The sequence below is a fragment of the Verrucomicrobiota bacterium genome (genome assembly GCA_021294815.2).
Taxonomy (GTDB): Bacteria; Verrucomicrobiota; Verrucomicrobiia; order Opitutales; family LL51; genus LL51.
In genome coordinates this window covers 342,972-804,344 of record CP095464.1, presented here as the reverse complement: position 1 = coordinate 804,344, position 461,373 = coordinate 342,972, and the positions used below count along the sequence as shown (strand labels likewise).

The 461,373-nt window shown below is 47.6% G+C and carries 410 protein-coding genes, 21 tRNA genes, 3 rRNA genes, 1 other RNA gene and 1 pseudogene (2 of these 436 running past the window's edge); 173 read left to right on the top strand and 263 right to left on the bottom strand.

The window, feature by feature from the left end:
* Positions 1–227, top strand: the 3' portion of a protein-coding gene (locus tag LW808_003810; protein UPA28395.1) for a 3'-5' exonuclease domain-containing protein 2. 412 nt of this gene lie to the left of the window's left edge; 227 of the gene's 639 nt are visible here — the last part of the coding sequence; the start codon falls outside the window, past its left edge; its stop codon occupies positions 225–227.
* A 12-nt stretch (positions 228–239) separates the two neighbouring features.
* On the opposite strand, the gene dapB is transcribed toward LW808_003810, so the two are convergent.
* The 3 genes from dapB to LW808_003795 are packed head-to-tail and all read right to left on the bottom strand — an operon-like array spanning position 240 to position 4,140.
* Positions 240–959: a 4-hydroxy-tetrahydrodipicolinate reductase gene (dapB, locus tag LW808_003805; protein UPA28394.1), complete on the bottom strand. Its 720-nt coding sequence runs from the start codon at positions 957–959 to the stop codon at positions 240–242.
* Positions 956–2,413 (bottom strand): acetyl-CoA hydrolase, encoded by a 1,458-nt coding sequence (locus LW808_003800; protein UPA28393.1) that lies wholly within the window; start codon positions 2,411–2,413, stop codon positions 956–958. Before LW808_003800 ends, dapB begins: the two co-directional genes overlap by 4 nt.
* Before the next feature lie 38 nt (positions 2,414–2,451).
* Positions 2,452–4,140: a hypothetical protein gene (locus LW808_003795; GenBank protein ID UPA28392.1), complete on the bottom strand. Its 1,689-nt coding sequence runs from the start codon at positions 4,138–4,140 to the stop codon at positions 2,452–2,454.
* 222 nt (positions 4,141–4,362) lie between these two features.
* On the opposite strand from LW808_003795, the gene LW808_003790 reads away from it, so the two are divergent.
* Both LW808_003790 and LW808_003785 read left to right on the top strand, forming a co-directional pair.
* Positions 4,363–4,611 (top strand): DUF167 domain-containing protein, encoded by a 249-nt coding sequence (locus LW808_003790; protein ID UPA28391.1) that lies wholly within the window; start codon positions 4,363–4,365, stop codon positions 4,609–4,611.
* 4 nt (positions 4,612–4,615) lie between these two features.
* Complete coding sequence (locus tag LW808_003785; GenBank protein ID UPA28390.1) at positions 4,616–5,329, top strand: rRNA pseudouridine synthase; 714 nt, start codon at positions 4,616–4,618, stop codon at positions 5,327–5,329.
* A gap of 3 nt (positions 5,330–5,332) precedes the next feature.
* On the opposite strand, the gene LW808_003780 is transcribed toward LW808_003785, so the two are convergent.
* The 4 genes from LW808_003780 to dnaG form a co-directional block, all read right to left on the bottom strand.
* A complete protein-coding gene (locus LW808_003780) occupies positions 5,333–6,115 on the bottom strand; it encodes a ParA family protein (GenBank protein ID UPA28389.1) in 783 nt (260 codons plus the stop codon).
* 5 nt (positions 6,116–6,120) lie between these two features.
* On the bottom strand, positions 6,121–8,505 hold the full coding sequence (pheT, locus tag LW808_003775) for a phenylalanine--tRNA ligase subunit beta (protein UPA28388.1): 2,385 nt from the start codon (positions 8,503–8,505) through the stop codon (positions 6,121–6,123).
* A 79-nt stretch (positions 8,506–8,584) separates the two neighbouring features.
* A complete protein-coding gene (gene rpoD / locus LW808_003770) occupies positions 8,585–10,276 on the bottom strand; it encodes an RNA polymerase sigma factor RpoD (protein UPA28387.1) in 1,692 nt (563 codons plus the stop codon).
* A gap of 25 nt (positions 10,277–10,301) precedes the next feature.
* A complete protein-coding gene (gene dnaG, locus LW808_003765; GenBank protein ID UPA28386.1) occupies positions 10,302–12,116 on the bottom strand; it encodes a DNA primase in 1,815 nt (604 codons plus the stop codon).
* A gap of 89 nt (positions 12,117–12,205) precedes the next feature.
* On the opposite strand from dnaG, the gene LW808_003760 reads away from it, so the two are divergent.
* The gene (locus tag LW808_003760) at positions 12,206–14,656 is read left to right on the top strand and encodes a DEAD/DEAH box helicase (protein ID UPA28385.1); all 2,451 of its coding nucleotides are present in this window, start codon (positions 12,206–12,208) and stop codon (positions 14,654–14,656) included.
* Between the two features lie 132 nt (positions 14,657–14,788).
* Here the strand turns inward: LW808_003760 and LW808_003755 are convergent, their stop codons facing one another.
* Positions 14,789–15,535, bottom strand: a complete 747-nt coding sequence (locus tag LW808_003755) for a hypothetical protein (GenBank protein UPA28384.1) — start codon at positions 15,533–15,535, stop codon at positions 14,789–14,791.
* 152 nt (positions 15,536–15,687) lie between these two features.
* Here LW808_003755 and LW808_003750 point away from each other — a divergent pair, with 152 nt between their 5' ends.
* The 3 genes from LW808_003750 to LW808_003740 all read left to right on the top strand — a co-directional run bounded on the left by LW808_003750 (position 15,688) and on the right by LW808_003740 (position 18,367).
* A complete protein-coding gene (locus LW808_003750) occupies positions 15,688–17,262 on the top strand; it encodes an NTP/NDP exchange transporter (GenBank protein UPA28383.1) in 1,575 nt (524 codons plus the stop codon).
* Positions 17,263–17,473: 211 nt separating this feature from the next.
* Entirely contained in the window at positions 17,474–18,271 is a 798-nt protein-coding gene (kdsB, locus tag LW808_003745; protein UPA28382.1) for a 3-deoxy-manno-octulosonate cytidylyltransferase, read from the top strand.
* 9 nt (positions 18,272–18,280) lie between these two features.
* Positions 18,281–18,367, top strand: a tRNA-Ser gene (locus tag LW808_003740).
* 10 nt (positions 18,368–18,377) lie between these two features.
* On the opposite strand, the gene LW808_003735 is transcribed toward LW808_003740, so the two are convergent.
* The 8 genes from LW808_003735 to LW808_003700 all read right to left on the bottom strand — a co-directional run bounded on the left by LW808_003735 (position 18,378) and on the right by LW808_003700 (position 23,117).
* A complete protein-coding gene (locus tag LW808_003735) occupies positions 18,378–19,976 on the bottom strand; it encodes an AAA family ATPase (GenBank protein ID UPA28381.1) in 1,599 nt (532 codons plus the stop codon).
* A gap of 48 nt (positions 19,977–20,024) precedes the next feature.
* Positions 20,025–20,564 (bottom strand): biotin--[acetyl-CoA-carboxylase] ligase, encoded by a 540-nt coding sequence (locus LW808_003730; protein ID UPA28380.1) that lies wholly within the window; start codon positions 20,562–20,564, stop codon positions 20,025–20,027.
* A 28-nt stretch (positions 20,565–20,592) separates the two neighbouring features.
* Positions 20,593–21,423 carry a uracil-DNA glycosylase gene (locus LW808_003725; GenBank protein ID UPA28379.1) on the bottom strand — a complete coding sequence of 277 codons (831 nt, stop codon included), beginning with the start codon at positions 21,421–21,423 and terminating at the stop codon, positions 20,593–20,595.
* A 45-nt stretch (positions 21,424–21,468) separates the two neighbouring features.
* A complete protein-coding gene (locus LW808_003720; GenBank protein ID UPA28378.1) occupies positions 21,469–21,828 on the bottom strand; it encodes a YraN family protein in 360 nt (119 codons plus the stop codon).
* A gap of 25 nt (positions 21,829–21,853) precedes the next feature.
* Positions 21,854–21,929 (bottom strand) — tRNA-Thr (locus LW808_003715).
* 205 nt (positions 21,930–22,134) lie between these two features.
* Positions 22,135–22,207 (bottom strand) — tRNA-Thr (locus LW808_003710).
* A 1-nt stretch (position 22,208) separates the two neighbouring features.
* Positions 22,209–22,283: transfer RNA gene (locus tag LW808_003705), tRNA-Lys, on the bottom strand.
* A gap of 63 nt (positions 22,284–22,346) precedes the next feature.
* Positions 22,347–23,117 (bottom strand): ABC transporter permease, encoded by a 771-nt coding sequence (locus LW808_003700; protein ID UPA28377.1) that lies wholly within the window; start codon positions 23,115–23,117, stop codon positions 22,347–22,349.
* A 255-nt stretch (positions 23,118–23,372) separates the two neighbouring features.
* Here LW808_003700 and def point away from each other — a divergent pair, with 255 nt between their 5' ends.
* Entirely contained in the window at positions 23,373–23,960 is a 588-nt protein-coding gene (def, locus tag LW808_003695; GenBank protein UPA28376.1) for a peptide deformylase, read from the top strand.
* Here the strand turns inward: def and sucD are convergent.
* Together sucD and sucC are read right to left on the bottom strand one after the other, a co-directional pair.
* Complete coding sequence (gene sucD, locus LW808_003690) at positions 23,941–24,825, bottom strand: succinate--CoA ligase subunit alpha (GenBank protein UPA28375.1); 885 nt, start codon at positions 24,823–24,825, stop codon at positions 23,941–23,943. The two genes, def and sucD, sit on opposite strands and share 20 nt — an antisense overlap.
* On the bottom strand, positions 24,822–25,985 hold the full coding sequence (gene sucC / locus LW808_003685; GenBank protein ID UPA28374.1) for an ADP-forming succinate--CoA ligase subunit beta: 1,164 nt from the start codon (positions 25,983–25,985) through the stop codon (positions 24,822–24,824). The genes sucD and sucC overlap by 4 nt, the downstream gene beginning before the upstream one ends.
* A gap of 131 nt (positions 25,986–26,116) precedes the next feature.
* Here sucC and LW808_003680 point away from each other — a divergent pair.
* Positions 26,117–26,192 (top strand) — tRNA-Gly (locus LW808_003680).
* Between the two features lie 12 nt (positions 26,193–26,204).
* On the opposite strand, the gene LW808_003675 is transcribed toward LW808_003680, so the two are convergent.
* The 7 genes from LW808_003675 to LW808_003645 all read right to left on the bottom strand — a co-directional run bounded on the left by LW808_003675 (position 26,205) and on the right by LW808_003645 (position 32,718).
* Positions 26,205–26,453, bottom strand: a complete 249-nt coding sequence (locus LW808_003675) for a hypothetical protein (GenBank protein UPA28373.1) — start codon at positions 26,451–26,453, stop codon at positions 26,205–26,207.
* A gap of 71 nt (positions 26,454–26,524) precedes the next feature.
* Positions 26,525–27,205 carry a thiamine diphosphokinase gene (locus LW808_003670; protein UPA28372.1) on the bottom strand — a complete coding sequence of 227 codons (681 nt, stop codon included), beginning with the start codon at positions 27,203–27,205 and terminating at the stop codon, positions 26,525–26,527.
* Between the two features lie 4 nt (positions 27,206–27,209).
* Positions 27,210–28,319 (bottom strand): hypothetical protein, encoded by a 1,110-nt coding sequence (locus tag LW808_003665; GenBank protein ID UPA28371.1) that lies wholly within the window; start codon positions 28,317–28,319, stop codon positions 27,210–27,212.
* The gene (locus LW808_003660; protein UPA28370.1) at positions 28,306–28,812 is read right to left on the bottom strand and encodes a hypothetical protein; all 507 of its coding nucleotides are present in this window, start codon (positions 28,810–28,812) and stop codon (positions 28,306–28,308) included. Before LW808_003660 ends, LW808_003665 begins: the two co-directional genes overlap by 14 nt.
* 1 nt (position 28,813) lies before the next feature.
* Positions 28,814–29,554: a 3-oxoacyl-[acyl-carrier-protein] reductase gene (gene fabG / locus LW808_003655; GenBank protein UPA28369.1), complete on the bottom strand. Its 741-nt coding sequence runs from the start codon at positions 29,552–29,554 to the stop codon at positions 28,814–28,816.
* A gap of 62 nt (positions 29,555–29,616) precedes the next feature.
* The gene (locus tag LW808_003650; GenBank protein ID UPA28368.1) at positions 29,617–32,298 is read right to left on the bottom strand and encodes a hypothetical protein; all 2,682 of its coding nucleotides are present in this window, start codon (positions 32,296–32,298) and stop codon (positions 29,617–29,619) included.
* Positions 32,299–32,301: 3 nt separating this feature from the next.
* Positions 32,302–32,718, bottom strand: coding sequence for a hypothetical protein (locus tag LW808_003645; protein ID UPA28367.1), 417 nt, complete (start codon positions 32,716–32,718; stop codon positions 32,302–32,304).
* A gap of 99 nt (positions 32,719–32,817) precedes the next feature.
* On the opposite strand from LW808_003645, the gene LW808_003640 reads away from it, so the two are divergent.
* The 5 genes from LW808_003640 (at position 32,818) to rsmI (ending at position 37,457) form a co-directional block, all read left to right on the top strand.
* A complete protein-coding gene (locus LW808_003640) occupies positions 32,818–33,621 on the top strand; it encodes an RNA methyltransferase (protein ID UPA28366.1) in 804 nt (267 codons plus the stop codon).
* Positions 33,622–33,654: 33 nt separating this feature from the next.
* Positions 33,655–34,977 carry a signal recognition particle protein gene (gene ffh, locus LW808_003635; protein UPA28365.1) on the top strand — a complete coding sequence of 441 codons (1,323 nt, stop codon included), beginning with the start codon at positions 33,655–33,657 and terminating at the stop codon, positions 34,975–34,977.
* A 252-nt stretch (positions 34,978–35,229) separates the two neighbouring features.
* Positions 35,230–35,928 carry a polyprenyl diphosphate synthase gene (uppS, locus tag LW808_003630; GenBank protein UPA28364.1) on the top strand — a complete coding sequence of 233 codons (699 nt, stop codon included), beginning with the start codon at positions 35,230–35,232 and terminating at the stop codon, positions 35,926–35,928.
* A complete protein-coding gene (locus tag LW808_003625; protein UPA28363.1) occupies positions 35,925–36,773 on the top strand; it encodes a phosphatidate cytidylyltransferase in 849 nt (282 codons plus the stop codon). Before uppS ends, LW808_003625 begins: the two co-directional genes overlap by 4 nt.
* On the top strand, positions 36,774–37,457 hold the full coding sequence (rsmI, locus tag LW808_003620; GenBank protein UPA28362.1) for a 16S rRNA (cytidine(1402)-2'-O)-methyltransferase: 684 nt from the start codon (positions 36,774–36,776) through the stop codon (positions 37,455–37,457).
* Here rsmI and LW808_003615 read toward each other — a convergent pair.
* Positions 37,452–38,225 carry an ABC transporter ATP-binding protein gene (locus tag LW808_003615; protein UPA28361.1) on the bottom strand — a complete coding sequence of 258 codons (774 nt, stop codon included), beginning with the start codon at positions 38,223–38,225 and terminating at the stop codon, positions 37,452–37,454. The two genes, rsmI and LW808_003615, sit on opposite strands and share 6 nt — an antisense overlap.
* A 70-nt stretch (positions 38,226–38,295) precedes the next feature.
* Here LW808_003615 and raiA point away from each other — a divergent pair, with 70 nt between their 5' ends.
* Positions 38,296–38,592, top strand: coding sequence for a ribosome-associated translation inhibitor RaiA (raiA, locus tag LW808_003610; GenBank protein UPA28360.1), 297 nt, complete (start codon positions 38,296–38,298; stop codon positions 38,590–38,592).
* Between the two features lie 57 nt (positions 38,593–38,649).
* Here raiA and leuS read toward each other — a convergent pair whose 3' ends face one another.
* Genes leuS through dapA form a run of 3 tightly spaced genes read right to left on the bottom strand, consistent with a single transcriptional unit; the run spans position 38,650 to position 42,948 of the window.
* On the bottom strand, positions 38,650–41,211 hold the full coding sequence (gene leuS / locus LW808_003605; GenBank protein ID UPA28359.1) for a leucine--tRNA ligase: 2,562 nt from the start codon (positions 41,209–41,211) through the stop codon (positions 38,650–38,652).
* Positions 41,212–41,250: 39 nt separating this feature from the next.
* A complete protein-coding gene (gene lgt, locus LW808_003600) occupies positions 41,251–42,081 on the bottom strand; it encodes a prolipoprotein diacylglyceryl transferase (protein ID UPA28358.1) in 831 nt (276 codons plus the stop codon).
* The gene (dapA, locus tag LW808_003595; GenBank protein UPA28357.1) at positions 42,082–42,948 is read right to left on the bottom strand and encodes a 4-hydroxy-tetrahydrodipicolinate synthase; all 867 of its coding nucleotides are present in this window, start codon (positions 42,946–42,948) and stop codon (positions 42,082–42,084) included.
* 126 nt (positions 42,949–43,074) lie between these two features.
* Here dapA and metG point away from each other — a divergent pair, with 126 nt between their 5' ends.
* The 4 genes from metG (at position 43,075) to LW808_003575 (ending at position 46,530) form a co-directional block, all read left to right on the top strand.
* Positions 43,075–44,607: a methionine--tRNA ligase gene (gene metG, locus LW808_003590; GenBank protein UPA28356.1), complete on the top strand. Its 1,533-nt coding sequence runs from the start codon at positions 43,075–43,077 to the stop codon at positions 44,605–44,607.
* Between the two features lie 37 nt (positions 44,608–44,644).
* Positions 44,645–44,956, top strand: coding sequence for a thioredoxin (trxA, locus tag LW808_003585; GenBank protein UPA28355.1), 312 nt, complete (start codon positions 44,645–44,647; stop codon positions 44,954–44,956).
* 39 nt (positions 44,957–44,995) lie between these two features.
* Positions 44,996–45,889, top strand: coding sequence for a DMT family transporter (locus LW808_003580; GenBank protein ID UPA28354.1), 894 nt, complete (start codon positions 44,996–44,998; stop codon positions 45,887–45,889).
* 65 nt (positions 45,890–45,954) lie between these two features.
* Complete coding sequence (locus LW808_003575; protein UPA28353.1) at positions 45,955–46,530, top strand: glucosaminidase domain-containing protein; 576 nt, start codon at positions 45,955–45,957, stop codon at positions 46,528–46,530.
* A 12-nt stretch (positions 46,531–46,542) separates the two neighbouring features.
* Here the strand turns inward: LW808_003575 and LW808_003570 are convergent, their stop codons facing one another.
* The gene (locus LW808_003570) at positions 46,543–46,893 is read right to left on the bottom strand and encodes a type II toxin-antitoxin system RelE/ParE family toxin (protein ID UPA28352.1); all 351 of its coding nucleotides are present in this window, start codon (positions 46,891–46,893) and stop codon (positions 46,543–46,545) included.
* A gap of 69 nt (positions 46,894–46,962) precedes the next feature.
* Between LW808_003570 and LW808_003565 the strand changes: the two genes are divergently transcribed.
* Positions 46,963–49,425 (top strand): PD-(D/E)XK nuclease family protein, encoded by a 2,463-nt coding sequence (locus LW808_003565; GenBank protein UPA28351.1) that lies wholly within the window; start codon positions 46,963–46,965, stop codon positions 49,423–49,425.
* A gap of 47 nt (positions 49,426–49,472) precedes the next feature.
* Complete coding sequence (locus LW808_003560; protein UPA28350.1) at positions 49,473–51,167, top strand: iron ABC transporter permease; 1,695 nt, start codon at positions 49,473–49,475, stop codon at positions 51,165–51,167.
* A 12-nt stretch (positions 51,168–51,179) separates the two neighbouring features.
* On the opposite strand, the gene LW808_003555 is transcribed toward LW808_003560, so the two are convergent.
* The 20 genes from LW808_003555 to LW808_003460 form a co-directional block, all read right to left on the bottom strand.
* Positions 51,180–51,731, bottom strand: a complete 552-nt coding sequence (locus tag LW808_003555; GenBank protein ID UPA28349.1) for a hypothetical protein — start codon at positions 51,729–51,731, stop codon at positions 51,180–51,182.
* Positions 51,732–51,864: 133 nt separating this feature from the next.
* On the bottom strand, positions 51,865–54,996 hold the full coding sequence (locus LW808_003550; protein ID UPA28348.1) for an efflux RND transporter permease subunit: 3,132 nt from the start codon (positions 54,994–54,996) through the stop codon (positions 51,865–51,867).
* A 12-nt stretch (positions 54,997–55,008) separates the two neighbouring features.
* Positions 55,009–56,136, bottom strand: a complete 1,128-nt coding sequence (locus tag LW808_003545; GenBank protein ID UPA28347.1) for an efflux RND transporter periplasmic adaptor subunit — start codon at positions 56,134–56,136, stop codon at positions 55,009–55,011.
* Positions 56,123–57,598 (bottom strand): TolC family protein, encoded by a 1,476-nt coding sequence (locus LW808_003540; GenBank protein ID UPA28346.1) that lies wholly within the window; start codon positions 57,596–57,598, stop codon positions 56,123–56,125. The genes LW808_003545 and LW808_003540 overlap by 14 nt, the downstream gene beginning before the upstream one ends.
* 63 nt (positions 57,599–57,661) lie before the next feature.
* Positions 57,662–58,099: a signal peptidase II gene (lspA, locus tag LW808_003535; protein ID UPA28345.1), complete on the bottom strand. Its 438-nt coding sequence runs from the start codon at positions 58,097–58,099 to the stop codon at positions 57,662–57,664.
* Positions 58,083–58,751 (bottom strand): TraR/DksA C4-type zinc finger protein, encoded by a 669-nt coding sequence (locus tag LW808_003530; GenBank protein ID UPA28344.1) that lies wholly within the window; start codon positions 58,749–58,751, stop codon positions 58,083–58,085. The genes lspA and LW808_003530 overlap by 17 nt, the downstream gene beginning before the upstream one ends.
* A 2-nt stretch (positions 58,752–58,753) precedes the next feature.
* Positions 58,754–61,534, bottom strand: a complete 2,781-nt coding sequence (gene ileS / locus LW808_003525; GenBank protein ID UPA28343.1) for an isoleucine--tRNA ligase — start codon at positions 61,532–61,534, stop codon at positions 58,754–58,756.
* A 54-nt stretch (positions 61,535–61,588) separates the two neighbouring features.
* Positions 61,589–63,775 (bottom strand): 1,4-alpha-glucan branching protein GlgB, encoded by a 2,187-nt coding sequence (gene glgB / locus LW808_003520; protein UPA28342.1) that lies wholly within the window; start codon positions 63,773–63,775, stop codon positions 61,589–61,591.
* Positions 63,776–63,829: 54 nt separating this feature from the next.
* Entirely contained in the window at positions 63,830–64,978 is a 1,149-nt protein-coding gene (locus tag LW808_003515; GenBank protein UPA28341.1) for a hypothetical protein, read from the bottom strand.
* Positions 64,979–65,176: 198 nt separating this feature from the next.
* Complete coding sequence (locus tag LW808_003510; protein UPA28340.1) at positions 65,177–66,067, bottom strand: hypothetical protein; 891 nt, start codon at positions 66,065–66,067, stop codon at positions 65,177–65,179.
* A 281-nt stretch (positions 66,068–66,348) separates the two neighbouring features.
* Positions 66,349–66,424: transfer RNA gene (locus tag LW808_003505), tRNA-Arg, on the bottom strand.
* Between the two features lie 56 nt (positions 66,425–66,480).
* On the bottom strand, positions 66,481–67,194 hold the full coding sequence (locus LW808_003500) for a hypothetical protein (protein UPA28339.1): 714 nt from the start codon (positions 67,192–67,194) through the stop codon (positions 66,481–66,483).
* A 61-nt stretch (positions 67,195–67,255) separates the two neighbouring features.
* A tRNA-Gln gene (locus LW808_003495) sits at positions 67,256–67,329 on the bottom strand.
* Between the two features lie 45 nt (positions 67,330–67,374).
* Positions 67,375–68,448 carry a hypothetical protein gene (locus tag LW808_003490; protein UPA28338.1) on the bottom strand — a complete coding sequence of 358 codons (1,074 nt, stop codon included), beginning with the start codon at positions 68,446–68,448 and terminating at the stop codon, positions 67,375–67,377.
* 33 nt (positions 68,449–68,481) lie between these two features.
* Positions 68,482–69,468: a hypothetical protein gene (locus LW808_003485; protein ID UPA28337.1), complete on the bottom strand. Its 987-nt coding sequence runs from the start codon at positions 69,466–69,468 to the stop codon at positions 68,482–68,484.
* A 109-nt stretch (positions 69,469–69,577) separates the two neighbouring features.
* Positions 69,578–70,390 (bottom strand): hypothetical protein, encoded by an 813-nt coding sequence (locus LW808_003480; protein UPA28336.1) that lies wholly within the window; start codon positions 70,388–70,390, stop codon positions 69,578–69,580.
* 37 nt (positions 70,391–70,427) lie between these two features.
* Positions 70,428–71,729 carry a tRNA (N(6)-L-threonylcarbamoyladenosine(37)-C(2))-methylthiotransferase MtaB gene (gene mtaB / locus LW808_003475; protein UPA28335.1) on the bottom strand — a complete coding sequence of 434 codons (1,302 nt, stop codon included), beginning with the start codon at positions 71,727–71,729 and terminating at the stop codon, positions 70,428–70,430.
* A complete protein-coding gene (locus tag LW808_003470) occupies positions 71,726–73,138 on the bottom strand; it encodes a UDP-N-acetylmuramoyl-L-alanyl-D-glutamate--2,6-diaminopimelate ligase (GenBank protein ID UPA28334.1) in 1,413 nt (470 codons plus the stop codon). Before LW808_003470 ends, mtaB begins: the two co-directional genes overlap by 4 nt.
* Positions 73,139–73,200: 62 nt before the next feature.
* Complete coding sequence (locus LW808_003465) at positions 73,201–75,366, bottom strand: hypothetical protein (protein UPA28333.1); 2,166 nt, start codon at positions 75,364–75,366, stop codon at positions 73,201–73,203.
* A 69-nt stretch (positions 75,367–75,435) separates the two neighbouring features.
* Complete coding sequence (locus LW808_003460) at positions 75,436–76,146, bottom strand: RNA pseudouridine synthase (GenBank protein ID UPA28332.1); 711 nt, start codon at positions 76,144–76,146, stop codon at positions 75,436–75,438.
* A gap of 85 nt (positions 76,147–76,231) precedes the next feature.
* Between LW808_003460 and LW808_003455 the strand changes: the two genes are divergently transcribed.
* A tRNA-Ile gene (locus LW808_003455) sits at positions 76,232–76,304 on the top strand.
* A gap of 5 nt (positions 76,305–76,309) precedes the next feature.
* Here LW808_003455 and LW808_003450 read toward each other — a convergent pair.
* Both LW808_003450 and LW808_003445 read right to left on the bottom strand, forming a co-directional pair.
* The gene (locus LW808_003450) at positions 76,310–77,239 is read right to left on the bottom strand and encodes a class I SAM-dependent methyltransferase (GenBank protein UPA28331.1); all 930 of its coding nucleotides are present in this window, start codon (positions 77,237–77,239) and stop codon (positions 76,310–76,312) included.
* A 92-nt stretch (positions 77,240–77,331) separates the two neighbouring features.
* Positions 77,332–77,404 (bottom strand) — tRNA-Phe (locus LW808_003445).
* A gap of 141 nt (positions 77,405–77,545) precedes the next feature.
* On the opposite strand from LW808_003445, the gene LW808_003440 reads away from it, so the two are divergent.
* From LW808_003440 to LW808_003430, 3 genes are all read left to right on the top strand, one after another.
* The gene (locus LW808_003440; protein UPA28330.1) at positions 77,546–78,940 is read left to right on the top strand and encodes a putative Na+/H+ antiporter; all 1,395 of its coding nucleotides are present in this window, start codon (positions 77,546–77,548) and stop codon (positions 78,938–78,940) included.
* Between the two features lie 99 nt (positions 78,941–79,039).
* Positions 79,040–80,632 carry a peptide ABC transporter substrate-binding protein gene (locus tag LW808_003435; protein ID UPA28329.1) on the top strand — a complete coding sequence of 531 codons (1,593 nt, stop codon included), beginning with the start codon at positions 79,040–79,042 and terminating at the stop codon, positions 80,630–80,632.
* Positions 80,633–80,680: 48 nt separating this feature from the next.
* Entirely contained in the window at positions 80,681–81,673 is a 993-nt protein-coding gene (locus LW808_003430) for an acetyl-CoA carboxylase carboxyltransferase subunit alpha (GenBank protein UPA28328.1), read from the top strand.
* A gap of 50 nt (positions 81,674–81,723) precedes the next feature.
* Here the strand turns inward: LW808_003430 and LW808_003425 are convergent, their stop codons facing one another.
* From LW808_003425 to LW808_003410, 4 genes are all read right to left on the bottom strand, one after another.
* Positions 81,724–83,835, bottom strand: a complete 2,112-nt coding sequence (locus tag LW808_003425) for a ribonucleoside triphosphate reductase (GenBank protein UPA28327.1) — start codon at positions 83,833–83,835, stop codon at positions 81,724–81,726.
* Between the two features lie 245 nt (positions 83,836–84,080).
* Positions 84,081–85,448 (bottom strand): MBL fold metallo-hydrolase, encoded by a 1,368-nt coding sequence (locus tag LW808_003420; protein UPA28326.1) that lies wholly within the window; start codon positions 85,446–85,448, stop codon positions 84,081–84,083.
* A 39-nt stretch (positions 85,449–85,487) separates the two neighbouring features.
* Positions 85,488–86,390: an alpha/beta fold hydrolase gene (locus tag LW808_003415; GenBank protein UPA28325.1), complete on the bottom strand. Its 903-nt coding sequence runs from the start codon at positions 86,388–86,390 to the stop codon at positions 85,488–85,490.
* A 3-nt stretch (positions 86,391–86,393) separates the two neighbouring features.
* A complete protein-coding gene (locus LW808_003410) occupies positions 86,394–88,811 on the bottom strand; it encodes a carboxy terminal-processing peptidase (protein UPA28324.1) in 2,418 nt (805 codons plus the stop codon).
* A 150-nt stretch (positions 88,812–88,961) separates the two neighbouring features.
* Here LW808_003410 and LW808_003405 point away from each other — a divergent pair.
* From LW808_003405 to LW808_003385, 5 genes are all read left to right on the top strand, one after another.
* Positions 88,962–89,032 (top strand) — tRNA-Gly (locus tag LW808_003405).
* Positions 89,033–89,161: 129 nt separating this feature from the next.
* On the top strand, positions 89,162–89,803 hold the full coding sequence (locus tag LW808_003400) for a hypothetical protein (protein UPA28323.1): 642 nt from the start codon (positions 89,162–89,164) through the stop codon (positions 89,801–89,803).
* The gene (locus LW808_003395; protein UPA28322.1) at positions 89,800–90,981 is read left to right on the top strand and encodes a sigma-54 dependent transcriptional regulator; all 1,182 of its coding nucleotides are present in this window, start codon (positions 89,800–89,802) and stop codon (positions 90,979–90,981) included. Before LW808_003400 ends, LW808_003395 begins: the two co-directional genes overlap by 4 nt.
* Before the next feature lie 113 nt (positions 90,982–91,094).
* Complete coding sequence (locus LW808_003390) at positions 91,095–91,676, top strand: MotA/TolQ/ExbB proton channel family protein (protein UPA28321.1); 582 nt, start codon at positions 91,095–91,097, stop codon at positions 91,674–91,676.
* Positions 91,676–92,110 carry a biopolymer transporter ExbD gene (locus tag LW808_003385; GenBank protein UPA28320.1) on the top strand — a complete coding sequence of 145 codons (435 nt, stop codon included), beginning with the start codon at positions 91,676–91,678 and terminating at the stop codon, positions 92,108–92,110. Before LW808_003390 ends, LW808_003385 begins: the two co-directional genes overlap by 1 nt.
* On the opposite strand, the gene xerD is transcribed toward LW808_003385, so the two are convergent.
* The 5 genes from xerD to LW808_003360 are packed head-to-tail and all read right to left on the bottom strand — an operon-like array spanning position 92,107 to position 98,275.
* Positions 92,107–93,009 (bottom strand): site-specific tyrosine recombinase XerD, encoded by a 903-nt coding sequence (gene xerD / locus LW808_003380; GenBank protein ID UPA28319.1) that lies wholly within the window; start codon positions 93,007–93,009, stop codon positions 92,107–92,109. The two genes, LW808_003385 and xerD, sit on opposite strands and share 4 nt — an antisense overlap.
* A complete protein-coding gene (argS, locus tag LW808_003375; GenBank protein ID UPA28318.1) occupies positions 93,009–94,751 on the bottom strand; it encodes an arginine--tRNA ligase in 1,743 nt (580 codons plus the stop codon). Before argS ends, xerD begins: the two co-directional genes overlap by 1 nt.
* A gap of 4 nt (positions 94,752–94,755) precedes the next feature.
* Entirely contained in the window at positions 94,756–95,289 is a 534-nt protein-coding gene (locus tag LW808_003370; protein ID UPA28317.1) for a hypothetical protein, read from the bottom strand.
* Positions 95,286–96,218, bottom strand: a complete 933-nt coding sequence (gene miaA, locus LW808_003365) for a tRNA (adenosine(37)-N6)-dimethylallyltransferase MiaA (protein UPA28316.1) — start codon at positions 96,216–96,218, stop codon at positions 95,286–95,288. Before miaA ends, LW808_003370 begins: the two co-directional genes overlap by 4 nt.
* Complete coding sequence (locus LW808_003360; GenBank protein UPA28315.1) at positions 96,218–98,275, bottom strand: hypothetical protein; 2,058 nt, start codon at positions 98,273–98,275, stop codon at positions 96,218–96,220. The genes miaA and LW808_003360 overlap by 1 nt, the downstream gene beginning before the upstream one ends.
* A 104-nt stretch (positions 98,276–98,379) precedes the next feature.
* On the opposite strand from LW808_003360, the gene LW808_003355 reads away from it, so the two are divergent.
* Positions 98,380–98,456, top strand: a tRNA-Val gene (locus LW808_003355).
* 19 nt (positions 98,457–98,475) lie between these two features.
* Here LW808_003355 and LW808_003350 read toward each other — a convergent pair.
* Genes LW808_003350 through LW808_003330 form a run of 5 tightly spaced genes read right to left on the bottom strand, consistent with a single transcriptional unit; the run spans position 98,476 to position 103,594 of the window.
* A complete protein-coding gene (locus LW808_003350; GenBank protein UPA28314.1) occupies positions 98,476–99,087 on the bottom strand; it encodes a non-canonical purine NTP pyrophosphatase in 612 nt (203 codons plus the stop codon).
* Positions 99,088–99,102: 15 nt separating this feature from the next.
* Positions 99,103–99,657 carry a hypothetical protein gene (locus tag LW808_003345; protein UPA28313.1) on the bottom strand — a complete coding sequence of 185 codons (555 nt, stop codon included), beginning with the start codon at positions 99,655–99,657 and terminating at the stop codon, positions 99,103–99,105.
* Between the two features lie 20 nt (positions 99,658–99,677).
* Positions 99,678–100,979 (bottom strand): phosphoglucosamine mutase, encoded by a 1,302-nt coding sequence (locus LW808_003340; GenBank protein UPA28312.1) that lies wholly within the window; start codon positions 100,977–100,979, stop codon positions 99,678–99,680.
* A gap of 39 nt (positions 100,980–101,018) precedes the next feature.
* The gene (gene murJ, locus LW808_003335) at positions 101,019–102,590 is read right to left on the bottom strand and encodes a murein biosynthesis integral membrane protein MurJ (protein UPA28311.1); all 1,572 of its coding nucleotides are present in this window, start codon (positions 102,588–102,590) and stop codon (positions 101,019–101,021) included.
* On the bottom strand, positions 102,587–103,594 hold the full coding sequence (locus tag LW808_003330; protein UPA28310.1) for an NAD-dependent epimerase/dehydratase family protein: 1,008 nt from the start codon (positions 103,592–103,594) through the stop codon (positions 102,587–102,589). The genes murJ and LW808_003330 overlap by 4 nt, the downstream gene beginning before the upstream one ends.
* A 106-nt stretch (positions 103,595–103,700) precedes the next feature.
* Between LW808_003330 and LW808_003325 the strand changes: the two genes are divergently transcribed.
* Positions 103,701–104,573 (top strand): CPBP family intramembrane metalloprotease, encoded by an 873-nt coding sequence (locus LW808_003325; protein UPA28309.1) that lies wholly within the window; start codon positions 103,701–103,703, stop codon positions 104,571–104,573.
* Here the strand turns inward: LW808_003325 and LW808_003320 are convergent.
* The 8 genes from LW808_003320 to LW808_003285 form a co-directional block, all read right to left on the bottom strand.
* Positions 104,566–106,767 (bottom strand): sodium-translocating pyrophosphatase, encoded by a 2,202-nt coding sequence (locus LW808_003320; protein ID UPA28308.1) that lies wholly within the window; start codon positions 106,765–106,767, stop codon positions 104,566–104,568. The two genes, LW808_003325 and LW808_003320, sit on opposite strands and share 8 nt — an antisense overlap.
* A gap of 75 nt (positions 106,768–106,842) precedes the next feature.
* Positions 106,843–107,601: a YebC/PmpR family DNA-binding transcriptional regulator gene (locus tag LW808_003315; GenBank protein UPA28307.1), complete on the bottom strand. Its 759-nt coding sequence runs from the start codon at positions 107,599–107,601 to the stop codon at positions 106,843–106,845.
* 9 nt (positions 107,602–107,610) lie between these two features.
* Positions 107,611–109,329: a membrane protein insertase YidC gene (gene yidC, locus LW808_003310; GenBank protein ID UPA28306.1), complete on the bottom strand. Its 1,719-nt coding sequence runs from the start codon at positions 109,327–109,329 to the stop codon at positions 107,611–107,613.
* Between the two features lie 51 nt (positions 109,330–109,380).
* Positions 109,381–109,929, bottom strand: coding sequence for a YqgE/AlgH family protein (locus tag LW808_003305; GenBank protein UPA28305.1), 549 nt, complete (start codon positions 109,927–109,929; stop codon positions 109,381–109,383).
* 39 nt (positions 109,930–109,968) lie between these two features.
* Positions 109,969–110,943: a KpsF/GutQ family sugar-phosphate isomerase gene (locus tag LW808_003300; GenBank protein UPA28304.1), complete on the bottom strand. Its 975-nt coding sequence runs from the start codon at positions 110,941–110,943 to the stop codon at positions 109,969–109,971.
* 39 nt (positions 110,944–110,982) lie between these two features.
* A complete protein-coding gene (locus LW808_003295; GenBank protein ID UPA28303.1) occupies positions 110,983–112,020 on the bottom strand; it encodes an L-threonylcarbamoyladenylate synthase in 1,038 nt (345 codons plus the stop codon).
* A 3-nt stretch (positions 112,021–112,023) separates the two neighbouring features.
* Complete coding sequence (gene rpsR / locus LW808_003290) at positions 112,024–112,221, bottom strand: 30S ribosomal protein S18 (protein UPA28302.1); 198 nt, start codon at positions 112,219–112,221, stop codon at positions 112,024–112,026.
* Between the two features lie 43 nt (positions 112,222–112,264).
* Entirely contained in the window at positions 112,265–113,608 is a 1,344-nt protein-coding gene (locus LW808_003285; protein ID UPA28301.1) for an MFS transporter, read from the bottom strand.
* Between the two features lie 181 nt (positions 113,609–113,789).
* On the opposite strand from LW808_003285, the gene trpS reads away from it, so the two are divergent.
* From trpS to LW808_003250, 7 genes are all read left to right on the top strand, one after another.
* A complete protein-coding gene (gene trpS, locus LW808_003280; protein UPA28300.1) occupies positions 113,790–114,791 on the top strand; it encodes a tryptophan--tRNA ligase in 1,002 nt (333 codons plus the stop codon).
* Between the two features lie 158 nt (positions 114,792–114,949).
* Positions 114,950–116,485 (top strand): hypothetical protein, encoded by a 1,536-nt coding sequence (locus LW808_003275; protein UPA28299.1) that lies wholly within the window; start codon positions 114,950–114,952, stop codon positions 116,483–116,485.
* 77 nt (positions 116,486–116,562) lie between these two features.
* Entirely contained in the window at positions 116,563–117,654 is a 1,092-nt protein-coding gene (locus tag LW808_003270; protein UPA28298.1) for a hypothetical protein, read from the top strand.
* Positions 117,626–117,829: a hypothetical protein gene (locus LW808_003265; GenBank protein ID UPA28297.1), complete on the top strand. Its 204-nt coding sequence runs from the start codon at positions 117,626–117,628 to the stop codon at positions 117,827–117,829. Before LW808_003270 ends, LW808_003265 begins: the two co-directional genes overlap by 29 nt.
* Before the next feature lie 113 nt (positions 117,830–117,942).
* Complete coding sequence (locus tag LW808_003260; protein ID UPA28296.1) at positions 117,943–119,358, top strand: protein kinase; 1,416 nt, start codon at positions 117,943–117,945, stop codon at positions 119,356–119,358.
* Between the two features lie 52 nt (positions 119,359–119,410).
* Positions 119,411–119,484: transfer RNA gene (locus tag LW808_003255), tRNA-Gln, on the top strand.
* A 7-nt stretch (positions 119,485–119,491) separates the two neighbouring features.
* Positions 119,492–120,175 (top strand): ABC transporter ATP-binding protein, encoded by a 684-nt coding sequence (locus tag LW808_003250; protein UPA28295.1) that lies wholly within the window; start codon positions 119,492–119,494, stop codon positions 120,173–120,175.
* On the opposite strand, the gene LW808_003245 is transcribed toward LW808_003250, so the two are convergent.
* Positions 120,172–121,293, bottom strand: coding sequence for an ABC transporter permease (locus LW808_003245; GenBank protein ID UPA28294.1), 1,122 nt, complete (start codon positions 121,291–121,293; stop codon positions 120,172–120,174). The two genes, LW808_003250 and LW808_003245, sit on opposite strands and share 4 nt — an antisense overlap.
* A gap of 51 nt (positions 121,294–121,344) precedes the next feature.
* Positions 121,345–121,581, bottom strand: coding sequence for a hypothetical protein (locus tag LW808_003240; protein ID UPA28293.1), 237 nt, complete (start codon positions 121,579–121,581; stop codon positions 121,345–121,347).
* Positions 121,582–121,643: 62 nt separating this feature from the next.
* Here LW808_003240 and LW808_003235 point away from each other — a divergent pair, with 62 nt between their 5' ends.
* Entirely contained in the window at positions 121,644–122,483 is an 840-nt protein-coding gene (locus LW808_003235) for a hypothetical protein (protein UPA28292.1), read from the top strand.
* 4 nt (positions 122,484–122,487) lie between these two features.
* On the opposite strand, the gene LW808_003230 is transcribed toward LW808_003235, so the two are convergent.
* From LW808_003230 to LW808_003150, 17 genes are all read right to left on the bottom strand, one after another.
* The gene (locus tag LW808_003230; GenBank protein UPA28291.1) at positions 122,488–123,096 is read right to left on the bottom strand and encodes a hypothetical protein; all 609 of its coding nucleotides are present in this window, start codon (positions 123,094–123,096) and stop codon (positions 122,488–122,490) included.
* Complete coding sequence (locus LW808_003225) at positions 123,093–124,829, bottom strand: hypothetical protein (protein ID UPA28290.1); 1,737 nt, start codon at positions 124,827–124,829, stop codon at positions 123,093–123,095. The genes LW808_003230 and LW808_003225 overlap by 4 nt, the downstream gene beginning before the upstream one ends.
* 131 nt (positions 124,830–124,960) lie before the next feature.
* Positions 124,961–126,625: a hypothetical protein gene (locus LW808_003220; GenBank protein UPA28289.1), complete on the bottom strand. Its 1,665-nt coding sequence runs from the start codon at positions 126,623–126,625 to the stop codon at positions 124,961–124,963.
* Between the two features lie 10 nt (positions 126,626–126,635).
* On the bottom strand, positions 126,636–127,049 hold the full coding sequence (locus LW808_003215; protein UPA28288.1) for a hypothetical protein: 414 nt from the start codon (positions 127,047–127,049) through the stop codon (positions 126,636–126,638).
* A gap of 11 nt (positions 127,050–127,060) precedes the next feature.
* Positions 127,061–127,513, bottom strand: coding sequence for a hypothetical protein (locus LW808_003210; GenBank protein UPA28287.1), 453 nt, complete (start codon positions 127,511–127,513; stop codon positions 127,061–127,063).
* Position 127,514: 1 nt separating this feature from the next.
* Positions 127,515–127,967 carry a hypothetical protein gene (locus LW808_003205; protein UPA28286.1) on the bottom strand — a complete coding sequence of 151 codons (453 nt, stop codon included), beginning with the start codon at positions 127,965–127,967 and terminating at the stop codon, positions 127,515–127,517.
* Positions 127,968–128,010: 43 nt separating this feature from the next.
* Positions 128,011–128,979, bottom strand: coding sequence for a hypothetical protein (locus tag LW808_003200; GenBank protein ID UPA28285.1), 969 nt, complete (start codon positions 128,977–128,979; stop codon positions 128,011–128,013).
* A gap of 19 nt (positions 128,980–128,998) precedes the next feature.
* Entirely contained in the window at positions 128,999–129,415 is a 417-nt protein-coding gene (locus LW808_003195; GenBank protein ID UPA28284.1) for a DUF2190 family protein, read from the bottom strand.
* 75 nt (positions 129,416–129,490) lie between these two features.
* Complete coding sequence (locus LW808_003190; protein UPA28283.1) at positions 129,491–130,477, bottom strand: phage protease; 987 nt, start codon at positions 130,475–130,477, stop codon at positions 129,491–129,493.
* Position 130,478: 1 nt separating this feature from the next.
* On the bottom strand, positions 130,479–131,645 hold the full coding sequence (locus LW808_003185; GenBank protein UPA28282.1) for a DUF935 domain-containing protein: 1,167 nt from the start codon (positions 131,643–131,645) through the stop codon (positions 130,479–130,481).
* Positions 131,629–133,026, bottom strand: a complete 1,398-nt coding sequence (locus tag LW808_003180) for a terminase family protein (GenBank protein UPA28281.1) — start codon at positions 133,024–133,026, stop codon at positions 131,629–131,631. Before LW808_003180 ends, LW808_003185 begins: the two co-directional genes overlap by 17 nt.
* A 2-nt stretch (positions 133,027–133,028) precedes the next feature.
* Complete coding sequence (locus LW808_003175) at positions 133,029–133,286, bottom strand: hypothetical protein (GenBank protein UPA28280.1); 258 nt, start codon at positions 133,284–133,286, stop codon at positions 133,029–133,031.
* Between the two features lie 347 nt (positions 133,287–133,633).
* Positions 133,634–135,370, bottom strand: a complete 1,737-nt coding sequence (locus LW808_003170) for a hypothetical protein (GenBank protein ID UPA28279.1) — start codon at positions 135,368–135,370, stop codon at positions 133,634–133,636.
* Between the two features lie 71 nt (positions 135,371–135,441).
* Positions 135,442–135,516 (bottom strand) — tRNA-Asn (locus LW808_003165).
* Positions 135,507–135,668 (bottom strand): hypothetical protein, encoded by a 162-nt coding sequence (locus LW808_003160; protein ID UPA28278.1) that lies wholly within the window; start codon positions 135,666–135,668, stop codon positions 135,507–135,509. Before LW808_003160 ends, LW808_003165 begins: the two co-directional genes overlap by 10 nt.
* A 333-nt stretch (positions 135,669–136,001) precedes the next feature.
* A complete protein-coding gene (locus tag LW808_003155; GenBank protein UPA28277.1) occupies positions 136,002–137,642 on the bottom strand; it encodes a hypothetical protein in 1,641 nt (546 codons plus the stop codon).
* Between the two features lie 330 nt (positions 137,643–137,972).
* On the bottom strand, positions 137,973–139,460 hold the full coding sequence (locus tag LW808_003150) for a hypothetical protein (GenBank protein UPA28276.1): 1,488 nt from the start codon (positions 139,458–139,460) through the stop codon (positions 137,973–137,975).
* Positions 139,461–139,575: 115 nt separating this feature from the next.
* Between LW808_003150 and glgA the strand changes: the two genes are divergently transcribed.
* On the top strand, positions 139,576–141,057 hold the full coding sequence (gene glgA / locus LW808_003145; GenBank protein UPA28275.1) for a glycogen synthase GlgA: 1,482 nt from the start codon (positions 139,576–139,578) through the stop codon (positions 141,055–141,057).
* 49 nt (positions 141,058–141,106) lie between these two features.
* Positions 141,107–141,832 carry a prepilin-type N-terminal cleavage/methylation domain-containing protein gene (locus tag LW808_003140; GenBank protein ID UPA28274.1) on the top strand — a complete coding sequence of 242 codons (726 nt, stop codon included), beginning with the start codon at positions 141,107–141,109 and terminating at the stop codon, positions 141,830–141,832.
* Positions 141,833–141,839: 7 nt separating this feature from the next.
* Here LW808_003140 and LW808_003135 read toward each other — a convergent pair whose 3' ends face one another.
* Complete coding sequence (locus LW808_003135; GenBank protein UPA28273.1) at positions 141,840–142,613, bottom strand: hypothetical protein; 774 nt, start codon at positions 142,611–142,613, stop codon at positions 141,840–141,842.
* Between the two features lie 312 nt (positions 142,614–142,925).
* On the opposite strand from LW808_003135, the gene LW808_003130 reads away from it, so the two are divergent.
* Complete coding sequence (locus LW808_003130) at positions 142,926–143,828, top strand: LysR family transcriptional regulator (GenBank protein ID UPA28272.1); 903 nt, start codon at positions 142,926–142,928, stop codon at positions 143,826–143,828.
* Here the strand turns inward: LW808_003130 and LW808_003125 are convergent.
* Positions 143,811–144,350: a helix-turn-helix domain-containing protein gene (locus tag LW808_003125; protein ID UPA28271.1), complete on the bottom strand. Its 540-nt coding sequence runs from the start codon at positions 144,348–144,350 to the stop codon at positions 143,811–143,813. The two genes, LW808_003130 and LW808_003125, sit on opposite strands and share 18 nt — an antisense overlap.
* Before the next feature lie 138 nt (positions 144,351–144,488).
* Here LW808_003125 and LW808_003120 point away from each other — a divergent pair, with 138 nt between their 5' ends.
* Both LW808_003120 and LW808_003115 read left to right on the top strand, forming a co-directional pair.
* Positions 144,489–144,725 (top strand): hypothetical protein, encoded by a 237-nt coding sequence (locus tag LW808_003120; GenBank protein UPA28270.1) that lies wholly within the window; start codon positions 144,489–144,491, stop codon positions 144,723–144,725.
* Between the two features lie 13 nt (positions 144,726–144,738).
* Positions 144,739–145,056 carry a hypothetical protein gene (locus LW808_003115; protein ID UPA28269.1) on the top strand — a complete coding sequence of 106 codons (318 nt, stop codon included), beginning with the start codon at positions 144,739–144,741 and terminating at the stop codon, positions 145,054–145,056.
* Between the two features lie 2 nt (positions 145,057–145,058).
* On the opposite strand, the gene radC is transcribed toward LW808_003115, so the two are convergent.
* The 5 genes from radC to LW808_003090 are packed head-to-tail and all read right to left on the bottom strand — an operon-like array spanning position 145,059 to position 152,043.
* The gene (gene radC, locus LW808_003110) at positions 145,059–145,760 is read right to left on the bottom strand and encodes a DNA repair protein RadC (GenBank protein UPA28268.1); all 702 of its coding nucleotides are present in this window, start codon (positions 145,758–145,760) and stop codon (positions 145,059–145,061) included.
* A gap of 41 nt (positions 145,761–145,801) precedes the next feature.
* Positions 145,802–147,544: a single-stranded-DNA-specific exonuclease RecJ gene (gene recJ / locus LW808_003105; protein ID UPA28267.1), complete on the bottom strand. Its 1,743-nt coding sequence runs from the start codon at positions 147,542–147,544 to the stop codon at positions 145,802–145,804.
* 51 nt (positions 147,545–147,595) lie between these two features.
* Positions 147,596–150,085 carry a protein translocase subunit SecD gene (gene secD / locus LW808_003100; GenBank protein ID UPA28266.1) on the bottom strand — a complete coding sequence of 830 codons (2,490 nt, stop codon included), beginning with the start codon at positions 150,083–150,085 and terminating at the stop codon, positions 147,596–147,598.
* A 46-nt stretch (positions 150,086–150,131) separates the two neighbouring features.
* A complete protein-coding gene (locus LW808_003095; protein UPA28265.1) occupies positions 150,132–151,049 on the bottom strand; it encodes an ABC transporter permease in 918 nt (305 codons plus the stop codon).
* A 1-nt stretch (position 151,050) separates the two neighbouring features.
* Complete coding sequence (locus tag LW808_003090) at positions 151,051–152,043, bottom strand: peptidylprolyl isomerase (GenBank protein ID UPA28264.1); 993 nt, start codon at positions 152,041–152,043, stop codon at positions 151,051–151,053.
* On the opposite strand from LW808_003090, the gene LW808_003085 reads away from it, so the two are divergent.
* Positions 152,042–152,434, top strand: coding sequence for a histidine triad nucleotide-binding protein (locus tag LW808_003085; GenBank protein ID UPA28263.1), 393 nt, complete (start codon positions 152,042–152,044; stop codon positions 152,432–152,434). The genes LW808_003090 and LW808_003085 overlap by 2 nt on opposite strands.
* 2 nt (positions 152,435–152,436) lie before the next feature.
* A complete protein-coding gene (locus LW808_003080) occupies positions 152,437–153,642 on the top strand; it encodes a class I SAM-dependent RNA methyltransferase (GenBank protein UPA28262.1) in 1,206 nt (401 codons plus the stop codon).
* Here LW808_003080 and LW808_003075 read toward each other — a convergent pair.
* The 3 genes from LW808_003075 to infC are packed head-to-tail and all read right to left on the bottom strand — an operon-like array spanning position 153,605 to position 157,197.
* On the bottom strand, positions 153,605–155,605 hold the full coding sequence (locus LW808_003075) for a transketolase (protein ID UPA28261.1): 2,001 nt from the start codon (positions 155,603–155,605) through the stop codon (positions 153,605–153,607). The genes LW808_003080 and LW808_003075 overlap by 38 nt on opposite strands.
* Positions 155,571–156,554: an N-acetylmuramoyl-L-alanine amidase gene (locus LW808_003070; GenBank protein ID UPA28260.1), complete on the bottom strand. Its 984-nt coding sequence runs from the start codon at positions 156,552–156,554 to the stop codon at positions 155,571–155,573. Before LW808_003070 ends, LW808_003075 begins: the two co-directional genes overlap by 35 nt.
* A 7-nt stretch (positions 156,555–156,561) precedes the next feature.
* Positions 156,562–157,197 (bottom strand): translation initiation factor IF-3, encoded by a 636-nt coding sequence (gene infC / locus LW808_003065; protein UPA28259.1) that lies wholly within the window; start codon positions 157,195–157,197, stop codon positions 156,562–156,564.
* An 82-nt stretch (positions 157,198–157,279) separates the two neighbouring features.
* On the opposite strand from infC, the gene LW808_003060 reads away from it, so the two are divergent.
* Positions 157,280–157,355 (top strand) — tRNA-Ala (locus LW808_003060).
* 52 nt (positions 157,356–157,407) lie between these two features.
* Here LW808_003060 and LW808_003055 read toward each other — a convergent pair.
* The gene (locus LW808_003055; GenBank protein ID UPA28258.1) at positions 157,408–157,998 is read right to left on the bottom strand and encodes a YdeI/OmpD-associated family protein; all 591 of its coding nucleotides are present in this window, start codon (positions 157,996–157,998) and stop codon (positions 157,408–157,410) included.
* Positions 157,999–158,083: 85 nt separating this feature from the next.
* On the opposite strand from LW808_003055, the gene LW808_003050 reads away from it, so the two are divergent.
* The 3 genes from LW808_003050 to LW808_003040 are packed head-to-tail and all read left to right on the top strand — an operon-like array spanning position 158,084 to position 160,358.
* Positions 158,084–158,692, top strand: coding sequence for a 1-acyl-sn-glycerol-3-phosphate acyltransferase (locus LW808_003050; protein UPA28257.1), 609 nt, complete (start codon positions 158,084–158,086; stop codon positions 158,690–158,692).
* 42 nt (positions 158,693–158,734) lie between these two features.
* Positions 158,735–159,121 carry a hypothetical protein gene (locus LW808_003045; protein ID UPA28256.1) on the top strand — a complete coding sequence of 129 codons (387 nt, stop codon included), beginning with the start codon at positions 158,735–158,737 and terminating at the stop codon, positions 159,119–159,121.
* A complete protein-coding gene (locus tag LW808_003040; GenBank protein UPA28255.1) occupies positions 159,102–160,358 on the top strand; it encodes an MFS transporter in 1,257 nt (418 codons plus the stop codon). The genes LW808_003045 and LW808_003040 overlap by 20 nt, the downstream gene beginning before the upstream one ends.
* On the opposite strand, the gene rnpA is transcribed toward LW808_003040, so the two are convergent.
* From rnpA to LW808_003020, 4 genes are all read right to left on the bottom strand, one after another.
* Complete coding sequence (gene rnpA / locus LW808_003035; protein UPA28254.1) at positions 160,317–161,300, bottom strand: ribonuclease P protein component; 984 nt, start codon at positions 161,298–161,300, stop codon at positions 160,317–160,319. The genes LW808_003040 and rnpA overlap by 42 nt on opposite strands.
* A gap of 2 nt (positions 161,301–161,302) precedes the next feature.
* Positions 161,303–161,452 (bottom strand): 50S ribosomal protein L34, encoded by a 150-nt coding sequence (gene rpmH, locus LW808_003030; GenBank protein ID UPA28253.1) that lies wholly within the window; start codon positions 161,450–161,452, stop codon positions 161,303–161,305.
* Between the two features lie 55 nt (positions 161,453–161,507).
* Positions 161,508–164,045 carry an ATP-dependent Clp protease ATP-binding subunit gene (locus tag LW808_003025; GenBank protein ID UPA28252.1) on the bottom strand — a complete coding sequence of 846 codons (2,538 nt, stop codon included), beginning with the start codon at positions 164,043–164,045 and terminating at the stop codon, positions 161,508–161,510.
* A 133-nt stretch (positions 164,046–164,178) separates the two neighbouring features.
* Positions 164,179–165,102: a hypothetical protein gene (locus LW808_003020; protein ID UPA28251.1), complete on the bottom strand. Its 924-nt coding sequence runs from the start codon at positions 165,100–165,102 to the stop codon at positions 164,179–164,181.
* A gap of 207 nt (positions 165,103–165,309) precedes the next feature.
* Here LW808_003020 and LW808_003015 point away from each other — a divergent pair, with 207 nt between their 5' ends.
* Positions 165,310–165,750, top strand: coding sequence for a hypothetical protein (locus LW808_003015; protein UPA28250.1), 441 nt, complete (start codon positions 165,310–165,312; stop codon positions 165,748–165,750).
* On the opposite strand, the gene LW808_003010 is transcribed toward LW808_003015, so the two are convergent.
* Genes LW808_003010 through LW808_003000 form a run of 3 tightly spaced genes read right to left on the bottom strand, consistent with a single transcriptional unit; the run spans position 165,747 to position 167,998 of the window.
* Positions 165,747–166,826: an NAD(P)(+) transhydrogenase (Re/Si-specific) subunit alpha gene (locus LW808_003010; GenBank protein UPA28249.1), complete on the bottom strand. Its 1,080-nt coding sequence runs from the start codon at positions 166,824–166,826 to the stop codon at positions 165,747–165,749. The genes LW808_003015 and LW808_003010 overlap by 4 nt on opposite strands.
* A gap of 17 nt (positions 166,827–166,843) precedes the next feature.
* Positions 166,844–167,287 carry an NUDIX hydrolase gene (locus LW808_003005; GenBank protein ID UPA28248.1) on the bottom strand — a complete coding sequence of 148 codons (444 nt, stop codon included), beginning with the start codon at positions 167,285–167,287 and terminating at the stop codon, positions 166,844–166,846.
* Between the two features lie 51 nt (positions 167,288–167,338).
* A complete protein-coding gene (locus LW808_003000) occupies positions 167,339–167,998 on the bottom strand; it encodes a hypothetical protein (GenBank protein ID UPA28247.1) in 660 nt (219 codons plus the stop codon).
* A 94-nt stretch (positions 167,999–168,092) separates the two neighbouring features.
* Here LW808_003000 and LW808_002995 point away from each other — a divergent pair, with 94 nt between their 5' ends.
* The 3 genes from LW808_002995 to LW808_002985 are packed head-to-tail and all read left to right on the top strand — an operon-like array spanning position 168,093 to position 172,379.
* Positions 168,093–170,606 carry a glycogen/starch/alpha-glucan phosphorylase gene (locus LW808_002995; protein ID UPA28246.1) on the top strand — a complete coding sequence of 838 codons (2,514 nt, stop codon included), beginning with the start codon at positions 168,093–168,095 and terminating at the stop codon, positions 170,604–170,606.
* Positions 170,607–170,610: 4 nt separating this feature from the next.
* Positions 170,611–171,462, top strand: coding sequence for an AAA family ATPase (locus LW808_002990; protein ID UPA28245.1), 852 nt, complete (start codon positions 170,611–170,613; stop codon positions 171,460–171,462).
* On the top strand, positions 171,459–172,379 hold the full coding sequence (locus tag LW808_002985) for a hypothetical protein (protein UPA28244.1): 921 nt from the start codon (positions 171,459–171,461) through the stop codon (positions 172,377–172,379). The genes LW808_002990 and LW808_002985 overlap by 4 nt, the downstream gene beginning before the upstream one ends.
* An 8-nt stretch (positions 172,380–172,387) precedes the next feature.
* On the opposite strand, the gene LW808_002980 is transcribed toward LW808_002985, so the two are convergent.
* The 3 genes from LW808_002980 to LW808_002970 all read right to left on the bottom strand — a co-directional run bounded on the left by LW808_002980 (position 172,388) and on the right by LW808_002970 (position 174,623).
* Positions 172,388–172,464: transfer RNA gene (locus LW808_002980), tRNA-Val, on the bottom strand.
* Between the two features lie 205 nt (positions 172,465–172,669).
* The gene (locus LW808_002975; GenBank protein ID UPA28243.1) at positions 172,670–173,293 is read right to left on the bottom strand and encodes a DUF2062 domain-containing protein; all 624 of its coding nucleotides are present in this window, start codon (positions 173,291–173,293) and stop codon (positions 172,670–172,672) included.
* Between the two features lie 4 nt (positions 173,294–173,297).
* On the bottom strand, positions 173,298–174,623 hold the full coding sequence (locus LW808_002970) for a tetratricopeptide repeat protein (GenBank protein ID UPA28242.1): 1,326 nt from the start codon (positions 174,621–174,623) through the stop codon (positions 173,298–173,300).
* A 119-nt stretch (positions 174,624–174,742) separates the two neighbouring features.
* Between LW808_002970 and dnaX the strand changes: the two genes are divergently transcribed.
* Together dnaX and LW808_002960 are read left to right on the top strand one after the other, a co-directional pair.
* Positions 174,743–176,029: a DNA polymerase III subunit gamma/tau gene (gene dnaX, locus LW808_002965; protein UPA28241.1), complete on the top strand. Its 1,287-nt coding sequence runs from the start codon at positions 174,743–174,745 to the stop codon at positions 176,027–176,029.
* 91 nt (positions 176,030–176,120) lie between these two features.
* A complete protein-coding gene (locus tag LW808_002960; protein UPA28240.1) occupies positions 176,121–176,738 on the top strand; it encodes a hypothetical protein in 618 nt (205 codons plus the stop codon).
* A gap of 6 nt (positions 176,739–176,744) precedes the next feature.
* Here the strand turns inward: LW808_002960 and dnaJ are convergent, their stop codons facing one another.
* Together dnaJ and LW808_002950 are read right to left on the bottom strand one after the other, a co-directional pair.
* Positions 176,745–177,881: a molecular chaperone DnaJ gene (dnaJ, locus tag LW808_002955; GenBank protein UPA28239.1), complete on the bottom strand. Its 1,137-nt coding sequence runs from the start codon at positions 177,879–177,881 to the stop codon at positions 176,745–176,747.
* The gene (locus tag LW808_002950; protein ID UPA28238.1) at positions 177,882–178,547 is read right to left on the bottom strand and encodes a nucleotide exchange factor GrpE; all 666 of its coding nucleotides are present in this window, start codon (positions 178,545–178,547) and stop codon (positions 177,882–177,884) included.
* A 134-nt stretch (positions 178,548–178,681) separates the two neighbouring features.
* Between LW808_002950 and LW808_002945 the strand changes: the two genes are divergently transcribed.
* Together LW808_002945 and LW808_002940 are read left to right on the top strand one after the other, a co-directional pair.
* Entirely contained in the window at positions 178,682–179,806 is a 1,125-nt protein-coding gene (locus LW808_002945; protein ID UPA28237.1) for a hypothetical protein, read from the top strand.
* 39 nt (positions 179,807–179,845) lie between these two features.
* Complete coding sequence (locus LW808_002940) at positions 179,846–181,033, top strand: phosphoglycerate kinase (GenBank protein UPA28236.1); 1,188 nt, start codon at positions 179,846–179,848, stop codon at positions 181,031–181,033.
* 78 nt (positions 181,034–181,111) lie between these two features.
* On the opposite strand, the gene LW808_002935 is transcribed toward LW808_002940, so the two are convergent.
* The 16 genes from LW808_002935 to ftsY form a co-directional block, all read right to left on the bottom strand.
* The gene (locus LW808_002935; protein UPA28235.1) at positions 181,112–181,360 is read right to left on the bottom strand and encodes a type B 50S ribosomal protein L31; all 249 of its coding nucleotides are present in this window, start codon (positions 181,358–181,360) and stop codon (positions 181,112–181,114) included.
* Positions 181,361–181,365: 5 nt separating this feature from the next.
* Positions 181,366–181,491, bottom strand: coding sequence for a type B 50S ribosomal protein L36 (gene ykgO, locus LW808_002930; protein ID UPA28234.1), 126 nt, complete (start codon positions 181,489–181,491; stop codon positions 181,366–181,368).
* Between the two features lie 45 nt (positions 181,492–181,536).
* Complete coding sequence (gene sstT, locus LW808_002925) at positions 181,537–182,772, bottom strand: serine/threonine transporter SstT (protein ID UPA28233.1); 1,236 nt, start codon at positions 182,770–182,772, stop codon at positions 181,537–181,539.
* Positions 182,773–182,836: 64 nt separating this feature from the next.
* A complete protein-coding gene (kdsA, locus tag LW808_002920) occupies positions 182,837–183,649 on the bottom strand; it encodes a 3-deoxy-8-phosphooctulonate synthase (GenBank protein UPA28232.1) in 813 nt (270 codons plus the stop codon).
* On the bottom strand, positions 183,646–185,007 hold the full coding sequence (locus LW808_002915) for a thymidine phosphorylase (protein UPA28231.1): 1,362 nt from the start codon (positions 185,005–185,007) through the stop codon (positions 183,646–183,648). The genes kdsA and LW808_002915 overlap by 4 nt, the downstream gene beginning before the upstream one ends.
* 67 nt (positions 185,008–185,074) lie before the next feature.
* Positions 185,075–186,601 carry an Amuc_1100 family pilus-like protein gene (locus LW808_002910; GenBank protein UPA28230.1) on the bottom strand — a complete coding sequence of 509 codons (1,527 nt, stop codon included), beginning with the start codon at positions 186,599–186,601 and terminating at the stop codon, positions 185,075–185,077.
* A complete protein-coding gene (locus LW808_002905; protein ID UPA28229.1) occupies positions 186,598–187,857 on the bottom strand; it encodes a hypothetical protein in 1,260 nt (419 codons plus the stop codon). The genes LW808_002910 and LW808_002905 overlap by 4 nt, the downstream gene beginning before the upstream one ends.
* Positions 187,858–187,887: 30 nt before the next feature.
* Complete coding sequence (locus tag LW808_002900; protein UPA28228.1) at positions 187,888–188,094, bottom strand: hypothetical protein; 207 nt, start codon at positions 188,092–188,094, stop codon at positions 187,888–187,890.
* 37 nt (positions 188,095–188,131) lie between these two features.
* Positions 188,132–188,485, bottom strand: coding sequence for a ribosome-binding factor A (locus LW808_002895; protein UPA28227.1), 354 nt, complete (start codon positions 188,483–188,485; stop codon positions 188,132–188,134).
* The gene (gene infB, locus LW808_002890) at positions 188,482–190,929 is read right to left on the bottom strand and encodes a translation initiation factor IF-2 (GenBank protein ID UPA28226.1); all 2,448 of its coding nucleotides are present in this window, start codon (positions 190,927–190,929) and stop codon (positions 188,482–188,484) included. The genes LW808_002895 and infB overlap by 4 nt, the downstream gene beginning before the upstream one ends.
* Before the next feature lie 8 nt (positions 190,930–190,937).
* Positions 190,938–192,191, bottom strand: a complete 1,254-nt coding sequence (gene nusA / locus LW808_002885; GenBank protein ID UPA28225.1) for a transcription termination factor NusA — start codon at positions 192,189–192,191, stop codon at positions 190,938–190,940.
* Between the two features lie 135 nt (positions 192,192–192,326).
* Positions 192,327–192,746: a Holliday junction resolvase RuvX gene (ruvX, locus tag LW808_002880; protein ID UPA28224.1), complete on the bottom strand. Its 420-nt coding sequence runs from the start codon at positions 192,744–192,746 to the stop codon at positions 192,327–192,329.
* The gene (gene ruvA, locus LW808_002875; GenBank protein ID UPA28223.1) at positions 192,743–193,309 is read right to left on the bottom strand and encodes a Holliday junction branch migration protein RuvA; all 567 of its coding nucleotides are present in this window, start codon (positions 193,307–193,309) and stop codon (positions 192,743–192,745) included. The genes ruvX and ruvA overlap by 4 nt, the downstream gene beginning before the upstream one ends.
* A gap of 29 nt (positions 193,310–193,338) precedes the next feature.
* Complete coding sequence (locus LW808_002870; GenBank protein UPA28222.1) at positions 193,339–194,946, bottom strand: ABC transporter substrate-binding protein; 1,608 nt, start codon at positions 194,944–194,946, stop codon at positions 193,339–193,341.
* Between the two features lies 1 nt (position 194,947).
* Positions 194,948–196,018, bottom strand: a complete 1,071-nt coding sequence (locus LW808_002865) for an ABC transporter ATP-binding protein (protein ID UPA28221.1) — start codon at positions 196,016–196,018, stop codon at positions 194,948–194,950.
* A gap of 56 nt (positions 196,019–196,074) precedes the next feature.
* Positions 196,075–196,959: a signal recognition particle-docking protein FtsY gene (ftsY, locus tag LW808_002860; GenBank protein ID UPA28220.1), complete on the bottom strand. Its 885-nt coding sequence runs from the start codon at positions 196,957–196,959 to the stop codon at positions 196,075–196,077.
* On the opposite strand from ftsY, the gene LW808_002855 reads away from it, so the two are divergent.
* From LW808_002855 to plsY, 7 genes are read left to right on the top strand one after another with little or no spacing between them, the layout of a single operon-like run.
* Positions 196,960–197,526, top strand: a complete 567-nt coding sequence (locus LW808_002855; protein UPA28219.1) for an HAD-IIIA family hydrolase — start codon at positions 196,960–196,962, stop codon at positions 197,524–197,526.
* Positions 197,527–197,574: 48 nt separating this feature from the next.
* On the top strand, positions 197,575–198,999 hold the full coding sequence (locus LW808_002850; GenBank protein UPA28218.1) for an APC family permease: 1,425 nt from the start codon (positions 197,575–197,577) through the stop codon (positions 198,997–198,999).
* Between the two features lie 50 nt (positions 199,000–199,049).
* Entirely contained in the window at positions 199,050–200,564 is a 1,515-nt protein-coding gene (tig, locus tag LW808_002845; protein UPA28217.1) for a trigger factor, read from the top strand.
* 4 nt (positions 200,565–200,568) lie between these two features.
* Complete coding sequence (locus LW808_002840) at positions 200,569–201,195, top strand: ATP-dependent Clp protease proteolytic subunit (protein ID UPA28216.1); 627 nt, start codon at positions 200,569–200,571, stop codon at positions 201,193–201,195.
* Positions 201,196–201,214: 19 nt separating this feature from the next.
* A complete protein-coding gene (gene nusB / locus LW808_002835; protein ID UPA28215.1) occupies positions 201,215–201,676 on the top strand; it encodes a transcription antitermination factor NusB in 462 nt (153 codons plus the stop codon).
* A 3-nt stretch (positions 201,677–201,679) separates the two neighbouring features.
* Entirely contained in the window at positions 201,680–202,165 is a 486-nt protein-coding gene (locus tag LW808_002830) for an adenylyltransferase/cytidyltransferase family protein (GenBank protein ID UPA28214.1), read from the top strand.
* Positions 202,166–202,210: 45 nt separating this feature from the next.
* Complete coding sequence (plsY, locus tag LW808_002825; protein UPA28213.1) at positions 202,211–202,819, top strand: glycerol-3-phosphate 1-O-acyltransferase PlsY; 609 nt, start codon at positions 202,211–202,213, stop codon at positions 202,817–202,819.
* A gap of 1 nt (position 202,820) precedes the next feature.
* Here the strand turns inward: plsY and LW808_002820 are convergent, their stop codons facing one another.
* From LW808_002820 to LW808_002750, 15 genes are all read right to left on the bottom strand, one after another.
* On the bottom strand, positions 202,821–203,660 hold the full coding sequence (locus LW808_002820) for a prepilin peptidase (protein UPA28212.1): 840 nt from the start codon (positions 203,658–203,660) through the stop codon (positions 202,821–202,823).
* Positions 203,660–205,228 (bottom strand): 2,3-bisphosphoglycerate-independent phosphoglycerate mutase, encoded by a 1,569-nt coding sequence (gene gpmI, locus LW808_002815; protein ID UPA28211.1) that lies wholly within the window; start codon positions 205,226–205,228, stop codon positions 203,660–203,662. The genes LW808_002820 and gpmI overlap by 1 nt, the downstream gene beginning before the upstream one ends.
* 27 nt (positions 205,229–205,255) lie before the next feature.
* Positions 205,256–206,245 (bottom strand): GTPase ObgE, encoded by a 990-nt coding sequence (gene obgE, locus LW808_002810; protein UPA28210.1) that lies wholly within the window; start codon positions 206,243–206,245, stop codon positions 205,256–205,258.
* A 54-nt stretch (positions 206,246–206,299) separates the two neighbouring features.
* Positions 206,300–206,593 carry an HPr family phosphocarrier protein gene (locus LW808_002805; GenBank protein UPA28209.1) on the bottom strand — a complete coding sequence of 98 codons (294 nt, stop codon included), beginning with the start codon at positions 206,591–206,593 and terminating at the stop codon, positions 206,300–206,302.
* A 148-nt stretch (positions 206,594–206,741) separates the two neighbouring features.
* Complete coding sequence (locus LW808_002800; protein UPA28208.1) at positions 206,742–207,887, bottom strand: hypothetical protein; 1,146 nt, start codon at positions 207,885–207,887, stop codon at positions 206,742–206,744.
* Between the two features lie 209 nt (positions 207,888–208,096).
* Positions 208,097–208,975, bottom strand: a complete 879-nt coding sequence (locus LW808_002795) for a hypothetical protein (protein ID UPA28207.1) — start codon at positions 208,973–208,975, stop codon at positions 208,097–208,099.
* Positions 208,976–209,143: 168 nt separating this feature from the next.
* Positions 209,144–209,260: ribosomal RNA gene (gene rrf, locus LW808_002790) — 5S ribosomal RNA — on the bottom strand.
* A gap of 136 nt (positions 209,261–209,396) precedes the next feature.
* Positions 209,397–212,310 (bottom strand): 23S ribosomal RNA (locus tag LW808_002785).
* A 162-nt stretch (positions 212,311–212,472) separates the two neighbouring features.
* Positions 212,473–212,549: transfer RNA gene (locus LW808_002780), tRNA-Ile, on the bottom strand.
* Between the two features lie 8 nt (positions 212,550–212,557).
* Positions 212,558–212,631, bottom strand: a tRNA-Ala gene (locus LW808_002775).
* 166 nt (positions 212,632–212,797) lie between these two features.
* A 16S ribosomal RNA gene (locus tag LW808_002770) occupies positions 212,798–214,347 on the bottom strand.
* The 16S, 23S and 5S rRNA genes sit together here with 2 tRNA genes alongside, the layout of an rRNA operon.
* Before the next feature lie 499 nt (positions 214,348–214,846).
* Positions 214,847–216,157 (bottom strand): hypothetical protein, encoded by a 1,311-nt coding sequence (locus LW808_002765; GenBank protein ID UPA28206.1) that lies wholly within the window; start codon positions 216,155–216,157, stop codon positions 214,847–214,849.
* Positions 216,158–216,385: 228 nt separating this feature from the next.
* Complete coding sequence (locus tag LW808_002760; GenBank protein UPA28205.1) at positions 216,386–217,141, bottom strand: peroxiredoxin; 756 nt, start codon at positions 217,139–217,141, stop codon at positions 216,386–216,388.
* A gap of 121 nt (positions 217,142–217,262) precedes the next feature.
* Positions 217,263–218,999, bottom strand: coding sequence for an ankyrin repeat domain-containing protein (locus tag LW808_002755; GenBank protein UPA28204.1), 1,737 nt, complete (start codon positions 218,997–218,999; stop codon positions 217,263–217,265).
* Positions 219,000–219,186: 187 nt separating this feature from the next.
* Entirely contained in the window at positions 219,187–219,492 is a 306-nt protein-coding gene (locus LW808_002750; protein UPA28203.1) for an HU family DNA-binding protein, read from the bottom strand.
* Positions 219,493–219,696: 204 nt separating this feature from the next.
* Here LW808_002750 and LW808_002745 point away from each other — a divergent pair, with 204 nt between their 5' ends.
* From LW808_002745 to LW808_002710, 8 genes are all read left to right on the top strand, one after another.
* Positions 219,697–220,281, top strand: coding sequence for a hypothetical protein (locus LW808_002745; protein UPA28202.1), 585 nt, complete (start codon positions 219,697–219,699; stop codon positions 220,279–220,281).
* The gene (murA, locus tag LW808_002740; protein ID UPA28201.1) at positions 220,211–221,563 is read left to right on the top strand and encodes a UDP-N-acetylglucosamine 1-carboxyvinyltransferase; all 1,353 of its coding nucleotides are present in this window, start codon (positions 220,211–220,213) and stop codon (positions 221,561–221,563) included. The genes LW808_002745 and murA overlap by 71 nt, the downstream gene beginning before the upstream one ends.
* A gap of 65 nt (positions 221,564–221,628) precedes the next feature.
* The gene (locus LW808_002735) at positions 221,629–222,117 is read left to right on the top strand and encodes a ferritin (GenBank protein ID UPA28200.1); all 489 of its coding nucleotides are present in this window, start codon (positions 221,629–221,631) and stop codon (positions 222,115–222,117) included.
* Positions 222,117–222,614 (top strand): NAD-binding protein, encoded by a 498-nt coding sequence (locus LW808_002730; protein ID UPA28199.1) that lies wholly within the window; start codon positions 222,117–222,119, stop codon positions 222,612–222,614. Before LW808_002735 ends, LW808_002730 begins: the two co-directional genes overlap by 1 nt.
* Complete coding sequence (locus LW808_002725; protein UPA28198.1) at positions 222,505–223,431, top strand: NAD-binding protein; 927 nt, start codon at positions 222,505–222,507, stop codon at positions 223,429–223,431. The genes LW808_002730 and LW808_002725 overlap by 110 nt, the downstream gene beginning before the upstream one ends.
* A gap of 74 nt (positions 223,432–223,505) precedes the next feature.
* A complete protein-coding gene (locus tag LW808_002720; GenBank protein UPA28197.1) occupies positions 223,506–223,991 on the top strand; it encodes a hypothetical protein in 486 nt (161 codons plus the stop codon).
* Positions 223,991–224,254 carry a hypothetical protein gene (locus LW808_002715; protein ID UPA28196.1) on the top strand — a complete coding sequence of 88 codons (264 nt, stop codon included), beginning with the start codon at positions 223,991–223,993 and terminating at the stop codon, positions 224,252–224,254. The genes LW808_002720 and LW808_002715 overlap by 1 nt, the downstream gene beginning before the upstream one ends.
* 4 nt (positions 224,255–224,258) lie before the next feature.
* Positions 224,259–225,266: a GspE/PulE family protein gene (locus LW808_002710; protein ID UPA28195.1), complete on the top strand. Its 1,008-nt coding sequence runs from the start codon at positions 224,259–224,261 to the stop codon at positions 225,264–225,266.
* On the opposite strand, the gene LW808_002705 is transcribed toward LW808_002710, so the two are convergent.
* The 4 genes from LW808_002705 to mutL are packed head-to-tail and all read right to left on the bottom strand — an operon-like array spanning position 225,267 to position 231,598.
* On the bottom strand, positions 225,267–226,487 hold the full coding sequence (locus tag LW808_002705) for an ABC transporter permease (GenBank protein ID UPA28194.1): 1,221 nt from the start codon (positions 226,485–226,487) through the stop codon (positions 225,267–225,269).
* 1 nt (position 226,488) lies between these two features.
* Positions 226,489–227,316 carry a UDP-2,3-diacylglucosamine diphosphatase LpxI gene (gene lpxI / locus LW808_002700; protein ID UPA28193.1) on the bottom strand — a complete coding sequence of 276 codons (828 nt, stop codon included), beginning with the start codon at positions 227,314–227,316 and terminating at the stop codon, positions 226,489–226,491.
* 3 nt (positions 227,317–227,319) lie between these two features.
* The gene (locus LW808_002695; GenBank protein UPA28192.1) at positions 227,320–229,731 is read right to left on the bottom strand and encodes an HDIG domain-containing protein; all 2,412 of its coding nucleotides are present in this window, start codon (positions 229,729–229,731) and stop codon (positions 227,320–227,322) included.
* Positions 229,732–229,756: 25 nt separating this feature from the next.
* The gene (gene mutL, locus LW808_002690; protein ID UPA28191.1) at positions 229,757–231,598 is read right to left on the bottom strand and encodes a DNA mismatch repair endonuclease MutL; all 1,842 of its coding nucleotides are present in this window, start codon (positions 231,596–231,598) and stop codon (positions 229,757–229,759) included.
* A gap of 42 nt (positions 231,599–231,640) precedes the next feature.
* Here mutL and rsmG point away from each other — a divergent pair.
* Positions 231,641–232,084: pseudogene (gene rsmG / locus LW808_002685) on the top strand (16S rRNA (guanine(527)-N(7))-methyltransferase RsmG).
* Positions 232,085–232,249: 165 nt separating this feature from the next.
* Here the strand turns inward: rsmG and sctR are convergent.
* The 7 genes from sctR to rsmA form a co-directional block, all read right to left on the bottom strand.
* Complete coding sequence (gene sctR / locus LW808_002680; GenBank protein UPA28190.1) at positions 232,250–232,900, bottom strand: type III secretion system export apparatus subunit SctR; 651 nt, start codon at positions 232,898–232,900, stop codon at positions 232,250–232,252.
* Positions 232,897–234,450: a FliM/FliN family flagellar motor switch protein gene (locus LW808_002675; GenBank protein ID UPA28189.1), complete on the bottom strand. Its 1,554-nt coding sequence runs from the start codon at positions 234,448–234,450 to the stop codon at positions 232,897–232,899. The genes sctR and LW808_002675 overlap by 4 nt, the downstream gene beginning before the upstream one ends.
* An 81-nt stretch (positions 234,451–234,531) precedes the next feature.
* The gene (locus LW808_002670) at positions 234,532–235,245 is read right to left on the bottom strand and encodes a hypothetical protein (GenBank protein ID UPA28188.1); all 714 of its coding nucleotides are present in this window, start codon (positions 235,243–235,245) and stop codon (positions 234,532–234,534) included.
* A 19-nt stretch (positions 235,246–235,264) separates the two neighbouring features.
* Complete coding sequence (locus LW808_002665; protein ID UPA28187.1) at positions 235,265–236,470, bottom strand: pyrophosphate--fructose-6-phosphate 1-phosphotransferase; 1,206 nt, start codon at positions 236,468–236,470, stop codon at positions 235,265–235,267.
* Positions 236,471–236,530: 60 nt separating this feature from the next.
* Positions 236,531–237,574, bottom strand: a complete 1,044-nt coding sequence (locus tag LW808_002660; protein UPA28186.1) for a hypothetical protein — start codon at positions 237,572–237,574, stop codon at positions 236,531–236,533.
* A gap of 52 nt (positions 237,575–237,626) precedes the next feature.
* Entirely contained in the window at positions 237,627–239,261 is a 1,635-nt protein-coding gene (locus tag LW808_002655; protein ID UPA28185.1) for a hypothetical protein, read from the bottom strand.
* 57 nt (positions 239,262–239,318) lie between these two features.
* The gene (rsmA, locus tag LW808_002650) at positions 239,319–240,227 is read right to left on the bottom strand and encodes a 16S rRNA (adenine(1518)-N(6)/adenine(1519)-N(6))-dimethyltransferase RsmA (GenBank protein UPA28184.1); all 909 of its coding nucleotides are present in this window, start codon (positions 240,225–240,227) and stop codon (positions 239,319–239,321) included.
* Between the two features lie 88 nt (positions 240,228–240,315).
* Between rsmA and rpmI the strand changes: the two genes are divergently transcribed.
* Entirely contained in the window at positions 240,316–240,510 is a 195-nt protein-coding gene (gene rpmI, locus LW808_002645; GenBank protein ID UPA28183.1) for a 50S ribosomal protein L35, read from the top strand.
* 82 nt (positions 240,511–240,592) lie between these two features.
* A complete protein-coding gene (rplT, locus tag LW808_002640; GenBank protein UPA28182.1) occupies positions 240,593–240,964 on the top strand; it encodes a 50S ribosomal protein L20 in 372 nt (123 codons plus the stop codon).
* A 101-nt stretch (positions 240,965–241,065) separates the two neighbouring features.
* Here the strand turns inward: rplT and LW808_002635 are convergent, their stop codons facing one another.
* Positions 241,066–241,911, bottom strand: coding sequence for a hypothetical protein (locus LW808_002635; protein ID UPA28181.1), 846 nt, complete (start codon positions 241,909–241,911; stop codon positions 241,066–241,068).
* Between the two features lie 384 nt (positions 241,912–242,295).
* On the opposite strand from LW808_002635, the gene LW808_002630 reads away from it, so the two are divergent.
* From LW808_002630 to LW808_002615, 4 genes are all read left to right on the top strand, one after another.
* Entirely contained in the window at positions 242,296–242,739 is a 444-nt protein-coding gene (locus LW808_002630; protein UPA28180.1) for an RpiB/LacA/LacB family sugar-phosphate isomerase, read from the top strand.
* A 2-nt stretch (positions 242,740–242,741) separates the two neighbouring features.
* Positions 242,742–243,431 (top strand): anaerobic ribonucleoside-triphosphate reductase activating protein, encoded by a 690-nt coding sequence (locus LW808_002625; GenBank protein UPA28179.1) that lies wholly within the window; start codon positions 242,742–242,744, stop codon positions 243,429–243,431.
* 193 nt (positions 243,432–243,624) lie between these two features.
* Positions 243,625–244,602, top strand: coding sequence for an HD domain-containing protein (locus LW808_002620; GenBank protein UPA28178.1), 978 nt, complete (start codon positions 243,625–243,627; stop codon positions 244,600–244,602).
* A gap of 59 nt (positions 244,603–244,661) precedes the next feature.
* A complete protein-coding gene (locus LW808_002615) occupies positions 244,662–245,858 on the top strand; it encodes a hypothetical protein (GenBank protein UPA28177.1) in 1,197 nt (398 codons plus the stop codon).
* Here the strand turns inward: LW808_002615 and rho (LW808_002610) are convergent.
* From rho (LW808_002610) to LW808_002585, 6 genes are all read right to left on the bottom strand, one after another.
* Positions 245,855–247,789, bottom strand: a complete 1,935-nt coding sequence (gene rho / locus LW808_002610) for a transcription termination factor Rho (GenBank protein ID UPA28176.1) — start codon at positions 247,787–247,789, stop codon at positions 245,855–245,857. The two genes, LW808_002615 and rho (LW808_002610), sit on opposite strands and share 4 nt — an antisense overlap.
* A gap of 136 nt (positions 247,790–247,925) precedes the next feature.
* Complete coding sequence (locus LW808_002605) at positions 247,926–248,657, bottom strand: hypothetical protein (protein UPA28175.1); 732 nt, start codon at positions 248,655–248,657, stop codon at positions 247,926–247,928.
* Between the two features lie 129 nt (positions 248,658–248,786).
* Complete coding sequence (gene eno, locus LW808_002600) at positions 248,787–250,103, bottom strand: phosphopyruvate hydratase (protein ID UPA28174.1); 1,317 nt, start codon at positions 250,101–250,103, stop codon at positions 248,787–248,789.
* Positions 250,104–250,148: 45 nt separating this feature from the next.
* Positions 250,149–250,772 (bottom strand): PqiC family protein, encoded by a 624-nt coding sequence (locus LW808_002595; GenBank protein UPA28173.1) that lies wholly within the window; start codon positions 250,770–250,772, stop codon positions 250,149–250,151.
* Positions 250,759–251,766 carry an MlaD family protein gene (locus LW808_002590; protein ID UPA28172.1) on the bottom strand — a complete coding sequence of 336 codons (1,008 nt, stop codon included), beginning with the start codon at positions 251,764–251,766 and terminating at the stop codon, positions 250,759–250,761. Before LW808_002590 ends, LW808_002595 begins: the two co-directional genes overlap by 14 nt.
* The gene (locus tag LW808_002585) at positions 251,750–252,445 is read right to left on the bottom strand and encodes an ATP-binding cassette domain-containing protein (GenBank protein UPA28843.1); all 696 of its coding nucleotides are present in this window, start codon (positions 252,443–252,445) and stop codon (positions 251,750–251,752) included. The genes LW808_002590 and LW808_002585 overlap by 17 nt, the downstream gene beginning before the upstream one ends.
* A 152-nt stretch (positions 252,446–252,597) precedes the next feature.
* Here LW808_002585 and LW808_002580 point away from each other — a divergent pair, with 152 nt between their 5' ends.
* From LW808_002580 to LW808_002555, 6 genes are all read left to right on the top strand, one after another.
* Positions 252,598–253,551, top strand: a complete 954-nt coding sequence (locus tag LW808_002580; protein ID UPA28171.1) for a hypothetical protein — start codon at positions 252,598–252,600, stop codon at positions 253,549–253,551.
* Between the two features lie 12 nt (positions 253,552–253,563).
* Positions 253,564–254,094 carry a prepilin-type N-terminal cleavage/methylation domain-containing protein gene (locus tag LW808_002575; GenBank protein UPA28170.1) on the top strand — a complete coding sequence of 177 codons (531 nt, stop codon included), beginning with the start codon at positions 253,564–253,566 and terminating at the stop codon, positions 254,092–254,094.
* A 58-nt stretch (positions 254,095–254,152) separates the two neighbouring features.
* A complete protein-coding gene (locus LW808_002570) occupies positions 254,153–254,800 on the top strand; it encodes a hypothetical protein (protein ID UPA28169.1) in 648 nt (215 codons plus the stop codon).
* Positions 254,801–254,975: 175 nt separating this feature from the next.
* Positions 254,976–255,821: a hypothetical protein gene (locus tag LW808_002565; protein ID UPA28168.1), complete on the top strand. Its 846-nt coding sequence runs from the start codon at positions 254,976–254,978 to the stop codon at positions 255,819–255,821.
* A 101-nt stretch (positions 255,822–255,922) separates the two neighbouring features.
* Positions 255,923–257,530 carry a CTP synthase gene (locus LW808_002560; GenBank protein ID UPA28167.1) on the top strand — a complete coding sequence of 536 codons (1,608 nt, stop codon included), beginning with the start codon at positions 255,923–255,925 and terminating at the stop codon, positions 257,528–257,530.
* The gene (locus tag LW808_002555; GenBank protein UPA28166.1) at positions 257,531–258,229 is read left to right on the top strand and encodes a 2-C-methyl-D-erythritol 4-phosphate cytidylyltransferase; all 699 of its coding nucleotides are present in this window, start codon (positions 257,531–257,533) and stop codon (positions 258,227–258,229) included.
* Here LW808_002555 and tyrS read toward each other — a convergent pair.
* The 4 genes from tyrS to LW808_002535 form a co-directional block, all read right to left on the bottom strand.
* The gene (gene tyrS / locus LW808_002550) at positions 258,219–259,385 is read right to left on the bottom strand and encodes a tyrosine--tRNA ligase (protein ID UPA28165.1); all 1,167 of its coding nucleotides are present in this window, start codon (positions 259,383–259,385) and stop codon (positions 258,219–258,221) included. The two genes, LW808_002555 and tyrS, sit on opposite strands and share 11 nt — an antisense overlap.
* A 203-nt stretch (positions 259,386–259,588) precedes the next feature.
* Complete coding sequence (locus LW808_002545; GenBank protein ID UPA28164.1) at positions 259,589–260,539, bottom strand: ParB/RepB/Spo0J family partition protein; 951 nt, start codon at positions 260,537–260,539, stop codon at positions 259,589–259,591.
* A 3-nt stretch (positions 260,540–260,542) separates the two neighbouring features.
* Entirely contained in the window at positions 260,543–261,136 is a 594-nt protein-coding gene (locus LW808_002540) for a LysM peptidoglycan-binding domain-containing protein (GenBank protein ID UPA28163.1), read from the bottom strand.
* 55 nt (positions 261,137–261,191) lie between these two features.
* Complete coding sequence (locus LW808_002535; GenBank protein ID UPA28162.1) at positions 261,192–262,607, bottom strand: MATE family efflux transporter; 1,416 nt, start codon at positions 262,605–262,607, stop codon at positions 261,192–261,194.
* Between the two features lie 138 nt (positions 262,608–262,745).
* On the opposite strand from LW808_002535, the gene LW808_002530 reads away from it, so the two are divergent.
* The 8 genes from LW808_002530 to gyrA all read left to right on the top strand — a co-directional run bounded on the left by LW808_002530 (position 262,746) and on the right by gyrA (position 273,508).
* A complete protein-coding gene (locus tag LW808_002530) occupies positions 262,746–263,303 on the top strand; it encodes an NUDIX hydrolase (GenBank protein ID UPA28161.1) in 558 nt (185 codons plus the stop codon).
* Positions 263,293–264,504 (top strand): aminotransferase class V-fold PLP-dependent enzyme, encoded by a 1,212-nt coding sequence (locus LW808_002525; GenBank protein ID UPA28160.1) that lies wholly within the window; start codon positions 263,293–263,295, stop codon positions 264,502–264,504. Before LW808_002530 ends, LW808_002525 begins: the two co-directional genes overlap by 11 nt.
* 58 nt (positions 264,505–264,562) lie before the next feature.
* Positions 264,563–264,817: an acyl carrier protein gene (gene acpP, locus LW808_002520; protein ID UPA28159.1), complete on the top strand. Its 255-nt coding sequence runs from the start codon at positions 264,563–264,565 to the stop codon at positions 264,815–264,817.
* Between the two features lie 9 nt (positions 264,818–264,826).
* Entirely contained in the window at positions 264,827–266,074 is a 1,248-nt protein-coding gene (gene fabF / locus LW808_002515) for a beta-ketoacyl-ACP synthase II (GenBank protein ID UPA28158.1), read from the top strand.
* On the top strand, positions 266,074–267,981 hold the full coding sequence (locus LW808_002510) for a hypothetical protein (GenBank protein ID UPA28157.1): 1,908 nt from the start codon (positions 266,074–266,076) through the stop codon (positions 267,979–267,981). Before fabF ends, LW808_002510 begins: the two co-directional genes overlap by 1 nt.
* A 66-nt stretch (positions 267,982–268,047) precedes the next feature.
* Positions 268,048–268,509, top strand: coding sequence for a type III secretion system chaperone (locus LW808_002505; GenBank protein UPA28156.1), 462 nt, complete (start codon positions 268,048–268,050; stop codon positions 268,507–268,509).
* Between the two features lie 70 nt (positions 268,510–268,579).
* Positions 268,580–271,066 (top strand): DNA topoisomerase (ATP-hydrolyzing) subunit B, encoded by a 2,487-nt coding sequence (gyrB, locus tag LW808_002500; protein ID UPA28155.1) that lies wholly within the window; start codon positions 268,580–268,582, stop codon positions 271,064–271,066.
* A gap of 6 nt (positions 271,067–271,072) precedes the next feature.
* On the top strand, positions 271,073–273,508 hold the full coding sequence (gyrA, locus tag LW808_002495; protein ID UPA28154.1) for a DNA gyrase subunit A: 2,436 nt from the start codon (positions 271,073–271,075) through the stop codon (positions 273,506–273,508).
* Positions 273,509–273,552: 44 nt separating this feature from the next.
* Here the strand turns inward: gyrA and LW808_002490 are convergent, their stop codons facing one another.
* From LW808_002490 to trmD, 9 genes are all read right to left on the bottom strand, one after another.
* The gene (locus LW808_002490; protein UPA28153.1) at positions 273,553–274,233 is read right to left on the bottom strand and encodes a MarC family protein; all 681 of its coding nucleotides are present in this window, start codon (positions 274,231–274,233) and stop codon (positions 273,553–273,555) included.
* Between the two features lie 59 nt (positions 274,234–274,292).
* Positions 274,293–275,024 carry a hypothetical protein gene (locus LW808_002485; protein ID UPA28152.1) on the bottom strand — a complete coding sequence of 244 codons (732 nt, stop codon included), beginning with the start codon at positions 275,022–275,024 and terminating at the stop codon, positions 274,293–274,295.
* A gap of 82 nt (positions 275,025–275,106) precedes the next feature.
* Positions 275,107–276,198 (bottom strand): type III secretion system export apparatus subunit SctU, encoded by a 1,092-nt coding sequence (gene sctU, locus LW808_002480; protein UPA28151.1) that lies wholly within the window; start codon positions 276,196–276,198, stop codon positions 275,107–275,109.
* Between the two features lie 2 nt (positions 276,199–276,200).
* Positions 276,201–276,989: a type III secretion system export apparatus subunit SctT gene (gene sctT / locus LW808_002475; protein ID UPA28150.1), complete on the bottom strand. Its 789-nt coding sequence runs from the start codon at positions 276,987–276,989 to the stop codon at positions 276,201–276,203.
* Complete coding sequence (gene sctS, locus LW808_002470; protein UPA28149.1) at positions 276,986–277,255, bottom strand: type III secretion system export apparatus subunit SctS; 270 nt, start codon at positions 277,253–277,255, stop codon at positions 276,986–276,988. Before sctS ends, sctT begins: the two co-directional genes overlap by 4 nt.
* Positions 277,256–277,307: 52 nt before the next feature.
* Positions 277,308–278,150 (bottom strand): peptide chain release factor N(5)-glutamine methyltransferase, encoded by an 843-nt coding sequence (prmC, locus tag LW808_002465; GenBank protein UPA28148.1) that lies wholly within the window; start codon positions 278,148–278,150, stop codon positions 277,308–277,310.
* A gap of 53 nt (positions 278,151–278,203) precedes the next feature.
* Positions 278,204–278,569 (bottom strand): flagellar biosynthetic protein FliO, encoded by a 366-nt coding sequence (locus LW808_002460; protein ID UPA28147.1) that lies wholly within the window; start codon positions 278,567–278,569, stop codon positions 278,204–278,206.
* A 1-nt stretch (position 278,570) separates the two neighbouring features.
* Positions 278,571–278,921: a 50S ribosomal protein L19 gene (gene rplS, locus LW808_002455; GenBank protein UPA28146.1), complete on the bottom strand. Its 351-nt coding sequence runs from the start codon at positions 278,919–278,921 to the stop codon at positions 278,571–278,573.
* A 41-nt stretch (positions 278,922–278,962) separates the two neighbouring features.
* Complete coding sequence (gene trmD / locus LW808_002450) at positions 278,963–279,661, bottom strand: tRNA (guanosine(37)-N1)-methyltransferase TrmD (GenBank protein UPA28145.1); 699 nt, start codon at positions 279,659–279,661, stop codon at positions 278,963–278,965.
* 80 nt (positions 279,662–279,741) lie between these two features.
* Here trmD and atpA point away from each other — a divergent pair, with 80 nt between their 5' ends.
* Positions 279,742–281,277: a F0F1 ATP synthase subunit alpha gene (atpA, locus tag LW808_002445; protein ID UPA28144.1), complete on the top strand. Its 1,536-nt coding sequence runs from the start codon at positions 279,742–279,744 to the stop codon at positions 281,275–281,277.
* Positions 281,278–281,346: 69 nt separating this feature from the next.
* Here atpA and LW808_002440 read toward each other — a convergent pair whose 3' ends face one another.
* Positions 281,347–281,796 (bottom strand): hypothetical protein, encoded by a 450-nt coding sequence (locus tag LW808_002440; protein ID UPA28143.1) that lies wholly within the window; start codon positions 281,794–281,796, stop codon positions 281,347–281,349.
* Between the two features lie 251 nt (positions 281,797–282,047).
* Positions 282,048–287,597 carry a hypothetical protein gene (locus LW808_002435; protein ID UPA28142.1) on the bottom strand — a complete coding sequence of 1,850 codons (5,550 nt, stop codon included), beginning with the start codon at positions 287,595–287,597 and terminating at the stop codon, positions 282,048–282,050.
* Positions 287,598–287,738: 141 nt separating this feature from the next.
* Between LW808_002435 and LW808_002430 the strand changes: the two genes are divergently transcribed.
* The 8 genes from LW808_002430 (at position 287,739) to LW808_002395 (ending at position 295,252) form a co-directional block, all read left to right on the top strand.
* On the top strand, positions 287,739–288,122 hold the full coding sequence (locus LW808_002430; GenBank protein ID UPA28141.1) for a hypothetical protein: 384 nt from the start codon (positions 287,739–287,741) through the stop codon (positions 288,120–288,122).
* Positions 288,119–289,150 carry a 3-oxoacyl-ACP synthase III gene (locus tag LW808_002425; protein ID UPA28140.1) on the top strand — a complete coding sequence of 344 codons (1,032 nt, stop codon included), beginning with the start codon at positions 288,119–288,121 and terminating at the stop codon, positions 289,148–289,150. Before LW808_002430 ends, LW808_002425 begins: the two co-directional genes overlap by 4 nt.
* An 81-nt stretch (positions 289,151–289,231) precedes the next feature.
* Entirely contained in the window at positions 289,232–290,626 is a 1,395-nt protein-coding gene (locus LW808_002420) for a Mur ligase family protein (protein UPA28139.1), read from the top strand.
* A 31-nt stretch (positions 290,627–290,657) separates the two neighbouring features.
* The gene (locus LW808_002415) at positions 290,658–291,707 is read left to right on the top strand and encodes a class I fructose-bisphosphate aldolase (protein ID UPA28138.1); all 1,050 of its coding nucleotides are present in this window, start codon (positions 290,658–290,660) and stop codon (positions 291,705–291,707) included.
* A gap of 41 nt (positions 291,708–291,748) precedes the next feature.
* Positions 291,749–292,543: an SDR family oxidoreductase gene (locus LW808_002410; protein ID UPA28137.1), complete on the top strand. Its 795-nt coding sequence runs from the start codon at positions 291,749–291,751 to the stop codon at positions 292,541–292,543.
* 52 nt (positions 292,544–292,595) lie between these two features.
* A complete protein-coding gene (locus LW808_002405; protein UPA28136.1) occupies positions 292,596–293,534 on the top strand; it encodes an L-lactate dehydrogenase in 939 nt (312 codons plus the stop codon).
* Between the two features lie 48 nt (positions 293,535–293,582).
* On the top strand, positions 293,583–294,644 hold the full coding sequence (gene recA / locus LW808_002400) for a recombinase RecA (GenBank protein UPA28135.1): 1,062 nt from the start codon (positions 293,583–293,585) through the stop codon (positions 294,642–294,644).
* Entirely contained in the window at positions 294,641–295,252 is a 612-nt protein-coding gene (locus tag LW808_002395) for a SufD family Fe-S cluster assembly protein (GenBank protein ID UPA28134.1), read from the top strand. Before recA ends, LW808_002395 begins: the two co-directional genes overlap by 4 nt.
* Here LW808_002395 and LW808_002390 read toward each other — a convergent pair.
* Positions 295,204–298,356, bottom strand: coding sequence for a hypothetical protein (locus LW808_002390; GenBank protein ID UPA28133.1), 3,153 nt, complete (start codon positions 298,354–298,356; stop codon positions 295,204–295,206). The two genes, LW808_002395 and LW808_002390, sit on opposite strands and share 49 nt — an antisense overlap.
* A 376-nt stretch (positions 298,357–298,732) precedes the next feature.
* Between LW808_002390 and LW808_002385 the strand changes: the two genes are divergently transcribed.
* The 3 genes from LW808_002385 (at position 298,733) to LW808_002375 (ending at position 303,821) form a co-directional block, all read left to right on the top strand.
* Positions 298,733–299,932 (top strand): hypothetical protein, encoded by a 1,200-nt coding sequence (locus LW808_002385; GenBank protein ID UPA28132.1) that lies wholly within the window; start codon positions 298,733–298,735, stop codon positions 299,930–299,932.
* Positions 299,933–300,699: 767 nt separating this feature from the next.
* The gene (locus tag LW808_002380; GenBank protein ID UPA28131.1) at positions 300,700–303,738 is read left to right on the top strand and encodes a hypothetical protein; all 3,039 of its coding nucleotides are present in this window, start codon (positions 300,700–300,702) and stop codon (positions 303,736–303,738) included.
* 11 nt (positions 303,739–303,749) lie between these two features.
* Positions 303,750–303,821 (top strand) — tRNA-Cys (locus LW808_002375).
* A 101-nt stretch (positions 303,822–303,922) separates the two neighbouring features.
* On the opposite strand, the gene LW808_002370 is transcribed toward LW808_002375, so the two are convergent.
* From LW808_002370 to LW808_002360, 3 genes are read right to left on the bottom strand one after another with little or no spacing between them, the layout of a single operon-like run.
* Positions 303,923–304,975 (bottom strand): S1C family serine protease, encoded by a 1,053-nt coding sequence (locus LW808_002370; GenBank protein ID UPA28130.1) that lies wholly within the window; start codon positions 304,973–304,975, stop codon positions 303,923–303,925.
* Between the two features lie 3 nt (positions 304,976–304,978).
* Positions 304,979–305,422 (bottom strand): hypothetical protein, encoded by a 444-nt coding sequence (locus LW808_002365; GenBank protein UPA28129.1) that lies wholly within the window; start codon positions 305,420–305,422, stop codon positions 304,979–304,981.
* Position 305,423: 1 nt separating this feature from the next.
* Positions 305,424–306,020 carry a sigma-70 family RNA polymerase sigma factor gene (locus LW808_002360; GenBank protein ID UPA28128.1) on the bottom strand — a complete coding sequence of 199 codons (597 nt, stop codon included), beginning with the start codon at positions 306,018–306,020 and terminating at the stop codon, positions 305,424–305,426.
* 127 nt (positions 306,021–306,147) lie between these two features.
* Between LW808_002360 and LW808_002355 the strand changes: the two genes are divergently transcribed.
* From LW808_002355 to LW808_002340, 4 genes are all read left to right on the top strand, one after another.
* Positions 306,148–306,960, top strand: a complete 813-nt coding sequence (locus LW808_002355; GenBank protein UPA28127.1) for a hypothetical protein — start codon at positions 306,148–306,150, stop codon at positions 306,958–306,960.
* Positions 306,961–307,204: 244 nt separating this feature from the next.
* Complete coding sequence (locus LW808_002350) at positions 307,205–307,960, top strand: hypothetical protein (protein ID UPA28126.1); 756 nt, start codon at positions 307,205–307,207, stop codon at positions 307,958–307,960.
* 103 nt (positions 307,961–308,063) lie between these two features.
* Entirely contained in the window at positions 308,064–308,270 is a 207-nt protein-coding gene (locus LW808_002345) for a hypothetical protein (GenBank protein UPA28125.1), read from the top strand.
* Positions 308,270–309,424, top strand: coding sequence for a GspE/PulE family protein (locus tag LW808_002340; protein UPA28124.1), 1,155 nt, complete (start codon positions 308,270–308,272; stop codon positions 309,422–309,424). The genes LW808_002345 and LW808_002340 overlap by 1 nt, the downstream gene beginning before the upstream one ends.
* A 287-nt stretch (positions 309,425–309,711) precedes the next feature.
* Here LW808_002340 and LW808_002335 read toward each other — a convergent pair whose 3' ends face one another.
* From LW808_002335 to LW808_002300, 8 genes are all read right to left on the bottom strand, one after another.
* Positions 309,712–310,980: a hypothetical protein gene (locus tag LW808_002335; GenBank protein UPA28123.1), complete on the bottom strand. Its 1,269-nt coding sequence runs from the start codon at positions 310,978–310,980 to the stop codon at positions 309,712–309,714.
* 285 nt (positions 310,981–311,265) lie between these two features.
* Positions 311,266–311,631: a hypothetical protein gene (locus LW808_002330; protein UPA28122.1), complete on the bottom strand. Its 366-nt coding sequence runs from the start codon at positions 311,629–311,631 to the stop codon at positions 311,266–311,268.
* A gap of 130 nt (positions 311,632–311,761) precedes the next feature.
* Positions 311,762–312,628, bottom strand: coding sequence for a hypothetical protein (locus LW808_002325; GenBank protein ID UPA28121.1), 867 nt, complete (start codon positions 312,626–312,628; stop codon positions 311,762–311,764).
* Between the two features lie 135 nt (positions 312,629–312,763).
* The gene (locus LW808_002320) at positions 312,764–313,543 is read right to left on the bottom strand and encodes a hypothetical protein (protein ID UPA28120.1); all 780 of its coding nucleotides are present in this window, start codon (positions 313,541–313,543) and stop codon (positions 312,764–312,766) included.
* A gap of 180 nt (positions 313,544–313,723) precedes the next feature.
* A complete protein-coding gene (locus LW808_002315) occupies positions 313,724–314,836 on the bottom strand; it encodes a hypothetical protein (GenBank protein UPA28119.1) in 1,113 nt (370 codons plus the stop codon).
* Between the two features lie 145 nt (positions 314,837–314,981).
* Complete coding sequence (locus LW808_002310) at positions 314,982–316,163, bottom strand: hypothetical protein (GenBank protein UPA28118.1); 1,182 nt, start codon at positions 316,161–316,163, stop codon at positions 314,982–314,984.
* A gap of 131 nt (positions 316,164–316,294) precedes the next feature.
* Positions 316,295–318,013, bottom strand: a complete 1,719-nt coding sequence (locus LW808_002305) for a hypothetical protein (GenBank protein UPA28117.1) — start codon at positions 318,011–318,013, stop codon at positions 316,295–316,297.
* A 111-nt stretch (positions 318,014–318,124) separates the two neighbouring features.
* Entirely contained in the window at positions 318,125–319,288 is a 1,164-nt protein-coding gene (locus tag LW808_002300; protein ID UPA28116.1) for a M20/M25/M40 family metallo-hydrolase, read from the bottom strand.
* 20 nt (positions 319,289–319,308) lie between these two features.
* Here LW808_002300 and LW808_002295 point away from each other — a divergent pair, with 20 nt between their 5' ends.
* Positions 319,309–319,962, top strand: coding sequence for an MBL fold metallo-hydrolase (locus tag LW808_002295; protein UPA28115.1), 654 nt, complete (start codon positions 319,309–319,311; stop codon positions 319,960–319,962).
* Here the strand turns inward: LW808_002295 and LW808_002290 are convergent.
* From LW808_002290 to mraY, 4 genes are all read right to left on the bottom strand, one after another.
* Complete coding sequence (locus tag LW808_002290; GenBank protein UPA28842.1) at positions 319,959–321,254, bottom strand: replication-associated recombination protein A; 1,296 nt, start codon at positions 321,252–321,254, stop codon at positions 319,959–319,961. The two genes, LW808_002295 and LW808_002290, sit on opposite strands and share 4 nt — an antisense overlap.
* A gap of 52 nt (positions 321,255–321,306) precedes the next feature.
* Positions 321,307–321,759, bottom strand: coding sequence for a bifunctional nuclease family protein (locus LW808_002285; GenBank protein ID UPA28114.1), 453 nt, complete (start codon positions 321,757–321,759; stop codon positions 321,307–321,309).
* Positions 321,760–321,828: 69 nt separating this feature from the next.
* Positions 321,829–323,670: a glutamine--fructose-6-phosphate transaminase (isomerizing) gene (glmS, locus tag LW808_002280; protein UPA28113.1), complete on the bottom strand. Its 1,842-nt coding sequence runs from the start codon at positions 323,668–323,670 to the stop codon at positions 321,829–321,831.
* Positions 323,671–323,722: 52 nt separating this feature from the next.
* The gene (gene mraY / locus LW808_002275) at positions 323,723–324,832 is read right to left on the bottom strand and encodes a phospho-N-acetylmuramoyl-pentapeptide-transferase (protein UPA28112.1); all 1,110 of its coding nucleotides are present in this window, start codon (positions 324,830–324,832) and stop codon (positions 323,723–323,725) included.
* Between the two features lie 65 nt (positions 324,833–324,897).
* Here mraY and LW808_002270 point away from each other — a divergent pair, with 65 nt between their 5' ends.
* From LW808_002270 to LW808_002260, 3 genes are all read left to right on the top strand, one after another.
* The gene (locus LW808_002270; protein ID UPA28111.1) at positions 324,898–325,521 is read left to right on the top strand and encodes an SIS domain-containing protein; all 624 of its coding nucleotides are present in this window, start codon (positions 324,898–324,900) and stop codon (positions 325,519–325,521) included.
* Positions 325,522–325,566: 45 nt separating this feature from the next.
* Complete coding sequence (gene yajC / locus LW808_002265; protein ID UPA28110.1) at positions 325,567–325,872, top strand: preprotein translocase subunit YajC; 306 nt, start codon at positions 325,567–325,569, stop codon at positions 325,870–325,872.
* Between the two features lie 348 nt (positions 325,873–326,220).
* Positions 326,221–328,488, top strand: a complete 2,268-nt coding sequence (locus LW808_002260; protein ID UPA28109.1) for a lipase family protein — start codon at positions 326,221–326,223, stop codon at positions 328,486–328,488.
* A gap of 82 nt (positions 328,489–328,570) precedes the next feature.
* On the opposite strand, the gene LW808_002255 is transcribed toward LW808_002260, so the two are convergent.
* From LW808_002255 to LW808_002235, 5 genes are all read right to left on the bottom strand, one after another.
* Positions 328,571–329,554, bottom strand: a complete 984-nt coding sequence (locus tag LW808_002255; protein ID UPA28108.1) for an FKBP-type peptidyl-prolyl cis-trans isomerase — start codon at positions 329,552–329,554, stop codon at positions 328,571–328,573.
* A 150-nt stretch (positions 329,555–329,704) separates the two neighbouring features.
* The gene (gene rpsT / locus LW808_002250; GenBank protein UPA28107.1) at positions 329,705–329,947 is read right to left on the bottom strand and encodes a 30S ribosomal protein S20; all 243 of its coding nucleotides are present in this window, start codon (positions 329,945–329,947) and stop codon (positions 329,705–329,707) included.
* A gap of 540 nt (positions 329,948–330,487) precedes the next feature.
* Positions 330,488–331,471, bottom strand: a complete 984-nt coding sequence (locus LW808_002245; GenBank protein ID UPA28106.1) for a hypothetical protein — start codon at positions 331,469–331,471, stop codon at positions 330,488–330,490.
* A gap of 827 nt (positions 331,472–332,298) precedes the next feature.
* Positions 332,299–333,954, bottom strand: a complete 1,656-nt coding sequence (locus LW808_002240) for a hypothetical protein (GenBank protein UPA28105.1) — start codon at positions 333,952–333,954, stop codon at positions 332,299–332,301.
* A 197-nt stretch (positions 333,955–334,151) separates the two neighbouring features.
* Positions 334,152–334,814, bottom strand: coding sequence for a lysophospholipid acyltransferase family protein (locus LW808_002235; GenBank protein UPA28104.1), 663 nt, complete (start codon positions 334,812–334,814; stop codon positions 334,152–334,154).
* Between the two features lie 125 nt (positions 334,815–334,939).
* Here LW808_002235 and LW808_002230 point away from each other — a divergent pair, with 125 nt between their 5' ends.
* The 6 genes from LW808_002230 to LW808_002205 all read left to right on the top strand — a co-directional run bounded on the left by LW808_002230 (position 334,940) and on the right by LW808_002205 (position 339,026).
* The gene (locus LW808_002230; protein ID UPA28103.1) at positions 334,940–335,434 is read left to right on the top strand and encodes a type III secretion system chaperone; all 495 of its coding nucleotides are present in this window, start codon (positions 334,940–334,942) and stop codon (positions 335,432–335,434) included.
* 2 nt (positions 335,435–335,436) lie between these two features.
* Positions 335,437–335,997, top strand: coding sequence for a GNAT family N-acetyltransferase (locus LW808_002225; protein ID UPA28102.1), 561 nt, complete (start codon positions 335,437–335,439; stop codon positions 335,995–335,997).
* Between the two features lie 118 nt (positions 335,998–336,115).
* Entirely contained in the window at positions 336,116–336,913 is a 798-nt protein-coding gene (locus LW808_002220; protein UPA28101.1) for a GNAT family N-acetyltransferase, read from the top strand.
* 84 nt (positions 336,914–336,997) lie between these two features.
* Positions 336,998–337,258: a hypothetical protein gene (locus LW808_002215; GenBank protein ID UPA28100.1), complete on the top strand. Its 261-nt coding sequence runs from the start codon at positions 336,998–337,000 to the stop codon at positions 337,256–337,258.
* A 505-nt stretch (positions 337,259–337,763) separates the two neighbouring features.
* Positions 337,764–338,093, top strand: a complete 330-nt coding sequence (locus tag LW808_002210) for a hypothetical protein (protein UPA28099.1) — start codon at positions 337,764–337,766, stop codon at positions 338,091–338,093.
* Positions 338,094–338,123: 30 nt separating this feature from the next.
* Positions 338,124–339,026, top strand: a complete 903-nt coding sequence (locus LW808_002205; protein ID UPA28098.1) for a hypothetical protein — start codon at positions 338,124–338,126, stop codon at positions 339,024–339,026.
* Positions 339,027–339,124: 98 nt separating this feature from the next.
* On the opposite strand, the gene LW808_002200 is transcribed toward LW808_002205, so the two are convergent.
* Entirely contained in the window at positions 339,125–340,420 is a 1,296-nt protein-coding gene (locus LW808_002200; protein ID UPA28097.1) for an aminotransferase class I/II-fold pyridoxal phosphate-dependent enzyme, read from the bottom strand.
* Between the two features lie 28 nt (positions 340,421–340,448).
* Here LW808_002200 and LW808_002195 point away from each other — a divergent pair, with 28 nt between their 5' ends.
* Positions 340,449–341,075: a hypothetical protein gene (locus LW808_002195; GenBank protein ID UPA28096.1), complete on the top strand. Its 627-nt coding sequence runs from the start codon at positions 340,449–340,451 to the stop codon at positions 341,073–341,075.
* Here the strand turns inward: LW808_002195 and thyX are convergent.
* The 3 genes from thyX to LW808_002180 are packed head-to-tail and all read right to left on the bottom strand — an operon-like array spanning position 341,072 to position 343,015.
* Positions 341,072–341,710, bottom strand: a complete 639-nt coding sequence (thyX, locus tag LW808_002190) for an FAD-dependent thymidylate synthase (protein ID UPA28095.1) — start codon at positions 341,708–341,710, stop codon at positions 341,072–341,074. The two genes, LW808_002195 and thyX, sit on opposite strands and share 4 nt — an antisense overlap.
* A 41-nt stretch (positions 341,711–341,751) precedes the next feature.
* A complete protein-coding gene (locus tag LW808_002185; GenBank protein ID UPA28094.1) occupies positions 341,752–342,210 on the bottom strand; it encodes a dCMP deaminase family protein in 459 nt (152 codons plus the stop codon).
* A gap of 13 nt (positions 342,211–342,223) precedes the next feature.
* Positions 342,224–343,015, bottom strand: a complete 792-nt coding sequence (locus LW808_002180) for an exodeoxyribonuclease III (protein UPA28093.1) — start codon at positions 343,013–343,015, stop codon at positions 342,224–342,226.
* 113 nt (positions 343,016–343,128) lie between these two features.
* Here LW808_002180 and LW808_002175 point away from each other — a divergent pair, with 113 nt between their 5' ends.
* Positions 343,129–344,079, top strand: coding sequence for a hypothetical protein (locus LW808_002175; protein UPA28092.1), 951 nt, complete (start codon positions 343,129–343,131; stop codon positions 344,077–344,079).
* 101 nt (positions 344,080–344,180) lie between these two features.
* Here LW808_002175 and prfB read toward each other — a convergent pair whose 3' ends face one another.
* On the bottom strand, positions 344,181–345,317 hold the full coding sequence (gene prfB, locus LW808_002170) for a peptide chain release factor 2 (protein ID UPA28091.1): 1,137 nt from the start codon (positions 345,315–345,317) through the stop codon (positions 344,181–344,183).
* Between the two features lie 377 nt (positions 345,318–345,694).
* Here prfB and rnhC point away from each other — a divergent pair, with 377 nt between their 5' ends.
* The 4 genes from rnhC (at position 345,695) to LW808_002150 (ending at position 350,083) form a co-directional block, all read left to right on the top strand.
* Positions 345,695–346,627, top strand: coding sequence for a ribonuclease HIII (gene rnhC, locus LW808_002165; GenBank protein ID UPA28090.1), 933 nt, complete (start codon positions 345,695–345,697; stop codon positions 346,625–346,627).
* Between the two features lie 67 nt (positions 346,628–346,694).
* Positions 346,695–347,246, top strand: a complete 552-nt coding sequence (locus LW808_002160; protein UPA28089.1) for a glycine zipper 2TM domain-containing protein — start codon at positions 346,695–346,697, stop codon at positions 347,244–347,246.
* Between the two features lie 14 nt (positions 347,247–347,260).
* On the top strand, positions 347,261–348,325 hold the full coding sequence (locus LW808_002155; protein ID UPA28088.1) for a haloacid dehalogenase-like hydrolase: 1,065 nt from the start codon (positions 347,261–347,263) through the stop codon (positions 348,323–348,325).
* A gap of 63 nt (positions 348,326–348,388) precedes the next feature.
* Positions 348,389–350,083 carry a penicillin-binding protein 2 gene (locus tag LW808_002150; protein UPA28087.1) on the top strand — a complete coding sequence of 565 codons (1,695 nt, stop codon included), beginning with the start codon at positions 348,389–348,391 and terminating at the stop codon, positions 350,081–350,083.
* 81 nt (positions 350,084–350,164) lie between these two features.
* Here the strand turns inward: LW808_002150 and LW808_002145 are convergent, their stop codons facing one another.
* The 6 genes from LW808_002145 to dnaK form a co-directional block, all read right to left on the bottom strand.
* Positions 350,165–350,779, bottom strand: coding sequence for a hypothetical protein (locus tag LW808_002145; protein ID UPA28086.1), 615 nt, complete (start codon positions 350,777–350,779; stop codon positions 350,165–350,167).
* Between the two features lie 80 nt (positions 350,780–350,859).
* The gene (gene bamA, locus LW808_002140; protein ID UPA28085.1) at positions 350,860–353,487 is read right to left on the bottom strand and encodes an outer membrane protein assembly factor BamA; all 2,628 of its coding nucleotides are present in this window, start codon (positions 353,485–353,487) and stop codon (positions 350,860–350,862) included.
* A complete protein-coding gene (dnaB, locus tag LW808_002135; GenBank protein UPA28084.1) occupies positions 353,477–354,829 on the bottom strand; it encodes a replicative DNA helicase in 1,353 nt (450 codons plus the stop codon). The genes bamA and dnaB overlap by 11 nt, the downstream gene beginning before the upstream one ends.
* A 103-nt stretch (positions 354,830–354,932) precedes the next feature.
* Entirely contained in the window at positions 354,933–356,561 is a 1,629-nt protein-coding gene (gene groL, locus LW808_002130) for a chaperonin GroEL (protein ID UPA28083.1), read from the bottom strand.
* Positions 356,562–356,585: 24 nt separating this feature from the next.
* Entirely contained in the window at positions 356,586–356,879 is a 294-nt protein-coding gene (locus LW808_002125; GenBank protein ID UPA28082.1) for a co-chaperone GroES, read from the bottom strand.
* A 251-nt stretch (positions 356,880–357,130) separates the two neighbouring features.
* Complete coding sequence (dnaK, locus tag LW808_002120; protein UPA28081.1) at positions 357,131–359,062, bottom strand: molecular chaperone DnaK; 1,932 nt, start codon at positions 359,060–359,062, stop codon at positions 357,131–357,133.
* Positions 359,063–359,480: 418 nt separating this feature from the next.
* Here dnaK and LW808_002115 point away from each other — a divergent pair, with 418 nt between their 5' ends.
* From LW808_002115 to LW808_002105, 3 genes are all read left to right on the top strand, one after another.
* Positions 359,481–360,281 carry a hypothetical protein gene (locus LW808_002115; protein ID UPA28080.1) on the top strand — a complete coding sequence of 267 codons (801 nt, stop codon included), beginning with the start codon at positions 359,481–359,483 and terminating at the stop codon, positions 360,279–360,281.
* 172 nt (positions 360,282–360,453) lie between these two features.
* Positions 360,454–361,842 (top strand): hypothetical protein, encoded by a 1,389-nt coding sequence (locus tag LW808_002110; protein ID UPA28079.1) that lies wholly within the window; start codon positions 360,454–360,456, stop codon positions 361,840–361,842.
* Between the two features lie 390 nt (positions 361,843–362,232).
* On the top strand, positions 362,233–363,675 hold the full coding sequence (locus LW808_002105) for a hypothetical protein (protein ID UPA28078.1): 1,443 nt from the start codon (positions 362,233–362,235) through the stop codon (positions 363,673–363,675).
* Between the two features lie 63 nt (positions 363,676–363,738).
* On the opposite strand, the gene sufB is transcribed toward LW808_002105, so the two are convergent.
* Both sufB and sufC read right to left on the bottom strand, forming a co-directional pair.
* Positions 363,739–365,091: a Fe-S cluster assembly protein SufB gene (gene sufB / locus LW808_002100; GenBank protein UPA28077.1), complete on the bottom strand. Its 1,353-nt coding sequence runs from the start codon at positions 365,089–365,091 to the stop codon at positions 363,739–363,741.
* A complete protein-coding gene (gene sufC / locus LW808_002095) occupies positions 365,088–365,807 on the bottom strand; it encodes a Fe-S cluster assembly ATPase SufC (protein ID UPA28835.1) in 720 nt (239 codons plus the stop codon). Before sufC ends, sufB begins: the two co-directional genes overlap by 4 nt.
* Before the next feature lie 81 nt (positions 365,808–365,888).
* Here sufC and LW808_002090 point away from each other — a divergent pair, with 81 nt between their 5' ends.
* From LW808_002090 to LW808_002020, 15 genes are all read left to right on the top strand, one after another.
* Positions 365,889–367,103 carry a type II secretion system F family protein gene (locus tag LW808_002090; protein ID UPA28834.1) on the top strand — a complete coding sequence of 405 codons (1,215 nt, stop codon included), beginning with the start codon at positions 365,889–365,891 and terminating at the stop codon, positions 367,101–367,103.
* Positions 367,104–367,291: 188 nt separating this feature from the next.
* On the top strand, positions 367,292–368,413 hold the full coding sequence (locus LW808_002085; GenBank protein UPA28833.1) for a hypothetical protein: 1,122 nt from the start codon (positions 367,292–367,294) through the stop codon (positions 368,411–368,413).
* Between the two features lie 653 nt (positions 368,414–369,066).
* A complete protein-coding gene (locus LW808_002080) occupies positions 369,067–370,878 on the top strand; it encodes a hypothetical protein (GenBank protein UPA28832.1) in 1,812 nt (603 codons plus the stop codon).
* 67 nt (positions 370,879–370,945) lie between these two features.
* Positions 370,946–371,146, top strand: a complete 201-nt coding sequence (locus LW808_002075) for a hypothetical protein (GenBank protein UPA28831.1) — start codon at positions 370,946–370,948, stop codon at positions 371,144–371,146.
* Positions 371,147–371,413: 267 nt separating this feature from the next.
* Positions 371,414–371,704, top strand: coding sequence for a hypothetical protein (locus tag LW808_002070; protein UPA28830.1), 291 nt, complete (start codon positions 371,414–371,416; stop codon positions 371,702–371,704).
* 657 nt (positions 371,705–372,361) lie between these two features.
* Positions 372,362–374,635: a hypothetical protein gene (locus LW808_002065; protein ID UPA28829.1), complete on the top strand. Its 2,274-nt coding sequence runs from the start codon at positions 372,362–372,364 to the stop codon at positions 374,633–374,635.
* Between the two features lie 324 nt (positions 374,636–374,959).
* On the top strand, positions 374,960–375,292 hold the full coding sequence (locus tag LW808_002060) for a hypothetical protein (protein UPA28828.1): 333 nt from the start codon (positions 374,960–374,962) through the stop codon (positions 375,290–375,292).
* The gene (locus LW808_002055; GenBank protein UPA28827.1) at positions 375,234–375,875 is read left to right on the top strand and encodes a hypothetical protein; all 642 of its coding nucleotides are present in this window, start codon (positions 375,234–375,236) and stop codon (positions 375,873–375,875) included. Before LW808_002060 ends, LW808_002055 begins: the two co-directional genes overlap by 59 nt.
* A 575-nt stretch (positions 375,876–376,450) precedes the next feature.
* The gene (locus tag LW808_002050) at positions 376,451–377,176 is read left to right on the top strand and encodes a hypothetical protein (protein ID UPA28826.1); all 726 of its coding nucleotides are present in this window, start codon (positions 376,451–376,453) and stop codon (positions 377,174–377,176) included.
* Between the two features lie 60 nt (positions 377,177–377,236).
* Complete coding sequence (locus tag LW808_002045; protein UPA28825.1) at positions 377,237–378,430, top strand: hypothetical protein; 1,194 nt, start codon at positions 377,237–377,239, stop codon at positions 378,428–378,430.
* Positions 378,431–378,624: 194 nt separating this feature from the next.
* The gene (locus LW808_002040) at positions 378,625–380,085 is read left to right on the top strand and encodes a hypothetical protein (protein ID UPA28824.1); all 1,461 of its coding nucleotides are present in this window, start codon (positions 378,625–378,627) and stop codon (positions 380,083–380,085) included.
* Between the two features lie 40 nt (positions 380,086–380,125).
* A complete protein-coding gene (locus LW808_002035; protein UPA28823.1) occupies positions 380,126–381,511 on the top strand; it encodes a hypothetical protein in 1,386 nt (461 codons plus the stop codon).
* A gap of 60 nt (positions 381,512–381,571) precedes the next feature.
* Entirely contained in the window at positions 381,572–382,378 is an 807-nt protein-coding gene (locus LW808_002030; protein UPA28822.1) for a hypothetical protein, read from the top strand.
* A gap of 129 nt (positions 382,379–382,507) precedes the next feature.
* A complete protein-coding gene (locus tag LW808_002025) occupies positions 382,508–383,464 on the top strand; it encodes a hypothetical protein (GenBank protein ID UPA28821.1) in 957 nt (318 codons plus the stop codon).
* 179 nt (positions 383,465–383,643) lie between these two features.
* Positions 383,644–384,183: a crossover junction endodeoxyribonuclease RuvC gene (locus LW808_002020; protein ID UPA28820.1), complete on the top strand. Its 540-nt coding sequence runs from the start codon at positions 383,644–383,646 to the stop codon at positions 384,181–384,183.
* 25 nt (positions 384,184–384,208) lie between these two features.
* Here LW808_002020 and LW808_002015 read toward each other — a convergent pair whose 3' ends face one another.
* The 5 genes from LW808_002015 to LW808_001995 all read right to left on the bottom strand — a co-directional run bounded on the left by LW808_002015 (position 384,209) and on the right by LW808_001995 (position 387,954).
* Positions 384,209–384,808 carry an alkaline shock response membrane anchor protein AmaP gene (locus LW808_002015; GenBank protein UPA28819.1) on the bottom strand — a complete coding sequence of 200 codons (600 nt, stop codon included), beginning with the start codon at positions 384,806–384,808 and terminating at the stop codon, positions 384,209–384,211.
* 87 nt (positions 384,809–384,895) lie between these two features.
* Positions 384,896–385,447, bottom strand: coding sequence for a DJ-1/PfpI family protein (locus LW808_002010; GenBank protein UPA28818.1), 552 nt, complete (start codon positions 385,445–385,447; stop codon positions 384,896–384,898).
* 114 nt (positions 385,448–385,561) lie between these two features.
* Positions 385,562–386,053 carry a hypothetical protein gene (locus tag LW808_002005; GenBank protein UPA28817.1) on the bottom strand — a complete coding sequence of 164 codons (492 nt, stop codon included), beginning with the start codon at positions 386,051–386,053 and terminating at the stop codon, positions 385,562–385,564.
* Entirely contained in the window at positions 386,050–386,946 is an 897-nt protein-coding gene (gene asd / locus LW808_002000) for an archaetidylserine decarboxylase (protein UPA28816.1), read from the bottom strand. Before asd ends, LW808_002005 begins: the two co-directional genes overlap by 4 nt.
* A gap of 144 nt (positions 386,947–387,090) precedes the next feature.
* Positions 387,091–387,954 (bottom strand): NTP transferase domain-containing protein, encoded by an 864-nt coding sequence (locus tag LW808_001995; protein ID UPA28815.1) that lies wholly within the window; start codon positions 387,952–387,954, stop codon positions 387,091–387,093.
* Positions 387,955–388,042: 88 nt separating this feature from the next.
* On the opposite strand from LW808_001995, the gene LW808_001990 reads away from it, so the two are divergent.
* Positions 388,043–388,726 carry a hypothetical protein gene (locus tag LW808_001990; protein UPA28814.1) on the top strand — a complete coding sequence of 228 codons (684 nt, stop codon included), beginning with the start codon at positions 388,043–388,045 and terminating at the stop codon, positions 388,724–388,726.
* Here LW808_001990 and nifJ read toward each other — a convergent pair.
* Positions 388,716–392,204, bottom strand: a complete 3,489-nt coding sequence (gene nifJ / locus LW808_001985; protein ID UPA28813.1) for a pyruvate:ferredoxin (flavodoxin) oxidoreductase — start codon at positions 392,202–392,204, stop codon at positions 388,716–388,718. The genes LW808_001990 and nifJ overlap by 11 nt on opposite strands.
* Before the next feature lie 142 nt (positions 392,205–392,346).
* On the opposite strand from nifJ, the gene LW808_001980 reads away from it, so the two are divergent.
* Positions 392,347–395,121, top strand: coding sequence for a hypothetical protein (locus LW808_001980; protein ID UPA28812.1), 2,775 nt, complete (start codon positions 392,347–392,349; stop codon positions 395,119–395,121).
* Positions 395,122–395,258: 137 nt separating this feature from the next.
* Here LW808_001980 and LW808_001975 read toward each other — a convergent pair whose 3' ends face one another.
* Both LW808_001975 and LW808_001970 read right to left on the bottom strand, forming a co-directional pair.
* Positions 395,259–396,326 carry a hypothetical protein gene (locus LW808_001975; protein UPA28811.1) on the bottom strand — a complete coding sequence of 356 codons (1,068 nt, stop codon included), beginning with the start codon at positions 396,324–396,326 and terminating at the stop codon, positions 395,259–395,261.
* Between the two features lie 40 nt (positions 396,327–396,366).
* Complete coding sequence (locus tag LW808_001970; GenBank protein UPA28810.1) at positions 396,367–397,617, bottom strand: serine hydroxymethyltransferase; 1,251 nt, start codon at positions 397,615–397,617, stop codon at positions 396,367–396,369.
* Positions 397,618–397,757: 140 nt separating this feature from the next.
* On the opposite strand from LW808_001970, the gene LW808_001965 reads away from it, so the two are divergent.
* Positions 397,758–398,465 carry an ankyrin repeat domain-containing protein gene (locus LW808_001965; GenBank protein UPA28809.1) on the top strand — a complete coding sequence of 236 codons (708 nt, stop codon included), beginning with the start codon at positions 397,758–397,760 and terminating at the stop codon, positions 398,463–398,465.
* 23 nt (positions 398,466–398,488) lie between these two features.
* Positions 398,489–399,799 (top strand): ankyrin repeat domain-containing protein, encoded by a 1,311-nt coding sequence (locus tag LW808_001960; protein UPA28808.1) that lies wholly within the window; start codon positions 398,489–398,491, stop codon positions 399,797–399,799.
* Between the two features lie 133 nt (positions 399,800–399,932).
* Here the strand turns inward: LW808_001960 and LW808_001955 are convergent, their stop codons facing one another.
* The 26 genes from LW808_001955 to LW808_001830 form a co-directional block, all read right to left on the bottom strand.
* The gene (locus LW808_001955) at positions 399,933–401,249 is read right to left on the bottom strand and encodes a hypothetical protein (protein UPA28807.1); all 1,317 of its coding nucleotides are present in this window, start codon (positions 401,247–401,249) and stop codon (positions 399,933–399,935) included.
* Between the two features lie 12 nt (positions 401,250–401,261).
* On the bottom strand, positions 401,262–401,729 hold the full coding sequence (locus LW808_001950; GenBank protein ID UPA28806.1) for a hypothetical protein: 468 nt from the start codon (positions 401,727–401,729) through the stop codon (positions 401,262–401,264).
* A 99-nt stretch (positions 401,730–401,828) separates the two neighbouring features.
* Positions 401,829–403,310 carry a hypothetical protein gene (locus LW808_001945; GenBank protein ID UPA28805.1) on the bottom strand — a complete coding sequence of 494 codons (1,482 nt, stop codon included), beginning with the start codon at positions 403,308–403,310 and terminating at the stop codon, positions 401,829–401,831.
* A 9-nt stretch (positions 403,311–403,319) separates the two neighbouring features.
* Positions 403,320–403,793: a hypothetical protein gene (locus LW808_001940; protein UPA28804.1), complete on the bottom strand. Its 474-nt coding sequence runs from the start codon at positions 403,791–403,793 to the stop codon at positions 403,320–403,322.
* Between the two features lie 163 nt (positions 403,794–403,956).
* Positions 403,957–404,339, bottom strand: a transfer-messenger RNA (tmRNA) gene (gene ssrA / locus LW808_001935).
* Between the two features lie 43 nt (positions 404,340–404,382).
* The gene (locus LW808_001930) at positions 404,383–404,607 is read right to left on the bottom strand and encodes a hypothetical protein (GenBank protein ID UPA28803.1); all 225 of its coding nucleotides are present in this window, start codon (positions 404,605–404,607) and stop codon (positions 404,383–404,385) included.
* 115 nt (positions 404,608–404,722) lie between these two features.
* The gene (locus tag LW808_001925; GenBank protein ID UPA28802.1) at positions 404,723–405,151 is read right to left on the bottom strand and encodes a hypothetical protein; all 429 of its coding nucleotides are present in this window, start codon (positions 405,149–405,151) and stop codon (positions 404,723–404,725) included.
* A 104-nt stretch (positions 405,152–405,255) separates the two neighbouring features.
* On the bottom strand, positions 405,256–406,023 hold the full coding sequence (locus LW808_001920) for a hypothetical protein (protein ID UPA28801.1): 768 nt from the start codon (positions 406,021–406,023) through the stop codon (positions 405,256–405,258).
* A gap of 293 nt (positions 406,024–406,316) precedes the next feature.
* Entirely contained in the window at positions 406,317–408,140 is a 1,824-nt protein-coding gene (locus tag LW808_001915) for a hypothetical protein (protein UPA28800.1), read from the bottom strand.
* Between the two features lie 47 nt (positions 408,141–408,187).
* Positions 408,188–408,373: a hypothetical protein gene (locus LW808_001910; GenBank protein UPA28799.1), complete on the bottom strand. Its 186-nt coding sequence runs from the start codon at positions 408,371–408,373 to the stop codon at positions 408,188–408,190.
* A gap of 161 nt (positions 408,374–408,534) precedes the next feature.
* Positions 408,535–408,837, bottom strand: a complete 303-nt coding sequence (locus tag LW808_001905) for a hypothetical protein (GenBank protein UPA28798.1) — start codon at positions 408,835–408,837, stop codon at positions 408,535–408,537.
* A 400-nt stretch (positions 408,838–409,237) separates the two neighbouring features.
* A complete protein-coding gene (locus tag LW808_001900) occupies positions 409,238–411,787 on the bottom strand; it encodes a hypothetical protein (GenBank protein UPA28797.1) in 2,550 nt (849 codons plus the stop codon).
* Between the two features lie 67 nt (positions 411,788–411,854).
* Positions 411,855–412,256, bottom strand: coding sequence for a hypothetical protein (locus LW808_001895; GenBank protein ID UPA28796.1), 402 nt, complete (start codon positions 412,254–412,256; stop codon positions 411,855–411,857).
* Between the two features lie 21 nt (positions 412,257–412,277).
* The gene (locus tag LW808_001890) at positions 412,278–412,526 is read right to left on the bottom strand and encodes a hypothetical protein (protein ID UPA28795.1); all 249 of its coding nucleotides are present in this window, start codon (positions 412,524–412,526) and stop codon (positions 412,278–412,280) included.
* A gap of 68 nt (positions 412,527–412,594) precedes the next feature.
* A complete protein-coding gene (locus tag LW808_001885; GenBank protein UPA28794.1) occupies positions 412,595–413,176 on the bottom strand; it encodes a hypothetical protein in 582 nt (193 codons plus the stop codon).
* Positions 413,177–413,232: 56 nt separating this feature from the next.
* Positions 413,233–413,979 carry a hypothetical protein gene (locus LW808_001880; protein ID UPA28793.1) on the bottom strand — a complete coding sequence of 249 codons (747 nt, stop codon included), beginning with the start codon at positions 413,977–413,979 and terminating at the stop codon, positions 413,233–413,235.
* A gap of 150 nt (positions 413,980–414,129) precedes the next feature.
* A complete protein-coding gene (locus tag LW808_001875; GenBank protein ID UPA28792.1) occupies positions 414,130–415,137 on the bottom strand; it encodes a hypothetical protein in 1,008 nt (335 codons plus the stop codon).
* 93 nt (positions 415,138–415,230) lie between these two features.
* Positions 415,231–415,956, bottom strand: a complete 726-nt coding sequence (locus tag LW808_001870; protein ID UPA28841.1) for a phage Gp37/Gp68 family protein — start codon at positions 415,954–415,956, stop codon at positions 415,231–415,233.
* 55 nt (positions 415,957–416,011) lie between these two features.
* Positions 416,012–416,082: transfer RNA gene (locus LW808_001865), tRNA-Gly, on the bottom strand.
* Positions 416,083–416,141: 59 nt separating this feature from the next.
* Positions 416,142–417,485: an NAD(P)(+) transhydrogenase (Re/Si-specific) subunit beta gene (locus LW808_001860; GenBank protein UPA28840.1), complete on the bottom strand. Its 1,344-nt coding sequence runs from the start codon at positions 417,483–417,485 to the stop codon at positions 416,142–416,144.
* Positions 417,486–417,538: 53 nt separating this feature from the next.
* Positions 417,539–417,814: an NAD(P) transhydrogenase subunit alpha gene (locus LW808_001855; protein UPA28791.1), complete on the bottom strand. Its 276-nt coding sequence runs from the start codon at positions 417,812–417,814 to the stop codon at positions 417,539–417,541.
* Between the two features lie 3 nt (positions 417,815–417,817).
* Positions 417,818–418,270, bottom strand: coding sequence for a 50S ribosomal protein L9 (gene rplI / locus LW808_001850; protein ID UPA28790.1), 453 nt, complete (start codon positions 418,268–418,270; stop codon positions 417,818–417,820).
* A 12-nt stretch (positions 418,271–418,282) separates the two neighbouring features.
* Entirely contained in the window at positions 418,283–418,741 is a 459-nt protein-coding gene (gene ssb / locus LW808_001845; protein ID UPA28789.1) for a single-stranded DNA-binding protein, read from the bottom strand.
* A complete protein-coding gene (locus tag LW808_001840) occupies positions 418,741–419,031 on the bottom strand; it encodes a 30S ribosomal protein S6 (protein UPA28788.1) in 291 nt (96 codons plus the stop codon). Before LW808_001840 ends, ssb begins: the two co-directional genes overlap by 1 nt.
* Entirely contained in the window at positions 419,001–419,747 is a 747-nt protein-coding gene (gene pth, locus LW808_001835) for an aminoacyl-tRNA hydrolase (GenBank protein ID UPA28787.1), read from the bottom strand. The genes LW808_001840 and pth overlap by 31 nt, the downstream gene beginning before the upstream one ends.
* 40 nt (positions 419,748–419,787) lie before the next feature.
* On the bottom strand, positions 419,788–420,384 hold the full coding sequence (locus tag LW808_001830; protein ID UPA28786.1) for a 50S ribosomal protein L25: 597 nt from the start codon (positions 420,382–420,384) through the stop codon (positions 419,788–419,790).
* A 229-nt stretch (positions 420,385–420,613) separates the two neighbouring features.
* Between LW808_001830 and LW808_001825 the strand changes: the two genes are divergently transcribed.
* From LW808_001825 to plsX, 3 genes are all read left to right on the top strand, one after another.
* A complete protein-coding gene (locus LW808_001825; GenBank protein UPA28785.1) occupies positions 420,614–421,402 on the top strand; it encodes a hypothetical protein in 789 nt (262 codons plus the stop codon).
* Between the two features lie 82 nt (positions 421,403–421,484).
* Positions 421,485–421,664: a 50S ribosomal protein L32 gene (rpmF, locus tag LW808_001820; protein UPA28784.1), complete on the top strand. Its 180-nt coding sequence runs from the start codon at positions 421,485–421,487 to the stop codon at positions 421,662–421,664.
* Positions 421,665–421,671: 7 nt separating this feature from the next.
* Positions 421,672–422,856: a phosphate acyltransferase PlsX gene (plsX, locus tag LW808_001815; protein ID UPA28783.1), complete on the top strand. Its 1,185-nt coding sequence runs from the start codon at positions 421,672–421,674 to the stop codon at positions 422,854–422,856.
* Between the two features lie 15 nt (positions 422,857–422,871).
* Here the strand turns inward: plsX and LW808_001810 are convergent, their stop codons facing one another.
* Both LW808_001810 and LW808_001805 read right to left on the bottom strand, forming a co-directional pair.
* Complete coding sequence (locus LW808_001810; protein ID UPA28782.1) at positions 422,872–423,081, bottom strand: hypothetical protein; 210 nt, start codon at positions 423,079–423,081, stop codon at positions 422,872–422,874.
* Between the two features lie 66 nt (positions 423,082–423,147).
* Complete coding sequence (locus tag LW808_001805) at positions 423,148–423,918, bottom strand: hypothetical protein (GenBank protein ID UPA28781.1); 771 nt, start codon at positions 423,916–423,918, stop codon at positions 423,148–423,150.
* Between the two features lie 110 nt (positions 423,919–424,028).
* Here LW808_001805 and LW808_001800 point away from each other — a divergent pair, with 110 nt between their 5' ends.
* Both LW808_001800 and LW808_001795 read left to right on the top strand, forming a co-directional pair.
* Positions 424,029–424,733, top strand: coding sequence for a prepilin-type N-terminal cleavage/methylation domain-containing protein (locus LW808_001800; GenBank protein UPA28780.1), 705 nt, complete (start codon positions 424,029–424,031; stop codon positions 424,731–424,733).
* Positions 424,734–424,796: 63 nt separating this feature from the next.
* The gene (locus tag LW808_001795) at positions 424,797–425,666 is read left to right on the top strand and encodes a hypothetical protein (protein ID UPA28779.1); all 870 of its coding nucleotides are present in this window, start codon (positions 424,797–424,799) and stop codon (positions 425,664–425,666) included.
* Here the strand turns inward: LW808_001795 and LW808_001790 are convergent.
* The 3 genes from LW808_001790 to LW808_001780 are packed head-to-tail and all read right to left on the bottom strand — an operon-like array spanning position 425,663 to position 427,838.
* Positions 425,663–426,067: a hypothetical protein gene (locus tag LW808_001790; protein ID UPA28778.1), complete on the bottom strand. Its 405-nt coding sequence runs from the start codon at positions 426,065–426,067 to the stop codon at positions 425,663–425,665. The genes LW808_001795 and LW808_001790 overlap by 4 nt on opposite strands.
* Positions 426,068–426,111: 44 nt before the next feature.
* Positions 426,112–426,498, bottom strand: a complete 387-nt coding sequence (locus LW808_001785) for a hypothetical protein (GenBank protein ID UPA28777.1) — start codon at positions 426,496–426,498, stop codon at positions 426,112–426,114.
* Complete coding sequence (locus LW808_001780; protein ID UPA28776.1) at positions 426,498–427,838, bottom strand: hypothetical protein; 1,341 nt, start codon at positions 427,836–427,838, stop codon at positions 426,498–426,500. Before LW808_001780 ends, LW808_001785 begins: the two co-directional genes overlap by 1 nt.
* A 126-nt stretch (positions 427,839–427,964) precedes the next feature.
* Here LW808_001780 and sctD point away from each other — a divergent pair, with 126 nt between their 5' ends.
* The 5 genes from sctD to LW808_001755 all read left to right on the top strand — a co-directional run bounded on the left by sctD (position 427,965) and on the right by LW808_001755 (position 430,951).
* The gene (sctD, locus tag LW808_001775; GenBank protein ID UPA28775.1) at positions 427,965–429,359 is read left to right on the top strand and encodes a type III secretion system inner membrane ring subunit SctD; all 1,395 of its coding nucleotides are present in this window, start codon (positions 427,965–427,967) and stop codon (positions 429,357–429,359) included.
* A 142-nt stretch (positions 429,360–429,501) separates the two neighbouring features.
* Positions 429,502–429,732, top strand: a complete 231-nt coding sequence (locus tag LW808_001770) for a hypothetical protein (protein ID UPA28774.1) — start codon at positions 429,502–429,504, stop codon at positions 429,730–429,732.
* A 65-nt stretch (positions 429,733–429,797) separates the two neighbouring features.
* Entirely contained in the window at positions 429,798–430,106 is a 309-nt protein-coding gene (locus tag LW808_001765; GenBank protein ID UPA28773.1) for a hypothetical protein, read from the top strand.
* Between the two features lie 13 nt (positions 430,107–430,119).
* Positions 430,120–430,512 carry an HrpB1 family type III secretion system apparatus protein gene (locus tag LW808_001760; protein UPA28772.1) on the top strand — a complete coding sequence of 131 codons (393 nt, stop codon included), beginning with the start codon at positions 430,120–430,122 and terminating at the stop codon, positions 430,510–430,512.
* A 4-nt stretch (positions 430,513–430,516) separates the two neighbouring features.
* A complete protein-coding gene (locus LW808_001755; protein UPA28771.1) occupies positions 430,517–430,951 on the top strand; it encodes a hypothetical protein in 435 nt (144 codons plus the stop codon).
* A gap of 260 nt (positions 430,952–431,211) precedes the next feature.
* Here LW808_001755 and LW808_001750 read toward each other — a convergent pair whose 3' ends face one another.
* Both LW808_001750 and LW808_001745 read right to left on the bottom strand, forming a co-directional pair.
* Positions 431,212–432,354: a hypothetical protein gene (locus tag LW808_001750; GenBank protein ID UPA28770.1), complete on the bottom strand. Its 1,143-nt coding sequence runs from the start codon at positions 432,352–432,354 to the stop codon at positions 431,212–431,214.
* A 484-nt stretch (positions 432,355–432,838) separates the two neighbouring features.
* Entirely contained in the window at positions 432,839–435,220 is a 2,382-nt protein-coding gene (locus tag LW808_001745) for a hypothetical protein (protein ID UPA28769.1), read from the bottom strand.
* A gap of 339 nt (positions 435,221–435,559) precedes the next feature.
* Here LW808_001745 and LW808_001740 point away from each other — a divergent pair.
* The 4 genes from LW808_001740 to LW808_001725 all read left to right on the top strand — a co-directional run bounded on the left by LW808_001740 (position 435,560) and on the right by LW808_001725 (position 437,992).
* Positions 435,560–435,636: transfer RNA gene (locus tag LW808_001740), tRNA-Arg, on the top strand.
* Positions 435,637–435,640: 4 nt separating this feature from the next.
* Positions 435,641–435,713 (top strand) — tRNA-Ala (locus LW808_001735).
* 151 nt (positions 435,714–435,864) lie between these two features.
* Positions 435,865–436,566, top strand: coding sequence for a hypothetical protein (locus tag LW808_001730; GenBank protein UPA28768.1), 702 nt, complete (start codon positions 435,865–435,867; stop codon positions 436,564–436,566).
* 208 nt (positions 436,567–436,774) lie between these two features.
* Positions 436,775–437,992 (top strand): beta-ketoacyl-[acyl-carrier-protein] synthase family protein, encoded by a 1,218-nt coding sequence (locus LW808_001725; GenBank protein ID UPA28839.1) that lies wholly within the window; start codon positions 436,775–436,777, stop codon positions 437,990–437,992.
* Here LW808_001725 and LW808_001720 read toward each other — a convergent pair.
* Positions 437,989–439,191, bottom strand: a complete 1,203-nt coding sequence (locus LW808_001720; protein ID UPA28767.1) for an MFS transporter — start codon at positions 439,189–439,191, stop codon at positions 437,989–437,991. The two genes, LW808_001725 and LW808_001720, sit on opposite strands and share 4 nt — an antisense overlap.
* Positions 439,192–439,342: 151 nt before the next feature.
* On the opposite strand from LW808_001720, the gene accB reads away from it, so the two are divergent.
* From accB to LW808_001685, 7 genes are all read left to right on the top strand, one after another.
* Complete coding sequence (gene accB, locus LW808_001715) at positions 439,343–439,792, top strand: acetyl-CoA carboxylase biotin carboxyl carrier protein (GenBank protein ID UPA28766.1); 450 nt, start codon at positions 439,343–439,345, stop codon at positions 439,790–439,792.
* Positions 439,793–441,148, top strand: coding sequence for an acetyl-CoA carboxylase biotin carboxylase subunit (gene accC / locus LW808_001710; GenBank protein ID UPA28765.1), 1,356 nt, complete (start codon positions 439,793–439,795; stop codon positions 441,146–441,148).
* Positions 441,149–441,196: 48 nt separating this feature from the next.
* Complete coding sequence (lepA, locus tag LW808_001705) at positions 441,197–442,999, top strand: translation elongation factor 4 (GenBank protein ID UPA28764.1); 1,803 nt, start codon at positions 441,197–441,199, stop codon at positions 442,997–442,999.
* A gap of 44 nt (positions 443,000–443,043) precedes the next feature.
* On the top strand, positions 443,044–443,835 hold the full coding sequence (surE, locus tag LW808_001700) for a 5'/3'-nucleotidase SurE (GenBank protein ID UPA28763.1): 792 nt from the start codon (positions 443,044–443,046) through the stop codon (positions 443,833–443,835).
* A 38-nt stretch (positions 443,836–443,873) separates the two neighbouring features.
* A complete protein-coding gene (gene rho, locus LW808_001695; GenBank protein UPA28762.1) occupies positions 443,874–445,046 on the top strand; it encodes a transcription termination factor Rho in 1,173 nt (390 codons plus the stop codon).
* 13 nt (positions 445,047–445,059) lie between these two features.
* Positions 445,060–446,805 (top strand): hypothetical protein, encoded by a 1,746-nt coding sequence (locus tag LW808_001690; protein ID UPA28761.1) that lies wholly within the window; start codon positions 445,060–445,062, stop codon positions 446,803–446,805.
* A gap of 87 nt (positions 446,806–446,892) precedes the next feature.
* A complete protein-coding gene (locus LW808_001685; GenBank protein ID UPA28760.1) occupies positions 446,893–447,390 on the top strand; it encodes a type II secretion system GspH family protein in 498 nt (165 codons plus the stop codon).
* Between the two features lie 54 nt (positions 447,391–447,444).
* On the opposite strand, the gene LW808_001680 is transcribed toward LW808_001685, so the two are convergent.
* Entirely contained in the window at positions 447,445–448,017 is a 573-nt protein-coding gene (locus LW808_001680) for a hypothetical protein (protein ID UPA28759.1), read from the bottom strand.
* 2 nt (positions 448,018–448,019) lie between these two features.
* Positions 448,020–449,426: an HD domain-containing protein gene (locus tag LW808_001675; protein ID UPA28758.1), complete on the bottom strand. Its 1,407-nt coding sequence runs from the start codon at positions 449,424–449,426 to the stop codon at positions 448,020–448,022.
* Positions 449,427–449,556: 130 nt separating this feature from the next.
* Here LW808_001675 and gmk point away from each other — a divergent pair, with 130 nt between their 5' ends.
* Both gmk and LW808_001665 read left to right on the top strand, forming a co-directional pair.
* A complete protein-coding gene (gene gmk / locus LW808_001670) occupies positions 449,557–450,192 on the top strand; it encodes a guanylate kinase (protein UPA28757.1) in 636 nt (211 codons plus the stop codon).
* Between the two features lie 13 nt (positions 450,193–450,205).
* Positions 450,206–450,769, top strand: coding sequence for an RsmD family RNA methyltransferase (locus LW808_001665; GenBank protein UPA28756.1), 564 nt, complete (start codon positions 450,206–450,208; stop codon positions 450,767–450,769).
* Here LW808_001665 and hemW read toward each other — a convergent pair.
* Positions 450,766–451,893, bottom strand: coding sequence for a radical SAM family heme chaperone HemW (gene hemW, locus LW808_001660; protein ID UPA28755.1), 1,128 nt, complete (start codon positions 451,891–451,893; stop codon positions 450,766–450,768). The genes LW808_001665 and hemW overlap by 4 nt on opposite strands.
* A 26-nt stretch (positions 451,894–451,919) precedes the next feature.
* Between hemW and LW808_001655 the strand changes: the two genes are divergently transcribed.
* Entirely contained in the window at positions 451,920–452,924 is a 1,005-nt protein-coding gene (locus tag LW808_001655; protein UPA28754.1) for a hypothetical protein, read from the top strand.
* Here the strand turns inward: LW808_001655 and acpS are convergent, their stop codons facing one another.
* The 4 genes from acpS to rpoN form a co-directional block, all read right to left on the bottom strand.
* On the bottom strand, positions 452,925–453,308 hold the full coding sequence (gene acpS, locus LW808_001650; GenBank protein UPA28753.1) for a holo-ACP synthase: 384 nt from the start codon (positions 453,306–453,308) through the stop codon (positions 452,925–452,927).
* Positions 453,309–453,439: 131 nt separating this feature from the next.
* Positions 453,440–459,070, bottom strand: a complete 5,631-nt coding sequence (locus LW808_001645) for an autotransporter outer membrane beta-barrel domain-containing protein (protein ID UPA28752.1) — start codon at positions 459,068–459,070, stop codon at positions 453,440–453,442.
* Positions 459,071–459,222: 152 nt separating this feature from the next.
* Entirely contained in the window at positions 459,223–460,566 is a 1,344-nt protein-coding gene (locus tag LW808_001640; GenBank protein UPA28751.1) for a UDP-N-acetylmuramoyl-tripeptide--D-alanyl-D-alanine ligase, read from the bottom strand.
* On the bottom strand, positions 460,563–461,373 hold the 3' portion of the coding sequence (rpoN, locus tag LW808_001635; GenBank protein UPA28750.1) for an RNA polymerase factor sigma-54. Its footprint extends 518 nt past the window's final position; 811 of the gene's 1,329 nt are visible here — the last part of the coding sequence; its start codon lies off the right edge, out of view; the stop codon is at positions 460,563–460,565. The genes LW808_001640 and rpoN overlap by 4 nt, the downstream gene beginning before the upstream one ends.

Genomic DNA, 461,373 nt, shown 5'->3' with positions numbered 1-461,373 from the left:
GCCACGCAGGATTTCGAGACATTAGTGAAACTACGCGTGCGCTTGGCGTTGAACAAACCGGCCTACGAAATCTTTGTGCGATCTTTTTAGGATGCCGCATCTCGAAGTCTTCTCAAGTCACAGATTGGTCACAAGAAAAACTTTCGGCGCGACAGCTCGTCTATGCCGCAACCGACGCGTGGATCAGCCGGGAGCTTTATCTCGAAGTACAGCGACAAAACACGTAAACCCTAAACCCATTACGCAACAACATCTTGAAAGGAAAATAATCCGTGTGTAGCGGGATTAGTGACTAACCATCGAGCAGCGGCAAGGGCACCCTGGGCAAATGCGAGGCGATCGAAAGCGCGATGCTCCAAAATGAGCTCCTCGTGGTCACCCGTCAAAAATATACAATGCTCGCCGAAAACTTCCCCGCCCCGAAGCGAATGAACCCCAATTTCATTGTCGTTGCGATCTCCCGTAGCTTGGCTATGGCGACCATAAACAACGTCACTATCCGCCCTCACTGCTTGAATATCTTCCAGGCAAGCTTTCGCAGTACCGCTCGGTGCATCCGTTTTATGTTTGTGATGGCGCTCGACGACTTCAATTTGAAAGTCCAAAGGGAGATGTTGTACCGCCATCCGAATCAATTTTCGAAACACATGAATCCCCAACGAAAAATTACGTGAGTAAAGAATCTTAATTCGCTTCGCGGCTTTGTGCATCTGTGATTGTTGCTCCGCATTTAACCCTGTTGTTCCAATAACAAGAGGGAAACAATATCGCAATGCCAACTCGAGGAGTTCCATCGTTCCGTCGGGAGTGCTGAAATCGATACCAACATCGATAGCACCTTGAAAAATTGAAAACGTTGTCGGTCCATTGCGTTCGATCACGACGATATCCCCTTGCGGCAACGCCTTAAGGACTGCCTGCCCCATTTTCCCTTGAGCTCCATTTAAAAGGATTTTCATAACATTTTGCCTTGTTCCAAAAAGTTTAAATGAAAGCGATGCGCCTGAGAGAGATCGATGGGAACATGGGCACGACTGGACGTAATACATGCTTGCAATGCCTCTCGATAATTGGGATGCGCACAATTTTCAATGATACATACTGCACGTTCTCGAGGTGTTTTCCCGCGAAGATCAGCAAGGCCATACTCTGTCACCACAATATCGACATCATGATCAATATGATCGATATGGCTGCAAAGCGGAACAATCGCACCGATTGCTCCATTTTTTGCTGTAGAAGGTGTCGCAAAAATCGTCAAATATGCGTTACGCGCGAAATCACCTGAGCCGCCAATCCCATTCATCATTTGCCGTCCACAGACGTGTGTGCTATTCACATTCCCCCAGAGATCAACCTCGAGCGCTGTATTGATCGAAATGATTCCCAAACGACGGATAATTTCAGGATGATTTGTAATTTCTTGAGGACGCAGCAAAGTCTTAGCACGTAATACCTCCCAATGCGTTCGCATCGTCTGGAAACAGCTTTCAGTAACGGCGAAAGCACCGCCACTGGCCATTCGAATCCGCCCCGATAAAACTCCTTCAATAATCGCATCTTGCAATACTTCGGAATAAACCTCGTACGAAGGGCCATCAACCTCCGTTAGACGTTGCATCAATGCGTTTGCGACATTACCAACGCCCACTTGTAGGGGGAAAAGTGCCTTTGGAAGGCGCCCTAAATGGGTCTCAATTTCAAGAAATCGTAAAATGTGTTCTCCGATACGATTACTTTCTGGTGTTGGATGGTCGAGAATGGCATGCTCCCGCGGCGAATTGCTTTGAATAACACCTGCAATTTTGTGGGGATCGACTTGGACATATCCCGTCCCAATACGCTGTGTAACTTGTGTCAGCGGTATCGGTAATGTACATGGCGGTAACTCCATCTCATAAATATCATGTATTCCCTGAAACTGTATCGCCAAATCTTTACGAAGTTCGACGATAATTTTTTTCGCGAGACGGCATAACGTCGGAGCAATTCCAACAGCCGAGGTTAAAATAATGCGCCCTTGATCATCAACCGATTCGGCTTCGATTAGGGTATAATCGATAGCTCCTAAAATACCACTGCAAAGCTTTTGTGGGAAATCTGAAAGATGATAATCCCAAAAGCGCACCGATTCGTCATTAATTTTTTGGCGTAGCAATCGATCGGCTTGGTAAGGCACACGTGAACGAATACCATCGCATGCCGCAAGTCCATCGTCAATAGAACTTAAGGTCGAAGCCCCAGTTATAATGTTAAGTGCTAAGGGTGTACCGTTTTTCTGACACTGCTGCGCATACACTAAGAGTGCTGAACCCAAAGTTGATGGTGCGCCAGCACTCGTAAATCCACCAATTCCGATGGTATCCCCCGGCTGGATTAAAGCCACGGCTTCCTCCGGCGTCAATTTTTGCATACCTGGAACACCATGGCAATCCAATGTAAAACACAATGCTATTCGACCTGCGCAGTGCACACGTCCTTAATAACATTGAAAATGCCACCCGCTAGATCACATGCGCCTTGAGCAAGATCGTCACCGATAAAGAGGCCTGCTATACCCTTCAAGCTATTGCCAATGCCCGAAAGAATTTGTTGCTTCGTTTCTTTAGAGATTTTTGGTTTATGCCAAACACCACAGCAACACGAACAAACGTCGTCACTGACATCAACTGCGAGCATAAATGCCGTCCTCGTAAGCTTTTTGGTTACCGGCTGCGCAAGATAATCTACGAGTCCTCGTACCTGTGAGGCGAGCACCTCATTGTCTTTCAATTGCGGATTATTAAAATACAAACAACGTAAAACATTATCCGCTACCCTTTGATTCACACGGTCCATAATTTCATTTACCCCGCGTTTCGCGTAGTTATAAAAACCAAGGGACTCCCGTGTCTTATGGCTACGGCAAACACTTCTGAAGTCATCAAAATCTTCATCGGTACAATCAAATGTCTCCGAAATTGTTGCCTCCTCTGCCTCCGTACAGCAATGGATAACGAGTTTACGCAGTGCTCCGGCCATATGATCGAGCTCACTCTCAATCCAATCTTCGATATTCTTTAGCAACTGTGCCGTTTGTTCCTGGAAGTCAGGCTGTTCTTCCTGAATTGCAATTGCATGAGAATGTTCAGAAAAATGCTGCTCATTATTAAAGGAATCATCCGTACGGAAACTCCTGGCAGAAAGCACCATATGAAATGCACCGCTATTGCGATTTAACTGTGCCACTTGATTTCCTGTGCCAACGTTATTATTTGTTATCCCAGCAATCGGGCTTCGAGCGTGATAACGTACCGGCTTCCCTGCAACACGACTTGGACGACGATCTCTCGGTAGAACAGGAATATTCTTCCGACCTTTCGCATTTGCTAATGCAGGTATTGGCTTAAATGTCGGGAAAGGTTCTTTAGGCCCTTGAGATGACATAAAATGCGGCTGCATTGATGAGGAACTCTGTTGATATCCCCCAAAGAAATTCGAGGTTGACCCCGCAATTCCGCGCTGTTGCCGTTGCTGCCCTAAAGAATAGGGTTCCTTTTTCGGAATCGCATCCCAGTGTCCATGTGGCCCTCTTGCCGCAGGACGATGGAGCATATCTTCAGCGATATCAAACGAATTGGTATCTCGAGGAGAACTCTCAGAGGACCGTCGATGTGCCGCATCAGGATCAGGAATGCCTCCCGCTAATGCCAGTAGATCGTCACACGAAAATGAGGGAATTGCCCCCAATTGCGATCGCGATACCGGGACCGATAGATGATCAGAATCCCTATCTTCTGCTGCTGATTTATTGACTCTCGCAAGAATGATGGGTGGACGTTTCAAAGATGACTGCCCTATTCCCGCACTTGATAAATCGCGAGGTTGTTGTGTAAATCTGACGCGTTGCCTCGCTTCTCCTGTGTCCGAACCGCCATTTGACGATACCTGTGTTGAATCCCAATAATTCGAATCAACCGCACCAACACTATCTAAACTCTCTGCTGAGATGCTTTTGGGGATCTTCAAACTCGGAATATTCTTATTCTTCTTTTGCCCCTTTTTTGTCTTTGGAGCCTTAGAAAACTCCGGCTGATCTACTTTTTTTCCCGCTCTCGTATATTTAGAAGTATGTTTTGCACTTCCATCCACCAAACCCATACTGCTAAAACACAATAAACTATAGAGCGCAGACGTTTTTAAGAACCGACTCATGGTTCAATTGTAAAAAATATAAGTAAAATTTACATATATTATTTACAATATTATTACTTATAAGTAACACTTATAAAAATTCCCTTATACTACAGTTCAAAACGTTCCTTTGATTTACGGATCTCAAAATAACATCGTCATGGGACAAATTTTGGCAATAATTGCCGTGTGCGAATTCAGGTTAAAGCAATTCCTAATGCGGCTCGATCGGAAGTTATAGTTCAAGAAGATGGGTCTCTCAAAATAAAGGTACAAAACCCACCTGAGGATGGGAAAGCGAATAAGGCCATTCTTCGGCTCATCGCAAAGCACTATCAGGTGCCGCCCAGAAATGTAAAAATCGTCAGCGGTGAAAAATCACACCAGAAAATCATCGAGGTATTTGGTTTGCAAAATTTAAGCCCTTCATCCCAATGAATGTATGCAGCTTCGGATTCAAAAATTTTTATCACAATGCGGCTACTGCTCCCGTCGGCACGCGGAAGCACTCATTCAAGAAGGACGAATTTCGGTCAACGGCCTAACAGCTACACTCGGCCAATGCGTTGACGAGGACAAAGATATTATAAAAGTCGACCAAGTACGGGTGCAAAAACGCCCTCAAACACGTACGGTACTCTTGCTCAACAAACCTAGGGGTGTTGAGTGTACACAGCCATGGGGCAATAAGAAGACGGTCTACGATTTCATTCCCAAGCCTTTTCAAAATGAGCGCTTTTTTTACTGTGGCCGCCTCGATAAAGATAGCCAAGGGATGTTGCTGCTGACCAATGATGGCGATTTCGCAAATCAGGTCACACACCCACGATCCAATATCGTAAAAATATATTACGTCACTCTGGAACATCCCCTGGCACCCGAATTTTTAGGGAAAATGCTCACCGGCATCTACGACGAAGGCGAATGCTTGAAAGCCGAAAAAGTTTTCGTGTTACCCAATCAAGGGAGATATCCAGCACTTGAAATTCACCTCAAGCAAGGGCGAAAACGCGAAATTCGCCGCATGATCCAATACGGGGAGAGTTTTGTCCATCGGCTCAAACGTACCCAAATTGGTCAGCTGAAGCTTAAAAATCTCGCCGTTGGTGCTACAAAAGTGCTTTCACCAGAGGAAATAGCGCTACTGTTTCAATAAAAATCAAATATGTAGGTTGAAGCGCTCAATCACCTCATCGCCGAGACGGTCATAGGCCTTCGCCCCACTACTCATCCGGTCATAGTCGAAAATCGACTGCCCGAAGCTGGGTGCCTCACTCAAACGGACCGAGCGAGGAATAACCGTCTTAAATGCAAGTTCTGGAAAATGCTTTTGGAGATCCGCACAGACTTGACGCGACAGATTCGTCCGGATATCGAACATCGTCATCAAAATCCCGCCAATCTCAAGCGATGGATTTAGGCCATGCGACCGGAGGTCGTCAACTACACTCATAATCTGACTCAACCCCTCGAGCGCGAGATACTCACACTGGAGCGTGATGATCAATTTATCCGCACAAACGAGGCTGTTCATCGAAATCAGGCCCAACGCCGGCGGACAATCCAAAATAATCGCCCTGAACTTATCCGACTTTTTGATCGGCGCCAAACACTGCCGCAACCGCATGAGATAGTCTCCTTTTTGGCTAAGTTCGACTTCGATCGCCGCCAAATCGACCTCCGCGGGAATAATCGAAAGGTTCTCCTGCCCCGTCGCCTTAATCCGATCGACCGCGTCAGCCTCGCCATGTAGGACATCGCATAGGCTCCCCCCTTTCTCCTTTTGTAAGCCAAGCCCGCTCGTCGTATTTCCCTGCGGATCGAGGTCAATTAACAGGGTCGAGATCCCTTTACGCGCCAATGATGCGGATAGGTTGATTGCCGTTGTCGTCTTCCCGACGCCGCCCTTTTGGTTCGCTATTGAGAAAATTGTCGCTGCCATTTTTGTTACACTCCCCGCAACGATAACACCGGATGCTGTTTGATGGAACGCACCAGTTGTTCAAATACTTCGTCAATTTCCTGTTCCGAGGGCGTTCGATCGTCGCAGCCAAAAACAAGATTTAGCCCGATACTCTTTTGCGTCTCTGAGAGATTATTCCCCATATAAATATCAAATACAGAAACATCGATTCGCGAAAAGATATTCTTGGCGGCCTCGGTAACAATTTGTTGAACATCATCGATAACTGCTTGTGCGGGATGGTCGCGGTCGACAATAATTGAAATATCGCGTTTCGCCGATGGGAAATAACTAAAGGGCGTGTAGCGATGATTTTTCAAAGAACGCTCAAACTGATCGAGAGTTATGAAAAGCTCACCACCTAAAATCGGCATTTGAAAGTCTCGCATCATGTCCGCGTTCAAATACCCGACATGGCCCTCGATTCCCTTACGAATTTCGCCAATTTGAGCGGCAAAATGCTCTTGGTAGAAATCGTCTTTTAAACCCCTCACCGGAGCTAGCGTCGCGTCCGTAACCATCCGCCAAAGGTGGCATAACAAATTCTTGGCTTCAAAAAAACTCGGCTTAATCCAATCATCCCAATGCTCTTCGTGCCCCGCTACCGGGATTAAAAACGCAACAGACAGTAATTCTTCGAGGGTATCATTAACTGTTTGAACGACGTGCCCGATTTCAAAAAACTTTCCATCCCGGTTATCGTTTTGGACATTATAGCGCAAGCTTTCGACGAGCCCTAGAATTAGCGATGTACGGAAATGTGTTTGTTCATCGAGCAACGGATTCGCCAACGGTAATGCTCCTACCGAAGGCGCGACGATGGAATAATTATAGCATTCCGAAAATCCATTATCGGCTAAGAAATGAACAATATGTCGACGTTTTGCCGTGCTTTCAACCGAAGATTGCGATACGCTATGGGCGCTAACATGCGTGACTGGCAGTTTATCGACGCTGTACACCCGGAGACATTCTTCAACGAGGTCAATTGGACGCGTGACATCCCAACGGTAAGACGGCACCGTAATAATCCATTCGTCATTTTTCCGATCGACGCGGTATTGCAGGCGCTCCAGAAGAGAGACAATCTCATCATCCGACAGCGCTAAACCTAACGAAAAACGGACGAAATCAGGGCGCAATGCAATTTTCCAGGAACGCGGCAATGAAACTGTTTCCCGATGAAGTGTTGGTAAAACCACCCTGGCACCGTAAAGTTCGCATAACATTCCCGCTGCAATCTTGAGGCAATCCTCGCTCATTGCACCATCAACATGCCGAATTGCCCGATACGCACTATCCGTCATAATCCCCAATTGACGGCTTGTTTTACGAATATTATCGGCCGAAAAACATGCGGATTCCAAAACGATTTCTTTGGTCTGCGGACCAATTTTGCTCTTTTCACCTCCAATAATACCGGCAATCGCCTGAGCTTCATGTTCATCGCTGATGACGAGTACCTCGCTGTTGAGCGTATAACGCTTTTGATCCAAGGCGTCGATCGTCTCACTCTCACGGGCCTGGCGCACGGTGATCTTTCCTAAAAATTTTTCGCGGTCAAAGGCATGTAGCGGCTGCCCGTAAGCATATAGTACCCAATTCGTGATATCGACTACGTTATTGATCGTCGCACACCCAACAGCTTCGAGGTCACGACGGACCCAACCAGCGCTTTCGGTAATCGTAATGTTCTTGAGGCTTCGTGCGTTATAGCATGTACAATGTGGTGACTGGATGTCTACTTCCAGCGAAGACACTTCTGGTGTTGCAGATTGCGATAACTCCGGTACCGGGATGGGTTGAAGTTGGCGATCATACCAAGCTGCAAGCTCGCGCGCGATCCCGTAATGGCACAACACGTCACCCCGATTTGCCGTGAGTTCGACAGTAAAAACAACATCGTTGTCATTTAAAACCTCATGGATTTTTCGCCCCAAAACACAGGTCTTATCAAGGATCATGAGGCCCTCATGGTCATTACCCAACCCGAGTTCGCGACGGCTACACATCATTCCCTCAGACGTGACCCCTCGCAATTTGGATTGTTTAATTTTTACGTTTTCCGGTAACACCGCTCCGGGAAGCGCGACGAAAACATAATCTTCTTTTTTGAAATTTTTAGCACCACAAACAATCTGGCGGATATTGCCATCACCGACATCGAGACGACATACGTTGAGGCGATCAGCATTCGGATGCGGCTCAAAATCTAAAATTTGACCAACAACAACAAAGTTACTCGGCGCACACCCTTTTCGCTCAATCGACTCGACCTCAAGCCCGATTTTCGCCAATACCTCAGCGATTTCTTCAGGGGATTCGCGTAAATCGACAAACCGCTGCAACCACTTCAAACTAACCTTCATCGCTCCGTCCGTAATCTCGTCGATACGACTCCAAACGCAAGCTTATTCGCAAAGGTGTGGCGGCTCTACCGTAGCGATTTTACGCCTGAATAAAGTCTTCAAATCCGGGACCATCGGTCGCAAACTCACCCTCGAAAAATCCGTGAAGCTGGCGGATCCGCGTCGGGTGGCGCATTTTCCGAAGGGCCTTTGCCTCAATCTGACGAATCCTTTCCCGCGTCACGTTAAACATCTGTCCGACCTCCTCAAGCGTCCGGCTGTAGCCATCCTTCAGCCCAAAACGTAACGTTAGGACCTCCTTTTCGCGTTCGCTTAAACTGACTAAAACATCATTAATTTTTTCACGAAGGAGGCTGTAGGCCGTCATATCGTAGGGGTTTTCGGCAGATTTATCCTCGATAAAGTCTCCGAAGCTTGAATCCTCATTATCGCCCACCGGGCTTTGAAGCGAAATCGGCTGCTGCGCCATCTTCATAATCGCTTTTACCCGCTCAAGCGGAAGATCCATCTCGCGCGCCACTTCCTCGGCAGTCGCTTCATGTCCGAGCTCTTGCTGTAACTGCCGCTGGACCTGCATTACCCGATTTAAAACCTCAATCATGTGAACCGGAATACGAATCGTCCGGGCCTGGTCTGCAATCGAACGCGTGATCGCCTGACGGATCCACCAGGTTGCATAGGTTGAAAACTTATATCCCCGACGGTGCTCAAATTTCTCGACCGCCTTCATAAGTCCCATATTCCCCTCTTGAATGAGATCTAAGAACGTCAATCCGCGGTTCGTATACTTTTTGGCAATACTGATGACTAGGCGAAGATTGGCTTCAACCATTTCCTGTTTAGCCTTATGCGCCTCCTTCATGTATTCACGGAAGCGTTGGACAATCTCCAACAACCGCTCAGGATCGACACCGTACTTTTCCTCAAGTTTCATCAACGCACGCCGGACGCGAGTTAATTGGTCGGTGACGTTAACGCCCCGGCGCTCAGCAGCCGATTTTGCTCGCTTGATCTCATGTAGTAACTGTTCGATCTGTTTTAAATCCGGACGCAGTCGCTGGAGGTAATCTTCAAAAATTTTCATCTTGAAGCAAAAGCGCTTCATGACGGTTTTCAATTGAGATTGAAACTGCTTTAGGCGAATCGCCATCCGCTTGTGATCCTTTTCATCGGTCGTTTTTTGGAGACAATCCCAAACTTCCTGGATTTTTTCTAATAGCAGCTTACTTTCCTGAATCGAACGCTCCAAAATACGGTAATAGACCTCTCGGCTTTCGATTTTTTTATCTAAAACAATCCGATCAAAGCGCTCCTCTCGATTTAAAAGGCTTTCCGCCAGCTCAATCTGAAATGGCGCCGTCAAATGAATTGAGAAGAGCTCGTCCTGGGCTTGTAGTTCGGCTTTCTCGATGCGCTTGGAAATCGAAATCTCTTGCTCCCGTGTCAATAACGGCACTTGCCCCATCTGCCGAAGGTACATCCGAACCGGATCTTCGCCGAGATTTTCCGAGGGATTACGTGCAGCGGCTTCCGCCACAGAACGCTTCTTTTCGGCCTCCATCTCCTCGTTATCGACAACCTCGATTTCGAGATTATCGAGGATGTTCATCACATTTTCAATATCCTCGGGATTTTCAATACTATCCGGGAGATGATCACTGATGTCGTGCAGCGTCAGATAACCCTTGTTACGGGCAAAACGGATGAGCTCCTGCATCCGTGCATTAACCTCGTTATCGCCGGCTTTTTTCGGCTTTTTAATGGTATTCATAGAGCGATTTCGCCGCTTCCGTCGTCTATGAAATCTTCGGACATGAAGACCGCATGCGACGTAGACGCAACTTCTCACTTTGAAGGGTTTTGAAAAAATCCGGATCGTCAAGCGAATTCTTTGTAAATCGCCGTCGCTGAGTCTCTTTTTGGTTGATTTCGTTCAGCTTATTCTTCACAAAGGCCTCACACAACGCCTGTAGGCAGGTATTCGCCGCACTTGTCACATCATCGACCGTATCTTCCGTCGCCAAAATTGAAAAAAGCTCATTGAGCTCCTTTTCATCAAAAACAGCGTTATCGCATGGCGGTCCTTCCCAACACCCTTTCCGGACTTCCGCTAAAACCTTTAGAAGTAAATGCCCGTAAAATGATTCCGAAATCCACGCGTCATCTAAAACGGCGCCGACTTTTTGTCTCATTACCGGATCATGAAGTATTAAAGTCAACAGGTCGTATTCTACACTTCGTAGCTTCGAGGGTATCGGGTTTGAGGTGACTACGCAACACACCTTTGTTTCTTCTGGAATAGAGCCTGTATTGAACATCCGATCGCCACAAAAATTACGAAAATCGCTGCGTACGGCATTCAAATCCAGCATCAACTGCGTTGCAAGCTCTTGTAGATAAGCATTTTTGGCCACTTCTGAAGGACAATATGCAATCATCTCGTAGGCTTTTTTTAAAAAAACCGACTTTTCAACGGCCGTCGCCTCGACATTTTGCGGTAAAAGTGTTTTAACGAGATACGGAATCATTGCCTCCCGAAGAAGCGCATCAAAACCATCCTTACCTTCGCGGAGCAAAAAGGAATCAGGATCGTCGCCCGACGCTAGGGTTACGATTTGCGCCTCTATATCCGTTTTAAAGGCAAGTTCGATCACCCGAAGCGCGCATTTTTGCCCTGCCACATCGCCATCGGTTAAACAAAGCAACTTTTCTGCATAACGCCGCAAGAGATTCATCTGTGTTTCGGTAATACCCGTCCCTTGGGGCGCTACCGCGGTGTCTAGGCCGCACTCCCAACAACGGAGCGTATCCAACTGACCTTCAACAAGAACGAAACATTCCTTAACAAACCGGCGCGCATGATGAAGCCCATATAAAATACTTCCTTTATGGAAAATCGGCGTTTCGGGAGAATTAACGTACTTTGACACCTCTTTCCCTGCACTTACCGATGGTAGAATTCGCCCAGAAAATCCAATAACGCGCCCCTGAACATCGTAGATCGGGATCATAAGACGCCCCGAAAATCGCGGTTTTAAATCGTATTGATTGCGCTCATTAACATAAAACAATCCACACTGCTGCAGCGCTTCCAAAGAATATTTTTTCTGCTTCAAAAGCGGCAATAACGAATGATCGCGCTCTGGAGCCCAGCCAATACCATATCGCGCGGCTGCCTCAAGGGTAAAATGCCGTGTCTCCGTCCAATAACGCTGTACTGCTTTTGCGGTTGCGAAGTTTTTTTGATAGTACGCCAACGCATCTTCGTGAATCGCCAAAAGCGTATTTTTCGATAAAGTAGTCTCCTTCGATCCCTCTTCATATTCTAGTGCAATCCCATAGCGCTGCGCAAGCCACTCAACGGCCTCAATAAACGAGAAATTTTCCTTTAATTCCAAAAAACGAAAAACATCGCCCGCGTAACCCGTACTGAAACACTTAAAAAACTTTTTCTCGGGAAGCACATAGAACGAAGGCGTCTTTTCGACCGTGAATGGACTCAACCCCCGCCAATGCCCCCCGGAACGCTTTAACTGTACATATCCCGAAACAACATCATACAAATCCGCCGCCTCTCGAACGCGCTCAATACACTCCCGCTTAACCTTCAATGCCCCCGACTACCAATTTTTTTGAAAAATGTACAGCTTAAAAAAACAACTTGACACATTTGACATTTTTTTGTAACCTGTCCGTTTGTATGCTTAATCGGGCTCCTGCAGTCATTTTTAAGCGCGAATCGTTCGAGAAATGGATGGAGATTTTCGCGACGCACGACTGGCCATCGGCGTTTACACGCGATGAGCTTCGTAATGGCCTCAATTTCTATGAGCGCTGCAACATCAAAGAGATCGAAATCCGTCCTGACGATATCGTTGTTCGCTATCAGAACGACAATCGTTCGCAGTTTTTTGCGCTCATTGACGTCGACGGTGAGGTACTATCGGCGCGTTCTTCGCTCCACGAAGATCCACGCCCCGCCGTTGGTGCTCTGCTGGCAATGGACGAGCTCATTTTAGATAAACAGGACTCGCTCTTTACTTCAGAAACCAACGAGAACGAAAAGACCCAAACACTCAAATCTGCTGAGGTTTTAGAGGAATCTGCTGCTAAATTGCTGCATCTTTCGTTTTTTATTTCTGGACAAAACTTGTGCTTCAAGGCCTACTGGACCTCCAACAATAAACTCGTTTTTCCCGATCACCTTTCGACAAAACATACGGTCTCCAGTAAAGCGGAACGCGACGAGGTTGTAAAACTCATTCACCTTGCCCGTAAAGCGAATTTCGTACTTTTCCAGCAGAGTAAGGAATACCGCATGACAAACGTGCCTGCTGCGGTCGATTTTTGCCGTCATACACTTCCGAAATGGAGCAGTTATTTTGAGCTTCAGATCGATCCAACCGTTCAAAAACTTCTCATGGGCGTTCAAAATGTCCATGCGCAGTTTTTAACCCAAGTACAGGGCGAAGATGCCGTTGATTTGACGTTACAACTTTCAAACGACACGCTTACAATCGCCCCTGGAGTTACGAAAAAGCTCATTAAAGGCGACGGGCAGCCAATGTTCGTTGAGGGAGTTGGCGCTGTACGGTTACCGCAACAAGAAGTCGCTGCTGTTCGCGCTCAGCAATCGGTCCTAGGGAAATTCCACGAAATCCCGCGCTACATGATTTATTCAATTTTTTCGCAAATCGGAACCGTGTACAAAGATAGCGAAGCGATTCGCGCATGGAAGGATTCTTTTGCTTCAGCCCCGACAAAGCCCTTCATTCTCCCCAAAGTTTTACGCTCATACCAACGCGAAGGTGTATTGTGGATTAACCATATTCTTTCCCATGGCTTTCACGGACTCGTTGCCGATGATATGGGCCTCGGGAAAACTCTCCAAGTGCTGACGTTTATCTCTAAAATGAACCCGGGTTCACAGGCGATCGTCGTCTGCCCCGCAAGCGTGCTCCACGTTTGGCAAAATGAAGCCGCAAAGTTTTTTCCGCGCCTCACGGTCCGCATATTTTCTGCCGATACTGATTTTGAAGAACCCAGCGTTAACTTGTGGATTGTGAGCTACACGCAACTCCGACGGCATAAAACTGCTATCACGAAAAAAGCGTTCCAACTAGCGGTACTCGACGAGGCACAGTTTATCAAAAACTCGACGACTAAAGTCTTTCACGCATGCAATGCCCTTAAAGCACAGTGGCGCCTCGCATTGAGTGGAACTCCTATCGAAAATAACCTCCTTGATCTTTGGAGTATTTTCCGCTTCCTCATGCCCGGACTTTTAGGCGAAAAAGCACAGTTTCTTGAGCTATGTAAATCCGAAGATATTGCTGACAAAATTAAAGCGCAGATCGCTCCCTTCATGTTGCGGCGCACCAAGGAAACCGTTGCGAAGGAACTTCCTCAAAAGCTCGAAGTCAATGTCCTCTGCGAAATGACGCCGGAGCAGCTAACGCTCTACAAGGACGTTGTTAACCACACGATTCAGCGCTACCGAAACAATAAAAATCAATTTGATCTCAAAAATCACCGATTTGGAATTCTTTCTGCCTTAACCCGTCTTCGTCAAATTGCTTGTGATCCGGGCATTATCCCCGGTATTGCTCACTCTTTAAAAGCAAGCGGCAAACTAACCCTTTTGAGGGAAATGCTCAGACGCGAGTTCGACATTCCCGGACGAAAAGTCGTTATTTTCAGCCAATTTGTCACGTTCTTACAGCGCATCCGACAGCTTCTGAAGGAAGAATTCCCAACCCTCGATGTTTTTGAAATTATTGGCTCTACGAAACAGCGTAACATCGTCGTCGATCGCTTCCAAAACACGCATCAAAACGCCGCTATGCTCGTTTCACTCAAAGCCGGAGGTGTTGGAATTACACTAACCGCCGCAGAGACGGTCTTCCTTATGGATCCTTGGTGGAATCCTGCTGCGGAACGCCAAGCGATGGATCGCGTGCACCGTATCGGCCAAGAAAAGAACGTAACGGTTTATCGACTCATTACACAAAATTCAATCGAATCGAGCATTCAACGGCTACAGGAGCGCAAAAGCACGCTCTTTAATGAAATCATTGACTCTCTAAAGGTAAAGCAACACGACACCGCGTACTTCTTAGAGCACGTCTCTGAACTCCTCAAATTTGAGTAATAGAAGTAAAACTTGGAATTCTGCGTTTCAAGTAGCCTGATTGAAGCTCGCCAAAATAAAGCTGCGTTTCGCCTACCTTTCGTACGCTACTGTTGCATGACGATTAACGCAACACCTCACCAGTAGGCAGCACTATTGAGTGCTCACAGATTTCGCAGCTGTCTCATTCCCGCGTTGAAACTTGTTCATATATGGGGCATCGATGTACGATTTTGTTTTGCCCCAGACTTTGGAGCCAATGTTATTCAGGTGTGACTTTGTACTCGACCAGAGACGGCTCACACGCGGTTTTGCCCACACCCAAATATCGTTGATTCCGCGTGTTATCCATTGCCGACATAAGGTTCCGACATGAGTCGAAGCATTACCATTTGCCGAACCGACCTCAATTTTTTTCGTACTCGGCACATTATCTACGCTTTCTGCCGAAGGAGCAAAAACCACAGACTCTTCAGCACTTTTTTCAAACAACGTGCTTTTGTAGATTAACATCCAAACATCCTGATCTCTACCCTCGCGCAAACGGCTTTTTAATTCCAAAATCGACGGCAATAAATCGCTCTCAAGCGCCACATCCTTAGCTTCAAGTGAAGCTTTTTTGGAAAACATTTTCTTTATACGTGTAAACTGATCTCCTGGAAGTTCGTAGTACGGTACTTCTGTATCAGGCTCAAATAGGTTTTTACCAATTAAAGCAAACGCACGTTGATGAACTTGTTCATCAATAAAAGCCGCACAGGGAATCTTCTTATTAATCACCTCAAGGAGCATCTGAAAACGTACCCAATCTGCTGTATTAAGGTTTGTTGCCTGAGCATTCAACAAACTTACCAGCAATTGAAACCCCATTACCAACGATGTAATCTTGCGCGCTCTCATCATATTCCCTTTGGAGATTAATTGTAAAAAATAAATTTAAACGTCAAATAAGCTTTACAAATCAACTCACCAGAAATGACAAAAGTATGTGATGTTTATTGATAAAATATCTTGCACCCAAGTGCGAATGGGTATAATCGGAAGCACTATTTATGTCGGACAACGTTCAAGGTAATGGCCAGGAGTTCGGGAAATTACGCAAAATTTTCTTTCCACTCTACATGTACGAGCTGAAGAAAGCGATCCCGATGGGGTTGATTTTTTTCTGCATCCTTTTCAACTATACTTGCTTGCGGAATGTAAAAGATTCGCTTGTCGTCACCGGTTCCGCGGCAGAAGTAATTCCGTTCTTAAAGAGCTTCTGTGTCGCACCCTCGGCAATCGTCTTTATGATCCTTTACGCGAAAGCGAGTAACATTTTTACGAATGAGCAGTTATTCTATGCAACACTGACGCCATTTTTGCTCTTTTTTGGATGTTTTGCGTTTCTCATTTATCCGCACATTGACATCCTTCATCCTTCAGAAGAAACGATTGCGTCTTGGCTGGCGGCCTGCCCGGAATCCATTCAGGAATCACTTAAGTTCCCGATCATGATCATCGGCAACTGGTCATACTCACTCTTCTACATTTTAGCGGAAATCTGGGGGGCGGCGTTGCTCTCGCTTTCCTTCTGGCAGTTTGCTAACCAAATCACCAAGACTTCTGAAGCCAAACGGATGTACGCGTTCTTTGCGATGATGGCGCAGTTTTCCGTTCTGTTAGAGGGCAAAGTTGGTGAATGGTGTTCCGACATTCGTCAAAACTTCCCGGCCGGGCATGAGGCCGAGGCATGGGGGCTTTCTCTTAAGTACATGATGGGAACCGTTGTTGTTTTGGGGATCTTGACAATGCTCGTCTATCACTGGATTTACCGCTACGTTTTGACCGACAAACGCTTTTACGACAAACCTGAGCTTCCGGGTAATAACAAAAAGAAGAAAAAAATGCCACTCATCCAGAGCTTCAAAATCATCTTTACTTCGCCGTACTTGGGTCTTATTGCCGCACTTGTCATCTGCTACGGAATCAGTGTCAATCTGGTTGAAGGACTTTGGAAGAAGCAAATTGGCATGCAGTATCCGAATCCAAACGATTACAATACCTTCATGAATCAGTTCACGTTCTACGGCGGTATCGTTTCGCTCGTTATGCTCATCATCGGTGGTAACATTTTGCGCCTTTGTCGGTGGTTCACCGCTGCTGTTGCGACCCCGATTGTGTTGCTGATCCTCGGCGGGCTGTTCTTTGGGTTTGTCATCTTCCGCGAGTCAATTGCCCAGATATTGCCTGATAATTTGACGCCAGTTTATTGTGCGGTCATGCTTGGCGCACTCGTCGTCATGTTCTCAAAAGCCGTCAAATACGCGTTGTTCGACCTGACAAAGGAAATGGCTTATATTCCGCTCGACGAGGAGATGAAAGTTAAAGGGAAGGCCGTTGTGGATGTCGTCGGTGGACGTCTCGGCAAGGGTGGCGGTGCCATTATTCAGTCGGGGCTATTGATGCTTCTTCCGACGATTTCCGGATGGTTCCCAGCGCTTTCATTACCGAAAAAGGGTGATCTCTTAACACTCGCGCCCTACACTTTTGCGATTTTCTTGTTTATCTGCTTGTTGTGGATTCTTTCTGTCAAGGCACTCAGCCCTCGTGTTGAAGCCGCGACTGCCGCACAAGCACAAAAATAAATTTGTTATTTTAGAATACACATTTCGAGGCCCTCTAATGGAGGGTCTTTTTATACGATTTAGCTTTACTTGACGGCGAATTCCCCTACCCCTTGAAGCGTTTTCGCTATGGGAAACCTCAAGAAAAAACGTCGACTCAAAATGAATAAACACAAACGCAGCAAGCGCTCGAAAGCCAATCGGCATAAAAAACGCGTTTGGGGAGTTTAAGATGCAGTTAACCGCGGTGATTCCGGCGCGCTTAGCGTCGTCTCGATTCCCTCAAAAAATCCTAAAAGAACTCGGCGGTATTCCGGTTTTGCAGTGGATATTGCAGCGTGTTACGCGTTCAGAAGCGTTCGATGAGGTGTTTGCGCTTGTTGATGACTCGTCTGTCTTGGAACTTGTTCATCAATGGGGATTTGAAGCAAAGTTGACGTCGCCAAATTGCAACTCGGGAACCGATCGCGCTGTTGCGGCAATTAAGGAACTTTCCGGAGATTTTGTTGTTAATGTCCAGGGAGACGAACCTTTTGTCGAAATCCAACTTCTGAAAGACCTCACAAAGCGTTTGCGTTCCAATGCTGACGATATCGAATTACTCACAGCTGTGTACTCTATCAAAAACTCGGAATTGCTGCACAACCCGAATCGCGTCAAAGTGGTCCGTGATTGTCAGGGCCGGGCGCTTTACTTTTCCCGGAGCTGCATTCCTTACGTTCGCGAAAATCCATCGAAGGGATGGACTAAAGACACGGACTGGACACAGTGCTGTGGTTTTTGGGGACACATCGGGATTTATGCCTATCGCCGTTCGCTCCTGGAACGTTACCATTCATTAAAAACCGGATTTTTGGATCAGGTCGAACAGCTCGAACAGTTGCGTTTTTTGGAAAATGGCGTTTCGATTCACTGTATCGAGGTTCATGGTCCAACGTTGAGCATCGATGTTCCAAATGACCTCGTTGAAGCCGAACGATTTTTACAGCAACATCCCGAGCTTAGGACGGAAAGCGCATTTGCGGGATAACGCAATTTGGGAGAGATGGCAGAGTGGTTGATTGCACCGGTCTTGAAAACCGGCATACCAGCGATGGTATCGAGGGTTCGAACCCCTCTCTCTCCGCCGCGTTTTGTTAGTTAGGTATGGGCTCAGCTTGTGGTCCGTCGCCGTTATCAGAGTGGTTCTGATAGAACTGGGCGATTGCTTTTGATAAAAAATCATCCGGGTTTTCGACCGCAGCAAGAGGGATTTCAAAACATTTTGCTTCGTCTGCCCCTAGCAGCAACGGTAATCCATAGCCGTAATCTTCAAATAACTGATGGCACAACGTTACAACGCTCTTTGATTGCTGCCGTGCGAGTTCTATCAGCCGACCTTCCGCTTCCGGTGTAAACGTCAAAACAATACCGTAGTCGCTTTCAAATGTCTTGGCGAAACGCTCGAGATCTCGAGAACTGTAGTCGCTAGGCGCGCATCCTCTCAAAAGCTGTTTTAGTAAAATTTCGGGATTTTTGGCCGATTCGGCTTCGATTGTCAGCTGACGGATATCAGTTGAGGGCAACTCGAATTTCAGATTCCGGAAAATACGCTCTAGAACCGTTAAAAGACCACGGGCACCGGTTTTTTCTTTCGCTGCTTCCTGCGCAATAACACGGAGCGCTTCCGGATAGAACTGAAGATCGATCCCATAGCCCGCAAAATCCTCTTTATACTGCCGTAAAATCGAACCCTCAGACGACGAAAGTATTTTTTCTAATTCCGCTTCTCGAAGTAATTGACACGCAACGCGCACCGGGAGGCGCCCAATAAATTCGGGCTCAAAGCCATATTGGATAAAATCCTCCGTTTGGACCTGTGTTAAAAACTCAAAATCTTGGGATTCAACATGCGATGAACCGAACCCGATCTGTTCCGTCCCGATGCGTTTTTTAATAATCGGACTCAGCTTATCAAACGCACCACTCACGATAAACAAAATGTTTTTGGTACTGATTTTATCGGGCTGCTTTTTGACATTTCCAAAAGACATCAACGTACGCATCTGGCTCAACATATCTGCCTGGCTCATGACATTGACCTCGGTTTCCTCCATTAACTTTAATAGATTGACCTGCACGCCGCGACCCGACACATCACGGCCATTATCTGCAATTGCGTTCGTAATTTTGTCGATTTCATCGATAAAAATGATGCCGTATTGCGCGAGTTCGACGTTGCCATTCGCGATCTTGATGAGGTTACGGACGAGATCCTCAACATCGCCTCCGACGTAACCCGTCTCCGTAAACTTTGTCGCGTCGGCCTTCACAAATGGCACCCCAATGAGGCGCGCGATTGTCCGTACAAGATACGTTTTTCCCACTCCCGTTGGACCGAGAATCAAAACATTTTGCTTCATGTACTCGTAGCGGCTGCGATTTTTCGATGTGATGACATTGCGTACGTGATTGTAATGGTCGCAGATCGCCACCGATAATACCTTTTTTGCCTCGTCTTGTGAAATCACAAATCGGTCGAGATATTCCTTGATCTCTCGGGGCTTGTAGTTGAATTTCTGAATCTTTTGAAGCGCTTCGCGGTCATCTTCAACCGCTTCCTCCTTTGGAGCTTCTGCCTTTGCTTTTTCAAATGGAAATGCGGAAAATTGGACGTTTGCCCCAACTTTTCCCAGCACCTCACTAAACTGCTTCGTTAACTCCTCAAACGAATTTGGCTTATCATCGTCGGCCATTGGATCTCAATTTTACAGAATCAAACACACCCGCAAGACTTATAGCACTTATACTTGAGCGATCAGCTGCGCCATTGCCTCCATGACCCAGTCACGAGCAAGATCGATAGATAAGTTTTGGTCTGGAGCACAAAGTTGGAGCGTCGTTGCGGTGTTTTGCAACTCTTGAGGAAACTGCGACAAATCACCTGAGACGTTGAGCCCAATACCCGTTACCGCCAAAAGTAACTGTTCGCCTTGAACTTTAGATTCGGTTAAAATGCCGCATAGCTTCCGATCTCCAAAATAGATGTCGTTGGGATTTTTAATCGCTAACGTAATTCCGAGCCGTTCTTCGAGCATCTTCGTTAAAACCTCAGCGACTTTGAGCGAAAAATTCTGAAATTCTTTCGGCGAGCTTTGAGGACGAAAGGCAAAGCTGATATATAAATTCTGTGGATCACCACTGTACCACGTGCGCCCGAATTGGCCTCGCCCTTGGGTTTGTTGTCGCGCCATTACGGCAAACGGAAGCGCCTCATTGTTGGCAAATTTCTCAAAACAGATGTCATTTGTACTGCCAACGCGCTCGTAACTAAAAAACTTCATAACAATTATTTTACAAAAGCAAAATATTTTACAAGAAATACTGGCGTTGCCGCTCTGAAATTGGCATACTGACACGATCCATAACGCGCAACATATCTTCCCAAACAAGCCTCTTCGTTGCATTTATCGCGTTACGCAAGAGGTAGGACGGATGAAAGGTCACCATGAGCGGGATATGGCAAAATTCCTGCCAAGTACCACGAATTTGCGACATTTTTCGTGTTTTATCGTAGCCCAACAGCCCATTGACCGCTGTCGAACCGAGCGCAATGATCACCTTGGGCTGCACAATTTCGACCTGTTCGATTAAGTACGGCAAACAGAACTGCATTTCTTCTTGTGTCGGCGGTCGGTTTCCCGTCGGCATATCCAGTTCCGGGCGCCAGTTCATGATATTGCCGATATAAATTTCCTCCCGAGAGAGCCCCATCGCCGCAACAATTTTCGTTAGCAACTGCCCTGCACGGCCAACAAACGGGATCCCTTGGATTTCTTCATCCGCTCCGGGCGCCTCGCCGCAAAAAAAGAGGTCGGCATCTAGGTTCCCTACACCAAACACCAATTTTTTTCCGGGACGAACGTGTTTCAAAAGCTCAGGATTCGTCAAAACGCGTTTCTTAAGGTCCTCCCAATGCTCTTGTTTGCTGGCAAATTTACGGTTTTTTGAAGGCGCCACAACAGATATTGCTTGAGACGGATTTACTCGAACAGGATTTCTTTCTAACTCCTTTCTGTTTGAAATATCACTTTGAAGCGAATGGATTCCTTGCCAAGTAGCGCGGCTGAGCGGTACGGCTGTTATCCCTTGTTGCCGCAACGACGTTAAAACATCAATTAATAAACGCACCGCCTGCGACATAGTTTGGGAACATAGAGAATCTTTTAATGAGTAAATACTATACCGCTAAAAAAAAGGTACATTTTCGTAATGGTGCAATTCCCAGTTACCCTGATCATGTTCGATGTCAATGATGTCAAAGCGATAAAACGTTAGCTGATGCGCGCGAATGTAATGCCAACAAACAGGTCGCAGTGTCTTCTTTTTTTCTTTAGAAACGGAAAAATATCCCGAAACCAACGCCCCTTTCTGCCGCGTCCGGACCTCGACAAAAACTGTCACCGGATCGTCCAAAGCGATGATATCAACTTCACCATGTCCAAACCGATAGTTGCGCTCGAGAATTGGATAATACTTTTCCCCCGCTAAAAATTGCGCCGCAATGTCTTCCCCTTTCGCTCCAATCTGATTACGATCGCACCACACCAATTTTTTTGTTGTTTTCAGATATTGGAGCCGGGGATGAGATTCGAACTCACGACCCACGCATTACGAATGCGTTGCTCTACCAGCTGAGCTACCCCGGCACACCATCAGAACTTGAAAGTCATCGCCTCCCTGTCAATGTCATTTCCTTCGCACTGCCTCATTAAACGCGACAACACGTCTATATTTACTGCCAAAAATAATTTCCAAGAACGCAGCGTAAGGTCACCGAAAGAACATGCCACCTTGTAGTTCAACATTTTATAACGACCTGCTCTGCAAAGCTGCCCTAGCGCTAAAATTCGGAGCCGACTGTCAGATTTGAACTGACGACCGTCCGCTTACAAGGCGGGTGCTCTACCAGCTGAGCTAAGTCGGCATGGTGGGTCGACTGGGATTCGAACCCAGAACCAATGGCTTAAAAGGCCACTGCTCTACCGTTGAGCTACCAACCCCTCAGACGTCGGAAACCTAGCATCACGGCGCCTACTGTCAATTGGAAAGTGTACTAGACATTATTATTCCACCTGAAGCCTTTGCCCATAATTCGTCAGAGCGAAAATAATTGCAATCATCGTCAGTGATGGAAACAGCACCTCCCAGGGGTGTACTCCAATATGCCGAGCACCCTCAGAAATCAAAATTCCCAGCGAACTCTGAGGCGGCTGAATCCCAAGACCAATAAAACTCAAAAATGATTCCAATAAAATAACCCCCGGCAAAGTCACCGCAAAGCAGGTCAATAAAATCCGTCGTAAATTCGGCACGATGTGCCAGCGTAGGATCTGCGCTGTTGTTTCCCCAAGGCCCCGTGCGACCTGTACATAACCCGTCTCACGCAACTTTAAAACCTCGGAACGTACAATGCGTGCGGTCGTCATCCACTTGACACATCCAATCGCAATAAAGAGCACTGCAACGTTTTGGCCAAAAAGGATCATGAGAAGAATCACGATTAACGTCAGCGGAATGGGATACATTACATCCACGCCCCCCATGAGCAGCTGATCAAGCCAGCCACCATAATAACCTGACAAGGTTCCGTAAACGCCCCCTAATCCAACTGCTAATGCAGTCGCAGCGAATCCCACCGACAGAGAAATACAACAAGCATAAACAACGCGCGAAAATAAATCGCGTCCGAGAGGATCCGTACCAAACCAATGGTCAAAGCTAGGCGCTACCGAGCCCAGCGTGATATCTTGGAGATAATAGGGATAACGTGTATAACCCCAGTAGATAAAGGCCGTGACAGCCATGAGCACCCCCATCCAAAATATGAATTTCACGACACGTTTCAACAAACGGTACTTTCGGTGAAGCACCCCAGGTCGTCAAGAAAAATGCCGTAAAAGCGCAAAAATTAACAACTTCACTTGACAAAAAATTTCTTTCGCAAAGCGTGCAGGCAATGAAATATCGATTTTCTCTCATGAAATCAGCGCTATGTCGCATCGGCAATGCTACTTCTCAAGTTGGTACCTCGAACCTGATCTGCAGAAGGAGCCGGCAAGGTTTTAATCTATCAAAATTTTACATCGCTCATGCCTAACGAATACGCCATCGAAGGCCGCGTTTTTACGGTCGAGGATCCGATCTTACGCCAAGTTGGAGCACCTATTGTCAACTTCACACCAGAGTTATCGCATCTCTTCGAACAGATGCAAGCGCTCATGGAGTCTCACGATGGTATTGGTATCGCGGCGCAACAGGTCGGGCTCGGGCTTCGCTGTTGTTTCATCGACATCCGTCCCTGTGATAATCTTGAGACAATTCATTGCGTTTTCGATGGTACTGCTATCGATGATGTGCGCACAATTCTGCCGCTCCGGATTTGCAACCCTGTTATTGAAGCTACACACGGGCGCGCGCCCTGCAAGGAAGGATGCCTCTCAGTCTCCGGATTTTCAGCGAACGTCAGCCGTCCTGAGGCAATTACTGCGAGGTTTTTCGATGAAAAAGGCGTCCAACACCATATCGAATGTGACGGTATCCTAGCTCGGTGTATGTTTCACGAATTCGACCACCTCGATGGGGTCGTCTTTATCGATCGCCTCTCCTCTAAGGATGCGAAAAAATACCAGCGGTTTCTTCAAAACCAACAGGGAAAAACTAAGGACGATAGACCGTAAACAGGGTTTGCGCAATCTGGCTTGGTAGCTCTGCGACAGGGATATGGTAATCCCGTAATGCGGCGATTTTTGCGGCAGCAGTATCCGAATTTCCAGTAATCATAGCACCTGCATGGCCCATCCGCTTCGCTTTGGGTGCGCTCGAACCCGCGATAAATGCAACAAGAGGTTTCGATCCGTGTTTGAACACATATTCTGCCGCCTGAACTTCGGATAGTCCGCCGATTTCACCAATCATCACAATCGCATCGGTTTCGGGATCCTCACTTAATAACTTGACGATATCACTGTGCGACATTCCTGTAATTGGATCACCGCCAATGCCGACACAGGTCGACTGCCCAATGCCATGCTGTGATAGCTGCCACATCGCCTCGTAGGTTAACGTCCCCGATTTTGAAATAATTCCCACGCGCCCCGGAAGTGCTACCTGTGTCGGCATAATACTGGCGTCGCATTTCCCTGGACATAGGACCCCGGGGCTATTGGGTCCGATAAGCCGTGTCGATGAGCGCGCCAACCGCGCCTTAACCCGCACCATATCGTGAACCGGTATACCCTCTGTAATGACGATCACCAGGGGAATTTCGGCCTCAATACACTCAAAAATGGAATCGGTCGCAAAAGCGGGTGGCACAAAAATCAGCGCGACATTGGCTCCCGTTGCTTCTCGAGCCTCCTCCACGGTATAAAAAATGGGAATTTTTGTGGCATTACACTCTAAAAATGTCCCCCCTTTATCAGGGTTCACGCCAGCTATAATCTGACTTCCATATGCGAGACACTTTTGCGTGTGAAATCGCCCCATTTGCCCCGTAATGCCACAGACAACGATCTTTGAATGCTGATCGATTAAAATGCTCATCGCTCCTTCACTTTCGAAACAATTGTTTTTACCGCTTGATCTAAATCATTCTCTAAAATAACTGACGGCGTCCCCTCCCGTAACAGCTGTTGTCCTCGCTCCGCACTTGCTCCCTGTAGACGAACAACAACCGGCATAGTCTGAGGGCATTGTTCTAAAATTCCCTCAGCGATCACGTCACACTGTGCAATACCGCCAAAAATGTTAACAAAAATCCCTCGAGTATTGGGATTTTCCTGGACAATACGCAGCGCCTCCCGGACTTGAATCGGGTCAGCACGACTTCCGAGGTCGAGAAAGTTTGCCGCCTTTCCACCATAAAACGTAATCATATCCATTGTTGCCATCGCGAGTCCAGCACCGTTAACGACACAGGCGATATCCCCTTCCGCCGCGACATAATTCATGCCAAATCGGCTAGCACACTCTTCCAACGGATCATCCTCTGCCATATCGCGAAGTGCTTCCAACTCGGGATGTCGGTAAAGTGCATTATCGTCCAAAATAACCTTTGCATCCAACGCGATGAGCGCACCTTCCGAAGTAAGACTGAGCGGGTTGATCTCAATTAGAGTTGCATCTTTCTCATGGAATAGGCGGCAAAGATTGGAGACAAGTTCAATAAAGCTGGGAACCATGCGCCGTTCAAGTTCAAGCGCCCGCGCTAATGCCCGTATTTGAAATGTATGAATGTTGGACTCAAGATCGACAGAAATCGAATTAAGATTCCCCGCGTTCACCTCAATTTCAACGCCACCAGAACGCGAAACCGTTATCATGGGCTTCGCGGTGTTGCGATCAATCTGTACACTTAAATAGTACTCGTGCTCAACTTCAACGACATCGCAGAGATAGAGAGCACGAATCCGCTTCCCCTGAGACCCCGTTTGATTTGTTACCAGAATACCTCCAAGTGTTTGTTGGATATAACGCGCTGTATCCTCGGCACTACGCGCCAAATAAACGCCCGGGAGATTCGTTCCAACAATTGTCCCTTTTCCACGCCCACCCGCATGAATTTGCGCCTTAATCACTGCTTTTTCGGGGAAACGCTCTAATGCGATCGGAATCTCTGAAAGGCTACGAATAACGAGGCCCTCTGTTGTCGGAATGTTATACTCAACGAAAAGCTCCTTGGCCTGGAATTCGTGGATATTCATTGTTCAAACCGCATCCACAACAATGACCAATCGCAGCGGCATTTCAAGTAGGAAAGAACGGCTCGTGCGACATGTTACAATTTTATCTTGACGGTTTATTGCGGATTTCAATGGTCGGCGAAAGGTTTAGCGCGAGCGTAACTCAATTGGCAGAGTGCCACCTTGCCAAGGTGGATGTTGAGGGTTCGAACCCCTTCGCTCGCACCACTTTGCTGTCTGTTATTTCCGAATCGTTTTGCCGGGACCTTTTCTAACATTCAAAGCAGTATAGCGTTCATACTCACCAATGAGGTCCTCGAGCTGTTCCCTCGACTGTGTTTCCAGCCATAATACGCGCTCGGCAAAACTCTTGGAGAGCACTTCTACCAGAGAACACTTCTCTTGAAACTCCTCAAAAATTGGCGGTGCAACGAGAATTTCTGCCAGCTTATGTGCCCTAACCTCCGCGGAATATTGCGGCCCCTTCATGTCTGTGTTTCTACCGGATTACGACTTATTGACAACTCGATTCGCAAAGCCTCTATTTTTTGAATTTGTTTTTACAACAGCGAGGCATCTACACTTCCGGCGTCATCGATATTTTCCAAATAAACTACCAATAAAGCACGCCCAGAGTGCACTTTGAACTCCAAATCACGGCAACAAGAACGGTTAAAACAAGAACTGTGCGTTGGAAACCGCAATAAATAATATTCCAGCTCCCACTTCAAACCGTGTGTAGAAATCACAGCCTCCGGTACACCGAAAAAAGAAATTTTTGTATTTTGTGGGAATGAAAGTCGACGCGTTCCCGTAAGACCCAGCAAGAGATTGGGGGCATCATATCCCACACATACTATCTGGGACAGAAGTTCGATATTGTATAAAACGTGATCAATATATCCGCCACCAATGCCTAAAACAACTGCTGGAAATAACCGATACGCTCTTAGAAACTGAATTGCTTTTTCAAAATCCGAAAAATTTTGGTCTCTATTTTGAATCCATATGCTGCCCTGGCTCGGTGTTGCGGTGCCAAGACTATCACCGTCGCCAATCACAACAGACGGCGTAATACCCATTTCTTGCAGCGTTACCGAGGCGCCATCGGTCGCAATAATGGGAAGATGAAAACTTCGAATAAGTTCCGGAGATGGCAACCGGCTATTGAGACACAACACCGAACGGTAAGTTCCTAACGAGGGAAGTATTTGGAGCAACTGCCGATCGGCAACATTCATACTTTTAGGCTAAAAACTTCGGCTCGGGAAATTGGCGAAAGACCTTTTTGAGGTATTCCGCGCGTACATGGTCATCGGCCTCACTCAACGAGTCAGAACTTTCTAAGACACTTAAAACCCCTTGCTGAGAACTCGTCAGAAACCAATCAATCTCTGAACGATAGGACGCGTCAAACATCTCTAAATCGACAGCGAACCGCATCCAGGCGAGTAATTTTAATGCTTCTTCTTGCGAAATCTGGTAACTCGAACAGAGCACACCATACATGCGCCCGACCCAATCACACACCAGCGTACGGTTATCCTGTATCGTGAGAAAATCCTTGCGCGCTTCTTGCTCTTGTTCGACGATCGTCTCAACAACGTGTTTTAACCGGCGTAATTCCTCGGATTCTTTAATGCCAAGCGTTGCAGCATTCGAAATAACAAAAAGCGCAGGAGCGGACGTTTCTGCGCTTCCGGTCCTTTGGAGCGTAATACCAATCTGTTGGAGCGCCACAGCGAGATGGTCGATTTGTTCCATCATCGCAAGTCCCGGGAGATGTACAAATACCGAAGCCCGCATTCCCGTGCCTACATCATTGGGATTAGCAGTTAAATAGCCCCACTGTTCCGAGAATACGTAACTCCCATCGTCAAGCATATCATCGAGTGTCGTACAATGCTCCCAATTATTTTCAAGCTGTAGGCCACCCATGGAGGTCCGGATACAAACATGATTTTCCTCATTTATCGCGACTGAACATCGCTGCCGAGTGCTACAAAAAATGCCATATCCCTTTTGTAAAACTTGTTCCGATGAGCGTGTGGCTTTTCGGTGTCGGGATGATTTTTCAGAAGAAATCACAGGGCCCAATAAATCAAGATCCTGTAGTGCCTCTACTTCGATAGGAGATAACGTCGACCGATCTAAGTATACATCGAAAAATCGACTATTTCGAAGCTTCGACGTAACAAATGTCGCCACACTTTCCCGCTCCGGCTGGCTCGCCTTTTGAGGGAAACGATAGGCCTCGAAATTTCGTACTAGCGAGATGTGGGAACGAACGACAATCGCCTGACTATCGTTATGCTGCTTTTGGTAAGCCAAACATAGCGTCTTAACCGCGCTCATTTTCTGAAAGTTGGTCGCGTAAGATTGCCACTTCTTCAAAACGCTCTTCCTCGATCGCCTTTTTGAGCTTTAACACAAGCGTGTCCGGCTCTTTCAATACCCTTTTTTTAGTTACCCTGGTACGTAACGGTTTAGGGCGACGCCCTACATGATGGAACGACTTCTGATTACCACAAAGCATCGCCATCAAATCGTTTTGGAGATCCTCATAACATTGTACACAACCCACATGCGATCTTTTCATTAACGTTTCCGCCGTACAGCCACAACCGGAACAATGCCGCGGAGAGCGCGTTTGAGAAACGCTTAACTGATTGAAAAGCGTCGCACTTACACTTTGGACAATTGAAAATGGCAAGGAACTGTTGGACAAAACGCCGTAATTTCGAGCACAGGATTCACAGAGGTCAACCGAACGTTCGATTTCTCCCTCAAGCTGCTGAAGATGAACAACTGCGGGCGCTCCACAAACACTACATTTCGCACGCTCCATCTTACATCGTCATTCCACCGTCAACGGTTAAAACCTCGCCCGTAATGTAGCTTGCCGCATCGGAACAAAGAAAATCGACCGCATTAGCGACATCTTCCGGACTTCCCATACGCTTCATGGGAATTAATTTTCGCATTTCCTCAACGGCCTTTTCGGGCAATACAGCTGTCATATCGCTCTCGATAAACCCCGGCGCTACGGCATTGACACAGACTCCCCGCGAGGCGACTTCCTTCGCAACGGATTTCGTAAAACCAATAATTCCCGCCTTGGCGGCAGCGTAGTTTGCTTGCCCGAAATTCCCCATCTTACCAACCACAGAAGAGATATTGACAATCCGTCCCCAACGACACTGAGTCATACCGCGCAATAGCGCCTTAGTCCAGTAAAAACAACTATTCAAGTCAGTCCGCAAAACGTCTTCCCAATCCTCATTTTTCATCCGCAGAACAAGCGTATCCCGCGTAATGCCCGCATTGTTCACTAAAATATCGATATGCGGATGTTTTTTCAATAACGCAGCAGCAGCAGCCTCCACCGCGGCACCATCGGCGACATCGACAGAAAACGACTCCGCTGAATAACCTTCCCCCCGGATAGTCTCGGCAACTTTTTCGCAATTCGACGAACGACTCACGCAAATTACGTGGGCAGAACGGGAAAGTTTTTTAGCGATCGCAGCTCCAAGCCCTCGACCCGCTCCCGTCACTAACGCGACCCGCTTTGCGCCTTTCTCAACCATGACCGCATTATGACCAATGTATTTTCTTCCGTCAACACGCGTTTTGCGTATCGCATTGCGTTTTATCGTCTCCGCGAATGCAACTCCTGCCGGCCCGGCCGCTGGAGCTGTTCATTGCTAGAACTTTTTTGCGGAAGCTCACGTTTTCTTGTGTATTTGCGAAACTCATCCTCCTTGCCCAAACGTTCGTAGGTCGCCGATTCGATCTTATCCTGCTTCGACTTATAGGGCTTCATCAGATTAAATTCATCGCGATCTAATGTCGTCTCACCCGAGAGTCGGCTATCCTGGAAGAACCGATCATAGGTCCCTAACTCCGAATCGGTTGTATCAACCAGCGTCGGGGTGATAATATAGACGCGCTCCATCACCTCCGTACTATTCGTCGAAGCTTTAAACAAATGCCCCAAGAGGGGTATGTCTTTGAAAAATGGAAGCCCTTTGGCACTCTTTTTGTGTATTTCATGGAAATAACCTCCAATAAACAAACTCTGCCCCACATAAATGGACGCTTCGGTATTCACAGTGTTTGTATCCGTTTTCGGTTCTGTAGAACCTCCTTCTTCTGTTGGATCCTGAGTAAATTTACCATCACTTACATCAATCAATAGCTTAATTTTTGGAGCACCTTTATCATTAAAACTCCCCGGAACAATATGCGGAACTACCACAAGCTTCGTTGATACTGAAACATCAAACAGGTCGCCCGCTTTTTGCCCTGAGACTTTAACATACATCGTGTGGGAACTGTCAACAACGGCAGCAATGTTATCGAGTGTAATAACCGAGGAACGCGTTAATGTTTGTGCATTACCAACGTCCTCTAAAATATCGAGTGTCTCTTCAAATCCAAAATTGCGGAATAGGTTACCGAGATTAATCGTAAAGCGCGTATTGAGCTCTTGTTTCTCATAGTTCTCTGTAAATGTAAATTTCCCTCTCCTAATGTTAGGTTCAAACTTCGAACCGATATTTAAGACTCCACTTCGTGAGATATCGACCACCGCGACATCGATTCGGATGGCTTCACGCGGAACATCGAGTTGCTCGATAATTTGTTCAATGAAGCGCATATCCTGGTGCTTGGCCTTTACAATCACTGCATTGAGACGCGTGTCGTAGGTGATAAAAATATCGCCGACATTGGAGGGTTTGTCGGAATTTATGTTCTTATCAGCATCTTTGTTGGATCCTTCGTCTTTACTCTCCTTACTTTGTGTACGACGTGCCTCGGCAGGACCGACCATGGCATCGAGCGGGGTCGCGGAACTCGGAGACGGATCCTTACCGATATTCATCCCCAAATTGGCTTCTCCAACGGGCCCCGGAAGACTCCCTATAATTTGCTGGAGCATACTTGCAACACCGGGAATGTTCATATTACCGCCACGGTAACTCACGGACATATCGTACGCCCAGGCGTGTTTCAATGGAAATGTCCGAATATCGTAGACATCGCTAACGCGCTCAATGACGACTTTTGAGATAAGTTCTTCAAGCATCTCCATTAACTTTGGTGGACCGCTGACAACGAGAATTCCCGCGGTTTCCATCGGACGGAAATTGATATTAGAGCTTAAGTAGCCCAACTGCGTAATGACGCGGATCAATGTCCGCATCTCATCACGTCCCATCTGCAGGACCTTAGACTGGATCTCTCCGCTCTTGTAAACGTACAGCAAACTGCCATCGTAGAACCAAACGAGCCCATAGGCGCTCACAATATCCTTCCAAAATTGTCGCGCCGAGACATTGCTAAATTTACCGTTCACCACGTCGTTGACCGCATCGCTCACGATGACATCGACAGACTGCGCGCTACAAAAACTCCGCACCAGTTCTTTGAGCGATTGATTTTTTGCGAAGTGGTAGTAGTCGCTTTCCTTCCAGGGTAACAAATCCGCTGGATCGCCATCCGCGAGCATCATCGGGTTAACAGTCGTAATCTGCGTTAAATCAATAATGGGGTTATCGGAATCTCCCGAAACTTGGCGATTTTTCGCCTGCGTTAACTCCTGAGGCACCGGTATCGCCGTCGATCGAGTCGTAGCTGAAGATTTCGCTTCTACTTTTGGCGTTGTAACAGCTGGAATCAATTTAGGAAGCCCGGCTTCTGTTAAAATTTCTGCCAGCGATTCCTTGATGGAGGCCTTCAGGGAATCTTTCATCGCCGAAAGTTCTACGGCACTAGATGCTGTTGTTTCTTTGGAGGGTTGAGGTCCAGGCGCAACTTGCGTGTTTTCTTTTTTTGCGATGGATTGTACGGCCGTATTAGGTGTTTTTTTGGCTTCCGATACGGATGATTTTTGCGCTGCAGTTGTTTCCTTCTTTGCTTTTGACGCTGGAAACTTGTCCTTTTGCGTTACATTCGATTCTGGTTTCGTCTGGGATTTAGCCAACTCTTTGGGTGTTGTGGACGTAGCCTGAGATTTTGGTGCTGCCGCTTTATTTCTAGCCTTTGGTGCTGTTGATTTCGGTAAATCCGACTGCTTCGAGGATTTGGTCGTTGATTCCGACGCAGTATGCTTTGCCGTTTCGGCTTTTTTAGATTTACGTTTCGGCTGTCGCGTCAACTTCCCCTCGACGACATGAATCTCACGTCCACCAAAACGATCCTTTTTAGGGGCTTTGGGCGTTTTCGCCGTTTTTGTTACATCCGATGGTGTTTTCTCTTCTGCACCCTGAAGAGCGCTCGAATAGAGAAAACATGCCCCAATTGCTGCATAAATGATCGACCGATTCATAGTTTAATATCCCAATACATAAAGCCGTTCCGTTGGTACCGCGGTGGGGTACGCAAACGCATCAACCCAAAACGCTAAATTCGCGGTGAATGTCTCCGCTTCCTGAAAGATGTTGTCGAGAAAAAGCTTCGATAAGGGCCGGCGATGTAGTAGATAAACTGTTGCCATTGGCGGATCGTAGGCCAAAACGTCATCCGTTTGCGGAACACGCGCTAAATTCCATCGCAAAAGATGTTGAACGGACTCAAAATTCGTCGCTTGAATCGGTGCGATTTCACCCCAAAAGTACAGCCAGTTACTCCGACAAAAACAACGGACTTTTAATGCTTCATCAATAACGACCTCGAGCGCATCGGCTGTTTCTGCGTCGCCAACGCAAAAATACTGCGCCAACGCCGCCATTGCTTCCCCATCCTCCATCGCACCGTGTTTTTACAAAAATTTATGACATTGGCAAGTTTTAATCGCATCTGATTTTTGGAGTTGTCTCCGGATGTGTGCTTCACTTGGATTTTATGGATGACAGCGTTGATTCGCAGCAGATCTAACGAAAAAATCAAGTTTATCAATAGACTCAAAAAACCCGCACATCGCAAGCAATATAATCTTTTTCTCGTCGAAGGATTTCGAGAAATTACGCGAGCTCAGGCCGGTGGCTACGTCCGGGAATTGTTATTTTGCCCTGAATTATGGACTGATCACGAATCCGCGCAATCACTCGTAACACAGCTCGAAAACGCAAGAATTCCCATAACAGAGGTTTCATCCGAGGTCTTTTCTAAAATTTCCCTTCGGGAACACGGTGACGGATTATTGGCTCTTGGAACTGCAACTGCTCTAGATTTTAACAACTTTACCCCTAACAACCCTGCATTTTTACTCGTTACCGAGGGAATTGAAAAACCTAGCAACTTTGGTGCAATCGTTCGTACCGCGGAATCAGCGGGTATCGACGCGGTCATCGTTCTCGATCAATCAACGGAAATTTTTAACCCCAACGTGATCCGTAATTCCCAGGGCGCCGTCTTTTCGATGCCAATTTATCACGCGACGACGGAAGCATTTTTGGACTTTACGGCACGACATCATATCACTACTTTCGTCACGACTCCCCACGCGGAACGGCTCTATTTTGAAGGAAACCTTCAACATTCGGCGGCGATCCTCGTCGGCTCCGAAAGCCACGGCGTCAGCGAGCACTGGCTCCAACAGGCCCATACAATCCGGATTCCGCAGCAGGGAATTTCGGACTCGCTCAATGTCTCAGCTGCCACGGCCGTTGTACTTTATGAATGCGTTCGGCAACGATGGATTCGCGTTTGACACTAGTACCCTGCGTTTTTAGAAAAAAGCGCTATGTTTGAGTCGATTACCGACAAACTCAGCCAGGTTTTCCGGACCTTACGTGGCACACATAGGCTCTCTGAAAAAAATATCGCGGATGCCTTGGGCGAGATTCGCACGGCACTTCTTTCGGCCGATGTCAATTTTACTGTTGCCAATAACTTCATCCAACGCACTCGGGATCGATGCCTCGGGAAAGAGGTGCTGCAAAGCGTTACACCAGATCAACAATTCATTAAAATCGTTTTCGACGAGCTTGTCACATTACTAGGCGAACGCGAGGTTCCAACGCTCAATGCGGCGCGTCCCCTCAAAATTCTCATCGTCGGCCTTCATGGGTCGGGAAAGACAACAACAGTCGCCAAGTTAGCACGTTTTTTGAAACACAAAGCAGGTTTCAGCTCGCCGCTTGCTGTTGCGTGTGATGTCTATCGGCCGGCAGCTATCGATCAGCTCGAGCAACTCTCTCAGCAAATTGGCATTACCTGTTACACAGAACATAACACGAAAGATGCGATTAAGATTACCCGCGATGGACTTCATAGTGCCCAAGAGAGTGGGAATGACGTCATTTTATTCGATACCGCGGGACGTCTCCAGATCGATCAAGACCTGATTCATGAGGTGCAGCAAATTGAAAAGGCCGTACAGCCACAGGAGGTTTTTCTTGTCGCCGATGGCGCACTCGGACAGGAGGCTGCGAACGTTGCTCAAAAGTTTCGCGAAGCGTTACCGTTAACAGGAATCATCCTCACCAAGCTCGATGGCGATACCCGAGCTGGCGCAGCGCTCTCGATGAAGGAAATAACGGGCATTGCAATTCGTTATATTGGTACAGGCGAAAAGCTCGACGCGTTTGAAATCTTCCACCCCGAGCGTATCGCGCAACGAATCTTAGGGATGGGCGACGTAGTTTCGCTCGTCGAAAAAGCCCAAGAGCAGGTCGACGAGACCAAGGCAAAAGAACTCGAAAAGAAGCTCAAAAAAGGAAAATTCGATATGAACGATTTCCTGAGCCAGCTTCAGTCGATTAAAAACATGGGGCCACTCGAATCGCTCATCAAACACCTCCCGGGGATGCACCAACTCAATCTCGGTCCTGAGGCCAATACCCGTGTTCAACGAACGGAGGCAATTATTTATTCGATGACGCCTAAAGAACGTGCCAACCCCGGCATTATCGACGGCTCGCGACGGCTACGAATCGCACACGGTTCGGGGACCTCTGTCCAGGACGTCAATGCGCTCCTCAAAAGCTTTAAACAGATGCAAACGGTGATGAAAAAGGTTAAAGGTTCCAAGGTCAACCTCGCCTCGCTCTTTGGCGGGCGTTAATTTACTCATGCGTCGCCTTATGATTGGTTGTGTACACATTTACCGGTTTTTTTCACCGGTGAAGTTGTTATTATTTGGCACTTATTGTCGTTGTCGCTTTACGCCCACCTGCTCGGAGTTTGCGCTACGTGTCCTTAAAAAATATTCCTTGGCTAAAGCGTGTGAGCTTATTCTCCAGCGTCTCGCGCGTTGTCATCCCTTTTATCATAAATAATTTTGTCCATTGCCTATCACAACCGAAACGCTTACCCTTTGCTGACGAAGAAGATGGACCCGGCTAACCCCAAACATATCGCGATCATTATGGACGGCAATCGCCGGTGGGCACAGCAGCACCATCTACCGACGTTTTTCGGCCATCGCCGTGGGGTTCATGCCGTTACTCAGGCCGTACAAGCTGCGCTCCGTCATAAAATCCCCTACCTCTCATTTTTTGCATTTTCGACAGAGAATTGGAAACGTTCCGCCGCTGAAATCGACTACCTTATGGGCCTCTTTCGGCGTTCTATTGAACATTTTCGTCGGTGGGTCCAACGTTATGCCATTCGTATACGGTTTATTGGAAATCGAACAGTGCTAAACCCAACGTTACAGGAGAAAATGCAAGCGCTGGAAAATGCTTCAGCCTCTAACGACGCGCTGACCGTTGTGATTGCGATCAACTACGGCAGCCGCGACGAACTGATTCGAACCATCGCGTCACTGACAGAATTAGAAAAAGAACACATTACTTGGGAGTTATTAAGGGAAAAATTGGATACTCGCGGACTCCCCGATGTCGACCTGGTGATCCGCACTTCCGGAGAGCAGCGTTTGAGTAACTTTCTACTGTTACAATCGGCTTATGCCGAAATTATTTTCCTTCAACAGGGGTGGCCCGATTTCTCGTCACAGGATTTTGAGGCCGCACTTTTAGAATATCAACACCGACAACGGAATTTTGGACAATGATCCGACGCACTTTAAGTACGATTTTTTTATGGAGCTTGATTGGCGCTGTTTTAGCGATTTTGGGAACACCCGGTGGCGTTTTTCTCCTCATTTTTGCCGCCTCGCTTACCCAATACGAGTTCTATCAACTCGTAGAGCAAATGGGAAACCGCCCGTACAAATATACGGCAACTTTGTTTGGAACATTCTTTTTGCTCCATGTTTACGCGCAACCCATTGGACTGAGCACGATCAGTTCCGCCGTCGCCGCAACCACATTTCTTACAGTCTTATACTCGACGACAATCACTCTCAAACAAACTCCTGAGGCAATTTTAAAATCCCTAATTCCAACGCTTTTTGGTTTTGCTTACATACCCGTTTTATTCGCATTGCCGATCGAATTTATTAAAAATGGTCCACTTTATTACAGCTCTGAAATTGTCGCGACCTTATTAATTATATGGATGATTGTCGTCATCAAATGCGCTGATGTCGGCGGATTGTTAGTGGGCTGTCTTATTGGGAAACATCACATCGCACCTGCGTTTAGCCCGAAAAAAACTTACGAGGGATTATTGGGATCGTTGATCTTTTCCATTGCTGCCGGCGTGATTTTCAGATGCTGCTCCGATCACCTTTGGCCGAACGATTTCACGCTTACAGCGACCATTATCATCGCAGCGATTTTATCGTTTTTTTCCCTTATTTCTGACCTCGTCGAATCGGGACTCAAGCGCCTCGCCAACGTAAAAGATTCAGGGAATTCGATCCCGGGCATTGGCGGTATCTTTGACCTCACCGACAGTCTTGTCCTAACGTTGCCTCTCGGAGTTATTCTTATTAAAACTTTTGTGCTCTGTTAAATGGCTACTGGAACGCTTTTTGTTGTTGCGACACCGATTGGGAATCTCAACGACCTTTCCCCTCGAGCAGCCGAAACGTTGCGGTGTTGTACGACAATCGCATGCGAGGATACGCGTGTTTCCAAAAAAGTTTTCCAAAACATCGGCGTTACGGCCAACCTCATCGCTTACCACGATCTCAACGAAATCACACAGGCCGTCAATCTGGTACAAAAGTTACGCGATGGAGAAAATCTCGCCGTGGTCTGTGACGCAGGGACACCGACGGTCAGTGATCCGGGATTCCGTATTGTTCGTGAGTGCCAAAAAATTCACATTCCCGTTGTTCCAATTCCGGGACCTAATGCCGCAATCACTGCGCTCTCGGCCTCGGGGTTGCCCACAAATCGCTTTTTATTTTTAGGTTTTCCGGGACACAAACAACATGCGCGTCTCCAATTGCTCGAAGAATTTCGGAATTTCAACGCAACACTTATTTTCTACGAATCCTGTTACCGCGTCGAAGCATTTTTACAAGACATCGCGCACGTTATGGGGCCCCAACGCGTTATTTCGGTCGCTAAAGAACTTACCAAGCTCCACGAAACCATCTTAACGGGAACCGCCAGCGACCTTTTATTACAACTTCCTCCACTCAAAGGAGAATTTGCCGTCCTTATCGCGCCACCGGAGTTTGTTCTATGAAACAACACGCGGGAGCGTAAAGATCGATTCGACGAGGCTCCTGGTATAAGTCTGTTGCGGGTGTTTGAGAATTTCTTGCGGCGTTCCTCTTTCAATGATTTTTCCGTTACTAAGCACACACACTTCATCGGCAAGCGAAGGAAGGAGCGCGAAATCATGGGTAATCAACAACAATGCAAAACCCAAATCCTGTTGAAGTCGACGGATAAGATCGAGGATTTGTTTTTGTAAAACAACGTCGAGCGCCGTTGTTGGCTCATCGGCGACGAGAATTTTGGGTTTATTCACTAACGCCAGCGCAATCATCGCGCGCTGTTGCATCCCCCCGCTAAGTTCGTGCGGATAGGCACGTAAAATTCTCGAAATATCCTGAAATCCGACATGCTCTAAAATCGTTCGGATCTTTTTCTCGGCCCCCTTCTCCTGTACAATTTCGCGCAACTGGTATCCGATTGTCAGCGACGGATTCAGGGCCAATGCGGGCTCTTGAAAAATATATGCCAGGTCGCAGCGCCGTAGCTGTTCCAGATCTTTAGGAGAAAAACCTAAAACGTCCCGCCCCTCGAAAAGAATTTTCCCCGAGATTTCGACATTGTCCGATAGGCGTACCAAGTTCGTCGCAATGAGTGTTTTCCCACTTCCGCTCCCCCCAACGAGCGCTAACGTTTTTTTGGGAAAAAGATCGAAGCTGATCCCCGATACCGTCGGCTGCGCTACATCTCTAAAACGTATACTAAGCTCACGAACTGAAAGTAGAGGATCCGGCATTCTACCAGCAATTGATATAAAGGGTTGCAAAAAAGTCGAGCTCTTTAGGATGCGCCCAATAGGTGAATTTATGGATAGAGACATCATTATCTCTGGGGTGCATCTCGACCTTACCGAGGCGCTGAAACAAATCGTTACGGAAAAAGCCGAAAAGCTCTACCGTCGCGATGAACGGATTATCCGTATCCGTTTCGACCTCGAGCACGTGACGACAAAAGATCCTGCGACGGAATTTGTTGCCAAAGGACATATCGAAATTCAAGGTCCTGATATCATTGCGTCCTCTGCGAGTGACGATCTTTACAAATCCATCGATCTACTCATCCAAAAACTTGACCGCCAGTTGAGTGAGCGCACCAAAAAGTAGAACAATTTACTTTTTCAAAAAGAAAAGGTCCTCTTTTGAGGGCCTTTCTTATTACTGTTACTCAACAACGATGTTGAGAATTTTTCCAGGAATGTAGATCTTCTTGATGATTTTATGATCGCGGAGATAGGGTTCGATTTTAGATAGTGCCTGCGCCTTTTCTTCGACCGCCGCTTGCCCTGTTCCAGAAGGGACCTCCAACTCACCACGAACCTTACCATTGATTTGGACAACGATTTTTTGCGTTGAGGATTTTGCTATCGTCTTAGCAACTGGCCACGGTACATGTGCGATCGAAAATGGCTCACCGATGCGATACCATAGCTCCTCTGCAATATGGGGCGCAAACGGCGCTAAGAGTTGAAGAAATTGCCGCCCCTGCTCCTTGGTCAATCCGTGGTTTTTCGCGTTGTTAACAAAAATCATCATCTGCGAAATCGCCGTATTGAACTGGAGCATCTCGATGTCGTTTGTCACTTTCTCGATCGTCTCATTGATACTTTTCTCGACTTCAGACACTGGAACATCGATAAACGGCTTTGTCTCCCCATCTGCACCAATGTACATCGTCCATACTTTTTTCAAAAAGCGGTGAACGCCCTCAATACCACGCTCACTCCACGGCTTCATCGCGTTCAGTGGCCCCAAAAACATCTCATAAAGGCGCAGCGAGTCCGCACCGTACTGTTGGACGATATCATCCGGATTGATAACATTGCCTCGACTCTTCGACATCTTGCTACCATCACTTCCCAAGATAATCCCTTGATGATAGAGTTTTGGAAAGGGCTCCTTCGAAGCTTTGATTGCACCAATATCATACAAAAACTGATGCCAAAACCGCGCGTAAAGTAAGTGCAATACGGCATGCTCAGCACCACCGATGTAAAAATCCGGACAGCCCCAGTAGGCTTCCGCCTCCGGATTAACTAGTGCCGCTTCTTCATGAGGTGAAAGATAGCGCAAGTAGTACCAACATGAACCGGCCCACTGAGGCATTGTATTGGTCTCACGTGTCGCCGGTACTTTTCCCTCGCCAGAATTTTGCGAGATCGCACCGATATGCAGGTCAACATAAACATGGAGCCAATCCTGGGCGTTCGCTAGTGGACTTTCACCGCTATCTGATGGTAGGTACGACGTTACCTCGGGAAGCTTGAGCGGTAGTTGATCCCATGCTACCGGAATCGCGCACCACTCGACACCATCTTTCGTATAACTGACCGCTTCTTGAGGGACGTCGTCTTTAAAATACGCCTTTCCACTCTGGAGCGCTTGATCATATGCCGCGCGCTCAATCCACAAAATCGGAATCGGTTCGCCCCAGTAACGTTGACGAGAAAACAGCCAATCGCGGAGCTTATACTGGATCGCGCGATTCCCACAGCCTTGTTCCTCCAAAATCTCAATTACCTTCTTTTTCGCTTCCTCATTCGTGAGGCCATCACAAGGTCCGGAATTGATCATTACACCCTCCGCAATGTAGGCTTGATCTTTAGGCGCTTGGCTCGGATCACTAGGCTGAATGACCGGGATAATGGGCAAATGAAATTCTTTGGCAAAGGCGTAATCGCGCTCATCGTGTGCCGGTACCGCCATAATCGCTCCCGTACCATAGGAAATCAAAACATAATCCGCGATCCAAATCGGAATTTCACGACCGTTCAACGGATTGCGCGCGTAACTTCCCGAAAACACACCGGTTTTATCTTTGGCGAGGCCCGTTCGCTCCAAATCGCTCTTATGTTTCGCTTGCTCGACATAGGCATCAACAGCCTTCCGTTGCTCCGAACTTGTAATTTTCGACACTAATGGATGCTCCGGGGCGATGACTAAAAATGTTGCTCCGTAAAGCGTATCTGGGCGCGTGGTATAAACCGAAATCTTTTCTCGAGGATTCCCGACGACTTCAAAATCAACCTCCGCACCTTCTGAACGCCCAATCCACTCAATCTGTTGCCGCTTGGTCGAATCCGGCCAATCGAGATCGTTAAGCCCCTCTAAAAGACGGTCAGCATAACGGGTAATCCGCAAAACCCATTGCCGTAAATTACGTCGCTCGACAGGAAACTCTCCACGCTCTGACTTTCCATCAATGACCTCTTCATTGGACAGTACTGCCCGCAGTTCGGGGCACCACCATACCGGCTTATCACCGACATACGCAAGACCGTGCTTAAACAATTGCAAAAAGATCCACTGCGTCCATCGGTAGTAATCGGGTGACGTCGTGTTGACTTCGCGATCCCAATCAATTGCAAACCCTAGCGATTGAATCTGGGTACGGAAACGGTCGATGTTCGCCGCCGTATTAATCGAAGGGTGTTTACCAGTCGCGATCGCATGTTGCTCTGCCGGGAGACCAAACGCATCCCACCCCATTGGATGCAATACATTGTACCCCTTCGCCCACTTATAACGCACTAAAATGTCCGACGCGGTATAACCCTCGGGGTGGCCGATATGCAGCCCTGCGCCTGAAGGATAGGGAAACATATCTAAGGCATAATATTTTTTTCCATTGCCATCCTGTGCACAAAAAGTCTTTCCCTCAAGCCACTTCTTTTGCCAAAACGGCTCAATTTTTTGAAAATCGTACGACGCACGCTCCTGAACCATAGGTAAGGACGTAATTTTTGTGCAAAAAGGACAAGCCTATTATGGCTCGCGTGGGGATATTGAAGTTTTCGGCCGACGTAGGTACAACAACGCAACGCCTAAAAGAAATAGGTAGAGGCTGTAATACTGTCCCCGTGTCATTCCAAAAATGAGTGACGCATCGGGCTCTCGCAAAACCTCGCAAATGATCCGCATCAACGCGTACCCAACGAGAAAAATACCACTAATTATCCCAGAACGCCATGTTCGCAATTTTGTCGTACCGTACTGCCTATAAAGCAAAATTTGAAGAACAATGAAGAGGGAAAATCCTTCAAGAAAAGCCTCGTATAATTGCGATGGGTGGCGAACAAATGGATCGGTACGGGGGAAGATAACGCCCCAAGGGACCTCTGTAACGCGTCCGACGAGTTCTGAATTAATGAAGTTGCCTAATCGCCCTAAACCGAGACATAACGGAATGGTGGCGGCAAAAAGGTCCGCAATCCAAAACACATCGCAGTGGTAACGCCACGCAAAATAAAACAACGCCAAAATAGCTCCAAGAAAACCTCCATGGCTCGCCATGCCGCCCTCCCAAACACGAAAAACGACGAATGGATCCCGAACAAAGTGATCAAAATTGTAAAAAAAACAGTACCCAATACGTCCCCCAATGACAGCTCCTAACGCGAAAATAAACAATAGACGATCGCTTTGGGCGGTATCTAGCGGTGAAATCTTTTGTCGGGAATAGCGGTACAAAAAAAACTCTAAGAGGAAAAAATTGACGACATAAAACAGCCCATACCAGCGGATTCCCTCCAAACCCCAACCCGACGGGAAATGGACCAAAAACGGATCAATCGCAACTTTCCAGTAACCCAGCACTTAATGATGGAATTCCGCAGCAATCTCCTCTAATCGCTCCTCGGCGTCGACGTACAACGGCAAGCGGACTTCGGCTGAACGCAAAATCCTTCGTGATGCGAGCACATACTTGATAACGATTGGATTAGGCTCTTCAAACAACAATCGCATTTTTGGAATAAGAGCCGTATGAATCGCACGCACCTCCGTGAATTTCCCGGCATTTGCTAAGTCGACAAGTTGCTTCATCTCTCGAACTAAAACGTTAGAACAAGCACTGATAACGCCACAAGCACCCAAAGCCATAAACGGGAGTGTCATGTTATCGTTACCGCTCAAAATTGCGAAATCTTCGGGCAACGAGCGATAAAGGTCGTCAATGCGAGAACAACAGTTAGTCGCCTCTTTGATACCTACGATGTTTTTGTTTTCTTCCGCAAGGCGGATTACGTTGTCGATGGAAATCTCCACTCCACAACGAATGGGGTTTGAATACAGAATAATTGGGCGACGTGTCGACTCCGCGATTGCCGAATAGTGTTCAAAAATCCCAAGGTCGCTCGGACGGTTGTAATAAGGCGCGATCACAAGGTAAGCATCAATCCCCGGCATTTGCTCTAGGATCGTCATTTTTTCGATCGTTTCGTGAGTATTGTTGCTACCGATGCCCACAATCAATTTTTGCTTCGCACAACACTCGCGAGCACAGTTAATCGCCTGTCGTAATTCCTCAAACGTGATTGTCGGCGACTCCCCCGTTGTCCCACCGACAACAATACCATCAGCAACCTCCTGTTCCGCCAGAAGACGCTTAAAACTCATCGCATCAAAAACGCCATCGCAAAATGGTGTGATCAAAGCCGTTATCAACCCCGAAAACATGCTCATATGCAAGGGACAACTCTGAACGCATATCGTTAATTTTCAATCAAATTCGCATATACAGGGCATTCATTTCGTCATAAATTGAGTTGCGATCTTTGCGAGCATCGATACCGCCTTAACCCTAGTGTTATGAAGAAGTTTTATCTGACAACCGCGATTGACTACGCCAATGGACACCCCCACCTTGGACATGCTTACGAAAAAATTCTCGCGGATGCAATTTGCCGCGTCCATCGACTACAGGGGGATGACGTTCACTTTTTAACGGGACTCGACGAACATGGCCAAAAAGTCCAGCAAACCGCAGAATCCCAAAATATCACTCCTCAAACGCTTTGTGATCGCGTCGCTGATGAGTTTATCGCGATGTGCCAGTCGCTCCATATCGCGTACGACGACTATATTCGGACAACGCAACCTCGGCATGAACGCGTTGTTCGGGAAATCCTTCAGAAGCTCTATGATCAGGGCGAAATTTATCAGGCGCAATACACGGGATTTTACAGTGCACGCGTCGAACGGTTTCTACAAGAGAAAGATAAGGTTGATGGCGTTTGGCCGGAACTCGAGTTTGGTGAAGTCACGGAAATTACGGAAACCAATTACTTTTTCCGTCTCCAAAAACACAAAACTTGGCTAATCGAGTATATTGAAAAGCATCCCAATTTCATCTTCCCTCAGTTTCGCGCCAAGCAGGTACTGGAATTTCTAAAAGGTGAAATTAACGATCTCTGTATCTCACGCCCAAAGAACCGGCTCTCTTGGGGGATCGAACTGCCCTTCGACTCAGAATATGTCACCTACGTCTGGTTTGATGCACTGGTCAACTACATCTCCGCGGTCGGTTATGGCACAGATCGCTTCAAAGAATACTGGCCAGTTGATGCCCATGTGATTGGCAAAGATATTCTAGTTCCGGCTCATGCGATTTATTGGACGATGATGCTGCATGCGTTAGATTTACCTATGCCCAAATGTTTCTTAACCCATGGCTGGTGGCTCAGTAACGGCGATAAAATGTCAAAAAGCGTCGGCAACGTCGTCAACCCCATGGACTATATCCAGCGATTTGGCCCCGATGCGTTCCGCTATTTTGTTCTTCGCGAGATGAATGTTGGTCATGATAGTAATTTTTCACACAACCTATTCATGTCGCGCTACAACGACGACCTCGGGAATGATTTTGGGAACCTCATCAGTCGCTGTCTCAATATGTTAACCCGTTACTGCGGACGACACGTTCCAGAAGTTAAAAAAATCACAATCTTAGAAAAAGAACTCATCAATAGCTGGGAGTCGACCTGTGATCGCGTTTTATCAGAATACAGACAACTGCAATTCAATACAGCCCTCGAAATCCTGTTTGGATTCATCCGCTCTATCAACCGATACTTGGAACAGCGCATGCCCTGGAAGCTCGCCAAATCTAGCGCTACAGAAGACCAGGAGATGTTGGCAACGTGTCTCGCGACCACGGTCGAAGCAATTCGATTAGCGACAACGCTTCTTGCCCCCATTATGCCCGCCGTCGCAGAACAAGTTTTAAAGATTTTCCGCATCGATACTCTGGTATGGGGAAATGCTCTCAACTGGGATCATTCTTCATTGGCCCATACAGAAATTGCCGCTGAGGCACTGATTCTGTTCCCGCGTAAGGACTAGACTTGAATTTCCAATCGAGATCTTTACCACACCACGTATGGCAGAAATCATCCATTTAAACGAAGCAACTTTTAAAGAAACGCTCGACACTGCGAAGGGAAAAGTGATCGTTGATTTTTGGGCACCGTGGTGTGGCCCCTGTCGTTCGCTTGGGAAAATTCTCGAATCTATCGCCGATGTCTCGACGGAGATCACAATTTACAAAGTTGACGTCGACGAATGCCCGACGCTCGCCGAGGCTTACGGCGTCGCTTCGATTCCGACGTTACTTTTCTTCCAAAATGGTCAACTGATCGCACAGACGGTCGGCATCCTCAATGCACGCGATATTTTGGAAAAATTTAATTAAAACTTGACGGCATAAACGCAATTTGCTCCCATTGCCCGTATGGCGAAATCTTACGCCCGGGGCATTATGTGGTTTTTAGCGAGTCTTGTCGTCTGTGAAACTAATGACGTCCTTACGAAATTGCTCGAAGAGACACTGAACCCGTTACAGGTTATTTTCGGTCGCTTTTTTTGGAGTACATTGATACTTGTGCCTTCTGTTTTGCGCGATATGCACTCGCTATCGCTTCGTTACTGGCCAGCCAATAGTATCCGTGGCGCAATCCTCGCCCTTGGAATGTTTATTTGGTGTTACGGTCTCAATCAATCTCAGCTCGCGGTTGCCTGCCTCATCAATTTTACGACGCCGATGTTTACTTTGTTGCTTGCAGCACTGATTTTGAAAGAAAAAGTCGGGAAGCAGCGTATCATCGCCACACTTTGCGGATTTCTCGGAGTCTGTGTTGTACTCAATCCCAAGACCGCGTCGTTCCCCATCCCTATCGCTTCGCTCTTTCTCGTTTCGGCGATTCTTTTCGCGCTACTCGATGTCCTCAACAAGCTTCTCGTGACGCGGGAAACAACGCTCGGAAGTCTATTTTTCACCGGACTCGCAACACTTGGCATCACAACAATTGCTATGATTTTCTTGAAAATTCCCGTTACGCCTATTTTTACACAAAGCGGAGGTACATTGGCGCTACTTATCGCGCTAGGAATTGGTGCAAACGGCCTACTCTACTGCATTTTAATGGCATTCCGCGATGTAGATGTTTCTGCAACGGCACCCTTCCGTTATGTGGAACTCATTTTAGCGAGTACGTTAGGTTACCTTATTTTTCATGAACCCATTGCGCTGAATGTTGTTTTAGGTGCGATGATTATTATCCCTAGCGTCGCGTATTTAGCGCGTTTTGAGGAGCAACCATCAGAAGAACCACTGCACTGTTGTTAAATTGCGTTATGAAAAAATTTCTAAGGATATGGGGCCTTTTTCTGTTATTTTTAATCGGCGGCAGTGTGTTCATATTGTGGACCGTTGCTTCCGATACACCTCCCAGTACTCCTGCGATTTTCTGGATCTACACGTCTAAAAAAGCACCTAAAAACCGCTTCAGTAAAACTAAAATCGTCGATTTTATTAGCCAAAACAATCCCGCAATTCCCACTGAAAAAATAAGAACAATCGTCGATATATACTTTCAGGAATCGGCTATCGAATCGATCAATGTCTGGGTTGCACTTTCACAAATGATCGTCGAGACGGCTTTTTTGCGCTTTACAGGAAATGTTCGACCGGAACAAAATAACTTTGCCGGCATTGGCTGTGTCGACAACGCAGCTCGCGGTGCTTCTTTCGCCTCGGTTCGAGAGGGCATACGCGCACACATTCAACACTTAAAAGCCTATGCTTCCCGAGAATCGTTACATCGCCCCTGCGTCGATCCTCGTCGTCACTTTATCGAAACGGGCCCAAATTTCGGAACAGTCCAAACGGTTTTCGATCTCTGTGGAACCTGGGCAATGGACTCCGGATACGGTCCCAAACTCGCGAGAATTACCCAGCAGCTCTATCAAGCAGCGAGATTACCTTAACTCGTTTTTTGATCAGCGACGCAAGGATTCCAAATATTTCCAGAACGAATCGTATTGTTCGCACATCTGCTCTTCTGAAATCGGCAGCTTATTGCGATAGATAAAATCGGATAGTGTGTGCTGGTGGAGGATGTACGTGCACAAAACAGCATCCTCGTTGAGTTCGAAGTAGACGCGCAAATCACCGATACGGCAGCGATAAATGTCACGTTCGCCACGGCGAAATTTTTGGACATTTGTCGATTTATGTTTCAAGCACTCATCGCAAAACACGCTCAGCTGCTCGACAAACTCAAGCTGCATTTTCCTGTCGAGTTGATTGAACTCCTTCAGGCTCTGCTTGCTGAACGTAATTTGGTGCATACCGACGGCACAACATCTTAGCGCGATTTCGAAACTTGCAACCCAATAACGTTTGCTTGCATAACCGATGTGCCGGGGTTCGTGACAAGCGATTTTCGTTCAATTCAGCAAGATTTGTCATCGCTATTTTCCGCGTTGGACCATCATGAAGCGATTTCCACTTGCGCACTCTGCCCTTCTCAAGTTGTAATTTTGTACCTCCGGCAATTCACGGAACAGCACTTCCCGAATTTGGCGGGTATTGCATGGTTTACTTTCGAAGACTTTTTAGAATGGGTTCTGCAACAAAACCCAGAAATACCTCACATTGTTACACGTCACGAGTTGCTATTTTTATTACGCAATCGTAACATTCCATGCACGTCGCCCGAAGCAAGTTTTAAAGTTTTACGTCACAATCCTGAGACTGAGAAAATAATCGCTGCGGAGTTGCATCGCCTTGGTTGGATCACACCCGAACAATTCTTATGTCACCAAGATTGGGGAAAAGTTTTCCCTCAAAAAATTTTCCAGCATTTTCTTCTATTTGGGATTACCGCGTCGGATCCCCTTTATCTCAGCGCACCATTTGCTCGACTGTGTAAAACGATTGCCAAACGGGTTACCTATTTCGCTTTCGATCTGAAGAACGGCGTGGTGCCAATGCACAAAACGCTCGGGAAAAATTGGGACGAGGTGATATTGCGCCCTTCTCTGCAAAACGCAAGCAGTGTCGCAGAAAAAGTTTTTTCAATCGTCGATGGCGATACAGGTACTTATATTACACAATCGCTCGCTCAGAAACAATTCCCAAATACTTCTATTCCCACCGAAACTACTGCGATTATTTGTTTTACCGAAGCAGACGCCGTGCGAATTGCCTATGCTCTCCAAAAAAAAAATTTGCCGTTTTTAAGCGGATTTAGGGCACACACCTCGAATTTACGGGACAATTTCCTCGCTGCATGGCTGTATTGGCAACGAACCGAACGTTTGGAGGACTTCATCGATTTTTACACCGCTTGGCAAAAGCTCCAACCGACGTCGCCCCGAGAAAAACCGATTCGTGAAATTTTGGCAGAGGCTTTTGCGCTCAATCCAACGCGGGATATCAATACACTGCGCCAAAACCTTCCCCCGCACATCTGCGAATTTCTTCAAAACTACCCACTCCTCCCTAAAGAAGGTCTTTTAGGGGTATTTACCGAAAATACAGAAACAATTTTCCCGAACATTTTCAAAAAATTTCCCGCAGATTATGCGGTCACAAAGAACGCCTTTTTGGATTTTATCGAAATTGCTCATCATTCTCAACCGCAACACCCCTATGTGTCCTGTAAAACTTCCATTTACTTACTTGATCTGACCTCCGTACGGCTGCTGTCGTTTAACCGTATTATTGTCTTTTTAGGGAATGAAGTTCCCGAAAAATCGCTTGAAGCGCTACGAAATTTGAACGCTCCACGCATTGATTTTTTGACAGAACGTACCTCTCAATCGTCGACTTTTTCGCTGCTTTATCACCAAGTTACAGAAACAATTTTATCGCCCGATCGGGTAAGCACCATCACCGTTCATTGTCGGAAAAATGAAAATCGCTCGAGTTTTCCAGAGCTTGAACATGTTCACCAGGAACGCACCGGTCCACAAAAGGCTCAGAGCATTTTTGCATACACTCGAAAAACAGACTGTATCCGACTGTCCACAACGGCTATCGAGCACGCGTATACACATTCCGAAAGTGTTTGGTATCGTCACATTTTAAAGAACGCCCCCACAACACTCGATTTTGAGCCGAAAAAATGGGCCGGCATTTGGACACACCAACTACTCGCTTTTCCCAACACAACGCTTCCTGAACTTCGTGAAATGCAAATGTTGATTCAGGCTAAAGCATTAGAGTTAATACCCTCTACACCGCGAAAAAGCGTCCTCAACAATGCAGTTACCAATGCCCTAAGAATTGCTGAAAAACTGGGAACAAATACGGAATACCCCTATTTAACGAGCGAAATCGACCTTCAAACGCCACTCTGTCTTTCGGATGGTACGGAAATTCCTATCTGCGGGCGTGCAGATGCGATTTTATCGAAAAAACCTTTTCGTAACAATTTTCATTCAGAAAATGCACAAAACGATCTAATTTTAATCGACTACAAAACAGGTGCTACATCGACAAAAGACCTTAAAAAGCTAGCGAAAAAATACACGCGTCTGCCAGACTCTCTCACGGGCTTTCAACTCGTACTATACGGCTGGATTTTGCGTACAATGAACTACAAAAATATCCAACTGCTCATCCTCAACCCCGATCCCTACGCACCGGTCGAACTTATCCCCATAGATTCAATTTTAGACGGTGATAACCAGCTCTTTTTCGAACATTATCTCCGTTCACTCCTAATCGAGGGCGCCTTTGGTTATGAATTTCAATCCCCGTTTATATCCTATTCTTTTGTGCTGCCAATCGCGGAAATCGCACCTGCTAAAGAGATTCTTCTGGCACAAAAAATAAAACGGCTATGGGATCCGATCTTTTCCGAACAAAAATAGCTTGGACTTTTTAGGGAAAAACCATTTTCGTTAGGGCGGAAAGTGGCATGACTAAATTATTTTCGCTGAGCGTGTTCGTCGTCACAACCCTACTGTTAGGGTGCTTCTTTTTGTGGCCGATTTGGGAAATTCTCCAGGGCGGGTTCTTTAACGTCGATGGCCAGTGGACGCTCGGTTTTTTTAAAATCATTTTCCAAAATCACGTATACGTCGAGGGCCTCTGTAATGCGATTATTATCGGGCTCATGTCGACTTTGACAGCTCTACTGATTGCGATTCCGCTTGCGTACTGTTCGCACAAATACGAATTTCCGTTTAAAAAAATTCTCACAACAGCGACACTATTACCCATTATGCTCCCGCCTTTTGTTGGAGCGATTGGCATTCAGCAGATTTTCGGTTCTTACGGGATTGTAAACGCGCTGCTCTGGAAATTTGGCTGGCTACCCACCGGGGAAATTATCGATTGGCTTGGCCATTACAAGCTCTTGGGGATTGTGCTGATGAATGCCCTCGGGCTTTATCCTATTCTGTATCTCAATATCATTGCGTCGCTTGCAAATATCGACTCTGCGATGGAAGAAGCCGCGGCGAACTTTGGCTGTATCGGTCTCAAACGATTTTTTAAGATCACACTTCCACTCATTACGCCGGGGATTTTTGCGGGTTCGACACTGGTCTTCATCTGGGCGTTTACGGAACTCGGTGTACCGCTTATTTTTGATTACAACACGGTCACCCCGGTCCAAATTTACTTCGGACTCAAGGATATTGGCGGAAATCCTTTTCCTTATGCACTAGTCTCCGTAATGCTCTGTTTTTCACTTCTGTTCTACATTTTAGGGAAATTTGTCCTCGGTCGTTATGACTTTGCATCAATTTCAAAAGCTACGCATACCGCAGTTACAGTCCGCCCTCATTTTTGCTTTCAACTTTTTTTAAGCTTTGGATTTTTCAGCGTTACGTTTTGTGCCCTCTTACCGCACCTTGCGGTGATCTTAAAATCCTGTGCCTCCGATTGGTACAGCACGATGTTACCGGAGACATGGACGTTCCAAAATTACGCCATTGCGCTTGGACATCCTCTTACGACGCCCTCGATCCTCAATAGCCTCATCTATTCAAGCTGTGCGACCATTATAGCCCTTCTCTTGGGGATTTCGATCGCCTTTGTGGTCGTTCGCACACGCTTCCCTGGTCGGAATCTCATCGATTCTCTGGCGATGTTACCACTCTCGGTGCCGGGGCTTGTAACGGCCTTCGGTTATCTTGCTATGAGCCAAACCGGACGTCTTTTTGCCTTTCTCAATCCTATTGAAAATCCAACAACGCTACTCATCATCGCATACGCCATTCGTAAACTGCCCTTTATGGTCCGCTCGGCAAGTGCAGGGCTCCAACAGACCAGTGTCGCCTATGAGGAAGCTGCTCAGTGTTTTGGTTGTTCTCCGATCCGTTCGACCTTCAAGATCACAATTCCGTTAATCAGTGCAAACCTCATTGCGGGCGGCTTACTGGTTTTCTCCCAAACGATGCTCGAAGTTTCCGACTCGATTGTACTTGCCCAGAAGCAACAGTTTTACCCAATTACGAAGGCCATTTATGAGTTGATTCACATGCTTGGCGACGGCCCATTCCTCGCCTGTGCACTTGGCGTCTGGGCCATGACCTTTTTAGCAATTGCCATCATGGGCGTCTCCACCCTCCTTGGCAAAAGCTTCGGTAATATCTTTAAAATTTGAGGTCAAGCTTAATCATCGATATATGGCTTTATGGGTGAAATGGACGCTTTCAAAACCTTTCAACGGTTTCATACCCACAGCTTTTCGGGCTTCGTTCAGCTCATCTAAGAACTGATCGGTACTTATTTCGTTTCCTTTTTTGTCTTGAAAACCAACAATAACATTCATTTTACAAGATCCTATCTTTTGGTTGCCATACTGCCTTTCTTCCCTTATCGGTGTATACTTGTTTATTACCTGCATTGGACCAAAAGCGCTTTTAAATTTCGATGCGGCTGCGAAGTTTGATTGCTCTACGGCCTTCTTTGCTGTCTTCCCAAACTTATCCAGCTTGCCTTTTGTCACTTTTGACGAATCAGCAATGTCGAGACTCAAATTTTTGACACCATCTTTAATAGCTCCTCCAATCGCCTTGAAAGCTTTTCCGGCTTCACTATTCTTTATAGCTTCTCCGATTGCCTTAGCATCGGCCTTCATCTTATTCTTTTTAATGCCCCACTCTTTGGAGCCAAAATAATTAATAGCCTTACCTATTACATCGAAATCATTTATCCCATTTCCCACAATACTTCAGCATTGTAACAAATTTCTTTTATTTATAAAGTTTATAAAAATTTATAAAAACCAAATATATCTCCCTGCAGGAGCTATAACCCCAAAATTATTGTTTCAGAAATACAGGTTTCACATGTGGATTTTATTCCACCTCCCGGGCGAAGAAGGGAATTTTGTCGAGGACACGCTCTTGGAAGTACTCAAAACAGACGTAAATCACCGGTGTGATGTAGAGCGTGATGATCTGGGAAAAGACTAAGCCACCGACTACACAAAGCCCTAACGGTATCCGGGAAGCACCATCCGCACCCCATCCGGCGGCAATCGGTACCATGCCCATGAGTGCTGCAAGCGTCGTCATGATGATCGGACGAAAGCGTGAAAGACTCGCTTCGTGAATCGCTTCTTCCGGAGATTTACCCTCTTTCTGTCGGGCAATCGCAAAATCTACAATCATAATCCCGTTCTTTTTGACAATGCCTATGAGCATGAAAATCCCTATGCACGCGTATAGCGAAAGCTCCATCCCGGAAATTCCTAGCTCTTTGGCTCCCCATAGCGTTGCAAGCCCACCCGCAATCGCAACCGGTAGGGAAGAAAGAACCGTGATGGGATGAATGTAACTTTCGTATAAAATCCCTAAAATCACGTACATGACGAAAATCGCTATGAAAAGCAAAATCACAATCACACGCATCGTTTCCGCAAATGTTGCCGCTTCTCCCTGAAACTCTCCCGTTACCGATGGCGGTAAGAGCTCATCGGCCTTGGCACGTATAAAATCAGCTGCGTCACCAATCGCGTAGTTGTCATCTAAGTTGAAGTAAAGTGTAACAGAATTAATATTGTTGATGTGATTAACCGATACGAGACCCAGTTTTTTATCTACCTTAGCAACCGATGAAAAGGGTACGAGTTTCCCTTTTTGAGAGTGTAGGTAGAGATTTTCTAGATCTTCCTTGGAATTCCGCGAAGAAGCTTTTGCCGTCACAATCACTTGGTACTGGTCTGTATCACCTTTGATCAGGTAGGCGTAATTTTCAGAAAACGCATTCTTAATTTCATTCTCAACCGTCGCGGTATCGACGCCGTAAAGAGAACTCTGTTCGCGTAAAAACTGTACGAGGCCTTCCGGATTTTTGAGGAACAAATCACTCGAAACTGATTTAAAGCCTGGATGCTGAAGCATCACCATCTGTAATTGCTGTGCTGGTTCGATGAGTTCATCGGGATTATTCGAGGTCAGCGCAAAGGCATACTTCCCCTGTTGCGTTTTCTGCGTCCCGGTATTGATTTGCAAATTCGGCATAGGTTGTAAGAAGGTCATTGCTCCTGGAACCATATACAGCTTTTGCGTTAGATTTTTGACAACCTCTTGGATACTTGCCCGCTTACCATCTTTTAAAAAGGCAACGACAATTCCCTGATTGCTCTGCATTAACCCCGTTAAACCTGAAACAATAATGCTCTGGTAAATATCGGGTTCCGCAGAAACGACTGCCTGAATCTGTTTTTGGTACTGTCGCATTTGTTGAGGAGATACCCCTTCTTCTGCAATAAATACCCCCATCATAATCCCACTATCGCCTTCTGGCAAAAAAGTTCTGGGAAGGTTGAGATAGGACAAATAAGTGAGCCCGAGGCTTAGAACCCAAATGGTAATCGCGAGTACTTTTTGACGCAAAAACCAATGCAATGTCTTTCCGTAAAATGCTAAAAAGCGATCTTCAACGGCCTTAACCAAACGCTCTAGAGCGGTCCGACTTTCCTCACTGATGGGCTTCAACAAACGCGCACACATCATCGGCGTTACGGTAATCGAAACGAGACCGGACGCTAAAATCGCAACGACAATGGTAATAGAAAATTCCCTAAAAACACGCCCAAGCTGTCCCGGCATAAATACCATTGGGATAAAGACGGCCGCTAACGAAAGCGTCATTGATAAAATTGTAAACGTGATTTCTTTACCTCCTTCGATGGATGCTCGGAAAGGCGTTTCGCCGAATTGCTCCATACGTCGGACAACGTTCTCTAAAAATACAATCGCGTCATCGACCAAGAATCCAATCGCAAGCGTTAAGGCTAAAAGTGATAAATTATCGAGCGAATACCCCAACATCCACATGACCACAAATGTAATCAAAAGTGATAAGGGTAACGCGACAACTGGAATAACCGTTTCACGTACACGCCCAAGGAATAAAAAGATCACCGAAACAACCAGAATAAATGCAATCAAGAGCGTTTCTTTTACATCGTCGATCGATTCGATAATTTTTTGTGCCCGGTCATAGGCGGAAATCAATGTTACCGAAGAAGGCAACTGCTTATTCAGTGTAGGAATGAGATCGTTAATCGCTTTCGAAATCTTAATCGCATTCGCATCGGCCCCACGCGTTACCGCCAGCGCAACGGAAGCAACGTCTTCTGTAATACCCCGATTCCAATAGTGATTACAAATGTCCTCGGATTCTACGCTTTCAACCGCATCACCGATATCGCGCAGATAAACTGGTGCGCCATTTTTATAAGCAATAATAAGATCGTTATAGTCCTTAGCAGTCTCAAGCTGCCCCTGTGGTTTGAGGACGAGGGAATTTTTTTTGCCCTTTAGCGTCCCTGCCGCCATCGAAACCGTTCCGGCACGAATTGCCGCTACGACATCGGAAATCGCGATGCCCTTATTATAAAGCCGATCGGTATCAATCTCAATCCGAATTGCCCGCTTAACACCGTAGATCTGGACCTTAGAGACGCCATCTAAAATGCTGATTTTATCCGATATTTCCCGATCTGCGAGGTCATATAGCTCTGCCTCCGATAAGGCGTTACTCACAAGGCTTAAAAAGTAAATCGGAGTACTATTGGGATCCGTTTTCTCATACACCGGTTGCGACGGCATATCCTGCGGTAGCTGGCTCGAAGCTCTCGTAATCGCAGACTGTACATCAGTTGCCGCGGAATCGATACTCTTATCGAGGTTAAACTGTAGCGTAATCGCGACAGCACCCTGCATACTACTCGATGTAATCTGCTCGACCCCAGAAATCTGCATGAACTCTTCTTCGAGCGGCGAAGCGATATTCGATGCGACCATCTGCGGATCCATGCCCGGATACATCGCCCGAACCTGGATAATAGGGTAATCGACGACCGGAAGATCGCTTACAGGTAGCTGCTGATAACAAAAGTAGCCCGCGAAAATAACCGAGAGCGTACATAACACCGTCATCACCGGACGGCGGATAAAAATTTCACTGAGGCTTTTCATCGGTTTCCTCGCTTAGCGTTCTGGCGTTGGGATAACATCGGCTCCATCGCCCAACAACATATTTCCATGTAGAATGACACGATCACCTACCGCAATCCCTTGACGAATTTGCGCCCACTGTTCATTTTGGTAACCAACATCGGGATAAATCAAAGCGGCGCGGTACTTGGTCGCAGACTGAGCATCCTCTTTAATGACATACACATAAGGCTTCCCATCTTTATTGATCCTTAAGCACGCGCTTGGGATTAAGGTCGCATTTTTAAGCATATCTAGATGGAGCTGAAGGCGTACGGTATTCCCAGGCCAAAACTGGAAATCTTGGTTATCAAAATCGCCCTTAAGATGGATAACGCCACTTTCCGAGTCGATCTGGTTATCAAGAAACTTCAGTGCCCCACTTGCCTGGACGGAGGATTCTGCAATCAAGGTAACGTCGAATTTTAGTTGATTTTGATTATCTCTAAAACGCCGGTGAAGCTCTGGAAAGTGATTTTCCGGGATAAAAAACTCCACACTTAATGGCGACATCTGGCGCACCGAAACGACCTTTTGTAGTTCATTGACGACAGCCCCAAGATCAACCAATCGCTTACCCGCAAGACCTTTAAAGGGTGCACGAATCGTACAATGCTCGAGATCTACTTCGGCCTGTGTTACGGCCGCCTTTGCGGCTTCAATACTCGCTTGATCCTGCTTTACCCGAGCCTCGTAAGTATCAAACTCCTGCTTCGAGATATAGTCCTTGGTAATCAACGACTGGGAGCGCTCAAGCTGAACCTGATCGATAGATAATTGCGCCGTATTGCGTTCTAGGGCTGCCTTTGCCGATTGTAACGCTGCCTGATATTTACGGTCATCGATCCGGAAAAGGGCTTGATCTTTTTCAACTAGCGCACCCTCTTCGAAACAAACCTCAATAATGGTCCCGCCGCGGATTTGGGAAACGACGTCAACCTCATTATAAGCCTTACAGCGCCCCACAGAACCTAGAGTTACGGGAAGATCCTGCTGAATCGCCTGCGTCATGATCACCGGTACCGGTGGACGTCCTTTTTGAGGTTGTTCTTGTTTTCCACAACCGGTTAACAATAGACCAAGGGCGCAAAACACGTGCCCTAACTGCTTAAATTTTCTCATAAATATCATCCTTTTTCAATGCCTGACCACTGGCGTGAGCTAACTGGACCCACTCAATTGATAAGTCATTTTTCGCACAAACTAGTTGTCGGCGTGCGAGCGAAAGCGCACTCTGCGACGTTAACAAATCCGTAAACGAACAAAGCCCATTTTGGTACGCCTCGCGAGTATAATTAAAGGCTTCTTGTGCACAGTTTTCGGACTCTTTCGCCGCCTCAAGCTTCTGGACCGCCGACTTCAACGCGTAAAAATGCTCCCAAACTTGGCTCGTTATATCAAGCTCTTTCGCTCGAAGTTCCATTTCGGCAATTCTCATCTCCTCACGCGCCATCAAGCGCTCGGCCGTCCGCGAAAATCCATCAAAAATATTCCACTGTACGCCCACATAGGCCGAAAAGTTGTTGTACATCCCCGAAATATGTCGGATCTTCTGTCGCGAGGCAGTAAGGCCTGTGATCAATTCCGGATAATAATCACGTTCTTTGGCCTTGAGCTGATGCCGCTTTGCCTCAAGTTTTTTCTCCAGAGCGCGTAGATCTTGTCTCGCACCAAGCGCTTGGGTTAAGGTTGCTTCGATCTCATCCACCGGTGGTGCTACTACCGACGTTACACGCGTAATTTTAAGATTCGACGACACATAAACTCCCAAAGAAAGCGCTAACTTTGCCTGCGCTGAGGCGACTGCCGATTGCGAGCTCTCGAGATCAAAAACTGCCGCCGAATACGCCGCCTGTGCCTTCAAAAGGTCTTGTTTACTGGCTAACCCAGACTCGTGTCGATTCCGAGCAACATCTAAGGCAACTTTTGCGTCCTCTAGATTTTGTTGATTCGCTTCAACCGTCGCAAGGGCAGAATCGAGACCGAAGTACGCTAACGCAACGTAGAAAACGGCATCTTGAATCGCCTGGCTAAACTGAAAATGCGCCGCTTCGAGGTTACGTAATGCCGCATGAGAAGCCTCTTTATGCGCACCAAATTTAAATAGCGAATAATAAACTCCTACCTCCGGAGATAAAACCGTCGACAGGTTCGTTTTCATTCGAACCTTTTTATTCTCATCAACGACGGCATTTCCAAGTTGTTCCGTTCGTATCCCCTTAAGACCTACATCAACGGAAGGATAAAATGCACTATCGGCCTTCTTTTTAGCCGCTGAAGCCGCACACATCTGGTGCCATGCGATGCGCGTTGAGGGATTGCGCCGTAGGGCGACGTCGAGCAACTCATATAAGTCGAGCTCACGCCCGTTGAGGGCATAAGCATCCTCCTCCCGCTGCTGCGTTACTCTCGGTAAATCGCCTAGTCCCTCGTGCTGCAGCGACTCGGCCATCTCAATATACGGATCCGAACCACTATGTGATCCCCGCTTTGCCGTCGTACATCCTGAAAAAAAGACCAATAACCCAAGCGCCCATCGTGCCCATTTCCTCGATACGTCGTCCTTCCACGCGGAGACTCTCATGGTTTTTACCGTACCACGATCTGGGGCTCACGTCAAGTATCTTTGGCTGATTTCCCAGAAAAACTAACGGCGTGAAAATAACCAACACACCAATGCAATACACATTGCTGCATCCGCGAGATTAAATGCTGGCCAGCGATAAATTTGTAAATTGATAACGACAAAATCGACCACATATCCTCGGATAAAGCGATCGAGAACATTGCCCAAAATCCCTCCGAGAAGACATGAAGAAATCCATGGCGATGCATACCAGTTTAGCTTTTTGCGAAATAAAACTGCAAGAATTAAGGCTCCAAAACCGATCCAGGCCAATGTAAGGCTCTGGTTTGGCAATAGCCCCCAAGCACAACCGGTATTGTGCGATACCCGAAGACTAAACCATTTGTTAAAGACAATTCCGTGGCGAAGATAGGACTCCGCCGCCCACTTTGTCAGCTGATCCGCCGTGGTAATAATCAAAAACAAAACCCAAAAGAGCGTCTTATTCCGACTCTTCATAATTATCGCCGAACATCGTCTCGGATTCTTCTGAAAAAAGTGTGCCAGCCTGCTCCTTTTTCAGTGCCGAGCGCCGCTCAAATTCCTGTTGGCCGCGGACCGAATAACGTGCAAAGGGAACCGCTTTGAGACGTTCTAAATCAATCGGCTCGCCTGTAATTTCACAGATCCCATACGTCCCCTGCTCCATCCGATCGAGCGCATCTTGAACTTCTTTTAATTTATCCGGCTCGTTTTTGAGCATGCCCCAAGCAAACTCCAACCCTGGCGTAACAGGTTCCTTGTTATTGATGATATTTTTTAACCGTTGTAGTGCGAGATAACACTCTCGGAATTTAGTATCGATATTTTTCGGAACCTCGATGGTCAGCGGCGTCGCACGACTCATGGGATTAAACCCTAAAATATCCGCGACACCAGCTGCTGAAACAACAGAATTTTTCTTCTCCTCGAGAATCTTCTCAATGAGCTTTTGCTTATGCTGCGTGCGGACACGACTTTCCTGCGCGCGCTGTTCATTTTCGCGATCGAGTAGCACCTGCCGAACGTCGTCCATCGAAAAATACGACACATCGGATGACGCAGACGCGTGCCGACGACGGCGATTTTTAAGGACCTTCAACAAGGCCTGTGTTCCTTTAACTTCCCCCATATCTAATCCTTCGAAAACTTTTCCTCAAGGGCCGCCTTACAGCGCTCTGAAATTTGCGTGAATCCACCATAATCGACGAGTTTCGGGACACGTCGCCAACTTCGCCGACACCGCTCCCATGTACAGGCTTCCGCGATAACATCGACCGGATCCTCGCCACACTCCTCTAAAACAACTTGTGAAACGATAAAATACTCCGGAAGGCCGGCTTCATAACGTCTCAAAAGATCAAACAACTCACCTTGCCCTTTGATGGTTATTTTTGCATCCAGCGACTGACCAATAATCTTTTCCTGACGGAGGCTTTCGAGCTGCTCGTTCACACGCTCGCGAAACTTCACGACCGCATCAATTTCTGTTTCTCTTGAGAAATCTTCAAAGACGGAAGCATCCGGCCAATCCCCCAAGTGTACAGATTCTCGCGAATGGTCAAAATAACTAAACGCTTCATCAGCCGTGAAGGTTGTGATTGGGGCTAAAAGGCGAATGAGGTTTTCGAAAATGTAATAAATCGCTGTCTGTGAAGAGCGTCGCGCCTGCCAATTCGGCGCATAGGTGTAGAGTCGATCTTTTAAGATATCGTGATAAGTCGCCGAGAGCTCGACGGAACAAAAACGGTTGATCGCGTGGTACACTTGGTGGAAGTCAAATTGTTCATAAGCCTGCGTACACGTGGTGATCAGCTTTTTGAGTTTTTGCAAAATCCAACGGTCGATATCGGTCATCTGTTCTTGTGCGACCGCGTTTTTGTCCCACTGGAAATCAAATAAATTCCCCAATTGGAAGCGCAACGTGTTTCGAATCGTACGATAGGTACTGACGACATGACCTAAAATATCATCCGAGACCGGGACATCATCACGGAAATTTTCTGAAGCGATCCACAAACGGACTACATCGGCCCCAAACTTTTTAACATAATCATCCGCGGTTTGCGGCTTCCCGTCACTTTTGGAGATCTTTTTCTTATCTTCTCCGACAATAAACCCGTGCGTTAGGACTGTTTTGTAGGGAGCGTGGCCATTATTCATAACTACACTGGTCAGCAAAGAGGACTGGAACCAACCGCGGTGCTGATCACTCCCCTCCAGGTAGAGGTCTGCCGGACAATCTAAGTTATCGCGTTTCGCGAGAACGGCATAGTGACTGGATCCCGAATCGATCCAAACATCGAGTGTATCGGTGCTCTTCTTTAAGGTTTTTCCTTGGAATTTTCCCGGTAGCGGAATGCCCTGAAGAATTTCCTCAACACTAGAATCAAACCAGTAATTGGAGCCCAAGCGACGGAATTTTTCGGCAATTGCACGAATGACGCCTGCATCAACTAGCGCCTCTCCCTGCTCGTCGAAAAAGATCGGTAACGGAACACCCCAAGCTCGCTGACGACTAATACACCAATCCGGTCGCGTTGAAACTGAACCTAAAATCCGATTTTCACCATGTGCCGGCAACCACTGGACTTCGTGGATTGCTTCCTGGGCCTGTTCGCGGAAATGATGTTCATCGAGTGCGATAAACCATTGATCCATCGCCCGAAAAATAACCGGAGTCTTTGACCGCCAGCAATGCGGATACTGGTGCATCAGGGGCTGTAGTCCTAAAAGCACCTGTTTTTCACGGAGAATTTGCAGTACCTGTTCATTCGCTGCACAATGGCCATTTGCATCAAGTACACTCACCCCGACTAGTGAAGCCGGTACTTGGCCGTCATCTACATAACACCCCTCGTCATCGAGAGGACAATACGGCGATAAGTCATACTTGAGACCTGTCACGTAGTCTTCTAATCCGTGCCCCGGAGCGGTGTGTACACAGCCCGTTCCGGTATCATCCGTTACGTAATCGGCTAACACAATGGGACTTTCGCGATCAATAAAGGGATGTTGGGCCGCTAATCCTTCGAGCTCTGAGCCAAGGTGTTTTTTTAAAATCTGATAATCGCCGATCGCACACTTGTGGACGAAATCCTCTAAAAGTGCTTCTGCTGCAATAAATATATCGCCCGCTGATTGTAGGAGTACATACGTCATCTTGGGATGAACCGCAATGGCAAGATTAGCAGGCAACGTCCAAGGTGTCGTTGTCCAGATTACAAATGACACATTGGGATATCCGAAAAATGATTGCGCCGATACCGCTGCTGGAAACTTGACGTAAATTGAAGGGCTCGTGTGTTCCTTATATTCAATTTCGGCTTCCGCTAATGCCGTCTTACACGGAATTGACCAATAAACGGGCTTTTTGCCCCGATATACCTGCCCTCGCTCGACAAATTGCGCTAAAACTTCTAAAATAGAGGCCTCGTATTCGGGGTCCATCGTGCGGTACTCGTGCGCCCAATCCGCTAAAACCCCGAGACGTAAAAATTGCGCCCGCTGCTTCTCTATGTAATTTTTCGAAAATTGTTCACACTCTAAACGCAGCGCACTCGTCGAAAGATGCTTTTTCGATTCTTGTAGGACTTTGGAAACCTTGTGCTCAATCGGTAAACCATGGCAATCCCAGCCCGGAATGTAGGGCGTGCGAAAACCACGCATCGATTTATAGCGTAAAATGATGTCTTTTAAAATTTTATTGAGCGCCGTCCCAATGTGGACATCGCCATTAGTAAACGGTGGCCCATCGTGTAAGATATAGCGCGGTCCCGCGGCATTTTTCTGCTGAATCTTTTCGTATAGCCCGATAGCTTGCCAGTGCGCCACACGCCGCGGCTCGCTTTCGACTAAATTTGCCCGCATCGGGAAGTCCGTTTGTGGTAAATTCAACGTTTCTCGTAATTCCATCATTTCATCGGCCCCGTCGAGGTCGTAGGCAGCTTTGAAGTTTTAAAGCTACTGTCAATACGAAGTACCGGTATTTTTAAAAAAGAGCGCACTATTGCCTGGAAGTGTCAACGATAACGAATACGGATGACCATGCGCAGGAATTTCTTCTGCCGTTACGCCGCCGAGATTTCCAAGCCCGAAGCCACCATAGACCGTTGCATCACTATTGAGCAGCTCCTGCCAAAACCCCAAATACGGAACGCCGACGCGGTAATATTCCCGCGGAACAGGGGTAAAGTTTCCCATCACGAGGATGACTTCGGACTGGAAGAAGCGGAAAAATCCAACGACACTGTTGTCACAATCATCGACCACTACCCATGAAAATCCCTGCGTATCAAAATCCGAATTTTTAAGGACGGCATCATTTTGGTAGAGTTGATTGAGATCACGCACCCAACGCTGAATTCCCTGATGATCTGGGTATTGCAATAGATGCCAATCTAAGCTTTGTCGATAATCCCATTCGTGCGATTGGCCAAATTCATTGCCCATGAAGATCAGCTTTTTACCCGGCCATCCCCACATCAACCCGTATAATGCGCGTAGATGCTGGGCCTTTGTTTTCATATCGGCACCGGGCATTTTGTTAATGAGTGACGACTTACCGTGGACAACTTCATCATGAGAAAGTGCCAACAAAAAGCGTTCGGAGTACTGGTACAGCATACCGAAAGTTAGCTCATTGTGGTGATATTTTCGATAAAGCGTGGGCTGAGAAAAGTAGCGCAAGACATCGTGCATCCACCCCATATTCCACTTCATATCAAAGCCGAGACCGTACTGTTCCGTCGGCTGCGTCACGCCCGCAAACGAAGTCGACTCTTCTGCAATCGTGATCGCGTAGGGGAATTTTCGGTGGATCGTATCATTGAGTGCGCGTAAAAATTCAATCGCCTCGATATTTTCGTGACCGCCGTAACGATTTGGGATCCACTCACCGGGCCTTTTAGCGTAATCCAAATAGAGCATCGACGCAACCGCATCGATCCGAATCCCATCAACATGCATGGACTCAAGCCAGAAAAGCGCGCTTCCGATCAAAAAATTACGCACTTCGTGACGCCCATAATTAAAAATATACGTCCCCCACTCTTTATGCTCTCGCTGTTTCGGATCGGCGTGTTCGTAGAGGTGTGTTCCATCGAAATTTTCCAACGCAAATGCATCTTTAGGAAAATGTGCGGGCACCCAATCGATAATCACCCCAATTCCCTGCTGGTGACAATAATTCACGAAATACCGAAAATCATCGGGAATCCCATAGCGATTGGTGGGCGCGTAAAATCCCGTCACCTGATATCCCCACGACCCCAAAAATGGATATTCTGTGATCGGTAAAAGCTCGATATGCGAAAAACCCATGTTTTTAACGTACTCGCAGAGTGCGACCGCTACTTCCCGATAAGTCATCGGCCGGTTTTCTTCTTCAACGACACGCCGCCAGGAATCTAAGTGAACCTCATAAATCGAAATCGCTTCGGATTTGTAATTCTTTTTCGCCGAAAAGTACACCTGATCTTCCCAGGAAAAATCCGACTTTATTACAATCGATGCATTATGGGGCGGTGCTTCAAAGTATTGCCCGCAAGGATCACTTTTCAACCGCAGCTCCCCATCGGCACCGATAATCTCGTATTTGTATTTTTCGCCACTCAAGTCTTCAGGAATAAAAAGCTCCCATAGTCCAGAGTTTCCCAATGGGCGCATCAGTCCATACCGTCCGTCCCAACGGTTAAACTTACCGACTACTGACACACGTTTTGCACTTGGCGCCCAAACACAAAAACTTGTTCCTAAAATATTTTCATGCGTAACGACATGTGCTCCGAGTTTTTCAAAAACTTGTTCGTGCTTTCCTTGATTAAAAAGATAGCAATCATACTCCGAAACCGTCGGGAAAAATGCGTAAGGATCTCGCATTTCCTCGATGCGCCCACCTGGATAGACCACACGTAAGATATATTCAAAAATGTGATCACTCTCGACAGTAACCTCAAAAAATCCCGCCTCATGGATCTTCTCCATTTGGAAAATATTACCCGACGCAACGACCACTACTCCACACCGGGCTGCATCCTGTAAAAACGCTCTCACGACAACCGTCGAATCCTCAACAAGATGCGCTCCCAAAAGATCATGGGGACAGCGACATGCCCCATGAGCAAAGGCTAACAGCTCCCTTTCCGAAATCACCATCGGCCTTCAAAACTGTTTTTTTATCGTTTCCTTGCGAGATTATTCCACGTCTTCTCAATTTACAACTATTGGGTCGCCTGTGATTCTGTTACGTTGATCAAGATCAAGCAACTCTTGAATTCTCGCTCTAGTTAGTGATTTTTCTCCCTTTTCGTCGTCCTGCCACTCAGTCTCTAGAGTCGCCTCCAACTGAAGCTGATTTCTTCCGGTAAAAGGAGGCTCTCCCATCTCTTGGTACCCGGTCTTGATATCGGAACATGCTGTGAGAGGCTGAATATGATTCCCTGAAAACATGACATCAAATACAGTTGGTCTAGCCCCTACATTCCATTTTCCCGCAACGCCCCAGACAAAATGATTATGTTTATCAAGCCGACGAGATAACACACGAATACCACCCAAATCAGAAAGAGGCCTTCTATTTCCATCTTCACAAATCCAATCAACGCCTCCCATTAACGGTAACATACTTAAAGGGAAATATTCATTCATTGCGAACAAGCTTGAGATATCATCCCATTTAAGATCACATACGTCATCATATGACAATTGCCAATTGTCTCCTCTAGTTGCCAAAGGTACGTCACCATACAGTTGCACATACAAATCCTCGTCAACCTTCTCCGAATTCTGCCCCATTTTTACATAACGCACTTCATCAATGAGCCTGCATAGAAGTTCCCCAATATACTCAAACTTCGCATTATCATCTTCATTAGCCATACCGTTAGACCAAAACACCCTTTCGACTAATTCTTCCACTCGATTGCTTTCATTTTCACTTAGCGGGATATTTTGATCTAAACGAAGCCCGTACCATACCGCACAGGCCCAAGCCGTCTCCGCCAAATCGTCGCGCATATATTTGACCCTCCACGAACCAATTTTACTCGTATATAACGCATGCTGTGGTCCAATATTCTTTCGCCCTTGCAAATGCAACATCACGTTAGTGAGAACTGACCAAAAGAAACAATTTCCAACCCCAGGGACTTGAATACTGTAAATCTCTCCTGTCGGCTGTTGTCTAAAATCTCTCGAGACGTAAATCGCTTCATATTCTACTGGAATTGAGGCCTGTAACGCAGGTAAGCATAAGCTCGCCAATCCGACCAAGGCTAACATTTTTTCTAAGCTATAACATACTTTCTGCTTCATTGAAACGAAAGCATCCGCCAATTCGTTTTTCTTGTTCATATTCATAGCTGCCGAATACACTGCATTTCAGATGCTGTCAAGAATTTATCGTGATATTTCGCGCAATTTGAGGGTAAGAAATAACAAAAGACTCTTTCAAATGAAAGAACCTCCGGATTTTTAGTAGCTCTGTCTTAGACGAATAACAAACCACCCACAAATAGAATAGGAAACCTTATTGGCGTAAATATGTGAGGTAAGAAACTATTTCCTTAAACTGATACTGCTATAAAGCCCTGGGAAAAGTTTTTTGCCAAAATCTTTATCGAACTCAAAGATTTCAGCCACACGATCTCCATTCATTTCACTAACACTTAAAACGCTATCAAGTTCGCTAGCAACTTTCCCACACAAATCAAACATTGCACGATCTAGTTCAGTAAGAATGTAAACATTGCGCCCTTTGATTTCACAGAGCCTGTTGATTAGGTCCCGGCGCACAAAACCCAGCTTCTCGTTGCGACAGTTCTCAAGATCATTTCTTATTGCTTTGCATTCCTTATACCCCGAATCCAATCTTTCTTTTTGCTGTCTTAATTTATTGAAACATCCGATTTCTTTAGCCAAGTCCAAGCATTTACCGAGCTCATCTAAAATAATCTCGCGCTCTGCCCAAATTTTCCTGTTCTCTCCCACCTCCAGAAGATCTAGCGCCGATACCTCACACACAGAGTGCTTTAGTTTGTCAACTGAGTCTCTCAGCCGCTCAACCGCATCGTGTAAAGTTTTCCCACCTTTGCTCATTTTGACCACACCGTTGGCTAAGAACACTCGGAACTTATACTCCCGGTATAATTGGCATACTATACGCTCTAGGAACTTTCTCTTTTCGTCGGATCCATTTAAATTATAAGTAGAACACAGCCTCGAATAAAGCTTCCTAATATCAGAAGAGCTTTCAACGTCGGATGAATGCATTTCCCTGTACGGAAGTCCAAATTCCGATCTTGCTAACTCCACAAGAAACTGGGTCAAAAACCGAGCTTCTTCGGGGCTCGGTTCTTCACAGCTTGCGGTACCATCGGAGATATCTTGCCCTTCTCTAGTAATCGCAATAACGTCTTCTTGATCCGATCCTGGCGCTGATGCTTGCATAACCGGCGAAAACGCAAAGACTATTCCAAGAGATAAGAACCCCGAAAACCTCCGAAAATCTCCTTGTGCGCCCTGAGCGAACAAACCTATGGAATGTGACAATGGCAACTTACTTTTCTTGTCCATGGGAGCGCTGGGTACATCATATCTAAACAGTTGTCAAGAATTTATTTCATATTGTGAAATTCAAAGTCAGAAAACAACGTTTCGCCGTGTATACATATACAGAGGGAAAAGCCTTTCTACGATTCAAGGTCGATAACATAAATTGACTTCACATCTGGCGGGGGAAGAGAGACTCGAACCCTCGACCTTCGGTTTAGAAGACCGCTGCTCTATCCACTGAGCTATTCCCCCGTGGCACGTATTCTTGTTATTCCCGTTCAATGGCAAGCATTATCGGGGAAATGTGCTTAAATTAGGAGACACGGGCAACCTTGGCCACAAGTGCAGAGATCGCTGTCCATCAAGATTTCTTTAAGCGAAATAATGGTCCGGATAACGAGCGCTACGCGGACAGCCTTTTGCAAAACAGGTACAACCTTATTGCATGCCTCTTCACCAATTTCTTGGACGTGTTCACGGCAATATTTGAGCAAATCCGAGGTGATCGTTGTGAATTCGTCAATCAGCTCAACAGGTGAAAATCCTTCCCATTCCTCCTTACGTTCCTGAAAATCATTCAGAATCTCCAATGCCTCTTCAGCACGGCCTTTAAGCATATTCATAGCATCACAAACACTTTTCATTTGATCTTGAAACGCCGCAACAACCTCGGGATCACCTCCTAACGTTTCCAAACTCAACTCTAACGCATGGTGAGAAGCCTCGAGGATTTTAATACAATTCTGCAATTTTCGGATCGATTTTTCCAATGCAGAGGGATTTTCGACGTTCTCAAGCACCACTCCGCGCGTACGAATCTCATCGCCCGAAGTACCGTAAAGGTCACACTCCATTTGAGCGATAAGCTCTTCTTCTGTCGCTTCATGAATAAGCGGCGTTAGAACAATGTTATGAGTTGCAAATGAGTGGACGCTTTTAGGACGAGCTTTTAAGAAAGGTGTCGAACCAAAGCTAAACGAAGTACCCAATCCCAGGCACGCGAAAAATAAATGTTTTTTCATGGCGTGCCTGATTGTAAAAATATTTTATAATTTTACAATTAAAAAACAACCACGCCGAACCTGGCTGCCCGGCTAGGATTCGAACCTAGACAAACAGAGCCAGAATCTGTTGTGCTACCATTACACCACCAGGCAATGCAGAGCCAGCCTTTCTTTTCCCGCACTAATGGCAAGGCTTTTTTACCGCCGATACAAAGAAATTCTCGCCATGCCTATAGGATCTTCTTCTGTTTCTCTTAACTGAAATTGCTCAGGAATAACGGACCAATAATGTCCCCTATCCTCACTACGCTTGTAAAAAACTCTAATAGTGTACTTGGAATTCTCCAACTCTGTCTCCTCCTCGGAATCATCAGAAACATCTGATTCTTTCTCTGACTCCTCTTCGGAAGATTCTGAAAAATCGGAAGTTTCAGAACTTTTAGGGCCTTTATCCTTTCTGAATTTTTCAGGGCCATCAGAACTGTCCGAAACTTCGAAATTTTTGTTCGGCCTAGATATCTTCGAAATTTCAGAAATTTTAACATCTTCAGAATGTTTAGCGGCATCAGACTCTTTTTTAGAACTCTGAGAATTTTCTTCAGAAGTTGTCGAGGCTTCCTTTACTTCGGGACATTGCTTATCCTCGTATATCGCTTTTCCCTCAGTTCCCTCTTCTAGGAAAATTCCACTGTAAGCATGCTCTTGCCCATCACCATACATTACAATAATATCACATCCAAGCCACCAAGCCAGAAATTGAATTAATCCAGAATCCAACGGTATCCCTCCACCCGCAAGTGCGTCGAAAAATCCCCTCCAATCTCCCTCTGTGAGATCAAACGCGTCTTTCTGGACAGAACACGCAACATCCCATGCAAGTTCTTCAAAGGCTTCGCGCACCTTTAAAGGGAGAGGGCTCCTTTCTCTCAAACGTGCAACATGAGCACCAAATTTCCCAAGCTGATCGGTAACGTCTCTCCCTGCAAGCTCGATGCTAGATGCATTGGGATTTTTAGCGACCTTAAGCCCGAGCAACACTGCCCAATAGCCACATCGCCCACGTCCCGGGACATCTAAATATTGATACCCTCGAGGAAGATCCCCATAGGCATTAGCAGGAGTTTTAATGGTGTGAGGCGCTTCACAATTTTCATTCCGTCCATAAACACCATATTCCACACTTTGACTTGAAGCATTCGCTGCACGGGAAAACAGACATAATGTTCCACCTACCACAACTAAATTCAAAAAATTCTGAAACACCTTATCCATGAATAAGCTTGGTACCTGGGATCTAAAGTCATGTCAAGAATGTATCACTGCTTTTTCTAGCAGCATTAGTGAAGATTGTTCGTCACAGGCATCGCCTCGCCTCAAAATATATTTCTCCAAAATAATCGACTGATAATGCCCCAATATGCCTTCTCCCCGATAAAAGATAATCAAAGGATCTCGGTCACCGGGATAATCGTAAACATGGGCATTATTTTCATCATAAACGACGATAATGGTACGTCGGAAATGTCTCGTTAAACGTCCGATAAGCACGGAATCTAGCTGAACGCGCCCCTCTCTTAGCATGGACAGAAAACGGTTTCGATCTGCGGAAGTGACATTATCGATCGCCGCATTTGTGTACTGAACGATTAACAGTGTCAGTTCATCAAAAATAACAAGATCTTCTTCGGTAAAGCTCGATTGAGCAAAAAATGCAGCAATATCATCAGCAAGCCAGTTTAACAAAGCAGAAATATCCGCTCTCGTTACACGACCGTTCGGCTTATCCTCAACAGCTGCGGCGGACAACAATAATGCCCAACAGCCGCAACACCCATCGCCAGGTACGTTTTGCAGCCGAAACTTTCTTTTTTCTTCCGCAAACCCTACTTTCTGTAAAACAGCAGCAATTTGGTCAGAAGTCAACAAGGGAGCAGCCGTGTCTTTACGCATCGATGGAGGTTGCGGACGGCCAAAATTTTTCCCTACAGCGCGATGATCTCTTGATTTTACAGAACCGTTATAGTCCTCGTTCCGTTCCCAATGGCTAGCTGAATCGAATGAGTCAACTGGCGGCAACATGGACTCCAAATCCTCACCAAAACCGCAAAAAGGGATCTGCTGATCAACACATCGCTCATCATCAAAATCAAAAGAGGGGAAGGCCGCGTTAGCTACATTGAATAGGGAGCTCTCTAATCCAATCACAAAAAAAGATTTAACAAGCAAAAGCAAATCGCTCCAACATTTAGCAAGCGGTGTATTCGTGAAAATTTGCCTCTTCCTCTCGTTCATGCCCCTACGCGATACACGAGCCTGAAAATGATGTCAAGCAATGTTAATCGCTTTCTAACTCCACGATCTTACTCGGCGCACAATGTGGTGGCTAGGTTCACCCAATCTATTAATTAATATGGATATTACACGTTTGCGGGACAATCGCTTGATAGTGTCCGCCTCGACCATCGCCTCGGTAAAAAATCTGCACAGGATCATCTTCTGCCTGAAAATTCCCCCTATAGGTGTGCGTGATAATTTTGCGCAATCCCTTTTGAAATTCCTCCTTTTTCACGAGAATATCGAAACCAATGACCGGTGCGAGAAAAACCGTTAACGGTGAATCGAGCTCCAATCGCCCTTGTTCGAGCTTTGTTAAAAACTGATTCCAATCAGTATTATTGAGGTCCTCTTCCTTTTTCCCCGTATCATTCGCGATCAAGGTTGCAATTTCTTCTAACGCTTCGGTATCCTCTGGCGTCCGATCTTGTTTGCCACGAATGTAGGCAATGCGGTCCGAGAGCCGTTTTAGCAATGCCAAAATTTCCGATTTTTTGACATAAATGTCACGTGCATCGTGCTGCTCGGCAATTTTTTTGACGACGAGCACCGCCCAAAACCCGCAAAGTCCATCGCCTGGGACGTTGTACAGCCGAAACCCCGGAGGGACAAGCACCGTAGCGTCTTGTTTTGGAACGGCAGCGATCTGGCCTAATTGAGGAAGAATGACGTACTTCGAATCTTTGGCGACACCGGGTTGCCGCGATGCCAAAGTCTTGATTGTCCGTATCGTTTGCGCAAGTTGTTGATTCGCTTTTTTTGCCGATACCAGTAGCTGTCGCCTTGCATTCTGGATCCGTACCATATCTGCAGAACTTCCCTCTACCGTACCTGCAGCCCCTAAAAGCAGGCACGACCACACCCCCATCACTTTAACCATCCAAGCAAGAAGCTATTCGTTTACAAAGGTTTTGCAATCATTTTTCGTTAACAAGTTCCGCAACAACCCCTTCTTCCGAAATCCGTGTTAATGTTACTTTATGCAACTGATTCGTTAGATCGCGTCCTGGATCAGGCACCCAAACTTTGATGTAATTTTCCGTTAACCCGTGGAAACCACCGGGTTCGCGATCTTCAAATAAAACATCCATTTCTTTTAAAAGATAGCGCTCAAGGAAGTGACGACGCTTTTGTGCGCTCAACGCGCGGAGTTGCTGACTACGGCGGTTGATCTCAGCGGGCGCAACAAAATCGTGACTTAAATCCGCAACGGTTCCTGGACGACGGGAATACGAAAAGACGTGCGCGTACTGTAAGGGTGACTGTTCAAAAAAGTCGACAGACGCCTGAAAATCCTCCTCGGTTTCTCCCGGGAACCCGACAATAATATCCGTCCCGAGCCCGACATTAGGAATCGTAGCCGCAGCTTTTTCAAAAAATACCCTCGCCTCCTCGAGGTTGTAATGACGTCGCATTTTCTTTAAAATACGATCGCTCCCTGATTGTAATGGGACATGAAGGTAGTGTAAAAGCTTGTTTTGAGGATCTCGCATTTGTTCAAAAATCTTTTGAGGAATTGTTTTCAGCTCGATGCTACTCAGACGAATCCGCAATAATCCCGGAATCGCGTTCAACGCCTGGATAACATCCGACAAATCTTTGCCATCGCTCGAATATGTCCCGATATTAACGCCCGTAAGGATGATTTCCTTGACGCCTTTTTTGACATGTTCCGCGGCGTCCTGTAATAAATCGTCAAATGCCCGGCTCCGAGAGCGCCCCCGCAACCGCGGAATAATGCAATAACTACAGCAAAAATCGCATCCTTCCTGAATTTTGAGATTGTAGCGTTTTTCGTAAACCGGCACCAAAGCGCAGCTTGTGCGAAATTCTGATTTCGGTAAGGGATTATGGAAAATGTAGGGAAATTGCTGTCCACGTTCGACTTGCTCAATGTGTTCAAGGAGTTTCGATTTTTCCGCGTTGCCAATGACACAAATATACGGGTGCATCGCCTTTAGAGATTCTGCCGCATTTTCCGCTAGGCACCCCGTTACAAAGAGATGGATTTTGGGATTTTGACGAACAATCTGACGGAGTGTTTGACGACATTTCGACTCCGCCAATGCCGTAACCGCGCAGGTATTCACGACCGCCGCGTCGACGGAAGTATCGAAGTCCGGTGCAATTGTATGACCTTTGGCTTCGAGCTGCTCTACAATTGTACGGCTTTCCGCGGCATTCAGGCGACACCCATGAGTATGAACGTAAATCTTCATAACACCTTCGCCGCCTCAAAATATGTACGAACACAGTCTTGGTCGCTGAATGGGATTTTTTGGTCTCCAACCACTTGATAACGTTCATGTCCCTTCCCTGCAACCAAAACAATATCACCGGGTTGTGCGTGCTGTAACGCCATTTCGATCGCCTGTCGCCGATCGGGTTCGAACAGAACGTTGCGATGTCGGACTCCTAAACGCATATCATGAAAAATATCCTCAATTGCCTCATGACGTGGATTATCCGCCGTCGCGATAACAAGCGACGACCGCTCGCACGCAACTTGCATCATTTTAGGGCGTTTTGTTCGATCGCGTTCTCCGCCGCAACCAAAAATCGTAATTATTTTTTTCGGTTTTAGTTTTTGGAGCGTCTGTAAAACGCGACGCAGCCCATCTTCCGTATGTGCAAAATCGACAAAAACAGCTACCCCATTGATCTGGACCACACTCTCCAAACGGCCTGGAACACCCGGGAAAGTCGCTAATCGCCGACATAATTTTTCTAACGCGATACCCTCAACTTCATGAATCGCCGCAATAGCCGCCAGTGCATTTTCGACGTTAAAATCCCCCAGTAACGGACTACGACAGGGATAATATTTTCCGTGATATTTAAGGTCAAAAGAAGTTCCCTCGGGATGCATCTGAATATTTTGTGCTTGGTAATCCGCAGGTACATTAACCCCGTAGGTTACGCCCCCAAGCTCTCGCCATAAGCGTTCTCCGTACGGATCGCCGATGTTGAAAATATTGCACCGTGGCCTTGGGGTGTCGGTAAACAATTTTCGCTTTGCGGCAAAGTACGCCATCGAGTTGCCGTGATAATCTAGATGATCGCTCGTCAAATTGGTAAAAATCGCGGCATCGAATTGGAGCCCACAGTGGCGCCGTTGATCGAGGCCGTGTGAACTCAACTCGATCGCGACAGGGGCGCTTTTTGGAACTGTGGCAATCATACGGTACAGCGATTCCAAACTGGGGGTTGTTTGAGCCGCCTCGTGACTTTCAACTAACAAATCATCAACGATAGTTCCAATGAGCGCTGTCGACCTCCCCAATAGATGCCGGATGAGGTACGTGACGGTCGTTTTCCCATTGGTCCCTGTAACCCCCCACAAAGAATGGTTGTCGACCGGTAAAAGTCGATGAAGTGCCTGCGCAAAAACTCCAACAACGTCTGTGGCGACATAAAATTTTACGTCACGCAAATCAACTACGTCTTGTGAAGAAAGAACAACCTCGCGACATCCGCGCTGAATCGCATCATCAACAAAATCTTTAACGTCGTGTGCCCGGCTCGGGAGCGCAAAAAACATTTTCCCTGGCCCCGCTTTTCGGCTATCTGAAGTCACCTGATCCGCTGTGCGATCTTCCAATACAGACGACTCCCACGCACACTGCATGGCACAACACTACGAGATTTCGTTTATTTTCTTCAACTCAAATCTTGGAGTCTTATTAAGTTCTAAACCTTCTGCTTAGAGGTAATCACGTACTCTGTAGTCGTCTTTACCGGTATGAGAATCTGTCGTGCGACATTTCGCGGCACGAAATTCGACTTCGCCGGTTGCTTTACCGGGACTTTGGTGCCCGCTGGCAACTTATCTGCCGGACCCATCACGCTTTCCTGTTCGATAGCCCACATGATGAAGTGGAAAACCCACGAAATCAGCTTGTAGCTGAAGAACGACTCACTGATCACCTCGTGCTCGTGGATCTTAATCGAAGCCCTTCGTGGCGCCGATGTCACAGTCGGATCGACGTAATCTCTAAGTCCCAGCTGTGCCAAGAACAACGTGAAACCTACCAATGCATCACCGTCGATCTTGTAAATCTCATCGTCGCCGAGAAAATTATTAGGAATTGCACTTGGCTTTTTCGCCGTTCCGTTCTGCTTGTTATCGATTTGCTGTTTCAGGACATCAAGCGTACTCGCCACGATCAACTCCTCGTTAAGGTAAGCCAAATGGGAAATCACTTCCTCTTGCGTCAGCGTCTCCGGCGGATTTTCTCCGTTCAACAACGCCGTAGCAACTTTGAATATCTCCGCCCCTACCCCGTAAAGCGGTACCTCATCGTGAGTCCCCTCGGGACGAAGATACCTGGAAAATTCCCATTTCTCAACGGGAAATGCCGGAACGCGATAGGGATGCAGAATTCCTAACATAGAAGTCTTAACACTTAGTAACTCCGCCAAAGTTTTGATACCGGGGAAACGGTAACAACCCGCTGAAATAACGGTCCCATTTTTGAGGGTACCGGTAATGCCCGCACTTCCATCTGAAAGCTTACTGACTAAAAATTCAGTAAACTCCACAACCTTCCGCTTCCAATCATCCGGCAACAAGTTTTTTTGAGGAGGAGTGCTTACGGAGCTTGATCCATCGCTAACCGGACTGTTAGCGAGTGCCTGTGTCTCTTTATTCTTCGATTGACCTTCTTTTTTCTCAACAATCTCGGTCTTCATAAGAATCGTAACAACCTTATCGGCTATTTTTCTGAGATTTTTCGCAAATAAATCCTTACAATCACGCGAAGTACAAGCCCCCGCCTTTGTGCTATTTTCAGGAAGATAAATTGAAGGCAAAACGACCGTTTTCTTCGATAACTTCGTGAAAGGATCAACAGTTTCCGCGCTGAAGGTTACATCAATCCCTTCCGAATCAAAAGCAACCACTAGACGAACGTGGCGCAACTCTGCCACCACGGCATCCACAAGCTCCATAATCTTCTTTTGTGATGGATCATCCTCTGTGGTGGATTTTATCACGGCGCTAACATCGATCGCCAACTGTGCGGGTTGATCCGCTGTTTTTTCCGCTGATGCCTTATCCTCCTCTTTTTGAACTAAAAGTGCCTCTGTCTCTGTCAATTCGCTCGTTTCTTCTTCCTTTTCGGGAGTCTTCGAGGTATCTTTCAAAAGCAGTCGCTCAACCCAGTCGCGAAGTGCGGCAAAATCGAGTTCATCCATCTGGATATAGCACCGGTCTGCAGCCGACTTACTCACACCCCAGGGCGTATTTTCTTGAACAACCGCTGCGAGCAGTTTTTTGTCTTGGGAAATCTGTTCCAGCTGTGTCGTACTTCCGGTTACGATGAAAAAGCCCTCATGTTCAAAAAACTTCGAAAACCCGCTCTCTTTGAGTATATCACGCAAAATTTGGATTCGCGCCGGATCGGATATCGGTCGAAGTACAGCAAAAAAACCGGGCGTATGATCATTTTGGGTATAATAATGGATTACAACGTCATAGTTGAGGTCCAAAATTCCCACTAACGGCAATGCCAGCGCCGATATAAACGCCCTGGCCGCTATCGGTGCAATTCCCAAAGCATTAAAAAGACCTTCGCGGCTCAAAATTCTTTCCGGAGCGGAAAAACGTACACTCGCAATGGGCTTCAAATCCGCTAAACTCGGTAGTACCTCTACTGCTGCTTTGGCAATCATCTTCTCTTGAACCGCGGGCAATGCTTCCGATTCCACCACCGGCATCTCTGAAGCTCCTTTTACCTGCGACACTTCCACTACTGCCGGACTTGCGGGCGCGACCGCTGTATTTTCCGCGCACAAGATTTCACCGACGCCCATCCACAAACCCAATGAAAGGTGAAATACCAACGCTTTGTTCATAATTTTCTCACCCCAGAGGATAAAAAATCGCCCCTTAACGCAAGTCCAATCTCAAACGATCATTTCGGCTTAAAATTCGTAAGGAACCTGCGCAGAAAATTGAAACGACTGCCCTTGATAACAGTACTCCAAATCAATAGCGCAAGATTGGAGGTAGAGCCGCTTCCCTAAAATCGGTACCAACTGTCGGTTTAATTTAAAATCCCCATAAGTTTGATCGCCAACAATCGGCATTTGCCGCAATGCGCACTGAACCCGGAGTTGGTGCGTCCTCCCCGTCACCGGCTGCAACTGATAAATCGCCAAAGTGGGCATTTCACTACCCAAAGAAACAGTCCGAATTAACATATACCGCGTGATGGCAAGCGTGCCTTGAGAATGTAGTTTTGGTTCTACACGGCATGATCGAACACAATCTTTAAGCCGTTGTTTTTGCAAGACGTCACGAAAAATGCCTTTCTGCGGCAGCGATTGATACTGTACGAGCGCGCGGTACTCTTTCTGGACACACCCCGCCGCAAAAGCTTGACGAATTGCCTTGGTAACAGAAAGCGAAGTGCAGCCCAATACAATACCCGAGGTCGGCGTATCGAGGCGATTCAGGAGAAAAAACTTTTCTCGATTATTCTGATAACATCGCTGCACGGGATCGTAACCGAGACTCAGCAACGCACGGCGACAGTGCCCCGGACGATTGGGAATCGACATAATTCCACATGGCTTATAGAGTGCAACCACCCCGTTGGGGTCAACAGCCACAACATGAACCCCAGGCGCCATAAAAGGCTCCCAGCACGTCGGATCATCATTCATCGGCAAAATTCAACTTGCCAATTTTTTGAGAAAAACAAGACTCATCGACGCCGGGCCCTTAGCTCAGCGGTTAGAGCAGGGGACTCATAATCCCTTGGTCGCAGGTTCGAATCCTGCAGGGCCCACCCGGTTATTTTTTGCGCGCTATAACAACCAAGAATCTATCATCCACTTTGACATCTCCCGGGTTATAGCGTCCCGAGCGGTCCTTTGCGAATTCTTCAACGGTAAAGCCGTTTTTTTCTAAAAAAAACTTCATTGAAGCTTTATTAAAGAGATGAAAGTGCCGCGACATCCGATCACCCTCAAAATTCGCGTCAAAATCTGGCGTCTCAAGAAACAGCAACCCTCCCGGACGAATCTTCCCTTTCAAAGCTTCTAAAATTGCTGACGGTGATCGAAAATGTTCCAGCGTATCCACCATCGCAATTACATCGAAGAACCCATCCTCAAATCGATGAAAATAATCGATCGCGTCACACCGAATCACCTCTCCATAACGCGACGCCTCCTTTTGAGAAAGGTCTGTTACATCATTTCCATAACAAACAAAGCCCTTTTCTTTGGCTAACTTCATGAAAACCCCATCCGCACAACCAACATCTAAAAAACGTTCTTCGCCTTTGCTTTTTTTTGTGTAGTGCTTCTCGATTAAACTCATGTAATAGGAGAAAATACCTTCCCGGAAATTGGAGTCATAATCATGGACAAACCCTTTGTACTTTCCTGAAAAATACTCGTCGTAGAATCGCATTACTACATTGTCATTTAAACGGGGCGACACCATCGCGAGCTGACAATCCGGACAACACAACCAGTGAAATTTTCGAGGAATAGCGGCAAACGGCACATCATTCTCCGGATGTGCAGCGTAATAATCCCAAACGTAACCCCACTCCAACGAAGCATCATGCGTTGCCTTTTCAGCTAGCTTGTTACCGCCGCACAAATCACAACAAGTTACCTCTTGCGCAACTTTCTCAACACCCCCGCTAGCAAAACAGCTCAACGCAGTACTTACCATAAGTAGGAGCGGCACAACTCCTTTCAGAACATCCATGATTGCAGAGAAGATGATTAAAATCCGTGTCGTCAACTCCAGACACTAGTACATCGCATTTTGATAAAATTCACACATACTCCGAAGCGCGGTGGCGAGGGGCGGAATCGAACCGCCGACACAAGGATTTTCAGTCCTCTGCTCTACCGACTGAGCTACCTCGCCGCGGCTCAATAGCTGAATAACACTGTTTTCAAAGTCAAGGGTTAATTACCCAATGAATGCATATCAGCCCAGAACTGTGGCACTGTATAATCAGTTGCCAAAAGCCCCTTGTCGTTATACTATACTCGGAGAGAATGAGCCATGTACTGTCTTTTGAGCACCCTTAATCTACTTCCTATACCGCTTGAAACCTATGGAACGGCGAATTTGGAAAATTTAGCGCAAATTCTTGCCCATCGGATTCAATGTGCTCCATTTAACGCATTTGCGACAACGATCTTTCTTTGTGCGGTACTGCACACATTTTTCGCTCCCATTTTTCAGAAAATCGCTACGCGTTTTGACGGCAATGAGGCACGCGACCGCATGCTTCATACTCTATTTCATTTTTTGGGCGAAATTGAGGTAATTTTTGGACTCTGGATACTGCCCTTAGCAATTGGGATTCTTTATCTTTACGACTACAGGACCTTAGCGGGCTACATCCAATCCGTCAATTACGTGGAGCCCATGTTTATCGCCGTTATCATGACGATCGCAGCAAGCCGGCCGATCTTACAATTCGCACAACGCTGTATGCAGCGCGTTGCATCACTTGGGGGTTGTACTCCAAAAGCATGGTGGTTCGCCATTTTGACCATTGGTCCGCTCTTGGGATCGTTTATTACCGAGCCTGCCGCAATTACCATTTCCGCACTGCTTTTGTCGCAACAATTTTACGCCCTCGAGCCATCGATGAAATTTCGTTATGCGACGCTTGGACTGCTGTTTGTCAATGTCTCCGTCGGCGGTGTCTTGACCCACTTTGCTGCACCGCCGGTCCTTATGGTCGCCGAACGTTGGGGCTGGAATACGCCCTATATGTTCACGCACTTCGGAGTGATTGCGATGCTAGGAATTGCAATCGCAACAGCCCTTTACGGATTTCTCTTTCGGAGAGAGTTGCATATTTTGCAGGAAAGGTCCCGGAAAGTCGAAGAGAAATCGCAAGAACAACCTACGGTTCCGTTATGGATTATCGGAATTCATCTTTGCTTTCTCATCTGGACAATCGTTAACATTCATACACCGGCACTTTTTATTTTGGGCTTCCTTTTCTTTTTGGGGTTTGTTCAGGTTACAGCCCCTTATCAGACCCCAATCTCGTTGCGATCGCCTGTCCTCGTGGGATTTTTTCTAGCGGGTCTCGTCACTCATGGCGGTTTACAACAATGGTGGATTGAGCCTGTACTTGGACAGCTCGGCGAATCATCTCTATTTTGGGGCGCAACGCTGCTCACGGCATTTAACGACAACGCGGCAATTACCTATCTCTCTTCTTTAGTACCCTCTATTGCTCAAAATGCGGCGCTCAAACATGCGGTCGTCTGCGGTGCGGTAACCGGAGGTGGCCTGACGGTCATTGCCAATGCACCGAACCCCGCAGGCCAGGCGATTTTATCCAAACATTTTTCGAAAAAAATTTCACCGTTGAGATTGCTTATGGGAGCACTTCCGCCAACACTTATCCTCGCAACTTGCTTTCTTTGCCTATAAGTTTCCTTTGGAATAATCCGTAAAAATTCTCACTAGTACACGAAGTCATAGTTTTGTGTTGCCCTTCGAACACTCCATTTTTTAGTGGTCGGGGTCTTTATGAAGTGTTTACGAACTCTTTTCCTCGTTTTGGTTCTAGTCGGTATTGTGATTGCGGTGAGGCACTTTCAGCTCTTGCCGACAGCCAAAGATACCCTTCGCATTGGGAATTCGACGGAAGTTGCCACTTTAGATCCGCAATTAGCACCGGGGCTCGATGAAGGAAAGGTCGTCTCTGCGATTTTCGAGGGGTTATTTGTTCCGGCGACCCGTGATTTGAAACCATTACCGGGAGTTGCGGAGTCATATGTCGTTTCTAAGAATCGAAGGGAGTACACTTTTACTCTACGTGAAAATGCGCGATGGAGTAATGGCGATCCTGTTGTTGCCGGAGATTTCGTCAATGCCGTCCGCCGCGGGCTCTCAACCAATCTCGGTTCGCCGTGGGCGGAACTTTATTTTGTACTTCTGAATGCGCAGCGCTACTACAATGACGAGGTTACCGATTTCTCAAAAGTTGGCATCGAGGCGGTCAACAGTAGAACTTTGAAGCTCACACTGGAGGAACCTATCGATTATCTCCCCTCGTTGCTTATGCATTGGGCATGGTCCCCCGTTCACAAGACTTCCATTAAGCGTTTTGGTAGTCCTTATGATCGTAACAATCCGTGGACACGTGTTGGGAACATCGTGACTAATGGACCCTATGTACTTCAGTCAATTGAGGTTGGAGACAAGATTGTCGTTTCGAAAAACAAGTATTACTGGGATTACGATAATGTCGCTATTGGGACGATTCAATTTCTTTCCGGAGTCGATACCATGACCGAGGAAAATATGTTTAATGCCAATCAGATCGATATCACGGACAACGTCGCAGCAGAAAAGATCGAGTTTTATAAATCACAAAAACTGCTCAAAACGACGGCAACACTGGGTTCATTCTTTTTCTGGTTTAATTGTACCCGTCCACCATTCGATGATGTGCGCGTACGCAAAGCACTCAGTCTGGCCATTGATCGTTCGGCAATTGGTAAACTTCGGGGACGTGGTGATGGGTTTGAAGCCTATGCGCTCGTACCTCCTGGGACATTTAACTATAATGCGGACCGCCACCTGATGTCTGAAGATGTCACCCTCGCGAAACAACTGCTCCGCGAGGCAGGGTATCCTGACGGGAAAGGGTTTCCCAAAGTAGCATTTGTTTACAACACAACGCCAGGACAAAAGCTCATCGCGGAAGCCGTACAAGAGATGTGGCGCCGTAATCTGGGCATTAAAATCGATCTGCAGAGCTTCGAATGGGGTGTTTTTTTAGGCGAGCGTCGCGCGCATAATTTTGCAATTTGCCGTGGAGGTTGGATCGGCGACTATAATGATGCGACCACCTTTCTTGACCTGTTTCGCTCTGACAGCCCTAATAATCATGCGCAATGGAAAAATAAGGAATACGATGCTCTTCTCGAACAGGCGGCTAAAGCGCCGGAAAATCGTGCCGCAATCCTCTCTGAGGCCGAGCGTCTAATTTTTGACGAGATGCCGATTGTACCACTCTATTACGATTCTACGTGTCACCTCGTTGCAAAGCGCGTCGGCGGCTGGCACGCCAATATCCTCGACTGGCACGCGCTCAAGTTTGTATACTTCCGTTAAAAAATAAAAAGATTGCGAGATATGGGGAGGATCGCTTATTAAGGGGCAATGTTTACCAAGAAGGCGAAATCTCCGGATCGGCAGTATATCCTTGAGTTCGAGCGGCCACTTCGAGAGCTCCAGAGAAACCTTGACGAGTTGTTGGAGCGTTCTCAGGGAGCGAAGATCGATATTTCGTCGGAAATCCATGCTCTTGAAGGGAAAATTGCCAATGAGGAGCACCGCATCTTTGCCAATCTAACCACCTGGCAACGGGTCCTGATCGCGCGGCATCCGAGTCGGCCTTACGCACAGGATTACATCAAAAATATTTTTACGGATTTCCAAGAGCTCCACGGCGATCGTCGGTTTGGCGATGATCAGGCGATTATGGGCGGTTTTGCCGATCTCGATGGTGAACCCGTCATGGTTACCGGGCAGCGTAAGGGTCGATCGCTTGAGGAAAATATTGCGTACAATTTCGGGTGTCCCTACCCCGAGGGTTATCGAAAAGCGCTGCGGCTCATGCGGCTCGCCGAAAAATTTTCTTTACCGATTATCACTTTCGTCGATACCCCAGGTGCCTATCCTGGCATTGGATCCGAAGAACGCCACGTCGCGGAGGCGATCGCGTTTAACCTTCAAGAAATGGGGAGGCTCGCGACCCCAATTTTGTCGATAGTCATCGGTGAAGGCGGTTCTGGGGGTGCGCTGGGTATTGCGGTCTCCGATCGGGTATTCGTTCTCGAAAATGCTTATTATTCCGTCATTTCTCCCGAAGGCTGTGCCGCGATTTTATGGAAAGATCGCAAATTTGCCCCAGAAGCTGCCGAAGCGCTCCAGTTATCGCCGCAAAACCTCTTACAGTTCGGAATCGTTGAGGAAATTATTCCCGAACCTCTCGGAGGCGCGCACCGTAACCCGGATTTTGTCTTCGAGGCGACGAAAGAAACGCTATTGCGACACCTCAAATCTCTTAAAAAGCTTTCTGAAAAACAGCTACTCGAGAAGCGCTACCAACGTTTTCGTTCTATCGGTATTTTTTCTGAAACTGAGCAATAAAAAAGCGGCACCAAAGTGCCGTCCTTTTATCGATTTTCCCCTTCTTGGTCCTACATCGCGGCACACCGCGGGCAACCATCGAACCTGAGCATTTTGCGCATCGCAAACTCGGTCTGCTTACCGTCATTCCACTGTTGTACCGGTTGAAGATAGCCCACAACACGGGAATAAACCTCGGTTTTACTACCACAATGAGGACACTTCTTTTGCTCCCCTGAAAGATACCCATGCTCTGCACACACCGAAAACGTCGGTGTCAACGAGAAGTAAGGTAACCTATAGGATTCCGCGATCTTTCGAACGAGGTTCTTAACAACTTCACCATCACGAATGCGTTCACCAAGGAAACAGTGTACAACCGTTCCGCCGGTAAACTTTGTCTGTAACTCGTCCTGATGATCCAAGACCTGAAAGAGATCATTCGTATAGTTGACCGGGACATGAATAGAATTCGTGTAATACGGAGTTTCGCTCTCACTCGCGCTGCGTACCGCACCCCCGAACTGCTTCTGATCCTTAAGCGCCAAGCTAAATGATGCCCCTTCTGCCGGTGTCGCCTCAAGATTGTAGTAATTGCCCGTCTCTTGTTGGAATTCAACCATCTTCGACCGCATATAATCGAGGACTTCAAGCGCGAATTGCCGCCCTTCTTCGGTCATAATACTCCTATTCAACAGATTTAAACATGCTTCATTCATTCCAACAATCCCGATCGTCGAGAAGTGGTTACTCCAATAGCACCCAAAACGCTGTTTGATACTCTTTAAGTAAAAAGATGTGTACGGATAGAGCCCTGCATCCGTGAGTTTTTCCAAAAGTGCGCGCTTAATTTCTAAACTCTCTTTCGCCAACACCATTAACTTCGTCAGACGATCGAAAAACTCCTCTTTCGTCGCCGATAAAAATCCAAGACGCGGTAGATTGATCGTCACAATGCCGACACTTCCTGTCAACGGATTCGCACCGAATAATCCTCCACCTTTACGCCGTAACTCTGTATTATCGATCCGCAAACGACAGCACATCGAACGTACATCTTCCGGATTCATATCCGAATTGACGAAATTCGAAAAATACGGGATCCCGTACTTGCCAGTAATTTCCCAAAGTCCCTTGAGATTCTCACTATCCCAATCGAAATCTCGGGTAACGCTAATCGTCGGAATCGGGAAGGTCATCACACGACCCTTCGCATCGCCCTGCGCTAGAACTTTGAAGAACGCACGATCAAAAAGATCAATTTCCTTCTGGAATTCACCGTACTTCTGTTCCTGCAGTTTGCCACCGATAATCACCGGTTCGTCCTTGAGGTGCGCCGGACAAAAGAGATCGAGCGTTACATTTGTAAATGGCGTCTGGAAACCGACCCGCGTCGGTACATTGATGTTAAAAACAAACTCTTGAAGCGCTTGCTCGACCTGTTCTTCGGTTAAACCATCAAAACGGATGAAAGGCGCCAAAAGGGTATCAAAATTGGAAAATGCCTGTGCTCCTGCGGCCTCACCTTGTAAGGTGTAGAAAAAGTTGACAACCTGTCCTAATGCCGTTCTAAAATGCTTCGCGGGCTTCGACTCAAGCTTGCCATGAACACCTCCAAACCCCTCTTTGAGCAAATCCGCTAAATCCCAGCCAACACAATAAACCGATAATTGCGAGAGATCATGAAGGTGGAAATCGCCAGATTCGTACGCCTCACGGACCGCTTGTGGATACACCTTATTAAGCCAGTACGTTTTCGAGATCGATCCCGCAAGGTACTGATTGAGCCCTTGGAGCGAATAACGCATGTTGCTGTTTTCACGGACCTCCCAATCGAGCTTAGACAAATACTGATCTACTTTATCAATCTCTGCCTCTTTCACAAGATCTGCGGTTCGATTCCGGCGATCACGTACTAAAATCGCATGCTTTGCACTCTTATGATACGGCGACTGTAACAAAACCGTCTCGATAGTATTTTCGAGCTCGGATAAAGTATCGGCATGTGCCGCACCCAGTTGAACAAAAACCGCACCGGTTAACTGCTCGGCGACTTCTGAACCGAATTCCTCCGTCGTGGTTCCAATCTCCAACAACATCTGATAGACCTGCAAACGCAACACGTCCTCCGGCTCGATGGTGGTATCAAATTTCACTTTTTGACTCAATGTTTGGCTAATCATCTTTTAATCCTTAAATACTATATCTAGTGGCTTCTATCGAAACGAGATAGAATATATAGTATCTCAAAGCGAAATGCGAGGATTTTTTAGAAAATCTTATTCACCGGAAATTTTGCGATCCAGAGCTCACTTTTGAGTTGCGAAAAGAAAGTTATTCACAGCACCAAAATGATTTTTTGCCTACAAGGGGCTGCTCTAGGCTTTGTCAAGACCCCAAATGCATATAATTGCCGCTAAAAAATTTTTTAAACCTCGTAAGGCGTCATGACCTCGGGATTGAGGACGCTGATGTGCGGCGCGAGGTAGGTTAACTCATCGAGGAACCAGTTACGCGAATCATCATTGCCGTGGGTGAGAACAATCGCTCGGGGATCGAGCTTAATCGCCGCCCTCAAAAGTTCCTCGCGATCGGCGTGACCGCTAAGATCAAAACGCTCAATATTTGCACGGACATTGGTGCTGTAGTTGAGCGCGGAAAAGAGAAAAGGGCTTCCCGATGGCGACGCTAACAGGTGTCCCCCGGGGGTTTCGGGATCGCAATAGCCGACAAAACAGATGGAATTTTTGGGATCACTCAGTAGACAAGCCGCGATGTTGTAAGAAGGCGTATTTTCCACCATCATACCGCTACTGACGACAAAAATTGTTGGCTTATCGGGTACATCTCCGGGTTTGAGGTATTTGATCTTGTTGAGCGACATAACGCCGAGGTCCTTCAAAACGCTTTTCCGGAAGCGCAATGAGGGGTATTTTTTGGCGATTTCGTCAAATGCATCGACAATCGCGAGCCCGAGTCCCGAACAAACAATGGGTGTTTTGGCACTGAGCTGCTTCGCCTTTACCGCATCATGTAGAATCGTCAAAATCTCTTGAGTCCGACCAAATGCAAACGTTGGAATAAGGACCGATCCCCCATTTTGTAGCGTATGGTGGATCGTCGCAATAAGGTGCTCAATCTCGGCATAAACTTTGTGCTCTTCCGTCCGCTCCGTCACACCGCGGGTTGTTTCCATAACCAGCGTATCGACTTTTTGCTTTGGCCAGGAAGCCCCTGGTAAGATTTTTTGTTGACGGAATAGAACATCGCCCGTAAAGAAGATTTTGCGGTGCTTGTACTCGATCAATACGCCCGCGGCACCAGCGACATGCCCTGCGTCTAGAAACTGGATCTCGATTTTTTCATCGCCCTTACGAAAGATGCGCGGAACACCGTACTTCATCTCAAAGTAGTGCTCGTTCAGGCGGTTGATTTCATCGAGCGTATATAGCGGGTACTCTTTGACGCCCAGCTCTTTGTGTTGCCGCTTCATCACCGTGTGACTGTTTTCTAACAAAACCGGCATTAATTCGCGCGATTGGGGCGTGACAAGGAGGCGCGCCTGAGGCTGTTGGCGCATTAAAACGGGGATCGACCCGATATGATCGAGGTGGCAATGCGTCGCAATGACAAAGTCTAAAGAGTAAGGGGTAATCGCGTCGAGGTTTGGGAGCGCCTTCAATCCCGTCTCGCGAGGACTCATCCCCGAATCGATAACAAAATGGAACGGCCCGATTCTGACATAGCTACAATTTGCGCCGATATCACGTTCGGGATTAAGATCTTCAAAAAACATGCAGCACCTAATGTAAAACTACCCGTGCCGATGTCGAGCCTACATCCGGTACAGCGTCACGTCAGGCTTACGCGCATGGACAATGAAGTTGTAAATTGCATCAAGTGCCGGCTCTTTGGCGTCTTCCAAGACATAATGTCCACAGTCTTCAAATCGAATCACCGCCGCACGCTCGAAGAAACTCTGCCATTCTTTTAAAAACCACTCCGTAAAACAGAAATCCCGTTCACCCCATAGGAGTAGGATCCGCTTTTGGCTCAGAAGAAAAAGCGCATTTTCAATCTCCGTCAATGTATTCCATGAGGGATGCCGCGTCGATAAGGGGATATCCGCGACAAACTTCCGAATCGCAACCCGATTTTTCCAGGAATTGTAAGGGAATCGATAGCCATAGGCGGTAAGAGCATCAAGGCCCTTCGTCGTCGACATATGATTCGATCCCCGGACAAAGGCATTGAGGCCTCGGATGAGCAGATCGCCCAAAACCGGTGTCCGACAAAAATTGATACGCACGGGAATCCGTGAGGAATGAAAGGCCGCTCCATTCATAATCGTTAGGCTCTCGACACGTTCCGGCCAACGCTCGGCTAACGCCATCCCGACAGCACACCCCCAGTCGTGCATGACAAAGTGAAAGCGTTTGAGCGACAACGTCTCAATGACCTTACGCGCATTGGCAATATGTTGCGCCAACGTGTAGGGATACTTTTGAGGTTTCTCGGAAAGCCCACACCCCATATGATCGATTGCGATACAACGAAACGTCGACTTCAGCTTCTGAATGAGATCGCGATAATAAAAGGACCATGTCGGGTTACCGTGAATCATGAAAACCACGTCGCCCTCACCTTCATCTACATAGTGAATGCGGTTGCCATCGGGCATCGCGATAAAGTGGCTTTTAAACGGATAAATCGCCTGTAACTTTTGCGGTAATCTCACAATTTATATATTTTCGGCAGTCGCCGTTTCGGTTAACTGAAGGAAATCATCCATGATTCGGAGGCTTTCACGAAGGTGAGTATCAATCGAATCATTCTTCTTGTGCTTGGATTTTTTCTTCGCTACAACTCTCGGTTTCCCAGATTTTTCGCGCTCAGCGGCATCATCGAGCAAGATTTTTTCATAGGAAGGGTTACTTTTAAGCAATTCTTTAATTCGGGCATCGACGACCTGCTGTGCTAATTCATTCTCCTTCCGCTCTTGGCGGCGTTGAGTGAGACTTTCCGGATAAGCCTTGGTATCGACGACCTTCTGGAGCATCGCAATCCGTTCTTTGAGGACCTGAAACTCCGATAGATCCTCTTGCCGATGTAGACTTTTTTCGCGCAATGCCGCGGTCGTAGTCTCCGTCAACTGACTACCTGGGGTATACTCGGCACGATCAATGGTGTCCCAGGCGATCGCGTGAGGTAAATCCCCCTCGCCAATCGGTAAAAGTGCGTCAAACGAAGGGAAAACGATATCAGATGCGACGCCCTTAATTTGTGTCGACTGGCCACTCGGAAGATACCACTTTTGCGTCGTCACTGCTGAAGCCCCGAGGTCTTCTTTGTATTTAAACTTCGGGAAAAGCTGTTCCATTGGCAAAAGTACCTGAACAGTCCCTTTCCCGTGCGTATTTTGATCGCCCACAATTAACGCTCGATTGAGATCTTTTAGTGCTCCAGCTAAAATTTCCGCCGCTGAGGCACTCATCCGGGAGACGAGGACTACCATCGGCCCATCCCATCCCAATCCCGCAGTTTTTTGCGTTGAAAAACGCTCGATATTGCCGTATTGCCCTCGGACTTGCACGATCGGTCCCTGAGCAAAAATTCCGCCGACTAAAATCGATTGTTCGAGAAATCCTCCCCCATTTTCGCGTAGATCTAGTACAATGCCCTGAACCTCTTTTGCTTTCAGTTTATTGATTAACGCGACTAAATCGGTTGCGCTGTTGGACTGTTGGTTATCGTCACCCGAACTGTTGCCATAAAACGCGGGGAGCGCAATAACGCCCACCTTGTGTCCCTTTTCGGTATTGAAAAATTTCGCACTTGCCCGACTCTCATCGAGCTCGACTTCTGCGCGAACAAGGGTTACGACTTTGCGTGCACTGATGTCCCCTGTAGGCTGTAATGTAACGCGAACCGTTGTCCCCTTTTTGCCTCGAAGCAGCTTTGTAATGCGCGTCAGAAGCATTCCCGAAACATCGACGGCTGGCTCGTCGCCCTGCGCTACTGCCACGATTTTGTCACCGACCTGGAACTCACCACTACATGCAGCAGGTCCTCCAGGGAATAACTCACGTACAACACAGCTCCCATTTTCATCCCCTAACTGCGCACCAATTCCGACAAACGAGTGGTGCAGCGACATCCGAAGGTCTTCCATCGATTCGCGCCCCATGAAGACCGTGTGCGGATCGTATGTCATCGCAACGCTATTCAAAAACCGTTCCTGTACCATCCACGGCTCAACACAAGCAATATTGCGCAACAAACTCTTATAACGCCGCAGTATTTCTTTTTTCGCCGCTTCGATTTTTTCCGGTAACGTCATCGGCAAAGACACATCGGTACCATCGTCGTGAAGAAAACAGATCAGGTTTTTAATACAACAGGGATCGATCCGCGAGCGATAGGACTTAAAAAGAAGTGATGTAGTGCCGACAACCGGTCGCTGTAAAGGCCGAGCACGCGGAGTCTTGAGAGAAAGAACTTTAGCCCGTTCCGCGGTTTTGAAACTATATTTCAACAAACGCCCCAGTGTGCGCTCTTCCGGTTTTTGTGATAGTTCGATTGCCGTACGGAGCCGCCCCGCTTCTGCCGCTTCGGAAAGAATGATTTCGTTAACAATCTCAAAATTTAACCGGTCCTTCCAAAGTTGCTCTAACTCTGATTGCGTCGCGACAAAATGCTCTTTATCGCGATCCATGATGTAGCTCCGACGACTTTCGAGTTCAAAATCATTGGCCTGAACTTTTTGAAAAATCCATTCGATGCGGCTAGCAAGTTTCTGGCGGTAGAGCTCAAAAATCGAAAATCCTGGAGTTAAACTTCCACCATTCAAAAAAACATCGAGACTTGAGGCGAAGCGCTTGATAAACTCATCAACCTCGGGTTGTAAAAAAAACATCCTCGAGCCGTCAATCCGTTCGATATACTCCGTTAAAACCTGTTTAAAATCAAGAGTTTTGAGTTTCCGGTGGTCGTAGTGAACCTCCTCAAGGCATTTCATCATACAGATGGTTTCGAGACGCATCGTACTAGTCTGTTCCAGGGATGAAAACTCGGGGTTTTTGAAGACAAACTCCTCGGATTCCGCGGCTTTTTCTGCGGGAGTGATTCCGTCACCCCAAGCCCATACGAAACCGCTCATGAAGAGCCAAAAAAATCGCTGAAAAAGTCTCATCAAATAAACGCGGGATTATTGTAACACCCCCTGATTTAGCAAGAATATAATCGGCTCCGCGAGTTCATAGGCGATTAGACTTGCCTTTCACACTGCAAGTTCTACGGCTGGAGGCACGCAGGCATAGTATAGCGGTAATACGCGAGCTTCCCAAGCTTGAATCGAGGGTTCGACCCCCTCTGCCTGCACCCACCATGGGCGGGACATTGTGGTATTAGGCGAGTATTCCCACGATTTTTCCCAATCGTCGTTTTCGAACTTAATGCCTCCTGGATTTTGCTAGTCAAAAAGGGTATTTGTGCTTAGGTTGTGATGCCATGAGCGACTTCGATGATGCCTATCGTTTCGATGATGAAGAGGATTTTAACGCGACTTGGTCGGAAAAGGATTGGAAACAGTATATTGCGAAAAACGATCTTCAGGTCTCCTTATTTTTAAACCTCTTCGTCTCATCACGTAATATTGTCAACCATATGGATCACATCGCGCTACAGATGGGGTGGGTCAAGGGAGAAGACGACGCCTCTTTTGTCAAAAAAATCTTTCATGACGCCAAAGAACCCAATACGATCCATACCCATCCGGTAACCACGATTACCCGCGGACTGTACCATTTTCTCACCAAAAACTGGGAAATTTATCTCGAGAGCTCCAAAACGACGGACGTCAAACTCTGTTGGACCTACGCGCAACTTCTCAATAACGGTGAACGGAGTGCACTCTTTGGGATTTCCTGTATGGATGCTGGCGATGACTTTTTAGCGGTTTGCCACTTCAAAAATGCCCTCCAGATTCTCAATCTTACCATGGATATCATTCAAAAAATCCCCAAAGAAACGCTAAAAATCAATGTTGTTTTTCACGATGCTCTTATTGCGTGTTTTGATCTCCGCGAGGTTTGGATTAAGGTAATGGAGTCTTGCAAAAACCAGGAATCGGAGGACGATGACGCTTTATGACGGCCTATCCGTTACTGATTGTCGACGATGAAAAAAATACCCGTGAGGTTCTAAAACGCCTCTTAAGTTCGGACTACACCGTTTCACTCGCATCAGGTGTCGAAGAAGCGCTCGAGATTTTACAAAAACAAACCTTTTCCGTCATCATCACCGACCTCCGTCTCGGGGGCAATACCTCCGGTTTCACTATTATTCAAGCGGCTGCGAAAAAAAATATTCCCTGCATTATGATGACTGCCTTTGGGGATGTCGACACTGCCGTCACGGCAATGCGCTGTGGCGCATTTGACTTTGTCACCAAACCCCTAAACTTCCAAAAGCTCAAAATTACCCTCAAACAAGCGGTTGAACAAGCTCCTCTCTCAAAAACGGAATTTAAACTAGAATCTTCGACAAAAAGTGAAACGCTTCCTCCATCCTTAACGGTCATTGCAGCACCGAATTCACCTTTCTACCAGGTCCTTGAAAATGCCAAAAAGATCGCGAACAACCGCGCTAACGTCCTCATTTACGGCGAAACGGGCACGGGTAAAGAAGTCTTAGCCCAAACGATCCACCAATCCAGTTCACGCGCTCAAGGCCCCCTAATTACTGTCCACTGTGCTGCACTGCCCCCCCTACTCCTCGAAAGCGAATTATTCGGTCATGAAAAAGGTGCTTTTACAGGCGCTACGGAAGCGCGTATCGGGAAATTCGAAGCCGCGAATCACGGTACACTTTTTTTAGACGAAATCGGCGAAATTGATGCCAACATTCAGGTCAAACTCCTTCGCTTTCTCGAGACCAAATCACTCGAACGAATCGGCAGCAATAAAACACGTGACATTGACGTTCGAATTATCGCCGCGACCAATAAAAATCTTGCCCACATGGTCCGGGAAGGGACCTTCCGCGAAGATCTCTACTACCGCCTCGACGTCCTGGAGCTCAAATCGCCTCCCCTACGCGAACGTCCGGAGGATATTCCGCTGCTCTTCACGCACTACATCCACTATTTTTGTCGAGAAAACCAATTAGCCGACCTCACCATCGAAGATCGCGTCTTTTATTTTCTCAAAAAATATAGCTGGCCCGGAAACGTTCGCGAACTCAAAAATGTCTGCGAAAGCATTGTTGCCCTCATGCCCGAAGGCCAACAACACATTACACCGGATGAACTCGGTGAGAAATTCCGCTAAATCAAAACATTAATTTTTGAAACTTGTCTCCGTTTTCAGGATTGATTTCTTCGGAGAAAGATAAGGCGATGTCGTTATTTTCGTGGCATTTTTTCTCACTCGGTTACGGCGCTATGGGATTTTTATGGCTCCTCGCCGCCATCGGAACTATTCTAACACTCGAACGACTCCTCTTCTTTCGACGTTACAACATCGACGTAACGATCTTTTTCGAAGGCATTCGGAATCTTCTTTCTTCGGGAAAAGTCGCTGAAGCCATCGATCTCTGCGAACAAGAAGGCTCTCCCGCAGCCAACATTATCCGCACCGCTCTCATGGATCGCGAACTCCCCGGCAGCGAACTCAAGGCCCGCATTAAGGCCTCTGCATTACTCGAAATTCCCCGCTGTGAACGACGTATTTTACCCATTCTGACCATCGCTAAGATTGCGCCTCTTGTCGGGATGATTAGCATTGTGTTGTCCTTTTACACCGCATTCAAAACACTACAAATATCGGGTTTAACCTACACGAACTCAGACATTTTTGCTGACACAATCACTAGCGGAATGCTGCTGATCATTACAAGTCTTGCCATTAGTGCGTTTGCTAACATCGCCTACACATTTCTCTACGGGAAGGTGCAAGCGATTATTTACCAGCTCGAGTGGACGTACAACGAGTGCCTTCAACTCGTATTTGTCGGGAAGAAATAATGCCACTTCGCAATTTTCAGTCACAATCGAATCTCGAAAAGCCACGCGCCACCGCCGACACCAATGCAATTATCGCGGTTCTGCTCTTTATTTTTGGGCTCTCGCTTTTAGGTTCACGCTTTGTCGGTTCGCCCGGCATTACAATCCAATTGCCACAAACCGAACATCAAAGTCTACAGGCAACCACTGGTGTGCTCAATCTCGGCATCAACAACATGGTTATTTTTGATGGGAAACGAGTCAAAATTGATCATCTCGAACCCATTGTTCGCCGCTTCCTCAGTCGCCAACCGTCAAAAAATGTTACCATCCTTGTTTTAGCCGACGCATGGGCGCCATTACAATCCGTTGTGGCGGTTTTCGATATTCTGAAAAAATCTGGTTGTTCGCAAATTCAAATTGCCTGCGAAGCCCCAGAACCGCTCAGAATTTAATCATCAATATCGAGGTGTGCACGTGGATGAAATTGCTCATACTGTTGCAACAACCGCTGCTGATCTACATGAGTATAAATTTCGGTCGTCGCGATATTTGCATGTCCCAGCATTTCCTGAATGACACGTAGATCGGCCCCGTGCTCTAAGAGATGTGTCGCAAAAGAATGGCGTAGCATATGGGGTTTTGTATTTTTCATTACCCCGGCACGCGAAGCGTAATCTTTGAGCTTAGCCCAAAATGTTTTACGAGAAATCGGTCCACCGCGACGGCTTAAAAAGAGTGCACTTCCGGTAGTTTTTTTCATAAGCAAGGGCCGTGCTTGAACAAGATATCGTCGTAACGCATCAATTGACCGAGTGCCTAACGGAATCGACCGCTCCTTACTGCCTTTACCTTCGACGCGAATAAAGTGCTCTTCAAGATTGAGATTTTGAATTTCTAGATTGCAGGCTTCAGAAATACGTAAACCGCTGCTGTAAATGAGCTCTAACATTGCGTAATCGCGGAGCCCCTCAGGTGTATTTTGATCCGGTACGGCGAAAATCGCTTCAATTTCTTGGAGATTTAGAGTCTCCGGCAGACGTTGCTGCGGTTTGGGAAGAAAAATACCCTCTGCGAAGTCCTCACGAATCCATTGCTCATGGACGCAAAAACGTAAAAATGCATGAACGGCAATCAGCTTGCGCGCCATGCTTGCCCGAGCATATCCTGACTCCAGCATCTTTCCCATCCAATTCCGAATACGATCTGCGGACAACTCCGCGATCCCCATATCACCCGTAAAAGCTAGCAATAACCGCAAATCGCTTTCATACGCATCGATTGTATTTTTAGCCGCCGCTTTTTCGAGCTCTAGACAAACAAAAAAGCGCTCGATTGCCCTGGACAGCAACATCACATCTTTTCGATCGTTTCGATGCCTAACAGCGACAATCCTGTTTTAAGAACATAGCGCGTAAATTGGCAAAGCAATAACCGGGTATTCCGAACGGTATCTGCCTCTCCTAAAATGCGGTTGGCGTTGTAGAAAGACGAAAATTCGCTGGCTAAATTGTAGAGATAGGTGCATAAGTAATGCGGACGAAGATCATCAATAGCCTGTCGAACGACGCTGGGAAATGCAATAATTTGGCAAGCAAGTGTACGCTCTTCCGATGTCGTAATCGCTCCTATAGAGGGTTGCTCCGGATCGACGCCAAGTTTGCGAAATAACGCATTGAGGCGCGCCACCGCATAAAGCAGATAAGGTGCTGTGTTGCCTTCAGGCGCGAGCATTTTCTGCCACGAAAAAACGTAATCATTCGTCCGATTTTGCGATAAATCGGCGTACTTGATCGCACTCAGGCCGACTACGCGTGCAATCTCCTGCTTTTCGGACTCAGCAAGTTCAGGATTTTTTTTGTCGACCATTGCGTAAGCCCAATGAATCGCTTCGTCCATCAACTGCCGAAGCTTTACCGGATCTCCAGAGCGCGTCTTAATCGCACGACCATCCTCCCCCAGTACCGTTCCGAACCACACATGCTTTAAAACAGGTACCGAGCGGTGTTTTTTCTGAAACCATTTCTCAACGGATAAAAAGAGCTGCTGAAAGTGGTCCTGCTGCCGACCATCCGTCACGTATATGATCTCATCCGCATGGAATTCCTCAACACGGTACAAGACAGCGGCAAGATCCGTTGTTGCATAATTCGACGCACTATCCGATTTTCGAATTAAAAACGGTTGATCCTTAAAGCGTTCGTGTTCCCGATGAAAAATCACGAGAGCGCCCTCATTTTCCTCGGCTAATCCAACTGCTTGTAGCTCTGTATAAATCCGATCGACGCGGTCGCGATAGAATGATTCCCCTAAAACATAATCAAAAGCGACGCCCATCTGGCGGTAAATTTCATCAAACGAACGGTAAGAGGCTTCGTTAATTTTCTGCCAAATCGCTAGATTTTCTGGATCACCCTGTTGAAGTTTAACCAGTTCTTGACGGGCTTGTTCTAAGGCCTGTGCATCCTGTTGCGTCAGCGCAACGCCCTCGCGGTAGAGGCGCTCAAAAGCCTCAAGGGCATCTGTTGCCAATTGCGTAATATCGAGGTGTGCCCGCTTTACGGCCATAATGAGGATCCCAAATTGCGTTCCCCAATCGCCTAGGTGATTGTCACGAATGACCTTCGCGCCCGCAAAACGTAAAAGACGCTGAATCGATTCACCGATAATCATCGAGCGAAGATGGCCAACATGCATCTCTTTCGCCGTATTTGGACTCGAATAATCGATCACAACCGTCTGCCCCGCAAGCGTATTGAGCTCACAACGGCCGACAAACTGCTGGAGCCATTGGAATAAAAACTCTGCCTTGAGACGAATATTAATAAACCCCGGACCAGAAAGCTCCAATGTACACCGTGTGTTTAATGCGGGATCTTCAAGTGCCACCGCAAGTAGCACCTCCCCTAACTTCTTCGGGTTTTGCTTCTGTCTTTTCGCGAAACCTAAAACACCATTGACTTGAAAATCACCAAATCTCGGCTCCGAAATGCGTAATTCCGGATCAAAACTCTTATCGAAAGTCCCCGTCCGTAACGCTGCTTTCAAAAACAAATCGGCTAGTTTCGCTCGTACATCGAGCCAATCGGATTCCATCGCTTTACCAAAATAAAGTACTCAAAACCAATAGACCGTAGCCTGCTGTCAAAATGCCCAAAAACCGAGCGCGCGCCGTACTCGCGTAAATGAAATCTAATGCCTCCCGTGCCTTGTAGGGCCATCCGCCGAAAATCATCCCCGAAACAATCATTCCATACACGAACGTAACAAGAACAAGTCGCGATTCCTGGGGTTGTAAAAAAGCCGCTTTGAGAAGCTCATTCGACGTTAGGAGCGCTAAAACAGCCGATCCGCGCACCGCAAGAAAATCACGCAGTTTCTGTAATGTGACAATGATAATAAATGTGAAAAACGCAAAAAAGAGCCACTTATAGCGCCCAAAATCGGATTCTCCGAGCGTTGCAACATGCCCTAAAAACCAGAGTCCTGCAGCTGAAAATGTCACCGTACCGGCCGTTGAAGAGCGTATAAATTTGCGCAAACCGCGCCCATACCCCTCTGTGTTAAAGATGAACGCAAGTCCGATGATCAATAAAACAAGTCCAACGCCGAATTCGGCAATTTTTAAACTCATAGCCCCACCTTGTTAAAAATCACATCCCGGAAGTCAAAACTTTCGTGCGATACGTCGAGGCGTAGGTCGACTGGTATTTGTGTTCGAAACCAAGTTTTTTGTTTTTTCGTCAATTGATGCGTCGCGTGGATAATTTCCTGTTTCAATCTCTCGAGATCATGCCCTTCTTTTTCAAGAAATTGTAGTGCCTCCCGATATCCAATTGCGTTACGTAGGGGAGGACACAAACGGTCACCATAAGTCTCACGTAACGAGGCTACTTCCTCTAAAAATCCTGCTTGAAACATCACTTCGACGCGTTGCTCGATGCGTTGGTCTAGGGATGCTTGTGGACGTTCTAAAACAATCACCTTTTTCGAAAAACGTTCCCAGGGATCTCGATTTTTCTGTAGAAATTGCTGTCTTAGGGCTTTTTGCGATTGTTGGGTTACGCGCTGTTTTCCTAAAACCGATAAGAGGCGACGCGGATTATTCCAATCGGACGCATTCATTTCAACGGGACCATAGCGCAAAACTTCCTGTTGGAGCCCGGCTAATCCCTGTTGTTGATAAAAGTGTTCGACCTCCGTACGGACCTCTTGAGGCACCTCAATTGCATCGGTTACCGGAGTGAAAAAAGATTTTAAATAAAACCCTGTACCGCCAACAACGAGTAAGTTGCCTTTCAGCGAAGCAGCTATTGTTAAGGCATAATCCTGATAAGCAGATACGCTAAAGGTCTGATCTGGATTACAGAGATCGAGGCCATAGTGAAGAATACCTTCGCGCTCTGCTTCTGGAATTTTCGCAGAACCAATGTCAGCACCACGGTAGACTTGTACCGAGTCGCAGGACAAAATCGGTGCATCGAGTGTCTTGGCGAGATCGAGCGATAAAGCCGTTTTGCCAACGGCGGTACACCCCGTCAAAATCCATAGCTTTTGCGGCATTACCAGTGTTTCAGCCGGAACGAAAAACCCGGCTGGACTCGGGTATCGCGACGTGCGTGATTTTTAATTTTTAAGCAAAAATGCAGATCCCAAATGCCACCGTATAACAGATTGTAAAAAAGCTCTGCTGATAAAAAACGCCCGTGTTGTGCATCGAACTTTGTCCTTACGCCGCATGATGATAAAACGTTGAGTTGAAAATTGAACTCCGCCCCGATCTCGTGGTACTTGTGACGGCGGAAGCGACCAAAGGTCCCGAGTGACCAAAGGTCGCCGCTCGCAATCTCATCGTGAATCCCGAATTCTTCGATCAACGAACGCTTCCAGTTCCCGCGTAGATAGAACTGACCACGGAGCCAATGCCGTAATGCGAGTTCTGTTACCAGGTAACAATCACCGATTGCATCAGGTTTCGAATTATCACGCTGCCGAAAGCGCTGGAGATTGAAATCTTGGTAGAAATTAAAGGACGCGAGCTTCGTAACTTTGTTTTTTTTCCGCCCCCAAAAGTCCTGTTCAAGGCCAAGGCGAATAATGTGCTGCCCCGTGAGATCGTCGACATCCCGACGCTCAGCGAGGTCAAGGCTCGGGAAAAATATCTCCTTTTTCGTCATTAAATGCGGTATAGAGCGCTGCGCACCTAGAAAGTGACAGTAGCGATACTGGATCGTCGGACGGATGATGTGCTTCCAAGATAAAATACCAAGCCCCGCAATGCCCTTACGGTAAAACCCCGTAAATTCGGTGTTCAGGTCGAGCCCAAGCTCGCCCAGCGCGCGACCACCATAACCACTATAGTCCGTCCAACGCGTCCCAACAGTCGGCATCACGTGAACTCCCTCAAATTCCGCGGGATAACGCAAGCCCACATAGCCATCGAAGCGATTACTTTCAATCGCTTCGCGTGAGTCCTGGTCATGCCCTTTGATACGAGCAATGTCGAACAAACCTGAGGCATAGATCCCTGAATCGCCGAGTTCGCGGGGGAAATAATTCAGCCGCAATGAAGGTAATTCTTCGGGAAATCGCTGAAAGTGGTTAATCTTGGGACGCATAAACGCCGTTATGAGCGTCTGTTGTCCACGAATGTCGTACTCTAAAAACGAATCACGGACACGACAGTCGCCGTAAAGATTGTGGCGAAAATCCCCGGACATCCGGCTGTCTCCGGTCCACACAAAATCCGAAATGACATCCGCATGTTCACCGAAGTGATAGTTGCCCCGAACGTCTAAAAATCCTCGACGCTTCTCAATGGGAACCCCATCGACGTCAACGCCTCGATCTTTACCATGGTCGCGAATGGTTGCCGCTCGGAAATCGAAATACCCCTTGATTTGAGGACGGTCGCTTCGAAGCTTTAAAACAGGCCCCAATAGATATCCTCGGCGGCTATAGTAATCTGCGATATATCCCGCATAGAGATCAGATAAAACGTGGAACTTGACCTCACTCTGCAAATAAACACCTTTACTTTTAGTGCGTCCCGCATTGGCATACACTTCAATCGCTGTCCAAAAACGCGGATCCGTGTTAACTTTAGGGAAAACTAGGACGGGAATGCGACCGATACGTAATTTTCCACCACGAATCGCAATCCGATTCCTCTTCCGATAGTAACGCACGCTTTGACTGCTCAGGTGCGGACTACCGGGACCTAACTGGGCATAAACGTCCGCTCCACGGAGCGCAACTTCCTCGTCATCGATCTTTAATTCTTCGGCGGTACAACCCAAAAACTCGATCTGAACCTGACCATTTTTGGCGTGAATTTCTTTCGCATCCATTGACCAGCTTACACTGTCACACAGGATATAAAAATTATCGCCAACGCAGCGCACATCACCTTCGGCAAAAATACTGCCATCGTGCATTGAAAAATGATCGGCCTCGACGGTCACGCCACGAACCTGTAATTTCGCGCCGCCAGTCGCCGACATCTGCGTCAACTTTTGTGAGGCATCTTCTTCTGGTGCTGCGATTTCTGTGTTCGAGGGATTCTCTGCACATACTGTCTGTGCAATCAACAATAGCAACACACCAACATGATTTCTCACTCGGGAATGTTCTTTGTAAAACTGGCCTCTTGACAACCCTTTAGTTCAAAACGTGACGTTTAAAGCTTGTCACATCACAGCACACACCTAGTTTTATAGCCGTCGGGCGGGTAGCTCAGTTGGTTAGAGCAACTGGTTTACACCCAGTAGGTCACAGGTTCGAGTCCTGTCTCGCCCACCAGGAGCGTTTTGAGGAGACGCTAAGAAAGTGAGATATCGGTTACGTTATGTCTTTGGTAGTTTTCGAGTAACGCGTGAATCGCCTGGCCACGATGGCCAATGGTCTGTTTCGCTTTGGGGCCCAGCTCCGCAATCGTCTGATCATAATGCTCTGGAATAAAGACTGGATCGAAACCAAATCCGTGATTGCCACGCGCCGGAAAGGATATTTTTCCCGACATGATTCCCAGGCCACGGAAATAGCAATCATGAACGGGGTCATAGAACACCGCTTCACAGATAAAATGTGCACCTCTGTCGCTTTTTATGGATAACAATTCTTCGAGCTGGTTATAAGCATTCGCCAAACCCTTGCTTTGCGTGATAAAGCGCTTCGTAAAAACACCTGGAAATCCGTTAAGCGCATCGATACAGAGACCAGCATCCTCGGAAAGCGTTAACATATTCGTCGTGTTTGCGTAATGACGGGCTTTGAAAGCAGCATTGCGTAAAAAATCATCGTACGGTTCTTCCGCCTCCGGCATAGTGGGAAAATCTTTTAGCGAAAGCAGTTCAAAAAAGCCTCCCAGTAACTGATTGAGCTCTTCCAGTTTTTCCGAGTTCATCGAAGCGATACACAACTTTTGCTTCATTCTCAAATATCCCTTTTAGACCAATTCATGCATCATCGATTGATCAACTGACGCTTGCCATAACAAATCGCGCGCTCGAATATGATCCGGTGTTTGCGCTAACACTTGATTTGCAATCTCAACAGCCCCCGCATAGTCGTTTGATTCGTAAAGCGCCTCCCCCATGAGCAGTTTATCGGCAATATTCCGCTCTGGCTCTGGGATTTCCCGGATTGCAAAAATCGCCGTTTCATAAAGTGCAAAGCTCGATGCGACCTCGGCTAACACGCGCCAAAGAAAGTAACAGCGCGGCATCGCATTTAACAACTGATCCAATTTCGATAACAATTCTCGGTGACGTGTTTTAAGGTGCCACAAATCCCATAAAATCCCTAAAAACGTTTTTCCCCAACAACCCCAATGGCGTAGGGAACGGCGAGAGGGTATATGTGCACGCGTCTCCTGTAAACATTGACGGACAGCAAGCTCGTTAGGCGACTGAAACAAAAACTCCATGCACAAAAACTGCGCGTAATCCCAATTCTCTGCACGACATAAAGCCTCAATTTTTCCGATCCACCGTGAGTGCATCCGTGTATCCACAGCTCTAATTATGCAATTTTTTTACAATTTACCACACCATTTCTGATTTTTGTTAAAATTTGTGCCGCGAGTTGCTCTGTTGGAGCCTCGACGAGGAGGCGCAGCTTAGGTTCTGTCCCTGAATAACGGACAAATACTTTTCCCTGGTTGCGCAGTTGTTCTGCCTCAAATTGAATAATATTGTTCAGCTCAGGGAGCTCGGTAATGGGGATTTTTTTGCGTACTGGGAGGCTACACACTTTTTGTGGAAGCAATGCGATTATCTCGCTGCATTTTTTTAGTGAAACATCTAAATGCGCCACCGCTTCGAGGAAAAGTAATGCCGTTTGAATCCCATCGCTCGTTGGTGCTGCATCCGAAAAAATGATATGTCCCGAATTTTCGCCGCCCAAGTTACACCCTTCTTGCTGCATCATTGCCGCGACATTACGGTCGCCAACATCGGATAAGAGCACTTTGATGCCATACTTTTCGAGGCTTCGAGCAAGACCTTGGTTAGACATTGCCGTCGTCACAATTGCGCCATTTTTGAGGCATCCTTGCCGCTGAAGGTCTATCGCAATTAACCCCAAAAGGACTTCGCCGGGAATGATCGTCCCTTCCTCGTCACAAATTAAAACCCGGTCGCCATCACCGTCATGGGCAATTCCCAAAGACGCGCCTGTTTTCCGTACAGCCGCCTGTAACGCTTCGGGATGTTCACTGCCACAGTCCTGATTTATATTCACTCCATCGGGATGATCACCAAGCCAAATAGTTGTCTCAAAATCATACGCCTGCTGCGCAAATTCCAAAGTGGAACCATTAGCACTGTCGATGACAACTTTGCGGAAGCGATTCTTGATCTTGGGAGAAACTACGTATCTTGGCTTGACCTGTACTTCTTTAACTGAGGCTTTCAAAGATGGCATATCCTCATCTCGAAGACGATCGATTTCTGATTCGAGTTTCGCCTCAAATTCCTTGTCGATTTTTTCCCCATGTGAGCCAAAAATTTTAACACCATTATCAGAGGCAGGATTATGTGAGGCGGTAATCATGAGGCCGAAATCGGATTTCGTTTCTATAACGGCTCTGGAGAGCAAGGGTGAAGTGACAATCCCAAGATCAAAAACCGTGATGTTTTTAGAAAAACCACCCACAAGAGCATCGAAAATCGCCACTCCAGAACCTCGTGTATCGCGACCAATCACAACTTGCTGAAATGAGCCGCAACGCTCTAGCGCCGAAGCAAGTTTTTTTAAAAAGTTCAACTCGATCGGAAAGGAGCCAAATCGACCGCGAATCCCATCGGTACCAAAATATCTCATGCCGCGCGACGTTAACTAAAAATTCATACTTGTCATCTTTTATCTGCGCGGCGACAGATTTTTGATTTTTTTTATAAACATTTTTGCTAATTGCAAAAGCGCCTGGCGCTCTTCGAAAGGCGATAGAACATAAACAAAGGTAAAATATAAAATAACCCCGAGGGGCACATTCACAGCGACACTGGTCAATGACCATAATTTTTCGTTCATCATCTGCCCCACAAGTAGATGATCTACGATTGCTACACATCCTCCCATCACACAACTTGCGATTAAATAACGAATTGCCTTTGGGGAACTAAAAATCGATGTACGGAACGCCTCGTAGGACCGAAGCCCGTAGCGCAATAAGGCAACTTGCAGAATAATCGATAAAAAGTTCGCAATTGCGACACCCAGAGCCTCGAGGGAATGCCGTACTGCCAGTGTTAGGAGTAGGTTAACGACAAAGTTAATCGCCGAGTACCACATCGGTCGAACCATGTTTTTTTTGCTATGGTAGGCCCGCGTGAGAAAAATCGAAAGCGCGTAAAATGGGAGCGAAAGCGCAAAAACATCGAGTACGGGGACCGCAATGGCAACATCGCCCGTTGTAAAATTTCCCCAACGGAACAAGAGCGTTAAAATCGCTTTGCTGAGACTTATAAGGCCTAACACTGATGGAAACAGAATCATCAGAATGAGCGAAATTCCGTTTTCAAACTCCGTTTTAAGCGCGTTTTGCGCATTCTGTGCCTCCAATTGCGAAAGGCGAGGGAAAATAACCGTTGTCGCCGCAATGGCAAACAATCCTAGTGGGAGCTCAATAAGCCGGTTAACGAGGTAGAGAATTGAGACGGCACTCGCGCTGACATCATACACAAGCGCCTGTGATGTCGCTGTATTGATCTGAACAATCGTTGCTCCTAAAAGTCCCGGCAATAGGATGCGCCAAAACGCGTCAATACGTTCGCTCTTCGAAAAATCCCAGTGAAAGCACCAATCGTGTGGCTTCAGCGCGTACCAAAGGGATCCCATTTGAATAACACCGCCGATTAATACAGCACCACAAAGGATATAAATTGACACTTCGGGAGGGAAGCAGAACCCCATCGTAAGGGCCACAATCATACTCAAATTGAGCCAAATCGAATTACATGCCGCAAACCAAAAACGTCCAAAAACATTCAAAATTGCAGACAGAACGGCTGCCATACAAATGAAAAACATATACGGCAGCAAGATTGCGCAAAAACGGAACGTTAACCGCCAGTTATCGGTCGTCGTCGACCAGAAATATCCCCATAAAAATAACGCAATTCCAATCACAACGAGCGCTAGAAGTAATCGCATTAATCGCGACATGACCTGGTTGAGAAACTGGAACGCGGCCACTTTCCCTTCGACGTGGTACTCTTTAGAAAATGCCGGGATTAAGACCGACGTGAGCGCCCCTTCGCCAAAAAGCCGCCGGAACAGGTTTGTCAGCGTAAATCCATTAAGAAAAGCCGCACTTAAGGCGCTCGTCCCGAAGGCCGAAAACATTAAAATGTCGCGCAGTAGACCGGTAATTCGCGAAAGCAATGTGTAAAATGACACACCAAAAATATGGAATAGCGTTTGTAATCTCACTTTTTGAGACCTAACTTTCGTCGTAATCTTAATCCCTGAATAAGCTCTGCGAGCCCCTGTTCGATCGTTATCAGCGGCGTATAACCCAAATCCCGGTACGCGCGCTCATGCGAAAAATAGTGATTCTTACTCAAAACCGTTGCCAACATCCGCGTCATGGGTGGCATTTTGAGACGCAAAAATAGCTTATAGAACACCTCCATCGCCAACCCTGCCCAATATGCTCGGCGAAACGAGATGTGCTCCTGGACCTTTTCCAGTCCAACACTTTCTAAGATCATATTAATCAGAGACCAAAGCTTTACGGGCCGCTCTTGGCCGATGAAATACGCCTTACCGCCAGCAACACCCCGCTCCAAGGCATCAAATGCAAGAAGATGTGCGTGTGCAGCATTTTTAACGAATGTGATATCGACAAGATTTTCGCCATCACCGACAATTTTGAGCTGCTGCCGTCGTGCCCGCCGTAAAACATTAGGAATCAGATGGGGGTCGCCCTCGCCGAGCATGAGATGGGGGCGAATGGCAACCGTCTTCAACCGTGCCGAATTGTGCGCTAAAACATGGGCCTCCGCTTGCGCTTTTGTCGTAACATACGGCCAATGGTAGTGTTTTTGGAGTGGCAGCGATTCATCGTCTCCAGAAAAGTCACGACCGTTAAAAACAACCGCAGGAGAACTCGTCAAAACAAGCCTCGAAACGCCATACTTTTCACACGAGCTGACAACGTTTTTGGTTCCAACGACGTGCGTATTGTAGTAGGCCTGGTAATCCATGTCCATCCTCGCACGACCCGCAACATGAAAAACGGCATCAACACCGTCGACGGCACGCTCGATGTCTTCCAAGAAGGATACATCACCGGTCATGAAAGTGACGCCGCGAGACTCGAGGACCGGCTGTTTGTGACGACCCATCGCACGGATATCATACCCGCGGTGTTGCAGTAACTCGATGATGTGGCAACCGAGAAAACCGCCCCCACCGGTAACCAAAACCTTCATATGGGGCACCATGCAGATGGCCTCAATAGTGTCAATCTCGGGTTAATATCTCCCTTCTGTGCGCTCTATATTTGACAATTTTTGAACGGATTTACCGTAAAAATCCGTGAAATCCGATCTATTCGTCCGGTTGCTTTTTTATTATCTCTGTTCGCTCGTTATTGCCGCCATTTTAACACCCTTGGTTTTTCATGGCGCTCTGTTCTGGGAAGCTCATTGGCCATCGCCTACCTTAGCACACTGGATCGGTAAAGGTTTTGGAGTTTTTTTCGAACGTATTCGTCTCGGTGCATTGCTTTTATTTCTCCCCTCTCTATGGTATCAATACCGGCAGCAACCGATCTTCTCCCCAAAATCAGAAAAAACTTCTGTAACGTTTTTTTGCTATGCGCTTATTGGAGCGGTTTTAGTACTCATTCTCTGCGGCTGGGTTGTAATTTCTAATCGCCCTGATAACAACATCCTTTTTCAGAAATTAACACCGTACTTTGTGGTTAAATCCTTCCTTGGGGCACTCGTTGTCGCAGTCTTAGAAGAGTGGATTTTCCGCGGGATGATTTTTCAGTCGCTGCGTATGCACTGTCCCCAAATCATCGCGATTATTTTTTCGTCGCTTATTTTTGCTTACTTACACTTCCGCCCCGCTCCCATTGTCCAACAAGATATCGGCCTTTGGAGCGGGTTCCAGTATCTTTACTCTTACCTCTTTGAAACCGTTTTCTCGATCCGATGGGCACAATTTGGGCTATTGTTTTCCTTTGGATTTTTGCTCGCAGCTATCACTTCAACAACGCAAACTCTAAAGGCCGCCATTGGATTGCACTTCGGTACCGTCTTTACGCTTATGTTATTACGGCAGGCCCTGATATACAACGACCATGCCGCTGTCTTCAACGTCAATACAATGATCTCGATGCCCCTAGCGTACGTACTAATCTACGTTTTCAGCGCATACTTTTTGACGAAAAAGGCTAGATAATTTTCTCAAACGCAAGCGTTACACCGACAACTACGAGCGAAACGATCGACATGAGCTTGATGAGGATATTAAGGCTCGGACCTGCGGTATCTTTGAACGGATCGCCCACGGTATCACCGATCACAGCGGCCTTGTATGCCGGAGAGCCCTTGCCACCCATCGCACCTTCCTCGATATATTTTTTGGCGTTATCCCAGGTTCCACCGGAATTGGCCATGAAGATCGCTAAAACAAAGCCCGTCGAGACGGCACCTGCAAGAAGACCGACAACACCAGCGACACGCAAGACAATCCCGACGATAATCGGCGAAAAGATCGCTAATAACGACGGTAACAGCATTTCGCGCTGAGCGGCCGAGGTCGAAATTTTGACACATTGAGCATAGTTTGGGACGGCTTTATTCTCCATGATGCCTGGAATTTCGCGGAATTGTCGACGTACTTCCTCCACCATGCTTGCCGCTGCACGCCCAACAGCATTAATCGATAGACCGCAAAAAACAAAGGCCAACATCGATCCAATAAAGAGCCCCATGAGTACCCGCGGGTTCAATAAATTAATCTGAAAATACGCAATGATATCCTCGAGACTAAGCGTTGGGACATCTAAAACATTTCCATTGAGCACAAGGTACTGCGTCCCCGAAGCAATAAGGCCACTCTTAATCGCACTAACATACGACGCCAAAAGCGCTAGGGCCGTCAACGCCGCAGAACCAATCGCAAAGCCCTTACCTGTTGCCGCAGTTGTATTTCCCAGAGCATCAAGCGCATCTGTACGATGACGCACCTCTTCTCCGAGTCCGCTCATCTCTGCATTTCCACCCGCATTATCGGCGATTGGTCCGTAGGCATCGGTCGCCATCGTAATACCTAAGGTCGACAACATACCAACCGCGGCGATGGCAACTCCGTACAGGCCCATGATCGTATCACGCTCCGGACCGATATTCTGTGCAAGATAAAACGCCGTTAGAGTCCCGACGGCGACGATAATAACCGGAATAACTGTCGACAACATACCAACACCGATCCCACTAATGATAACGGTCGCGGGCCCTGTTTGCGATTGTTCCGCAACATTTCGCGTTGGGAAATAGGCCTGAGAAGTGTAGTACTCCGACGACTTTCCAATGATCTCACCCGCAATTAAACCTACTGCAACAGCACCCCAAAGGCCAAGGGCATTCTCAAACCCCAACAGTTTAAAAATCAAAAATACCGCAACAAGAATAAATAGGCCGCTGAGTTTAATGCCGCGACCAAGCGCTTTGAGGAGGTCTAAACTCGACGCATCTTCCTTCGTTCGGACGACGAAAATTCCAATTACCGAAAGTACCGCTCCAACGGCACCAATCAACAGAGGCGCTAAAATGGCTTTCATCTGCATCACGATGCTGCCACGCGCAAATGCCGAGGCCCCAAGCGCCGCCGCCGCAAGCATCGCCCCGTAGTACGATTCATACAAATCGGCACCCATACCCGCGACATCGCCGACGTTATCACCGACATTATCGGCTATCGTAGCCGGATTTCGTGGGTCATCCTCCGGGATTCCCTCTTCGACTTTTCCAACAAGATCCGCTCCGACATCGGCCGCTTTAGTAAAAATCCCACCACCAACACGTGCAAACAAAGCTTGTAACGAAGCTCCCATCGCAAAGGTAAGCATCGTCCCAGTTAATGTAATCATCCGATTCACGCTATCTGCCGGATCGGTATCAAATAAATTCAGAACGACGAACCAAAAAGAATAGTCCAAAAGCGCGAGGCCGACAACCGTAAGCCCCATCACGGCCCCACTCCGGAATGCGACGCGCAATCCATCGTTCAATGAATGTGAAGCCGCAAAGGCTGCACGGGAAGAAGCTTGTGTCGCGGTTTGCATCCCGATAAATCCCGCTAAACCAGAACAAACACCAGCTGTAATGAATGCAAATGGCACCCAATGATTCTGAAGGTGAAAACGATATGCTAGCAGCGACAAAAATCCCGCAATTAGGAGAAATACCAGACCAACCACCTTATATTGCTGCTTCAAATACGCGAGCGCCCCGCGATGAACGTAGGTTGCGATCTCAATCATGCGCTCGGTACCCGGTGCCTCGGACTTCATCATCCGGAATAGGCGTCCCGCAACATATAACACAAATACCGCCGAAAGCGGAATCAGCCAAAAATAACCTGGTATCATAAAACGCTTCTAAACACTGCTATTAAATGTGAACGTGAGAAATTTTCAATAACTTTTAACAATTTCGCCCCAAAACTACGCTTCCTCACCCAATTGATCCATCAAAGCCTCCGCAATCTCGTAATTCGCAAAGACGTTTTTAACATCATCGAGGTCCTCGAGACGCTCGACCATCCGCAAAACCTTTTTCGCAATATCGAGATCCTCGATCATGATTGTGTTATTGGGGATATAGGCCAACTCTAACGATTCGACCTCAATACCCGCCTCTTCTAATGCACGTGCTACGGTATCAAAATCCGCAACTGCACAAAGCACCTCATAGCAATCATCCTCCGTTTTGACGTCCTCGGCACCGGCTTCGAGAGCAATTTCCATGAGCTTATCTTCGGCGACTTTATCGTGACCGATAATAAACTGTCCCTTGCGTTGGAAGCTAAAGGCCAACGCTCCGGCTCCCGCCATATTACCCCCACATTTACTGAAGGTACTGCGGACATCCGAAACTGTCCGGTTTTTGTTATCCGTTGTAACTTCGACGATCATCCCGACGCCTGCGGGACCATAACCCTCGTAAATGAGCTCCTCGATAACAACTCCTGGAATTTCACCGGTCCCCTTTTGAATCGCTTTTTTAACGTTTTCCGCGGGCATGTTTGCGGCCTTGGCTTTTTGAATGACCGTTCGGAGCCGCGGATTAAATTCGGGATCCTTACCGCCATCCCGAACGGCGATCGCAATTTCCTTGCTGAGAATACTAAAGAGTTTACCGCGTTTCGAATCGACGGCAGCCTTGTGGCGCTTCGTCGTTGCCCACTTACTATGCCCTGACATAAAATTCTCCTAAAAATTTTTTCTTTTTTTCGTCCCAACCGCGCCCATATCGTCGAGCAACAGAGCCTCGTCGTTTTTCTTATTAAGAATCATTTGCTGTAGTATCGTCAACAAATTTTGCACCGTCCAATACAAAACCAGTGCCGCGGGGAAGTTATAGCAAAATACGAGAAATAGGACCGGCATTAGTTTAAAAACCCACTTCTGAGCGCCATCGACCGAAACGGATGGCATGACCTTCATCTGCCAGATCATCGAAGCTGTCATAATCAGCGGTAATATGTTAATGGGAAATGCCCCAATGCGCACCACGGTATCCGGTAACGAGAGATCGGGAATCCATAAGAATGAGGCGAAACGCATCTCCGCGGTCGTCCGCAGCGTAAAATAAAGCCCTAAAAAGATCGGGATTTGGATAAAAACCGGAAGACAACCGGCAGCAGGATTGACACGATTATCCTTAAAAAGTTTTAGCGTTTCCGCCTGAAGTTTCTGCGGATTGTCGCGGTACTTTTCTTTCAATTTTTTGAGCGGTTCTTGAAGTCGCGTCATCTTTCGAGATGAACGGACCTGCGCTGTCGTGAGTGGCCACAACAACAACTTGACGATTACCGTAAGGAGAATCACTGTAACACCCCAATTCCCGATAAGTGTATAAATTCCCTTCATCAAAAGCAGGAGCATCTTACTGACAAAGCCAAAGACTCCGAATTGCATGACGAGATCTTGGTCTTGTCCCAATCGATCTAGCAAAACGTAATCTTTGGGACCGATATAAAACTCCCCTTCTAAAGATTTGACCTGCCCCGATTGCAAAACACCTACCGGGAACCGAAGGCTTCCCATGACACTTTCTTCGTTCGATGTCGTATTTTCAAGCTCCTTGGGTAGTGCGACAAATCCGTTCCCCGGCGTTTTTGGAGTATAAATCCCCGTAAAGAACTGGTTTTTTACGGAACCCCAAACGACCTTATCATCACCGGTAATGACGTTTTTGGCCGATGCTTTACCGAGACCTAAAAATCCACTACTCGCACGGAAATCGTTGCGCGTTAGGAAATGTGCCTTTTTGCCGTCGTAATAACCAAAATTCAAATATTCCCCCATCATGTCGCCCTCTGTCGTTGGAAAGTAACCGAGATGGATAAAAACATCTCCTAAACCCAGATTTTTGGGGCTATTGTTCTTCAGGCGTGTCGCTGTATCGATAACGTAAGCATTATCGCCCTGGGACAGTCGGTATTCGCGCTCAACCACAATACCGCTTTTCAGGCGTTTTTGAAATACCACATGCGTCGGCGTCCGCTGTGTAACTGTGTAGTTCCCGAGTAGCCAGCGATCATGTTGTCCAAACGCCAGCGATAATGCCGGCCAGGGCGCACTTTCATTGAAAACAAAGGGTTCCGTCCCTTTGCGTTTTTTTGGGTATTGCTTGATTTGAACGTCTTGGATTCCTGCGCCCAGGGAACTTAAGCAGACGCAGATTTCGTCGTTCTCTAGGTGAACAAAAGACGCCGGTTTCGGTACGACTTTTTCCTCGACCGGTTCCGGCTTCACTTCAATACCGACATCGTCAATCGAGGCAACTTCCGGAGCTCGGTGATGTTCTACGGGTTCTAGAGTCGGTGCGGGCGGATAATTCCGCGGAATCGGAGCACTATCCCAGGCCATAAGAAAGAAGGCAACAAGGAGGCAAATCGCCCCGATCAGCGAACTTTTTTTATCCATAACAGTCGCTGGCCACTGTGGCACATCGCTCTGTTATTGCAAGTCCTTTCGCTAGTTCCAGCCCGGATCGTCTGGGAAATCGTTGAGCATAAGCATCGCCGGATTGGTTTTTTCGACAACCGCCCGCCAAAGATCTTCACCGCGCTCCTTCATCCCGAAAATCGTCCCGACTTTCACCGGATACCACATCCCATTCAAAATTTCCGCAATGAGCTGAAACGGCCCCCAGCTCGCATGGCCCCAAAAGGACCGAATCTGAATTTCATTACGTTCTGTATCCAACACCTCGATATCTTCTTCTTTTAAATTATACCGTAACTCGAAAAGACGATCATTCTTATGCCAAATCCACGCCGATACTGATAACTCATCGGTATTAATCGGGCCACCTTGATAGACCGGTGAATCCAAAACCGTCGGTAATTTGTACTCCAAGTCATAATTATCAACAGAACGTTTGAGTGGGCGATTGAGAATAATTCCCGTTGCACCTAGCCCATTACATGAAATTAAAAGAATTACGGTATGTGTAAAACACGGGTCACGAAGCTTCGGCGTCGCGACGAGCAATTTCCCCGTCAAATTGATCGGACTTTCCATATCCCTTCCCGTATCGGCCAAGCTACAACCCCATACCGTTTATGCCCGGTATGCGTCGTGGAGGCGGAGCAATCCGACGGCTCGATGGTGTGCGTCGATGACCGGTAAAACGTAGACCTGCGAACGGCCCTGCTCCATGACATCAAGCGCCTCACCGAGATACGCACCCTCTGTGGTCACCCTTGGCTCGGTCGTCATTATATCTTTTGCGAGAATTTTATCAATAGATTTGTCGAGCTTCAGGGCACGACGAATATCGCCATCCGTCACAAGCCCCCAAAGGCTTCCATCATTTTTGAGGATAAGAGCACCTCCGAGCGGTTTTTCCGTTACGGCGATGACGATTTCGCGAAGCGTGTCTTCTAATTCTAGAACCGCGACATCTTCAAGCGGCGTCATCACGTCATGCACTGTTAATAGCAGATTGCGTCCAATCTGGCCCGCCGGGTGAATTTTTGCAAAATCTTTTTTAGAAAACCCTTTCGCCCGCATCAACGCACAGGCAATCGCATCGCCCGCCGCTAACGAAACCACGGCACTCGTTGTCGGCACCATCCCTGTTGGATCGTTTTCAATCGCAGTTCCAATATCAATTACGACATCGGCGTGCCGCGCTAATTCAGATTCCTTTTTGGCGGTAATTGCAATCATCGGAGAACGATAGCGTTTCAGCAATGGGATCAGGCGCAAAATTTCTTCACTCGCACCGCTTTTGGACAAAATAATCGTTGGATCGCCCTCCACGTAAATTCCCAGGTCGCCGTGCATCGCCTCCGCGGGATGGAGGTAGACCGCTCGAGTTCCGGTACTGGTCAACGTCGCGGCAATCTTTTGTGCGATATAGCCCGATTTCCCCATTCCAGAAACGATCACATGTCCGCGGTGTGGCAGCAAAATCTCTAACACCCACGGGATTTGCGGTAAAATTGTTTGACTGAGGTGTTGTATCGCCTGAGCTTCACCGGCTAACAAACTTTCGACCGCTGCGGAAACCTCCGTAAAGCGCTGCTCCATAGAAAATTTTGTAGACGTCCTTACGACAAAGACAAACTTTTAAGCGCGAAACTTCGCCGCTGCCCGCGCGAGACGATCGTTGATGGCAATGCCCAAACCTTCCTTGAGAGGCGTCTGCATAAAAATAGAATCAAAGCCCATCGCATCGAGTTTCTGTAGGCAATCAAAAACATGGCTCGCGATCTCGGCAAGCCCCCCTGTCTCGCTCAAACAAAAGCATTGCTGCTTCGGTTGGGCACTGTTTTTTAGGACAATCGCCCGAGAAAAATGTTCCATTTCTGAACGAGTGCAACAAACGATCGCTACACGCGACCCCGAATTCTGCTCTAAAAGAGCCCTTAGTTCTCCTGGATTTTGAAATAACCGGAGGCGTGTCTTGGGACTATAATGTCGTATCAACATTCCCGGTGCCGAGGGATCGGTCGTCGCGATTGTTTTGCAAGGGGTAACCGGTTCTCCTAAAACATCGGTAATCATTTCAGCGGTTACCGCTCCCGGACGAAGAATTGCTAATTTTTGGGACGACAAATCGAGAATCGTCGACTCTACACCCACCGAACAGGGACCGCCATCGAGAATGTATTTTATCTTATCTCCCAAGGATTGTCGAACATGTTCCGCTCTCGTCGGACTAACATAACCGAATGGATTCGCGCTGGGAGCTGCTAACGGTCCCGCCCTACGGAGAACTTCGCGAAACACGGGATGCGCCGGGATACGGATCGCAACAGTTTTCTTACCTGCAGTAATGATATCCGAAATGCTCTTTTTTTTTCGCAATACAAACGTCAAGGGCCCCGGGCAGAAGGCGTCGACTAAGGCCTGTAACTTCGAAAAAACACTTGGAGGAACGTCGACAAGCTCCAAGAGGGACGATAAACCTAAGACATGAATAATCAGCGGATCAAACGATGGCCGCCCCTTGACTTCAAAGATCTTCCTTAGGGCTGCATCATCACTAATAATTGCAGCCAGACCGTAAACTGTCTCGGTTGGTAATGCTACAACGTCTCCAAGCGTCAACGCCTCTGAAACCTTTGCGAATGAGGCTTCGCTAGGCGACAAAATTTCCGCCATCGGTTACTTCATGAGCAACATACAGCGCGCACGCTTGATCATACGGGCAATGTGGCGCTGTTGGCGGGCACTCAACCCGGTATACTTGCGCGGCAAAATCCGCCCTGTGCCGGTAACGTACTGCGACAACGCCTCGACGTTGTTCCAATCGAGACTGAGCGGCGAAGGGGTTGATGTTTTTTTCTCCTCTGAGGACTCCATGGCGTGCTATCCAACCGTCTTTTAAGTGAAATGCAAGCGCATTTTACGAAGCCGCGCTTTGGCGTTCGCGGGCCGCCGTTTGCGAAGTTTGCCGCCAATTCAAAATAAAGAAGAAAGATCCAATGACTGCAGAGATAGCGAAAAATAAAAACACTGCATCCCAGCCCTGATTTTCTGCAATTCGCCCAATTTCGTAAGAAGCAAATGCGCCACCCAGATATCCAAATGTCCCTGTTAATCCGTTTGCCGCAGCCGCTGCGCGTTTCGAAACTGATTCCGCACCGGAGATTCCCACCAATACCTGTGGACCACAAACAAAAAATCCAATCAGAAAGAGAAATGCCGAGTTCAGGGCATAAGAATTCCCAGGAATCGTTCGAAACAGGAAGAGTAACACGATAAGTCCAACCATGAAGTAAAACGCCGCTGCATTGCGTCGTCCTTCAAACACCCTGTCGGAAATCCAACCGGCAACCATACCACCAAAAGCCCCCGCTAACTCAAATCCCGCGGATTGAATACCCGAAATGATTACCGTTGCGCCCTTCGCTTCCCGTAAAAAGGTCGGCGCCCACACCAAAAATCCCATGCGTACGATATAAACACAGAAATTTGCCGCACAGGCACACCACAGCATCTTGTTCGGCAAAATATGCTCTAGAAAAATTTCCCGGAACGTCACGCGTTCGCCGGCTGTGTACCAACTTTCGCGAATAAGCCCTTCTTTGACTTCGATCGACGGCAATCCCAACGACTCCGGTGTATCCCTTAAGCGCTCAAATAAAATCCCAGCCAGGACTAATGCCACTAATGCTGGAATAATAAAGACCGAACGCCAACCAAGAGTTTCCAGTAACCAACCACCGCCAATGAGAATCGTCATACCGCCCAACTGATGAGACGCATTCACAAGCCCCCACCGTGTACCCAATTCCTTTGGAGAATACCAATAGCGCATAAGCCTGGAAACCGGAGGCCAACCCATCGATTGAAACATCGCGCTCGCCACGTAGAGTATTTCGAGTGCAAGGAGTGAATGGGAAAGGCCGATACACAACGTGCACAACGCCGCCCCTAATAACCCGAACGTCATGAAGTAACGCGCATTCGAACGATCACAAAGCGCCCCGCTAACAAATTTTCCCAAACCGTAAACTAGCATGTTACAGGAAAATAACACACCGAGCTCGGATTTGGTCCTCCCAAACTCTTGGAGCATCTCCGGCGCCGCAATATTCAGATTTTGGCGCACGATATAGAATGATGCGTACCCAAGAATCAGCGCATAAAGAATACGGCCGCGCCAGTAACGATAAGCACGGTCGACGTACATCTTGTGAACGCCGTAATTCCGAGTTTTATCGAATTTCGCTGTAGCCCAACGCATGAGTATGTTCTTAATTTAATTTATAATTTCGCAAACAGATTCGTTATTACCACCGATCTTCTCACCTATTTCTGGCATCCTCTCACCTTCTCATTTCAATTGCAATCACAAAATGACGACTATTGAGATTTTATTGTAAAATTAGTTGCCAAGTTTTTCCGATGCACCAGGATTGACGGCCATGGACGCGGCGCAAAAAGTTGTATTGACGGGCATGCAACCGACGGGGAAGCTTCACCTCGGTAATTTTCTCGGAGCCGCGCATAATTGGCAAAAAATGCTCGATGCGTACACGTGTTATTTTTTTATCCCCAATCAGCACGCAATTACTGTCCCTCAGGTTCCGGCACAGCTCCGCGATGCGACCCTCAACTGTGTCGCGCAATATGTCGCCTGTGGTCTTGATCCCGAGCGCTGTACAATTTTTATCCAGTCGCAGATTGTAGGCCATACTGAGCTTGCCTGGATTCTAGGGTGTCTCACACCACTCGGCCAATTACAGCGAATGCATCAATTTAAAGACAAATCCGCTCGTCACGAAAACATCTACGCGGGGCTCCTCTATTATCCGGTTTTAATGGCTGCCGACATTTTGCTCTACAACGCGGATTACGTTCCCACAGGAGAGGACCAGAAGCAGCACGTTGAGCTTGCGCGCGACTTAGCGGAAAAGTTCAACAACACATTTTCGCCGACCTTTACGCTCCCGGAACCGATGATTAAAAAAGAGGGTGCGCGCGTCATGTCGCTCAAGGATCCCACACGTAAGATGTCGAAGTCCGATCCCGATACTCATGCGACGATCTATATTACCGATGAACCCAACATCATTCGCAAAAAAATTGCCGCTGCGGTTACCGATTCGGGTAATACGATTGCAATTGATCCCGAACGCTCAGCAATTTCTAATCTCTTGAACATCTACTGCGCCGCCATCGGGATGACCGTTGATGACGCAACGGAACACTTTAAGACCTATCAGGGTTACGCGCCATTTAAACAAGAGCTTGCCGACATAATCATTCAGCTCCTCGAACCGGTCCAAGAAAAGTATCACGCGATTAAGGATGATAAAAACTACTTATTGTCGGTCGTCCAGCGTGGTGCCGAAACCGTTCAACCCCTCGCCTACAAGATGCTCTCCAAAGTCTACCGCAAAGTCGGCTTTTTGGAAAACCGCTAAAAATTTTTTATATCTGTATCGCACAAACACATCAGCATCATCGTATTTACGGCAATTGCCTGACAATCCATTGCCAGCTCCAGATGTACATTGTTAATAAATAACAATATATTTACTTTAAATTCAACAGCCTTATAATCTCCCCGACGAAGGGAGTTATGGGAAAGAATCATATAAAGCTATTTATATTTTCCCTTTGGAATGCTCTTTTTCCCATAACGTTTGCTCATAAAAATGGTCTACAGACTGTTGATATCGCGCCCAATGAGACGATACACTCCAAAACGGTTCCCACGGCGGATATTATTAAGGATTTCCTTAAAAAAATACATTATGACGCGACGGATATTACACCCGGTGAGGTGATTGGCGAAGGCGGCTTCGGTACCGTTTTCAAAACCAAACACAATGGGGTTTGGATCATTATCAAACAGCCTAAAACGGAAAAAGCAACCCGCGGCATGAAGGCCGAATATGATCGCACCCAAGCAATGTTCGAAAGTATCCGCAAACTCATCGACAACCCCAATCCCGACGATCTTTGTCCCAAGCTCTCGGGACTTCCGTACATCGTACCGGTTATCGGGAAAACTCCTGAGGGGGGTGTTATTCAAGAATACGCCGACGGCGCCAATTTGCTCGTTTCATCAGGATTTGCAACTGCGGAACGCCTACGAACACAAATTACCCACGCCATTGGGAAAATTTTAAGCGATGCGATCGATGCCGATGCGCGGGACACCTTGGATGGTGTGGTTTACAAAGTTGTTCAGGAAAATTTGGAGGGCTCATCTGGGCCAACGGTCAAAAAAAATCTGATCGTTGTCGTTGATGAAGCCATAAAACAACAACTTGGCGGCCTCGAAGACTCCGCCGCCGTAGAGCAATTCCGTCAAGCGGTTCATACTATTATCACTGAAAGCCGTTGTGATATTTATGATGCACGAGGATTCCCCAGAGATCCACGGGCAGCAATGGAGGCATTGCGTGTCTTCTTTCGAGGTCTGTTAGCGTTACACGCGCTCCAATACGTTCACTGTGATATTAAGCCTGAAAATATTATTTTTACGAAAGATAATTTGCTAAGAATTATTGACCTAGGTGGCCTGACGCCCATTGGGGAAAAAATCACAACGCGCAGCCGTAATGGTGCCCCGGAAACGCTTTATTCGGTAGAGCTCCAAATCGAAAAAATCGGTGATGCGCAAACGGCTTACGACATTTACAGCTCGGCGGGTGTCCTTCTGGTCGGTCTGTTTGGAGATAAGGGAATTGATGCGGACTGCCGGTGCTTTTGTTGCAATACACAAAAGGTCGTCCGAGAATTACCGTCGAACAAACTCACGCTCCGAAGGCGGCGTGCTAACCGTGGCAAAGGCACCAAAAAAGATGAAAAGATTTTAGAAAATGCCCCACCCTACGTACAGCGCATCGCACAGAAAGACTTTCGAAACGATACCAATAGCATTCGCACAACATTTTTGGGGGATATGCTCGATGCTTTAAACGAAGAAATGGGGCAACCCGGTCCTGACGGCACACCACATAAGAACTATCCACCCAATGTTTTAGGTATCATTAAAGAAATACTCATTAAAGCAACAGAACCCGACCCTAAAAATCGCCTCTCTGCAGAAGACATCCTCAAAAAACTTCAAGAAACGATGCGTTTAAACTGGGATATTGGGAAGTAAATCTTATATCGTTTTTATAAATAATTTCATAATTCATTCACTTCTGTTTCATTATTCCTATAAACCTTTCCCAGGGGATGGTGAGGTTGGAAAACAAAAAATCAAAGGCAAGAGTATCTGTATTTTTCATTTTAGGCGCACTTTGCTCAACAGCATTTGCGAGCGGCAGCAGTAGCAATACAACTGACAGTAAAGCCCAAATTATTACCATTGATGTCAATAGGATTGCCAATTTAGAGGAATTGATCGCTTACAAAAGCGAAGAAAATCCAGATGCACTGCTCACGGAAAACTTTGTCAGACATTTTCTACAAGGACTCAATATTAAGGAAGGAACAATCATCCAAGGAGAAAAGATCGACGAAGGCGGTTTTGGTATCGTTTTTAAAGCGCATCAAAACGGAAACACATTCGTCATAAAATATCTGCAGCAAGGAAAATCGATCCATGCAATGTCGAATGAATTTTTGCGTAGCAAACAAATGGTCTGTAGCGTGAACCAATACGTCAAAGATCCCGATAACAAGGACGATCTCTGGGGAAAACTTCTGGGGCTTGGAATCATTGTACCCGTCATTGGGAGAACAAAAAACGGTGAAATTATCCAGGAATACACCGGTATGAATTTACAGGAAGCCACCCGCAACGATCATGATTTCTTCAACGAAGACGGATTTCCCCAAAGCCCCCAAGCAGCACTTCAGGCACTATGTAGCTTTCTTCATGCACTTACAACACTACATGCTCTGGGCTATGTACACTGCGATCTAGGCCCCGAAAATGTCATTTTCACAAAAGAAGGCACGATAAAGATTATCGATCTCGGTTTCTTAACCAAAATCGGAAGGAAAATCACCGCGTGTGATAAAAGAGGGAGACTGAAAACATTTCACGGCCATCGGATCGGCATCTCTAAGGATCGCTTGGCACACCTAGCCTGCGACATGTACCGCTCCATACGTATTATTCTCGGTTGCTTATTCGGCAGCAAAGGTCTTGGGACGAATCTAGAATGCCTGCGACCCCAATTCGACGAGGAAGGGAAAATCGTTCCATTCATCGACTGTATATCAACAATAAGCGAGCAAAACACTCAGGATTGCGGTGTCGGCAACCCATTGAAATATTGGGCAGATAAAATTGAAGAACTCAATCAGGATATGGCCTGACAAAAGTGGCGAAGCATACCCAGAACCGGTCCTGGATTACATCAAGCACGACCTTATTGCCAATATTACCAATCTCAATTCCGACGATCACTCCCCTGCCGCAACGCTTTTGAACGACCTACAAGAAATGGCCCTAGGAAACTGGCACGAAGGAAAATATAAAATTGAACTTTAAAAAAATGGAAAAAATAACAATTAACTGGAATATTTTAACATTTTTATAAATCATTTTAAATTTAATTTTACTTTTAATTTATTCTTTCTACAATCTTTCTAATAAAAAAGGTTATGGGAAAGAACAATAAATTAAAGGCAAAGATAATAATGTTCTCTGTTTTGAGCGCATTCTGTCCCGGAGTGTTTGCAGATGATAATACTATGCCAAGCAGCGGTATACACAACAACGCACAGTCACAGACCATCCACTATCAGGTAACAAAAGCCTCCAGCTTGAGTGACTTAATACAGCCAAATGCCAAAATCAACGCAAATTTCATTAGAGATTTAATACAAGGAAGGCACCTTACAGAATGTCAAAAGATTTTTTTAGGCAAAATTATTGGAAAAGGAGGATTTGCCCAAGCCGCAACAGCATATGAGAACAACCAAGAGAGTAACAACAATCCGCCGTTCATCATCAAATTTCCAGTAGAAGAGGGTGATTCTTATTTGGAAAACATTTTACAAGATGAAGCACAAAAAATCGAGCAATTAGCGGAGAGTGCGAATACATTCATCAAAGCTTATAAAGGGAATAATCTTTACGGCTTACTCCTAGGACTTGGGGCCATTGTCCCAGTTGTTGGAAAAACAGAAAATGGTGGTATTATCCAAGAATATGCAGGTATGGATTTAAAAAAATCCACACATGGTGGAAATCGCAGGGTTTACGACAAACAAGGGTTCCCATGGAATCTGCCAGAAGTACTTAAAGCTCTCTCTGCTTTTGGCCAGGCCCTTGTTGCGTTGCACACACTGGAGTTTATACATCGCGATATCAAGGCAGAAAACGTTGTTTGGTCGCCAGATGGTGCGCTTAAGGTCATAGATTTAGGTTCGCTAACTAAGTTTGGTAACAGACTCTCGGATGTTGGTTGCAGCGGTAACTGCCCTCCAGAATCATGTTCCTACTTCCAATTTAAAAAAATTATTCCTCAAAATAAGCAAGCACGAGCATCCTACGATATCTATTGCTCTTCGAATGTTATCCTGACTTGTTTGTTTGGTAAACGGGGCTACGAACAAGACAAAGCCAACTTTTGGGAAAAAACAGGCGGTTTGTCACCCAAACCTTCCCATTATGTGGAAAAGATGCGAGATCCAAATTTTCTAAATGATACCGATGGATCGCGGTCGAAGTTTATAGGAGGAATAATCGACTCTCTAAACGAAGAAATGAGAGAAAACGGGGAAGCACATAATGCTTATCCTGAACCTGTTCTCAATGAAATCAAAAATATTGTTATCGGTATCCTCGACCCTAACCCTGACAATCGTCCTTCCGCGATAGAAATTCTAGAAAAGTTACAAGACCTTGCCCTGTCCGACTGGAACGACACAACACGTCCGGAAGAGGAAAGGTATCGGATCAACCGTCATCCCAAGCTTCCGGAAGTGCCAAAAGAAAATAGATTCATTAAATGGGACGCCGATTGGCTCAAAGAAGATCCTTTTGAAATGCCGACACAACAACAACGATACTAGAGCAAATTCCGAGCTTGCTTTGGCAGAGGTTTTTCTTCTGCTGGGAAGTCGTTGCTTGATGGTGTAATGGTAGCACAACTGATTTTGGTTCAGTTTGTCTAGGTTCGAATCCTGGTCAAGCAGCCACTTTTGCGTGGACGCCCTTGTTGAACTTCGAGATGTCTCAAAACAATTCCCCTTTCAGGGGAAGGGAAGTTTCACGGTGTTGCAGTCTGTCTCGTTGAAGATTGTACCTGAAATTTCCGTGAGCATTACAGGTGAGTCGGGATCGGGAAAATCAACATTACTTCATCTCATCGGTGGGCTTGAACGCCCCTCGAGCGGTCATATTTTTTGGAAAAATCGCCCAATTGATCGCGATTCCATCAATCAAAAAGCGGTTTTACGGCGTGGATTTATGAGTTTCGTTTTTCAAAGCGCGAACCTTATTCCCGAGCTCACAGTTTTGGAAAATGTACTTTTTGCCCTGCGTATTCTCAAAAATCCAATTGAAAAGGCCGATAAAATCCGGAGCCAACAACTTCTTGAGCAGCTGGGAATCGCACATTGCGCAAACCAAATCCCTGAATATCTTTCTGGCGGAGAACGCCAACGTACTGCCATCGCTCGAGCGCTCATTACTAATCCTCAGATATTAATTGCCGATGAACCAACGGGAAACCTCGATGAGGCCAACGCGCGAAACGTCATTGCACTGCTTCGCGACCTCTGCAGAGAAAACCATGCGGCACTACTGCTGGTTACCCACAACCTGGCTTTCACACAACTGCTGGATCAGTCATACCGGCTATGCGACCACACCTTGATCGTCTGTTAAATCCCTAACGCTGTCGTTATTAAGGCAAAGATCGCATCGGCAATAATAATCCAGGTAATTCCTTGAACAACGGCTGTCGTCGAAGCCTGTCCGACTGCCGTCGCATTACGCCCACAACATGCACCTTGGAAACAACCAATTCCGGCAATAATTCCCCCAAAACAGAAACTCTTAATCAAGCCTAACAAAATGTCGCCCATGCCGAGGGCCTTTTTTGTCTCCGCCAGGTACTGTGTCATGCTTCCGGGAATAAACGGTAGCGCCGAAAACATCCCACCTAAGATCCCAATCACATCTGCAAAAATGCAAAGTAACGGCATCATCAGGGCCAAAGCGACAACTCGCGGTAACACGAGGTAAGAAATCCGATCGATACCAAAGGTCTGCAGCGCATCGAGCTCCTCGTTGACTTGCATACTCCCAATGGTTGCGGCAAAAGCGGCCCCCGTTCGGCCAGCGATAATCACACCGATCATCAAGCACCCCATTTCACGCGTCATCGCTAGGGCAACGAGATCTGCAACATAGATGCTCGCCCCAAAGCGCTCAAGCTGCACGACGCTCACAAACGCCATAATCAACCCCACAAGTGCACTGATCAGCGTTACGACCGGCAGCGCTTCAACACCCGTTGACTGGAAAAATGGGATCACACGTGCCCAGATACGGAGTGAGGGACGGACCACCGCACGGCTGATAGCGGTTAGAACCTGGCCGAAAAACTTTAGCGCTTGGTAAAACGTTCGGCTCTGCGCCATGACCTCTACGCCTACCTGGTAAAAAAAATTATCTGGCATTGGCTTTTTCGCCTGCTGCGGTAATTGCGCCTGCTGAAGATTAAAAATCTTTTGCGCCCCACTCGGCAGATTTGTTGTCACCAATGGGATTTTGGCTTTTTGCGACAATTGCTGAAGATGCTGTAAAAATATCAAAAACGCCGAACTCAATTTTACCATCTTGTCGGCATCCAGAATGATTTGTTTGACGGATTTTAAATCGCCGAGTTCCTGTAAATCCTCGACGTGACTGCGCAGTGCCCACATTCCGGAACAGCACACATGGACCACAGAAAGATCTTCAAAAATGTGGAGCTCCTCGTGCTCGACGATTTCGTACATGTACCCCAACTATGTTGGATCTTTCGTAAATGCAATGCGCAATTAAAGCGCCTATTCCGGTAACCCGTCAAGGCCGATCAACTGCTTTGCCGCGACATTGGCATCTAACTGTAGCGCGGCCGGATGATTAATGGTAAAAAAGTCCTGATCCTTGGTTTGTGCGCGTTCGAGTGGTGACATCTCCATCTCTTGGCGTAAAGGTGGAATGCCAACTTTTTTTACCTCTTGGGCCTTCATATCTGCATATGAAGTTGCATTAGATTGCTTTACTTCACTCAACCTCGACATGCTGTTCATGCTATGTAAAAATTACTTGAAGTAAATCATTATTTTTTTAAAATCTCCATCGTATGAACGAAACCCATTTTTTTGGCCGTTGTCTCCAATTTTTGTGCATCTGCGCCCCGTGTGCGCTTTATGGAGTCGAAAATCCCGAAAACCAACTACAAACGGAAACAAATACGGTAGTCGTTCACGAGGCTAAATCGGATTCTCAGATTGACGCTCAAGCGGTTAAAATCCTACCACAGCCCGAAGCTCTTCCAGCAGAACATAAGGCACTAGTGAGCGAAATGTCGCAAATGTTATCGGGACCTACAGAGCAGGCAAAAAAAGAGCTCGTCGACGCCAATATTTTACCGGATGCTCAAAAGCCGAGCAACTTTCAGGCGACGTCGAGAATCGATATCGAACGCGTCAAGTTTGATACGAGTCGGCTCATGATCGCAATGAAGAAATGGGGACAGGTCCGTATTGATCTCAAACCACAAGCCCTTGTTAAGGGTCAGGAATGGGCCGACAATTGTAAAATACGCCTCTATGTTGGATTCAATGGGTGTCTTCCTTCAGGAAGGATGTTGCTCATGCGCTCCGAATGCACCTGTATCTGTCTCAAAAACAACGAATTGGCCTCGGTATACTTCTTTATTCCCGGCGATGTCCGTAAGCGCTACAGTCTCGCACGTCAGCCAGATTATTGTGCGCTCCGTTTAATTGTCGATGGACACACCCAAGACATTGTCATCACCGACAAAGATGGTAAAAATAGCCACGCGCCGAATGCGGAAAAACTCCACAAGGAAACTAAGGAAAAAGCGCAAATTGAAGTCGCTTGGATGCGGAATATCGATCAGCTCCCGATCAATGCCGACGTAAAGGTAAAACATCCCGCAATGAGACTGGAGATCTAATTTCTTAACTCGCTTCTTGCGGATTCTCAAAAAAGACCGTTTGGAGCGAAAAACTGTCTAGTGAGATATCAGTATCGGCCCAAACAGAACTGTTATAGTTGAGGTAGGCGGTATACGTTTTCCCCAAAAAGCTGAAGTTACGCGTCTTGCAGCGGTTACGTCGATCACTCGCCCCCGCACTGCGGTAGAATGAGAGCAGAAAATTGCTCTCCTCTTTGGGTTCATCAGCGTTACAGACGGTAAAATCAAAGCGCACGGCGTATTGTTGGTCCGCTTGTGCGTAAACTGTCGAGAAATCGATTTTTCCTTCTGAATACACACCATAAAGTGCATGAATCATCGAAGCATTGAGCTCGGGAATGCCAAGAAGCCGCCGAATGGGCGGTGTTGCGTACATGCCACCGATCGAGAGTTCGTTTTCTAAAATAATTGATCCACTAAATGTCATTTGGTAACGGATATCGACGCGTTCTAAAAGCCAATAGCAACGGCAAAGCGAATCTGCATCCAACCCGCTTAAAATCGATGTGATGCCGTCATTGGTTACGAGTGGAACAAAAAAAGGCGTACCGTACGGGGTGACGCGGCAGAGAAAGGGCGTAAAGCGCGTCATGATTCTGTTGCCACAAAGGGATCACTCGCGAGCGAGTAACGTTTTTTCAAAACACCGGAGTCACTAACGTCTTCCTCGCGCAGCCGTACAACAACGTCTTTTTCAAGCTCACTGGCATCAATGATGATCTTACGCTCTACATTTTCGGTATCGCTAAAGGTCATTTTTTGCCAACATCCGGAACCGTAAGCCGAGTTCTCGACATGTCCAAACCGCCCTTGTTCGACACAGGCACTCCCACTCGCCTCTCCCGTGCTTCGGGTATGAAAATTACGGCTTCGCGTACGCCGGCGGTTCGACTTCGTAAGCTCCGATAGATCGTTAGGGCCGAGGTGTTTCGCCGGGCCCAATATGATGGTTGTCGTCCCGGTATCCACCGATTCGGCGACGCTTTGTACCACGGCATTCATCGATTCCCATTCTGTGCGACCGTGGGTTAAGTTGATGGTTTTGCCTAAAAAATCGCCTCCGACCTCAGGCTGTGTCAAGACGATCTTCCCTTCATAGTGTAAAACCGAAACGCCTTGATAAACCTGTTCCGCCAATTGATCCGGCACAGTTTCTTCGCCGGTAAAAGAAACCAGGCTGCGGTAAGTCTTACTCGTCGCATCAGTTGCATTAATTTTCACCGCCACCAAACGACGCGAAACCGCCTCGTCTTCCGTTTCGTAAGAAACTTTAGCAGTTACGGTCTCCCGATGAACCTGGCAATTCATCCAATTCGCGACTGAACCCGAAATGAGTTCATTGGGCAACGAACCTTCGCGCGTGGGCTCTTCGATACGGAGATTGTCGACCGCTTGTAATCCGGGAAGATGTTTTTTCCACCATGTCGCGCTACTCATTTGGATTGGCTCTGTTTCAACTTCTTGGCGGATATAGGTCGACTCGGCCCCCTCCAACGCAATTGTCATTACAAGTGCCTGCGGTTCACACCCCGTCGCTGACGCCGGGTATTTTTGGACATCAAGCGTTTTCCATGATTGGCCATTGTTGCGATGCGTCTTTTCAAACTTCAAAACAACGGCTGGGATCTGTAAATCGTAACGGGGCGTCAGCTGGAACGCGTGTAGTTCCTCGATATCTAGCGACACAGGGGGCAATTGCGCTCGACGGCGAAAATGCAATATGGGTACCGCTTCCGAATAATCGAAAAATGCGATCACATCAGGTACCCAACGTAACAAACGTTTGATCGCCTCCGCACAAGAGAGGTCGTGGCATTCATCGAAAGGAATATAGACGGGCAGGTCGAGCTCACTGGATAGCGCCATAACGGGAAGAGCAAAAACCTGATTCACATAGTCGATAATCTCTGCAATTTGGGCACCGATTGTCATCGGATTTCCTTTATGATCCTGCCCTAAAATCAGTCGGCTTTTTCGGATATCATTGAGTTTTTCCGGATCTTCAAGATCGGCCTCCTTCCAGGTCTGTTGATAAATGATGTGATCGAGATACCACCAAGGTCCTGAAAAAGTGTATTCTTGATAACCCTCCTGAGCGCTACCATACACCGGCGTTTTCGTCACAATCCCCGTAAACCAATACGACCCATCGCGATCAATCTGAATGGTTTCATTCGCCGAAAAGAGCAGTGGAGTATCGGCCGTATTTCCCGCGACACGAACAGTAACAATATCGACGGATTGGTTCTTTAATTTTCGGATAACACCGCTCAAACCCCAGTCTTCGAAGCACTTGCGTGTTCCTTGGTACGTTAAAAACCACATCTTAATTCCTCAAATTATCGATTTGAAGCTGCAAGGACTCCATTTCCGCATCCACGACATTATCCAAGGCATTCAAACGTTCCTGTAATTCCTCTACAAGCGCTTCGAGATGCGACAATAACGATTCCATCTCAGCGAATTCCATAGAGCGCGAACCTCCCCATTTTGAACGTTCCTTCCGCCGGCATCAATTTAAACGCACTGATGACGTGAGCACCCACGTTGTAATAGACAAAATTGTAAATACCTCCAGTCGCCACTGGTGTGTCATTGGCGATACGGAAACTATTGGTGCGTGCTTGGGCGTAGACGCGATGTGCGGCATTTCCATCATTCCAAAAATCGACACTACCGTGAATGTAACCTCCATCGTTGCGGTAAAACTTTTCCTCATTACCGAAGCCAAAATAGCCGTACAGGAAGGTGTAGGCGGCATATCGGCCAGCGCTTCCGGCGAAATCGGCCGTGCTAAAGCAGTACTCATTGATGTTGTTTTCCCAGATTGTACTGCCGTTTTGATCGTACCCGTACTGCATCCGCACTTGAGTTCCAACGATTGATGTCTCTAAAAAATCGAAATCGAGCCGGTAGTGCCACCAACGTCCGAAATCAAAATTATTTTCGAAGACGAGATTGGGAACGGCATCGGTTATTTGGTACTCACTGATGCGATGCCAGGGGTAATCTGTCCATGCTGCACCGAGTGTTTTTGTCGGGTCCGCAACAAGAACCTGCTGCACTGTTCCCGCGGGGAGAATTACCGCCTGTTCGCCGTCGCCAAGAAGTAAACTTCCCTTCTCTTTTGGACTGATTTCACCGCCGCCTCCACCCTCTCCTTTCAACTCAAATCGCTCTTCACACTCCGTAGACGTATAGTAATTTTGCAGCTGCGTTGTTAATTGATCCTGCGTTGCATAAAGATTGAGCTGTTTCGCAATATCGGAAGTTTTGGCATAGGGTACAAATTGTGTCGTAATTTCGCTTTTCGAATAATAATTTTGGAATTTGGCGTCACAGGCTGCCACGGTGTAATAGTTGTCCAGGGCGCTGTGCTTGGCATAAGAAGACAACTGGGTATCGATCTCCGTTTTTAGGTAGTAATTCCGCAGCGCAGTATCGAGATCGCTTTGTTGTAATCCCGAACTCGGACCAACCTCGCTCTTGCGCGAAAACCGTTGATCGCAGACGGTAGCGGTATAGTAATCCTTAAGTGCCCGATCGAGGTCTTTCTGTTGAAGGCCTGAAACGACTGTTGTTCCCCCTTCACCGCCTTCGCCTTTAAATGCAAATCGCTGGTCACAAACCTCGGCGGTGTAATAGACATCTTTGGGCTCTGGCGGTGTTGTTGAAACGCCACCATTTTCAAGAATTTTACACACTCCCGAGCCCAATGTGACAGTCCTCTGTGCTGTCGTTACAGCCCACAGACTCAACCAATACTCTCCCGCCTCGAGGGCGTTTCCCTCTGAGGAAAACGTAATAACTGCGTGTTGTTGTGCTCCGCTTTGCCACGTCTCAAGCGTCACGGTAGAATCCAGATATTGCGTCGAACCTAGCATCAATGTTGGCGAACCTCCCGATGGCGGATTGCCCTGGTCGAGTTCTCGAATCGAGAGATAGATGGCATCCCAATCACGGACATCGACTGGCATCTCATTGCGAAAAATTCCAATTTGGAATTCGAGATCATTACAGCGCCAAAATTGTACAAGTTGCTTTCGGATAACATCTTTCGGCGCATCGAATGACAACACATCGAGAGCGACGCGGACTACACTACGTTCTATGGTTTCCATACTGTTTTTCTTAAAAAGAACTGTTTGCGCTTTCGGTGGTACACACACGACCTCCGACAATTTTATAAAAATGCTCTGCGATATTGCCGTTACTGCTGGATATGATGTTTGCGATCACAGCATCTTTCAGCTGAAATGTGGTTTTCCCAGATTCACCGACGAGCATCAGGTTTGCGGTTTCGGTTTTTAATTCCGAGGCATGGCGCAGCGCATCTTCTTGAGCAATTTCCGCCGTCGGATGTTTTTTACGTACACGGAACTCTAAATTCATCAATAGATTGCCGCGGTTCAGTGCCTTTGAGGTCTCCCCACGGACCGTCGTTAACAGCTGTACCGACCGTTGGCCTGAGATTTTTAGATCCTGTGGGACTTCTCCATACGCAGCTCCACGTGCCAATTCCCATTCTCCCCAAATAATTTTCATTTTCTCGTGCGTTAAAAGGAGTACATCGTCGCAAAGTGAAGCGTGATAGTATTTTTAAACGCATCGCCCTCGAACTGCCAGGGGTCTTTTTCACGGCAGCTCACGATCCAAGATTGATCGCCAAATACAAATTCTCGGAGGTGTAGCTGATGCGCGATTTTTTCCGCAACCAACATCCCACTACTGCCACTTTCATTGGTCGCAACGTTTTCAATCACTTGGACGACGAAGGCGATTTCCCGGTAGACTGGTCCAGGAACACCTGAAACGATGGCTTTCGGCAATGGTGCATCGATAAAAATTCCTTCACCGAAACCTTGTTGTATGAGTTGCTCACAAAATAATTCGAGCGAGCTTCGTTTTCGCATCGCAATCGCAACTTTTTGGAGATCATGTTGTGCCCGTAATGCGTCATATACGCGCTCCTGCAGTTGTTCCAAAATTCCTTCTAACGGCTGCCCCATTTTAAAATCCCTCCAAGGTTTTTCCGGTAATCACTCGCCGGCGTGATGCGACAACTTCCATCGCCTTTTCGGGCTCCATAGCGCGATCATTCGGGAGTGATACGACAAATTCGCCGCTAACAATTTTTTGCATTTTCCCACGTGCGTCCTCAACAAGGCGGACCTGGTCACTTGTAAGCCGAAAACCCGGAATCCGTAGCTGTGCAACTTCAAGTATCAGTACACAGGCATCACTTTTTAATTCCGGTGGGATCGCATATGGCGATTGGCTCAAGACATTCCGTTTGTTGCTCACAATGTAAGCACGAATACTCAGCACGACATTTTGAATCGCATCTGCTACCGGATCAGGTTGGGATTTGGCGACCGCACAACGCCGTAATGCTTCGACCTGTGGGGCTGCGAGATAAGTATAGAGGTCTTCGATTGTAACATTAATCCAATTCGTAATCATTTTTTTGATGGCTATGGCCACGAAGGCCATAGCACTTTGGGTTTTATGCTGCCGCCACAACAAGCTTCCGAATACCCGTTGGCGAGGTAATGACGATATTACTATAATGTTCGACCGTGATATCGCTGAACTTGCTATGTTCCTCGAGATACACACGGAACGGAGAACTTCCGTCGACCGGCGTTACAAAGCGTTTGATGTTGGCCGGTTCATCTTTCATAATTTTGTTATTGGTGAAGAAGGTGTAGATTGTATTGCCTAAGAACGTCTCTTGCTTGACATCGCCAGATTGGTACCGCGCACTAATGATACGGGTTTCGTCGACAAACAGCTTTCGTGAGAGCTCCTCTAGGGTCAACGATGCGGAGCGGTTTGCACCTGCGTTATTTTGGCAATCATAGGAATTGGAACGCATATCCCAAGCGCCCTCTCCGATAATCACTCGGTTAGGACGTATCCCGGTCAGATCGGTAGCGGCCTCAAGTTCGGCGCGGATATCCGCATCCGGATTGGGTGTTCCAGTCGTTCCCCACTTATACTGCTCCTTAACCGATACAGCATTCGCAGCTAAAGCGGATATTGCCCGACGTAACTCATTGCGATAGAGGCGTTGTAGCAGGAGCTGTACATAGCGTTCCCGCCAGTCGTCCCCGGCAACATCATCATGATCGACACGAACAGTTAGACCTTTGTTGTATGTCTTGGACGTCACAGAGGTACCGGTAAACTCAACGCGCTTAAACGAAGATCCGATGGAACGAATATCGTCGGTCTCCGATAAGAAAGCCTCGTTAGGGTCGGCGATCTTAAACTCAAAACGTCGTGCAACGGGGACAACTGGCGCGATAAAGTTTAAGACTTCTTCGATTTCTTCTCGATCTTTCCATCCGACGGTAAAAGCGGTGAGAGGCTCTGAATAATGTGCTGCAGTAAAACGCGACTCATTTGCCGCACACACCGTCCCACAATCCTGAAAACCGTCATCTTTGGGCAAAACTTCATAGGTATTCATAAGTAAAAATCCAAAACGTTTAAGCAGTTACAGAGCATTGCGAAGGGAAGGACGTAAGCACCTCGACAGTACCACCACTTGCAGCCCCTGACAACGCAATCCCAATACACATATATTGACCTTCTTCCGTTGGCATTGACCTCACGGTACCGTTATCACCCGGCATCAATAGATCTCCCGAAGTAATGGCACCGCTAGTGGTAATTTTCAGCGTGCTTGAACATCCGAGAAGTGCGATATTGACCTCTTCGCCGGCCTGTGCCTCATCGGTTGTAACACCAAAAGCGCAGTCATTCGGCCCCGCACACATGACTTGATCACCGTTAGAGGGATCAATTTTAACTAATCGGTACGCGGTCAACGCGGTTTGAGCATTTTTGGTCAAGCAATCTTCATGCGTTCCCAATGCCACATTTGATAGGATTTGAGTATCCATAAAATTAGAGCAAAAGCGCGATCTAAGTGTGCCTTAGGGCATCTTGTTTTTGTTTTTTCCCATCTCTTTTTTTATTTACAACAACACGGGCGTACTCTGCCGAACGAAGTGCCACGCCGCGGTATAATCCTCTCCCGTCATTTGCATCCGCTCCCGGACACGTTTCAAAATATGGGTTTGCGCATCGGTCGGTTCGTGGCGATTTTCCAGGTGTTCTGTCTTTGAATGCGTATTGAGCGTCTGCGACTGTCCGAGCAGCTCATTAGACGCGGCTTTCGGGTCTGCGATATAGCGTTCCTTCCACTCGTCGACTTCGGCAGTCTGGATAAGGCCACGATCGAGCGCAAATTTCGCGAAACGCTCACCAGAGGCGATCTTAGCATCCACAAGTGCAGCAGTTAGTTCTTTGATTTTTTGTTCCTGCTCGCACGCTAATTTATAGAATCGGTCGGACTCGGATTGGAGGTCCTTATTCGCTTCTTTCAGCGCTTCAATCGCTTCGGCATGTGCCCCGAGCTGCGCGATTTGTTCTTTCCAATCAGAATCTTGAAAGCGGATATTTAAGGTTTTTTCCAGAAATGCTTGCAGCTCAATATCTTCCTTTTCCTCCGGACACACTTGCGGTTCTTGGTTTGCAATTGCCTCTCCAGGAATATTGGGATTATTGGTAAGCCCCACAGAAATTAAACGGATCGGAGTGAGAAACCCATTTTCGCGTTTTGTTTCCCAGCGCGGTGACAAGAACTTAAAGAACGCATTTTGTAAAATTTCCTCCCCAGCGGTTGACCACTTCGGTAAGATCCAGATACCATCATCGCGCGCCTCGAGATCTTGAACCCAAGCGTATGAGCGCGTATCACTATGTCCTGGGAGTTGCGAAAAATGCCGATCGTCGGGATGTCCGATATAAACGGGGATACCGCCAAATTTTCGTGCGAGACGCGCGCGGAGTGAACGGAATCGTTTTTGCATCTCAAGCGCCGCTGTGTAAGTTACCCGCTGGACACCGTCTGCATGTGGATAATCACCATAATCCACTAATTTCAGCCATTGTTTTTCCATACTATGCCTTTTGCAAAACGCTTTCCTCGGCACTCGGCGTCGAGAGGCCAAATTTTTCCCTCAAATCTTCGATCGCGATTGGCACCCCCATTTCATACAGCGCCCGATAAATCGAGATTTCATCCGCAGGATTTCCCGAAGTCGTAGTAACCAGTCGAAAATACGCCTTCTGCGCCACATCGCCAAATAGATAGCGAATAATCTGGCCATCGACCTGCTCATTGAGGGTTTCCGAGATCATTTGCGCGTCATCTTCGAGTAATATTGCGGCCTCATCGCCTTGCAGGGAAGCCCCGGCACCTGAAGTACGCGAGAGTGTCGATAGATCCGATCCCCGCCAGAGTGCAACAATCGCGCGGTCCATCCGGTCCACAATTCCGGGATACGGTAAATCGCCACGGGTCGACAAATCAATCGCCTCGATATTGGTTCCCTGCGACATCAGGGCACTAAACTCGGCACCAAAATCAGCAACCGCGTCACGTGCGGCCTCCCACTGGGCCGATCCTGGGAGTGCATTCGTCACACCCTTGACACCGGGCATCCCATTTCGCTCGCAATAAACCAACCAATCACGTAACGGGAGATGTTTAAAGAGGTACGCGATCGACGTCGCCTCCATCAACCCTTCACCAACGGTAATCATCCACGCCCCTTTTTCCAGAGGAATTCCGCTCAGGGCGTAATCACTTTCCAAAAATCGCAATTGGCCCGTTGTATTTTCAAAAAACCAGAGGGGTACGAAGCGAAACGTCGCTGTCAACCGAGGAAATGGCAAAATATCGAGTGCATCTTGTGTTTGAAAAACCATTTCATGAACCGCGTATTTTTTCCCAACGGCATCCATCATCTGTTTAATGAGTAGTGCAACGCCGCCCTGTTCATTTTTATCAAACGCATTAGTCGCCGACAGGTTGTTATAAAAGTACTCGAGCGCCTGTTTTTGTAAAACCGCCTCAGCAGACTGGTCTACGGTCAAAATCTCCCAACTAAGCCGCGCGACGGATTTTTTTCTTTTGGAGACAACGCATTGGACGACGTCATCGCGATGCTCGATAGCCTCCCAAACCAACGCTGTTGAGTGGAGATAACCAGATGCGAACTCGTCGAGCATCCGTGAGAGCGAATCCGGCGTCAGTGATTTGATCGGATTAAATCGCGCACGCATCGAGTGTTGCATTCGTGCGTCGGAAATTTGAGAAAATGTTTTCATGGTTTCTCGGTATGTTAACAAAAAAGGATTCAGTTGTTGCAGGAACGTTGCCCACAGCGTGAATTGCTAGTGCCAAAGCCCAAAAACGGTCGGCATGCCCGTACTCGCTTTGATCGGCCGCAAAGCGGATTTTCCCGGTAAATGTATTTTCGCGCTTCACTGCCCGTAAATCGGCACGGATCGCCTCACTCGCCGGGATTTTTATTTTGTGATCTTCGAACACGGAGCGCAGACGATACGCCAACTGCTCCTTGACGGCATTTGTAAACGTAACGCCCTCAACGCGGTAGTTTCCAAACCGCTCAACCGCACGTTCCGCAAATTGCCGTCCAATTCCCGTTTGATCGATACAAGCTCTTCTTAAATTCGGGAGCGCCAGCAATTGGTAAAAAACTGCTTCCTGTTCTGAAAATGTTTTATTTTGGAGAACAATAACCTCTTTTGTCACCAACGACGTTTCCACCGCCGCGAGAATCCAAAATACGGTACGATCTTCGGTGCGTCCAATATCCACTCCCATATAGAGGTCCGACTGTGGCGGCATATCCGCTTCCTGTTCCGCTGCATCCACAAGCTCTGTCGGTAAAAAGATCGACTGATCCTCATACGGCTCGCACATATACTCCTGCCGAAATGTCTCCGCATCCGGACACGATCGCCGAATAAAATCAAAATACTCCGCTGCATCCATATCACGAATCGGGTCATCTGGGAGCGCTTTTGCCTGTAATTTCGTTAAAAATCCCTCATCAAGCGCGTCGGCAAGCGTTACTTTGTGATGGGAAAAATTTTTTGGATTTCCGTTTTGTGTAATCTCCTGAATGAGCTGATAGAAAAAATTATTCGACCCGCGGTGTGTCGAAATAATCTCCAGCTTGCCGCCCCAGGTGATCCCCGGATACGCCGCAGCGTACAGCAACCGTGGATTCGGGTGGAGCGCGAATTCATCAAGGACCCGCGTTCCACGCTTCCCCGCCTGAGCATCGGGATTCGAGGATAACGAATGGATGGCTCGATGATTACTAAAGCGCAGCGCCATTGCTCCCGGTTTCTTATCAGCGGCAATCACGGTTTGTCCAGAATACTGCGCCACGACATGTAAAATCTGGCTAAATTTCTGACAATCTTCCAGAAATAGTTTCGCTTGAACCTCGTCACGAGAGGCAACCCAAGCATCGTACCGGCACTTTTGGCAGGAATGTTCCCGAACGAGGTGGTACGCTGTTGCCATCGAAAGCCCGATCTGGCGCGACTTTTCGACGATTTTCAATCGCGCGGGATCGTTAATCCACCGCTGCTGATAGGGCAAGAAAAACTTTTCCTCGAAATGCCTCATTGCTACATCAGATTCAGTTGCGATTGGATATGCTCAAGCACCTCTTCTGAGAGGCTTTGGAATCCGAGTTTAGGATCGATTGCCTGCATATTGGCATAACAACCGATGAGCTTTTGCAGAGTAACGGGAGCGGTGCCGAGGTCGGCGAAGCTCAAGTGAGGGATTTCGCGGAGGAACTTTTTCCCGAGTGCGAGCAGCGCCGCCGTCAGCGTTATTTGAATTTGAACGGCACTATGGGCCAACTGTTCTCGAGCATCCATCCAATCGCAACGCTGTGACAAGAGCAATTTTGAAGTGTCTCTCGCCACAACAGTCCCGATTCTACCATGGAATCACCGTCCGTGAACAGATGCGTTGGCTCCGTTGGATCGTAAGGCTCCGTTGGTTACGTTGGATAAAAACAGATTCCTATTTTACCGATGCTGGTTCAAAACAGTTGCGCGTTCGTAAAAATCGGGAGTCTGCGCTTGCTGCACTTGCAGAGTGTTCATGGCATGAACAAACTGAAAAAGCGAAACAAGCTGAGAAAGTTTCTCAGAGGAATCTCGATACTTGCGTCAAGATTTGCGAAAACTTAGAAGAAGAGAACAAGAAACTCAGAGCAAGGCTACGATATTACAAAAATCAAGATTTGCGAAGACTTAGAAGAGAACGAAAAACTCGAAAGAGAGCTGCAAGATTGCAAAATCGGTCTTTTTATAAGTTTGGTAGTTTTCTCAAAGGCAAGTGGAATGGCCGGTTTGGAGAATGAGTTTGGCGTTCCTATGACAGAAAATTTTTCCTGACCCTCCGCACCAGGAGTACCACCCTCCGATTGCACCATGATAGCATCCATATAGTTCTTTCTAAGAACACTATCATCATCCCCGAAATTTTCATCATTTTTAACGATTACGGGAAAGGACTGCGATGCAATGCCACCCTCTTCATCGTCTTTATCTCTATATAAAACCCAACAGCAATCTTCTTTTCGGATGAGAGGTCTACTGTGTCCACACGACTCATAATATCTTTGTCCGTCGCGCTCTCTAAGATCACTTACAGTACAACTTAAAAGATTCAACTCGATCTTCGGACATCCTTCCTTATAAAAATATCTATCGGTTAATACCATATGAATATTGCCCAAAAAAGAATCCTTCTCGACGATAACTCTTGTGGGCTTTCGAGGATCTTCGTTGTACACATTTAAGGTATAACGCTCGCAAAACAATTCACCTTCCTTTCCATAAGGAGCGGGCAACATCCCAAAAACTACATAAAGGTTGGAACCTATTCCTTCTGTTGTTCGTATGTCCTCGGCCTGTCTTATGGCAAACTCACTCCATCGGTTAGCATCATATGCTTCATCGGATTCTTTTATCTTTTCTTTTGCGTAGGAACACAAGGCTTCTAAAACTTTTGCCAATTTGATTAGAACGGATGGTAAATCTTTCGTATCACATAACCAAGTACAAGCTTCCCATTGTACTTTTTGTAGATGAATCTTAGTTTCCTCTAACAATTGCAACTGCTCATTCATTGATTGCGTACGCTCTTCTTCAATCTGCTTCATTAGTGAAGTTGCTTTTTTCAGAAAATCAGTATAATCCTGAGAGTGTTGGTTATTAGGGTTCTCTCTGATACGTTCATCCCAAGCAGCTATTCCCGCCTCTAAGTCCTGCAATTTCCTATCCCGATCTGCCTTCTCAGCATCTAGTTTCGCTTGCTTGGCGTCTAGTTCTGCTCGTTTCTTGATTAAAACATCTCGTCTATCTTCTAAATCTCCCTCGCTAATCTCCGTCTCTTCATTTAGAGTAAGCCCATCAACACCCAATGCACGCACGAATTTTCTAAGCGTCTCTTGGCCATCTTCATCTAATAAAGCAAATTTAAACGATGAAAACTTGGCATGAGGCTTGCCGTTCGCATCGAAATCAATCGATTTAATGCATTGCGCCCCAATCTTGACTAGTGACAAAAGTGTACTAGTATAGCAGTCGCGTAGATTGTCGGTCTTTTCTGTGTCTACGACAACGAGCGGGATACCAGAGCGCTCTTTGAGATATTTCTCGGTCTCGATCGCCGTTATTACTGAGGCAAAAACGCAGCCACTTTCTCTCCCGCCATAAACCTCAACTACGTGGAACCGATTTGGATCATCTACTCCTGACTGAACTTCCACATCTTTATACTGCTTCGGAGCGGTATTAATTTTCTGTGTATTCCGAGCAACCGAAAGCGTAGCTGACCTCAAAGGTGCAGCTCCATGTAAAAAGCTTGCCAAGCAGAAAAGGGATGCTACAAGCGCACTTTGCAAACATTTACAACTCTTCCGAGTTTTTAAACTATCTTTACTATCCATAGACGGCCTTGTAACCACCGTCTCAAGCAAAAGTCAAGTCTCTTTATAAAATTTATTTAAGTATCCCAACATGGCTGCCCGAGTAGGATTCGAACCTACGACCAAGTGATTAACAGTCACCTGCTCTACCGCTGAGCTATCGGGCATCGAGACGCCCCCAGTAGAATTTTCCAGCCCGCGATGTCAATCCATTATCGGCAAATACAAAGGATAATTTCTCGCCCCTCCCGACGACAACATAGCAACACTGATTGATACTAAAACTCTTCCCTGGAACAAAACTTGATCCATTCTTCATTTCTTTTACTGTTCTTGTTGAGGATGAGGACGGAAAAAGATGCCCCGAAAGCGAAGATACCATTAAAAATTTGCATGCTAACGCCGGAGTATGCGCCGTTTGCGAAGGTCGGAGGTTTGGGTGATTGTGTTGCGTCGCTTTCACGTCAGCGCAATCATAGCATAGAGCGCCCGCAATTATGATGCCTATATAAAAGCCCTCATGAATCAGACTACAACTTTTTACCTAAAATCCAACATCAACCCCCGTTGCCAATGACGCTCTACCACTGAGCTATCGAACAGTAAAGACGATGTTGGTGAAGTCTTCCCGCATCATTGCCAAACACTCATTTTATTTTCGATTGCTATTGGCATGCAAATGACCTCGGGCCAATTTTGACCGGCAAGTCAACCTCCTTTGGGGCCACATCTTCTTGAATAATAGTGCAAAATATTCTTCTGATATAGCTAGGCGAATAAGCCATTCTCTAGACTCGTCCCCATCTTCATGACACGTTGTTCGAGAATAGCGCCTCCTATCAATAAAACACCTTGGAAGATCAGCCTCTGTAAAATCTTTTCGGTCATCACTTACAACATCTTCATTTTCCTTATTCACAATCAGTACAGGAACTGGAATTGGGATAACAGCCCTTACTACGGGATATTTTTTGCTAGTTTCAACCCTAAGTTTTTTAAACGCTACGTACTCACCCCATGTTTTTGACTTGCGTGAAAACTTTTTTCTTAGCACTTTCCATCGTCGCATATCCTGAGCCAATTCTGCACTTTGAGATTTTGCAAGTTTAAAACTATAAGTCACCCAACGTGATCGATCATCAGGCGTCAATGCCTCATCGTGCCAAGAGGCAACTTCTCCCTCCTTGTCCAACACGGCAAAAGTTACCACATTAACCTCCTTTTTAGAACCCTGATTATTGCCAAGCGAACCGAAAAAACTCTTGTCAAAATGTATTTTTCGACTTCCCTCTTCATCCGCAGTAAAGTGATTAAGCGTAAACTTTTCATAAAGCATGCAATCTCCGCAGGGTCTTATTTTCAACATCCCAATCAAAAAGTAACCTGCAGTATGCACACATGATTCACACCGCCTTAATTTTTTGATCTCTTCTCGAAACAGCTCGCCTTGTTTCTGAACATCACAAGTTTCCTCCCGATAGTAATCATCCCATTTACTTACAATTGAACTCAATCTTTGTTCATCATCATCTATTGCATCCAAATCTGTCAAATCTAAGAAGTTTCTTCCTATTAACACCGCTGTACCTATAAAATCTTCAAACAACTCCCACCTAAGCTCACGGAAATCCGATTCAAACCCCGGTAAGTTTTCTAAGGGCGTTCCTTCTGGACATTCCTTATCATAATAGAGCATTGCAAGCTCTCGCAACCTCTCCACAAGACCTTTCTCCTTTATATCTTCTTGAAATTTTTCATTTAAATTTCCATCCGCTATTTTCGCAAAATCCTCTATACTAGCATGCCGGGGTGTGCCACATATTTCGCTATAAACCTTCTCTCTCTCTCGCAAAAAATCTCCGTTTATCTCAAATGACGGAGAAACAATGCATTCCATAACAGGAAGATACTTCTCCCGTATATCCGCATATTGCCGATAAACATCGGCAACCTCTCGATCATCAACTGCCAAACCATAAAGCTCATCTGGATTCAATGCCATGTGTATTGCAGTTAAAAGTGCATAAATAGCACATGCTTCTTCACCAATTGCCATATCGCCTTTCTTTGTACTATTTCCTCCCACTCCATTTCCGGCCTCAACTATGTACCGCTTGATCGGTTGCTTAATTGATTGGTCATATGACTGCTGTTTTAGGAGACTGGATAAAGAAACCTCCATCGAAATATTTTCGTCCAATGAGCCGAAGGAACAACACCAGCTACTCGATAAAACCGCAGCAACGCACAACCATCTATCTACACTACATTTAGAAAAATTTTCCAAAACCATGCCCCGTTGTCACCTATATCTTTTCCATTGTCAAGATTGTTTTTTGTATCACGCAAACTACAAAAATCCAAAAATATCGTCGCTAATCTTAAAAATGGCAACATCATCAAAATCCCACCTTTCCCAAGGCGGAACTCTACTGATGCAACTCAATCAAATTCCATAAACCGAAACTTTCAGTCTAAAATCTCCACCTCAATAGAGCAACAGCCACTACCTGTTCAACTACTGGATCATCGGATATCCAAAACAGGCCCAGTAAAACACTGTCCTCACTTGTGTTATGATAAATGTCCACCTGTCAGTAACTTTGGAAGCTCAATTCCCAGACTACTTGACTCGTTCTCTTAGTTTTGCCGCATCCATCATCCTGGATAATAGTGAAAAATAGTCTTCGTATATTTTTATGCATACAAGTTTGTCATGAAACCCCTTTTCCTCATTACTAAGCGTACCCGGTATGTGGGATGACTTGTTCTTCCTCCATCTTTGAGGAATATCATCTACTGTGAGATATCTCGGAAAATCCTTTTGAATGTTTACGTCTTTTGCTGTCACTATCAGTACAGGATTTGGGGCAACAACTACAGAATTCACTATAGGCTGTTTTGCCCGCATTTGAGTTAAGAATTCATTGAGACGCAAATCAAACTTCTTCGCTTGAATTGTATCTTGCCACCGCTCTGCTTCAAGTAATGATAGACGAAGGTTCTCCCATCGATTCATATCCTGAGTCAATTCTTCATATTGAGAATTCGTGTATACATCATTGTAAGTTACCCAGCGCAACCGGTCATCTGGAGTTAAGCACTCTGCATGTTCAGAACTGAACGCTATGTTAATGCTAAGCTTTTTATTCCCTTCTCTGTCTAAAGAATCAAAGAAACTCCTCACAAAACGTACTTCACGCTCATTAGGCTCCAAAGAAAATATATTAATCGTAAACTTATCGCAAAGCATCTCATTCCCACATGATGCTACCTGCACCATTCCCGTGAAAAAATAACTCCAGGAGCAAATACCAAAATCACAATTTTTCACCAGTTGAACTCCTTCGCGGTACATACGTTCTTGTACTTGCATATCACAACGCTTTCCCCCGCAGTGATCGTTCCATTTTGAACTCATTAACTCCAAGTTTTCCGAATCCTTTTCTTCGATATCTAGCCACGGACATTCACCAATTACTAGCATTATCCATTGCGCAAATAAAATCTGTCTAAACTCCAAATAATCCTCTGAGGGGCTCCGATTACCATAATAGAGTTTAGCAAGTTTGCAGAATTTTTCCTCATAATCTTCATCTTCTGAAGTGTTATCAGGGCGCCCCTTTAAACTTTCCCTCCAGCTTGCATTCAAATTTCCCGTTGCAAACTGGGCAACCCTTTCCAGCGTGTCAAAATTCGACAGATTATAAAAATCAGTAAAAAATTTCCCATCTATCTTAAACGAGGGAGAAACAACACTCCTTATAATAGGGAAATATTCCTCGAGAATTTTTGCGTACTGTTGATACCAATCAATAATCGGTCCCCTTTGAATTGTTAGAAATTTTTCTTTTGGGTTTAAGGCTATTTGCAATGCTGCTTCTAGCGAATAAAAACCGCACGCAGACTGCAATCCTAAGTCCTCCCGATTTCCCGTATCAATGATGTACCGTTTTACTGGAGCATACCGTTTATCTTGACACTCGGAAGAGTTAGGAGGATTGATCATGACTTCTGTTGCTCCAAAAGTTTGAACAAAACCACTCAGCAAAACCGCCGTAGAACAAAACAAAGTGCTCAACTTATTCTTAGAATACCTTTTTAGATTCATGGCCGCATCTTGGTTGATATATTTAAACTACTGTCAAGAATTTTTCAGAACATATGTAACTCGGGGCTCTCTTGCATTTGAGATACTTTTTACCATAATGTTTTTCACTTTAGAGATGAAAGCGAGGGCTTCAAAATCGGCAGATTCCATACAACCACTCAAAATTTGCATGCTAACGCCGGAGTATACACCGTTTGCAAAGGTTGGAGGTTTGGGCGATTGTGTTGCATCGCTTTCGCGTTATGTCGCACAACTGGGACATGAGGTTAAGGTGGTTTTGCCCAAATATTCCACATTTTCGCTGCCATCGTCGGTGATTGAACATCCCCAGCCGATGATTGTCAATATGGGCTACGGGATCGAATTCGCCAAAATTTGGGAACTCAAAAAAGACAATTTATCCGTTTATTTTTTGGAGTTCGACCGCTATTTCAACCGCAACGGCATTTACGCGGACCGGTATGGAGATTTTGACGATAATCATGAGCGCTTTGCGTTTCTTGCGCGCGCGGCGATCGATCTCTGCTACTACCTCAACTGGATCCCAGATATTTTTCATGGGCACGATTGGACCGCGGGACTCCTCTCGGTGCTGCTTGATACTGTTGAGCGTGAACACCCTCTCGAACGCAGTGGCTCCGTCTTCACGATTCACAATCTTCAGCATCACGGCTATGCGCCCCGCTCGGTCTTATCGTTTTTAGGCATTCCAGACCATGTTTTTCGGCCCGATGGCGTCGAGGCTTTTGGTCAAGTCAATATGATGAAAGCGGGACTGTATTTTTCCACCAAACTCACAACCGTCAGCGAAAATTACGCGAAGGAGATCCAGACGCCGCATTTTGGTTTTGGTCTCGATCCGGTGTTAAAGTTTCGTGCAGGTGACCTTATTGGAATCCGAAATGGAATTGATGAAACGCTTTGGTCTCCCGAACACGACCCCTTGATTACACATCACTTTTCCCGGAATGATTTTTCTGGTAAAACGCAATGCAAAGCCGAATTACAGCACTACTGCCGTCTTCCAGAAGATCCGGCGATTCCGATTTTTTCGGTCATTGCACGTCTCTACGAGCAAAAGGGGTTAGACTATTTGGTCCGCATCCTTGAGAGCGTCTTGAGACAAATGCGCCTACAGTTTGTATTATTAGGCAGTGGCGATCACGAGTTGGAATCGCAATTCATCCACATTGCGCGGCACCATCAGGATCAGGCTTTTATTTATATAGGCTACAACGAGTCGCTGGCCCATCTCATCGAGGCCGGGAGCGATTTTTTCTTGATGCCCAGCCGATTCGAACCCTGTGGGCTCAATCAGATGTACTCGATGCGCTACGGAACGCTGCCGATTGCACATGCCACGGGAGGTCTCGCCGATACAATTACCACTTACGGAAAACACCCCGGTACGGGTTTCCTTTTTGACGACCTCTCGGAATCCGCCCTCTTTCACGCCATTGGCAAAGCGAATGCGCTTTATTACGACCAACCGGAGGTCATTTTAGCGATGCGACAAAAGGCGATGGAACAGGATTTTTCATGGAAGACGTCTGCAGAACGTTACGTCGATGTCTATCGGTGGGCACAAAAACACTGATCTGCCTTGCGAATGTAGCCGGTCTTATTACAATCGAAGCGAAGTCGGTATGGATCTAAAGAACAAAAAATCGAGCGGATTAACACTCGTCGAACTCCTATTGGCAATTGCGATCGTCGCGATTTTAGCGGCAGTGACAACGGTGGGGAAATTTCCAAGCGCCGAGGAATTGAGGGTCAAAAAACCGGAGGATGCGATGCGCGAAATCCTTTACGAAGCCCGTAAACTCGCGGTTCATTACGGCCGACCGATGCGTATTCATGTTTACGATAATGCCGCTACGCTCAACATTTCGGAGCTTTTTTTAGGCACAAATTCTGGAAATAGCTTGGCCAATGCCTCGGATCCCGAGGAATGCAAAAACGTCGCCAAATTTATCAATGAAATCGCGTCACTTCGGCAACCCATTACCGAACAAACGTTATCGAGCATCACAACCAATGTTACAACACGCACCCCACTGGCACTCATCACAGATGAAACCGATCGGATCGTTTTAGATCACGGAGCTATCGTTTACTGCCGAATCCAAAATCCTCAGCAAAATAATCAGAACACCGAAGCGACTATTAGCAGCGATCATCAATTTTTTGCACCGGCGTTTACAACAATGACCTCGGAAGGCCAATCCTATTCGGCATCACACAGTCACGCGCGTCCTTATATGACGCTTTATCCCACCGGTATCGGAGAACACGTCGAATTCTTCGCGGACCGCTGGGGTCCTACCGGTAGCAAATTTGAGATCACCGCCTTAGGAGCGATTCAAAAGTAGTCGATCATTACTGCACGGGAACAACGTCGGGATCTGGTTTAGAGACCTTCAGCGCTTCCAATGAGTTATCCCAAACTTCTTTCACCGAAGGCAGTTTTTGCGCCGAATCAACGGCCTTTTTTGCTAAATTCTTACTGGTACGATGCACAGCCTTGAGCGAACGCTTAGCGGTTTTCAAAATCGGCAAATCGGAAACTAGGTCGAGAAGGCCACCGACAGCTACGGAAAGTCCCATCGCCTGGACATCGGCAACAATCGATCGCGCCACGTCACTCCACGAACGAATATTTTCAAAGTGCCAGGTACGGTCGACCGCAACAACTTTACTCGTACCATCGCGTTTATAGAGTTCGCATGAACCCAAGTGAAAGCGAACTTTCGCAATCACAAAACGCAGCTTAGATCCATTCTCGGATTTATGTGGTGCCGATTTATCTTTCGGCCGCAATTTTTTCGAATCGCCGTTCTGCGCTGCAAACTGATCGCCTAAAAGTTTAAAATTGTATTCTCCGTGCTTACCAGGCTCACAAATCAATTTTTCGACATCGATATCGACTTCCGGAATGACAATTTCCTCGGAATTTCCTCCAGGGAAATAAGAGCGATAGAGTGATATCCAATCAATACTCGCTCGCACTTGATGGAATCGCACAAGATCTTCTTGTTTAAAAGTATCATTCTCTGGATTTTTGATCGTAAGGTCACGAAAATCGAGTAACCCATGGTAAATCGAGCAATTGGAATCTTGGATTACGAGCCTGAAACCCGTCTTTCGCTTCATATAATGGCTGGAAACCCACGGGAGCCAAAAATTTAGTGAAGCCCAGGCGAGCAGGAAAAGTAGAAAAAGTACAAGGCTCACATAAAAACTCCACTGCCAAATGAGCACCAATCCGCGCCAAAGCATACGTAAAACAACAAACGGAAATAACAAAATTTTCTTGAGCGTATCCACGATGGCGACTGTAGATAAAAACCGGTACCGTACCAGCTTTTATTTTTAGAGACTCAATTGTTAAATAAAAGTAAATATTAGCTTCACTAATGGATTTTTTTTTATAGAATAAGCACCGACGACGCGATGAATATCGGCATGATGAAAGTTTTTTTAGACCTCGTCGATAGCGCGAGTTTTTCGGAAGCAGCACGCAAAAATCAGGTTTCGCAGTCCGCCATCAGTCAGCGCATCAGAGCTATTGAAAGCACATTAAAGGTCAATCTCATCGAAAAAACACAGAAATCACTTAAGCTGACACGTGAGGGGTTAATTTTTTACAAATACGCGCAACAGATTCTCTCTCACTATGCGACGATGCTTTCCGACATCGAAAATCCCTCAAAAAACGACCCCGACGAACTCATGATTGCCACGAGTGATTGGATCGGTGTCTATATCTTGCCGCAATTTATCCACGAATACTTTCAACGCTTTCAGAAATTTAATATCGATATTCACTACGCCGACAGCATGCAGGCGAGACAGGGGCTCCGCTCAGACCTCTTTCTCTTTGAAAAACCCCTATCGTCGCGCGATTTTACCTCAAGCCCATTTCTAAAGGAAGAGTTTATTCCTATTGGATCCCGAAAGACCTTCCCCCAACCGGAAACGCTAGCACTACAAAAAATCAAAACTTTTCCACTCGTCGGGTTTCATTCACAACATTCGCTCCGCAATGTTTTTGAAAAAGCACTGGAGAACTATGCTTTATCACCTCATTATACGGTTGAACTCGGGCAAATTGAACTCGTCAAACAGGCCGTTCTATCGCACAACGGCATTGCATTTTTACCGCGAAGTACGGTATTTCCCGATATCTCGTCTTCGGATGGATCTCGTTTTCAAAAAATCTCACTCACAGAGTGCACGTTACCCTTCTCGCTGTACGTTTCCTACCCTAAAGAGCGAACACCTTCTCAAAGTGCCCAACAATTCTTGAATATTTTGAACGAATATCGGTCCGAAAACGAACCCATTGCACTATTCACTCGAGGATAATTCCTCATTTGGGTCCATGGAAATTCGGATAGTTGTTTTGTCTTTAGAAGACTTACGTACAACGATCTCACCGGCGTTTTGAAACCAATGCGCAGGAAACTCCCGAACAAGCTGCAACCAGGTATGCTCCAGACCTCCCTCATATTTTTCCGCTTCATTGAGGTAGTCACCGAAATACAACTCGATTCGCCGACGCAATAACTGGTCATGATCCCGTTTTTGCGGCATCCCACTTGAAATTTCCCAGAAGGATGGGTCCACATCGCTTTCCGTTGCGGTTCCACCGTATAATAGGTATGCCGGAGTAACATGGAATAGCTGCGCGATACGCTCAATAACATCACGTGATGAAGGAATTCGACCATTGCGCCACGTACTAACCGTCGAAATCGCGGCACCTGTAACCTCGCTGACATCTTTCAACGTCAAATCGTGGTAACCGAGTAGCAGACGAAACCGCAACCCAAATCCACTATCCCCTCCTCTGTTCCGTTCAGAGCTCGACTGACGAAATTCTTCCATTTTAAGTAGAATTATTTTGACTTTAAAGACAAAAGTGTAAATTCTACGTTACGGGTTGAGAAACCCACCACTGCCTGGCGCGAGCGTTGCGCGGCTGTAAAATTTTGCAACAAAAAAGTGTTTTGAACGGGATCATCTATGGAAAATTCAGCGGAACAGCTCATTAAATATGTTCTCAAGAAATTAGAAACAGAGCCAGTTGAAAAACGTGTTGAGCTCTACGACGTCTTAGCAAGTTTCATGCCCGATGAGACGACGAGTGTACAATTACGGAAATGTTCCGAGGAACTCCGGCAAATTGATCTCAAACTTCAGAGCCTAAAATCGTTCTTTTTTATTAGGGATACACATGAGAACAGCGAACCAAGGGGCTGAATTTTTTGAATTCATGCTGCCGAATAAAACGTGGTTTTCGCCGAAGGAGATGGCGAGTATTGTTGGGAAAACAGATCAGTATATTCGAGATGCGTTCGATAATCAAAAAATTTTCGGACATGTCCTCAACGGCCGGGCTGCACGTGGTCATGAAAAACGCCGATCTTACCAAATCCATCGCGATGGTATTTTACTCTATCTTTTGGAAACGGCCAATTACTCACAAGAGGACTTCACCGCACGCATTACCGAGCTTCTCAGATCCAAACCTGCAGGAATGTTACGTCGCGTCAAATCGACCGTCGACAACCTCCTTATGAAACTGGAATAGGACTATCCTTTTATAATCAATCCCGATTTACGGAACGAATAGATCTCGTTTGCCGCAATAATGAGGTGATCAATAAATCGAATACCAAGGGTAGTCACGAGTTTTTCGACTTTCTGTGTCACTAAGCAATCGGCATCCGAGGGCAGTGCGCTTCCGGAGGGATGGTTATGGGCCATGACGATGGCATGAGCGTTATGTACAAGTGCGCCTTCGACGATCTTACGCAATGATACCGCGGTACGATCGACTACGCCCTCAGAAATTTGCATAACGCCTTCTTTTAAAAGTCGCAGATGCGTATCGAGAAATGCGACCTCCAGTATTTCACGTTTTTGCCCGCCAAGGCGTAAAGTCCAAAATTTTTCCAAAGCTTCATAATGATCTAAAATATTTTCAGTCCCAGTCGTCGATTTTTCCCAAAAGTAACGCTCAGCAAACTGTTTTATAAAGCGCATTGCGACTGGAGCCACTCGCCCCATTCCTGGTACTTTTTGAAGCGCCATCGTATCAGCATCGACCAGTGTGTGGATCGAACCGAATTGCTTTAAAAGTGCTTTTGCCAGAGGCTTAACATCCTTACGTGGGAGACAGAAGGTCAGTAGTAATTCTATGATTTCATGCTCGGCAAATCCTGCAAAGCCGGAGCGCAAAAATCGCTGTCGCAACCGCTCTCGATGCCCCGCGCACTCGCTCCGATCCCTCATACCCCAAGCTTCGCGCTATCTTAAAAATTTTGCAAGTCTTTTTACGATTTTTCCGAATAGCGCCAATCGACGAGCCGCATAAGGAGAAATTTTTCATTATTCCAAGTATCGTATGCGATTTTGACCAAGATATCGATATCACGATTTTTTTCTGGGAAGCGTGAAGCCATATCCCATGCGATCCCCGATAGCCAAACATGTGGTGAACTCTCGATCCAAAAACGGAAATGTTTTTTCTCCGCCCCAAAAAACTCGGTACAATTCAAAAAACGGACCCGCTCGACACAAAAAATCGGCTCCTCGTTTTGCTGACCATAGGGCTGTAAAAAGGTCTCTAATTCGTAAGCTAAGGCGTCATCGATCTCATTTTTCTGGAGCGTCCCGGCGACTTCAATTGTCTCACCGCGAGTTCCTTCGGTTTTTCGTTTTGCGATGGCTTCATTGAACTTTTGTCGGAAAATTTCAACCTGATCGGGTTCCAACGAAATTCCAACGGCCATCTTATGTCCGCCCCAAGCAGTAACATATTCGCGGCATTCACTGAGGATGTCAACGAGATCTGGTCCCGGGCTTCGTCCCGATCCCTTCGCCAAACCGCGTTCCAATGCCAAAACGATCACGGGGCGCTCGTACTCTCGCGATAACTTTCCTGCAACGATACCGACAACTCCTGAATGCCAATGGGGGCTATAAAGGACAATACCCGGATCTTCTCTGTAAGATTCGCTAACAACTTTTTCCGCCTCCAGTGTGATTTCGTGCTCGATTTTTTGGCGCTCTCGGTTGAGTTTGTCGACCTTTTTCGCGATCAGCATCGCATCTGAAATACGGCCCGATAGCAACAGTTCTACGGGCAATGCCGCATCCGAAAGCCGCCCACTAACATTGATTCGCGGTGCCAACTTAAACGAAACATCCTGCTGAGTAATCGACATCCCCGAGGGAATATTCGACACCGAACACAGCGCATCCAGTCCCGGGCGTCGTTCCTTGGCAAAAGACTGCAGACCGTACTTTACCAGCACGCGGTTCTCGCCACGGACCGGCATCATATCAGCAATTGTCCCAAGTGCAATGATATCGAAATAATTGCGCAAGCGGATCGAAAATGCGCGTTCATCGCCCTGAATACGTCGCTGTTTTAAGAACGCATGGACAAATTTAAATACGAGCCCCACAGTGCACATCGCTCGTAACGTCTCAGAACTTTCGACAGTGTGGGGATTCAGAATGGTCGCGTGCTCAGGGACATTTTCAGCCGTTAACATATGGTGATCGATCACCAAAACATCGATCCGGCGACGCTGTAAAAAATTAATTTCCTTAACCGAATTGGTCCCGCAATCGAGCGCGATTACGAGTTTAGGACAGCTTTTTTTGAGCATACGGTTGACAATTTCTTGCGACATTCCGTAGCCTTCGGAGAACCGCCGAGGAATAAAATACTGCGGATGGATACCGAAATGCGCCAATACACTCACCAGCAAAGCGGTACTAGTGATCCCATCGACGTCGTAATCGCCAATGATTGAAATCGGCGCTTTTTGGGCAACATAACGATCTAAAAGCGCAACTGCCTCGCGCATATTGGGCAATAGAAATGGATCGCCGAGATCGGAAATTTTCGGTGCGATAAAGCGTTCGGCCTCGGGAACCGTCGCTACCCCACGCTGGACGAGAATCGATGCCAAAGTCTTAGAAATACCAAGCTTTTGCGACAGACGCTCAACGACAACAGGATCTGCATCTAAAAATTTCCACTCAACTTCGCGACGCTCGCTCAACCGACCTCCACTCCGCAGTCTGGAGAAAACCACCTCAGTGCAAGTCCATTTCTACTTGATCTCGACTGTCCGGCGATCGCCCCTATGCCAGAGGTAGAAAATCGGCGACGCGATAAAGACTGATGAAAAGGTACCGACGACGATACCAATAATAAAGATCAACGCGAGGTCGTTAATGACACCGGCACCAAAACAGTAGAGCGACACTGCGGCCAGGAGCGTCGTCACACTCGTCAAAATCGTCCGAGAAAGTGTGCAATTAATCGCGTAGTTGACAATTTCAGCCAATGAAAGCGTTGGTTGGTAGTGCAATTCCTCTCGAATACGGTCAAAAACGACAATCGTATCGTTAATCGAATACCCAATGATCATCAAGATCGCGGCGACCATAGGTGCGGAAAACTGCCGTCCCAACAAAATATAGATACCAAGCGTAATGAAGACGTCATGGATCGTCGAGACGAGGGCCCCGATACCAAAGCCCAACTCGAAACGAAGGGCGATATACGCGAGAATCATCAGAAGCGAAATCGTCACAGCGCCCAACGCATTCCATTTAATTCTATTGCTCATTGAGGAGCCAATTTTAACTTCCTTAATGACTTTTAATTGTGCCTCGGGATGTGCTGTTTGCAATTGCCGTAAAAGTGGTTGAGCGGCATTTTCTTTAGTCTGTATTCTCAATACCTCACCCCCATCGGTTAGACTTTTTTGATAAATGGTACTGACTTCGCCCAGATGGTTTTCCTTAGCGATACGCTCGATTTCGTTCGTATTGAGGCGCTCGGCGTAATGGAGCGTCAATTCATCACCTCCCGTGAAGTCAATGCCATAGATCCCATTACCCCGAACGAAAAAGGCTACAAGACCGAGCAACAGCACACTCGCTGAAATCCCAAAGGCTACATTTCGAATTTTTAGGAAATCAAATGTACGTGTCTTACCCTCACGTTTCTGGAGGAGGTTTTCATAACCTAGGTTAATGAGGATTACCATCAGCGCGCGACTGAGAACAAGGGCACAAAACATCGTCGCAAAGATCCCAATTGCAAGAATGACTCCAAATCCCCGAACGGGACCTGTTCCCATCCAAATCAAAATCAACGCTGAGAGAAACGTCGTAATATTGGCGTCAAAGATCGTCGAAAACGCTTTATTATAGCCACCAATCAATGCAGCACCCATCTTTTTCCCCAGTGCGAGCTCTTCTCGCATGCGCTCAAAGATCAAAATATTGGAATCGACGCCCATTCCGACGGTAAGCACCAATGCCGCCACTCCAGGTAAGGTCATCGTCGCCCCAATGGTCGCCATCATTCCGAGAACGATGAGCACGTTAGACAACACGGAAAAGACCGCTACGACACCCGATGTCCGATAGTAAGCGACCATAAACAAAACGACGAGAGCGATCCCCAAAATCGTTGCATGAATAGAGCTCACCTTGGCGTCTTCGGCAAGTGATGGGCCAATTTCCTGGACCTCAGTTAGTTCGAGTTCGAACTCCAGCGGGTTATTGAGGACGTTCGCGAGCTCGATAGCATCACGCTGCGAGAAGTGACCGGAGATGCTGGCACGGCCCTCCCGAATGGCGCAATTAATCCGCGGTGCCGAGTAGAGTTTCCCGTCAAGGACGATGCCCAGCGATTTGCCCACGTTATTAGCCGTTACTTCACCAAAGCGTTTCGCTCCCTCGCCTTTCATTTCCAGGCTAATTTCAAACCCGCCGTACTGATTCATCGTCGCGAATGCCCGTTCGACTGATTTTCCGGTCATCTCCGGGATCTTTTTGACATACATTGGGATCTTTTCGACCGTACCGTCTTCGGACCTCTCCTCTTCCAAGAAGAGCAGCTCATACCCCAAGGGCACGGAACGTAAATCGAGGTTTTGTGGACGCTGGTCGGCAACGAGGCGGAACTCGAGCTTTGCAGGACGTTTGACGGCATCGATAATTTCCGGATTATCCTGTGCCGAAATCCCAGGCAATTGGATTTCGACTTCGTCTTCACCACGAGCACGGATCAGCGGCTCTACGACTCCCATGCCATCCAAGCGCTGACGCATAATTTGCATCGCCTGCTCTAGCCGCCCTTCCCGGTCATGAGCACTTAAATTTGGCACCGAAGCAACCTTTAATGTAAATGAAATACCACCTTTGAGGTCAAGTCCCTGACGTAATCGCCCCTTGGACTCACGTAGGAGCACATCCATCAGGATTTTATTTTTCTTACCAATGTTCTTAATATCTTGCAGGTGGATATCTGGAAAGAAAGCCTCTGAAAGGTCGAGTTCATCTTCCTTCGCAAGCTCCTTGATGGCGACAAAAAGAGACTTTGGGTGCTCTAAATCCTGGCTTTCAAGAATGCGAAGCCGGGCACGAGACAAGAGGCCCTGAAATTCATCGACGTTCGCCGTCGCACGATGTGCAATAAAGTCATCAAACGGCTGATCATTCCAAGGGATTAAACTTAAAATCGCCCACAGCAGCATCGCGATCGACAACAATGCCCGTCCGGAAATTTGACGCAATAAACGCATTCCAGCGACATAGCAATTTCGCGCCTATCGACAAGCGAAAACGGTCTTACTTGAGGCGAATTTTTGGATTAAGCCAGGCCTGCAGACAATCACTAACGGTATTGCACACAATAACCGCCAGTGCGCAAAAATTAACGATCCCCAGAATCAGCATCCCATCACGATTCGTGATCGCCTGAATAAAGAGACGGCCGAGACCCGGGATTTGGAAAACCGTTTCCGTAATGATGGCACCGCTAATAATTCCTGAAAATGCCGAACCGAGATAGGCTACAACAGGCAATAAGCCATTGCGCAACGCATGGACCCAAAGGATCCGTGATTCGGGAATTCCTCGCGCCCGGGCTGCTAAAATGTACGACTGATGCATTGCTTCACCAAGCCCATGGCGCGCTAATTGCGCGATATAAGCGGCGTAAGAGAGGCCAACGGTGATCATCGGGAGAATCTTTTGTGGCCATGTCTCCCAACCGGCAACATCAAACCACCGAAGTTTAATACCAAACAAATAAATCAGCAAAGGACCAATGATGAACGCCGGTAAACAGAGGCCAAACGTCGTCAAAAATCGGATCCATTGATCCGGCCAACGCCCTTCGAAATGTACCCCCAGGATTCCTCCTAAGATACCGAAAAACAACGCAAAGAGCATACCGTACGCTCCGAGCTCGAAGCTGACCTTAACCTTCGATTGCATGAGCTCCGCGACACTCCAATCGGTGTACTTGTACGAGGGCCCGAAATCACCGTGTGCCAGCTGCTGCATGTACTTCCCATACTGCTCCCAGAGTGGACGATCCAGGCCGTATTTTTCCTCGAGTCGCTGACGGATTACTGGTGCCATCTCGCGCTCACTATCGAAAGGTCCCCCGGGAATCGCGTGAATGAGCGAAAACGTCAGAAACGTAACCGCGATAAAAATAGGGATCGAAAATAGAACGCGCCTAAGAACAAAAGTCCACATTCTATCGCACGACGTGATAAGCCTTCGCCATTAAACCCTCGATCCAGTGCTTCTTAAGCTTCTCTGATTGTTGCCCGATTAAAATATTTTTAATGTCATCACTGACTTCATCAATTGGCAGTGACCGTGATGGTTCGCGTGACCGGAGGCCAATCCATAGAGCGTGCTCACCGACCTCGACGCGCTGAAAGGTATTGAGGTCCATCGACTTGACACACTCCGCGATTTCAGGCTGAATATCGGATAGCGACACTGATTCCATCGTATTGAGCACCACCTCCGGAGTTTCGCGTAACTTCGCACATGTCTCTTCGTAGAGAGCTTTCGGATCTGATGCCTTCCCTTGAGCGACATTAGCAACGACGGCTTCTAATGAAAGACGGTTCTCATCGGTAACGACGACTTGATCAAAGGTTGCGCGCTCCCCGTCGACCATTTCGCTAACATGGGCATCATAGTAATCCTGAATCTCGCGGGGGCTTACCATACTTGGAAGCATAACATTATGGCTAAACATATATCCCTCGATCGCATCTTTACGGATCTCCTCTTCATAATCGCGCTTTGTCATTCCCCGAGCATACAGTGCGGAAGCTAGTCTCGTACGGTCATCACCAAACTTCGTCTTTAAAATTTCGTCGTACTTTTTTTGGACGTAATTATCCGGGAGCCGCCCCTTGTTGCGCTCGAATTCTCGGACGATAACTTCGCGTTCCATATGTGAATTCAAAGCCTTCTTACGTGCTTCATCGCCTCGGAACTGCGGCTCAAGCATCGCCGCTTCCATTTCCACTTCTTGGAAAGTAACTACCGTTCCCTCGACCTCCGCCTCGATATTATTGAAATAAACAACATCGCTCTCCTCAGCGGATACCCAGGCGCCCACCATAAAACCCGCAAAACACAATACCGCTTGCCCAAAAGCCTTCATTACTTCGAGGACACTAGCACTCTCGCGAAAAAGAAAAGCAAAAAACTTCTTCCGCGTCGTCATGATAAAAAGAGTTGCTCTGTACCTCATTTCCAGTACGTCCCTAGCGATGGTTTCAAAGACGATTTTTCAGAAAATCATCGATCGCGAGCTCCCAGCGGAGATTCTCTTTGAAGATGAACAATGTATTATCATTAAAGATATTCACCCGGTCGCTCCCGTTCACGTATTGGTTATTCCTAAAAAATTGATTCCACGCGTTGAAGAAGCATCTACGGAAGACGCTACGATTTTAGGACATTTGTTATTATGTGCGAAAAACTTTGCAAAGCGCGAGGGCATTAAAAATGGCTTCCGAATTGTGATCAACAATGGCAAAGATGCGCTTGAATCGGTACCCCACCTCCATATTCACCTTATTGCCGGGAAGCCGATGCAATGGCCGCCATGCTGAGCATGAAAACTCCAAACAATACGCCTTTTGCTTACCACACGGAACTCGAAATTACGATCGACAATATCACGAATCTCGGGCTCGGTGTTGGGCGCCACGAAGGTTGGGTTATTATGGTCCCGAATGTCGCAATTGGAGAACGTGTGCGTTGTCGTATTTTTCGCAACCACTGTAACTACTCTGAGGCGGATCTTTTAGAGGTACTCGAGCCATCACCTGACCGAGTCGAACCACGATGTCCGCTTTTTGGTCTTTGTGGCGGTTGCCAGTATCAGCATCTCAAGGATGAAACACAGCGCCAACTCAAGCGTCAGCATATTACGGAGCTCCTCCAACGACTGGCAGGCATCGAATGCCCGGTAGAACCTATCTGCTGTACACCGCACACTTATCATTATCGCTCAAAGCTAACGCCGCATTACGACAAATCGGTATCGAAAATTGGTTTTTTAAAAGTTGGCAGCCGGTTGGCATTAGTTGATGTACCTCAATGCCCAATTGCGACAGAACACATTAATCAACGGCTCTTAACGCTCCGTTCCGAAATACGGGCTCGGACTCATAAACGCGGTGGCACCCTTTTATTACGGGATACGCCCGAGGGTGTTATGATAGATCCGCAAACCGTTGTCACCCAAATGATCGGCGATAAATCATTTCGCGTCTATGCTGGCGAATTTTTCCAAAACAACCCTTATATTTTGCCGCAATTCGTAAACTACATCACGCATGAGGCGGCTGGGAAGGGAATTGATTCGCTGATCGATGCTTATTGCGGGGTCGGTGTTTTTGGAATTTGTGGCCATGTGCTTTTTCAAAATGTACTTGGGGTCGAAATTAACGCTCGTGCCATCGCACTTGCCGAAGAAAATGCCGCACTCAACCACGCCGATAATGTCCACTTTATCGCAAACTCCGCAGAACAAATTTTTCATAACACACCCTTTACTTCTCAAACGACCGCTGTCATTATTGATCCGCCCCGAAAGGGTTGTGATACGATTTTTCTCGAGCAGCTTCTCGAATATGCTCCCCAACGAATTGTCTACGTTTCCTGCGCACCGGACACCCAGGCACGTGATCTCAAAATACTCCTTGCGCATCACTATCAGGTCCAGCGCGTACAGCCATTTGATCTCTTTCCTCAGACACGTCACATCGAAAACGTCATCACGCTTGACCGAGTCGCTGACGGATTCTTTGAGTAACGTTTTCTCTGGAAAACCCAAAGGCCTCGAGTACTTCTTTCCCGGGAGCGCTAAAACCAAACGATTCAACCGATAGGATTGTGCCATCCCTGACATATCGGTACCACGGCATGGTAACGCCCGCTTCAACAATGAGGCGGTTACGACAAGAATTAGGAAGAACTTGCTCTTTATAAGACGATGGCTGTCGTTCGAAAATTTCCATACTCGGCATCGAAACAACGCGAACTGAGGGAAAACTTTCCGCCGCCTCTAACGCCAATGACAATTCACTACCTGTTGCAATAATGATGAGTTGTAATGCTTCCGTTTCCGGCTTGATAATGTAGGCTCCGCGGACGACGCTTCGCGCACGTGCCTCAATGTCTGGTAAAATCGGCAGCTCCTGACGCGACAAAATCAGCGCTACGGGACCGTCCATCCTGTTCAATGCATACTCATAGGCACCGATGCACTCGCCGGCATCACCGGGACGAACAACATCGAGATTCGGGATTGCTCGCAAGGACGATAAAATTTCTACGGGTTGGTGTGTCGGACCATCTTGACCGACCGCCACGGAATCGTGCGTAAAAATATAAGTCACTGGAAGCTTGGCCATCGCCGCGACACGGATCGCCGGCCGCAGATAATCCGCAAAGGCCAAAAAACTCGAACCGTTCACACGAAAAACACCGTCATACGCAATCCCATTCATAATGGCACCCATGGCATGCTCGCGGACACCAAAAGCGATATTGCGGCCAGCATAATTTTCTTTCGAAAAAACTCCTCCTTTCGTGATCTGATTTTTGGCCGAACTCACAACATCGGCACTTCCCGTAATGAGACATTTCTCTTGTTGCGCACATTGATTTAAAATAACACCACCCGCTGTGCGCGTCGCCATCGAGTGCTGCGAATCGAATTCCGTCGCATCGATCGAATACTGGACTTTTTCCTTTTTTTGAAAAATCGCTTCTGTTAGGCGCGTTTGAGGATGACTTTGGACCCTCTTCTGGTAATTTTCCTGCCATTGTTGCGCTTGTTTTTGTAACTGCTGTTGCCGCCGTGCAAAAAACAATCGCGTCCGTTCATCCACACAAAATTCCTGTGGCGGCAACCCCAAAGCTTTCTTGAATTCATCGCGGTACTTTACCCCTGCTTCGCCATGGGCCTTAGATGTCCCCTCGATCTCGGGAAGGCCTTTTCCGATAACTGTTTTCGCAATAATAAGGCTGGGCTTTGTTGCGGCTTTAGCGCATTCATACGCCTGAATGAACTGGTTTAGATCATGACCATCGACTGTTTGGACGAAAAATCCGTACGCTTCGAAGCGCCTTGCGGTGTCTTCGGATTGGGAACGACCGAGCGATCCGTCGAGGGTTACCGCATTGGCATCATAGATCAAAATAAAGTTATCGAGCTGCGTATGGCCAGCAAACGCACAGGCCTCATGGGAAACTCCTTCCTGCAGACAACCATCACCACACAGACATACAACGTGATAATCCAATATTCTCTCGATCCCAGGGACCCTCGCCTGTTGCATTTTTTCCGCAACTGCTAGACCAACAGCGTTACCAACTCCTTGTCCAAGCGGTCCCGTAGTGCACTCCACGCCTGGTATGACCCCGAATTCTGGATGCCCCGGTAGACCACCTTCCTGTCGGAAGGTTTCCAGCGAGGGAATCTTAAAACCCAACAAATAGAGCCAGCTGTAAAGCCAAGCACTCCCGTGGCCTGCCGATAATACAAAGCGATCGCGGTTAACCCAACGTGGCTGCGAGGGATCCAGCTGCAACAAGTAACCAAACAGCGCGGCCCCAATTTCCGCACATCCGAGAGCCAGGCCAAGATGGCCAGAACCCGCCCGGGCCACCATATCCATCGCCAATCCACGTTCGCTATCGGCTACATACTGGAGAGATTCGAGCAACGTAGGTGTTTCATCGGCATCCGATAACAACTTTCTTAAGTTCATCGAGCGCATTTGCAATCCCGCCAACGAGCTTTTTCTGGAAAGCCTGATCGGCAAGTTTTTTCGCCTCTATATCGTGATTAATGAAGCCGAGTTCGATTAAGATCGCTGGGCTCGTTGAATTTCGCAAAACCGCTAAATTGCTCATTTTGAGCCCACGGTTACGGAACTGCGCAACACCGACTAACCGAGAAACAACAAGATACCCTAAAATCGTATTCCAACGGTTAAATGTATTTCCAGGGCTCCCTTGATTCCGTGTTAAAACATGGACCTCAGTTCCAAGCGATTGGTTCGGAGTCCCCGAAGAATTCAGATGCAAGCTAATAAACACATCACCCGTTACTCGCGGCCGATCTTCGAGTTCCTTGAATTCATCCTTCTCGCGAGTCATTTTCACGATGTACTGTCGCCGAATAAGCTCTGTTTTCAGTTGCAGAGCAATCGCCAGCACTAAATTTTTCTCTTGGAGTTGCAAACGGTTATTGGTCGCACCGGGATCTTTACCGCCGTGTCCGGGATCGATAACAATCGTTTGAGGAATCGCAATTTTTTTAGGAATAAGGCTTGGCGCCAGCAGTGGCGTGAGGACATTTTGTACATCGTCTTCACTGACTAAGACCTCCGATCCTTGATATTTGAGCGGATATTGTAGGAAAATATGCGTCGATTGATACGTAAGGTGATCCTTCTCCGCCGTCATTTGGACCGTAGCACCCCCCTTCGTTACCGTAACACTTTTGGCCTGGCCCTTCGACGCTGCCACTTTGGCACCGAGACGCTTTGTCAGCTGTGTCGCCGATATGTAGTCGATACCGCCAACTTTCCACACCACTTCCTTCGGCGCAATCATCGGCTTAACGACCTTGACCACCTGATATGTACACGCAACCCCACCCAGTAGCAACACAAGCAGAAAAACTCCGAAAAAATTAACAAAAGGAAGCTTCATCGTCTGGCTATTCCGCAGGTGGAGGACTTTTCGCCTGTTGCTTTTGCTTTAAATTTTTCAATGGAGAGTAAGTCGCTGTAATATTACGTCCAACAAGTTTCGCCTCAGCATCGAGCGTCGCGTATGGCGCCAAATCGGCCGTCAATTTACTAACAAGCTCAAACCCGAGTTGCGTCTGGTTCATCTCTCGTCCTCGGAAAAATACCGATATCTTTACCTTATTGCCTTCGCCCAAAAATACAATGATATGGCGGACTTTGGTTTCATAATCGTGCGTCTCCGTACAGAAGCGAAACTTAACTTCCTTTACCTTATTGGTCGACGGCTTTGTGACTTTTTTCTTTTTTGTGATCTCGTACTGGAACTTTCCAAAGTCAGCAATACGGCATACTGGCGGCGTCGCGTTAGCGCTAATCTCGATAAGGTCAAGTCCGGCTTGGCGGGCTTGCATCCGCGCACCTTCGACGGGAAAGATCCCAAGCATTGTCCCATCGGCGTCGATAAGGCGGACCTCGGGCGCACGAATCGCCTCGTTGCATCGGACCGAAATTTTGGGCCCTCGGGGTGTACGCGAGCGGTTACTTTTAGAGCGGATATTGACCATTCGTAGACTAGAAGGCCTTGAGGATGAGGAAAGATTCATTGGGGGCAACCTTTTTTGACAACACCCCTTCTCGATTCACGTCTTGACAAAAGTACGCGGTTTGCGATGTTCGCGCTACTTCGGGGTTGTAGCTTAGCTGGTAGAGCGCGTCGTTCGCAACGACGAGGTCGTCGGTTCGAATCCGATCAACTCCACCAATCATTCCAAGGCCTTTTTGGAGTGCGTTTCCGGAGACTGCTGTCCCTTTATTCAATATTCTAGCAATCTGCCGCGGTCGTTCCATTCGCCATAGAGAATATTTTGGCGTGTTTTTTCTAAAAAACGAGCAAGGCGGGCTTCAAAGAGTGGTTTTTGCTTTTTGACACGCTGAATGACATCGATGCGAACACGCTGATACAGCGGCGGAAAGTTTTGAAAATTGCGCCAAATTATCGGGTCTTGTTTTAAGGCATCCAACACATCCTCGTCGATCACGAAGCAGTTGGACAGATCCGGTAAAGCAGCACGTCCCGCAGGCCTCATCCTGCCGAGCTTTTCAAGCCGGCGACAACGTTCCTTATTGAGCTCGGACCATTGGCTACGGGGTCTCCGTGGCAACATCCGCTGCAACACTCCAAACTCGGAAAATTTTTTAACCACACTATCGATCCAGCCAAAACAAAGCGCCTCTTCGAGTGCATCTAGGTACCCAAGATTTGCTTCATCCTTAGGGAAACCCCGCTTGACGGAAACCCAACACTCCAAAGCGCTGTTATGATGCTCCGTCAACCAACGCCGAAATTCCTGTCGATCACGAAGAAAGAGTACATTTTGTGGCATTTGGTTACGATCATTTGGCATATCTTACTTATAAAACACCCACGTAATAATGCTATGTTAATTTGACATGATTGACGTCCGCTTCATCAACCACACAGTGAGGCGCATGTGGAATCCATGTTACCTAACGACGATTTTGTCCAGCCGGTTTGTCTTTAAAAATCTGCTACGCGGGAAACTCTACGGCGAGGAAAACATTCCGAAAACAGGCCCTTTCATTGTTGCACCAAACCACCTTAGCCATTTCGATCCACCGTTGATTGGGGGCGCTTTCCGTTCGCGCGAGTTGATGTTTATGGCTCGAAAAAGCCTCTTTAAGGCTGGATTCTTAAATTTTCTTCTCTCGCGCCTCAATGTAATCCCCGTCGATAAGGAGCATCAGGGCGATATTCGTGCTATTCGCCAAGCGCTCGCTGCTCTCAAACGAGGGCTCGGACTCGTGATTTTTCCAGAAGGTACACGATCGCTTGATGGTCAATTGGGCAAAGCTCAGGCGGGGTTGGGATTTTTAGCCTGCCAATCACGGGCACCGGTTATCCCTGTCCGCATTACAGGAACCTTTGAGATTTTGAAGAAAAATACCGTTTGGCCCGACATTTGCCATACGCCCAGCATTACTATAGGTCCACCCATGCCCTACGAAACATACCACCTATTTGAAAAAGATTACCAGCGCACTGCCGACTATCTCTTTGAACACGTTCGGCAGATCTGATTATGGGCTTGCGTTTCCGTAAAAATCGCGAGACTAGAGGGCGTGGGGGACTGTGAAGACAGTTATGTGCGTTTTTGTACCCAATTTTTCGAAAAACTCTACCGGCGTCGTAAAAATGATCTCGCCATCGTGCGGATGCTCAGCCACCTTTACGCCATTCAAGGAAATCGTCAAAAGAGTTTTCGTATGGATCGGCGACACGCTCAACTCGATACGCTTGATCCGGTCGCGCACTACAATCTCGCGTGTGATTATGCCCTAGACAAAAAGGTCCCCGAGGCGATGCATGCACTTAAGACGGCGATTGCATTAGGTTACAACGACGTTCAGTGGATGCGCGACGATACGGATCTCGATCCCATTCGCCAGGAACCGACGTTTCGGGCATTGATGAAGCATTCATTTTCGGATGCTGCTCAAAAACAATAAGCCATTGGGATTTTTAAATAATTTCCTTAAAAAAACATCACCGGTTGAGCGGCGAACGCTGTTACTTGACCATCCACGGTTTGTACTTCAGGGCATTCTAGACATCGAATTTAAAAATTACGCTGCCGTTGTTGCGATCAGTGTCTTTTCGATGAGCAACCATGCGAAGGGGTTAATTGCGTCGGCATCTTACATTGGTATGGCTTTATCGCCACTCATCCTGGCGCTATTTACCACAAAAACAATCGCCCTTGTAACAAACCGCGTCATTGCACTCCTATTATCACTAGTCGGCATGGCCTTGGTCGTTTCAGCAGTTGCTAATTGCGGACTCGTTTTCTTAATTGCGATCGTTTGCGCGAAAATTCTCTACAAACAGACGCTGCCTTTTGTGACAGACATTTACAATCGCAACTATCCGAAAAAACGCCGAGGACGAATTATTGGCTATCTGTTCACCATTCTTGCGCTTTCAAGTGTTATTTCAGGCATTGTTTTTGGTCGCATTTTGGACCGCGATCTCAACAACTACCGGTGGATTTTTGTACTAGGAGCGTTTGCGGCTTTTTTCTGTAGTGCGATTTTCCGACACATTCCCAATGGGCATGTTTTACCGGCCAATTCCCAATCGCTTCTACGATCCAATCTCTCGATTCTCTTTCACGATCGGCTATTCACAGCTGTTTTACTACTCTGGTCGCTGATGAGCATTGCCTTCCAGATGACCTACCCGCTCCGCATCGAATATCTCACCAATCCGCAATACGGGCTCTGTGTACTTCACAGCGACTATGCGTTGCTCATGATTACGATTCCGACGACGGTACGCATCTTGAGTGCTTTTTTTTGGGGACGTATTTTTGATACACAAAATTTTGCGGTAATGAAAATCCTCATCAATGCTGCGTTTCTACTGGGAATTCCTCTATTCTTTTTCTCGACGAACTTTTGGGTCCTGGCGCTTTCTTCGGTATTTTTAGGGCTTGGTTATGGAGGCAATCTCACGGCCTGGCAGCTTTGGGTTACGAAAATTGTTCCTTCACCGGAAAAGCTTGGTGCTTACGTCAGTCTTGATATGGCAATTATGGGTCTTCGCGATGCAATTGCAGCTTCTCTTGGCTACTTTTTACTCGCTCACTCCTTTTCGCTGCACGGGATTTGCATTTTGTCGATCGTCCTTGTGGCAATTTCGATTTTAGGCTTTTACTTTCTCATTCCCCAACGACGGATGCAGTAGTTCTAAAATTTGGTTTTGGACCTCCTCGAGCATCTTATGGGAAGTATCAATGACAATCGCATCGGGAGCCGCTGTAAATTGATCTGCCTCATCGCGTTTTTGAACAGAATCCCCTTCAGCCTCTTGATTCCTTCGTTGTGCTCGGATTGCAGGATCTGCTGTTAGAAATATTTTTATACTTGCATCTGGCATAATCACAGAACCGATATCGCGCCCTTCCATCACGATCCCCGCAAAACAACGCGCTCGAGCCTCCTGAATTAAACTTTGTTGATATGCTTTAAGCTTTTCTCTTAAAAGTGGCTGTTTAGCAAAACGTGAAATGTGTTCATTCACCCAAGCCGATCTGAGTACTGCTTCAGGGAAAATTTTTTTGTTAATCGTTATATGTGCAGAAATTAAATCACACTGAACCCCAAAATGCAGGCAGTTGATTATTTCGGCAATCCGTGGATCATCAGGATCTTCAATACCCTGCGTTTTTAGATAACACACTACGGATCGGTACTGCTCCCCCGTATTGACATTCATCAAACGCAGACGTTTGGCTAAGGAGCAGGCAACAGTTGATTTTCCAGAAGCCGCTGCTCCATCAATCGCAATGGTTAAAAAATGATGCGAGGCACATAGTGTTAAAAATTGACGCTGTAGTTTTTCATAACTTACATGGATTCCCCTACGCACAATCACCAAATAGTCGCTGTGCGGATCTAACCGCGACTGCTCCAAGCGAAAAATCGCTCGAAATAGACGCTTGATTCGATTGCGCCCGTGTGCCGCTCCTACCTTTTTGCCAACAATAACCGCAAATCGAGGAAACTTCTGCTCTAGATTTCTTTTGGTTTTTACAAAAAAACCGGGGGCGTTTTTTAAAACACCCTCCGAACGTAGCCGCTCAAAATCAGCTTGGCGCCGGATATGTTGGCACGCCCGAAAGCGCATTGCTAGAATCGAGGAACACTTGCGGATAATTTTGCGCGCCCCTTACGTCGACGGCTCGCCAGGACCTTCCGCCCTCCAGAGGTCTTCATCCGCGCGCGGAACCCGAACTTCCGCGCCCGCTTCAACTTTGACGGATTGTACGTGGGCTTCATAGGGCCCAAAGCCAATTCGAATCGCCCTTATTGTCAAGCGCGGAGCACGATAAAATTACGACTTTTTCGGCGTTTTTTGCAATTTTCTACGGGATGCAATCGCCACCTGGTCTCCCTCGCCGAGATCGAGCTTAAAGTGATAGCCTTCTTTCAATCCTCCTTTTAGAAACTCTTCTGCTAGAAAATCTTCAACGTACTTTTCAATCGCCCGGCGAAGCGGTCGTGCGCCGTACTTTTGATCGTAACCCTTTTTAATCAAAAACTCCCGGACGTCCTCGCCAATATCGAGCGATATTTTCTTCTTTCGCATACGGCCATCGATCTTTTGGAACTCGAGATCAACGATCTTGACGAGCTCATCATGTTCCAATGGCTTAAAGATTACGACATCGGTTAAACGATTCAAAAATTCCGGCTTAAAAGCCCGCTTTGCCTCCTCCTGGATCTTCTCTTTGAGCTGCTCAAAATCAACAGCACTATGTTGTGTAAACCCAAGCGAAGTCCCCTTCTGGAGCAGTTCTGCCCCAACATTGGATGTCATAACGAGAATTGTGTTTTTGAAATCAACACGCCGTCCTACGCTATCCGTAAGCCGCCCATCCTCCATCACCTGAAGTAGGATCTGCAAAACGTCGGGGTGTGCCTTTTCAACCTCATCAAAAAGGATCACCGAGTACGGCTTCCGGCGCACCTGCTCAGTGAGTTGCCCTCCATCTTCGTGCCCTACATACCCAGGAGGTGAACCAATCATACGCGAGACCGCGAACTTTTCCATGTATTCGGACATATCGACTTGGATCAATGCGTCGCTGTTACCAAACATCGTCACAGCCAACACCTTTGCGAGATGCGTTTTACCGACACCGGTGGGACCTAGAAATAGAAATGCACCAATCGGCCGTTGTGGATCCTTCAGGTCGGCCCGAGAACGACGAAGCGCCCGCGCAATGACCTCCGTCGCATCGTCTTGTCCAATAACGGAACACCGTAATGTTTCACCGATCTTTAATAACCGCTCGCGCTCTGTTTGTTCAACACGGGTCAGCGGGATTTTTGTCCACTCCGAGACGATTTTGCAGACATCCTCCTTGGTAATATTTACACAAGCCGCCTTACGGTCACTGCGCCACTTTTCGAGTGCCTTTTCCCGCGCTTCCCGAATCCGTTTCTCCTCATCACGGAGCTTCGCCGCATCTTCAAATTTTTGTTCAGCAATTGCCGACTCCTTTTCGCGACAGACCGCATCGATACGTTTCGACAACTTTTCAATCTGTGGCGGTAGACTCATTGCGCCGATATGTGCCCGCGCACCCGCTTCATCGATAACATCGATCGCCTTATCCGGTAAAAATCGCCCACTGATATAACGGTCGGAAAGCTGAACTGCGAGATCGATCACCTCTTTCCCGTATTTGACGTTGTGAAATTCCTCGTACTTTCCCTTAATCCCCGTGAGAATCTTGATCGCATCTTCAAGTGAGGGCGGGTCGACCTGGATTGCTTGAAAGCGTCGCTCTAATGCCGCATCTTTCTCGATGTTTTTCCGATACTCTGTTAGCGTTGTCGCACCAATACACTGGATCTCCCCCCGTGATAGTGCAGGTTTTAAAATATTGGAGGCATCCATTGCCCCTTCCGAAGATCCGGCACCCACAATCGTATGCAGTTCATCCAAAAATAGGATCACATTTTGGGCACGTTTCACCTCATCCATGACCGCTTTAAGCCGTTCTTCAAATTGCCCGCGGTACTTCGTTCCCGCCACCATGAGCGCCAAATCCAATGAAATTACCTTTTTATTGAGTAACACATCTGGGACATTTTCGCTCGCGATCGCCTGCGCTAATCCCTCAACAATTGCGGTCTTTCCAACACCTGCCTCACCAATGAGCGCGGGATTATTTTTCGTCCGACGGCAAAGCACCTGGATTGTCCGCTCAATCTCCTTTGCGCGCCCAATCACGGGGTCTAATTCCCCATCCCGTGCTAATGCGGTTAAATCTCGCCCAAATGCCCGTAATGCTGTCATTTTTACTCCCGGACGATCACGCACTTTAAACTCTTCCGACAATAATCCTTCACTTGATTCCGGCTCTTCTGACGTTGATTCTTCGGGAGCACTGGAACTCGCAAAATTGGGATCTAATTCCTCTAGTACTTCTTGTCGACAACGTTCGATATCGACACCGAGATCATGGAGCACTTCGGCGGCAACACCACCACCCTCCCTCAAAATCCCCAATAAGAGGTGCTCGGTACCGATATAGGGATGCTGTAACGACCGTGCCTCATTGGCCGCAAAAATAAGCACCTTTTTCACTCGCGGTGTAAACGGTACGTGATCCGATAGAACCATCGCCGAACGCCGCCGCTCTCCGACCTCCTCCGTAATGCGCTTTTGGACACGCTCGCGGATCACACCAAGGGCCACTCCAAGGCGCTTAAGGACATTCACAGCGATCCCTTGCCCTAACTCGACAATACCGATCAAAATGTGCTCCGTACCCACATAGCTATTGTGCATCTTGTCTGCGGCTTGGCGGGCAAAAACAAGGATCTGTTGCGATCGCGGTGTAAAATTCAGCGACTCCATTGCGGATAAGGGTAAAAAACACGCCCCCTAAAGCAAGTTAAATGTCCATGACACGTAAAACGGCCAAAGCGCTATGTAAAAATAAAAAAGCGGGCTACGACCCGCTTCACATGATTAAATCACTACAAACTCCCTAGAACGAAAACTCCATCGCCGAAGAAAACCAAACGTTGTGCTTCGAACGATTCATACTATTCTTGTAATCGTCCTTCTTGGCATTGTTAAACGTAAACGCAACACCCGCACGCGCCTTGGCATTTTCGTTCAACGAGTACACCAAATCCGCATTCGCTCCAGCATAGAACCAGTTCTTTTTGCAGTCAAGCCACTCTACCTTTTTCCCTTTCTCCTTCTCAATCGCCTGTCCCTTAATCAAAGAATCCCACATTCCTCGCTTAATTCCGTCAACATCTTTCGCATGACTGAACCCGACCTTCGCGCCCAGGTCAATCCCCAGACCACCAGCACCGAAGTTAACGAGATCCAAAGTATAACCAACTGCACCCTCGATATTCGCCTTCTTCTGCGTTGTATCATACTCGAAGTAAACTGAAGGCCGCATCAAAACATCCGCCATCACGCCGACGTAGATCTTGTGAAAATTCGCCTTCGGCAGCTCGCCGTCAAGTTTCTTCCTCATCTGATCCGTTATGACAACACCATCCTTCTTGGCATCTGCTTCGAACTTCTCTTTCTCACCGCGATTATCGTCCTTTACCGAGGTTTTCCGGGAGAACTGATAGCCGAGATCCAAAGTAAACATGTCGGTGATGTCATAAGAGAAACCGATATAAGGGGATACTTCATTACTCTGTCCTTTTTTGCGATTTGTCGCTAAGGTTGAATCAACGCCAACATACAGATCACTCTTCCCAAAGAGCGGAAGCCCAACCTCCACGCTTGGCTTGAAGTTTTGATCCATCGAACGCGTACCTTCGCTGACATCCGCGGTTTCGAATTTGATGCTCGAGTTAATGCTAAGCGCCGGCATCTCAAACTCCGCATACGCGCCGCTTCCGATCAACAAACCGCCTGCAATTGCTAATAATTTTTTCATCTTGTATTCCTTTTTCTTATCAGGCCGCCACCTCGAAAGCTCTGGGCAACGGTCCCGAAGTTACTGCAAAGGCTACCGAATTACCCGTTTTTTGTCAAGTTGAATTTAGAATTTCGCAAAATTTTAATTCCCGACCACAGCACAAAATTTCGTTTTGCACTTTATGCTATACAAACTCTTGCAAAACGTATACTCGGGCGTACCGATATGAGCGGAGCGACGACTTATTTCTATGTCACTGAGGCATCCCGTCTAACGGCCCCTGGACGTTGCCTTCCGCTTCGATACCCAATTGCGGCCCTTTTCTTGCTCAACACTACCACCGCTGCAGGGGTAGAAGTTCAACAGCAGTTCCCTGATGTAAAAATCGTACCTCTTGAGGCGCCCTCAATAAAAACCGTTTCCCAAGCAATTTTAAAAGAAGGCGAATCGTACGATGCCGATATTTCGGTCTTTCTCGATCAAGCGATTTATTCTATCGATGTCCAAGCGCTCTTCAAGCGACTCTGTGGGGCATCAATAAGAACCTATTTTGTCGCATCACACCTGCAATCACTTTCGGAGTTCACCAACTTTACGAAGCTCGACCCCGAAGAGCATGAAATCAACCTTTTTGACGAGATCAAAGAATTCGACGGATCCCGCTAACAATTCTCGGGCACTACGTGACACGCTTGCCAGATGGGATGTTCGGTATTCAATATCCGTGTTTCTTTTAGCAAGAGTGCCTCAATGAGGTTATAAATATTCGATGCCAAAAGCTCTGAGGCTGTAGTCGCAACGTAGCTCTCAGGATACGCCATACCCCAAAGGGTAACGCCATTAGGAAGCGTCTGCAGTTGATTTTTCAAGGAGCCGTCGACATTTCCTCCATGGGAGGCTGCGCCATCGATAACTAAACTTCCGGGGCACATTTTTTCTAACATTGCCGCGGTAATGATTTTCGGCGCCGCACGGCCAAAGAGTTTTGCGGTGGTAATTACGACATCGGCACGTTGGCAGGCATCGGCCAGACCCTCGCGCTGTTTCCGGAGTTGTTCTTCGGTCAGTGCCTTTGCATATCCCTGTGCCGTCGCACCAGTTTCACCGAGATCAATCTTCAAAAATTTCGCCCCGAGCGACTTAATCTGCTCCTCGACCTCGGCACGCATATCAAATGCTTCGACATTAGCGCCTAACCGTCGTGCTGTCGCGATCGCCTGTAAGCCAGCGACACCGGCACCGATAATTAAAAAACGTCGCGGCATCACCGTTCCTGCGGGAGTGGTCATCATCGGTACTGCTCGCGATAACTTAGCAACGACCTGTGTCACCATCGCATAACCGGCAATGCTAGCCTGCGAACTCTGAACATCCATCTTTTGCGCCAACGTCGACCGTGGAATACGCTCCAGACTGAGCAGCTGCCGTGATGCTGCGTATTTTTGAATCAATACTTCATGATGATAACGATCTAATAGGCTGACATGGGGTGTATTTTCAGGAAGTCGTTGTAGGATTTCTTCTTGTGGATGAATCGCGATCACAACGTCGGGAGCAATGAACGTTCCCTCATCAGTCCAGTGAACATCGGAATAGGCCGTATCTAAAAAACCTGCTTTAGCGCCCAGACCACGCTCTGCCCACAACTCAATACCAAGTGCTCGCCATTTTGAACACAACGACGGCGTTAACGCGGCACGTGCTTCGAAAGGATCCCGTTCTTTCAGGAAAAACAGCTTCACACCACCAGCATCACCGCTTAGGGAACTCTGTCAAAGACTTTCAATGCCTTCTTTAACCAATCATGCACCTGTGGCGACGCGAGGATTTCTTTTTGATTCATCCACGTATACGATGTCACCTCTTTGCCATCAACGACGAGTTCGGGCCGCTCACGCAATTGCGTATAAAAAACAACGTCAATAACAGATTCTTCCTGTCCCCCCTCTGGCTTTACATAGAAACTGCTACTAAAGTAATCGATTTCGCGCGGCAGATTGAGCTTTAATTCCTCGTAAAGCTCACGCCGCAAGGTGTTGAGCAAAACGTCATTATCATTGTACTCGTGATGCTCTTTATTGAGTTCACGGACGATTTCGCTCTCATTTTCGTCAAAACGCTCGACTTTTCCTCCCGGAAGCACAAACATCGGTCCATTACTCAATTGGCGCTCAAGAAGGAGAAATTTTCCCAAATACTCCACAAGTATCCGTGACTTGCAAACGAATCTACACACAGACATACCCGGGATCGCTTATGGCTTTTTCGGCCGCTCTGTCAACGGTGATCCGTCGTATTTCGGGAGTAGTCGGCGCCAAATGAAGCTCCCCTTCTCGTAGGTTTTTACTCCATCGTCGATGCGAACTGTCCAACCAATAGCTCGCAAACGTTCATTGGAGGGTCCCAAATAAAGAAAAATCTGCCGATCGTCGACGACATCCCGCTCAGGTAAATCCACGGTAATCGTAACGGGATCGATTTGACTGTACTTCAAGTAACGTACCGTCATACGTGCATGTCCCATGAGGGACTTCAACGACCGCTTAAGGACGACAGCTAGGTAATGTCCCGCGAGGTGATGCGGATCGGGCGCGCCAATAACGTAATACTGGGAGCAGTTCGGAGCAACCTCGTTGGTTTTTCCTTTTGCGGCTAAAATTGTCGACCAGTAGTAAAAATCACGATTCCGCTTCGTCACCATGACGATATCGCGGATGATATTCGTATCGGTCTGGGGCGTTTCTTCGTGTTCCTCTTGGCTTTGAGCATCTTTCGGAAGGCTACTAATCGCGGGCCGCTGTTCCGCTAATTTTTCCAAGTGGGTGCGTTGTCGACGCGTCGCATGTACATTTGAGCACATTCCCAACCCCAAGAGAAATAGGAACCGAACGTACCGAATGTAACTGCGTCTCACTATTGCCAAAACTTCAGATTTTTAGGCACCCTTCAATATAATATTTTGTTGGCAAACGTAAAATTTTTCTTTAAGCTCATCGCGGAGGGATTTTATGGGAAAAACAAAGTCGGCAGCTCAGGGGGCATGCGCGGTATCGGAGGGTACGCAGGCTCCATTTTTTATTCAGGCAACCGCAAAGGAGCTTCAAACGCTCATTCTACACCACCTGGAATGTACATTGGCACGTGACGCAAAATCGGCAACGCAACACGACTGGTGGCTCGCGGCATGTTACGCCGTCCGGGATAAAATTTTACACCGCTACATTCAGACGCAACGGGTTCATCACGAACACAATGTACGGCGGTTATACTATTTATCGCTAGAATACCTTCCCGGCCGGCTCTTAAAGAACAACCTCTACAATTCCGGGATTTATGATGAGATGCGCAAGGCGCTCGAACAGCTTGGGCAGAATCTCGATACCGTCTTTGACGAAAGTCAGGACCCAGCACTCGGGAATGGCGGTCTTGGTCGCCTGGCCTCTTGCTTCTTGGACTCTTTAGCAACGCTAAACTATCCCGCCATCGGATATGGTATTCACTATGAATTTGGACTCTTTCGCCAAGAAATCCGCGATGGCCAACAATTTGAACGTCCCGATAACTGGATGATTGCCGGGGGTAGTCCTTGGCAAATCGCTCGTCCGGAAAATGCGCAACGCGTCCGACTCTACGGAACGGTTTCGGGGCACTATAACGATCAAGGGAATTGGATTCCCGTTTGGGAAAACACGCAAGATATTATCGGAATGCCTTGGGATATTCCGATTGTCGGATACGGCGCCGAGACAGTTAATTTCTTACGCCTTTGGGAAGCCCGGGCGACAGAGGAATTTGACCTCGAACACTTTAATCGCGGCGATTACATCCAGGCGGTCCACGATAAGGTCGAAACGGAAACAATTTCCAAAATTCTCTACCCCAACGATACGACTGAACAAGGGAAAGAACTGCGTTTGGTTCAACAGTACTTCTTCGTTGCATGTTCTGTTAAGGATATCATCCGGCGCTACAAAAACGTCAACAAAGACTGGTCGAATTTAACAAAAACGGTGACGCTCCAGCTCAATGACACACACCCAACGGTTGCGGTTGTGGAAATGATGCGCGTACTTATTGACGAAGAACATCTTTCTTGGGATGAGGCCTGGAAGCTCTGCAAAGCGCTTTTTGCGTACACCAACCATACGCTCTTACCGGAAGCATTAGAGACCTGGCGTGTTGCACTCTTCCAAAAAGTCTTACCGCGGCACTATCAGATCATTTGCGAAATCAACCGTCGGTTTTTAGAGGAAGAAGTCGAAGCCAAATGGCCTGGTGATGATGGAAAGAAACGGGAATTATCGATTATCACCGAGGGAAATGATCCGGTTATTCGGATGGCACACTTAGCAGTTGTTGGAAGTCACTCCGTCAATGGTGTTGCCCGGATGCACTCCGAGCTCTTAAAGTCACAGCTCTTTCCCGGGTTCAACGAACTCTATCCGACGCTCTTTAACAACAAGACCAATGGTATTACGCCACGTCGTTGGCTCAAACTTTGTAATCCAGAGCTATCGGCACTCATTGATTCGAAGATTGGAACCGGTTGGATCACCGATCTCAGTCAGCTCCGTCAACTCGCACCCTTAGCAACGGATCCTGCCTTTCAAAAGAAGTTCATGGCGATTAAGCACGACAATAAGGTCCGGCTTGCCGAATTTATCCAAAAAACGATGGGGATCGAAATTAATCCCGATGCGCTTTTCGATATCCAAATTAAGCGTCTCCATGAATACAAACGCCAGCAACTGAATCTCCTACACATCCTTGCGCTCCACCGTCGTATTGTTCAAAATCCAAACGGGATTTGTCCTCGTGTCTTTATCTTTGGCGCTAAAGCCGCTCCGGGATATGTGATGGCGAAAAAGATCATTCACGCCATTAACCTTGTTGCGAATTTCATCAACCATAACGCGGAGATTCACGATCACTTGAAAGTCGTCTTTATTCCGAATTACTGTGTTACCATCGCGGAAAAAATTATTCCCGCGGCTGATGTTTCAGAACAGATTTCGACAGCCGGTAAGGAAGCATCGGGAACAGGGAATATGAAACTCGCTCTTAGTGGTGCCTGTACGGTGGGTACGCTCGATGGTGCAAATGTTGAAATTCTAGAAGAAGTCGGTGACGATAATGTCTTTATCTTTGGGAATACCGAACAGGAAATCTCCGCCTTACGTAACGCGGGCTATCATCCGCAGGCGTTTTATGAGAGCGATCCTGAATTAAAAGCTGTTCTCGATTGGATGCGTTCAGACTTCTTTACGACACCGAACGGCGAAAATCCGGTTCGCGATATCGCTGAAAATCTCATTCACTATGATTCTTTCTTTACGCTCGCTGACTTCCGTGCCTATTGCGATGTTCATAAACGCGTGAATGACGCGTACCTCGACCGTAAGGGCTGGGCACAAAAGGCGATCTTGAATACCGCACTGATGGGCAAGTTTTCGAGCGACCGTACGATCCACGAATACGCCGACGATATTTGGCACTTAGCCGATGTTCATATAGGGAAATAGCGCTATGTATCTCGAGTTTTTCGAACTAAAGCAGAAACCATTTACGATTAAGGGCGACGCGAATGTTCTGTACATGAGTCCTCAGTACATGACAGCGTTTTCGCTCTTACAGTATGGTATTGAGAACTGCGATGGGTTTACAGCGATTACGGGCGAAGTTGGTTGTGGTAAAACGACGCTTTGCAATGCGCTCATTCGGGAGTTAGATCCGACACGCTACACCATTTTATCGTTGCCGATTCCGCCACAGAATGAACGGCAGTTATTAAACACGATTTGTCTCAAGTTAGCGTTAAAGGTACCGTCACACGCACCACTTGAGCAACTGCGAAATCGGATTATGAGTCGTCTTCGACAAGAAAGGGAACACGGAAGACGGACGATTCTTATGATTGATGAGGCACAGAATCTCGACTTTGACAGCCTCGAAGCGGTTCGGTTATTATCGAACATCGAGCGTGACGACGAGAAACTCATCCACATTGTTTTAATTGGACAACCCGAGTTAAAGCAGAATTTAAGGAAAAAATGTCTACGGCAGCTACGCCAACGGATTTCGGTTTACCACGATTTAAAGCCACTCAGCTATCAAGATACGAAAAACTACATTGCGCACCGGATTCAATTAGCGAAAGACACATCAAACAACAAATACCAACTGCGTCGCGGACAGATTCCTGCGTTTTCGTTTTTTGCGCTACGACGGATCTACTCAGCGAGCCACGGGATACCGCGGATTATCAACAACATTTGCGATAAAGCGCTTATTTCGGCGTTCATCGACTATTCCACAAAAGTACGGCTCAAGGACGTGAACCGTGCTCTCAAGGACATCAACCAGCTAAGAAAGTTATGAGCTTAATTCTCGATGGTTTACAGCGGCGCGATGCCGAACGTCGTCGCCGGCAGGGGCTTCTCGCGCAAGAACCGGCCGTAACACAACCGCTTCCCGAAGAACCGCGAAAAAAGTACGAAGGCATTTTCGGAACAGAACGTCCTCAAGCGAAAAAGCCTCGCTACACAGGCCCTTCATTACCAGAGGTCCACGATGGCTTTAAAAGCTTATTAGACGGGAGTAAATCGTTTACCTCGGGGATTTTATTTACCCTGCAATCGATCGGCCTCGCGGTATTATACCTTTTGCAATACCTCTATCGCCTCACTTGTCAGGCAACATGCTTCATGCTTCGGCAAGCGCTACGATTGGTACAACTTTTCGGACAATGTTTAAGCCAAACGGGAACCTTTTTACACCACACATCGCGGACGATAGGCCAAAGATCCATTGATCTCTACGTTGCCGTCAGCGAATTCTGCAAATCGTTGATCAACAAGGTTCTCGTCGCCTACCTTCCCAGTCGTTGGCTACCGAATGCGACAGCCGTAATCTTCCGTGGTTGTGCGGTTGCGCTCTCGTGTTGTCTGGTATTGTTATGTACGCGGATGTCGCTTTGGCATGTAGCGGTCCCGGAGACGCTAGCAAGTCATGAAACGGCCACACCTCACCGGAAATTGAAGCACTTTTTCCGCGATCCGCTAGCGCTTCAACAAACCAAAATTGGCAATGCCCTATTAGCGATGCAGGTAGACGCCGTCCAACGCGACAGCGAAGGCGACGGAAAGATTATCATTGAAGACAAGAACTACGGCATTGGCGCTCAACTGATGGAGCACCCCAGTCTATGGCTTGAAAAGGTCGGCAAAAACAGCCTCTACTTTTCCGACAAATTCGGCCAACTCTACAAACGCGCCATCCGAGACATGCTGGAGTAGATCGTTCCTGGTGGGAGATAGTGGACTCGAACCACCGACCCCTTGCGTGTGAAGCAAGTGCTCTAACCAGCTGAGCTAATCCCCCGCTCCGCCAATACCTAGCGCACACCGCCTCGTGGTCAAATCTTTTATGCCTTTTCTTTCGCAATGCATTCATGGCCACAGGAACTGCTTCTTTAGATCTTAATATATGTTTATACAATTAGCGACACGTCCGCAAAAGCCTGTTGCTTCTAATAAAAACCGTATAAAGAGACATAGAACCCTATTTCGACGAACCTCTAAAACAGTTATATTTTTGGAACAGGCGGTTGACTGTAATACCGCGCAAGATACTTGTATAGCGCCGCACTCAGATGACCTAAAATGATGCCTAAAATAATTCCGCCAAGGGTCGTCGTAAAAAATACACGAATGAACTGTTGTCCATAAACTGACCAAAACGCCTTCATTCCCTCCTGGCCATGTAACAGCATATCGAGCATTTGCTTGAACCACTCGAGATCGTACGATTGCCGCAGCGTCTGGAGCCGATCGGTACCGAAGGTTGTTACAAAAAATGCCCCAACGCGATATGCGATGTACCACAAAAATGGGACCGTAAATGGCGTTGATATGAATTGGAGCGCCACTAAAATCATGATGTTCGCCCGAAAGAGAAACGCTAAAACACAGGCAATGATCACTTGAACCGACATCACCGGCATCAATGTTAGAATCCACCCCGCGTAGAGCGCCGGAACTGCCTCCGTTACCCGGAACGACCACAGATATGTTCTCTGCCGCGCAGCATTGGCAAAATACTTTAAAATTGGATAACGGTGGATATTATCCCGTCGCGGAACGAGTTTTAATAGTTTTTTAACAATCCGAATCCGCTTCCAACGCCGCTCCTTCGATTCCTCACGCTCCATATCCCTACAAATGTTGATAAGTGGCCAACCGGCGACGGACGAGATCAGTCTCGGGATGATCCGGTGGCGCTAGCTTTAGGAACTTTTCGTACGAGCGGCGTGCTCCAGTGGCGTCACCCAAATACATCTCGCGCGCTTTGGCCCACATTAACCGAAGATCCGCGTCTTTAGGGAACTTGTGCTTAATATCTCGCAAAATCCGGACATACTCCGCCGACCCGTGCGTACGCAAAATGATCCCCAAATAGGCCCTATAGAGTTCGACCGACGGCTGAGACTTCATCGCCTCCTGGATGGTCATCTCCGCAATATCGTATTTATTGATATGCTCGAGGCATTCCGTTAGCTCGATCCACGCATCAACGTTTTTACCGTTCATACCGAGGATTTGCCAGAGGTTCGCGATCGCCTCCTCGTAATCGCCCTTAGATTTTGCATCAACGACCTTTTCTTCGAGTCCTTTGAGGCGTTCCTTTTTACTCAAGAGTTTTGAGGGCATTGTCGTAATCGCAATAGGACGCCAAACCCAAGAAGGTAGCGTTATCCGTATCGGTCCTGATAAAAAAGCCATATCGGGGCCTAAAAGCGCATCAAATGCCTGTTCATAACCCTTTGAAACCGACAGAAATAGATCAAGCGGAACGCCCTGGTATTCTGACTCACCGAGATCGCGTAAACGTTGCGCAACAGGTACTAACGCCGCATAATTTTTTGACTGGACGTACAAATGCCACAACTGATGAAGCGCTTCGCGGTGATTGGGATTGATCTCTAAGACGGCGTTATATCCGATACGCGCTTGTGTTAAATTACCAAAAGACTGAAACAAATCTGCGACTTTTAAGCAGACATCAACATCATGATCTGCATGCGCGACAAAAATCTCCAAAGCGCGCTGCCGATCTCCTGCTTGTGACTTTAGATTCGCATACCCTAGCGCTGCCGTACGGTCATTGGGCCAAATCTTTAAATACTCCTCATAGCACTGGAGCGCCTGCGTCGGTTCCGAAAGCTGCTGGTATAATTCCGCTGCTCGAAGATAGCAGTAGTACTTCAACTCATCCGTACTTGCCGCTTCTTCGAAATAAAATGCCGCAAGCTCTAGATCCTCATCGGCTACACAGGCCTGGGCAAGAAGCTCGGAAATCTCCGCATTCTTTCCACGCAAACGGACACAGCGCTCCAACAGACGAATGGCCTCGCGTGGTTCTTTTTCAGCGAGCTTAATGCGGGCTTCCTCGAGCGACTGCGTAAAGCGATCTGCGCCGACACTCGAGCAACTCATCCCCAGGCATACCGCTAGTTTTAAGACTTTCCGACGCCACGACATCTTCCTCGACGACTGAAAACCATAGCAACTCTTTACGGCAATGCAACCCACAATCTATCACAGTCTCGAGAGCAAATAAAAACTTGAATCGGCGCACTGCAATTGGTACATTTCGGTTTATGTCCGACTCGTACCAGGTGATGGCGCGCCGGTGGCGTCCTCGCCGGTTCAGTGAGCTCGTGGGCCAAGAACCCATCGTCCAGACACTACGAAATGCGATTCAGCTTCACCGGATCGCGCACGCGTTTTTATTTATCGGCCCTCGGGGTACCGGAAAGACGTCCACAGCACGACTTTTAGCGATGGCGCTTAATGCCCCAGATGAGCCCAATATTGATGCCGATCCCGAGTGTGAACCTTGCCAGGAAATTTTCGCCGGGAGCTGTCTCGATGTGATCGAAATCGACGGCGCCTCAAATAACTCTGTCGAACAAATCCGCAGCCTCCGCGAAGAATGCCAATACGCACCGATCTCCTGTCTCTTCAAGATCTACATTATTGATGAAGTTCACATGCTCTCACAGGCCGCCTTTAACGCCTTACTCAAAACCCTCGAAGAACCACCGGAACACGTCAAATTTATTTTTGCAACCACGGAAGCCTACAAGGTACCCTCGACTATCGTATCGCGTTGCCAGCGCTTCGAATTCAAGCCGATTGCGGAAAATGTCATCGTCGATCGCCTAACACAGATCGCACAGACAGAGGGAATTAATGCGGAACCGCTCGCGCTACACCGGATTGCCCAGCTCGCAGAAGGCGGGATGCGAGACGCCCAGTCGATACTCGATCAACTCACTTCCTTTGGCCACAATGCCATTACCGAACAGGATGTTGTCGAGGCTTACGGGCTCGCACCGATGGATCAGATCGAGACGATTTTACACTGCGTCGACCAGGGGGATTGTGCACAAATCCCCGCCATCACTCAGGCCTGTGAACGCTGCAATTTCTTCAATCTCCTATCGGATCTCGCCAGGGCGCTTCGCCGTCGATTATCTCAAAACAACGATGCGCACGAAGTCGCCAAAACTCTGAAATTTTTAGCGATCGTTATGCGGGCGCGCGAGCGTGCTATGGAGAGCAACACACCGGATGTCATGTTTCAACTCGCACTTTTTGAGGCGATCGAGGCCCTTGCGCTACGCTCCATCGACCAGGTCATTGCCGATCTCAAAAAAGTCCAAGATTTAGAAGAGGCCTCTCTCTCTTGCTGCGGAAAAATAACATCATCCGAGCCCTCACATGAAACTCATGAAGCCCCAGAGCCTCATCCATCATCATCGGGCAAATCCCCTGTAAATAGAGGTACTCAACATCCCAAAGTCGTCGAAACCGGCGATCTGTCCGCGCTACCGGAAGCAACACGAGATCAACTCAAAAACCTATTCCAGATCGAATCTTAAATAAAGGCTTCCCTTTAACCGTTCATTTACTATATTTTGCACCATGGGTGATGCTGGGGAAATTGGTTTGTTTTGTGATAGGATTGAAAAGATGATGCAGGAGGTTTTGTCGCAAGGCGGCGTACCGATGGCACTGGGCGCTTCTGTCAAGAGCACTCCTGCTGTCATCGAAATCTACCGAAATGCGCTCGATTTGTTTACGTTTGATCCCGAGTGTGCAGCGGTTCTCGGACGACTGTACGAGCGGAGTAAGACGGGTGGTAATATGCAGGATGTCTTTGCTTCTGCCAGCGAGGATGATGTACGCATTTTGAGCGATTATGCCGAAAAGCAAGTCGTCCAGGAACAGTTACCGCAAGCAGTTGCAATGTTTCAATTTTTAACGTTATTGTCTCCGGGAGGAGCCGCTGTCCCCTACACCTATCTTCGTCTTGCCGAGACGCTTTCTGCCCTAAATATCGACGCGGGACTCGAGATCTTTGATTTCATCGTCAACATTTTTCCGGATAACCCAGCGCTCCTGGTTTCAGCGGCACAGCACTATCTTAGTGACGACCGTCCGAAGCGTGCATTACGTCTCCTCAAACACGCCCAAGAGGTCTGCGAACACAACATCAAGGTGAACCCCAGCCTCGAAGAGTTACTCGACGCCATTGGGCCACTAAAGCAAGAAGCGGAAAACACAATCGCCTCGCGACAGACTGACTGAGAAGCCTTATTTGAACGAGTCGCGGATTTTTGAAAACCACGACTTTTCGCCTTCGCCAAGAGAAAGCGCAAATGCCTCAAGTTTCGTCCGTTGATCTGCTGTCAATTTTTTAGGGACTTCGATCGCGATATGGACCATCTGATCACCGCGTTTCCCTGTCCGGAAATCTGGCATCCCATAACCTCGCATACGCAGAATTGCATTCGGTTGTGTTCCGGGAGGAATGCGCAAAATGGCCTCTGTATCGATGGTTTTGATATTGACCTCCCCACCTAGTGCTGCGAGCGTGAACGGAATCGATAAATGGCAGTGGAGGTTATCGCCGTCGCGATCAAACTGCCGATCTTCCTTGACATAGACGACAACAAACAGGTCACCGTTAGTACCTCCACGGACGCCGGCTTCGCCGAATCCCGGAAGACGTAATTTGACACCACTACCCATTCCCGGCGCAATCTTGATTTTCGTCTTTGTCGACTCGACGACACGCCCTGTCGCCTCACAAACACGACAAGGATGCGTAATTTTCATACCCGTTCCGTGGCAGTCAGGACACGTCTGTCGCATCGAAAAGAATCCTTGCGACATCGTCAACACCCCCGAACCGTGACACGTCGGACAGGTTACGGCCTGCGAACCCTTCTCGGCTCCCGTTCCGTTACAGTTTTTACACGTCACATGGCGGTTATATTTAAGGGTCTTTTCGACTCCCGTAAAAGCCTCCTTCAGTGTGATTTCAAGATCATAACGCAAATCGGCACCATCTTGCTGTCCGGAACGATTGCGACTACCGCCGCCACCAAAGAGATCACCAAAAATTCCACCGTCGCCTCCAAAGGCCTCGCGAAAAATATCAAACGGATTTACGCCGCCTGTCTGACCTCCACGCGCAAAACCACTTCCAGCATTAGCCCGGGAATCGAATGCATCGTGGCCATAACGATCATAAGCGGCACGTTTTTGATCATCACGCAGAACATCATACGCCTCCGATACCTGCTTAAACTTTTCCTCAGCGGACTTATCTCCGGGATTTTTATCGGGGTGATATTTAACGGCCATCTTCCGATAGGCCTTTTTAATCTCCTCCGCCGAAGCGCTTTTAGAAACCCCGAGCAAACTATAATAGTCCTCTTTGGCCATTTATGATGCCCTTCCCTTCGACACGACAACAGACGCTGGACGCAACAGACGATCGTGCAAACAATACCCCTTCCTTACGGTTTCGACAACGTACTCCTCCGGAACATCGTCATGGTTCACGTAAGCGACAGCCTCCTCTTGTTGCGGGTTAAAGGGCTCATTTTTCGGAGCCAAAATAGCGACTCCGCGCGCCTTTAACAGCGACTGTAACTGGGTAAAAATCATCTGGAATCCCGATAAAACTCCCGCTTCGGCCTGGACGGAATTAAGTCCGAGTTCAAAATTATCTAAAATTGGCAAGAGCGCTTCGATCACGCCACTTGCGGCCTGACGCTGGAGCTGTTCTTGCTCCCGCGTAACACGCTTACGATAATTATCAAAATCCGCTTGGGTATGGACTAGTCGTTCTTGCAACTGCTGCAATTCCTTTGAAAGGTCCGAAACAATCGCGACATCGCCCAAGATATCTTTAGGCACACTGATATCCTCATCCGTGGCTTGTGTATCAGCACGAACAGGTTCGCGTTCCAACCGCTCAGTATCGGAAGATGCACCTGGAGAATCTTGAAAACTATCCCCTTCCCTTCGGGCTTCCGCTATACTTTGAGAGGGGTCACGCATTGGCTTATGGAAAAATTTTGACCGATGGTTCTTGCGTCCACTCATATTCAATCAACTACGCCCAGTGTGTAGCAAAAATCCAATGTCAATCAAACTTTTTCTCGGATGCCCCCTAAAACTTTGTCGCGTACAATTCCGCTTGACTTACACAAAGTGTTTATCAGGAGTAACAGGCGGGTATGGTTGGTTATTCAAAGCTTGTTTTGTCGTTATCTATTGGACTCTTTTCTGTTTCCGCTGTTCACGCTGGAACCCCTCCAGAGGTCGAGCTGCCGCCGCTTGTCGCGATAGATTCATTTCCCGATAGCCTGGATGGAAATACCAGCGAAGGCACCTGGACGAGTTATCTCCTCGAGGTATGCCGGCAATATGGTCCTGAGTCTGATGAGCTCCACAATGCCTGTCTACATGCCGAACGTTCGATCCCCAACTGGCACTTGATGCGTCTCGATAAATTCGTCATGTGGCATGTTTTACAGCGCTATTTTCTGGAAACCCTTCGGAACCCACAGCTTACTGGTAACGAATTTAGTTTCAAATCCATTCAGGAGAAAAATGTCGCCTACAGCACCAGTAATGGTATTTCGGCAGCAGAAGATGCTTTAGCAATTTATACCCAAGAGATTATCGATCAGGATGGCGATCTCATTGAAGGAAAAACGTTTCGCGAATTTCGTCGAAAGTTACGAAAAATCCAGAAGTTATTCGGCCATAACATTTTGTGGAATACACTGCCTGGCATTATCGCCGTGCACTACACTCACAGCTTAATTTCTACCAATGAGGGCTTTCGATCGCCGGAATTCCATGAAAAATTGGATCGCATGAATAGCGTTTTCGGCCACGAAATTGCCGCTGAGGCCGCTGTACGTGCAATTTCTTTTCCGGGACGCGTGACGGAAGCCAAAAGCCTGCTTTACCGAAATGCTCCAACCTCACCAGAATTTCAACAAGATTTTGATTTTCTAAAATCGCTGCTCGGTCTTCATGCCGCTCGCAGAATTTTAAACAACTCGGCACTCAAACAACTTCGTTCTTCCCAAGATCCTGTTGCAGATTTTAATGCGCTCCGAAATATTCTTTTGCAGGATCCGAACGGGAAGGATCCTGTTGCTCGCCTGCAATTTGCGTTAGAACTTGTTTTCGAGGATGGCATTAAACTGGCCATTTACCATGCCGAACTTCAAAAGTACGACGCATTACTCGCCCTACTACGCGAGCAATGCGGTGAAGAAATAGCCACGGAGATTGAGCAAAAAGCCCGTCCCATTTGGCAAGAAAGAGAAGCCGCGCAAAACCGTTAAATTCTTGCCCAAGAAACAATTTTTTATTAGAATTGACGCGTGAAAACGATTCATGACGTTGATCTATCGGGGAAGCGCGTTTTTGTACGCGTTGATTTTAACGTACCGCTCAATGAACATCAGCAAGTTGTAGATGACACGCGAATTGTTGCGGCGTTGCCAACTATTCAAGCGCTGATTCAGCAAGGTGCTAAGGTCATCCTAGCATCACATCTTGGTCGTCCAAAAGGGGAAAAGAATGCCAAATATTCTTTAGCGCCTGTTGCCAAAATGCTTGCCGAAAAGCTCAACCAACCGGTTTTATTTCTAGAGGATTGTATCGGGGCTGAGGTCGCAGAAGCTGCTCAAAATCTTCAAAATGGCGCTGTGATGTTGCTCGAAAACTTACGCTTTCACAAAGAGGAAACAGGCAACGATCCAACATTTGCCCAAGAATTAGCGAAGTGTGCAGATGCTTATGTTAACGATGCCTTTGGGACAGCACATCGCGCGCATGCCTCAACTGAAGGCATTACAAAATTCCTCTCTCCGTGCGTTGCGGGCAACCTTATTGCGCACGAACTTCAATTTCTTGGAAATAAAGTCACAAATCCCGAGCGGCCATTTACAGTCATTTTAGGTGGCGCGAAAGTGAGTGATAAAATTTCCGTCATTGACTCACTTTTAGAAAAGGCCGACCATATGATCATCGGTGGCGCAATGGCGTACACTTTTCTCTTAGCGGAAGGCCATACGGTTGGTAGTAGCCTTGTGGAACCCGATAAAATCGAAGTCGCTCGAGCAGCGATTGAGAAGGCAAAAACGAAGGGCGTCGAATTGCTCTTACCCGTCGATTCTGTGGTGACCGATCATATCGATTTCGAACACCATACGGTTGGAAACTTACAGACAGTTGGTCTCGATATCCCAGAAGGCCAAACAGGGATCGATATCGGCCCTCAAAGTATTGCGCGTTTCGCCAAGGTTATTGCCGATTCTAAAACCATTCTTTGGAACGGCCCGCTCGGCATTTTTGAAATTAAAGAAAGCGCTCAAGGGACATTCGCAATTGCCGAAGCGATTGCGAAATCGGATGCCGTATCTATTATCGGTGGCGGCGATTCCGTGACTGCGATTAAGCAGAGTGGTCATAGTCGTGATGTGACCTTTATTAGCACCGGCGGTGGTGCGAGCTTGGAATTTCTCGAGGGCAAAATACTCCCAGGAATTGCCGCACTCGATCAGTAGAGCGTTCTGATATTTGAAAACAAAAGAAAGCCGGCATTTCGCCGGCTTTCCTCTACCTATGAAAACAAAAAAAACAAATTACTTGCGCACCCGTTTGAACTTCGAACGGAACTTCTCAATGCGCCCCGCCGTATCGACAAAACGCTTCTCTCCCGTGTAGGCAGGATGTGAATCCGAAGTCACATCACGATAAATGATGTCGTACTCAACCCCTTCGATAATTTCCTTCTGCTTTGAACATAAAGTCGAAATCGTTAAGAAGCGCTTCTTCGTCGAAACGTCTACAAAACACACTGGATGAAATGCCGGATGAATGTCCTTCTTCATAACGCTTACCCCTGGCGCGCCTTAAAACGCGGATTCGTTTTACAAATGACGTAGACCCGCCCCTTCCGTCGCACTACTTTGCAATCCGGATGACGCCCCTTCAGCGATTTCAATGACGACGCTACCTTCATCAGTTTGGAAAGAAAATACCTCGCACGCGCTTGTCAATAAAAACTTTAAAACCGAATTTCACGCCCTTCCTTACGCCACTCCATAAACTCAGCCGTTGCGGTTAATAAGACATCGGAGGAGGAATTAATCGCGGTCTCTACGGAATCTTGAATAATCCCCAAGACAAAACCAACGCCTACAACCTGCATTGCGATATCGTTCGGTATTCCCAGCGCCGAACAGGCAACGGGAACCAGTAAAAGCGAGCCGCCCGCAATCCCGGAAACACCACATGCCGCTACCGATGCTATAAGACTCAATAAAAAGGAAGACCATAGATCAACGGCAATCCCCAGCGTATGCGCGGCCGCAAGCGTCATGATCGTAATCACAACCGCCGCACCACACATGTTCACCGTTGCACCAAGTGGAATCGAAATCGCATACATATTGCGATCGAGATTGAGCTCTTCGCAAATCGCCATATTAATCGGGATATTGGCCGCAGAACTCCGCGTAAAGAATGCAGTAAGACCGCTTTCGCGCAAACATCGCCAAACTAATGGATAAGGATTACGTCGTAGGCAAATGCCTACCACCAACGGATTTGCCACAAGTCCAATAAAAAGCATACATCCGACGAGAACGCTTAGTAAATAGCCGTAGGTCGAAAAAACACCCAGACCGTTCTTCGAAATAGCGGTAAAAATAAGCCCCATAATTCCGAGCGGCGCAAGATTAATAATCCATGCGACAGCTCCCGAGACCGCACTCGAAAGATCGCGAATTACACTCTTAGTCACATCCGATGCAACTTGTTTGAGCACCAATCCAAAGATTACGGCCCATGTCAAAATACCGATATAATTGGCATGAAGTAACGAATCGATCGGATTCGCGACAACACTTAAAATCAGCGATTCAAAGACCCCACCGATTCCACGAGGTGCCGTTACATTTGCCGTATCGCTGAGCTCTAGAGTAATGGGAAACAGAAAACTCGCCCCGACCGCGATCATCGATGCCAGCAGCGTCGTTAGCATATACAGGACCAGCACATTTGTAAAACGTCGACCTACACCGCCACTCGCATTGGCCAGCGAGCTTGTGACTAAAACGAGAACCAGAATTGGTGAAATCGCTTTTAATACCTGAACAAAGAGTTCGCCGAAAATGCCCATCCAAAATGCACCTGGAAATAGTAAAGCGGCGATCATTCCCGAAATTAACCCGATGATTGTCCGGACAATCAAGCTCAAATGATTCCACTGGCACCAAACTTTCTTCGCGATTTTTCTCATGACTATCCCCTAAAAAGTGCTCCTAGCGCCACAAACAGTGACGTCAAGTGAGATCGTAAAAATTTTACGCGTTCTCGATCGTACGGCGAAGCAGCCAGAAGCGGACACAATTGCGGATAACGTCGAGAAAGTTATGGACATCCAACTGGTTCGCAGCATCGCAAATTGCATGATCCGGATCGGTATGGACTTCAAAAAAGAGTCCATTCGCACCCGCACTGAGCGCCGCATAAGCCAAATTCTCGACGAACTCACGATGCCCCATCGTTACACCTGCACTTGTTCCCGGAATCTGCACGCTATGGGTCGCATCAAAGATCGCAACAGGCGAAAACTGCCGCATAATAGGGAAACTACGCATATCCACGACGAGATTGTGATAGCCGAAGGTTGCCCCACGCTCCATAGGCCAAATTTCCGTAGCACCAAAGATCTTGAGTTTTTCAAAGACGAAACGCATCTCCTCCGGTGATAAAAATTGCCCTTTCTTAACAGCGATCACACGCCCGGTTTCCGCAGCTACTCTCAAGAGATCAGTCTGTCGACAGAGAAACGCGGGAATTTGCAAAACATCGCAAACTTCTGCGACACGCATTGTATGTTCAGGAAGATGGACATCACATATAATCGGTAATCCTGTCGCCTCTTTGAGTTCACACAAGATGGGTAACCCCTGATCAAACCCAATTCCCCGCTGCGAATGGACCGATGAACGGTTCGCCTTATCGCATGAAGTTTTGAAAATAATTTCAACTTCCGGGCAAACCTTTTGAATCTCCAAGAGGTAGTGCGCAACTTCAAATGCCAGTTCGCGCGATTCGAGCGCACATGGACCAGCGATGATGAGTAGTTTTTGCGGATCAAACAACGTCCTCATGCGACACGCTCCACAATCAGATCATTCTGCACTGGGCGTTTCGGCGCCAAGCGGTACGACGAACGTAAAAATTCTAAGGCCGACTCGAGATTAATCTCATCATTATAATGAATCATCATCAGCGCTTCTCCTTGCTTCACCTGGTAGCCGATCTTTTTAATTTCAGAAACACCAACCGCATGGTCGATACTGCCGTCACGTCGTTGGGCGAGAATCTTGACGCCATGGGCCAACATTCCGGCGTTGATCGTATGAACATAACCCCGCTTAGAGGCCGGCAATTTTTTAACGTACTTTGCTTTCGGGAACTTTTCGGGGTCGTCAATATAGCTGCCGTCGCCGCCCTGGGCTTCGACCATCTGCCGCAACTTAGCCAGTGCGACGCCATCCGTTAAATGTTTCCGGACCATTTGTTTCGCCGATAAGGTGGACCCGGCAACACCGGCAAGACGGACCATTTCCATCCCGAGGCGTAAAATGAGTTCGTCGAGATCAGGATCACTTTCGCCACGCAGGAGACGCAGTACCTCTTGCATCTCAAGTCCCGTTCCGACGCAACTTCCCAAAGGCTGGTTCATATCGGTCACCAACGCCACACATTTACGGTTCATCGACTTTGCGACCCGCGTCACCATACGCCCAAGCTGCTTTGCACTCTCGACATCGCGCACATAGGCTCCATTCCCCCATTTGACATCGACGACGAGTCCATCGGCACCTTCTGAAAACTTCTTACTCAGCAATCCACTCGTGAGAAGCGGGATACTCGGAACGGTCCCGGTCTCTTTTCGCATTTTGTAGAGAATGTTGTTAATGGGCGTAATTTCAGGGCGTTGTTCGATGATTGCACAACCGACCTGCTGGAGCTGTTTCATGAACTGGTCGTTGGGAATTTCTGCTTGAAATCCCGGAATCGACCGTAGTTTATCGAGATCGCTAATCACAAAACCCTCCTCTTCGCCGATCATCGATGGAACCGCAATACCACAAGCCGCTGCAAGGGGAATTAAAACAAGCCCTGATTTATCACCAACACCCCCCGTTGCGTAACGGTCGAGCTTGGGACGGGTAATACGCGGCAACTCGAAAACCTCTCCCGTTAACATCATTTCCTCGGTCAAGACCGCGATTTCCTGAGGCGTCATCCCTTGAAAATAAATTGCCATCGCGAGTGCCGCTAGTTGGTGATCAGGGATCGTCTTATCGAGAATCGAACTTGTAATAAACCGGATTTCTTCATCCGTAAACTCCTCGCCATCGCGCTTTTTCTCAATCAAATACGCGTAGGAAGGCTCCATAAAATTGCGTGAGATGCTGTGCTCTGTCTCCATGATCGCCCCTAAACCTGTCAAACCCAATTATATTAGCTAAATTTCGGGGGATTTGTCAAGAAAAAATCAAGTTTATGGTTGACTAAAAACGACTTTAACTCTCTAGTGCGACCTCGATCATTTCCCCATCACATTCTAAAGTAACACGTTTTACCGCATCATCAACGGAAGTCAGCGTGTACTGGCGGTCACCGATCTTAAAATTTTCGCCGATATGCGTCAGTGAAACTGTTTTCGTTTCCGATTCTAGGGCGTCTGCATCGGGTTCTATCAATTCTTCCCTGTACTCTAAGTTTACTTTGACTCGTTGTGTGTCATATTTCGTCTCCGGCGTTAAAATTTCTTCGCGTGAAAGCTCGTGATCCAGAAGATTCAGTTGCTGGCAATTTTCGGGGCCACGCTCGTTAAAATCCACTAATTCAAGCGAATGTGCCGTTACTGTATCTCCTAACGTCGCCTGAAAACTCTCCTGCGTCTCCACGTTTTTTAAAAAGAAATGGGGTCGCGATACTCCAGATGCATCCGGGGGCGGAATTATGTAACCCAAAAGCTGAATTGGATACAATAGACGCTCCAAAGCGGTACATGCAAACACAACTCTTGTTTCCGGTTTAGGTTGCGGTAGCCACGGCAATGTCGCCTGATAATGGTCATTTTTAAGTACAATCGTTGGCGGAGTAAAAAGGTCAAATGTCCATGCCTCACCTCGGGGGGCCTGAGGAGGATCACTCCAGAATTCTCCTCTTTCTTCAGGTACTGCCTTTAGCTCTGTACAATTTAAATCCTGAGACTCTGTGATGTAAGGACGCGGAAAAATCCAATCAAATACCAGCTTTACGCTTACCGGATCCGCGGAAGTGGCAGCCTCTGGATGCGCCGTCGGATTCACATGGATCGTAATCTCGCGCCAAATCACCGGTAATCCAAACTCCAAGACACGATTCAAAAATGTCCGCAAGGCGCGTGTATAACTGGAAAACTCGAGCGTAAAACGATACGACTTCACCTTTTCGGAACGCGGGAATTGCTTCTTTTCTTTTGGTGTTTTGGATTCGTTTTCCTCTGCCGCTAACGTTTCACGCGTTATTTTTTGAAACTCCATCCCGTAATCGTTAGCGCCAAACAGCAAGACCAACACTCTAGCCGCGATTGCGCATTGCTCGGTAAATTTCGCTAAAGTTTCCTTGGGTGGCACAACCTCTTTGGTAGCGTGCGCTTCAAACCCAAACGCACAATTTTGGGGGATAAGAACTCTCATCTTCTGGGCACATTCCGCCAAGAATCGGCGGTAAGCCATCACCAGAAAATAGAAATCGACTTCGTTGGGCGCCTCCGATTGCGGCAGAAATGGCAAATCGATTTTTCGCACTTTACTCGTAATTGTGGCATACTTTTGATCACACTGTGCTAATTCTTGTTGGAGCTGATGGTAATTTTCCACTGTCGGCGGCGGCTGTCGTTGCCGCAATTGTTGGATTTCCGAGGTCAACACCGCGCAATGCTCACGGTTCTGGGAAATTTGTATCGATCGCTGTACGACTTGACTAACGAGCACGAGGTTGAACAGTAAAATTCCCAACCAGCTCCCATATTTCCAATACTTGGATACGCATCGGTTCATATCGCAAGAAGTTCCGCATCTGGCTTTAATCGCAGCCGGCAACGAAATGTGATTTTTCCCATCGTAGGCGCGTTTACTTTAATTTCGCAAATGTCATCGACTTCGGCAATTTTCCTTAACGCGTCGAACATCTGATTCATGGGCGCATTCCAATGTCCGGAATCCTGGGAATTCTCGATAAATATCGCCCCCGCAAGCTCGATCGAGGCTGGAACTTTTTCAAGTAGACTGTCGTTAACGGCTGGTTTCTCACGGAGTTGCCTCTTTTTTGAGGAGTTCTTCGTTGGCGCATCTTGAGGCGATATCGCAACCCGCCACTGAAAATCGGTTAAAAATACATCTCCGGTTTGAAACAAAATGGTTTGCAATTGGCTAAAAAACACATTCCAGGCGTGATTTTGTTGATCATAAACAACAACATCACCCAAGAGATCCTGTTTCTGCAGAAGTCTTTGCTGTGCCTGGTCGATTTGCTGCGCGAGTTTCGATAGCTGATCTCGATGAACTACGAGCTCTTGCTTTCGCTCATCCCATTCCCGCTCGACACCTCCCAAATGCTGGACACAAAATAATAAACCCACCATTAAGCACAGCACACCGACAACACATTCCTTTTGTCGAAAAAATCGCTTAAAACCACGCGATGTTGCCTGAACGTTTATCGAACGATATGTTGCCGTATTTCGATGCGACGCCACTGCCGTAAAAATTGCTGGCAACAACGGTTCAATCGGTTCTAAACATGTTGCCTCGATTTCATCTGCAATAAATGAACTCCAACATATGCGAGATTCAGTGTGCGGAATTTCGTTGAGAAACGCCGCAGTAGAGGAAATAAATTTTGCTTTTTTAATCCCAAATTGCGCCAGGATTCCACGTAGTAAAATGAGTTTCTTCTTTTCGAATAGAAAGGCATTGACACGGCCATCGGTGCGATACAACTCAATCTCAAAAGCCGAGAAATCCTCGCCCAGAGTCTGTTTTAATTCAAAAACTGCGCTCTGCCAAAAATGTTCCTCGCGTGCAAAAAATACCTCAAGCGGCAAGCAACGCACCCAAGGCAGTGCAACGACAATGACGCGGACTTTTTTTAATTTTTTTGGAGAAAAATTTCCCAATGCCACCGAAAGCTCCTGCTTCGTGTCATATTTCGTAACTTGAACCTCTTGTAGACGACAACATCCCTTGTGATGCGCAACATGACACAAACTGACCGCTTCGTTAGCAATGCATAAAACTAAAGAGTCTGCAGCCATCCAACTTCCCTATCACCCCTGCGACAGCGCTTAAAATTTCTTCCCTGTCTTGGTTTTGTTGAAGTCGGCCGGTCTGTAGACCTTTTGGACATTTACATCGGCTGTAATATTGCGGCGCAGTTCCCAGTTCGCTGGGACAGCCCACGGAAGACGCGACGAAGAATTTTTTTCGGAACTACACCCACCTGAAATAGATAAAAGTAACAAAATTAACCCCCATTTAACTACACTGCTCATGCCGCAGGAGCTTTGCGAATTACCCTATTTTTCAAGGTTATTCCACAAGGGTATCCTCAGGAGCAATCGTGTCCAATACTTCAATGAGATGGTTTCCCTTCGCGATCGCATCGGTTACGGAAAATTTAAGTTCCGGGACATTGCGTAGTTGGAGGCGATGTGCGATTTCCTTCTTAATTAAAAGACCATGCTTCGAAAAAAATTTTGCCAATTGGTGTTTAGCTACCGGATCGCCTAAAACGGAATATTTGACAATGGCAGACTTTAAATCTGGGGCAACGAGCGCCCCAACAATCGTCACCATAGCCGCCTCCTCGCGAAAGTTTTTTCGCAAAACCGCGCTAACTTCATGCGCGATCGCCTCATTCATCCGCTCCAATCGAACACTCATAGCTTTTGTAGATGACGGATTCGATCGTAGCTTTCGAGAGTGTCACCGGTTTCAAAATCTGAAAATCCTTCGACTTTGATCCCGCACTCAAACCCCGAACGCACCTCGGACTGGTCTTCTTTCTGCCGCTTGAGCGAATCGATTTTGCCTTCAAACAGCACCTCATTGTTCCGCCGGACGCGAATCGGCTTATCACGGGCAATCTGGCCATCGATCACCATACACCCCGCAACTGTCCCCTTCGCAAGCTCAAAAACCTGACGAACCTCCGCCGTTCCGAGGTGCTCCTCTGTATACTCATAATCGAGCAACTCGGACATCGCTTCTTTGACCTGATCGATGAGCTCATAGATGATGTCGTGCAACAAGATACGGACACCCTTATTTTTCGCCAGCGGCGCCACTCCGTTATCTTTTTTGACGTTAAAGCCAACGATCAACGCCCCCGATGAGCTCGCGAACTCGACATCGCTCTGTGAAACCGCGCCGACGCCAGAATCTAAGATCTCAAGCTTTACGCGATCGCTCTTAATCGCCTCCAAACACTGAATGAGCGCCTCAAGCGTCCCCTGGACATCGCACTTAACGACAACCTTCAGGACCTTTTGCTTTTGCGACTCAATCGCCTCAAAAAGCGATTTCATGTTGGCAATTTTCGGAACCGGTTCCGCATGCGATCTTTTCTCGTTAATTGCGTACTCTTCGGCCTGATTCTTTGCCGTCTTTTCGTCTTTGACGGTTTCAAAAACTGCTCCATTTTCCGGTACACCACTCCAACCGATAATTTTAACCGGTGTAGAGGGTGTCGCCGCCTTCACGACCTCGGCACGTTCATTGAGCATCGAGCGTACTCGACAATACTTCGAGCCACAGACCAAGGCATCACCGACTTTTAACGTTCCTTCGCGGATGATGACCGTTGCGACCGGACCGCGCCCTGTATCGATCTGGGACTCGATAACGACGCCTACTGCCGGGCATTTGTAATCGGCTTTCAGTTCCATCATCTCCGCCTGCAAAAGTACGAGCGACAGAAGCTCATCGATATTCGTCCCCTTGAGCGCCGAAATACCTACACAAAGCGTATCGCCGCCCCACTCCTCCGGCGCAATCCCCCGCTGCTGCATCTGTTGTTTGACGTGATCGAGATTGGCACCCTTAGCGTCGATCTTATTAATCGCAACAACGACTGGAACGCCCGCCTTTTGGGCAAATTTTAACGCCTCATCGGTTTGAGGCATAAATCCATCATCGGCGGCAACGACTAAAATCGCAATATCCGTGACCTCGACACCGCGCTCGCGCATACTGGAAAACGCCGCGTGTCCCGGAGTATCCAAAAATGTGATTTTTTTACCGTCGCACTCGACCTGATACGCCCCGGTATGCTGCGTAATGCCTCCTGCTTCGCCAGCGACAACGCTTGTATGGCGGATAAAATCCAGTAGCGTCGTCTTACCATGGTCAACGTGACCGAGCACACACACCACGGGCGGACGCGGTAAAATTTCCTTCGGGATGACGACTTTGGGTTTTTGCGGCGCTGGACGGTTAAGATCCGATTTCTGACGAACCTCAAGTAGATAGCCGTATTTTTGGGCAATATCGATAGCGATCTCATCAGCGATCTGTTGATTCATCGAGGCAAAAATCCCCTGACGCATCAGGATCGAGATCAGCTGAAACGGCTTAATGCCGATCTTTTGGGCAAAATCGCGGACGATAATCGGCGCCTTACAAACGAGTGTCTTAAGTTCCTGTACCGATTCTTCTGTTTTTTCCGTCCTCTGGATCGGAATTTTGTTTTCTAACGGGCGTTGTTTTCGAGAAGGTAACTCGAAATGGACCGTTGGTGCCGACCGCTTATCCGTAAACTTTTCGGTATTTTTTTTGCGCCCTGGAAGAATGACCTCTGGCGGACGGCTCGGTTTTGCCCGCTCGCTTGGCGATTCCAACCCAAGAGTTTCTGTCCTAGAGGTAAAGCTCACAGGTTTTTTTGCGCCTAATTTGGGCAATGGGATCTTGATGGCATTACCGCCCGCTGGATGTGGTTCTGAACGACTATTAGCGCCTTCACTCCGCTCAATAAAAGGTTTAGAAGGTCGACGGACACTTTGTATTTCTGCGGCATCTCCCTGTCCCTGTACCTTAGGGACGGCAGGTACAGAAGCAGGTTTCCGTGCTGGAACAACTTCTATCTTTGGAACAGCGGGCGCAGCGCTAGGTTCTGGCGCATCATCAAGGGGAACTCGAATTGTTGTCGGCTCTGGTGTCGCTTTTGATGCGGGTGTGATTTTAAGCTCCTCTGCCAACGCATCGGCGTAAATGTTCGGAATGGAACTCGACGCACTGATCACTTTCAGGCCACGGTCACGCAATAACGCCATGACCTGCTTATTATCGAGGCCCAAATCCTTAGCCAACTGATACACCCGAATGCTCATTTCCGCGACTAAGCCTTCTTGAATTTTCCGATATTTTCAAGTATGAACCGCGATTCGTCGAGCGAAAAACCTGCGTCCTGCAAATCTTCTTCCGTGACGTCATCAAACACATCGACATCCGTAAAACCACATGCGACCAGACGTTGAGCCATTGCATCGTCGATACCGGGGATATTATTGAGGCCTTCTGTCGCCTTCTGAATTTTTTTATTCAGACTTTTTTCCTGCTCCGATTCTGCCTTTTTGATATCGAGGCGCCAACCGAGTAATCGGGAGGTCAGACGGGCATTGAGTCCCCGCTTCCCGATCGCTACCGCCAGGTCTTCCTCTCGAACTTCGAAGCTCATCTGGTGCGTAACCTCATCGAGCTTGACGTTCAACGGCACCGCAGGATGGATGGCTTCTTGTAGAAATGCTACCGGGTCATCGCTACAGCGAATGACATCGATTTTCTCGCCCCCGAGTTCCTTAACGATACTGCGAATCCGGACACCGCGTGCGCCAACGCAGGAGCCAACGGGATCGACCTTGGGATCTTTGCTCCGGACGGCGATTTTCGTCCGATATCCCGGCTCACGCGCCATGCTGACGATCTCTACGGTCCCATCAGCGATTTCCGTGACCTCGATTTCCAGAAGGCGGCGAACAAAACGCCCATGGGAACGGCTCAAAATAATCTCGGGGCCATGCGGTGTTTGATCGATCGCGAGCAATAGACAACGAATACGGTCGCCAGGCACATACTCTTCCCCTGGAATACGTTCGCGCTGAGGCAGTAGGGCCTCGGACTTACCGAGCTCGACGTAGATATTTCCCATATCCTGGCGCCGGACAATACCACTGACGATATCGCCAACGGAATTTTTAAAGTCCTCGTAAAGTTTCTCGCGTTCGAAGTTACGGATCCCCTGGAAGATAGCCTGGCGCGCGCCCTGGGCTGCGATACGCCCGAGCGTTACAGGATCAATCTCGCGTTCAATCACATCACCGATATTGACGTTGGGATGAGTCTCTCGGGCCTTATTAATATGGACCTGGGCTTGTGGATCACTGACGGAATCGACGACTTCGAGAATTGACCACGCCTGAAGATTGCCGGTCTTAGGATTGATTTCGACACGGACGTCGTACCCGGCGTTAATGCTTTTTAGCGCGGAAGACCGAATGGCCTCGGTGACCGTTTCGATCATCGTACTCCGCGGGATCCCCTTCTCCTTCTCCATATACTCGAGAACCGCCAAAATCTCACTACCCGTCTTCATAACTACGCTTCCGGTGACAAAAAGAGCGGAGATACTGACCCCCGCCCGCTGTTCGCAAAGTCTCCGACTGGTGCTGACGCTAGCAGCATTCGCTATACCGTCAAGTGAAATTTTTTCACGAGAAACACGTCAGTTTTAAGAAAATGTAATATCGAGAAATTCCTGGAGAATAATGACAGCGGCAGCGGCATCGATCATTCCTTTTCGGCGTAATTTTTGACGATTTTTCCCAGAACGGTGATAGAGATCACCGACGCTCTCACTCGTTAAACGCTCATCAACTCGCTCAATAGGAAGAGGTATTTTTTTTTGTAATTCCGCAATAAACCGGTCAACTTCTTGCGCTTTGGGCCCTACGCTATCATCCATATTATAGGGATACCCCACCACCATCTGGTGGATGTGACGCATTTGGACAATTTCTTCTAGCTCTTGAAAAACCTGTATCCAAGAATGAACTTGTAGACACCCCAAAGGAACAGCTAAATAACATTCATCATCCCCCAGACTGAGTCCGATACGCTTATTTCCAAAATCGATTCCCAAGAAATTCATTTAACGCGGATCGCCTGTTTAATAAGCACCTCGGCCGAGGCTTCTGGACATTGTTCGGCGACCGTTGAAACCATCTTTTCCGCTTCGGCACGCTTATAACCCAAAGCAATAAGGCCCAGAATGGCGTCGTTCTGTTCATTTCCGATAGGCGTATGATGACCGAAAGACGGTAAGCGATCCGCGAGCTCAAAGAGAATTTTCTTAGCTGTTTTCTCCCCAATACCAGGAATTTTCGCTAACATACCCGATTCTCGGTTCGCGATAATGCCCATCAGCGATTCTAACCGGAACTTACTCAACATCGCGAGCGCGATTTTCGGACCAATCCCTGACACCTTTTCGACAATCAACTTGAAAAAATCCCGTTCCGCAGGCGTATTGAACCCATAGAGCGCCTGGCTATCCTCCCGATAAACCGCATAGATCGAAAGCCGGACATTTTCCCCCAACGATGGCAATTGGATCGTCAGCGGTACCGCGATTTCGTAGCCAATACCGCCCGTCACAACGACACAACTCAATGCCGTCCGCTGCTCCAAACGCCCCTCAATCGATACAATCACGCCCCTACTCTAGCAACGCGCATCCGATGTCAATGGCCCTTCGCGATCTCGGCCACCCGACGGTATTGTTCTCGGAAATGGTTCGCAATATCTGTCTGATACTGGGTCGCCTTCAAGTAATCTTTATTCCGGGTCTCCGGCATCACCTCGGTGATCACCCGGTCATAGGCAAACAATCCCAGGTCTTGCATCACCGCTAGCGCCCGATCGGCATCTTCGTGACGTCCCGATTGATAAGCCTTCTGGATCCGCGACCACGCTTTATGTAACAAATCCTCGGGATCCAAAAATGCCATCTTAAAAATTAATCCCAATGCTCGAAAGACCGGCTTCGTCCAAGCCTCACGGTACGTAAAATTCGCTGCCTCGCGATAGGGGTTCACATCCGGGTTATCAAAGTTCTCCAAATACTCCGATTGATAAACAGTCTTAAGGATCGGTGCACGACACAGCGGTGTATGCTGCGGTCCCCCCGGAACACCTACCTTATACGCTAAAAGTTGCTGTCCTGGAAGCGTTAAGACATATCCTAAGAACGCCATCGCCAATTCACGATGTTTCGCTCCCCGATAGAGTGAGATAGGATCTGGTGAAGGAGAACATCCAGCTTGAGGAATCACAAAATGGAAACGGGACTTTCCTCCACGTGCGGCAATATTACTCTGTTCCGAACGACCGTAAAAATCCGTCGCAATCCCAACAGGACAATTTCCCTCCGATACATCGAGAACGGTCTGGGCTGATGAGTCCGTCATATATCGCCCGTTAGCAACGATCTTTTGGATGAGTTGCAATCCTGCCAACCAACCTTCACGGATAGCCTGCGATTCATCTCCAGAGCGTGCATATGCAATCTGCATTTGTTGCTGAATGAGCATTTCATAAGACTTCAGCGTCGAGCTGCTCTTTGTGGGATCGACAATTGCAATACCGCCAATATAGCGCGGATCGGCTAAATCCATCCACGTCACGGGTGGATGTGTTCCGAGTGCATGTACCGCATCGCTATTATAAATAATCCCAAAGCTGGAAAGACTTCCCCCGATCCATCGACTATCGGCATCCCATAAGCGCTCGCCAGCAAAAAACTCCGGGATCGCATCGTCGTTAAATAGTTCGGGATGTAGAGCGATAAATCCGCTGGGCACGGTATAGCCCTTCGCGCCTTGAACCTTATGATCAAAGACCCCGCCACCAAATAGAAGATCTACGCCACAACCAATATCGGATGCTAAAAATGTTTCCTTAAGTTCTCGGGCAATGGGATCAGGATCGTCTTTTTTGATATTCTCAAGCTGAGCGAAAATAGCGCGCTCTTTCTGCCCCCAGGGTTTTTGAAGTACATGCTCCCAGTGGAAGCGGAAATTATTCATGAACATCGAGTCAATGTAGCGTGAAACGTCACGTCCACCGCCCGGATGTCGCCAATCAATTGTTACCGTTTTCCCCGTCTTTTGTCGGTACCACTCCATGAAGCCACGGCCGTACTCGCTGCGTAAGGTTTCATTATGTGCAGTAATAATAACAATCACCTCATTGGGGTTGGTCGGTACGAGTTGAACTTCGCTACGTCGAAAGATAAATGGGATGGCAACGACAATGGCGAGATAGAGGAGATTTAAAAGCTTTTTGAACATGCTATTCACTCAAAATAACGACATCTTCCGGCAGTGACCACGCATAGATCCCGTAGCGTTCGACTTGCGAGAGATGACAGGGATTGAGTTCCGAAATTTGGAGATGAACACCGTTTTTCTCAAAAAGATAATGCGCTACTTCGCCAAAGTACGTGGAATGTCCGATCATCCCTTCGACACAGTTTTCTTCAACCGGGAAGCTTTCCAATTTGATGCTCTCCGGTCGGATCGAAACTTTAACACTACTCCCCTCTTGGATATGGGGATTATTACTATCGATCATGCCCCGGAAGTTGCCGATTTTCGTCCGCACAAAGGCTTCGTCAGGGCCTTTCCGAATAACGACACCGTCTAAGATATTCGTTTCACCGATAAAGTTCGCAACAAAACAGCTATCCGGGCGTTTATAGAGTTCGATCGGTGTTCCAATTTGTCGGATATTTCCTTTTTCTAAAACGGCAATTCGATCTGCAATGGAAAGCGCTTCTTTTTGATCGTGTGTAACGTAAATCGATGTCAGTTCGTATTGCTTACAAATTTTACGAATCTCAACCCGCATCTCGTTCCGAAGTTGTGCATCGAGGTTTGAAAGCGGTTCATCTAACAAAAGACACTTCGGTCGAACCACAAGCGCACGGGCTAATGCAACACGTTGTTGCTGCCCTCCGGATAGTTCATTGGGTTTCCGAGAAGCATAGGCCGACATCTGGACAATCTCGAGAGCTTCCTGAACCTCGCGCGCAATCGTCGCTTTTTTCTCACCTTTCTGCTGAAGCCCAAACGCTACATTCTGCTCGACCGTCATATGCGGCCAAAGCGCATAGCTTTGAAAGACCATCCCTGTCTTACGTTTGTGGGCCGGAAGGCGAGTAACATCTTTCTTGCCGAAAAAAATCTTACCACGATCCGCCGTATAAAATCCTGCAATCGTCCGGAGAAGCGTCGTCTTACCGCAGCCGCTCGGCCCGAGTAAAAAAAACAGCTCCCCCGCTTGAACCTGTAAATCGATATGATTTAAGACCGTATTGCCCGCAAACGCTTTGACTAAATCGCGTATTGTGATCTCTATCATCGGCGCACCAAGGTTTGAAGCTAAAACGATCTATGTCAAAAATTTTTTGCGGTATCCTACGCTAAGAGTGCAGTAACATAATCATTTACGCGGAAAGGTTCTAGATCTTCACAGCGCTCACCAAGCCCGATAAAGTAAACCGGTATGCCAAGTTTTTGATAAATCCCTACCAGTGTACCGCCCCGGCTACTACCATCAAGTTTTGTAATGACGGTTCCGGTTAATCCAATCGCCTCGTGGAATTTTTCCGTCGAAACAATTGCATTACTCCCGAGGCTCGCATCGATAACGCTCCAGATATGTTGTGGAAAACTATTATGGACTTTCCCAATCGCACGCTTGAGCTTTTGAAGCTCTGCCATGAGGTTGGCTTTATTGTGGAGACGCCCGGCCGTATCGAGAATTACAATATCTTTATGACGACTCAAAGCCGCCTGACAGGTATCGAATGCGACCGATGACGGATCGGCTCCCTTATGGCTTTCAACGAGATCAAATTGGAGTTGTTCGGCCCAACGTTTGAGCTGTTCATTCGCCGCTGCCCGAAAGGTATCGCACGCACCAACAATGACTGACTTCCCCTGTTGAGCGAAATAATACGCAAGCTTTGCCGCGGTTGTTGTCTTTCCAGAGCCGTTAGAACCAATCAGCGCAATCACCATGGGCTCAGATGTAGTCAACAACGTTTGCGGATCACCTTCTGAACCGGCCATCGTTTGGAGGAGAATCGGTTCAACAACGGCGCGTAAATCTTGATCTCGGTGAGGAACCGACGATAGAATCTTTTCAACGGTCTCAACCCCTAGATCTGCTGCATAAAGCGCTGCTTCGAGGGCGGTTGTATCGAGGTTTTTATCTCGAAAAAGGTGTTGAATCCGCTGGACGAGTTTATTTTTCGTTGACGCCAGGCCCGTACGGACTTTTGAAAAGAGGCCAAACATATGGCCGTCTGTTTTTCGAAAAACCCACAAAAGTCGATCGCAAAAGCGATTTTTCTCGACCGTGACGGAACCCTCAATGTCGACTACGGCTATGTCTATCAACCCGAAAAAATCCATCTTTTACCCGGCGTACTGGAAGCGTTAGATCTTTTTATACAAAAAAAATTTTTACTATTTCTCTTCACCAATCAACCGGGCATTGAGCGCGGTATGTATACTCGCCAGAACGTCGAAGCCTGTCATCAACGACTACAAACACTGCTCGGTCCTACCCGTTGTTTTCAAGAAATCTGTATTGCTGCGGAAGCCGAAGTCGCTCCGAACCACTACCGCAAGCCCTCTCCTCGGTTTATTTTGGAGATGCTTAAAAAATACCATCTCGATCCCCAACAATCCTACATGGTCGGCGATAAGGAGACCGATGCTTTTGCAGGACTTTCCGGAGATATCCATAGCATTCTTCTCGATTCGGATTATCCCCGTTCGGAACGCTGTAAGACATTGATTGCGGAAGGCCGTATTCGCTGTCTGCCGACATTATTGGATTTTGCACAGACGCTGGCGTAAAAATCCATTGACACAGATCGGGAAGATTGCGATTGTCCCGCCGTATCGATGAAAAGTACTGCGCCCAAGAAGTTTTTAGGCGTTTTCGCGCTCGCGATGATCAATTGTGCGGCCATTGTCAGCCTCCGCAATCTCCCGGCGATGGCGGAATACGGCTTTTCGATGGTCTTTTTCTATCTCGCAGCCGTCTTTTTATTTTTAATTCCCGAAGCACTGGTTGCCGCCGAACTGGCGACCGGTTTCCCGGGTGAAGGTGGGATCTTTTATTGGGTCAGCCAAGCGCTCGGGCGTAAAACGGGATTTTTCGTCGTCTGGCTTCAATTTTTAGGGAATGCCGTTGCTTGTCCGGCGTGTCTTGCTTATCTAGCTCCCCTTCTCGCCTATGCCTTTGGACACCCGGAATGGATGGCGGTCAGCGATACCGGTCTCAATATTGCGAATTTCTACACCTTTGGCGTGATCTTCGTCGTTACCTGGGCTGAAACCTTTATTGGCCTACACGGAATGCGCCTGGCAAGTCTCGTTACGAGTATTGGTTCAATTTGTGGAACCCTGATTCCCGGAGCGCTGATTATTGCTCTCGGTCTCGGATGGATCATTACTGGGCACAAACTTTGTACACCTGTTGGATGGGCCGAATTAATTCCCCCTTTTGAAGGCGCAGAACAGTGTGTTTTGTTTCTTGGAGTTTTGTTGGGCTTTAGCGGATTAGAGATGTCCGCAGCACATGCTAATAATGTCGAAAATCCACAAAAAAATTACCCCCGAGCGATTCTCATTTCGACACTACTTATTTTAGGGGTTTCCATTTTAGGTTCACTGGCGATTGCGGTTTCAGTTCCCAAAGCAACGCTGACGCTCGAAGCCGGTGTCATCCAAGCGATTGAAGTACTATTAGAACACTTCAACCTCTCCAACTGGACGCGTCCGATTGCCGGTTTAATGGCCCTTGGCGCTGTTGCCTGGTTTATGGCCTGGATTACCGGACCTTCCCGGAGTTTACTCGCCGCTGCGAAAACTGGCGAACTCCCCACTTCGCTCCAAAAGATCAACGCTGCGGGTATGCCTTCGACCATTATGCTTTGGCAAGCGGTCGTCATTACCTTTTTCGCGGGACTTTTTTTACTCATCCCCTCCGTGAAAGCTTGTTTCTGGATCCTATCTGCCGTCACAACACAATCGATCCTTATTATTTATACCTTCATGTTTCTTTCGGGAATCATTTTGCGTTTCAAATTCCCGAAAACACCGCGTGCCTATAAAGTCCCTGGAGGTAATATTGGCATGATTCTTCTTTGTACTATCGCTATTGTTTCATGTCTTTTCTGTTATGGCATCGGGTTTATTCCGCCGGAAGAAATTCACTTCGAAAATAAGACACTTTATTTTATAATCATGTTGCTTGGGAATGCGATTGAAATGCTACCCCCATTTCTCTTGAAATATTATCTTGGTGATAAAAAATTTTTATAAGGTTGACGCCCCTAACAACCTCCTTAGAGAGCTCTAGCGGAAGGTTTTCAGTGAAAAGTGATATCAAGTCGATCAATTCGGTCTGCAAGGAGGCCGTTGTAACCGTCCCACAGGCGGTGGTCCAGGAAGAGGAAAGTTCCGTCCTGAGTACGTTCGCCCAACAGGTGAAAGTCCCTGGGTTTCGCAAAGGAAAAGTACCGCTCTCGCTGATTCGGTCACGCTACACGAAGGAGCTTGGGGAGCAGGTAGACAAGACGATTGCCCAAAAGATTTTTGATGATCTTGTTAAAGAACAGAGCTGGGATGTCTTTTCGCTTTCGAAGTTTACTTCTAAAAAACTCGAGAATGGTGATCGTGAATTTACCTTTACAGTCGATTTAAAGCCAACGTTTGAGCTCATCGACTACAAGAACATTGAAATCGAAAACCCAAACGTCGAGGTTACCGACAAAGAAGTCGACAAGGCTGTTGAAGAGATTCGCAATCATCACGCGGAGTACAATATCGTCAAACGCCCGGCAAAGAAAGGAGATTTCGTGCGCTTACAATACCGGGGAACTTTTGAGGACGGGACACCGATTGCCGAAAAGGTAAAAGTTGCGCCGATTTGGGCTGCCCAAGATAACACCTGGGAAGAAGCTGGTAACACTGAATCGCCTGGTGTAAAAGCGATTATTGAAGGCATTATCGGGATGAGCATCGATGAAGAAAAGGACGTCGACATGACCTATCCAGAAGATTTTGAAGTTGAAGACCTTCGCGGAAAGAAAGCGCTCTATCACGTCAAAGTCTTTGAAGTTCGCGAAAAAATCCTCCCCGAATTAAGTGACGAGTTTTTCAAGAAAATCCACGAAGAGGATCTCAAAGCATTCCGGCAACATGTTAAAGAAAATCTCAAGCAACGAAAAATCCAAACGCAGCGTTTTGAGCAGCGAGAGACCGTCGTCCGGGCATTGATCGATCAGATGAATTTTGAGGTTCCTGAGAGTTCTGCGAGTTATGAACAGGTCCACATCGTCCGCGGTTTTATTGAGCGCCAGATCAATGAAGGCGTCTCCATCGACGAGATCAACGCCAACAAGGACCAATTGTTTGAGGATACCAAGGAGCTTTCGCATGATCGCGCGAAAATTAACTTTATCCTCGAAAAGATCGCCGAACTTGAAAAGATTACACTAACGAATCAGGAGCTAATGCAAATGGTCACTCAAGAGGCTGCGATGTTACGGCTTTCTCCGGATCGATTTTTGAACGAAATTCGGAATGACCGCGAACGCATCCATGATCTCCAACGCCGTGCTTTATTTGGAAAAACGCTCGACTTCATTTTGGTTGAAAATCTAAAACGATTCCCGAATTTTACAGATCCCGACGCACCAAAAACCGAGGAAGTGACCAAGTTTGAAGAGGGGTCTAAAGAAAAAACAGAGGCGAAGCCCAAAAAGGAAAAATCAGAAACGAAGAGCAAAAAAGCAAAAACTTCCGAAGATAAGGAAGAGAGCAAGACCGCTAAAGCTCCGCGTAAATCCTCCAAACGCTCTTCCGTAACCGAAGAAACGAAATAGCATCATGGTTCAGATTTCGGATCAGACCTATTTGCCGCTTCCCTACGTTTATGAGCGCGATGGCCGCCAGGAACGCTCGTGGGACATCTACAGCCGGCTACTGAAGGATCGGATTATTTTTCTTGGGACACCCATTGACGACTTTGTTGCTAACGCGGTCGTAGCACAACTGCTGTTTTTGCAGATGGAAGACCCGAAAAAAGCGATTCACGTTTACGTCAACTCCCCGGGAGGCAGTGTGACCGCGGGCATGGCGATTTATGACACAATGAAGTTCATGAATTGCGATGTCATCACGTACTGCATCGGACAAGCAGCGAGCATGGCGACGGTCCTTTTAGCCGCCGGAACGCATGGGAAACGTTACGCGCTTCCCAACAGTCGTGTTATGATCCACCAACCTTCGGGACAGGCAACGGGCCAGACTTCGGATATTTCGATTGCTGCTAAAGAGATTCTTCGCTGGAAAAAAACCTTGACAAGCGTTCTATCGGAGTGTACAGGACAGCCAATTGAGAAAGTCGAAAAGGACTCCGACCGCGATTTCTACATGTCGGCCCTCGAAGCGAAAGCGTACGGAATTGTTGACGAGGTCATTGATCGAAAGCCGGTAACGGAACCTTCGGCTTAAATTTTGTTCTTTATTATATATGGATACGGTTGGTGCAGTTGAGCATCGGTCTCTGCGCCGGGAGAATCGGGTTCTCGCGGTTCAGTGGGCTTACATGTGCCAATTGACACATCGACCGGCCTCAGCAACGGATTTTCCGAAAATATGTACACTCTTTGAGAAAGACCCCCAAAATTTTCAATTCGCGCAGGAACTTGTTCTCCTTATGCAGTCGCATCTTCACGAAATCGACGCCTTAATTGAACGTTTCGCGACGAATTGGAACTTTTCACGCCTATCGAACGTCGACCTTTGCGTATTACGCCTTGCGACCTGTGAGTTGCTCTATCGCCCCGACATTCCTCCTGTTGTTACGATTAACGAGGCGATCGAGCTTGGAAAATTGTTTTCTGGGGAACCTTCTAAAGCCTTCATTAACGGCATTTTAGACCGAATCCGTGGGACGCTTTCTCGTCCTTTGCGAACGGCTACAACGGCGTAGGTTATGTTTCCCAATCCCAAACTCTACTCGCTAGAGGCCGCGAGCGCAATTAGGAAACAGGGACCAAAAGGGGCGTTTGTTCTCACCAATGGCTGTTTTGACATGCTTCATGTAGGACATATTTACGCCTTGCAACAAGCTGCACAATGGGGATCGCTATGGGTTGCGCTCAACAGCGATGCAAGTGTTCGGTCGTTGAAAGGGCCGACACGCCCTATTTTCACAGAACAAGAGCGGGCCTACATGCTCGCGGCGTTGTCTTGCGTCTCCGGGATTATTATTTTCGACACGCCTCGCCTTGATCACGAAATTCGGGAGCTGCACCCCGATATCTACGCAAAATCCTCCGATTACACGCTCGAAACACTGGCCCCGGAAGAACGTGCCGCGCTTAAAAATGTCCACGCGGGAATCCGCTTTACCAGTATACTTCCGGGCTTTAGTACCACGCGGCTCATTGAAAAAATCGCCGCCACGCACTCTGCTTAATTGATTTGCGGTTTGGTTGCAAAATGCTAGTTTTGATGCCTATCTATGGACTGGATCTACCTCGCGGTCTTTGTTTTTGGTTATATCATTGGCTCAATCCCATTCGGCGTCCTCGTCACTCGTTCCAAGGGCGTCAATATTTTTCAAGAAGGCAGCGGCAATCCAGGAGCAACCAATGTCGGCCGTATTCTAGGCAGACGCTACGGATTTCTCGTATTTTTCCTCGATGCACTGAAGGGATTTTCATCCGTAGTCGCTCTGCACTACCTTGCTCACCAACATCCGCAGCTTGAAGACATCCTCATGGCGACCGCGCTCGCTGGAGCGGTAACGGGGCATTGCTTTTCGATTTTTCTCAAATTCCGCGGAGGGAAAGGCGTCGCAACAACGATTGGCGGGTTGCTAGCAATCATGCCGAGTATTACGATCCTATGTCTTCTGCTTTGGTATTCGGTTTTCCGGATTTCGCGGTTCGTATCGCTGGCCTCGCTTAGCTTCGCGCTCATGCTTCCGCTACTCACCTACCTTTTTGCGTATTCCGAAATATTATTGTATTTAAGCCTCGCGCTGATGATTTTTCTCATTTGGCGACACGTCCCAAATCTACGTCGACTATGGCAGGGACAAGAAAATCGTTTCCCTCCTGAAGATTAATTTACCGCAGCAATAATTCCAGTTGAGCAAAATATTCGTCGACAAACGGCCTCAAACCTAGGCAATAGACCATTGCGCCGAGGCTAAGAAATGGGCCAAAGGGCAGAATCGATCCCGTACGGATTTTTCGTGTGCGATGGATCCACCACCAAACGGGAAATATCGTTACAAGCCCCAGCGTAGCGCCGCCGAAAATCGCAAAAATCGCGCCATTGGTTCCTAAAAATGCCCCAATACAACCCATGAGTTTGATATCGCCGAAGCCTACGGTTTCTTTTTTCAAGACAAGTTCACTCAAAATTGCGATCCATAACAGCGCACTCGATCCCAAGAGCATGGCTTTCAGCGACTCAAAAATGCCTAAAAAAATATAATTCCCATGGACGTAATGCGTTAGAATCGCACTGCCCAAAATCCCTAAAATAGCACCACCAACCGAACAGCGATCCGGAATCATCATTGTCGTAAAATCGATCCCCGAAGCGATGATCAGTAGACCTAAAAAGAGACCATAAATACAAAACTCCATCGGGCTATACAAAACCCAAAGCCGCGTAAACAGCAGTGCCGTCAATAATTCGACGAACAAATACTGGCACTCTAAGCGTCTTCCGCAACAGCGTGCGCGCCCCTGCAATATTAACCATCCTAGGATCGGAAGATTGAGGTAAAATGGAATCGACTGGCCACACTCACAATACGATCTTGGCCACATGACGGATTGATTTTTGGGGATACGCATGATGCAAAGATCGAAAAAACTCCCCAAACAAGCGCCCAAAATGAACGCCAGCACGCCACACAACGGCGACTGCCAAAACACTTCTCCTCCCCCAATCATCAGCGCTTGATCAGCGAATCGCCAGTCATTTCTGCCGGCTTTGATAGGTCCATGAGATCGAGTAAGGTCGGTGCAATATCACCTAACTTGCCGCCACTTTTTAAAGCTTTTGCCCCATGGCGCTCACCGCACAAAATCAAATATACCGGGTTTGTCGTATGTTGCGTGTACGGCACCTTGTGTTCGAGGTCCCACATTTGCTCGGAATTTCCGTGATCCGCCGTAATTAGCGCGGTCGATTGTACTTTTTCCACCGCCTGCACAATCTCGCCTAGACACCGATCAACGGTCTCGACGGCCCGAACAGCAGCACCGAGATTTCCTGTATGCCCAACCATATCGGTGTTGGCAAAATTCACGACAATCAACCCGTACTTTTGAGACAAAATCGCCGAAACGACCTGATCTTTCACGGCAATCGCGCTCATTTCGGGCTTTTGATCGTGGGTTTCGACATCGCTTGGACTCGGGATCAACACACGTTCTTCGCCTGGGAAGGGCTCCTCGCGGTAGTCGTTGAAGAAAAATGTCACGTGCGCGTATTTTTCCGTCTCGGCACAGCGGAACTGGGTAATACCGCGTTCACTAAGGTAACTCCCCAGAATATTACGCATTTTTTCAGGACGCTTAAAAATCACATTCGGGCACAATCCCTGTTCATACTCGGTCAAAGTTGCCCAGAAAACGTTGACGACTTTTTTTCGCGTAAATCCGTCGAAGTTTGGATCGGTAAAAGCACGCGTAATTTCCCGAGGGCGGTCTCCACGGAAGTTGAAAAAGATTACCGAATCGCCGTCTTCAATCGCGCCGGAGAATTTTCCATTGGGATCGATAATCTGTATCGGCAACACAAACTCATCGCCACGACGGACCTCGTCAATGGGATTCTGGTAATAGTGCTCCAACGCCTCGCGGGCACTATGCGCCTTAAGTCCATCTATCCCAGTTAAACAATCGTACGCTTTTTGGACTCGTTCCCAACGATGATCGCGGTCCATCACCCAAAAACGCCCAATAACCGTTGCGATTTTTCCGACACCAATTTTTTGGCACTGCTGTTCGATTTCCGATAAAAACTGAAGCCCGCTTTCCGGCGCCGTATCACGCCCATCGCTAAAAAAGTGGATATAAACCTCTTTCAACTCTTGTTGCTTACAGATTCGGAGTAGACCATAGAGGTGCCGCAAAACGGAATGTACCCCACCGTCTGAACACAGGCCAATCAGGTGTAATTTTTTCGATTTTGCCCGACGGATTGCCTCGAGAATCACCGAATTTTGGTCCGCTGTATGGGTCTCGAATGCCTTATCAATGCGGACAATTTCCTGATCAACAATCCTCCCCGCGCCAATATTTTGGTGGCCAACCTCGCTATTGCCCATAACGCCTTCGGGTAATCCAACTGCACGTCCACAGGTCGCAATCTCGGTATGCGGACACGTCGTGAGCAATCGATCAAACGCCGGTGTTTTCGCACGCGCAATTGCGTCCCAAGGCGCCAACTCCGGTCGTTTATTAATACCCCACCCGTCACAAATTACAAGCACCGCCGAATTCACGAGAGGCATTGTAGTCACCCAAAGACTTTTTTCAACCTATGCCTCGCAAATCGCGTACAATTTTTCCTTCAGAGCCTCCAACCCGATGTTTTGTGTACAGGAAATTTCCAAAGTCTCTTCACGAAGAGCCACTTTAAACTTTTTAATGTTTTCCGCTGCTGACGGTAAATCCATTTTGTTGAGTATAATGAGCTGCTTTTTCGACAACAAGTTCTTGGAATAACACTGCAATTCTTGACGCAAAACCTGGTATTGCGCCAGAGGATCTTGCTCGTCCTCGGCTGCGATATCGATTAAAAACAATAGCACCTTGCAGCGCTCGATGTGCTTAAGAAACTTAATTCCAAGTCCTCGGTTTTGATGCGCGCCAGAAATCAACCCCGGGATATCGGCAATCGTCAGCGTTTTGTAATGCTCTGGATAAGGAATAATTCCAACTTTGGGATTGAGCGTCGTAAATGGGTAGGAGGCAGACTTTTGCTGCGTCCTTGTCAGCGCATTGATGAGCGACGATTTACCAGCGTTCGGGAATCCGACCAACCCAATATCAGCGATCGTTTTGAGCACGAAAGTAAACTCTCCGCACTCACCCGGCATACCCAAGGTGATCCGTTGTGGAGCCTGATTGACAGAACTTTTAAATGTTGTGTTTCCCCTGCCGCCCTTGCCCCCCTTGAGCAAGACGACGCATTCGCCCTCATGTAGCAGTTCCGTTGCAACGGCGCCCGTATCATTATTAACGACAACAGTCCCCTCGGGAACTTTTAAGAGGCAGTGAGCCCCATTAGCGCCATGACAATTCGAACCGCGCCCCGGTTCGCCATTTTTCGCCGAAGCGTGCGGCATAAACTGGTATTGCACGAGGTCCGAAACATTGCGGTCACAGACGAGGACGACATCGCCGCCATCGCCGCCATCGCCGCCGTTCGGCCCGCCATTCGGACGATACTTTTCGCGTAAAAAGCTACGGCATCCATTGCCACCCTTCCCCGCCGACAAAACAACTTTTGCCTCATCAACAAACATACCGGTATTATCGTCTTCGGGATTTGGCGTTACAAGTAAATTTCCTTCAGCGCGCTAATCCTCATTAAATTTCTGATCGAACAGCACCTCGAGGTCGTGCAACAGCGCTTCTTGTTGGGCAAACTCCCCGCCTTCGAGAATAAACAAGAGATGCGTGTGATATCGAGCCTCCAACATCATCAGCCCCATAATACTATGCCCATTGACCTGTTCATCGCCTTGGCGCACCCACACGTCAATTCCCGGATATTTGTTGATCGTACGCACAATCAGCGCCGCTGGCGTCGCGTGTAATCCAAGCTTATTTTGGACAACGAAATTGCGACGTGACTGGATCCGCAGCGCCATCGAACTACAAATGGGGACATTTCAATCAAATCACCAGAGATTTCAATGCTCCTTTGGGAAATTGTCAAAAAAAGTCGCAATCAACGAGCTTTCGGTTGCCGCATTTTATTCCTCTTACACACCTTCTAGCCAATGTTATGTAAAAACACTAATCTAAGAGCGCGAGAATATCCTCCTCGGTCCACTCTGTTTTTGCGTCAGAATCAGAATCAGAATCATGGATTAGATCAACTGCCTGCGAATTATCGTTACATGGCAATCTTGAAAAGTCAGAGTCATTTGCATTTTGACCATCATGCGTAAACCCCAGAGTTGGAGTGCTATCAAAAAGCATTTTCTCAAATAAATTATGAGCTTCAATCATCGCATCTACATTTACTTCATTATTCCTTTTTTCTCGGAGAGAATATGTACCGTTCACTGGGTCTATCTCGAATTCCTTAGGTGAAAACTGCAAAACATCTTTCAAACAGATCGCCTGCCCATTCGATAGTGTTGTCTTAAGCGCAAAAATATCATCCAAACCGTCGAAGCATCTATCTTCTAGCGACTTTATTAATACATCCTTAGCGCTAGAAAATAAAAACAACCAAACAGGGCCATCGTTAGCGATATTCGTCGTCAAAATCTTTTTAATTAAGTCTTTGCCTTGAACCTCTGCAATCATGTCATACAAGTGGAAAAACGAGCGGAGTACTTCATCTTGCAGCGAATTTTTCCAAAAATGCACACCTTCTTCTGCGACAAGAACTTCGGGAGTTCTGCGCGCTCTCCAATTTCGCAAAATCAAGTTTAATACAGGAATTCCCACATTTTCACCTTCAGAAAGGCGAGCCGCCGTATCAAATAAAAAGTATTCGATCAAGTTGCTTGATAAAACACATCCTCCGAGATGAGCCATCTTATCCAGATATTGACACATCTCTTCAGCAGAACAGGCCCTCTGGATGACCGCCTGATGTAAACTACAAACCTCATTTAATGCATCTTTATATTCGCAAACCGCGTCGATTTCAATTTGCCTGGTACAAATGTTTCTCACGATACTCATATCGAATGTCTCCACAGGATGTCCATCGCAAATCCAATCACATATTTGAAACATGGCGTGTAGAACATGTCCAAAATCAGGCTCATCATCGTCGTTAGACCTCGCCGCATTATTGATGACGGACATTAGTTCATCTAAAATCTCTTTGGCAGGATTGACAGGAGGCGTAGTTCCAAAGTTCAATGGATTTGAGCCTAAATAGACCATGCAAATAACCAGAAGCTTCCATACTTTTCCGTTCATAATGAAGTTGCTTCTCGCATCGTCTTCATTAAAAGTCAAGCATTATCTACGTTTATTTAAAATAAAATGAACTACTCATACTGCTGACCCTGAAAAAACATAAATCGCTGAAGTTTAGCGCCTAGATGAACATAAAAACACCCAGCAGATTATATTAATCCACGGGGCGAAGTGCATTGGAACGTACGAGTGCTGGCAATAATCCACTATTATATTATACCCGGTAACAGTACCACACCTCTACCATTAGAAAGAGTAAATTCTATAGGGAATTCCACTCTAGTCCCTTTTGGAAGTTCTTCGCTGCTAACTATTTTAACAATATCGTTAAAAATATCACGAGCGTAGGTAAAGAAAAAACTCCAAGGCAGTATATCTTTTTTCACACTCTCCGATTCCTCAACCTCTCCAAGCTTAGTCGTTACAATTCTGGCCAACAATCTCGGATCGTCAATCGATGCGCTCCATACCTTATCAAAACGTCCTTTGAAAAAGTTTAAGAACGCAACGAGTACTTTATCATTTGCAGGGCGATTTTCCCAATCACCTAAAATAATCTCGACTATGGACTGCTTTCTGAGAATTCCCGCATCCGCAGACGTTTCCTCTTCTTCCTCTTCTTCCTCTTGAACGGTATCCGAGGGGAACAGATAAAATTCACAGACATCCTCATCGAGAAGCCCCACGGACTGTAATTTATTCATTTTATTAAGAAACTGCTCTAGCGTTTCGGAGCCGTGATCACCATCAAGTATTTTTTGACGCAATTCATTAATCTCAACTAAAGTCTGTTTATATTTACGGAAATGGTAAAGACGAATATTCGGTGTGAATCCCTCCGTATTTTCCTCCACAGCCTCTGGCTGAAAATCCACGATAGATTCTCCACACCTAAAATCTGAATTAAGCAACCATATAGCATCTTGGTCGACAAAATGTCCTTTCTCCTCCTCTTTTTCATCATCTCCTGGCAATTCATTCCAATTTAGATCATCAAAGGGAGTCACCAACTTCTCTAATGCTCCATAAACAGTAGAATTATAACAAATAACCGTTAAAAACAGTACTTTCAATATATGAGCTCTCATAACAATAGGATGTTCTATGTACTAAGGATTTCAAAATGTCAAGAACCCATTGCATAAACAACTCATTCTTACTAGAATTGGAGACACCAAAACCGATTTGATATTTGTACGCAAAACACCCCGCTGGTCTCATGGGCCAGTGGGGTGATGGTGCGCCGAACGCACAAGTACTGGCAACGACCTACTCTCGCACCACATCGAGGCGGCACTACCATCGGCGGTTGAGGGCTTAACGATCGTGTTCGGAATGGAAACGTGTGTTTCCCCTCACCTATGATCACCAGAGTCCCTAACTATGCAGTCTTTCTCCTCAACCATTGCCATATCCGGATCTGTACTTCCTCAGAAGTAACACCGGGCATAGTTTTCTATTAAAATGTATTGAAAACAATGTATTGTGGGCGAGAATTGACGTCTAAACGAGCAAAAGCCTTCGAGCCATTAGTATCGGTTAGCTCAATACATCACTGCACTTACACATCCGACCTATCAACCGGGTGGTCTACCCGGGCTCTCTCGAGGTTGCCCTCTAGGAAATCTCATCTTGGGAATGGCTTGGCGCTTAGATGCTTTCAGCGCTTATCCAGTCCGAGCTTAGCTACCCGGCGCTACTGCTGACGCAATAACCGGAACACCAGCGGCTCGTCATTTCCGGTCCTCTCGTACTAAGAAATGAACCCCTCAAATTTCCAACGCCCACAGCGGATAGAGGACCAAACTGTCTCACGACGTTCTGAACCCAGCTCACGTACCACTTTAATCGGCGAACAGCCGAACCCTTGGGACCTTCTCCAGCCCCAGGATGTGATGAGCCGACATCGAGGTGCCAAACAACGCCGTCGCTATGAACGCTTGGGCGTTATCAGCCTGTTATCCCTAGGGTACCTTTTATCCTTTAAGCGATGGCAGTTCCACTTCAAACCACCGGATCACTTGAACCTGCTTTCGCAACTGCTCGACTTGTAGGTCTCACAGTAAAGCCTCCTTATACTCATGTGCTCGTCTGCCGATTGCCAACCGGCATGAGGAGACCTTCGTAATCCTCCGTTACTCTTTTGGAGGAGACCGCCCCAGTCAAACTAACCCCCTAGCAATGTCCACTGACCAGATCATGATTCAGTGTTAGATGTCTAACCAATAAAGAGTGGTATTTCAACGTTGGCTCCGATATGTCCTGAAACACATCCTCGATGCCTCCCACTTATCCTACGCATTAAAAATCAAACAACAATACCAGGTTACATAGTAAAGGTCCATAGGGTCTTTCCGTCCTGCTGCGGGAACGCGGCATTTTCACCGCGACTACAATTTCACTGAGCGTCTCCCTGAGACAGTGCCCAACTCGTTACACGATTCGTGCAGGTCGGAACTTACCCGACAAGGAATTTCGCTACCTTAGGACCGTTATAGTTACGGCCGACATTCACGGGGGCTTAGACCAGAAGCTTGCACCTCCAGCTTTCACCTTTCCGCATCGGTCACGTGTCACTCCCTATACATCGTCTTACGACTTAGCAGAGAGCTGTGTTTTTGCTAAACAGTCGGTTGGGCCTTTTCACTGCGGCCTGTTACCAGGCACCTCTTCTACCGAAGATACGAGGCTAATTTGCCGAGTTCCTTAGAGAGAGTTCACTCACGCGCCTTAGAATACTCATCCCGGACACCTGTGTCGGTTTTGGTACGAGCACCTAATTGACTCACAACGAAGTTTTTCCTGGAAGTTTGATATCATTCAATCCCCATTGGCCGTAGCCGCCGAGTCCCATAACACCCCAGCCTATATACCTGGCGGATTTGCCTACCAGACAGCCTCAGTGCTTAGCCGCGAACAATCAATCTCGCGTAGAACTAACCTACTCCGTCACTCCTTTGCTGATAACGTCAATTCGATGGTACAGGAATATTAACCTGTTTGGCATCGGTTACTCCAATTGGCCTCACCTTAGCTCCCGACTCACCCTGGGAGGACGAACCTTGCCCAGGAAACCTTGTCCTTTCGGCGATGCGGAATCTCACCGCATTTATCGTTACTCATGTCTGGATACTCACTTCCAACCAGTCCACCGTCGGTCACCCCTTCGGCTTCTGCCCGATTGGAACGCTCTTCTACCACTCATAATATTATAAGTCCGCAATTTCGGCACGCTGCTTTAGTCCCGATCATCTTCGGCGCAAACTCACTCGATAGGTCAGCTATTACGCACTGTTTAAATGGTGGCTGCTTCTAAGCCAACATCCCTATTGTCTAAGTAAGTTCACCTCCTTTGTACCACTGAGCAGCGGTTTAGGGGCCTTAATCGGCGGTCTGGGCTGTTGCCCTCTCGACTACGAAGCTTATCCCCCGCAGTCTGACTCCCATGCTACACCGACCGGTATTCGGAGTTTGATAAGGGTTGGTACCCGGGTATGGGCCCTAGCCTTTTCAGTGCTCTACCCCCGATCGTCAGCGCATGAGGCTATACCTATATATATTTCGAAGAGAACCAGCTATAACGGAATTTGATTAGCCTTTCACCCCTATCCACAGTTCATCCGATATCTTCTCAAGGATAAACAGTTCGGTCCTCCACTCGATCTCACTCGAGCTTCAACCTGACCATGGATAGATCATCCCGTTTCGGGTCTATTGCCTATGACTCATCGCCCTATTCAGACTTGCTTTCGCTCCGCCTCCAGCCCGTAAAGCTTTAAGCTTGCCGTAGACAATAACTCCCAGACCCATTATGCAAAAGGTACGCCGTCACACCCTAAAGGATGCTCCGACCGCTTGTAGGCAGCTAGTTTCAGGTACTATTTCACTCTCCTAACAGGAGTTCTTTTCACCTTTCCCTCACGGTACTTGTTCACTATCGGTCGATATCGAGTATTTAGTCTTACGCGGTGGTCCGCGCAGCTTCACACGAGATTTCACGTGGCCCGTGCTACTTAGGAATTCCCTATGGTCACTTTCAATTTCGGATACGGGACTGTCACCCTCTATAGCTCCTCTTTCCAAAGGATTCTCCTATCGTCTGTGATCCAATGTTAGGCTCCTACAACCCCGCCGGGATAAATCCCAACGGTTTAGACTGTTCCCATTTCGCTCGCCACTACTTTGGGAATCGCTTTCGCTTTCTTTTCCTCTGCTTACTTAGATGTTTCAGTTCAGCAGGTTCGCTCCATACACCTATGGATTCAGTGTATGGTGACGGGACATTACTCCCGCCGGGTTCCCCCATTCGGACATCTCCGGATCAAAGCGTATGTGCCGCTCCCCGAAGCTTATCGCAGCTTGTCACGTCCTTCTTCGCCTGATATCACCAAGGCATCCACTGACTGCCCTTTATAACTTTCTCTCGCCTGTTTTGTTAACATTCTAGACGTTTTTCTCTCAGTTATTGTATAATCCCACAATACATTGAACTTTCAAAGAACAAAATTCTTCCTGCCGTAATGGCAGCTTGCTCGACGGTTTTCACTTCGAAACCGAAGTCAACCCTAAAATTTCCACCCAACCCTGGTGGGCCCAGGTGGACTTGAACCACCGACCCCACGCTTATCAAGCGTGTGCTCTAACCAACTGAGCTATGAGCCCGCATCGGGTGGAGTCGATCGGGTTCGAACCGACGACCTCCTGCTTGCAAAGCAGGCGCTCTAGCCAACTGAGCTACGACCCCACTTTTAGCGTAGATCATCGGCGAGATCCGGAGATCTCAAACCGCCTTTCGAACAGAAAATTATCAGAAAGTTACTTGCGGATCCTTCGGCTGCCGAGGCAATACTGATTACCTCAGCTTCGACCAATATCCCCACAGCCCTAATGGACTTGGGATTTCTCCTTAGAAAGGAGGTGATCCAGCCGCAGGTTCCCCTACGGCTACCTTGTTACGACTTAGTCCCAATCACCAGCCTCACCTTAGGGCACTGCCTCCTCTGAAGAGGTTCGCTCATGCACTTCGGGCAAAACCGGCTTTCATGACTTGACGGGCGGTGTGTACAAGGCCCGAGAACGTATTCACGGCGCCATAGCTGATGCGCCATTACTAGCGATTCCGGCTTCATGAAGTCGAGTTGCAGACTTCAATCTGAACTGGGCCCGGCTTTATAGATTTGCTCCACCTCGCGGTCTTGCGTCTCATTGTACCGGGCATTGTAGCACGTGTGCAGCCCTAGGCGTAAGGGCCATGCTGACCTGACGTCATCCCCACCTTCCCACGTTACCGTTAGTCCCCTTAAAGTCCCCAGCCGAACTGCTGGCAATTAAGGGCGAGGGTTGCGCTCGTTGCCGGACTTAACCGAACATCTCACGACACGAGCTGACGACAGCCATGCAGCACCTGTGTATCGGCTCCAAAGAGAAACGTACTTTCGCACGTCGTCCAATACATGTCAAGCCTAGGTAAGGTTCTTCGCGTTGCATCGAATTAAGCCACATGCTCCACCGCTTGTGCGGGCCCCCGTCAATTCCTTTAAGTTTTAGTCTTGCGACCGTAGTCCTCAGGCGGTACACTTACGCGTTAGCTGAGACCCCGAGACGGTCGAATGTCCCGAGGCCGAGTGTACAACGTTTACGGCGTGGACTACAAGGGTATCTAATCCTTTTTGCTCCCCACGCTTTCGTGCATGAGCGTCAGTATTTGTCCAGTAAGCTGCCTTCGCCATGGGTGTTCCTCCTAATATCTACGCATTCCACCGCTACACTAGGAATTCCACTTACCTCTCCAAAACTCTAGCCAAGTAGTTTCAAACGCGGTACGGGGTTAAGCCCCGCATTTTGACATCTGACATACCTAGCCGCCTGCGCACCCTTTACGCCCAGTAATTCCGAGTAACGCTTGCAGTCTCCGTATTACCGCGGCTGCTGGCACGGAGTTTGCCACTGCTTCCTTTTTAAGTTAACTCAAGCTGAGGTATGAGCCCAGTTTTTGCTCCTTAACGACAGGGGTCTACAATTCGAGAACCTTCGTCCCCCACGCGGCGTTGCACCATCAGGCTTTCGCCCATTGTGAATGATTCGAAACTGCTGCCACCCGTAGGTGTGTGGACCGTATCTCAGTTCCACTGTGGCTGATCATCCTCTCAGACCAGCTACCCGTCTTTGCCTTGGTGGGCCTTCACCCCGCCAACAAGCTGATAGGACGCGAACCTCTCCTCTAGCGCCATTACAAGCTTTAGTATCCCCTCCATGCGGAAGGAAACCACATCCGGTATTAATTCACCTTTCGGCGAGCTATCCCCGACTAAAGGGCAAGTTGTTCACGTGTTACGCACCCGTTTGCCGCTCTCATCATCCCCATTCATCCGAAGACTCATGGTGATAAATCCCGCTCGACTTGCATGTCTTAGCCACGCCGCCAGCGTTCACTCTGAGCCAGGATCAAACTCTCCATTAGTTAGAAAGTTTGCTCCCTTATCTTTCTTAAAAATAAGGAATTACTATTTTGTATTCTTTTCAGAATTTATTCGTGAACCGAATAAATCGCACAAGTAACTTTCAAAGAACAACCACTGTCATGATCCTCCCGCTCCTCAGAGCGATTGTTTTCACAACAGGCCCCAGATCACTGGAACAGGGATCAATTTGAAAACCCCAGAATCGAAGTCAAGCGTTTTTCAAAAAATTTTTCCGAAAGAATTCTCCCTCGCTTTAAAACTATGTTTGCACTCATTTTCACTGCTCCAAAGAACACCATCCGCGACATTATTTCAAATATCAAATCTTCAGCCTACTTTCCTATAACACCGCGAACGGTAACACAAGAGTATTGATCCCCTAAGAGTCCCATTTTGACCGAACAGAATGCATCATAGCGATTTAAGTCCAGCAGACACGACCTTGAAAGAGCCCCAATTAGGGCTCTTTGCTGAACTATCGTTGCTATAGCTCCTCGCTTACTGCTTATTTTTGTCCCTCACTACTCTAAGCAGTTCTTTTATCATCCGATGCATCAATGGACTTCTCATTACTTTCCCTGCTCCGCTGGTTCCTCTACTGCGCCACTTATGCAATCCCGATGTCAAAATCATCTGAGAAAAATCACCTTTCTCATCAAATTTTTGATTCAAAACACGCATCCATTTAGGATTATCCCGATTTTTAGGACTCACACAGCTCAAGAAGAAACTCTTACGGACAACATCATCTTTATCATCCTTATTATCTTCATTACCTTCATCATCTTCATCACTCTGATCACACACATCTACCAGCTCCCTACTTTTAAAATATTTCAGCTTCCACGCAATACGCTGAATAGATGTAAATTCTTGCTCTTTATGCTTTACCAGCTTCCACTCAGCCTCGCCTGCATCAGAATCACAAAGAACAGGCTCCATTAATAAATCAAAAACGTAAATAGGGTATATTTCCATTACAAGACCTGTAAATGCCTCCAAAACTCCCGACGAATATAGCAAATCCTGTATTTTCTGTTTTTCCTCAGAAACGGGAGATTGTCGAGACGTAGGAAATATCTTAGAAAAACTATTCATGAGTACCAGCATCTCGTTTTCTGTAACCGCGTCCCTTACTTTTGACCTACGCATTTCCAAAACTGCATCACGAACTTTCCTAATATCCGCTGCTAATTTCTTGCAATCTTCTGACTTAGGCTTAGAATTTTGACTAAAATCCTCAAACCGCTTAGTTAATTGCTGAAAACACTGATCAGGTATCGTCTTTTGACATACAGCCAATAATGCTTCTTTACCATCTTCCCATGTCTTTAATCCATCTCGCGTAAAATACTCTGGTTTCGTATTCTTCACCGTCTCTTGCACCCATACCCTGCGTTGGTATAACTGATCGCGCAACACCCATTCTTCGCTCGCGATTATCCTAAACATTTCTAACATTACTTGAGCACCTTTTTCATCAATTTGATATTGTTCTTCTCCAAATTTCTTGATAAGAGAACCGATTAAAACCCAAAAATTGATAAGGATCTTCGTCCGCTTAATCTCTGAACCAGAAGCATCAAACAAGAATCCCGCGTTAGCACCCAGACTTTTCCACTTGCGTATCGATTCCATGATATTACTTAACAAGAAGTAGAATCGCTTTTCTAATGTCATTTGACTACTCCACGAAATTTTACCGTCTACAACAGAAGACAGCCAAGCACATTTAGATGAACTTGCTGAAACTATAGCAGGAATCAACAACCACGTCATTGATAATGTTTTTATTATATCTTTTTTCATAATCTTTCTTTTGGAATTGGGACACGTGAAATACTGTTATTTACCAATTGCAAGCCTTTTCTATTTTAACTGCTTTTCCTTTATGTCTCGCTTCATTGCTCTCGTATTTATTCATGGACACTGGCAATCCTTACATGATATCTACACGAAGAAATTCTGCTTTCAGAGGCACACAAAAAATCCGCGACAATATCGCGGACGAGAAACATAAATAACTCCAAAAACAAGCTATTTCGCCAAATACGCCGCCGTACTTTCTGCAGTTGGTTTCATCGCTGGGGCGCCGGAGTGCCAATTTGCAGGGCAAACTTCACCGTACCGTTTGACATGTTGGAGTGCATCAATGAGCCGAAGTACTTCGTCAACATTCCGCCCCAGTGCCATGTTATTCACGCTTGCATGCTGAATGATGCCTTTTTTATCGATAATAAAAAGCGCTCGGAACGCGACTTGATCGGTCGGCGTTAATGCAGGAATCGCAGCTTCTGAAGATTCCATGAGTGAGGCCGCCGACGTCAGGCTCTCTAACCCTGGAAGCGACGCCGCTTTAGACTGTAGGAGATTTTTAACCGCTTGTACTTGCTGCAACTGATGTGTCAGCGTTTGCTTCAATGCACTCACAGGGACCTCGCCATCGAGCACCCCATAGGATCGCGCAACCGTTTTATTGATATCCGCTACCACTGGGTAGGTGATACCCTGGATACCGCCTTGCTTTTTCGGCTGATTGAGCCAGGCGAGGTGCGCGTACTCGGAATCTGTTGAACATGCGATTATTTGTGTATCGCGCTTCTGAAACTCCGGTAACTTATCCTGAAATGCATGGAGCTCCGTCGGACACACAAACGTGAAGTCCTTTGGATAAAAAAACAGCACGATGTAATGTTTCCCGATAATAGAACTCAGATCAAAATCAACAATATCGCTGCCGCTAACAACTGCCTTTGCCTGAAAAACCGGCGCCTTTTGATTCACCAAAGTCATAGAGAATCTCCATAGCATTTAATTCAGGAAGTAAAGCCGAGAAGTACGTGCGCCCTTTTCGAACTCAAAAATAAAAAAGAGCTCCCGAAGGAGCTCCAATGTTCGTGATCAAAATCTGCGATTAATACCGCGCCCTGTAATCATGACCTCTGGCATGGGTATTATATTTGCTCCATTTGCGGCGCCCGTTGTAGGCATTAGGAAAAATATTCTTTTGATACACGCGGTTATCGTTATACGAAAGCGGTGTCGATTGTTGCTTTTCAAGTTCCTTGATACGCTGCGTCAACTGCTCGATTTCGGCGCTATGTTGGATATTGATCTGATCTAACTCTGCATTGTGCGCCAAAGCGTCAATGATCCGTTGTTCATCTTTTGCTCTTTGGAGTTCGCGCTCGCGAAAATCCATTGCCATCTTCAGAACGTTATTCATATCAGCACTGATATCAGGCGCAACTTCGTCGGTATTCGTTTCTGCTTTTGGAGCCTCAGGCGCAGGTTCTTCTTTCGCCGCTTCGTTCGATTCAACAGCCGAGATCTCACTCGAAGGTGTCTCCTCCATAAACGCAGCCAGATTTTTCATGTTTTCCTCAATAATCGCATGGAGACGGTTGAGCTCATCCGTAACGTGGTGCGCCTCCTCGGTAATGGCCTCAGCGTCTTTTTCTTCGGAATTCTGTGCTTTCACTTTATCAATCATGGCCTGTAGTCCATCGCCTGTGCTGAAATCGAGAAAGCTAATAATTCCAATTTCAGGACTCCCTTCATTCTTTGCAGCGTCTGCATGTTCCCGAGCTGCTTCTTTGATCTTTGCATAAGGATTTGGCGTTTCAGATCGTATGATTGTCGCAGGGCGTGAAGGCCGAGGAATAGAGTTGCCGAGTTGAACGCGATCCTCATTTACGACACCAACGCTTACATCTAAAATAACAGTTGGCACAGAAGGCGCCGCCTCTGTTTCCTGAGCTACTTCTTCTTTTTTGGGTTGATCCGTAGATTCCTCGGTAACCTCATTGGCACGTACACGATCGAGTGCCTCCTGTAGCGGTGTTACGAGATGGTCGTGCCCATAGGCTTGTGCTTGATGGACGACATCGCCCTTTGAAGTGTTAAGCAGCACGTTTGCTCCGGCTTCAAGTAAGATTTCGACCGTACTGAGATGTCCTTCGCGGATCGCCGCGTGCAACGGTGTACGGCCTCGATCATTAAGTGCATTGATAGGAGCACCGTGGGCGATGAGATACCGAACCACCGCATCATTACCCGCAAAAGAGGCAACATGAAGTGGAGTTATCAGCCAATCTTCGGTTTTGTCCGTAACGAACCCTGGGTGTTGCTCCAGAATCTTGAAGGCATTATCATTTCCTTCAGAAGTGTTCTCGCTGATAATATCAAATAATGCTTCGAGTGCAGATTTTTCAGGCTCAGGTACCGCCTCTTTTGCTTCAGCATCAACAGGCTCTTTCTCGTCATCTGCGTCGCTACTCGAAAGATCAGGGCGTGGCATCTCCGCTGCTGTAGCCGCTAATAACGCCTTTTGTGTGTCTCCCGCTTTTTCCGTTGCGATCGTCTCCTCTCCGGAGGCATCCGTCCCAATTTCGCTTGCGGAATCCCCAATCACTACCTCTTCACCCTCAGAGCCCGACTGCGTCACTTCAGAAGTATGAGTTGATGTCGCCGTTACTTCTGGTGAAACCGTCTCAGACGATGCACTGGTCGCGGTCACCGCGCCCGACACCACCTCTGAGGAAATATCGCCACTTTGCTGTGACGCCGCATCCGTCGGCTGTAATGCTGAGGCAGTATCTCCATAGAGTCCACTTCCCCAGACGCTCAAGAACGCGAATGACAATCCCACTATACCAAGGTTTATTTTCCCACTTGACATAAATACCCAACCGGGAAGAACTCAAAAAATTTTTCGGGATGCCGCAAGACTTTTTCTTCAAATTTTCACATAACTCTTTCCGCGAAAAACACAAAAAGCGCCCTCAGACGCCTCCTGCGAATTGATTCAGAAATCAAACAACTCTGCTCCGTACCAGCTACAGAATCTCTTTCAGCTTGGCTCCCGCCTTAAACTTAATGTTCTTCGAAGCCTTAATTTGGATTTTTGCTCCTGTTCTCGGATTTACGCCGGTACGTGCACCACGAGTCCCAACAGAAAACGTTCCAAAACCCACAATTTGGACATTACCATCTTTCTTAAGCCCATTTGTAAGCGCTTCCAGAACGGAATTTAACGTCTTTTCGGCAAAAATCTTCGTTAATTTCGCTTCTCCGGAATTACTACCACCTGCCCCTTGGTTCAAAAGCTCGTAGACTTCGTTGATTAATTCTGACTTATTCATTGCTATTTAAATGTTTCACCTAGCGTATTTTTTTCCTCTACCTGTCAATCTTTTATTCCGCTTCACTACAACTATCGCAGAGATTTTACAATTGCGCAAAAACGGCTTGCCTTTTGCCGATTTTTTTTAGCAATTGTGGCGTGGCCATCGTGTCAACGCGCCTGAAGGCGTCTGAATTCATGCTTAAGAGCAAAATCACACATTATGACAGAAGAAATAAATCAACTAAAACGTGGGCGCGTCTCTGGTAAAGCGCGAGCCCCGAAAAAGAATGCAACCGTCGGCGAGATTTCCGATCCTACCAGTGTGTTAAACGATAGTATTTCGCAAAAAAACAGTCCGTCGTCTTCACAGCAGGCTGAGGTCTTGATTCAAGAGACGACAGTGGAAAGCGCGCCAACTGGGAAGACAACAACCGTTGACGAGCTTCTTGTCGATGAAGTACTCGACTCAAAGCCCAATCGACGCCCTCGAAATGATCAACGAAACCGTCGTCGTGATGCCAATCATCACGATACTAAGACATCGCATGACCGTTCTTCATGTCGCCCGGAAGGGTCCGCTCCTCGGACAACCGAAAATCCGTCTTGTAGCCGCGACGGACAGTACAAGGAATGTGCCTGCTGTCACGCACTGAAACGCGCATGGTGCAAGTTACTCGAGTTTTTAGGTTTTAAGTCGAAGCGTCCTCACACCCATAGCAGTAAGGGCAGCACAGGTGAGAATCGCCATCGTCGATCTTCCAGCAACGGACGGCGACCACGCAATAACCGCACAAAATCTGAATAGTGGCATGGTGACGCCGTGTTGTGTCATTCAAGGGCAAGCCTCACTACGAGGCGATATCGCTATCAGTGGCTCTAAAAACGCGGCGCTACCCATTTTGGCGGCAACACTTTTAACCGATCAGCCATGTGTACTTCATAATGTCCCTGAACTCACAGATGTTGCCAACATGTTGGAGGCACTTCGGTTGCTGGGCGCTGAGGTTACTTCTGTAGGCCCGAGAAGTTGGTCAATCTGTGCGAAGGATATTCACACGGACGCCAGAAACCCAGTCGTTCAACATTTGCGGGCTTCGGTCTGTCTGCTGGGAGCACTTTTAGGGCGAAAACGCAGCGCTTCGGTTGCGATGCCGGGCGGGTGTAAGTTGGGGGCGCGCCCCATTGATCTCCATCTACGGGCATTTCATCGATTAGGTGCACAAATTCATCAGCCAACAGGTTACGTTTCCCTCCAAACCGATTATCTGATGGGAACGGTTTTATCGATGCTCGGGCCTCGAGGTCCCTCGATGACAGGTACTTCGAATGCCATTATGGCGGCCGTGCTAGCTAAGGGAACGACGATTATTCGTCACGCATCACGCGAGCCCGAAATTGCTTCACTCTGCCATATGCTCAATCAGATGGGCGCCCGAATTACAGGGTTGAACAGCGGGACGTTGATTATCAAGGGCGTTCCTTTTCTCCATGGGACTTCGTTTACGGTCCCTCCCGATCGCATCGAAGCCGGGACATTTATCATCCTGGGGTACCTTCGCGGTACCCCGGTTCGCGTTCATGGACTGACGCCCCAATTTTTGACAGAAAATTTCCAAGGCTTCTTCGACGCGATTCCATCTGCTCGGCGGCACAGCCTTTTCCGTGATGGCGTCTTTGAAGTCCATCGGATTGAAGATCTTCCAGGGCTCGACATCTGTACTTTACCTTATCCAGGATTTCCGACGGATCTACAGCCACAGATTTCGGTACTGGCGTCACAAGCAATTAGCGCAAGTCGTGTCCGCGATACAGTTTTTCCTCAACGTTTTGCCCATATCCCGGAATTTCGCCGTTTAGGTATCCAGGCAAAAGTCGAGCATGATACTCTACACCTGGCGCCTCATTCCAAGCTCCGTTCGGGTGAAGTGACGGCAACAGATCTTCGTGCGGGTGCAGCGCTTTATCTGGCAGGAATTCTGGCCGATGGATCGACAACTGTTTTTCGGCCGGATTACGTCGACCGCGGTTACGAGCATTTTGAGGAAAAACTCCAAAAGCTCGGGGTGGAGCTCACGCGCCTCGGGTAACAAAGCGAAAAGACAAAAAGGTTGCAGCCGCCAGCAAAAAGCACACGCTCGCGGGTGCTATGTTAATGAACGCTAAGTTGCTGGAGCTTTATCAACAGCAAATCAAAAATGAGTTCGAATCGGCCTACATCTACCTTGGTATGGCGGCTTATTTCGAGACTACGCCGTTCCATGGTTTCGCGCAGTGGATGCACTTACAGGCTAAGGAAGAGACCGAGCATGCGATGCGACTTTTTCGTCATGTTTGCGATCGCGGACATCAGGTCGAATTACGTCCAATTGCGGGACAAAAGACCGCCTACAGTTCACCGCTAGAAGCCTTCAAAGAATCTCTCGCACATGAACGCCTTGTAACCCAAGAAATTCACGAAATGTATCGGACGGCGGTCACGCTAGAAGATTTTCCGGCGCAAGTCGAATTGCAGTGGTTTATCAACGAACAGGTCGAAGAAGAGCGCAACGTACAAGACATGATCGATAAGATTGCGGCAGCCGAAGATCGCTTCCCGGCGATGTTGGCGGTCGATCGTATTGCTGGACAACGCGATGAATAATGAATCTCTGCGTCTTAGGTGCCGGCGACGTCGGAGCATTTATATGTGAGCGCTTTAGCATAGATCACGACATTACGGTGATCAAACAAAACCCGGCAGTTGCCCGCAACATCAATAACCTCTACGATGTCCGGGTCATTTGCGCTCATGGGTGTTCGGCAAAGGTACTACTCGAGGCCGGCGTCGGGCGTTGCGATTACTTCATCGCCATGACCAGCGACGATCAGTCCAACATCCTGGCATGTTCGATCGCGAAAGCCCTGGGTCCCAAAATGACGATTGCTCGCGCTAGCGATAAAACCTACACCGACAACTCTTTGCTCAACCACCAAGCGCATTTCGGCATCAATAACTTTATCAATCCAGAAGCACTTTGCGCTTTTGAACTTGCAAAAGAAATCCGCAGCACCGGGCAGCGTTGCCGTCGAGCGCTTTTCGAACGGCCTCATCGAAGCTCAACGAATTGCGGTCAGTGCCTCGTCGTCGCTGGTCGGTAAATCACTACAAGAAATCCGATTTACACCACAGGTCCGGATTGGGTGTATCTATCGCGGTGACCACTACGAGTTTGCGACTTCGGCGACGCGTATTATGGCTGGCGATCTCGTCACGATTTTTGGCCCAAGCCAATCCGTAAATAGCGAGCGTCAGCGCCTGGCTCCCGAACGCTACCAAAGTGCACAAAGTGTTACTATTTTTGGTGGCGGAGAAACGACAATCGCGTTGGTTAAGGCACTACTTTCTCCAAAATTTAACCTCCGCATTATCGAGAACGATCTGGCGACTTGTCAAACACTTGCGGAACATTTTCCTTCTGTAACGGTTATTCATGGCTCTGCAACTTCCGCCAATCTTCTTCGTGAAGAACAGATCGGCTCCGTAGATTATTTTGTCGCCTGTACGGATCGCGATGAAGATAACATCATGTCATCGCTTCAGGCAAGCCACATCGGCGCCAAAAACATCATGTTTGTCGTCAATAAGGGCGACTACGACCGGATGCTAAAAGACATCAGTTATAAGCTGGGGATCCAGAAGTTTGTTTCGCCGCGGATCGCGACTTGCCTCGAACTCGAACACTATCTCTCAGGGGAAAAATGTTGGGAAATTTCCTCCTTTGACGACCACTCGGGGCACTTTGTTCAACTCGAAGTCGCCGCACATAGCCCCTGTATCGGGAAAATGCTTAAGGAGATCACGTGGCCCCAGGGCGCTGTTGTTATTGCGCTTTGCCACAATTTCAAAACCAAGGTACCTGCCGCGGACGATATCATTTTGCGCCGGCGATCACATGGTCATCGTCGTCCCTACTGACAAACAAGAGCAACTTGAAGCACTTTTTCTCTAGGCTTCACTTTCACCATTATAAATTTTAAAATGCCTTTATAATGGGTTGGAGAAAAGTTATTTTGTGGGCAATTGTCTTGTGCGCGGGTTGTCGAACGGCACGTGATTTGCCACAGACGGATTTTCAGTTCTTTATCGAGCAGTCCCCACGTACGGGAGGTCTCATTTGGTCACACCGCCTACAGCTCCCGATCAGCAAACTTCAAATGCCAGTTTGTGCACAACCGATTTTGTTAGCAAGCGATATCGCGCATGTCAGCCGCTCGGAATCCAATCTCGGCCCATGCCTCATATTTCACCTCAGGCAGCGCGCGATGATCCAATTCTGCCAGCTCGTGATGGAAGGCATTGGGCGTAAGATCGTCCTTTGCGTAAATGGCCAACCGCTTGGCGTCTCTTCCCCACTTCAATCTGAGAACTTCGAAGGCACGATAACGATTTTTCCAGAAGTTGCCGATACACAAATCGATGTACTCATTAAGGAACTCAACAATACCCTCGTGAAGCTCCAAAAACTCCAGCAATAATGTCATTTTTTCGTTTATTTTTTCGACAACGGTTTCAATCGATTGCCCCAAGTATCCGACGTATCTATGCTGCCCCACGCCGCAAAACCGCTATTAGCAGTAGCCGTTCCGCAGAAGATGTACTAGATTACTGGCTCTACAAAGCGATCGATATGGCGGCTTCGGACATCCACTTTGAGCGCTACAAGACTTACCTAAAGGTACGTTACCGGATTGATGGGAAACTCCAAACGATCCGCCAGCTTCGCCGTACCGTTGCATAGCGGGATGGTCACGCGCGTTAAAATCTTAGCAAATCTCAAAATTGATGAAAAACGGGTACCACAGGACGGCCGATTTTCCCTCGTCTACAAAGATCAAAAGTGGGATATTCGCGTTTCCATTATTCCAGGGTATTTCGGTGAATGCATGGTATTGCGCCTACTCAATGTCGGATCGGAAAAGATTTCACTTCAAGGACTTGGCGCCCGCACCCAAGATGTCCAATTACTGACACAGCTTACCGCGGTCCCAAATGGAATGATCGTCGTCGCGGGCCCTACAGGATCGGGGAAATCGACAACGCTCTACGCCATCATTCGCCAAATTGCGTCTCCGGAACGCAAGGTGATCACCGTAGAGGATCCTGTGGAATACCAATTGCCCGGCATTAGTCAGGTCGCGGTCAATGAAGCCATTGGAATGACATTCGCCACCGCTCTTCGTTCGCTCCTTCGGCAAGCTCCCAATATCATTTTAGTTGGCGAAATCCGCGATCGCGAAACCGCCGAAATCGCGGTACGTGCCGCACTCACCGGACATCTCGTTCTAACTACTGTACATGCGAAAAACACCATCAACGTCATTACGCGATTTTTCGACTTCGATATCCCTCCCTATCTCATTGCAGCAACGTTACGGGCAGTTCTCTCACAACGCCTCGTTCGGACGCTTTGTCCCCACTGTCTTCAAATCAAAAGTTTTGACCCGAAAATTTTTTCAACAATCGCCCCCGAGGTCGTGCTTCCACCTTTCAACAAAATCCGTGTTGGCGAATCGGTAGGTTGTAACCAGTGCTCGCATACGGGCTATAAGGGCCGACGTGCCATTATGGAAATTCTACCGATCAGCGAAAATATCCGCAAGATGATTGACCAACGGTGTAGCGAAGACGAAATTCGACAACAGGCCCAAAATGAGGGCATGGAAACATTACGTGACATCGCAATACAACACTATCTCGGTGGCACACTGGGCGAAGAGGCACTACGGTCGCTGCTCGCGGAAGTTGCCTAATTACTGCTCGTAACGCAGAGCCTTTGCGGGATCGATATGCGCGGCCTTAAATGCAGGGAGCAGCCCTGCAACGATACAAATCAACAAAGCAAACGTGCTAATAATCACCAGGTCGCGGATCTCGTAAGTCACAGGCAGATGGGTAAATTGCGACAAATAATGCTGTGCGTTCTCCCAATGCAACACGTGGTAGAGCCAATGGACAATGGCATCGCGGTAATGGAGCACTGTAAATCCCAAAGAAAACCCACCGGTGACACCAAGCATGCCAATCAAAATGCTCTGGATACAAAAACAGCCCATGATACCCCAAGAGCGTCCTCCCATAGCAATGACAGTCCCGATTTCGCGGGTCTTACGCACGACATTCGTGATGAGCATACTCGAAATGGAAAAAGACGCGACCAGCAAAATAAACAAGAGTACAAAAAACATCATCGTTTTTTCCCAGCGCAGCGTGAATAGGAGATCGCGGTTGCTATGCATCCAGTCGACGACGACATATTCTGGTCCCAATTTTTGTTGTAGTTCCTGTACCAACGGTGCAAGCAATGCACCTTTGCGGACCTTTAGCGTCATCCCGTGGATTCCGTCTTCCAGCTCATAGAGTTTTTGCATACACGTCAGGGAACAAATGACGGCGTCGCGCGCGTAACTCTCGGCACTAAAAAATCCTGCTACTTTCAACTCTTGAGGAAAAATAATTTCGTCATGCGTCAGACCCTCAAAAGAAACCGGCGAGTAGATTGTCACGGTATCGCCCAATTGAATCCCGAGGCGTTGCGCGATATTTTCACCGATTACGATCTGATCATCGGCGAGGTTTGAGGATGAACCGGGTATCAACATACGCTCCAATCCGGTTACCAATGGCTCCTCCGCCGTAATGCCCTTCGCATACGCAAAAGCCGGTACGTCATCGTACATCAACATAACCATCCCCTGCGCATAGGGCGCCATAGCTGTAATTTCCTTAAAATTCACTAATGATTTCCGTAACACTTGCGGATCTGTAACACCTCGAGCTTCGACACGCACTTCGCCTTGCGTCTCAACGAGCTTTTTTTGGATATCGGCCTGAAATCCATTCATCACACTTTGGACAATCACCAATACCGCGACACCAAGTGTAATCCCGATGATCGCCATCGCCGTAAAAAACGTTCCCCTCCGTCGACTCGGGAACAGATTTTTCCACGCCCAATAAAAGACCCAGCGCATATCAGTAACCGAAAACGGCGACACCCATTTTTTTTGCCTGGGATAGCACCTCTTTCTGTCGCAAAATAATCGTTTCTCCCGATTTTAACGCCGCGGCGCGGATGTTGGCCTCTCGCAACAACCGGAGCGTCGTCATACCGAAAATTGGAACGTCGAATCGAAAATCATGGCGGATCTTAGAGGTTTTTACGAACAACATCCCCTCGAGCTTCAACTCTTTCGCGCGACGTAACATCGCATCGGTGCCGTCAAAACCCTCAACACAAAGCACCGTTCCGTTTTTAACGATCACGCTCTGTCCGATCTCCAACCGCGCAACCTCCGTCGCGATGCGAATCCCGTGCTCTAATACATCACGATCGACGGGGAATTTTTTCGCGCGCACGACAAGGTCTTCCTCCATAAAGCTACGCGCATCGAGAACACGTATACCACTTGCCTCGATCTGTTCGCATACCGTCGAAAATAGAGTCTGGGCGTTGCACTCTTTGAGCTTCCGCAAGAGACGAAAACTCAACAGATCTAACTTCAATCCGTGAAACAACCGCATCGGGCGGATTTGCCCCGCCATTAAAACATCGGTCGCCCGAAATGATTTAAGCAATTGCAATACCTTACCGAGTTGTCCGACATTCGCCTTTGCCTGCTCTGATTTTGAAAAAAGCGCCTGCAGCTCTTCGGAAGCTTCCCCCTCTAGCGCAATCAAGCGACAATTAATACCACGTGCTTTTACGCGTTGAGCAAGTAACAGTGGGTATTCTCCACGCCCAGCAATAATCGCAACAGTGGCACTTTTAGGATCAAATGCTACGGGCAAAAACCTCCCCATCGCTCAAACCTTGACATCGTCGTAACTGACGCGCGAATGCATCATATTGAGGAGCGTAAAGTAAAATGCCTGCCGTAGCTCATCGATTTCCTTGAACGTTACCGAACACTCATCGAATTGACTTTCACTGATCTTACCATCAATAATCTTGTTTACCAGCGACTTGATCGACTGCGGCGTCGGATTGTACAGCGATCGGCTAGCAGCTTCGATTGAATCGGCGATCGACAGAATTAACGTCTCTTTTGATCGTGGCCGCGGCCCATCGTACTTGAAGGCCGATTTCTCGATCTCAATCGAAGGGAGTGCTTCCGGAACCGCACCCTCACGCGCCTTGATTTCTTCTTGTTGTTTAAGCGCCTTCGTGTAAAAATATCGGATCACGGAGGTCCCGTGGTGTTCCATAATCCCATCGATAATCCGAGGTGGTAAGCCCGCCGCCTTCGCGATGGCCACTCCTTCTTTGACATGACTCTTGATGATCAGCGCACTCATAAACGGTGTTTTTTCATCGTGAGGATTTTTATTATTGCTCTGATTTTCTGTAAAATACTCCGGTTTCGCGATTTTTCCAATATCATGATAGAGCGCTAATGTCCGGCAAAGGAATGGATTGGCGCGGATGTTAATTGCCGCTTGTTCTGACAAATTCGCGACCATAAGGCTGTGATGATAGGTCCCCGGGGCGAGAATCTGTAGCTTGGAAAGGAGTGGATTGCTGTAATCCGTCAACTCGATGAGACGAATATTGGTACAGCACTTAAAAATACCTTCAAAAATTGGCAAAATTGCAGAAACCAACAGTGCAATGAAAAAACAGTTACAGAAAGCTAACACCATCTGCAAAAAGATAATCTCTTTGGGCAAGTTGGAGCCCAATTCCAAAACGAGTGAAACCGCAGCAAAAACAATTCCCGAGATGTTACCACTGGCGATAATCTGTGTCCGCGTATAGGAATGCCGTGAAAAGTAGATGGAGACACAGACGACAACAAGCGCCATGATGAGAAATTCCGCCGATTGTGTAACCATCAGACACGCAAAAATCGCCGTTGTAATCCCAAGCAAGATGCCGACATAGGTTCGCAACAAAAGTGTACCCAAGAGACAGGAAAGCGTAATCGGCAAAAGCGTCGGCAATAGATGAATGGGATCACTTAAGACTTTCAGTAACCATGATTCTTTTTCCTCCAATGCTGCCGCGGCTTTTAATTGCGACGTCGCAAAGCTATCAAGAGCACTGACCTCAAAAGACCATACTATGAGGCGGCAGAGCAATAAATTGGCCAAGAGAAGTGTTACGATAAGTGCGATCTCCTTTGGTGTGAGTATTTTGAGTCGCCGTTGTGCGGCCTGTAAAAAGAAAAACATTGTTGCAAGGACAGCAAAAGTCACTCCGAGATGTTCCCAAAAATTGCGATTGGCGTTCATCGGGGAGAGGCCCGAACGCTTCGAAGCGCTCGAATCTTTAATCGCTTTCCGATACTGCAACAGTCGCTCATAATCTTCTTCCGTAACAGTCGAACCGACGCGGACCAGTACATCCCCCGGCGAAACCCGTTCGATAACCGGCGGTGTTTCCTGAACTGCACGCGCGATTTTTGCTGTCGTTGCAGAATCATCAAGCATGATGTTGGGCTGGACTCCCGTTCTTAACAACCGAAATAACGCCTGCAATACCTCCGGATTCGCATCGATTGATAAGATTCGGCGTTGGAAGAAGCGTATCGCATCCCCCTGTGTTCGGCTCCGCCGATGGGCCGCGGAACCCTCGATCTCGATATTCAAAAAATATTGGTCATTTTTCTGGTCACCTAAACTGGTGTCAAATACACCGTCATAAAGGATATCACGGACCATCGCCAATCCCTCGAGAAGGATCCCCGTCCGGGCGTACTCATCAACGCCAGAAACAATAGTTTCGACATCCATGGGGCCAATATTCGTTTCGTGTTTTTCGTTAAACTGGCGAACAAATTTTCGGACCTCGAAGCGATCGGCCTCCGTGAGCAACTTCATCGTCGGGAAAGAATCTAACAACTCGTCAAGACGGAGAATATCGTTTTCAAAATTATCGTACTGCTTGCTATCGATCCGATAGACCGGCGCGACGAGGCTCCGGCGCTGTTCTCGAAGGTGATCGGTTCTTATCCTACTGGGATAGGAAAACGGAACCTCTGCGACAATCTGAAGGCATGCGGGCTTATTCGGTACAAATTGGACCCAAATGAGGTCTTGTCCCCAAAAACAGATTACCGAAACGATGATTGAAAGGATACCGATCCAGAAAAGTACACGGCGACGCGACTCGTTCCAATTCAAGCCGCGTGGTATATCGCGGAAACTCGACCGGGAGCGCCAGCGGTAAATCGACTCCGAGAATTTTTCCCGGCCCAACTTTTTGCCCCCAAACATACGACGACTAGCGATTTGCCAGAGATTACGCCTTTGAACAATAGGCTTTATCCCTCGATTGCAACCCAAATTTCTTTGCGATTGCGCAGCGGTCGATTTCAAACAGGACACTTGATCCATTAGGCGCTATAAGGAATTGCGAGCAGCGCAATAGCTCCCGGACTAAGGCCGGAATTTCCTCATCAGTACAAGGACTCACCGAAAGGTAAGCGCAAATTTGTCTGACTAAAATCTCGGGCGTTAGCTGTTGTTCAAGTGCACCTTCTTGGAGCCAATAGACGATCATCGCCTCAGAAACCCCCCGAGGAAGTGCCGTAATTTTATAAATATTTTGACCAAAAGGCTCGATCTCAATTCCTAAAGACGCCAACACCGGAAGCAACGTGGCAATTATTTCGGACCGCTCGGGGTCTACCAGAACCGTTTTCGGCATGAGTAGAAGTTGTGACGTTGTTCCTTCGGAATGATGTATCAAACGATCGAACAAGATACAGCGCTGGGCTGCCGCGAGATCGACGAAAATGAGACCCGAGTTAGACTCGAAAATCGCAAACCGGTGCTCATTAAAAGTCCCGATAAAGCGCCACATCGCCGTGATATCGGGCTGTGTAGAAAGACCCGTCAGCCCTTGCTCACACGTTAATTCGAACACTTGAGTAGCACTACCTCGTGACGCTGCCCTATCTTCATTACCTAACGTTACTTCTCCAGAAACTTTCTCGGGCGTACTATCCCATGGGGCACATTCGATACCCGCTACTGCTTCCCCGATTTGAAGGGTCGCTGCAATGGTTTCCGGCTTTCTGAAAGAGAGGAACACTCGTTGTGGTGCTTCGGAGATGTAGAACTTCTGGGGCCTTGGTGCAAAATCTGTTCTCCAACGGTCAACATTCGCGGATACAGCCTCACTAACCGCTGTTTCAATCAATTTTTTGACGAGAAACTCATTTTTGAAGCGCACCTCTTTTTTCTGCGGATGGACATTATAATCGACAAATTTTTCGGGAAATTCGAGAAAGAGAACGGCGCCGAGATTGGTGGCCCGGGCGCGTGTCATCGCGTACGCCTCGCGTACCGTTCGGACAATTCCGGGGTTCATCACTTGTCGCTTATTAACGAAAATAAAAAATTCGGGGGCGTTAACCGTACTCTCGAGTGACGGTTCAAACAATAATCCCGCAAGGCACATCTGGTCGCTTTGTCGCTCCAAAGGCGTGTAGGGATCGAAGTGGCCCATTACGGCCTCAATGCGTTCCTTTAGATCACGAGATTCCGGGGAGCGCAATACGAGTTTCCCGTTGCGATAGAGCTCGAAAACGACCTCGGGCTCTGCCAGTACAAATGCCCGGACGAGTTTAATGATGCGCATCGCCTCTGTGGCTTCGGATTTCAAGAAGCGTTTTCGCGCCGGGATCTTTTCAAAGAGATTACGGACTTCGATCGTCGTGCCGCGAGGGCAACTACAGGGCTTAACAGAAATCTTTTGGCCGGAATCGTAACGAATTTCGGTGCCCTGATGTCCATCATTCGTCTGCATCCGTACCCGTCCTACGCTTGCGATAGACGCCATTGCCTCACCGCGAAACCCGAAGGTCGCAAGGGATTCAAGATCTTGGATCAACGATAGCTTACTCGTTGCATTGCGTTGGAAGCAACACTCTGCATCTTCGGGACTCATCCCAATGCCATTATCTTCGACCGAAACGAGCAGCTCACCACCCTTTTCAAAGCGAATCACGATCCGCGTCGCCCCAGCATCCAGGCTATTTTCGACCAGCTCCTTGACGATCGACGCTGGGCGCTCGATAACCTCACCCGCGGCAATTTGGTTCACAATCAACTCCGGGAGTAGGTGGATCGTCGCCATAAAAACCTTGTCACAGGCTGGACGAATATTCACATCCGGCAAGTGCAAATCTCCTTTCAGCCGATCGTACAATTTTTCCCTGAGTTTTCCAAACCTGTACGTCAACAGCTTCATCATTTTTGTCGCCTACTGCTCGAAAAAAACCAATCGCTGAACCTCATTTCGCGGAAAGATACTGAAAAAATCGTCGAGCACCACTTCCTGCCAAGCCTCGCGATTGCTCGATTGGTGACAATTCCCTCAAAGTCTTCTGTATTAGACATCGGTTCTGGAGGCGGTTTCCCGGCAATCCCGCTTGCAATCGTACTTCCAGAGGTACGGTTTACATTAGTTGACTCCGTTGGGAAGAAAATCCGGGCCGTCGAGGAATTCGCCCAACAACTCGGGCTAAATAACGTGACCTGTATTTGCGATCGCGCGGAACACCTCCGGGAGCGTTACGACTACATTACCGGGCGCGCGGTTACGTCGGTTGAGGCGTTTCGTACGCTTGCGGCTCCATTACTTCGGTGCCATGGCCAAATTCTTTATCTCACCGGCGGTGATTGCCGTGTTCCGAGGGATGCGAAAGTTTTCGATCTTTATTCTCTGTTTGAGCACCAGTACGGCGAGACGAAAAAGCTCCTTGTGATCACACCGTCCGCATCCCGGCTAGTAGGTCTTCACAATCCCTTCCACAATCTTCGTCCAGCCATCAATCAGGACAAAAAGCATCATCTTAAACGGCAGCGAAATCGTCATCGGCGAGACCATCATCATACCCATCGCCAACAAAATATTCGAAACGATCATATCGATGGCGATAAACGGTAGGTAGAGGAGAAACCCGATCTGAAATGCGTCGGTTAATTCTGAGACAACGAATGCCGGAATGAGTACGAGAAGGTGCCCCTCCTTTAGGTCTTTTTTCATCTCCTCGGGCCAGATCTTTTGTGCTGTTTTTAAAAAGAATGCCCGGCCCCGTGATTTTGTATGCCGCTCTAAGAATTTTTTTAACGGTCCACAGGCTTCGGATATCTGCGGCTCCAGCGATGCAATATTATTCATATCGAAATCGATATTACGCGACACATCGAATGTCTCCTGCATCACCGGATACATGATATAGATCGTCAGAAGAATCGCGAGACCGTTAAGAACGAGATTCGGCGGAACCTGCTGAACTCCGAGCGCATTACGGACGAGGCTCAGGATGCTGGCAATCTTAACAAATGACGAGACCATCAACAGTGCAAATGGTGCCATGGTGAGCGACACCAGCAGAATGATGATGGTTGTCGGGTCTAATGTTACCCCATTCATTTGCTGTAAAACTTAATCACACGGACCCCAATTCGGCCATCGACGTCGATGAGCTCCCCGACGCCAATCGGCGCGTCGTTGGCACAAATCGTTACTGGGGATTCTGTCGGGTTACCGCATTCAAATGTGTAACCTTCTTTGAGTTGCTCGAGTTCTCCGACTGTTACCTTATTGCGACCCACCTCGAAAGTTAGCGTCACGGGCATCGACTCTACCGGAATCGCGCCACGCGCTGGCACACTGGGCACGGGTTGCGGTTCGAAAGGATCGACCTCGGGTTGCTTGTAATCGATCGACGGCGTTGTGAGATTTTCCGCTGCAGGCATCGAAACGGTCTCTGTCTGCGGTGCCTCGGTATCGGTACTCACGGTCTGGGCGATTTTTTCGGCGAATTCAGGATCAACACCTTCCGAAGCTGCAGACTCCATTTCCTCCTCCGGAACGGTATCCTCTGCATCAGTTTCGGCACCATCACCTTCTGCAGAAGTTGTATCACTACCCGCATCTTCTGGCAATTCACCGTCGTCATCATCCTCTTCGTTATCGCCTTCCGAAGCCGCTTCCTCTTCTACATCGTCACCTTCGGAGTCTGGTGTATCGTCATCCCCTGCGTCCTCGACATCGTCGTTACCCTCTTCAGGACTATCGGCATCTTCTACTTCATCTTCGTCGATGTCTTCTTCAGTATCGGCTGCCTCTTCCTGCGGGGTTACGTCGCTCTCTTCGGCTACGGGAGCTTCCGTACCCTCTTCGACTGAATCTAGAGCCGGGTCGCTTTCCGGAGGGGTTCCTCCTTCCGGGGCCGCATCCTCTAAAATCGCTTCTGTTTCCTCGTCACTCATCCCTCCTATATCTCCTTCTAAATGTTCTATGCTTGCTGTCACTTGTGGTGTTGTCGCCTCCAAACGTCCTTCCGGCGCTTGTGCTACCTCCGACCGATCGTTGCGGATCTGGGGCATACTCCGTGGCGCTGCTGATGACGTTGTAGCAGCTGGTCCCTTTGGGGATTTTTTTGGCAACGGGATCGAAAGATTTAGCGACGGCATTTTAAGCGTCGGTGCACCATCTTTTATCGCAATCTCGGGCGCACCACTCTGCTGAATGATGATACCACCTGAAGATTCCCCTAAAGCCGACGCCAGCAAAGCGTCGATTTCAGGATCTGTACCACCGGCGACTTCCTCTTCTCCCAGTGTCAGTTGGACCGTTGTATCGGAAGGTAATGTAGGTGCCGTTTCATCGGCAGATGCCTGTGGTAATTCCTCCGAAATACGAACCAAATCGCGCTCTTGAGCCGCTACATCCGGAGACCGCTCGGGTGCTTCTTCGAGCTGAACCGCCATCTCCGAAGGTAATGCAGAAGTTGCTTTAACAGTAGCTCCTTGGGAGACTCCTTCTTGAACACCCGTTTGATTCTGAGTTGAGATCACCGCATCGGGAACCCGATTCGGAACCTCCTCGGTAACCGTTTCTTGGGCTATCTCCTCCTCTGGGATACCAACCAAATCGCTGATATCGATGACCAATACGGTATCATCATCCCCTGCCATCGCCAACCTCCCGACCGAAAAATCGTTGTGTGCCGTGACACCCGTACTGCCCCGAAAATCCCATAACCCTCCTGTAACGCGTTACCCGATCTGCCGAACAACCAGCCCCTGGTCAGTTACCTGCCCCCGTACCCGCGCTTCACCGAGCCCGAGGATAGCGACATCTTGGCCTTTAGCAAGATCGTATTGGTCCAAAAAGATGATATCGCCTTCGCCTAAATCCTTATATTCTGCCCGGGAGAGATCGGTTTGTCCAACACAGATCCGGTACGGGATTTCGACGTTATCGAGGTGGCGTAACTTAGGGATTTGAGTCATCTTTTTTGCGAGCTGTGCCAGCAGTGCTTCTGGAGCAACCAACCGCCCCGCTGTCGCATATTCGCCATTCATCTCAACGACGAAATTGATCCCGGTTGGTGTCTCACGGGATGTCTTGGAAAGCGATTCACACGTAATACCAACTCCTAATTTCTTCGAAAACTCACTCCAAAGCCCCTCAAGCGATTCCTGGAGGACAAGCAATTGTAGCGATTCCGGTAAGGCCAAGAGATCCGCTTCGCCAAACTTTGTCGTCAACTGCTCGAGTGGCGGAAAAGTATCAATCAAAAGATAGCAGGGGAATTGACCAACCTTTACGTCAATCTGAAAGGGTAACTGCGCCTCATGTGGCCGTAACTCAACGGATAACTCGCCACCCGGAACCGGAGTCGTAAACCGAACCTCTCGGCCGTAAAATACATTATCGATCGCGACCGCCTGCCGTGTTGTTTTTTCTAGTGTTAACTTTTGCTCCATCCCTTTTCCCCATTGTTACTTACGAGACGCTTTGCCCGATTTCCCGCATCATCGTTAAAAATTCCTCATCATGAATATTGAACGGCTTGCCGCCTTTGATCCGCGAGAACTGGATACAAGCTAGGCGATTATTGTCCTCTTCGTCATACCCAATTACGCCCGATTTACCATTTTGGGCACATTGGACGGCGAGCGCCGCGGACTCACGGATCATCTGTAGATCGCGTTCATTGGCCTTTGCTGAGCGCGCGAAATAACCGCTTTTTTGGACGAGTTTCTTTTCCGCCCCGATCTTTTCGGCGAATTCGCTCGCGAACCACTGCCCCGGGTTGATCGCATCGAGCTTGATATGTCCAAATGCATCATGGGCGATTTCCTTCTTTTGCGCTTCAAGTTCCTTAACGATACTCTCAACACCTGCACCCTCGCTGACAAATAAATTCACACAACCGTAGTGCTCTAACACATCTCGGAGACGTTCCGCCTCAGCCGCGATATCAAGCTTCATCTCGGGAATGTAGACGCCATGGACATCAAGTGCGCCCTGACTCAGGCCTAGTTCCGGTAAAAAGTGTTTCTGCGCGAGACGACGACGATATTCCAGGGCCGTTGCAACTGTTAACCAACCGCAGTTACGCCCCATCACTTCGTGGACGAGTAACATCCGTGGATTCGCTGTCGACTCCGCGACGACATTCTCGAAAAATCGTGCTCCCTCACAGGCCGCCGTAATCGCCCCCAAGCTCTGGGCAATCGGATAAACATCGTTATCAACGGTTTTCGGAAGCCCAATGACGCTCAACTTGTAGTCGTTTTGCTCTAAAAATTTTGCCAAATCGGCCGCTGCGGTATTGGTATCGTCGCCTCCAATTGTGTGGAGAACTTGGATTCCATCGCGCATGAGCTGCTCAGCTGCAACCTCTTGAGGATCGGCATCCTCGGTGACATATCCCCGCCGTACGCAATCCCGGACATTCGTCAGTTTCACTCGACTATTGCCAATTGGGCTGCCACCATATTCGAAAAACGTTGCGACATTTTGGCGTGTTTCCGCTGTTACGAGTACCTTTTCGCCCAGAAGCAATCCCTTATAACCGTCGCGGTAGCAGACAATTTCAACTTTAGGGCATTCTTGGCTATAAACCTCAATTAGAGCGCCAATCGCGGCGGAGAGGCAAGGCGCTAAGCCCCCTGCCGTGAGGATCCCGACTCGTTTCAGCTTCATTTTCAGAGGCGATGCTATCGAAAAAGCTATTTCTGTAAAGATTTAATGACACGGAGGTTCCTAATAGACATCACGCTGGTAGCGCCCGATCTGCTTGAGTTGCTTGAGATATTCCTCAGGAGCGGTAATTTTTCCCTGCTCTTGGAAAATTTTCAATAGCCGTGTTTCGACGTCGACCGCCATCCGGGCAGCATCGCCACAAATATAAATATACGCCCCCTCATCAATCCAATGCCAGAGCTCTGCCGCGTGCTCCCGCATACAGTCTTGGACATAGATTTTATAATCTTGGTCGCGTGAAAACGCCAAGTCAAGGCGCGTTAGGACTCCTTTCTTTTGCCAGGCCTCGAGCTCTTGTTGATAATAAAAATGCTCGCGGCGGTGTTGATCCCCAAAAAACAGCCAATGAGAGCCATGACTATGGCGTGCTGCGCGTTCCTGCAAAAAAGATCGAAAAGGCGCGATCCCGGTCCCGGGCCCAATCATAACAACAGCCGTGGTATCGTCCTCCGGCAACTTAAATTTTGAACTTATAACGGCAACACGTGCTTCATCTCCAACGTTTAGGGTTTCACAAAGATAATGCGACGCCACGCCGTAGGTCATTTTGCCCAAGCTATTTTGATAGGCCACTTCCGCGACGATCAGCTGGATCTGGCTAGGGTACGCTCTCTGCGAGGAAGTGATAGAATAGAGCCGCGGGCGCAGCGGTTTCAGTAAGGACAAAAGCTCAGTACCCGTAAAATGTACCTCCGGGAATTGCTCCAGTAAGTCTGCTAAAGAAAGATCAGCACCCAGTTGATCCCGGCGCGCACACGCTTCTGGGGATAGTCTTTGGCGCAACTCCGAACAAAATTTTTCTGTCAGATGTTGGAGGCAATAATTCTGCTGCAAATCCTGAGCGATTGTTGCGCCATTCTCAATGTGAGTAACGACGCGCTCTATAGCTGAAGGGGAATTTTTCGGAAAGACCGCAAGTGCATCGCCGGGCTGGTAAACGACGCACCTGGGGTCGATCGCAAATGCAAGGTGATAGACGCGCTTCGTGCTTTGGTTTCCCGATAGCAAACGCCGCTCGACGAGTCGCGCCATAAACGATTCCATAGCGTCATTCAACACAAGGAACGCGCGCTGGCAACGACGCTTTCGCCTAGAATTACTCCTTTTGAGGATTTTCTTCCGGGATCTCGCCCGGAAGATCGAGCTTTACTTCCTGTTCGGGAATTAGCAGCGTCGTCTCTTGCGATACCGTCAACGTCCCATCAGTACGCTGTTCGATTGCGGTCTCCTTCATCTCCAACGCGATCACTGACGTGCCTTCAGTTTTCTTCGGTGCCGGCAATTTTGGATTCAAAAACAGCTCACCATTCTCATATGCGACGACGTAGCCCTCATGAATCAGCCAATTAAGTCCTTCCAAAACCTCAGACTCCGCCAACTGGTTCGTCTCGATGTAGCCGTGTTGGATTTTTGCGAGATCGATCTTTTCAAGAGGCTCAAGGAAAGTAATAAGCGCATGGATTGTCGGCGTAAAGACATCCGCATCTGTACGGAATTTCCGCTTCATCGCGCACACATACGAGATCCCGTTCTTGCCTTTCCGGTAGATACCAAAGCCTGCTCGACGGAAACGGTTACGAAGGTTATTGGCGGTATCAAGAGGAAACTGCCGTTGACGCGTTAGGTAAAAATTGATCGCGCGCGAAAGCGGAACCGACGGAAGACTCGCACAGGCCGTTCCTAAGATCCGTACCGTCGTAACGTCGCGCAAAATACGGTCACGGTAGTATTTTAATAAATAATTGCGAACACCTTCTAGCGTTTCGATCGGCGCCAAGTCGGTTACGGACTCATCCAACGATTTCGGTGTATAGGTCACCTTATGTCGCATGCTTTCGACCCACTGCTGAATATCGGCTTCATCTTTCGTCGTCTCGATCTTCGTTAGGAAGCGCTCAAACGACATCGAATGGATCTTGGAGTTGAAGTGATCCCGCAAAATCGTCTTGTAGCGGTGGTAATTGGGTGCCGAAAGCAATTGCCCTGTAATTCCACAGCGATGGACACACGTAAAGCTCCCCTTCGGTGGCTCGACTTCTTCCTCTTGGATATCGAAAAATTCCGCAACGTGGTGGTCGACGATATACATCATCGCCTCGCGCTCCGACTCAAAAGGCAGATCATCTAGGAGTGACAGATACAACGGTGCAATCACGCCCTCCGCATCGGGCTTCCGGCGGATAGTAACGACAAAACGCTCGGGTTTTTGCAAGATCAGCTTCGCGACCGTAAACAGTTCGTAGGTCTTACCGCTTTTCCGCATTTCTTCCAGTAAGAGGTCGAACGACTGATCTTCCTGATAAAACTGTACCTCAAATGGCGGTGGAACAATACGACGCTCTTGGAATCGCCGTGGACCTCCACGGAAATTTCCCTCTCCTGAAAATTTCCGATCGCGGAACTCCCCTTCCCTTCGTGGTGGTCTCTCCGTACGGGGTGTATCGCTACGTTCGGCATTCGAATCGTTTCGGGGACGCTGAAACGAATTCCGATCGCGAGGGCCCGAAAAATTGCTACGGCGCGGGCCTTTATTAAATGGCCGGCGAGGAGGGCGATCCCCCGAGGGCGCGTTCTCATTAGGCGTCCAACGCGTCCCAAACGTCATTGTTTCGAGTTCTTTTAAATCGCCAATAATTGAAGTATCCGGTGCAGCGGCCTGTCCACCGACCGTCGTCGCCTTTACGTTTTCTGCTTCACCTTCCTCTGGCTCTAAATTTTCGTTTTCGTTCATTTCCAACCCTCGCTGCAATCGCTAACGCGCCTGTATGTTACAAAAATTCCCCAGAGCTCAATCTTTTTCGCGCATTGGCGCCTCATTAATGGGCCTACTTTCTTCTGTACATTGGGTACGATGATCAAATGCCTGCCAAAAAGATAACGGAAGCGCTTCGGGACGTGCAGTGATGGGTTCACCATGGCAGCGCAACAAGTCTTCCGCAACTGGGATAAGTGTTTTATCGAGATTCCGGAGGATTGATACTAACTGCTTCCGGCGTTGCGTAAAGATTTGACGAATCAGTGCGCGCATTGGTCCAGAAAATCTCCACCCTTGCTCCAATTTTTGGAGGTGTAAAATTACGGAGTCTACCTTGGGGGGCGGCTCAAAACTTGTGCGTGCTACGGGGACCATCGCTGTCGAACGATAGAGCCCGGAAAGCATCAAAGAAATTGCCGCGAAGTGCTTTGTTCCCGGGATTGCCGTCAGTCGCTGAGCAGCCTCACGCTGAAGCATGAGCGTCATCGTTTCCGGTAAATTTTCTTGCGACAGAGCTGCATCCAACCACGGCGTAGAGATATTGTACGGGAGATTCGCGACGACTTTAAATGGCCTGTTTTCGGCAAAACCGGCATACGGGAAACGTACGGCATCGCCTTGCATAAGGTGAAACTGTGGAATCTCGGCGAACGTGTCTCGAAGATAGTCGTAGAGTATTGTATCGACCTCAATTGCATCGACCGTACAGCCCCTTGAAAGTAAGGCCCGTGTCAACGTCCCCAGTCCCGGACCAATTTCGACAACGTCATCTTCGGGGTGAATGTCTGCGAGCGACACCGAACGCCAAACGACCTTCGGATCGACTAAAAAATTTTGCCCTCGCCACTTCGAAGGCCGCTTATCGAGTTGCTCCAGAAGCCGACGGGTCGCCGCTCGTGTTAATGGCGCTAACGCTACTGCTGCCTTCATGTACCGAAACATAGTGTAGATTTGAGAGAAAGTACACCCATTTTCGCAAAAAATGCTTTACAAGACCGCTAAAAACGCTCCCTTACGGGCGTATCGGGTTATGCAAAAGACACACAAAGCCATCGCGAAACGTTTTAAGATCACCGCCTCAGGAAAGATTCGACGCCGGACGGCTGGCGTGCGCCACTTTTTACGGAACAAAACTGTAAAGCAGCGGAGGAAGGCCCGACAGGATCAATCGGTCTCGCCTGGATTTTCGAAACAAATCATGGCAGCGGTGTCGGTTGGACTTTGATTTTCTAAACGGATTACGTGGTATGCGGGCGTTTTGGCGGCCTGGTATTGCGGCTTTGTTGTTAACGAGATAAGGAGAAAATATGCCAAGAGTAGTAAATGCAGTTGCGACGAAAAAGCGTCGAAATCGGTTAATGCGAAGTGCGCGAGGTTACTTCGGAAACAAATCGCGCCTGTTTCGGTATGCACGTGAGGAGGTTCGGCGGGCGGGTGTTTTTGCCTACCGTGATCGTCGGAAGAAAAAGACGACGATGCGCCAGCTCTGGATCGTACGTATCAATGCCGCCTGTCGGGAATTGGGCCTCCAGTACTGTCGTTTTATGGCCGCGTTGAAACAGCTCAACATCAACCTCGATCGTCGGGCGCTCAGCGAGCTTGCAATCTGGGATCCGAAGGCGTTCGAAGCGATCGTCGAACGGGCGAAAGGTTATCTCACAAGCAACCCAGCAAAATAATCATCGTCTCTGCCTTTACCGAGTATTAACGAAGTTGCGGCAGGAAGTTTAAATGTTTTTCCCCGTGGATCTGTTCGCGGGGTTGTTTTGTTTTATAAGACTCAGCGCACCGCGCTATGCGGCACAGGCTCCCACTTACGGTAGTCGCTCTGGGGATCGAAGTTCGTGTCCACTGAATCATTGGACGTCGCGAGCATGTTAATATATTCCGCGCACTCCTCAAGATCGTAGGCCATCGGAAGTAGCATCGGATCGTCACTTATATTATGCGTTGTCGGAAGGCTGTAAACTGGCCCTTCTTGGAATTCCAATACATCGCGCCCCACAAGCTTGATGTGACCATTCAGATAGGTGTAAAACTGCTCGCTATTTTTCCGTACACACACAACGTCCTCAAAGGGATGCGTCTGGGAGGCGATTGCTGGGCGATCGGGGACTGCATTGCGAAGACTTTTGCGAAACTCCAAAGCATCGATTTCATCCGTATCTTCACTGGCTTCTGCAACCTCCTGAAGTTTTTCTTCCTCACTTTCAATGGAACCCCAATCGATATCTTGGAGCGAAAGCGGATTGCGAATCTTGTGTGCCAAAGCGAGTGACTCATAAGAAAGAATTTCTAACTCCGGACGCGTCATCTTCAAGACACGAACAAGCATCAAAGTCATCCGAACACCCAGTAATTTTCCAGGCCCTTGGCAAAAAATAATGCGTTGAAATAACGGCTTAGCCGCAAAAATACGCTCAAGTAGGGCAAAAAATCCCCGTACCGTATCATCCTCCGTTGCAAAAAATTCCACAAAGCGATCCTCTGCCAGAATCCCAGCCTGAAAGCGGTTCGTCGACGCATCCACTACAAGCGCTTGAGCGACCATCCCACGATACATCACGAAATTCCAGCACGGGACAATAAAAATATTTATAAAAATCGCACTCTTCGCAGTTTCCATTCGATCCCCAAGAATTTTTCATTATGTTATTGACACGGGAGGTTTTAGCTGATAGGCCGTCCCGTAATTCTTCATGCGTGGGGAGGGCATTGATATGAGAGGGTTAGTGCAGCGATTTCGAGTGGTAGCGCCTTATGGGCGCCATAGGTACGCCTTGGGCCGCGATATTCAGTCGAAGTTGGCGACGGTAGCACTCGGTATCGGCTTTCCCCTATGTTTCAAACAAATTTCCGAAAAAAGTTTTGTCTTTTACTCGGTAATTCATACGTCACCCGTTGTGCTCGGGAGTGCCGTTTTCGGCGCTCTCTTCATGGGGTCTGGAACATTCGGGAAGTTTTGGTAGACCTGTGTCGCCTGCCAGCAACCATTTAAAAAAGGAATTACATGATTATTAGTTTAGGACTAGACCACCGGGCAGCCCATCTACACGACGTCATCATCGATCACCTCGAGGGGCTCGAGTTTGAGGTCTTAGACCGCGGCGCTAGTGATGCGACCCCGATTGACTACCCGGATGTCGCCCGAAAGGTCGCAAAGGACATCAAGACAATGCAGGCGAATTTCGGTATTCTGGGGTGCTATACCGGTATTGGGATGTCGATTGCTGCCAATAAATTTCAGGGAATCCGGGCAGCATTAGTCCATTCCGAGGAAGATGCATGTCTTGCCCGCGAGCATGCTGACGCCAATATCATGTGTATCTCGGGAGAAATCGATCCTGAACTTTTAAAAAAGATGCTTGATATTTTTCTGATGACAGAGTTTGAAGGCGGCCGCCACGAACGTCGGCTCAGCCGGATTGTTGAATTCGAGTTCGGACAAATGTAATCATGCGCATTGGGGGGCTACAGCGGCTTTCACTGGTCGACTTTCCAAAGAAACTTGCCGCCATTGTTTTTACCGTTGGCTGTAATTTCCGTTGTCCGTTTTGCCATAATCCCGAACTTGTTACAGGAGGCGCGAACGAATTTTCGGAAGCCGAATTTTTCGATTTTCTAGCCCAACGGACGCAACAGCTTGAAGGTGTTGTCATTACTGGCGGCGAACCGACACTCCACCACGATTTGCCGGAATTCGTAAAAAAGATCCGTGCATTGGGTTATGCTGTGAAGCTCGATACCAATGGTACGGCTCCTGAGATGCTCCAGCAACTCATCGATCAAAAACTTTTGGACTACGTTGCGATGGACATCAAGCACACCTGGGTGCGCTACCCCTTTGCTACCGGACTTCAACAGCTTCCGATTGCCAACATTCAGCGTTCTGCGGCGATTTTACTCCAAAATAAAGTCGATTACGAGTTCCGCACAACGGTCATTCGTGAGTTCCATAACCCCGAAGATATCGTCACAATGGCCCAACAAATTACGGGAGCCAAACGTTACATCGTCCAAGAATTTATCCCCGACCGGACACTGGATCCAACGTTTGGCAGAAAGTTACCCTTTGAGCGCGCGACATTAGAAGGCCTCGCTCCGGAGGTTCAGCACTACGTCCAGACGTTTGAAATCCGGCAATAGAGCGCGTTTTTTCGAAAAAAATTTTTTATCGAAAAAATTTTTGAACGTTCTCCCGGGAAGCTCGTCTTATAGGTATTAGCGAAATGTATTCCTTTTTTATAACCTAAGCGCTGCGCCTTATGCGGCGCTTTTTTATTGCTCTAAATGCGCGGTTTCCGGTTGCCTCTGCTTCACTTTCGATTTGTCTCAATTCATGGAGAAATTCTCGAATACCGTCGAGTTGAAGTCACTTCCCGAGGGGCAATCCGTCATCTTTAAAGCGGTCGTCGTCGTCCGTAAAGTCGAATCGCGAAATGCCAAAAATGGTTCCGAGTTCCTCAAGGTCGAGGTTGGCGATAAGTTTTCCTCATTTGGTTTTACGTGTTTTTCGAGCTCCTCGGTCTTTAATTTTTTCCACAGCTGCAATCCCGGCGATGTCATTTTTATCGAAGGGATGAGTCGACACTACCAGGGCACATTTAGCCCTGACATCCTTTCAGCGCGTCGGTTATCGGACCAGGAGATCCAAGAAGGCAACTGGCGTACACAGCTCGAGCAGACCTCGATGGAAGACCCCGAACAACTCCGGCAAGAACTTCTCGAAGACATTGAGTCTATCCAGCATCCACTCCTACAAAAAACCGTTAAGGTCGCGCTCAATGACGTCGGGGAGGCATTTTTTACGAGCGTTGCGGCGAAATCGATGCACCACGCCTATAAATCGGGGCTTCTCGAGCACACTGTTCATGTCACACGCGCCGGTATTGCTCTGCTCAAGGTCTACCCCGACATCCCATACGATCTCACCGTCGCGGGGATGATTCTTCACGACATCGGCAAGGTTCATGAGTACGCCGGCGACCTCGCGGTGACGCGGACAAAACTCGGGAACCTCCAGGGGCACATTATTTTGGGATACCGGATCACCCGGGCAGCGGGCCTTAAGTGCGGCCTCCCAACAGAGCTCCTCGAACGCCTAGAGCACATCATTTTAAGCCACCAAGGCCAACTCGAGTATGGCGCCGCGGTACTGCCGTCGACACCGGAAGCAATTTTTGTCTCTTTGGTCGACAATCTCGATGCCAAAATGGGAATGGTTTCGCACCTTCTCGCATCGACACCCGAAAGCCAGATATTTTCGGAGCGCTTTCCGGGACTTGAGACGCAAATGCTCGTCGAACGCCTGATATAGCCACAATTCTCCTTGTAAAATCCATAAAACTTCGTTGCATCCGCGCCAGGAGTTCAATGATGGGAATTGCAAGACTACAAAAACAGCTAGGGGCGATCTTTTTACTCGCGGGGACAGCGATTGGCTCGGGAATTCTTTCGTTGCCGATTGTATTGGCGAAATTTGGTATCGTAAACACATGCCTCATCATGCTCTTTTTCGCCCTGCTCATCTACCTTACGGCAGTCATTCGCTCCGACCTCAATCTCAATGCGCATGCCGACGCAACCCTCAAAGAACTCGGTAAAGAGCTGCATTGTCCATTCTGGGGAAGTTTCGGTAATTTTTTATTAATCGCGTTAAACTTCGCCCTTCTTGCCGCTTACATCCCGAGTTTTTCGTCGATTTTGTGCTCGCTTTGCGGCAATACTATCACGCCGACGACGATGATTTGCTACGCCTCCTCTGGGATTGCGCTGCTATTCTTACTCGCCTCAGACCTCATCGTCCACGTCAACAAATTTTTCTTCATCGCGTTATTCAGCACGTTACTGCTGTTGATCGTTTTTCTGCTCATACGGACACCAATCGCGTTTGTTCCTCAATGCGTTGCTCATATCACGCTCAAGGACTGGACTTGTCTCGTCCCGATTGTTTTTACGTCTTTTGGGCTTCAGGGTTCCATCCATTCGATGACGAAGTTCTGTCAAAACGACCGCGAGCTCATTAAAAATGCATGTTTCTGGGGAAGTCTGATACCCGCCATCGTGTACATTGTCTGGACGCTGGCAGTTCTTTTAATTGTCGCGAATACTGATGCCGTATTTTTCCAACGCATGCTCATGGATACGAATATCGATGTCGGCGCACTCGTGACCGTCCTCAGCAAAGCTGCTGCTTCGAAAAACATTCAAATTATCGTCTGGTTTGTTTCGTTGTTTGCGCTATTGACGTCGATTTTGGGCGTCGGACTTGCACTTTTAGATATCTTTCAGCGCCGGGAGCATTTTTCAAAATGGCTTTCAGTTGCTAGTATCGTCTTTCTACCGGCACTCGTTGCAGCATTTGTCCCCAATGCTTTTATCAAAATCCTTAACCTTGCGGGCATTATCCTCGCGACGTTAGCGATTATCGTCCCCGTTATTCTTGCGTTTAAGATGCAGGCTCGAGGGCACCTCAAGTGCGAACTGTTGCTGAAAAACAAACTCGTACTGTTCGGCGTATTTGTATGTGGCGTCGCCATTATCACGCTCGGAATACTGGAACAGGTCGGTTAACGATTGAGGTTCATCAAGAATTCAACATTCGTTGGGCACTTTTTTAAGCGGTTGATAAGCATCTCCATTGCTTCGACGGGTGGAACGCCTTGAAACGCGCGTCGTAGGCTGTAGACCTTCGTCAGTTCATCGGGATGGTAAAGCAATTCCTCCTTGCGTGTCCCACTGCGTTCAAGATTAATCGCCGGGAAAATACGCTTATCGGAAATCGATCGATCGAGGTGGAGCTCCATGTTCCCTGTCCCCTTAAACTCCTCAAAAATGACATCGTCCATACGGCTTCCGGTCTCGATGAGCGCGGTCGCGATGATCGTCAGACTCCCGCCACCCTCGATATTTCGTGCAGAACCGAAAAAGCGCTTTGGAAGCTGTAGCGCATTGGCCTCGACGCCCCCTGATAATACCTTTCCGGAACTCGGCTGTTCGGTGTTGTACGCTCGAGCGAGGCGCGTGATGGAATCGAGCAAAATGATGACGTGTTCACCGGCCTCAACCCAACGGCGTGCGTTCTCGATAACGATCTCCGCCGCATGGACGTGGCTTTCCGCTGACTCGTCGAATGTCGAGCTAATTACCTCTGCGCCTTTCACCTGGAGCGAAAAGTCCGTAACCTCCTCCGGACGTTCATCAATCAATAATACGATGAGCTTCGCCTTCGGTTGGTTATGGATAATGGCATTCGCAATCCCCTGTAACAGTACTGTTTTTCCGGTACGCGGCGGCGCGACAATCAATCCACGCTGACCAAACCCAATAGGCGAAAGCAGGTCAATCACCCGCATCGACAAATTATCGCCGGAACTTGCTCCTGGCTGTTCGAGAAAAATACGTTCCGTCGGATAGTACGGCACCAAATCCTTAAATCGCGGAAATTTCGACGCCTCCTCGGCGGGATGCCCTAGGACTTCCGTAACTTTAATTGCAAAAGGGCAAGTCGATTGCTCCTGTGGGCCGTGAACGTAGGCCATCAGTGTCTGTCCCCGACGTAACCCGAGCGATTGAATGAGGCACCGCGGAACGAACGTACTCTTGGCGCGAATCTTGTAGTTATCGCAAGCATAGGTGATGATGCCGTCGCCGCCTTCCATCGATTCTAAAATCCCGCGCACGGCCACCGGACGGTGTTCCTCTACTGCTGAGGCGATACAGCTATCGATAATTCGTCCCCGTGAGTTTGCCTCGTCGAGATCGATCGAGCTCGCGAAATCCGCCAGATCGTCATTCGACTTCGCCAGAACCTCATTGAGGTCGAGTGGCTCTTGAGATTCGTCAACAATTGTTTGGCAAAATTCATCCAACTTGGCGCGACCTTCCATACACTCGAGGCCACGTAGGTAACCGATAGAAAATGCCCCGATCCGAATTGTCGCCGCCGGACGCCGTCGGTTATTGTTATTCTGTCGATTATTATTAAACGGCGGATTTTTGCGGAAATTGTTTTCGTTCCCTTGCCGCGGATTATGGGGCTCGTTATTACGAAAATTGTTGCGCATCGGGTTATTTCCTCGATCCGAGGACTGTGATCGATGGTGATCGTTTCGGTTTTGATTCTCCGAATTGAGCGACTCCGGAGGACGCGGTAGCCGTCGGAATCGGCGGTATTGCGGCTCTTCGACGGTATCCATCATGGTATTGTCCCCTCTCGATACCGGTGACTCCGCAACAGGTTGTGAAACTTCTCGAACACTCTGGTCACTAACGGACTCGCTACGAACCGGGGACCAATCTTCGACAGCCTCAAGACGTACCGAATCGGAATACTCGTATGTGAGCGTAGACTCGGCAGGTGCTTCGTCGGTCGTTGTTGTTTTGGCCGCTCGAGACTTCCGAACCGTACGTTTTTGGGGTGCTGCCTCTGTCGTTAACGTTGACTTCCGCGTCGCCCTTTTCTTCGGTGCTGACGCCTCTTCGTTTAAGATTTCATCCTCCATGATATTTTTTTATCGAATCGCGCCTACGATGTGTGATCAAGCCGTCTAAAAAGCGAATAAGCGCGCGCCGCTCTGCTCAATTACGAGTGGCAGTGCTCTTGATATGACTAGAAAAATACAGAATACAACTCTTTTTTCATTCGCGACGCAAGGTAATTACAGCCAGACAGAGAAATACAAACGTCACCGCTCCATAACCGGTCACGATCCGTGTATCCAAAATGCCGTGGCAACAATCACCAAGTTGTGTCCACAGGTTGTAATCTGTATAGAGAGAGTATCCCATCGGTGGGGATAATAACGCCAGGCCTTGGAACATCCCTCCAAACAATAGGATGAGAAAATGCGCACAACTGGTCGCTATCAACGCCGCTATGGGAGTAGACATACAACTACAAATCCACAAATCTATCGCGATGAGAATGCTACTCCACGCCGCCACGAAATACAGTCCTCCCCAGCGGACATAAGGGGCCACGCACTTTTCAATGGGTAAACTCGGCGCAATCCAATGAGCAATTTCACAGGAAAAACTCGCGAATAGCCACAAGCCCAAATACGCGGTCATGGCCACAACAAATTTCGAAAACACCGTCTTCCATGGCGGAAGTTCTAAAAGCTGCCGCGGCAGTCTTGAAAAAAATACGGATATGCTCAATGCCGGTAAGATCAACAATGAAGGTACCCAAAGCGCTTGAAATAACCGCGTCAAAAGAGGTTCACTTTGATGTAGTGTTGTATAATCTCGGATGGCACTTAACAAGACTACTCCCATTATTAGGACAAAAAGTCCAATGAGCAGATAGAGCTGCGGTGATGTGCGTAGACTGCGGTACTCATAGCGCAACGCCTGTCTTAAAGAACCCATAGAAAGATCGTGCGCGCCGAAAGAGATCTTTCAACGCAAAAGCGCAGCCTTTCGACTGCGCCCCGATAACTCCCTTAAAGGAAGTGGTTGTTATATGAAAAGAATCTGTGAGTGGGTATTGAAAGAACGCTAATCGACATTACCAGCAAAAATTGCACTGTCACCCAATTCTTCTTCAATCCGCATCAACTGGTTGTACTTGCAGATCCGATCGGTACGACTCATCGACCCGGTTTTGATTTGTCCGGCATTTGTAGCGACAGCGATATCGGCGATCGTCGTGTCCTCCGTTTCCCCCGAACGGTGCGAAACGATGCTCGTATAACCTGAAGTTTTAGCAAGTTCGATACAATCTAAGGTTTCGGTAAGCGAGCCGATTTGGTTGACCTTAATCAGAATCGAATTCGCGATATCGAGCTCGATCCCACGGGCAAGATAAACTGGATTCGTTACAAATAAATCATCACCGACGAGCTGGATCTCTTCGCCGAGGCGCTTGGTGAGTTCCGCCCAACCCTCCCAGTCGTTCTGGTCGAGACCATCTTCGATCGAGCGAATCGGGTATTTCTGTGCCAGCTCATGGTACCAGCTGACAAGCTCCGAAGCGGTATGAACCGACTGATCCGACTTTTTGAAGATATAACGACCCTTTTCGGAATCGAAGAACTCGGAAGCAGCAACATCAAGTCCAATGGAAATCTCTTCTCCGGGTTGATATCCCGCTAACTCGATCGCTTCGACGATAACGCCCAATGCATCTTCGTTTGACGCGAGATCGGGCGCAAAACCACCCTCATCGCCGACCGCCGTCGAAAGCTTACGATTTTTGAGGACCGATTTGAGCGCATGGAAGGTCTCGGCTCCCATCCGTACGGCATCGCGAAAAGTCTTTGCGCGGTGCGGAATAATCATAAATTCCTGAATATCGATCGGCGCATCGGAATGGGCGCCACCATTGAGTACGTTCATCATTGGGATCGGCAACGTCCGGGCATTAACCCCACCAAGATAACGGTAGAGCGGCATCTGGAGGCTTTTTGCCGACGCCTTTGCAACAGCGAGCGAAACCGCTAGAACGGCATTTGCGCCAAGGCTGCTTTTATTTTCCGTCGCATCGATCGCCAACATGACGCCATCAATACCCGCTTGGTCAAAAGGATCTAAACCAACAAGCGCAGGCCCAATTCGTTCCTGGATATTGTGGACCGCGGCGAGGACACCCTTTCCGTTAAACCGGCGCTTCACGTCAATGTGCTCGGGCGCAAAATCGACCGCATCCTTATCACGGAGTTCGATCGCTTCACGCTCCCCCGTACTCGCTCCCGAAGGAACTGCCGCGCGCCCCATCGTACCATCCGACAAAATGACATCGGCCTCTACCGTTGGATTGCCACGCGAGTCGATAATCTCTCGCGCTACAATATCTGAAATCGTCCGCTTCACCATAAGTATGGCGAGTTTACGCGCTAGAGCTGTTTTCGCAAGCCCATTTTAGGGGGCATTAGTCTCAGATTCGCTCTTAAGCAATAGGAGATCCATCTTTTGAACAATACTCAGACAGAGGGCGATCATGGCCTGTTCAATTTGGGCCGCAATGGAAGCGTAACGGTCCGACGATGCGGGAAGGGGCATATGAAATTCAAATGGCGAGCGATCCGATGACTTTTGCTTCAGATTATAAAACTCCCACTCTCCCGTAAAGCTAATGCGCTGGTTACGGATATCAATTGCCAACTCCTCGACATCAATGCGGATCGCGTGATCGGCGTCCTGCGCGCTATCTCGGGGAAAGATCTCAACGGCAACTCGCGGGAAGCTATTGCGAATATAGCGCCGGAGCAGGTCCAAAATACTCTCTTCAAGCGGGACCGCCCAACGGTACTTCGGGAGTTCTTTGAGCTCATTCGGCCCAAGTTGTTCGATAAAGTAAGGACTCTCGAGATGTTTTGGGAAATGCCGGATCGAAATCCGTACGGTCGCCTGATTAATCGCTGGCGCTGAAACTTCTGGTATCCGTGGCGCTATCAGAAAAAGCCGCGTCTCGTCGGGCTTTGGCTCTAATATCTGACATCCCGCAAGGAACAAGATGAGGGGAACGATACTAACGCGCGTCATGTCCATAATCAACTCCCGTTAAAAGTGCATTGGGCGACTTATTTAATAGATCAAGAAGGGATTGGAGCGAGCGAATCGCCTGGGCCCCACGGAGTAAAAGTACCTTAACATTCTGTCGAATATCCGATTCCGGCGATGTAATTTCCTCAATTCGCCGACATACCGCAATAAATTCGTGGATCCCTCCTTGCGCATCCTCCAAAGTTGTATCACATTTCTGTTCAAGGCGGTCGATTGCCAATGATAGCTTCGCGCATACCTGGTCAAAGCCCTTTGCCGCGGACTGAATCGACTTCAAAAGGTTTTGGATCATTTCCGAGGAGAAAAAGTCGCGGATCGTTACCGCCATCACAGAGAAATTATGGACGAGCTCGCGGAGGTCGGTTTTTTGGATCTGTTGGTCAATCGAGGCTAGGATCGAGGTCGCATGTCGAGAAAGCGCACCAAAGTCGATGGCGCTGAGCTTTTTAATGATGTTATCCGCACTCGACATAAACTTTTCGATCGCAGAGCGTACAGTCGGAATCTGCGTCCACTTTGTCTCATTTTTCCCGTAAAATCGCGCCTTATTCGGCCGGTGATAATCGAGCTCAACAAATAATTTCCCCGTAATGATGCTCTCCATCGAGAGCTTCGCCGCGAGCCCACCCATAATCTGGTGGTTAAAGAACTGATCGCTTTCAGCCCGAGAAAGTGGACGCGCACTGGGAGCAAAAATCGACGAATTAAGCTCCACAATCACTGGAGTCAAAACAACGCCAGTCTCGGTATCGTATGAAACGTCAATCGATTTGACTTCACCGATGCGAACTCCCTTAAACTTGACTGGGGCACCAACATCGAGCCCATTCATCGAGCTATCAAAATACATCACGAACTTCGTGGTCGGCTTAAAAAGTTTGTTATTAAACAGCACCGCTCCCATCCCTACCAAAATTGCTAGGGCGAAAACAACGAAGATACCAATTAGAGTTGGGCTACACTTTTGGCTCATGGCCCCCTCCTCTCGTTAAAAATTCCCGTACTTTTGGCTTTGAGTGATCCCGTAGCCATGTGGGCTTTCCAATGTCGAGTGCGCTTTGCGTCTCTGCATCTAAAAATAACGCCCGGTCACCGATCGAAAAAATACTCGCGAGCTCATGGGTCACAATTACGATCGTCGTCCCGAAGCAATCTCGAATTTCCCGAATAAGGTCATCGAGGTGTTTCGACGAAATCGGATCGAGACCCGCCGAGGGTTCGTCGAAAAATAAAATCTCGGGATCAAGAATCATCGCCCGCGCGAGGCCAGCACGCTTCTTCATTCCCCCCGAAATTTCGTAGGGATAGAATGTTTCAAACCCCGATAAGCCGACCAACGACAACTTAAATGCTACGAGATCCGCAATATCGCGCTCCGAGAGATCAGTGTGATAGCTCAGTGGCAGGGCGACATTTTCCGCAATTGTGAGATCCCCCCATAGCGCTCCGCTTTGGTAGAGGACACCAAGTTTTTGAGCGATTTGTTCGGAGGTAACCACGTCATTCACATCTTCCTCGCCATATTGTACTTTTCCCCGGGGAACGGGCTCAATCCCAATGAGATGCTTTAGCAATGTGCTTTTGCCGCATCCACTGCCACCAATAACTAAAAAAATTTCGCCGTGTTTAATCTGAAACTCGAGATCACGCATCACGACCGTCTCCCCATAGGCTAAAGTCAAGTCGTGTACTGTCAGGGCCGAGTCCACCGTAGCTATCCATTCTGAAAAAATTTTTATCTAAGTGCAATAAAAAGAATCGAGCTTGATCCCTACGTCTCAATCGACACTTTTTTTGGGGAATGGTGGCAAGTAAAACGAAACTTTGGGGCATTTTTCTTATTTTGGGCACTTTAGCCTGCTCCGCGTACGAGAACCGATACACCGAAATGACCTCGGCACTACGTCATAATGCAAAGGTCATTAGTCAAACGGGACTTCAACATCTCATTGAGTGGCACGAAATCTTTCCACAAAAAAAGTTCCCATTTCAAATCTATGGAAGCGCTCACAACGCTTGGCACTCGGGGGATCAATTTCATGGCTCAACAGCGCTTGCGCTTGCAGGCTGCAATCTCTCCTATAACAGCCCTCTACTGCGTCGGGCCTATGCGCTGGGACTCTTTGGCGGTGGCGCACGGGATCGCCTCAAGTTTTCGGGAGATTTACTAAAACGCACACGTATCGAACAGGGATTTTTCGGATACGGCGGTCACTTTCATATTTGGGGTCTTGAAATTGCAACGAGCACGCTCCTTTCCTTCGGTTCGGCGCGGACTGATTTAGGGCACACGTCATTGAATTACCAAAAACACCAGTGCCGAACACTCCACAGCCAATACACCGCTACTTACCTATGGGATCATCACGCCTGGTCCTTTGGCCCGATGATTGGCCTTATCAACGACCACATCAAGTACCACGGCGCAAAAGATTGGGATCAACAGAACTTCCACGCGTCGGATCTCGATGGAATCGCGGGCCTTTACCTTGTACACGATCGCGCGAAGTTCGATATCCGATTTTTTCTCGGGGGCCAACATAACTTCCGGCATCGCGAGCATGGTGGCGCCTTGAATTATCACGGCAAGACAGAACTTCCAAAAACGACGAAGCCGATCAAAAATCACTTCCTATTATCGACCGATTTCCACTATGCGCTCGCCTCGCACTGGCTTTTAACTTTTCATCTCTCTGGCAGTTACCATCGACGTGACAAGTTTACGGCAACGGGCCTGACATTAGACCACATTTTTTAGGTGAGAAACTTCATGCACAAAAAGCACCGCGGATTCACTCTGATCGAAATGGTCTGCGTCGTTTTTTTGCTGCTCCTACTTTTGGGGGCTTTTGGCGCTATTGGCATGGAAACGTTCCGTGGGCGTAAAAAAGCGATGCTGGCGCGGGCTGAAATGATCAAAATCGCGCATATTTTAGAAAATTATCGCACGGCCTACGGGGACTACCCCTGGGTCGCCCAACACAACGCACGCCAAGGGAAAATTCTCTGTTCGGCACTTAATGGCAAAATTCTCCCCGATGGTAGCACTCCAGAAAGTCAAACTGATTGGATTGACATTGCCCTTACTGAAATCGAGGGAGCATTGGTTAACCCTTTTGGCAACGCTTACATCTACTACTACCGCCTGCGCGAAGATCCCGATCGCTGGGGATATCCTTCTTACATACTGATTTCCCCCAAAAACGCGGATATATCAACAAACGTTACTGAGGATGGCGTCATTCTCGAAAATAGCAGGATTGCCGGCGATCTCATTATCACTAACGGCGGTTTTCTTTAAAATTATCACATTCTTTCGTGACGGAACCGAAAAATTTCTTAGCAGAGTCTGCATGGGTATGGATTTATTGCGTGTTGCCCCCGTTCGTCGTCGGGGAGCATTCACGATCCTCGAGCTACTTGCCGTTATTGCCACAATCGCGATCCTCATCGGGCTCATTTGGCCGACTTTCAACCGCGTCAAACGTTCGATGCATCTCGCACAATCCCGAGTCCAGCTGAATCGTTACGCCGTCGGCATGCGTGATTATTTTAATGAATATGGCGCTTTTCCTCGACTTCTCTCTGAATCCGAGGAACTACCTTCCGAAAAAGTTATTGCTCTTGACGCAGCCATTTCGGCGAACCTCATGCGCGCGCTTTCTGGTAAGGAACTCGACGGTATCACTGCGCTCCGCGACGAGCACGCGTACCTGAACCCCAACGGAACAACTTTTATCGAGTTTAGCGACGACGACTTTTGGATTGCGAAAAACGAAAAAACAATTGATCGAACACGCCTTGCGGATCGCTTTAATAACCCCGAAATTTACTTTGTCATCGAAAGCGATATGGACGACGATGTTCTGATCCCTCAAAACATTTTTAGCTCCTACCGCTCCATTCAAAAAAAAGTCCCTCCAGAAGGGCTACGCGAAAAGGTCATTTTTTTTACCGTTGGCGACAACAATCATTCTCTCGACGCCATTTCCTGGCGCAGCGAATAGGTCAAAATACCTGTCATACATTATCAATTTTATGGGATATCGGGATTAAGGGAACCCCTTTATGGATGCGAAAGTTCACAATATCATAACAAATATTAGCCGTTTCTTAAAAGATTATAATTTTTTAAAAATAATCTTGACTCCGATTAAAAGCAGTGGCAGAAGGTCCATCGCTATGAAGCTAAATATTCGAAAAAATTGTATAATTCTTACACTACTAACGGGTTCTTCTCTCTTTGGTAGCACCAACGCTCACCACCAAGGAGCACCACAAGCTCCCGTTGCTGCGCACCAGCAAGCGGTTACTCCGGACATTGACACGCTTGAGGCGATGTATCTTGAATTCCTTTCCAATCCCCATAATCCAGATTTAGTTCCCTACTGCGCAATATTGATGGACATTTTGGAAGCAATTAATGCCCTTAAAAGGACGACAATTTTTCAAGATATTCAAAGAATTCCTCATACCTGTAAAATGGATGATCTTGCGTTGCGTTTCGGGTACGACTTCCATAACATCGACGATCTGCAACGCCTAGTAGACCTACTAGAAAGGTGGTGTGCGCTTATGCTTACAAATGGCATGTCAAACCCTATGGGCCAAGTGAACGTAACGGGAGGCGCCCAACTACTATTTCGTATGAACAAGCATAACAAGGACGCACGTACTATTTCGCGCTACGCGAAACTTGCTCAACATCTAAATCTCATCAATGGAAAATCAGTTATCTATTACGCTATTGAAAAACTGAACAAAACACTCGGTGTCATTTTAGCGAAGGAAAATACTTTTCCCACAGCTTTCGTGTGTCCGCGTGATTTTTACATAGTCGCGCACATGGTGCAAATCCTTCTTGCATTTTTCATCCAATCTTCCGCAAAAATTTACGCAATCGGTGACGATAGGAATGCCTTCAATAGCCGATATGCTCCCATGCCTTTCGCGAACAAGGAAAGCCTCTGGTTTCTCCCAAGCTATGTACCGGTTCCAGCGGTGAACTTTCAACTCACGTTCGAATAGGAGTACTTCTTTTAAAGCGAACTGAGTATCAAGAGGTCTCGGCCTCAGGGGCGATGGTTTTACCTTGTCCTTGGTCGAGGTTCCGTTAATTCTCGAGGTCCATGAAGTACATTTTCATCACAGGGGGCGTTGTATCGTCGCTTGGGAAGGGATTGACTTCGGGGTCTCTCGGCGCCCTTTTGGAATGCCGCGGACTCCGGGTCTGTATGCAGAAGTTCGATCCGTATCTCAATATCGATCCAGGTACGATGAATCCGTCGCAACACGGCGAGGTTTATGTCCTTAGTGATGGCTCTGAAACCGACCTCGATCTCGGACATTATGAGCGTTTTACGTCCGCGGAACTTTCGAAGCGCAATACGTTGACGTCGGGTCAGATTTACGCTTCAGTTTTACAAAAAGAGCGCAATGGCGATTACTTGGGCAAAACCGTCCAGGTTATTCCGCACGTGACGAATGAGATTAAGGAGCGAATCTACGGCTCCGGCGAAGATGCCGATGTCGTTATTACCGAGATCGGAGGAACGACTGGCGATATCGAAGGGCTCCCCTTCCTCGAGGCACTACGACAACTTGCGTTAGAGCTGGGTCACGAGAATGCGCTCTTTATCCACGTAACATTAATTCCATTTCTCCGCGCCGCGGGCGAGTTGAAGACCAAACCAACACAACAAAGCGTCGCCAAGTTGCGCGAAATCGGCATCCAACCCGACATTATTGTTTGTCGAACGGAAATCCCGATTTCGGACGATATGCGACAGAAGATCAGTCTCTTTTGTAACGTTCCCGTCGCCAGTGTTATTGAAGAGCTCGACCTCAAGGTCTCGATTTACGAACTCCCGTACCTCCTGCACTCAGAAAAACTCGACGAAATCGTCTGCCAAAAATTGCAGCTCCCTTTACACGAAAGCAATATCGCGCCGTGGGAGACAATTGTTGAAAAAATTAAATTTCCGAAAAAAATCTGTACGATCGGCCTCGTCGCCAAGTACCTCGATGTCAAAGATGCGTACAAATCGGTCTACGAAGCGATCGCGCACAGCGGCATCCAAAATGATTGCAAGGTCAATGTCGAAGTCATCGACGCGGAGGAACTCGAGCTGGCCGATGATCTTGGGGAGTTTTTCGAGGGTATCAGTGGCATTTTGTTGCCCGGCGGTTTCGGTATCCGTGGAATCGAAGGGAAAATCCGCGCGGCACAGTTTGCCCGAGAACATCATATTCCGTATTTTGGCATTTGTCTCGGAATGCAAATCGCCGCCATCGAGTTCGCGCGCAATGTTTTGAGCTACGCCGACGCCAACAGTACAGAGATGGTCCCCGAAACGACCTACCCCGTCATTCGGATGATGTTCGATCAGCGCCATGTCACGCAAAAGGGCGGCACCATGCGCCTCGGAAGTTATCCCTGCAAACTCGTTGAAAATACCAAGGCAATTGCCGCATACCAGGCAAATTACGTCAATGAGCGTCACCGCCACCGCTACGAGTTCAACAACGATTATCGCGACGAGTTCGAATCGCATGGCGTCGTTTTTTCCGGCATTAATCCGGAGCACAATCTTGTCGAAATCATGGAGCTCCGCGACCACCCGTGGTTCGTTGGCGTCCAGTTTCACCCCGAGTTCCAGTCGAAACCGCGCCGCGCCCACCCGCTTTTTGCCGATTTCATCGCGCACGTGCTCGAATACCAGTCTTCGCGTGCCTAGATGCAATATGTCGCGATTATTCTCGTCGCCGGGCAAAGCCAACGCTGGAGTTTCGGTGATAAATGCCTAGCGCCTCTGAATGGAATTCCGGCGTATTTGTACTCGCTTCACGCTTTTATCTCGAGCGGATTTTTCAATCAACAAATCATCGTTTGCCATTCGGAAGAACAGCGGGATATCGTCGAAAAAACCGCTCAACAATGGCTACCACAAGCCTTAGCCTCATTACAATTCATCCTTGGTGGCGCAATGCGGACGGATTCGGTATTCAATGCACTTGAGTGGATTTTTAACCACGAGAAGCGTGAAACTATCGTCTTTATTCACGATGGTGCTCGTCCGCTACTAACCGCACAAAATCTAGAAAATCTCCGCAACGTCGTCACAAAAGATGTAGGAGCAACACTCGCTCACCGAATTACAGATACAGTTCTATGGGAGCCCCAACGTACCTATCCACCACGCGAACAACTTTGGGCGCTCGAAACCCCGCAGGCATTTTATCTGCCGCAACTCTATAACGACTATCAAAAATTTTTTAAAAATCCTCAAAACGTAACCGACGATACGGGCATCTACACGGGGACGCTAAAAATTGTGGAAAATCACACCCCGAATTTTAAGCTGACATATCCTCAAGATCGCGTACTCATCGAATTTCTTTTGTCCGAATACACCAAAAGTTTGGCTAAGCTGTAACTTTGAAAAATACGCGCTTCCCGGATTGAATCACATCATCTGGAACGATCGGATGTCTCGGATCGGCAACTTTTACGCCATTAACTTTCACTGCTCCCTGGTCGATGAGTCGCCGAATTTCGCGATTACTTTCAAAGAGCTGAGAAACCCCCATGATATCCGCGAGCATTCTCTTTTCCTCGGGTAGCGCCGCTAACGCAACTTCGGGCATCACATCGGGAAGCTCTTTTTTCGAAAAAACCGACTCAAACTGGCGACATTCATCGCTTGCAACTTCGTCCCCATAAAATCGCGCGACGAGTGTTTTTGCTAGTAACTTTTTAACTTCCATTGGGTGTTGATGATGAAGGTTTTCGACTTGTGCGTCTGAGTACAGTAGCAGCAATTTAAAGTAGATCCACATCGTCTCGTCCGCAATCGACATGATTTTTCCAAACATTTCAGCAGCTGAATGGTTGAACGAAATATAATTATCGTAGCTCTTCGACATCTTGCGTTCGCCGTCGAGTCCCACGAGAAGCGGCATTGTCATCACTACTTGCTCGGGTTGCCCGTAATCCTTTTGGAGCGTGCGCCCCACGAGAAGATTAAAGAGCTGATCCGTACCACCGAGCTCGACATCCGCCTCGAGCATCACCGAGTCATACCCTTGCATCAACGGGTACAAAAACTCAACAATCGAAATCGGAGCATTATCATGATAGCGCTTTGCGAAATCGTCACGCTCTAACATTCGCGCAACCGTCATCTTCCGTGCAATGATGAGCATATCATCGAATGTCATTTTCCGAAACCACTCGCTGTTTCGGCGGACGACCGTTTTCGAAGGATCAAGAATACGAAAGACCTGCTCGAGGTAAGTTTTCGCATTTTGTTCGACCTCATCTTGTGTAAGGACAGGACGCGTCGCAGAACGCCCCGACGGATCACCGACGGTCGCGGTATGGTCGCCAATCAAAAGAATCGCTTGGTGCCCCAAGTCTTGAAATTGCCGCAGTTTATTGAAAACCACCATATGCCCGAAGGTCAGATCCGGGCGTGTCGGATCGACCCCTAACTTTACGCGTAACGGGCGGCGCTCTGCGAGCTTTTTCGCCAACAATTCGCAGTTTACGAGGGTATCGACACCATTGGTCAACTGTTCCAGCACATCCATGGGCCCCACGTTAAAACGACAAGCGCCGAGGTCAATGCTCTAGCGCGTTTCGCCGGAACGTGGCCCACGATAAGCATTTTTGAGTAACGCCAACCCGAGATAGATGAGAAAAAAAGGGACACAAAGGAGAAAAACACCCAAACGGCCACTCGAACGCCCAAAGTGACCCAATTTCCGACAAAAAGTTTGAAGCTGAATCGACATTAAGCAATCCCCATGAGTTGGATAATCCTTAACAATTCTTGCTCACCGCTGTACTCGATGACGATTTTCCCGTGTTTGGGTCCATGTTGCAACGAAACCTCAGCTGCAAGTTGCTCCGCGATCTGTTTTTCAATCTTCATGAGCGACGTGCTAAGTTCATTCGGCGTTGAAGCAACAACCGTTGTAAGATTTGGTTTTAAAAGTGCTGCTTGGCGTTCCGTTTGACGAATATTGAGATTTCCGTCAATGATCTTTTCAAAGAGCTTACGGCGTGCAATGGGATCCTCGACACTTAACAAAATCTTGGCGTGCCCTGGCATGATCTGTCCCACTTCGAGAGCATGAAGCATATCCGGTTCGAGGTTGAGTAACCGAATGACATTCGCCACTGTCGCGCGCGCCCGACCCACACGTTGCGCAATCTGTTCTTGCGTAAAACCATATTCTTCGACGAGGTTCGCAAACCCAAGCGCTTCTTCGACCGGATTAAGGGACTCACGTTGGAGATTTTCGATCAGTGAAATCACCGCACAATCACGCTCCGTAGCTCGGATGATACGCGCTAAAATGGTCTCTTTTCCCAACGACTGCATTGCCCGAAAACGACGTTCTCCGGCGACAATTGTAAAAAACTGCCCTTCAGAAGGCCGCACAAGAATCGGCTGTAAAAGCCCCTCTTGGCTGATACTCTCAGCAAGCTCCTTAACCGCGGTTTCATTGAACGTCCGCCGAGCCTGTTTGACATTCGGTATAATGTGTTTTAGCGCGATCTCCCGAACTTCCGCAACGGGCACAACTTCCTCAATGGTCATACTTTGGCGCTCTACAGAAACTAACGAAGCATCTATAGGTTCCTCCTTTGTCGACACCGGCTCTAGACTGCTCCCCACACCGTGCATGATGAGGTTTTCAAGGCCACGGCCTAATCGCGATCGCTTCCCGTTGACCATTGTCTACTTCGCTCCTTTAATCGGGATAAAGAGCATCTGACCAGGCGTCACTTGGCCCTTTTTCGGGAAAAAGTTGAGCTTTTCGAGCGTCTCGACCGTCGTATCAAATTTTTTAGCGATACCCTCTAACGTCTCTCCGGCCTTGACCTCATAAGCGATGCCTTCGCCCGGATTTTTCATCGTTCCCTGAGCTACCTCGGACAAACAGTGCTGCGCGTTGAGCACCGCGATAATACGGTTGAGCGCGACTTGAAAGCGTTCTGCAAGCGCTGTGAGTTCTTCGGAAACCTGCGCCGAAAATGTCTGAAACTGGGGGACGAGTTCTTCACGATTGACGTATGGCGTTAGGGCATCCGTCACCAATTTCTGGACCTTTTCACGCAACGCATCACTCAACGTATCCCGGGCAAGCTTTTGGACTTCAACTTCTTTTTGGAGACTTTGTACGGTTGCGGTGAGATTACGGACCTCAGTTTGAAGAGCCGATACCTCAAAGGAAAGCGCACTGACCTCCTCTCGAAGCGGAGGAGTGAAACTTTTTCCCGCACAAAGGGACGTCACACAACACAGAATACCCCACACGACGGACCTGAACATCATTCTGCGCGGGATTTTACATAACCGCATGCGTTGTCAATGGTTTCTCGAAAACCTATATTGAAGCCCGACGTGCATTTCGCGAACGGCGACGCATCTGCCGGTCCATTCGCGAAACCCGAAAAGAACGACGTGCGTGATACCGCCAGCGTTTCGAGCAAAAACGAAGCCAATTTAAAATGATCCGTATCCCCGCATCCGTAGCAAAGCACTGCCAGCAAAACCGTGCTCCCGCGCAACGATAGACGTAGACCATGAGGCTAATCGGTAGCAATGAAAATCCCCAAAAGCATCCGACATTTGAAAACATCGTAAATAACGCATCCCCCGCAGAAATGAGTGCGTTTTGTGTTAACCAGCGAACGGAGTCGATCACCAAAGCAACCCACGCCCAAAATAAGACACTACGGAATACGGCAAAAAATTCGGGAGAGGTATTGGGAATATCAAAAATCGGCAAGACAAGTTGGGGCGCGATCACCATAAAAATCGCGGTTACCGCACCAAAGATACCCATCAGCGTCAGTAGTGGCCGAATGATTTTTCGTAAACGCCACATCTGGCCGTTCCCGATATAGTTTGAACAAATGGTACAAACGCCCTTGCCGAGACCATCGGTAAACGACCAAAATGCAAGGTGAATGGTGTGGGCAACCGAAAATGCAACGATCGCATCCGGCGAACAAACTTTACCGACAATTTGAAAAACTAGCGCTAACCCACCCGCATTAAATAGAGAGTTAATCGCATTTGGAGTCCCGGACGAAAAGAGACGCTTCATTAATGGCCAACAAAAAATGGGTACATGCGTGTGGTAATAGCGGCGGAATGGACGCCGTAAAAAGAGGTAGAGGAAAATGGAAAACGCGACCATCTGCGCAATCCCCATCGCTAAGCCCGCACCAATAATCCCTAAGCGTGGAAATCCACCATGACCTAAGATTAATAAATAATCGAGAACAATATTGACGACGTTGGAGATGATCATCACAACCGGTACAATCCGTGTTCGACCGATCCCCAGAAAAAATGCTCCAATCGCACCATACCCCGCTAAATGAAATGGTAAGGTCAGAAGAATAATGGATAAGTAGGGTGCTCCGAGTGTACTGTAAGCATCCGCCAACAGATCTTTACTGAAAATCGCACAGGGAATGAGTACCATGTAATATCCAAAGGCCACGTAGAGAACCTGCCAAACAATACGCCCAATTTGACGATAACTGTGCGCACCATGACATTGACTGACAATCACCGTCGCCATCGCGATAAACGACATCATCGTTCGTACGTGTGTCCAATAAACGGTGTAGGCGCCCGTTGCAGCAACCATCGCCTCCGTCGAGTACCGCCCTAAAAATGAGCGATCGACAAGACTCATGAGGTAGTTTGACATCGCAGCGAGGACCATTGGCCACGCAAGGGTCCAAATTTCGGCAAAACTTCCGGGCTCATATTTTGTCAACCTCATGTATTCCAACAAGTAGCAACAACGGAGACGGATTTCAACGTAATTCTCATACCGAATACGGGATTTCCTAATCGATATGTTAGCGTCGTTTGAATTTTGATTGACTCGTGAACCCGATCTGCGAACAGTACGCACCTTATGGAAGGTGACATGCCGAGCCGTTGGAAACTGCAAAGACAAGCATTAGTGCTCAATTGCCCGATTTTTCAGGTCTATGCGAAGCAGTTTGAACACCCGATCGATCATCGTCACGGGACTTTTTATACCATCGAGGCGAACGACTGGGTGCAGGTGATTGCCATAACGCCGGAACAGCAGCTTATTCTGGTAAAACAATTCCGTTTCGGAACACAGGAATTTTCGCTCGAACCTCCCGGAGGTATTATGGATGCCGGTGAAGATCCGATTCACGCCGCGGCCCGAGAACTCCGCGAAGAAACGGGTTATGTCGGTGAACCCGGACATGAATTATTATCGCTTTACCCCAATCCGGCGATGATGAATAATCGGCTCCATATCGTCTTAATCGAGCAGTGTCAACGAATCGATACACAACACTTAGATCCCAATGAAGAAATTTCGATTATGCTCGTCTCACCGGAAGAATGCCGTCGATGTATCGATGAAGGGAATATTAATCACGGCATTGCGGCGCTCTCACTGCTGGTATACTTTTTCGAAAAAAATGGGTTTTAATCCACAGGCTTTTCGTCAACAATTTCCGATCTTAGCGACCCAGAACCGCTTTGGGAAGCCACTTTTTTATCTAGACAATGCCGCAACAACTCAGGTTCCTGAAGTCGTGATTCAGGCGATTGACACACATTTTCGCAGACAAAATGCCAACATTCATCGCAGTGTTTATGATCTCGGAACACAATCGGAGCTCATGTACGAATCGACGCGCCAAGCAATTGCTTCCTATATCCATGCAGCTTCAGCCGGGGAAATTATTTTTAACTCTGGAGCGACAGAAGGTCTCAACTGGATTGCCTCACAGTTTACGTATCTCACTCCCGAAGATGAAATTCTCGTCACTATCCAAGATCATCACTCCAATATTCTTCCCTGGCAGCGGCTATCGGCGACGGTGCGTTTTATTGGGATGACGCCGGAGGGGGATTTCGACGAAGACGATTTTCAAAAAAAACTCTCACCGCAGACTAAAGTTGTCTCGATCGCGCAGTACCACAACGTTTTGGGAACGATCAATCCCGTTAAAAGGATTGCAAAAGCGGCGCATCAGGTCGGAGCGCTTTGTGTCGTCGACGGTGCTCAAGCTCTGCTACATGGCCCGATTGATGTCCAAGAAATGGATTGCGATTTTTGGGTTACATCGGCTCATAAAGCTTACGGTCCCACAGGCATCGGATTTTTATATGGCAAATCAGCGCTTTTAAATAATTGTCAACCAGTACGTTTTGGCGGCGGGATCGTCGAACGTATCTTTACAGGTCGACCGGCCATCTTTCGTTCCATTCCAGAGCGTTTCGAAGCGGGAACACCGAATATTATCGGCGTCGCTGGTCTTCGTGCCGCAATTCAGTTCTTAAATAACCTAGACTGGGACTCTTTGCAAAAGTATCTTCAGAAACTCCAAGACGAACTCCTCGAACGGTTACTCCCAGAGGTCTATATTTTATGCCCGCAAAACCGTCGTATCCCGATTGTCGCGTGGACGCAGCCCGATGTACATCCCCATGACTGTGCGAGTATTTTAGATAGTGAAGGCATCGCGGTTCGTGCCGGTCACCAGTGCGCCTACCCTCTTATGCAACACCTCGGTATCACCGGATGTACCCGTGTTTCATTGGCTCCTTATAACACAGAAGAGGATATCGATCACCTTGTCCAAGGATTGAAAAAAATACACAAAATTCTGGGGCGAAAATCGTAGCCAAAAGTCGCTTGACTTCAAACGCGAAACTTCATATGTGTACGGAATATTGAATATTATGGCCGAAAAATCGATCGAACAAAGAGTTAAAGAAGTCATCGTCAATTCGCTGAACGTAAGCGAGGATAAAGTGACGGACGATGCCTCGTTTTTAGAGGATCTCGGCGCCGATTCCCTCAGTACTGTCGAACTCATGATGGCCTTCGAAGATGAATTTGAAAACGAAATCGAAGGCGGTATTCCCGAGGAAGACGCGGAAAAATTACTGACCGTCAAGGACGTTGTGAATTATATTAAGAGCCGCCTCGCATAGCCCGTGCGCATGAGCGATTTACGCCGAGTCGTTGTTACCGGTTTAGGCGCGATTACGTCGCTCGGCCATAGTGTTTCTGAGCTTTGGTCTAACCTCATCGCGGGTCGGAGTGGGATTTCTAAAATCCGACTCTTTGACGTTACAGGCTATCCCTGTCAAGTGGGTGCAGAGGTATCTGATTTTCGCCCAGAGGACTATATGGATTCCCGAGAGGCGAGGCATAGTGATCGGTTTACGCACTTAGCTTGTGGTGCGGTTCAGAAAGCAATCGACGATGGGGATTTCGACTTGAAAAACTTTGATCCCTACCGCGTTGGCGTAATTATTGGCACAGGGATTGGCGGCGTAACGACCATTCAGCATCAGACTAAGCGCTTTCATGAGCTTGGTCCATTACGGGTCTCACCGTTCATGATTCCATCTCTCATTTGCAATATCGCCCCGGGGATGGTTGCGATTACCTACGGCTTCAAAGGCCCCAATTTTTCCGTCGTCACGGCTTGTTCTTCCGCCTCACATGCCATCGGAGAAGCCTACCATATGTTGAAACTCGGTAAAGCCGATGCAATCTTTACCGGTGGTTCCGAAGGCTCCATGACAGGCTTGAGTTTTTCGGGTTTCTGCATGATGAAGGCGGTTTCAACACACTTCAACGACACACCAAAACGTGCTAGTCGGCCATTTGATGCCAAACGCGATGGGTTTGTAATGGGAGAAGGATCTGGTATTCTGTTATTAGAGACCCTAGAGAGTGCTCTCGCCCGGAAAGCAAAAATTTACTGTGAAGTCGTCGGTTACGCGGCCAGCGGCGATGCGCACCACATGACGAGCCCCGATCCAGAAGCGAACGGCCTTGCCAGTTGCCTTAAAAACCTCCTTCAAGAGACGAAACTCAATCCGCAGGATGTCGACTACATCAATGCGCATGGGACTTCGACCGTGCTCAACGACAAAACAGAGACGCTCGCGATAAAAAAAGTCTTCAAGGAATACGCTCAACATTTAAAAATCAGTTCCACCAAAAGTATGACGGGACATCTCCTAGGCGCTGCAGGCGCAATCGAGGCAATTGCTTGTGCGAAAGCGATCGAAACAGGAATTATCCCACCAACAGTCAATTACGAAAATCCCGATCCTGATTGCGATCTCGACTGCGTTCCCAATCGTGCAATTCAGCAACCTGTGAATGTCGCTATTAGCGAGAATCTCGGTTTTGGCGGACAAAACGCGGCATTAATGTTCCAGAAATATCGGTAATGTTCACCTCCTGGATACTCAATAGTGTCGGCTGGATTGTCGCACACCTTCCGCTCCCGATCATTTCGCTTATCTGTTCGGTTGTCGGGCGTCTTTTTTTCTTTATCTTTCGGCGCCGCCGTAAAATTACAATTGAAAACTTTCTGGGTGCTTTCCCCGGAAAAACGCGCCGTGAGTGTAAAAAACTCGCCCTCCAAAGTTCCATCCGAATGGTCGAACTCGGCCTACTAGCGGTGGCTATGCCCTTTCTTTCCGAGGAAAAGATTCGCCGCGCGTTTACGATCGACGTTTCCATTCGACAGTGCCTCGAAACCGCTAAAAATCAGCCGACGATCATCCTCCTTCCCCATTTCTCGCAGATGGAGGCCATGACGGTTCTTCCGCTTCTGGTACCGGAGCTCAAAGAGCGTGAAATCGGTGTCCTCTACCGCCCCTTTAAAAACAAGGCACTCGAAGCATGGGTCCGAAAAACGCGTGGGCGCTTTGGCCTTCAATTATTAGCGCGACATCAAGGTCTCCGCGAAGCACGAAAAATTCTCAAACATAAGGGGATTGTTGTCATTCTTTTCGATCAAAATGCGTGCGGCTCCGGCGTCCTTTGTGACTTTTTAGGCCATCTCGCTTCGACAACGCACCTCCCCGATGCACTCTACCGACAATTTCACGGCCCCATCTACATGCTTTTCCCGAAGAGGACGGGTGTTTTCCAAGCTCACTGCACGGTAGAGCGCCTGACGCTGAAACCAAAAATTGGCAACCAACGTTACAACACCGACGGCATCACGACGGCTATGAATGCATGGCTCGAAAAGAAGCTCTTGTCGGATACCGCTACCTGCTGCGACTGGCTCTGGGTTCATAACCGTTGGAATGTCTGCAATCAGCTCAGCGATTGGCTCAGCTTGCCTCAATATCCGAGCATCGCGGACCCTTCTAAACTACGCCCGACGAAGATTTTTCTCTACATGCCCAATTGGCTCGGTGATGTCGTCATGCTCCTACCGCTTGTCCGAGCGGTCCGCTACGCTCATCCGACGGCAGAGATTTCGCTTGTCGCTCAACCACACTTTGCGCCCTTTTTAGAACTATTGCGAGAACGGTATGGGCTACCCGTTAACCAGGTTCTGTCCTTGCCAAAACGCGGTGCGATTCACTACAAGCTGCTTTGGCAATTTCGGGCCTTGACGCCCGATATCTGTCTACGCATGTATAATTCTGTCCGCGGTGACATTGGGGGTGTGATTCTCGGGGCCCGACATACGTTCGCGTTGCGGTTTCCGAAAAAAAAGTGCCCGTTTTTCTGCGATTATGTTCTGATGACGTTGCCCAATCCAGAGCACTCGCATCAGATGGAGGATCATCTCTACTTCGCACGCCAGATGGGGTACACTGGAATCTGCGATCGAACGGCCATCAAAACTGGAATTCCGCAGCGCAATGATATCGGTCTCATCTGCGGAAGCGCGAATCATAGCCCTAAACGTTGGCCCATCGAACATTGGGTCGCACTAATTCAGGAGCTTTTGCCGCAAATCGATGCGCGGTTCGTGCTTTTCGGCGGTCAACAGGATGTTCCTATTACACAGGCCATTAAGGAACGCTTTCCCAACAATCCGCGTATTGTTGATCGTGCAGGGAAAACCGACCTATGCATGTTCTTTGACGAGCTTGCGCATTGCCGGTTGGTGGTGGGTAACGATACAGGGGGCGTCCATCTGGCGAACTTTATTAGTATTCCGACGCTTGTGCTTTTTGGTCCAACTAGTCCTGAAAAAACACGCCCCGGATATGACGCTCCGGTTACAATCCTGCGCGCACCCGATCCCGAACACTTTGAGTCGCTACGTCCATCAGTTGTCGCCGCAGCTATCCGTGACAATCTTAAACAACTGGCGCAAAATATTTAAGATTTATTGACAATCAATCTCTGTTCTTTAGACTACCGTTAGGAGTCGGTTATGTCCAAAGAGTTAATGGAGCAAGTGATCAAGGATTTTGGGAATGAAATTGGAGCGGAACTTGAAATCGATGAGGACGCTTACTGCTGTCTTGCGGTTGGCGATGATATGCAAGTTCACCTGAAGTTTAATGAGCATTTTAACGGTCTCATTCTCTATTCTGAGCTGGGAGAGCTTCCTGATTTCGGCCGAAAAGAAATCCTGAGACACTACGTTTACGAAAATGGGCAACCTACTTCTGGCGGAATGACTTTTAGCTACGACGCCGACAATAAGCAAATCGGTATGGCACATCTCCTTTACAAGGATTTTCTTGATCTTGAAAATTTCAAAAAAGTTTTAGAAAAATTTATCGAGCGTAACCTCCAAGAAAAAGACAAAATAGCAAGTTACCTTCAAGGTGACCTCCCGAAAGACGAAATCCAGTTTATCGAAGAAGAGGACACTGAAGAAGCGCCCGCTGGACCAATGCTGTAAAATTTATTGGTATTCCTAAGCTTTTTGCTTGCTCTGCCGCGACGTTACTTACATTTTTGTCTGTTGCATTATGAGCGTAGACGTCCCGCCGAAGCAGAGCGATGCGTATGATTCCTCCAAAATTCAGAAGCTCGAGGGCCTCGAAGGCGTCCGTAAGCGCCCCGATATGTATATCGGCGATACGCTCGAACGTGGCCTCCATCACTGTGTTTTCGAGATCGTCGATAATTCCATTGATGAGGCACTCGCCGGTTTTTGTAAAAATGTTACCGTAACACTCCATATCGATGGTTCCTGCTCCATCGAAGACGATGGCCGTGGAATCCCAGTCGATATCCATCCTAAGTATAAAATCCCTGCACTCGAGCTCGTTATGACCAATCTCCATGCGGGCGGTAAGTTCGGCAAAGGTGCCTATCAAGTTTCTGGTGGATTACACGGTGTTGGAGCCAAATGCGTTAATGCTGTCTCGGAGGATTTTGAAGTCGAAGTACGCCGAAACGGGCATGTCTATTCGATGAGCTTTTCACGCGGTAAGACGACCAAGCCGATGACCATTACGGGAGATGCGACTAAGACTGGTACACGGATTACATTTTTACCCGATCCAGAGATCTTTACCGAAACCCGTGAATTCCGCTACGACCTTTTAGCAAAGCGACTCCGGGAGCTCGCATTTTTAAACTCCGGCATCACCATCGCGATTAGCGATGAGCGTACGAATAAGCGCGAAATCTTCAACTTCCGGAACGGGATCGCGGAGTATGTTGAATTTCTCAATCGCGGGAAAGCGCCCATTCATAACGAAGTGATTGCGTTGTCGGGCAATGCCGAAGGCCACGGCGGAACGGTAACCGTTGACGTCGCGATGCAGTACACGAATACCTACAACGACCAGATTTGCGCCTATGCCAATTCGATCGGCAATGTTGAGGGCGGTACACATCTTTCGGGCTTCCGTACCGCACTCACACGCGTGATTAACGCTTTCGCCAAGGCCAATAATCTTGTTAAAGACAAGGATCCACAGCTTACCGGTGACGATGTCCGCGAAGGTCTAACGGCGGTTATTTCCGTCAAGGTTCCCGAACCCCGATTCGAAGGGCAAACGAAAACCAAGCTCTCAAACAGCGAAGTTGATGGCATTGTCCAAAAAATTGTCGGCGATAACCTCAAATACGTCTTGGAGACCAAGGCCGGTCTTGGAAAATCAATTGTCGAAAAATGTCTGAACGCCGCTCGGGCCCGCGAAGCCGCTCGTAAAGCTCGCGAAACCGTTCGTAAAAGTGCACTCTCTGCCGGAGGACTTCCTGGGAAACTCGCGGATTGTTCCGAAAAAGATCCGGCTAAATGTGAGCTCTTCATCGTCGAGGGAGATTCTGCAGGGGGATCCGCAAAGCAAGGCCGTAACCGGGCCACACAGGCCATATTACCGCTTTTCGGAAAAATCCTCAATGTCGAAAAAGCACGACTCGACCGTGTACTGAGCAGCGAAGCAATCCGCATGATTATTACCGCCTGCGGAACCGGTATTGGCCAACATGACGATAGCGGTGGCTTCGATGCCGATAAGTGCCGTTACCATAAGATCATCATCATGACCGATGCCGATGTCGACGGTTCCCATATTCAGACATTGTTGCTGACCTTCTTCTTCCGGCAAATGCGCGAACTCATCGAGCGCGGATACGTGTATATCGCTCAACCACCTCTCTATAAAATTAAACGCCGTAAAAAAGAGCGCTATGTGGATAACGATGCCGAGATGAATCGTATCTTACTCGAGCTCGGCGAAGAGGATGTAACGCTCATCCGGTTAGTCGATTCCCACGCCTTTTCAAAAGAAGAGGTTTCAAAAATTATCGGTATTTTTGCACGTATTGAACTGCTGGGAGCCAATATCCTCCGTCACGGCTGTCCTTTACCGCTCTATCTCGATCAACACACACCGGAAAATGTTCTCCCCAAGTTCATTGTTCGTATCCGTTCGGGGAACGAAGAATCATACCAGTTTTTGTTTAATGAAGATGAGCGCTTGGAGTTTTACACGGAGTACGGCATTACCGATCATATTTTTGAGGGTTCTGCAACGCGCGAACTCGAAATCGATGGCGTTAAAATTCGTCAACGGATTACCGTTCATGAAATCTTTGAAGCATCTTCCTTAAAAAACCTCCTCGATCAACTGACAGAACTCGGTCTCGACCTCAGTACCTTCGAGCCCACCAAACAACCGCGTTACCACCTTGTTGAAAATATCGGTACCGACCACGAATCCGTTTTAGAGATGTATTCGGGAATCGAAATGGTTTCTAAAATCCGCGAACTTGGCCGCAGAGGTCTCTCGATCCAGCGCTATAAAGGTCTCGGAGAAATGAACCCTAAACAGCTCTTTGAAACAACGATGGATCCTATGACCCGTAAACTTTTGAAAGTTTCTATCGATGACGCGGCCGCCGCGGATCGTGTCTTTTCGATGCTTATGGGCGAGGACGTCGCTATCCGCCGTGCATTTATCGAGGATAATGCCCTTAACGCCTCGTACATTGACGCCTAAAATACTATGACCGAAAACACTTTAACTGAAAAAATTCTGCCGTCTGACATTAGCGATGTCATGCAACGGTCGTATATCGATTATTCCATGTCGGTCATCGTGAGCCGTGCGCTACCCGATGCACGTGATGGACTTAAGCCCGTCCAACGCCGTATCCTCTATGCGATGCTCCGGGAGGGACTTGTCAATGCACGGCCCTTCGATAAGTGTGCGGGTGTCGTCGGTGAGGTTTTAAAAAATTATCACCCACACGGCGATTCATCGGTCTATGAAACCCTCGTACGCTTAGGGCAAAATTGGGTTATGCGGTATCCGCTCATCACCCCCCAGGGGAATTTTGGTTCCATTGATGGCGACCCACCAGCGGCCTACCGTTACACGGAATGTAAGCTCGAAAAGATTTCCGAAGACCTTTTGAAGGACATCGACGAGCAAACGGTCGATTTCCAGCCCAATTATAAAGAAAGCACGACAGAACCCACCGTTCTGCCCTCCGCGCTCCCGAATCTCTTGATGAACGGCTCGACGGGAATTGCGGTTGGGATGACCACAAATATTCCTCCCCATAATCTCGGCGAACTCATTGATGCACTATGCCGGATGATTGATGATCCGCTTACAACGGTCGACGACCTTTGCGGAATTATCAAGGGCCCGGATTTTCCTACCGGTGGTTCAGTTATTGGACTCGAAAATATCCAAAAATACTTACGTACTGGACGAGGCATTATCCGTAACCGCGGTGTTATTGAAGTTGAAATACAGAGTAATGGCCGTGAACAGCTGGTCATTACAACGGTGCCGTACAACACCAATCGGGCAGCGATCGTTACACGAATTGCGGAGCTGATCAACGATAAGGTTATTGACGAAGCAAGCGATCTCCGCGACGAATCGGACGAAAACACTCGCATTGTAATCGAACTCAAACGCAACGAATCGCCACGGGTTGTCATTAATAAGCTCTGGAAGCTAACGCCGATGGAATCGTCTTTTGGTGTCATTCTCCTCGCGCTCGACGGACGTCGGCCGAAGCAGATGAACATCAAGGAATTACTCGAGTGCTATCTCGATCACCGTCGCGAAGTCATCTTCCGTCGGACACAATTCCGGCTCCAAAAGGCCGAAGCGAGGGCCCATATTTTAGAGGGATACAAAGTTGCACTCGCGAATCTCGATGATTTCGTCCGTATTATCCGGCAATCTAAGGATCGTGAGACTGCGAAAGCCGAATTTTTAAAGCGCTATCCCCTCTCGGAACGCCAGGTAGATGCAATTTTAGAGCTACGCCTTTACCAGCTCACGGGACTCGAACAGGCCAAAATTGAAGAAGAGTACGCAAAACTTATCCAACAGATCGAGGAATATCGTCACATTTTAAATAACGAACAGCTCCTACTGGGTGTCGTCAAACAAGAGCTCTTGGCGCTTAAGGATGTGTATGCTTCGCCTCGGATGACCGCAATTTTACCTGCTGAAGACGAATTTCGCATCGAAGACGTTATTGCGAATGAAGGGTGTATTGTGACGGTAACCGCTAATGGCTTTATTAAGCGTACGAGCAACGATGCATACCGCTCCCAGAAGCGTGGCGGTAAAGGGGTTATCGGCGCGGGACAGCACGAAGACGATACAATTACGAACCTGCTCTCCGCAAGTACGCACGACTATATCATGTTCGTCATGACGAATGGACGCGTATATGTCGAAAAAATTTACGAAATCCCCGAGGGAGCACGGACATCGAAAGGCCGTTCGATCGTTAATATCCTCGAAATGCAGCCCGATGAAAAGATCGCGGCGATGATCTGTTTCCCAGAATTTTCCGAGGAAAAACACCTCATTATGTGCACAAAGAAGGGCGTCGTAAAAAAGACTAACCTCAACGCCTATGCCAATTACCGTCGCGGCGGGATTATTGGGATCGAGGTCGATGAGGGCGATGATATCCTTTCGGCGCGTCTCTCAGGTGGCATTGACGAAGTCGTCTTAATTACCCACAACGGTATGTCGATCCGCTTTAGCGAGACCGAGCTTCGGGATCAGGGACGAGCAACTCGTGGTGTTCGGGGCATTTCCCTCTATGACAACGATTACGTGGTCGCAATGACAATCGTCGACGACGCAGCGACTTTTCTGATTGCCGCCGAAAATGGCCAAGGGAAGCGCTCTTCCTTTGAGAGCTATCGTCTACAAAAGCGGGCGGGACACGGCGTGATTGCGATTAAAATGGCCGCTAAAGTCGGTGTTGCCGCAGCCCTAACGGTAAGCGAAACGGACGAGATCATGGCGGTAACCCAACACGGCCAAGCGGTACGTTTCCCTGTCAAAGGCGTCCGTGTCATTGGCCGGACGACTCAAGGTGTTCGGCTCGTCAATCTCGAAAAAGGCGACAAACTCGTCGGCATCAGCCGCCTCATCGAAGTCGAAGACGCTGCCTAAGGACAATAAAAGAGCCTGATCGATCAACCAGGCTTCATAAAAAGTTACTTAACGAGCTGCAAAATCCACTCGGTCGACTTGAGGCCATCCATCATAAATTGGACACCAATCGCGATGAGAAAGAGCCCCGATAGGCGGAATGCGAGTTTGAGGACTGCCGGCGTGAGCCACTGCGCACCTCGAGCGGTTAGGTACAAAATGCCGTACATGAGCACGGCGACCATTGTGACTGCGGACAAGCAAGAGATACAGCAGGAGTAGTCGAGACAGGTGCCACGGTTCGCAATAATAATCGTCAGTACACTGGGCCCCGAAATGAGCGGAATGGCCACAGGTACAATCGAAATATCCGCACGCTTCCTCTTCGTCTGGCCATTATCGTTCTTGCCGGGAATTTCCGGATCTCCAGAGCGGACCATGCTAAATCCCGTCAAAAGAAGTAGCGCACCACCTGCGATCTGAAACGCATTAAACTCGACACCAATAGTTTCAAGTGCCTTGCGTCCCGCAAGTACCGTCAAAACCATGAATCCCCAAGAAACGAGACACGCCGTACACGCTGTTCGGATGCGCTCCTTAACCGTGTACTCGATCGTCATGCTGAGATAAAGTGCGACAACCGCTAAAGGACAGACGGCAAGAAAGACCTGCCAAAAACATTCTGTAAAAGTCCCACTGTGGAGACAATCTTGCGCGAGCGACGCGACGAATGCGCACGGTTCCATTCCGTCATGCAAAGGCCGCTGGCGGTAATGTCAAGAAACATTTGCTCTATTTTTACAATTTATGCACCATTCTCATCGTGGACCTGGAAAAATCCGTCGCCATTGTCGTTGTAACATACCCACAGAAGCGATTGTGCCGTGTGGTGGCGAATGAAAAATAGAAGCTCTCCCTGCTTCCACAAATGGGCCCAATCGGAAAGGTAGTACGCGTTGGATGACCAGCCATCATCATCGCCAATACGCCCACCATCCGTTAAAATCACCTGACGGATCGCATCGTCTGTATCCGCGTCCTCAGGGATCGCATAGGTGCTCACCTCAAATTGATTCCGTAGTGCCGGCAAATCGCCGGAGTTTTGAAGATAGAGTGCCGCTGGATTTTCAACTTCTCCTGGGAAGCAAATCGTTATGCGGCGAAAAAAATTAACAGGATTTCCAGGGCCCGTGCTATCTTCCGTAACATCAAGTGTAATGACCGGCAACTGACATAAGAATGACAAAATTCCCAAAATATCATCACCCTTGGTCACACCTTCTTGTGCCTGCTGGCGCAGAAGAACTTTCATTACCGGTGTGGAAAACGCCAAATTATGAACGTTAAAGTTATCTTGAGTGTAAGGTCCAATATGCAAACGAAACAGGCTGCGCATCACCGATAGAGTTTTTTCTATTTCATCACCGCTCTCGAGATTATCATGGATCTCTTGGATCAGCGATTCCGGAAATAGCGAGGCACTCCCTAAAACTTTTTGTATTCCCCAACTTCCTTGGAAGAGGACCCATAACGCCATCAATTTTTTAGTCGTACTCACAAATTTGACAATTGTATGTAAAATAAATAAAAGTAAACTATTTTACAAATACAACGAGTACTTAAAAATTGTCCTCATCATCCCGAATGAGCGGGCCCTGATACTGCGGGGAGCGAGCTTCTTTGACCCAGCGGAGGACTTCGGCAACCGGAAGAATGAGTTCGCGCGGAATGTAGCGCATGACTTGGGAAGTATCCAATAGTGCGTGAGCGAGTGGAACGTTCCGGACAATGGGAATCCCTTCGTCTTTAGCGACTTTGATCATCTCTTCGGCGACCCTTCCTACGCCTTTCGCCAATACAATCGGTAGAAGAAAAATCGGTTGTTCGAAATTATAGAGCAATGCAACGGCGACGTGCTCCGGGTTTGTGACTAAAGCGGATGCGTGTTTTGTGCGCTGTGGCGGGTCTTCCTCCATCATCTCCTGGTGGATCTGCTTACGTTTACTTTTGACCTGCCCATCACCTTCGGATTCTTTGTACTCTTGCTTGATCTCGTCCTTACTCATCATAAGCTGTTGCTTCCAGTTGTATTTCTGGTAGGCGTAGTCGACCGCCGCAACCGCAATGTATGCGAAAATCACGAGCTTCGCAAAGTCCTTCATCACCGGACCTAAAATACTAAACACACCCCCTAATCCACAGTACGGCAAGAGCAACAAGTCATCAAAAACACTCTTGATGAGACCATAAATTAAAAATCCGAGAAATAAAATTTTGACCGTCGATTTGAGCATCTCAACGATATTTTTCATCGAAAACATCTGTTGCGCTTTCGATATCGGATTGATCTTGTTGAGATCCGGCATAATCGGCTGCGTCGTAAATAAAAGTCCCACTTGCGCAAAATTCGCAATGAGCCCCATCAGCGCAACCATCGCAAGACAAGGCGTAATGATCGCTCCCGATTTGGCCACAACCGCCCAGAGAACTTGATCTTTGTAGTCCGCAAGGTTACAGTTGCCGATAAAAACCGTCGGAATGAGCATAAGCTCGGCCAGATCATTAAGGTGTGAATCCCAACCGAGGCCGACAAAACAAAACGCACCGATGAGGGTTGCGGTCGAGGTAACGTCCTGACTCTTGGCGATATTCCCTTTATTCCGGGCATCGCGGATTCTTTTCGGTGTCGGCTCTTCAGTCTTTTCTCCCATCGTTAATGAAACACCTTATTGACGAACAACGCCATCTTACTCTGCGTAAAGAAGTAGTAGTGGAACAGTTCTCCAAGCAACGAAAAGTAAAACAGTAAAAAAAACATCGATAGCCAGCTCTTGACCGGCATCGCCATAAAGAATACGTTTAGCTGCGGCGCGAACCGACTGATCATACCGAGTCCAAATTCCGAGAGAAATAAAACAAGGAGAATCGGAGCTGAAAAACAGAAAATAACCTCCATGAGATCGTCGACAAAGGACATCACAAATGCTGGGAAATTGGCGTCAAATGTCGGATAAAACCCGAAAACCGGCCAGATAATGTAGGTCTGGTAGATCAGTCCGAGGAAGAACAAGAATCCCCCCATCGTAAAAAACAGCGTTGCGATCATCTGCGTCAAAAAGCTACCGATTAAGGAGGTCTGTGAACCCGCAACTGGGTCAAACGTCATCGCCATCGACGATCCCCGTTGAATATCGATAATAAACCCGACGCTATCCGCAGCGTAAAAAATAAAGCCCGAAAGATATCCCAAAAGCGCTCCAATAATCACTTCTTTGCAGATCGTTAAAATCAGGATCGAAATCGGAAGCTGCGTCGATGGACATTCCGGGAAAACCGTGTAAAATAGCGGAAGTGCCATCGCTAAGATCACAACATTTCGTCCCGTTCCCATAATGTACTGCTTCGCGAAAACTGGCGTCAACGAAAGCGCCGCGGCGAGACGCACAAGGCAGAGCATCATCATCATGAGCACCCCGCCGAGGTATTGGATCCCTGGATTCATCGGATAATCGTCGCAAATGAAGTAAACAAGAAGTTCGCAAAGGCCATCAGCTGATCACCAATCCAATACGCCGAAAGCGACAGGACGAGTACGGTGAAAAAGAGTTTGATCGCGAAACTCAGCGTCTGTTCCTGGATCTGCGTTAGGGCTTGGAGTAGGCTCGTCATTAACCCGACGCAAGTCGCAATCAAGATCGGAGGCATCGAGAGGATGAGCACGAGCAACATCGCCTGCTCCGTAATGTTGATGATGAAATCCTGATCCATACCACCCCTATCCAGCCACTACTTGTAATGATTTTTTGAAAGATAGCAAGCCTCACCCACCGTTCATTGCGATGAAAAAGCGGTCACGGCCTGTAAGATCCTGGAGGATTTTCGTCATCCTGTAAGCTTGGTAGCGTTCTTGTAAAATATGGGAATGGAGGATGCCCGTTTCTAAAGCGACTATACCCTGTGATTGAAGAAACCGGGGCGCTGTCTGTAAAATCTGATCAAGGTGCTGAAAGCCTTCTTGCTCAGCAACGAGGGCATTTTTCGGTTCATATTGTCGGACTTCTGCTTCTGCGGTTGCGTACTCTTCTTCGGTTAAGTAAGGCGGATTCGCAATAATCCAATCAAAACGCTGCTGCGGAATATTTTTAAACCAATCTGAAACGATAAAGTGAATGTTTGAAATTTGGTGATGACGTGCATTTTCTTGTGCAACCTCAAGCGCATCAGGCGAAATATCTACGGCCACGACTTGGGCTTCCGGGAAATGATTCGCGAGCGCAATCGCTATCGCGCCACTACCGGTGCCGAGATCTAAAATCGTTTTGGGTTGCTGCACCTGCTGGGTACACAGCCAATCGACTAAAAATTCCGTCTCTGGTCGCGGAATTAAAACGCGTGGGTCAACATGAAGGGATATGCCGTAAAACTCGACTTTTTCTAGAATATACTGTAGCGGTTCCCGTTGTGCTCGGCGCTGAAGCCACGTTCGAAGCTGTTGCTTTTGATGAGTACTAATCGTCCTGTGCCCGTTGAGATAGAGCGCCAGACGTTGGTATCCGAGCATGGTGGAAAACATCCATTCGACATCGCATTTCGGCCTCGGCACACCCCGTTGCTCTAAAAACCGGACCGCACGCTTCATCAACTCCAACAACGTCTCTTCCACCAAGAATCATCATCCTGGCAAAAACATCATTGGGTGAAAACAAAAAATATCCGTTATTCAGTCTCGCTTTTCCCCGCAGACTCCCCGGGCGGTGTGTTCACCACATAGGAGGTATTGATAGCCCCAATTTTACCAAATGAAGCACTGTCCGTCGGTGTTGCCTGGAGCTCTCCAATCGCGGTAATGCCTGAGGGACTCACTCCGATCAGAAACTTTTGTTGATTACAACGAATGATCGCTAATGAACTGCGCCCCCCGATCGGTAGTTGCCGGACCACCTGGAGCGTATCCGGACCTTTGTCCTTATGCTCCGCCGTTAAAAACCAGTTGCGACGACGAAAGAGAACAAAAAAGTATCCTCCAAGTGCTAAGAGCACCAGGAAGATGACCGCTTTAACAATAACGGCAAACTCAACCATCCTAGCGTTTCCGCTCCCGGACCTTCATCGCATCCTTACCAATCCGCTTCCGGATGTAGTAGAGCTTCGCGCGCATCGGAATACTTTCACGCTCCACCTCAATCTTCGCGATACTCGGTGAGTTTTTAGGGAATACCCGCTCAACACCTTCGCCCGCAACCACACGGCGTACCGTAAAGGTCTCGGAAATCCCACCGTGCTTTTTGGCGATTACAATACCCGAAAAAATCTGAATACGCTCCTTATCGCCTTCGCGTACCTTCACGTGGACCCGGACGCCATCGCCGACTTTGAAATGATCACGCCCCGCGATGAGCTGTTTCGCGGTCAATTCCTCAATGATGCGGTTCATACGCCTAGGTTTGAGAAAGTCCCTCTCTGAGTCAAACTTTTTTACGAGCCGTCGTTATGCGATTGGATGTATTTCGCCCATAAATCGGGACGCCGTTGACGGGTTTTTTCCAAACGTTGCGCATATCGCCAGCGATCAATTTCCGCATGATTCCCACTTAAAAGCACTTCCGGTACCGTTATTCCTTCAAATTCCCGGGGCTGTGTATACTGCGGAAACGTTAAAAGCCCATCGCTCAGTGAATCTTGTTCAAGAGAAACATTATTACCTAAAACCCCTGGAATATAACGGCAAATCGCATCAATCATCACCGCTGCAGCTAACGTCCCATTGGTTAAAACATAATCACCAATAGAAAATTCTTGATCAATGTACCGGTCACGAACCCGTTGATCGAGTCCTTCATAATGCCCCGATAAAAAAATCAGATGCGTATGTTGCGCTAAAATCTGTACCTGTTCCGTCGTCAACGGTACCCCATCCGGACAGGGATAAATCACACAACTCTCCTCCGTCCGTAACGCTTGGATCGCACGTATAACCGGTCCGGGCTGTAATAACATCCCTGCACCACCCCCAAACGGTCGATCATCTACCTTGAAATGTTTATTCTCGGACCACTGCCGTAAATTGTGTTTGTGATATTCTAAAAAACCTTGTTTCTGCGCCCGCGCTAAAATCGATGACGCCATAAACCCATCGAGCATATCCGGAAAAAGTGATATCAGATCGATGCGCATACCCGTATCACGCCAAATGTACTCCCAAGCGCAAGGATTTTATCCTTGTGATTGCAGGCCTAGAGATTATAAATGTACCCATGTCTGACTCGATTATCGCGCAAATCCGTGAGGAGATTTTCGCCGTTCAGCCCTCGACCGTAAAGAAAAATGTCGGTACGATTCTTTCTGTCGCCGATGGTGTAGCGGTGGTTAATGGCCTCTCCGAGGTGATGTATAACGAGATGATCGATTTCGGAAACGGTATTTTCGGTGTCGCGCTCAACTTGGAAGAAGATTTCGTCGGCGTCGTTATTTTAGGTGACGATACAGCCCTTAAATCCGGGATGCAAGCAACGGCTACCGGTAAACTCCTTTCCGTACCCGTTGGGAAAGCACTATTGGGACGCGTCATTGACGCCCTCGGCCAGCCCCTCGACGGCTATGGGAAAATTCTCACCGAGGAACAATACCCGATTGAGACCATCGCTCCAGGGATTATGCCCCGTAAGTCCGTGAACCAACCGCTTCAAACGGGGATTCTCGCCATTGATGCCATGATCCCTATCGGTCGTGGTCAACGAGAACTCATTATCGGTGACCGCTCCACCGGGAAATCGACCATCGCAATTGATACAATTATCAATCAAGCTAAGATTAACCGCGAAGGCCTTACCTCCGGTGATCCAAACTTCCGCCCGGTTTACTCCATTTACGTCGCGATTGGTCAGAAAAATTCAACGATCGCCCGGACGATTAAGACGCTCACCGATCACAATGCGATGGAGTTTACGGTGATCATTAACGCATCCGCTGCCGATAATCCGACAAACCAATACATTGCCCCTTACGCCGGTTGCGCCATGGGGGAATGGTTCATGCATAACGGGATGGATGCCCTTATTGTATACGACGACCTCTCCAAGCATGCCGTCGCGTACCGTCAAATTTGCCTCATTTTAAAACGTCCCTCCGGGCGTGAAGCCTATCCGGGCGACGTGTTTTACCTCCATTCCAAATTACTTGAACGCGCCGCACGTCTTGATGCGCAACACGGTGGAGGCTCTCTCACGGCACTCCCAATCATCGAAACGCAAGCGGGTGACGTCTCAGCCTACATTCCGACGAACGTTATTTCCATCACCGATGGACAAATTTTCCTCGACACCGGTCTCTTTAACAAAGGTATTCGTCCGGCGATATCGATTGGAATCTCAGTTTCCCGTGTCGGATCTTCAGCACAGATGAAAGCCTTTAAACAGGTCGCCGGGAAGCTCAAACTCGAACTCGGACAGTACTACGAACTGAGCTCCTTTGCACAGTTTGGCTCCGATCTCGATCCCCAAACTCAACAACAACTCGATCGCGGTGCACGTATCGTCGAACTCTTCAAGCAACCCGCCAATACGCCCTACAGCGCCTCCTCCCAAGTGGTTCTCTTATGGTCGATCAACGCCGGTGTTTTCGACAAAATCCCGCTAGACCATGTGAATGCTGCTGCAGACTCACTTCTAGGTTACTGCGCAACTGCCGGTCTACACATTCTCACTGCGATTGCTCAAGAACAGAAGCTCACCGACGCCATCGAGGACCAACTCCGCGCGCTCATCGAAGACTGGCAAAAATCACGCGCTTAAGTAGAGCAAAACATCCAAAACTTTCAAAGGGCCTAAGCGGCCCTTTTTTACGCATTTCTGCTTGGAGCGCTAACAATTGCTGTTAGTTACCTGTATTCCAATCGCAACGCATCCCAACGTTTTAACACGCTCGGCCCCAGGAAACTGCTGATACACTCTCACGCCAGCCTGGAGATCGTCTGCTCCTAAAAATGGCAACATATTAGCAACACCTTCTACGATGAGCATTTCCTCAAACGAGCGATAAACGTGCTTAAACGTAATGGTTCCAAACACAAAATCCTGCGAACGCCGATCCTGCAAAACGATTGTTTCGCCCGGATACATCTTACGACAAGCGGGACCATTGATACGACCTTCGGCCTTTTTAACCCCTTCGCGCAACCACTGCAAATACGGCCTTTCTAGCGTATTAATAATGGACAACACATGCTGTGCATCCGGGCACCAATTCGGGTCTACCGTCGGCGTTGATCGGATACACCTTTGACCTTGTGTATTTTTTGCAAAATTTCTCATTTATACCCTATGATTTTCACCTCAGAAATATATTCCACTTCATTTTTATAAGCCCAAGATCGTACATTTTTCTCCGAAAAATTATACCATCTCATAAAGACAATTGGGCACAAGAGGTTTTGCAACTCGCCAAGAATTCCCAGAAAAATCTGCATTATGTCCCTTAAAAAACAAAGAAGCCCCCGGTTCCCGGGAGCCTCTTGAAGCTTGAGCGCACAGATATAGCGCGAAACCTAGTTCTGTAGTGTTCCTTATTTTCCCCAAATTGCTCTTATCCGAGCTGCTCTCGATCGTTCCCTCTGAGATGATCCCTTTCCTACCCCATGAGGTAACACCCTTGATTTAGAATCCGAGGATGAACTACCGTACGCCTCGTTTCGTGAGCTTGGCGATTGAGAACGCCTACGCCGGTTAGGTATCCATCCGCCCGGATGTTTACTGGGATCAAATGAGGGGTTTCCACTCTCATAACCACCGGAGTGTGTCGGAGTCGGCGACTGGGTTCCGCCACTAAAGGTATCGTCACCGAACGTATTCGATATACCTTTCCGTGCATTCTCAATAGCCTGGACCTTCGCTTCAAACTCCGCTTGAGCAACCACCTTGCTCACAGTCTTCGTTGTATCGCTCCACAAGAGCTCGTGCAGCTGAACACACAACTCCGCCACGCTCAAGGCATTAACAACAGCGGTCTTACTTCTCTTTTGTGCGGAATTTTTCAGTTTCCCAAGGCCCTCGAGAAGTGCCTGCTCGCACTGTTTCAGCGCGGCTATCGTCTTTTGAACCTTCTCGGCCTCTTCTTTCTCCGCTTCGGCGTTGTGTTTTGCCTCTTCAGCTTGCTGTAAGAGAGCGGGGATGCTGTTCAACTTGATCTCCGCCTCTTCGAGTTTGGCTTTCGCATTATCTAGATCTTCTTGCGTAATATCCTTACCCGGTTTCCCCAACAACGCATTAGCTGCCTGAAGTGCTGCGTTGTATTGCGCCAACGCTTCGCTTGCGTCGGTTTTACTCTTATTGATCGTTTCAAGGAAAGCACCCTCAATGCCATCAACACTGATTGCCTTTATTTTACTCTCCAACTCACTGTGTTTTGAGGATAGAGCACTACATTTATTCGTGCAATCTGTAAATTGCGTTTGGAGTTCTGAAGGTATATCTGCGAATTGGCTCTTCTTTTCGTTAAATATCGCTGTTGCCTCTTGCAGTGCCTTCTCCTGCGCTTCAGAATATTCTTTAACCTTTGCCAGCAAATCATCATAATCGAAGCCGTTGTACAGTGTTTCATAAACTATACCGAGCTGCTTTTCGTTGTCGGCAATGATTTTACTTTGAATAGTAATATCGACTTTGGGCTTTCCTTCGTCATTCCACTTTTGAACTTCTGTTTGCAGTTGCGCTATGCCATCTTCGGCTTGTTTCTCTTTTTCCGCGAAGGGTTTTAAGGTATCTTTTTGCTCCTGTGTCAACTGATAGGCCATTCTGGCAGCAACAAAAAACTCTTCGATCTCTTGTTTTAAGACCATTCCTGTTGCCCATGTTCCACTCAATTTGTCGTAGTTTTTGTCACTCATTGCCCCTGCAAGTATTCGCAGCGCAGAGATGCGTAGTTTAGAACGTTTAATCTCTTTAGAAAACACCTCCTTTTCCCCTTCAGACACCGTTTCTGGAAGATTCAATAGCGTGATTTTCTTGGAATACTCTTTGGCAAACTTTAAAAACTCATCCCGAGCACTCTCTTGTGATCCGTTCAAAGTAGTGACGACCTTGGTCTCTCCGAGAAGTTCCCGAAGCTTTTGCAGACCAATTTGAGCAACACCCAAATTCCTCTGCGCTAAATATATTGCCGTATCTTTCTTTACCTTCGGATCTGTATCGCTAGGTATCTGAATTTTTCGTTCGCCGTTGGATTGAGCTAGCCCCAACCACAGTTGAGTCACAACATACGCCTCCAATTTTGACCTCAGCGTTTCATCTGCAACCTCTTCTATCTTTTTAGAGAGATCATCTTTTTTCCAATCAATCGAATCTCCAACACCTTTAAGGTCCGAATTCGCACTCAGAATATCCCCTAATGCCTTGGTAAGATCCACGATACCCTTCGCAATTTTCTCCTTTGTCCAAGTCTCCGGACCGCAAGCGCCGGTTAACAGTGCTGCGTCGTCCTCATGATGCTCTTCGTCCTTCTTCGATAGGATCGCTTTCCAGCCTTCGACCTTTCCTTGTAAATCCTTAAGTTTCGCTTCACGTTCGGAGCCACTTATCTTGTCGTTGAGGACCTCCTGCATGAGCTTATGATACTCGTAGTACGCGTTCAATTTAGGCTGCAAGTTTGCGGGTTGTGTGCTGATTGCGGCTGCAACTGCGGCATCACCGGCAGTCCAGTTGATAGTCGTACCATTAGCAATATTTTCCCACGCAACGTCATTTCCAAAAGCTGCTTTTAATGCATTTTCAACGTTGGCGATTTCCTCTTTGGCCTTTTCTGCAGTCATACCTGGAGGCGTCGGGTCATGATGTCCGCCATCGTCGCCGCCGCCAAGGTCAATTTTGAAGTGTGCTGCGAGAGCTTTAAGATTCTCTTGGGCAGCTTCAATGTCCTTTTGCTGCTGTGTCTTTTCCTTAGGCTCCTCTGGAAGATGAGGCATGGGAATTTTGCACGCTTCCTCCTTACATGCGACATACTTCTCTAATAACGTCTTTAAGTCACCAGATTTTCCCAGGATTTCATTGATTTTATCATTGCGTTCTTTACCCTTGGTAATGTCATTCCACGGGAGTCCATTGATTTCAGTAACCGCGTTTTTGAAATCGCCCTCTCCTAATTTATCGCAGAATTTTTGAAAATCTGCTTTAAATTTGTTCGTATTAGCGTCAATCTCTTTCCAAGTCCATACCCCAGGAGGTGTCGGTTCGTCGTGATGCTCTGCACTGTTTAAAAGTTTTGTGAGTTCGGTGAGGTTTTGTTGGGCAGATTCAATATGAGCCTGCTTGGTATCCTTCCTCGGCCCCTTTCCCGGCGGAGGCGGAGGCGGAGGCGGAGGCGGAACTGCATCGGAAAAAAAGGTATCCCAATCTTCTCCTTCTGCAAGATTCATGTAATTTACATATGCTCCATACGCACTTAATTTCTGCTGTAATTTATCATCACTAGTATAGTCATTGATCTTCTTTACTGGCTTAGCCTCAATGCTCTCTTTTATCGCTTTATCGAACGCCGCATGCTCTTCTCTGAGTTTCTTTGCAGCCGCCTTAATTGCATCGGTTTTCGCCGTGATTTCCGCAGGTGTCCATACCTTGGTCTCTTGAAATGTCGTCAAAGCCTTTTTGACTTCCGCCAAATTCTTCGGTGTGTTAGTTTCATTGTACTTTCGCACTGTTTTTAGGAGCTCTACGTATGCACATAATTGAGCTCGAAACACCGAGTTGTCTATTTTATTTGCATCATCTAGAGTCTTAATCAAAGCCATCGGCAGCGTATCCGCCTTAATTGCAAGCGCATCGATTTCAGCAATGGCATCTTTCAGCTTTCCGTTCTCCGGCATACCTAAAAACGCATCGAGGTCTTTCTTAGCCTCGTTGTCACCCGGCAACTTCGCAAGGATGGCTGTACCATTTTCACCGCCACCACCGCCGCCGGCAGGTTTCTTTTCGAATTTACCACCACCTTTCTCGAGAAGAGCTTTGAGGGCGTCAAATTTCTTTTGAGCATCTTCAAGGGCTTTTTGTGCATCTGAAGGCTTTGTCAGTTTAGAAACATCATCCGGAACAGCATTGATCTGAGTATTAATCGCCTCTCCAGCTTTATAGCACTCCAACCACGCATTTAATTGATCTGTTAGGGCTTTATTGCAATTATTCTCATTGAGGAATTTATTGATCGCCACCTCGACATCTTTCGCGGGAGCTCCTTTCTTGATGTTCATTGCGTCATACGCATTCCAGAACTCTGTTCCTTTCGTCTTCCCGTCAAGCGCTTCAAAATCTTCCCTCAGTTTCTCCTCTTCTGCTTCAATTTCTGCCTTGGTTAAGACGCCGTCAGTTGGCCTCTTAACGCCTAAAAGGTCCGCTAACTTCTTCGCAGCAATCTTGAGCGCATTAGTATCTGCCTTGTCTCTTTTTAAGTCGTTTATGGCTAGTCTAAACTGAACATAGTTATGGGCTTGTGGCTTCGTACCTGTTGTCGACCCTAATTTTTTATCAACTTCATCTTCAACAGTCTTCTTATGACCTGCGTACGTCCAGTTATCGTCCCACTTTATACCTGTGGGTTTTTCCACAGCAGCTCTTACAAAAACATCTAACCCGTGGTTCTCTGGCTTAAGTTTCAGATATTTCTCATGCGCACTGAGCATGTCGTCTGCTGATAGCTTTGCAATGTCGTCCCATGCTTTTAATGCCAAAACGTCAATGCTGCTCAAGTTATCCATAGCGGTGATGACGTTTTCGAAGTTGGCCGGTAAAGCACCTCCATGATCATCTTTCAATTCATTTAAGATCTGAGCAACCGCCTTCATTTCCTCGCTGTAGGTCTCTAACTCCGTGAACTTCTTGCCGCCATCTGGTAGTGCTCCCGTGCACATTTTTTGGATCATCGCCATCGCGGGGTCGTAGGGAAGGAAGCCGTAAATCGCCGTGAAGGCTTTTGTAGTGCCCCCCATCTTATAGAACACCGCCGCCCGAAGTATGTCGCCATCGGGTTGAATTTCCACTCCGACCAGTTGATCTGTCTCGGCCTCAGTTCCATCCTTGAAGTACTTCGTTCGAGGAGCAGATGCAACAGTCATTACCTCATTTCCGGCGCACGAGACTTTACTCAAGGCCCAGGCTTTGCAATTGATGCTTGTGAGAGTATCATCAATGACCAAACCCTTCATGCCATCGACGCTACTGGGCCAAGTCTTGATACCATCTGGCGTCATATCATTGGAAATTGAAAATGTATACTCCACAGGAGAGAATTCCTCTTGGAGTAATCCCGCACGGTGGAGCGCCATAGCGGGGTGGAAATACCACTTAGAAACCTCCGCCGGAAGCATGTAAAATTCCATGAAACGTTGCGCATCGATTTCTTCACCGTTGTATGTCGCTTTTCCTAAGCCTAAATCAATGTGTATAATCGGCGTATTCGAAAAATCTAGACAGGGTTCCTTGGCACGATCTTCAAATGTTTTCTTTGTAGCTGCGTCGAAAATTTGTTTGGACATTGGGACGTCCCCGACCTTGCCCTTTGTGCTCAATGGGAAAAACAACGGCGCTGTGGGAATTTTGACGGATTGACTGCCTTTGCCATCCTTGAGAGCCTTCAATTCGAATAAGACACTGACATTTTGCTCTCCCGATTTAATGGTTGGGATGCGATCATAAAACGCGGCTTCCATCGAGCAATCCTTGGGATTACCTTTCGAAATATAAATCGTCGGGTGCTTGTAGTAGGTGAATCGCGTTCCATTAGACACGGTTTTTGAATTTCCATTTTTTATAACACCTTTGCCTTGGGCTCCGTCCTCATTTGATGTTTCCGCCAGCCACATCTGGTGATCATTTTTGAATTTGCCATCGATATCGGCAAAAATAGCGAATGTATTTGGTTTAGAAATAACAACGGACCGCGAGCCCTCGTAGACATCTTTTTCTTCCTTGCCTTCATCAATTGGATTATCGCTCCAGTCTTTCACGTTTTTAGTGAATTTCCACTTACCTCTAAGCTCCTCGACGTATGTGCTGTACTTCCAGGCTTCCGAAACGAGAGGGCTTAAGAATAGCATCCCCGTTAAGATTTTCGTAATTCCCTTTTTATCCATATCTTTACCTTTTTTGTTCAGTGGACCATTTTAGGTTTTTTTTGGTAAGTTCAATGCTTTTTATAAAACATTTAACAAGAAACCGCAGCGTGTGAAATCGGACTTGAAAAATTAGACACCTTTTCCAGTAAAATATACCGCATGAAATATGTATTTACTTTGCTGGCCGCGTTGGTGCCCATAATTCTAACGGCGCGCCCCGCAATCCCACGCTCCAAACGCCCAGAACCCGTTGCTAAAAAGGTAGTCGAACGGCCGAAGTCAGATTTTTCCCCGAGAACGTACGGCGGACGGCTGAAGTGTTTTCTCGGCGGCTTGATCCGGCCCCGGTATGATTATGCGCTCACGGGGGATCATGGTCAGATCTTGGCCTACATCGACACTTCAGAGCTAGTGCTGGGGATGCCGCTCCTTGACCTCGTCGGCAAGCAGGTTTCAGTGATGGGCGACCCAGAACCCAACGAATACCGCGAAGCCCTCGTTATTAAAGCGCGTGCGATGACCCCTGTCGATTCTGAGCGATGAAATTCGAACACGTCGCCATTGCCGCGATCGAACATATCCTCCCTTCAGTCGTCATTACTTCGGAGGCGATTGAAACACGTTTACGTACACTCTATGAACGTCTACACCTCCCACACGGACGCCTCGAGCTAATGACCGGGATCCGGGAACGCCGGGCTTGGCCAGAGCCCATCCTTCCCTCCGCCGCGAGTACACTAGCCGGCCAAGCTGTCCTCAAAAAAGCCGATATCGTCCCCGATTTACTGATCCACGCCTCCGTCTGTCGCGATCGTTTGGAACCGGCAACGGCCGCCTACGTACACCAAGCGCTACACCTTCCGCCAGAAACGCTCTTTTTTGATCTTTCGAATGCCTGTCTTGGCTTCCTCAATGCACTCATGATGGTCGCGGGGCTTATTGAAACGCAAAGAATCCGTTCGGCACTCATCGTTTGCGGAGAAAATGGGAAGCCACTCCTCGATCGAACGCTGGCTCAACTTGAGCACAACACCACCATCTCCCGTCAAGAAATAAAAGCATTTTTCGCAAACCTTACGATCGGGTCGGGTGCCGTCGCTGCCCTCATCACACACGATACGCTTCTATCTCAACCAGCACTGCATATCCAAGCGATAACAGGCAGTAGCAACAGTGCCGGATGTACACTTTGCCAAGGCGATAGCGACGACGAAGGACTCGTGATGCAGACAGATTCCGGAAAACTCCTAGAACTCGGTATTCAGCTCGCAAAAGACAATTGGCAAAAGTTCTTAAACGAGCATCGCTATACAAAAAATACTTTTCAACATACCATTTGCCATCAGGTTGGACTCCGCCATCGCGCGGCGCTCTATGAGGCCCTCGAACTCGATCTCTGTACGGATTATTCAACCTTTCCGCTTTTGGGTAATACCGGCTCTGTCGCCTTACCCATAACGCTTTCGCTCGCACTCGAATCCGAACGGATTAACCCCGGTGATCACCTAGCATTACTCGGTATCGGAAGTGGAATCAGTTCCTTGATGGTCGCCGCTCAATACCATGAATGAAACGAATTGGTAAAAATATAAAAATTTTACAGTAAAAACTTGATTTTTTAGTCCAAACGATACGGTGCAGGGCCCAGAGCAATGAAGATTTATTTTCTGGGGATTGGAGGAACTGCGATGGGGAATTTAGCGATCTTAATGCAGGCCCAAGGGCATACCGTTTCGGGGGCCGACGCGAAGCTCTACCCGCCGATGTCCGACCTACTCCAGCAATCCAAGATTGAAATTCAAGAAGGTTACGATCCGCAGCATCTCATTCAAAAATCCCCCGATCTCGTCGTCGTCGGCAATGTGATCACCCGCGGAAACGCCACCATGGAATGGCTTCTCAATACCAAGCAATTTCCGTACTGCTCGCTGCCCGAGTTAATTCATCATCATGTTATCGCCAATCGAGATGCAGTTGTTATTACGGGGACCCACGGCAAGACGACGACAACAGCACTCACGACCTACCTCTCTCAAGAAAACAATCTCCAGCCGGGATACTTTATTGGTGGCGTTCCATTAAACTTCCCCTCCGGAGCCTACTATGGCACAAAAGATTCGCCCTTCATTATTGAAGGCGACGAGTACGACTCTGCGTTTTTTGATAAGCGCAGTAAATTCATTCACTACTCCCCAAAGATTCTAGTTATCAATAATATCGAGGAAGATCATTTGGATATCTTTCGCGATCTTGCCGATATCCAGCGCTCTTTTTCGCATCTGATCCGTATCGTTCCTTCCGAAGGGCGCATTATCGCCAACGGAGATTCCGAAACCGTTCGTGCGCTTCTACCTGTTTCCTGGACACAGACGATTTTTGTCGGAACATCGAATACAAACGACGTCGTGATTACCGATGAAGTTCAAACCGATCAAGGCACAACGTTTTCCTTAAAAAGCGGAAACACGGTACTGACACTTAAAAGTCCCATCTTTGGCCATCACAATGTGCGCAATGTCGCCATGGCCGTTACAGCCCTCTACGCCTATCATCACAAACAGGGGGCACTTTTCGAAGCGCCGCTCAATCTCAACCTTCAGGGCTTTAAGGGTGTCAAAAAACGCCAGGAGGTCATCTTTAACAATGGACGAACGGTGATTATTGAGGACTTCGCGCATCACCCTACGGCGATTGCGAAAACAATTGAGGCGATTCGTCAGGCATTTCCGGAACACCAAATCATTACCGCCTTTGAACCGCGAAGCAATACGGCCTGCTCGGACTTTTTTCAAGCGCGCTTTATCGATGCCTTTCAAGGAAGCAACGAAGCATATGTTTCCCAAATTTTTAAGAACAAAGCACACGGTCTCGATGTCGAACGGTTAGTCCGTGAAATTCATTCCTGTCCGGCATTTGCAACAGATCCGGAAAAGATCAAAGCGACGTTTCCCCAAAAAGTCACCGGTCAAAAGCAAGTCTTTTTATTTCTCTCCAACGGTGATTTCTCCAATGTTGCGCGACATTTACGCGATGCCATCCTCGCTTGACTTGTTGGTTTAAAGTGATATCCTAAAGGTGATGAACCAGCATATTCAAAACTTCATTGATCACGATTCGGAACATCTTCTAGAGCATCGTTGCGAGACGATTTCCCAAAAAGATCTTCACCTTCCGGGGCCTGACTTTATCGATCGCGTCTTTGTTCACACCGATCGCCCTACACCCGTCCTTAATCAGTTAGCGTGGATGTATCATACCGGTCGCCTTGCGGGAACCGGCTATATTTCGATCCTTCCGGTTGATCAGGGCATCGAGCACTCGGCTGGGGCGAGTTTTGCACCGAATCCGCTTTACTTCGACCCTGAAAATATTGTTAAGCTCGCGATCGAGGGTGGTTGTAGCGCCGTTGCTTCGACACTAGGTGTCTTGGGAAGTGTCAGCCGTAAGTACGCACACAAAATCCCGTTTGTTGTGAAACTTAACCACAACGAATTGTTAACCTATCCGAACAAGTTCGATCAAATCTACTTCGGCCAAGTCGAACAGGCCTATGATATGGGAGCTGCGGCAATCGGAGCGACCATTTACTTCGGCTCGGAAGAATCAACACGCCAAATCCAAGAAACTTCGCTGGCATTTCAGCGGGCTCATGAGCTCGGAATGGTCACAATTCTCTGGTGCTATCTCCGTAACCCTGGATTTAAGGCCGATCAAGATTACCATACCGCAGCAGACTTAACCGGACAAGCGAATCATATCGGTGTCACGATCGAAGCGGATATCATCAAACAAAAGCTACCGACTAATAATGGTGGGTTTAAGGCGATTAAGTTCGGTAAAACGCACGACAAGGTGTATAGCGAGTTAACCACGGATAACCCGATCGATTTGGCCCGCTACCAGCTCGCCAACTGCTATATGGGCCGGATGGGACTGATTAACTCTGGTGGTGCTTCCGGTGATAACGATTTTGAAGAAGCAGTCCGGACGGCAATTATCAATAAGCGTGCCGGTGGATCCGGATTGATTTGCGGACGTAAAGCGTTCCAGCGCTCGATGGCTCAGGGTGTTGAACTCTTGAATACCATTCAGGACGTCTACCTTGATCACTCGATTACGATTGCGTAATCGCCTTGTCTTCATGGCGCGTTTTTTTTTAGAGATACGCCATGGATTTGTTGCAATTGGCGGGGAAGTGTATCCTCGTCATGGGTGTTGCGAATAAAAAGAGCGTAGCATGGGCTGTTGCTCAGCTTTTAGGAGCTCTTGGGGCGGAGGTTCTTTACAGTGTCCGTTCGCCTCAGCGCCGCGACTCCGTTCAAAAGCTTTTACCGGGACGCGAAATTTATATTTGCGACGTCGAAGATCCGGATCAAATCGTGGGTCTTGCGGAAAACATCCGACAAAAGCATCCCATCTTACATGGACTTGTTCACTCGATTGCATTTGGGAATTACGCCGATGGCTTTAAGCCCTTTCACGCAACCAAGCGGGCAGATTTTTTACAGGCAACCCAGATTTCCTGTTTTTCACTTGTCGAGCTCGCGAATGCCTTCAAATCATTGTTTGCCAATGATGCGTCCGTCGTAACGGTTGGTATTTCGTCACAAGTAACGGCACCGACCTATGGTTACCTCTCTCCGATCAAAGCTGCGCTCGAAAGCGTTGTTCGATTTTTAGCGAAATCTTTCAGTGCCGATAGCGAAGTACGTTTCAACTGTGTCAAAGCAGGACCGTTGAAAACGAGTGCCTCCGCAGGAATCCCCGGTTATGTTGATAATTACCTTTATGCGGAACAGATGACGCTTCGGAAACGAGCCGTCACGACTGAAGAGGTCGCTAAAACGATTTTATTCTTATTGAGTAACCTTTCAACGGGTATCAATGGCGCTGGTATCGTTGTGAACGCAGGTATGGACTTCAATTACTTCGACGAGACGCTGGTACATCGGAATTTAAAATAAATGTAAAATTACCTTGTAAATCCAGCGATTTCCTGATAAAATCAGCACTACTATGAAAATTGCAATTATAGGTTCGGGATTTGTCGGCAGTGCAACGGCCTTTCAGCTTGTGATGAGTGGTACGGCGCACGAAGTTCTCCTCATCGATAAGGATGCCGCGCGGGCCGAAGCCGAGGCCATCGATATCGTTCACGCGACTCCTTGTGGCCACCATAACCGGATCTCTTTTGGGGATTACAAAGACCTCACTGGATCCGATATTATTATTTTCACTGCTGGTGCGAATCAGAAACCCGGTCAAACACGCCTTGATCTTCTCAAGGTCAACGCCTCGATCTTTAAGGAAATTGTTCCGCAGGTAATGCAATACGCCAAAGATGCGATTTTCCTTGTTGCCTCTAACCCAGCCGATATCATGACCGAGATCGTCCTTCAGCTATCGGGTCTTCCGAAAACGCGTGTTATTGGTAGTGGGACGCTTTTAGATAGTGCGCGTTTCCAAGCGGAAATTGCTCAGTTTTTAGGGATTTCCTCCGAGACTATTAGTGCGTATGTACTTGGTGAACACGGCGATAACGAAGTCCTCATCTGGTCGAAAGCCAATGTCGGGATTATGGGTATCGAAGATTTCGCTCAAACCGTCGGCAAAGTCTTTACTAAAGAAGTCCGTGGTAAAATTGATGATAATGTCCGCAATGCCGCGTATAAAATTATCGCCGGAAAGCGTGCGACGTTCTACGGTATCGCCGGAGCTTTAACCAAAATCTGCCATACAATCGCTATGGATGCAAACGCGATTCTCCCGGTTTCGTCGCATCATGAGCGCCTCGAGTCCGCCCACGATATCTGTCTCGCGATGCCAACAGTTGTCAATCGTCAGGGAATTGTACAAGTTTTACACCCGAAGCTCAGCGAAAATGAACGGATCGGCCTCGATAAATCCGCAACCGTCATCGAATCCTACACCCAACAAATCCGCGCCGAACTCTAAAAAGTTTTTATCTTGAAGTAGCCGGTAATCGCAGTAGAAGATACGGCTATGACGACGGATACCCAAAAAAACGAACCACAAAATCGGCCGATCGATTTCGCGATTGCGGCCGTTAATAAACAGTTTGGCGACGGGTCCGTCATGCGGATGGGCGATGCGAAAAAAATGAACGTTTCGGTGATTTCAACCGGTTCGCTATCGCTCGATCTCGCCCTCGGTGTTGGTGGTCTACCGCGTGGGCGAATTTGTGAAATTTACGGACCAGAGTCCTCGGGGAAAACAACGCTCTGTCTCAGCGTTATTGCCGAAGCCCAGCGCAAGGGCGGCAATGCGGTATTTATCGATGTCGAACATGCGTTGGACCCCAAATACACCAAAGTTGTCGGCGTCGATCTCGATAATCTCATGGTTTCTCAGCCTGAGAGTGGTGAAGATGCGCTCAATATCGCCGAAACCCTCATTCGCTCCGGTGCAATTGATGTGATTGTAATCGATTCTGTTGCTGCACTCATCCCAAAGGCCGAACTCGAAGGCCAAATCGGCGATACCACCATCGGCCTCCAAGCCCGAATGATGAGCCAGGCCATGCGACGACTCACATCTGCCGTCAGCCGTACCCAATGTATTTGTATTTTTACAAACCAGATCCGCGAAAAGATCGGGATTATGTTCGGCAGCCCCGAGACGACACCCGGCGGCCGTGCGCTTAAGTTTTTTGCCTCCGTACGCCTCGACATCCGGCGTGTCAACCAAATCAAGGACAACACCGGTCATTTCCTCGGCAATCGCACACGCGTTAAGGTCGTTAAAAATAAAGTCGCGCCACCTTTCACGGAATGCGAATTCGATATCATGCGGAACGAAGGAATTTCACAAGCAGGTTCCCTCATTGATCTCGGCATCGAGTACGATATTTTAGAAAAAAAGGGCGCCTGGATTGCCTTTAACGGGAAAATGCTCGGTCAAGGCCGTGAAAGTGCCAAGCAAGCGATTCGCCAGGATCAGCAATTAGCTGCGGCAATTCAAAAAGCGATCGTCGCCCGGGTCAACGTTTCTGGTGGCACGGTATTAGCCGAAACGCCCGATGAGTCCTCAACTCCGGAATCGTGACCTCAGACATCTTTAATGCCATCGCCGAAGTAACGTCCCATGACTCCTTCGATCTTGTCGTCCAAGAAGCAGATGACGCGTTACGAATTCGCGGACATCTTCCGGCTGGCCGTAAACTCGCCCTCCAGCTGTGGCCCCACCGCGTTTCATCCCTCTCCTCACTCGATGCGGACTTCACGATTGAATCCGACGCTACGCTCTCACTCCAAATCCAATACCGTGGCACTGCCGGAAAATCCTTTTCCTGCAAAACCGCGCAACATCACATAGGCGCACAGGGCCAATCCACGGTCACTGTAAACGCCGTGGGCGAAGATACCACACATTTCGATTACGTCGGCACCATTGAAGTTCCTGAAAAAGTAGAAAATATAACCGCAACACAGCGTTTCCGCGGATTATTACTCTCTTCGTCTGCAACCATCACCGCAACGCCGATCATGCGCGTCGCCTCACGGGATACCAATTGCGAACACGGTACCTCGATTGGGCCCATCGATCCCGACATTTTAGAATACTGCTCGCTGTGTGGAATTTCAAAAAAAAGCGCCCAAGACGTTTACGTTTCTGGATTTTTAGGCGAATGCCAGCGCATCGAAAGCACCTGATAACGCCGCCCTAACTCGGGCTTATCTGCATCAAGCCACTCCGGAAAACGTTGCACCAACGCTTCGCAATGGGTTTCTGCTAAAACCTGTCCCTCATCATCCAATGTATTACCATAAACGTAAATCTTAAACGTATCGCCCCGCGCACAGAGAACCGTTCCAATGGATTGCAAAAGGTCTGCTTGCGTTAAAAACCCAGGTGCCCCTGCCCATGTTGGACCACTCGCAGCCTCATCATCGAAAAAGGGTGAGTGTACCTGTGAAATAACGTTTTCCCCGCCATACTCTGCATTGGTGTTCGTAGCGTCAATCGCCGCCTGTAGGGCTCCTTTTAAACCTAACTCCGCATCGGGATGTTCTTTTGAAACGAGTTTCCTGTTGATGAATTCTCCTAAACTGCCAGCAACACCTCGCCGCTGAATCTGCTGTACGACAGCCTGCGCTAAATCCCACACCGCTTGTTGCTCCAACTGCCGTAACCCCGCCGGGTCTGGCGATGTTTGAATCCGGGAATATTCCACATAGCGCGTATCTCCCGTAATCGCGCCCGCCGTACTGCCGAGCAAGGCCGCCCAGGCCTCCGCCGAAGTATTGTTGACGTTAAACGCTCCCCGTAACACGAGGTTTTTCGCCGCATCATGAAAAGAATAAAGCGCTTCTTCATCCGCCCCAACCCACGCCTTTTGTCGCGGATTGACCAAAATAGTTGGACGATTGAGGCCCGTCGACGCGATAAAATAGTGATCCCAAAGCGCACGATTGAGCGCATAACTGTAGTCGTACAGCAACTCAACGCGATGGTGTGACGGCCACACCGAATTTGTAAACGCCGGGTTCTCTTGGAAAAATCGATCACGCTCGATCCATGGATTTTGAAACGAATTTCCAATCGCATACAGCGGATGATACGAAAAAACGCCCACGTTCATGTGCTGTAAAAACCCAAGATTGAGCAACTTATAATGCGCCTCCGGTAGGTCTAAAATAGACCGAAAGCGCGAATAGTCGTTGAATTGTTCCCATGTATTGGCCAATTTAATGGAACCGCTAGCCAGCGCATCGGCGTCGGAAAGTCCCCTCCACGCGGTCTCCCAAGAACCATAACCCGGTACCGCACCAGTTCCAGGATTCAGACCCGTCACGGCATCCTGACACGCCGTCCGTCCCGCAACAGGTGCATGGGGGTTGCCCGCTAAAAAAGGTCGCGTCTTGTAAGGCGAGGTGCTGGGTGCCTGTTTCAAATTCAGGTGCATACCGTATAAAGGGATCATTTGCCCATTCAATGCCCCAATCGCAATCGCGAAGTTACGATCACATCGCACATTTCCCGGACCCATTGGCAGATCACTGATTTGCTGCAAAACACGGTTATCGCGATCCGTCACACGCAGGTAAAGATGATCCCAAGAGTCGTACAAGTTGGGCCAACAATTGCCCTGTCCCGACAACTGTGGGTAACTTTCCCACCAACACGACGCCGCACGGGGCGATCCCGAGAGATCGATCCGCAACTCGCGAGCGCTGTAATATGTTGCCTCCATTGAGTCCGTCAACGTCAGCTCCCAACTCTTTCCACTCTCGTAGCCACTATTTTTAAATACTAAATAACGTGATGTATTTTGGGAAAAATCGACCTCGAGCGCACCGCCCCAAACACGACGTAGATAACCAGAAGACGCATCCGCTCCCCAATTGGGTACGTAATCCCCTAAAAGTCCGTCGCGAAGCGTGGCACCGTTAACATCCAATAACTTGCAGCGAAAGGTTGGCGTTTTCTGGTAATGGACGTAACTTTTACTGCTCATCTGGCTGCACTCAACGGATGGCGCTTCCTGTGCCACGGATAGCTTTGTACCGCTTAGTGGTCGGTTGAATGGATTCTCCAAGTGGAACCCCACCTGTGCGCGAAACAATAGATCATGCGGTGTTGCCGCATTTTCGACGTCCGACGGCGCAACATAACGGAGACTCATGTTGTTCAGAAACTCTGTCATAATGGGGTACACACCATACTGCGTCGCGATTCCAAGATCTGCGGCATGGCGCCCAGTAATTTGCCCCGTCACATAATCGCCGTCGCTCGTCATTTTCAGTTGGCAACTGCTGTAATCGACGCCAGCCTGCGGGTTGTAGAGCGGGTACGTGGCACGAATCGGCAATAGGTCTTTTCCCTCGAGTGAAACAAAGCTCTTAAAAAAATCCCAAGTCGGTGGTGGTGCCGGATACGTTGTGGGCGGCGTAAAGAGAAATGCGCCTTCCGGGATTTCTTGCAGGTAGTTATGGCCGTAACGCAAATTTTTCCGGAACCCACCGGTGCGTGTATCGGTTAAAAGTCCCCAAGAAAATCGAGTCAAGTGATGGAAGCGTTTCTGCCTGTATGTACGCACTGTTTCGGAATCTCCCCGTGCTAACGCCAGAAAATACGCAACATCGAAGTCTTCAGGAACCTGATCACCCATCATCGCGATATTGAACTGCTGAGGACACTGACGCCGCACAAACCACGCCTGCTCCGGCACACGCAAATGTCGCGTCCATAGCTCCGGCACCGCATCACTATTCTGACGATTGGTAGCGATTTTAAAGCTCTGGTCCTCGATCCAGTACGCGTATTGTCCCTTAAAATCAGATTTTTCCACATCGACCAACGGAACGTCAACGGGGTCCACGTTTTCAAGAAAACTGAGTATATTGGTAAAAGATTTTGGTTGCTGCACGTCCTCGATCGTGCTCTGATCCCCCGAAACCAGCCAGCTTAAAAATGTCTTCTCATCGGAGGCATCTGGAACAGTCTCATCACACTTTCGTACACGCCACGCCCCAATCCAATGCTGGCATTTCGGCAAACATGAGGGCAAAATCTGCGCTTTTGCCGTCGCGGTACAATCGCTTCCCGTCGTTGCCTGCAATTGCGCGAGCGCCATCTGTAGCCCCTGGAGCGCATTTCGTCGCGCACGGTCGTTAGCCTCGTTTTTAAATCCCGCCGTCTGTTGTTTTTGCAATAGCGCCAGCAACGAATAGCCGACCAAAATCGTCGTCAGCATCGCTAAAACGGACGCCGTCAACGCCAGAATAAATCCATCTTTTTGGTGAAATCTCATCATCTCGCAACGTATTTAAAAGTTATTACGATTCAATCGCGATCACCTAATAAATAACAATCTCGGGCCAATAAGTAGTTAGATTAAATTTCATTTAATAAATTTTTATAAAAATTCCTTGACATATCAAAAAGTCCATAAGATGTTTGCCACGTTATGAAAAAATATTCAACTCATCTGCTTTCGTTGATGTTTTCAATGAGTGCCCCTATTAGCTCTCTATTGGCAAGCAGTTCTTTGTGGAAAGCACAATCTCCACTAAGCCCCCTCGGTTCTAGGCTTCAGAATTCATCGAATTATTTCGATACAGAACCAGGGTTTTTCATTAGATTTTCTCGGCATCGAACGTGAATTTCAGAAGAAAACTCATGAAAATTCCTTGGATTTCGCTGAAGAAACTTCAACGAACATTTTTAATTTTGCTCCAGAATTTCTATCCAATCCCCTCGATTTCAGACCCCGGAATTCATCGAATTACCCCAATGCCGAACCGAGATCTTTATTAGATTCTTTCGACAATGAACCTACAATTCAGAGGAAATCCTTCGATTTCACACCAAGATTATCCTCAGTATCGAGTCTGCTGGAATCCAACAACATCAATTACGACGCGTATCCTCAATTAGAGATCAACAATCCAATTCAGACCTCAACACTCCACAGCTTACCCATATCACAGGAATATGCAATGCTTCCTCCAGCGATACCCATGTTACTACCGACACCTGGGATAGATAATACACAAAACGCGCAACGAGAAACCGAACCAATCCAAGATCAATTTGTATCGCACATTCAAACGCCGATAGCGCAAAGCACATCCATGGTGGAGTCCTCATCAAGCTCTCTAGATATTAATGAAGCCGTCGAGATTCCTGATGATGTGAGCACTCAGTCCGAAAGTGATGAAATTGCGCCAACACAGCTAACAGCATCTCAGAGCCAATCAAGTGAATCTGTGAAAAAAAACAAAAACACAACCAGCAACGCACGCAGAGGAAAGGGCGTATATAAAGATTTCCCTCCAATAGACCCACAAAACATGCTCCCAAAGGACGTAAAACAAGCACAGAAGGACTGTCTTCTCATAGGAAAGGTAAGGGTAACAAACACATCAGAAGCACCATGGTTAGTCGCTGCCATAACGTGGTATTTTAGTCACCAAAGGTTGATTCGCGCGATGAACGACAACCCTGAAAACCTCCGTGCTCAGCGTATTCATGCATTGCGCAACCAAGTAAAACAATATAGAGAACGGGTACTACGAGCCCAACAACTGCTCAAACCAGATGCCTTCCAAGCGCTCATGCTGAGCATCCGCGCACTGTTCCCCAATGCCACCCAAAACTTCATTATTAAGGAATTCAACAGAAAAAAAACTCAAATGCTCAAGTATTTGGAGTGCTTGGAACCAAAATGTGAGGGTGATTTACAAAAACTCATAGCCAATGGTTTGGGTCGCCTGAAAGGAGTTCCAGATACCATGAATTCAACGGTTACTCTTCCTGATCCTGTTCCTGCCAAAAACATGAAAAGAGGACACAAACCCAGAGGTCAAAACCCAGTACAAAGCAAATGATACCATCTATATTCATTCAAGTCTTCCAGCAATAGTTTCCATTTCCTCAAGTTCACCAAGTCACAAAGAATTAAAGCGACGTATAGAGTCGCAAGAAAAGGAACTGAAATTGAAGAATCAGGAGCTAGAATCATTAAGAAGACAGTTGATCGCACTAGAAGCCAAAAATCCGGCTCCAAACAACTAAGCAGTGTTTAATCGTATATGACGTGCTCCTTAGCTGATGTTACTGCAGATGCGCTAGCAAGCACTCCTTCCGTTCAAAGGAGTGCTTGCTATTCATGATAGACATTCTCTAACTCGGCGTTTGATATCTTGTTATTTTTGTAATAACAACGAGTATCTGGCCAACATAGTTGTCAACGTCGCTAGAATGGACGCCATTAATGCAAGAATAAATCCACCCTTTGGTGAAATTTTTCCATCAAGGCATCGAGTATTCAGAAGCCACTTCGACTCAATAATGATCTCAATCACTCTCTAAAATAATCAAAGCCGTTGCGATAAAATACTTTATTTTTAAGTTTTAATTTACATAAAATGCAACTTTTACAGGAATTTATAAAAAATAACAAAACAAATACTAAACTAAACTCAAATAAACACCGCAAAGAGCTGCGAAATCCAGCATGTTTTTTACAAAAAAAACACTTGACAGTAAAATAAAAGGGGTGAGTGTCCACCCTGCTATGAAAAAATATTCTAGTCAACTTCTATCGTTGATGTTCTTAGTGAGCATCTCGGTGGACCATTTGCAAGCATCCGGTATGAGTCAGCGGGAACGAGCACGGGAGGCAAGGAGACTCGCGGTTTATCAAAGGGACGAACAACAGGTTGTGCCTCAGCAACAACCAGCGGTTCCGGCACCTCAGGTACCTCAGCAACAACAGGCACCTCAGACAGTCTCAACACCACAAAGTCAACCGAATCAGGTCTTGTTTCAAGGTATGAGTCAGCGGGAACGAGCACGGGAGGCAAGGAGACTCGCGGTTTATCAAAGGGACGAACAACAGGTTGTACCTCAGCAACAACCAACGGTTCTGGCACCTCAGGTACCTCAGCAACAACCAACGGTTCCGGCACCTCAGGTACCTCAGCAACAACCGGAGAGTTTCACTTTAAACCACAATGGAGAACACCTTAGTGACGATGAAAAACCAGAAATCAATAGGCCCGTTTCTCTTCAAAATGTTTCTCTAAGGCCCGTCATCCCCTCACAATCTACTGCTAAGATTACCCGACGATCAGATCTTCAAAATTTGGGAACGGAAACGTTGCAGCAAGAGCAACAAATCAATCAAATACAGTCGAGTACGGCAATCTTGGCGTCCAGCGAGACTTCTCAAAAGGGCAATATCAATTCGCTGAATCAATCACCATCAAATATGGACCAGCAAGGAAAACGCTCTAATGATTATGAGAACCTCCATAGCAGCCCTGTCCCTGTCCCTGTCTCGTCGTTCCCCGATGTTGAATTCCCGAAGCCCGACACCCTTTTGCAAAACGTTTACGGAAATGGTGCCCTGTCCACAAAACAAAATCCTCTGCCTGAGCAATCGTCAGTCAATGCTACTATCACAACGGCTACTGGTGAAGTCAAAAATTCTGTAACCGATGACCAAGGAAATGGAGCAAACAACGACTACAATGGACCTCGCGAGATAAGTCCTATTAAAACAGAAACAAAGAACCCTTCCGATGTTCTGTCGCAACAAAATTCCCTGTCTGATGAACGTAACGGCGAAGAGGAAGAAGAGGAAGAAAAGGAAGAAGAGGAGCAATATGAGGACGGGAATAACTATCCGCGAGAATTGAGTGATCTTTATAACTCAACAATGGCACCTCTCAATGATTGGCAGGAGGCGGCTGGAAACTTCTGGAAAAATCCAAACAATAAGCAGGCTAAAAAGGATGAAGAGGACGCAAGAAAGTGCTCGACAGAAGCTCTGAGCAAAATCACCCTCGACCGCATTAATGAGCTTGAACAAAAGTACGGACGGGATTCGTTAGACAGGCTTGCAAACGAGATGCAAGGCACTCTCGACGATCCTGAGAATGACTTTCAAGATGAAACCAGGATGTTTTTAGGAAACTTCAGAGACCGGCTCCAAAAACAGGAAGGTGCTTTTGAAAGAGCAGATTTTCTGCTATGTCCTGTTGCTGTGAGTGGGAAAGAGGGAACAGGTGATAACCAGAGAGGTGCGAGTGAACCTGCTACCCCTATACGTCTCAAAAAATCTGCGACACCAGAAGCAAAGACACCGCGTAGGAGCAAAGAGGCACAACTTCCAATCCTAACGGGTTACTACTTCATTCAGGATCTTAACGTGATCCAAAAGTGCGGGAGAGATCTACTCGTACTCAAGCCGAAGGAGAAGGCCCAGTTCTTTGTGGGCAATCCCGAGGGACAAAAACATCGGGAAACGCTTCTCAACACTGTATTAGCCCCGAAGACAAAAGAGGAAAAAACGGTCAAAAATCGCTTCCTTAAGGCGATGTCTGATGACGCGATTACGAAACTCTGGAATGAACAAGGAGCGAAGGGTGCGAAGAGTGACAAAGATAAAAAGGAATGGGAAAATAAAAAGAAAAGACAAGCAAGCCTGACTGAGAGAAAAGTAAAGCTCAGAAATGAATACAAGGAGGCCAAGAACCCGGATCAAGATCCCTCAGATGAAGAACTTCTGGTTTGGCTGCTGGGGCGTTTTGCATCTGAGGAAATGACTGATGCTATGATGAGGATGCCGACGCTGAACCAGCAGATTAACAAGGAAAAACCTACAGCGGATCAACAGCAACAAACAGTCCCGATAGGTCCTGTAGTCCGAGCATTCCTGCTAAATGATGACATGAATCAAACTAAAGAACTGTCGACAGCGACAAAAAGTAACCAGGGAAGCGAAGACGCAACAGAAGGTGACGAGGATCAGGATGAAAATCGGGACCTCTCAAATAATGGGAGCGATCCGAGCAATTCGAATCACGAGGATTCTTCTGATGATAAATTCAATCAGAATGATACTGGTAAGCAGAATAGAAGGAGACACAAAAAACATCACGAGCCCCCCACCGAACAAGGAGATCCAAATGATCAGACTCTAAAGAATTCAGAAAATCCTACCCAAGATAAAATAGAAGGCAAAGGTATTCAGACGAATGGCATTACGGCGATCGAGGGTACACCGACTATCCCTGATGATCAGAAAACTCAGGAGGTATCTTCAGACCTAAATGCTTCGGGAAATCCGCTCAAGCATAAAAATATCTTCACTACTTCTTTTGCGGATCTCGTGAAGGAACAGCAAAGAAGAGAGGAAGAAGAAACCCAAAGACAACAGAAAGTTTTCACCATATTGAAAGCCTGTAATTTTCTTAAAAGCCTTAAAACTTTTCCCAAACGGGCAAAAGACCTTGATTTATGTCGGCAGGACCACAAGAATATCTTTCTCGGAGTTCTGGAGCAGAAAAACGTGCTTCAGGCAATATCTAATAACCAGCTTTCAGGCCACCAAAAAAAGGAAAAGGACGATATGGAAAGGAAACTTTCCTGCTTGACACAAGAGCAGTTTAACGAAATGTCCTCCGAGAGCACGTCTAACAAACAAGAGAAGAAGAAGGAGCAGCTCTCTAGGCTGGCGGACAAGAATCTTCTGCGTACAGTAAGTGAGTATCTTACCTCGACGACAGTTGATGCAATCAGGGCGGATCTTGCGTCGTATGAAAAATGGAAGGAAGATCGGCGGGAGAATGCGCAGCAGTCGAGGAGGTCGAACAATTCAAATTCCAGTAGTCCGAACAACGAATAAAGTTTAATCGAGGCATGGTAGCCAAGGGGTAAGGCAGAGGTCTGCAAAACCTTTATACGTCGGTTCGATTCCGACCCATGCCTCCCGTTAGTTTTCGAAAACATCAAAAAGAGGAGAGCCAAGGCGCCCTCCTCTTCTCTTTGGCGATTATTCTATGACGATTAATCGAATATTGCTTGAAACCTTACGGCTCTACCCGGGCCTTCAACATGCATTCGACAGATATACGCCCTACCTCTGGGCGGTCGACCGTCACGGTTATGCATTCGCCAGGAGATTTGAAAAACAAAATATCGGCAATGTCTTCCTCGTCTTGAATTTCGACATCATCTATTGAACAAACTTTATCCCCGACACGCAGCCCCGGGCGCTCCGATAACGAGATCACGAGCTCCTTCTGGCCATCCACAGACATCTGGCCCTGTACACAAAATCCCGCGGCAGCGTAGTCAACCTCGAGCCCCGCACATAGCCGATCAGCCACCCGCTTCAACGCCTCCGCTGGAATAATAAAACTTGAACGGATGTCCGGTAGTGCCGCGATCATGATACCGCAAAAACGCCCCGTGCTATCAAATACCGGAGAGCCGCTCTCGCCGCCGCAAATCTCAAGGCTGCTCCGAAAATATCCCAGCGCTAAAATGTGCTCGCCATAAACTAGATCGCGCCCCGTAATCATCCCAAGTTTTGGCTCTACCGACATCCCTTTTGTGCTGCTAATCGCGACACATAACTCACCCGCATGGCGCTTCAGAATTTTGGAAACCATGGGCAACGCAATATAATGCGCCCCCTTGGGTAAAGTCACAAGCTGAAGCACCGCGAGATTCGTTCGCGGGTCTTGCCCTATCATCGTCGCCGCATAAGAAATCGCCCCACACTGCACCCACAGCTGAGTCGCTTCGGAAGCAACCGTTGCTGTCGTTAAAACATGCCCTTGCGGATCGATGAAAAATCCCGTCCCATACACAAGTGGCGCACTTCCGGTCTCATCGCGTGTACCTAATACCTTCACAACACAGTCGCTATACTGCGCAAAAATCGCCTGGGTATCACGTGAAACTGAGATCAACGTCGCAATCTCACAGATTTTTTCATCTGCAGCAGTAAGGGCGAATGCATCTCCCTCTTTCGAAGCCGTTTGAGGAGCATTAACCTCGGATTCAGCCGCTACGGGTGCCGCTTGAACAGCAAAATGAGCTCCTAAAAGACCAGTGATGAGAGCAACGCGACACATGCGTCAGAACGCTAATGGCCGACTTGCTGTCTGCAACTCTGATTTATACAGGTTGTCACAAACATAGTGGGCCCCTGGTCCCGACGAAAGCGTAAGGGCCAACGCCGCGCCACTTGCATGCTCCGCTAAGTTCAACGAACCCGGGAACGAATTTTTCACTGCCACTACGCCCATCCCGTGCCCAATATCTTTGGAAACTTGTTGCAGAGAAAGCGAGGAGATTGCTAAAAACGCACAGGCGACACCCCCGACCGTTGCAAACGCCCAGCGACACGGCTGGAGAAATTCCAGAACGGACTGGATCCACGAGGGCTTAGGTGCTATGTGCGCTGCGAACTTACGTCGAAAGCCGGCATCAAAATCACGCCAAAACGCCTCCGACGGGGCCTCAACCCGCTTAAGCTGAAATAGCTGTGATAATTTTTGATCCTTTTCTGATGTGTTCATATTACAGGTAGGTCTTCAAATACTGCTGGAGCTCTTGTTTCGCATAATGAAGACGTGACCGAACGGTTCCTACCGAACAGCCAACGATTTTCGCGATTTCCTCGTGCGACATACGCTCCACCTCAAACAGCACAAATACAACCCTATGCTTGTTAGACAACTTTTGCAGCGCTTCGTTCAAATTTTTTTGTAATTCCTTGAGCGCCATCGCCCGATCGCTCCCCGCCTCTGTCGGAATCAACCGCAGCGTCTCCGGCGTGATTCCCGATTCGTCCAAAACGTCTAAACTCACGGCCTCGCGTTTTTTTCGCTGGCGTAGAAACGAAAGCGCCATGTTCACCGCAATCCGGTAGAGCCACGTCGACACGGAGGCATTCGCCTTAAACGAGTGAATCGCGTCAAAGGCCTTGATAAAGACGTCTTGTGTAATTTCCATCGCATCGTGCGGGTTATTGACAATATTATAAACCGTCGCGAAAATGCGCTGCTTATATTTTTCGACAAACTGCGTAAATGCGGACTGAGAGTCCCCCTTAATTGCGGCGACCAACGGATCTTCCGGCGGAGGATCGTGAACTTTGCGCGCAAAAAGGGCCACAACCGCGAAATGTAGAGGAAAACCCTTTACGGACAACTCAAAAGAATATTTCTCCCCCGCCTCAATCGTTAAAAAATTATTTCAGATAATATTGTAAATTTTTTACCAATTATTATACTTCTCATCCATGGGAATGGATTCGAATATCAAAAATGGGAATCGAAAATGGCTCGTTTTTTGCTTAGGTAGCGGCTGCCTTTGCGGCACTTTATCGGGAGCGGTCAACAAGAAACCTTCAGATCCCAAAACTTTTGCCAAAGCAAACCTCAACGCCGCCAAATCATCGTCGGCCATGCAACTCCAATTAGCGCTATTTAAGCAGGGCATTGCTTCTAGACGTAAAGAGGTCAAGGAAAAACTCAAAAGAGCATTTGAACTTTCAGGCATGATCAATATGCCGATGTGGAAAAATATCGCGGAGCAGGAAGCAAAGGCCCGATGGAAGGACCTTAACAAGCTTATTGGAAGCTTCAAAGGGCCTCGGGACGTCGTCGGTAAGCCAGGTCACATCAAGCCAACAATCGTAGACCCCCAGGCTCAATTCTTGGAATCGTTGTACAAATTTCAGTACCAGGAATTTTCCAAAATCGAAGGCCAAGGAGCGAAGAAAAAATTCTTAGAAAAGTTGAGTCTTCCAACGCTTGTTGATTTGTGGCAGCACGCTTCTGATGATGAGAAACTCGCAATATTTCCTCATTGTCCCCCACTGTTTCAAGCCGTTGTTTTTGGGGAGCTCATTCAAACTAGACCCGAGATTGGTAGGCAGCTTCTAGGTTATCTTCCCGTTCTGGAGCGTGTATTATATTATCTCCTACTTGATGACAATTTTCAAAAAGCGAGCTTTTACTTTTTACCGCTCACAATTCAAAAAAGGCTCGAGAAGAAGTTCCACCTTACGCCCGCAACACTGCTCCCTGACTCCGAGCAAATTGAGTTGTAAGCCAACGACATAATACGTATTGCACGAACCAAAACACTCCCCCAATTCAGGGGAGTGTTTGTTTTAATTTTAAAAAATATTGTAAAATTTTTCTCGTTTTTTATAATTACTTCTCATGGGATTGAATCGAAAATTCGAGAATGGAAATAAGAAATGGCTTGTTTTATGCTTAGGGAGCTGCTATTTCTGCGGGGCTTTGTCGGGGGCAGTCGAAATTCAGCCCAAGAAAAGTTTTTGGAGCAAGGTGAAGGATTTTTTTATACCGATCGGTAAGCAGATGTTGGGTGGATTTAAAGACCAAGCGATGCAGATCATGCAAAGACAGATTTTACGGGCGCGCCAGGAAGCGGGAGCTTCGATTTTTCAAGAGCTCATAACGCATAACGTCGTCGATATAAAAGCATGGCGTCGCGTCGCACGTCGGGAGGCATTTTCTCGCTGGCAAATGTTGGTCCAGCTTATCAATCAATTTGGAGACGAACAGCGCACGTACTATCGTCAATTGCACGGACTTGAGGCTTTAACCGATGCGGAGTTGATGCAAAAACTACGAAACGATCTTGCGCAGTTTGGAGATCGGAATGCCCAGGAGGGATTTTTAAGTGATCTACCGCTGGCGATTCTTTTCGACTTGTGGAATAGCTTCACCAATACGGAAATCCTTTCTTATTTTCCATTACTTCCGGAATTCTTCCGCTCGAGCGTCTATGGACACCTCGCAATCAATGCGCAAACTCTGGCGCTTGCGGATCAGTTACTGGCCTACCTTCCCGTCGAAGATCGTGTTTTGTACTTTGTACTCTTGAGTCAGGATTTCCAAAAGGCAAGTTTCTATTTTTTGCCGCTCCAAATCCAGGAAAAATTGAAGTCTCAGTTCAAACTTCAGCCGGCACAACTGCTAGACGACTCCGAAAAGAAGCACTTCGACGACGTTTGGGGGCAAATCTTAGATCGGGTCTCTCCCATTATCGCACCCGTTGTGTCGCAACTCGCACAGTAATGATTGAGTTTGTCGGCAAACACTACCTCCTCGTGGGGGTAATTTTTTTACAAAATTCCAAATCGGACCTTGTTCCTGAGATAATTTTTCGCATAATGAAGCTATGAGCATCAACGGTCTTAAACCGAGTAATCCACCTGCTACCCCTAGCATTACGGGTGTGCCACAGGAAACTAAAGCCTCTAAAGCCGAATCTACCGCTCCAAAGCCTTTCGCCTTCAAGATCGGACAAGGCGCTGTAAAAAATAAGCCCACGATGCAGGGCCCAGACAATGTAGAAAAGAAAGACATTCAAAGCTATCAAAGTTAATGCTCAACGCCGAGGATTTGCCGATTGTCCAGTTCGTGTACCATGTTCTCGAGCACGCGGTACGGCAAGGCGCCTCCGATGTACATTTTGAGACCTTTCTCGATCATTTTTCGATACGTTTTCGCGTCGATGGGGTTTTGAGTGAGCAGCTCACGCCTAACGTTCATTTGAGCGAGGCCATTATCGCGCGGCTCAAGACCCTTGCCAATCTCGACCTCGCCGAAAAACGCCTACCGCAAGACGGGCACCTTGAATGCGTTACCCATGGCCGAACAATCGATTTCCGCATCTCGGTGCTTCCGACACAGTACGGCGAAAGCGTGGTTCTGCGTGTTCTCGACTCAGGCATTGGGCAGCGGAGTCTAGCCCAGATGGGCATCACGCCGGCCATTTTAGCATCCTTTCGCCAAGCACTAGCTTCGGGGTCGGGGATGATTTTAACGACGGGTCCGACGGGAAGCGGCAAGACGACGACGCTCTACGGTGCGTTACGGGAACTCAACCAGGAAGATACCAAGATTGTCACGGTCGAAGATCCGGTGGAGTACGAGACAGAAGGGCTGGTACAAGTCAACATCAACGACGACATCGGGCTGACATTTGAACACGTGCTCCGGGCATTTCTACGCCACGATCCGGATAAGATTTTGATTGGCGAGCTCCGCGATACGGTGACGGCCAAGATTGCGGTCCAGGCGGCGCTCACAGGCCATCTCGTCCTGAGTTCTCTTCACACCAACGACGCTCCTGGTGCGATTACGCGGCTCATCGACATGTCTGTAGAGCCGTACCTGATTGCGGACACGCTCCGTGGGGTTCTCGCGCAACGGCTGTTACGCAAAATTTGCCCGCACTGCCAGGAAGAAACCACACCGACGGCCGAAATGCGCACGGTTATGGAAGCGTACCAAATTGAGCACACTTACCGCGGACATGGGTGTGACCAATGCGATGGCAGTGGTTATTGCGGCCGCTTTGGGGTCTACGAGTGGCTTTCGATGACCTACCCGCTTCGTGAGGCGACGCGTCAGTTACGTCCTCTTGAAGAGCTCCGAGCAATTGCTCGCACCGAAGGCCTCATTCCACTAAAAAACGCCGCAGCTCAACATGTTAACGCTGGCACTACAACGCTTGACGAATTTCGAAAGCTTTAAAACTTTTTGCCGCTGATCTGCTGCGCCTTCATCCTCATCTCCCGATCTTTGAACAGCACTGCTCTGCTAGGCGACATGTTAGTTATATCTACCTGGAGAGCTCCGGGCAATTGTTCGCACCGAAGATCTAAACCCACTAAAAAACGCCGCAGCTCAGCTTGTTAACGCTGGCACCACGACGTTTGACGAATTACGGGGGATTAGATAGCTTGTCTACTGTTCAATCGATAACTCCGTTATAAGACATATCAGTCATTACCTTTAGTCTTTTCTATCTTATCCAATGGCTACCAGCTATCTTCAGAATCATTTATCTTCTCCAATAGATCATCAATCTTGCCTTTTAATTTCTGTTCGTCATCTGTTAGCGTTTCCTTTGTTTGCAGCTTTGTTTGCAAATCTTTCAAGGAATTTTCCATTATTTCCCATTCTTTTCGCACATCTACTTCTAAGTCGTCCATATTCTTTGGCACATATTCACTTAGGTCATCCAATGTTTTTGTCAGCTGTGCATACATCTCTGGCTTCAATTCCTTTTGTGCACTCCCCAAAATAGCAGCTTCTTCACCGTACGTCAATTCATCGTCGTCTCTTATAAATGAATCTGCCTGCTTTGCCAGAAGTTCAGCAGCAGTCATCTCTCGAGTTGACTTCTGTTCATTTAAAGGAGGAGGCGGCATTTCTTGTGCCTCTTGCCGTCTATTTTTCTTTATGGTAGCAAAGAAATCCTGAGCGCCACCTTCGCCAATTTGCTTGATTAAATCTATAGGACTCTGACTCGACGAAGCCGCAGGAGGCGGAGGAGGAGGTGGTGGTGGTGGAGGTGGTGGAGGTGGTGGAGGTGGTGGAGGTGGTGGAGGTGGTGGAGGTGGTGTATCTGTTACTTGTGCCGTATTACCCATGCCATGCAAGTTTGATACTGGTTCCGATAGTGGCCCCAATGATAGTGTTCCGAATGCCACCTTGCGCTGTCTTTGCGTCCCCCCCGCTCCTTCAGGTTTCGGAGCTTCTGATGTTACATCTTCTTCTTTCGGGCTTTTAACGGTGGGCTGCTGTGCTATGGATGGCTCGGGAACAGCCTTAGGTGTAGTTTTCGGCATAGTTTTCTTCGGAGTCGATGCCAATGGCGTCGGCATTTTAGGCTGTTCGGGTAAAGACCCCTTCCAAACTTCCTGAGCCTCACTCATCACAGCGTCTTTTTCTTGCAATGCATTACGCTCCTCGACATTCTTCCAAATGACTCCTTTATTGTAAAACTCGCTCAATTTCCCGCTTATACCCGCAAATTGCTTTTTATTGTACGTGAATTCCCCCTTTGTCTTACCTACGCCGAGTCCACCCAGATCTCTAACTGTCCAAAGAACTTTAACAGAATCCATAATTTTCGATTCATTGTTTGTTCGGAGAGCTTGTCTAATCTCTTTCCTAATATTCATGCGCGCCAAGAACAAGGATTTTGGCTTTTGATGGGTCCGAAGCGCCATTTCATCAACGATCACTTTTGCTGCATGGGACACGCTGATGGATTGTCCATTGCCGAGATTAATGCGTTGCATGAGTCATATAGTAAAAAAAAAATTATATTTTAAAATAAAATTTCCTACGCACTCCACAAAAAAGTAGTTTTTAGAGAAATTTTCCCGAAACATAAATAAATCTCGTGCTATTGCTAAAGAACTTTTGACACAAATATTGCAATCTACAGACGAAAAAATACGATCGTTTTAAAATGCTCACCCGCTCCGAGCAATTGCTCGCACCGAAGGCCTCATTCCACTAAAAAACGCCGCAGCTCAACATGTTAACGCTGGCACTACAACGCTTGACGAATTTCGAAAGCTTTAAAACTTTTTGCCGCTGATCTGCTGCGCCTTCATCCTCATCTCCCGATCTTTGAACAGCACCCCTCCGTCACGCTTGAGTTGTTCCAGAGCATCACGCACTTTTGCGAATTTCCTCTTTCTAAACTTAAACTCGCCTTGAGTTCTTCCCTTAACGAGCCCATTAAGATCTCTGACCGTCCAAATGTCCTTAACAAATTCCATGATTTTCGATTCATCGCCTGCCCTAATCGCTTGCTTGAATTCGATTTTATACATGAGCGTCTCAAAAAATGTCACTTTACCGGTTTCACTGTTCTTCGCAGCGAGAACTTTTGCGGCATCATTCAAACCGATAAACTGCCCGCCACCAAGATTGATACGCATGTATTAACTATAGCAACATTTCACAAGTTTTAAATGTAAAAGTTTTACTAAAATACTTTACATTGTGTAGGATAGTGTAAAAAACCTTAACAAAGACAACTTGCTGAACCCATAAGCATTTATCCATACTCTACCAACTAGAAGTGCTGTCCTCTATACCATCGTTTACCTGCTTTTGCATGTACGCGAGATCCCCTTGTGTACCAGGGACACCAAATATCTCGTCTAAATTTTCTTTTTGTTCCTTTATCTCTTCAAGCTTACTCTGTTGTTCTGTCAACGTTTTTACCAGTGGATCAAGCTTTTCTTTCGTCGCTTCGTAATCTCCAACGCCTTTGTCGTCATCTATCTCTTCTGTTAAATCTCCCAGCTGTTCTAACGCATCTATTGCATCCTTGTATTTTTCGGCATCCAATTTTTCCAAAGCGCTCTTAAGATCTTCAAACCGTCCCTGTATATCCTCTAGCGTTGTATTCTCCCATTCATGTGACTGTAATTGTGGCGCTTGTTGCAGTGCCTCCTGAGCAGTCATATTTTTAGGATTAGTCGGCTCTTTTTTCGGCGGCGGCGGCGGGTTTCCCTTGGGCTTCTTGTTAAGTTTGAAGAGTTTATATTTGATCCGATCCATCTGGCTTACCTCGTCCGGTATCGGTAGGTTATTTTCCTTTATATATTTTGCAAATTCTCGCCTCTCTTCATCTTCAAGCTGATTCCAAGACTTTCCTTTCCACTTATTCGCTGCCCCTGGATCCGGCTTCTTTTTTGGCTTCGGCTCTACTTCTGGTGTCGCCTTCTCCGGTTTTACAAACTCCAAGCCGCTGATTTTTCCTTTATCGTGATCTCCTTTGGGACAATGTTCCCAGAATTTATACGCGGTTTCTTGGACGCTCTCCTGAAGTTTCTCCTTCGAGTAGCCCATAATGTCCTCTCCGAAAGCGTGCGATGAAATCAACATGCCCCCCGACACCGATAAAATGCCCAACAATTTCGTCTTCATATCCAGGGGCATTCTAAAAATACCGCCTCCCATGTCAATAAACTTAAAACACAAGCGCCACGGGATCAACTCCCATGGCACCCTGCAGATTCTCCAATTAAGAAAAATAACTTCTACGCCAACACCTTCCGCGTATCAATCATCAGATTGATCACCGGTTTCGCCGCCAGTAATGGAATCGGTTTCATCATTATCATCAGATTTGTTTGCTGCGAAATAGTTCTTCCCGCCATACTTCGCGTCGAACTCATCATAGTCAAACCAATCGTCCTTTTCACTAGTCGGAGATTTCATGGTCTTGGTTTTTCCATTAGGGGCAATTTCTATTTCGGTACTGTCGGGGAACTGAATCGTTATACCTTGCGTCTTGTCGAAAAACAAGAAGAGCGTGTTACTCAACTGATAAAACGGGAGCAAGTTCTCTGTTTCCACATCACCAAGAATCTCAAGGCATTTTTTTATAGTCGGCACCTTACGATCCTCTTCGCTTAATGTTGCTCCCTCCAACCCTGCCTTAAATTTGACACAACGAATGAACGCCCGTTTCTTTTCGCTTAGTTTCTCGACGTCCTTGACTTTTTCGCTCTTATTGGCTTTTGCATTCAAATCTTTTACTGCTCCATCAATTTTTTGCCCCCATTGGTCTAAATCCTTTTGCAAATCCTCGAGCTGCTTAGTCAACGGTACACCTTCTGGTCCCACCGTTGTGTGCTGAGCATCAAACTTATACTTCAAGGTCCCAGGTATCGGTTGATATCCTGCGCTGGTCAATCGGTTCATCACCTCGCTAAGCGCTTGCTTGAGTTCCTCTCCGCTGTATTCATTGAGGCGCTTCTGGGAGGTCTCGCCAAAAACACACGATGATGCCAGGAAAATCCCCATAACAAAGCCAATGCCCATCAATATCGTCTTCATATATGAAAACATTTTAAAAACATCAGCAATGATGTCAATAAACCTTAAAACAATCTACTATTCCCAAAAACCAATGCCACAGGAAACAATCCTATGGCATGTTGGAGTTTTAAAAACGCAAGATTAGTAGATGCCCTTTGTCATCAAGTATTGAACTACCATTTTCTGCTCCATTTATCGCTAATTGGAACTGTCGGAACTGTCATCAGAACTAGAAGTGCTAGAACTCCAAGGTTTATCATCATCTCCCTCATTTTTAGGTTCATCTTTTTCAATCTCGCTGATATCGTCATCAGGAACTTCCTTAATTGACTCCGTCCCGTTCGAATAAATTGTCACCAAAATATTGGAATCTCCTTTTGTAAGGAAATCCGCACACACTTTATCGTCCGAAACTGTTTTGTAAATGGTGAGCCTTTCCCATTTATTGAACCGGTAACGTTTAAATTTGTCGGTTTCCTCATACTTTGCTCCCTTTATTGCATCCTGATACGCCGCCGTCCGCCGGTTTACCGCACTCTCGGGCATTCCCATCGTGTCTACCAGCTTCTTCTCGATTTTGAACCCATCGATCAGTTGTCTTTGATCCATTTCTAGTCCGTCAAGGTTCATAACATAATCTTTGCCTTTGGAATCAATCCAAACCCAAATACTCGGAGTACCTTCAAAGAAAAATTCTCCGCCCTCCACATGCTTTTCGTCTAAGGGTTTTTTAAAGTAAACCATCACTCGACCACTGCAACCATTGACATTTTTGAATTTACGACCGCTCCAAGTTTTATCTTTATCATCGCCATTTATGTTTGAGAAATATCCCTCTATTTTTGTGCCGTACATCAGGGCATCGGGTTGCGCTTGACCAAATTTAACAGAGCCAAGTTCGTCTGCGCTCGCCAGTTGGTAGTGGATTTTAAATCCCCTCACAATTGGTGCCTGCTTTGCGTTAAGCTTTACATAAGATGGCTTCACGCTAAAGCTTCCTTTCTTAAGTAAGTCCACGTAATTTTGGGAAGTCTTCACACCATCCTTCTTCGGCTCCGAATCCGTGTCATCCGATGGCTTTTTTTCACTTTGACCGGCACCATCCCATGGGCCTTTAGGGCTTTTTCTTCCCAGCGAGTACATTATCGTTCCGAATGGCTCCTTATACCCCTTATAAAGTCTGTCCACGATATCTTGAACCGCTTGTTTCAACTCGTCTAGGTTATAATCCTTGAGTTCTTTGCCAAAAGCACAGGGCGAGGTGAGTAAAGTTCCCATCAGAGAGAAAATTGCTGCAAATTGCGTCTTCATACCTGGGCGCATTCTAAGAACGTCAAGCATTCTGTCAATAAATCTTAAAATTTGCTCTATTCCATAAAAGCAAAAGCGCCGGAGCAATAAATTCAACGGCACTCTGTGGTTTTAAAAATTTACAGAAACTTTCCGCTATATGGCGTTAGTCGACCAAAATACCCATGTCTTCAAAATCAGCCATATCGGCGTCTGCAAAATCGATTTCCTCTTCGGCCGAATCAATCTTCTCAGACGCATCCAACAATACGTTTTCCAGGGAAACCTTTTTTTCGGCGGGCTTCGTTGACTTCGACGACGGGGTATCGGGTGCCTCGCGGAACATCGTACTTTCCGCACGTAGCGACTCGAAAGACGGTAGCGGAGGACGTGGTTCTGGCGCTGAAACCTCTATCGGCGCCTGCTCACGGGGATATTGCACTTGGACTGAGGCGTTCGTGGGGCCGAACTGGGAACTCGTGCCGAGGGCCATATTGCCCAACACACTGGTTTCCTCTTCTCCAATATCGAAGCCGAAATCGTCGTCATTGCGCGAAGCCATTGCACGGATCTCCGCTAAAACTTGAAAGAGCTCATCTTGCGGCGAAACACCTCCATCACGATCACTCTGCGCTTCCTCCTCGAAATTCGGTAAAGGCAATACCGCCGTTTGGGCTTTTACGGGCTCCAACTTTTCCTTTGCTGCTTGCGGTACCTCCTCGGGAAATGGCAGTTCCGGCTTTTTCAATTCGCGCGCTGGAACAATCGGTTCTTTCACCGGAGAAAAACTTTTCGTCGGCACAGCGTCCTCTGAAAGCTGCAGATTTTCGAGCGTTACCGGCGCCGATGGGGGCAATGCAATCGCACCTTTCGCGGGCACAACCAACGGCTCTGAATTGACGGTAGCAGGCGCCTTCGCCGGAACCGGCGCAACCACCACCTCTGGGCGTTCGGATTTTACCGGTTTTGGGGGAGTTGGTGTCGCTTTTTTCGGAGCAACCGGCTTATTTTCTGCCGGAGTTACCTTCTTGGCCGATTCTTTTTTCGAAAGCTGTACTGCCTGAGGGCCGCTAGATACCGGTTGTTTTGGAGCCGCTTCCTCGCGCTTGGCATCTTCCAAACGGGCTTCAATCTTTTGGATCCGGTCCAAGCGCTTTTGTATCAACTCCATCATAGACCGAAGTTCGTTCTTTTCGGCCGCGATCGTCTCCGGATCAAGCTTGTATAGATCCACATCGGCGGACGGAATATCTTTCGTTGCATGCCCCGATTTGATTTCGCCAAAAGTGTAGGGTGCCGCCAGTATTGCACCAGAAGTCGACAGTAGTTTTATCCATTTCGCATTCATATCCGAGTCGATTTTAAGGATACCGCCCAAACTGTCAATAAATCTTAAAACACAAAACGCCACAAGAGGTTTCCCGCAGCGTCTTCTATCGTCAATGTATTTTTTTAGAAAATTTCTACTTCACTTCACACTTACTCCGTGTAACTCGCAATAGGATTGTCTTGTCCAAATGCTTCGACTGTGCCATCCGGTGTGTCGCCCTGATTGATCTCTTCCCTGCGTCGATTATATTCCGCAAGCCACACATTCATGAAATACCTATATTCTTTCATGCGAGTCTCAATGAAGTCAATAATAATCTGCTGCTCAGCCAATTTCTTCTCCATTGTCGCCAAGGCTTTTTCGGCCTCGCTGGGGTTGTGAATGGATTCCAAATACCATTGTTCGAGCTGTGGCTGCAAAGAATGCAGCGAACTGTCCGGATGCGCCGCCATATAATCTGCCAACTTGTCTTGCGCGGCCTTCACATAGGCCTCATGCATAGCCTTCCAACACCGAGCGCTTTCACGTACCAGCACCTGGAGCTTTCTATTTTTTAGCTTCGCCGCCTTCAAAGCTTCTGGCGATACTCTTTGATTACTGCGAACATTTGGCGTAACTGCAGCTTCTGGAATCGTCGGCTTATCTACAACAGGATTTTCCGTTGGAATCCCAGCGCTAGGATCGTCAATGACCGCAGCGGGATCTATTTTAAGAAGGCGCTCTTTCGCAACAGCGATCAATTTCTGAACCCACTTTATGTCCGGTTTGCGCCCTCGAAGCTCTTCGACAAAGGAATTATGAGGCAGTGTTGCATCAGACGCATCGGGATTCAACCGCCATGCAAGGTACTCACCCACATTGCGGATCGTTTCCTGAAGCGTTGTGCGATGCACGCCGGTACCCTGAATTTCGATGATCTTCCCGCGCATCCAAATATTACCGTTTTTCCTAAGAGCCGGGCTATCATTACGGTCCTCTTCCGGTGTAGTATCATCAGATCTTGTGTCCGTGGACTCTAATTGAGATAAATGTTCTCTTAAAAATCGAAGCAGCCCTTGAAGCCGCTCCAAACTGGGGAGCTCCGTACGATCAGCCCAAAAATTATCAGCACTCATTGGCTGGCCAGATTCCAATGCCTCGATACACTCCTCTAGATCGTGGATCATCGATGTAACATCCGCTGCTGTCATCTTCGGATCTTTCGTCTTATCCATAACCCATTGCACAAGATCATCAGCTTTTCCCGTCGACGATGTATCAGAGCGCGGACCGTCCGGGTCTACAGAATCCGTTGGCGCGAGACGTTTTTTAGCAATAGCAATCAATTTTCGTACCAATCCCTTATTAGGAAAGTCCCTAAAGAAAAACTTTGTATAAGGATTGTCCGCATCAAGCGGCCGCCTGTCAATATAGGCCTCTGCGATATTGAGAACTTGTACAATTTCTTCCTTTGCAAACTCTGGATCTTTGACACTTTCTATGAGTCTTCTAATTCTTTCATTGATATCCCGCCTAGTGGATGATGCGCTAGCATCCGCTACAGGGTATCGCCCCTTTAGTACATGAAGTATTTCTGGAACTTGTTCTAGTACCAGTGGGTGCCCAAGAGAACTAAAAAATTTCGGTAAAAACCCGGCATCCATTAAAGTCAAAGTATCTGGATTAGCCAAACGCTGTGGAAGCGCTGCATACCGCTCCATAAGGGACATTATCTTTGTGAGAAATGCCGCCCCTTTGGAACTTTGTTTTGCTTTTTCAATGAGCTCCTGAATCCACATCTCTGTTTCAGGACTAATTTCACCGAACGCGAACGACGTTGCCAGCATCGCCCCAGCCAGCGATAATGATTTAACGATTTTACAATTCATAGACGGAAGAATTGTAAAAAATAGATTCAATTAGTCAATAAATTATAAAAACAAAACAAAACGCCGCGGGAATCTCCGCGGTATTGGCAATTCATTGACAAACAAAAATTTCTAGAACTCGAAGTGATCGTTGGGAGTAAGGGAACGGGCGAAGGCGCAAATCAGGCGGATTACATTTTCGACGTCGTCAAGATTGATCGTCTCAATCGGCGTGTGCATGTACCGTAGCGGTACCGAAATTAGGCCCACAGGAACTCCCGCACGTGACATTTGGATGGAACGTGCATCCGTTCCGGTTGGACGCGTCTCGGCTTCCACTTGATACGGGATCGCTTCGCGTTCTGCGCACTGAATAACGCGATCGAAAAGGAGTGGGTTGATGTTGACACCACGGGCGATAATCGGGCCGGCACCGAGTTCGAACTTGCCAAATTTCTTGTGATCACAGCCCGGGAAGTCCGTCGCATGCCCGACATCAATTGCAATCCCGACCGACGGTGCACATGCGTATGCTGCAACAATCGCGCCACGGGTCCCAACCTCTTCTTGTGTCGAGGCGACTGCCGTAACGTTACAGTGGAGCTGCGACTTCTCCTTTAACAACCGGCGAGCAACCTCCATCGCGACATACGCCCCGGCACGGTCATCAAATGCTCGGCCCGTCGCGTTATGCGATTGGTTGATGATCGCCGGCTCGGCGGTTTCGTAGACAATCGGATCGCCGATGCTCACCATCGACTTGGCCTCGGCCTCGTCTTTCGCCCCGATATCAATCCACATATCATGGAGCTTTGTCGTCTTATTTTCCTCTTCCTCTTCAAGCATGTGGACCGCTTTCTTACCGGTGACCCCAAAAATATCGCCGTGCTTCGTTAGAATGCGGACCCGGCGCCCCATTAGAATTCCGCGGTCATGGCCCCCAATCGCGTCAAAGGAAATAAACCCTTTCTCGTCGATATACTTCACCGCGAATCCGAGCTCATCCATATGCCCCGAAAGCATCAACGTCGGAAGGCCTTCACCGGCTTTCACTGTCGCAAAACGGTTTCCAATAATATCTTTCCGATACTCATCCGCAATATCCGCCATATGGCGATCAATCACCTGCTGGGCCTCGAATTCATGGCCCGATGGCGACCGGGCAATCATTAATTCACGTAAAAAATCAGGAATAACAGCCATGGCGTGCAATGTCGCTAAAAATCCCGCGACGTCAAGGTCATAGCAGGTGATATGCCAAGCAAAAATGACGACAAAACTTGAAAACGTTGGCAAAGAGCGCTATCGTCTGCGCCATGGAAATTTACGCGCAAAATGGAGTGTCCGTCGAATTATTTAAGTTGGGCCCCCTACGCACCAATGTGGGCCTCATTTCTAAAAATCAGCAGGCAATGATTGTCGATGCGCCGCCGGACAGTGCAGATTTTTTGACACAATACCTCCAAGAAAAACACCTCGAACCCACGGCATTATTGATCACGCACCATCACTGGGACCACATTTCCGATGCGTATATTTGGCATAACCAAAATGTTTCGATTTACGCCCAGAAACACGACGCGACCGAGATCGAGCACCCGGATAATCGCTTGCTGGCGACCTATGCCGATGTCACTGTAACTCCCTGCCCGGTCGACCATGTTTTACAGGACGGCGATACGTTTTTACTCTTGGGATTAACGATTCAAATGCTTTGGATCCCGGGACACGTTCAAGGCGGCGCAGCATACTTTTTCAAAGACCTCCAACTTTGCTTTGTTGGCGATACGTTGTTTGCACACAGCGTGGGGCGCTCGGATTTACCGGGCGGCGATAAACATGTTTTGTTTCGCAGTATCCGTGAAAAACTCTACACACTTCCCGATGAAACTATGGTAATTCCAGGTCATGGACACACGACGACCATCGGGTACGAAAAGACAACCAATCCTTTTGTCCGACCGAATTAATACCCGGCTTCTTTTTGCCGCTTCGCACGTAGCTTTTGGAGGTCGTGAAAATGCTCGGCGAGGGCTTTTTCGGCACCGATTGCCTTAGGTTCGTAAAACGATTTCGGTGTCAACATATAGGTCTGGCCTGAGATATTTTGATCGAAATTGTGGCTATACTGGTAAAACTTTCCGTGCATGAGGCGTTCGGCCGCTTTTCCGTGGGCATCGCGAAGCCAAACTGGGACCGCCTCCTTGCCATGCTTATGGATGAAGGACGACGCACGTTCGAGAGCCATGTACGCTGAGTTGCTCTTGGGCGCCAGCGCACAAAACACCGTTGCATGGGCGAGATTAATACGACATTCCGGAAGTCCGACGCGTTCGCAGACATCGAAACAGGCATTCGTAACCGTCAACGCCCGTGAGTCCGCAAGACCGATATCCTCAGAAGCAAAAATCACTAGGCGACGCGCGATAAACCGCGGGTCTTCACCGCCATCGAGCATTACGGCTAGCCAATAAACCGCCGCATCGGGATCGCAACCGCGCATGCTCTTAATATACGCCGAAATCGTGTTGTAGTGCTCATCTTCGTCGGCATCATACGCAAGCTGTTGCTTAAAGAGGTACTTCGCGGCATCTTCTGGAGTGATCTTTTGCCCCATCGGGGTATTGAGAACGACCGACTCCAAAACGTTAAGCGCCTTACGCGCATCACCATTACACTGCTCGGCAATTAATAAAAGCGTCTCATCTTCGATCGGTACCTGGATTGTTCCGAGGCCATGAATTTCATCTTGAAGCGCCCGACGTAAGATCGTAACAAGGTCCTCCGGGGCAAGCGGCTCGAGCTCGATCAAACGGCATCGGCTCAGAAGTGGATTGATGACGTAAAATCCCGGATTATGGGTCGTCGCGCCGATAAGCTGGATCGTCCCTGCCTCAACATCCGGCAACAAAAGATCCTGTTGGGATTTATTAAAACGGTGGATTTCATCGATAAACAAAATCGGCTGTTCATGTGTAAACTTCGCAACCTTGAGTAACTCCCGCAATTCTGCGACATTTGAAAGAACCGCATTAATTTTCTGAAATGACTTATGAGTCTCATTTGCGATCGCTTCTGCAATCGACGTCTTCCCGCTTCCCGGTGGGCCGTACAAAATCAAGCTCCCGAGTGCATTATTTCGGACAAGTTGCGTTAACGGCGCTCCTTGTGCGGCAATCGAACGCTGACCAACGATCTCATCGAGCGTCCGTGGGCGCATCCGTACCGCAAGCGGCGGGCGATTGACATTCGCATCGGTCACCAAATGTGCAATTCATGGGAAGCGTGACCGTATTGTAAACGGTAAAAAATCGCTAGAGGACGAAATTCTTGGCACGGTTATGGGCATTAGCCTTATGGGTATCGACCCAGGAAATTTTTTCCAATAATGCCCGGGGAACTTGTATCGGTACACCATCGATTACCGAAAGCGCAATCGCATCACTCGCTCGTGCATCGAGTGTAACCACGTTATTACCTCGTCGCAGGACGATTTTGGCAAAAAATACCCCATTGATCATATCATTGATACGGATCGATTCGATTGCGCCGCCCAAGGAGGTAACGGCATTCACGAGCAATGTAAACGTATCAGGTCGCTTAAAGTGCTGTTTTTGAAAGAGGTTCAGCAACAAACTTCCTGTCTCGATTGATACATGGATCAAAAAATGCTTCTCGTTCACATCATTACCCATGATAATCGATGCTGCCTCGTGCGAAAAAACGATGTCGACCGCCGACACCTCGACCCAATCCGTAGCCCGCATGAGCCCGTATTTTGTAGATTTTTAGGGTTTCTGCAAGGCTCTTTTCGTTGAAAGACGCCACGCTTCGCATTATTCCACAGTTACCGACTTTGCTAAATTTCGTGGACGATCGACATCGCAACCGAGAAGAATTCCAGTGTAATACGCAAAGAACTGTAAAGGAATCACCGAAAGTATTGGCTTAATCCCCACGTGCGCCGCGGGAATCCGGACCACTGCATCATAAGGTCGTTCGTCGAAAATCTGATCGTCCGAGACGATGACAATGACTTTAGCGCCACGGGCACGGACTTCCTGGATATTGCTCGCTGTCTTTTCCCAAAATGTTCTTTGGGTCGCGATAAAGAGGCAAACTGTCTCCTCTGAGACCAACGCAATCGGACCATGTTTCATCTCAGCCGTCGGGTATGCTTGGGCATCGACATATGCAACCTCTTTGAGCTTCAGGGCCCCTTCAAGTGCAATCGGGTACATCGCCTGGCGGCCTAAAAATAAAAACCGCTTATAACGGTGATATTTTTGGGCAAGCGCCTGCATCTCTACGGAGAGATCCAGGACCTCTTTGACCGTCTCCGGTAGAGAGCGTAGCGCCCGGACGTACTGCTGGCCCGCAATTGCGTCCATATCTCGGGTTCGCGCGATGAGCAACGCGAGCATCGATAAGACGGTTAACTGCGAGGTAAAGGCCTTTGTCGACGCAACCCCCATCTCAACGCCCGCGTGCTGGTAAATCCCCGCTTCCGCAGCACGAGCAATCGTTGATCCGACGGTATTGGTAATGGCTAGAACCCGATATCCACGCCGTTGGGCCTCGTTCAGCGCCGCCAATGTATCAATCGTCTCCCCCGATTGGCTCACGACAAAAACGATCGTATGTGGCCCCATCGGTGCATTGCGGTAGCGAAACTCAGAAGCGTACTCGACATCAACTGGGATCCGCGCGAATTTTTCGATCCAAAACTTCCCCTCGAGGCACGCGTGGTACGCACTGCCGCAGGCGCAAAACAAAATCCGATCAGCTGAGCGAAGATCCTGGAGCGTGATGGGTAATCCTCCGAACTTTGTCGAACAGTCATCCTCCGCAAACCGCCCCCGCATCGCATTTTCAAGAACCGTTGGCTGTTCAAAAATCTCCTTTAACATGTAGTGCGGATAACCCTCAAGCTCGGAATCGCAAATCTCCCAATCAAGCTCATGCAACACAGCTTTAGGCGCCCCCGCATCTAGGGTTGAGATCGAAAAGTTATCGGCTGTCACTGAAGCGATTTCGCCATCGTTGAGATAAATGACACGTTTGGTATAACGGGCAACGGCCGCAGCATCGCTCGCGACAATGTTTTCCCCTTCGCCAATTCCAATTAACAATGGTGAACTCTTCCGCGCGACAATCAATTGTTCAGGGTATACCGTGCTTAGGACAGCGATCCCATATGTTCCTTCAACATGGCGCAGCGACTTACGGACAGCCTCTATAAAAGATTGTGCAGGATTTTTTTTATAGTGGTAATCAATGAGATTGACCAAGACCTCCGTGTCCGTTTCTGAGAAAAAAACGTACCCATGCGCTTGGAGAAATTGCTTAATTTTTTCGTAATTCTCAATAATGCCGTTGTGAACGATCGCAAATCGATGATCATTACTCAAGTGCGGATGCGCATTTTGTTCTGAAACTCCTCCATGGGTCGCCCAACGCGTATGCCCAATACCAACTGTCCCTGAGTGCTTGAAGTTCAAGCTGTACGCGTGTATGAGAGTCGCAACTTTCCCGACACGCTTTAACGGCCAGATTGTTCCTTGATCCAATACCGCAATTCCCGCGGAATCATAACCGCGATACTCCATTCGCTGGAGACCATCTAATAAGATCTCCCCCGCCGATTTACGCCCGACATAACCGATAATTCCACACACAGAATCAACTCCCTTAGATCAATTTATGCCGCACGTCAACCTCTCATTATAATTAGGGCTTAATCCACGGCACCATTGCAATAACCGCTAAAGCCGCCAATAAAACACTCAACAACCATGCCCGAAGTGTAATCTGGACCTCGTGATGCCCCTTGAGCTCGAAATGATGGTGGAGCGGCGCCATTTTAAAAATCCGGCGATGGCCGCAAAATTTATACGTAAACACCTGCAGAATGTCAGAAAGCGCCTCCGCCACAAACACACCACCCGCAATGACTAAAAACAACGAATACCCCGAGAAAAGCGCGACGAGACCGATCAGCATGCCTAGCGCAAGCGAACCCGTGTCGCCCATAAAGACAACCGCGGGATAACAGTTGTACCACAAAAAAACTAAAAGCCCACCGAGTACCGCGGCACATACCACAGCAAGTTCTGTACCGCCTGGTATGCGTGAAACCCCCATAGAGCTAAATATTGGCAACGTGTTATCGATAAAGCAAAGACCCCCGAAAAATAACAACACCGGGATCGCACAACCCGTCGCCAACCCATCAAGTCCATCCGTCAAATTGACCGCATTACTAGTTCCAGCCAAGACAAGAAAGAAGTAAATGGGTACAAAATTATGCGGTAATGTCCAATTAAGATCGGTAAACGGCACCGGTAGAGTTGTACAAACACGGTAAAGATCAGAGTATTGTTCAACAACAAAGTACACCAACAGTGAAAAACCGAGTTGTATCGATAACTTGAGCCATCCAGGAATGCCTCGTGCATTGCGCTGCCGAATTTTGATGCCATCATCCCAAGCGCCCACCGCTGCTAGGAGCAGATATCCCAGCACAATAAGCCCGACTTGGAGATTCCAATGCACCTGCGTCGCGATTCCAAGTATAGTTGCGATCACCACTATAATTCCTCCCATCGTCGGTATGTGATCCTTATGGCTATGGAGTTGTGCGAGTTTACGAACCTCTTGCTCGTCGCGTTGGATTTGCTCGATTTTCCGCTGGCGTAATTTTTGGATCCCCCAGGGAGCTAGTAGCATCGCGGCCACTAAAGCAATAAAAAACGCCAAAAAGACACGCTGCCCCACCGCCGGAATCTGTGTCACGATAAAGTTAAACCGCTCGATGATCTCGTTAAATAGAGGAGACATAATCGCGCCGCTTAGTGAAGTGATATTTGCTCGTCACGCGAGTAAAATCTTCCATGGTGCGCTGTATGGAGGTTTTTGAAAATTTATTGAAACGGTATCCTCAACTTTCCGTGTGTAAAGGTGACATCGAAAAGGCGTTTACCGCTCTGCTCTCCGCGTTTCAACAGCAGAAAAAGTTACTCGTTGCCGGAAATGGAGGTAGTGCCGCTGATTCAGGACATATTGCGGGCGAACTGTTGAAATCTTTTTGTTGCAAACGCCCTATTCCCCCAAATATCGCAGCGCAACTGCCGGCAGAAATCACCGAGCAGCTTGAAGGCACACTCCCGGTTATTTCATTGCCTGATTTTGTCGCGTTTCACACCGCTTATGCCAATGATCGTTCGGTCGCCTACAGCTTCGCCCAACTGGTCTTAGCGCTCGGTCAACTCGGCGATGTATTTTGGGCGATTTCGACATCGGGAAATTCCAAAAACATTCTTCATGCCGCCCAGGTTGCACGCGCAAAATCGATGCCCGTTATCGGCCTCACAGGTCAATCCGGCGGCGCTTTAAAATCCCTTTGCGATGTTTGTATTGCTGTTCCAGAAGTCGAAACGTACAAGATTCAGGAGCTTCATCTGCCAATTTATCACGCCTTATGCCAAGCTCTCGAAGCGGCGCTATTTGACGGCCCCTCTCGAATATAAAAAGAAAAACTTGCACTCCTACAGCGCACCCGCTTAATGGCGGCCATGTTTTTAGGTTTCTTAGGTGCCGCAGCCGCTAACCCCATAACACCCGGACATGCCGTATGGTCTCAAATGCTGATCATGTTTTTTTTGTTTCTGGGCATGTGGTTTATTCTGATTGCTCCCCAACGGAAGCGCCAAAAGAAGCATGACGAGATGGTCCGAAATCTCAAGCACGGCGACCGCGTTCTCCTTTCCTCGGGCTTTTACGGTGAGATCACCAATGTACGCGACGACCGCTTTGAGGTTCGCATTAGCGACAATACGGTTGTCGGCGTTCACAAATCTTTCGTTTCAGCGAAGTTATAACTTGACACCTTCGGCAGGTGCCTTAGCGTTGCGACATCCGGGCGGGAGTGCCGTCAGGATGGTTTGACTAGTTTTGTTTTCATAACATTGTTCATAGGATTTGATCGGTAGCTTTTGAGGTCATTTGGGGGAAGGTTACCGATCTTTTTATTGTCATCACGAGAATTCCGGCGCGTCCAAGCATTGCCGAAATAGCAAGCATTTGTTCTCAAAGTCCGATCCGCAAATTCCAGTTTTTTAAAAAATAGTGATATTTGTTACTTCTTTTGAAATATTTTAACGCATTAATCATTAAAATATTGTAATAAATATAAATTTTCATAAAATCTTCACCCGGAGGAGGGTTTTATGGGAAATCTTATCAAATGGGTCACGCTGGCCCTGTGTTGTTTACAAACTCCGTGTTTTGGATCGTTTGTGTTGTGGAAAAATTTACTAGAGTCGAGCTCGTCGTCGGTTTTCGATGAAGATTCGAGTCCGCTCTTTCCGGAGCCTGAACGGGATAGTGAACCCGTCGAGCGCTTCGCACTTGAAGAGAAAGAAGAGCCGCTGGTCATAGCCCGAACAGAAACCGTTGAGTCCGACAATTCTACGGAAGAAGTCTCATCATCTCAGCAAGAGACACACCTCTCGGTCGCGAAGTGGTTCCAAAATATCCATCCCGATATCATTCAGCTCATCAAGCGCAGCTACCTTTTAACAAAACGTGACTCGCAAAACTGTTTTGTTCATGAGGCCGAGATGTTACAAGGAAATCCTACATTTCAGACCGAAAAAACACAGCACTCCTGGCACTGCTTCCGAAACTTTACGGGGATCCACGGCGATATTCAGGAAAGCTCTTGTCTCGGGAATTGTCTCAACTGCTTCTTGAAGTGTTTTTCCTGCGGCCAAACCCGTCCGGAGCTCGACTTTGCGGGATTCGTTGCCTACAAACCCGCGGAGCTCCCGGGTCCTAATTATTGCCCCTATCACGTCATTTGCGTGGTCTTCCGTGGATCGCAAGGCGAGAGCTTCCAGCCCGGTAATGGGATGATGAGCGCCAGCTGGGCAACGAACTACGACTGCGCGCCGACTGCAGTGAACCCCGAAAACTACGGGTTTGAGGGCCGTGTCCATGGTGGATATCTCGCTAAGGTCAACTCCTGCAACTTCCCCCATGAAGACGTCGCAATGATGGTCTGTGACGGCGAAATCGACAACCCACTTCACGACTGGGATGACCGTTATCTGTACTCGTTGGACGAAAGTATCCAAGAAGCTATCGATCGTGTACCCGCTAATGAACGCGACAAAATCCGCTTTATCGTTACAGGACATAGCCAGGGCGGCGGACTTGCCCAGGTCGCATTACCATATATCTTGACGAAATTCAGCCCCCAGCTTCCAGGATTTCAAGATAACTTCACGACCCCGAGGTTCTTTGGTTACTTCCTCTCCCCTCCCCGAGTCATTGCAGATGCGGCCTGCGAAAACGCGTACAATCTTCTCGTCGGCTACGACAACATGATCAGCCACTTCGCGTTCCGCGACATCGTAACGCTCGCAAGCCTACGTGGGTATGTTCCTCTCGGCCACCTCGCAATCGATGCGCCCTACGACGTCATTACGCGGGGAATTCAGTCCGAAATCGCTTACAACAACCGGCTGTTCCTCATGGAATACCTCAAGGCGAAACTCGATTCTGACCGCTTTGATACAAGTGATGCCAAATGCTGGATTTTTAACGAAAACCCCGAACTCCTCATCTCTTGGACCGACATTGGGCACATCTTAGCGGACATCCGTCTGTACTTTAATCGCGTTCTATCGCCGAACGACCTTTATCTCAACATCTCGCCACGGACCCTACTTGAGATCTTCAATCTCGCCCTCGAGCGTTACAACAACCGCAAGCACCGCAATTCGCAGGCCCGCTTCGAGAGCAATCAGATCGTCTTCCACGAAACAATCGACTGGGATATGCTCCGCGAACTCGGTATGGGCGATCTCTGTGCTGAAGAAGTCGTTCTCGACTCACAGCGACAAGCGATTATCGATCAGCTCGACAAAAATATCACCGGTGAAACCGTAACGTTCTCGCGCCGTGGCAATAATAACATCTCTGCACTTATCGATACCGTCTGCGATCTACGGGATGCCGAACGAGGCCACAGCAACCCCGGTGGAGCCTGGGAGACTATCAAGCGTTTCATCTGCCCGTGCATCTGGGGTGAACTCGAGCAGCCCGAACAACCTTACATCTTCGATGAAGAATTCAAACAACTCTTAGAAGAACACGGCATCGCCCCCAAAGACTTCGGTATCAGTCCGGCGGGACAGGTTTCGCTGATCGCGTACCTACACTACGGTTCCGGCGCCAACGGCTATAACGCAAAGCTGTTCGATCCCTATATGCCGTCCGCTAACCTCAATTGGGCTCTCGATAACGGTTGGCGTATCGAGCATGGCGACAACCGCCCCTGGGCCGAATGTGCCGGTGGCTACGGCAACCGCCCGACACCTCCACCGAGCGCTCAGAGCTCTGAAATCGACTTCGAGTGCCCTCGTTCTGTCATTCTCCATATGGCCATGGACACTTCCGAAAAAGCATCTTCCGAGGAAGAAACGGTATAGCCTTTGCGACGTTCGACAATATTGCTAAACCAAAAGACCTGCGTGGCAGGTCTTTACTATTAAAATACTTTCTACGAAGCTCCTAGCGAGCTCTCGAATCCACTGGCGACACCGGAACAGGTGCTGGCGTCGGAGCTGGCGCCGCCTTAACGGGAGTCGCTGCAGGTTTTGCTGGCTCAGGTTTCAGATCGACAACGGGGTTTGTAATCTTATGGATTTTAATCCAAAACTCGAGTGTTGAACCGCCTGGGATAATCCCCATCGACTCGTCACCGTAGGCATTTTCCGGCGGAATAAAGGCACGCGCCTCACCGCCATTACCAATCTGCTGAATTACCTCGCGCAGTCCCGAAATAATCATCCCCAAATAAAGCGTCGCGTGCTCCTTACGCTCAAAGGTACTATCAAAGACCTCGCCACTGATCAGTTTTCCCTCGTAATCGATTTCCACGGTACAATCATCCGTTGCGCGCACGCTATCACCGGCCTTGATGACATTGACGACGACTCCACTGGGAAGCTTTTTAAACCCGGCCTCTTTTTCCTTCGTTTTGCGGAATGTTTCGCCAACCTTGCGGTTGTTCTCGATCTGCTCTGTCTCGCGCTTGCTGATAAATTCTTGCAATGCGGCCTGTTCCTTCTCTGTGAGCTTGGGCGGCATCTGACGTTCCACAATCGCACCACGCAGACCTTTCTCGAAATACTGGTAATCTTTCGCCGTCAAGAAATGGCACAAACCCATGTTCCAAGCCGTAATCGTACCGAAACGCGTCAACTGCAACTCGGTCTCGTCCGGTTTTAACGCAAGCTGTGCGGATTCTGTCTTCCCATCGGCCGTTTTCGCCGCAGTTGGAGCTTGTGCTGCTGTAACCGTCGCCTGTTTTTCGGTAACAGGGGCAACTTTTTCAACCGCAGGCGCAGCGGGCTCCGGCGACGCCATATTGCTTTCGGTCAACACCTGTTGCTGATCTGCAAAAAGCGGAAATACACACGCCAACAACACGAGAGAACTACAAATACTTTTCCTATTCATTTCAATCACCGCCGCAGGATAATTTTTCGCCACAAAGGACACAAGCTTATTTTTTCACATAAAAGGCTACTTTTTTCGATAATTTTCCAAAGGCGACAACGACTAAGGTCGTCCGATTGAAAACCAAAGGCCCCCGGTTAAAGAACCGAGGGCTGGATGGGATATGGATGGGAAATTCCTCAACTAGAACACGAGTTGCGCCAATGCGCTCTTGCTCCGCGACGCCTTGTTACGATGGACAAGGCCAACCTTCACCGCCTTATCGAGACAGGAGACATAAACCCGCGCGGCGCTTTTCGCTTCTTCACCTTCCGAAGCCCGCACCCGCTTGAGCTGTGTTCTTAAACGACTGACGATCGCCCGATTACGTACTGTACGCCGTGCTGCCTGTCTTATCCCTTTTAATGACGCCTTCTTATTAGCCATCCTCGTGCTCCGTATTTCTAAATTACGAGCAACGTAATAGCACCCCGTTTGCGCGTTGTCAAGCACTTTCCTAAAAAAATTTTTCAGATAATCTCAGAGGTCGTATTTCTTAAGAAATTTCCCAAAAACCAGGAGACATTTTGGTTTGGAGGAAAATTCTTTTTTCATCCTATTCGCCTAGCTTCAGGTAAGTTTTGCTCGTAATACCGCCGCAAAGAGACAGAAGCCAAATCACTCTTCCCAAACTGCTTTCCTCAAAAACAATCAGGGCTTCTTGTCAGCCAAGAAGCCCTGAAAATACAGGAGGAAAACATTCGCCCTGTCGACTAAATATAAACACCGCTGTGATTTATTCGCAATCTGGTTTCAGATGCTCCAACCACCTAGAGGGAACAGATGCAATGCCCTTCTCCCGATTGTTCGTATTCATACAATCATACATTTCCTGAGTCCAACGTATAGTATGCAGCCGAGGATAGTCAAAAAGGTGAGAACATCGGAAAAACGCTGCCCCATGCCCTCTTGATTCAATAGATTCACTTAGTTTATGCTTTGATTGTACTTATTCATACTACGATACATTCGCTCCCTCGAAAACCGACATATAGATCCCTGACGAACATAATTCATGATAACAGGGAACAATCTGCCTTTATTAGCCTGATTTAATTCAGAGAATGCATATTCAACCCCCGCACTTCCTTTCCAGGACTTCATATAAGTTATCATCAAAGAAAAACATTCTCTTTTCCCCGCTTGATTTAATTTAGAATACAATCCTTTAATGAACTCAGGAGACACTTTTTGACAAGCAGGATAACCAATGTGATCTCCAAGATTCTTAAAAAGAACCTTCATTTCTGTCTGATTTAGTGACGTCACAAAACGTAGACGGTATTGTAACGGAATCGCCAAAAGCGGATATACCGATAATTCTTGCTTTAGCTCCTTGCTTACCCGTTCATCAATTACATTTCTGAATGCGAACAAATGTTTATAACCCCTATCTTCTGTCAACTTCAACTGAGGGTTTCTAAGTAAAAAACAAAGCTCCTCGAAAACAGCTATTTGTACATAGGTTCTAAAACTTGCTAAAGTCTCCGCACCTTTTACTGCGTCCTGAAAAGATAAACAATAATCAAGTATCTTCAAGCTATCGCTTCGCAGAGAACTTCCACTCTGATCCCCCTCCATTTGTCGGATAAACAAAGGAAGCTTTTTGGCAACGTTTTCTACAGACGACGGTACTTGGGATAAAGCATTTATTTCCTCTTGAAGAACCTCTGCTGCATACAATAGTTCACATATTTCATAATAATCCCTCTCCATCATACGCTGTTTAAGCTCATCATCATTAATCGTTTTTTCATATTCAGAATACCCGAACAACCAATATTCTTGCACTTTATTGTAGTATGAAGCTTTCAGGCTAATAAATCTTTGATACAAATACTCCAAATTCTTCGTATCCGTAAGACTCGTCGTCGCATTTTCATTAAAACTATTCTCACTTGCATAAAGCAAATTTCCCCCCCATGCAGCTTAATGTTAGCGATAAAACCATAAGAAGACCCTTTTTATTTTTATATAGTTTCTTCATAAGTTCCGACACTATCGGAGCGATTTTTCTCGAAGTCAAGAAATTTTTACAAAAATTAAAAATATTTCAATACTTCAACAAAACCAATGGACAGATCTTGTTTAATCTCACTTATAATTTCAGGGAAATTCCGCCCCACCATCACAAAAAAGTACAAAATCCCTCTACCCGAATACCACGGCTTAATTTGACATTCCAAATCTCCTACAAATTTGCAAAGTCACAAGCACTCCCTTTCCTTACGTAAACTGATGTTTAAGTTAAGATAACAAAACTCTCTTCAGAACTCACAGGACAGCATCTCTAACCCCATAGATACTCTTAAGACTAAGCAAACCTACGCTTGGAGTTGAGGTCGTATAACAATTTTTGTAAAGGTGTTAACAGCTCTTCAGAGGAAAGGTTCTGGTATTCGTCAGGGCGTATCTCTTCTACTTGAAAGTATATTTTTGAAAATGGTTTGGGAAGATAAAAGCGGTCCCAGGATTTGAAGCGCCAGCACTTCGGAATAAAAATCCCACCTAATAGGATTGGTACGTGCGATTCTTTGGCTAAAACTGCCACTCCGGGCTTGGCGACATAGCGCAGACCGAGAGCTAAAAACAAGCACCGGCACTAAAGAGGACGAGTTGTCTTTCCAACAAGAATAGTGCATCTCAGAAACAATTAAAGTCTCTAACGGATGGAAAGCCTCAAAGGCAGTCAAAACATCAGCTTGTCGAAAGGTACAAACTCACCTCTAGCTACTTAATTAATGGTTTTCTGTTGGCCACAAATCCTCACCGGTAAAATGCTTAAAGTTATCCTTATAAAAATGGTAAGGGAATTTCAAATCCTCCCAAAGAGCATAGTCTTTAACCCAATGGGAGCCACCATTAGGATCATTCACTTCTTTATAGAAGCATTTTTTTGGAAGGTACGAAAAATTTATGCCTTGATTATCCCTACCCATAGAGTGGTACATTGCTCGAATCCCTGTTTCATCCATTTCGCTAGATTTCGCAACCTCCATCGCCCTAGGGAAAAATCTGGCTTTGTTATCTTGATTTAATGATAGAAAAATTGCGACAAAATCTTCATCTTCGAAAGGCTCCTCCTCCGCAAAGTTCATTACCTCCGCAAAAACCTTACCTTTGTTGTTTTGATTCAAGGACTGAAACATCTCTGCAACACACTTAAATTTGGGAAACTTTCCCATATGAGAATCCTCTTCTTCATCAAAAACTCCCCCTTTAATATGTTCTATCACAATAGGGAAAAAGCGGCCTTGATCATCTTGATTGAGCGACTGAAACATTCCAACAAAGTGCTTTAACCCGAAATATATTTCAGATTCATAAGAGTCCTCCATTAAAATGGGAAAAATTTCTCTCTTTCCCTCAGAATTTAAGGACAGAAACATTGTCACAATTTCGCCTTCATCTAGGTGTTTCAAAATAGGCTTCAAAAGAATGAAACATTGGTGTTTATTTGCCGGATTTAATTCGTTAAATATTGATACAACGACGTTGCGATTGTTATCATACATCAAGTAAGTGTATTCTGGACTATTGTTATCAAGTGCACCCTCTTCATAAAGAGAACTCCGAGGGAAAGCGGTTTCGATATCAAAATTGCCATCATCACTAAGCTTTTCCATATAATCATCAAGAAGAGCCATTAAAATATCCTGACTCAGTAATTTTATAATACCGAGACGAAATTCCTTCGGAAGTCGAAAAAGAGGAAGCAATTTCCTATCCCGTTTCAATTGATTTATTATTTGCTCATAAATCGCATCTTTAAGAGTGTTTAACTTTTCATAGTCACAGTCTTGATCTTGCTGCTCGGGTAATAAACAAAGCTTCCAATAAACAGCCTCTTGCGCGTACAAACCAAATTGACTCAAACCATCCAATTGCTCCTCTACTGTCTTGAAGGACATAACATAATCCAACACTCTTTGAATATCCTTTGACGCAAAGGGGTGTTGTAAGTCGTGTTCCATCTTCTGAATTACTACCGGAAGTTTTTCAGCGATCCCTTTTATATAATCGTCAGAAATTGTTCCCTGAAATCTGTTTATTTCGTCTTGAAGCTGCTTCGCATGATCTAAGTGCGTCTTGAGCTGAGCAAGACTATCATTACTAGTACTCTGATAGATAAATTTGCATTTTTCTCCAAAGGGTTTTTCAAACTCTATACTTGTTCGACATTGATATCGAACACACTCGTTCCACTTTTCTTCAGAGATATACAGCTTGTAACACATATAGCTTAGCTCCATTTCATTACTAGCATGAAACTCCTCGTTGAGATTCTCGGAAACATTTCCCGCACTTGCATGCAGCAAATTACCATTAAAGAAACCTAACAATAGAGACAAAACCGTCAGAAAAATCCTTTCTTTTTTATGTAAGTTTTTCATATATTCCGGCGAAGGTCGCTGCAAATTTTATTTATGTCAAGACTTTTATTGAAATTATTGTAAGTGTTTAAATAAAAACAAAAAGTTATTTCAAAAAACCATTTGCACCCCGTACGCGAGAACCTATATTAATTTACAATTACAAAGCCCCCTCCAATAACCCCATGGGATTGTCCCTCATACTCCCTCACTTCCCTCTATAAAGACCGATGCTTCGAATTGAGGTTGTATAGCACTTTTTGTAAATAAATCTGTAAGTCATCGGAAGAGCGATCTCCATATTCTTCGAGGTCGATGATCTCGATATGAAAGTAGATTTTTGAAAACGGTTTGGGAAGATAAAAGCGGTCCCAGGATTTGAGGCGCCAGCACTTCGGAATAGAAATTCCACCTAATAGAATCGGCACGTGAGACTCTTTGGCTAAAACTGCCACCCCGGGCTTAGCGACGTAGCGCGGACCACGGGGACCATCCGGTGTAATCGTTACCGAATGCCCGCGATGAAGAACGTTTCGCATCTCCAGTAACGCACCGCGACCGCGATGCTGCGATGACCCACGAACAGCACGAATACCGAGATTTTCAAGCAACGCCGTGAGCCACGCCCCATCCCGACTCGGACTCACTAGCCCGTACATTGTTTGATCCTGAAAATAGCGCTGATAAATCAAAGGTGCAACCATGAGACGATTGTGCCACAAAACGCAAATCTTCGCGCGCGAACGGTAACGTCGCAAAAGTTCCTCGCTTTCAGGGTCGACTTCGAGCGACAGCGTCCGTAGCCAAAGCTGGATCATTTTCGTTGCAAACTTGGCCCATAAGCGATTGACTGGCGACAATCCGTTAATGCGAACCCCCACGGCACGAGCTTGGAATTTTATGGGAAAATTTCAATCTAATTACGCTATCGCGAAAAAGTAAACACTCTTGTTACGTAAAAATCACATTGCAAAAATTTGTAACAAGAATATGATCGGACCACGGTATGGAAAATGCGGTAGAGGTTTTTAAGGGGTACGTCCAGCGCCTCGCAGAGAAATTGAAAATTGAAGGGCTCCAGGTTGATGACGAAAATACCTGTTACCTGGCGTTCGATGAGAAATTTTTCGTCCGGTGCTCTTTCGATAAAGAGAAGGAACAGATTGAATATTTAGGTTATATCGGAGCGCTACCGGAAGACGGCGCGGATTATTACCAGGGCATTTTGGAGAGCTGCCACTTTTGGCGCGATACGGCTGGTTCGAACGTTTCTTTCGATCCTGAGGATGGCACTCTAACCCTTCAGCAATTTTGCGATATCAACTTCATGAACGATGATTATTTTTACAAAGTCATGGAGGATTTCGTCAATGCAATGGACCACTGGAACTCGAAACGCCGACAGGAGTGGGAAGAGCACCCAACTGCATCACCTAGCACCGATGTTCCAGCCGCAGGCCCCGTCGGAATCGATCCCAATATGATGATGTTCGGAGCGTAATCATGCCGACCGAGGTCGAGACATTACAGCGTTGCCCGATACTCCACTCCGAACGGTTAGCGCTTTATCCCATACAAAAAGAGGACGCGGAACGGATTGCCGAGCTGCTTTCCGATTACGAGACGGTCTACATGATGACGTACGCCCCTTGGCCGTACACGCTCGCGGATAGCCAGCAATGGATCGGTTATGCTCTCTGGCTCTGTTCCGAAAATAAGGGCCGCTTTTGGGGGATTTACGACGACGATGGCGTATTCATTGGGACGATTGGGATGTCGCTCTACCCGGAGCATGATCGTGGGGAACTTCACTATTGGCTTGGGAGGCCCTATTGGGGTAAAGGCTATGGAACCGAGGCCGCCAAACGTATAATCCGTTACGCCTTTCGGGACCTACATCTTGAATGCCTGGATGTCAATCATATGGCCCGCAATTCACGTTCCCAACGCCTGATTCAAAAGTGCGGCTTTCAATACGAGGGCACCTTCCGCCACTATGTCAAGCGCTTTGGCCATTACGAGGACGTCAAGAACTACAGCCTCTTACGCAGCGATCCCGTCTAATCCAATTGTTGTCGGATTCTATTAAGCCCCCGCTCTCCTCTGCGATACCCATTGAAAAGCCAAACCTCTATGTCATCATTTCCGTTTACAAATCAGCGTTAACGACTATCCTTTGTGCGTGAATAAAAAGCAGGTACGTCGCGGTTGGTTCGCGATCTTTGGGATTTTGTTGGGGCTCTTTACTTATGGCATCTTCGAGTGCCGTCAACTCCATACTCCTCAAAGGCGCATTCCAGTCGCTTCAAGCTCTACCAATTCCGTCGGGCGCTATGCCAACCACCCCAGTGATGCGGTTCAGGCGAAGCTCGAGGCGCTGCGAAAAAATCCTTACCGCGAACGACATCCAGAGATGAAGGGTCTCGCGCAAGTCCCCCCTCTCGGGACCGATCGCCTGGTGTTACGGGGCATTAATTCGGGAGATTACGACGACTTTTTTGCGACCTGGAACGACCGTGATGCGGTGTACATGCTCATCTACATTCCCTGGCCCACTTCCAAAGAGCAAGCGATCCACTACCTGCACTCCCTGAGCTACCAAGCGAGCCGCCAGGAAGGTCTGTACTGGGCGATTACCGAGCCAGACGCCGGGCGTCTCATGGGTGTCATTGGACTAACCCTCGAGTCCTCCTTTGATCGTGCGGAGATACACTACTGGCTTGGGAAGCCGTACTGGGGGAAAGGATACGCAACAGAGGCGGCCAAGCGCGTGATCGACTACGTATTTCGCGACCTAAATATCCATCGCCTTGAGGTCAACTGCTTTTCCGATAACGTCCGCTCGAAGCGCGTGATTGAAAAATGTGGCTTCCAACACGAATATCTCCGCAAGGAATGCCTCAAAAAAGAGGGCCAATACAAAGACATCGACTACTACTATCTCCTTCAGCAGGACTACTTGGGGATTCACCAAGAATGAAACATTTTCTGCTTAATTTTTTCATAAAATATTAATAAAATTTTCTTGACATCGCCCTAAAACACAGAGAGAAGCGGCGACGTTATGAAAGTACATCTTCTCAAAAAATTATCGTTGTTCATTGGCATCACAAGCTCTTTATTTGCCCCTCTACACGCAGATACCGAAGAAGAGGCACGGAGCGTGGAAGAGCTTCGTTGGGCAGTCGAGCAGTTAACTATTATCATCCAAGGAATACCAGAAGCAAATTGGGGACTGCGTGCACAAGCTATTCAGCGGCGGCGTGAAATTTTAAGACAGCTTCACGAATACGAAGCAAATTTTTCCTTTTTTAAGCGAGAATAATCCCTTTAAGGGAAAGATTTATTCTGCTTCATTGTGTATTTTAAAAACGGTGGTGTTTCTGTTAAGCAACAGAGATTTCACCGTTTTGGTTTTACCTACACCGACGAAAATCGGTCGTTTTGTCCGAATTTTTGTCAATAAAGATTTAAAAACTCACTCAAACTGCCCTTTGTAATGTAAACGCATTGACAGTATCATCATAACAAAAAGAAAATCTCCTCTGCTATGAAAAGATGTTTACGGAAAATATTGTCATTTGCGCTTTTGATAGGTGCTTCAGTAAATCAATTACAGGCATCGGGTTCAACGCAAGGCATGAGCCAGCGGGAGCGGCAACGGGAGGCTAGGATGCGAGCAGTTTATGAATGTGGAGGGCAAGTGCGTAATAACCCGGCTGCGCTACAGCCGGTGCCTCAGCCACAACCGGTTCTGACCTCCCAAGACATAACCCGGCTGCGCGCTACAGCCGGTGCCTCAGCCACAACCGGTTCTGACCTCCCAAGACATGAGCCAGCGAGAGCGGCAACGGGAGGCTAGAATGCGAGCGGTTTATGAATGTGGAGGGCAAGTGCGTAATAACCCGGCTGCGCTACAGCCGGTGCCTCAGCCACAACCGGTTCTGACCTCCCAAGACATGAGCCAGCGAGAGCGGCAACGGGAGGCTAGAATGCGAGCGGTTTATGAATGTGGAGGGCAAGTGCGTAATAACCCGGCTGCGCTACAGCCGGTGCCTCAGCCACAACCGGTTCTGACCTCCCAAGACATGAGCCAGCGAGAGCGGCAACGGGAGGCTAGAATGCGAGCGGTTTATGAATGTGGAGGGCAAGTGTGCTGAGCCTCAGCTAATAAGACCGGCTCCCAAGACATGAGCAAGCAACGGGAGGCTAGTGCGAGCAATGGAGGAGGCGAGCAAGCTCGTAGCAATCAGACTGCGCAACTATCACCTCAGGTCCAGTATCAAGAGCAAGTGCGTCGAGCGCAAGAGGAGGCTCGGAGGGCGGAGTTAGAAAGGAAACGTCAGTCATTAGAGGAACAGATATTACGCGAAGAAGAGACAGAAAGAGCGCAAAAGGAAGCGGAAGCAACAGATCAAAGACTTCGAGAAGAAGAGGCAAGGAAGCGTCTGGAGGAAGTTCTGCCGTCTTCGGATTCGACGTCAAACGTTCTGACGGAGCTCCTTACACAGCTCCGTCAGGAACAGTCTGCTAACGTGACTCCGGAAAATCCTGCCATCCCGCTAGAGGAGTTATTGCGGCAGCTCTCAATGTCCAATAGCTCCGATCAGAATGATAACGTTGTAGTTGGCAGCACACAGGCGCAATTACCGAACAACTCGCCTACAATGAGCGTGCAACAAGGGATTGCGCTTGCTCAGGGAGCAAACATCGTCCTCGATGGAACGGATCGGCGTCCCCCTGAAAATCACGAGATAAATGGTGATTTGGCGCATACCGTTCTCTCCGACCTGAATGCGATTTATCATTACGAAGGCGATGGCCTGCTGGGTGTTACCTCTCATTTTGGTCATGCTCTATTTGATTGGGTTCAATCACACCCGTTCGCGAATTTCCGCAAAAATGAAGCAGATAGACGTGCGATGCTCGATCTCGTTCGCTCTTTAGCGCCGTTCAAAGAAGATCCCGGTTTTTGCCGTAATTGCGAAGCGCTTGAGGCCAGCTTTACTCAGGAGCAAGAGGATTACCCAACCAATAGTGCCCGGGCATGTATGCTGATTGTTTCCCTATTTTTACATCCAGAAGAGGTTTAATCCTTAATCATAGAAGCAAAGCCAATTTTTAAGGTTTATACATAAAGACAAACAGAGGTTGTGTTCCGTAAAAATCAGAACCGGCCTCTGCGGTTTTTCTAGGCAGCCTTTATTCCTTTGAGGCGATTGGTAAGGCGCTCGTAAAACTCCTCTTCGGAGGTACAGCGGAAGGTCATAGAGAAGCGGATGCTGGGTTCTGGATCTTCCCAGGGGACGGAAACAATGCCGAGTGCCTCGAGAAGCCATTGGCTTAAAGCGGCTGCTGAGGTTACGGAAATTTCCTGTCCTTGATAACGGAGTTTTTGGGGAACGCGGACATATAAAAAGAAACCGCAATCAGAGGAATACACTTCAAAGCCGTGTGTTTTTAGGATCGCCGCAACCGATTGCTTGCGCTGTTGGTAGCGCTGTGTCATTTTTTGCGAAAACGTACAATCCTCGAGCGCTTGAATTGCCGCTTTCTGAATGGCTAGGAATTGCCCGGAGTCGGAGTAGTCTTTGACTTTCGAAAAGGCGCTAACTAAATCCGCGTTGCCGCAAACCCAGCCTAAACGCCAGCCCGTCATGTTGTACGTTTTGGACATCGAGTGGATTTCAATCGCAATGTCCTTCGCATGGAGACATTGTAAAATCGAACGCGGATGCTCCGTGAGACACGCGTAAGCGGCATCGTTGATGACCGCGATATCATAGTGATGCGCAAATTCGATGAGTTCGACAAAAAATGTGGATGTCGCAGGCGCGGACGTCGGATTGTTGGGATAGTTGACGTGAAAAACCTTCGCCCTTCGGGCTACATCCGTCGGAATTAACGAAAGATCAGGGAGAAATTGCCGCTCCCAAAGAAGGGGTAACGAGAAAACTTCACCGCCGAGATATTCTACATGCGTGTTGAAAATCGGATAAACAGGATGTGTTGCAATAATAAGATCTCCTGAATTAATGAGGCACAGTGGCATTAACGAAAGCGCTGATTTCGCCCCGATGCAGTGAGCAAGTTCCGTTTGAGAATCAACCGTAACGCCAAAAGTTTTTTGTATGAATCGAGTAGCGGCTTCGCGAAATTCTGGACAGCCATTGTCCGCATAGCCTTGATTTTCCACAAAGTGCGCTTGGGAGCAGAGCTCTTCGATAACACTGTCGGGTGGAGGTAAATCGGGCTCCCCAATCCCCATGTCTAATAAAACACGATCGGGATGTTCGGCTTGAAATCGGCGCTTAGCGGCCTTAATCTCCTCCATTTTATATCCCCCTGCTCGATCAAAATCTTGCCCTCCTATCCGTTCCGCAAGTAACCCGCGCATCAATCCCTCTTTCATCTCTTTATGAATACTGTTACCTTGAAACGATTTAAGAAAAGCCTTTTTCGCTCCGAAAATTATTGTAAAAAACATTTTAACTATAGACTAGAGCATGCCGATTATGGGAAAAGGTTATTTGATTGGGGCTCTTTTGTTGAGTGTGCCTTCGACTCTCGGCGCGTCTAGCAGCAGACCCCATATCACTATTCCTCAAACAAGACCGGAACATCACCCTCGGGCAAGACGGCAAAACCTAGCTTCGACAAACGTTATTCCGCCCCTAAGATCTACACAAGAGGGTCAAATCTGGGCGGCCTTTCCGCAAAAACTAACCGTCACCCCTATTCAAAATCTACAAGATACGATCGTAGCTATGAATTTACTCTTTGATTGGTACGCGAGACAGCGTGATTTTCAAATAACCGTTACGGAAGAACAACAAATGGTCTCGCTCCTTCAAAATGTCATGGACGTTTTAAAGTATGTCGATTGGAAAGAAGAAATTACATTAAAAAAGGCTCGTTATACAGAACTTAAAAAACAATGGAAACACAAGCAAAGCATACGGCCTCCGCGTTTCTCTCCGACTTTAATTGAACTCCAAGCGTACGAGACGCTCTTTCAGCAATTATTTGATATCGCCACTTCTTTAGATTTAATTTCGTGCGCACAAAAGGCTGTCACGTGGTGGAGGTTTCTAAACCCTTCCGCTAACATCGTGTTGCCACCGCGAGCGCGACGTATCTAGGCTTCCTTAAACTCTTGCGCTAAATCTTGAAAAAAAATCGGTAACTTCATCGCTAAAAGCGTAAACGCTTGGAGCGCAACCTCCCGAATCTGTGGATGCGCAAAGCGTGTGCACCGTAGGCGAAAAAAATGTCGCCATTCCCGTAGGTCGGCCGACATCACAACCTCTGTCTTGAGGCTGTTTGGTAAAACCGCACGCGCTTCCTGCGGCGTCGCCCCTCCCTCGAGCAACTTAAAGTATCGCGTCTCCGCTTGCTCCATCGCTAAAACCCACTCCCGATAACAAGCGCTCTCGGGTACCCAAAAACAAGGCGCAATCACCGTAATTTCATGTCCAAACTGGTCCTTCGCGTAATTACAATACCGCGTCGATTCCTGACAATAAGACGCAATTCGGTGGCGGACGATTTCATGCGATACACCGCGATCACAAATAAATTTAAGCGTTAAGGAGTAGTGCTCGAGCACCGCTTCATGCCCGCGTTTGACAATGCCCGCGATAAAGGTCGCCGCACTCGTTTCACTCGTTTTTCCCTCTGACTTATAGCACACACGCCCACATTGTTCGATATGCCGCATGACAGCATCGGTATCAATCGGCGTTAGTAGTTCAACGTGTGCGGGGATAATTTTCATACCACCTACCCTTTCGATCTTTTGTCATGTCGCAACTCTTTTTAGCAGGCTCGCGTTGAATCCGATTCGACGAGCATTTTCGGCGATAAAACGCCTTGTCGGCTGATAACCTGTTCAATACCGGCATTCATCAGCATCCGTGCGCAGATACGACACGGAACCGCATCAATTTCCTCACCCATCTCCAAATCGAACCCCGCTAAAAAAGCTGTTCCCCCGAGCATTTCTGCTCGAGCAGCTGAAATAATCGCATTTTGTTCCGCGTGTACCGCGACACATAATTCGTAGCGCTGCCCGTGTGGAACATTACACTGCTTCCGATAGCAAAATCCCGCATCACAACAGTTCTGCTGTCCACGTGGCGCCCCGTTGTACCCCGTTGCTACGATTTCATCTAACTTTACAAGCACACAACCGTACTGTCGGCGCAAACATGTGGATCGCTTCGCAACCGCTCGAGCAATGTCTAAATAATACGCGACTTTCGAAATACGCTCCACCGACACTTATGCTCTATCGATTCGATGAACTTGTCAATGTCAGATCCAGCATAACCGGGGCGTGATCGGATCCCAAACAATCCGGATATATCGCAATCGACCGGATGTTGCTTAACAAATCATCTGATGCTAAAAAGTAATCAATCCTCCATCCCACGTTTCGCTGCCGCGCTGCCGACCGATATGACCACCAAGTATAGCAATCTGTCGCATCCGGATAAAACGAACGAAATACATCTACCCAACCACGTGAAATATAGCGATCAAAACCACTGCGCTCCTCATCCGTAAAGCCCGCCGAACCACGACAGCGCTCGGGATGCGCAAGATCGATTTCCTCGTGCGCGACATTAAAATCTCCACACACCAGCACCGGCCTTTCCTGCCGCAGCGTATCAATCCAAGCACAAAATTCCGGATCCCACGTCTCGCTCCGAAACGGTAATCGCGCTAGCTCTGAACCGACATTAGGCGTATAGACATTGACGAGATAAAATTCCTCCACATCGAGTACCTGTACCCGTCCCTCTTGCGGTTGAATCAGTACATCTGGAGATTCTCCTTTCCGCTCTTTTAATGCCGTTTTGGATAATACCGTTGTGCCGGCGTACCCAGGACGTTCCGCAGAATGATAATAACGAAATGGATATTCTTCTAAAAACGACGATAATTCCTCGATCTGTGAGGGTTGAATTTTAATTTCCTGTAGACATAAAATATCTGGATTCAACTCCCGAACATTGACCTCGAAATTCTTTTGTAAAATCGCACGAAGACCATTAATATTCCATGTCGCAATCTTCATTCTCCCTCAAGAAAAAACGATCTTTCGAGCAAACACAACTCATTGTTCCACGTGGAACAATTCTTTTAACGATAAATATTGACAGATTTCATTAGGTAAAAAAGTTTAAAACTATGGATATTATGGGAATATTCAAAAAGCTATTGACAATTGTTTCCGTTTCGGGTCTGACGTGTGCTTTTGCAACTCCAGAAAAGGCCCCCACAATCGAAAGTATCGCAAGAGAGGTTGACCCGGATTGGGAGTCCACCGATGAGTTAATCATGTTCGAAGCGTACGAGAAGCCCCATGAACATGATGCCGCGAAAGATCCCTACATCAAACGGTCGCTCGCGTTGCTCAACGGAAAAGCGTTTATCAAACTTGTCGCTTTCGCCGAATTACCCTACGGTGCTAAAATTTTAACCTCTGAGTATTTAGGTCTCAGTAAAACGGAATCCAAAGCGGTTGTAGAAACACTAGAACAAACATTTAGCGACGAAATCTTTGCGATCCAGGTGATCCTCTCCTTAACGCCAGGTGGCGACAGCGGCTCGGCTTTTCGAGGACTGCTATTCGTTGACCAGGCGGAAAACGGAGGTCTGAGTATCCATTTTTGGGAATACCTCTCCAATCTCTCTACTCTCTCCGAAAATGACAACAGGGCCCTACGATTCCAATACGCTTACTCGACGTTGCGATGGGTACAGGAAGTTTACGGTCATCCCATTCACGAGATTTTCTTGGGTTATCCTGGCATGCCGACCGAACCGTTATCAATGATTCCCAATTTACCCAGTTGGAAGGAACAAAACGGAATCCAAGTCGTCAATGCTTTTAATGTATGCTCCTTTGCGCCAGAGAACGTCGACGAACTTTCCCATGAATTTCCTCAAATTCAGGAACTGTTACAGGGGAAAGATGCCGGTATTGTCGTATTTTCCGATCAAAAACCGCTTGCAATCGTGGAAACTTACACTGAAGGGCATATGGCAATCAAATTTGTAACTCCTGTATCCTTAGGAACGGCCTCTCAAACGCTAGAATTCGTCAAACATGCCCTAGGCGACGCATTGAATTTTTAGGATCATGCAAATATTCTTGCGGCTATCCCAAAGTACATTGTTCCACGTGGAACATTCCGAGGATAGGGATTTTTTCGAAAGCAAGACACATAAATCCTCCTCTATTCCTCTACAGACACACCCTGCTGGCGGTCCTTGGGGCAACCAGCTTTGAGCCAGCCGTTAATGAAAAGATCAAGGTCGCCATCCATTACCGCTTGTAGATTGCCGGTTTCGATCCCCGTCCGGAGATCTTTCACCATCTGGTAGGGCTGAAAAACGTAGCTGCGGATTTGATTACCCCAGCCAATCTCACCCTTCTCGCCGTACATCTTTTCGCGTTCACTCCGTTTTGCGTCTTCCTGGCGCTCGTAGAGCCGAGAGCGAAGGGCCTTCATCGCCGCCTCTTTGTTTTTGTACTGCGAACGCTCATTCTGGCAGGTCACAACAATCCCCGTCGGTAGGTGTGTGATGCGGATCGCGGACTCCGTCTTATTGACGTGCTGACCGCCCTTCCCGCTGGAACGGTAGGTGTCGATGCGCAACTCGTCATCCTTGATCTCGATCTCGTCATCATCCTCAATTTCCGCAATCACATCGACCGAACAAAAGGAGGTATGCCGGCGTTTATTGGCATCAAAAGGACTAATCCGTACCAAGCGGTGAACTCCCCGCTCCGCCTTTGCATAACCGTAGGCATTTTCGCCAACAATCCGGATCGTTGCTCGGCTAATTCCGGCTTCTTCTCCCGGCTGAAGGTCTTGGATCTCGGTTAAAAATCCCCGACGCTCCGCCCAACGCAGGTACATCCGTAACAACATATCGGCCCAGTCGCAGGACTCCGTACCGCCGGCCCCTGCATGGATACTTAAAAATGCGTTACACCGGTCGTGCTTCCCGGAAAGAAACGAACTTAGCTCCAGCGTTTCGAGCGTATTCATTAACGCCGGCGCCTCTGCTTGGAGTTCCTGTAAGAGAACTTCATCGTCAGATTCCTCTTTCAAGAGTTCCAGCAAATCGCTCCAATCGCGGATTTTTTGGCGCAAGGAGACCATCGGCTCGATCAGGTTTTTGAGGCTACGAAGTTCGCGGTTCACGAATTGCGCCCGCTCCGGATCGTTCCAAAAATTGGGAGCCTCCATGGCACGTTCTAAGGTCTGGATCTGTGCTCGCTTCGTATCGACGGCAACAAACCGCTCCAGCGCTTGAATTCGACGCTGAAGGTCCTCAGAAATAGCTACAATCTCTGGTGGCACCATCACAGCTCTCTTTTAAAAAGACATTTCTCCGTTTCTGCAAGGCCGCTTCCATAAAAAATGGCCGCATTATCCAAGACACATCGCCACATTCTCCGAAAAGATTTCACGGCGCTTCTAAGTTATTCACACTCTCTTGGGAATAACCTGAGAACAACCCGTGAATAAGACCATTTTAAGGCGATTTATCCACATTTTCTCCCATTTTATACACCGAGTTGTTCACATTTTTGTCGTTAAAAACGCCTGAATTTGTGCCGTTCTCAAATAGTTATTCACATATTCACACCCCCTATTAATACGACGAATTTATAAAATAAAGTTATTCTTAGCGCGTGCGTAGCCTTGCGAAAAAGCGTTGAGATCGTTTGATGGCCGCAATGAGCATCCCCGAAAAAACGCCGACGTGTATCGTGTTAACGCTTAACGAATCACAAGCGCAACAGTTACAGGCAATTTGCCAAAAGCGGGGCTTTGAGCTGTACGCGGTTCCGTATGCGCGGTTTGCCTTTAGAGCTCCAGATTTCAATCTCGTACAGTACCAATCGGGGAAACTCGTCTTACAAGGGAAGGGGGCTTCGGAGTTTGTGACGTTTACGATCGAACCTCAGGTGACATTGGTGCCACTTCAGGGCAACGATGAAGCCTATCACCCGGAGTGGTTTTTACCGCATGCGGGCTTGGATGAGAGCGGAAAGGGGGATTTTTTCGGTCCGGTGGTTGCGGCGTGTGTGATTGCTGGCGATGGCGCGGTTCGCGCATTTCAAGCCATGGGTGTACGGGATAGCAAGCGGATTACTAGCGATAAAGTGGCGCTCGCGTTAGCGGACAAAATTCGCTCCACGGCGGGGGTAGTTGTCGAGGTGATGTCGCTATCGATGGAAAAGTACAATGCCCTATATGTGCGTTTCGGTCGCAACTTAAATCGATTACTGGGGTGGCTTCACCGCTGTGCGTTGAAGAATGCACTCCAACGGCGTTACGTAGCGACGGGGTTATTGGACCAATTTTCGAAGCAGCCAATTGTACAGACGATGATTCGCAAAAATTTTCCGGAGTTTCATTTGGCGATGGAGACGCGGGCGGAGCGGGATCCAGTAGTTGCAGCAGCTTCGATTGTCGCCCGTGCAGCGTATTTGCGGCAGATGGAGGCATTATCTGAAGCGGTAGGGGAACCATTGCTCAAAGGAGCTAGCAGTCGTGTCAAACAGCAGGGACAAAAAATATGGGAGCATTCCGGAACGGAAGGGCTTGCCCGGTTTTGCAAGACGCACTTCAAGACTTTTGGGGAGATTTGCGGGGCGCAAGCCTAAAAACTGCGTGGAAAAACGTTTTTTGCTTTACTTTTGCTCGACACTTTGCTACTCTGGGCGGTCAGTTATGGAGTTTCCTTTTCTGAAAACGGGCGTCGTTTTGGCGCTTGTAGTGTTACTAGGTGGATGTGATTCGACGGAGTCGACGCTGGGCGGTGCGGGTGTCGGCGCAGCGACGGGTGCATTGTTAGGGCATGCCGTTGGCGGCCGTGGTGGCGCTGCGTTAGGCGGTGTTTTAGGCGGACTCGGTGGTGGTGCGGTGGGGCACTCCATTGGGCGTAAGCAGATGGAAGCGAAAAGTCGTGCCTCTCAGGCCGAGGAAGAGGCCCGGTACTACCAACGAGAGAATGAGTATTTAAGGAATCATGGGAGTCAAAGTAGTCGGCAAGAGAGTATCGATCAGGAAAAACGGCTCCAACAGCTTAAGTTTGAAGCCGAGGAAGCCCGTTTAAAAGGGGAGCTCGCCAAGGCGAAAGCGGATCAGGCTGAAGCAGAACGCCGGCAACGCGAAGTTGAATTGAAAAAGGAAGGCGTCTATAGTACAGAATTTCGGTCAACGCGTTATCAAGAGCCTCCGCAAGCACAAGAATACACATCCCGAAGGACCTACGCCCATTAATGCTTTAAACGATTATGGGAGAGCGCAGTCATATTATTGCGTGTGTTTGGGATTTCGATCGAACGTTAATTCCGGGAAATATGCAGGTTCCGATGTTTGCAGAATACGGGATCGACGAGCGATTTTTCTGGCAGACGATCAATCAGTTCACGGATCGCATGCAGCGTCGAGGAGTTTATCTCTCGGGGACGCTGGCGTACTTGAATTTTGTCCTCGCGTTGGTCCAAGAAGGTCGCTTACCGGGATTATCAAAGTCGCACCTCGAAGGCTACGGTCAACAGTTGACGTATTTTCCAGGGGTGCCAGAGATTTTTTCGCTCCTACGGAATGATGTTGAGCAAGATCCATGTTTCCGGTCTTACAGCATTTCGCTAGAACATTATGTCGTCAGTAGCGGACATATTGAAATTATCCGAGGTAGTCAGGTTGCGCCACATATGGAAGCAATTTTTGCGAGTGAGTTCCTTGAGGGGGAAATTGACGCGCTTGCGGAAAAATTCCAATTTGGAGCGATTGCAACGGAGTTAGTAGATTCTTCATCGGGTGCGTCTAAGGCCTATAATTCGGTTGAAAATCTTGAAGAGTTTTTAGCGGATGATCCGCCTGAAACCATTGTAGAATCGCAAGAGGGAGATAAGAAGGTTATTCGACAGATCGCGTGTGTCGTCGATCATACGCAAAAGACGCGGTGTTTGTTTGAGATTAACAAGGGCTGCAACAAGAACCGCGCCATCGATGTTAATGCCGTGATTGAAAACGACGTCCGGCGCATACCGTTTCAGAACATGATCTATATAGCGGATGGTCCGAGTGATGTCCCGGCATTTTCGGTAATTCGAGGTCATGGAGGTAAGGCTTTTGCGGTCTATAATCCCGAAGACGAGCGGGAGTTCGAGCAGAATGACCGGATGCTAGCGGCGGGACGGATCGATGCCTATGGTCCGGCGGATTACCGGGAGGGCTCGTCGACAACACGTTGGCTCCGTATGCACCTCAAGAAAATCGCGCAGCGGATCGTCGACGAGGAGCGCCGCGCAGCCGAAGATAATCCCGGGAAGCCTCCTGAACATTTACATTAATTCGCCGATAATTACATCGAAATTTGCTAGAAACTCGCTAGGGTTGCATGAGTGAAGGCCTTTTTGCGATTGTTGGTGCTCGTCCTCCTTTCGGCGTGGCTTTTCGCGGGGCTATCGTATCGGATTGTCCAGTTGGCGTATTTGGATCGATCGTATTATCAGGGTTACCTCGAATCGGCGCGTCGAGTTCGGGAGGTCCGTCGGGCGTCACGAGGCCGTATTCTTGATCGTAATGGTACCGTTTTGGCGATGACGGTCCCTAAAATTGATCTTGGCATCGATCCCTATGCGGCCGAAACACAAGATTTTGCCAAGTTACCACAACTCTCAGAGATTTTAAAAATTTCTGAGGAGGATCTCAAAAAATTTTGGACACGTGAATCTCGAATCGTCGACAATAAGGTCCGTCATATCCGTTGGAAAAAGATTACGGAAATGACAGAGCTTGATGCGTATGAACAGGTGCTAGCGCTCAAAATCAAGGGCATTTACGGCATCACCTCGGCGCAACGTTACTACCCCAATGGTGCGCTTGCGAGCCATGTCATAGGTTTCGTCAACAAGGAGGGGATAGCTGTGAGCGGCATCGAGGCCTTCATGGATCCTTTTCTGCGCGGACAGGACGGTGGGATGGAGTCAAAGCGCGATGGCCGGCGCCAGGAGCTGCCGTTATTTCGCGAAATCGACGTCTTACCTCAGCATGGTTCGGATATTCAGTTAACGATCGATATTCGGTTTCATAGCGCCATAGAACGTATATTGTCAGAAGCGGTCGAGAGATTCCACGCGCAACGCGGCACAGTTCTCGTCAGCGATCCCACTAATGGCGACCTTTTGGTAATGTGCAATTACCCGACCTTTGAGGGAGAACACTACATGAAAGCAGACGTGGCGAATCTCCGCAATTGCGCGGTGACGGACACCTATGAGCCAGGGTCAGTGTTTAAAATTGTACCTTTTAGCGTGGCGCTCCAGGATCGGGTGATTTCGCTGTATGACGCGTTTGATTGTACCTCCACGAACTTTACCTGGCAGGGAAAGACTTATACTTTACCAAAAGACCATACCGCTTTGGGTAAGCTCAGTGCCATCGATGTGTTGCGCAAATCCAGTAACCGTGGGGCAGCACAGATCGGTATTCGTCTCGGCGCCAATGCGCTTTATGATGCTGCACGGGCCTTTGGTTTTGGCGAAAAGACGGGCTACGGTTTCGATGGCGAGGTAGCGGGGATTCTCCGTAGCCCAAAGTATTGGGACGGCCTTACAATCACGCGCTTACCTATGGGGCATGCAGTGAGTGCGACGGCCCTTCAGGTTCATTGTGCAATGGGGGTCATTGCCAGTGGGGGATATCTCTTATCGCCGCAGATCGTCCAGAAAGTTTTGAACACGAAAGGGGAGGTCGTTATGAAGACGGATCCACGCGTCCGCCGTAGCGTGTTAACATCGGATACGGTCCGCCAACTGCGGGATATTCTCTACCACCCCGATGCGAAGCCTTCGGAGATCGATGGTGTGCGATTGGCGTATAAGACCGGGACGACGCAGAAATTGGTTCATGGCGCATATTCGCAGTCGCACCATATTTCTTCTTGTTCGGGATTTTTCCCTGCAGAGGCTCCAAAGTACTTGGTAACAGTGGTTATCGACGACGCGCGGTTGGCTTCAGGATCGACGGCCTATGGCTCTAAGGTCGCGTTCCCGATCTTTTGCGACGTTGCGCGCTGGCTTCTACGCCGCGATTTGCTGAACGATTGAAATATAAAGGCAGAAGATTGCTCCTCTGCCACCTAGCTTTTTGATACGAAAAAGAAAAAATATGAAAAAGAAACCTAGAAATTACATATCTCCGAGTGCGGCGACTTTCGGTGCCCGCATTTGATAAATCGGCGGAGTATCGGTATCTGGTGTGACTGCGGAGAGGAATGTTTTACAATCCTCAAACTTTTCATAGCTCCGCAAAAGTTTACTCTGTCGCTCGAGAGGTAGTTGAAGAAAAATTCCTTTTGCAGCCCCGAAAATCTCCGGATTAGAACCATTTAAAGCTTCACCATTGTCGAGCAATGCGCGAATAACATTGACATGAACAGGCTCGCTACGGAAGGCCTTTGTGAGCAGCTTGCATTGCTGGGGTTCCGAAATACCCGGGCCGCAAACATCTCTTAAAATTTCGGGAACGGAGGTTTCTGTACGATCTAACCCATGATTTTGAACAAAACCAAGAAACTCCTTAACGCCATCCCAGTTGCTATCGGTAACTAATCGTCTCAGCGTATTAGCGAGATTATGTTCAACTTCTTCGCCGATCTTTTTATTCTGTAATAAGGACGGAGTGTTTCCCTGACTAGCAGTTCTTCGTATTTCTCTCCTTGAGGATGCTAGAGCCGATGTTCCAAAAAAAACACCGACGAAAAGAAGACTAACAACGATATCCCGAATGAGCTTAGAAACCATATCCTCTCCCTCCTGAAGTGGAAGGTATTTTTTCCGCCTCGGGAGGTCAAGCTTAAAAATAAAAAATTAATCAAAAATTTTTAGAACGAGGCGCCGAACGAGAAGTTAAACTGAACGCCGTCTTTTTTTGTTCCTCGAGCTGCGTGAATTGGGAAGCCCCAGTCGAGGCGAAGCGGCATTTTACCAATAAAGATCCGTAGGCCCACACCCCAGTCGACGTTGATGTTCTTAAAGTTATCAAACTTCTTTTCATTTGCCGATCCGGCTTCGATAAATGCTGCGCCAAAGAAGGGTTCAAAGAGCGCAAAGGTGTACTCTGCAGCGCCGTAGCAGAAAGAGTTACCGCCAACAGGATCACCATAACGGGTTTCTTTTTTGCCGTCTTTGAATGCAAAAGATTCTTCTTTGGGGGAGATCTGGCGGCCCTCAAAGCCACGCATCATCGACTGGCCACCGAGAAAGTATCGCTCGGAGTAGGGTGTTTGCCGGTGATGGAAAGGGATAATGCTCCCAACGCTTCCGGTAAATGCAAGCGTATGGTCGTATTTTTCTGATACCCAAAAGTACTGGGTTGCCGTTGCTTCGAGGCGGGTAAATTTCGTACGCCCACCGAGGCCATAAAAATGGGTTTGAAACTCGACACGTGATCCTGTGCGTGGGAAGAGTAAATCATCACGTGAGTCGCGGTAGATCGAGAATTTGAGTCCTGACGCTGTCCGACGTCCCTGCGCCGCCTCATCTTTAAGGGGCTGAACGGCAGTATCGCCTAAGCTCGTAATTTTAGAGAGCTTGAAGTTATACGCTAAACGTCCGATCCAAGGGTCGAAAAGTCGCTTACGGAAGTAAGGCTCGAATTCGAAGTAATTCTCATCGTAGGTCGAACCGCTAAAGTTTGAGTCGTCTTTGCGGTACTTCGTCTTACCGCCGGTAACTTCTGTTCCGAAAGCAAGCTCCTTATCGAAGAGGTAGGGCTCTTCAAATGAGAACACGGCCTCGTTTTCACGGGTACCGAGCTGAAGTTTTGTAAAGAGTTTTTGTCCGCCACCTTGGAAATTAGGGCCAAAAAGATCGAAGTTCGACTGCTCCAGCGAGATGAAAACGACCTGGCTCTTTCGCGCACTGACTGCGATACCGCCGCTAATTTTACCCGTATCGGCTTCCTCAATATTAATTTCGATGCCCTTCTCATGTGGATTATCGCTATCGGCGGCATTGACGTCGACCTTTTTAAAATACCCCGTGTTATGGAGGCGCATTTCGCCAATTTGCATCGCGGTATAGTTAAACGTATCGCCGGGCTCGAGCGTAAATTCGCGGAGCAGCACCTTATCCTTGGTCTTGTAATTGCCCTTAATTGTGATCGCGCTGAGATGATAGAGCGAGGATTCGTGAATCGTTAGCACCAAGTCGATAATGTTATCGCGGAAAGTCGGGTGTTCTTCTGCCTCAACGATCGTGTTAACATACCCTCGGGAGCGGTAGTAATCCTGGATATTTTCTGCAGCTTGGCGGACAGCGGCTTGACCGAACGCATCCCCGGTCTTGAGGTGCGCACATTCCATAAGAACCTCTGGATCATAGAGCGTTGCGCCGGTTAGTTTAATGTCGCCGACGTAGTAGCGTTCTCCGAGGTCGGCATCAAAGATGAGGGATCCACGTTGCTCGCCTTCGGTTACAAATTCCGCGCGCGTGAGTTTACCATCGAGGTACCCAGCGTCCCGTATTGCATTGACAAGGACCTCCTTATCGTGATCGAGGTAGAGGTCCGCAAAGTTACCTTTTTTCGTAAAGAAGGAAAAGAAGTTCCGGTCCCAACGCTTCAGAGCCATACTCTTTTGGACGAGGTCGGTATCGATATCGCCAAAGTTATGGAATTGGACGCGGGCAATGCGGATTGCATCTGTTGGTGTGATATCAAAGCAAACGTCGACGCGACCATCCTCAAGCGGCTCGATGCGGGCATCGACCTGCGGTTTTGGGAAGCCGTTCATCTGGTAATACCGGTAGATCATGAGGACGTCTTCATTAAGGTTCGCGCGGTTCAGATAATGACCTGCGACCGTTTTGAGCTCCTTGCGCACTTTCTTCTTACCGATTTTCTCAAAAGGAAATTTGACGTTGGCGATTCTCGGGCGCGTCTTGACGTTGACAAAGACGTTGAGCGACAAATCCTTATTTTTCGTCGCCGTAATTTCGATATCGTCGAACATCCCTACAGCATAAAGCGAGTGGATCGCGTCGTTTGCAGCGAAGGGATCGAAAGCTTCTCCCTCGGTAAAGCGGATATGGGAACGAATAAAGGCTTCGTCCCTAACCAATTCTCCGTCGGAGCGGATCTCGATTTTTGCGACAGGGAAGTTTTTCGACTGTTCGCGCTTCCCGTAAGTCCCGAGACTGTTGACGGGAGTTTCGGCTTCATCCTGAGCTACGCTATTATGGTAAAGCGCCTCGGAAGTTTCCACTGAGCTTCCATCCTCTACAATCGAGGTATTTCCCTCTGAAACGATCTTTGACGATTCCGATTCTTCGGAGGTAGAGACCTCCTGCGATGAAGTTGTATCGAGAGCGATTGCTTCGGAATTTTCTGTTGTATTTTCGGCAATAGGTGCCGTTGATTCCTCTAGATCCTCACCAAAAACAGTTGTGAGCGATGGGGGACAACAAAGCAAACCGAGCAACGAAGCGCGGCATACAAATTTACTGGGCATAGTTTTCAAATCGAGTTAAAGTTTTCCTAAATGCAAGTGGCACAACGCCTGTTGGGCCATTCCGCTGCTTGGCGATAATGAGGTCTCGCGCGAGAAGATCAAGTGAAACTTCGCTATTCTCTTCACCTTCGCGATGTTTTGAGAGCATTAACACCACATCCGCATCCTGTTCGATTGATCCGGATTCTCTTAGATCGGATAATCTTGGGGCCCGATTTTCTTTTTCAGAAGCACGGTTCAACTGACTCAGAACAATCACCGGGAGGGATAACTCTTTGGCCATCGCTTTAACGCCCCGGGAGATTTCAGCAATTTGTTGTTCACGCGGGGTTCGTGGATCGGGGCTTGAGAGCAATTGGAGATAATCGATGACAATCAGGCCGAGTTTGTGTTTATTATACATCCTCCGGGCTTTTGCGCGCATTTCGGTGACCGAAAGGTTACTGGATTCATCGATCCAGAGCGGGGCTTTTTTAAACGCACTCGCGGCGGCACTAAGCGCCGTTAACTCAGATTTTGGCACAAACCCATTCCGGAGCTTTTCGGTATCAATACCGGCACGACTACAAATTAACCGCATTGCGAGTTGTTCCGCAGACATCTCCAGACTAAAGAACAAGGTTGGAACGGGCGTATTCGCTAACGCAGCATTTTCAGCGATATTTAATGCCAAACTGGTCTTTCCCATCGAAGGCCGAGCCGCTAAAACAATCATCTCGCTCGGATGGAAACCAAACGTCAGCTTATCTAAGTCAATAAAGCCGGAAGCAACTCCGGTGAGCTCGCCCTTATGTTGGAGCATTTTTTGGACGAGATTTGCTGCGCGATCGATCGACTCTTGAACGTGTTTGGCCGAATCGGAAACACGGCTTTCTGAGACCGCAAAGATTGATTTTTCGACGTCGTCTAAAAACTGTCCCACATCGTCAACGCCGGCATACGCGCTTTCAACACTTTTATTAGCGACATCAACAATCCGCCGAACGAGCTCGAGATCCCGGACGCGTTGGACGTAATACTTGAGGTGCGTCGGCGTATCGATACGGCTTGCGATATTATTAATGGCTTCATAGCTACCGACTTTCTCTAAAAGACCTTTTGCAGCGAGTTTTTCGGCGACAATGAGCTCATTTGCAGCGGTATTCTCAGCATAGAGATCCAGGAGCGCCTGGTAGATAATCCGATGAGCCGGAAAGTAGAACGAATCCGTCGTAATTTTTTCCTGGATGCAGATGGTGATACTATCTTGGCCACCATCAATAATGCAACTCGCGAGAAGTGCCTGCTCACAATCCGTACTGAAAGGAGGGGTATGAGCGGGAGTGATCTTCTGCGTCGGCACAAGTGCTAACGACATCCATGAAGCGTGCTTTTGGCAAGTTTTTTTATCTTTCTCCAAATAAAAAAACCCTCCGGAGAGGGTTTTTGTTGGAACAGAAAATCGCTTACATCATGTCCATGCCGGGATTCGGCATGTGGCCACATGCGGCGGGCTTTTCTTCGGGAAGTTCTGCGATGATGCACTCTGTTGTTAAGAGGAGGCTCGCGACAGAGGCCGCATTTTGTAATGCTGTACGGCTGACCTTTGTCGGGTCGACAACACCTGCGGAGAGGAGGTCTTCAAACTTTCCGGTCGCGACGTTGTATCCTTTGGCGCCATCGAGCTTGAGAACTTCTTGGACAATGAGTCCGCCTTCGACACCGGCATTCTCACAGAGCTGACGTAAGGGAGCTTCGATCGCACGTTTCACGATTTGAGCACCAATCTTACCGTCTGGACAAGGAATATCGAGCTTATCGATGACCGAAGATGCACGGAGAAGGGCAACGCTACCGCCGGCAGAAATACCTTCTTCGACAGCAGCACGGGTTGCATGAAGCGCATCGTCGACACGGTCTTTTTTCTCCTTCATCTCGGGTTCGGTCGTTGCACCGACACGGATGACCGCAACACCGCCCGCGAGCTTTGCGAGGCGCTCTTGGAGCTTTTCACGATCGTAATCGGAGGTGGCATCGTCGATTTGGTGACGGATTTGGCCAATCCGGACCTCGATGGCATCATGGCTACCGCTCCCTTCGACAATCGTGGTATCGTCTTTACCAACGGTAATCCGTTTGGCACGGCCGAGATCATCGATGCTGACGTTTTCGAGCTTAATCCCGAGGTCTTCGGAGATAAACTTTCCGCCGGTGAGGATAGCGATATCTTCCATCATCGCTTTCCGACGATCACCGAAGCCAGGGGCTTTAACCGCACAGACATTGAGAGTACCGCGGAGACGGTTGACGACGAGGGCTGCTAGGGCTTCACCATCGACATCTTCGGCGATAATCATGAGCGGTTTACCCTGTTGGGCAACGGTCTGTAAGAGCGGGAGGAGGTCGTTCAGGGAGCTAATCTTTTTCTCGTAGATGAGAATGTAAGCATTTTCCAGAACGCATTCCATATTATTGGGATCGGTTACGAAGTAGGGACTGAGGTAGCCCTTATCGAACTGCATCCCTTCGACGACTTCTAATGAGGTCTCGATAGTTTTCGCCTCTTCGACGGTAATGGTGCCATCTTTACCGACACGTTCCATGGCATCGGCGATAATTTGACCGATTTCCTGGTCCCAGTTTGCGGAGACCGTTGCGACCTGGCGGATTTCCTCGGAGGTTTTAACCTCTTTAGAAGTCCTGGCGAGTTCTTGGACGACGGCTTCGACGGCTTTATCGATCCCACGTTTAACGGCGATCGGATTTGCACCGGCAGAGACATTCCGAAGGCCTTCGCGATAGATTGCTTCGGCTAAGACGGTTGCGGTTGTGGTTCCGTCTCCGGTACTATCGGAGGTCTTAGAAGCGACTTCCTTGACCATTTGGGCGCCGATGTTTTCGTACGAATCTTTAAGTTCGATTTCCTTAGCGACGGTAACGCCATCTTTAGTGACCGTAGGTGCGCCGAATTTCTTTTCAATCAATACATTTCGTCCGCGGGGCCCGAGGGTAACCTTTACAGCCTTAGCGAGTGTTGAAACACCTTCGAGGACTTTTTTCCGCGCTTGTTCATCAAATATAAGTTGTTTTGCCATAAATCATCAATGATGTTAAAGGGTTTATTTAAAAATCGCTAACACGTCATCTTGTCGCAAGAGAGTGTACTTCTCATCGCTATGTTTGACCTCGGTGCCACCGTATTTACTAATCAGCACGTGGTCACCGACGGCGACATCCATCGCCAAACGTTGACCATGCTCATCACGCTTACCGGGGCCGACCGCAACGACGGTTGCCTCTTGCGACTTCTCTTTCGCGGCATCGGGGATAATGATACCGCCCTTCACTTGTTCCTTCTCCTCGAGTAACTTCACGAGGACACGATCCCCTAAGGGTTGGATATTAATACTCATAACAATTCAATTTTTAGATGGGAAAAGAATTAGGATAGGGTTGAAAAACTCGGCCCAATGCAACAAAAATCTCTCCTATCAGACCTTTGCCATACCACGGACCTGAACAGGGGAACAAATCCCCTGGTAAATGTTACCTCTGAGGATGAAATATTCATCTCATCCTCCCTATTGGTTACTTGCCGCAGCCGCAACCGCCGCCCTTGCAGGGTTTATTTCCGGGACCAAACATACATACCTCCTTTCCATGATTACTTCTTACCTTCATCGACGACCTCGAAATCGGCATCGACGACACCATCAGAAGATTGCTGACCGCCCGCGGTAGACGACTGCGCAGCCTCTGGCTGAGGTTGAGGATTGGGCTGTACATTCTTATACAGTTCCTGGGCGACTTCCTGAAATACTTTTGTTAATTGATCGACGGCAGCCTTCATCGCATCGGTCGACGCGCTACTATCTTCAAAGACCTTTTTGGCCTCCGCGATCGCATTCTCCATCTTTTGCTTATCAGAATCCTGGAGCTTATCACCGGTGTCCTTGAGCTGCTTTTCGGTCTGATATACCAAGCTGTCGAGTTGGTTACGGACCTCGATCCGCTCCTTTTCACGCTTATCCGATTCCGCGAACTGTTCCGCCTCTTTACGCAACTTTTCGACTTCCGTTTCGGATAACCCCGACGCGCCGGTAATCGTAATCTTTTGATTCTTACCACTACCGAGATCCTTAGCGGTCACACTCAGAATACCGTTCGCATTGATATCGAAGGTGACTTCGATTTGCGGGACTCCACGGGGAGCGATCGGAATACCATCCAAACGAAAGATACCCAATGTCTTATTTTGAGACGCCAACGGACGCTCTCCCTGAAGCACATGGATATCGACTGCCGTCTGATTATCGGCATAAGTCGAAAAGATCTGACTCTTCTGCGTCGGGATAGTCGTATTCCGTTCGATCATCGGTGTAGACGCACCACCGGCGGTTTCAATCCCAAGTGTTAACGGAGTCACATCGAGTAACAGAACATCGGTAACTTCTCCCTTTAAAACACCCCCTTGGATTGCCGCACCAACGGCAACGACTTCGTCCGGGTTAACGCCCTGGTGAGGATCCCGACCGGCAATGTCACGTGCAGTTTCGACGACCTTCGGCGAACGCGTCATACCGCCAACAAGCACGAGCTCATCGATATCATTTGCGCTTAATCCGGCGTCATGGAGACAATTCTTACACGGCTGAACCGTCCGTTGATAAAGGGAGTCACAGATTTTCTCCAATTGCGCCCGCGTAAGTGTTACATTGAGATGCTTCGGTCCTGATGCATCGGCGGTAATAAAGGGCAGATTAATATCCGTCTGTTGTGCCGATGATAGGGCAATTTTAGCCTTTTCCGCCTCTTCCTTCAAACGCTGATGGGCTACCGGATCCGTCCGCAGATCGATCCCATTGTCCGCCTTGAAATTATCCGCGAGCCAATCGATAATTGCACGATCCCAGTCATCACCACCGAGCAGGGTATCACCGTTGGTTGCCTTTACTTCAAACACCCCATCTCCGATTTCAAGTACCGAGATATCGAACGTACCACCACCGAGGTCATAGACCGCGATCTTCTTCTCGCCGCTTTTCTCCAGACCATACGCCAACGAAGCAGCCGTTGGCTCATTAATAATTCTCAACACCTCGAGGCCAGCGATGGTACCGGCATCTTTAGTAGCCTGTCGTTGTGCATCATTAAAGTACGCCGGGACGGTAATGACGGCCTGAGTAATTTTCTCTCCGAGGTAAGCTTCTGCATCGGCCTTGAGTTTAGCCAAGACCATAGAGGAAATTTGTTCTGGGGAAAAGATTTCAGTTTTTCCGCCGACCTGACATTGGATTGCGGCGTCTCCATTCTTACCGGGAACGACCTTATAAGGGAGGTCATGAACGAGTTCCTGAACTTCCTCATACTTATGACCGATGAGACGTTTTGCGGAGAAAATCGTATTTTGAGGGTTTGTAACGGCCTGACGCTTAGCGGCCTGACCGACGAGGCGGTCTCCATTTTTGGTGAACGCGACGATCGAAGGGGTTGTACGAGCACCCTCCGAATTCGGGATAACGACAGCCTGGCCACCTTCCATGACCGCCATGCAAGAATTTGTAGTACCGAGATCGATACCGAGAACTTTTGACATAATATAATTCCTTTTAATTAAATGATTAAAGAACAGTTACTATTCCAGCTCCACTCTTTTATAAGAGTTCACTGAAACACGCTGCAGATCTAGTTAGCAATTTTCGTGCCACAGATGTAAACGTTAAGGAAAAATTTTCAGTGTGAAGGTGCGGAATAACTAACGTGTTCCCGGATCACTCAAAGAAGTTGGGCAATTTGGCAGAAAAGAAGCGGCAAATTATGTGATTAGAGGGAAATTTAAGCACGTAAGCCTCAGATTCTAAGAGATATTTTATAAAAACAGATGGAGTTTTGGCACAAAAAGCTTGCGGTTCCTGAAAAGAAAATAGACGCTCAGCGGCTACTTATGAGTAAGATAATCAATCCATAAGAAAAAAGAAACAGCTTTAAAAATTCTGCTGCTATCAGTAGGTTCTTTGAGCGGAAATCTCCTTTGTGCTAGTGCAGATAGTTCGTGCTCCGAAGAGGAGGCCTATTATGAGTACTATTCCGATCAGGACGAGCATAATGCAGAAAGGGGAGAAAAAGTTACTGTCGAGGAGCCGTTCGGGAAAGTTACTTATATCCGGCAAAAAGATGGAACAATCGAAGCGCCTGCAGAAGTTTATGATTACGTAACCTCGAAGGGGCATGCGCAGGGGCATTGGCGTAAACTCAGTTGGTATGGGAGGAATGCCACGTTTAATGATCTTTCAGAGGAGGGGCAGCAGAAGGTTGCGAAAAGGAAGGCGCGAGAGCTTAGTGAGACGGGAGACATCAAGATTCTCTGGGATTTTCCTGTAAGTGGGGTTGAGATGATATGCCCAATACTGACGCAAGATCAGCTGTCTTCTATTTTCGATAAGATTATGCAGGAATTTCGCTCGTGTGGGTATGGGAAGTTCTATGAGAGGGAAAAAAGTGGGGCGTTGCATTTGAACGACATTAAGCCGTTTTGGGTTGCCTTTGACGATGATCGGAAAGGGCAGCATTATAGGAGCCTCACGCCAGCGCATAAGTTGGTATTTTGGCCTGATATGACGTCAGATTGGCAGGGGAAGAATTTCCCTTACTATCCCCATAACGATCTCGTAGATTACGACAGCGATAAGAAGGAGATGATAATACGCGATGAAGTGTGGCATGGTATCCCCGATGAGTACAAAACAGAGGAGAATCTCAAGCTGACGCCCACGGTGTTCCAAGAACGTGTCCGAGCGGAAAAAGATATTCATTAAGAACTGAGCCTATTTCCCTTTCAAGGCTCCCAATTTATCGGGAGCCTTTATTTTTGCGGAGGTCGATGAAAATTTTGAGTGTACTCTGAGAGTTTTCATTTCCTCTTTTATTGTCAAAATTATATAAATATTGCAAAATTTTTATAAAATACCATAATATCTTCGGGTACTTATGGACGAGAAAATACAAAAACCAAATAAACCGATCTTAAGGATTTTAGCGCTGGCACTGGGGACTTTAACAAGCCATTTACTCTGGGGATACGTTGACACAATTCCTGCTCATGAATCGGATCAATTTCAAAAGCAACTGAGCGCAGAGGCTTCGCCGTATGTTAAAGCTCCGTCGTTCCAGATGAAAAAACCTTTGGTCCATCTTCAGGCTCCGTTGCCCCAGATTGAGATCGCTCAACTCCATGTAAAAGAGCCGGTATTGCTTCCGGATACAATGTCGCTCCTTTCCGAAGAGGAATTTTTCGGTATGTCCTGGGATGAACGGGATCGTTATCTGGCACATTTGCCGGAAGATCAGCTGGTGGCGTTTTTTAACGGTTTCAGCCAAAAAGGGAAAGGGGAAGCTTATAGGCATTTACCTTATCGTGCGAAAAAAATTTTTTGGAGGCGGCTCGATTTGGAGCAACAAGGGCGGAATTTTGGCTACATTCCCACGTCCGAGCGAAGGCTCTGTTTTGAAGACCTCGACACAAAATGGCGGAATTGGAGGATTGGTCTACTGCCAACAGATTCGGAACAATTTGAGGTTTTTCCGCTCTTAAGTGAGGAGGGCAAGAGGAAGTATTGCGAAGGCCTGTCGCCGGAAAAATTACAACGGCTGATCGCGTATTTGCCGCCGGAAGAGCAACAAGGAATACCGGCAATCCTAACTGTCGAAGCATTACTACTTCAATGGAATGACTTATCGGATGAAGAGCGGGGAAGGAGGTTTACGGAGTTGCCATTGGAAAAGCGCGCGCATTATTGGCATTCCTTAAGTAAACGAGATCGAAAGTACCAGTTCCAATACCTGCCAGAATCGGAACGTGTCAACCTATGGCCGTCTTTTAATGGCGATGAAGATAGTCAAATTTGGAACTTCAGATACCTTCCGAAGTATAAACGTCTAGAATTATGGCCGAGCGTTAGTTATGAAGTGCGGCGCTGTAATTTTCAATCTTTTTCGGGTGCGGAAATGATGCAATTATGGTCGGATCTTAATGAACTTGGCAAGGGTGCTAATTTTGGACATTTACCACTTTTTGAATGTGCGCGTTTTTGGCCTGACTTAAGCGAGCGGTGGCGGAGTCCCAATTTTCGGCACCTGCGCGCTGTGGATCGTGTGCGATTTTGGGGAACATTGGCTCATCTGAAATCTCATCCTAATGCACAATCGGAAAACTTTCACCATTTACCCGAAGACGCACGCCTTGCGGCCTGGGAAGGTAGAATACTGGATGGCAAAATATTGGATCATAGTGTGCAAGAAGGGCTAACACAGGAAGGTCGCGATCGCATTTTGGCTATCTGCCACAGGAGGTTCGGTTGGATCACTGGAATGAAGTAACGCCACAGGGAAAAAGGAAAAATTACTGGTATCTCACGCCCGAGCAGCGGCTGCAGCTATCCGGCCTCTCGCAAGAGGAAGCAGAGATTGATCCGCGACGCTTCGAGTCATGGCCCATGTGGAAAAAAGTCCAATTTTGGAACCGCGTCGAGCAAAGTTTTTTACAGTAAGGATACTGAGTGTTTTTAACGTAAACTAATGTCTTTGAACAGGGCTCTTTGTTGACCAAGGGGCTCTTGGATGTTCATTTGAAAAGGATACCAGTTAGATTCCAAAAATCTGAAGATGCTTTTGCTTTTTCGAGGTAAATTGATATTTGATGTTAATTTTTAAAAAAATATAAAATAATTATTGCAAAACTTAAAATAAGGGTCCATGGTGCAGGGTCCTATGAACAAAAAGTTACAAAAATGGAATAAAGACGTTCTGAAATTTTTTCCGCTAGCAATGAGTTTCTTAAGCTTAAACGGAACATCGCTTCATGCGGGTGCAACAGAGGGAATTATAATACAATCTTCGAACTACTCAACCGTAAAGCAAATGCTTGAGGGTGGAGCTGTAAATGAAGAGTGTTTGCAATTATTTTGTAATTTAAGCTCCAAATTACACACACGGTTAGTAAAAAACCTGAATATTAATACACTTGTGCAATTGTTTTGTAAACTGGGCACGCGAGATGAGTATCGAAATGTATTTAAACAATTAGAGGAATGGCAATGTGTAGAAGTATTTCGTAGGCTAGACCAACAGGGGCGTCTAAAATTATTCCGCATGACAGCACAAACTGCCAACCGTGCACAGTTAATATGTAATCTAAATGGCGATGAGTGTTTACAACTATTTCGGCTATTAAACGAGGAAGAGTCTTTGCAATTATTCCGCGGATTAACGAATAATGGACGTTTGCAATTGGTCCAAAAAATGGACGCAGCAGAACGTTTGCAGCTATTCTATAAATTGAGCCCGAGCGAGCGTTTACAACTGTTCCGTGGCTTAAGTTTAAAACTAAAAGATTCTTTCGTTATGGTTTTGAATGATAAAGAGTGTACGCAATTAGTTAATAGTATGAACAGTACAGAACGTGTATCATTATTTCAGGAGTTGAATGGGGAGACGCGCCTGCAATTATTTCATAAACTAGGGTTAAGCACGCGTCTGCGGCTGTTTAGTGAATTTGATTCTGGTTTGAGAATTTCTCTAATGACAGGATCAAGTGCTAGGGAGTGTGCGCAATTAATTAACGCTCTGAGTGAAGAACAACTTGGGCAATTCTCTCATGCAGTGAAATGTAACGGAGAAAATGCACGGTTATTTCACACCTTAGACACTAAAGGGCGGCAACAACTGATTCATAGATTAAACGATAGCGAGCTTGTACAGCTATTCCGAGGATTGAGTGATGACGAACTTGTTTCATTGTTTGACAGTTTTTATTGGTATGAACGTGGGAGATTAGCCAAATTATTTCATAACTTAACGAATAGCGAGGTTAGGCGGCTATTCCTTATTTTGGATGATGATGGGCATGAGAAGTTGGTGAGGAGTTTAGGAAATCCAGAGCGTTTGCGGTTATGGGATCTCTTGACGGATGAAGAAATTTCGCGTTTACTCTTTGTCTTGGAGACAGCAGATGCTGCAGAATGGACCCAACTTTTGGACACCAAAGGTCGTACAAGGTTGCAAACGATTCAAAATGGCTCTGGAGATCACTGGATGAAAACTCTAAGTGAAGACGAATGGCGGCAATTGAGAATCCGTCTTTCTATACAACCCGGTGGATGGATCTTCGATGATCTCTGCGATGATGAGGATTATTTTCTTTCTAGGATGTAAAATAACACGGATCTGACACGACCTCGAAGATCATTCGGGGGCTGAGCCTCGTTGCTATCTTTTCTACACAACCAAATCAATCAACCGGTGTAGTTCGACGCTGTATTCGAGAGGGAATTCTCGGATGAGGTCGTTGACAAAGCCGTTTACACAGAGGCTGGTGGCTTGGTGTTCGTCGAGGCCACGTTGGCGAAGATAAAGTAGACGCTCTTCGTCGACTTTCGAGACGCTGGCTTCGTGTTCGACTTGATTTTGATCGCCGGTAATCGTCATGCGCGGATAGGTGTCACTGCGGCTGTCAGTGTCGATTAGAAGAGCGTCGCAGCGCGTACGGTTGCGGCAACCTTGAAAGTTAGGTGCGATGTCTACGAGACCGCGGTAGGTCGCAAGGCCGTGGTGCTTGGAAACTGATTTCGAAACAATGTTGGAGGTCGTGTTGTTCGCGCGGTGAATCATCTTCGCACCGGTGTCTTGAACTTGGTTGTCGGTCGCGAGGGCAATCGAGAGAATTTCCCCACGGGCACGCTCGCCAGCTAGAAGAATCGCGGGGTATTTAGCGGTGATACGAGAGCCGATGTTGCAGTCGATCCAGCGAATTTCGGCGTTGGCGTGGGCAGTACTGCGCTTGGTAACGAGATTAAAAACGTTGCTCGACCAGTTCTGGACTGTGATGTATTGAACTTTTGCACCCGGAAGCGCTATTACCTCCACAACAGCAGAATGAAGCGCAGCAGACTCAAATGTTGGAGCAGTACAGCCTTCCATGTAGAGCAGTTCGGCGTCATGGTCGACAATGATAAGCGTGCGTTCAAACTGCCCGAAGCGTTGGGCGTTGATGCGAAAGTAGGCCTGAAGGGGCTGTTTGAGTTTTACCCCTGGTGGAACATAAATGAAACTACCACCACTAAATACCGCGCTATTGAGCGCACTGAATTTGTTATCATCGACGGGAACGAGTGAGGCAAAATAGGGGCGGAAAATATCGGAATATTGCTGTAATCCGGTGTTTGAGTCGACAAAAATGATGCCGTCTTTCGTTAAAAATTCTTGCAGACGAGCGTAGGCCGTTTCACTGTCAAATTGCGCTTCCACGCCCGCGAGAAACTTCCGTTCACGTTCGGGAATCCCTAGGCGTTCGAAGGTGTTTTTGACTTTTTCGGGTACATCCTCCCAGGAGCGTTGGGTTTGCTTTTGGGGAGAAAGGTAGTATTGGATGTTGTCGAAGTCGATCGGAGGAATCCAGGTCGGCATCGGAAGCTTTTGGAAAACGCGTAGGGCATTGAGACGAAAGTCTAAGAGCCATTGAGGTTCGTTTTTGGCCTGGCTAATGTAGCGAATGGTATCTTCGTTGAGCCCAGTACCGGCGTTATGGATATAGTCGACCTCGTAATGGAAGTCGTGGTTTTCATCTTTCATCGTTCTTCAAGTCCGGCGTAACCCTGGTGTTCGAGGGCGTCGAGTAGTTCAATTCCACCCGAGTGCGTGATCGTTCCGTGTTCCATGATATGAATCTTTTCCGGTCGTGTGAGATCGAGGAACTTTTTTTGGTGTGTTATGATGAGGCCGGATACTTGGGGTAAGCAGTGCGCAATGGTCTGAATCGCATCAATATCGAGACCGCTATCGATTTCATCGAGCAGGATGACCGATGGTTGGAGCATGAGGATTTGGAGCATTTCGCAGCGCTTTTTTTCACCGCCGGAAAAGTCGACGTTAATGGCGCGCGACGCAAAGCTCCGGTCGAGCCCAACGGTATCTAAAGCTTGGTTGAGTCGTTCGTAAAATTCTTTAATCGGGAGATGTCTCCCTTGTGCATCGAGCGCAGTCCGTAAAAAAGTCGCCACAGAAACACCGGGAATCTCAACCGGATTTTGGTAGGATAAAAAGAGTCCACGGCGGGCACGTTCTTCGGGAGGAAGATGGGTGATATCTTCGTTACGGAGATAGATCGTTCCTGAGGTTACGGTATAGCTTGGATGTCCAGCGATCGTCCGTACCAGAGAACTTTTCCCCATACCATTTTTCCCCATCAGTGCATGCCAAATACCTTCTGGGAGTTCGAGGTTACAATGCGATAAAACGACTTGATCTTGGACCGTCACACATAGGTCCTCGACCGCTAGAATTGCCATACCACGAGCTAAGTCGGAGTGGGTTCTGGGGCAAGGTTTTTTACCATTGCCATACGGGGGTGATTTGATACAATCAGCCCTGTGAAATTTTCCTACAAAGGAACGGACGGGGCGACAGGGCGTACAACGTCAGGGACGGTCGAGGCAGCGGATCGAAAGTCAGCGATTCTCAGCCTACAAGGCCGTGGCATACGGGTTTCCGCGATTGCGGAAGACACCGGGACTACGAAGAGCTCGTTTAAGTTTCAGCTTTTTCAGAAGAGCAAGAGTAAGATTGCGCTCAGTTTTCTTCAAAAGTTTTTACAATTACACGGCGGAGGGCTTCCGATTGGGGATGCGATACGGACGATGCGGAAGCGTTTAAAGGACCCGCAGGAGCAGGTTTTAGCGGAAACGATTCACAAAGACGTATGTGAAGGGAAGACGATTGCGCAAGCGATGCGGAACTTTCCAGACATTTTCAACGAGAACACGGTTTGCATGGTAGAAGCGGGAGAAAAGACGGGCAATCTCATTTCTGTGATTACGAATTTGATTGAATTTCTAGAGACGAAGGAGCAGTTGAAGAAGAAGTTCATTTCCGGGATGGCATATCCGGCGACGGTCTGTACGGTTGGAATTGTTGTTGGGTTAGTCTTTCTTATTTTCATCATGCCGAAGCTTGAGAGCATGCTCAAATCGCTTGGAGGCGACCTACCGCAGATGACGAAATACCTCATTGACGCATCGAAGGTAGCGGGGCAATACTGGTGGGCGATTCTCCTATCGATTCTGGGTATTATTGGCGTAACGTTAGCCTATCGGAACACGCCAAAGGGGCGCTACAATCTGGACCACTGGGTATTACGGATACCGATTGTAGGCATGATTATCAAAGAGAACTTTTACTGTCAGACCTCGAATCTACTGGCGACGCTTTTAGGTAGTGGGATCAACACGACAGAGGCGATGGAGCTGGCGAAGAATGCATCTGCGAACCGCTATTTTCGGCAACGTTTTATCGAAGCGAAGGAAGCGGTGATGAACGGGGCCTCAATGACGCAAGCGTTTGAGACCTACGGCGTGATGCCCGACCTTGCGCTTGATCTTCTTTCGATGGGAGAAAACACGGGAGATCTTGCTGGTTCTCTAAAAAGTGTCTATAAAAAATACCACGGAGACCTCATCAACGACCTCAACATGATGTCGAGCGCGGTCACGGCCATCGCCATGGGCTGTGCCTTTGTCGGCGTCGCGATTCTCGCATTAAGTGTCATTACAAGTGTATTGCAGGTTACATCGTCGATTAAGATGTAAACAAGCTAGCTTTTGTTTGAGAGAGTTGGTTAGATTTGGCTCATATGCGAATATCAGACCTTTGCCGTTGGGGTGATGTGTTTAATTTTCGGCTCGACGTTTGAGTTTACCAGCGAGAAATTATAAAATTTACCTGTAAAGCGTTTTTTTTTTTTTTACAAATCTCTCTGTAAATTTATACTCAACTTATGAGTGTTAGCGGGGCTAGTAATACCAATTGGGGCACGTATAAGTTTCGTAGATCGGAGGCGTTCGGTCCTAGCTATGATATTGATAAACGGGATGCGGCGAAAATTGTTGTTGAGCTGGCAAAACTCGGAGATAAGAGTGCTCAAGCGCTTGCCGGGAAGGGGCCCTTTGCGGCTATACGGTTATGCTCAGCAATTAAAAATGGGAAATTGATACAGGATAAGCAAGGTCAGGAAATCGCTATAGGGCAGGCGGTGCAGAACTTGTTAGATGAGTTACCTCTAGAAGCGTTTAAGACAAAGGCTTTTTCGAAAACGAGATGGAAGATGAACAAAAGTGTACTCCGGACAACATTCCAGAGTAAAGGACTAGAGTCCATAAATAAGTTTCATGAACTAAAGCAAGAATTTGAAGCATTGAGGCGACAAAAAGAAACAAAAGAAGCTCAATTAGACGCCAAGTTTGGCAAAGAATGGAAGAAGCTCCTTCCGGAAAAGCAGTATATAGAAGCTAATGGCCGGAAATTTTCATACGCTACCGCTATTGGCTCCGGCGCTACTTATTTCGCAAGTCCATATGAAAGGAGATATGTCTATAAGAGTTATACCGATAAGGAGCGATTCAATGCCATGGACGCTATGAATACAGCAACTCAGCTTTTAATTAATCAATACGACGATTTGTTAAACAGTCAAACCACGCCGGAGATAAATACTTCCGGGCCTCAACAGATAACTAATGAGGAGACAACTCTTCAAAATAATGGCGAACCGCCGCTTTGGGTTGGTGGTGAAATTGATCCAGAAATATTTGATCCATTAATACAGGATCAAGAGCAAGGATGCTCGGAGGAATATTTTGAGGGCCGTCTAATGGAAAAAACATCTGAAAACACAGCCGAGACACTACAAGATAAAAGCATCTCAGACGATCAAAATTATAGTCGGCGGGGCTTTGCATCTACAGACATAAAAGAGGAGATAGCAAAACCCGAAAAACCTGTAACTCTGGAATCGGGAAAAACGGAGACACCAGAGACAGAGAAACAGCAGATGGCTGCTGAGAAACTCTCAATAAAAGACAAAATAAGGCTATTTGACGGTGGAACTTCCAATGCATAGATCAATAATTTTTCGCCGGGTGACTGAACTCAATGTGATAGCGCAATCAAAGGAAGGGAGTTCCTTTGTGCAAAAATGATCCCAATTTCGGTAATACCCCGATTCCTAGTGGAGCGTGATGGGGTAAGTTCTCTTAAAATCGCTGCTTAATCAAAGCGTGATGTTTCTATGGATCTGATCAACGACCTCAACATGATGTCGAGTGTGGTCACGGCCATCGCCATGGGCTGTGCCTTCGTCGGTGTCGCGATTCTCGCCTTGAGTGTAATCACCAGCGTCTTACAAGTTACATCGTCGATTAAGATGTAGCGGTTTTGGGTTTGGCTTCCTTGGAAGAGTGATTTAGTTTTTGGCAGGAGTTTGTAATCACCACCAAAAGAGCTTAAGCATTTGATCGTACACCAGCATACCTATCAAGCCTTTAATAAAATTTTGAAGGCCTCTTATTAAGTAACATACTGGGTTTTATCAGGGAAAGGATAGTATTGTGACATCTTATGTAGCGACTTGCCAAAACGCGCTCTAGTATACGAGCAATCGGCAACGTATATTATGTATTTGTTTGTAAGTTGCAAGAATAATATTAATTTATATTCACGAGCTCTGGAATTGGCCCAGCAGGAGGTTTTGTCCCTAATCGGGAGTACGATGCGATGGTAGAAAACCTCAACAAGCGAGTTGGCGGTTTAAACGCTGCGATATTTACAGCAGCTCGATCGTATAATCCAGAAAACGTCTTTTCCGTAGACGTTATCAAGGCATATTTTAAAACTGTTAGAAATGCACGAAAAAATCCGTACTCTGACGAGGGGCGGAAATTTTACGGAGACCTACAAAAGTATGCTGAAACTGAGACTTTTAAAAAAGCGACGATTAGTTTGTTCGGGAAAAAGATAGATATACCCTATTTTTCTCGTTCAGGGTATAACCAGACAGTGGAGATGAAAAATAAACAGCATCATATCGCACAGCAACAAATTAAAGATCGCAAAGACCAGTACCATAAAGAATGGGACAATTTTCAAAACGCCGTTGGGGAATTTGAGACTTTTTTGAGCGACCAACAGAAGAATTGTTTAGGACTTGAAGGACAACTGAAATCGTTTGAGGAAGAAAAGAACGCGATCAGCGTTCCCGAGGGATCGAAGTATGCAGACAAACTAAGCAAAATTAATAACCGGTATCAGGAACTCCTAAATAAAATCAGGGAACAAAACAAATCTGTAGCACGGTTTAATGCGGACCTCAATAATGTGAGACAGAACATTTTCGAAACGGCCCCTACGCAAGATCAGAATTTGTCTGTTTGCCAGCAATTTGATGAAGCAATACATGAGAAAGTTGGGCAGATTGGCCATGAAATCAATAAGACATTCGGTGGTGCAGAAGGGATATCCCTTCAGGCCGAAATCAACGCGCTGAAAACGGACTTACAAAACCTTAAAAACCAGCAAATTAGGGACCTATACGCATCGAAATGGGATCAGTTACGAGCAAATGTAGGTACTCAGGAAAATTCTTTGAAAACTCTCCAGAAAAGTTGCTCAAACCTTCAAGAGCAACTGATGTCGCTTCAGGATCTCAAGAATTACGTTGGCCAAAAACTTCAGGGGACGGAAACTCTGAGCAAGCTTAATGAGCAACACAACACCGTTGCAGACAAGCTACAACAGCAACAAAGTGCGGCCAATGAAATCTCCAATAAACTTCAGCTACTTCAGGCGAGCATTAACACTTCGCAGAGCCAACTAATGTCAGCTGATAACATAGATGAGGCTGAATTACAAAGACAAGACGCTTTTATACTTGAGCAGTTCCGTCAAATTCAACAGGAAATTGAGCATTTGGGTGAGTCCAAACTGCAACCAGCAATTGATCAACTAAAAACGAATCTTAATGAGCAATTGAGGCAAATGCTCCAACAAGATCTTGACGCAGCTAAAGCCACATGTGAAGGATGCACGTCTTCCATGGATTCTTACATGAGTTATGTTCAACCATTCCACGATGCTCCCATAGGCTATTTAGAGGAGCTTAAAAGTGGCGCGCACAATACCCAAAAGTTCGAAGAAGGTATTCAAAAACTTAAAGAGGCTTATGATCGATTTGCGAACAATTTTCAATCATACAATCAGGCAAAGAGCAAGGTTCAAAGCGCAATTGAGCATTTAGAAAGTCTTATTGGAAGCGGAAATATTAGGGAAATTCAAGAGAGTGAAAAAGCAGTTGAGCAAACGGTTACGGAATTCAGAAATACTTTTGCAAAACTAGACGAGAATATTCAAGGGCTATTTACGGAATATCGGGCGAATGTAGCTGGTATTTTGGAAGAAGTACTGAAAGAGGTACCTAAAGACACAATACAAGCATTGCTAACAGAGGCACCCCAAGCAATGAAAGATTTGTTTGCTAAAATTGGGAAACAATCGGAAAGATCCAATAAGAGACAGAGATTTGGATGGTAGTAGCATCTCATGTAATTGATGCTGGTGCGAGTTCTGTAATTTCATAAGTTTTAAACGTTATCACGGTGTGAGCTCGCCTGCCAATTTGCAAGAATATCGATTCGCAGATTTTCTGAGCAGCGTCTACAAGAAGTATCACGGGGTCCTGATGAACGACCTCAACATGATGTCGAGTATAGTCACGGCCATAGCCATGTGCTGTGCCTTTGTCGGCGTCGCGAGCGTCGTTGCGGGTGTCTTGCAAATTACCTCTTCGATTAAGATGTAAAACGGAGATAGTCGAACCGCATTCTACATCATTTGCGTAGCATTTTTAACAAGGCCTTCTGTAAAAAGACAGGTGGCTAAGGTCGAATGCGAAGTTGTATTACACGAACACAAAATTTCTACGAAATGCGATCGCATATTTGGGTATAGGTTAAAAATGTAAATAAATGTGTTATTGATTTAAAGTACGTCGTGTGGCATTAACTCGACTTATGTCCTTTAAGCTCGAGAGTGGTGGTAAAGTTAGCGCATGGGAGACGGCTAAGTTTTGGCTGCAGAAGAAAACCCAAATATAGGGAGAAGCAATACACTCTCGACGATCAAGCAGCCTATAAATATTGGAATAAAATTGATCAAGGGCGATCGTGCTGCTATCGAGAAGAAACTAAATTTGTATGAGCGTTCTTTCCAGCCCACTACAAACGGTATATTTGGAACTTCAAAGCTTCAATTTGTAAGATCAGAGTATGATGTGATAAAAGCGGAAAAGGTAGCGAATGCAACCAAAGAGATTAAGGAAAAGCATCAAGGAATCTTGCACCACTTCAAAATACACTAAAGGCACTAAACCTGAGCGAAGACTCTCAAGAGTATCGGGAACTGTCAGCGAAAATTACGACATATCAAAGCAAAATTGATCAGATAGGACAGTCTCTAGATGCAGATGATGCAAAATGTTCTCAAGAGACGAATACAACTATTCGCGATGAGTATAACAATGTTCTTAAAGAAGATTACGCTATGGTAGAAGCATACAACGATCTGGCGGAGGCATTGAATAATCTTATACCCATGGCTGAAGAAAAGAATAAAGTCACGCTCGAAGACGGTTCAACGTTATCGTATAGCATTCAAAGTCTCCCTTTGATGCCGTTGCCTCTTTTAAGCTAGACAACATGCAACAAGGCAAAAGAGAAATCAGAGATATCAAAGCAGCAATAGCTATAGCGGCTGTGCCTTTGTTGGCGTCGCGATCCTCGCCTTAAGTGTGATTACGAGTGTATTGCAGGTTACATCGTCGATTAAGATGTAAACAAATTGGCTTGTTTGAGAAAGTTATTTAGGTTGTATTGATGCACGAATGCTCGTTTCGGGGCGCAGGTGAGTTGTTTATTCTATGACTTAGAGTGTGAGATTATTAATGAAATTATAAAATTTTCCTGTAAAGCGTTTTTTTTTTTTTTTACAAATTGCTGTATGGAAATATACTGGGTCCATGGGAGAAATGATTGGGGGTGTCAGTCGGTGGCAGGCGGCAAGGCTAACATCGGCGATTGAGAGGAAAAATCGTGAGGCTTGTGGCGGTAAATTTAAAATGTCTTCTACGACCATAGGGCAATTTTTTAAGCTTAAGAATGGCAGCAGAGCTTCTGTAGAAGCGAATATCGAAAGATTTGGCTTGAGTGCTTTTAAAGCTGGGAAATTCAATCAAGAGGGTTTTGAAAAGGCATGGGAAAATGAGCAAAAGCAGGTGAAGGACGGCATGAAGGTTGTGAACGATTTTGTTCATGGTTCGTACGATATAAAATCGAGTGCCAGTGCATATGTGAATGACTTAAATCAGCTTGTTCAGGATAATCAACATGTGATGACACAGGTGCAAATCAACCAATTTAACCAAATGCTCGCTGATATTAAAGAGCTTAAAAAGAACCTGAACCTTTTCGTCGGACAAAATCTTCTAAAAAATGATCCTAAGCAGGTCAACAACGATAAAGAGAAGCTTCGGGTACTCCAAAACGTGATTCAGGAAATTCCTAAGCGAATTGAAAGTTTTAAAAAGGAAGTTGAACAGACGGCGGCAAAATACCAAGCGGCCCTTAAGAACAAATGTAATGATTTCCAAACAAAGTTAAATCAATGCTATGAGCAAATCAATGATCTCGAAGAACGATATGAGGCGGAATTATCACAGAAGTGCGAACTCATGACAGCGGAGTTCAATGAACTTGAAAAGCTTATTGGCAACGAAACTGACCCGGAGAAAAAAGCGCAGTTACAAGATCAACTAAAAGTGGGGTACGCAAATCTGAGAGAGGCGCAACGTGGAGCAGTTATAGATCTTGAAAATGCCGCTTATAGGAAACCTTCAGATTTCGCGAATCCACTCCAAGGTATAGAGGATGCCATTCGTCGACTAGGACACGCCAAACCAAGCAAAGATTTTGAAAAATCACCAGATTTTCAGAAAGTTTCTGAGTTCTTTGCCAATACGGACCAAAGTATGGGGCAGATAAAGGAGGATGTGAATAGGAAGATATCAAGGCTTCAAGGTAAAATGACTAATGCCGAAACTGCGCTCAGCGGGCTCAAGCAGTACGCCCAATCACTGCCACAGACAAAGCTTGACCGATTTAAAGCTAAACAAGAAGAATGGAATAAAAATTTTGACGAAATTTGTGCACATCATGAAGCTGCACTGAAGGCATTTGCAACTTTGGCTTTGGATGATCCAGATTTTCAGAAAGCCTTAGAAAAGGAATATGGCGAGTTGGAGACGTATAAAACTGAAACCCGTCAGGAATTTGCTTTGGGAGTTGAGCAAACCATAAAAGAGTACGAAGCTCAACTTGAGCAGCTAAAAATCGGCGATTCAAGAAGGATTCAGGATATTGAGAAATTCTGCAAGGATATAGATCAGAACATTGGGCTTCTGAGTCGAATCGCCCCACAAGGGAGAAGCGAAAAGAAATCATTATCAAGGCTGAAGGCCAGTACTTCAACCGCTTCGTGGAGGCAGCTCAACGCATTCAATACAGCAATCAAGACCAATGTAGAAAAGGCTAATGCGATACATGCACAACACGTTCAAACTGCGGAGGATTTTAAGGGTGCTATCGATAACCTATTATCTGACGGCAAAACATTACCCGACAATATCCAATCGCTTTATGATGCTTTTGTCAAAGCCTCCGATGATTTACAAGCGGGTATCCAGGAAACAAGTCGGCAAGCAAAATCCGTTTATAGCGACTGCTATAGTGCTAAGGAGAAATTTCGAACGGCCGATGTGACGATCGATCACGAGGTTATACAAAAGTTTGCAGAGGTCCACAAGCGGTTCAAGAGCGATTCAGATGAAGTAAAAAAGAAAAATCAAGAAATTGAACCACTACAACAGGCGTGTATGGAAAAGCTGAGCGCTCTGGAAACGGAACTGCTGAAGACGCCAGCAGGGTGTCGAATTTTAATTGATAGGGATAAGGCTCAAATTGATAGATCAATCGGCTATGCTGCAACACTCGCAGAAATCACCAGATCCGCAGTTGAACCTTCAGATGAGGGTGAATTAGAATCGACTGAAGGCCAGGAACTTTTGGTTAATTTGGAGCAATTACAGGAGCTTATCGAGCAAAGTAAACAAAAGATCGAGCAGGCATATAATAGCAACGTAGCAGGCTTGAATGGGACGAATGAAGATTTTGCTCAAAACTATGAAGCATTCCATAAAGTATGCCAAGAGATTAAGGAGATGTTAGGAAAAAATTAGTACGACATAAAGTCTCAGTATGAAAATAAGGGTTTTCAAAGATTCCAATTGATAAAATTCTTCGCGGGATTTCAAAGGTCGCCGTTAGAGGAATCTTAATGCCCGATAGTGAGTTAAAGTTTCCCATTGAAAAGCATCATCGACTGATGACGGTTTCCCCAAAAGCATTTAAAAATACCAGGGAGGGGACCTTTCTTTATGTGAGAGAAGTATCTGCTTATTTTTCAATAGCCTGAAACTTGAGGTTATTCGCAAGAAGGTTAAAAAAGTTTATGTAAGGCGTTTTTTTTTTTACAAATTGCTTTATAAAGTTATACTTCAAATATGGATTTCAGAATAGCAGTTGGCCCGAGGGGATTTACTGTTACACAGGGGGAGGAGAAGATTGGAGATATCAGCGCGAAAGAAGTGGCAAAAAGCCTAATCACGAATAAAGAGCTAAAAGGTAAACGACCTGGTCCCTTTGCGCGCATTAAACAGGGCATCAAAAGCTTCATTATCAGTCGCTTACTCAAAAAAGCGGATAAAGTCGGGTTAAGCGGGTTAAGCCAGAAGGAGCGGGACAAAATAGACAATATTGGCAATATAGTGTTAGCGTATGTTAAAGCAGGGGGCTTTGACTTCAGAAAAAGGAAAGACTGCTTTGAAACTGAATAAAGCAAAGTGCCACGAGTTGCGTAATGAAAAACTGGGGTGGGATCAAAAACTTGAGTCTCTGAAGGAGACAGGGGAGAAGCTAAAGGGATATGAGCAGCACGTGGGGGCTATTGCAACAAGACCAAACTTTGCTTCTCAGGAAGAAATTCGATCGTTGCTCACAACTTTTTCGAACCTCTGTCAGGGATTTGATGGTTTGGTCACTAGTGTCAAAGATCGTCAGCTGCCGCAAGAACAAATTTCAGACCTACAAGGCGACTGCGATAAAATGATAGCAGGATTAAATATAGCTAAAGATAAGCTCAAAGAGACCGGCGCGGATTTGTGTTCATCCGCGATAAAGATGTTCGAGCAGTTGAAAACTCAGTTGGAAGGATTGTTGGGAAAAGACACCGCGGACGAAGCGTTTAAGCAACTGTCACAAGATCCCAACGCAGATGCCCCTATGTTTGTTCCAGATGAAAACGATCCCAACATGAAGGATGTCCCTTCCGAGCCACTGATAAACCAAGAGCTTAATATTAACGACTCCGATTTCAACGATGCTCCTGGTGTGGACGAGGGCTGGGGGCCGATGGGGTAGTGCATGTCGATAGGGGGCATTATCAGAAGCGCCTCTGATGGTGCCAACGTCTTAACAAATGAGTAGTCCTACGATCAACAGGCATTTGATCCGGATGGTGACATATGGACAGCAGAAGAGTCACAGATTAAGGGCGCCTACTAGGGCTCCTAAAACTCTGCCCGCTCATGAAAACTCTAAATAACTAGAACCCAAGAACTTTATGCTTCGGAGTCAGTTGGTAGACAGGCTCTTGAGCTATTAGTTTGACGAGATGGAAAAATTCCAGTTAATGGAAATTTTCCACTTATAAAAAAGTCAACTTGAAAAATGATAGCGCGAAGGCCTAGGGTGCCTTTTGTAAAAAATGATCTAAGATAATCTCCATAAAACCTACAGGGGAATGGCAGAGAATGAGTTTCTTTAACTCGTTTTTCAGTCTCAAAATCGCCTGTAAGCATTCGACCTATTTTTATTTGAGTGAGCGCGAGCCCATTCTATGTTGACCACTTTAGTGCTGAATTTCCCTGAAGAAACGTAAAAATTTCCTGTAAGGCGTTTTTTTACAAACTATCTTGTGGTGTTATGCTTTAATCGTGGATTTTAAAGTTAATGGGAAAAATGTGGGTGCATGGCAGGTGGCGAAATTGTTAGCGACTAAACAAACGCAACCGGGAGAAAAGGTTAGATTTCGGGACGTTTATCAACAGCTCGGGAATGCCAGAAAGCTGATTAAAGGAGAGAACGCTGGCGGTATGACTCGGCAAGAATTGGACACGTATGCGACGGCTTTCGTTGGAGGCGATAGGTTTCTTCTATCGAAGCCTAAATTTTCACAAAGCAAATACGACCAATTGGAGGCAGAGAAGTCCGAGAGAGAAGTTCAGGAGGCTAATTTCAATGAAGAACATTACTGGGGGGAGGAGTACGAGAATCCACTTTTCAATGGTGATCCCAATGATATCATAAATGATCCGTTTGATCCCTTTTTAGAAGACTTCAGCGAAGAAGAATGGGAATACGACAATCAAAACAATTCGGAAATTCCACCTTCCGTGAAACAGCAACCCACTGTGGCACCAGGAAATACGAAGGAAAGCATTCTATCCGACGAGCAAAACTATGATCAACAGACATTCGAGGTTGAAGAAGATGCGCAGCCTGTGTACGACGAATCGCCATTTCCGGAATTACAACCTACAGTGACAGGTAATATATCGGTGTTGAATCCAGAGTCGTTCCCTGATGACTTTGGTCCTTCGCCGCTACCGCCTTTACCTGATACGCCGCTTTCCCCGTTGGTTCCACCTTCTTCTAAATAGCCTAAGTTCTAAATATTTAATATTTATTTACAAATGAATCAATAAAACTACACTGGATGTATGACGTTTGCACTCGAAGGAGGGGGTCGGGCGAATGCGATACAAGCGGCGAAGTTGTTTGTTGCACAAAAGGCTGAACAAGGCGAAAAAGTTGGCCCATTCGCTATGATTGGACAACTTGTTAATATTGCAATAAAGGTAATGGGAGGTAAGAGTGATGTCATCAAGGATCAGCTAAACGAAAATAGAGAGGCCTTTGTGACAACAAAAAATATTTTTGGTGCTTCCAAACTCCAGTTTTCTGATGAAGCCTATCGACAATTGCGGGATGCTAAAATGAATTTACAGCATTCTTTGAATTTTTGTGAACAGAGAATCGGCATAATTAACCGTAATATCAATAAATATCCGGAGCAACTTGAATCTTTTCGCAGTCGACTCGAAGCCCTTGATGCGAGGTTAAAACCTTTTGAGCAAACGGGAAGTACAGAGCATCATGAACTTTCCAGTAAGCGTTATGAGCTTTGGAATACGTACCGCGGGCTTTCGCAAGACAGTGATTATCATCAAGCAAGAATTGGCGCATTGCAACAATCAGTAGGTCAGTTGCAACAGAAATGCGAAGAAGGGAAGCAGGTATTGGTACAGGGAAATATGGAAGAACTTCAAACACAGCGCGAAAGTATTAGGGATCTGGAGGAAAAAGTTGGTAATAGAAGTTGGGAAGTTCAGCAAGATTGTTCCTCCATCGAACGTGGGATTGAGGAACTTGAGCAAAAATTGAAGACCTATGAGGATAAGGCTGAGGTACAAAACGCTGTATCGTTGTACGCTCATTCTCCTCAAGAAGAGGACGACTGGGAGAATAATTTCACGCCATTGGTTCCATTTGTCAGCGATGAGGTGAATGCGGTTCCACCATATGGCGATCAGGGTTTTGTTATGCCAGAGAATTCGTTCGATGAGTTCGGGATGCCACACGGCCAATTCTTCTTTGATCCATCTTTCAGCCCCAATGAAATTTTCAACCCCAATGAAATAGCACAGCAGGCACACGTTGATAATTCAATGCCAGATATCCAAGGGACAGAGTCGCCCGATGAACAAAACTATGATCAGCAGACATTCGATGTTGCAGAAAGTGCGCAACCTGTGTATGACAGTGAAATTCCCTCATGGCAATCCACCACGTCTGACAACGCGAATACGTTTGAAGGGTTCATTCCACTAGATCCATATGACTTCAGTTCTTAGGAACCGTTTGGGACCTCCAACTATCCGCTTCCGCCTTCCGCAGAGGAATTAGGTTTAGAACCATTAATACCCGAGAGTTTTCAAAAAAAATCCTCCGATCCGCCCTCTGGCGAGCAGCTGCTGTAAAATGAAGGGATGGAATGACGTAATTTAATATTTATTTACAAATTAACCAATAATGCTATACTCGCAATATGAGCGTTGTTGAGCAGATCAGGAATAATTTTCAGACCAGGCAAATGCAGTGGGAGATGGCGAAATTCGCTGTCGCGGAGAAGGGACTGAAGGTCAATTTTCGGAATGTTGCCCATGAGTATCGCCAGATCAAGAGCATGCAAATGAATTCAGCAGAGGCAATGACGTTTTATAAAAAGCTGGGTGAGTACATTAACCACGACGGTTTCGATTTCAACGGGGACAAGTTCAAGTTTTCCGAAACAAAGTTCAAGAGGGCGAAACAGAAGATTGATGAGGCGCAATACAAGGAAGAGACGCAGCGCCTCAAAAAGCAGGAGGAGCAACCCGGGAAGGATAAATACATCGCCAATTGGCAAGGGGTTCAGCGCGGTTTTAAGGAATATCGCTCTCTGCTCGATCAACGCCAGAAAGCGTATCAGGAACTCGACTTGAAAATACAGTTTCTCAAAGGGGCGAAGGATTATGTTGTTGGACAACTTAAGCCTAAAGCGGATCAGCACCGAGGAGGGAGTTTCAATGGCTTGAAAGAAGTAAACGAAATAAGGGATCTCGCTACGAAGTTCGATACCATTCTGAAGAATTTTGAGGCGAAGAAGACACAACTTCGCCGAACAGATGAGGCCCTGCGTATGGCTAAACCCGCTGTTAATGCCGCATTGGAAATGCCAGAACTAACAGAGAAAGACTTGTTACAATACCAGCAAGTAGACGATAATATCTACGAATATCTTAAGCCACTTGGCCCGCAGATCAACAAAGAATTGGGCGCAGAAGGTGCTAAGGCCCTGAAAGATTTACAATCGCAGGTCGACGAGTTTACGGCAAGTCTGGAGTCACAATGGAAGCCTGAGGTAAAGGAAGAAATTCAACTCTACCGAAAAGAACTCGACGAGTACGGCAAGGCGATCGAAGACTCTCGAAAAAAGCTTCGGGCAAAGTGTGACAAAGAAAAAGCGAATCTAGAGGCAATGAAATCTTTTATACAAGGCCAAGATCTCAATTCTGCCGATAAAGATCCATCACTTCAGGCCATCAACCAGGGCCTTGCGGATATCGAAAAAATTTTCAGCGGATTTGTGGAAAAATTCCATTCGTTTGATGTTGCGAAAGATTCTATTGTGTGTTCGGAGCGAAAGATCCGTGGTGCAGGTGGCAATATCAAGACTCTTGAAGATGAGATGGAAAATACGATTAAGGAGTTTCGAAAATGCATGTGTTACTGGAAGGAAAATCATCATTCAGAGGATGAAGAAGACTCGGGTTATTTTGATTTAAGTTATGGAGAAGATGCAACTCTCCTATTAATCGATCACCGGGTCCGAGAAGAAAAAGACGCGGCAAAACAGAGTCTTCGCAAGATCCCTGACGAGGTTATCACGAAAATGAATTCTGACATGCGGGAGATCGTCAAGATGTGGCAAGGTCTACAGAAATTGCCAGCCCAGACGAATCCCTAATGGGACGGAACAAACATTCAAATTTCAGATTCACTTTAATATGGACATCAACATCAATGGAGCAAGCTGCCGCATCAGCCAGTGGGAACTTTCGAAGCTCCTGGCCTCGGAGAAGGCGATGATAGATGGTAAGTCAAAAGCGGGCTTCTTGGACGCGGTCAGGCAGAGCGGAATCGCTAAAAAAATCATCAACGATAAGTCCGGCTATCAAGAAGGGCTGAAACCCCTTTTGGAAGATTATGTCAAGAGAGGCGCGTTCGTAGTCAAAAAGGGAAAATTAAAATTCGTCAAAAATCAGTTACTCGCTGCTCGGACGGACCGTCAGCAAGAGCGGAATGAGATCAATTCCATGCGTTCTTCTTGGCAGGCAATTCGAGGCTCAGTTGTTGAAATCGATAAGCGCTCAGAGAGCCGCCAAGCGACATGTGCAAGACTTTCCAATCAGCTTAAGTCCCTTAACGACGCCATTAGTAATCTTCATTCCCAAGGAATAACTGTGCTCAAAAGCATAATCGATCAGCGCGACGCCATTCAGAAAAAACTCGATGAACAGATGACTTCGATTGAAACAGTCCGCAAAAATTGTCGTTTTTTCCAAGAAAATGTCGATGCCTCGATGGCGCTAAAGAATCAAGAATTATCCAAATTTAAACAGGAAAATGACACGATCAATAAAGGGTTTAACTGGATTATTAGCACGATGGACAAAAAACTCGGCGTTGAAGAAGATCATAGCATAATAACAGATTTAGACGATGAAGCTACGGCCCTCCAAAATACACTCAACGATTTTAAGAAGCGCGCGGAAGAGCTGCAAGCAACGCTACCAAGAGCTAAAACAGAGTGCAAAGCTTACGGTGGCTGTATAGAGACCTGTCGCTCGAAGATTAAAACAATGTGTGATGGAAGGAAAAGACTTCTCGATACCATGCAAACGTATATTCCGAAAGAATGGAAAAACGATGCCAGTAATCCGCATATCCAAAAAATTAACCGGATTCGTAATAAAATAGAACAACTCTACCTCCAGGTGGAGGAGCAACTGCAACCATATGACAATCTCAAGGAAAACATAAAGCAAGCTGAGAATTTTTTAAATGGCAAGGGTGGTAGCGATAGCAAAATTGACCTGCAAAATAACCTTATAGCGTTTCAAGAGTTTGTGGATTCTGAAGGGACAATTCCCGAGGAGAAGTCGCATTTGCGAGATCCTTCCAAAAATAATGATAATTCTGCATTTAGTGGGCTCGCAAGCCGGTTGCAAAAAGCGACTGACGACGTCCGCAAATCCCTTAACGCCAGGGAAAGGAGTCTTGATGATTTGGTAGAAAATATCAGCAAGGATAATCCTGAAGTCGCTAAAAAAATCCGAGATTTTCTCGAGCGCAGCAAAGGGAGATTTTGTTTTGGTTATCAAGTAGGTTAGCGTCCAGGAATTTCAATAATTGTTTCCGGAGACTATGCACTTTCAATTGGGGAATTTACTATGAAAATCGATATTAATGGATCTAGCTACGGCATTACTGCATGGGAAGCGGCGAAGTTCCGCACAGAGCGGCAGGGTGGAACAATTTTTGGTAACTTTGTGAAGCAAGTCTGGGGGAGCTTAACGAACTCGGAAGACTACAGGGCGACCAAAGCCAAGATCATAAAATACGCCAATATTCAGGGATTTGATGTAGACGAAGGAAAGAAGGCCCTGAAGTTTTCTGCACAGCAGTATCACAAGGCGAAGAGCACAAAGCACCAGCAGAAAATCGAATATCAGAATCTCGAGCAAAAAATGGCACCATACAGGGCAAAAGCTGAGGAGTATCAGGCGAAGATCAGTCCCTATCAGGAAAAAGTAGATGCCTACAAGGCGCCCTATGAGACCAATCGGAGCGACTTCAAGTCTCAGTTGGACTCTTATTCCGAGGCCATCAAAGGCATAAAAGACCGGCAAAAGAGGCGGGAGCTGGAAGCACACCACGGTGAAGTTACTCAATTGTTTGAAAAATATTACACCGCGATGGCGGGAAAGTTTGTAAAAGCGGGTATTGCGAGTGCAAAATTGAAGGAGTCTATCGAGAATTTTAAAGAGGCAGTCCAATCCAACGCCGATAACGTGCAAAAACTTCAACAGGAAGTGGAGAAGCAGTTTAAAGAGTTTTACGACGCCGATGGGCAGGTTCAGTCGAAGTACTGGGGCGGATTAGATACATCTAAAAATACAGAAGAAATGCTCTTAAGGACAAAATTGCAGGCTCTCGATTTGGCAATTAAGGAGGCAAAGGAAGCCCAGGAGAAGTGATTATTGGGGGCCTGGCAGTCCCCAGCAAGAGCAATTTCTGTATGTAAGTTGTTGAAAATTTTATCAATAAATGCCGCTAGAGTTTAAATAATTTATTTACAAAATATGTAAAAATGTTATGCTTACTCCATGAACATTAGCATTGATCATTACATTGAAACTTCCGATATCCCTGTTGGGAACTATACCATTAGCGATGAAGAGCTCAATAAGCTGCTGGCGTTAGAGGTATATGCCAGTAAGTATCAGAATTTCGATTCTTGGGATGCGAAAGAGATAAAGAAACTCCTCAAGAATACTAAAAAGGTTCAACAATGGGCCAGCCAGTATCGCATTGACGACGCCCAAAAGCGCACTCTGGTTAATGAGCACCTCCAGGCGGGTGGATTCAAAAAGGCGCGCATAGGTCGGAAGCTAAAATTCTCCAAATCGCTTTACCTAGTAGCCAAGAGAAAACGAAACCAGTGGGAACATGAGGCCCAGCAAAACCAACAGGAAATCGCGGAAGAACGGGCAAAACTGCAGAGTCAGTTCGAGCAATGCAATGAAAAGATTCTGGAACTCACGACGGAATGGAAAAATAGGCTAGCCAAGGTTGCGGAGACTGTACGCTCCTGTGACGCAACTTTGGTTTCTTTATTGATGCGTTTGGGTCTACGGGATCAGGGTGTCCATGATTCATGTAGTTCTCTCGAATCCTTTCTGGCATTTAAAGATTGTGTGCGGCGAGTTTTCGATACCGAAGGGATGTTTAGCTCGCTTCCCAATAAGTACAAGGATATAAATTTTGCCATAAAGAAGGCCTCTAGCAGCAAACAACTGCAGCACTTAACCGGGGTTGTTGATAATTTTTGTACGATATTAGCTTCAGATGAGGCATTGACGGTAAATGGTTCACAGGTTGGGTTCGATCTTTCTGGGCTTTTGAAGGACGAGAAAGCATGTAACCATGCGATCAAAAGCTGGATTCAGGAGGTTGTTGAAAAATTACAAGGACTCGAAAAAACTCAAAGTGACAGCAATAAGTGGGATCTGAATGATTCGATTGGGCGTTTGCAAGAAATTGCCGGGGATATCGATCAGTAACCGTTAATAGATAAAGTGGTTGTCTAACCATAAATTTCCCCTTCCTTCTTGCCTGAGGGAGGGGCGTTTTTTTATTGGTTGCTGTGTGTAGTGCTCGGAGTCGAAGGGGATTATGGACAAGGGCGCTATGTACCGGTGGCGCGGTGCGCACGATAAAACGATCGTCGAAGCGACGGTTGGTGAGCTCCGATTGGGAGCAGGCGCTGAGGGAAAAAACACAAAACCACGCATTTCAGGGGCGAATTTTAGGTATTGATCCTAGCTTGCGGGGAACTGGTTTGGCAGTTTTAGAAGTTTTTGAGGATCACCGGATCGCACTGGTTTATTCCCAAACCTTAAAAATCCCCGCAAAAGAGAATTTGCTGTCCTGTACAGGGAAAATCCATAAAGGAGTGGCGGAGATTCTTAATAAGTACCAGCCCGATGTATGCGCGGCGGAGCAGACAATTTATGTCCAGAACTTCCAAACGGCGCAGATAATGGGAATTGCACGTGGAGCGATTTTGTCAGCCGTTGCGCTCGCAGAGAAGCCGCTCTATGAATACGCGCCGCTGCGGATCAAGCAGGCCGTGTGTGGGTATGGTCGGGCCTCGAAGGAACAGGTGTCGCGGATGGTGCAGGGGATTCTGAAAACTTCGCTTGAAGTCGGGTTTGACGAGACCGATGCCGCCGCTGCCGCGCTGTGTTGTCTGTGGAATATCGGGACGCCTGTTTCTTAGAAAGAGCGGTCTAGGACCGCTCCCGTTATAACTCTGGTGGCACCGACTCGGCTTCCCGCGCCTCACGCAAATTTGATAGAACGTGGTTTATGGACCCACGAGTTTCGGTTGAGGACTCCTGGAATTGCGGTGCTCCTGTACCCAGAAAATTGCGTTGGACTGGGCCAAAAATATGGCTGACGACGACATCAATGCGTCCGAGATTGCTAATCCCGATTTCGTGTTTTAGGACTTGTGCGATGGCCTGTTGGATGTGAAGGCTGACGGGTTGCGCATCATGAGGACACGAAAGTGTGACTTTAATCCGGATCTTTCGGAAACGCGAAACGCAGTCGACGCGAGCCTTGGCCTGGGGGACAACCTGCCGACAGATCTTTTTGATAAAATTTTTGAGCGCCGATTGCTTGAGGTAAACAATCCCGTGGTTATCAGTGTGAATCCGAAGGACTGTTGCGCGACGGAAACCCAATAGCCGTAAAATGAAAAACAAGAGATGGATCGCGAAAGTCGCTATGGCGATGATTGCCAGCCACTTAAAAATGGGGTGGTCCGTAATGCTCTGAGCGAGCGCTTTCCACCATTCCAAACTCCATAAGCCGGAAAAAAAGTTTCCGATTGCTTCCATAGGCTCTTCAGGATAGACGATTTTTCAAAAAGAAAATAAAAAAGATCAAAAATATAAAAGAAGTCCCGGTTAACTGAGGCAAGAGTTTTACGGAACCATCATGCCGTGTGCGACCTTTTTGACGACCTCGGCGTTGGTAAGATAGCGGAGAATCGCGAGACCGAAGGGGATCCCCGCTGCTGGACCACAACCAGTAATAATATTGCCGTCAGTGACCACGAGTTCATGGAGGCGTGCGTGAGGGGTGAGCTCCTCCATAGAAAAGTGCGCCGTGTAGCGGTGTTTCTCTAAAATGCCGAGATCATACAGTAAGATCGGAGCAGCGCAAATCGCAGCGACGAGATGGCTTGCCTGATAGTATTGTCGGATAAGCTCCGAGACCACGGGGTTATGGCGCCATTGGAGTATCCCAGGGCCACCTGGAATAATCAACGCATCGAAAAGCGCTCGAGATTTTCCGATTTGAAGATCTTCGATCGATGTCTCCGCTTTGAGCGCTAGTTGATGCGCACCAGTCACCATTGGCGCGGCAAGCGAGGCAGTCATCACCTCAATCCCACCACGCCGTAAGACATCGATGGTACTGACGGCTTCAATCTCCTCGAAACCGTCAAATAGTAATACACATGCGGTACTCATCGTTCCTGAAGTTTTCCCATTTTAACCAATCCAGCCCTTAGATGAAGGGGTTTCCTTCCTCCCACCATATTCGATCGAAATTTTGGAGCCATTACCAGTACTGATACAGCAGCGTCAGACCGCCTCAGCGAGTTCAGGGCGGAGAAACGCGATCTCTCGGCCGCTGCTGGATTCAAGTTCATTCCAGTGACGGAGGCGGAGTTCGATCACCGCCATACCGGCATTGGGAAAGTCCTTGTAATCCCCATCCGTAATGGATTCGAGGAGTTTTGTGACACCATCGTTGTGAGCGATAATCATGACCGAATTCTTTTCATCCGGTAAAAGTTGGAGAATTTCGCGGATTTTTTCAAGGTCCGCAGTGTAGAGTTCCTCACGGATATCGATGACATTTACCAATAGCCCAAAGACCTCACGGATATGTTTCGCGGTATCGATTGCCCGCCGAGCGCCGCTGGTTAAGATGATACTCGGGCGCATTCCACGGGCGACCATTTGCGTTCCAATCGACGCGAGTTCTCGTTTACCCTGCTCATCCAATTCCCGCTCACGGTCGATCGCACCGACCGCCGCATGAGCATTCCTTACGATATAGAGTCGTTTCATATTCTTATTCCCATACCATCGCCCATCAGGGCATAGAGTTCAATTCCGTTGCCAGAATTTTCACAAAGATCTTCCGCGAAACGTATCTTATTTTTTTGGAAAATGGTTATAACCGTTGAGCCTCCGAAACTGAAGAACCCTTTTTCTTCTCCTTTATAGTAAATCCGGCCGACTTCTGCAGTTTGGGTAATACTCCCGACGCACGTGGCGCCGACTTCGACCATGAGAAATGGGCCGAGATCCTCCGATTGAAGTACCGAAACAATTCGCTTATTTTCGCATAGAATTGCAATCCGTTCTCGGGTCGCGATCGGGTTGACTGACTTGTAGTCCCCTTTAATCAAATAGATACGCTGAATACGGGAGTTACACGGAAAGTGAAAGCGGTGATAATCGACCGGAGCTAACCGGGAAATCACCATAACGCCATCTTTAAATTTCTGTGCCAGCTTCTCGTTTTGGAGGAGGGTTTTGAGGGTGAGTTGCTGGCCTTTAACAAAAAAGCTTGGGAGTTTCGATAGATTTGGAATATAGAGGTGACGCCCATCGGCGGGGAATACGACTTTTTGTGGCCCTACGGCAATCGGCCGGGCGTTGATCTTTAGCTGTCGCGTAAAGAAGTCATTGAAGGAGGTAAATTCGTTAAGCTGTTTTACGCACATTGACGTATCAATCTGATACTTTTCGACAAACGGCTTAATCTTCTTTTTCGACGAAGGCCATCGCATGAGCCAGCCATAGAGATCCGAAACTGCCTTGCGTTTAACAACCTGATTTAGGGCTAACTTTCCAACCGCAGAGCTATAGAGAAATCGAAGAAAGGCCTCGCCGTACACTTGCTCTTGTTCGAGTTTTTGCGTATATCGGTTGAAAAACTGGACCTCCTTCCCCATCGATACGGAGGCGAGTGAAACAAATTTTTTCTAAATGGAAAGGAAAATTTGAAACAGCTCACACTTGACGATTCGCGATACATGTCAACGCCAGATCCTCTGAGGTACATTAATTTTTGTTTCAAAGGCTTTTGAAGCGTTATTTTAATAGTACCCCTGGGCGATGAGATGATTCAGCTGGGTCCCGGCGTAGGGGAGGTCATCGGGATACGTCAACCCCAACCAGTGTGCTTGCGTCGGTATTAGCTCCATCGGTGTCGGTGCATCGGATGCTGTGACCGCTGTTGGGAGGAAAAATTCGGCTTCTTTGTTGGAGGCGTTATCCTTAAGGAATGCCTTAAATTTGCGCTCTAAAATTGGAAATATCGATCGATTCAATGCAAAGAGATTGAGTGATACGGATTGCTGAGAAGGAAGTGTCACCTTCCGCTGTGAGCGATGTTCAACGGCTTCGATGACGCCCGAGGCATTGCGTTGGATCTGAACATATTCTTCGATATGAATGATTCGGTTTCCCTCTGTTCGAATTACCCCGCGCGAAACCGCCCCGTTCGGCGAAAGCGTGTTTTCTAAAAAATATCCAACGCAGCCGTAGTTTTGAGCTCCGGGATGGCACAAAAACTGCACCGCATCGTCCACAGCCTCCCGGCCATAATAGTCATCCGCATTGAGGACCACAAACTGCTCCCGTGTAAAAGGCTCCGCACAGAGGAGGGCATGTCCCGTCCCCCAAGGTTTTGCCCGTCGAATCGCGTGTGGCACTTCCTGATCTTGAAATACAAAATCAAACTTCATTTCTGGCAGTGCGGGAACCAGCTCTTGTTGGAAGTAGGGCAACAAACTCGAACGTGTAACGATGACGACATGCCGAACGCCAGCCTTCTGCGCATCGACGAGGTTAAATCGGATTAGTGGCCACTGATACCGCGATAAAGCGACAATTTGCTTGGCCGCTCCAAACCGCCGTCCCATCCCTGCCGCTAGAATAACCACTGATATATCTTTCACACATTAAGGGTGAAAATTATAAACTAAATGACCAGAACGAATCGGGAAGAATGTTTGATGTTTTAATAAAAATTTATAAAACTAGCGCATGAACATCGGCTCTATTGGTGCAAGTATCGTTAATTGGTTTAAAAGTCTTCCGAGCAAGTTGTGTAGTCTTTTCCGAAGAGGGAAGGGGAATGTTCAGATTTCAAACGCCCAAGGGAAAGATCCTAATGTCCATAATGGGACACTAGGAAGCGTGGGCCTAGGCGATGCTCAGCATTTTGAGAAATCTGTCAACCGTACGCGTCAAGCGCCTATGTCATTTGAAGCGTGGTGCGGCCTGTGTACCACGGAGAGGGAAAATATTCGCGCCCAATTTCAAACCAATACGACACTCAGCCAGACCATTAAGCAATTTGTCGCCAGCGAAGCGTTTATCGATGATACTGAAGTCGGCAAGGCAGCGTGCCACAAGTTTGCAAAGGAAATTTTTGCCCAAGTGCTCAATGGTATGACTCAGACAGCGCTGGGGACACACGATATCGCGCTAGAAGTACGGCAGTGCATTTTTCATTTCGTGGCGGAATTGGACGAGGCTAAAACAAGAAATGATTTTGGCCCATGGACAGATGATGTCGAACGCCTGTGCGATGCCTTCACACCAGAGGTTGCGGCGGAATGTACGGCGCACATGGAAATCATCGAGCAGCCCGAAGACAATTCTCCCATTTGGATACCCAATACAACGGACACTGGAGAAACTGCGTTTCCGAGAATTAATCCTTAGTTCCGTTGGCCATCTGCTCCAAGAACGCGAATTTGTCCTGTATGCGTTCCGTCTCTTCCGCAATTAGTTGCTGAGCGCGCTCCGGGTGGTTTCGTTGTAGGGCGTTAAAGCGCGTTTCGCCAGCCATGTAGTCCGCCAGCGGTAGCGTCGGTGACTTGGAATCGAGCTGGAATTTGCCCTTCGGATCATAGCGGTAGAGGGGCCAGTGGCCGCATTGAACCGCCTTTTTCTGCTGATCGAGTCCGCGACGCAGATCAAACCCGTGCGCAATACAAGAGCAGTAGGCGACGATCAACGACGGGCCACGGTACGCATCCGCTTCCAACATCGCTCGGACAGTCTGATTGTTATTGGCACCCAAAGCGACTTGCGCGACGTAGATGTTGCCGTAGCTTATGGCGAGACGGCCAATGTCTTTCTTGGGAAGCGATTTCCCCTCAGCCGCAAACTTGGCGATCGCACCCGCGGGTGTTGATTTCGACTGCTGACCTCCGGTGTTAGAATATACCTCCGTATCGAGGATGAGTACATTGATATCACGGCCACTCGCTAAAACATGATCGAGACCGCCGTAGCCAATGTCGTACGCCCAGCCATCGCCACCGATGACCCAAGTCGTCTTGCGGATGAGGTTTTCCGCGAGATCACGAAGCAAAATCGGCTCCGAGGTGAGATCGATTTCCGTGAGCCGTTGTTGTAATTGCCGGACGGCTTGGCGCTGTTCTGGAATGGTCTTTGCCTTATAGATTTTGTCGACCAGTGACATCCCGATGACCGTGGCGTTTCGTTGAAGGAGTTCGCTCGCAATGAGGCGTTTCTTTTCGGTTGCTAGCTGGATGCCAAAGCCGAATTCTGCGTTATCCTCAAAGAGCGAGTTTGCCCAAGCAGGACCACACCCTTCCACATTTACTGTATACGGCGTGGTTGGAAGATTGCCACCGTAAATGGAAGAGCACCCCGTTGCGTTTGCAATCAACAAATGATCGCCAAAAAGCTGGGTTAAAAGCTTGATATACGGAGTTTCGCCACAGCCAGCACATGCGCCTGAAAACTCAAAGAGCGGCGTCCGGAACTGAGATGTTTTCACGTCTTTGACTTCAAGAATTTCTGGTGTCGGTAACTGTTGAAAGAAAGTGTAGTTTTGTTGTGCCTGCTTGAATATGGTTTCTTTTGCGACCATGTTGAGCGCCTTTTTCGTTGGATCTTGACGATTTTTCGCAGGACAAACTTCATGACAGAGACCACAGCCCGTGCAATCCATCGGCGATACCTGGACGGTAAACTTTTGACCGGCTATAGTGCGATAATTGGCAGAAGCAAACCCTTCGGGAGCACCATTGAGCATTGATTCAGGGTAGTATTTTGTGCGGATTGCGGCGTGCGGACAAACCGAAGAACATTTATTGCATTGGATACAAATCGAAGGATCCCACTCGGGAATTTCCTGAGCGATATCGCGTTTTTCCCATTGAGATGTCGCACTCGGCCAACGCCCATCGATTGGCATCGCGCTGACTGGTAGAGTGTCGCCCTCTTGTCGCATCATCGGTGCGATCACGTCGCGAACAAATGCCGGTGCCTCCGGTGAGACAATTTCGGAGCGGTGTAAATTGCTGTTAACGGCTTGTACCGGGACCAGATGTAAGTGTGCGAGCGCCTGCTCAACTGCTTCGAAGTTTTGCTGAATAACGGCTTCGCCTTTTTTAGCGTATGTTTTCTGAATCGCCTGCTTAATTTTGGCGATCGCCTCTTCACGCGGTAAAATACCCGAAATCGCAAAGAAACACGTCTGCATGATGGTGTTAATGCGGCCGCCCATGCCTGCTTGGCGTGCAACCTGATAGGCATCGATTGTGTAGACTTTGAGGTGTTTTTGCGTGATGTCTTCCTGTACTTCGCGAACAAGATGTCCCCAAAGATCTTCGGGAGAATAGGGGGCATTGATAAGGAGTGCTGCTCCATCACGTGCGTGTTTTAAAAGGTCGTAGCGATTGATAAACGAAAATTGGTGACAGCCAATAAAGTCTGCATTTTGAATGAGGTAGGGCGCTTCGATCGGTTCATCACCAAACCGCAGGTGTGAAATCGTCATCGCACCAGATTTTTTCGAGTCATAGACGAAATATGCCTGGGCGTACTGGTCGGTTTCGTTGCTAATGATTTTGACGGTATTTTTATTTGCGCCAACGGTTCCATCCGAGCCGAGACCGAAAAACATCGCCTCAAAAATATTTTTCCGCGGCAGTTGGTAACTGGGGTCATACGCCAACGATGTGTTGGTAACATCATCGTCAATTCCGATGGTAAAGTGATTGCGTGGGTTCGGCTTTTGGAGCTCGTCAAAGACCGCTTTTGCCATGGCTGGCGAAAATTCCTTCGACCCTAACCCGTATCGTCCACCGATGATGCGTATGGAACGTCCGGCTTGTTGTAGTGCGGCAGCGACATCTAAGAAGAGTGGTTCGCCGAGTGCGCCTGGTTCTTTAGTACGATCTAAAACGGCAATCGATCGTACCGTTTCGGGAAGCGCTTTAATCAAGTGTTCGAGTGAAAACGGTCGAAAGAGCCGTACCTTGAGGGCGCCAACTTTTTCGCCATGGCGGTTGCATTCTTCCGCAACCTGACGGAGGGTCTCGGTGCTTGATCCCATCGCGATGACGACACGGTCTGCATCGGGCGCACCGTAGTAGTCGAAGAGCCGGTAATGACGCCCAGTTCGCTGAGCAAGTTTGTCGAAATATTTTTCCAGAATTGCGGGGACGCGTGCGTAGAAAGCATTACCCGCTTCGCGTGCCTGAAAGAAAACATCTGGGTTTTGCGCCGTTCCTCGAATCGAGGGATGATCCGGCGTTAGCGCCCGCTGCCGCATCTCCGTAATATATTGTTCTTCGATGAGGGCACGAAGGTCGTCATCTGACAGTAATTGACAGTTGTTAATTTCATGTGAGGTCCGGAAGCCGTCGAAAAAGTGGACAAATGGAATCCGTGATTCGAGGGTCGCTGCGTGTGCGACTGCAGCCATGTCGTGGGCCTCTTGAACGGACGACGATACCAGAAAGGCAAAACCGGTCGATCGGCATACCATCACATCGGAATGATCGCCGAAAATCGATAGCGCATGGGTTGCAACAGACCGTGCTGTCACGTGCATACAGAATGGTGTCAATTCCCCTGCGATTTTGAACATGTTGGGGAGCATTAATAAGAGTCCCTGTGAGGCGGTAAAAGTGGTTGCTAAAGTACCCGCTTGTAGCGCACCGTGTAAAGCCCCGGCGACACCGCCTTCAGACTGGAGTTGGGCGATATCCGGCGCGATTCCCCAGAGATTTTTTTGACCTTTTGCGTGCCATTCGTCGCAAAACTCAGCCATAGCTGAAGAAGGCGTAATCGGGTAAATGGCGATGATTTCACTCAGGCGGTAAGCGACCGATGCCGTTGCCTCATTTGCGTCGAGAATCGCGAGGTGCGTTTGTTTCATGCTTTCAGGGCAAAAAGCAGAAAAAGCGGTCTCCGTCAATGGCGATTCCACGGATAACGTTGGATGTTAAGTATGTATTATAATTTTGTAAAAAAATATTGTAAGTGATTTTTATAAAATTATTATAAAATATATGTCAGATATGCCAAATAATATTGCATACCACGAGGCCGGGTATGCGCAGGGACAGGAACGGCCCGCGTATTATGGCCGCCCATTTTTATCGAAATTTCAAGATGTAAATGTTCGCCGAAGTCCAATGCTCAAGGGAAAGCGCCGTTTGCCGTCTCAACTACAAGATTGGCAGTACGATGACTTTGAAACTGAAATAAAGCCTCAAAATATTCAACCACAAGTGCCCGAGGAGATGACAGTTCCAGAGCCAGACGCTATCTTTCAGCAAGAGCTCGATTTGACGCCAACCCAGGGACAATCCTACCCCATAAGCCCGGTATCTAACGCGCCACTAGCGAAGAAGGATCGTGCATTAAACTTCAGCGACCCACATCAAGCTGTCGTTTGGGAGGTGGTCGCACAGCTCAAAGATACGGTGAATCGCGTGGATTTAAGCCGAGGGATCAATCCTGAGTATCTCAATATGTTGGGCAAGTTCGCGGAGAAAGGCATGCAGAATATCGAGTCTTACCTCCAAAGTCACCAAAGTAAGGATTCGGAAGGGGCGCTTCAGGAGGCCTCAATGTATTGGACATATTATCAGCAGATTCGTGATACATCCAAGATGTTGCAGTGGAATTGCGGACAGCTCAACCAGATTCTCAGCAGCATTACTCCGAGCGGTGTTTTCAACAACAATCGAAGCAACGCGGGGGCGCTCATTGCGGCCATTTTAAGAAATTTGGGTTGCACGACATTTGCGGGCAAGAGTTTTAGTGTTGATCAAGTCCGGAAGGCCGTTTTATGTGCAGTTTTGACTCCGTATACTCAGGTCAATAATGATGGCACGGCAGCAATTGCTCATAATTTGCGCCGGAATAACCCAATCCAGATACTAGAGTGGATTGCGCAACTGGTGCAAAACGGTTACATGGAAGCCCCTGAGCGGCGTACCCGGATCCCACTCATCTCGGAATTTTTCAAACGTTCCGTTTTAGAGCATCTTACGGGTAAAAAAGTGTCGACGAGGTCCACGGGGACTATCGAGATCTTCGACGTGGTTAGCGCCTTCGAAAATGCGGGACCAGATCAGACGTGCAATGCCTTAGCCTTAGCCTTTGAGACCGTATTAGAGTCGCTATGTTGGGGTGGTAGTGAGCAATCCGATTTTAATAAAATATTTTCCAATTTAGGCTATACCGCAGATACGAAACATATACCTCTTTCCAAGATTTGTGCCTATGTGAAGCAGATGTCCGGCACTCAAAGCCTGGATTATGGGGCACTCCCCGTTGTTTTAGTGTCGTATCTCATCATCGGTCTCAACCAGTACCTTCAAAATATCCGCCAGCTCCAGGCGACAGATCCGCAGTGGGGTTCCTGTGATCTCGATCGGGTGATTGCCTTTTGGTATCCCAATGATTCGGAGCAGCCTGTTTTATTAAACCTGAATGTTCCACAATACTTACAGGAAGAGTTGCGCAACAAAATCGCCAATCCTGGTGCCCCGTTATTTACAAGCCGCGATGTTGAGAAAGTTTTTGAACATCTAGACCAGCAAAGTGCTCCGATCATTATAGGTGAGCTGGGACCTTCGATTGGAGGAGGCAACATCGTCTTCCATCCCAACAATCAAACGAAAGCCAATCCTCTGGATTATGCGGAAGTGGATGATGAGATTCTAGCGCGTATTTTCGGTTCACCAGAGACATGGGAACATGCCGTCATGAGTGCCGTTATAACCACCCCAGGGGCAATGTATCAATTAGGGTTCTCTAAGCGACAGGCTTTTTCCGGCGTAATGAACGGAAGCAATGTGTCCGGTAGCTATGCGATCGTCCCGAATTTCAGTGGACGCCAATCCGGACATCTGGTACCATCGGATGCCAATAACGGTGGAATGCTTCAAAAAGTCCGCAATGGAGTTGCAAAAACGCGAGAGGGAATAAAAACAGCTCGGAAGAAACTCAAAGAGACTGTTACAATGGCGAATAAGGCGTGGAGAGGAGCGCAATGGGCATACAACAAAGCGAAATCACTTGGCGCCATATGGAAAGATCCCGATATGGGTATCCCGGAAAAATTAGGCAAAATGGCCCTAGTATTACGAGAGCAACCCAATGAGGACACGAATGTCCAACAGAATGTTGATGATGGAAGTTTCTTCTCGAGGGCGGGTGGTTATTTGCAGCGACTTCAAAACTTTGCCGATGGGACTGTGCCGAATGAGGGCGGTGATGGAACCGTAGTACAGGAAGGCAATCCATGGGATTGGGCAGACAACATTTTAGGAGGCGTACAGGCGGCATGCGATAATTTCGTAGGTCAGAGACCGTCGGTGAGTAATACAACTCCTGGATACGCATTTAATCCATACTCTGCGCCGTTTCACGGCAATAAACCTCAGCAAATGCTCACATGGGAAGGCATGAAAGCGACAGGACCGACAGTTGAGGAAATCGACAACGATATCGATTCGGCGCAAGGTATGCCTCACTCCATTGTACAGCCTATTGTTGAAGAGCCCGATGACGAGTCAGTTTCAACACCGGGTGGCTCACGTAATCTCGTGTCGTACGATTACTACAATCCCAATTATATCTTTCCGCGTACGTTAGGGTACGCTAAGGATGATACCAATACCGCGAGAGATGCCAAGGATGCAGGGATTCCTGATCAAGATGTAAACTCGGAGGTTATTTCAGGGCGCGGCTCTGCGAATAAAGTCTGGAATGCTGCGAAAGACAAGGCGCAAGCTTTCTCTAAATGGTGGCGCGGGTCTAGCGCATCGGTCGCAGAATAAAGTTAAACATTAAATGATAACAAAATTCCTCATCCTGGAGAAAAATCCAGGGCGAGGAATTTGCTTTTGGGAAAATCTAACTGCTTGCCTAAATTCGTTGAAACGAGATAATCGGTAGAGCTCGACTTTAATAAGTCTTAAAGCGCATCAACGGGGGAACCGAGGTTGTGGAATAGCGATTTTTTCTGGAAGATTTCGACGTAATCGTGAGCGGCTTTACGGCAATCCGACAATACCTGTTGTGCCTGTCGGGACCAAAAAGTTTCCCCCACCTGATCGGTTGGTTTGAGGTGTACAAGCGCTGGGGCATTTTGCTTTAGTTCACGCTGCAGATCCTCGGTACTTTCCTTATTGTTTTTGCGAAACCTCCCCAACATTGCCCACAGTACACCATAACGTGAGGCGATGGGTAGTACGACTTGGAGCACAAGGCGGCCGAGATTTTGCGTAATTGCAGTTGTTTCAATCTCGGGGTGTTGTTTATGGATCGCGTTGTATTCGTGCGCAAGAAACTCCTGAGCGTAGCGAAAAAGCTCGTTAGCACAGGCTCCGCGAGCGATCTGTTGAAAACGCCCTCCTTCGAGATTCATTTTGTAGTAAAACTGCTCGAATCGTGGGCCGTAGATGCTGCGATCGGTAATCTTCAGATGCTTGGAATAATCCGTGGCGATAGTCTTGAGGCGTTCAAATACTTCCTGGGAATTGCCGAGGAATGGGGCCAAAAATGTATCGATTCGATCGGTAGCGTCCGCGAATGGCAGTACCTGTTCGAGAACGGCATTGAAGAGCTCGTCGTGTTTATCTGCTGGGACCGGCTGCCCGTACATTTCCTCAAGATAAGCGAAGTTTTTCTTCAAAATCGTCCGGTAAAGCACAGAGATTGGCGGCGGTGGCGGATCGGTTTCGGCCGCCGAGGCTGTTACCTCTGCGGCTACCGATAGTGCTGGAGTCGCTGCTTCCGTAGATTGTTCCCTGGTTTCTTGTTGAATGATACTTTTGAAGAAAGCGTTGCGCTCGGCCCAAAGAATTTCGAACGCATTTTTGCCCAAAACCTCTGCACGTTTCTGCGGCGATGCTTCCTTCCCGATATTTTTAACGAGCTGCCTGGGCATGGGATTTAATCCCAAAGCCCTCGTCGGGAGAATGCCTAAAAATAACGCCCAACCGGCAACACCAACGAATTGACAATACAACTTCCCATCCATCCGCTGGCGACACTAACCGATGATTGCGTTTTGGCAATGCTTAATAGGGGAGAGGAAATTGTTTGGTGAGTGCAATAACGCGTTCACGGACCGTAGCAATGATGGTGTCATTATTGAGATTCCTCAAAACGGTATCGATAAATTCGGCGATTTGGAGCATTTCGGGTTCCTTCATACCCCGTGTCGTAACTGCGGGAGAGCCAATGCGCAAACCGCTGGCCTGGAAGGGGCTCCGGGTTTCTCCGGGAACGGTATTTTTATTCAGCGTAATGTTGGCTTTTTCGAGGGCCATCTGGGCATCCTTGCCGCTGACGTCGGGGAGCGTTGCGCGTAAGTCGACCAAGAAAAGGTGGTTATCAGTTCCACCGCTGACGATGCGGTAACCGCGCTGCTGGATTGCGGTACAAAGTGCTTTTGTGTTGCGCAAAATCTGTTCCTGGTAGGTGCGAAATTCCGGAGAAAGCGCCTCCTTAAAGCAGACCGCCTTTCCGGCGATGACATGCATCAGCGGCCCCCCTTGTGTCCCGGGAAATAACGCCGAATCGATACGTTTAGCGAACGCTTCTTTGCACATAATCATCCCACCGCGAGGGCCGCGAAGCGTTTTGTGAGTTGTCGTCGTCACAAAGTCTGTAAACGGTACGGGCGAGGGGTGAAGGCCAGTCGCGACAAGTCCCGCAATATGGGCGATATCGGCCATTAGAAGTGCACCGTGGCGGTGGGCAATATCTGCAACGTGCTCAAAGTCGATTGTCCGGGCGTAAGCCGAGGCACCGATGGTCACTAGTTTCGGTTGGACGGTTTTGGCGAGCTCCTCGAGGGCGTTGTAATCGATAAATTCGGTTTCTCGATGAACACCGTAGTGCGTCGTCCGATACAGCATCCCACTGATATTTTTGCTGTATCCATGGGTTAGATGGCCACCATCCTCGAGTGACATCGTTAAGATGGGGTCCCCGGGGCTGAGGCAGCTCAAATAGACCGCGACATTGGCTTGGGTTCCTGAATGAGGTTGTACATTGACGTGTTCGCAGTGAAAGAGCTGTTTTGCCCGTTCGATGGCCAGTGACTCGACCTGATCGACAAATTCGCAGCCGCCGTAGTAGCGCTTTTGGGGATAACCTTCGGCATACTTGTTTGTCAAAACACTGCCGACTGCCTGGATAACGGCGGGCGAGGTGAAATTTTCAGAGGCAATGAGCTCGAGGTGCTCTTCTTGGCGCTGATGTTCGCGTTCGATAATTGCGGCGACCTCGGGATCAACGTGTGGTAAATCTTTTTGGGAATCCATGCTAACTTTACCTCAGATCAAAGTGTTCTATCGACTTGAATCAATCGAGAAATCGTAGACCCAAAGAGAGCGATTTCAAAAAATATTAAACTTTGTGTTGACAATTTGAAGTATATTTACAAATTCCGGCCCGGATGGGTATGAAAAAACTGATAACAATCGGTGGGGTGATATTGGGTCTTGCCGCATACACACAGGCAAGTGTTCCCTGCTTTAAAAGTTGGAATGATCGTCGACTTTTAGATGCACGGATCGCAATCGGTAAAACGGTTTACAAGGTCACGGATTTGATGGGCGACCAGTCTGAAACTTTAAAAAACTTATTCGCGAAAAGCACGGATGCGAATTCGATGGTTTACTTTGGATATTATTTACCAATTGCGCTCTTTGCGGCTGCAAGCAATAGTGTTAAGTCGGGCACCGATTCGAAAACCTACCTACAACTTTTATTGGAGGGAACGAATGATATGATCATTCCATTTGAGACTTCTCTGGGCTGGACAGCGTTGCATGAAGCAGCTCTTAATTCTGATGAAAATAAGATGACAAATATTATGCTCCTGCAGCAGGATAATCGTCTTGATATTAACCGAAAAAATCGGGAGGGCGATACAGCACTCATGGTCGCCATTAAGGCGGGGAATTACGTTGCTGCTCGAAAGATTATCGAACTTTATGGGGAAGAGCTCGACCTTGAATCGACTAACAAACGCGGCGAGACACCAGCGTTATTGGTCAAAATTATAGAACATAAAAATACGGTCAATAACATTACCAATGACACCAAATTTACAGAGTTGCAGAATGCATTTAACACGGTACGAGAGCCGATCATGTCAGGAAATTAAAATTTAAGGGGAAGGGAAATAGGATGGATAAACGTTATTTAGCGTCATTTTTACTATTGGGATCTCTCAATGTCTCAAATGCAAACAACGCCAGCGTACTAACACCAAGTGTCGCCATTCCACAAATCAGCACGTGGGATAGTGATCAAAAGAGAGCGGCGCGTTTCTGGTACAGCGGCACGGAATATGCCATCGATCAACTCGATAATTTGCTCAATACTGTAGTCGGAGCAAAGGGCAATGCCCCTAACACGAAGGTACTTGTTGGATTTCGGCTTCCGGCGATCATTTTGGCGGCTTGCAGTAGTTTGCCTGATGCACTGGATTCGATCTTAAAGAACACAAATGCGAGCGTCACGGCGGAAACGATTTTACGCTATAATGCGGCGCACGCGGCGGCGATCAATTCGGCGAAGTGTTTGCAATTAATTGTCGACGATGGCCGTATCGACATCAACCGCCGTACGATGAATGGCGAATCGCCATTGTTCTTTGCGGCGAAGTACTATGGCGAAAGCTGGCTTCTGAATTCAACGAATAACGACAACCCTTTGCGCATATTATTAAAGGCAAAGAATATCAATCTCAACTCGGAAGACTATCTGGGGCGGACGATTTTTCACATCGCAGTAATGAAAGGCGAGGTAACTGTTGTCGAAGTTGTTCTATCACCGAATTTCGCTCCAATTTCAGACAGCGGGCAAACACTCACAACGGAATGTCCTAGTTGTGGTAGTGTCCTTGAATGTGATGATTGCCATAAGACAGCGGCAGAGATTGCCGGTGCAGATACGCGTTACAAGCTCGACCTCACGAAACCCGACGCCTACAACTATGCCGCAATTGATTACATTTGGCGGATTGCCGATGGCGCAAAGCGTTTAGCCGTGATGACTGCCATTGAAAATGCTGCCACAAAAAACGAGAAAGTGAAAGACCTAACATTTACTGTATCGAAAGCGGACTGTGACACCATTAAGAAACAGTACGAAGAAGTGAAAACGCTCGTGACCGGAGCCAGTGCAGCAGAGCTCAGTGCAGCTACAGAGATTGGTGACTGTCTTTCTGCGATCAATACGGCAGCGAATTCGGCGACGGAAGCTGTCCCCACAAGTGTTACCGAAGGGGGGCTTAAAGGACCATGTACCACTTCCGAAGGTTGGACAATGGCCAAGACTGTAGCAGAATCTCGTGTTACGATCCAAGAAAACATCGCAAAAATCCGCGATTTCATGAGTGTCGATGCACAACGCATTACACAAGAACAAGAAGACGCCTTCATCAAACTTAGAATTGCACTCCTCGATATCGAAAGCGCAATCGCACATCTTTAGTTATTTGACGATATTAAGTTCATAACAGCGCACCTCTTCGGAGGCGCGTCTTAGTCTTTTACGGCGAAACCCGACGAAAGGCTGGCCCTACTCCGGAACCTGGAAAGCTTTGCAAAACTCATCGCAACCCTCTCTAAAGTAACAGGCACTTCCTTTGATCTGTTTTCTTTTCCCTGACGATCTTTATCTCCTTTTCTGAATATCTTGCCCTACCTGCTTTTGCTCCGTCATATAAAATCTCAAACACTTTAATCTTCCCCGCATCCTCTCTCCCGCCTTTGCTGTTGATTTTGATGTGGTACCCGACAAACTTTTCAGCACCTACAACCTCTCCATTTTTATCTTCGACACCGACCCACGTGCAAAAAACAGGCACTCGAGTTTTAAGGGTGCAAACTTCTTTCAACGCATTCGAGTAGTAAATGGACCTCTTGTCCTTAAGATATATCGAATTATCCCTGACACCGTAACTGGCTAGGACCGGCAGCCCCCAGTTTGAATAACTCGGGTCTCCGGAGATGATCGTACAAAACCTCCGGTTGCTGGAGTACCACGAACCGTTCCTCTCCGCCTCACTCCCATGGTGAGGTGCAACGAGTATGTCGACATCCTTAACAAACTTCCGGTCAGCTTTCCTCAGACAGTCATGCATTTCCCCTGGCGCGTCTCCGGGGAAGAGTATCTTAACACCATAATACTCCAACCCTAGGACCAGCGATGTATCATTAGCTACAAGATTGACTTGGTGCGTGCCTTTCTCCGTTGCTTTGTACTGACTTGAAGGAATCAAAGGTTTCAACCTGATATTCTCCCGCCTATCAACCTTATAAGGGAACTCCCCTAAGAATCCCTCAACCTTTCCCCTTATAGCCTGCCTGGATGCGGTCGCACTATGGCCCGTCCCCCAGACTTTCACCTTTAGGGGAGCCGTATTGAAAATTTCTTGGATTGGCGTTGAGAACCCAATCAGATTCCCGTTACCGCTTTGCATCGGTAAATCATTGTTCCCACCACCTACACCAACGATGACAGCACCAACGCCCACCGACCTGGCACTTTTGCCTTTCACCGGACGCTTTGATTCACCGACCAGGTTTACCCTCTCTACATGATCTTCGTGCAGGTGCGTAATCCACAGCATCGTATCCTTTCTGCTTGCTTTTGAAGACGGCGATATCGCACCATCAAAGAAAAAATAGTCCTCTACAACCTTATCCCACGAGCCGTTGTTCGCACAACCATCGGGAACAAGCCCCCTTTTGCCAAAACCACAATCAACCCACAGACCTCGGCTAGCTGGATCCCCGGCGGCGTCCTGTGCCGAAAAGAGCACATAAATACAATTTCCAGCACCCGCGTTGGCAATGTAGATATCACACTCATCCCCCCTTCCTGGAACGAGTCCAAGCAGAGCAGCGATGCATGACAAAACAGACCAAAATTTCTTCATGCCAACGTGGGGTTAAATAAAACCCCTGCACTTGGTTCTTAGAGCTTCGCATTTTTCTCTTAGGCCTTCATTGCCGCCCTCATCTACAACATCCTCTCCCCAGCTGACATCGCGCAAGAAAATCAATTTCTTATCAGCTCCCAGATCCTGATCTTCGGGGCCATCTTCTGAAAAAATTTGCTCCACATTAAGAGTCTTAGGATCAACCCCGTCAAGCCATGCCCAAAACTCACGTAAAGAGTTCAGTTCTCCGGCCAGATACAGAAGCTGACCCGTTTTTTCTATATCCTCTGTCTTCACAAGACAATCCTTAACCTCCTTGAGCACACTGTTGCACTTGCTCCCGGTTTTTAGCTCTTTGAAAAGGTCGAAGCTATCAAAACCAAGTAGGTTCTTGACCTCCTCTGGGTCTCCGTTCACCGCGGACAGCACTCCCGAAAACAATAACGCACAAAGCGCCAATTTATTCATTTTGATCATAAGTTTTCCTTTGTCGCCGGCCCAGGGTAGCGGCTTTTCACAAGATGCAAGTCATTTAAATGAGGCATGTGAATTTTTACGTTATTTTCCCGGGGGAGGCTAATGCCCCACGCTGCCACCCCCAGTGGCCGTAGGGACCTCGAATAGAACAGAAGTTCCCGATAGCTCTAGCTTCCGACGCTTGGATAGTCTTTCGATATATATCTCTTCTTCAGGATACCTCGTCTCGTTTTCCTTGGCTTTGTCATTATATAAAATCTCAAACACTTTAATCTTCCCTGCATCCTCTCGGTTTCCGTTACTGTTTATTTTGATATGATATCCAACAAACTTTTGGGCACCTACAACCTTTCCATCTTCATCTTCGATACCGACCCACGTGCAAAATACAGGAAACTCGATCTCGCTCTTCAAAACCTCGTTCCTTTGGGCATTGGAATAGTAAATGGCTCTTGGTGCCTCCAAACGTGTTGAATGGTTCCTAACCCCATAATTGGCTAGGCCAGGTATACCCCAAGCCTTATAACTTGGGTCCCCGGAAACGATTGTGCAAAACCTTCGGTTGCTAGAGTACCACAAACTATTCTTTTTCCCTTCGCTCCCATGGTGAGGTGCGATAAGGATATCAACATCCTTAACAAAGCCTTTCTGATCAGGATTCAGACAATCGCACATCTTCCCAGGAGCATCCCCAGGAAAGAGCACTTTAATCCCATAATACTCCAACCCTAGAACCAGCGATGTATCATTAGCCTCGAGATTCTCTTGCTCTTGTTCATATCCACCCGTAGGGATTAGAGGTTCCATCTTGATATTCTCACGAGGGAAATCTCCCCAAAAATTACCCACCACCTTGGATATATCACCACACTTGGCAGATGCTTCACTTCCTTCTCCCCAAACTCTGACCTTTAGCACCTTTCCGGTACTTTTATCCTTCAGAATTCCCTTGATCGATTCTGAGGTCTTAATCAACGCTCGACCTGATGACTTCGGCAAACCATCCTTACTTCCGCCGATACCAACAATAATCGAACCCACATCAATCTCCTTTCTCCCTTTTTCTTCTTTCTGCCCCTCTAGTTCCTCTAGTTCACTAGTCTCCTCCTTCTCTACTAACTCCCCATCTTTTCCATCCTCATCCTTCTCAAGCTCTTCTACTTCCTTTTTTATCGTCGCCATCTCCTTACTAGTAGGCGCTTCCCCCCTTGCCATACCACTCTTATTGATGGAAAAGATCCCATTGATGTGATCATCATGCAAATGCGTAACCCACAACATCGCATTTTCTTTTCCTACTTTCCTCGATACGCCCTCCTCTCTAAAAAAGTAGTCTCCAACAACATCATTCCACTCTTTAGAGGAGCTGAAACCGTTAGGAAAGAAGCCCCTCTTGCCAAAACCGCAGTCAACCCACAGGCCTCGGTAGAGTTGTTTCCCATCACCATCCCCTGCTGAAAAGCGCACGAACGCGCAATTTCCAGCCCCTGCATTCGCGATGTAGATGTCACACTCACCACCTTCTCCAAGGAACAACCCGAGGAAAAGCATAAATGATGCAACAAACCGGAATCTTTTCATGCCTAGGAATTAAATGAACTTTTTACACTTTTCCTGCAGCTTCTCGAATTTGTCCTTACAATCTCCATTGTCTTCATTGGCTTCCCTTACTTCCTGTCTTCCCCAGCCGGCGTCCCGCAAAAAAATTAATTCTTCCGCGCTCTTTAGATCCTTATCTCCAGAGACATCTTCCGAGAAAATTGCCTCAACATCGAGCTCATCGGGTTCGACACTGCAGAACCAGCTCCAAAAATTACACAAAAAATTCAATTTCTCAATGAGGCGTGTAAGCGCGTTCCTCGTTTCTTGTTTTTTCACTTTTGCGAGCAACTTGCCTGCCTTTTTGAGTGCTGTTTCACATCTTTCAGGAGTTTGCAATCGATTGAAAAGCTGAACGCTATCCTTCCCCAGCAAATCCGAAACTTTGTCATCCCCGTTCACTGCAGACAGTCCCCCCGCCGACAACAACGCGCAGAGCGCCAATTTATTTATTTTAGTATTCATTTTTTTAGCCATAAAATTTCCTTTTCAGCGAGGCAGGGTAGTAGTTTTTCACAAGATGCAAGTTTTTTAAAAAGATAAGTAAATTTTGACTCTAGATTTATTCTTGGGAAGAAGGTGATTTTTCTGTGGAATGGATGGAAGTGAGCATTACGCTGACAAAAATAGGTGGAGGTGGCGGGAGTCGAACCCGCGTCCTAAAAACGTTCGCGCATCGCTTCTACATGCGTAGTTGACCTACTAATCTAAGCAACATCCTGCGGGTGAACGCGCCCAACGTGCCGAGCCAGCGATATCAAAACGGTCGGAGTCTCGCCGACAAAACCCCAGCGCTTCCCGCTAACCAACACCGATTCGCGATCACGGGCCTCCCGCGGTCGATGCGCCACGATAACTTACGCAGCTTTGCTCATGACCCCGCTACCGAAGTCGAGAGCGATGACATTATCTTTGCCATTTAATAGAGTTTGATGGATTTTTACGGAGCCAACCATCATCTCCGGCATGCGACGATGCGTTACGGTTCTCAGTCGAAACCAAGACACCCCCAACCGTGCTTAGAGGGAAATGAAAGAGGGGATGTTGTCAAAGGTTATTGAACAACGTTTGCGGAAGAGAAAGCTGCTGAATCCTGAGGCTGAGGAGCAGCTTTGTTTGCATCAAGTCTTTCTTGGGCTTTGGCAAGTTCGGCACTATATTTTCCTTGTTCTTTATCCGTCCTTTCAAACAGAAGCTTCATCTGCGTTAGGTGTTTCGTAGCTGGAGTCGTTCGGGTGTTAAATGGATCATCGCCTTCGGGGAGTCCGAAAGCCTGCATGGTCGCTAAATTTGTTAAGCATTGTTCGCGAAATTGGGAGCGGTTTTCTATTTCTTATTAACCTCTTGATAACGCTCCTCAATTGTCTGCAGCTGTTCCTTTGTTTTGCAATCTGTTAGCTGTTCTCTGAGTTTTTAAGTTCTTCATTGAGACCATCTAAGGTTTTATCGGTCAAAGGTTCTTGCAAGCATGTATTGACGACTGCGACAGTATTAAATTCGTTCGGGGAATAATCGTGCCTCTTGATAACCTCTATATCGACTGGCATATCACAATACAAGTAATTTCCCTCTTGATTAACTGTTGAGGAAGATTGCCCGGTCTTCAGAAGCTCGTTTATGAATGTTCGCATCTTTTTTTCATAAGCTTGGAGGCAATCATCGAGCGATGCAGTGTCGCCTTTGTAGTTTTGCAATTCTTCTTGCAGTACTTGGGCGGCTTTTTGACCATAGGCTTTTAATTCTGTTTGGAAGGATTCCTGTATTGATGGTGGGTATTTGCCTTTTTCTTCCATCATGAGTGGCTCGATCATTTTTTTCTCCATAGGCTTGGATCTTCTCAGTAAGGTTCTGGTCGATTGTGCCATTGGATTGAGTAAATGACTCCACAATTCCTTTCCGACTTTCCTGTAATGCCTTACTACGTGTTTCATCTTTTTGGAGTTTTACTTCTGAATCCTTCCATGGGTGCATTATACCTAACCGCATAGGCCCCATTTTTATCGCTGCATATTTTATCCACAATATTCGCAGGTATTGCATAATCGCATTCAATTGCTTTAGGATTTATTGCTATGCTAACATCAACCACTTTTTGTTTAGCTGCTTCTTTGAGCGACAGGGGTGTTTTAGGATCGTCAACAGTCTCACGGAGTGCGGTCATTGTCGCTACGTCATCCTTCTTTAGTTTTAAAGGATCGATTGAGTTCATGAGTTCGAATGTACTTTCCAATAGTTCTATATTTGGCAGGAGTACTGAAATTGCCTGCTTTTTGAGAACTTTTCGAAATATTTCCGGTGTCGTTGGGTCTTCGTAGGCAGTCCACTTGAGAGCGTTGAGTGCGCCAAGTATTTCCTGCTGCCCTCTAAGGGTTGAGCAATCAGCGGAGTGGATCAAAGCGAAAAGCTTAAGGATATCCTTCACTTGAACCGGATCCTGCAGTAACTTTTGGACTTCATTGCGGTTTGAGGCAACCAGCGCAGTTTGCATAGTAGATTTTTGCAGAGGCTTTGAACTTATGAGTACCTTTGAGGAACTCCAGAAATCTTCAGAAGCAGGAAGTGTTGTAATCGTGAATTCATATTCGCCCGCTTGAACGGTTTCAGATGAAGTTCTCCAACGTGTAACCGCTTTTTGCACTTCTGCGTACTTACTGCCAAGCTGTTCATATAAATTGTTAAAATCGATGTAACTCATGGCGTTTTTTTATAAATATTTTTTAAAAAGGCAATGTAATTCGAAATGAATAACCGACTGATATCGCTGGCTGAGGAAAAAAGAAACCTATATTGGATCTTTCGGCTTTGCTCATACCTCTGCTACCGAAGACGAACGCGATGACATGATTTTTGCCATTTATAGAGTTTGATGGATTTTTACGGAGCCAACCATCATCTCCGGCATGCGACGATGCGTTACGGTTCCCAGTCGAAACCAAGACACCCCCAGGTTCGCCCGAAGAGAAGCAATACCGGAGGTGTTGTCAAAGGTTATTGGGCGAAGTCCATAGATGTCGCTGCCGGATCCTGAAAACTTGGGACGGTTTTATCTGTGTCAATTTTCCCTTCGGAATTTATGAACGTATTCACGTGTCTCTGGAAGTCTTGATCAACTTTTGAACGCGTATAGTTTATATAATCTGTTTGTTTCCCTACAGGTTCCATTTGCATCGCTGGAACTGTTTTTTGCGGCATGAGATCTTCTCTTACCTGTTTAGCGACCCTCGAACACTGCTCCCATTCTATCACAAGATTATTGAGTGCAGTATTGATTTTCTGTATAAACTCTTGGCCTGGAGTTCTACTCTGGTGGGATGCCTTAAGGGTTCCAAAAGCATTGAGGACATCTCGGTCTATTCTATTTGAATCCCAAATAAATAGGCGTTTTTCGGCTTCATGGTGCAATTTAGGGAAGTAATCGCTGATTAGTTTGAGTGTATATTCAACACTTTTCTGAGCGATTTTTTGTGTATATTCACTGGGACTTTCTAAATCGACTCTACCGCCTTTATAGTGTTGTAGGTACTTTTCAAGCTTCCCTCGAACAAAAACAATTTCTTCTCTGATTTCGTCGATTGTTCTTTCATTCCAAGGCTGGTCAAGATGCGTGTCTGCGATAATGAGCGTATTGGTTTCGAATGGCGTTTCTATTTCATCGGAGAGGGGAATGTCGCAGTACATGAAACCCTCAGCTTCTTGAATATTCAACTGGTATTGATATCCATTGGGGACACGCAGGAGCACCTGCAAAAGTTCATTCTCGAATGCTCTCATCCTTTTTTCAAAACTTTGAAGGTCCTGGCAGAGTGCTGAGTGATTCTTTGTGTAGGTTGAAAGTTCTTGTGTCAGTGTTGTGGAGATCCGTTCTTTACTGGCATTGAGCTCCTGAATTACCGCGCGATTGCCCATTGTTTTGTTATACTTGCCGTCTGCAAGCACCTGAATAATCAAGTCACTATAAGCTATTACCGCAGAATCAAGTCTCTCGTGATAATTGGCAGATCCCATTTGGTAAAATAATTCTGCTACTTTATTGCGGGCAGCACTGAGGGTACTTGTAAGCGACGAGTGTTCTCGAAGTTCCTTTTCGAGTTTCTGATTAGGCTGCGTATATATAACCCTATAACTGCCCTCGCCCTGAGTTTGGTTCATAATCTTTTGAGGGATTCCATAGGCACATTCCACTGCGCGACCGATAGCGACTTTGTGAATCGCATAAGTTTTCTTCAGGGCAATTTCCCTGATTGCAGAGGGGGTTCCGGGAGCTCTGATAACTGCGCCAATGTGTTTTGCAGATTCGATATCCTTGGATTCTAAATGAGAATCATTGATGGATTCTGTAAAACCAAGGGTCCAATTGAGTAATCCCGGATTGCTGAGTAATTCTGAGACTTGATACTTTTGGATGTATGCACATAGTATCAGCGGTGCTTGGGGATTTCTGCAAATCTCATTCAATTCATTCAGTGCTTCTAGATGACTTCTTCTCGGATAATCGAAATCGATCCAGCTGATAAGCTCCAGGGTCATTCCCAACAATTGAGGTGCTTGAAGTAGTTGACTTAGCTCTTTTTTATTTTTGAAAGGGATTTCAGCTGGAAATATATCTCGCTCGTCCGGGGTGCCTAAGGAGAGAACGCCTTCTTCGTGTTGCCACCAGGACCACTTGGAGCGCGGGGACATCGTAACTGTAAACACATAATTACCGGCTTCGATAACCTTTGATGAGGTCATCTGTTGTGCTTTGATATTTGCGACCTCTGCATATTGCCCGATGGGCTGCCGATCGAAATTATGAAAATCAACGTCAGTCATAAGGCTATTATTTATAAAATTTTCAATAATTCAATGAAAAATTTTAATTAATATTTATAAATAAAGCAGCAGAGATCCCGAAGCATTTTTAGAAACTTGAGAATATTGAGGCTAGCATTGAGACCAACAGCGCTATCTTGGCCATTTAATGTAGTTTGATGGATTTTTACGGAGCTAACCATCATCTCCGGCATGCGACGATGCGCTATGGTCCCCAGCCGAAACCAAGACACCCCTTGGAAGAAGCAATACCGGAGGTGTTGTCAAAGGTTATTGAAAGAAATTTGGTAAATAGTGTTTTTCGAGAGGTAGCTGCAATGACCTCTGGCTTCTTGATGGCATTGTACCTTTGTGTATCCATGAAGTTTGTGTCATCTGACGCTTTTTCTGCCGTCTATTCGAAACTCAAATCTTTTATTTGCTGATCGAGATCAGCCTTTTGTTGGTCTAACTCAGCTGCTTCTTTGTCCAACTCTTCTATACGCTTGTTTATAGCAGCCAGCTGTTGTTCCGGCTTTTTGGCTTTCGAGTCTAATGGAAAGAACACTATCGCTTTTCCCGATGAAACAGTTGCCTTATCCGCAAGTCGGCGTTGTTTTTCGTCTAGAGCAGACAATTTTTGTTTGAGAATATCCTGTTTTTTCGCCAAGGCGTTTTCGTGTTCGGGGGTTGTGAAGGCGAGTCGCGCCCCGAGCATTGGAGTCGACACTTTATGCTGAGAAACTTCAATCTTAATTTGATGGTAGCCGTTTGTTCCTCTAGGACGGTTTTTCGCTCCTTTAAAACAGAGACCTCCTCCGCTGAAATGGCTTTCCCGTTCGGTGTCTTCCCGGACTCTATCGAGGAGACTACGACTTCCAAAGAATCATTAGCACTGGTCAATTGTTTGGAAAGTTGAAGTAAGGGTGGCTGATTAGGATCTTTGGGACGTGCTGCTTTTTTCGCGGCAACGACTTCTTTACGTTCATTTTCCCAGTTCTTTCTATCTCTTGTCTTGGCCAACGGGGTCTTTACTTGCATGGCAACATTTGCGGCAAATGATACTCTCTGTTCCTGCTTCGCTTTATCCGTTGAATCCACTGGGATCTTTGTCTCCTTTAGAGGATTCCCCCCCCCGACATTTTTTGTTTTTGTGCATCCGTGAGCCCCGTACCAACGTCAAGTCTTTTCTCAGCGGCTGTGAGCGCGGTGTTAAGTGATGTGAAATTATCCTTTATATCCTTAAGGGTCGTTGCTGCTATCCCCGAGAGTTTCACAAAACCAGTTGTTTTAGCTTCATATTCGATCCGGGCTGCATCACTTATTGGAAGATCAAATTCATTGAGCACTTTAGAAGTAAACGCTGCGTGTTGGATGTAGGGTGTACGGTCCTCTAGCATCTTGGTAAGATGTGAAGCTTTTTCTTTAATTGCTTCCAGTTCCTCCGATGTAGAGCACTTTCCTAGGTCCTTTCTAAGAGAATGAAGTTGTGAGAAGATATCTTGGCATGATTGATTTGCGCCTTCACGAGAACTGTTGAAGTACAAGAAAGTGTTCCATCTGAGATTTGCATTCTTAGGCATCGATGTATATGGGGATTCCACAAAAGCAAACTTCACTCCATCGATGTCCGAGAATTTATCTGTATCAAAACCCTCACGAAGCTGCCTTTGCAAATCTTCACTATCCCGTGCAGTCGCAACTACAGGGCATCCCTCTACCGGCACCTTGCGGAGAATATCTTCTGGCACACCCCAAACGTATTTTGCAGCGTGGGCACCTTCTTCTTTGCAGATTTCGTAAACTTTTTTGAGAATTGCTTCTTTGAGGTTAGGGGGTGTTGCCGGATTATTGGCAACAAAATTGAGTTTGACCATTGTTTTTTCATCCCCTTTCTTTAGCCCGGTGGAGTCAATGGAAGCCATGAGTTGGGGGACTTCGTTCGATAATTGTTTGTGAGCAGGTTCAAGAAATTTGAAAATCGCTTTTTGAAGGATAATGGGTGTCTCTGAGTTAGTTGCAATATCGGTGAGTTGTTTTAAGGTTTTCTCATCTCCCGCTTTCAAGTTAGAAGGATCGAGTGAGGCCGTAAGCCGGAAAACATCTTGCAGAAGTTTTGGGTGTAATTCTAATTGCGAGTACCCGGTTCTTAGAATGGTTTCCTTGAGTATTCGTGGAGTCGCTAGGTCATTGGCAATGGTGTTGAGTTGTTGGGCTGTTGCTTGCAAGTTGGAAGGGGTAACTGAGGCCAGGAGTTCAAGAGAGCGGTTTAATTGTTCTGAACACGATTCCAACTGTGCACAACCGGTTTTCAGGATTATGGATCTAAGTTCCAGCGATGCCGTTTTATCATTGAGAATCGCGCTAAGCTCTTTTGCCGCTTTTTGTACGCCTGCCGCATCACCGGCTCTCAGGTAAGAAGAATCGATCGAAGCTTTGAGCTCAAGGGTTTTTCTTAATAGATCCGGTTGGGCACCCAGTTGTATATAACTTCTTTGAGGGATCGCTTTTTTGACTGCAGGTGGTATGGAGGGATTATGAGTAAGATCATAGAGGACCTGTATTGCTTTTTCATCGCCCGGCTTTAGGTGAGATGGATCGATCGACTTTGCAAGTTCGGGGATCCATTCCGATATTTTTGTGAAAAATTTGGCAATTTCTTTTTGGACTATAGGAGAAGTTCTTTCCGGATAAGCGAGGGTATTTCCGAGTTCTTGCAGCTTTTTTACATCTTCGGGCTTTAACCTCTTGGGTTCGATTGATGAGGTAAAGCGAACGCTATCTGCCAATGTCCTGAAGTTTGGATCTAATTGCGCGCAGCCGGACTCTAGAATTGCTTCCTTAAGAGCAGCGGGTGTCTTGGGGTCCTGGGCAATGTACCCGAGTTTTACCATTGCGTCCTCAAGGGGCAACTCATCTTCCTTATTTTTCTCTCTTTCCTCAAATTGTATTTTTATTTCTGCTATGCTTTGCACTGTGAGTTTGGAAAAATTCATCGCATCCTGGAGTTGTTGGACGATTTGTAGCAAATTGGCAGATTGCAACTGTTGGCGACTTTTTTCAGAAATTGTTCCATTAAATATGGGTGCAGACTGGGGTTCAATAGCGATGCTTCTGGTTTTCTTGCCTACGTTTGCGCTGTCCTGAGAGGGGGAAGAGGTTTGCAAGTCCACAGGTGCAGGAGCACGCTCTGATGATTTGGAAATTGTGTCCAGTTTTTGGCGAATTGCCCTTCTGAGTGCCGGGGGTGCTTTGCGGTTATCGGCAATCTTTTGTAGTTCTGTTACCGCTCCGGAATCTTTAAGTTTATCGGCTCGTTCCATGAGATGGAGAGTTGTTTCGAGTAGTTTCGGATCTTGCAGCAGTTTGGCGAGTTCTCTCCGATTTTTGAAGGATATTTTGTATTGGAAGGATTCAAGGACGCTGGACCCATCGACAGAGCTACGGTTTTTCACCGGTTGTTGGCCTTTAAGGATGATGTACTTCCCAGAGTCGTCCGAGATCTTTCCCTTTTTGCCTCGATCCTTCGCCATGCAAATTGCTAGGTTTTCAGTAACGTTCATTGTTCCGAACGCTTCCTCTTTATTGGCGACGTCTTTTTTGAGATTCCCGTATTGCCTTATAACTTGTCTAGGATCGTAGCGTGAACTCGCATTCGTGATGGACATGATGCAATTATTTATAAAATTTTTAATAATACAACATTAAACCCAGCAATGGCGACACCGTCGAAACTTATCGAGCAAAACGCGTGGCAGTCGTGTGTCTATGCGCTCCTCTCATGAGTTTACTTTCAGCAATCTTTGCTTGAGCCTTTTCGAGTGCAGCTCTACAATGCGGAAGTGTCTTATCGATTTTCTCGCGAGCCAATTTTGTCCGTGTTACATTTTGAAGGGCTCCGATGGTTTTACCCGTAAAAATGCGAAATAGGTCATCCGCTTTAGGTAAGGTACCAAAGGCGTAGAGTATACTTTCTTCGAACCGTATTTGGTCCATTATGGGAAGGCGAAGGGCTACAGCTGTTGCAATCTCTTCAATTTCTTGAGCAAATTGGCTGACTGTTTCTTCTGATATGTCACTCTTATTTTTGATGTAGTCTGTTAGCCGTTTGGTTATCTGACCGATGCGCTTTATCATTTCTTCGGGAATTCTATCATTCTATGTTTGATTCACTTTTTGGTTAAAGACGATAAGGCGATTGTGCGAAAATGTGTCGTTTTCCAAATCTAAGGGGTTGAGATCTAAGGGAACATCGCAGTAGAGGAAGTCGCCATTTTGCTGAATATTAAAGGAAATGCCTTTCTGAGAATGTTCGTTCTGAGCATAAAAATTGATTTCCTCGACCCTTTTTCGAAAGTCTTCCCGGGATGTAGCTAGATCAACTGTGTAAGAGCCTTCCCCTACCATCTTATCCGTAATGCTCCTTGGTATTGCATATAAATATCCTACCGCGCGATTACCGATCTCTCTAACGACTACGTAGACTCCCTCAAGGATTGTCTCCTCGACTCGATTGCAAGAGGTATTTGCGGGTTGTGGGCAATTTTTCTCAATTGTTCCATTGCCCATTTATTTCTCTTTTGCAGATGGGCAGGGTTGATAGAATCCATGCAAGCAAAGACCGATTTGAGCGCGTTTTGGTTTTGCAATATCTCCGTGACAGCGTGCTCGCGTAGCGATTCTTTGAGTTCTTTCGGCATTTTCCAATGGCTATAGATCCTGTCCAGTTGCTTGAGCGTACCCAAATCATTAGGTGTTAAGCAATGGAAGTCGATGGAATCGATAAGCTGTAAAATTGTGTTTAACAGGGCCGGATTTTTTTTGAGCAACTTCGCAACGATCCAGCGATCCCTAAACGCAAGGGCCACGGGTGACGAAACGTCCTCTAACGGCTCTAGGCTCACAAGCACCTTTTTTTGTGAATTCCAAAAACTTTCAGATGCGGGGCGTGTCGTCACAATAAATGTGTAGTTCCCAGCTTGGATCGTTTCAGATGTGGTTCTCCAGCGTGTAACTGCCTTTCGGGCTTCCGCGTACTTACTGCCCATATAAACCATTAAAATCGATGTCAAACATAATATAATTTGTTAATTGTTAAGGTGTAAATTGTGTTTCAGTTAGATTGGCGCCCATATTGGACAATGGAAACCCCACGGGAACGCTGTGATGTTGGTCTATAGGCGGGTTTTGTGGAACGTATCGGTTGATGCGTCCTCTTTTCAACGTTCATTCTGGGAGATTTGCCGATGTAGAGCACATCGTCGGCGATACGAATCATTTGAGGCGACTTACATAGCTTCCTCAAGTACCTAACGATTTTGAGGACAACGTTTTCTCGTCTATAACGGCTCGCTACGGCTAAAAGTTCTTGAAAACGCCCAACCACAAGGTTACCGTTGGAAAGGCCATTATCGCCGACGAGATTGTTTAATATTCGATAGGTGTAACCCGCACGCAGTGCCTCGGCGAGAGGACCACCTTGCTGACAAACCTCTAGGATGTGATCAATGGCTAAAAGAAGGTCAAAAAGTTCCTTGGAGATCGCCCGAATTTTAAGACAACGTACAAAGGCGTCCCTCAGATTTCCGGCGACAGAATCTGTCCACTGGTCAAGTATTCCGAGAATTACGGGAACCAGTTGAGGGTATTGCCTACAGAGGTTGAGCAATGCCCTGACGATGCGGTTCTTTTTAGAATCCGCTCTGAAGCGCTTAAAAAGCGGAGCTGAAAGGTTGACAAGTTCCAGTTTAGGAGATTCGATTTTTGAAATTTTTTGCGTGAAATCACCGCTTTTTGCCACAGCAGGGGCGACTTGTGGCGTGTGATTTGCGTAGCTCGAGAAAGTTGTATCCAAATCCATGATATTGCTATTTTAGTAAATAAAAAATAAATTTAAAGAATATTTAAAATTCTTATGTAAAATTTTTAAATAGCAAAATGCAGATATTCTTCTGAAAACAATACACGCGCCAGGAGGCGCGCGAGTGTCGGTCCTGTGTTGTTCGGATGATCAATTAGGCCTCCGATAGCGGTAGATCGCCGAAAGATCCCGCGAATTTCGAACGGGATTAATTGAGCGGTGAGCGCCGTTACCCATATCCAAAATACGGCTAATCAAACGTTTCATCTGCGGAGAATGAAGGTCTTCCCAAAGGTCAAATATGCTATTGAAGAAGCGTTCAAGATCGACCCCATCGGTTTGCATGAAAATTTCAAAATAGCTGAGAAGTCTTGAGCGAGTTACAATCGTATCAAGGTCCTGACAAGCTTGAGCTTCTTGGAGTGTTTTAAACACATCTCCTCCGGATTGAACAACATACAGCAGCGTATCAATCGAGTGGAGGAGATTTTTGAGGTCTTGTGTAAGTATACGCGATCTCCGGCATCCAGTAAAGGCATGGCGCAACAATGGGATAATGTCTCCAACCCAATCGTTTAAGACGTTATGAATTGCATAAGCTTTTCCGGGGTACTGTTTGTAGAGGCGAAAAATGGCTTGAAGTACCGGAGTTTTGTCGTTTGAATCCTTTAAGAGTAATTCCTCTGCATATGCATTGAGTCTGTCGTCAAAGCTTGAAATTTGCATCAAACTCAATGGCGCATCGGCACCATTTGCAAATGGATCCGTTGGTAGCCCTCTAGCGTCATATGTCATTTGCATTGAAGTCTGAGAAACTTGATCATATTGTTGATCGACGGAAATGTCTGGGACATCGGCAATGCTCTGTTCCTGCACATCATATGTGTCGGAATTCTCTGAGAACCAGCGCCAAGGAAGGTAACTACTCCAACTTGATTTTGTTGCAGGTGACTTGGAAGCAGGAGTGTATTGTTGAACATCTGGGGCATTTTGTTTACCAGCAATACTTGATTCCTGAACACTGTATGCATCGGAATTTCCTGAGAACCAACGCCAAGGAAGGTAGCTACCCCAGCTTGATTTTGCTGCAGGTGCTTGATAAACTTGATGCTGTCGTGGCGCAGGGTAATTATACCCATCGTTTATTGGCATATCCATGAGAGGGTATTTTAGTAAATAAAAAATAAATTTAAAGAATATTTATAATTTTATTTACTTTCAGAGGCACCCAAATTCGAAAAAGAGGGGCGACTATTCGAATGTGATTGTTTGGGCAAGGGAACGTTGTTTGGCGCGTGCGACATGGCGGATTTCGCCGTCTTTAAACCAGAGATTACCGGTTTGGAGAAAATGGAAAGGCACATCAAATTCCTTGCATTGGAGATAAACTGAGCGGACATCGTCATAATGTGTAACACGGGCACCTTCATAGCTTTCGCCGCTGACCGTAACCTGATTGACCTTTCTGGTTGCGAGGTACGGGCGGAGGTCGACGGCTTCTAAAATAGGGCCCACCATAATGCCGTGATAGGGGAGGTCAACCGCGAGAAAACCCAGAAGACGACGGTCTACCGCCGCTTGATTCTCCGTCGAAACGCCGATCATGAGATGTCGAAAGTGTTCTCTATCTTTGGGAAAAGTTTGGGCGATTCGCTCAGGACGCTTGGTCATTAGGAAAAACGCGCAGTCCTGACGTTGACGCATAATATCCCAAGCCTCCGGACGCCAAGGATCCGCGTCTTCCAAAAAGAAATCGGAGTTAAAGCACGTCATAAACGTTGTCCCTTTGGGATATTTGAAAACTCCTTCTCGAGTCCGGACAACCGGTAAATTAAAGACGGTTTTTGTTCGAAAAATTACCGAGGCATCGCGTCCGTAACGGCGATCGAGGAAGTAAACGTAGCAATTTTTGCACCCTTCGCTCACTTTGTGGCAACCGTGCCAAGGATTCCAATAAATGTCGGCATTGGGCAGCATACGTATCACTCTAAGCAACCGCCGAGTGGAGAAAAGTAAAATCAGCAACCTCGGGTGCGGGCAGACGGAATCGAACCGACGACACTAGCTTGGAAGGCTAAAGTTTTACCGCTAAACTATACCCGCAGTGCCGCTTAACGATCGCGATTGGGAGTTTGTCGTCAAGCCTTTTCATTGTCTGCAGCCTATTTGAATTCTGCTGAGATGGCCGATAAGGTTGCCTTGGCGTCGCCATAAATCATTGCCGCATTGGGCTTATAAAAAAGCGCGTTAGGCAGGCCGGAGAATCCCATTCCAGAGCCACGTTTGAGAATGAGTACATTGCGCGCTCGGCTGACTTCGATAATGGGCATCCCATAAATCGGCGAGTTGTGATCCTCGATTGCGGCCGGGTTCACGACATCATTTGCGCCGATAATAAGGGCGACATCGACCTCCGACATCTCGCGGTTGATGGTTTCGAGATCGCTAAGATCGTCGTATGGGATGTTGGCCTCGGCAAGCAGTACATTCATGTGTCCCGGCATACGGCCCGCTACGGGATGGATCGCATATTGAACCGTTGCGCCGTTATTTTTTAAAAGATCTGCGAGCTCTTTGAGGGCGTATTGGGCCTGCGAAACCGCCATTCCATACCCCGGAACAAAAATAACCTTACGCGCGGCTTCGAGAAGATAGTAAGCGTCTTCTGGGGAAATCAATCGTGGCTCACCGGCAAATGCCTCTGAGGTAATTTTTGTATTTTTCTTTAAGGATCCCCACAAAACCGATCGCAGTGAGCGGTTCATCGCACGACACATAATGATCGTTAAAATGAGCCCACTGGTACCGACGAGGCAGCCCGCAATAATCAGTGCATTGTTGGCGATCATAAAACCGGTTGCTGATGCCGCGAGCCCAGAAAGACTGTTGAGCAGCGCGATTACAACGGGCATATCTCCGCCACCAATACGGATGGTTATAAGAATACCGAGACAGAGAGGGAGGAGTAGTAAAAACACGGCAACAGCACCCAGAGATCCGCTAAGGAGAAGGACGAGTGATAGGAGTAATGCAGCCCATGAAGTTTTTTTCAAAAAATCGAGCCAAGAGGTTGGGCCTCCTCGAAGTTTAAGGTAGGCAATCATGCTTCCAGAAAAAGTAATACCGCCGATAATGATTGAGGCAACGGTCGCAATCCGAGTGCTATGAGAAACAAGTAGTGATGCAAATGTTCGTAATTCGCAGGCACCGACGAGGTAGCTTGCCAGCCCGCCGAAACCGTTAAAAAGGGCAACCATCTGGGGCATCTGTGTCATTGCAACGCGAACAGCCATAACGCCACCTACGAGGCCCCCTATGGCAACCACAATGGCAATCGCTTGAAAATGCTGGCCCCCCGCAGCGACCCAACTCGCAATGGCGGCGATTAGCATTCCGAGCGCCGATAACAGATTGCCTCGTACGGCTGTTTCCATACGGCCCATGAGCTTCGTACCAAGAATAAAGCAGATGGACGCTAAAAGGTAGGCTAACGATACAGACGACATAGCACCCACAACGGTGGCGCATCCTGCCAAAGTGTCGACTTTTTTCGTAAGGGCTAGCTATTCGACCGTGAATGAAACATACAGAGCATGCGGTGCGTAACCCCGTATCCGCCCACGACGTTGATCATTGAAAGAAAAAGCGCACAAAGGGAGAGAACAAAAACAAACCCCTCAGAGTGTGCAGCGCCGGAGATTGTCCCCAATAAAACAATACCGGAGATTGCGTTGGTTCCTGACATGAGGGGTGTATGCAGACGCGACGGCACCCTTGAAAGGAGTTCCAATCCCAGAAAGGCCGTCAGGACAAAGATAAAAACGAGAGGCTCCACAAACTAGGCCTCAGCGGTGACTTCGAATGCGAAGTCGACCACAACCTCGGGATGGAGGCGGATCTTTGCCAATGCTGAGCCAATGTGCTTGATCGGATCCAACTGGATCTTACGGCGATCGATCTCGAAACCAACCTCACGGATTTTTTTCGCCAGATCCGAGGCCGTGACCGCGCCGAACATCTTCCCATTGGCACCGGTCTTGACGGCAAACGAAACGACAATCTCCCGAATTTTTTCCGCCAATGCACGCGCCTCTTCGAGTTCTTTCTTCTCACGCTCCAGACGCCGTACCTGTAGCGCCGCAATCTGCTTTTTGTTTGCCGATGTTACAGGAATTGCCAGAGCCTGTGGCAACAAATAATTTCGCGCATAACCCGCAGCAACCTCGACGATATCGCCCTCGTACCCCAGATTTGCGACCTTTTTCAACAATAAAATTTCTGACCTTGCCATCGTTTTTCTAAATTAAAAAGGAACGTCTTCGTCCACAAATTCCTCACTCTTCGCGGGAGATTTTTCTGATGAAATTCCAAACTTTTTCGGTGCCTCATTAGCACTAGGGCCACCAAACCCGCCATCGGCTTCCTCGTCCCGTTGATTACCGATAAATTGGAAACTCTCGAGGACAACACAAAGCTTACTGCGTCTTTCCCCAGCCTGAGATTCCCACTGATCGAGTCGAAGTCGACCCTCGATAAAAATTGGACGCCCTTTCGTAAAATACCGCCCAATGAGCTCCGCCTGTTTCCCAAAAGCATCGACATCGACAAAAACGACCTCTTCGCGGCTCTCACCATCGCTGCCACGACTAACGCGGCTCGTCGCAAGACCAAACTTACAGATTGGTGTCCCGCTTGCCGATGTGCGTACCTCCGGATCGCGCGTAAGGTTCCCCAAGAGAATAACTTTATTAAATGAAGCCATTACGCGTGCTCGATGAGGATGCGATTGATTGTCGCGTCGAGGCTAAATTTCGAGCGGATCTTTTCTGGAGCCGTTGTGGGTGCATCGAATGAGACCTGCAAGTAAAGCCCCGCGGGGAACTTGCGATCGGTAACACGTTGAAACTTGAGCTGGCCCTTATTGACGACCTCGCGGATATCGGCGCCGGCCTCGACCATTTTGGCTTTGATGGCCTCGACGAGCGCGTCGACAGAATCCTGATAATTACGCGTATCGAGGATCATCGTAGCTCTATATGATCTTGTCTGCATACTTTCCTGTTGATGGAGTTCATGGCGGTTACAGGATCTTTGTCAAGCAGTAGCTTTAAATCGGCGCAGATCTCGGACAATTGACGGGTGAGGTGATCGTTTTCTTGAGGATTAAACCCACTGAGAACGTAATCTGCGAGATCCATTTTGGGTTGCGTTTTGGCGCCAATACCGACACGAAATCGGGTAAATCCGGGACCAATTTTTGCTAAAATATCGCAGACACCGTTGTGGCCAGCGGTTCCTGGGCGATCCGTAATCTTAACGTCGCCGAGCGGAAGCGTGAGCTCGTCGCAAACCACAATTACATCCTTTGTCAAAATCTTGAAAAAATGACAGACGCGTGCCACTGGTGTTCCGGAATGGTTCATGAACCCATCGGATTTCATAAAAATCCACGGCACTTCCTGCGGTAATATTTTGGTTTTTTTTACAATTTTCTCAGACTCGACTGGGGTATCCGGATTTTTTGCGGTCTCTTTGGGAGCGATATGTCTCTTTTGTTCTTCCAGTTCGCGTGTCCGTAGAATCGCATCGAGCTCAGGAATACTGTGAGGGGGCGGGGACTTTAAGATAAATGCCGACAACGCACGCTCGTGTTTCCACTCGACACTGTCAAACGTTCGTACGAATGCGTCGACAACCTTGAAACCAACATTGTGACGTGTGTCCTGATACCGGACTCCATAATTCCCGAGTCCGACGACAAGCTTCATTATGGAGTAGACTTAAGCCGCCCAAACAAGGGAATCGGAACTAAGCTGCCGCTTCTTCGGTAGCCGTTTCAGCAGATTCTTCCTGCTCTTCGCCGATACATGCGATGACGACACCGTTCGGATCGCCGGGGTATTCAACACCTTCAAAACGCGGAAGATTTTTGATATGGATATTCTGTCCTGAGTGAAGATCGGTAACGTCGACCTCGATGGCTTCGATAAGATCTTTCGGTAAACACCGAATCATGACCTCGCGCCGCACGACTTCGAGCATTGCCTTTTCGTTTTTCACGCCGTACGCCTCACCTTTGACATGGATTGGAACCATAATTTGAAAAGGTTCTTTCTCAGAAATTTCCTGAAAATCAACGTGCATAAACTGATCCGTAATCGCGTTGTGTTGGATCTCGTTGATAATCGAAAGTACCTTTTTCGCATCACTCGCCAGCTGGATTGTAGCCGCTGCATCGCCCTTCTGGCGCATGAGCATCCGAAAATCTCGCCCATCGATACTGACGGGGAAAGAGCCGGAAGGACCGTAGATAACCGCCGGAATCCGCCCGATCTTGCGTAACCGAGATGCGGGGTGACGACCTTTGCCTAAGCGTTCCGTAAACGAAAGTTGCAACTGTTTCATACTGATCCTGCTAATGTACGCCGGCGAGACTGGGTATCCTCGCACAAAAATCAACACAAATCTGACACCCCTTCCGTTTGGGATTGTTACCTGGTGTTGCATACAAACTGCTGGCGGTTTTGTCTAACGGTGGAATATGGACGTAATTTTTGATCTTTACAGTTGCGTTAATTCCCGGGGTTCGGGCTTGCTATTGACGTAAAAAAAATTACTTTTCTGCTCTGGAGGGATGATGAAACGGAGAGAAACGGTTTGGTTTTGGCTCATTGCGATTTCGTTAATGGTATTTGCGATGTGTGTCTTGTCGCTACAAATTATTGAATTGCACCAGGATTCTGATTTAAAGCGTTACCGGGCGCAACAAGTTGAAAAACTTGAACTTAAGGCATCAGAGGAGCCCGCAGCAGAACCTAGCGCACCGCCGGTAATACCGGTAGAAAAACAACCTGTAGCTCCTGCTCCTGTTCCCTCGGGGCCAATCGTCGTCCTTTCGAAACCGCTTCGTACCCCCAAAGTGCTCCGGTCTTACGATCGCTCGCTCTATGACGTCCCCGCGGAGGCTAATGGCGGCTTTTGGGCGCTGTTACGAGGGCTGCACCCCGAAGATAAACTTATTCGTTCGGAATGGATCGCGAAACTCAAACGTAAAGCGGCGAAGCGGGCACTCGCGATGGAACCAGGGCCTTCTGAAAGTGAAGTCCGGCGTATGTTTGTCGAAGAAACTCCTCTCGATACAGCTATGTTACCGTATCTCGCTCAGGCGATGGGACAGACGGTGATTGTTTCCGATAACCAGGGCCATGGCTATGATCTTTTTCTTGATGATGGGGAAACCGAGCACTATGACCACATCGAAGACCTAACAAAATACGCCGAAAACCCACAGACAGTTTGGCTTCACAATCTCGATAACGCTCATTGGACGGTTGCGGTCGCGAATGCCCACGACGATGCAACACCGGAAGATGTCTATTTTCTGACGACGCCACCGGCTTCGGAATCCAACGACGAAGAGTAGCCATGAGGCCTTCCGTCAGGGATTGAGCTTGACGGCCTAGGGGTGAGCGCTTTAATGCGGGGTGATTTAGTGAAAGAAAGCCATGGCACAGCCAAAAAGAAAACAATCAAAACAGCGGAGCCGGAAGCGCCGTGGCGCGAACCGTTTCGTAGCGCCCGAGCTTGCTAAGACCCCCGATGGATCCCTTTTCATGCGCCACCACGTTGATCCCGCTACGGGGCTTTATCGTGGGCGTCAGGTGATCGCCGTCGACGAGTCGTAGTTACTGGATGGATGCCGATATTCATACGCTCGCGGTCGACGTGATGGGGTCGGATTGCGGACCGGCAGAAGTACTCCAAGGAGTCGTTGAGGCGTTGGGGGATCGTGAGGATTTCCGTGCTGTTCTTGTCGGTGACCGTGATGTCATTGAAAAGACGCTTGCATCTTATAGATCGTTTCCCTCGGAGCGGCTCGAGATCTGCCATGCTTCGGAAGTCATTGGAATGGATGAGAAACCCGTTCACAGCTTACGGACAAAAAAAGATGCCTCAATGGTTCGTGCGATAGAGCTACTGCACGAGGGCCGTGTCCAGGCGATGCTGAGCTGTGGCAATACCGGAAGTCTTATCGCGGGAAGTACGTTGAAGCTTCACACGATGCCAGGTGTCGAACGTCCCGCATTAGCGACGATTATCCCGACGATGAACCGCTACATCGTAATGGCAGATGTAGGCGCTAACCCCAATACAACACCCCTACAACTAGTTCACAATGCAATTCTTGCCGGAGATTATTGTACAAAAGTGCTCCAAATTCCAAATCCGAAAATCGGCCTTTTGACGATTGGCACCGAAGAGGGGAAGGGAAACGAGGTCACTTTAGCGGCGCACGAATTACTCAAGAAGCTTGACGATCTCATTAGCTATCACGGATTGATTGAGGGCTTTCAGATCCTGACAGGGGAAGTCGACGTCGTGATTTGCGATGGCTTTGTTGGCAACGTACTCCTTAAAACGATGGAGTCGTTTGTCGTCCAGATCAAGAGTTACTTCCGAGAGGAATTTAAGAAAAATATCGTCCGTATGCTTAGTGCGGTGCTCGCGCGGGGCGTTTTAGCATCGTTGCGCGGACGTTTGAATCCTGAGACCTATGGCGCCGCGAGTTTATTGGGCTTGAAAGGAGCAGTGCTCAAGTCGCATGGTTCGAGTAACCACCGGTCCATCCGGAGCGCAATCAAAATGGCGGTTTCCATGACCAGTCATAATGCAGCGCAATCTTGTGAAGAGCGCATCCGGCTTGCCAATGAGCGTATCAAGTCTCTTGAGCATCCGGAATCACCCTCAGAACCAGAAAGTTCGACAAAGACCCTGGTCGAAGCCGCACAGATCGTCAATGGGAAGACTTTTGGCATCGATCGACACTCCCATTGTCCTAATTTTCACGTCAACTTGGAATCTCAAGCCTGTAAGTAGAAGTATTTCCCTAGACTACCACTGCGCTTCTTTATCGAGCCGGTCGACGATTGCTGCAAATTCCTGTTCCGCCTGTTGAATCCGCGCTAAGATCTTTTGCCGCGTCTCTTCGTCGAGCGACGGATCTTCTCTGAACATTTTCGCCAAATGATCTAAATCATCCATCGCATTTACGACGTCATTCGTCAGCAAATTCCGCCCAATTTCTTTCTCTTCTTTTTTCATTGCCGTTTCTTTATGTTGGATTGTGAATTATTTTTCTAGCTAGCTCGGGGTACCCATTTTTGTTTTCTACGATGCTGCCGCTGCATCCATTTTGGTTTTCTCTGCTGAGGCCGCTGGCATTGTTTCTTTCTTTTCGAGACTTTCTGGATTTTGAGGTTTCGCTGCTTCTCCGGCTTCCGGTTTTGGATTTGCCGCATCCTTAGCTTCTGGAGATGTTGCCTCGGAGGCGTCCTTGGCTTCTACTTCTTCCGTTGCAGATGCCTTTTGTGCGGCTTCTTGAGCAGCTCTTTCCTGTTCGGCTTGTTCTGTCTTTAGCGTTTCAATTTTACTTTTAATCTTAGTATCAAGTTTTTCCAGGGCACCTCTGATATGTGGCAACGCAAACATGGCGATCGTAAAAGATACAGCTGCTACCAGAGGGTACACATTGATGGCGACTGATGCGGCTACGCTGGCCACGATCGGAATCGCAATTGCGGCAACTGCTATAGTGACCTTAAAAAGACCCGTCAAAATGGGATGTTTTTCCAGAAAAGCTGAAAGACCTGGATGCTTGTACCCTAAATAAGTTGTAATGTCTTTTACAATCGTGGAAATAGTTTTGACGATGGCCACAACTTCCTTTTTGACGGAATCAAGGGATTGTTGTGCTAGTGCTGTTACCTGCTTGTTGAACTCTGGAACGGCCTTTTCTTTAAGTTGTTTTTCAATTTGCCCTCCCATTTTTTTCGCGTCACTAATTTTTGTCTCCTCTCCTGTTTTTTTTGCTTTGTCTGTCGAGGGAGCAGGCGCGGAAGTCGGCGTTGAACCGGGTGTAGTAACACTAGGAACAGTCATGTTTTTAATTATGTAAAATATTTGAAAAATTTCAATAAAGCTTTTTGCGGCTTTGTCTTGGGATTGTCTTCTTGCGCAAATGTTTCGCTTCTCTATAATGGTTCTTAACGATGAAGTGGCGTTGGATTGGTCGGAGAAGGGGATTTACGTTGGTTGAAATCATTCTCGCGGTGGGATTGAGCGGTATGATTTTAGGGGCGATGTTGATGACGTTGACGACCTTTCTCAACCTCCAGCAGTCGGTGAATTCCTCGGAGCGGCAGCGCTTGTTTGATGAGGAAGTAATCACAACACGAACTATTTTGAATGAAATTGCCGTTGTGATGCGCAGTATCCCCGGGGGCAATAATTGCGAACAAATGACGTTTAAGGAATTGGGGAAAATTTTTCCACAGGGCGGCAAGCAAGTGGATAACGCGGACCTTGATCCGGAAGAAGTTGCATTTTACTGGCAATCGGACGCACCTCTACCATTTGTCGACCTCTGTTATGGCGGATTAACCGAGTATTTTTTGAAGTTTGAAAAGCAAAACGAAAAAGATCTCGACGGGGTGTTGCGCTTGTACTACCGCAGCCTTGGGCCAAAAGATAAACCGAGGGCACTCAATGGCAATGACGGTTCTGGCGACCACTGGGAGGATCACTTGAAGTACGTGACATTACTCTCGCGATGTGAGGCCCTGAACTACGGCTACAAAGATGCCCTTGTGAAGGACGACCCCAAAATTACGTTTCAAAGGATGCCGAAGATTGTCGAAGGTAAGGGGCCCGTTTTGCCAGAAATGATCCAGATTCTAGTTCCAGATGCGGTGTAGTCCCTGTGCGCGCTTACGCGATACGGCTTGATTTTAAGGGGAGTTTTTTAAGAATCGCGGGCCATGGATGTGGATGCGATGGTTGAGCGGCGATACCAGGATGTGATCCAGGCGGTTTTTCAAGATCTTGGGGGGATGTCGGTATTTGTTCCGAAGTTCGGGTTATTTAAATCGCGTTTATTGTGGATGTATAACGAAGAGGCATCGAGCCAGGAGCTCCAACATATCGCGATTGATTTTGTTCACGAAGATCAGGGGCTTGAACAAGCAGGAGTATTATCACTAAACGTCGTATTTTCGGAGTCACAGGTAACCCAGAAACCCATATTGTACTTTTCTCTGAGGTTGTCATTTTTACCGAGTTTTGGGGGCTCAGGGATCATCTTTTATGGCCAGGAGGAAATGATTAAGATCATCCGCGAGCGTTTTGAAGCGATGGGTGATCAGGGAATTTCTGTCTATTTTGAACACTGCAATAAGTTTGATTATCACAAGGCGGCTTTAAAGGCGGGGAGCATCCCGGGATGGGTTTATCATCGCCGTTCATCTGGGAAAAATTACCGTGGAATCAAGGGGCACCTACTCTACATCATGGACCAGTTTTTGCACTACGATTCACCACGGGAGATCCCCTATGAAGCGCTTGCACGGGCGAAGGCAAAAGTTTTTCAATCCGAGGGGATGACAACGCTCCTACCACGTCCGTGGGAGGGAGATCGCCTGACGACAATTTCATTTGTGCCGATCTGGAATTGTAATCCCTGTGACGTTTTTGTTTACGATATGGAGGGCGAATTTTTTATGAATGATGTCCCCGAGGCGACTAAGGATTACATCCAGGAGGTGAAAAAATATTTTCCGAGGAATGTGATTAATGCCCATGACGTTCAGGCATACCTTCGGGATAATAAAGCTTTTATGGGACAGGATTAGCCCAATAAAAGCGTGTGGCGGTATTGGTCGAGAAGTTCGGATTTATTTTCTTCTTCTTGGAGCAGCGTATCGACGTGTTCGTAGAGGTCATCGCCGGGAGCGAGGTCGCTGGGGCGCTCTTTTTGGAGAAGCGTACGGATTTCGCGAATTTTCTCCCGGAAGCAGATCGGCGAAAGAAGGCTTCGGTCCTGGATTTCGGGACGCAGAAGTTGCATAACGAGGTTATCAACCGTCCCAATCCGAAAGACCTTCTTTAATTTTTCTTCGACTTTACCTTCGCTGGGATCGACCCGGCTCGCGACCGGTAACTTCATGCGCTGTTGCGGCCCTATACTCTTGCTGACGCTCGAAAGCCCGTAATCAAAGTCAAACTCTGCGACCTCATTTTCTGTCGTACTCATAACCCATCCGCGGTCCACAATAACCGTTTTTCTTAAAAATGCGATTATAAACGAATCGAAAGTTTCCGGAGATGGACTGCCATATCGATGAGTTGGTTAATGGCGCCCTCGAGGTTGACGAGCGTCAGATCCTCGGTCGTAATTTTAATCGCGAAGCCGAGATCATGATCGCCACGCAAAACCGGATTGGTCGGAATGGTGTAAGCGGTAGCGAGACCGCAAAACGACATCGCCTCCGTTGTGAGCTCGTAATCAAGAAAGTCAAATGTATTAAAAATATACGTATAGACCGCATCGGGTTGGACGTCAATAAAGAGCTCGCCCGCATTTTCGAGAACCAAGTAAATAACACCAGCGCCATTGATTTGGAAAGGCGGTAGGTTCATTTTTGTACTCATCTGGTTCAGTGCTTCTTGAACGTGACGTTCCATTATTTGCCCTCCAAGTATGCAGCGCCCGCCATCTCTTCTTCTTGAAGAATATATTCGTCGAGCTTCTTTTGTGCGGTTTTCAAAAACTGTCCCTGTGACTGATCATCCTTAAAAAATTTTTCGGGTAGGTCGCGGACGAGTTCGATCGTCTGGTTAAGCGTATAGATCGCGATATCGAGGTCGGTCTTACATCGAGCGCAGAGTAATATGAGGAAATTTGTCATTTGCTGGATACTGGGAAAGGCGCCCTGAGTCATCTGGACGAGCGATCGGGTTGCGTCGACCTGGGTTTTATGGGCGAGCGGTTCTTGAACTTCGGGAAAAAGGTGTTGGATCCCGGCATACACATCACCCACACTGTCGTATACTTGACCGCAGATTTCGACACGGTAGAGACTATCGCGGACACCGGAGAGTTCTTCGCGAGAACGTGAGGGGTTGGCCGAGGACATATCATAGCCAAAGAGGGCGATCATCGAGTCAATATATGGACGAAATCGTTCGCGTTTCTGCTCCTGACGTTTGATGAAGATCTCAAAGACATCGAGCGGGTTTTTAATCGTCAAGATCTCATCGCGGTAGGCGATTGCCAAGCTAATAGCGGTATCTCCGGAATCGTCTCCAAACTGCATCGCGATCGCGGCAGCCTTGGGAATGAGATTGTACCCATCGCGAATTTCCTGCCGATGAATTTTCCGTAGCTCGACTTGTGCCTGTTGGAGTTGCTCCTTTAATAGTGTATTCGATTTGAGATTCGTTTCGAGTGTTTGGAGCTTCTTCTCCCACCGAAGACGCTCGGTATTGGCAAATCCGAGATCGAGACGATACTTTTCCGGAGCGTTATAATACGCGATCATATTTTTGGTTTGCACCACGGCGCCTTCTAGATGTTCTCGGTCGATTTCGTTCGTCGCTATAGCGTACTCCAAAAGGTTATCCTGTTCGGTGACCTCGCCAAAGTTGCCGGCGACTTTATATAAAATTTCGTCGCGGAGTTTTTCGGGATTTTCCTCAAATTCTTCTTTGTACTGCCAGCGATTGAATTCCGCATAGGTCTCTTTATAACGCTTTGACTGGGAGCGTTGCCCGAGGCGTTCGGTGTATTCCGCAAGCACTTTTTCCTTGGCTCGGAAAATCTTTTTTGATTCGACTTTGCGTGCAAGAAGATCTGGGCGTTGCCGTTGACGTACCGCTTCATAACCCGCGATCTGTGATGCCAACTGCGTAATCGATTCAGTATTAACTAGGACATTACTGACGGCCTGGCCCCGATATTTTCCGTATACCGGAGGTCCCATCGTGACCGTACGCCCTTCTCCTCCGATCTTTGTGACTTCCATCCTCAATCCGCTTGAAACCTTAATAAATAGGCGTTATTGCGCAACGACAAACCGTATCCTTGTAAACTTTTATTCAAAAATATTGACTTATGGGGAAAATTTCCTTAGTTCGTGGCCAGCAGTGCGATGGGTTTGACGTTACGAGTCTTATCCGGACCTCACCGGGGTGCGGAGTTTGAAATCCCGGCGGAAGCGGTTATCATTGGGACTGCGGATGCGTGTGATGTTGTCATCGATGACGATGCAGTTGCCGATCGGCATGCCGAGCTCCAATTGGAGGGTGACCACATAAAACTGACACCGTTAGAGGGGGATGTTTTTATTGCGGGGAAGCTTTTAAGGGAACCGAGCGATGTTGAGAATTTTACCTTCATTACTCTTGGCAACACCCACCTTATGGTCGGTGAGAGTGAGAGTAAACGTTGGGCAGACGTCGAGCAGCAGCCATTTCCAGAGCTAGAAAAAATCGAGTCGCCTTCGGAAGAGGTGGGCAATGAAGGTCTAAAGGCTTCGGAAAGCGATGTCGCTGGAAAGGAACTCGAAAACCGAGATATCAATGCTGCGGATGGGATTGGTCCCGGTGCGAAGATTCATTACACCCTGAAACAGCGGATGGTACGGTGTTCCATCGGTGTGAGTATTAGTACTGCACTTGCGGTTGCCATTTCTATTGGTTACGTCATGGTTAAGGACCGCCCGTCGGTACGAGTGGTGAAGCTCGAGCCCTTAGAGAAGCGGATTGAGCGGGTAGTGCGTGATCTAAAACTCAACGCCCGAACGAAGGTAACGGCGACAGGGGAGGGTGGATACTCGGTTGTTGGGTACACTCAGACGCTCGATGATTCGGCAAAAATCAAAAAAGCAGTTCGCGATATCACCGAAAAGGCGTCCGTAAAGCTCAGTTGTGCCGAAAAAGTTTTAAACCAGATCCGTGAAGCCGTCCAGGATGCGAAACAAAATGTCGTCGTTAAACAAGGCGATGAATTTGGGGATTACATTGCGCTGGGCTATGTCAAAAAAGGAGAGGCTTGGGCTGCATTACGCGAGGAGATTGAAAAGATTAAGGGCGTCAACAAGCTCGATGATCAGGTACTCAACAAGGATTCTGCCGAGGAGCTTGCCGAGAATCTGATTAAACAGTATAAAATGGAGCAAATTTTAGAGGTTAAGGCAGATGACGCCGGTGTCGCCGTAACGGGTACTATCGCTGACGACCTCAAAGGTACTTGGAGTCAATTGAAGGGCGACCTTGAAAAGAATTTTAAGAAGAAAGCACAGTTAAGTTTTAACGTCGGCGTTTCGACGGATCGGAATTTAACGATTGAGAAATTTTTTGGAGGCAAGATCGACAGCGTCAACTTCAACGATAGCGGGCTGGATTGGGTGAATCTAAAGAATGGGAATAAATACTTCCAGGGATCGGTATTACCGAGTGGTTACGTTGTCGAGACGATCGAGCAGGATAGTGTGACGATCAAAAACGCAGAAGAAGAAATTAAGTTAGACCTCGAGTGGATGTAGATTGGATGGCTGGATGGTCGTGACGTCTCCCTTTGGATGGATGGTGACGGTGCGAAGGAGGGCTAACTCGCGGGGGCAGGGAAAGCCCCCGCATATTATTTTAACCTCGCGACCTCACAGAAATTCTCTACCTTTCCACTTCATGAATAGGGAGAATCAATCGAAGCGCCTAACGTTAACAGAAATGGAACGCAAGCTCCTTGAGGATCCCAATGGGCAATATCGCCAAGAACTTTTAAGTAAGTTGCAAGCATTCCAACAAGAGATGCAATCTCATCTCAGTCATGGCCTCCCACCCGACGAATTTGCGCTCTACGACCAATTAAAACAGGCTCTCATCCAGGCTCAAGACGTTATTATTAATTTTCAGTAAAATTTTTATTGCGATTTCAAAAAATCGGTTTATGCTGCTCTCCACACACAACAAAGGATATAAGGATGGCAATACCAGCAACACCGGATTTAGAGTTCAAGCCAGCTTCTGAGATGGCTTGGGGGACAGTAACTCAACATCTTAGCATCATGAATATGTATGAGACGCTATCGAGTTATCTGCACACATACGAAAAGAACCTTGCGGAAACGATTAGTTGTATTGAAGGAAGTAACGCGAGTGATATTGACCAGGGGACATTGCTCCGTTTACAAGCGATGGTTCAGACTTGGGGAACGGTTTCGGCGACGGTTACGGGTATCATTCGTCTCGTCGGTGATACGCTTACAAAAATTACGCAGAACATTCGTTAAATTTTAATCGCGGATGGATCGATCATTGGGTCGGGAAGCAATTTCCGCAGAGATGCTGCAACTGCTCGTTGACATCGGTTATGTCGCGACGGGTTGTGGGCGAAAAAAGACAGCGGAACGTATCTTTGAGGGCGTTCTCGCGGCTCGCCCCGAAAACGAGTATGTCTACATTGCCTATGCGTTTATGCATATGGTTTTTGGGGAATATACTGCAGCATCGAAGCTACTGGTTGAAGGTGCGCTCCATGTTAATCCGGAGAGCGAAATGGCGAAGGCATTTTACGGCTTTATGTTGCACCAGGTAGGGCAACGGAGCCAAAGCCACGCTGTGCTCGAAGAGGTTAGCGCTGGCGGCCACGATCCTGATGCGGTCAAATTGGCGACAAAAATCATCAAGGAAGGGTAATTTTATGGTACATCAAGTTGCGGCGGTCGCGCAAGCGCAAGAGCTTGTAAGCAAGGTCAATACCGTTGGCCGCGTCAATATGGGCAACGTTGAGTTTTGGGATGCGAATGTTGTTCCTCCGTTTAAGGACGGGCAAGTTTTCAATGCGGCGCTCCAGGACGCCAACTTACAGAATGCGAAACTCGGCATGGGCATCAATCCCGTGCAGTCTTCGCCGACGCAGGGCATTTTAGATTCAATTCAATCGGTCCGCGATGTTTTCAAAGGGATTACGCGTCGCATTAACTATCTATCCGCAAACGGCCGTGATCCTTCAAGCAAGGACCTTTTAGAGATGCAATTTCTCGTGCTCCAGTTGAGCTACGTGAATGAGCTTTCCTCGAAAGTTTCAGACAAAACGAGCCAGGGCCTCCAAACGCTCTTTCGCAATCAAGGATAAGTTGTTTTGTATTTTCATAGCAACAACGCGCCTCTATATGGGCGCGTTGATTTTCGCGGAAGGAGTGTTATGTTTGTGGTCATTGGCAACTAACGTGGATTTATTGAAAAGTAATTCTGATCCCGCTTATTTTTTGAGGGGGCGTTCTTGCTCTGAGAGTTCATTTTTATGGCGTGGTACCCCTCTGAAAAGTTACAACGTGTTCTCATTCTGCTTGCAAGCCTATTATTAAGATGGGCGTTCTGGGAGACCATTCTCGATCATGATTTGGGTTTCGTTTGGAAGAAGTTTAAAAATTTGGAGAAAGCAGAAACTTTTGGTTGGGACTCTCTGAGGAGTTTCTTGAGTTCTTTCGCCGCTTTTGCATCGACATCAGCTACCCTTTTTATGGTGCTATTGAGATTCGTTCCTGGCATAACATCAGCCAGATTTTTCATGATGCCAGCAAGATCTTTTACAGTTACTTTAACTCCGGAGTCTAAAAGAGACACTTCTGAGGCTTCTTCCATGGAGCTGCTGTTTTGTGGTGAAATCTGCGACGGACCACCTGGAGTATTGGTTTGCGCTTGATTGCCACTTTCTGGAACTTTTTCTTCAAAGTCATCGAGCGGTTTTCCCGGGTTCGAAATCAACTCTTCTTGTGCTGGTCGTTGAGGTTGGGAGAGTTCTGTGGGATTATTTGGTATCGTGGAACTTTCTTCCTGGTGAAATTCTGAAAGATTACCCGGCGCAGGTTTAGGTATTGGGTTGTTATTTTTAAAAATTTCTGATGCAGAAGGTTTTTCCTTAGGAAGCAATTTTTGAAGATCATTCGAGGAATCCGGAGCATCTGCAACAGCTTTTGCTACTTCCTCAGGGAAAAGTTTCGCTATAGCTGCTAGTTTTTTTGAGGTCGTTTGTGCTAAGGTCTTCATCTTGTTTATTTTGGTGCTTATAAGGTCTAGAGCGGCGTGAACCATTTCCTTGGCATGGTTCGATTCAGAACTACCTTGAGGAAGCCATCGTGCTGCATTGGCGAGTCTCTTGATGTCACGTGCTGAAAATTTCTCGGCATTTTCTTTGGTTGTTGTTGTGATGAGGCCACTGTCCCAGTCATCTTTGTCTCGGAGGCTTTGTGTTCGGAAATTTACTTTGTCATTTAGAAATCTTACCGTCCGTTCAAACTTTGTCTGTATAAACTTCGGGACACTCGAGGGGACACTTGTTGTTTGAGATAATTCTTTGCCATTAACATGAGAAAGTTTTCCTCCGACAAGCGCCTGTCGTATACCATCCAGTTTGGGATGAGGTGCCATCGCTATTTTCAGGTCAAATTTGGCCTTTTTCACGTTTATATCTGAAAATGTTTGCTTGATGCCATCGATAAATCCGTAATTCCGTAAATTATTGATTAGAGATCCCATGATTTAGTATTGTATAAATTTTATTTTAAATATAAATAAGTTCCGCATACTGATTCGTGTTTGTTGGCGATGCACTTAAAATTCACCTGCGAACACAGTCTTTCAACCCGGAAATTTCCTGGAAATGTAATTTCTCGTACTCAAACTAAGCTACATGAACGAACTGTCTTCGAAAATCTCAGATAGGACGAGCCAGGGCCTCCAAACGCTTTTCCGAAACCAAGGGTAGGTTATTTATTTTGTATTTTCATAGCAACAGCGCGCCTCTATATGGGGCGCGTTTGTTTTTCTAGCCAAATCTTACCCCTTCAATGACAGCTTCGAAATTCCACTTGCGGGTCATTTATCTGCACCTGTTATTCCCGCCATCCAGTCTATAATCGAAATATTTCCACTCATTTTGTGGAAATATTTTCGCAAAACTCCATTCACCGTGTTGTCTCGGATCATGTTGCGAGATGCTCCGACACGCCATTCGCGTTTTTTAGAGTTTCAGGTTTCTGTAGATTGCAGTTTTTTGTTCAGAAGCCCGGAACAATTTTTGACCTTTGACAATATAAACAAAGCCAGAGTCCGGAAGCTTTTCCATTATACTGCATATTTTTTCAAACTTAGCGGATACGGCGTCGCTTTTCAAACTATTGGGATAATACAGCGGTGCGAGTGCTTCATGCGCCGCGTCAGTTGGCGTTCTTCCCTGAGGAAGAGCTTCTATGAGCGCATCCAGGACGTCGTTAACTTTCTCTTCGAGTTTTGGCGCATCCGAGGAATTGGGATCACAATAGGGGTGAATGAGTTTCTTTACATCGTCCACGGAAAGGTCTTGAGTTGGCGTCTCGAGAATTTTTTGCAATTCTGGTGATATACCCGTCGGTATCGATTCTTGTGGGGTCGCTGTCGTATTAACCGGAGCAGGAGACGTATCTGGGGTGGAAGTCATATCTACGGCTTGAGCTGCCGGCGCTGAAACTTCTCCATTTGTCGCCACCGGGGTTGTTTCAGGTTGAGCGGCTTCAGAGCTTGTTTGTTCAACTTTGGCTTGATTCTTGATAGTTTGAGCGTTCTCTTTTATATTTGCGGCTTTGTCGCGTATAACCCGCTGAACGTCGGGGAGAGGTTCGTCGAGATTCTTGAAAGCGTCCATTATGGCGTCTGCCATGTACCATATATCTTTAGCTGCTTGAAGATTCGCATTTTGAATATTTTCTTCTAGCATCAAAAGAATGTCATTTAATTTGTTTCCCAGTTCTTGAATCTTGGGAGAGTTGGGGTCGGCGTAAAGGCTCCCCAGTTCCTTTACATCATCGAGCGATTGGCGCGAGAAATTTTCAGTCGGTGTGTTGAAAAGACGCTCGGTTTCTAATTCTCTAAATTGTCCGGTATACATCTTGGCAGCGACTGATGTGAGGGCATCTTTAATTTTCGCCTCCAGATCTTTCCCTTTGTCAAATACAAAAGACACAGAGTATCCCTGTGGATCTTGGAATGTAACTTGTGTGCCAGATTTCCCAAAGAACTTTTTGGGTTTAGAAAGCGATACTTTGAATGTTGTGTCATTGATGGTTCTATTAAATTCCATCCCCTCGCCTTTTTTCAAGGTGTCATGGTTGTTTTTTACCTCTTTTGCTAATTCTTTCACATCTTGTCCATTTGAGGTAAATTTCATAATCGAGCAAAGGGTTGTTCCGGGGGAGGTTTCAATTTTTTGCCTGATTTCTGAGCCTTCGTTGCTCAATTCTCTTTTTGCTGCCTCTAGAATGCTTATTAACTTACCTAATTCGGCCTTTTGTTGGTCTGCAGTTAACGTTAGGGATTTGACGCTTCCGTTGATTGTCCGATCCCCGGTAATTTGGTTTGTAAAATGTTTATAAGTATCGATGACAGCTGTCAGACTTTGTTGTCGTTCATCCACACTCATCGTGAGAAGGGGACTGAGGAATTGGTCTTGAATACGTTGAGCCGTTTTTTCGCTCCCCTCTAAAAACACACGGTTACCTTCTGATCCTCCGAGACCCTGTATATTTGTGGTACTAGACTTTCCTTCGGATTTTAAATGTTCTAAAGTGTGTTGTGCGATACCTAATTCCGTTTGTATACCACCATTTGGTAGCGTCATATACATCGGGATATCGGGATGCTCTATACCAAAATTATTTTGGGCTGCCGATAGTTGTGCCCTAACTACGGTTAGTCGCTGAATATGTGTACGGCATGGTTGAAGTTTTGTTTGCACATCAACAATCTCCATGCCTGGATTCATATTGAGAGGTTCTTTGGGTTTATCTACGCCAGTCGTCGTGCCCGTTGTAGCAGCCCCGTTTACACCAGCAGTAGGCGGTTGAGTTGCTACAGTACTTGTCGCCGTTGTGTCGTTACTTGCTGTAGTTTCTGGCTGTTTTGTGGCCGTATGCTCAGTTGGAGTTGAAATCAGGTCTCCTGGGGGTAGCATTTGTTGTCCACTGAAGCTTTTAATCCTGTCAATGTTTGCATTTTTTTCTGGGACAGTCTTATCAACAACAATGGCGTTCATTTCCTTAAATTCATTGAAAGCTTTATGGAAATTTTCCTTAAACTTTTTCCCCTGATTATGGTAGAACGATGTAACGCATTTACCTTCCGTATCCATGAGGGTGATTTTTGTGCGATTTTTTCGGAAAATTCCTTTTCCCTTTTCGACTTCAAGCTTTAGTTTTAATTGGCCATTAACCGTTATGGTACCTGCATTTTTGATCTGGCTTGCGTCCACTCGACCCTTCAAAACATTGCGATGAGTTTTTACATTGTCCTGTAATTTGTTTAAATCGTCCAGACTGTACACATCATATGTGCGCATTGTTTGAATTGGCGAACTGATACCGTTTGGCATGAGTTACTATTTTGCAGTTTATTTACTTTTTATCAAGCGTGGAATCTTTTGATGGCAGTTCCCTTGTTTCATTTAGAAAACGGAAGGGTATCAACTTTTAGGAATTGCACCTGCAGGTCATCTTCTCGGTAAATGGCCCTCGCCAGAGCGGTAGACGGTAAAAGTCCCCCTATGATATAGCGAAAGCATCGATTTGGAGTTGCGACGTTTCTGAAAAATCTATGCGAATGGGGTTTCATTGCCAAGCAACACGATGGCTTTTGGGGGCGCTACAGTTCGTGTTTCGGTAAGAATTTTTTCTTGAAAAGCGGATTTAGAGTGACACACTGTGGGTGTTGGGCGCCTCTAGCTCAATTGGATAGAGCATCTGACTACGGATCAGAAGGTTGCAAGTTCGAATCCTGCGAGGCGTGCCAGGACGGGGTCGTAGCTCAGCTGGTAGAGCGCCACAATGGCATTGTGGAGGTCGTCGGTTCGAGACCGATCGGCTCCACCCAGGGGCATTTTTGTAGAAATATGACTGATGGGGTGTTTTTCGCGCGGGTTGCTGTTTTTCCTCGCCTTTAGTACTTGTTCTGAGGTCAATGTTAGGGTGGAGGCATAAAAATTGACAAATGAGTAAAAATTGACATCATCCGGGCGCTATGAGTATACCGAGTGCGACTCAGTTTAATGCGGCATTCAATGGGATAAGCGGCAAAGAGTTTAGAGCAGAATCCAGTAAAATAGGGGGGGGAAATGGGAACAAAATCGGGGAAAAAGGAAACGATATTTTAAAGATAACCGTAACGGGCAAATTCGGTCAACAGCAGGAGCTCGAATTTGAGGTAGTGAGAACCAAGGGAAAATTCGCGCTGTTCGATAGAATCTTTGGACGTAATATAACTATAAAACCTGTCGGAAATAGGAGCGCAACTCCGGCTGAGCAAAAAGTAATAGATATGTTTAAGCATAAGCGAAGTGGAAATTTCTTTACGGCTCGCACGCACCTAGGTCGTTGGAAAAAGTTTGAGGCCTTCTTGAGTAAGATTGGAAAGAATGTAGACTTTTCCGGTAGGACAGATGGCAATAAAATATCCTGGCAAGTTGGGGGGTATAGCAAAAAGCCAGAGAATCCTAAGCATAAAGATCCTCTTAAGGGTAACGAGGGAAGTACATCTGGCAATAGCGCTGTCAATGATAGCGTAGACGAAGGCGTGACAAAAGCGGGTGTTAAAACCCAGGGTAATACCCGTGGAAAAAATACGTACGACCCATTCGGGAACAAAGTGACTTTGGACCAAGAGGTCGGTTTTAGAAATATGGCGGAGGCAGCTACGGGGTGGGACCAGTCTAATCATGATTGATCTGTAAAAGTCTGTCTCAGTCATGCTTATTGAGGATAAGCAAGGTGAAGTGATGTGCTGCATGAGCGGTCTGATATCTGCGGCTTTCTGAAACGGTTTTGTTAGAGATTACTTTCTACCGCCGTGTCATCCCTATAATTTAACCTTTTCCGCTTCTCTTTTGGAGGCAAATGTTCAACATCATTGCGTGGCTCTAGAGCATATTGTGATGACGGGGGTTGGTTTGACGGCGCCAAATGCAAATGGCCTTCGCGATTTTCGGCATTGCCTGCTGAGCGGTGTCGCAAAAATTCAAATGATCGATCTGCGGTATATGGGCGCTGTGCCAGCCGGTGTGTGCGACTTTGACCCATTGCAGTATCAGCGAAAAAAGGATCTGAGAAATTGTACCCGGGCCGGTTCAATCGGTATTTTTTGCGCACAGGAGGCATTCCAAGATGCCGGAATCGATCTCGCAGAACGGGATACCGCGCGTCTCGGCGTGTATGTAGGGATCACCGAGCACGGCAATGTCGAAACCGAAAACGAAGTTTATGCGCTTTCGCAGTATAACTATGACGTTAAGTATTGGGCGCATCACCATAACCCGCGGACGGTGGCTAACAATCCCGCCGGTGAAATTAACCTCAAGCTGAACATTACCGGACCTCACTATACCATCGGTGCGGCGTGTGCGGCCGGAAATGCGGGTATCATCCAGGCCGTCCAAATGCTACGTTTAGGGGAAGTCGATCTAGCACTTGCTGGTGGGATTAGCGAAAGTATCCGGTCATTTGGGATTTTTGCGGGATTCCGGAGCCAGGGGGCGCTTGGGCATGGAGATGATCCTAATCGCGTTAGTCGGCCGTTTGATCGTGCGCGCAACGGACTCGTGGTGAGCGAAGGGGGATGTCTCTTTACGCTGGAGCGTCTGAGTGATGCACGTCGCCGTGGAGCGAAAATTTATGGGGAAATCGCTGGGTATGCGATGAATACCGATGCGACCGATGCTGTTTTACCGAATGCCGAACGTCAGGAACAGTGTATCCGATTGGCGCTGGAGCGTGCCGGGCTTACGCCTGAGGATGTTGATATCGTCAATACGCATGCGACGTCGACACCGATGGGGGACGCGATTGAGTGTGATGCGATTCGGAAGGTGTTTGGGGAAAGTCCGACGACGTATATTAATAATACTAAGAGCTTTATTGGACATGCGATGGGAGCTGCTGGAGCGCTGGAACTCGCCGGTAACCTGCCGGCTTTTGAGGATGGTTATGTGCATCCAACGATTAATATTGAGCACTTGGATCCACGGTGTGAATTGCCGAATCTCGTCATTAACGAGCCCAAGCAAGTTGGAAACGTTCGGGTGATTTTGAACAATTCCTTTGGGATGTTGGGGACAAATTCGGTGTTAATCGTCAAAAAATACGAAGGCGATTAGGCAACACTTTGTGTACGCATTTGGATCGCACTCCTTAAGTGCCAAAAGCCCCAGAGCGAATAGAGTAATAACCCAAGCGCAACAATGCTGACAATTCCATAGGAAGTTGTGTGTTCGAGGAGAATATAACCGAACCAAATCGCAAGACCATCACGTAGGCCGACGATCGCTGTATCGGCGCTCATGTAGTCGCTGACTTGGTCTTTGGGGGCAATATTGGCAACCCAGAGACTCCAAATAATGCCGCCACCGCCATGACCGATGCCGATTAAAATGTTTGCGAGTTGGATGATGCGTAGGTCATCTGTTAGAAAGAAGAGGGGAATGCCGATCGTAAAGCAGAGCGTGACGCATTGTCGCATCGTCACGAAGTGGACGTGGTCGTAAAATTTTCCCCAGAGTGGGGCGCTTAAAACGCGTGCAACGGTTTGCGTAACGGCTAGAATCGCTAAAACATGGGCTGCAGAAAGATCGAGGCCTTGGCGGTGGCTGGCAAGGTATTCGACGCGTAACGGCATCGTCATCTGCGTAGCAACGGCAATCAACGTCCAGAAAAAAAGAATCTTACTAAATAGTATATCGCGTTTCAGGAGTAAAAAGTTTGCCCATAAGGATGGTTTTTGCGGGTAAAAAATTTTCTGTGCCGGGATCTTTAAAAAACACAAGGCACAGAGAGTCGAAAAGACCGCGGAGAGTAGTAAAATGGGTTCAAAGTGGTTTGGGTTTTCCGCTAAAACGTTTTTAGACCAGTGGGCAAAAAGAATCCCCCCAATCGCTAAGCAAGCAAATGCGATGCCAACGCAAAATCCCCGTTGCGTTTCGGTGTAATTGTTGCGATAAACACCGATCATCAACGGAATCTGCTGTTTGTAGCAAATGCGCGCAATCGATGTAAGCATACAAAATAAGAGGCAGTTCTGAAGGCCAACGGTAATCCCCAGTGTAATCGCAATGACGAAAAAATAAAACGCTGAAAATTGCATCGGATTCCAGCGTGATCGGTTCATCAACTGTAACGAAACCGGCGTGAATAACATACTCAAATAGCCGACCGACATCAACGTCGCTTTGTAGCGCATCGGCATGTCGAAAACCTTAATCGCAATCAGTAAAATCGTCGTGCGAAATTCAATGTCTAGCGCCCCCTGAAAAAAATACCGGAAACTGTCGTATAAAAGCGTTTGGTGGTGAATTTTCATCTTTTTTTAATTTTAGCTTGACATGTACAGTAAGGACCCGTAAACCACGGGCTGCATTTTTAAAACAGTTCTGTGCCGTTTTAGATTGAAGATAGCGTGGAGGTGTTTAGAAAATGTTCCAAGTCAAGTCGTTTCGAGCGGAGGCAGTATTTTGGAAAAGAAAGATATAGAAGATCTTATCGCGATTATGGAACGTTCGAGTCTCGCAGAAATCGAGATCGCGGACGGTAATACCCGTATCGTTTTACGTAAAAATATCCCAACCGCAGCTCCGGTGATGCCACCGCCCGCTGCCTTTAATTTCCAGCCTCAGCTTACCGGAACGACTTCCGAACCACCCGTTAGCCCGGTTTCGTGCGATAACTACCATATCATTAAATCGCCCATGGTGGGGACGTTCTATAGCGCCCCTTCGCCGGAAAGTGAACCTTTTGTACAGGTCGGTAGCCATGTCGATGTCGATACACCAGTGTGTATCCTCGAGGCCATGAAGGTGATGAACGAGATCCAATCCGATGTCTCCGGTACCATTCGCGAGATTCTCGTTAAAAATGGGCAAGCGGTCGAATTTGGTCAACCGCTCTTCCGCGTGGAGGTCTAGATGTTCGAAAAAATCCTCATCGCCAATCGAGGAGAAATTGCGCTACGGGTGATTCGGACCTGTCGAGAGCTCGGGATTAAGACGCTTGCCGTCTATTCCGAAGCGGATGAGCAGTCCCTCCACGTCCAATTAGCGGATGAAGCGATTTGTATCGGTAGCGCACCGGCACCCGAGAGCTATCTCCGTGCGGACCGTATTTTTAGTGCTGCCGAAGTCGGTAATGTTGACGCGATTCATCCCGGCTACGGATTTTTATCCGAGAATCCACTGTTTGCCGAACAATGTCGCGACTGTAAGATTAACTTTATCGGTCCCAGCCCGGAAGTAATCCGTCAGATGGGCAACAAGTCCATCGCGAAAGAAATGGCCAAACGGGCAAAAGTCCCGGTAGTCCCTGGCAGCGAAGGTACCGTGAATGACGAAAAAGAGGGCCTCAAAGTGGCCGAAGAAATAGGCTTCCCCATCATCATCAAAGCAGTTGCTGGCGGTGGTGGAAAAGGAATGCGTCTCGTCTTTAATTCGGTTTCCTTCAGCAAAGAATTTAACATTGCACGTGCAGAGGCCGAGAAAAACTTTGGCAACGGTGCAGTTTATATTGAAAAATACGTCGAAGATCCCCGACACATCGAAGTCCAAGTCATAGCCGATCGCTCCGGAAAAGTACTCCACCTCGGAGAGCGCGATTGCTCGATTCAGCGCCGCTACCAAAAAGTCATTGAAGAAGCCCCATCCGGATTCTTAGACGACAGCCTACGCCACAAAATGGGGGATGCCGCCGTTCGCCTCGCAAAACAATGCGGCTATGAAAACGCGGGAACGGTCGAGTTCCTCGTCGATAAACGCGGAAATTTCTACTTCATGGAGATGAATACACGGATCCAAGTCGAGCACGGGGTGACTGAAGAAGCGCTCGGTCTCGACCTAATCGACCTCCAGCTCCGGATTGCCGCCGGCGAAAAAATTCCCTTCGAACAAAAACACGTTAAATTTATTAAGCACGCGATCGAGTGTCGCATCAATGCCGAAGATCCCGACCGGAATTTCGCACCCTGTCCCGGCGAAGTCTCGCTCTACTATGCCCCAGGCGGCAATGGAATCCGTGTCGATAGCCATGTCTACGGCGGCTACCGCATTCCGCAATATTACGACAGCATGATCGGCAAATTAATCGCGACCGGTTCGACTCGCGAACTTGCTATTAACCGCATGGGACGTGCTCTCGGAGAATACATTATCCGCGGTGTTTCGACAACGATTCCGTTTTGTAAACAGATTATGTCCGACAACGATTTTCGTGCCGGCAATGTGACGACGAAATTCATCGAGGAATTTATGAAACGTACTCATCGGGCGTAAAACTGCTTTGACATTGCAAATACGGCCGGCATTGTACTGTTCAACGCGATGAGCGCGCTGAACCACATCCGGAACTTTTGTATCATTGCCCACATCGATCACGGGAAGACGACGCTCTCCGATCGTCTCCTCGAAGCCACCCATACGGTACAAAAGCGCAAGATGCAGGATCAGCTCTTGGATTCGATGGATCTCGAGCGTGAACGCGGGATTACCATCAAGTGTCATCCGGTCACCATGCGCTACCAGAGCCCAAATGGCGGAGAATTTCTTCTCAACCTCATCGATACGCCGGGACATGTCGATTTTTCCTACGAAGTTTCCCGAAGTATTGCAGCCTGCGAAGGAGCACTATTATTAATTGATGCGTCCCAAGGGATCGAAGCACAAACGGTTGCCAACGCAAACCTAGCCATCGCACAAGAACTTGTAATTATTCCCGTCCTGAATAAAATCGACCTTCAAAGTGCACAGCCGGATGTTATCCTCACCCAGCTCGAGGACGTTCTAGCGATTCCGCGTGAAGAAGCGCTCATGGCGAGTGCGAAGTCCGGTCTCGGGATTGATGCTATTTTAGAAGCCGTTGTCTCACGAATTCCTCCTCCGCGTGGGAGTGATTATCCGCAAACTCGATGCCTTGTTTTTGATTCTGTCTTTGATACTTACCAGGGCGTAATCTGTTATCTCCGTGTTTTTTCCGGAGAGGTTAAAATCGGTGACGAAATGCTCTTAATGGGGACGCAGCAACGTGTCCAGGTGAAAGACGTTGGAATTTTTTCTCCGCAAATGACATCGACAAAAACGCTTACAGCGGGCCAAGTCGGCTATATTGTCACAAACATCAAGGATGTTTCCGAGATTAAGATTGGCGATACGATCACGCACTATAGTGATCCTGCAGCGGAGATGCTCCCGGGGTATAAAGAGGTGCACCCGATGGTTTTCAGTGGGCTGTATCCGATTGATACCTCGGATTATGAAAAACTCAAGGCGGCGCTCGCGCGGCTACAACTCAATGACGCAGCGCTCGTTTACCAGTCGGAGAGCTCGATGGCGCTTGGTTTTGGCTTCCGGTGCGGATTTTTAGGGCTACTCCATATGGAGATTGTCCAAGAACGGATTCGACGAGAGTATAACCTCGATGTCATTTCCACATATCCCAGCGTTGTGTATCACGTCTACAAGACTGATGGAGAGGAGCTCGTGGTTGATAATCCTCTCCATTTGCCCGATCCGTCCTCGATCGCTTCGATCCAGGAGCCGATGATCCGTGCGATGATCCATATCCCTAACGAATCGATAGGTGATATGTTGATGTTGGTCGCAGAGAAACGCGGTACTTGTGTGCGAACCGATACCGTAGATGCACATCGTGTGATGTTATGCTGTGAGTTACCGCTGAATGAGGTGCTGGTCGATTTTAATGATCGCCTAAAAAGTATTACGAAGGGCTATGGATCGATGGACTATGAGCTGATGGGCTATCAAACCTCGAATCTCGTGAAGATGGACCTTTTAGTCAACGGCGAGGCAATTGATGCATTTTCACTCATCGTGCATAAAGAAAAAGCGGTTACGCGCGGGCGAGAACTTTGCCAAAAGCTTAAGGAAATCCTCCCACGACAGATGTTTGCGATCGCGATTCAGGCGGCGATTGGAAGTACGATTATTGCACGTGAAACGCTGGGGGCATACCGAAAAGATGTTACGGCGAAGTGCTACGGTGGTGACATTACGCGAAAACGTAAGCTGTTGGAAAAGCAAAAGGAGGGGAAGAAAAAGATGAAACAGATCGGTAAGGTTTCGATTCCACAGGATGCGTTCATTAAAATCCTAAAATCGTCGACCTAGGGATCTTCGCTTGAGTTTTTTCCCATCCGTAATACAGTTCCGCTGTGCGAGTTCTTTTAACTAATGACGACAGCATTCATTCTGCGGCGCTACACCATCTAGCTCAGGCGTTTCAGCGACACGGTTGGGAAGTTTTTATTGCGGCACCGGCGACGGAACAGAGTGGTGTCGGTCGTGCTTGTGGGCTATCTCGGACACCTGAGGTAACGTCTTTTCGAGAGCTTAATTGCGACGCGTGGATGATTTCGGGGACACCTTTAGATTGTGTTAATATCGCGCTTTCGTATTTGATTCATGATCGTCAACCGGATCTCGTTGTTTCGGGGATCAATTGGGGCGTGAATGTTTCTGTTCCGGTTGTGTTTAGTTCGGGGACCGTTGGAGGGGCGTTGGAAGGTGTTGCTTGGGGCATTTCATCTATTGCGGTTTCGCAGAGCCTTCCGGATCAGGATGGGCAATTTTTACAAAAAAAGTTCGATTTCTTGTCCCATGCGGGCCTGATGAAAAGCATCGCAATCGCAGCCGAGCGAACTTTGGTTTTTGCGGAAGAGGCGGTAAAATCCAAAGAATGTGTCGTCCATAATATTAATTTCCCGTATCCTTTGACGGAAGAAACGGAAGTCGAGCATACACGTTTGAGTGATATCATGCGGGGTTCTGTATGCCCGATCTACGGTCCGCTTTATAAACAACCGGATGATCAGGGTGTTTGTCGATTTCAGATGCCGAGTCATCCGGAAATTTCCTTTGAGCCGGGAACCGATATGGCTGCGTTGCTAAAAGGGAAAATTAGCCATAGTATCCTCGACCTTCGAAAACTCTGTGCCGATTTTTAGCTTGCACGGCGGGGATTCTACGACTGTGATGGTCTGTAATGAGGGAAGATGTAAGACGGTCAGCGCCCCCGAAACTCATCGGTGAACCAATCCCCGTAGCGGGTATTTTGGAAATCGAACCGAACGGTCGCTTCGGCAACATTATCGGCGAAAAATCGTTCGGCAAGGTTCAGCGCGAAGACCCGATTGTGAGCCATGATCTTCTTGTGCGTTACCGTTTACGTCGGGGGATGTGGATTGATGGCAAGATGCAACGCGTCGAATCAACCGATCCGAATGCGCGTCCTCGGGTAATTTCGATTGATCAGATCGACGGACTAAATCCATCGATGCGACAAAATCTCCCCCGGTTTGAAGATCGAGCATCACTGATTCCGAATCACGTACTGAGCTTAGAAAATGAGGAAGAGCGTCTAAGCCATCGGATCATTGACCTTTTTGCGCCCCTCAGTTATGGGCAACGGGGTCTGATTGTTGCGCCACCTAAAACCGGTAAGACGACACTTTTGCATGACATTGCGGCGGGGATTCGGAAAAAGAATCCAGAGTGTATATTATTGGTGTTACTGGTCGATGAACGTCCAGAGGAAGTAACGGATTTTCAGCGTACGGTTGATGCGGAGCTCTATGCCTCGTCGAACGACGAATTGCGAATTATCCAAATTCAGGTTGTTGAACTTGCGATTGAGCGTGCCAAACGTTTGGCGGAAATTGGTAAAGATGTGGTTGTTTTGATGGATTCGATCACGCGCCTTGCCCGGGCGTATAACCGACAATATTCTAGTGGTCGAACGATGACAGGCGGAGTAGATATTAAAGCGCTAGAAAAACCGCGTATGTTATTTTCGACGGCACGGAATTTAGAAGGTCGTGGGAGTGTGACGATTCTCGCAACCGCGCTCATAGAGACGGGTAGCCGTATGGATGATCTTATTTTTCAAGAGTTTAAGGGGACAGGAAATGCGGAAATTGTTCTCAATAAAAAAGCTGCGGATATGCGGATCTACCCGGCAATCGATTTACAGCAGTCCGGAACACGTCGAGAAGAACTCTTGTTACCGGAAAACGAACTCAAAGCGATTAATATTTGTCGCCGAGCGTTTATGGGGATGAAGCCGGAGGAAGCGATTGAATCGCTAGTATCGCGCTTACAAAAGACAAAAAATAATAAAGAATTCTTGCTTTTGTTGCAAACGACATTAAGCCGTTAAAGCGTTTCAAAGAATGCAAAATTTTGCTGAGCAGTGTGCGGACGTGGCTCGTTCGATCCTGAGCCATAATTTGGAGTACATCGATGAGGACGGAAGCATTCGTTTAGGCGCTGGCGAGCCGCAGACAGGGGATGAATCGGCGCACGTCGCGTTCGCACTCGGCGAGTATTACCGGCTAACGCATGAGAAGAAATTTGTCGGTTTTGATCTCATCGACCTCGCCGCAAAGACGATTACTTACCAACTATCGGGACCACAAAGTCCGCAGGGAATGGGGTACGTCGCGCTTGCGGTGTTATCATTTGGGCCTGCGAAAGAACGTAACCTCGTTTGGGAGAAACTTTCGGAGGAAACACGTGAGAAAATTGATCACTTATTACTCCAGCACGATGATCTCGGTCGAAATAACGCAATCTACGAGATTGCTCGGGCAGTTGCACGCTACAGCCTACGGCTGACGAAACGCGATAGTATCGGAAAGCTCGTCGACCGATACCTCGAGCGCTACGAGGCGACAAACGGTTTTGTAGACAGTAGCACGCAGGGGATTGGGGGCGATTTTGATATTTCCGGGCTCTTTAATTTTTCATTTATCCGTCAAGCGCTTCATCTCCATACCGATACGTTTCTCATCGAAAAGAAACTCCCGAGTCTCAGAACGTATGCCGAAAAGTATCTTCGCTTGATTTCAGAACTGATTCGTGAAGACGGAACTTGCTGGGCCTATGGTCCGAACTGTGGGGCGTATGCGCAAATGTACTGTATCAGTGCGGTACTACAGGCGCTTCGGGATAACTGGATTCCGTCGACACAGCAAGCGCTCTATGTGAGTATTGTTCTCGATCTCTTTCAGAACTTTTTTTGTCGGTATATCGACCAAGAACAGGGCTATATGGTGATTCGGGATGCGGAGCGCTCCTCTGGGGAAGAACAAAGTAGTATCCGGGCGAATTTCGATGCCGTCCGATACCTATGTCAGTGGTCACGCCTAGCCAAAAAAAGCTCGTTAGATACTACAAAAATCCGTCGAGTACCGGTGTTTAAAAACGGCAATCGTCTGGTTATTTTCAATAAAGAGGGGAAATACGAACACGGACTCTTCATCTATCGCGATACGAAGACCGGAATGGACCTGCAATTGCCCTTGATTGGCGGTAATGGTTTAGCGAATAGCGATTGTCTCGCCTTTCCGCACTGTCCAGGAGTTTTCGACTGGCCCGTTGCACAGCATCTTCCGATTTTGCAGCCTGAGCTCACGATTGATGGGAAGAAATTTATTCCGTCGTACTACGGTAAGCAGCTTTCCACGGGCCTTGGAAGCCATGGTAGCATTGTCTTTTCCTACGAACAACCCGAGTTAATTACGGTTGAGGAGGAGATTGTTCCGAACCTAGCGTCGTGCAAAGTGTCGTGGATCTTTAACGAGGGCAAAGTAACGTCGGAGTTTACGTTTTCCCCAAAAAATCGGGTTCGCGTCGAACATATCCGCTACATGATCGCTCTCAGTGCTCCGCATTCCCTGTATGGTGCGAATAATCTCGCTCTGGATGAACAGAGCCTTCGAGCCGTCGTCGAACATGATGACATGTTATTGACCTGGCAGGAAGTCGCGGCTGTCGCAGAGGATCCTAAATATCGGACATATTACGGAAAAATCCACTACCTCCAGGAGTTGTCGCGGACGTATCCGTTGATCATGCATCCGGGGCAGACATATAAGTTGTCAGTTTCCTTTACGCCCGACGTGATCCGTATCTAGAACGCAGGAAATTTCCTGTAAAATGTAAAAAAGACTTGTTTCCGGCGCCGAATAGCCTAGAATGCCCGCAGGTTGAAAGGAATATTTATGGATATACGTAGGACGAATGGGAAAAAAGGTATGACGTTAGTCGAGATCTTGATCGTGATCGCGCTGATCGGCGTCTTGGCGGGTGTGATGATGAGCTCGCTCGGAAGCATCCAAAACAGCGGTAAAGAAGGAGCGGCGAAGATATTTTGTCAATCGACAGTCGCCAATGCGATTTACTCATACAAGACAACAAAGGGAATACCTCCCAAAGATATGGCCGCACTGACCGAATTTTTCGGCGGCAAGGAACCTCTTGATCCATGGAATAATCCCTACGGTATAGCGCTTGACTCAAAGAGCAACATTTTGGTTTGGTCAAGTTGCAATAACGGTCCTGCGGAGGAAGCGAACATCACGGATTTAGGCTTTGCGAACCCAGGCGCTGGCGTGTACACGAGTGCCCAAGTCGAAGAGATCAACAAAGGTAATATGGCTGATGGCAGTACCATCCCGAGCGATCGACACAAAATCGTGGCTGGTTTCCACTCGAATTAATTTTGTTTTTCTTGTTTCATAGGCAGGAGGCGCGCGCATGAGCGCGCTTTTTTGTTAGGCCTTGAGTAGAAAAATGTCATCTGTAACACGAAAGAGTGCGATGAAGTGTTTGAGCAGCACAGCAGTCGCAATAGCATCGTAGACTGCGCGATGGAATTGATCAGCAGCGAAAGAAGTCGCTCGCATATGAGCATCGAGCTCTGGTTGTAACTGAAAATGGCGAATTAAATCGCCGACTTTATAGCTACGCAAGCCTCGGATGTAAGATTTGTACAGTTTAAGTGTATCAATCCATGGGCCCCAGGTAAGGGTATCACCAGATTGAATGCCAGGAAAGGGTTGATAGCACCGGAGTAGGCGATCTTCGGTCACCGCATGGTGGGCAGCGAAGTATCCACTTTTTCGTCGATCTACAAAGAGTGGCAAATAGGTGCGGAATGACGCTTCGTTTTCATTATCGGGAAATCGCGAATGCCATTGAACACGAGCGCTATTTTCGATGGGCCGACAGAGCGCGCCGGTAACGCCCTGAATTTTGTTATCTTTTAGAGTTGCGGCCCCGAATTCGACGATGCCATATTGGAGGTTTCCCTCAAAATCGATAACATGAATCGGTGAAAGTCCCATCCCTAGACGGAAATGGACGAGCGCTCGGTTTCGGGGTCGGATTGCATTGGCTGGGCCAGTGATAACTTGCGAACGTAAGCAAGCCCATCCTCAAGCGTATCGAAATCACCGTTGAGTTGCGCAAAATACGCCTTCATCAAAATCCGCGAATACGATTTACTGGGCACGATACCGATGGATACGAGATGCCGTCCCTGGACGATTGCTTTCGGGGGCGCTTTGAGGATCCCTAATTCCTTTGCCCGGGAATAAAGCCAATTGCGGATTGCTTCGTTGTGATCGACGCGTCCGTAGCAGTCGCAATAACCTACGAGGGCCAAAAGGTCGAGTCGACGGACGTTATACGCAAGCCGACGCAGATCGGCGTCTGAGGCGTTGCGTTTGAAGAACCGGCGTGGCTCCATGTGATATTGGACGAGCGTGAGGGCTTGGATCATGATCTCTTTGGGAACGCCAAGCCGCTCCATAAAATTTTTTGCCGGAAGAATGCCGATGATCTCATGCCAGTAGGCGTGTGTCCCTTTTTCGTCCTGAAAGGTTGTCGTTGCTTTCCCGAAGTCGTGGCACAGAAGCGCGAATCCCAGCGTCAGATCATCATTTCGGTTATGCGTCCGGCAATGCGCAAAAGCATCAAGAACGTTGCAAATATGTTGATAGGCGTCTCCCTCAGGATGTCGAATCGGGTCTTGTTTGAGACCGATCATCGTGTGGAGTTCTGGGAAAAACTGTGACCAACCGGTAGCTTTGAGGAAACTCAGTCCTTTTGAAATGACTTCCCCTTGAAGCAGTAACTTGACGAATTCCTGGTAAATCCGATCTGCGGAGAGGTATGCGGGCGAAAGCGTCTGGCAGAGCGCAACGGTTTCTGGCGCTGGTGTTAGGTCAAACCGTGCACAAAACTGCATGCCACGGAGGACCCGTAGCGGATCTTCCACGAAGCGTTCACTGGTATGGCGCAAAACTTTTTGCTCTAGATCTCGACGACCATGAAAGGGGTCGATGTAGTTGTCATTTTCGAGGTCGTAGTAGATCGAATTGATCGTAAAATCACGGCGCCGAATTGCCTCTTCAATGGGTAAATCAGGGTCCTCATGAACCTGAAAATCGGTATGGGTATCGCCGGTTTTAACCTCTCGACGAGGAACCCCAATGTCGATATCCAGTTGACGGATTTTTAAGATTCCATATGACTTGCCGACAAGATCGATTGCGTAACGGGGGCGACAGAGATCAATAATTTGTTGCGAAGAGAGGCCAAAAACCTCGAGGTCAAAATTCGCGCTCGCCCGGCCTAAAAGTGCGTCACGGACAAAGCCACCAACCAGGTAGCAGTGGCCCCCAGCACCACGGAGCAGATCAATAATCGCCGCTAAATCGTGATGACTTTGAATGACGGCGCGCAAATCCATATCTGGAGTGAAATTAATTTTAGGCGGTATGGCAAGTTCGTTCACGTCATGTTGTACGGCTGACACCACGACGTTTAAAAAAACACAAAAATAATCTTGAACCGCCCTCAAAACCTCTCAGAAGGGGAGCGTGAGCTTCGGTAGGGTTTTCATCGTATCGGGCCCTGCAGGTGTCGGTAAAACGACAGTTTGTAGGCGCCTACTCGCGGCGAATGCGGAGTCATTGCGGCGGATTGTAACGGTAACGACGCGGCCGCCACGGCCGGAGGAGCGGGAAGGGATCGATTATTTTTTCATCGATGAACCGACCTTTTTGCACTACATTGCCGAAGACAAATTTTTAGAATACGCGAATGTCCACCGGCGCTATTTTTATGGGACGCCCATCGGGGCTGTTTTTTCAAATCTCCGGCGTGGAATCGATTCGTTACTAATTGTCGACATTCAGGGAATGCGCCAGGTACGGAAGCGACTACAGGGGTTGGGTTGTGTAACAACAATTTTTCTCATGCCTGAGCACTTGGGTGTTCTTGAAGAACGCCTACAGCAAAGGAATTCTGAGAAAGAGGAGGACATTCGTGCGCGGCTACGGTCTGCGGAAATGGAAATTCGCTGTGCCCAGGAATATGATTACGTCATCGTCAGTGGTACTCGTGATGAAGATTTTTGGTCGATGCAACAGGTATATAGCGGCGAACATAGCCGCTTCCGGACTGCCGTTCGGCCTTATACGACTGAAAAGTGGCTTCAATTGACCGCATTATAAGCGGATTCTGACGATGCGAATTACGGGGGGCATTGCACGAGGGATTCGCCTCAAAACGATCGATGAGGATACGCTGCGGCCGGCAACGGATTATTTACGGCAGGCAGTGTTTTCTTCTCTTGGTGAGCGCGTTATCGGGCAGCGCTTTTTAGACCTCTTTTCCGGCGTTGGTGGATATGGCCTTGAGGCGTGGAGTCGAGGTGCTCAAAGCGGAATTTTTATCGAAAACAACACAAAAATCGCACGCGTTCTAGAAGATAATATCACGACGATCCAACGGCAGCTAGAAACGAACGTGAATTGTCCGGTTTGGTATTCCGATGCGATGACGGCAAATGTCGGCGAGACTTTTGGCCTCATTTTTGTCGACCCTCCCTACGCACTAGCGCGGGCATATGGTTCGGCGATGCTCACACGATTTGCGCAGTACCTTACTCCGACGTCGCAATCACGCCTCGTCTTTGAGATGCCAGTAGATATCGAGTTGCCACCACCTCCAGGATTGAAAGCAGTGCGCCGCTTTGCGAAACGTGGAAAAAATAGTCCCGCAGCGGTCATTTACGCACCCGACAGTTAATCAACTCGGCAAAAAATTTCCCGTGTAATTGCGTCGCAAAGCAATCGGCCCTTTGGGGTTAATCGAAGCTGTTGTTGCTGTAATGTGGCGAATCCACGAGGTAATAATTCTTGCTGCGCATAGTCGCTGACTAGGGCGGCATGTACATTATCATCAAGATAGACGCCTTCCGTCGTACGAAGTCCAAAAATAATTCGGTCAAGTGCGAGCATCTCGGGTGTAAGTTCAACGATATCAGTTTGCTCAGGTTTGTAATGAGAAACCCCTTGCGACCAACGTTCAAGGTCTGCGACATTGGTGTAGCGCCGGGAGCGATATTGGCTGCTGGCAGAAGGACCGACACCGATCCAGTCACCCATACGCCAGGTGTTGAGGTTGTGTAGCGATTCGAATCCGGGGCATGCGAAGTTCGAAATCTCGTATTGCTGAAAGCCATATTGGGGGAGAGTTGCGCAAATGAGTTCATGGAGGCCGCTATCGCGCACCTCGTCGGCACCATCACCGTACTTCTGCATCATGGGAGTTTCTGCTTCGTACGTCAGGCAGTAAGTTGAAATGTGTTCCGGTTTTAATGCAACCGCGTCGGCAAGGTCTTGTAAAAGTTGTTTCCGAGTTTGTCCAGGTGCTGCAAATATGAGGTCGAGACCGACATTTTGAAATCCGACTTGGCGAATCATCGTATATGCCTCTCGCACAACTTCAGGTGTTTGACGCCGCCCTAAAGTGCGGAGTATTTTTAGCTGAAAACTTTGAATCCCCATCGAGATGCGATTGACGCCCGCATCATACCAATGCTGTAACTTTTCTTGACTAATGGTCGAAGGCGCGATTTCGACGGTCCATTCCTTTGGTTCTTGATGCAGTCTTTGGTGAATGGTATCAGCGATTTGGTCGATGGCAAAAATTGGTAAAATCCCTGGTGTACCACCGCCAAAGTAAATGCTGTCAAATGCACGTGAGTCATCGATTTGTGAAATTTCCTGGCAAATCGCTGTAATATAGCGTTCAAGAGACGATTTTGTCGGCCGCTCTTTGTAAAAAGCGCAGTACGCACACGGCACGGCGCAAAACGGTACATGGACGTACAAACCGAGCGGAGTGTAAAGTTTTCCTTGCGAATTCACAAATCACTCACTACTTTATAGGCCCAATGAATTGGCGCAATTTTCTTTTTACGATGGGTGTGGTATCGCTCGCAGGCTGTGCGGTCGAGGAGGATATGTTCAATATGACGCCGAGTATTATCCCCCAAAATCAGTCGAACTTGTACACGCTAACAATGGCGCTCAAGAATGGCTATGGTGGCCGTCGGAAGTCACCTGAGGACGTTTTGCAGCCCTATGTGGTTGTCGATGGTGAGCGGCGCGAGATGATGCAGCATCCCGATGGCAACAATGTGTTTGTGTACGATTACCACTTCGACGGCATCGGCAAGATCCCGTACTACTACGAGGTTGAGTATGTGACGAGCCGGCGCGGGCGTTCGCGGCAATCAAAAACGAAGCTCTTTTTCACGACGGTGACCAACAAGTATATTTTTGCGCTCGACACGAATCGCGGTCCTATAGGCGCGCGTGTAAGTCTTGTAGGTTGCGGTTTAGCGCAAACCGACCAGGTAATATTCGGCGATCGCGCTGTTGAGTCGGAGTGTCCTTCGACTGGGGCCATCGAGTTTACGGTACCCGCGGTCGACTGTGGTTGTGAATATGAGGTATGCCTTTTATCGAACGGGAAAAAACTTCCAGCGGGGAACTTTTTTGTCGATATTTCAAACCTTCACTGCAGTTCGGAGTCCATTTATTTGCGTCCCGGCGAGAGCCAATTGCTAGTCTTTATGCTCGATAATCCCGCACCCTCAGAGGGCCTGAGCATCAAGGCAGAGACCGATATTCCGGACGACATCATTATGCCGGATATTCAGTTTATGGCTGGTGAGCGTACCGTCAGCGTTAACATCACCGGCGGAGATTATGCCGCGAAGGGGACGCTGGTTTTGAGTGCCGATGGAGTGAAGTCCTTGGAGATTCCCGTTGAAGTTTCAGGGCCACCTCAGTCTCAAATTCCACCGGCGCAGTCTCAGACACCACCATCGGAGGTATCGGCAACACCACCGTTCGATGGCGTCAGTGCTGATAACGATGTTGTTGTCCTGTAGCTAGCGTACCAAAATGACGACCGCCGAGGCAAGTGTCTGAGTGTGTGTAATGGAGAGTAAAGTTTTCTGAACTCCGAGTTCTTGGAGTAGTGTCTTCCCTAAAGAATCATAAAATGCCTGCGGCTTCCCGTGGGCATCATTAGTTGTCGCCACGCTTTTCCAAGTAAACCGCTTTCCAATGCCACATCCAAGGGCCTTTGCGACAGCCTCCTTAACCGCGAATCGTGCCGCGAGAGAAGGGTAGGGGTTCTTTTGTTGAAGGCAATAAATCTGCTCCTGAGGAGAGTAAACCTTATCGAGAAATTTTCGACCGTAGCGCTCATATGCCGCCTGGATACGGGCGATTTCGACGATGTCGTGACCTAACGCGAGAACAGAGCTCATGTGTGCTGTTTGTTGAGGATACGAAAGCAGTCCCGGAGTAAAGCGAAAGGTAAACTCAAAACCATTCAGTGAAAAGCAAGACAGGCCCCGAAGGACCTGTCGCGTTATGAACAAATAATGTTCTCTGATTTTTAGAACGAGTAGGACGCCGAAACGGAGCCTGCGATGTCTTTGAAGTGATCACCCACTTGACCGCGAACACCAAGCGCAATACCGACCGGGCCATACTCCATATTGTAGCTCGCTTGAGCAACAAAGGAGTCACGACCAGAACGATTGCTGTTCTTACCGAGGTCCGCCTTATATGCATCCTTTACCTTGCCTTCCGCATCGAGGATTTGCGTGTTCAAGTGAATAGAACCACCACTAAGCTTGTGGAAGTCACGTTTGTAACCCATCGCAAGGTTCAACAACCCAAATGGGCTATCGTAATCTGCGGCGACACCGACGGTCAACTCAGGCGCATAACGGTTGTACTTCTCAGCGACCCGATTAATCTGCCCTTTGCCGTCGTTAATCTTGATGTCATCCTTGCCGAAGAGAGGATTAATTCCTTCCTTCTGGTGAACATCCGTGAAACTCAAGGAAGCCCAAGGTCCAAGCTTGATACCAACAACATCCCAGTGTTTGTAGGTTGCATCGACATTACCGCTGATCCAGAAGCCCTTCGTACCGAAGTCTGTTGTATTCTTTTTGGTGAATGGATTCTGTACATTCCGCTTTTCACCGAACTTTGCGTGACCTGCCAAGAGCGAAAACTTAATCTCAAGGTCTTGGACAAAGTCGGACCACATGCCGTATATACCACCGAAGTAGGACTTCGTATCGCACTTATCGAGGTAATCACTGGCACCACTCAGCTTGTATTCACCCTTGAACTTGCCGTTCACCTTACCGTAACCTCCGAGGAGACCCAGTGTCCAGTAATTGTTGAGGGCTGCATCGATACCGGCCTCAAATCCATAGATATCGTAGTTCATTTTATAACCACAGACCTTTTGACGAGCGATATCCCCAAAGCCTGAAGCCCAGATGCTGTAATGCGCTGAAGGTTCCAAGAACTTATCGAGATTGTTATACGCTGTACGCCGCGCTGAATCCGCAAGCTGCATTACACCACGCGCATTCTCTTCTGCTGCCGAACGATTAATCGTCTCAAGACGTTTCTTCGCATTTTTTACATCACCTTCGATGAGCTTATCTATCGCTGAGGCAAAGAGCGTTTCCGCTTTGATGTCACCCGCTGCACTCACGGTTCCATCACCATTGGGCGTGAAAGCGACCGCACCGCCGTTCTTAGTACCCTTTCTCCATTTCATTGCGAGCGCCTTGATAATACTAGGAGGGAGACCCTTGGGGTCAAAATCGCTGCCGTACATCCTTGTGAGAAGACTCATATCATCTCGACTGGTAACGTTCTTAAGCACCAAGTCCATACTTCCCACAGCACCTACATAGTTCAGCATAACAGCATTTGCTGTATTGAGCTTGCTTATGAGAGTCTTCGCCGCATCAGGGGATAGCTGACTGAATAATACAATCTTATCAAGCTTTCTCAATACCTCTTCTGCATGATCCGTACCATAGAGCTTTACGAAGTTTTCATCAGATATGACAACTTCCTTCACGTTCTCAACGCCTTCAACGCTACTTTCTGAATTGGTGTTGATCATAGTCCCTAGGAACTGAGCTCCATCGTCAGAAATCGGAGTAATTTCAAACGTTAGAACTGAATCTTTCTTCACGAATTTCAACTTCCCCTGAGTATTTTTCGATGCATCGAATTGTCCAGCGAAGTAAGCATCACCATCAATGGTATAATCGCCACTATCGTGTTGGATCTTACCATTGTTAAGAATCTCTAATCCCTTAACTGTAGTTACCGTGTTGGATAAGACCTCCGCGTCGGAAACAGAGAACTTTCCACTGACATCGAAGCTACCGCCATCGAGTTTCAAGTGACCTTTAGATTTGACGTTGAAGTCTCCGGCGACGGTCGTCTTGCAGCCATCAAGAGAAAACTTGGCGCTATCTAACGCCGCGTCTTCTCCCACCATAACCTCACCTCCAGAGAGTTTCCAATCGCTACCAGACCCGAGCATCAAGCCCTTCTTAAACTCGACTTTGTTGCCATCGGCATTGGTAAAGGAGACTTTGCTTCTCTCCGCACCTACGCCTCCCTCAAAAGTGACATCCACCTTAACGTGCTTCCATTCACCGTTATTTTCAAGTGCAAGATCTTGTTTCCAGGTAATTTCACCGCCGCTAAGGTCAACTTTACCCTTACAGTCGGTAAGATTTCCATCAATCGAAATTTTGGCTTCTGTACCTTTGAGTATACCGCTTTTTTTGAGCTCGAGATCCTTCAAATGAAGTTCTCCGGCCTCATCCAAAGTACCCTCAACGGTAGTAAGTTCCTTCACCGTCATATCACCTGTTAAGTGTTTCAACTCAGTGTCTTTTCCAACGCTAAGCGATTTCACCAAAACATTACCTTCAATCGGGAGGTGGCCCTTGATCAACTTCACTGCCGCCTCGTTTGAAATGAGGATACAACCAAGACCATTTCCTTTTTCTATTCCGGTAACCTTAAGAATCGCCTCTTGAGGTGTCCCGTCGCTTCCGAGAATTTCCAACGCCCCGGGCCCACTAACACGAACACCGTTGACGCCCTTATTGGAATCTAATTCTAGCTGCGCATCGAGCGTCGCCAGCTCTCCCTTTGGATTGAGCGTGTGACGGGTATCACAATCAAGCCTGGCAACTGCATCTGCGTCGCCGGGTTTAATCTCAACAACCCCTGGCAAATTCTCAGGAGCACTCGATCCAACTTCAACTCCGTTGAGCATCTTAGTAGTAATCTGTCCGAGACGAACTGCGGTCCCGGCGAGTGAAAGCTCACTACCATTGCCCTCTGCGCGCAACTGATAAATCCTTGACTTATCACCTTCAACGTAAGGTATCAATTTGATTTCAGAGTTTTGGATGGCAACCTTTGCACCGTCCTTTGCTGCGAAATCATGCTTCTTATCGCTTGATGGTTTGAGCTCTATAACACCTAGTCTGTACGTACTGACAGTCCCCTTATTTTCTACAACAACCTCCCTCACATCAAACGGCACATCCGATCCAACGTTAACTCGCGAACTCTTCCCGTTATTGGCAATGATCTGCTCTGCCCGCAATCCCTGAGGAAATGAATTTTCTCCACCACTCATGGCCTCACTAATATAAGCTACCTTACCGGTAGCATTGTCTCTGAGTAGCGTACCTGCTTGAGCGCCGAGGGTCAAAGTCCGTACATTGACGAATTTATTATGCCAAAAGTTACCATGTAAGCCATCAGCTGCCGTCACTAAATCGATTTTCGTGTTTTTCGTCTTCCAATCGCTATCCGTGGCAGATTCTTTGATAGCACCCTTCACGATAACTGCGCGACGATCCTTATCCTCAATCTTTCCTAAGTCGTTAGTCTCTCTACTGCTATTGGTAAGCCGGTTAATCAATACAACCTTCGTCGAGCCATTATTGCCGGGATTGCCTGTAATAATATCACCAAATGCGACATTTCTACCTATGGCCTGGCGTACTTTGGCCCCGTTTTCATCTTTGTAAACTCCCGACGAGGCATCGAGAACGAGGGTAACATGGGCATCTGCATGATCTGAAACGAGTGCCGTGATTCCATTACCATTTGGTGGCGTGACTCCGGAATTATCATTGTAGTCATTCGTCAAATCGACAATATGAGTTGCGTCGCGCATCGGCGTTCTATCGTTATTAAAAACGTTCGCGCCGTCACCATTCGCGTCGTTTGTGAACTCCGGACGGAAGATTGCGCAGAAACGATCACCCGCTGCGATATTTGCGGGGAACTTAACCTCGAACAACCCACCACTTCCGTGCCTCTGGTTAACCTCAGCCTCGATGCTGTTGAGATCTGTTGCCGTTTGCTGAGGCATGTAAGTAGCTATAGCAGGTGCATTGGTCAAATGTCGCACCCCAAGATCATCTACGAGGTTCGATGTAAACCTCATATCTTCAACGAACTTGCGGGCCGTGTATGTATCCATCGCAGCACCAGCAGCGCCGACAGCCGCGACACAATCAGCCGTCACGTTCAATAAGCCACCATTCGCACTGTCGAGCAACTGGTAAATACTGGTATAGTATCCGGGAAGCTTCGCATCTGGGTGAACGAGCCCCTGCGTCGCCGATGTCGGTTGCAAGTTAGTCGCATCAGGGATTGCTTTCAAAACAAGCTCCGCAAGACGTTGAACCGCCTGAACCGTTGTAGCCCCGTCCAATCCTGGCGCGCCTGCACCTTGATTATTGAGTGCATAAAAAATTTCATGCCCCGCATACCCTGCGTTACCTCCGAGCGCAACTGTTGTAGCTCCAAGATTAGGCAGACCAATATTAGGTTTTGCTACAAAATTCTCCCCTGTGTAGGTCGCGTGTCTATCGGCACTATTGTTGAGAATTTCCTTTAGGAGTGTATCAATCTGGGTCGGACTAACAAACGTCCCCCCTCCAGCTGTCTTCCCGCTGGCCCGATCCTGAACCTGTTGGAAAAGTTCCTTGAATACGGTAAGAATCTTAGTGACATCACTCCGTTCAATGGCCAAACCACCAGCATTGCCTGCTGCCCAGGTACCCTTTGTTTCAATTCCCGTTCCTCCGATGGCTCCAAGTTTGACGCCAGTAGCAACAACGGTATTATCATCGTTGCCGTTCAACAGCTCATGCTCAATCCGCGCAATAGCACCCTTAGCGGGGTCTAAAATCTCATCAGCGTACCAAACCGCGGCGACATTCTTAACGGTGTTTTCCATAGCCGTAATGGCACCCGTTATGGTTCCGTTACCACCACCAGCGATCGATGTGAGTCCCGCATTAGCTTGCGCAACGGGCTGATCCTGAACGGCGAGGTGCGCGAGGTTAGCCGGTTGGGAAAAATGGGCCACGTCTAACGGAGCGTTCTTAAACAAAGTTTTGGCATTCTCGCCCAGGATTTCGATCTCCTTGGCTCCATCGCCACTAAAGTCTGCGACAACATTATGGCCTGCTGCATCAAAAATCGCCGCTGCAGCACTGTTCCCCGCTTGGGTGGCATCTTTCAGTTCAAAGACAACATTTCCCCCTTTAACAGACCGGGTCTCGGTGATGTCCTTTGGTAGGTCACTGTCCTCAAGTTTCTTGAAAAGGACATCAGACAATTTCTTTTGTTGATCCGCCGAGCCTTTCCCTTGCAAGTCAGAACAAAGCTGCGAAAACGCCTTCTTCTCATCATCCTTCCACTCGGTTTTCTGCGAGAGGTCATCGACTTTTTGCGTCAACGCCGCATCCCCATTGGCAATATCTTTCGCGATCTTCAAAGCTTCCTTGGCATCGTTGAGAGTTGTTTTACCAATAGCCTTGTCTACCAAATCAACCGTTCTCTGCGAGCTATCTGTCTTTTTGAACCACGACTGAAGAAGTGTCCCAGCCTCTGCCTTAGTAATGCCCTTGGTGACTACTACCGTCTTAGTATCTGCCTTCGGGGTATTGCCCTTAAGCTCATACTCAACAGCCCTACCATTAGGAGCCGCTTGACCGACTCGCTCAAACTTGACATTTCTTCCGTGATCCCAAGGAGCGGCCGGTGCTGGCGCCGGTGCCGCAGGAGCTCCCGAAACGAAAGACACGCTGCCGAGACCTAACGCTGCCAGCAAGCCATAGCGTGCTACTAGCTGTCCCATTTTTTCTTTTCCTTTTTTCATAACCTTTTTTGTAAAAATATTTTTATCGGCACAAAATACCTTAACTGCTACTCTCTTCGATTCTGAAGGTTTGTCAATATATTTCCCGCTGGAATTTTCATTTTGTACGGATTTTGATGCTCTGGTAATGTTTTCGTGAAACTTTCACAAAGTTAAGCTGATTGCACGAGCTTCCAAAGTGCATAGGTGTGACTCCCTTTGATAAAAACGGGATTATCGCTGCTGTCGAGTATTTTTAGAAGGTGTGGCCGCACCTTCTCCACAGATTCGAAATAGGCCACCCCAATCTCCGAGGGAAGCGCTCGGCAAAACGCCTTCATTTCGGGGCCAACGGCAATAATCGTGTCGCCTGTATGATTCTTAAAGTAATCCGCCAGTGCCTGATGTTCGCGTTTCTCCAAAACTCCGAGCTCGCGCATACCGCCCAGTACATAAATTTTACGGCCATGGTATTGCTGATCGAAAAAATCGAGGGCGTCGCGCATCGCTGCTGGGTTGGCATTGTACGCATCAAGGTAGACCGGATGGCCTCGAAACGTAAATGTCTCGCCGCGGAGTGCGGTCGGGCGCCATTGCTGTACGCGTTCTTGCAAAACTTCGTCCGAGATTCCGTGAAGTTTCGCTACCGTTGCTGCGAGTGCAAAATTTTCGATCTGTCCGTGGGGTATTGCCGGTAAGTAGAATTTTTTTGTCTCAAAGCAGTTATTAGAGAGAATAATTTCTATTGCTGGTGATTTTTTTTCGATCGTAAGGCGTGTATAGTTACAAGATGATGGAAAATTTTCGACCTCACCGACGAGGGTCAGCGAGGCATCCGGTGCCGGGAGATTTTTTTTCAACAAAGGCCAGCATTTTGCCGCAATAACACAGGGGCGTTGCCGTTGCAACATATACGATAAAATTAGCGCCTTTTCAGCAATTAGTTGTGGAAAATCCTGAAACTGCGAGAGATGAACCGGCGCAATTCCAGTAAAAATGGAACAATCTGGGTCGAGGAGTTTGATGATCGGCGCCATCTCGCCGGGACGGTCGATGCCCGCTTCGAGAATCCCAAAGCGTTCCTGATCCATCTGACTCAGGGAAATCGTGATACCCAAAATATTATTGAGGTTTTCGGGTGTCGCATAAGCCATCGGTCCGAAAAAGCGGCGTAGAAATTCTTTGGTTGAGGTCTTGCCGTAACTTCCAGTTACCGAAATAATGCGATATTTTTGGCGGTGCTTTTTGACGACTTTTTGCGCAAATTCCAGTACATTTCCGACCTGGATCTGCGGAAGTGGAATATTGGGGTTGGGATTTTCAACAATCGCACAAGCGGCGCCCGCTTGTAACGCCTGCGTTAAAAATTCATGACCGTCACGCTGTCCCCTAAGTGCGAGAAATCCATCGCCCGGCGTTAGCGTTCGCGCGTCGTTCCAGAATCCACGGATAGTGTCTGGCAAAGTACCAAGGATTGCCAGATGAGGGACCGATAAGAGTTCGTTGGCAGAGATCATCGCGTTGCCTGTGGAAATATTCTACGCACGTGAGACGTCGGGATTCCGAGCTGTTGCCGATATTTTGAAACTGTACGCCGGGCGACCGCAATTCCCTTTTTTTGTAAATTTTTAACGATATCTTCGTCCGTTAACGGATGGAGCGACGACTCCTGGATAATAAGTTTTTGAATCGCTTCACAAACAATAGGCGAGGGTGCCAGCGAATTTCCATTACCGTGGGTGAAAAATTTTTTCAGCGGAATGATTTGATGTTGCACTTGGACATATTTCTCCTGTGCGGCACGCGACAACGTCGAAGGACTGAGACGAAGTATTTCGGCGACCTGCTTGATGCTTTGTGGGTGGAGTGCGGCTATCCCGTGTTCGAGAAAGTCACGCTGGTAATTTAAAATGTATTGGGCGATCGCCTCGAGTGTTTGTTGCCGCCGTGTTAATGCCCGCATCAGCCACCGCGCTTGCTTAAGATCATTGGAAAGAGCAGGACGCTCAACATCTGAAGCAGAACGTAGACGAATATGGGGTGCACCGGCGACGGTTGCGGTCCAAGGGTCATCAGAGTTTTGGGAAAAAATAATTTCCGGTGTGATTAATTGAGAGGCCTCGTTGCTAAGTGATTTTTTTGGGGAAAAAATAAGTTTTCTCAGCGGCGCTAACCAGTTGCGGAGTGTTTCCGGTGTGCAGCGGTACTTTCGTTGTAATCGTGCAAAGCGGTGATGTAATACATCTTCATACGCCTCGTTGAGCAGACGGATCAGTGGGTGCGTTTTGGGAAGTTGAAGCCGTAAACAGTCCTTGAGGTCAACC

Excerpts from the sequence above, each read along its gene's own strand:
- plsX (UPA28783.1), top strand. The coding sequence starts at position 421,672 with ATGGATGCCGATATTCATACGCTCGCGGTCGACGTGATGGGGTCGGAT.
- LW808_001810 (UPA28782.1), bottom strand. The coding sequence starts at position 423,081 with ATGAAAAAAGAAGAGAAAGAAATTGGGCGGAATTTGCTGACGAATGAC.
- LW808_003285 (UPA28301.1), bottom strand. The coding sequence starts at position 113,608 with ATGCGTTGGGCTACAGCGAAATTCGATAAAACTCGGAATTACGGCGTT.
- LW808_003560 (UPA28350.1), top strand. The coding sequence starts at position 49,473 with ATGACTAAATTATTTTCGCTGAGCGTGTTCGTCGTCACAACCCTACTG.
- LW808_002125 (UPA28082.1), bottom strand. The coding sequence starts at position 356,879 with ATGAGTATTAATATCCAACCCTTAGGGGATCGTGTCCTCGTGAAGTTA.
- LW808_003675 (UPA28373.1), bottom strand. The coding sequence starts at position 26,453 with ATGAAGGGGCCGCAATATTCCGCGGAGGTTAGGGCACATAAGCTGGCA.
- LW808_003480 (UPA28336.1), bottom strand. The coding sequence starts at position 70,390 with ATGGTTAAAGTGATGGGGGTGTGGTCGTGCCTGCTTTTAGGGGCTGCA.
- LW808_002110 (UPA28079.1), top strand. The coding sequence starts at position 360,454 with ATGGACGAGAAAATACAAAAACCAAATAAACCGATCTTAAGGATTTTA.
- dapA (UPA28357.1), bottom strand. The coding sequence starts at position 42,948 with ATGAGCATGTTTTCGGGGTTGATAACGGCTTTGATCACACCATTTTGC.
- LW808_003135 (UPA28273.1), bottom strand. The coding sequence starts at position 142,613 with ATGAAGCGAAAGACGGGTTTCAGGCTCGTAATCCAAGATTCCAATTGC.
- LW808_002865 (UPA28221.1), bottom strand. The coding sequence starts at position 196,018 with ATGATAGAGATCACAATACGCGATTTAGTCAAAGCGTTTGCGGGCAAT.
- LW808_002225 (UPA28102.1), top strand. The coding sequence starts at position 335,437 with ATGCCGACCGAGGTCGAGACATTACAGCGTTGCCCGATACTCCACTCC.
- asd (UPA28816.1), bottom strand. The coding sequence starts at position 386,946 with ATGGGGAAGGAGGTCCAGTTTTTCAACCGATATACGCAAAAACTCGAA.
- def (UPA28376.1), top strand. The coding sequence starts at position 23,373 with ATGCCTAACGAATACGCCATCGAAGGCCGCGTTTTTACGGTCGAGGAT.
- LW808_001900 (UPA28797.1), bottom strand. The coding sequence starts at position 411,787 with ATGTCCATCACGAATGCGAGTTCACGCTACGATCCTAGACAAGTTATA.
- LW808_003320 (UPA28308.1), bottom strand. The coding sequence starts at position 106,767 with ATGATACCAGGTTATTTTTGGCTGATTCCGCTTTCGGCGGTATTTGTG.
- LW808_002485 (UPA28152.1), bottom strand. The coding sequence starts at position 275,024 with ATGGCGTTATGGGTCCTCTTCCAAGGAAGTTGGGGAATACAAAAAGTT.
- LW808_003540 (UPA28346.1), bottom strand. The coding sequence starts at position 57,598 with ATGAGAGTCTCCGCGTGGAAGGACGACGTATCGAGGAAATGGGCACGA.
- dnaJ (UPA28239.1), bottom strand. The coding sequence starts at position 177,881 with ATGGCCAAAGAGGACTATTATAGTTTGCTCGGGGTTTCTAAAAGCGCT.
- LW808_001690 (UPA28761.1), top strand. The coding sequence starts at position 445,060 with ATGCAAAATTTTGCTGAGCAGTGTGCGGACGTGGCTCGTTCGATCCTG.
- LW808_001825 (UPA28785.1), top strand. The coding sequence starts at position 420,614 with ATGATGAAACGGAGAGAAACGGTTTGGTTTTGGCTCATTGCGATTTCG.
- mutL (UPA28191.1), bottom strand. The coding sequence starts at position 231,598 with ATGGCGACGATCCACCTACTCCCGGAGTTGATTGTGAACCAAATTGCC.
- LW808_003625 (UPA28363.1), top strand. The coding sequence starts at position 35,925 with ATGATCCGACGCACTTTAAGTACGATTTTTTTATGGAGCTTGATTGGC.
- LW808_002335 (UPA28123.1), bottom strand. The coding sequence starts at position 310,980 with ATGCAACGCATTAATCTCGGCAATGGACAATCCATCAGCGTGTCCCAT.
- raiA (UPA28360.1), top strand. The coding sequence starts at position 38,296 with ATGGATAGAGACATCATTATCTCTGGGGTGCATCTCGACCTTACCGAG.
- lspA (UPA28345.1), bottom strand. The coding sequence starts at position 58,099 with ATGAAGAGTCGGAATAAGACGCTCTTTTGGGTTTTGTTTTTGATTATT.
- LW808_002995 (UPA28246.1), top strand. The coding sequence starts at position 168,093 with ATGGGAAAAACAAAGTCGGCAGCTCAGGGGGCATGCGCGGTATCGGAG.
- LW808_002330 (UPA28122.1), bottom strand. The coding sequence starts at position 311,631 with ATGCGTATCAATCTTGGTGGCGGGCAGTTTATCGGTTTGAATGATGCC.
- LW808_003430 (UPA28328.1), top strand. The coding sequence starts at position 80,681 with ATGTTTACCAAGAAGGCGAAATCTCCGGATCGGCAGTATATCCTTGAG.
- LW808_001940 (UPA28804.1), bottom strand. The coding sequence starts at position 403,793 with ATGAATACTAAAATAAATAAATTGGCGCTCTGCGCGTTGTTGTCGGCG.
- LW808_003225 (UPA28290.1), bottom strand. The coding sequence starts at position 124,829 with ATGTGGTTTTTAACGTACCAAGGAACACGCAAGTGCTTCGAAGACTGG.
- LW808_001915 (UPA28800.1), bottom strand. The coding sequence starts at position 408,140 with ATGACTGACGTTGATTTTCATAATTTCGATCGGCAGCCCATCGGGCAA.
- LW808_002230 (UPA28103.1), top strand. The coding sequence starts at position 334,940 with ATGGAAAATGCGGTAGAGGTTTTTAAGGGGTACGTCCAGCGCCTCGCA.
- LW808_001765 (UPA28773.1), top strand. The coding sequence starts at position 429,798 with ATGGCAATACCAGCAACACCGGATTTAGAGTTCAAGCCAGCTTCTGAG.
- LW808_003330 (UPA28310.1), bottom strand. The coding sequence starts at position 103,594 with ATGAAGGTTTTGGTTACCGGTGGGGGCGGTTTTCTCGGTTGCCACATC.
- rnhC (UPA28090.1), top strand. The coding sequence starts at position 345,695 with ATGAGCATCCCCGAAAAAACGCCGACGTGTATCGTGTTAACGCTTAAC.
- LW808_001720 (UPA28767.1), bottom strand. The coding sequence starts at position 439,191 with ATGAAAATTCACCACCAAACGCTTTTATACGACAGTTTCCGGTATTTT.
- rsmI (UPA28362.1), top strand. The coding sequence starts at position 36,774 with ATGGCTACTGGAACGCTTTTTGTTGTTGCGACACCGATTGGGAATCTC.
- LW808_002850 (UPA28218.1), top strand. The coding sequence starts at position 197,575 with ATGAAAAGTACTGCGCCCAAGAAGTTTTTAGGCGTTTTCGCGCTCGCG.
- LW808_002005 (UPA28817.1), bottom strand. The coding sequence starts at position 386,053 with ATGAAACGACTCTATATCGTAAGGAATGCTCATGCGGCGGTCGGTGCG.
- LW808_003515 (UPA28341.1), bottom strand. The coding sequence starts at position 64,978 with ATGAATATGAACAAGAAAAACGAATTGGCGGATGCTTTCGTTTCAATG.
- LW808_002325 (UPA28121.1), bottom strand. The coding sequence starts at position 312,628 with ATGAAGACGAAATTGTTGGGCATTTTATCGGTGTCGGGGGGCATGTTG.
- LW808_002960 (UPA28240.1), top strand. The coding sequence starts at position 176,121 with ATGATGCAGGAGGTTTTGTCGCAAGGCGGCGTACCGATGGCACTGGGC.
- rpmF (UPA28784.1), top strand. The coding sequence starts at position 421,485 with ATGGCACAGCCAAAAAGAAAACAATCAAAACAGCGGAGCCGGAAGCGC.
- trmD (UPA28145.1), bottom strand. The coding sequence starts at position 279,661 with ATGCGCATCGATCTGATATCACTTTTTCCGGATATGCTCGATGGGTTT.
- LW808_002060 (UPA28828.1), top strand. The coding sequence starts at position 374,960 with ATGGATTTCAGAATAGCAGTTGGCCCGAGGGGATTTACTGTTACACAG.
- LW808_003460 (UPA28332.1), bottom strand. The coding sequence starts at position 76,146 with ATGGCGCCTGGGGTTCATGTTGTGGCTGTTGACCCCAACGGGGTGGTT.
- LW808_002025 (UPA28821.1), top strand. The coding sequence starts at position 382,508 with ATGAACATTAGCATTGATCATTACATTGAAACTTCCGATATCCCTGTT.
- LW808_003190 (UPA28283.1), bottom strand. The coding sequence starts at position 130,477 with ATGGAAAAACAATGGCTGAAATTAGTGGATTATGGTGATTATCCACAT.
- sufB (UPA28077.1), bottom strand. The coding sequence starts at position 365,091 with ATGAAAGATGAAAACCACGACTTCCATTACGAGGTCGACTATATCCAT.
- LW808_003260 (UPA28296.1), top strand. The coding sequence starts at position 117,943 with ATGGGAAAGAACAATAAATTAAAGGCAAAGATAATAATGTTCTCTGTT.
- LW808_002430 (UPA28141.1), top strand. The coding sequence starts at position 287,739 with ATGAAATATGTATTTACTTTGCTGGCCGCGTTGGTGCCCATAATTCTA.
- LW808_003345 (UPA28313.1), bottom strand. The coding sequence starts at position 99,657 with ATGCACTCACGGTGGATCGGAAAAATTGAGGCTTTATGTCGTGCAGAG.
- LW808_001930 (UPA28803.1), bottom strand. The coding sequence starts at position 404,607 with ATGCAGGCTTTCGGACTCCCCGAAGGCGATGATCCATTTAACACCCGA.
- sufC (UPA28835.1), bottom strand. The coding sequence starts at position 365,807 with ATGGCAATTCTAGCGGTCGAGGACCTATGTGTGACGGTCCAAGATCAA.
- LW808_002595 (UPA28173.1), bottom strand. The coding sequence starts at position 250,772 with ATGACGCGCGTTAGTATCGTTCCCCTCATCTTGTTCCTTGCGGGATGT.
- LW808_003155 (UPA28277.1), bottom strand. The coding sequence starts at position 137,642 with ATGGTTTTGGAAAATTTTTCTAAATGTAGTGTAGATAGATGGTTGTGC.
- LW808_003270 (UPA28298.1), top strand. The coding sequence starts at position 116,563 with ATGGTGAGGTTGGAAAACAAAAAATCAAAGGCAAGAGTATCTGTATTT.
- LW808_003025 (UPA28252.1), bottom strand. The coding sequence starts at position 164,045 with ATGGAGTCGCTGAATTTTACACCGCGATCGCAACAGATCCTTGTTTTT.
- LW808_002240 (UPA28105.1), bottom strand. The coding sequence starts at position 333,954 with ATGAAAAACTTACATAAAAAAGAAAGGATTTTTCTGACGGTTTTGTCT.
- LW808_003085 (UPA28263.1), top strand. The coding sequence starts at position 152,042 with ATGATAAAAAGAGTTGCTCTGTACCTCATTTCCAGTACGTCCCTAGCG.
- ffh (UPA28365.1), top strand. The coding sequence starts at position 33,655 with ATGTTTGAGTCGATTACCGACAAACTCAGCCAGGTTTTCCGGACCTTA.
- LW808_002155 (UPA28088.1), top strand. The coding sequence starts at position 347,261 with ATGGGAGAGCGCAGTCATATTATTGCGTGTGTTTGGGATTTCGATCGA.
- LW808_002315 (UPA28119.1), bottom strand. The coding sequence starts at position 314,836 with ATGAAGACGCAATTTGCAGCAATTTTCTCTCTGATGGGAACTTTACTC.
- LW808_002490 (UPA28153.1), bottom strand. The coding sequence starts at position 274,233 with ATGGAACCGTGCGCATTCGTCGCGTCGCTCGCGCAAGATTGTCTCCAC.
- LW808_002665 (UPA28187.1), bottom strand. The coding sequence starts at position 236,470 with ATGAAGCTGAAACGAGTCGGGATCCTCACGGCAGGGGGCTTAGCGCCT.
- tyrS (UPA28165.1), bottom strand. The coding sequence starts at position 259,385 with ATGGATGTGCTGGAACAGTTGACCAATGGTGTCGATACCCTCGTAAAC.
- dnaK (UPA28081.1), bottom strand. The coding sequence starts at position 359,062 with ATGTCAAAAGTTCTCGGTATCGATCTCGGTACTACAAATTCTTGCATG.
- LW808_002945 (UPA28237.1), top strand. The coding sequence starts at position 178,682 with ATGGTTGGTTATTCAAAGCTTGTTTTGTCGTTATCTATTGGACTCTTT.
- LW808_003500 (UPA28339.1), bottom strand. The coding sequence starts at position 67,194 with ATGAAAAAACATTTATTTTTCGCGTGCCTGGGATTGGGTACTTCGTTT.
- kdsB (UPA28382.1), top strand. The coding sequence starts at position 17,474 with ATGCAGTTAACCGCGGTGATTCCGGCGCGCTTAGCGTCGTCTCGATTC.
- LW808_001640 (UPA28751.1), bottom strand. The coding sequence starts at position 460,566 with ATGATCTCTGCCAACGAACTCTTATCGGTCCCTCATCTGGCAATCCTT.
- rpsR (UPA28302.1), bottom strand. The coding sequence starts at position 112,221 with ATGGAGTCCTCAGAGGAGAAAAAAACATCAACCCCTTCGCCGCTCAGT.
- LW808_003615 (UPA28361.1), bottom strand. The coding sequence starts at position 38,225 with ATGCCGGATCCTCTACTTTCAGTTCGTGAGCTTAGTATACGTTTTAGA.
- LW808_001920 (UPA28801.1), bottom strand. The coding sequence starts at position 406,023 with ATGAGTTACATCGATTTTAACAATTTATATGAACAGCTTGGCAGTAAG.
- LW808_001945 (UPA28805.1), bottom strand. The coding sequence starts at position 403,310 with ATGAAAAGATTCCGGTTTGTTGCATCATTTATGCTTTTCCTCGGGTTG.
- yidC (UPA28306.1), bottom strand. The coding sequence starts at position 109,329 with ATGGATAAAAAAAGTTCGCTGATCGGGGCGATTTGCCTCCTTGTTGCC.
- LW808_002625 (UPA28179.1), top strand. The coding sequence starts at position 242,742 with ATGCGCATTGGGGGGCTACAGCGGCTTTCACTGGTCGACTTTCCAAAG.
- LW808_003230 (UPA28291.1), bottom strand. The coding sequence starts at position 123,096 with ATGACGCGCTTTACGCCCTTTCTCTGCCGCGTCACCCCGTACGGTACG.
- LW808_002055 (UPA28827.1), top strand. The coding sequence starts at position 375,234 with ATGTTAAAGCAGGGGGCTTTGACTTCAGAAAAAGGAAAGACTGCTTTG.
- fabF (UPA28158.1), top strand. The coding sequence starts at position 264,827 with ATGAGCGATTTACGCCGAGTCGTTGTTACCGGTTTAGGCGCGATTACG.
- LW808_002440 (UPA28143.1), bottom strand. The coding sequence starts at position 281,796 with ATGAGAAATTTTGCAAAAAATACACAAGGTCAAAGGTGTATCCGATCA.
- LW808_002105 (UPA28078.1), top strand. The coding sequence starts at position 362,233 with ATGAACAAAAAGTTACAAAAATGGAATAAAGACGTTCTGAAATTTTTT.
- LW808_002565 (UPA28168.1), top strand. The coding sequence starts at position 254,976 with ATGAAGCTAAATATTCGAAAAAATTGTATAATTCTTACACTACTAACG.
- LW808_003570 (UPA28352.1), bottom strand. The coding sequence starts at position 46,893 with ATGCACCAAATTACGTTCAGCAAGCAGAGCCTGAAGGAGTTCAATCAA.
- LW808_003485 (UPA28337.1), bottom strand. The coding sequence starts at position 69,468 with ATGAACGAGAGGAAGAGGCAAATTTTCACGAATACACCGCTTGCTAAA.
- LW808_002370 (UPA28130.1), bottom strand. The coding sequence starts at position 304,975 with ATGTGTCGCGTTGCTCTCATCACTGGTCTTTTAGGAGCTCATTTTGCT.
- LW808_003550 (UPA28348.1), bottom strand. The coding sequence starts at position 54,996 with ATGAAAAGCCTCAGTGAAATTTTTATCCGCCGTCCGGTGATGACGGTG.
- sucC (UPA28374.1), bottom strand. The coding sequence starts at position 25,985 with ATGAATATCCACGAATTCCAGGCCAAGGAGCTTTTCGTTGAGTATAAC.
- LW808_003120 (UPA28270.1), top strand. The coding sequence starts at position 144,489 with ATGGAAAATTCAGCGGAACAGCTCATTAAATATGTTCTCAAGAAATTA.
- LW808_001950 (UPA28806.1), bottom strand. The coding sequence starts at position 401,729 with ATGATCAAAATGAATAAATTGGCGCTTTGTGCGTTATTGTTTTCGGGA.
- rpsT (UPA28107.1), bottom strand. The coding sequence starts at position 329,947 with ATGGCTAATAAGAAGGCGTCATTAAAAGGGATAAGACAGGCAGCACGG.
- LW808_002540 (UPA28163.1), bottom strand. The coding sequence starts at position 261,136 with ATGTTCAGGTCCGTCGTGTGGGGTATTCTGTGTTGTGTGACGTCCCTT.
- LW808_001925 (UPA28802.1), bottom strand. The coding sequence starts at position 405,151 with ATGGAGAAAAAAATGATCGAGCCACTCATGATGGAAGAAAAAGGCAAA.
- LW808_003040 (UPA28255.1), top strand. The coding sequence starts at position 159,102 with ATGCTGCTCAAAAACAATAAGCCATTGGGATTTTTAAATAATTTCCTT.
- recA (UPA28135.1), top strand. The coding sequence starts at position 293,583 with ATGACGACGGATACCCAAAAAAACGAACCACAAAATCGGCCGATCGAT.
- rho (UPA28762.1), top strand. The coding sequence starts at position 443,874 with ATGAGGGAAGATGTAAGACGGTCAGCGCCCCCGAAACTCATCGGTGAA.
- dapB (UPA28394.1), bottom strand. The coding sequence starts at position 959 with ATGAAAATCCTTTTAAATGGAGCTCAAGGGAAAATGGGGCAGGCAGTC.
- LW808_003660 (UPA28370.1), bottom strand. The coding sequence starts at position 28,812 with ATGGAGCGTGCGAAATGTAGTGTTTGTGGAGCGCCCGCAGTTGTTCAT.
- LW808_002655 (UPA28185.1), bottom strand. The coding sequence starts at position 239,261 with ATGAACGAAAACGAAAATTTAGAGCCAGAGGAAGGTGAAGCAGAAAAC.
- LW808_003425 (UPA28327.1), bottom strand. The coding sequence starts at position 83,835 with ATGATTAGCCAAACATTGAGTCAAAAAGTGAAATTTGATACCACCATC.
- LW808_002585 (UPA28843.1), bottom strand. The coding sequence starts at position 252,445 with ATGCGTGATCTCGAGTTTCAGATTAAACACGGCGAAATTTTTTTAGTT.
- LW808_001885 (UPA28794.1), bottom strand. The coding sequence starts at position 413,176 with ATGGTTTATATGGGCAGTAAGTACGCGGAAGCCCGAAAGGCAGTTACA.
- LW808_001680 (UPA28759.1), bottom strand. The coding sequence starts at position 448,017 with ATGGGACTTTCACCGATTCATGTTATCGATTTTGAGGGAAACCTCCAA.
- LW808_002045 (UPA28825.1), top strand. The coding sequence starts at position 377,237 with ATGACGTTTGCACTCGAAGGAGGGGGTCGGGCGAATGCGATACAAGCG.
- LW808_001970 (UPA28810.1), bottom strand. The coding sequence starts at position 397,617 with ATGGATTCCCAAAAAGATTTACCACACGTTGATCCCGAGGTCGCCGCA.
- LW808_002985 (UPA28244.1), top strand. The coding sequence starts at position 171,459 with ATGAGCTTAATTCTCGATGGTTTACAGCGGCGCGATGCCGAACGTCGT.
- rho (UPA28176.1), bottom strand. The coding sequence starts at position 247,789 with ATGGAGGATGAAATCTTAAACGAAGAGGCGTCAGCACCGAAGAAAAGG.
- LW808_002270 (UPA28111.1), top strand. The coding sequence starts at position 324,898 with ATGGAGGTTTTTGAAAATTTATTGAAACGGTATCCTCAACTTTCCGTG.
- eno (UPA28174.1), bottom strand. The coding sequence starts at position 250,103 with ATGGTGAAGCGGACGATTTCAGATATTGTAGCGCGAGAGATTATCGAC.
- LW808_002670 (UPA28188.1), bottom strand. The coding sequence starts at position 235,245 with ATGGAGCAAAAGTTAACACTAGAAAAAACAACACGGCAGGCGGTCGCG.
- pheT (UPA28388.1), bottom strand. The coding sequence starts at position 8,505 with ATGAAGGTTAGTTTGAAGTGGTTGCAGCGGTTTGTCGATTTACGCGAA.
- glgA (UPA28275.1), top strand. The coding sequence starts at position 139,576 with ATGAAAGCGAGGGCTTCAAAATCGGCAGATTCCATACAACCACTCAAA.
- LW808_002545 (UPA28164.1), bottom strand. The coding sequence starts at position 260,539 with ATGGTCAACGGGAAGCGATCGCGATTAGGCCGTGGCCTTGAAAACCTC.
- LW808_002605 (UPA28175.1), bottom strand. The coding sequence starts at position 248,657 with ATGGGTTCTTTAAGACAGGCGTTGCGCTATGAGTACCGCAGTCTACGC.
- LW808_002635 (UPA28181.1), bottom strand. The coding sequence starts at position 241,911 with ATGGAAACTGCGAAGAGTGCGATTTTTATAAATATTTTTATTGTCCCG.
- LW808_003075 (UPA28261.1), bottom strand. The coding sequence starts at position 155,605 with ATGAACTTAAGAAAGTTGTTATCGGATGCCGATGAAACACCTACGTTG.
- LW808_002080 (UPA28832.1), top strand. The coding sequence starts at position 369,067 with ATGGTAGAAAACCTCAACAAGCGAGTTGGCGGTTTAAACGCTGCGATA.
- LW808_001840 (UPA28788.1), bottom strand. The coding sequence starts at position 419,031 with ATGCAGACAAGATCATATAGAGCTACGATGATCCTCGATACGCGTAAT.
- LW808_001760 (UPA28772.1), top strand. The coding sequence starts at position 430,120 with ATGGATCGATCATTGGGTCGGGAAGCAATTTCCGCAGAGATGCTGCAA.
- LW808_001980 (UPA28812.1), top strand. The coding sequence starts at position 392,347 with ATGCCAAATAATATTGCATACCACGAGGCCGGGTATGCGCAGGGACAG.
- gyrB (UPA28155.1), top strand. The coding sequence starts at position 268,580 with ATGAGCGTAGACGTCCCGCCGAAGCAGAGCGATGCGTATGATTCCTCC.
- LW808_003530 (UPA28344.1), bottom strand. The coding sequence starts at position 58,751 with ATGGGGGAAGTTAAAGGAACACAGGCCTTGTTGAAGGTCCTTAAAAAT.
- LW808_001795 (UPA28779.1), top strand. The coding sequence starts at position 424,797 with ATGGATGTGGATGCGATGGTTGAGCGGCGATACCAGGATGTGATCCAG.
- LW808_002175 (UPA28092.1), top strand. The coding sequence starts at position 343,129 with ATGGATATTATGGGAATATTCAAAAAGCTATTGACAATTGTTTCCGTT.
- LW808_001755 (UPA28771.1), top strand. The coding sequence starts at position 430,517 with ATGGTACATCAAGTTGCGGCGGTCGCGCAAGCGCAAGAGCTTGTAAGC.
- LW808_002910 (UPA28230.1), bottom strand. The coding sequence starts at position 186,601 with ATGAACCGATGCGTATCCAAGTATTGGAAATATGGGAGCTGGTTGGGA.
- sctU (UPA28151.1), bottom strand. The coding sequence starts at position 276,198 with ATGGGAGAAAAGACTGAAGAGCCGACACCGAAAAGAATCCGCGATGCC.
- mtaB (UPA28335.1), bottom strand. The coding sequence starts at position 71,729 with ATGAAGATTTACGTTCATACTCATGGGTGTCGCCTGAATGCCGCGGAA.
- sctR (UPA28190.1), bottom strand. The coding sequence starts at position 232,900 with ATGAATGGGGTAACATTAGACCCGACAACCATCATCATTCTGCTGGTG.
- LW808_003235 (UPA28292.1), top strand. The coding sequence starts at position 121,644 with ATGAACGAAACCCATTTTTTTGGCCGTTGTCTCCAATTTTTGTGCATC.
- sucD (UPA28375.1), bottom strand. The coding sequence starts at position 24,825 with ATGAGCATTTTAATCGATCAGCATTCAAAGATCGTTGTCTGTGGCATT.
- LW808_002895 (UPA28227.1), bottom strand. The coding sequence starts at position 188,485 with ATGAGTGTTCGATTGGAGCGGATGAATGAGGCGATCGCGCATGAAGTT.
- LW808_001800 (UPA28780.1), top strand. The coding sequence starts at position 424,029 with ATGAAGTGGCGTTGGATTGGTCGGAGAAGGGGATTTACGTTGGTTGAA.
- LW808_002990 (UPA28245.1), top strand. The coding sequence starts at position 170,611 with ATGTATCTCGAGTTTTTCGAACTAAAGCAGAAACCATTTACGATTAAG.
- LW808_003390 (UPA28321.1), top strand. The coding sequence starts at position 91,095 with ATGGGATTTTTATGGCTCCTCGCCGCCATCGGAACTATTCTAACACTC.
- kdsA (UPA28232.1), bottom strand. The coding sequence starts at position 183,649 with ATGAGGACGTTGTTTGATCCGCAAAAACTACTCATCATCGCTGGTCCA.
- LW808_002380 (UPA28131.1), top strand. The coding sequence starts at position 300,700 with ATGAGTCAGCGGGAACGAGCACGGGAGGCAAGGAGACTCGCGGTTTAT.
- LW808_001905 (UPA28798.1), bottom strand. The coding sequence starts at position 408,837 with ATGCTCGGGGCGCGACTCGCCTTCACAACCCCCGAACACGAAAACGCC.
- LW808_002510 (UPA28157.1), top strand. The coding sequence starts at position 266,074 with ATGTTCACCTCCTGGATACTCAATAGTGTCGGCTGGATTGTCGCACAC.
- LW808_003470 (UPA28334.1), bottom strand. The coding sequence starts at position 73,138 with ATGCAGTGTGCGTGGGAGTCGTCTGTATTGGAAGATCGCACAGCGGAT.
- LW808_003185 (UPA28282.1), bottom strand. The coding sequence starts at position 131,645 with ATGCGTGCGCGATTTAATCCGATCAAATCACTGACGCCGGATTCGCTC.
- miaA (UPA28316.1), bottom strand. The coding sequence starts at position 96,218 with ATGCCGCAAAAGCTATGGATTTTGACGGGGTGTACCGCCGTTGGCAAA.
- LW808_003150 (UPA28276.1), bottom strand. The coding sequence starts at position 139,460 with ATGAATCTAAAAAGGTATTCTAAGAATAAGTTGAGCACTTTGTTTTGT.
- LW808_003490 (UPA28338.1), bottom strand. The coding sequence starts at position 68,448 with ATGGATAAGGTGTTTCAGAATTTTTTGAATTTAGTTGTGGTAGGTGGA.
- LW808_002745 (UPA28202.1), top strand. The coding sequence starts at position 219,697 with ATGACAGAAGAAATAAATCAACTAAAACGTGGGCGCGTCTCTGGTAAA.
- LW808_002355 (UPA28127.1), top strand. The coding sequence starts at position 306,148 with ATGGGAATGGATTCGAATATCAAAAATGGGAATCGAAAATGGCTCGTT.
- nusA (UPA28225.1), bottom strand. The coding sequence starts at position 192,191 with ATGAAGACGGGTAGTGAGATTTTGGCGGTTCTCGAGTATATGGAGAAG.
- LW808_002530 (UPA28161.1), top strand. The coding sequence starts at position 262,746 with ATGGAAGGTGACATGCCGAGCCGTTGGAAACTGCAAAGACAAGCATTA.
- leuS (UPA28359.1), bottom strand. The coding sequence starts at position 41,211 with ATGGTTCAGGAGCGTGCGTCGTACGATTTTCAAAAAATTGAGCCGTTT.
- LW808_002210 (UPA28099.1), top strand. The coding sequence starts at position 337,764 with ATGAGCCAGCGAGAGCGGCAACGGGAGGCTAGAATGCGAGCGGTTTAT.
- LW808_003315 (UPA28307.1), bottom strand. The coding sequence starts at position 107,601 with ATGTCAGGGCATAGTAAGTGGGCAACGACGAAGCGCCACAAGGCTGCC.
- LW808_003115 (UPA28269.1), top strand. The coding sequence starts at position 144,739 with ATGCTGCCGAATAAAACGTGGTTTTCGCCGAAGGAGATGGCGAGTATT.
- LW808_002295 (UPA28115.1), top strand. The coding sequence starts at position 319,309 with ATGGAAATTTACGCGCAAAATGGAGTGTCCGTCGAATTATTTAAGTTG.
- LW808_002750 (UPA28203.1), bottom strand. The coding sequence starts at position 219,492 with ATGAATAAGTCAGAATTAATCAACGAAGTCTACGAGCTTTTGAACCAA.
- glgB (UPA28342.1), bottom strand. The coding sequence starts at position 63,775 with ATGGTGATTTCGGAAAGGGAGCTGTTAGCCTTTGCTCATGGGGCATGT.
- LW808_002710 (UPA28195.1), top strand. The coding sequence starts at position 224,259 with ATGGTCACGCGCGTTAAAATCTTAGCAAATCTCAAAATTGATGAAAAA.
- LW808_002260 (UPA28109.1), top strand. The coding sequence starts at position 326,221 with ATGGGAAATCTTATCAAATGGGTCACGCTGGCCCTGTGTTGTTTACAA.
- LW808_001685 (UPA28760.1), top strand. The coding sequence starts at position 446,893 with ATGGATATACGTAGGACGAATGGGAAAAAAGGTATGACGTTAGTCGAG.
- yajC (UPA28110.1), top strand. The coding sequence starts at position 325,567 with ATGTTTTTAGGTTTCTTAGGTGCCGCAGCCGCTAACCCCATAACACCC.
- LW808_002420 (UPA28139.1), top strand. The coding sequence starts at position 289,232 with ATGAAGATTTATTTTCTGGGGATTGGAGGAACTGCGATGGGGAATTTA.
- LW808_002660 (UPA28186.1), bottom strand. The coding sequence starts at position 237,574 with ATGGAATCGTTTATGGCGCGACTCGTCGAGCGGCGTTTGCTATCGGGA.
- LW808_001665 (UPA28756.1), top strand. The coding sequence starts at position 450,206 with ATGCGAATTACGGGGGGCATTGCACGAGGGATTCGCCTCAAAACGATC.
- gyrA (UPA28154.1), top strand. The coding sequence starts at position 271,073 with ATGACCGAAAACACTTTAACTGAAAAAATTCTGCCGTCTGACATTAGC.
- mraY (UPA28112.1), bottom strand. The coding sequence starts at position 324,832 with ATGTCTCCTCTATTTAACGAGATCATCGAGCGGTTTAACTTTATCGTG.
- bamA (UPA28085.1), bottom strand. The coding sequence starts at position 353,487 with ATGCCCAGTAAATTTGTATGCCGCGCTTCGTTGCTCGGTTTGCTTTGT.
- LW808_003725 (UPA28379.1), bottom strand. The coding sequence starts at position 21,423 with ATGTCGCAGGCGGTGCGTTTATTAATTGATGTTTTAACGTCGTTGCGG.
- LW808_003020 (UPA28251.1), bottom strand. The coding sequence starts at position 165,102 with ATGAAAAAATTATTAGCAATTGCAGGCGGTTTGTTGATCGGAAGCGGC.
- LW808_003305 (UPA28305.1), bottom strand. The coding sequence starts at position 109,929 with ATGGAAAGTCCGATCAATTTGACGGGGAAATTGCTCGTCGCGACGCCG.
- LW808_001645 (UPA28752.1), bottom strand. The coding sequence starts at position 459,070 with ATGAAAAAAGGAAAAGAAAAAATGGGACAGCTAGTAGCACGCTATGGC.
- lpxI (UPA28193.1), bottom strand. The coding sequence starts at position 227,316 with ATGGGGAGGTTTTTGCCCGTAGCATTTGATCCTAAAAGTGCCACTGTT.
- LW808_002180 (UPA28093.1), bottom strand. The coding sequence starts at position 343,015 with ATGAAGATTGCGACATGGAATATTAATGGTCTTCGTGCGATTTTACAA.
- LW808_002415 (UPA28138.1), top strand. The coding sequence starts at position 290,658 with ATGAACCAGCATATTCAAAACTTCATTGATCACGATTCGGAACATCTT.
- LW808_003170 (UPA28279.1), bottom strand. The coding sequence starts at position 135,370 with ATGGATAGTAAAGATAGTTTAAAAACTCGGAAGAGTTGTAAATGTTTG.
- LW808_002345 (UPA28125.1), top strand. The coding sequence starts at position 308,064 with ATGAGCATCAACGGTCTTAAACCGAGTAATCCACCTGCTACCCCTAGC.
- LW808_003205 (UPA28286.1), bottom strand. The coding sequence starts at position 127,967 with ATGATTACGAATTGGATTAATGTTACAATCGAAGACCTCTATACTTAT.
- LW808_003050 (UPA28257.1), top strand. The coding sequence starts at position 158,084 with ATGTGGAATCCATGTTACCTAACGACGATTTTGTCCAGCCGGTTTGTC.
- LW808_002855 (UPA28219.1), top strand. The coding sequence starts at position 196,960 with ATGGCCGTCTGTTTTTCGAAAAACCCACAAAAGTCGATCGCAAAAGCG.
- LW808_003240 (UPA28293.1), bottom strand. The coding sequence starts at position 121,581 with ATGTCGAGGTTGAGTGAAGTAAAGCAATCTAATGCAACTTCATATGCA.
- trpS (UPA28300.1), top strand. The coding sequence starts at position 113,790 with ATGGACGCGGCGCAAAAAGTTGTATTGACGGGCATGCAACCGACGGGG.
- LW808_002195 (UPA28096.1), top strand. The coding sequence starts at position 340,449 with ATGGGAAAAGGTTATTTGATTGGGGCTCTTTTGTTGAGTGTGCCTTCG.
- LW808_003130 (UPA28272.1), top strand. The coding sequence starts at position 142,926 with ATGATGAAAGTTTTTTTAGACCTCGTCGATAGCGCGAGTTTTTCGGAA.
- LW808_002405 (UPA28136.1), top strand. The coding sequence starts at position 292,596 with ATGAAAATTGCAATTATAGGTTCGGGATTTGTCGGCAGTGCAACGGCC.
- argS (UPA28318.1), bottom strand. The coding sequence starts at position 94,751 with ATGGAATCCGATTGGCTCGATGTACGAGCGAAACTAGCCGATTTGTTT.
- LW808_003015 (UPA28250.1), top strand. The coding sequence starts at position 165,310 with ATGAGCGGAGCGACGACTTATTTCTATGTCACTGAGGCATCCCGTCTA.
- LW808_003295 (UPA28303.1), bottom strand. The coding sequence starts at position 112,020 with ATGGCGGAAATTTTGTCGCCTAGCGAAGCCTCATTCGCAAAGGTTTCA.
- LW808_003670 (UPA28372.1), bottom strand. The coding sequence starts at position 27,205 with ATGAATGTTGCCGATCGGCAGTTGCTCCAAATACTTCCCTCGTTAGGA.
- rnpA (UPA28254.1), bottom strand. The coding sequence starts at position 161,300 with ATGCGCTTTCGGGCGTGCCAACATATCCGGCGCCAAGCTGATTTTGAG.
- nusB (UPA28215.1), top strand. The coding sequence starts at position 201,215 with ATGGATACGGTTGGTGCAGTTGAGCATCGGTCTCTGCGCCGGGAGAAT.
- LW808_002820 (UPA28212.1), bottom strand. The coding sequence starts at position 203,660 with ATGATTGGGGGAGGAGAAGTGTTTTGGCAGTCGCCGTTGTGTGGCGTG.
- LW808_003795 (UPA28392.1), bottom strand. The coding sequence starts at position 4,140 with ATGGGTTTGGTGGATGGAAGTGCAAAACATACTTCTAAATATACGAGA.
- LW808_002765 (UPA28206.1), bottom strand. The coding sequence starts at position 216,157 with ATGAAAAAAGATATAATAAAAACATTATCAATGACGTGGTTGTTGATT.
- LW808_001745 (UPA28769.1), bottom strand. The coding sequence starts at position 435,220 with ATGCCAAACGGTATCAGTTCGCCAATTCAAACAATGCGCACATATGAT.
- prfB (UPA28091.1), bottom strand. The coding sequence starts at position 345,317 with ATGGTGCCACCAGAGATTGTAGCTATTTCTGAGGACCTTCAGCGTCGA.
- LW808_002720 (UPA28197.1), top strand. The coding sequence starts at position 223,506 with ATGGGTTGGAGAAAAGTTATTTTGTGGGCAATTGTCTTGTGCGCGGGT.
- LW808_002215 (UPA28100.1), top strand. The coding sequence starts at position 336,998 with ATGAAAGTACATCTTCTCAAAAAATTATCGTTGTTCATTGGCATCACA.
- plsY (UPA28213.1), top strand. The coding sequence starts at position 202,211 with ATGGACTGGATCTACCTCGCGGTCTTTGTTTTTGGTTATATCATTGGC.
- infB (UPA28226.1), bottom strand. The coding sequence starts at position 190,929 with ATGAGCATTCGGGTGTATCAGTTGGCTAAGGATTTGGGCCTCGATAAT.
- LW808_003760 (UPA28385.1), top strand. The coding sequence starts at position 12,206 with ATGCTTAATCGGGCTCCTGCAGTCATTTTTAAGCGCGAATCGTTCGAG.
- LW808_002830 (UPA28214.1), top strand. The coding sequence starts at position 201,680 with ATGTTTCCCAATCCCAAACTCTACTCGCTAGAGGCCGCGAGCGCAATT.
- LW808_001965 (UPA28809.1), top strand. The coding sequence starts at position 397,758 with ATGAAAAAACTGATAACAATCGGTGGGGTGATATTGGGTCTTGCCGCA.
- pth (UPA28787.1), bottom strand. The coding sequence starts at position 419,747 with ATGAAGCTTGTCGTCGGACTCGGGAATTATGGAGTCCGGTATCAGGAC.
- LW808_003070 (UPA28260.1), bottom strand. The coding sequence starts at position 156,554 with ATGAAGCTTCCTTTTGTTAATTTTTTCGGAGTTTTTCTGCTTGTGTTG.
- gpmI (UPA28211.1), bottom strand. The coding sequence starts at position 205,228 with ATGCCTCTCGTGAATTCGGCGGTGCTTGTAATTTGTGACGGGTGGGGT.
- LW808_002695 (UPA28192.1), bottom strand. The coding sequence starts at position 229,731 with ATGTTTGGGGGCAAAAAGTTGGGCCGGGAAAAATTCTCGGAGTCGATT.
- LW808_003370 (UPA28317.1), bottom strand. The coding sequence starts at position 95,289 with ATGAGTTTAAAAATTGCCGAATTCGGCGTTGGACTTGTTTTATTGATC.
- sctT (UPA28150.1), bottom strand. The coding sequence starts at position 276,989 with ATGAATCCAGGGATCCAATACCTCGGCGGGGTGCTCATGATGATGATG.
- LW808_002905 (UPA28229.1), bottom strand. The coding sequence starts at position 187,857 with ATGGCTGCAGACTCTTTAGTTTTATGCATTGCTAACGAAGCGGTCAGT.
- rpmH (UPA28253.1), bottom strand. The coding sequence starts at position 161,452 with ATGAAGCCCACGTACAATCCGTCAAAGTTGAAGCGGGCGCGGAAGTTC.
- LW808_001960 (UPA28808.1), top strand. The coding sequence starts at position 398,489 with ATGGATAAACGTTATTTAGCGTCATTTTTACTATTGGGATCTCTCAAT.
- LW808_003755 (UPA28384.1), bottom strand. The coding sequence starts at position 15,535 with ATGAGAGCGCGCAAGATTACATCGTTGGTAATGGGGTTTCAATTGCTG.
- LW808_003180 (UPA28281.1), bottom strand. The coding sequence starts at position 133,026 with ATGAGGCATTTCGAGGAAAAGTTTTTCTTGCCCTATCAGCAGCGGTGG.
- LW808_001895 (UPA28796.1), bottom strand. The coding sequence starts at position 412,256 with ATGATAAAGCGCATCGGTCAGATAACCAAACGGCTAACAGACTACATC.
- acpP (UPA28159.1), top strand. The coding sequence starts at position 264,563 with ATGGCCGAAAAATCGATCGAACAAAGAGTTAAAGAAGTCATCGTCAAT.
- groL (UPA28083.1), bottom strand. The coding sequence starts at position 356,561 with ATGGCAAAACAACTTATATTTGATGAACAAGCGCGGAAAAAAGTCCTC.
- LW808_003160 (UPA28278.1), bottom strand. The coding sequence starts at position 135,668 with ATGAAGAATGGATCAAGTTTTGTTCCAGGGAAGAGTTTTAGTATCAAT.
- LW808_002555 (UPA28166.1), top strand. The coding sequence starts at position 257,531 with ATGCAATATGTCGCGATTATTCTCGTCGCCGGGCAAAGCCAACGCTGG.
- LW808_001750 (UPA28770.1), bottom strand. The coding sequence starts at position 432,354 with ATGGGATCTCTAATCAATAATTTACGGAATTACGGATTTATCGATGGC.
- LW808_002935 (UPA28235.1), bottom strand. The coding sequence starts at position 181,360 with ATGAAGAAGGACATTCATCCGGCATTTCATCCAGTGTGTTTTGTAGAC.
- LW808_003090 (UPA28264.1), bottom strand. The coding sequence starts at position 152,043 with ATGACGACGCGGAAGAAGTTTTTTGCTTTTCTTTTTCGCGAGAGTGCT.
- LW808_002390 (UPA28133.1), bottom strand. The coding sequence starts at position 298,356 with ATGATGAGATTTCACCAAAAAGATGGATTTATTCTGGCGTTGACGGCG.
- LW808_002365 (UPA28129.1), bottom strand. The coding sequence starts at position 305,422 with ATGAACACATCAGAAAAGGATCAAAAATTATCACAGCTATTTCAGCTT.
- LW808_002950 (UPA28238.1), bottom strand. The coding sequence starts at position 178,547 with ATGAGTGGACGCAAGAACCATCGGTCAAAATTTTTCCATAAGCCAATG.
- LW808_003200 (UPA28285.1), bottom strand. The coding sequence starts at position 128,979 with ATGAATACCTATGAAGTTTTGCCCAAAGATGACGGTTTTCAGGATTGT.
- LW808_003640 (UPA28366.1), top strand. The coding sequence starts at position 32,818 with ATGACAGCGTTGATTCGCAGCAGATCTAACGAAAAAATCAAGTTTATC.
- LW808_002035 (UPA28823.1), top strand. The coding sequence starts at position 380,126 with ATGGACATCAACATCAATGGAGCAAGCTGCCGCATCAGCCAGTGGGAA.
- LW808_002145 (UPA28086.1), bottom strand. The coding sequence starts at position 350,779 with ATGGTTTCTAAGCTCATTCGGGATATCGTTGTTAGTCTTCTTTTCGTC.
- LW808_002570 (UPA28169.1), top strand. The coding sequence starts at position 254,153 with ATGGATTTATTGCGTGTTGCCCCCGTTCGTCGTCGGGGAGCATTCACG.
- sctS (UPA28149.1), bottom strand. The coding sequence starts at position 277,255 with ATGGATCAGGATTTCATCATCAACATTACGGAGCAGGCGATGTTGCTC.
- LW808_003735 (UPA28381.1), bottom strand. The coding sequence starts at position 19,976 with ATGGCCGACGATGATAAGCCAAATTCGTTTGAGGAGTTAACGAAGCAG.
- LW808_001830 (UPA28786.1), bottom strand. The coding sequence starts at position 420,384 with ATGAAACAGTTGCAACTTTCGTTTACGGAACGCTTAGGCAAAGGTCGT.
- ssb (UPA28789.1), bottom strand. The coding sequence starts at position 418,741 with ATGGCTTCATTTAATAAAGTTATTCTCTTGGGGAACCTTACGCGCGAT.
- LW808_003665 (UPA28371.1), bottom strand. The coding sequence starts at position 28,319 with ATGAGCGCGGTTAAGACGCTATGTTTGGCTTACCAAAAGCAGCATAAC.
- LW808_002435 (UPA28142.1), bottom strand. The coding sequence starts at position 287,597 with ATGGATAAAAAGGGAATTACGAAAATCTTAACGGGGATGCTATTCTTA.
- LW808_002735 (UPA28200.1), top strand. The coding sequence starts at position 221,629 with ATGAACGCTAAGTTGCTGGAGCTTTATCAACAGCAAATCAAAAATGAG.
- LW808_003580 (UPA28354.1), top strand. The coding sequence starts at position 44,996 with ATGGCGAAATCTTACGCCCGGGGCATTATGTGGTTTTTAGCGAGTCTT.
- LW808_002200 (UPA28097.1), bottom strand. The coding sequence starts at position 340,420 with ATGTTTTTTACAATAATTTTCGGAGCGAAAAAGGCTTTTCTTAAATCG.
- LW808_002620 (UPA28178.1), top strand. The coding sequence starts at position 243,625 with ATGGAGAAATTCTCGAATACCGTCGAGTTGAAGTCACTTCCCGAGGGG.
- rpmI (UPA28183.1), top strand. The coding sequence starts at position 240,316 with ATGCAAAAGACACACAAAGCCATCGCGAAACGTTTTAAGATCACCGCC.
- LW808_003730 (UPA28380.1), bottom strand. The coding sequence starts at position 20,564 with ATGAAGTTTTTTAGTTACGAGCGCGTTGGCAGTACAAATGACATCTGT.
- LW808_003785 (UPA28390.1), top strand. The coding sequence starts at position 4,616 with ATGCAGCTTCGGATTCAAAAATTTTTATCACAATGCGGCTACTGCTCC.
- LW808_003400 (UPA28323.1), top strand. The coding sequence starts at position 89,162 with ATGAGCGACTTCGATGATGCCTATCGTTTCGATGATGAAGAGGATTTT.
- LW808_002615 (UPA28177.1), top strand. The coding sequence starts at position 244,662 with ATGGGAATTGCAAGACTACAAAAACAGCTAGGGGCGATCTTTTTACTC.
- LW808_001785 (UPA28777.1), bottom strand. The coding sequence starts at position 426,498 with ATGGAACGTCACGTTCAAGAAGCACTGAACCAGATGAGTACAAAAATG.
- LW808_003510 (UPA28340.1), bottom strand. The coding sequence starts at position 66,067 with ATGCAAGCATCAGCGCCAGGATCGGATCAAGAAGACGTTATTGCGATT.
- LW808_003800 (UPA28393.1), bottom strand. The coding sequence starts at position 2,413 with ATGCAAAAATTGACGCCGGAGGAAGCCGTGGCTTTAATCCAGCCGGGG.
- LW808_003220 (UPA28289.1), bottom strand. The coding sequence starts at position 126,625 with ATGGAAACCATAGAACGTAGTGTAGTCCGCGTCGCTCTCGATGTGTTG.
- LW808_001990 (UPA28814.1), top strand. The coding sequence starts at position 388,043 with ATGAACATCGGCTCTATTGGTGCAAGTATCGTTAATTGGTTTAAAAGT.
- fabG (UPA28369.1), bottom strand. The coding sequence starts at position 29,554 with ATGGTTGAGAAAGGCGCAAAGCGGGTCGCGTTAGTGACGGGAGCGGGT.
- LW808_002505 (UPA28156.1), top strand. The coding sequence starts at position 268,048 with ATGGAGCAAGTGATCAAGGATTTTGGGAATGAAATTGGAGCGGAACTT.
- LW808_001975 (UPA28811.1), bottom strand. The coding sequence starts at position 396,326 with ATGGATGGGAAGTTGTATTGTCAATTCGTTGGTGTTGCCGGTTGGGCG.
- LW808_003450 (UPA28331.1), bottom strand. The coding sequence starts at position 77,239 with ATGGATGTTCTGAAAGGAGTTGTGCCGCTCCTACTTATGGTAAGTACT.
- sctD (UPA28775.1), top strand. The coding sequence starts at position 427,965 with ATGGGTTTGACGTTACGAGTCTTATCCGGACCTCACCGGGGTGCGGAG.
- LW808_003055 (UPA28258.1), bottom strand. The coding sequence starts at position 157,998 with ATGCCAAATGATCGTAACCAAATGCCACAAAATGTACTCTTTCTTCGT.
- LW808_002795 (UPA28207.1), bottom strand. The coding sequence starts at position 208,975 with ATGAGAGCTCATATATTGAAAGTACTGTTTTTAACGGTTATTTGTTAT.
- rsmA (UPA28184.1), bottom strand. The coding sequence starts at position 240,227 with ATGTTTCGGTACATGAAGGCAGCAGTAGCGTTAGCGCCATTAACACGA.
- infC (UPA28259.1), bottom strand. The coding sequence starts at position 157,197 with ATGAATCTTTCCTCATCCTCAAGGCCTTCTAGTCTACGAATGGTCAAT.
- LW808_002525 (UPA28160.1), top strand. The coding sequence starts at position 263,293 with ATGGGTTTTAATCCACAGGCTTTTCGTCAACAATTTCCGATCTTAGCG.
- LW808_003340 (UPA28312.1), bottom strand. The coding sequence starts at position 100,979 with ATGAGATATTTTGGTACCGATGGGATTCGCGGTCGATTTGGCTCCTTT.
- accC (UPA28765.1), top strand. The coding sequence starts at position 439,793 with ATGTTCGAAAAAATCCTCATCGCCAATCGAGGAGAAATTGCGCTACGG.
- LW808_002800 (UPA28208.1), bottom strand. The coding sequence starts at position 207,887 with ATGAACGGAAAAGTATGGAAGCTTCTGGTTATTTGCATGGTCTATTTA.
- LW808_001730 (UPA28768.1), top strand. The coding sequence starts at position 435,865 with ATGAGTATACCGAGTGCGACTCAGTTTAATGCGGCATTCAATGGGATA.
- rplI (UPA28790.1), bottom strand. The coding sequence starts at position 418,270 with ATGGCAAGGTCAGAAATTTTATTGTTGAAAAAGGTCGCAAATCTGGGG.
- LW808_001790 (UPA28778.1), bottom strand. The coding sequence starts at position 426,067 with ATGAGTACGACAGAAAATGAGGTCGCAGAGTTTGACTTTGATTACGGG.
- LW808_003095 (UPA28265.1), bottom strand. The coding sequence starts at position 151,049 with ATGTGGACTTTTGTTCTTAGGCGCGTTCTATTTTCGATCCCTATTTTT.
- rplS (UPA28146.1), bottom strand. The coding sequence starts at position 278,921 with ATGAACCGCATCATTGAGGAATTGACCGCGAAACAGCTCATCGCGGGG.
- rplT (UPA28182.1), top strand. The coding sequence starts at position 240,593 with ATGCCAAGAGTAGTAAATGCAGTTGCGACGAAAAAGCGTCGAAATCGG.
- thyX (UPA28095.1), bottom strand. The coding sequence starts at position 341,710 with ATGAAAATTATCCCCGCACACGTTGAACTACTAACGCCGATTGATACC.
- LW808_003750 (UPA28383.1), top strand. The coding sequence starts at position 15,688 with ATGTCGGACAACGTTCAAGGTAATGGCCAGGAGTTCGGGAAATTACGC.
- LW808_001875 (UPA28792.1), bottom strand. The coding sequence starts at position 415,137 with ATGGATATGCCAATAAACGATGGGTATAATTACCCTGCGCCACGACAG.
- LW808_001880 (UPA28793.1), bottom strand. The coding sequence starts at position 413,979 with ATGGATTTGGATACAACTTTCTCGAGCTACGCAAATCACACGCCACAA.
- LW808_002715 (UPA28196.1), top strand. The coding sequence starts at position 223,991 with ATGTCATTTTTTCGTTTATTTTTTCGACAACGGTTTCAATCGATTGCC.
- LW808_002730 (UPA28199.1), top strand. The coding sequence starts at position 222,117 with ATGAATCTCTGCGTCTTAGGTGCCGGCGACGTCGGAGCATTTATATGT.
- LW808_003195 (UPA28284.1), bottom strand. The coding sequence starts at position 129,415 with ATGGATACTCAAATCCTATCAAATGTGGCATTGGGAACGCATGAAGAT.
- LW808_002310 (UPA28118.1), bottom strand. The coding sequence starts at position 316,163 with ATGAATGCGAAATGGATAAAACTACTGTCGACTTCTGGTGCAATACTG.
- LW808_001870 (UPA28841.1), bottom strand. The coding sequence starts at position 415,956 with ATGCTGCCCAATGCCGACATTTATTGGAATCCTTGGCACGGTTGCCAC.
- trxA (UPA28355.1), top strand. The coding sequence starts at position 44,645 with ATGGCAGAAATCATCCATTTAAACGAAGCAACTTTTAAAGAAACGCTC.
- LW808_003645 (UPA28367.1), bottom strand. The coding sequence starts at position 32,718 with ATGGAGGATGGGGAAGCAATGGCGGCGTTGGCGCAGTATTTTTGCGTT.
- nifJ (UPA28813.1), bottom strand. The coding sequence starts at position 392,204 with ATGAAACAAACGCACCTCGCGATTCTCGACGCAAATGAGGCAACGGCA.
- LW808_003175 (UPA28280.1), bottom strand. The coding sequence starts at position 133,286 with ATGGATGCTCGAGAACAGTTGGCCCATAGTGCCGTTCAAATTCAAATA.
- LW808_003420 (UPA28326.1), bottom strand. The coding sequence starts at position 85,448 with ATGTTTTTTGAAGATCTTAATCCCGAACGTGATATCGGCGCAAATTGT.
- LW808_002320 (UPA28120.1), bottom strand. The coding sequence starts at position 313,543 with ATGAAGACGATATTGATGGGCATTGGCTTTGTTATGGGGATTTTCCTG.
- LW808_003300 (UPA28304.1), bottom strand. The coding sequence starts at position 110,943 with ATGGAGCAGCGCTTTACGGAGGTTTCCGCAGCGGTCGAAAGTTTGTTA.
- LW808_002285 (UPA28114.1), bottom strand. The coding sequence starts at position 321,759 with ATGCGGGCTACGGATTGGGTCGAGGTGTCGGCGGTCGACATCGTTTTT.
- LW808_003545 (UPA28347.1), bottom strand. The coding sequence starts at position 56,136 with ATGAGAAAATTTAAGCAGTTAGGGCACGTGTTTTGCGCCCTTGGTCTA.
- LW808_003080 (UPA28262.1), top strand. The coding sequence starts at position 152,437 with ATGAAAACTCCAAACAATACGCCTTTTGCTTACCACACGGAACTCGAA.
- ykgO (UPA28234.1), bottom strand. The coding sequence starts at position 181,491 with ATGAAGGTAGCGTCGTCATTGAAATCGCTGAAGGGGCGTCATCCGGAT.
- LW808_001780 (UPA28776.1), bottom strand. The coding sequence starts at position 427,838 with ATGGAAGTCACAAAGATCGGAGGAGAAGGGCGTACGGTCACGATGGGA.
- LW808_003650 (UPA28368.1), bottom strand. The coding sequence starts at position 32,298 with ATGAATCGGTCGATCATTTATGCAGCAATTGGGGCATGTTTTCTCTAT.
- LW808_002340 (UPA28124.1), top strand. The coding sequence starts at position 308,270 with ATGCTCAACGCCGAGGATTTGCCGATTGTCCAGTTCGTGTACCATGTT.
- LW808_002460 (UPA28147.1), bottom strand. The coding sequence starts at position 278,569 with ATGGTTGAGTTTGCCGTTATTGTTAAAGCGGTCATCTTCCTGGTGCTC.
- LW808_003385 (UPA28320.1), top strand. The coding sequence starts at position 91,676 with ATGCCACTTCGCAATTTTCAGTCACAATCGAATCTCGAAAAGCCACGC.
- LW808_001725 (UPA28839.1), top strand. The coding sequence starts at position 436,775 with ATGACGGGGGTTGGTTTGACGGCGCCAAATGCAAATGGCCTTCGCGAT.
- dnaX (UPA28241.1), top strand. The coding sequence starts at position 174,743 with ATGTCCGACTCGTACCAGGTGATGGCGCGCCGGTGGCGTCCTCGCCGG.
- LW808_003350 (UPA28314.1), bottom strand. The coding sequence starts at position 99,087 with ATGAAGCAAAAGTTGTGTATCGCTTCGATGAACTCGGAAAAACTGGAA.
- LW808_003395 (UPA28322.1), top strand. The coding sequence starts at position 89,800 with ATGACGGCCTATCCGTTACTGATTGTCGACGATGAAAAAAATACCCGT.
- LW808_002675 (UPA28189.1), bottom strand. The coding sequence starts at position 234,450 with ATGGCAGGGGATGATGATACCGTATTGGTCATCGATATCAGCGATTTG.
- rpoD (UPA28387.1), bottom strand. The coding sequence starts at position 10,276 with ATGAATACCATTAAAAAGCCGAAAAAAGCCGGCGATAACGAGGTTAAT.
- ileS (UPA28343.1), bottom strand. The coding sequence starts at position 61,534 with ATGGAATTACGAGAAACGTTGAATTTACCACAAACGGACTTCCCGATG.
- LW808_002205 (UPA28098.1), top strand. The coding sequence starts at position 338,124 with ATGAGCAAGCAACGGGAGGCTAGTGCGAGCAATGGAGGAGGCGAGCAA.
- LW808_002410 (UPA28137.1), top strand. The coding sequence starts at position 291,749 with ATGGATTTGTTGCAATTGGCGGGGAAGTGTATCCTCGTCATGGGTGTT.
- LW808_002900 (UPA28228.1), bottom strand. The coding sequence starts at position 188,094 with ATGAGCAGTGTAGTTAAATGGGGGTTAATTTTGTTACTTTTATCTATT.
- LW808_002630 (UPA28180.1), top strand. The coding sequence starts at position 242,296 with ATGATTATTAGTTTAGGACTAGACCACCGGGCAGCCCATCTACACGAC.
- LW808_002065 (UPA28829.1), top strand. The coding sequence starts at position 372,362 with ATGGGAGAAATGATTGGGGGTGTCAGTCGGTGGCAGGCGGCAAGGCTA.
- LW808_002975 (UPA28243.1), bottom strand. The coding sequence starts at position 173,293 with ATGGAGCGTGAGGAATCGAAGGAGCGGCGTTGGAAGCGGATTCGGATT.
- LW808_002575 (UPA28170.1), top strand. The coding sequence starts at position 253,564 with ATGCACAAAAAGCACCGCGGATTCACTCTGATCGAAATGGTCTGCGTC.
- LW808_002705 (UPA28194.1), bottom strand. The coding sequence starts at position 226,487 with ATGCGCTGGGTCTTTTATTGGGCGTGGAAAAATCTGTTCCCGAGTCGA.
- LW808_002590 (UPA28172.1), bottom strand. The coding sequence starts at position 251,766 with ATGAGCCAAAAGTGTAGCCCAACTCTAATTGGTATCTTCGTTGTTTTC.
- LW808_002305 (UPA28117.1), bottom strand. The coding sequence starts at position 318,013 with ATGAATTGTAAAATCGTTAAATCATTATCGCTGGCTGGGGCGATGCTG.
- LW808_002760 (UPA28205.1), bottom strand. The coding sequence starts at position 217,141 with ATGACTTTGGTGAATCAAAAGGCGCCGGTTTTTCAGGCAAAGGCAGTT.
- LW808_003780 (UPA28389.1), bottom strand. The coding sequence starts at position 6,115 with ATGGCAGCGACAATTTTCTCAATAGCGAACCAAAAGGGCGGCGTCGGG.
- LW808_002015 (UPA28819.1), bottom strand. The coding sequence starts at position 384,808 with ATGGAAGCAATCGGAAACTTTTTTTCCGGCTTATGGAGTTTGGAATGG.
- radC (UPA28268.1), bottom strand. The coding sequence starts at position 145,760 with ATGAGGGATCGGAGCGAGTGCGCGGGGCATCGAGAGCGGTTGCGACAG.
- LW808_003140 (UPA28274.1), top strand. The coding sequence starts at position 141,107 with ATGGATCTAAAGAACAAAAAATCGAGCGGATTAACACTCGTCGAACTC.
- LW808_003440 (UPA28330.1), top strand. The coding sequence starts at position 77,546 with ATGTACTGTCTTTTGAGCACCCTTAATCTACTTCCTATACCGCTTGAA.
- atpA (UPA28144.1), top strand. The coding sequence starts at position 279,742 with ATGTCTGACTCGATTATCGCGCAAATCCGTGAGGAGATTTTCGCCGTT.
- LW808_003465 (UPA28333.1), bottom strand. The coding sequence starts at position 75,366 with ATGAACAAAGCGTTGGTATTTCACCTTTCATTGGGTTTGTGGATGGGC.
- LW808_001675 (UPA28758.1), bottom strand. The coding sequence starts at position 449,426 with ATGGATTTGCGCGCCGTCATTCAAAGTCATCACGATTTAGCGGCGATT.
- LW808_003125 (UPA28271.1), bottom strand. The coding sequence starts at position 144,350 with ATGGAAGAATTTCGTCAGTCGAGCTCTGAACGGAACAGAGGAGGGGAT.
- LW808_002085 (UPA28833.1), top strand. The coding sequence starts at position 367,292 with ATGAGTGTTAGCGGGGCTAGTAATACCAATTGGGGCACGTATAAGTTT.
- LW808_003410 (UPA28324.1), bottom strand. The coding sequence starts at position 88,811 with ATGAGCGGTTTCGTATGGGCTTGGGGTGACGGAATCACTCCCGCAGAA.
- ftsY (UPA28220.1), bottom strand. The coding sequence starts at position 196,959 with ATGTTTGGCCTCTTTTCAAAAGTCCGTACGGGCCTGGCGTCAACGAAA.
- LW808_002805 (UPA28209.1), bottom strand. The coding sequence starts at position 206,593 with ATGGCGCTGCGGATCCAGTCACGTCGCAATTTCGTTGTCCAAAATAAG.
- LW808_002160 (UPA28089.1), top strand. The coding sequence starts at position 346,695 with ATGGAGTTTCCTTTTCTGAAAACGGGCGTCGTTTTGGCGCTTGTAGTG.
- LW808_003210 (UPA28287.1), bottom strand. The coding sequence starts at position 127,513 with ATGGGGCAGCCGTTAGAAGGAATTTTGGAACAACTGCAGGAGCGCGTA.
- LW808_002010 (UPA28818.1), bottom strand. The coding sequence starts at position 385,447 with ATGAGTACCGCATGTGTATTACTATTTGACGGTTTCGAGGAGATTGAA.
- LW808_002040 (UPA28824.1), top strand. The coding sequence starts at position 378,625 with ATGAGCGTTGTTGAGCAGATCAGGAATAATTTTCAGACCAGGCAAATG.
- LW808_003275 (UPA28299.1), top strand. The coding sequence starts at position 114,950 with ATGGGAAAGAATCATATAAAGCTATTTATATTTTCCCTTTGGAATGCT.
- secD (UPA28266.1), bottom strand. The coding sequence starts at position 150,085 with ATGCGTTTATTGCGTCAAATTTCCGGACGGGCATTGTTGTCGATCGCG.
- LW808_001770 (UPA28774.1), top strand. The coding sequence starts at position 429,502 with ATGAATAGGGAGAATCAATCGAAGCGCCTAACGTTAACAGAAATGGAA.
- LW808_002970 (UPA28242.1), bottom strand. The coding sequence starts at position 174,623 with ATGTCGTGGCGTCGGAAAGTCTTAAAACTAGCGGTATGCCTGGGGATG.
- LW808_002560 (UPA28167.1), top strand. The coding sequence starts at position 255,923 with ATGAAGTACATTTTCATCACAGGGGGCGTTGTATCGTCGCTTGGGAAG.
- acpS (UPA28753.1), bottom strand. The coding sequence starts at position 453,308 with ATGAGCTCTGTTCTCGCGTTAGGTCACGACATCGTCGAAATCGCCCGT.
- LW808_001860 (UPA28840.1), bottom strand. The coding sequence starts at position 417,485 with ATGTCGTCTGTATCGTTAGCCTACCTTTTAGCGTCCATCTGCTTTATT.
- LW808_003435 (UPA28329.1), top strand. The coding sequence starts at position 79,040 with ATGAAGTGTTTACGAACTCTTTTCCTCGTTTTGGTTCTAGTCGGTATT.
- LW808_002425 (UPA28140.1), top strand. The coding sequence starts at position 288,119 with ATGAAATTCGAACACGTCGCCATTGCCGCGATCGAACATATCCTCCCT.
- ruvX (UPA28224.1), bottom strand. The coding sequence starts at position 192,746 with ATGAATTTCTTGGGAATCGATTTTGGAAATAAGCGTATCGGACTCAGT.
- metG (UPA28356.1), top strand. The coding sequence starts at position 43,075 with ATGAAGAAGTTTTATCTGACAACCGCGATTGACTACGCCAATGGACAC.
- LW808_001805 (UPA28781.1), bottom strand. The coding sequence starts at position 423,918 with ATGACTGTTCCTAGTGTTACTACACCCGGTTCAACGCCGACTTCCGCG.
- LW808_002870 (UPA28222.1), bottom strand. The coding sequence starts at position 194,946 with ATGTTCAAAAAGCTTTTAAATCTCCTCTATCTCGCCATTGTCGTTGCC.
- sstT (UPA28233.1), bottom strand. The coding sequence starts at position 182,772 with ATGAGAAAAATCGCGAAGAAAGTTTGGTGCCAGTGGAATCATTTGAGC.
- xerD (UPA28319.1), bottom strand. The coding sequence starts at position 93,009 with ATGTTGCTGTCCAGGGCAATCGAGCGCTTTTTTGTTTGTCTAGAGCTC.
- LW808_002535 (UPA28162.1), bottom strand. The coding sequence starts at position 262,607 with ATGAGGTTGACAAAATATGAGCCCGGAAGTTTTGCCGAAATTTGGACC.
- obgE (UPA28210.1), bottom strand. The coding sequence starts at position 206,245 with ATGTTTGTTGATGAGGCAAAAGTTGTTTTGTCGGCGGGGAAGGGTGGC.
- LW808_003215 (UPA28288.1), bottom strand. The coding sequence starts at position 127,049 with ATGAAAATTATTTGGGGAGAATGGGAATTGGCACGTGGAGCTGCGTAT.
- LW808_003245 (UPA28294.1), bottom strand. The coding sequence starts at position 121,293 with ATGTACGAAATCGTCGAGCACGAGGAGCTCCACATTTTTGAAGATCTT.
- lepA (UPA28764.1), top strand. The coding sequence starts at position 441,197 with ATGAGCGCGCTGAACCACATCCGGAACTTTTGTATCATTGCCCACATC.
- LW808_001655 (UPA28754.1), top strand. The coding sequence starts at position 451,920 with ATGAATTGGCGCAATTTTCTTTTTACGATGGGTGTGGTATCGCTCGCA.
- LW808_001890 (UPA28795.1), bottom strand. The coding sequence starts at position 412,526 with ATGGTAGGGGAAGGCTCTTACACAGTTGATCTAGCTACATCCCGGGAA.
- LW808_002030 (UPA28822.1), top strand. The coding sequence starts at position 381,572 with ATGAAAATCGATATTAATGGATCTAGCTACGGCATTACTGCATGGGAA.
- LW808_002840 (UPA28216.1), top strand. The coding sequence starts at position 200,569 with ATGGTTCAGATTTCGGATCAGACCTATTTGCCGCTTCCCTACGTTTAT.
- LW808_001955 (UPA28807.1), bottom strand. The coding sequence starts at position 401,249 with ATGAAGAAATTTTGGTCTGTTTTGTCATGCATCGCTGCTCTGCTTGGA.